Raw genomic sequence first — 456,276 nt, 5'->3', positions numbered from 1 at the left:
CGCCGTCTGGATGGTCATGTGCAGCGAGCCGGTGATGCGCGCGCCCTTGAGCGGCTTCTTGTCGCCGAATTCCTCGCGGCAGGCCATCAGGCCCGGCATTTCGGTTTCGGCGATCTCGATCTCCTTGCGGCCCCAGCCGGCAAGCGCGATGTCTGCGACCACATAGTCCTTGCTACCCGTCATGGCAGTGCTCCGATGCGAATTGATTGCGGGACGCGCCCCGCCCCGAAGGCGTGTCGGAGGGCGCGAGTTGCCGGCCTGACTAGCAGATCGAGAGTTGGACGACAATGGGATATAAAGAAATCTTTATCCGTGCATGTCTTCGGAAGCGATCAGCACGTCAGCATTCCTCGCCAAAACGGGAAGCAACCAGTTGCTCCAGCGCATCGATGACCTCTTCGGCCTCCGGGCCGGTGGCGGTGACGCGGATCGAATAACCGGGGCTTGCCGCCAGCATCATCAGGCCCATGATCGAGGTGCCGCCGACCTTGACGCCGTCCTTCTCGACCTGGACCGTGGCATTGAAGCCGCTGGCAATTTGAACGAACTTGGCCGAGGCGCGCGCATGCAGGCCGCGCTGGTTGACGATCGGAAAGTCGCGAACGATCTTGTCCTTTTCCGGCAACAGCGCGCTCATTTGCTGCTCAGGAGTTGACTGGCGACATTGATGTATTTGCGGCCGGCAGCCTGCGCTTCATCCAGCGCTGCCGTCATGTTGTCGCCCTTGCGAACGCTGGACAGCTTGATCAGCATCGGCAGGTTCATGCCGGCAATGACCTCGATGCGGCCGGATTCCATCACGGAAATGGCGAGGTTGGAGGGCGTGCCGCCGAACATGTCGGTCAAAACGATGACGCCTGATCCCGTATCGACGCGGCCGACTGCGTCGATAATGTCGCGGCGGCGCTGTTCCATATCATCGTCGGCACCGATCGCCACGGTCTCGAAATTGTCTTGTGGCCCAACGACGTGTTCCACGGCATTGCGGAACTCGGCGGCCAGTTGACCGTGCGTTACAAGCACGAGTCCGATCATTCTTTGGTGGCTCCCGTCATCGCCGCTTCACAGGCGCATTTTATGCTCGCCGACCGTTCCAGGCGGCGGGAGCGCTATCTTGTCGACGCAAGGCCCGTTGACAAGCCCAAAATTGCGCCGGCCCAAGCCAATTTGACGCATTGCAGCAAAAAATCGAAATCGGATCACAGGAAAGGCGCAATCGACAGACGCGACATCACTGCCGGCAAGGCGGCCGGGACATTGCGCCCGGCAAGATCGATGCGCGGCACTGTCACGCCGACAACGAGTTCGCTGCAGTCTTCCTGGAAGCGGACCATTTTGCCGGCTGGCACCAGCCGGATAATGAGGTCGATCACGCAGCTTGGCTCGAACTGTATCGGTTTGGGGCCGAATCCCGGCACCTCGACGAGGCCGGCTATGCTGGCTGGTGCGCGGCAGACCAGCCGCCCCTCGCAATCGGCGGCAAAGAGCTGGTCATCGCCGATCAGCCGGGAAAACAGCCCGCGCTGGCTGCAATGATCGATCAAGGCGAGCGCCAGCGTCGTCTTGCCCAAGCCGGACGGTCCGGTGATGAGAATGCCGCGATCACCTATCAGGATCGCGGTGCCGTGAATGTGTTCAGGCTGCACAATAGGACCAGGCGTGATTGGAATTCATCCCTCAGCCTTCCGCCGGCAGTGTCACCACGAAGCGCGCGCCCTTGATCTCGCCAGGCTTGGTGCCCGGGATGTTCTCGGCGCTCAGCGTGCCGCCATGGGCTTCAACGATCTGCCTGGATATCGACAGGCCAAGGCCCGAGTTCTGGCCGAACGCCTCGCCGGCCGGCCGATCGGTATAGAACCGTTCGAAAATGCGATCGATGTTATCGGCCCGGATGCCGGGGCCATTGTCGTCGACGGTGACGATGTTGAACTTGCCGGCGCGTGCCAGCGATATGGTGATGTGGCCACGATCTTCGGGAACGAACGAGCGGGCATTCTCGATCAGGTTGGTGATCACCTGGCCGATCCTCAGATCATGGCCGACGACGAAGTAGCCTTTCACGCCCTGCGGCAGTTTGGCGACCTTGAACTCGATCTCGACCGCCTTCTTGTTGCGCGTGGCCTCGCGCGAGACGGCGACCAGATCGGTGATGAACTTCTTCAGGTCGACGGTTCCCGCGTCTTCCCGCGCCAGCTCGGCATCAAGACGGGAGGCATCGGAAATATCGGTGATCAGGCGGTCCAGCCGCCTCACATCGTGCTGGATGATATCCATCAGCCGGCTCCGCGAATTGTCGTTCTTGGCCAGCGGCAATGTCTCCACAGCGCTGCGCAGCGAGGTAAGCGGGTTCTTCAGCTCGTGCGAGACATCCGCGGCAAAACTTTCGATCGCCTCGATACGGGCGTAGAGCGCATTGGTCATGTCGCGCACGGCGATCGAGAGATTGCCGATCTCGTCCTGGCGGTCGGAGAAGTCGGGGATTTCCTCGCGGTTCTTGACGCCGCGGCGAACCCTGACCGCCGCCGCGGAAAGCCGGCGAAGCGGGTTGGCGATGGTGGAGGCCAGCAGCATCGACAGGATGGCGGTAACCAGGGCGGCGATGCCGAACACGCGCAGGATCGCCTTGCGCTCGGCCGCGACGATCTTGTCGATGTCGCCGCCTTCGGTCGACAGCATCAGCACGCCGAGAACGGCACGGAAGCGCTGGATCGGCACCGCCACTGAAACGATCTGCTCGCCCTGCTCCGAGATCCGCACGATCGTCGACGGACTGCCGGTAAGCGCCTTGACCACTTCCGGAAACGCAGCGCCGTTGCCGCCCGGCTGCTCGCGATAGACGGGCAGCTGCTTGTTGCGGAAGAAATCGAAGACGAATTTCTGGATGCGCTCCAGAAGGTCCGGCTGCTCCTCTTCGACCGGCGGCAGGTCGTAGCGAAGGATCTGGCCGCGCGAATAGAGATGGCGGGAATCGAGCAGCAGGTTGGCGTCGCGGTCATAAATGCGGGCGCGCGTGCGCGTCGGCGAGATCAGCCGCCTGAGCACCGGCGCCACGCGCTCCGGATTGATCGGGAAATCGAGATTGTCGAGCTGGTCGGAGCCGGGGCCGAGGCTTTCGCCGGCCTGCAACTCAAGCAGCTTTTCCGGATCGATGCTGATCGAATCGGTTTCGACCGTCGCCGACGCGGCGATCGCGCCGGCGATGATCTCGCCTTGAGTCATCAGGCTCTCGACACGGGCGTCGATCAGCCCGTCGCGAAAGGTATTGAGATAGAGAATGCCGGTGACCAGGACGGCAAGGCCGGCAAGATTGAGAAAGAGGATACGCCGCGTCAGGCTGGAAAAGATGTGATGGCCGAGAAACCGGCGCATCGGCACCGTAATTTTCGACACGAAGGCGGGCAGAATCCGCGGCGGGCGCCTGGCGGCGCCCGACCGTCTCACTCGCTCTACTTCCACTGCCATCGAATAGCAGCTCCCGCTCGGTAATTAGTGAGTAGTGAGTAGGCAGCAGGAATAGAGAAATGGTTGCTGAGATCGCGGCGATGCATGAGTGGCCGCTCGCATCATTCAAAACTGACTACCGACTATTCCCTACTGCCTACTGCCTATTCATGCTTCGCGGAACCGATACCCGACTCCGTAAAGGGTTTCGATCATTTCGAAGTCATCATCGACGGCCTTGAACTTCTTGCGCAGCCGCTTGATGTGACTGTCAATGGTGCGGTCATCGACATAGACCTGCTCATCATAAGCGGAATCCATCAGCGCATCACGGCTTTTTACGACGCCCGGGCGCTGTGCCAGGGAATGCAGGATGAGGAACTCGGTGACGGTCAGCGTCACCGGCTCGCCCTTCCAGGTGCAGGTGTGGCGCTCCTGGTCCATGACAAGCTGGCCGCGCTCAAGCGACCGGGCCTGCTGGTTGGGCGCCTTGGCCGCCGCCTCGCGGGTGCTGGCGCGGCGCAGCACGGCGCGGACGCGTTCGACCAGAAGACGCTGCGAGAAGGGTTTGCGGATGAAGTCGTCGGCACCCATCTTGAGGCCGAACAGTTCATCGATCTCATCGTCCTTGGAGGTCAGGAAGATCACCGGCAGGTCGGATTTCTGACGCATCCGGCGCAGCAACTCCATGCCATCCATGCGCGGCATCTTGATGTCGAGGATGGCGAGGTTCGGCGGGCGCGCCGCCAGTCCCTCCAGCGCCGATGCCCCATCCGTGTAGGTTTCGACCCGATAACCCTCGGATTCGAGGGCGATCGAAACCGAAGTCAGAATGTTGCGATCGTCGTCGACAAGCGCGATTGTTGCCATTTCAAGCGGCTCCCTCATGAGCTGTCCCTTCTTTCGTCGAGAAGGGGCTTTTGCAGGACAAATTAGGTACAAAATGTGGCATAGGCTTTATCCGCTGTCACGCGCGGCACGCCGGCGGCCACAATTGTACCTCGATAGGGATTGGACGAATGAACATCGCCAATCCTTGGGCAACCATCAGTGTTTTTGCACATATAAACGATTTAAACAACTTTCAAAATATTTAAATCGATTAATGATTTGATATCATTCGCCTTTTCTGGTTTTGACGTTATTAGCTCCTGCAATGGGGTTTCCGGAATTCGCCGGTAAAGACGCGGTAAATCGAAGAAGGGACACCCATGTCGGAAGCCGGCAAACGCAATCCTGCATGTGCAATCGATCGGATCGGCCTGAGAACCACTGGCGTGGTGCGCTATAATTTCGGCGCGGCCGCGCTCTACGAGGAGGCCATCCGCCGTGGCGAGGCCCGACTCACCGCGCATGGCGCGCTTGCCGCCGAGACCGGGCAGCACACCGGCCGCTCGCCCAGGGACAAATTCGTGGTGCGCGACGAAAGCACCGCGCCGCATGTATGGTGGGACAACAACAAGGCGATTTCGCCGATCCAGTTCGATACGCTGCTTGCCGATTTTCGCGCCCATGCGGCTGGAAAGGACCTTTATGTGCAGGACCTGGTCGGCGGTGCCGACGAGGAACTGAAGCTGCCGACCAGGGTGATCACGGAGCTTGCCTGGCACTCCTTGTTCATCCGCAATCTGCTCATCCGGCCTGCCGCCGCCGAACTCGAGCATTTCGTGCCCGATTTGACGATAATCGACCTGCCGTCGTTCCGCGCCGATCCCGCCCGCCACGGCACGCGCGGCGAAACGGTGATCGCGGTCGATCTTTCGCGCATGATCGTGTTGATTGGCGGTACCTCCTATGCCGGCGAGATGAAGAAGTCGGTGTTCACCGTGCTCAACTATCTGCTGCCGGCAAAAGGCGTGATGCCGATGCATTGCTCGGCCAATGAAGGGCCCGCCGGCGACGCGGCCGTTTTCTTCGGCCTTTCCGGGACCGGCAAGACGACGCTGTCGGCCGACCCGTCGCGAACGCTGGTCGGCGACGACGAGCATGGCTGGGGACCGCACGGCATCTTCAATTTCGAAGGCGGCTGCTATGCCAAGACGATCAAGCTTTCGGCCGAAGCCGAGCCGGAGATCTTCGCCACCACCCAGCGCTTCGGCACGGTGCTGGAGAATGTGGCGCTCGACGCCGGTCGCGTGCCGGATTTCGACGACGGCGGGCTGACCGAAAACACGCGCTGCGCCTACCCGCTCCATTTCATCCCCAACGCCAGCAAGACGGGGCGCGCCAGCCACCCGAAGAACATCATTATGCTGACCGCCGACGCATTCGGCGTTATGCCGCCGATCGCGCGGCTGACCCCGGCGCAGGCGATGTATCATTTCCTCTCCGGCTATACCGCCAAGGTGGCGGGGACCGAGAAGGGCATTACCGAACCCGAAGCGACATTTTCGACATGCTTCGGCGCACCGTTCATGCCGCGGCATCCGTCGGAATACGGCAATCTGCTGCGCGAGCTCATCGCCCGCCACGGTGTCGATTGCTGGCTGGTCAACACCGGCTGGACCGGCGGCGCCTACGGCACCGGCAAGCGGATGCCGATTAAGGCAACGCGGGCGCTGCTTGCCGCGGCGCTCGACGGCTCGCTGAAAGCGGCCGACTTCCGCACCGACGCCAATTTCGGTTTTGACGTACCGGTGACGGTTGCCGGCGTCGACCGCGCCATTCTCGACCCGAGATCGACCTGGGTCGACAAGCCCGCCTACGACCGGCAGGCGGCAAGGCTGGTCGGCATGTTCGTCGACAATTTCGAAAAGTTCGAAGCCCATGTCGACGCCACCGTGCTCGGCGCCGCACCACGCATGCAGGTAGCGGCTGAATAGCCGTCGCCCCTGGTGATGCTTCAAGGCCCGGCTTCGATCGGGCCTTTTCTTTTTCCGCCTGCCGCGCCATCACTGCGGCATGAACGCCGACGACAAGATCATCATCACCGACGATGCGGTGATTAATCCGGGCGACCTGCACGAGGACTTCATCCGTTCGTCCGGCCCGGGCGGCCAGAACGTCAACAAGGTGGCGACGGCGGTGCAATTGCGCTTCAATGCCGCCAACGCGTCTGGCCTGTCGGAGCGGGTGCGCGAACGAACCATCAAGCTTGCCGGCCAGCGCGCCACCAAGGACGGCGTCATCGTCATCGAAGCCGGACGCTTCCGCACCCAGGAGCAGAACCGGGCGGACGCCCGGGCGCGGCTGACGGCACTGGTCGCCAAGGCCGCCGAACCACCGTCGCCGCCGCGCAAGAAGACTAGGCCATCCAAAGGCGCGGTGGAAAGACGGCTCAAGAGCAAGGCCGGGCGCGGTTCGATCAAGAAACTGCGCGGCCGGGTCGGGGATGACTGACAGCCGAAGCGGCTTCGGATCTCAGATCGCCGGTTAAAGCGCGCAGCCACCGTCGGAGGCGGCTTTCGGGTCGCCGTTTTCGTTTGACGGTGGCATTCTGATTTCCAGACCAACGGATCAAGCGACGCGATGCTCATACTGCCCAAAGGCGTCCGCCATATGCCCGGCTACCTGTCGCGCGCCATGCAGGAAGTACTGGTGGAAGATATCAGGAAAGTCGTGGAGGAAGCCCCGCTGTTCGTGCCGGCAATGCCGCGCACTGGCAAGGAGATGAGCGTGCGCATGACCAATTGCGGCCCGCTGGGCTGGGTCACCGACAAGGAGCACGGCTATCGCTACCAGCCGACCCACCCGGTGACCGGAATGCCCTGGCCGCCGATCCCGGAGATGCTGCTCGATCTGTGGCGGGACGTATCTGCCTATGCGCACCCGCCGGAGGCCTGCCTGGTCAATTTCTATTCGCAGGATGCCAAGATGGGTCTTCACCAGGACCGCGACGAGAGCGATTTCTCCGCGCCTGTCGTCTCGGTCTCGCTCGGCGATGATTGCCTGTTCCGGGTCGGCCAGACCACGCGCGACGGCGCCACCAAATCGTTCAGGCTGAAGAGCGGCGATGTCGTGGTGCTCGGCGGCGAAGGCCGGCTCTGCTTTCACGGCGTCGACCGCATCTACCCTTCGACCTCGGCACTGCTCAAGAATGGCGGCCGCATCAATCTGACGCTGCGGCGGGTGACTATGCCGAAATAGGCTGTTCGGGTGCCCCGGGGGTGCCAGTACCACGACCGCCATTGTAGCCTTTGGCCAGCAGCAGGGCACTGCCCGGCCAGGGTTGCAAGCCCGGAGCCTGGCGGTGCGTTGCATCGTTGCGCGCACGCCAGGCCTGGAGCGCCAACAGCCGATCTCGGGCGGTCCGGGAATCGCATCATCTCGAGCCGTTCCGCAAACCGAGCCCAGCACTGGCGAATACCCAGTGGCGAAGCATCACATAGTTGACGAGCGGGATTACGAGGCATGTCAGCACAATCGGAATCTGCGCCTGCAGGCCCAGAATCCCGGACAACACGGCGGGCAGAAGAAATGACACCGCCAGACCAAGCAATGTCAGCACGAAAAAGCGAGGCGCCTCGAAACGATGCGCCCCGCTGGACACGAAGGTAAAATACTTGTGTCCGGCATAGGAGAAGACGGCGGCGATGGCATAAGCGAGCACCGAGGCCGAAGCCGGCCGCATCGACACCGCGTCCCCCATCGAAAATACCGCGGCAAGCAGTGCGTAGAGCAGAGTGGCGCCAAGGCCGATAATCAGGAAACGCGCCGGCCGCTTTGCAAGTCTGAAGCCCGAACCGGCGCTAAACACGGCCGCTGCACACATATTGCGCACCGAGCGGCAGATTTGAGAGCCAGCCCTCGACCCTGCGCGCGACCGAATTTGCGAAAGGAAACATCAGAAAATGTCTGCCTTCGACCTGTGTGAGGCCGGCTGTCTCCATGAGATGCCCGGCTTGGCGGCGACTGATCAGGACAGCATCTTCATCGAAGGGGCAGCGGAAGACGGCCAGGCGTGTCAATGGATTGAACGGGTTGTGCTCGATCACCGAGACAACGCCGCCGGGTCGGACGACGCGTCGCATCTCGGAAACGAAGCTCGGCCAATGTTCGGGCGGCACATGATGGACGACGCAAACGGCGAATGCGAGGTCGAATGTGCCATCCGCGTAAGGCAGCACGGGAGCCGTGTAGTCGGCATAGGTGACCCAGGGGTTTTCCTCACGCGCCCGGGCGATGGATTCCTTCGAAATGTCGCAGCCGTGAAGGTCTGGAAAAAGCGGCTTCACGTAAGGATGCAGCGCGCCGATCCCGCAGCCGACATCAAGCGCCCGAACGCTGCCGTCGCGCCTCGCGATACCGCGTGTCGCGATCAGGTCGGCGAGAGGGGCCAACTTGGCGTGCAGGAAGAAGTCATGCTTCAGCCCGGAGAAGCTGATCGAGTCGTCGACAGTCCTGTTATAGGTGGTGCGATATTGATCGAAGAGTTCGGCCATCAACCAAACCTTCTGTCGCGTGACGCCGACAACGTCGCCTCGGTGTTTCGATTGTCGACTTCCGCCCGGAGCGCGTCCTCGAAGCCAGTAAGGCGATCAACGACATAGAGCGGCCGGCGCTTGATCTCGGAGTGGATCCCGCCGACATAGAGGCCGACGATACCGGTCATGAACAGGTTGATCCCGGACAAGAAGGAAACAATCACAACTGTCGACGTCCAGCCTTGGACAACACCGAAACTGAATGCCCAGGAAGCCACGGCAAAGAGCCCGAGCAACGCGGCTACCCCCGAGATAGCGAGCCCGGCCCAGAGCGCCATACGCAATGGTTTTTCCGAAAAGCCGATGACCCCGTGGACAGCCAGGCGGAGCATCTTCCAGAAAGGATACTTTGTTTCACCTGCGGCGCGCGCCGGTCGCTCGAATGAAACCGCCGTCTGCTTGAATCCCATCCAACCGAACATGCCGCGCACGAAACGGTTGCGCTCCGGCATCTGCTTGAACGTATCGAGAGCCTTGCGGCCGATTAGTCGGAAATCGCCAACGTCGCGGGGAATGTCGACCGAAGTCATCTTCTCCATCAGCCGGTAGAAGATGCTGGCTGTCAGCCGTTTGAACCAGGTTTCGCCTTCGCGCCGCATACGCCTCGCGTAGACGATTTCATAGCCCTCCTTCCACTTTTCCACCAGTTGGAGAACGACTTCAGGGGGATCCTGGAGGTCGGCATCCATGACCACCACGGCTTCCCCGGCAGCCGCATCCATGCCGGCCGTAATTGCAATCTGGTGCCCGAAATTGCGCGACAGTTCGATCAGCCGGAAGCGTGGCTCCTCGGCAACCATCCCACGCAGGTAGATCACACTCGTGTCGGTACTGCCGTCGTCGACGAAAATAGCCTCTGCCGGTGCGTCCAGCGCGTCGAGCAGGGCGACTATTCGCCGGATAAGGAGTGGAAGAACCGCCTCCTCGTTGAAGATCGGAATGACCAGGGAATAGCGGGGCTGCCTCGCACGAACTCCGGTACTGCTCGCGTTGATCACAGACTGCTCCCGACAGATCCGCTGGAATTGCCCATCGAACACTAGCCGGGATAGCCTAAGGCGCCGTTAACCGCGCCGTTACAGTTTCCTGAGCGCCACTTCCTCGACCAGATGGTTGGCGCCCTTGCGCAGGATGAGATCGGCTCGGGCGCGGGTGGGCAATATATTCTCGCGCAGATTCTTCAGGTTGATGTTGGTCCACAGGCCCTCGGCGATGGCGCGGGCCGCATCCTCGGAAAGTTGCGAATAGCGGTGAAAGAAGGAGGCCGGGTCGCGGAAGGCGGTTTCGCGCAACCGCATGAAGCGGGCGATATACCAGTGATGGATCAGCGCCTCCTCGGCATCGATGTAGATGGCAAAGTCGAAGAAATCCGACAGGAAAGGCACGATCTTGCCGTCCTTCGGCAGCTTGCCCGGCTGCAGGACGTTAATGCCTTCGAAGATCAGGATGTCGGGCCGGTCGATGGTCTGGAACGCGCCCGGAATGACGTCATAGGTCAGGTGCGAATAGACCGGCGCGCGGACGTTGCGCTGCGCCGATTTGATGCCGGACAGGAAACGCAGCAGCGCGCCGACGTCGTAGCTGTCGGGAAAGCCCTTGCGCTCCATCAGATTGTTGCGGCGCAGGACTTCGTTCGGCAGCAGGAAGCCGTCGGTGGTGACCAGGTCAACCTTGGGACTCGACGGCCAGCGCGCCAGCAGCTCCTTTAGCACGCGCGCCGTGGTCGATTTGCCGACCGCGACGGAACCGGCAATGCCGATGATGAACGGTGTCTTGGCCGCGTCCAGCGCGTTGAAGAAGGCCTGGCGCTGCCTGAACAGGAGTTGACTGGCTTCGACGTGAGCCGACAACAGCCGCGACATCGAAAGATAGATGCGCTCGACTTCGTGGAGATCGACCGGATCGTTCAGCGACCGCAGACGACGGATTTCGTCCTCGGTGAGCGTCATCGGCGTATCGGCGCGGAACCGCGACCATTGCTCGGCCGAGAAGAAACGATAGGGTGAATACTTCTCGGTAGGAGCGAGCTGGTCCATCGAGTTCCTCCGCAGCGATCAGCCCCGGTCCAGCCGAGACGCCTTTTCGGCGATGCCCGAACGACCGGTGCGGCGTTCAAGCTCGTTGAGCACATCGCTCAGCGGAATGTCCGCTATGCCGAGAACGACAAGCCAATGATAGATGAGATCGGCGCTTTCCGAAACAAGCGCGTCCCGGTCGGCGCTGACGGCTGCGATCACCGTTTCGACCGCCTCTTCGCCGAGTTTCTGCGCTGCCTTGCTCATGCCGCGCTGAAAGAGCTTGGCCGTCCACGAATCCGGATCGCCGGAACGCGCGCGTTCGCCAATAATCTTCTCCAGATCGGAGAGCGAGAACTCGGTCATGACGGCGTTTACAGCCTCTTCTTAGCCGGAAAAGGCTCTAGGACCGATTACCCGGCGAGTCCAGCCGCATCGGCAGTCCGGCCTGAGCCATGTGCAGCTTGGCCTCGGCGATGCTGTAGGTGCCGAAATGGAAGATCGACGCCGCCAGCACCGCGCCGGCATGGCCGTCGCGAATGCCTTCGACAAGGTGGTCGAGCGTGCCGACGCCGCCGGAAGCGATGACCGGCACGCGTACGGCGTCGGCGACCGCGCGGGTAAGGGCTATGTCGTAGCCGGCCTTGGTGCCGTCGCGGTCCATCGATGTCAGCAGGATCTCGCCGGCGCCGAGATCGACCACTCGCCGAACGAACTCGACAGCGTCGATGCCGGTCTTCTCGCGGCCGCCATGGGTAAATATTTCCCAGCGGTCGGCCTCGCTCGCAGCGGACACTTTCTTGGCATCGATGGCGACGACGATGCACTGGTTGCCGAATTTGTCCGCTGCTTCGGCGACAAAATTTGGGGTCTTCACCGCCGCCGTGTTGATCGACACCTTGTCGGCGCCGGCCAATAGCAGCTTCCTGATGTCGGCGACCTGACGGACGCCACCGCCAACGGTCAGCGGCATGAAACATTGTTCGGCGGTGCGGGCTACTACATCGAAAATGGTCTGGCGGTTTTCCGACGAGGCGGTGATGTCGAGAAAGCAGAGCTCGTCGGCGCCGGCCGCGTCATAGGCTTTTGCCGCTTCGACGGGATCGCCGGCATCGACCAGGTCGACGAAATTGACGCCCTTGACGACACGGCCGTTCTTGACATCCAGACAGGGGATGACGCGGGCTTTCAGCATCAGATCCTCTCGATCGCCGCAAGAAAGTCGACGAGCAGCTGGCCGACGACGGGCGGAACCTCGGACTGGGAATCAAAGGCCGGGTCGTATGCCGAGAGCGTAACGCCCGCGATCGGGATAGACCTGGCCAGTCCGCAGGCAAGCTGCCGTAACTGTTCCGGGCTCGGACCGCCCGGATGCGTGTAGCGGTTCACCTGCAGCACATTCGGATCGACGACGTCCAGGTCGAGATGCAGATGCGCCCGCACAGTCACTGTCGCCGTGAGCTTTCCGATCATATCGAGTGCACCGGCACATTCGGTGCGCACGATCGGCAAGGTTTCCAGCAGGCGCTTTTCGTCGGGATCGACGTCGCGGGCATCGACCAGCATGCAGCGCGCCGGGTTTATCGGCCGGAACCCCGGAATCGCTGCCGCCATCGGACGCCAGCAGAGCCCGAGAGTCGCCGCCAGCGCCATGCCGTCGAGAAAGCCGTAGGCCGACGTCTCCGGCGTGTTGAGATCGCCATGCTGGTCGATCCAGATGATCGAATCCGCAGCTTCACCGGCAACCGCACCGGCGGCGGTCAGGCAATTTCCAGCAAGGATAATGGGGAAGCGTCCTCCATCGCGGGCGAGGCCAACCTTGGTCGCGACAGCGTTGCAGACGGCGAAGCCGGTTGCGATTTCGCGCCCCTGCTCGTCTCCCACCTTGCCGATATCTTCGACGGCGACTTCATGGCCAGCCACGGTCAGGGCTTCGACGAGCCCACCGCCGACAATGGCGTCCGGACCCTGGCCGCACCCTTCGTGATAGTGCCCGCTGTCATAGGGAGCGAGGATAATCGAGACCTTCACGTTTCACACCCCTGCCATCGGTTTGCCACGCAGGATCGCCAGTGCCTCGGCCGGATCGATGCGGCCGTCGTAGAGCGCGCGACCGGAGATCGCGCCTTCGAGCTTCTGCGCATCGGGCATGGTCATGCGCATGATGTCGGCGATCGAGGCGAGCCCGCCCGAGGCGATGACCGGGATCGAAACCGCCTCCGCAAGATCGATGGTGGCGTCCCAGTTGATGCCGCTCAGCACCCCGTCGCGATCGATGTCGGTGTAGATGATGGCGGCGACGCCGGCGCCTTCGAATTTCCTCGCCAGTTCGATGACGCCGAGACTCGAGGCCTCGGCCCAGCCTTCGACCGCGACCTTACCGCCCTTGGCATCGATGCCGACGGCGATCTTGCCCGGGAATGCCTTGCAGGCCTGCCTGACCAGATCCGGATCGCGCACCGCCACGGTGCCAAGAATGACGCGGGCCAGCCCACGGTCGAGCCAGTCCTCGATCTGCGCCAGGGTGCGGATGCCGCCGCCGAGCTGCACCGGACTGCTCGTCGCCTTGAGGATGGCGCCGACCGCGGCGCTGTTGACGCTCTGGCCCTTGAAGGCGCCGTTGAGGTCGACGACGTGCAGCCATTCGAAGCCCTGCTCTTCGAAGGCGCGCGCCTGAGCGGCGGGATCGTCGTTATAGATCGTCGCAGTTGCCATGTCGCCATGCCTGAGGCGCACACATTTGCCATCCTTAAGGTCTATGGCCGGAAACAGGATCACCTTCAGGCGCCTTCGACGATGACAAAGTGGCCGGTCGAGCCGGCGAGCCTGTACTTCAAGGCCTCCTGGTATTCAGGCGAGCCGTAGCATTCCAGCGCCATTTCATAGGATTCGAATTCCACCAGCACGTGGCGATTGCCTGTCGGTCCTTCCGGGCTGATATACCGCCCGGCGCGCACCGGGAACTTCGCCCCGTATTTCGCGAAAGCCGCGGCATTGGCCTCGATGTACTGCTTGTAGATCTCGGGATCGTGGACATCGACCATTGCCATCCAATAGCCCTTCTTGCTCATGGTTCAGGGCCTCCAGCCTAGGAAATTGGTGATCAGCGCCAGGCCCAGCGCCTGGCTCTTCTCGGGGTGGAATTGCGTTCCGGCCAGGTTGTCGCGGGCGACAGCGGCCGTTACCGGGCCGCCGTAGTCGGCAACCGCCAGCACCTCATCCTCTTTCCGTGCATCGAGATGGTAGGAGTGGACGAAATAGGCGTGCAGTCCCTTGCCGCCCGTCGCAATGCCGGAAAACAGCGGATGCTTGCGCTTCAGGTCAATCGTGTTCCAGCCGATCTGCGGGATCTTCAGTGTCGGATCGGCCGGCGTGATCTCCTTGACGTCGCCGGCGATCCAGCCAAAGCCCTTTGTGACGGTCTTTTCCAGGCCCCGCTCCGACATCAGCTGCATGCCGACGCAGATGCCGAGGAACGGCCGAGCCTTGGCGATCGCCACCTCCTCCACCGCTTCCCACATGCCGGCGACCGCACGCAGTCCAGCGGCGCAATCGGCATAGGCACCGACGCCGGGCAGGACGATGCGGTCGGCGGTCCTGACCCGCTCGGCATCGGCGGTGAGTTCGATCGCGGCGGCAATGCCGGCTTCATGCGCAGCACGCTCGAAGGCCTTGGTGGCCGAGCGCAGATTGCCCGACCCGTAGTCGATGATCGCGACCCTCATCTCAGGGCTTTCCCGGAATATGGTTCAGCCCCAGTGCCAGGCCCATCTGCGCCGGCCGGGCATGTGCTGCGTCTGGGACGATACGCTGCGCATGAGTTTGTGAATCCGAATCCGCAGCGGCTTCCAACACATAGCGGATGTCGGCGTCGTCGAGCCTGTCGGCCTCGACGACACCCCATTCATGCCAGCCGCGGCGACGAAGGGCTGCAATTCGCAAGCCTTGTCCCTCCAGCCCGACAAAGAGCATGACAAGGAAGGATAAAAGCGAGCCGGCTGTTTCCAGGTCCAGCCTTTCGCCCAGCATCGAGAGCAGGCCCATGGCGACAAACGCCAATGCCGCCTCAACCCACAGCCGGTGCCAGGCCAGCCACAGCGGCGGCACCAGGAAGCCGAGCCAGGCAAAGCCGTCACGGATAAAGATGGTGTCCACGCTTTCACCGCGGCCTGGCGGCTCCATCACGACATAGATGGCCATGGCGTTACCCTTTCAGGGATCCCTTGGTGGAGGGAACCGCGTCCAGCTGGCGCAGGTCGCGCTCAAGTGCCGAACGCAACACACGCGCCACGGCCTTGAAGCAGGTCTCGGCGATGTGGTGGTTGTTGGCGCCGTAATGATTGGTGATGTGCAGCGTGATGCCGGCATTCTGCGCCAGAGCGTGGAAGAATTCGCGCACCAGCTCGGTGTCGAACGTACCGATCTTCGGCGACGAGAACGAAACGTTCCAGACCAGAAAAGGCCGGCCGGAGACATCGATTGCCGCCCGCGTCAGTGTCTCGTCCATGGCGAGGTCGATCGAGGCGTAGCGCATGATGCCGCGCCGCTCGCCCAATGCCTTGGCCAGCGCCTGGCCGAGGGCGATGCCCGTATCCTCGACGGTATGGTGGTCGTCTATATGCAGGTCGCCCTTGGCCTTCACGGTCATGTCGATCAGCGAATGGCGCGACAACTGGTCCAGCATATGGTCGAAGAAGCCGACGCCCGTCGAAATGTCGGATTTGCCCGAGCCGTCGACCTGAACCGACACGGAGATGTCGGTTTCCCTGGTCTTGCGGCTTATCTCGGCGGAACGGGGCGCCATGACCTCATCCTTGTCTCAGATTTGCACGTCAGGCGTTCACAGGCCTGAAAACGAAAGCCTTCTAGCAGCATGATCCGGCGATTGCCAGTTACCGCTGCGGAGCACTATCCGGCCCGGCGGATGGCCGGTTTGCAATCGTCCGGCCTATGCATACATATGGCCGATCAAGTCACTCGTAACGCACCGATCGCCTCGATGGGATCGGTGCTTGTCGGAGCAGGAAATGTCGAATGAACTGACCATGCATGCCACGACCATCCTGACCGTGCGCAAGGGCGGCAAGGTGGTGATCGCCGGTGACGGCCAGGTCAGCCTCGGCCAGACGATCATGAAAGGCAACGCCAAGAAGGTGCGCCGCATCGGCAAGGGCGGCAACGTCATCGCCGGTTTCGCCGGCGCCACCGCCGATGCCTTCACTCTGCTGGAGCGGCTGGAAGCCAAACTCGAACAATATCCCGACCAGCTGACACGCGCCTGCGTCGAGCTTGCCAAGGACTGGCGCACCGACCGCTATTTGCGGCGGCTGGAAGCGATGATGCTGGTGGCCGACAAGTCGGTGTCGCTGGCGCTGACCGGCACCGGCGACGTGCTGGAGCCCGAATTTGGCGTCATGGCCATCGGTTCCGGCGGCAATTACGCGCTGGCAGCGGCACGCGCGCTGATGGACAGCGACAAGGGCGCAGAGGAGATCGCCCGCAAGGCGATGCAGATCGCGTCAGACATTTGCGTCTACACAAACAACAACTTCGTCGTCGAAACCCTCGATGCCGCCTGAGCGGAGCCTCCGCTATGGTTTTCGGCCGGTGACCCAGAGGGACCTGCCGATGATCGCCGGCTGGCTTGCCGAGCCGCATGTCGCCGAGTGGTGGGACGACCCAGAGACCGAGATTGCGGAGATCCGCGAGCATATCGACAGCATTTCGGTCGAGCCGCTAATTATCGAGCTGGACGGAAAGCCCATCGGCTATTTGCAGAGCTACGATCCGCATCTGGAGGACGGCCATCCCTATAGCGACCAGCCGTTCGGCACGCTCGGCATCGATCTGTCGATCGGCGTGCCGGAGCTTGTCGGGGTCGGCCACGGCTCCGCGATCGTCCGGCAGTTCGTCGAGCAGCTTTTCGAGGAAGGTACGCCGCGCGTCATCATCGACCCGGACCCCGCCAATGCACGGGCTATCCGTGCCTATGAAAAGGCCGGTTTCACGGCTATCGATCGCAGGAAGTCGGAATATGGCGATGCCGTGCTGATGGCGATTGATGCCCCAGAGGGTGATGCCGGACAGGGTGACGCAGAAGAGGGGCAATAGCAGCATGAGCGTATCCAGCGACAAAACCGTCTCGGCCTACGAAGACAGTTGGCGAATGGGGCTCCTGCTGGTTCTCGGCCTGGTTATCTTCCAGGCCGGGGTCCTCTATGGCATGGGGCGGACGCCGATCTGTACCTGCGGCTATGTCAAGCTGTGGCACGGCATCGTGCAAAGCTCGGAGAATTCCCAGCATATTTCCGACTGGTACAGCTTCTCGCACGTCATTCACGGCTTCCTGTTCTATGCGCTGGCGTGGTTCCTTTTCCCGCGCTCGCCGATCGGGCTCAGGCTGGCGTTTGCGGTCGTCATAGAGGGCGGCTGGGAGCTGCTCGAGAACAGCCCTTTCATCATCGACCGCTACCGCGCCGGCACGATCTCGCTCGACTATTATGGCGACAGCATCATCAATTCGGTGTCCGACACGCTGGCCATGGTGCTGGGGTTTGTCATGGCGCGAAGGCTTCCTATATGGGTGATCGTCACCCTCGCCCTCATCTTCGAATTCGGTGTCGGCTATCTCATCCGGGACAATCTGACACTCAACGTGATCATGCTGCTGCATCCGTTCGAGTCCATTCGGCAGTGGCAAAGTGGAATTTAGTGATATGAGCACCTTCTCTCCCCGCGAAATCGTTTCGGAACTCGACCGCTTCATCATCGGCCAGAAAGACGCCAAGCGTGCGGTGGCGATTGCCTTGCGCAACCGTTGGCGCCGCCAGCAGCTCGAGGGCCAGATGCGCGAAGAGGTGATGCCGAAAAACATCCTGATGATCGGCCCGACCGGTGTCGGCAAGACCGAGATTTCACGCCGCCTGGCACGCCTTGCCGGTGCGCCTTTCGTCAAGGTCGAAGCCACCAAGTTCACCGAGGTCGGTTATGTCGGCCGCGACGTCGAGCAGATCATCCGCGATCTGGTCGAGATCGCCATCGGGCTGGTGCGCGAGAAGATGCGCGAGGACGTCAAGGCGCGTGCCCACATCAACGCCGAGGAACGGGTGCTCGAAGCGCTCGTCGGCAAGACGGCGAGCCCGGCCACCCGCGACAGTTTCCGCAAGAAGCTGCGCGACGGCGAGCTCGACGACAAGGAGATCGAGATCGAAGTGGCCGATACCGGCAATGGCGGCATGCCTGGCTTCGAGATCCCCGGCATGCCGGGCGCCAATATCGGCGTGCTCAACATCAACGACATGCTGTCGAAGGCGATGGGCGGCAAGAAGACCAAGTTGCGCAAGACGACCGTCAAGGAGTCCTACGGGCTGTTGATCAGCGACGAGTCCGACAAGCTGCTCGATCAGGACGAAGTGGTGCGCCGGGCCCTCGAATCGACCGAGAATGACGGCATCGTCTTCCTTGACGAGATCGACAAGATCGCCTCGCGCGAAGGCGGCATCGGTGCCGGTGTTTCGCGTGAAGGTGTACAGCGCGACCTGCTGCCGCTGGTCGAAGGCACCACGGTTGCGACCAAATATGGACCGGTGAAGACCGACCATATCCTGTTCATCGCCTCGGGCGCGTTCCACGTCGCCAAGCCCTCCGACCTGCTGCCGGAATTGCAGGGCCGCCTGCCGATCCGCGTCGAGCTGCGGGCGCTGGAGAAGGACGATTTCGTCCGCATCCTTACCGAGACCGAAGCCAGCCTGATCAAGCAATATATCGCGCTGATGAAGACCGAAGGCGTCGACCTGGTCTTCACCGATGACGCGATCGATTCGTTGGCCGGCATCGCCGTCGACCTTAACGCCAGCGTCGAGAATATCGGCGCCAGGCGGCTGCAGACGGTGATGGAACGGGTACTGGACGACATCTCCTATGACGCGCCGGACCGTAACGGCACCTCGGTGACAATCGATGCCGCCTATGTCGAGAAGCATGTCGGCGACCTCTCCAGAAACACGGACTTGTCGCGTTTCATCTTGTAGGAGACTCTTGATTCTCTAAGAGGCCGGGGAATTACCCCCGGCCTCCGTCAAATTCGGCCCGGCATTCCGGAGGTGTGGCCAAATGGAAGCATCCGGCAAGCTTTCGTCCCGTCCGGTGCAGGCGTCTCTCGACTCCCGGTGGAGCATTACCTAGTTTGCCGCCGATTATTTGGGCGGCGGCGCATGAAAAAACTGATCCTCGTCATTTTGGGGCTGACGCTGGCGACAGCCATGTTCGCCGCGCAAGCGGAAACGATGGTGCCGCCGGGCAACCGCAACACCGAGCAGCCTGACATACCGGGCGCATCGAGCCGGCGCACCCAGGCGACCAACACCACCTTCCAGGCGAAATACCGCAAAGTCTTTGCGCTGCTCCAGAACGATGCCGAGTTGCGCGGCAAGATCAAGCAGGCAGCCGCGGCCTATGGCATCGACCCAATGCATATCGTCGGCGCCATCGTCGGCGAGCACACCTACAATGTCGATGCCTACGACCGGCTGCAGACCTACTACGTCAAGGCGATCTCGTATTTGTCGAGCAAGCTCTCCTTCGCCTATGACGGCGAGGACATCACCGATTTCGTGCAGCGGCCGCAATTCGCCAAATGCGCCGGGAAGTCCGATAGCTACGACCTATGGGAGTGCCGCGAGCAGGTGTGGAACCGGTCGTTCCGCGGCAAGACCGTCAACGGCGAGAGCTTCCCCAACGACCGCTTCGGTGCCACTTTCTTCCAACCTTATTATGCCGGCCAGACTTTTGGCCTTGGCCAGCTCAATCCGTTGACGGCGCTGGAAATGAGCGACCTCGTGCACAAGGTTTCCGGCCTGCCGGAACTCGACGTCGGCGACCCCAACGCGGTCTACAAGACCATCATGGATCCTGACCTGACACTGCCTTATGTCGCAGCAACGATCCGGAAATCGATCGACGCCTATAGAAGCATCGCCGGCTACGACATCTCAGGCAATCCCGGCCTCACGTCGACGCTCTACAATGTCGGCAACCCCGAACAGCGCGCCTATGCGCTGAAGGCCGAAAACGACAAGCGCCGCGCTGCGGGCGAGCCGGAAAAATTGCCTGAGGAAAATTACTATGGCTGGCTGATCAACGACAAGCTGCCGGAGCTGAAAGCGCTGTTTTAGCCGAACGCGTTCGGCCAACTATCCACGCCCTCAGCTCACGCCGCCAGCAGTGACTTCAGCTTGACCGTTTGCGAGCCTAGCGCTTCCGGCGCCGGCTTTGCCTGCTTTGCAATCAGCATCTCGGCCAGCCTTATGTCGCGGGCGACCGCGTTGCCGGGGCCGATGCCGCTTGCCGCAACCAGCCTGCCGTCCTCGGCCAGATGAAACAGGATGAAGGCGCCGTCGCCAACGTCGCGGCGAACGATGCTGCGGCCTTCGTCCGACAGGCCGGCGATCTGCAGGGTCAATCCGTACTGATCCGACCAGAACCAAGGCACCGCCGAATGCGCCTCGCCGGCGCCAAGCATGTTCCTTGCGGCGAGTGCGCCCTGCTCCTGCGCATTGCGCCAGGCTTCCAGCCGCACGCGCCGGCCGCCATAGATAGCGAGCGGAAACGAACAGCAATCGCCGGCTGCAAAGATATCCCGGTCGCTGGTGCGAAGCTCGGCGTCGACGGCGACACCATTGTCGATGGTCAGCCCCGCCTGCCCGGCAAGTCCGGTCACCGGCACGGCGCCGATGCCGATCACGGCAAGATCGGCGACAATGTCGTGTCCACCGGCAAGCGCGATGCGCACTTCGGCGCCGTCATCGGCAATGGCCGCGATGCCCTGGCCGCACAGGATTTTTACGCCTTCGGCTTCATGCGCCTGATGGATGACCTGCGCGATCTCGGCCGGCACGCCGCGCATCAGAATGCGCGGCTGCGCCTCGATGACGGTGACCGCGGCACCCAGCCTGCGCGCCGCCGCGGCGAGCTCGAGCCCGATGAAGCCGCCGCCGACTATGGCGATGCGATTGCCGGCGTTGAGATGGGCACGAATGGCCAGCGCGTCGTTGAAGGTTCGCAGGTAGACGCAGCGCCCGCCAAGGCCCGGCATAGGCAATTTGCGCGGCACAGACCCGGTCGCCAGCAGGAGCTTGTCGTAGGCCAGGGCGGAACCGTCTGACAGGCGCACGACATGCGCCGTGCGGTCGATCGCCACAGCCAGAACCGAATGGATATGCCGGATAGAGCGCTCGGCCAGGATCGCGTCGCTGGCGATCGCCTTGATCAGGGGCGCGTCGGCGACCATCGCGTCTTTCGACAGTGGTGGGCGCTCATAGGGAAGATGCGGCTCGTCGCCGACCAAGGTTATGGGGCCATCATAGCCGAGCTCGCGCAGCGCAAGGGCGGCGCGCCCGCCGCATTCGCCGGCGCCGATGACGACCATTCCCTTCGTCATCATCAACCGATCCGGACAAGGACTTTGCCGGCGCCGACTTTGACCGGATAGGTCCTTAGGTCGACGCAGACCGGCGCGCCCCTGGCAGCCCCTGTCTTGTAGTTGAAGCGGCCATTGTGCTTCGGGCACTCGATGATGTCGTCCATGACCAGCCCGTCGGCCAGATGCACCTTCTCATGCGTGCAAAGCCCGTCGGTGGCGAAATACTCGTCGTCGGGGCTGCGATAGATAGCAAAGGTGCGGCCGCCATGGTCGAAGCGCATCACGTCCTCTCCGTCGATGTCCTCGGCGTCACAGGCCTCGACCCAGTCGCTCATTTACGGTCCCTCGATTTTGGGTGCCTCGGCATAGGCTTATCATTCGGCAGCCACCGCAGCGGTAGCGTTGTCGTTGTGGAAGTGCTCGCGATAGGGCCTCGCCGTCGGCGGCAGTTCGCGCTTGATGAAATAATCCTCATTGCGCAGCTGGCGCAGGAAGGCCGGTATCATCTCGCGGTAGCCGGCCAGGATGGACGCTGTCGGCGCCGGCAGATCGTACTTGATCAGCTCATGCAGCCTGGGCAGCGCATGATAGGGCACCATTGGAAACATGTGATGCTCGACGTGGTAGTTCATGTTCCAGTAAATGAAGCGGCTTATCGGGTTCATGTAGACGGTGCGGCTGTTGAGCCGGTGATCGGTGACGTTTTCAGCCAGGCTGCCATGCTGCAGCAGGCCGACCATGACATGGTGCCACGCGCCGTAAAGCCTGGGCAGCCCGACCAGCATCAGCGGCAGGAACGAGCCCGTGTAGAGCGCCAGCACAATGGTCGCGGCATAGACTGTCGTCCAGATGCGGGCAATGCCAATTGCCTTCGGCTGCTCCTGCTCGGGAATGAAGGTTCTTTCGGCCGGGCTGACGATACCGGCTGCATTGCGCAGCATGTCGCTCATCGCATGCCAGGCGTCGAGAATGCCGACGAAGTTGAGCACGACGCGCAGCAGATCGGGCGGACGCATCACCGATATCTCAGGATCGCGGCCGACGATGATGGTATCGGTATGGTGGCGCGTATGGCTCCAGCGCCAGGTCACCGGATTGCGCATGATCATGAAGCAGGCGATCTGATAGACCACGTCGTTCATCCACTGCGTCCTGAAGGCGGTGCCGTGGCCGCATTCGTGCCAGCGTGAATCGGTGGAGGAACCGTAGAGGACGCCATAGGCGAAGAAGAACGGCACGCACCACCAGCTGCCCCAGAACCAGGCGGCGCCGGCTCCGCTCAGGATTAAGGCGCCGAGCCAGATGACCGTATCGCGGATCGCCGGGCCGTCGGAGCGCTGCATCAGCTCCTTCATCTGCTTGCGTGGCACGTCCGTGTGATACCACTCGGCCGCCGCTAGCCCGCTCTCGATGGCGAGCTTCGCGTCGCGGCCGATCAGGCTGTAGTCACGCCGGGACGCTGCTGTGGCGATCGTGTTCCCGGTTCGGAGTCCAATATCCACCATGGCGGAGGCCTCGATCATAGTCGGTCCCATTCAAATAACGCCGAAGCCTGATAGGCTCAATATCACAAAGATAGTTTCTATCATTTTACATCATAATGGTGTAAAAGCCGAACAATAGAGCGAGGCAGCGATGGCGAAACGGCCGACGATTACCGACCTGGCACGCATTTCGGGGGTCAGCGTTGCCACCGTCGACCGGGTGCTGAACAACCGGTTGCCGGTGCGCGAGGAAACCGCGCGCCGCGTCTATGAAGCGGCGACCAGCATTGGCTATCACGCAGCCGGGCTGATCAAGCAGCGAATGCGCCATGAATTGCCGGAGTATCGGCTCGGGTTCCTGCTGTTGCGGCGGGAGGACGTCTTCTACAGCGAATTTGCCCGCGAGCTTGAACTGGCGGTATCGCAGTCGCCGCGCTTTCGCGGCGTGGCGACCATCGACTTCGCCGGCTCGCTGGCGCCGGACGAGATCGTCGAGCGAATGCGCAAGCTGGCCGCCAAATCCAGGGCCGTCGCCCTGGTCGGGCCTGATCACCCGACGCTGACGGTCGCCGTCGAGGCTCTCAAAGCCAATGGCGTACCGGTGTTCTCCCTGCTTTCCGACTTTGCGTCCGGTATTCGCGAGGGCTATGTCGGCCTGGACAATCGCAAGGTCGGCCGCACCGCTGCCTGGATGATCTCGAAAGCTGCGAAGAGGCCTGGCAAGGTTGCCCTCTTCGTCGGCAGCCATCGCTTCCATGGCCATGAGCTTCGCGAGATCGGTTTTCGCTCCTTCTTTCGCGAGCAGGCGCCGGAATTCACTCTGCTCGAGACGTTGGTCAATCTGGAAGCGAACCAGATCACGCATGATGCAATGATCGACCTTCTAGCCCGCCACCCTGATCTCGTCGGCTGCTATGTCGCCGGTGGCGGCATGGAAGGCGCGATCTCGGCGCTCAGGGAGGCAAAGCCGGCAGAGGCGCCGGCGGTCGTCTGCAACGAGATCACGCCCGACTCCCGCTCGGCGCTGGCGGATAATTTCCTGACGATGGTGATCTCGACGCCACTGGCGGCGCTTTGCCGCGAGCTTGTCCGGCTGATGGCGCATGCCATCGAGACCGGCGCTGCGAATGCGCCGGGCCAGACCTTTCTGCCCTTCGACATCTATCTGCCGGAAAACATCTGACGTCGCGGGTCATTGTGACAGACATGATGTAATCTATCAGAATGCTTTCAGGCTTGGCTTGCCTGAGCGTCCGTCCAAAAGCGCTTGAAATGCCGAAAATCCATCCTTCATGGCGAAATCTCGCTTGACGCTCACGCGAAATGGAATAAATATTTCACCAACTGAGCATTTTGGTTCTTTCGTTCCGGAAGATCTGTTTCAGGCAAATGCCTCCGGAACTACATGGCAATCGGGAGAGAATTCCCTGCGAGATCGGGGATTCCGGGTAGATCGGTGCAGCCGGACACCAATGTGGAGGAGAAATAAAATGAAAAAACTGCTTTTGGGCGTCGCGTTCGCGGCGCTGATGAGTTCGTCCGCCTTCGCTGCCAAGATCGGCGTGTCGATGGCGTTGTTCGACGACAATTTTCTCACCGTGCTGCGCAACGGCATGATCGAGCAGGCCAAGGGCATGGACGGCGTCGAACTGCAGGTGGAGGATGCGCAGAACGACGTCGCCAAGCAACTCGACCAGATCAAGAACTTCGCCGCCTCGGGCGTCGACGCCATCATCGTCAACCCGGTCGACACCTCGGCTACCCAGGCGATGTCGGACGCAGCCGCCGCTGCCAAGATTCCACTGGTCTATGTCAATCGCGAGCCGGTCAACGTCGACACGCTGCCCGAAAACCAGGCCTTCGTCGCCTCGAACGAAGCCGATTCCGGCACGCTCGAGACCAAGGAGGTCTGCCGCCTGTTCAAGGAGGCCGGCAAGACCGAAGCCAACGTCTATGTGATCATGGGCGAACTGTCGAACCAGGCAGCAGTGCAGCGCACCAAGGACATTGACGATGTGATCGCCACGCCGGAGTGCAGCTTCATCAAGATCATCGATAAGCAGACGTCGAACTGGAAGCGCGAAGAAGCGCAGAACCTGATGACCAACTGGCTGTCGACCGGCAAGCCGTTCGACGGCGTCATCGCCAACAATGACGAAAGCGCCATCGGCGCCATCCAGGCGATGAAGGCCGCCAACATCGACATGAAGTCGGTTGTCGTCGGCGGCGTCGACGCTACCCAGGACGCGCTTGCGGCGATGCAGGCGGGCGATCTCGATGTGACGGTGTTCCAGGATGCGGCCGGCCAGGGCGCCGGCGCGCTTGACGCGGCGCTCAAGCTGGCGAAGGGCGAAAAGGTCGAGCACAAGGTCTACATCCCGTTCCAATTGGTCACGCCGGCGAATATCGACAAGTTCCTGAAGAAGAACTGAGGCAGCGGACCGGAGCGGCGCACCAGCGCCGCTCCTCCTTCTCTCTCGGCCTGAAGAGCGGCCGAAAGAGACCGTGGCTGACGGAGGAAGCACGATTGGCACAGACATCTCACGGCGTCGGCGGGCTCAGCTATGATGCGAAGCGGCGCGCATGGCCGGCCGAATTCAACGTCTTCCTGGCACTCGTCATCCTGGTCGGCGCTTTCGAGCTGATCGGCCGGGTCTTCCTGGGCGACAGCTTCCTGTTCAATACCCGCGACAATATCGATGCGATCTTCAACGAAGCGCGCCTGCAGATCATCATCCTGCAGGTGTCGATCGTCGGCATCATTGCCATCGGCGTGACGCAGGTGATCATTACCGGCGGCATCGACCTGTCCTCAGGTTCGATCGTCGGCGCCACCGCAATGATCGCCATGAGCTTCGCCCAGGTGGCGACCGTCAACGGCAACCCGAACCCCAAGGCAATGTTCATCGCCCAGGGCTGGACCGACCTGCCGGTGATCGTGCCGGTGCTGGTCGCGATCGGCTGCGGACTGCTGGCCGGCCTGGTCAACGGTGCATTGATCGCCTACACCCGCATTCCGCCGTTCATCGCCACGCTCGGCATGATGGTGACCGCGCGCGGCATCGCCAAATGGTGGTCGAAGGGACAGCCGATCTCGTTTCCGACCGAGAGTTTCGCCGCCATCGGCAAGGGGCTGATGCCGGTCATCATCTTCATATCGCTCGCGGTGCTGTTTCAGCTGATCCTAAGCTACACCAAATATGGCAAGCACTGCTATGCAATCGGCTCCAATGAGGACGCCGCGCGCATGTCCGGCATCAACATCGCCAACCACAAGATCCTCGTCTATGTCATTGCCGGCGTCCTCGCCGCGCTCGCCGCCGTGGTGCTGAGCTCGAAGAATCTCACCGCCCAGGCCGGCATGGGTGTGATGTACGAGCTCGACGCGATCGCCATGGCGGTTATCGGCGGCGTCTCGCTGTCGGGCGGCCGCGGCTCGATTATTGGGACGGTGATCGGCTCGCTGATCTTCGGCGTCATCATCTCCGGCTTCACCTTTCTGCGCCTCGACGCCTATTATCAGGAGATGGTCAAAGGCGTGATCATCGTCGGCGCAGTCGTTCTCGACCAGTGGCGCCAGCGCCTGCGGGCAATGAGGGCTTGACCATGTCGGACATCGTCCTGAAGACGGAAAACCTGACCAAGTATTATGGCGGCGTCCATGCGCTGGAGGGTGCCAACTTCGAGCTGCGCAAGGGCGAGCATGTCGCTATCATGGGCGACAACGGCGCTGGCAAATCGACCTTCGTGCGCCAGATCACCGGCGTCGAGCAGCGCACCAGCGGCAGGATGTGGTTCGACGGCAAGGAAGTGAATTTTGCCGGCCCGATCGAAGCCCGCGAGGCGGGCATCGAGACGGTGTTCCAGAACCTGGCGCTCGCCGACGATCTCGACGTGCCCTCGAACCTGTTCCTCGGCCGCGAGCGGGTGCTGTTCAATCTAGGACCCTTCTCGATCCTCGATCGCAAGTTCATGCGCAAGGCGACCGAGGCAGCCTTGGTCCGCACGGCGGTCAAGATCCCCAATCTTTCCAACACCATCCGCCATATGTCGGGCGGCCAGCGCCAGTGCGTGGCAATTGCCAGAACCGCGACCTTTGCTTCCAAACTCATCATCATGGATGAGCCGACGGCGGCACTCGGCGTGCAAGAGACGATGCAGGTCGAAAACATCATCCGCACGCTGAAGGAAAATGGCGAACCGCTGATCCTGATCTCTCACAACATGCGCCAGGTGTTCGACCTGGTCGACCGCATCGTCGTTTTCCGGCGCGGCCGCATCGTCGCCAATTTGCGCAAGCAAGACACCGACGGCAACGATATCGTCTCCTACATCACCGGTGCCAAGACCGGGCAGGCGGAGCTTGCGGCGTAACGGCAACGAGGCCACCGGCGCTGACACGCCTTCCCTTCCCAACCATCCTCAAAGGAAAATTCTTCATGCCTCTTCGCTTTGCTCTTCTCGGTGCGGGCCGTATCGGCAAGGTCCATGCTCGCGCCGTTGGTTCCAATCCGCAGGCCAGGCTGGTTGCAGTTGCCGACGCCTTCGAGAAGGCGGCGACCGATCTGGCCTCTGCCTATGGCGCCGAAGTGCGCAGCATCGATGCCATCGAGAAGGCCGGCGATATCGATGCGGTCGTCATCTGCACGCCGACCGACACCCATGCCGATCTGATCGAACGCTTCGCCAAAGCGGGTAAAGCGATTTTCTGCGAAAAGCCGATCGACCTCGACGCCGCCAGGGTGGAACGTTGCCTGGCCGTCGTCGACAAGGCCGGCGCCACCCTGATGGTCGGCTTCAACCGCCGCTTCGATCCGCATTTTGCCGCCGTGCGCAAGGCGATCGACGACGGCGCCATCGGCACCGTCGAAATGGTGACGATCACCTCGCGCGATCCCGGCCCGCCGCCGCTCGACTATATCGGCCGCTCGGGCGGCATCTTCCGCGACATGACCATTCATGATTTCGACATGGCGCGCTTCCTGCTCGGCGAGGAGCCGGTGGCGGTCAGCGCGCACGCTTCGGTGCTGGTCGACAAAAAGATCGGCGAAGCCGGCGACTTCGACAGCGTCAGCGTCATTCTCGAAACCGCCTCCGGCAAGCAATGCGTCATCTCCAACTCGCGCCGCGCCACCTATGGCTACGACCAGCGCATCGAGGTGCATGGCTCGAAAGGCATGATCGCGGCCGAAAACCAGCGGCCGGTGTCGATCGAACTGGCCAACGAGAAAGGTTATACGCGGCCGCCGCTGCACGATTTCTTCATGACCCGTTATCTCGACGCCTATGCCAACGAGATCGCCGCCTTCATCGCGGCAGCGACGTCGGGCAAGAAGGCGGTGCCGAGCGGCAGGGATGGCCTGGTGGCGCTCAGGCTGGCAGATGCGGCGCTGAAATCGGCCAAGGAAGGCAAGACCGTCCGCCTCGACAAAACAATCTGACTATCAAGCACAGGAGCAAGGCGATGAACGGTTCAGCCGGTCGCAATTCCGAAACACGCGCCATCGTCACCGGCGGCGCGCAAGGCATCGGCTTCGCCGTGGCCGAAGCGCTGGCCGACGAGGGTTGCCGGGCGTTGGCGCTGATCGGCCGCTCGCAGGAGAAGGGCGACAAGGCTGTCGCCGTTCTCAAGCGGGCAGGCGTCGATGCCATCTTCATCAGCGCCGACGTCTCAAAAGTGGCCGACTGCAAGCGTGCCGTCGAGATGGCGATTGGCCATTTCGGTACCGTCAACGCACTGGTCAACGCCGCTGCCACCTCGGCTCGCGGCTCGCTGGTCGAGACCTCCGAGGATCTCTTCGACCAGATATTCCAGACCAATGTCCGCGGCCCGTTTTTCCTGATGCAGGGCGTGGTGGCGCATTTGCTGGCGCGCAAGGCACCGGGCTCGATCGTCAACGTGCTGTCGATGTCGGCGCATTGCGGCCAGTCGTTCCTGGCACCCTATTCGTCGAGCAAGGGTGCGCTGGCGACACTGACCAAGAATGTCGCCAATGCCTATCGCGGCAATCGCATCCGCTGCAATGCGGTGCTGCCCGGCTGGATGGACACCGAGGGCGAAGCGATCGTGCAGAAAAAAGGCACGACGCGCCGGACGACTGGCTGGAACGGGCCGAGGCCGCGCAGCCGATGGGTCAATTGGTGAAACCGGCACAGCTTGCCAGGTTGATCAGCTATATGATCAGCCCGCAGTCCGGCGTCATGACCGGATCGCTGGTCGACTACGACCAGAGCATCGCGGGGGCGTCGCCGGAGTAAGGCCAGCTGAGTGGCCCTGCGTCTGTTGCGTCGGCATCGCCATTCCCGCATAGTCAACGTAGTCGGACTAGTCACGGGATTAAGATGCCGCCTGCACCTAAGAATACCAATTGGACGGTCGCCGGGGCAAAAGCCCGGCTCTCAGAGGTCATCGAGCGCGCGCAGTCGGCGCCGCAGACGATCACCAGAAACGGCAAACCGATCGTGGTTGTCGTCTCGGCCGAGGAATGGCAGCGCAAGACCGCACGCAAGGGTACGCTTGCGGAGTTCCTGTTGGACTCCCCGCTGCGCGGCGCCGATCTCAACCTTGGGCGTCAGCGTGACGAACCGCTGGGGCGGCAAGAGCACGTCTGATGCATCCCTATTGGATCAAGGTAAGCGGCCACCTCGGGGTTGGCGTCACCGCGCAATCGAAAGCCGACGCGCTACAACTCTTTTCGCTTGCCTTTGGGTCTGCCGAGAATGTTGTCGGCATCGAGATCATCAAGGACATGAATGATCTTGACCAGAATCACGTCATACCCAATCTGGGCGTGGCCAACTGGTTTCGGCGTGGCATCTGGTTTCCCCAAGGCCAGGAGCACATTTCAAACTGAGACACTGCTTCGCCTCATCACCCACGTGACAAGCGCCCCGGCATCGATTATATGAACCGCATGATCAACCTGACCGCCACCTATTGGTACTTTAGCAGCTCGCTGGCGGCGGGAGGATTGCGCTCGATCTGAAGATTGCAGCATCAAAAATCCGAACAGCCGCCAGACCTGGCGGCTTTTTTGTTTGCCGGCAGGTCTCCTAAAGCATGATCCCGAAAAGTGGCATCCGGTTTTCGGAAAAGATCATGCTCCAACAGACAGGAGCAGAAAGCCGTGTTGACGACCACAGACGATCTTCGGGTCAAAGAGATAAGGGAATTGAGCGCGCCGGACGAGGTGATGCGGGAGATACCGCGCACGCTGACGGCGACGCGCACCGTTGCCGCATCACGCAACGCGATCCACGCCGTGCTGACCGGCGCCGACGACCGGCTGGTGGTTGTCGTCGGCCCCTGTTCGATCCACGACCCGGCCGCTGCCGTAGACTATGCCAGTCGTCTGGCGACGCTGCGCGAAAGCCTGTCGGACCGGCTGGAGATCGTCATGCGGGTGTATTTCGAGAAGCCGCGCACGACGGTCGGTTGGAAAGGCCTGATCAACGATCCCGATCTCGACGGCAGCTTCAACATCGACAAGGGGTTGCGGATGGCCCGCAACGTGCTCTCCGCGGTCAACAATCTCGGCCTTCCGGCGGCCACCGAATTCCTCGACATGGCCACCCCGCAATATATTGCCGACCTCGTCGCCTGGGGAGCGATCGGCGCGCGCACGACCGAGAGCCAGATCCATCGCGAACTGGCGTCAGGCCTGTCCTGCCCGGTCGGCTTCAAGAACGGCACCGACGGCAATTTGCGGATCGCCGCCGAAGCCGTGAAATCCGCCGCCCAGCCGCATCATTTCATGGCGGTGACGAAAGGTGGGCGCAGCGCCATCGCTACGACCACCGGCAACGAGGACTGCCACGTCATCCTGCGCGGCGGTATTGTGCCTAATTATGACGCGGCCAGCATTGCTGCTGCCTGCGCGGAACTCGGCCGGATCGGCGTGGCGCCGCGGCTGATGATCGATGTCAGCCACGCCAACAGCAGCAAGAAGCCGGAAAACCAGCCAGGGGTGGCAGCCGAGGTGGCGGGCCAGGTCGCGGCGGGCGACGAGCGCATCATCGGCGTTATGATCGAGAGCAACCTTGTCGCCGGCCGGCAGGATGTCGTGCCCGGCAGGCCGCTCGTCTATGGCCAGAGCATCACCGATGGCTGCATCGACTGGGCAACCACCGAGACGGTGCTTTACGGCCTTGCCGACGCGGTCGAGCGGCGCCGGTCGGTGCGCCGCGCCATGATATCAAGCCGTCCGGGAGCCGCCTGACCCGGCCGGCGCCGCTGCCATGGACGTTGCGCCCTTCGGGCGCGGAATTCACGCCGCCTTCAAGCCTTCCCAGACGGTGAGCGCCGAAACCGCAACGAGAAGCAGTCCGGCCGCCCGGCCGGCAAGAGCGGTTGCCCTTGGATTGGCGACCAGCAGATCGCGGCTGCGACCGGCGGTAATTGCGAGTCCGCCATAGACAGCGAACTGCGTGGCGATCGTCATGAGCCCCATGATGATCGCCTGCATCCAGATCGGGCCGTAATCCGGCCTCAGAAACTGCGGATAGACGGCAAGAACAAAGAGATAGGCCTTTGGATTGATCAGGCAGGTCATGATCCCCTGGCGAAAGGCCTTCCATGCGGAGCGGCTGGCGGCAGGGCCGTCATGGCTGACGGTGATGGAGCTGCGCATCAGCGTGATGCCGATAAAGGCCATGTAGGCGGCGCCGGCAATCAGCAGCGGATTGAAGAGGATCGGCAAGAAATGCATGAGCAGGCCGACGCCGAGCGCGCCGTTCAGCGTATGCACCACGCCGCCCAGCATGATGCCGCCGGTCGCCGCAAGCCCTCTGCTGCTGCCGCCGGTCAGCGCATTGGCAAGCACGAAAAGCATGTCCATGCCGGGCACGATGATGATGCCGACAAGGAGGAGAAAAAAGAGCCAGAGGTTTGCCGCGTAGTCCATGTCAGTTGCCTGTCGCCTCATGCAGGCGAGCTGCAGAGGAACTTGTTGATTTTCAATCCGATAGGCGATCCTATAGGTCAGTCCAACTGACGAGGTGTTGTCAGTTGCCTTCGGGCCGAGTGAGGGAATGCGCAAGGCGTCGCGTCTGTTCGAGATCATCCAGATCCTGCGGCTGGCGAGGAGACCGGTGACGGCGGCAATGATCGCCGAGCGGCTGGAGGTGACGGTGCGCTCGGTCTATCGTGACATTGCCGCGCTGCAGGCGATGCGCGTGCCGATCGAGGGCGGGCGCGGCATCGGCTACATACTGCGTCCTGGCTTCGACTTGCCCCCGTTGATGTTTTCGATCGAGGAGATGGAGGCGATCGTACTGTCTCTCGCGCTGCTCGAACGCACGGGCGACAGCGAGCTCAAGCAGGCGGCCAAGCGCGTCAGCGCCAAGATCGCCGGCGCGGTGCCGCCGCCTTTGCGCCAAACGCTCGACGCCAATCAGTTGCATGCATGGGGTTTTGCCGCGCCATCGGCCTCCGCGGTCGATCTGGCGTTGGTGCGCCGTGCCATCCGCGACGAGGCCAAGCTGGACCTTTCCTACCGCGACGAACTGGGCCGAGCCACCGACCGCATCATCTGTCCGATCGCCCTCATCTACTACTCCGAAACCGCCAACATCGTTGCCTGGTGCGAGCTGCGCCAGGCAATCCGCAATTTCCGCAGCGACCGGATCGAGGATTGCCAGGCGACGGGACTATGGTTCAAGGGTGAAGGCGACGGTTTGCGGCAGGTCTGGGTGAACGGGTGGGAAACGGACACCTCAGCCGCAGGCGGCTGAAGCGGCCACTGTGAATCGGATGCCGGGGGAGGGGCTACCTCACGTCCTCCCAGCGGCTCTCACTGAACGACCTGGCCATCGCGTGCACGGTGCGCTCGATCTCCAGGCCTTCGTCGAAGTCGATGATGCGCGCCGGCTTGCCGGCCAGCCGCGTCAAAAGTTCCCTGCATTCGATGATCTTGAGGTCGTTGAAGCCAAGCCCGTGGCCGGGTGCCGGCAGGAAGGCGTCGTAGGGCTTGTGGTGCGGCGCTACCAGGATGGTGCGATAGCCTTGCTCGGTCGGCCGGTCGGCTGTCAGATAGAGCTGGAACTCATTCATCCGCTCCTGATCGTACAGGATCGAGCCCTTCGAGCCAAAAATCTGAATGGCGATCCGGCCTTTGCGGCCCCAGGCCGAACGGTTGACCAGCAGCGTGCCGGCGATGCCGTTTTCGAGATGCATCAGGATGCTGGCGATGTCGTAGGTTTCGACCGCGCGGCGCCCGCCAGAGGCGACGCGGCGTTCGGCATAGGGTTTGGCCATGTCGCACATGACGCGGGCAACGCGGCCGAACAGCACGGCGATGAGCGAAAGCGGATGCACGGCGAAATCGTCGAGCGCGCCGTAACCGGACGCCGCCTCGTGCTTCCAGAAGAACAGCGCTTCCGGATCGGCCATGAAGTCCTCGTCCATCTCGATGCGCAGATGGTTGACCTCGCCGATGATCTTCTCGTCGAGCAGCGCGCCGATATGGCGGATTGCGGGGTTCTGGATGTAGTTATAGCCGAGCGCGGCGACTTTGCCGGACTTTTGGGCTGCCGCAGCCATTGCTTGCGCCTCCGCAAAACTCGGCGCCATCGGTTTTTCACACCACAGATGCTTCCCGGCTTCGAGGATGGCGATGGCCATTTCCGGGTGGAACTGGTTCGGCGTGGTCAGCGAGATGACATCGACGTCGGGATCGTCGACCACCGCGCGCCAGTCACCGGACGCCTTGGCGAAGCCGAATTCGCTGGCACGGCGTTTGGCAAGGTCCTCGTTGACCTCGCCCAGATGAACCAGCCTTGGCTTGGCCACATCGGGAAAGACGGTGCCGACCGCGTTCCAGGCAATGGCGTGGCACTTGCCCATGAAGCCCGTGCCGATAAGACCTACCCCGACCATCCGCTTGCCTCCCTGTGTGCAAAGTTTGTGTGGATGAATTAGTCCATTTTGTCTGCAGATGGAACGCTTGTCTCATTTTTTATGGTGTTCTTGCACAGGCCCGCTATGATGGGGCACAGAGGGAACCAGACGATGAGCCTGGGCGGAGCGACGATGGACGAACGGGTGCCGCGCGATTTCGAGACGCTGCGGGCGACGATCCTGGAGCGGCGCCAGAGCCTGCCGAAACGTATCGCCCAGATCGCCGCCTATGCGCTCGACAACCCAGACGATATCGCCTTCGGCACCGCCGCCAGCATCGCCGCTTCCGCCGGTGTCCAGCCTTCGACCCTGATCCGCTTTGCCCAGCAGCTTGGTTTTGATGGTTTCACCAGCCTGCAGTTGGTGTTTCGCGAGCGTCTGCGCGAGCGCAACTCGTCCTATGATGAAAGGCTGGCGGCATTGCGCGCCAAGGCCGAGGAAGGCGCCGGCCACCGCGCGATTTTCGATGGTTTTGTTGCCGCAGCCAGCACCTCGCTCAACGACATTTCGCGCACGCTGAATGAAGACCATTTCGAAGATGCTATCGCCGTGCTGGCCAAGGCCGAAACCATTTACGTGCTGGCCAAGCGGCGCTCCTACCCGGTCGCCTCCTACATCGCCTACGCATTGGGCAAGCTCAAGATCCGCAACCAGCTGATCGAATCGGCCGCCGGCCTCAATGCGGAGATGATCGGCTTTGCCTCTCCAAGGGACGCCGTCATCGCCATAAGCTTTTCACCCTATGCCCCGGCCACCATCGAGGAGGCGCGCGTCATTTCGGAACAAGGCGTGCCGATCGTGGCGATTACCGACTCCTCCTTTTCGCCGCTCGCCCAGTTCGCCAGGGTCTGGTTCGAGGTCGCCGAGGCCGATTTCGCCGGCTTCCGCTCGCTGTCGGCGACGATGGCCTTGGCCATGGCGCTGACTGTCGCCGTCGGCGAGAAGCGGCGCGACAGCGGCAGGAAGCGCAAGCCTTAGAGCACCTCTATTGCCGTTTCGCCTCCTGCCAAAAGCCGCGCTGCGTCGCGGGCAGGCGGCGATCCGAACTGGCGGGCATACTCCCGGCTGAACTGGGAAGCACTCTCATAGCCGACAGCGAAGGCGACACGCGCCACGTTGCCCGGCTGGGCAATCAGCAGATGGCGGGCTTCCAGCAAGCGGATTTGCTTTTGATACTGGATTGGGCTCATGGCCGTCGCCGCCTTGAAGTGACGATAGAACGCAGCACTACTCATATGGGCGATTTCGGCCAGATCCCCGACCCGGACCGGCTGATGGGGATGCGAGCGGATCCAGGCGATCGCCTGGCCAATCCGGGACAGATGGCCGTCGGCGCGCGCAAGTTCACGAAGCTTTCCGCCTTGCGGGCCTTGCAGGAGCCGAAACAGCATCTCCCGCTCGAGCATGGCCGCAAGCACGGGAATCTCCGCTGGCCGGTCAAGCAGCCGCAGCATTCGACGCAACGCGTCGAGCAGGTCGTCATCAACGGGAGAGGTGGAGAACCTGTCGCCGCCGAGGACCGGCCCGTGCTCAACGAGGAGCGCGGCGACAGCCTGCAGGTCAAGGGTCAAGCCAATGGCCAGATAAGGACGTGCGGCGCTCGCTTCGACTATCTGGCTGATGCTGGGCGTCTCGACAGTGTAGATGAAATAGCTGGCCGGGTCGTAACGAAGAGCCCGGTCGCCGATCAGAACCGTCTTCGCGCCCTGCAATACGAATAAGACCCCCGACCCCCACACACCCGGCAATGGCGCCGTCGCGACTTCGCTGCGGCCGATCGAAACGCGGGGAATTGCCGTTCTTATTCTTCGCCCGCGCGCATGGCGGCCGGCGATTTCGATCAACTCCTGCAGCGCCTCGCTCATTGCGCCAGCATCGCGCATTCGCACCGGCCGCGCAACAGCGTGAGGGGATTAGGCAAGAGCTGGAGAGTTTCCGGCGCGCGGCGCCCGCTGCCTCGCGCCATTTGTGGGTCTTCGACAGCAAACATGGAGACACGACATGACGACATCGAAAACTGCGCTGGTGACCGGCGCCAACAAGGGTATAGGCCGTGAAATCGCCCGGCGAATGGCGACCATGGGCTTCAAGGTCTGGCTCGGAGCCAGGAGCGCCGAACGCGGCATGGCGGCGGCGCAGGCATTGCGTGCCGAAGGCCACGACGTAGAGTGGCTTGAGCTGGACGTCACGAGGGATGACAGTGTGAAGGCGGCAGCCGAGGCGTTCGGGCAGGCCAGCCGCCGCCTTGACGTGCTGGTGAACAACGCCGGCGTCGCCATCAACTACGACCTGCCGCCGGGCCAGCAGCGGATCGCCGATATCCAGGCCACCTACGACGTCAATGTCTTCGGCCCGATCCGCGTGACCCAGGCATTCCTGCCGCTGCTGCTGGCAGCACCTGCTGCCCGGATCGTGATGGTGAGCAGCTCCACCGGCTCCATCGGCAGGGCGCTGGATCCCGCCACCGCGAACCACGCCATCAATATGATGAGCTACGGCAGCTCCAAGACAGCGTTAAACGCCATCACGGTGGCCTTCGCCAAGGAGCTCGCACCGCAAGGCATCAAGGTCAACGCCGCCGCGCCTGGTTACACTGCCACCGATCTCAACGGCTATAAAGGTCACCGCACGGTGCAGCAGGCGGCCGAGATCGTCATTCACCTGGCGACCTTGGACGCCGATGGCCCGACCGCGGGGTACTTCAACGATGATGGCCCACTTCCTTGGTAAATCAGCTGGTCTCAGGGGTAGACACTTGACGTTCGTCTGACTTCAAAATTTCTGAACGCGCGAGCCTTGCACACTTTTCAGCTTGGGAATGCTCGTTCCATATTGACTATGGATTGGAATTATTATTTCATATTGCTGGCGCCACGCTGCCGCTCGCGCGTGTTACCCAAGACAACAAAGCCGATGGGAGGTTCGAATGGGCGAAGCCGTGGAAGCGAAATATTCGCCGCTCGACATCATCACGATCGGCCGCGCTTCCGTCGATCTCTACGGCCAGCAGATCGGCTCGCGCCTCGAGGACATTACTTCCTTTGCCAAGTCGGTCGGCGGCTGTCCAGCCAATATCGCAGTCGGCACTGCCAGATTAGGCCTGCGCTCGGCGCTGCTCACCCGCGTCGGCAATGAGCAGATGGGCCGCTTCATCCGCGAGCAGCTGACCCGCGAGGGCGTTTCGGTCCAAGGCCTCAAGGCCGATCCGGAGCGGCTGACCGCCCTGGTGCTGCTGTCGGTCGAGGCTGAAGGCGTCTCGCCGATGATCTTCTATCGCAGCGATTGCGCCGACATGGCACTTTCGGAAGACGACATCGATGAGGCGTTCATCGCTTCGGCACGCGCGATCGTCGTCACCGGCACGCATTTTTCACGACCCAACAGCGACGCCGCCCAGCGCAAGGCGATCCGTGTCATGAAAGCCAAAGGCGGCAAGGTGGTGTTCGACATCGACTACCGCCCCAACCTCTGGGGTCTCGCCGGCCACGCCGAAGGCTTCGAGCGCTATGTGAAATCCGACCGCGTGTCGGCGCGGCTGAAGACGGTGCTGCCCGACTGCGATCTCATCGTCGGGACCGAAGAGGAAATCATGATCGCGTCGGGCGCAGACGATTGCCTGAGCGCGCTGAAAACCATCCGATCGCTGTCGGCGGCAATCATCGTGCTGAAGCGCGGCGCCATGGGCTGCATCGTCTATGACGGGCCGATCAGCGATGATCTCGAGGACGGTATCGTCGGCAAGGGGTTTCCTATCGAGGTCTACAATGTGCTTGGCGCCGGCGACGCCTTCATGTCGGGCTTCCTGCGCGGCTGGCTCGGCGATGAAAGCCTGGCGACGGCGGCGACCTGGGCCAATGCCTGCGGGGCATTTGCCGTGTCGCGGCTCCTCTGCGCACCTGAATACCCGACTTTCGAGGAATTGCAGTTCTTCCTGAAAAACGGCAGCAAGCACCTGGCGCTGCGCAAGGACGAGGCGATCAACCACATCCATTGGGCGACCACGCGCCGGCGCGACATCCCCTCGCTGATGGCGTTCGCCTGCGACCACCGCGTCCAGCTGGAGGACGTCGCGGCAAAAGCCGGCGCCGATCCGTCGCGGATCCCGGCTTTCAAGGTGCTGACCGTCAAGGCTGCGGCCAAAGTCGCGGCCGGCCGCGCCGGCTATGGCATGCTGCTCGACGAAAAATACGGACGCGAGGCGATGTTCGAATTCGCCCACCATTCCTTCACCTGGCTCGGCCGGCCGGTCGAGTTGCCGGGTTCGCGGCCGCTTCGCTTCGAGTTCTCGCAAGACATTGGTTCGCTACTGACCGAATGGCCGGTCGACCACTGCATCAAGTGCCTGTGCTTCTATCATCCCGATGATCCGGCGGAGCTGAAGACCGAACAGCAGCAGAAACTGCGCGCTTTGTTCGAGGCCGCGCGGAAAGTGGGCAGAGAACTTCTGGTGGAGATCATCGCCGGCAAGCACGGCAAGCTCGACGACATGACCATCCCGCGCGCGCTCGAGGAACTCTACGCACTCGGCATCAAGCCCGATTGGTGGAAGCTCGAACCGCGGGCATCGCACGGCGCATGGGCAAAGATCGAGGCGGTGATCCTTAAAAACGATCCGTGGTGCCGCGGGATTGTGCTGCTCGGTTTGGAAGCGCCGCAGGACGAGCTGGAAGCGGCCTTTGCCGCCACCGCCAAGGCGCCCATCGTCAAGGGCTTTGCCGTCGGTCGCACCATCTTCATCAACGCGGCCGAACAATGGCTTGCCGGCAAGATGTCGGACGATGAAGCGGTTGCCGACATGGCATCTCGCTTCGAGAGACTGACCGAGGCGTGGCTTGCCGCGCGCGGCCGCAAAGCAGCATAAGAAGGCGCGGCACAAGGACTGCGGAGGAACCGACATGACCAAGACAATCCGCCTGACGATGGCGCAGGCTCTGACCCGCTTTCTTGCTCGACAGATGACCGAGATGGACGGGAAGAAGGTGCCGATCTTCGGCGGCGTCTGGGCGATCTTCGGCCACGGCAATGTCGCCGGCGTCGGCGAGGCGCTGTACCAGGTTCGCGACGAGCTGCCGACCTTCCGTGCCCATAACGAGCAGGCAATGGCGCATGCGGCGATCGCCTATGCCAAAGCCAATTTCCGCCGCCGCTTCCTGGCTGCGACCAGTTCGATCGGCCCCGGCGCGCTCAACATGGTGACCGCTGCGGCGCTTGCGCATGTAAACAGGTTGCCTGTCCTGTTTCTGCCCGGCGACGTCTTCGCCAATCGCATTCCCGATCCGGTCCTGCAGCAGGCCGAGGATTTCTCCGACGGCACGGCGACCGTCAATGACTGCCTCCGGCCGGTGTCGCGCTATTTCGACCGCATCACCCGGCCGGAGCAGATCATGCCGGCGCTCAACCGCGCCATGCAGGTGCTGACCGATCCCGCCGAATGCGGCCCGGTGACGCTGGCGCTGTGCCAGGACGTGCAGGCAGAAGCGTATGACTACCCCGAGAGCTTCTTTGCCGAACGAATCTGGCATCAGCGGCGACCGCGTCCGGATCGCCAGGAGCTGGCCGCCGCGGTGGCGGCTCTTAAAGCGGCGAAGAAGCCATTGGTGATTGCCGGCGGCGGCGTACTCTATTCGCAGGCCTCGGGTGAACTGGCCAGACTGGTGCAGGACGCCGGCGTTCCGGTCTGCGAGACGCAAGGCGGCAAATCCTCGCTGCCCGACGATCATCCGCTGAACATGGCGGCGGTCGGCGTCACCGGCACTTCGGCTGCCAACAGGCTGGCCGAAGAGGCCGACGTCGTGCTTGCCGTCGGCACCCGGCTGCAGGACTTCACCACCGGCTCCTGGGCACTGTTCAAGAATTCCGGCAAGACCATTATCGGACTTAACGTCCAGCCCTTCGACGCCGGAAAGCACCAGGCGCTGACGCTGGTCGCCGATGCGGCGGAAGGGCTCGCCGAACTCGGCGAGGCGCTGAAGGGCTGGAAGGTGCCTGCCGCCTGGACCGACAATGCGATCAAGGGCAAAAAGGAGTGGCAGGCGGAGGCGGGCAAGGTGACTGCGTCGACCAATGCCGCCTATCCGTCCGACGCGCAGGTGATCGGCGCCGTACAGCGCGCCATGGGCTCCGGCGTGGTACTGCTCCATGCCGCCGGCGGCTTGCCCGGCGAGTTGCACAAGCTCTGGCAGGCGGGCGCGCCCGGCTCCTACCACGCAGAATACGGGTTCTCGACAATGGGCTATGAAATCGCCGGCGGACTCGGCGTCAAGATGGCCAAGCCGGACGAAGAGGTAGTCGTGATGATCGGCGACGGCTCCTACCTGATGCTCAATTCCGAGATCGCGACCTCGGTGATGCTCGGCCTCAAGCTGACCATCGTGCTGCTCGACAACCGCGGCTATGGCTGCATCAACCGGCTGCAGATGGCGACCGGCGGCGCCAACTTCAACAATCTGCTGAAGGACGCCCGTCACGAAACCTTGCCCGAGATCGACTTCGCCGCGCATGCTGCGAGCATGGGTGCGATTGCCGAAAAAGTGCCATCGATCGCCGGGCTGGAAACGGCGCTGGCGCAAGCGAAGAAGAACACGCGAACGACCGTGCTGGTCATCGACACCGACCCGCTGGTTTCGACCGAGGCCGGTGGAAGCTGGTGGGATGTCGCAGTGCCGGAAGTCTCGGCACGGCCGCAAGTGAATGCGGCGCGCAAGAAATACGAGGAAGCGCTGAGCGGGCGGGTTCTTTGAACCATCCGCGAACGCGCCTCGAAATGTCCGAAACTGGAGTGACGACTTGAAAGCCAAACTGGGCATGTCCCCCATTGCATGGTGGAACGACGATCTTGCCGAACTCAGCGATGATGTGTCGCTGGAGGAGTGCCTGCGCCAGTCGCGCTCGGCTGGCTTTACCGGCATGGAAATGGGCCGCCGCTTTCCCAACGATCCGCAAATCATGCTGCCGATCCTGAAAGAGGCCGACGTGACACTTTGCGGCGGCTGGTTCTCGGGGACGCTGGTCAATGAAGACATGGCGAAAAACAAGGATCGTATCCAGCCGATGATCGATCTGTTCAAGGCGGTGAATGCGCCCTGCATCGTCTATGGCGAAGTCGGCCGCTCCATCCAGGGCGACCGTTCGAAACCCCTCGCCAGCAAGCCCAGGCTTTCGGACGATGAGATGAAAGCCTACGCGAAGCAGCTCACGCAGTTCGGGGAATGGTGTGCCGAGCAAGGCATGCCGCTCTCCTATCACCATCACATGGCGGCGGTGGTCGAGACCGAGCCAGAGCTCGACGCCTTCATGCGCTATTCGGGAGAAGGCATTCCACTGCTGCTCGACGCGGGTCACCTGGCTTTTGCCGGGGGCGATGTGCTGCGCGCTATTGATAACCACCACCGGCGCATCAACCACGTGCATGTGAAAGACGTGCGCATGGAGGTGATCAACAAGCTGGATCGTAGCAGGCAATCCTTTCTCGATGCGGTGGCGCTTGGTGCCTTCACCGTGCCGGGAGATGGCTCGCTGGACTTTGGCGCCATCGTCCAGAGGCTCGCCGACCATGGCTATGAAGGCTGGTTCGTGGTCGAGGCCGAGCAGGATCCGAAGAAGAACCCGCCGCTCAAGATGGCGCAGGTCGGCTACAAGGAATTGATGCGGGTGATGACAGCGGCCGGCTATACGGTGGAGACACAAGGCTTTCCCAATGCTTGAGGCTCGCGAGGAAGGGCTGATCCGATGCCGGGGGTGATCCGATGAAAGACTCCGAGCACCCGTTTTTCCGGCCGCTGTGGCGGCGCGTTGCCGTTGTCGCGGTCTGCCTGGTCTGGTCGGTGATCGAATTCGCCACCGGCACGCCGTTCTGGGGCGTGATCGCGCTCGGCTTCGCCGGCTATGCCGTCTGGCAATTCTTCTATCTCTACAAGCCGGCTGACGAGGACAAGCCATCGGCGGACGCCAAACCGAAGGAATGACCATGTCTAAGCTGCTCATCAAAGCCAATAAGGGCCACGGCCGCGTCGCTCATGTGACGCCGCAAAACGCCGGCTGGACCTATGTCGGCTTCGATCTGCATCGGCTCAGACCCGGCGAGAGCGCTTCCGGGCAAACCGCGGATCGTGAGGTCTGCCTGGTGTTCGTCACCGGCAAGGGCAAGGCCAAAGCCGGCGGCAAGGATCTCGGCCTGCTGGGCGAACGCATGTCGCCGTTCGAAGGCAAGCCTTGGTCGGTCTATGTGCCGCAGGGGTCGGAGTGGTCGGTGAGCGCCGATACCGATCTCGAACTTGCCGTCTGCTCGGCGCCAGGACTGGGCGGCGGTCTGCTGGTCCGTGTCATCGGGCCCGACGATCTCGGCCAGGAGGTTCGCGGCAAAGGCACCAACACGCGCTACGTCACCAACATCCTGCCGGAGGACAAGCCGGCCGATTCCTTGCTGGTGGTCGAGGTCATCACACCCGGCGGCCACACATCGAGCTATCCGCCGCACAAGCACGACCAGGACAATTTGCCGGCTGAATCCTATCTGGAGGAAACCTACTACCACCGCCTCAACCCGCCGCAGGGCTTTGCTTTCCAGCGCGTCTACACCGACGCCGACCAGAGCGGTGCTCGTTCGCTCGACGAGGCGATGGCTATCGAGGACGGCGACGTCGTGCTGGTACCCAGGGGTTATCACCCCTGCGCAGCCTGCCACGGCTATGATCTCTATTATCTCAACGTCATGGCCGGACCGAAGCGGACGTGGAAATTCCACAACGCGCCCGAGCACGAATGGCTGATGAAGGCCTGACCACTTCCCCTTCGCCCCAACGGCTGGTCCAAGCGAAAAATCGTCGGCTAACTACCCGGCTGCGTGGTTTTGTTACCGAAAACGCCGCAAAGCTTCGTCAATTCGTCATGGAAATCACCTATGGCAGCGGGGCTGACAAGGACTTTCGATGCGCTACGCGATCTATTTCACCCCCCGACAGGACGAACCGCTGGCACGGATCGCCGCCAACTGGCTCGGCCGCGACCCATTCGGTGCCGCCACAAAGCCGGTCGAGGCAGTAGGCGAGTTGTCGGCGGCAGAAGTTGCCTTCCATACCGCTTCGGCGCGCCGCTATGGCTTTCATGCGACGCTGAAGGCGCCCTTTCGACTGGCCTCCAATGAGACGGAAACCTCGCTTCGCGCGGCACTCGACGATTTTGCCGAGGCGACGCCGGTGGTTACGATCCCGCGCCTCGTCGTCAGCCAGATCGACGGCTTCTTCGCGCTGGTGCCGGAAGCACCGCTGCCGTCGCTCAACCGCTTCGCCGATGATGTGGTGCGCGACTTCGACCGCTTTCGCGCGCCGTTGACGGAAGCCGAGATCGAACGGCGCAGCCCCGATTCGCTGAAGCCCGACGAGTTCCGCAATCTCTGCCAATGGGGTTATCCCTATGTGTTCGAGACGTTTCGCTTCCACATGACGCTGTCCGGCCGGGTCTCGTCACAGGAAAGCCCTCGTCTTCGCTTAGCAATCGACAGCCTGTTTGCGGGCGTGCTGCAAAGGCCGGTGCCGGTGGACGCGCTGACGCTGTTTGTGGAAACTGAACCTGGCGCGCCGTTCATGGTGCTGTCCCATCACGCGCTCGGGCGCCGCCCGGCCAGAAGAACTGCCTAATGACTATTTGCTCTAACCGCGTTTGTGCGACGCCAATTGGTTCCAGTTGGCTGCAAAATCCTGCAAGGACTGCTTGAAATGACCGCCGAGACTGTTCTTGACAACGCCCGCATCGTGCTCGCCGATCAGATCGTCCAAGGGTCGATCGTGCTGCGCGACGGCATGATCGCCGCCATTGATGCCGGACCCGGCCGCAGCGGCGAGGACATGGGCGGCGACTTCATCATCCCTGGCCTGGTCGAGCTCCACACCGATCATCTCGAAGGCCATTACGCGCCACGGCCGAAAGTGCGCTGGAACCCGATCGCCGCGGTGCTCGCCCATGACGCGCAGGTGGCGACCGCCGGCATCACCACCGTGCTCGACGCCTTGCGCGTCGGCATGGACGAGGATGCGGACCTGACGGCTGCCGACATACGCAAACTGGCCGACGCGATCGAGGACAGTGTCCAGCAGGACCGGCTCAGGGCCGACCATTTCATCCATCTGCGCTGCGAGGTTTCGGCGCCGGACTGCCTTCCAGCCTTCGCCAATTTCGACGGTGACGAGCGGGTCAGGCTGGCGTCGCTGATGGACCATGCGCCGGGACAGCGGCAATTCGTCGATCTCGAGACCTACGCCTACTACTATCAGCGCAAGCTGAAGCTTACGGACCGCGATTTCCAGAAATTCTGCGAAAAGCGGATGGCTGAATCGGCGAGGAACTCGAGCCCGAACCGCAGCTTCATCGCCGCGGCTTGTCATGAGCGCGGCATCGTGCTCGCCAGCCATGACGACGCGACCGTCGGCCATGTCGACGAAGCGATCGAGCAAGGTGTGCGCGTCGCCGAGTTCCCGACCACCGAGGAGGCAGCGAGGGCTTCGAAAAAGGCAGGGCTCGGCGTATTGATGGGCGCGCCGAACGTCATGCGCGGCGCTTCGCATTCGGGCAATGTCTCGGCCCGCACGCTGGCCGGCGACGGCCTGCTCGATATACTGTCATCGGACTACATTCCGTTCAGCCTGATCCAGTCGGCCTTCTTCCTCGGCGACGTGGTCGAAGGTATCTCGCTGCCGCAGGCTGTGGCCATGGTTTCGAAGAACCCGGCCGAGGCGGTCGGCCTCACCGATCGCGGTGTCATCGAGCCCGGCCGGCGCGCCGATCTGGTTCGCGTGCGCGTCGACGACCATGTCCCGGTCGTCCGCACGGTCTGGCGGCAGGGACGCCGGGTCGCATGATGGTGTCGGCATCGGTCGAGCGTGAATTGTCCGCCGCGGGATTTCCGATCCGCGACGGTGTCTTCGTCGCCGTCGTCGGGCCGAGCGGTGCCGGCAAGGACACGGTGATCGGCTATGCGCGCGCGGTGTTTGCCGGCGAGAGCCGGCTGGAGTTCGTGCGCCGGGTGATCACCCGGCCGAGCGATGCGGCCACCGAGGATCACGATACGCTCGCCGATGCTGCCTTTGTCGAGGCCGAAGCGGATGGCGCCTTCGCCATTTCCTGGGAGGCGCATGGCCTGCACTACGGCATCCCGGCCGAAGTCGACTGGTCGGTCTCCAACGGCCGTGTCGCGATCGCCAACGTCTCGCGCGCGATCATCCCTGCGCTGCGGGAGCGCTACGCCAATCTGGCTGTCGTCGAGATCACGGCTACACCGGATATCCTGGCCGAGCGGCTGGCATTGCGCGGTCGCGAGTCGCGCGGCGAAGTGCTGGCACGGCTGGCGCGCAGTGCCAATGTGGCGCTGTCCGGACCGGGTGTCACCTCGATCGACAATAGCGGCCCTCGTGAAGCCGCCGGCGAGCGCTTCGCCGAGGTGCTGCGCAAGGCCATGGCCTTCTCCGACATGTCGGGCCTTATCTAAAGTAGCGCCCATCCGATGCATTCGGTATGGGCGCTACTTGTCTAACCAATATCTTTGGAAGCCGGTACCCCCTTTTCGGGATTATGGCCTCATGCGGCGTGCCGGTCCCGACCAGCGTGACGAGTATCCGCGGCAGTGGTTATCGAAGGCTTCACTGGCGCATCCGCCGGTGTATCCAGAACTGCAACGTGATGGCGATACACCATTTCCCAGCCCTTCCAGCCGGTGAACAGCAGTATGCAGACCACTATGAACGACAAGAGCACACCCCATGGGCGGACCGCGGCTTCGGCGCCTTGGGCATAGCGAAGATAAAAATTGATCAGTGCCACAACGACCGCGGTCAGGTTGCCCAGCATGTGATACCAGGCGTCCGACAAGGCGCGAATGCGCGGCTCGTTGAGGAAGTCGATAAAACCGGCTGTCGCGGCGAGAAGGGCCATTACGATGGCTGCCCCGATCAGCCACATCGATGCCCGTGCCCAGAAAGCATCGGCAGTTCCCCAGAAAACCAGGTCGGTGACAAAGGCACCGACAAGAAACGCGACAGGAAAAGGTATCAGCATCGGGTGGAGAGGGTGAGTTCCGACCTTTGCGGTACTTACTGGATTCGTGGGCATGGGACGCCTCCGCATAGCAAAGCTTAAATAAACGCTTCGATACGGGTTTCGTTCCAAATGGAGAGATGCCTGCCAATGGCAGTCGGCGCATTTCATCCAGCTATTTTTGCGTCATTCCGCGGCAGCACCCGCCACGCCCTTACGGGTAGCTTCCAGCATCCGCCGCCGCGCCCTGAACACGCCCCATTGCTGGTCGACCAGCACGCCGATGAGGATCACCCCGCCCATGACGGCGAAGTTGAGCGAGGACGGGATGCCGAGCAGGTTGACGAGGTTCTGCAGCTCCTGCAGCAGCACCGTGCCGAGCAGGACGCCGATCAGCGAGCCTTCGCCGCCGCGCAGCGAGAAGCCGCCGAGCACCGCTGCCGCGATGGCGTAGAGTTCGTAGAACTGGCCGTGGCTCGCCGGCGAGATCGAGCGTGTGTACATGGCGAAATAGATAGCCGACAGCGCCGTCAGCACGCCGCAGATGACATAGGCGGCTATGACGATGCGGCCGGTGCGGATGCCGGAATATTTTGCCGCTTCCTCGTTCTTGCCGATGGCGTAGAGATAGCGCCCGAATACCGAACGGTGCAGCACCACCCACATGACGACGGCGATGACGATCAGCGCGATGAAACTGTTCGGCACGCCCCAGGACCGCCCCGCCGTCAGGAATTCGAGTTCCGGGAAGTTCTGCCCAAAGGCAAAGCCGGCGGTGCCGTCGGCAGTGTAGAAGCGCGCCACGCCGCGATAGATCAGCAGGCCGCAGAGAGTGACGACAAACGGCTGCAACTTCAGCCGGGTGATCAGCCAGCCATGCATCAGGCCGATGATGGCGCCGAGCGCGATGATCAGCACGAAGGCCAGCGGCCACTCCATCTCCCGCACGGCGATGAAATCGATGAAAAGCGTACCGAGTAGCGCAACCACCGAGCCGACCGACAATTCGATGCCGCCGGTGATGATGACGAAGGCTTGGCCAATCGACAGGATGCCGAACAGCCCGATCAGGTTCGAGGTGTTGGCGAGATTGATCGGCAGCAGGAAGCGCGGGTTGATGATCGCCACCACCGCGCCGACCACCAGGATCAGGATCAGCAGGCCGAGATCTTTCTTGCTCATCGTCTTCTCCCAACGCCTGCGAATTACTTCGGCTGCTTGCCGACCGCCAGCAGCAGCACGTTTTCCTGGCTGAACCGGTCCTTGTCGAGAATGCCGGAGATCTGGCCCTCATGCATGACGGCAATGCGGTCGGAAACGCCGATCACCTCCTCCATGTCGCTGGAGATCATCAGCACGGCGACCCCGGCATCGGCCAGCGCCCGCATCAGCCCGTAGATCTCGGCCTTGGCGCCGATATCGATACCGCGTGTCGGCTCATCGAGGATCATCACCTTCGGCTTCATCGCCAGCCATTTGGCCAGCACGACCTTTTGCTGGTTGCCGCCCGACAGCGTGCCGGTGCGCGTCTGCACGGAGGGCGCCCTGATGCCGAGATCGGTCTTCTGTTTTTCGGCGGTGGCGGCCTCGGCGCTGGCCGAGACCAGCGAGCGCCGCGAATGCGCCGGCAGATTGGGCAGCGAGATGTTCTGGGCAATCGACAGGTCGAGCAGGATGCCAGTCAGCTTGCGGTCTTCCGGGACGAGGAAAATACCGTTGGCCACTGCGTCGGCGGCCGAACCAAGAACCAGATCTTTTGCGTCAAGCTGGAACGAGCCGCCAAAGCTCCTGTCGATGCCGAACAGCACGCGCGCCAGTTCCGTCCGGCCGGAGCCGACGAGACCGGCCAGGCCGAGGATCTCGCCATGCCTGACGTCGAGGTCGACGGGGCGGTCAGGATAGGCGGCGGTGCGAATGGCCTTGACCGACAGCGCGACGGAGCCCGGCGGGCGCGCCGATTCTGCGGCCTTCTCGCGCTCCTTGAGCATGCGGCCGATCATCAGCTTGACCATCTGGTCGTGATTGATGGCGCTCTTCGGCAAGGTTCCGGCGAGCATTCCGTCCCTGAGCACGACGACGCGGTCGGCGACGCGCTCGACCTCGTGAAGGCGGTGCGAGATGAAAATGACACTGATGCCGTCTGCCTTCAGCGCCTTGATGACACCGAGCAGCTTGTCGGTTTCGGCGATCGGCAGGCTCGAGGTCGGTTCGTCGAGGATAACCAGCCGTGCCTTGATCGACAGCGCCTTGGCGATCTCGACCATTTGCTGCTGCGCCAGCGACAGCGCCGACACCGGCGTATCGGCCGAGAAATTGGCGCCCACGCGTTTGAGCAGCGGCGCCGCCTGCGCTCGCAGCCTGGCGCGGTCGACGAGCTTGAGCGGCCCGGCGCGCAGCGGTTCGCGGCCGAAGAAGATATTGGCGGCCACGTCGAGGTTTTCGAACAGGTTGAGTTCCTGGTGGACGAAAGCGATGCCCGAGCCGATGCTGGCCTCGACAGTCAGCCCGTCATGGGCGACGCCATCGACGGTGATGGTGCCTGTGTCCGGCCTGGTCACGCCACCGAGGATCTTCATCAGCGTCGATTTGCCGGCGCCGTTTTCGCCGACCAGGCCGATGACCTCGCCGGGCCTGACCTCCATCGAGAATCCGTCCAGCGCAACGACGCCGGGATAGGTCTTGCGCACACCGTCGAGGCTCAGGAACGGAGCGTCCGCAGATGCAACGATGGATGGGTCGGAATAATTCATCACGCCTGACAGCAGCCGGTGAGCCGTTTGGTCTCAGACTGACGAGCCTCGCGAGGCCCGTCAATAGAACGCCGGCTCAAGGCGAACCTTGAGCCGGCGCAACCTAATTCGCTCAGTTTCCAGACATCGCCTTGAGGCTGGCGGCGTAGGCGTCGATATCGTCCTTGCCGATGATCTTGGTCGGGATGATGATCAGGCCATCGGCGGGAATGCCCGACTTGTCGCCCTCGAGATAGGCAGCCATCAGCTTCATGCCCTGATAGGCCCATTCGAAGGGCTGCTGCACGACGGTGGCGGCGACGGTGCCTTCCTTGACGCCGCCCAGCGTGATCGGATCGTCGTCGAAGCCGACGACGGTGATCTGGCCGAGCTTGCCGGCATCGCGCAGCGCTTCATAGATGCGCGGCGTGTTGTAGGAATAGAAGCCGACCATGCAGGTGACGTCGGGGCTGGCGACCAGCGCGTCCTCGACGTTCTTCTTGGCGCGAGCCTGATCGATGTCGTCGCCACGCACGTCGACCAATTCGATCTTGGTGCCGGCGAGACCTTCCTTCATGCCCTGGATGCGCTCCTTGGCGTTGTCGGCGCCGAGCAGGCCGACGAAGCCGAGGCACTTGCCGCCGTCAGGCATTGCCTTCTTGGCGATCTCTGCCGCCTGCTTGCCGGCATCGACATTGGACGAGCCGATATACGCGACACGCTTGGTCTGCGGCGCGTCGCTGTCGGTGGTGAACAACGCCGTTTCCGAGGCGATCTTGTTCAGCCCGTCGGTCGACGTCTTGGGATCGACGGCCGAGACCATGATCGCCTTCACGCCGGCCGTCACCAGATCGTCCATCAGGCGCTGCTGGATGGCGACCGAGGACTGCTCCGGATATTTGAGTTCAAGATTGTAGTTGGGCAGTTCGGCTTGAGCCTTCTTGACGCCGGCTTCCGCCGCCTTCCAGAAATCGGAAGCGCCGTTGACGACGAAGGCCAGTGTCGGCTTGTCGTCGGCCCGCGCAATTGCGCTGGCGGACAGGCCGAGCAGCAGGGCCGCAGCGGCGACGGACGCATTTCGTATCACAGATTTCATATTCAACCTCCCATTTTGACTCAGTAATTTTCGCTGATGATGAACGTGCCGGCGCGGCTTGGACGCCCTCCTCCTCAAGGGTTTCCGGCAGCGAAGAACGACGCCATTCCAGCCGCGATCGTCGACTTTAGAGACTCATTCGCCGTTCGTAAATAGTCCGATTTGTCTGACATTTCCCGGAGCGGCAGGCAAGCTTCGGCTGACGGGAACCGTCCGATACCAGGCTGGCTTGCGTTCCGAACATGCGCGGTCCGAGGTCGTCCGGGCATGATGGATTGACGTTATAGTGATGCCGGATATTAGTAAAGAGTATTAGTTTGGTCGAGATTCTCGCACAAAGGAGAGAGGCCTCCCCAGTCGCAACCGTTTGAACCGGGGACTACATCGCCTAAGAGGTCGATTATATCTATTAGTAGCGCTTCGCCCTATAAATGCGAGATTCGAGGGACCAATGACATGAACGAACCACTGCGTGATCCCGTCCTTGAGGGTACCAGGCGGCGCAAGCCGTCCGGGAAAAACCCCAAGGGCCGCGTTACCATGACCGACATCGCCAGGGTCGCCGGCTGTTCGCAGGCGACGGTTTCGTTCGTGCTCAACAACACGCCGGGCATCAGGCTGTCGCAGCAAACCCGAGAGCGGGTGATCGAGACGGCGCGAGCACTGGGCTATTCGCCGCCGGTGTTTTCTGCCTTGCGAGCCCCGGTTGCCGCATTCGACGGGCTGGATGGCGTGATCGGCTTCGCCGTCGACCAGTTGGCGACCAGCCCGGAGGCGGTCGTCGCCATTGAAGGGGCGCGGCAAGCCTCGTGGAACGCCGGCAATGTAGTGTTGGTGGCGCAGACCATGGGCGACGAGGTGATGGAGGCCCGGGCCATCGCGGCACTGACCAAGCGGGGCATTTCGGCGCTGATCTACATGACCATCTTCACCCGCGAGATCGTCGCGCCGGACTATCTCTACGGCCTCGACATTCCGGTCATCCTGCTCAACTGCTACACCGCCGACTATGCCTTTCCCGCCGTGGTGCCGAGCGAGATCGCCGGCGGCCAGAGCTCGACCCGGCACCTGATCAGCTATGGCCATCGCCGTATCGCCACCATCACCGGCGAGCCCTGGATGCAGGCGGCTCAGGACCGGCTGAAAGGTTACCGCCGGGCGCTGGCGACGGCCGACATCCCGTTCGACCCGGAGCTGGTCGTCGAAGGCGATTGGTCAGCGAGCGCCGGCTATGCCGCGACCGTCAGGCTCTTGGCGCTGAAGGACCGGCCGACCGCCATCTTCTGCCAGAACGACCGTACCGCGATCGGCTGCTACGAGGCGCTGAAGGAGGCCGGCCTGCACATCCCCGGAGATATTTCGGTGGTCGGCTATGACGACGAGGAGATCGCGCGGCATCTGTTCCCGCCGCTGACGACGTCGATCCTGCCGCATATGGCGATGGGACAATGGGCGATCGAGCAGTTGGAAGTCCCCGCTGCTCCCGGTCGCGGCCGGAGCCGCTATCCCGTAACCAAGCTCGAATGCCCGCTGGTCGAGCGGGAGTCGGTTGGCGCCGTGGCGGGCTGAGGCGAGCGCGCCGGCGATCGACAGTTGCACAGGCTTGACATCAGGCCCGCCATATACCCGATTGATTTCATGAGATTGCAAAGCTGCTATAATTTTCAGGACTTCCGCCGGCTCGCAAAACAGCGCCTGCCAGGCCCAATCTTCAACTATATCGATGGCGGCGCGGACGACGAGACGACGCTGCGGCGCAACACGGCGGCTTTCGAGGACTGCGATCTCGTCCCTAACGTCCTTGCCGGCGTTGGACAGGTCGACATGTCGGTCACCGTCATGGGCCAGAAGCTGGCGATGCCGGTCTATTGTTCGCCGACGGCTCTCCAGCGGCTGTTTCACTACAGCGGCGAGCGCGCCGTCGCCGCGGCGGCGGAGAAGTTCGGCACGATGTTCGGCGTCTCGTCGCTCGGCACGGTCAGCCTGGAGGAAGTGCGCAAGCACAGGACGCCGCAGGTCTATCAGTTCTATTTCCACAGGGATCGCGGCCTGAACCGCGCCATGATGGAGCGCGCCAAGGCGTCCGGCGTCGAGGTGATGATGCTGACGGTCGACAGCGTCACCGGCGGAAACCGCGAGCGTGACCTGCGAACCGGCTTTTCCATCCCCTTTCGGCTTACGCTCGGCGGCGTGATGCAGTTCGCGATCAAGCCGAGATGGGCTATAGACTATTTGACCCACGAAAAGTTCAGCCTGCCGCAGTTGGACGGCCATATCTATCTCGGTGGCGGAGCGCTTTCCATCAGCCGCTATTTCACGGAGATCCTCGACCCGTCGCTGGATTGGAAGGATGTCGAAGACATGGTCCGCTTCTGGAACGGCCAGTTCTGCCTGAAGGGGATCATTAGCGTCGCCGATGCCAGAAAGGCCGTCGACATCGGCTGCACCGGCATCGTTCTGTCAAATCATGGCGGCAGGCAGCTGGACGGCTCGCGCAGCCCCTTCGACCAGCTGTCCGAGATCGTCGACGCGGTGGGCGACAAGATAGACGTGATCATCGACAGCGGCGTCCAGCGCGGCACACATGTGCTGAAAGCCCTGTCGTTGGGCGCCAAGGCCGTCGGCGTCGGGCGCTACTACCTCTTCCCGCTGGCCGCCGCAGGACAGGCAGGCGTCGAACGGGCGCTCGGCCTGATGCGAACCGAGATCGAACGCGACATGCGGCTGATGGGATGCAGGTCGGTGACAGAGCTTTCCAAGGGGAATGTGCGGTTTAGGTGAGGGAGCCGGGAAGTGGCGCACGGCATAAGCTTTTCGAAGTGCGATACTATACCGACCTGCCGCCGCTCCTGCCGTCCGTTTCGAAGACAGTCTCGCCGGAAACAGCATCCGTATATCCGCCTTCAAGCTGCTGCAACGTATGCCGGAACCGATCAAGATTGCCGAGCATTGTGGGCCTGGCATCGACCATGTGCTGGAAAGTGTCCCACTCTCCAATCGAGAAGAAGGCGCCATCTCCCGATTTGATGAGAGCCATTTTTCGCAATCCCTCGAAGTTGCGCGGAGCGCTGCTGAACAGTTCGACGAATTCGTCTTCACTACCCGGCTTGACCCGGAAGCGGACGCTGTTGAACGCCGTCATGTACGTTCCCCCGTGAAAGACCTGAAGAAGCTCGAATATGCGAAAGCCCTAAGGCACTCAAACCCTTCGCACACGTGTACAGGAAAATCGGAAGGTTGGCTTCAGTCACCTCCGGCCGAATGCCCCGTTTCTGGCGCTATTTTGCCAGGTAGAGGACGACGCTCGATCTCAATCGGTACGCCCTTCCGACCGGCAATGAAACGCGCTGTTAACGCCGTTCGCGGGTGACAGGATGTTGGCCGCAGTTCGAAGGTATAATCTGCGTCTCGCTGTCAGTTGCGGAGGCGAAAATGAACGTGCTTCGGATTGCGCTCTTGTGCACGGCCATGATCGACCTTGGAATGCCGGCCGTTCGTGCTGAGGATCGGCCTGTGCCGCCGAACAACGAAGCCGCCACAGTGCAGCCGCCCGTTCATTGTGAAGGCCAAAACTGTCTCCCGCCGGCGAACGATCCTGTGCAGGAATGCACCGGCCAAGATTGCACGCCAGTTCCGCCAACTGAACCAGGTCCGGAGGTCAAGCAGGCCGACTGAGCAGCTTCAGCCGACACCGCTCTTTTGGCAGGGATGGCGCTCACTCCTCGCAATCTTCCGGCCGCAGGCGATAGATTCTGTTACCTATGTTCCCGGGGTGGGCATGAGTTTAATGGCGCCGCATCGGGGCGATGATGAGAACTCTGCCTATTGCCTCTAGAACACTCCCAAATGGAGCGTGAGCCAATCGCGCGGGTTTAGATCCTGTCGCTTCATTCCCGATGCCGCAATGCGTCCACAATAATCTTGAACGCAGGAAGGTTTTGGCGGCGGCTAGGATAATAGAGGAAATAGCCATCGAAGAAGGGCGACCAGTCGTCGAGGACCTGCACCAGCAACCCTGAGGCGACGTGCCGCTCCACGATGTTCTCGGGAACATAGGCGATACCATAGCCACTCACCGCGGCGTCGATCATGGCGTAGGTGTTGTTGAAGGTAAGTTGACCGTCCACACGGACACGCAGCGCCTGTCCATCCTTCTCGAATTCCCAGGCATAAAGACCGCCGGCGGTCTCGTGGCGCATGTTGATGCAGACATGGCGGATCAGGTCCTGCGGATGGACAGGCACACCGTGCGCCGCGAAGTATCGCGGCGAAGCCACGGCGACCAGGCGCCAGTCCGGGCCGATGCGGACCGCGATCATGTCTTTCTCGACGCTCTCTCCAAGCCGGACACCGGCGTCAAAGCCTTCCTCGACGATGTTGCGGAAGGTGCTGTCCAGGATCAGTTCGACGCCGATGTCGGGATAGGCGCTGAGGACCGGCTTAAGCTTCGGCCAGACCACGCTTTCGAGCGCGTGGTCGGACAGGGTCAACCTGATCGAGCCTGACGGCTTTTCGCGGAACGCCATCAGCGCTGCGATCTCGTCTTCGATTTCACCAATGCGCGGGGCGATCGTCTGTAGCAGCCTTTCGCCCGCAACGGTCGTCGCGACATTACGCGTCGTGCGGGTCAGAAGGCGTATGCCCATGCGTGTTTCGAGCTGCTTGATCGTGTGACTGAGCGTCGATTGCGCGACGCCGAGCTTTGCCGCTGCCTTGGTGAAGCTGCGCTCTTCTGCGACGGCCTGAAACCACGTCAATTGGTTGAGATCGGTTCTGGCCATGAGCTTCCTTCGTTTGCCATCTCGCAACAGATTATTCGATGTAGTCGATTAGTTCATGCCAATTTCGACGGGTAATCGTTTTATGGCAAAACCACTAGGTTTGCACTGCAACAACGCATTACCGCGATGTCGGTGATTTGGATGACATGGATGTCGCAAAATGCGGACGATGCGCCCGAGGCCGCCGGCAGCCTGATGGTCGCGGCGATCCAGGCTTCGATCCTTCTGGGCGCGATAGTCGGAGGGGTGCTGCTGGATGGCCTGACGATCTCCGCGACCTTTATCGGCAGCGTGGTTCTGGCCGGCTTTGCAATCGCGCTGATCGGCACCGGCCGGCGTCTGCTCGAGCCCGAATGACCGAGAGGGACTGGCCAAGGCGGCGAGTGGCTCAATTCAACCCAAACCTACAGGAGATCGGAAATGCCTATGAATACCCCTGATACGAAAACATCAGAGCGTGCAATCCACCGGCGCGAGCTTTTGAAGCTGACCGGTGCCGGCGCAGCCGCCTTCAGTGCGGCGTCACTCTTCAACATTCACTTCGCAAAGGCTCAAGACATGTCGAACGGTGCAAACAATTTCTACACGAGCGATCAGGTGACGCTCGAAAAGGTCGCCTTCAAAAGCCAATACCAGATGAATGTCGCGGGGAATCTGCTCGTTCCCAAGGACCTTGACCGCAATGCACGTCATCCGGCCATCGTCGTCGGCCATCCAATGGGCGCGGTGAAAGAGCAAAGCGCGACCCTCTATGCCACCAAGATGGCCGAGCAGGGTTTCATCGCCATGGCAATCGACCTGCCCTTCTGGGGCGAGAGCGAAGGCGAAGCCCGTCAGATCGTTTCGCCGGATGTCTATGCAGAAGCGTTCAGCGCAGCGGTGGATTTCCTTGGAACACGCGCGTTCGTCGACCGCAATCGCATCGGCGCGATTGGTGTCTGCGGCAGCGGCAGCTTCGTCATCAGCGCCGCCAAGATCGACCCGCGCATGCGCGCCATCGCCACGGTCAGCATGTATGACATGGGCGCGGCGAACCGAAACGCACTCAATCACTCGCTAAGCGTCGAGCAACGCAAGCAGATCATCGCGGCGGCCGCCGAGCAGCGCTACTCCGAATTCGAAGGCGGCCAGATCCAGCATACGGGCGGAACTGATCTCGAACTGACCGCGTCGACGCACCCCATCCAGCGTGAGTTCTACGATTTCTATCGGACATCCCGCGGAGAGTTTACCCCGGCGGGTGTCTCCGACCAGATAACGACCAAGCCGACGCTGACCAGCAATGTCAAATTCATGAACTTCTACCCGTTCAACGACATCGAGACGATCTCGCCGCGCCCAATGCTGTTCATCAGCGGCGATCAGGCGCATTCGAAGGAGTTCAGCGAGGAAGCCTACAGACTGGCAGCCGAGCCGAAGGAACTGGTCTGGGTCCAGGGCGCCGGTCACGTCGATCTCTACGACCGTGTGGACCTGATTCCGTTCGACAGGCTTACCAGCTTCTTCGGTCAGCATCTGGCCGCTTAACAAGGCCGTATTCGTCGAAGGGTGCGGCCGTGTGCCGGAATAATGGATATGGCCGCACCGATTGGGAGACCTTAAATGACACGCGACGCCACATGGCTTTCACGCCGCACCTTGCTGGCAGGCGCTGTCAGCTTCGCGCTTCCCTCTTCGGTGCACTCTCAGACCTCCACAACCCCGGGTACGAAAGGAGCCCCGATGCGCCTGAGATTTGTTTTTGCAGATCAGGATTTCACGGCGACGCTGGAGAACAATCCTTCCGCGCACGACCTGGTCTCAATGCTGCCGCTGGACCTGACGATCGACGACTATTCGTCCAACGAGAAGATCGCCTATCTGCCGCGCAAGCTCACCGAGGAAGGCAGCGGTCGCTTCGGGAACGAGGCGGCTGGCGATCTTTGCTACTACGCCCCCTGGGGCAATCTCGCGATGTTTCATGGTCCCTATCGTTGGTCGCGCGGCCTGATCCGGCTCGGGCGACTAGACCAGGGACCGGCGCCGCTTCTGATACGCGGAGAACATCCGCTGCGCGTCGAAATGCTTTCCTGAACCTGGAAGGCCGCTGCGCATCAGGACAATGCCGCGGGTGTCGGAAAAACCCGCATCATTCACCGGGAACAGCAAGAAGCTGCAAACGCAGAAGGAGACGAACATGAAGAAGATTCTCGCTGCCGCTGCAATCAGCACCGCCGGCCTAATGCCGGCCGAGGCCGAGACCATCGAAATCCGCACGAACGGCAGCACGCCGGCCGTGATCGGAACGGCGGACAACTTCACCGGGCAGGCGGTCATCAGTCCGCTCTATCCGCCTACCGACATGACGCGGGCGAGCACCGGACTTGTGAACTTCGCGCCCGGCGCGCGGACGGTCTGGCACAGCCATCCGGCAGGCCAGATGCTTATCATCACGGGCGGTCAAGGCTGGGTGCAGGAAGAGGGCAAGGAGCGGCGCGGCATCAATCCTGGCGATGTGGTCTGGATTCCGGCCGGCGTGAAGCACTGGCATGGAGCGACCGCGATCAGCCCCATGACGCATATCGCCTTGAGCTACATGCAGGACGGCAAGAACGTCGACTGGCTCGAACCTGTTTCCGACGAGCAATACCGCTGACGGGATAACGGAACGAAAGGCTTCATCATGAAAACCTCGACCGTTCTGGCTCTCGCTCTTTCCATGGGAGCCGTCGATACCGCCGCGCAAACCGGATCGCAGACCGGCAGCCTGTCCCGCGAAGACGTGCGAACCGTTTCGCCCGCGCTTGAGCGCTACGCCGATGAGAAGCTTGCAAATGGCCTCTGGAAGAGGCCGGGCCTGTCGCTGCGGGATCGCAGCATCGTCACTGTCGCTGCCGTGATCACGCGCAACCAGGACATTCTCCTGCCGGAGCAGGTGCATCTCGCACTCGACAATGGGGTGAAGCCGGCCGAAATCTCAGAGATTATCACGCATCTCGCCTTCTATGCCGGCTGGGGCAATGCGGTTGCCGCGACGGGCATCACGAAGGAGGTGTTCGCGGCGCGCGGTGTCGGACCCGACCAGTTCCCCAAGGCCATGGTTGATTTCCTGCCGCTGGACGAAAAAGCCGAGGCCGATCGCGCCGCCCGCGTCGCGCAAGGCACAGGACCGGCATCGCCGGGATAGGTGAGGGATACGACCGACGTATTGTTTCGCGACCTGTGGCTGCGGCCCGATCTCGCCCCGCGCGATCGCAGTCTGGTGACGGTCAGCGCCCTGATCTCGGCCGGCCAGGTCGAGCAGATTCCCTACCACCTCAACCGGGCGATGGATAATGGACTGATGCGCATGGAAGCCTCCGAAGCCATCAGCCATCTCGCGTACTACGCCGGATGGCCGAACGCTTTCTCGGCAGCCGCTGTTGCGCGCTCCGTGTTCGAGAAGCGCTCCGCCAACTGAACGCTGCTGGTCGCGATGACTCCTTTGCCCTCATCGTCCAGACCGCCGCCCTCGGCCGCCGTGACGTTGCTGCCGATCATGGCGGCCGTGTTGGCCGGCTTCCTCGTCATCGGCGCGGCCCTGCCGGTGCTGCCGCTGCATGTGAATCAGGATCTCGGCTTCGGAACTTTCGTCGTCGGCCTGGTTGCGGGCTCGCAATTTGCCGCGTCTCTGGTCACGCGCATATGGTCCGGCACCTATTCGGATGCGAATGGTGGCAAACGCAGCGTCGTCCTCGGCCTGATCGCCGCCGCCGGTGCTGGATTGCTGTATCTCCTGTCCTTGACCTTCGTGAGTTCGCCAACCCTCTCTGTTGCGATTCTTCTGGTGGGACGTGCGGTGCTCGGTGGAGCCGAAAGCTTCATCATCACCGGGGGCGTGAGCTGGGGATTGGCAATGGTCGATTCCGGCCATGCGGGGAAGGTCATCGCCTGGGTCGGCACGGCCATGTTCGCGGCGCTCGCCTTCGGCGGTCCGCTCGGCACGATGCTCTTTGTACCGTACGGCCTTGCGGCGATCGGCCTTATCACGACCTTGGCGCCACTGCTCGTTCTGCTGTTCCTATTGCGAGCGCCGAGTCCGCCTGTCCTATCGGCACGGACGAGATCCACTTTTGGCGGCGTGATTGGAGCGGTCTGGCTACCCGGACTTGGCGCGGCGCTTAGCAGCATCGGCTATTGCGCCATTCTCGCATTCAGCTCGCTCCTTTATGCCAATCACGGCTGGCAGCCCGTCTGGCTTGCCTTCACTGCCTTTGGCGCGGCGTTGATCGTGGCGCGAATGATGTTTGGCCATCTACCGGATAAGTTCGGCGGCGCGAGAATCGCCTTGGTGTTCGTTCTGGTGCAAGCGGCCGGATTGATCCTCATGGGATTGGCCCGAAGCACGATGATGGCATCCGCCGGAGCCGCTCTCGCGGGACTCGGCTACTCGCTCGTCTATCCCGGTCTGGGTGTCGAGGCTGTCCGTGACACCTCGCCTGAAAGCCGCGGGCTGGCAATGGGCATCTACACGGTCTTTCTCGATGTCGCGATGGCGCTAGGAAGCCCGGCGTTGGGATGGGCTGCCGATCGAGCAGGTTTGAGCGTTGTGTTCTTTATCAGCGCCGGTGTCACCTTTTGTACGACGGCCATTGCCTTGTATTTAGCCTACAGCACGCACCGAGGCCGAGGGGCGCCTGCAAAGAGGTCTTATTGGTAAACTTCGCGGCAATCAGCGGCCTTCTACGTTCGCAACCGAAGTAGATTTAGAGTGAAATGGCTGATGCCACCCAAGTGATATATGGCACGTGCCTGCTGATCAGAAATCAGCCATTCAACCCGAGAGATTCGACCTTTTCCACCGCCTAACGCCGCCGTTTCTACGCCTTTCGCTCGCGGACTATCTCCCGCTCTTTGCGCGGGCGTAGTCTGATGGGAATCGGGCTATATCGTACGATTGCGCGCTATCGGCGGTATTTGGCGCGCCCGAAGAGATTCGAACTCCTGACCCCCAGATTCGTAGTCTGGTGCTCTATCCAGCTGAGCTACGGGCGCGCAACAGGCCATGCTTGGCATAGCCCCGCGATCCGATCCTGGCGACCGGCCGCGATGTGACGTGTTCCCTAGCGACTGAATTTGCGAAAAGCAAGCCGATCCTGGCCAAAAGTTTTGCAGTCATGCTTTGCCGTCATGCGCCGGCCGGCGAAGGCAAGACCGCGTCACGCGGCGGCCGAGCCGACAAGTCGTAGTCTTGGATCGGTCATTTGCCAGTCGGAACGGTCCGTAACGAAACGAGCCGTTGCACGGCGGCCGAGCCGATGGCTCGTAGTCTCGGACCAACCCTTTGCGAATTGAAACGATCCGTAACGAAACGGTTCGTTACGCGGGGCGGCGCAGCCCGTTGCGGGCCTGGTCGAGCCGGACCGGCTGGTCGGGAATGGTGACCGCGAATGTGGTGCGGCCGCCGATCGATTCGACCAGCTCCACCGTGCCGCCATGGGCGCGGATCAATTCATGGGCGATCGCCAGGCCAAGGCCGGTGCCGCCGCTACGGGCCGAGCCGCGAAATGCCGCGAACAGGTTTTCTCGCGCCTTTGGCGGCAGGCCGGGGCCGGTGTCGGTGACGACGATGCGGCTGACGCTGCCGATGCGCTCGGCCGATATGGTCAGGCGGCGCACCACGGCGCTCTCGGTATCCGCCGCCATCGCCTGCACGGCGTTGCGGCTAAGATTGGTGAGCACGCGGAACAGCTGGTCGGAATCGGCATCGACCTCGAGCACCGGGTCGACGGCGTTGACGAATTCGATGCCGCATTCGATATCGAGCAGGCCCTGGACGTCTTCGACCAGCTGACGCAGCCGCAGCCTGCGGCGCGACGGCGGCGGCTCCTGGGTGCGGCCATAGGCCAGCACGCCCTCCGAATAGGACACCGCACGGTCGAGCGCGCGCAGCAGTTTTGGCGCGAAGGCCTGCACGGTCGGGTCCTTGACCTGGCGCAGGCGGTCCGACATCAGCTGCGCCGAGGCGAGGATGTTGCGCATGTCGTGGTTGATCTTCGACACGGCCAGGCCGAGATCGGCCAGGTGCTTCTGCTCGGTCAGCATCTTCTGCAGCCGCTCCTGCATCTGCGACAGTTCGCGTTCGGCGACGCCGATCTCGTCGGCCCGGGCGGCGGGGTGAATGATGCGGCCGGGATCGTCGGGCGCCTCGGAAAAGGACAGCATCGAGCGTGTCATCGTCCTGATCGGGCCGATCATGATCAGGTCTATCGCGGCATAGACCAGCATGGCGGTGAACAGCGAGATCAGCAGCGAGACGAAGGCGACGTTGCGCGAATAGATCAGCATGGCATTGCGCAGGCGGTGGTCGGGCATGATCAGCTCGAATTCCTTGTCGCTGTCGCCAACCGGCCCGAAAACGCGCAGCATCCGCTTGCCGCCGAAAAACAGCGTGTCCAGCGCGCCGGTCATGCCCTTGATCATGCCGACATTGGCGATATCGATATGCTCGTCGACCTGCGGCGGCATTTCGGCCACGACCAGAAGCCGCGAGACGCCGCCGTCGCGCACGGCGATCGCCTTGGCGCCGATCGCCATCAGTACGTCGTTCTGGGCGGCACGCGACAGCGAGGCAGGTTCGCCCTGCACCAGGACGATGGAAACCGCGGCGGCGGTGCTCAGCCTTTCCTTCAGCCAGCTCAGCCTGTAGCTGGCGATCCAGGGCACGAAGATGAGGATTTCGGCCAAGAGCACGAAGACGATGGTGAGCAGCAGCAGCTTCGTCGACAGGCCGCGCGCCAGCGGCACCCTGCGGGTGGCGTCCTTCGCCTGGGCGATGCTTTCGTCGGTTGCTGGGACTTCACTCATGCTCGTCGTCACGGCTGCCTGTCATCACGGCTGCTTGTCTTAAGGACTGCTCGTCTTCACGATCGCTTGATCGGGCAAGATTAGGCGATTGCGGCTTTTTTGCCAAATTCATCCTTGGTCGAAGCCGGAAAGAGGCCGCAAGGACTACCCTGCCAGTCCGACAACGCCGGCCCGACAGGCTGGATTGACTTCCAAAACCCTTCTTTCTATAAGCCCGCTCACGCTCGGGCCATTCGTCCCGGCGCGGTTTCGATCGCGCCAAAACCGGCCCGGCAAAGCTCCTGTTACAAAGTGACAGAATCAAGAAGGGCCGCACCCCGCGGTATTTAAACAAATGAAGCGTACTTACCAGCCGTCCAAACTCGTTCGCAAACGCAGGCACGGTTTCCGTGCCCGCATGGCCACCAAGGGTGGCCGCGGCGTCGTCGCAGCCCGCCGCAACCGCGGCCGCAAGCGTCTCAGCGCCTGAGCACCGAGCGAGAGACAAAATCGTTGCCCGCAACCGGCAAGCCAACGGGTGCCCATCCCAAGCGGCTTCTGAAGCGCGCGGAATTCCTGGCCGTCCGCCGTGGTGAAAAGCGCCGCGGGCGGCTTTTCCTCGTCGAGGTCCTGGGCCGCGGCGACGGCGAGGCGCCGCGTGTCGGCTATACCGTCACCAGGAAGGTCGGCAACGCCGTCGTTCGCAACCGCATCCGGCGGCGGCTGAGAGAGGCCGTGCGCACGCATGCCGCGGATGACATGGCGCCGGGCAATGATTATGTCATCGTCGGGCGCGAAGACGTGCTTACGACTCCGTTCGGCCAGTTGAAGGCCGAACTCTCCCGCAGATTGCGTGGAACACGATAGGCCAAGGGCTTCGATGGAAAACAACCGCAACTTCTTCATCACCATCGCACTGTCGGTGCTGATCCTGGCGCTTTGGCAATATTTCTATGTGATGCCGCGCAGCGAGATGCAGCGCGAAGCCGCCCGCATCGAAGAACAGCGCGTGGCGGAGCAGAAGAAGGCAGCCCAAGGCACCAGTCCGGGCGCCAGCGAAACACCGGTGCAGCCGGGCGCCATTCCGAGCGCGCCCGGCGGCGACGCGGTGACGCCGGCCGGCCGCGAGCAGGCGATTGCTTCGACGAAGCGCGTCAAGATCGACACGCCGAGCCTCGAAGGTTCGATCAATCTCACCGGCGCGCGCCTCGACGATCTCCGGCTCAAGCATTACAGGGAGACGGTCGACAAGACCTCGCCCGAGATCGCGTTGCTCAACCCGGCGTCCCTGCCAAACGGCTATTTCGCCGAGATCGGCTTTTCCGGCACGCCGGATGTGGGCAGGCTGCCCGGCCCCGACACGGTCTGGCAGACCGACGGCAATGCGACGCTGACACCAGCGACGCCGGTCACGCTGACCTTCACCAACGACAAGGGCCTGGTTTTCAAGCGCACCTTCTCGGTCGACAGCCAATATATGTTCACCGTATCCGACACGGTCCAGAACGGCGGCTCGGCACCCGCGACGTTGTCGAACTATGGCCGAGTCACCCGCTTCGACAAGCCGGCTATCGCCAGCACCTATGTGCTGCACGAGGGCCTGATCGGCGTTACCGGAAGCGAGGGCCTGCAGGAATACAAATACTCCAGCGTCGAATCGGACAAGGAGTACAAACCAGGCAAGTCGAGCGACGGCTGGCTCGGCATCACCGATAAATACTGGGCGGTGACCCTGGTGCCGCCGAGCGGCCGCGAATTTCAGCCCAAATTCTCTTATTTCGAGTTCAAAAGCGGACCCCACCCGCATAGCTACCAATCCGATTTCCTGTCCGATCCGGTCACAATCGCTCCCGGGCAATCGACGACCGTGGAGTCGGAGATATTCGCCGGCGCCAAGGAAGTTTCGACGATCAACGCCTATGAAAAGGACCGTCATATTCGCCAGTTCGACCTGCTGATCGACTGGGGCTGGTTCTATTTCATCACCAAGCCGATGTTCTGGCTGATCGACACGCTCTACAAATTCTTCGGCAATTTCGGCCTGGCGATCCTCGCCACCACCGTCATCGTCAAGGCGCTGTTCTTCCCGCTCGCCAACAAGTCCTATGCGTCGATGGCGAACATGAAGAAGGTGCAGCCCAAGATGCTCGAGATCCGCGAGAAATACGCGGACGACAAGATGAAGCAGCAGCAGGCGATGATGGAGCTGTACAAGACCGAGAAGATCAATCCGCTCGCCGGCTGCTGGCCGGTGGCGTTGCAGATTCCGGTGTTCTTCTCGCTCTACAAGGTGCTCTACATCACCATCGAGATGCGGCACGCGCCGTTCTTCGGCTGGATCCAGGATCTGGCGGCGCCGGACCCGACATCGATTTTCAACCTGTTCGGGCTGATCCCGATCACCTTGCCGCACATGCTGATGATCGGCGTCTGGCCGCTGATCATGGGCGTGACGATGTTCCTGCAGATGCGCATGAACCCGACGCCGCCGGACCCGACGCAGGCGGCGATCTTCACCTGGATGCCCGTGATCTTCACCTTCATGATGGCGGGTTTTCCGGCCGGTCTCGTTATCTACTGGGCCTGGAACAACACGCTGTCGATCCTGCAGCAGGGCGTGATCATGAAGCGGCAGGGCGCCAAGATCGAACTGTGGGACAATCTGGTCGCGCTGTTCCGCAAGAAACCGTCGCCGGCGGAATAGCCGGCGCTCCGATGATGCGAAACCAGAAAGCCCCGGTTCGTCCGGGGCTTTTTGTACAGGCTGGCGGTCTGGATTAAGCGATTGGTACGGCCGGGCGGATCGCGCTATTTTGACCTGGCTGGCAGTTGCCCGACGGAGCTCGATATGACCGGACCCAATCCATCGATCAAGCATCCGATCCCGTTGCACACGCGCGTCGGCTTTCTGAAACCGCTGGTAACGGCGCCGAACATCGAGATCGGCGATTTCACCTACTATGACGACCCTGACGGGCCCGACAAATTCGCCGAAAAATGCGTGCTGCATCATTACCCGTTCATCGGCGACAGGCTGGTCATCGGCAAGTTCTGCGCCATTGCCGAAGGCGCGCGCTTCATCATGAACGGCGCCAATCACGCCATGTCCGGTTTTTCGACCTATCCGTTCAACATCTTCGGTCACGGCTGGGAGGAAGGCTTCGACCCGGCGACATGGTCGAAGGAGGTCCGCGGCGACACGATCGTCGGCAATGATGTCTGGATCGGCATGGAAGCGGTGATGCTGCCGGGCGTGAAGATCGGCGACGGCGCCATTGTCGCGGCAAAGTCGGTGGTGACGCACGATGTGCCGGCCTATGCGATCGTCGCCGGCAATCCGGCCAAGGTGGTAAAGATGCGCTTCGACGACAGGACCATCCGGCGGCTGCTGGCGCTGGCGTGGTGGCACTGGCCGGTGGAAAAGATCAGCCGCAATCTCGATGCCATTCGTGGCAGCAACATTTTTCTTCTGGAGGCAGCGGTTTGAACGCGTTGAACAAGACCACGATCGGCATCGAATTGTTCACGCGAGCCTGGATATTCATCCGCGGCGTGCCGGCGATGAAATTCCTGCCGCCGGAGGGTCCGCCCGAGATCGCCTTTGCCGGCCGCTCCAATGTCGGCAAATCGTCGCTGATCAACGCGCTGGTCAACCAGAAGGGGCTGGCGCGCACCTCCAACACACCGGGCCGCACGCAAGAACTCAACTATTTCGTGCCGGGCGGATTTTCGGGAGAGGGCGCCGACCTGCCGCCGATGGCCCTGGTCGACATGCCGGGCTATGGCTACGCCACGGCGCCGAAGGAAAAGGTCGACGAGTGGACGAAGCTCGTGTTCGACTATCTGAAGGGCCGGGTGACGCTGAAGCGCGTCTACGTGCTGATCGATGCCCGCCATGGCATCAAGGCCAAGGACGACGAGGTGCTGTCGCTGCTCGACAAGGCGGCGGTGTCGTATCAGATCGTGCTGACCAAGACCGACAAGATCAAGGCGGCGGGGGTACCGCGACTGGTCGAGGAAACGCTTCAGAAGATCAAGAAACGCCCGGCGGCCTTCCCCTTCGTGCTCGCCACGTCGTCGGAAAAGAGCGAGGGCCTCGAGGAACTGCGTGCGGCGATCGTGCTCGCCGCCAATGGCGGATAGGCAACGGCCTCCGACGGCTGGTCAGGCGGGACTGGAGGCCCGTTCCTGCTCTGCAAGCTGTTCTGTGCCGTAGGCCTTCAGGAACACGTCGACGCCCGACCTGACGATATGTTCAATCTCGGCCACACTTGGCGCCTTGGTGCGATAGGCGAATATGCACTGGCGGAAAAGACCGGCCAGGCACAGTTCGGTGAACTGATAGGCGGCAAGCTCGACGTCGTCGATCTTCAGCAGGCCACGTTCGATAGCCATGTTGAGGAAAACGACAACCCTGTCATGGCCGCGCTTCGGCCCGCGTTCGTAAAATCGCGCGCCAAGCTCCGGAATCCGTTCCGACGCACCGATCACCGTCCGCTGCGCCAGGATGACCCTGGCCGAAGTGATCTTCATGGATAGCACGATGCCGAACTTCACCAGCGTCTGGCGAAGGTCGCCGATCTGGTCGAGCACCTCATACATATTCTTGAAGATCGTGCCGCGTTCTTCCTCGATCAGCGCTTCGAACAGCTCTTCCTTGTTGGCGAAGTAGACATAGATCGTGCCCTTGGACACGCCGGCCTCGCGCGTAATGTCGTTCATCGACGCGGCTTCGAAGCCCTTGTCGATGAAGACACGGCGCGCACCCTCGATGATCTGGCTTCGCTTGACCGGGTCTTGCCCCGCGGCCGGGCGGCCGCGCGGCAGACTGTCCAGCAGATCGCACTGCTCCTTGCCAGCGCTGGACAATGGGCCTGAATCAGACAAAGGAGCGGCCTTGGGGGCTTCGGCCATAATGTCACACCTCGTAAAATAATTCGAACCATCCGGTTCGATTGCTCTTGATATGGGCCTGTTTAAGCGCTAAGTCAATGTCGAGATCGAACCGAACGGTTCAGTCTGACAACATTCAGCGCCAGTTAATTTAGAGAGATATCATGTCCTCGAACGCGCCTACCAGTGCCGAAGTCCGCCCTTTCCCCAGCGCCAAGGTCCAACCTGCGATCGAAGCGCCGGAAGCCCCTCTCAAGCCCGCCGACATCACCCCGCTGGCTCCCGCCAAAAAGAAGCGCTCGATGCGCTCGATGTTGTTGCCCATCATCGGCCTGGCCCTGCTGGGCGCCGGCGCATGGTATGGCTATGACTACTGGACCGACGGGCGCTTCATGATCTCGACCGACGACGCCTATGTCCAGGCCGACACGGCGTTCATCTCGCCAAAAATCTCGGGCTATGTCGATCAGGTCAAAGTGACCGAGAACCAGCAGGTGAAGGCCGGCGACCCGCTGCTGATCGTCGATGACGGTGACTACAAGATAGCCGTTGCCCAGGCCGAGGCGCAGATCGCCACGTTGAGCAAGACGCTCGACCGCATCGATGCCCAGACCGAAGCGGCCCGCGCCTCGCTCAAGCAGGCGCAGGCGCAGAAGACCGCCGACCAGGCCGCAGCAGACAATGCGAAGCGGGTTCAGGTCCGCGCCGCCCAGTTGCTCAAGACCCGGGTCGGTACCCAGGCCCAGTTGGACGACGCCCAGACGGCGGTCGAGCAAGCCAATGCCGCACTAGCCGGCGCCGACGCGCAGATCGCGGCGGCTCAGGCCAATATCGGCGTGCTCCAGGCGCAGCGGGCGGAATCGGCCAGTACGCTGGCCTCGCTGCAGCTTGCCCACGACAAGGCGGTGCGGGATCTGTCCTTCACCGTACTGCGCGCACCCTATGACGGCGTGGTCGGCAACCGCTCGGTCGAGCAGGGCGACCTGATCAGCCCCGGACAGAAGCTCGCCGTCATCGTGCCAATGGACAAGCTCTACATCGTCGCCAATTTCAAGGAGACGCAACTTGCCCGGCTGGTGCCTGGTGAAAAGGTCAGGGTGTCGGTCGACGCGATCGACGGCCAGGACTTCGAGGGTACCGTGTCGTCGCTGGCGCCGGCTTCGGGAGCAGTGTTCTCGCTGCTGCCGCCGGAGAACGCCACAGGCAATTTCACCAAGGTGGTGCAGCGCGTTCCGGTTCGCATCGACGTGCCCGCGGATGTGCTGAAGACGGGCAAACTGCGCGCCGGCCTGAGCGTCGTCGTCGCCGTCGACAGCCGCACGGCGCCTTCGGCATCGAAGTAAAGCGGAACCGGGAGCAAGGGTCATGGCGACCGCAACCATTACCGCCGGATCGGTGTCGGCCATCCCGGCCCAGACAGATCACATGCCGATCCGCCGCGTCATCGCCTTCCTGGCGATGGTGTTCGGCATGTTCATGGCGATCCTGGACATCCAGATCGTCTCAGCCTCGCTGGCCGAGATCCAGGCGGGCTTGAGCGCCAGCTCGGACGAGATCCCGTGGGTGCAGACGGCCTATCTGATTGCCGAGGTCGTGATGATCCCGCTGTCCGGCTTTCTCAGCCGGATGCTGTCGACGCGCGTGCTGTTCACAATCTCGGCGGCGGGCTTCACCGCGGCCAGCGCGCTGGCGGCAACCGCAACCAATATCGACCAGATGATTGTTTACCGCGCCGTGCAGGGCTTCATCGGCGGCGGCATGATCCCGAGCGTCTTTGCAGCCGCCTTCACCATCTTCCCGCCGTCCCGCCGCGCCGTCGTCTCGCCGATGATCGGCCTGGTGGCGACGCTGGCGCCGACCATCGGCCCGACCGTCGGCGGCTATATCAGCCATGCCATGTCCTGGCATTGGCTGTTCCTGGTCAACGTCGTGCCCGGCATTCTGGTGACCACGGCCGCCTGGTCGCTGATCGACTTCGACAAACCCAATCTCAAGCTGTTCAGCAAGTTCGACTGGTGGGGGCTTGCCGGCATGGCCGCTTTCCTGGGCTGCATGGAATATGTGCTGGAGGAAGGCCCCAACAACGACTGGCTGCAGGATCAGGCGGTGTTCGTCTGCGCCGTCATCATGACCTTCGGCGCGGTGCTGTTCTTCTGGCGCGTGTTCACCGCCGAGGAGCCGATTGTCGATCTGAAGGCTTTCAGCAATATCAATTTTGCGTTCGGCTCGCTGTTCTCCTTCGTGGTCGGCATCGGCCTCTACGGTCTGACCTATCTTTATCCCGTGTTCCTGGGGCGCATCCGCGGCTACGATTCGATGATGATCGGCGAGGCGCTGTTCGTCAGCGGCCTGGCCATGTTCTTCACCGCGCCGATCTCCGGCATCCTGTCGAACAAGATGGACCCGCGCATCATGATGATGATCGGCTTCTTCGGCTTCGCCACGGGAACCTGGTGGATGACGCATCTCACCGCCGACTGGGATTTCTACGAACTGCTGATCCCGCAGATCCTGCGCGGCTGCTCGATGATGCTGTGCATGGTGCCGATCAACAACATTGCGCTCGGAACCTTGCCGCCGGAGCGGCTGAAGAATGCGTCTGGCCTGTTCAACCTGACCCGCAATCTCGGCGGCGCCGTCGGCCTGGCCGTCATCAACACCGTGCTGATCGACCGCAATGCCTTCCACTACGCCAGGCTCTCCGAGCACGTGCAATGGGGAAGTGCCGCTGCGCAACAGAAGCTGCAGAACATGACGCTCAACTTCGAGCAGACCGCCGGGCTCGACGCCTCCAAGGCGGCCATCTCCAAACTGTCAGGCATGGTCCAGCAGCAGGCGTCGCTGCTGTCGTTCATGGACGTATTCTTCATGCTGACGGTTTTGTTCGCGACGCTTGGGCTCTTCACCCTGGTGATCCGCAAGCCAGCCGCTCAGGGCGGCGGTGGCGGAGGCCATTGAGGCGCGCTGGATCCCCCGCCTGGCGCCCTCGCGCATGACCCCGAAAAGCGATTTCGGGGTCATGCGCAAAATCAACCATTACGAAGTCTTGGAGCGGCGGACACTCCACCGCTCCAACTTTTTGTTTGGGCATCGGATTTTCCCAAAACCGCTTCGCACTTTTTTGGGTCCGATGCTCTAGCGCGCTCCGACAAAGTAAGGGGCGCGGCCGTCCTCACGCCGTCGCCGGCTTGAAGGTCAAGGCGACGCCATTGATGCAGTGTCGCAACCCGGTCGGCGGCGGACCGTCGTCGAAGACGTGGCCGAGATGGCCGCCGCAGCGGCGACAATGGACCTCGGTGCGGGTCATGCCCAACGATCTGTCCACGGTCTTGCCGATGGAATTCGGGATTTCCTGCCAGAAGCTCGGCCAGCCTGTGCCGGAATCGAACTTGGTCTCAGACGAATAGACCGGCAGGCCGCAGCCGGCGCAAGCGAAGATGCCTTTGCGGTGCTCGTTGAGCAGCGGACTGGTGCCCGGATATTCGGTGCCCTCCTTGCGCAGCACATTGAAGGCCGCGTCGGACAGGATGGCGCGCCACTCGGCCTCGGTCTTGGTAACCTCGAATGTCTCGGCCGCGCGTGCATCCTGGGCTCCGCCCATGCGCAGCGCGGTGGCGCCTGCGACAACGCCAATGGCTGCCGCACCACTCAAAAGAAGCTCGCGACGGTTCATGGCCATTCCTCCTGTTACTGCTTGTGCCAAATTCGACCGCCACACGGAAATCAAAAGCCGGTGACGATCGCTGTCCTCAAAGCGGGACTCCGCGCCTATCCATCTTGCGTGAACGGCGCGGAGTGTGCGCAGGGAGGCCCCTAGGGATATCTTCGCCGGCAGCGTGCGTTTGTTACATCTTCGGCAGGAGAACCTTATCGACGACGTGGATGACGCCGTTGGACTGTTCGACATCGGCGATGGTCACATTGGCGATGTTGCCATTTTCGTCGGTCACGGTGACCTTGCCGCCGTCGGTCTTGAGCGACAGTTCGCAACCACCGACCGTCTTAACCTTGTGCGTGCCGCCGTCGTGCTTGACCATCTTGGCGACGTCGGCGTCCATCGCTTTGGCGCCGATGACATGGCAGGTCAGGATCTTGACCAGCCTGTCCTTGTTTTCAGGCTTGAGCAGCGTCTCCACCGTGCCGGCTGGAAGTGCCGCAAAGGCCTCGTTGGTCGGCGCGAACACGGTGAAGGGGCCAGCGCTTTGCAGCGTATCGACCAGGCCGCCTGCCTTGACGGCAGCGACCAGCGTCGTGTGGTCCTTCGAGTTGACAGCATTTTCGACGATGTTTTTCTGGGCATACATGGCGGCGCCGCCTACCATCGGGTTTTGGGCATAGGCAATGGTGGCGAGCGCAGAAATGGCGACCGTGCCGGCAAGCAAAAGGGTGGCGAATTTACGCATGATTTCAATCTCCTCGGGTTATCGTTCCCCTTATTCGGGAACGCAAGGAGATACGCGATAGAAAATTCCGGAGTTTCGTTCTCTCCGCAAAAAAAATTGCGTCGCTGAAATTTTCCCGGCGCGGATCGACAACCACCAACAAGCTTTGCAGGCGTTTAAATCGCGGAAGATAGATTTTAAGGTCTGCTTCCGGAGATGAGAAGCGGTCAGATGCTCTTCAGATCGCCCGCTGCGACCACCGGTCCAGTCGGCTGGCCGGTCGGTGAACCCCCGGCAGGTTCAACGCTGACCGCAAGCACGGCGCCTTGCGCCAATTTCTCCTGGACGGCGGGCGGGATGGCCAAATGCGCGGTCGCACCGGCCGGGATGACGCCCATCGACACCGGCGCCTTCTTGCCTTCGATCATCCACAATTCGAAGTCCTTGCCGGCGGCCCGCTCGCCGGAAACGTGGGAAAGACCGACCTCGTGACGGGCGGCATCGTAGACAACGAGATATTTGACGTCGCTGCCTTCGGCCGCCAGCGAGGCGACAAGCCGCGTCTGCGGCGGTTCGGTGGGCGGGCGGAAGTACGGCACGGCGATGTAGATCGCCAGCGCCGCAATGGCGGCGGCGGCGAGACCGCGCCAGAAGCCAAGGCTCGACCAGAGGCCGGCGCGCGGCTCTGCAGCGAACAACCGGCGGTCCAATGCTTCCTTGACCCTGATCGGAGGCTCTGTCTCCGGATAGGCGGCGGTCATCGGCGAAAGATGCGCCTCCCAGCTATCGACAAGGCGCGCGAAGGCGGCGTCCGCATCGATGCGGCGCGACGCGATCTCGCGTTCATCGGCGGCTAGAACGCCAAGAACGTATTCGGCGGCGAACAGGTCGTCGCCCCCACGTTCCGGTCCATTGTCGTCAGCCAGCGTCATCTTTCCAGGCATTCTCTCAGTTTCAACAGGCTGCGGCGCAGCCAGGTCCGCATCGTGTTCAGCGGTACGCCATAGCGCTCCGCCAGCTCGGCATAGCTTTTGCCATCCAGATACGCGCCCCGGACGGCCGCCGCCCGGTTCCTCTCCAACTCCTCGAGACAATGGTAGATGCGTCCGGACTCACCGCCCGCCACGGCCATGGCCTCCGGCCCCGGCGCCGGATCGGCCACGTCGAGCGCGGCATCGATATAGGCGGCAGGTTCTCGCCGCGCTCTGATCCGATCGATCGCATGATTGCGCGCAATGGCCACCAGCCAGGAGATCGGGCTCAGATTCGAAACGGCGAAACGGTCCGCCTTCGTCCATATCTTGACGAAGATCTCTTGAAGCGCCTCTTCTGCATCTCCCCGATCCTTCAATACACGAAGGCAGACGCCGAAAAGTTTCGCGCTGGTCTGCCGGTAGAGCAGATCGAACGCAGCCCGGTCCTTCATCGAAGTCCGGACAATCAGGTTGCTGATGTCCTGCGGCGTCATCGGCCGCCAAATTAGGCGATTGCAATGTATTTGCAACGACTGAAATGGTCTTGCGCACCGGCAGCGCCAGCCTCGATTGCCAATGGAATCGCCTCCCGCTAGCTTGCCATGAGCGGGAGGGCGACCATGTCGATCGAGCGGGTTCTTTGGGGGCATGACGCAACCGGCCAGGCCGCGCTCGTGCACAAGGGAGAGATCACACCGCAAGATCTCGTCGATGCGGCGATCGCCCGGGCCGAGGCCACCCGGCCGGAGATCAACGCCATCGCCGAACCGCTTTATGAGGCGGCGCGGGCGCGGGCGCGGACCGTCGACCACAAGCTGCCACTTGCCGGAGTGCCCTTTGCGCTGAAGGATCTCGGCATCGCCATGAAGGGCGTGCCGACGCATGGCGGCAGCCGCATCCCTGCCTACACCCCCGATTTCAACTCGGTCATGACGGAACGCTATCTGGCTGCCGGCCTGATCCCGATCGCCACCAGCACCGCACCCGAACACGGACTGAGGCTGGTGACCGAGTCGGTGGCTTACGGCGTCACCCGCAATCCATGGGACACCGCGCACACGACCGGCGGTTCCTCGGGCGGTGCGGCGGCGCTGGTCGCGGCCGGCGTCGTGCCGGTGGCGCATGCCTCGGACGGCGGCGGCTCGATCAGGGTGCCTGCCGCTTGTACCGGGCTGGTCGGGCTGAAAACCTCGCGCGGCCGCGTGCCCTTGACACCGCTCGTCACCGAAAGCTGGTACGGCTTCGTCGTCGACCATGCGTTGGCCCGCTCAGTGCGCGATACGGCGCTGCTGCTCGACCTGACCCACGGGGCTGACCCGCTGTCGCCCTACGCGGCACCGTCGCCGACCGGCAGTTTTGCTGCGGCGGCCGGGCGCGATCCGGGCAAGCTCAACCTCGCCTTCTATCGAAAATCGCCGCTCGGCCTGCCGATATCGGAAGAGACGTTGAAAGCTCTGGATGCGGCGATCGCGCTGGCGCGCGAAGGCGGGCACAGCGTCGAGGAGATCGACCTGCCCTATATCGATCGCGATTTCATCGCCGATTTCGCCAGAACCGTCGCCGCGGCGGTGGCCGGCACGATGCGGGGCGAGGTCTTGCGCGTCGGCCGCTCCATCTCAGGCGATATCGAACGCGCTACGCGCGTGATGAGCCGGTTCGGTGAAATCCTCTCGGCCGGCGAAATCTACGCCGGCCTGCAGCGGCTGCACGCCGCCTCGCGCCGGCTTATCACCGAAACCGCGCACTATGATGCGGTGCTGATGCCTGTCATCGCGCACCCGCCGCTCGCCTGCGGCACCATGGACCCGAAAGGCGTCGACGAATTCATCGAGAATGTCCTGGACAGACTGCGCCTCGCCGGCCTGCTGAAGTTCAAGCCGCTATTCGGCCAGCTGATGGACAAGAGCCTCTGGTTCACCCACTGGCCGGCGATCCAGAACGTCAGCGGGCAACCGTCGATCACGCTTCCGGTCTACGTCACCGATACCGGCCTGCCGCTCGGCGTCCAGGCCGCCGGCCGCCCCGGCGACGAGGAAACGCTTCTGTCGTTCGCCGCGCAGATGGAAAAGATCTCGGGCTGGCTGGGACGGCGGGCGCCGCTGCAGGTGCCGGCATAGACCATGATCCCGAAAGGTGGGAACCGGTTTTCGGACAAGATCATGGTCAAACAAATAGTAGTACCGATTTGATCGATCGTGACAGCAAAGCCGTTTGCCCCCTCGTCCAATTCCCGCTAAGACGCCGCCGTTCATGCCAAGCTGGGAACCACGCCGATGACGGACGTCGCCGCCACCGCCGAAATGCAGGCCGCGCTGCTTTCAAGGGCGCTGCCCTATATGCAGCGCTACGAGAACAAGACGGTCGTGGTGAAATATGGCGGCCACGCGATGGGCGACATCGCGCTCGGCAAGGCCTTCGCCCGCGACATCGCACTGCTCAAGCAATCCGGCGTCAACCCGATCGTCGTGCATGGTGGTGGGCCGCAGATCGGCGCCATGCTCAGCAAGATGGGCATCGAATCCAAATTCGAGGGCGGCTTGCGCGTCACCGACCAGAAGACCGTCGAGATTGTCGAGATGGTGCTGGCCGGGTCGATCAACAAGGAGATCGTCGCGCTGATCAATGCCGAGGGCGAGTGGGCGATCGGCCTGTGCGGCAAGGACGGCAACATGGTGTTTGCCGAAAAAGCGCGCAAGACCATGATCGATCCGGATTCCAACATCGAGCGGGTGCTCGACCTGGGCTTCGTTGGTGAGCCTGTCGAGGTCGACCGCACATTGCTCGACCTCCTGGCGCGGTCCGAAATGATCCCGGTGCTGGCGCCGGTAGCGCCCGGCCGCGACGGCCATACCTACAACATCAACGCCGACACTTTTGCCGGCGCCATCGCCGGCGCCTGCCAGGCGACGCGCCTGCTGTTCCTTACCGACGTGCCCGGCGTGCTCGACAAGGACAAGAAGCTGATCGACGAGCTGACCGTGGCCGAGGCCAAGGCCCTGATCAAGGACGGCACGGTCTCGGGCGGCATGATCCCCAAAGTCGAGACCTGCATCGAGGCAATCGAGCGCGGCGTTGCAGGCGTCGTCATCCTTAACGGCAAGACGCCGCATGCGGTGCTGCTCGAGCTGTTCACCGAACACGGCGCCGGCACGCTGATCGTGCCGTGAGGCCGGGTGTCTGAGGGGCTCAAGCGTTTGGCGAAATAGCGGTCACGGACTGACGCGGCAGGCGTTCGACAACCATCGATTCCTCTTCCTCGTCTTGCGGCGAGCCCCAGAATTCGGCGAGCGTCGGGCCATGTTTCAGGCGGCGGTCGCGGACCAGAAAGCCCCAGACTTCGCGGAACCAGACGCGGCGCCCCATTTTGGTGTACCAGCGCATCGAATGCCGTTGCTCCGGATCCTTGTGGAACAGGATACGCGCCAACGCCTTGGGCCGTGACTGCACCGCCAGTTCGATCAGCTTGACGGCGAAGAACAACATCCACGGCTTGAGGCGGGTCATCTGCAGCACCTGGTGCTTGTAGTCCCACAGGCGGGCGTCCAGCTGGATCACCTTGCGGTCCCTGGCAATCCTGAAGAACGGCGTCCAGCGATGCGGCGTCACATAGAGCGCCTGGATCTGGTCAGGGTCATAAGCGATCAGTTGGCGGAAGCCGCGCCAGAGGTCGCGCAAGCTTTCGTCCTCGAAACCGGCCACCCAGGTCGCCATCGACAAGATGCCGTTGAGGCGCAGCAGCCGTATCGCCTGGCGGTCGGATGAGGTGCTGCCGCCCTTGCGGATCAATGCAAGCGTCTGCTCGTCGGTATTTTCCATGCCAAGCAGCCAGCGAATGACGCCGGCCTGGCGATAAAGATGCAGGCTGTCGGCGTCGCGGACGATGTCGTCGGCGCGGGTGGAGCCGACGATCAGCACCGGCACATTCTCGGCGATCATCGCGTCGAGAAAGGCGCGCCAGGCTTTTTTGGACGACGTCGGGTTCTCGTCGGCAAGGTTGATCAGCTCGACGCCATGCTCGCGGTAAAGCCAGGCAATCTCCCGCGCGAACTTTATGGGGTCGCGGTGCCGCCAGCGCGTCCAGAAGCCGCGCTGGCCGCAATAGTTGCACAGATGCGGACAGCCTCGCGAGAACTGCATGACCACCGCGCGCTTGCCTCCCCAATAGCTGTAGCGACTGAAGTCGATCAGTTCCCAGCCGATGCGGTAGTCTTCTAGGTTGGTGATCGTTCTTGCCGGCCGGGTTGCAAAGGGCTGGCGCAAATCGTCAGGAAAGGCGATGCCCGCCACATCCGGCAGCGGCTTGCGTTTCTCAAGCGCTTCGACCAGCGCGACGATGGTCGCCTCGCCCTCGCCGCGCACGATAAAGTCGAAAACATTCGTTTCAGCCAGTATGTCGCGCCAATGATAGGTCGGAAACACGCCGCCATAGATCAGGATTGTCGCCGGCTGGATGTCCTTGACCATGCCGGCGATCAGCAGGGCTGTCGGATGCGCAGAGGTCGAGCCGGAATGGCCGATCAGAATGCAGTCGGGATGGTCGCTCAAGGCGTCCCGGACCAGCGTGGCAAGCGCCATCGGCCCGAATTCGGCGTCCACAAGCCGCACTTGATGTCCCGCGTCGATCAGCGGACCGCCAAGTGCCAGCAAACCGAGCGGCGGCAGATGGTCGTCCGGCACACGGCTGCCGATGGCGGTATGCGGCGGGTTGATCAGGACGATTTTCATGGCGGGCCTTATGCGATGGCGGTCCGCATGTCGTAGTCGGCGATCTAGTTCCGGAGATTGGCTCGCTTCAGCAGTTTGTGTGCAGCTTTTCCGCAGAAATGCCTATCGTCTGAGATGTGCCAGCGGCACATGGCCGGGTCCCTTGATGTTCTGCAGCACAAGCTGCGTGTGGACGTCGCGCACGCCTTCGAGCCGCATCAGCCGGTGCATGACGAAGGCATTGAGTTCGTCGACCGACGGCACCATGACATGCAGCAGGAAATCGTAGTCTCCAGTCATCGTCCAGCACGACGACACCTCGTCCATGCGCTGCACGGCGGCGATAAAGGTTTCGGGCGAGCCGTCGCTGTGGGTCACGAGGCGCACCTGGATGAACACTTCGACCATCAGACCGACGGCGCGGCGGCTGAGTACCGCGGCGAAGCCTTTTATGATGCCCGCCTGCTGAAGAGCCTCGAAGCGCCGCGCGCAAGGTGTCGTCGACAGGCCGATCTGCTGCGCCAATTCCGATACCGGCTTGCGCCCGTCGCGCTGCAGGATGTCGAGCATCTTGATCTCGAATTCGTCAAATTGAGGCATTTTCACTCTCCCAAAGCTAGATCGTGGAGTCTTTTACCTCCAACCCTGCATTTGAGCCACCATCAAAGTTGATTTGCCTCGCGCGATCCGGCTAGAACTTCCGGCAATTCGCTGGTCATGATTTCCAGGGAGAGCAAGCCATGACAATGAACGTTGCCGACTATGCCCGCGAATGCGCGGCGCGAGGCCTTCGCGGCGATTATTCCGTCTGCCGTGCCGATTTCACCGTGGCGCAGGGCTACAATTATAGCGACGAAGAACAGGCGGTGTGGCGCACGCTGTGCGACCGCCAGACGAAGCTGACCAGGAAGCTGGCCCACCACTCCTACCTCGACGGCGTCGCGGCACTCGGCCTTCTCGACAAGATCCCGGATTTCGGTGCGGTCAGCGAGAAGCTGCGCAAGTTCACCGGCTGGGAGATCGTCGCCGTGCCGGGGCTCATCCCCGCCCAGCCGTTCTTCGACCATCTCGCCAACCGCCGCTTCCCGGTCACCAACTGGCTGCGAACCCAGAAGGAGCTCGACTACATTGTCGAGCCCGACATGTTCCACGATTTCTTCGGTCACGTGCCGATCCTGACGCAGCCGGTCTTTGCCGACTTCATGCAGATGTATGGCAAGAAGGCCGATAGCGTGATTGCGCTCGGCGGCGACGAGATGATCACCAGGCTTTACTGGTACACCGTCGAATACGGCCTGATACGCGAGCCGGGCCAGCCGCTGAAGGCTTTCGGCGCCGGGCTGATGTCATCCTTCACAGAGCTTCAGTTCGCGGTCGAAGGCGGCGAGGCGCACCATGTTCCCTTCGGCTTGGAAACCGTAATGCGCACCGGCTACGAGATCGACAAGTTCCAGCGTGCCTATTTCATGCTGCCGTCGTTCGACGCCCTGCGTGATGCTTTCGAGACCGCCGATCTTGCGGCGATCGTGGCGCGCCGCAAAGGCGAGCCAGCGCTCGACCCGGCGAGCCTATAGGCTGTCGGTTGTTTCCAACGCCTCGGCCTTCAGCCGGGCCAGCTGGTCGCGCTGAAGGTCGAGGGACGCCGTGATGAAGCGCAGGATCGTGGCAAGTTCAGTGTCGCTGAATGTGGCGATCACCTTTTCCCCCTCCTGCGCGATCGCGCCATAATAGCGCGTTGATAGTTCTCGCGTGAGTTCCGTCGCCTCTATGACCACCTTGCGCCTGTCCTCGAGGCTGCGCGTTCGTGTCAGCAGGCCGCGCGCTTCCAGCCGGTCGATCAGCGCGGTGACCGCGGCCGGCGTCAATCCTGTTGCGGCCGCGACCTCGCCAGCCGATCGCGGGCCGCCATAGAGCAGCGCCAGGCAATGGCGTTCCGCCATGCTCAGCCCAAGCCTATCGCCCACTGCCTCGTCATAAGCCTGCGTCGCGTCCTGCCAGCCCATAATGGCAAGGCTGATAGCGGTCTTCATGTCTGCCCGATTCATGCTTGACGAATTTATTTCGATCATTTAACTATCAATCTGCCTAACATTATGGCTATTATAGTAATGTGCTACATCGGGCACAAGGCAAGGCCTATCGCAGCTTGCAAGGAGTGAAAATGAATCAGACCCCGACGCGCGGCCCACTCACACCGGCTGAGGAGTTCAAATACGCCAAGCTGGCGATGGAGTGGTATGGCTGGGGCTCTCCCATTGGCCTTGGCATCGCTCTGGTCGCGCTGGCGGCCGCCGCCCTGCTGTTCCGCATCGCCATACGCGGATTTTGACAGTCTGGCCACAGCGCGGTTGAATGCAGACAGGGTGGAACTATCCCAGCGGAAGGCTCAGGGGCGAGCTCAGGCGGCTTCGGAAATATCGCGGTCGATGATCGACAGATTGCGGCCGCGATGCTTGGCTTCGTAAAGCCGCTGGTCGGCGGCGCGCATCAGCTCCGACACTGCGGCGTCCCTGCCGCAGGTGATGCCGCCAATACTGACTGTCAGCGGAACCGATCGTTCGTCGACCGGCCGGAAATGGATACGCTCGACCTCACGGCGGATGCGCTCAGCGACGCGCCTGGCCTCGTGTTCGGTGGCACCAATCAGAAGGGCGCAGAATTCCTCGCCGCCGATGCGCCCAAGCACGTCGCCGCTGCGCACGCCACGCTCTATCGCCTTTGCGATCAGGAGCAGCGCATCGTCGCCGATCAGATGGCCGTAGCTGTCGTTGATGGTCTTGAAATGGTCGGCATCGACGATCAGCAATGCCCCGCGATCGGATTTACGCCGAGAGCCGTCGAGGGCGGCAAAGAAACTTTCGCGGTTGAGCATGCCGGTCATGTCGTCGCGGCTCGCCTTTTCCGCCAGGCGCCGGTGCGCGGCTGCAAGCTGGGCATGATTGCGAGCAAGGTGGCGGTGCGCGTTCTTCACCCTTTCGCTTTGCCAGAATGCATAGGCGCCGGTGCCCCAGGCCAGAACGAGTGGGCACAGGGTAGATGTCAGCCAGATGGTGCGATTGATCGAAAATCCCATCGCCGGCACAACGATCAGCGTCGGCAGAAGTGAGGCGGCGACGGAGGCGAAAGCGATGGCGGCAGACTTTAGAATTATGCGATTCATCGCTTGCTCCCACTGGCCCGTCTTGGTCCCAGCAAGCGCTGAATGTCACCTTTCGGCGATGCTTAAGATTTTAATCATCGCGCCATTTTCACCGTCCAGAGCGCGTATAGGTTGTGGATAAACCTCCTGTTAGAAAGATCGTTTCGTGCCATAAGGACGGTATGACCACACTTCCCGACCCCGCCCGCTTTGCCCATGTCACCGACTGGGTGTTCGATCTCGACAACACGCTTTATCCGCACCATTCGAATCTGTTCTCGCAGATCGATGTGAAGATGACCGCCTACGTTGGAGAATTGCTGACGCTGCCGCGCGAGGAAGCACGCAAGCTGCAAAAGGAGCTCTACCGCGAATACGGCACGACACTGAACGGATTGATGACGCGCCACGGCATCGACCCCGACGATTTTCTCGAGAAAGTGCACGACATCGATTATTCCTGGCTGGTACCCGATCCCGTCCTCGGCACCGCCATTCGCCAGCTTCCCGGCCGTAAATTCATCTTCACCAATGGCGATCGCCGGCATGCCGAACGCACCGCGCGGCAACTGGGCATTCTCGAGCATTTCGACGACATTTTCGATATCGTCGCAGCCGGACTGAACCCCAAGCCGGCGCGGCAATCCTATGAGAGATTTGCCGAACTCCACGCTGTTACCGGGCAAAATGCGGTGATGTTCGAAGATCTCGCCCGCAACCTGTCGGTACCGAAATCGCTGGGCATGACCACGGTGCTGGTGGTGCCGCGCAATTTCGAGCCGACCTTCTCGGAAATTTGGGAACGCGACCCGGCCAACGAGGATGATGTGGACTTCGTCACCGACGATCTCGCCGGCTTTCTCACGGCGATCGTCGAAGTCCCTGCTTGAGGCAGCCGGCGCGCTTCAAGTCCTGCTTGCTTGTCAAAGTTTATAGAAACGGCTGACGATCCCCCAGGCCTCGTCGGCGGTCTCGACGAAATCGATGATATCCTGGTCGCCGGGAGTGATCGTGCCTTGCTCGGCGAGGAAATCGAGGTCGATTGCCCTTGCCCAGAAAGCCTTGCCGAACAGAATGACCGGCACGCGTTCCATGCGGCCGGTCTGGATCAGGGTCAGCGTTTCGAAGAACTCGTCCATCGTGCCGAAGCCGCCGGGAAATACCGCAACGGCCTTTGCGCGCATGACGAAATGCATCTTGCGGACCGCGAAATAGTGGAAGTTGAAGCAGAGCTCCGGCGTCACGTAGGCGTTTGGCGCCTGCTCGTGCGGCAGCACGATGTTGAGACCGATCGACGGCGCGCCAACATCGTCGGCGCCACGATTGCCGGCCTCCATGACGCCCGGCCCGCCGCCGGTCACCACGACGAATTCGCGGTAGTACGAGCTGGCCGACTGCTGTGAGCAGAGGCGGGCGAATTTGCGCGCCTCCTCGTAATATTTGCTGTTTTGCTCGAGGTTCTTCTTCTGCGTCTCGTTCTTGGCCGCCCAGGCTTCGCCGCCGGGCTCGGGGATGCGGGCGCCGCCGAACAGGATGACGGTCGATTGGATGCCGCGCTCGGCCAGGATCATCTCCGGTTTCAGCAGTTCGAGCTGCAGCCTGACCGCGCGCAACTCGCGCCGCGTCATGAAATCGGGGTCGTTCCAGGCCAGCCGATATGTCTCCGCGCGCGTTTGCGGCGTGTCCGGCACGCTTCTCGACCGCTCCAGATCCTCGTCCGAATGCGGCAGCGGCGTCCATCCCGCCTTTTCCATGGGAGTCATATTTGCTTTACCCGTCCAATTCATTCACTTGCGCCGTCCCGTGACGCTGCCGCGATTGACCCTCCCCAAGCCTTCACATAGGGTCCGCGCGACTTTCAAACAGGTTAAGGCGCCGGCCCTTAACAGCTTGGTAATGGAGCGAATTCATGTCGAAGCACGATCTCGCGAGCCTCGAGGAGATCATCGAGAACGCCTTCGAGGAACGCGACACGATTTCGACCGCAACCCGCGGCGAGACGCGCGAGGCCATCCAATCGGCGCTCGACCTGCTCGACCGGGGCGTCGCCCGCGTCGCCGAGCGGCAGGCCGACGGCAAATGGCACGTCAACCAGTGGCTGAAGAAAGCGGTGCTGCTGTCCTTCCGGCTCACCCCGATGGAGATCATAAAGGGCGGTCCCGGTCAGGCGGTATGGTGGGACAAGGTGCCCTCAAAATTCGACGGCTGGGGCGCCGTCGATTTTGAGAAGGCCGGCTTCCGCGCCGTGCCGTCGTCGATCGTGCGCCGCTCCGCCTATGTCGCGCCCGGCGCCGTGCTGATGCCGTCCTTCGTCAATGTCGGCGCCTATGTCGACAGCGGCACCATGGTCGACACCTGGGCTTCGGTCGGCTCCTGCGCCCAGATCGGCAAGAATGTGCATCTGTCGGGCGGTGTCGGCATCGGCGGTGTGCTGGAGCCGATGCAGGCGGGTCCCACCATCATCGAGGACAACTGTTTCATCGGCGCCCGTTCCGAAGTGGTCGAAGGCTGCATCGTGCGCGAAGGCTCGGTGCTCGGCATGGGCGTCTTCATCGGCCAGTCGACCAAGATCGTCGACCGCGCCACCGGCGAGATCTTCTACGGCGAGGTGCCGCCTAATTCCGTCGTCGTCGCCGGCTCGCTGCCCGGCAAGCCTTTTCCAAACAACGAGCCCGGCCCCAGCCTCTACTGCGCCGTCATCGTCAAGCGGGTCGACGCCAGGACCCGTTCCAAGACCTCGATCAACGAATTGCTGCGCGATTGATCTTCCCAAGAACGGATGCAACGGGTTGACTGACAAACCTCAATTCCTGTGGCTTTTCTTCAGCCTTTCCGGGCGAGTGAATCCAAGCGCCTATGTTTTGGCTGGCCTCTTGCCGGTCATCGTTCAACTCTTCTTGCTCTATCAGTTCGCGCGAACGCCGTTAGGCACTGCCGCGAGCCAGTACTGGGCGCTCGCCTTATGGATCGCAGTGTTCGTCTCGACATGGTCGACCTTTGCGCTAACGGCTAAGCGGTTCCATGATTTCGGCAAGCCTACCTATTACGCATTGGTCTCTCTCATTATCGGCTTCGTCCTGCTTTTTATCCTGGCTTTTTTCAAAAGTGACCCCGGCCCCAACCGCTACGGCAAGCGCACCAATGCCCCGGCTGAACCCTGAGCGCCGATCGGACATTTCGTCATGCGCTACCGCTCGCTTGATCCGAAACTGATCCTCGAAACCGCCGAACGGCTGGAAGGGCGCGTCGCCGAGCGCTTTCCCGATGCAGGCTTGCGCGGCGTCGCCGCCGAACTCGTGTCGCTGTCGCGCGATCTGGCAAAAGCCGCCAAGGCGCTGGAGGCGCCGATTTGGTGGCTGCGCGGCCTCATCATCGCCGCCTTCGTCGTCGGAGCGCTGATGTTCCTGTTCGTTGGCACAATCCTGCCGCTCGGCCGCATCTCGGGAAACCACGATGCCTTCCAGTCGGTGCAAGGCATCGAAGCCTCCCTCAACATGATCATCCTCGCGGTGCTGGGCTTCCTGGCCCTGATTCGCTCCGAGGAGCGGATCAAGCGCAAGCGGGTGTTTCGCCAGCTCCACGGGTTGCGTTCGCTGATCCATGTCATCGACATGCACCAGCTGACCAAGGATCCGGCCGCACTTTCACCCAGTTTCAGGCCGACTGCCCATTCGCCAGCCCGCATCACCAACGCTGCCGACCTTGCCCGCTATCTCGACTACTGCTCCGAAATGCTGTCGATCACCGGCAAGATCGCCGCGCTGTTCGCGCAATCGGTGAATGACGCCGTGGTGATCGACGGCGTCAACGACATCGAGAACCTGGCTTCGAACCTCTCGCGAAAGATCTGGCAGAAGATCACGCTGATCGAAACCCCTCATGGGCAGCCGGCACGTGCGGCGAAGACCGATCCCGAGCCGGGTCCACCGCGTCGGCCTGCAGTCCGCAGACGACCGGGGCCGGCAAGCTAAAACCGGCGACCCGGCGGTCAGATCCGCTAGAGCGGCAGAGCGGGGAGTTCCGAAAGCCCGGTTTTGTGCCGGATGCTCTAAGCGAATGTTAATCACCCTGGCCCAGCATGCCGGCGAAGACTGTGTCGACCGGCACGGAGCGCTCGACTGGCAAGCGACCTATCCCTGATCACCAAGGAGCCGCGCAAAACGTGGAGCGCCGCCGCTCGCCTGTTTGCCTGGTTCTCTTCGCCAATGAAATTGGAACCGGAAGCTGTCCGCGCCCGGCTTCTCGACACCACCTTCGATCGCAAATTCGCAGTCCTGTTCGGCACCATCAGCGTTCTGTTGGTTGCGGTCAGCGCCGCTCTCGCCACCGGGGATTGGTGGCCCTACGCCTGGATTGCCGCCGACCTGATGCTTTTCACCGTCCGCGTTCTGCTGATGCGGGAATGCGAACAGGCCCGCAGGCGCGGCTCGAAAGGGCCGCTGGCGGGCCTGATGACAGCCAGCGGCGTCTGGTCGGTCGTCTTCGGCCTCGGCTGCTATGGCTGTGTTGCCAGCGGGAATATGGCGCTTTCCGTACTTGCCGCCTTGAATGTCGCAGGCGTCGTCGGCGTGGTGTCGTCACGCAATGCGGCGACCCCGCGCTTCGCCATATTCGTCATGTTGGCCGTAAGCCTGCCTTACGTGGCCGGTGCATTGTTTTCTGCGGCGCCCGGAATGCCGATCGTCGGAATTCAAACGCCGTTCTATGTGGCCGGCGTCATCATCGTGCTGCTTCAGAACCACGCAATCAATGCCCGCATGATCCGCGCCGAACTGGACAATCGCGACCTGGCCATCAAGGACGCGCTGACCGGCCTGCCAAACCGCATCTTCCTGCAGGAGAAATTGCGCGACATGTGCCGCGAGCTTGCGGCGCCGGCCGCCAATGGCGGCAAGCCGTTTGCAGTGCTCAGCATGGATCTCGACGGTTTCAAACAGGTCAACGACCGTTTTGGCCACGCCGTCGGCGACGTGCTGCTGCGCAAGGTGGCCGAACGATTGAAGCGCGGCTTCCGTCCGGGGGACGTTGTCTTCCGCATTGGCGGCGATGAATTTGTCATCCTTTTGCCCGCAACCTCGGAGATCGAGGCCACCTACCTGGCAAAGCGGGCCATCGAAAAGGTCTCGGTGCCTTTCGACCTCGGGGTCGGTTCCGCTATCCATGTCGGCCTGAGCGTCGGCAGCGCCTTCGCACCCGCCGACGGCGGCGATCCGGAAATCCTGCTCACCTGTTCCGACCATGCGCTCTACGAAGCCAAGCGCACCGGCAAGGGCCGTTACTGGGCACCTGTGCGGGCTACCATCTGACGGCGACGGCTTCCGGCGACAGGCAGGGCGATCCGCTTCTCTCCTGCCCGGCCGGCCATGCCTTGCGTCGCGCCGCTCTTGACCGTTACTTGCCCGCCTTCTCGATGCGCGGCCGCGCCGGCAGAACCATTTGTCGCCCGGCAAGTATCGGGCAGCCGCCGGCGTAGCAGCCGATACTGCCGGCACCGGCGATTACGATTGTCTTGCCATGCGTGATCATGCGATGGCCCTGCCCTGGTCGAGAGGCCTTGCCGCAATTATACGACATGAAAACCATAATGTCGGCGGCATGTCTGGCCCTTATGTCTGGCCGTGACAGTCCCTGCGCTTTCGACTATCGCTTTGCCCATGACGCTGCCTACCGATCCGACCAGAAATCTGGCTGCTCTCATCCGCTGCGCTTCCGTGACGCCCGCCGAAGGCGGTGCGCTGAGCGCGCTGGAAGAAATGTTGAAGCCGCTCGGCTTTGCCGTCGAGCGCCCGGTGTTTTCCGAATCCGGCACACCTGACATAGAGAATCTTTACGCGCGGCGTTCCGGCAACGGCCCGCATCTGATGTTTGCCGGCCATACCGATGTCGTGCCGGTGGGCGATGAAACAGCCTGGACGCACCCGCCCTTTGCAGCCGACATCGCCAATGGCGAGATGTTCGGCCGCGGCGCCGTCGACATGAAGGGCGGCATTGCTTGTTTCGTCGCGGCGGTAGCGCGACACATCGCGCAGAAGGGCGGCCCGAAGGGGTCGGTCTCGCTGCTGATAACCGGCGATGAGGAAGGTCCGGCGATCAACGGCACGACGAAACTGCTCGAATGGGCGGCCGCCAAAGGCGAGAAATGGCATGCTGCGATCGTCGGCGAGCCGACCAATCCCGACGCGCTCGGCGATATGATCAAGATCGGCCGGCGCGGCTCGCTATCGGGCACGGTCGTCGTCAACGGCCGCCAGGGACACGCCGCCTATCCGCAGCTGGCCGACAACCCGGTGCGCGGCCTGGTCACGCTGGTCGACGCCTTGCTTCACCCCGCCTTCGATAACGGAACAAGGGATTTCCAGCCGACCAATCTTGAGGTGACCTCCATCGATGTCGGCAATCCTGCCACCAACGTCATCCCGGCGAAGGCGGCGGCTACCTTCAATATTCGCTTCAACGACACATGGACCGCCGAGACGATCCAGGCCGAGATCCACAACCGCCTCGACCGGGCGGCGAAACGCAAGAAATACCGCGCCGGCAAGGCGACGCCCGTCGACTACGAGATCGCTTGGCGCGACGGACCGAGCCACGTTTTTCTGACACGCGACGACAGGTTGATCGAGACGCTTGGCGGCTCGATCAAGGCGGTGACCGGCAGGAAGCCTGCGCTCTCCACCTCCGGCGGCACCTCCGATGCCCGCTTCATCAAGGATTATTGTCCGGTGGTCGAATTCGGCCTTGTCGGCAAGACCATGCACATGGTCGACGAACGCGTGGCGATTGCCGACCTCGAGACGCTGACGCAGATTTATCTGCGCTTCGTTGAAGACTGGTTTGCGCAGGACATATCCTAGTGATGCTTTCAGCGGATGAAACCTACGCTTCGCTTGCCGGTGCCTGGCGGCTGATGCTCGGCAAGGCCGACGGATTTCGCCTGCTCGACCTTTCGGCGGACGGATTCTGGAACTCCTTTTTTGCCATCGTCGTCGCGGCGCCGGCACTGATCGTCGGCTGGGTCGGTATTGCCAACGAGATCGGCGACCCCAACGCATTCGTCGGCCGTTTCAGCATGTTGATCCGCCTGGCCACCGTCGATATCGGCGCCTGGGTGCTGCCGCTCATAGGCCTCGCGCTGGTGGCGCCGCGGGTCGGCGTCGGCGGCCGTTTCGTCCATTATGTCGTGGCCAGCAACTGGGCCTCGGCGATCATCGCCTGGATGATGCTGCCATCGGCGTTGATCCGGCTTTTCCTGACGTCGGCCAACGAAGTCTCCGGACTCGTGTCGCTGCTGTTGTTCGCGCTGTCGATGGTCTTGACCTGGCGGATGACCAACGTTGCGATCGGCAGGGGTGCGGCCGTCGGCAGCGCCGTTTTTGCCGGCATGTTCGTGGCCTCGCTGATCGTCCTGTTCGGACTGCAGGCGCTGCTCGGGATCAGCGTTCCGGATCAGCCAGGCGTCGGATAGTCGACGCCGACGAGAAACAGCCCGTCGGGCGGCGCCACCTGACCGCAGGCCGCACGGTCGCGCGCCTCAAGCGCCGCCTTGAGGTCGGCAACAGTCCAGCCGCCTTCGCCGACGCGTTTGAGCGAGCCGACCATAGAGCGCACCTGGTTGTGCAGGAATGAGCGCGCCGAAGCGCGGACCTCAATGAAATCGCCCGCCCGGCTGACATCCAGCCGGTCGAGTGTGCGGACCGGGCTGGAGGCTTGGCACTGGGTCGAGCGGAAGGTGGTGAAATCATGCCGGCCAAGCAGCACCTTTGCCGCTTCGTGCATGGCCCCGGCATCGAGCTGCTTCGGTACCCACCAGATCTTGCCCTTGTCGAGCGCCGCCGGCGCGCGGCGATTGACGATGCGGTAGAGGTAATGGCGGCCGATCGCCGAGAAACGCGCATCGAAACCATCCGGCACGGAGGCGGCCTTCAGGATGGCGATGCGCACCTTGGCCGCCTGCAGATGCGCGTTGACGGCGTCGCGCACCTTGTCGCCGGGCCATGCCTTGATCAGATCGACATGCGCCACCTGAGCGGTCGCATGGACGCCGGCATCGGTGCGGCCGGCGGCGCGCAGCGAAACCTGCTCGCCACAGAACTTCTCGATCGCCTGCTCGATCGCCTGCTGCACCGAAGGCTGGTTGGCCTGGCGCTGCCAGCCGGCGAAGAGACTGCCGTCATATTCGATGTCGAGGCGAAAACGCGGCATTCCCGGATCGAAGCGAAATCAGGCGGCGAGGGCTGAGCCGAAGGCCGAGGCGTAGACCAGCCTGCCGGTCTCCGGCGCCTCGCCCCAGGCAAGCGCCTGCAAAGCCTCGCTTTGGTACTCGCTCTCGAACTTCGCTGCACGGGCGCGGCTGTAACCGAAACGTCCATAGTAAGCGGGATCGCCGAGCACCACGGCGAGCGTCTCGCCAGCAGCCTTCAGGCGGATATGCGCCTCGCGGACCAGCGCACCGCCGATGCCGGTGCCGTGGAACGACGGCTCGACCGCCAAAGGAGCCAAAGCCACCGCCGGGAAGCTCTTGCCGCCATTCTGCACGAAAAGCCGTGAAAACAGGATATGCCCGACCACTTGCCCGTCTTCGTCCGCCACCAGTTCGACGACGGCATCACCGCCGGTGACCAGCGCGTCGACCAGTCCGGCCTCCGTCTGCTGGCCGAATGCGTGTTCTTCGACTAGGCGGATCGCCTCGCGGTCCCGCGGCGTCGCCGCGCGTATGGACATCATGCTCATGACAATTTCATTCCTTTTTCGAGCTTGGCCCCGCGCAGAAACTCCTGCGCGGCTATGGGCCTTGCGCCCGCACGTTGAACTTCGACCAGCCTGATCGCGCCTGACCCGCAGGCGACCGTCAGCCGGTCATCGAGAATTCCTCCCGGTTCGCCGGCGCCTTGCGAGAGCGTCGAGCGAAGCAGTTTCAGCCGTTCTACACGGCCGCCGATTTCGGCCTCGCACCATGCACCGGGAAAGGGCGACAGGCCGCGAATCTGGTTGTGCACGTCGCCAGCAGGTCGCAGCCAGGCTATGCGAGTCTCCGATTTATCGATTTTCTTGGCGTAGGTCACCCCCACCTCCGCCTGTGTGGTAAATGTCAGCGTATTCCGCTCCAGCCGCTCGAGCGCTTGCACCATCAGCGCAGCACTGAGGACCATCAGCCGGTCGTGCAGATCGCCGGCCGTCATGTCGGGTCCAATGGGACATTTTTCAACCATTGCCACCGGCCCGGTGTCGAGGCCTTCGTCCATCCGCATCACCATCATGCCCGTTTCGGTATCGCCGGCCATGATGGCGCGCTGGATAGGGGCAGCGCCGCGCCAGCGCGGCAACAACGATGCGTGGCCATTGAGACAACCGAGCCGCGGCGCCTCGAGAATGGGTTTGGGCAGAAGCAGCCCGTAGGCGACGACCACGGCGACGTCGGCGCGCAAGGCGCGGAACGCCTCCTGCTCCGCCTCGCTCTTCAGCGACACCGGCGTCCGCACCTCGACGCCCAGCCGCTCCGCCTCGCGCTGCGCCGGCGACCGCGTCAGTTCGAGCCCGCGCCGGCCGCCGGCGCGCGGCGGCTGCGTATAGACGGCGGTCAACCCGTGCCCGGCCCCGGCAATCGCCCGCAGCGTCGGCACGGAGAATTCGGGCGTACCCATGAAGATGACACGCAGGGGCATTCGTCGACCCCTATCCCACCATCTTGCCCGGCGCCTTGTCCCTGGCGAGCTTTTTGAACTTCTTGACCACCATGTCGCGCTTCAGTTTTGAGATGTGGTCGATGAACAGCACGCCGTTGAGATGGTCGATCTCGTGCTGCAGGCAGGTCGCCATCAGCCCCTCGGCCTCGATCTCCTGCAGCTTGCCGTCGCGATCGAGATACTTCACCCGCACCGCGGCGGGGCGCTCGACTTCGGCATAGTAATCGGGGATCGACAGGCAGCCTTCCTCATAGACCGAACGCTGGTCGGAGCTTTCAAGGATTTCGGGATTGATGAAGACGTGCGGCGCCGGCGTCTCGTCCTCCTTGGCGAGGTCGATCACCAGCATGCGCAAGGGTTCGCCGACCTGGATCGCTGCGAGGCCGATGCCGGGCGCGTCATACATAGTGTCCAGCATGTCGCCGGCCAGTTTGCGCAAATCGCCATCGACACGCTCGACCGGTTTTGAAACCTGGCGCAGGACGGGATCGGGGAGGATGATAAGCGGCTTGATCGACATGGCGTCTCACCTAAGACCTCGCAGGAAAAGCGTCAACCGGGACGGCTTCGGGTCGTTCACGTTTTGATCTGTGCCGGCAGACCGAATCATCTATGCTGTCGGCATGAACGATCTGGCCACCATCCTGTCCGAACCTGTCGCCCGCCTCGGCGCCACCACGCTCACGCTCGGCCAAGCCCTGGGTTTCGGCGCAATGCTGTTCCTTGGACTGTTCGTGGCGCTCGTCGTTGCGCTCTGGCGATCGGCCAAGGCGCGTGCAGTGGCGGCCGCCGAAGCCGCCGACCACGCCCGTGACGCCGAGGTGCGGATGGCCGGCATCTTGGCAAGCCAGGCGGAAATGCAAGGCCGCATGGGCGCCATCGCCGAAGTGTTCGGGGCGCGCCAGGCGGAACTGACCCAGTCGATCGGCCAGCGCCTCGATGCCATGACCGGCCGCCTGGGCCAGACCATGACCGAGCAGACGAGATCGACGCATGAGAGCCTCGCCAAGCTGCAGGAACGGCTGGCGGTTATCGATATCGCGCAAGGCAATATCCAGTCGCTGGCCGGCCAGGTCGTGCAATTGCAGGCGATCCTTTCCAACAAGCAGACGCGCGGCGCCTTCGGCCAGTCGCGCATGGAGGCCATCGTCGCCGACGGATTGCCGCACGGCGCCTATGAATTCCAGGCGACCTTGTCGAATGGCAGCCGGCCCGACTGCCTGGTGAAGATGCCGAACGGCGCGCCGTCACTTGCCATCGACGCAAAGTTTCCGCTCGAGGCGTGGAATGCCATCCGTGCCGCCGAAGGCGCCGACCTGCAGAAGTCGGCAGCACAGGCTTTCCGCCGCGACATCGAGGTGCATGTCCGCGATATTTCCGAAAAATACCTGATCCAGGGCGAGACGCAGGACACCGCCTTCATGTTCGTGCCCTCGGAATCGGTGTTCGCCGAAATCCATGAGAATTTCGAGGCCGTTGTCCAAAAGGCGCATCGATCGCGGATCGTCATCGTCTCGCCATCGCTTTTGATGCTGTCGATTCAGGTCATCCAGGCAATCCTCAAGGATGCCCGCATGCGCGAGCAGGCGCACCTGATCCAGGGCGAGGTCATCCGGCTAATGGAAGACGTCTCCCGGCTCGACGAGCGGGTGCGCAAATTGCAGACGCATTTCGGTCAATCGGCCAAGGATATCGACGACATCCTGGTCTCGACATCGAAGGTGACCCGGCGCGGACAAAAGATCGAGGCGCTGGAGTTTGGCGTGCAGCCGGCGGAGGATACCGCTGGTTCGAATGGCAGCGGAGCAAAAGCGGAAAGCAGCCCGCGCGTCGCTGATTCGAAAACCGGGCAGTTGAGGCTAAGGGTCGTCGAAGGCGACGATTGAGAGCTACGCCGGAACCGGAGGCTTCACCCGGATCTGGCGCTACTGCTCCTCGATGATGGTCGTGCCTTCGAATTCCGGCAGCCAATGCAGCGCCGAGCGGTGCCAGATCTGCTTTTTCGGCACCAGTTGCTCGCGTTGCCGTGCCGTGCCGACCCTGATGCCGTAAACCTTCGGTCCCTCGCCCGCCGACGTGGCGTAGAGATGCGAGCCACACTCACCGCAAAACGCCTGGGCGCGCTTGGCGCCGCTCGAACCGGTCTTGATGTAGATTTTCGGCTTGCCCTTGGTGATCCTGTAATTGTCCTGGGACGCCGGCACGGTGACGCGAAAGGCCGTTCCGGTTAGCTTCTGACAATCGATGCAGTGACAAATGGTGGTCTTTTCCGGATCGACCTCGGCCTCGTAAGTGATGGCGCCGCAATGACACCCGCCGTCGATTTTCATCTTCGTTCCTCCCGAGCTTTTGCCTGCGATCATAACCGGGACTGTCCGATGGCGCATCGATTTCCTCAAGCCATTTTCCTTAGGCCGGTTCTTGTCCGGATGCCCCCGCCAAGGCCTTGCTCCGGCGTTCCCAGGTGCCGGTGGTCTGAGGCTTGACGAACAGCCGCGTCACCTCCGGCATCTCCGCTTTCAGCCGCGTCTCGAGGCGTTCGACGCAGGTCTCTATCTCGGGCGCCGACAAGTGGTCCTCGAACTCGATGCTCAGAGCGGCGACGATCTCCTGCGGACCCATATGCAGCGTCAGCGCGCCATTCGCCCGCTGCACCGCCGGGTCCTGCTGGACGATGTCCAATACTTTCATTTGCACCTCGGGCGAAGCCGGCTCGCCGAGCAGCAGGCTTTTGCTTTCGCGCGCCAGGAAGATCGCGGTTGCGCCCAGGATCAGCGCGATGCCGATCGACGCGGCGCCGTCGAGCTTCGGCATGTCCAGCAGTTCCGCCGCCGATATCCCGGCGAAGGCGACAACGAGGCCGAGAAGTGCCGCGCTGTCCTCGAAGAGTACGGTGTAGACACTAGGATCCTTGCTGAGCTGCACCGCCTCGAGCCAGCCGTGGCTGCCTTTTTGGTGGCGGAACTCCTTCAGCGCCACCAGCCAAGAGGTGCCTTCGAAGAGGAAGGAAAGGCCAAGGACAGCGTAGTTCACCTTGGCGTTGGCAATCGGCTCCGGCGTCATGATGTGCGTCACGCCTTCGTAGAACGATATGCCGGCGCCCAGTGCAAAGACGAGGAGCGCAACGATGAAGCTCCAGAAGTACAGCTCGCGGCCATGGCCGAGCGGATGCGTGCGGTCGGCCGGGCGCGCGGCACGGTGCATGCCGTAAAGCAGCAGGCTGCCATTGCCGGTATCGACGAGCGAGTGGACGCCTTCCGAGAGCATTGCCGAGCTGCCCGTGAACAAGGCAGCGGCGAATTTGGTCAGTGCGATCGCAAGATTTCCGGCGAGCGCCGCATAGATCACTTTTTTCGACCCGCCATGCGCCGCCATGGTGTGCTGCCTTGGTTGATGCACCGAGATTGGCGGAGCGTCCGCCCACGCTCCACAGCTCTCACAACGCCTGAAGCGCCGAGTTGTTCACAAAGTCAGTTATCCAAAAGGGCGGGGCGGGGCTATTCGACGACCTCGTCCGTCCAGACCTTGAAGCCAGCCAGCGCGCCCGGCCCGAAAATGTGGGTCAGCGGCACATCAGCGGCATCGCGTCCGGAGGCGATCAGGATACGGCCGATGCGCGGCGCGTTGTTGCGCGGGTCGAACGCGTGCCAGCGGCCGCCGAGATAGACCTCCATCCAGGCGGCGAAATCCATGTCCGACCACGGCTTTGGCAGGCCGATGTCACTGATATAGCCGGTGCAGTAGCGGGTTGGAATGTTCAGGGCGCGGCAGAAGGCAACAGCGAGGTGAGCAAAGTCGCGGCACACACCACTCTGCTCGCGATAGGCTTCGGCGGCGGTGCGTGTCGGCCGTGCATTGAAGTAGTTGAAGACGATGTGGTTATGGACGAAGTCGCAGACCGCCTGGACGCGCGGAATGCCGAGCGGGGTGCTGCCGAACAGCCGCCACGCTTCATTCGACAGCACGTCGCTCTCGCAATAACGGCTGGGCAGCAGGAACAGCAGCGTCTCCGACGGCAGATCGCGCACCTCGTGCTGCCACGCCGTCAGCTCGCGCGTCTCGAAGGAGCCGGGGTCGCGGATGACCGCGTCGGTGCCGAAGGCAAAGCGCCCGGCCGGCGCAACGAGACGGTTGCACCAATTGCCGAAACTGTCGCGGTAGCTCTCGATCGGCACCGGCGGGTTCGACGTCAGGAAGTCCGGCCGCTCAAGATCGGATGCGCGCGAATAATGGACATTTAGCATCGCGATCAGCGGTGTTTCCTGCGGGAAGTCGAAGCTCATCTGGCAACCGATGTGGATCCGCATTGTCGTCCTGACCGGCCTGCCTGATCATCAGCCGGCGAAACGCGAGGGCTGATGCTGCAGTGCGAAGAAGACCATGGCACGGACCGCTGCGGTTTACGAGGGAATTAGAAACCGGTTAACAGCCATCGGTCAGGGCGACTGCCCGGCAGCGGCCTCTTGCAGTCGAGCGTTTTCTCTTGTTTCACTTCGCCAGACGTCAACTGGAGGAACGAATCATGGCTAAGGGTGCGATGAAGGCAGGCAAGGAAGCCCGCAAGCCGAAGAAGGACGCGAAGAAACCAGCTCCGGCGCCGGCCCTGAAGGCACCGCCGGTGAAGGCGATGAAGCTGAAGGACAAGTAGGGCCGCAGCTACCGTTTCGGCTTATTTCGACCGGCCGCAAACGCGGCCGGTATGATTGTTCACTAAGCTCACGCGCATCCCCTATGGATGCGGCGAAGATAGATTTCGCGCATTTAAGAAATCGGCCGAAAGCCATCGAAACGGAGCGTTCCGATGGCTTGAATCAGTGCCGGAAGGCGTTATCGCGCGGAGAAGCCGGGCGGCGTCCTGCCGGTGCGCTGCTTGCGCGCGGCATAGCGGGCGTCACGCTTGGCCTTGCGTTCGGCCTCGTCGGCAAGAAAACGGGCGATGCGCTCGTTCTCTTCAGCTTCCCGGATCTTCGCTTCGGCCTGTGCGGCCTCTTCGGCGGCGATGCGTGCCGCTTCGGCGGCTGCCTCGCGCTCGGCCTTTTCGGCCGCTTCGCGCGCCAGCTTTTCCTGCTTCAGCCTGGCCTTTTCGGCCTCACGTATCGCGCGGGCCTCGAGGATCGCCTTGCGCTCGGCCTGTCGTGCCAGCACCGCTGGATCATCTGCCGCCGGCTTTGCCTTGAAGCGCTCCAGAAGCGCCTTCTTTGCCTCGTTCGCGGCATTGCGCCGCTCGAAAACGTCTTTTTCCCTATAGATAGCCAATTCCACTTCCCTGAAGTCAATTTGCGAGGCTTACATACGCGTGAAAACCGAGAGTTCAAGCGCCAAAACGGTATGCCAGCCATGAAATTCTGATCTGTTGCAGCCGGGAGACGCCATTTCGATTGAATTCGGCTGAGAGGCACCCGCACTGTTCACCATCCAGGCATCTGGCGGGGCGGCGGACTGATCGCTACCTGTAGCGCCAGGACAAACCCTGGGATGACACACTATGGAACTCGGTCTCTACACTTTCGCCGACGTCAGCCCGGAACCGGGTCCCGGTGCGATCGGTGCGCACGAGCGGCTGCGCAACTTGATCGAGGAGATCGAGCTCGCCGACCAGGTCGGGCTGGACGTCTTTGGTCTCGGCGAGCACCACCGTCCCGACTACGCTGCCTCCGCTCCGGTTGTGGCACTGGCGGCGGCCGCCGAACGAACCAGGCGCATAAGGCTGACCAGCGCTGTCACCGTGCTGTCGTCCGACGATCCGGTGCGCGTCTTCCAGCAGTTTGCCACCCTCGACCTTCTGTCCGGCGGCCGGGCGGAGATCATGGCCGGGCGCGGCTCGTTCATCGAGTCCTTTCCGCTGTTCGGCTACAATCTCGAAGATTATGACGAGCTCTTCGCCGAGAAGCTCGACCTGCTGCTCGCCATCCGCGATAATGTCAAGGTGACCTGGTCGGGCAGTCTGCGCGCTCCGATCAATGATCGCGGCGTCTATCCCCGGCCCTTGCAGGACAAATTGCCGATCTGGATCGCCGTCGGTGGAACGCCGCAATCCGTCGCCCGCGCGGGCGTGCTCGGGTTGCCGCTGGCACTGGCGATCATCGGTGGCGAGCCGGCGCGGTTCGCACCGCTGTTCGACATCTACAGGGATGCAGCCAGACGCGCCGGCAACGATCCGGCAAGCCTTGCCACCAGTCTCAACGTGCACGGCTTCATCGCCGACAGCACGGACCAGGCAGCCGACGATTTTTACGGGCCGCAGGCCGAGGTGATGAACCGTATCGGCCGCGAGCGCGGCTGGGGGCCGACATCGCGGGCGCATTTCGACCAATCGCGCGGCCCAAACGGCGCGCTGTTCGTCGGCAATCCAGAACAGGTGGCCGAGAAGATCATTGCCCAGCACAGGATATTCGGCAACGACCGCTTCCTGCTGCAAATGGCGATCGGCACCATGCCGCACGCCAAGGTGATGAAGGCCATCGAACTCTACGGCACCAAGGTGGCGCCGATCGTGCGCCGGGAAACTGCGAGGGCCGTTCCCGCCGTGGCGGCACCGGTTGCCTGATTCCCAGTCACCTGATTCATTGGCAAGGCCGCGCGGCGGCCTTGCCGGTGACGCCGGCTAACGGAACCTTGAAGCGACAGAGGCGTTTTCGCCAACGGTCTGCACCAATCGCGGTGTGCCGCCGAGGGTCAGAATGAAAGCCGAACCCGCCGCTTCGGGCGCAAGCGCTGCCGAAAGCCCGGATCCGCGCGTCGAGGCACGGGCGGATGCGCATCTGATGCGTTCGCTGCTCGTCGGCATCTTCATCCTTATGGCGATCTACGCGCTTTACTTCGCCCGCGCCTTCTTCATGCCGGTCATTCTGGCTTTCCTGCTGGCGCTGACGCTGACGCCGATCGTTCGCTTCCTGCGCAAGCATGGCATGCCCGATGTCATTTCGGCGACACTGCTGGTGCTGCTTTCGTTCTGCCTCGTCGCCGTCGCGGGATATCTGCTCAGCGGCCCGGTCATCGACCTCATCAACAACACCTCCACGATCGGCCAGCAGCTTACCGAACGTCTGGCACAATTGCGCCGTCCGTTCGAACGGATCGTGGAGATTTCGCGCCAGATCGAGGGCCTGACACAGACTTCCCAGGAGCCGGGCGTTCAGAGGGTGGCGATGGCGCCATCCGGTATTCTCTCGCAGGCGGCCGGCAATGTGCTGTCGGCTGGCGTCAGCGTTACCATCGTCTTCGTCCTGTCGCTGTTCCTGCTCGCCTCGGGCACGATGTTCTATGAAAAGATCGTCCAGTCCTTCCCCAGTCTCAGCGAAAAGAAGCGGGCGCTGCGCGTCGTCTACGACGTCGAACGTGAAATCTCGCATTATCTGCTTACCGTCACGGTGATCAATACATGTCTCGGCATTGTCATCGGGCTCGGCCTTTGGGCGCTCGGCGTGCCCAACGCGCAGGTCTGGGGCGCGGCAGCGGCTCTGCTCAATTTCCTGCCTTATATCGGGGCGCTGACCACCATCACGCTGGTCACGATCATCGCGCTGATCAGCTTCGACACGATTTCCTATGCGCTGCTGGCGCCGGCCTTCGTCCTTATGTGCGATGTCGTCGAAGGCCAGTTCGTGACGCCGACGGTCGTCGGCCGCCGTCTTGAGATCAACGCAGTGGCGATCCTCATCGCCATCGCCTTCTGGTCCTGGCTGTGGGGTTTCGTCGGCGCCTTGCTGGCGGTGCCGCTGCTGGTCGTGATCAAGGTGTTCTGCGATCATTTCGACGGCCTCAGTCATGTCGGCAATTTCCTCGCGGCGCAGCATACGGCGGTGATCGAGGACGAAGAAATTCACGAGGCGAAAAAGTAGCGGCTTAAGGGTCAAAAACGTCCCCCGATTGGATCACGACCTTGCATCGGTGGCACGTCCGTTGTGCCTGCAGTGCTCAATCAACATTTTGAATTTGCCGCCTCGGCAACGGCTTCCTACATCCGTTCGGCCCACAGGAAACCCGCGCCGATGACCGCTCTTTCCGTTCTCGACCTGTCGCCGATCGTCGAAGGCAGCAACGCTTCGCAGTCACTCGCCAATTCGCTCGATCTCGCCCGGCATGCCGAGCGGCTGGGTTACCGGCGCTATTGGCTGGCAGAGCACCACAACATGCCGGGCATCGCCAGCGCCGCCACCTCGGTGGTCATTGCCCATGTGGCCGGCGGCACCAAGACCATACGCGTCGGCGCCGGCGGCGTCATGCTGCCCAATCATTCGCCGCTGGTCATCGCCGAGCAATTCGGCACGCTCAACGCTCTGCATCCTGGTCGCATCGATCTCGGCCTCGGGCGGGCGCCCGGCACCGACGTGGCCACGGCACGGGCGCTGCGCCGCAACCTCGATGCTGGCGCCGACAATTTCCCGCAGGACGTCGTCGAGCTGATGGGTTACTTCCAACCGGCCGAAGACGGCCAACGCATCCGCGCGGTGCCCGGCGAAGGCGAAAAGGTGCCGATCTGGATTCTCGGCTCCAGCCTCTACGGCGCGCAGCTTGCCGCCATGCTCGGCCTGCCCTACGCCTTCGCTTCGCATTTTGCGCCGGCCGAGCTCGACCATGCGCTGGAGATCTACCGCTCGCGTTTCCAGCCTTCGGAGCAGCTCGACAAGCCTTACGTGATGCTCGGCCTCAACGTCTTCGCCGCTCCTTCCGATGCCGAGGCGCGGCTGCTGTTCACCTCGCTGCAGCAGGCCTTCGTCAATCTGCGCACCGGCCGGCCCGGCCGATTGCCGCCGCCGGTCGAAGGATATGAGCGCGACCTCGATCCAATGGCCAAGACCATGCTCGGCCAAGCGCTTTCCTGCGCCGTCGTCGGCTCTCCCGAAACGGTCAGGCAAGGCATCGAGGCCTTCGTGCGCCGCACCGGCGCCGACGAGCTGATGGTCACAGCGCAGATTTTCGACCATGCGGCGCGGGTGCGCTCGTTCGAGATCCTGGCCGACGCTCACAAATCGCTGTCGGAAGCTGCCTGAGAGTTGGTTCGCCACTTGCCACTGTTGCGGGCAAGGCCGGCCTTGGGCAGGGAACCTCGCGAACAGGTGTGCGAAGACACAGCGAACATTTCGCGCGCTTTACGCGGAGGTTTTCGATCCTCATGCTCGTCCGTTTGCGGGAAACGCGGCGTCCACTAAATGACGATCACCTTGGTGCCGATTGTGGCGCGGTCATAGAGATCGATGATGTCCTGGTTCATGAGGCGAATGCAGCCAGCCGACACAGCTTTGCCGATGGACCACCATTCAGGGCTACCGTGCAGGCGATATCCAGTGTCACCTTTCTCGTTGAAAAGATAGAGCGCCCGCGCCCCGAGCGGGTTCATGAGTCCGCCCTCCATATGGGCCGGTATGATGCGGCCTCGCTTCTGCTCGCGCACGATCATCGCAGACGGCGCGCTCCAATCCGGCCATTCGCGCTTCCTCGCAACGTGAGCAGTGCCATGCCACTCGAAGCCCGCCTTGCCAACGCCGATTCCGTAGCGCAGCGCCTGACCGTCTCCCAACACGTAGTAGAGGAACTTCGCTCCTGTATCGACAATGATGGTGCCCGGCGCCTCTTCAGTCGCATAAGGTACTGTCTGCCGATGGAACTTTGGGTCAACCTTGTAGATCGGAACCGGCGGAACGCGAAAACCGGCGTCGGTGAGGCCGCCATAGGCCGAGGGGAAAGTCTTTAATGCGCCGCTGGTAGTGCAGCCGAAGAATACGGCCATCCCAGCAAGAACCAGCCCGATTAGGATCGATTTCACGCGCATGACTCAAGCCGGCGCCCGTGTGAACGATCAGCCGCATCTCGTCATATTCCAGACATGCTTCGATTGCCAAGATTTTCCTGACTGTCGGCTGGCTGACCGTTGGCCACTTGGCTCGATCGGCGCCGCGTCCTTCCATTGCTCGGTTTTCGAACGACGAACGCCCGTAGTGGCTGCGAAGGCCCGGGTCGGCAGGACAGGGGGACCGCTGGTCCGTCCGGCATTGCAAAGTTTCTGAACGGAGCCCAAGCGCTACGCGCTGACGCTCTGCGCAGTCGCACCTAGCGGACGGCATGAATTGCGGATCATCAGGCGACCCTTGAGCGTCAGCTTGCGCGGCGGCGCATCCCTGTTTCCGGCGAGCCGGTCGAGCAGCAGATTGGCCGCCTGCTCGCCAATCGCCTGCACCGGCTGTGCGACCGTGGTCAATTGCGGCCGGAACACATCCGACCACGGAAAGTCGTCGAAGCAGGCGACCGAAATATCCTCCGGACAGGACAGGCCGATATCGCGAATGGCCTTCATCGTGCCGATCACCATCGGGTTGTTGGCCGAAAAGATGGCGCTCGGCCGGTCGTGCAGCGAAAGCAGCTGCATGGTGGCGTTGTAGCCGTCGACTTCATGGAAGTTGCCGAAGCGGACGAGCTCGGGCTCGGCCGGCAGGCCGGCGGCCTGGAGGGCCTCGCGGTATCCCGCCATGCGGTCATGCATCGGCGAGATATCGAACGAGCCGGAGATGTAGCCGATGCGCCGATGGCCGAGATCGATCAGGTAGGTGATGGCGTCGAACACCGCGCGCTGGTTGTCGAGAACGACGGCATCGGTGTCGACACCCTGGCAAACACGGTCGAGCAGCACGACCGGCACATTGGCGTCGTCGACAATCGGTTTGAGGATCGCGCCGTCGCCGACACGCGCGACGATCAGTCCGTCGACCATGCGGTCGAGCAGCAATCTGATCTGGTCGTCCTGCGTGTTCAGGTGCTCGTCGGTGCAGCACAGCATGACGGCGTAACCGGCCCTGTCGAAAGCCTGCTGGATGACCGAAACCACGTCGGTGAAGAACGGGTTTGTGATGTGGGGGACGGTGAGCCCGATGGTGCGTGTGGTGCCTATCTTCAGGCTGCGGGCAATGGCGTTGCGCTTGTAGCCGATGTCGCGGATCGCCTGTTCGATGCGCTGGCTGAGCTCGGGGCTGACGGTCGCGGTGCCGTTGATCAGCGCCGACACCGTGGCCACGGAAACACGCGCGGCCTCGGCCACGTGAAGCATGGTCGGAGCAGTGAATTTGCGCTGCTTTTTTCGTCCTGACGCTGTCATTTTCGAAACGTTTCACCACTCCACGGCAGCAATACGTACGGAATCTTACGATTTTGCGCAAGAATTGAAATGGAACAATCTCAGACTCCAGATATTGCCTTGACATGATCGAAACGTTTAGATTAGCGTTTGAGGTGTTCGGTGGCGACGGAGGGAGGCCGTCCTTGTCATGCAGCACGGCAATTCCATCCCTGCGCAAGGCGTTGTGGCGGACGGCTCGGCTATCGTGTTGAGCGCCGAGCACATCTCCAAGTCCTTCGGTGGCATCGCCGCGCTTGTCGATGTCGATTTCGAACTGCGGCGCGGCGAGGTCCATGCGCTGATGGGCGAGAACGGCGCCGGCAAGTCGACGCTGATGAAGATCCTGTCCGGCGTCTATACGGACTATAACGGAACGGTCAGTATCGATGGCGATGCGGTGCGCTTTGCCGGCGTCCGCGAAGCCGAGCGCGCCGGCATCGCCATCATCCACCAGGAGCTGAATCTCGTTCCCGAACTCAGCGTCGCCGACAATATCTTTCTCGGCCGCGAGAAGCTGATCGCCGGGCTGATCGTCGACCGCAAGGCGAGCAGCCGCGCTGCCGGCGCGCTGCTGCAAAGGCTCGGCATCGAGCTCGATCCGGATGCGCGCGTCGGTGCCTTGCGCGTCGGCGAACAACAACTGGTCGAGATCGCCAAGGCGCTGTCGATGTCGGCGCGCATTCTGATCATGGACGAGCCGACCTCGGCGCTTTCGCCAGCCGAATGCCAGCGGCTGTTCCGCATCATCCGCCAGCTCGCCGACAGCGGCGTGGCGATCGTCTACATTTCGCACCGCATCGACGAAGTCATGCATCTGGCCAGCCGGGTCACCGTGTTCCGCGATGGACGCCACGTCCTGACGCGGGCGATGGACAAGCTCGACGAAGACGCCATAATTTCGGCGATGGTCGGGCGAAACCTGCTGGCTTCCTCCCAGGAGCACCGCATCCCCGGTGTCAACACCGTCCTTTCCGTAAGCGAGCTGTCGCTGTCGAAGCCGAATCGCCATGGCTGGCGCACCGTGCTCGACGGCGTCAGTTTCGATCTTGCCGCAGGTGAAATCCTGGGTATCGGCGGGCTGCTGGGCTCGGGCCGGACCGAAATCCTGGAAACCATCTTCGGGTCCAGCGGCGGACGTGCCGGCGGTGAGATCAGGCTCGATGGCGAGGTGGTAGAAATCCGTTCGCCGCGCGATGCGCGCCGGCTCGGCATCGCCCTTGTCACGGAAGACCGCAAGACGCAAGGCCTGCATCTCGAGGCCTCGATCACCGACAATGTCGCGCTGCCGTTGGTCGGTGCGCTGGCGCGGTTCGGCCTGCGCTCGCTGGCCGGTGAGCAAGGGCTGGCACGGGACGCCGTCAAGGCGCTCGGCATTCGCTGCGAGACCGTCGAGCAGCCGGCCGGCACGCTGTCCGGCGGCAACCAGCAGAAGGTCGTCATCGGCAAATGGCTGGCGACGAGGCCGCGGGTGTTGCTGCTCGACGAGCCGACGCGCGGCATCGATGTCGGCGCCAAGCGGGAAATCTACGATCTCATCGTCAAGCTGGCGCGAGACGGGCTGGCGATCGCGGTCATCAGCTCGGAATTGCCGGAGCTGCTGCATCTTTCCGACCGTATCCTGGTCATGGCCGACGGCCGCCAGACGGGAATCCTGTCCCGCGCGCAAGCCAGCGAGGAGGCCATCATGCGGCTTGCGGCGCCGCGACGGACGATTACGAGGCCTGCCGCATGAGCATTTTGCATATCCTGTCCCGGACGAAGCTCTATTGGGGCCTGATCGCCATCTTCCTGATCGGCGTGCTCGGCTCGCCGATCAGCTCCAAGGGCAACAACATTTTCCTGTCCTACGGCAACCTGCTCGACGTGCTGCGCCAGGTGTCGACCACCGGCCTGATTGCCACCGGCATGACGGCCGTGATCATTACCGGCGGTATCGACCTTTCCGTCGGCTCGCTGATGGCGATCTGTACGGTGGTCTGTGCCATGCTGCTGACGGTCCCCGGCGTGACGCCGGCGGTGGTGCTTGGGGTGCCGACAGTTGCCGTGGCAGCCCTTTGCCTCGGCATTCTCGTCACTCGTTTCATCCTGCTGAACGTCGAAAAATCCCGTGCCGGCGCGCAGGCGACGCACGACATCAGGCTGGACAGCGTTCGCGGGCTGGTGACGCCCGGCATTGTCGGGGTGATCCTGTGCAGTCTGGTGCTGTGGTTCCTGCTGCCGCAGGTAGGCTCAAAATTCGGCGTGCTCGGTGTGCTGCTGGTGGCGCCTTGCGTCGGCCTGCTGTTCGGCGCGCTCAACGGCTTCATCATCGTCGCGGGGCGGCTGCAGCCCTTCATCGTGACGCTGGCGATGATGGTTACTGCGCTCGGCATCGCCCGGCTGACAGCCGGCCAGAACAATGCGGTGCTGCCGGTCTATACCGGCTCGAACGCCACGGCCGATTTCGAAATGCTGCGCTCGCTGGTATTCGGCGTGATCCCGATGCCGGGCCTGTTCTTCCTCGGCGCCATCCTGATCTACGGCGCCGTGCTGCGCTTCACCCCGTTCGGCCGCTATGTCTATGCAATCGGCGGCAATGAGGAGGCGGCGCGGCTGTCGGGCATCGCCGCAGGCCGCGTGAAGATCGCCACCTATGCCGTGTCAGGGCTGCTGGCCGGCATCGCGGCGGTGCTCTATGTCGCGCAGTACCGGCAAGGCAAGCCGGACGCCGGCGCCGGGCTGGAGCTCGACGCGATTGCCGCCGTGGTCATCGGCGGCACCAGCCTGATGGGCGGACGCGGTAGCCTCACCGGGACGTTCTGCGGCGTGCTGATCTTCGGGCTGCTCTCTAACATCCTGCAGCTGCACAACATCAATTCGAACCTTCAGCTGGTGCTGAAGGGGATGATCATCATCGGTACCGTGCTCGTACAGGAGCGCAATGCCGGTGATCTTCTCTTCTATCTGCGGCTGCCCGGTGGGCAAGCGCACAAGGAAACGGCCGCGGCAAAGCGGCCGTCGCAAGAGACCGCGTCTCTGAATATTGGAGGAAACAAGAAATGAAACGACGTGAATTGTTGAAGCTCGCCGGGCTGACAGCGGCACTCCTGACCACGACCGCCATGCTTGCCGGCGGCGCCCATGCGCAGGACAAGAAGTGGAAGATCGGCTTTTCGCAGGTGACGACCATCGAACCCTGGCGGGCTCAGTTCAACAAGGACATCCTGGCCGAAGCGGCCAAGCATCCGGAAGTCGAACTGATCATCACCGACGGCGAGGACAAGACCGAGAAGCAGGTGGCCGACGTCGAGAACCTGATCCGTCAGGAGGTCGATGCGCTCTTGGTATCGCCGAAAGAATCCGCCGGTCTGACCGGTGTCGTGCAGCAGGCGATCGATGCGAAGATCCCGGTCTTCGTGCTCGACCGCAACGTCGAAACCAATGACTACACGCAGTTCGTCGGCGGCGACAACAAGCTGATCGGCCGGGCTGCCGGTGAATATGCCGTCGAGCTGCTTGGCGGCAAGGGCAAGGCCGCCGGCAACGTCGTCGAGATCTGGGGCGGCATGGGCACCCAGCCGGCACACGATCGCCATGACGGCTTCCATGAATTCACCGACAAGGAGCCGGGCATAAAATACCTGCTCGACCAGCAGTCGGGCGACTGGAAGCAGGACCAGGCCTACAACATCATGGCGACCGCGTTGCGCAACAACGAGAAGATCGATCTTGTCTACGGCCATAATGATCCGATGGCCTATGGTGCCTATCTTGCCGCCAAGGACGTCGGACGTGAGAAGGACATCAAGTTCATCGGCATCGACGGCCTGCCCAATGAAGGCGTGCAGCTGGTCGCCAATGGCGAGCTGACGGCGACGTTCACTTATGTGACGCCGGGCGCCGAAGGGCTGCGGCAGGCGATCAAGTTCCTGAACGGGGAGAAGGTTGAAAAGACCATCACCCTGCCGACGCAGAAGATCACCAAGGAAAATGCCGCCCAGATCCTGAAGGACAACGGCCTCTGAGACGAGGCTTTCCTGCCGGGCGTTTCAGCGCCCGGCAGGAACAACAATCAAACGCCGGCAGGCAGCAGATTAAGCCAGCTTGCCCAGCAGCTTCATGAAAATGGCAGCCTCCTTGGCGGAAAGCGGCGCCAGCGTTTCCTGCGTGATCTCGCGGGCAAGCGGAATCAGCCGCTCGATCGCGTCGCGCCCCTCGGCCGTCAGATTGACCAGCAGGCGCCGTTTGTCGACTTCGTGTTTGCTAAGTTCGACAAAGCCACGCGCTTTCAGCCGGTCGATGACACCCTTCACGGTCGCCGCATCCATGGCGATCAGGCTGCCAAGCTGGTTCTGCGAGGTCTCGCCGACGTCGCGCAATTTGGCCAAAGCGGCAAATTGCGGCGGCGTCAGATCGGCGATGTGTGCGGCGAAGATCGAGACATGGCGCTGATGCGCCTTGCGCAGGATGAAGCCGACCTGCTCCTGCAAGCGATAGTCGTTTTCGTCAGGCTCCTCGGTCTCGACCAGCTTGAGCAGATTGTCTTCGGCGCTCACCGCAGCCCGTCCCATGCCTTGATGTCCTTGGCCGCCAGCCCTCCCATGCGGTCGTGCACGCGCGGGCCGCAGGTCATTGCGAGGCAGAACAGGATCTCGTCGGGACGCGGGCCATCGCTGATGCCGATTTCCATGGCATCGAAATGGCTGCGCACATAGGCGGCGTTGATGTGGCCGAGCGGCACATCGAGCCGCGCGCCGAAAGCGCCGACCTTCTTTGCCGACGGCACGATCGCCTTGGCGTCGCCGAGCCGCTCGCGCATCGCATAGCCGCCCGGCACATGCCACAGCGCGCCATGCTCCAGCTCGCCCGCCATGCCGACGATGGCGCCCTTGCCGTAACCGTCGATCTGTTTCACGTCGCCGCCCAATGCGGCAATAAGCCTGTCGGAGAGCAGCAGCCCGAGCGGCTTCAAATCCTCCATGGCGCTCTGTAGTTCCTCGACGTAACGGCCGGCGAACGGGTTCTTGACCACAGCCATGGCCGCGGCGCGGCGCCGCGGCACCTTCGCCACCGGCCCGCCCTCGTGAAAAATCTCTTCGGTCAGCACGGCGATCTTGCGGATCGGAAACTCAGGCATGAGCAATTTCCCTCTCTAAAGCTTTATCGGCGAGCCCCATCGGACCTGCGATGCGCGCCTGACCGCCGAGGAAAAGCGCCGCGGCGGCAATCAGACCGCGCCGCCGAAACTCCTCGGCAACGGCAAATCCGCCTTCCAGCGCAATAGCGATTTCAGCGGCGGAAAGCGGCCCCACGCCCTGCGTCACCAAACGGTCGCCGAGATCGCTGTCAGGTGCGAGATCGCGCGCCCGTACGCGCCTAACGGCCGGATGACCGGGCAGGTCGACGGCGTTGGCGATCAAGGTCGCGGCGGCATCGGCGTCAGCACCCGTTCGCGCCAGCACCGTGACCGCGTCGGCGATGCCGAGCGAAAAGGAGCGGCCGCGCCAGCCGCTGGTCGCGACGCCGCGGATCCCATCTTCGGCGCGGATCGTGAGACGATCTGCCAACCCATGACCTGTCCCGGCAATGGCAAGCGTCATCGACTGCCCGTTGCCGAGATGGATCGCGCTGTCGCCGCCATTGTTGACATAGGCGCGCTCGAGCCGGCGGTCGGCAAGCAGGGCCCCAAGCACTTCGTCGGCTACCGAGCCGGCGACGGCCGCCATCGGTGTGATAAATTGTTTCGCTAGCGGAACGACCGCCGCTTCCATGCGGCGCGCCGTCGGGCCAGCGAAAGGACGTGGCCGCGAGGCGGCCGGGCGCCGTAGTTCGGGCAACTCTTCGACCAGTTCAACCAGGATTGGCTGGAAGCGCGCCACTGCCTGGCTATAGGCAGTCCGGCATTCGCTTGCCTCGCCGAAGGCCTCGACGATCAGGTCGATCGGCCCATGATTGAGGTGAAGCCTCCGGCCGTCCTCGAGCCAATGCGCCTGCGGGCCGTTCATCGCCCGGCCCCGTTTGCGGCCGCGCGACGCAACTGAGCCAGCGGCGGCCAGGGATTGTCCCGGGGTGCGGCCGTGCCGCGGCGCGGATTGAGATATTCGCCGCCCTTGGCCAGGATATCGTCGACGCTGCGGATTTCGGCTTCGTAGCCGCCAAGCCTGACATAATCGTCGCGGCGCATGGTGAACTCGATCGGGGCCACCAGCGCCGGCGTCGGCACATAGCCGAAGGCGCCTTCCGGCACGCGGGTGACGTCGACCATCAGCGTGATGCCGCCGCCCGGCCAGACATAGACCGGCGCGCCGCCGACCGTCACATAGGTCTTGAGGCCCTGCACCGAGCGGGTCAGATTGACCGGGTTCTCGGTGACGCCGGCGCGCAGCGAGCCGCCGGCGCCGCCGACGAAAAGCACGGTGCAGAGCGCCGGCTCACAATTGTCCTCGATCAGTTCAACCGACTTCCGCAGCCGCTCCGGGAACGGTTTCTGCACAGGCTTCAATTCGTCGTCGAGCTCGTAATAGGCGAATTGCTCGCCGGTGGTCGAGACCATCAGCAGCGACATGCCGGGGCGCGCACCCTTTTTGGCGTTCCATTCACCAAGGATCGACAGCGGGTCGGAGATACTGGTGCCGCCCCAGCCGAGGCCGGGTTCCGACACCTTGAAATAACGGCCCGGCGTCGAACGGCGGCCGATGATCTTGATGCCGGTATCCTGCCAGCCAAGCACCTTGCCGGCCTGATGCTCGGAGACGACGCCGGTGATGTGGTCATCGACCACCACCGCCTCGTCAACAAGGCCGCGCCATTGGGTCGCGAACATGCCTATGGTGGCCGAACCGCAGCCGACGCGCATGCGCTGTTCGAGCTTGCCGTCGATGACCGGCGGCTTGCCGGCTTCGACGATGACGGTGGCGCCGCCGTCGATGACGAGTTCGACCGGTTTGCGGTTGCACAGGGCGAGCATGGCGTCACAGGTGGCGCGCCCTTCAGCCTTCGAGCCGCCGGTCAAATGATGTACGCCGCCCAGCGACAGCATCTGCGAGCCGTATTCGCCGGTGGTGACATGGCCGATCGCCTCGCCTTGGGCACGGACCGTCGCCGTTTCGGGGCCGATATGACGATCGGTGTCGATCTTCACCTTGACGCCGCAATAGGAGAAGATGCCCTCGGTGACGACGGTGACCAGATCGACGCCCTCGACCTCCTGGCTGACGATGAAAGGCGCCGGCTTGTAATCGGGATAGGTGGTGCCGGCGCCGATGGCGGTGACGAAGCGGCGGCCGGTGTTGACCAGTTCGCCGTCCCATGCCTCGCCTTCCTCGGCAAAGGGTACGATTGCGGCGCCGGTCTCGGCCGCGTGGTCGAGGATGGTCAGCGGATCCATCCGCACGATCCTGCCGCCAACATTGCCGTAGCGATCGCAGGCGCCGGTGCGGCCATCGGCGATGTAGCACATGACCGGACAGGCATCGCAGCGGATCTTCTCGGCCACCAGCTTCTCGCCGGGATCATGCGTCTCGAAGCGTTCGGCAAGCTCGCTCATCGGCGCGCCTCCTTGTCGCGGATGGCGGCGCGGATGCGGGTTGGCGTCGCCGGAATTTTGGTGACCAGCACACCTGTTGCATGGCGGATGGCGTTGAGGATCGCCGGCGCCGTCGGAATCAGCACATGCTCGCCCAAACCCTTGGCCCCGAAGGGTCCTTCCGGATCCGGAACTTCTATCAGGATGGTCTCGATCGGCGGCACGTCGCCGATCGTCGGGATCAGATAGTCGTGCAGGTTTTCGGTGCGGCCGGGGATATACTCTTCCATCAGCGCCATGCCGATGCCCTGGGCGATGCCACCCTCAATCTGGCCCTCGGCAAGCAAGGGATTGATGGCCTTGCCGACATCGTGGGCGGCAGTGATTTTTATCAGCTTCACAGTGCCGAGCTTGAGGTCGACCTCCAGTTCGGCGATCTGGGCGCCATAACCATAGACGGCGTAAGGCTTGCCCTGACCTTTTGCATCGAGCGGCTGGGTCGGCGGGTCGTAGCTTTCCTCGGCCCGGAAGACAAATCCTTCGGCGTCTGCCTTTAGCGAGGAAAGATCGATGCGGCGCGTTGCTTCGCCTTCCCTAATGCTCAGGCTTGTGCCGTCCAGCGCAATCGCCGCCTTTTGCGAGACATTGGCGAAACGCAAGATCTCCTCGCGCAAGGCGCGGCCGGCCTTTTCGGCGGCCTTGCCGGTGACGAAAGTCTGGCGCGAGGCCGAGGTCTTGCCGGCGTCGGGGGTGATCGCCGTATCGGCGCCTTTCAGCCGCAACTTCTCCAATGGCAGACCCAACGCGTCGGCGCAGATCTGCGCGATGACGGTGTTGGAGCCTTGCCCGATATCGACCGCCCCCTGATGCAGGACGACTTCGCCCGATATCGAGATGCCGACCTTGATGGTCGACGGATTGGGCAGCGAGGTGTTGCCGCAGCCGTACCAGCAAGAAGCGATGCCGACGCCGCGTTTTTTGATGCTGCTACCGGCATTGAACGCTTCGGCATCGCGAACGGCACGCTGCCAATGTGAACGGAGGGCCTCCAGGCAGTCGGCGATGCCGACGCCCGACTCGAGCCGCTGCCCGGTAACTGTTTCGGATCCGTTCCGAAGGCAGTTCTTCAGGCGAAAGTCGAGCCGATCCATGCCGAGCTTGTCGGCCAGCTCGTCATAGAGGGTCTCCTGCATGATCGTGGCCTGCGGCACGCCGAAACCGCGAAAGGCGCCGGCAATCGGGCCATTGGTGTGGATGGCGCGGCCTTCGGCGCGATAGTTCGGCGTAGCATAGGGGCCGGAGGCGTGCACCGGCACGCGGTTGGCGACCGTCGGCCCCCAGCTGGCATATGCGCCGGTGTTGAAATCGCCGGCGAAGACCATGCCGGTGACACGGCCGTCGGCATCGGCGCCGATGCTCGCTCTCATCAGGGCCGGATGGCGCTTGGTGGTCGAGATCATCGATTCGGTGCGGCTGTAGGCGAGCGCCGCCGGCCGGCCGGTTTTCATGGCGATGAGGCCGATGAGCGGTTGCAGCGAGACGTCGAGCTTCGAGCCGAAGCCGCCGCCGGTCGCGGTCGGCACGATGCGCACCTTTTCCGGGGTAAGGCCGAGCACTTTTGCCGTGTCGTCACGGTCCATATAGGGCGCCTGCGTGCAGGCGACGACGACCAGCGTGTCGCCGTCCATGAAGGCATAGCCGGCTTCCGGTTCGATATAGGCGTGCTCGACATAGGAGGTGTCGATGGCGCCAGAAACGACGAAAGCCGCACCGGCAAGCGCGGCTTCGGGGTCGCCACGCTCGACAAAGCCGGAGGTGAGCAGGTTCGAGGGCCGGTTTTCATGGACCAGTGGCGTGCCGCCGGCCTGCGCTTCGCCAGTTTCCAGAAAATGCCGCAACTCGGTCCAACTGACAGGGAAATCGGCTAGGTCGAGATCGAGGATAGCCTCGCGTTCGCCGGCAACCAGCGCCACCGCCTCGCCGCGAAAGCGCGAAACCCCTTCGGCCAGCGCCGGCTGGTCGGCGAAGGGCGCGATGACGCCGAAACAATTCTTTCCCGGAATGTCGGCGGCGGTGAAGACGCCGGCAATGCCGGGACGGGATTTCACCCAGCTGCCGAGATCGCCGAAGCTGAAGGCGGCATGATAGTGCGGTGAGCGGACCACCAGCACCCACAGCGCGTCGGCGGGGAAGGAATCGCCGCCGAATTTTTCGCCGCCAGTGACTTTCGGCACGCCATCGAGGCGGATCGGGCAGGAGCCGACGGCGTGGCCAGAGGATGGCATGCGCTGATCGAGACCGCCGGCGTGGCGCCAAGCATCCATCACCGCCGCGACGATCTTGCGATAGCCGGTGCAGCGGCAGAGTACACCGCCGAGCGCATCCTGCGTTTCAGCCTCGCTCGGGTAAGGCGTCCTGTCCAGGAGTGCCGTTGCGGCGACCAGCAGGCCGGGCGTGCAGGCGCCGCACTGTGCTGCGCCATGGCTGAGAAACGAGGCCTGCAGTGCCGACAGCCTGCCGTTGCCGAGACCTTCGACGGTCGTCACGACGGTGCCGGAGGCGGAAGCCGCGGGCATCAGGCAGGCGCAGACCGGCTCGCCGTCGACCAGCACCGTGCAGGCGCCGCAATCGCCGGCATCACAGCCGACCTTGGTGCCGGTCAGCCGCAGCTCGTCGCGCAACACCGCGGACAGCCGCCGCACCGGCGGCACGCAAACGCTGACGGCGGCGCCGTTGACCTCGAAGGCGATGTCGGCGCGCTCCATGCCCATCAGGCCGCCGCCCTTTCGCCGGGGATTGCGCCCACAGCACCAAGCACAGCACGGACGACTATCTCGCGCGCCGCATCCAGCCGATATTCGGCGCTGCCGCGCACGTCGCCGATCGGCGACAGCTCGTCCATTGGCGCGGATTGGATCGCAGCGGCCAGCGCGGGGCCGACGGGCAGGCCGTGCAGCGCCGCCTCGACACTCGCCAGGCGCCTGGCGACGACCGAGCAGGACCCGACGGCGACGGCCGCTTTCCTGACAATACCATCTTCGACGGCCAGGCGTGCGGCAGCCATGGCGATGGAGATGACGAGATAACGCCGCGCGCCGAGTTTCACGAAGGCGGAGCCGCCGGCGGTCGCAGGTTTGGCAATACGGATTGCCGTCACCATTTCGCCGGACTGCAGAGCGGTGCGACGGTTGCCAAGAATGAACTTTGCAAGGGGCAAATGCCGGGTCGCAACCGAGGAACGCAGTTCGACTTCGGCATCGAGCACCAGCAGCGCCGGCACACCGTCGGCGGCCGGCGAGGCATTGCAGAGATTGCCGGCTATCGAGGCAACGTTTTGGATCTGCACCGAGCCAACTTCCCGCGCCGCCTGCTTCAGCACGTCGAAGGCCGCCGGCAGCGGATGGCGGACGAGATCGGTCCAGGCGGTGCGGGCGCCAATGAGCCAATGGTTTTCGGCTTCAGCAATGCCGCGCAATGCCGCCAGGCCATTGATGTCGAGGATATTGTCGCGGAAAGGCTTGCTGCCCTGTGCCGGATAAAAATCCGTGCCACCGGCAAGGATGCGCCATTGCCCTTCGCCCAGCAACGCGAGGGCGTCGTCGACCGTGGTGGGTTTTGCGTAACGGATCACGCTTTGCCTTCCCAGAATGGGCTTCCCGAGAGGGATCCTGCCGAAAGACCTTCCCGAGCATTCAAGGCAGGAAATTCATTCGTATGCAAATGATATCAAGCCGGCAGGAATTGTCAAAGCCAGAGTTTGCACGGCTGTTGGCACCGTGCGCCCGGAACGCATTTGTTATGCCACGAGAGGTTGACGCAGCCGGCCATCTGGTCAAGTTTCTGCGTCCGGTCGCGTTTTTATTGGAGCCTAAGCTCAGGACAAAGAAAATAAGGAGGCTCCATGGCCGACGAAGCGCTTGTCATTATCGACCTGCAGAACGATTTCTGCCCGGGTGGCGCCCTGGAAGTGGCCGGTGGCGACGAAATCGTGCCGTTGGTCAATGATCTTATCCGGCGGACCGAGCACGTCCTGCTGACGCAGGACTGGCACCCTGCCGGCCATTCGAGCTTTGCCTCCAGCCACCCCGGCAAGAGACCGTTCGAAACGATCGACATGCCTTATGGCGAGCAGACGCTGTGGCCTGATCACTGCATCCAGGGCAGCTTGGGTTCGGACTTCCATTCCGGCTTGGCCTGGAGCAAGGCCGAGCTGGTCATCCGCAAGGGGTTCCGTCCTGCGATCGACAGCTATTCGGCATTCTTCGAGAACGACCGGACGACGCCGACCGGCCTTGCCGGCTATCTCCGGGAGCGGAATATCGATACGCTGACCCTGGTCGGCCTGGCGACGGATTTCTGCGTCGCCTTTTCGGCGCTCGACGCGGTCAAGCTCGGCTTTGCGACGTCGGTTCGGCTCGACGCCTGCCGCGGCATCGATCTCAACGGCTCCATGGAGACGATGCTGGGCCGGATGCGCGATGCCGGCGTGGCACTGATTTGAACGTCATCCAGCCGAACCTGACAGACTTTTGAGGGGCTTCATGCGGTTTGCGGCGTTGACGGCAAGTGCTGCATTTATTGCCGCGATCCTTTCTCCGGGAGCGGTTCTCGCGGCCGAAGCGCACGAATTGCCGGGCGCCGCCATGTCGCTGTGGTGGGTGTTGCCGTTTGCCGGGCTGTTGCTTTGCATTGCGACCGGCCCGCTGCTGTTCCATCATGCCTGGGAGCACCATTACGGCAAGATCGCTGCCTTCTGGGCAGCATTGGTGATCGGGCCGCTGGCAATCGCCTTCGGCATCCCGTCGGCCACGCAGGCGGTGCTGCATGCGCTGCTCACCGAATACATGTCGTTCATCATCCTGCTGTTTGCGCTGTTCACCATTTCGGGCGGCATCTTCGTTGCCGGCAACATACACGGCACGCCGCTGGTCAATGCCGGGCTGTTGCTGGGCGGGGCGGTGCTTGCCTCGATCATCGGCACAACCGGCGCCTCGATGATTCTGATCCGGCCGCTCATCCGCGCCAACGATAACCGGCGCTTCAACGCCCATGTCGTCATCTTCTTCATCTTCCTGGTGTCCAACATCGGCGGCTCGCTGACGCCGCTCGGCGATCCGCCGCTGTTCGTCGGCTTTCTGCGCGGCGTCGATTTCTTCTGGACGACAGTTCACCTGTTGCCCGAGACGCTGTTCGTCGCCGGCGTGGTGCTGGTGGTTTTCCTGGCGATCGACATCATCATGCATCATCGGGAGGAAGGCGCGCCGAAGATCAAGGATCCGACGCCCGACAGCAAGGTGCGCATTCGCGGCCTGGCCAACATCCCGCTGCTGGCCGGCGTAATCGCCGCGATCCTGATTTCCGCTGCCTGGAAGCCGGGAGTGAGTTTCTCGTTTCAGGGCGTCAGCCTCGAGCTGCAGAACCTGGTGCGCGACGCCGTCATCCTGATACTGGCCTTCACGTCGCTTGTCGTCTCGCCGAAGGAGTTTCGCGGCGCAAACGCCTTCAGCTGGGGGCCGATCGCCGAGGTGGCGAAGCTGTTCGCCAGCATCTTCATCTGCATCGTTCCGGTCGTCGCCATATTGCGGGCCGGCCTCGACGGCGCGCTGGCGCCGTTGGTGCTGCTGGTCAGTTCGCCGACCGGCGCGCCCGACAATCTCGCGTATTTCTGGCTGACCGGAGCGCTGTCGTCCTTCCTCGACAATGCGCCGACCTATCTGGTGTTCTTCGAACTGGCCGGCGGCGATGCGCAGCATCTGATGACCGAGCTCGCCTCGACGCTGGCGGCGATCTCGGCAGGCGCGGTGTTCATGGGCGCAAACACCTATGTCGGCAACGCGCCGAATTTCATGGTCTACGCCATTGCCAGGCATCGCGGCATCAAGATGCCGAGCTTCTTTGGCTATATGGCGTGGTCGGGCGCCGTGCTGATCCCGACTTTCCTGCTCGCCGGCTTGCTGTTTTTTGCCTGATCAGCCGACGCCGACATAGCGACGGACCGCCGAGGGATCGGCACGCAGTTCCTCGACATCGACCGTCTCGCGGTTGCGGCCGTTCTCGATGAAGCAAACGCGGTCTGCGACCGAGAGCACGGCGTCGACGCGCTGTTCGACAAGAATTGTCGACACGCCGAGCGCTCGCAGTTTCGACACGGTTTCACGGATCCTGGCGATCATCGACGGCATCAGCCCTTCGGTCGGTTCATCGAGCAGGAGCACCTGCGGTTCCAGACACAGGGCGCGGGCCATGGCCAGCATCTGCTGCTCGCCGCCGGACAGCGTGCCGGAACGCTGCCTGAGGCGCTGGCGCAGCAACGGGAAAAGATCGAGCACGTTCTCGCGCGTCGCCTTGCCCTTGTTGCGGGCCATCAGGCCGATCTCGATGTTTTCCGCCACGGTCATCTCGGCGAACAGCCGCCGGCCCTGCGGCACGTAGGCGACGCCAGCCTTGGGCACCTCATGTGCCGGCAGACCGGTCAATTCCCGGCCTTCGAGCCGGATCGAGCCGGCGCTTGCCGGCACCAGGCCCATGATCGCCTTCAGCGTCGTCGTCTTGCCGGCGCCGTTGCGGCCGAACAGGCAGAGCACCTCGCCCTCGTTCAACACAAGATCCAAGCCATAGAGCACCTGGACTTCGCTATAGAAGCAATCGAGCCCGGATATGGTCAACGCCTTGGACTGGGCCTCAGCCATGGGTGGTCCCCAGATAGGCGTCCTGCACCGCGGCATTGGCGCGGATCTGCTCGGGCGTGCCTTCAGCCAAGATCCTGCCGGCATTGAAGACGGTGATGCGGTCGGCGAGTTGCATGACCACCGGCATGTTGTGCTCGATCAAAAGCACGGTGGCACTGTCGGCGATCTCGCGCACCAGCTCGATGAAATTGTCGATCTCGCTATCGGCCAGCCCTTGCGTCGGTTCGTCGAGGATCAGCAGCCGCGGCTTCAGTGCCAGTCCCATTGCCACTTCCAGCAGCCGCTGGTGACCGTAGGACAATTGCCCGGCCGGCATTTGCGCCCGGTCGGCAAGGCCGGTGCGCTCGAGAGCCGCCATGACGCCGGTGTGAACCGCGCCCTTCGAGCGGCCGTCGGTCAGCGTGCGCTGCACCGGCAGGGCAACATTGTCGTAGGCGCTGAGATTGGCAAAGACGCTGGTGATCTGGAACGTGTAGGCGATGCCAAGGCGAACTCGGGCGTAGGCAGGCAGGCTGGTGATGTCGGCGCCGTCGAAGACGATCATGCCCGACGAGGGCTGGATGCGGCCGCTGACCAGGCTGACGAAGGTGGTCTTGCCGGCACCGTTGGGGCCGATGATGGCGCGGATCTCGCCCGGCATCAGCGCGAAGTCGACGCCGTCGACGGCGCGCAAGCCGCCGAAACTGCGCGACAGGCCTTTGGTGGTAAGCAGCGGCATCATGGCAACCACCCGAGCCAGCGCTGGCGGATGCTGCCGAGAATGCCTCTCGGGAAGAACAGCACCAGCAGGATGAGCGCTATGCCGACGATCAGCAGATAGGCCGAGGTGTAGCCGCTGGCGACGTCGATGACATAATACATGAACAGTGTGCCGATCAGCGGACCGAGCGTGGTGGCGGCACCGCCCAGCAGCACCCAGAGCAGCGGCAGGATGGAATACTGCACCGAGGCGAAGCTCGAGCCGACATAGCCGAACAGCAGCGCATAGGCAGCGCCGGAAGCCGCACAGATGCTGCCGGAGATGACGACGGCGGCAAGCTTGCTGGAGAACGTGTCGTAGCCAAGCATCTTGGTCCGCTCCTCGTTCTCGCGGATGGCGACCAGCACACGGCCATAGCCGGAGCGGACTATCGCCAGGCTTATGAGCAGCACGATCGAGAACAGTGCCAGCGCACTTATATAGCGCACGGTCGCGTTGGTGAGGTCGAATGACGTGCTGCCCAGGACAAGGACCCGCATCGGCTGCGGCACCACCAAGCCCTGGTCGCCGCCGGTCCAGGCGGCGAAATAAAGAATGAGGAGATAAAATACCTGAGCGAACATCATGGTGACGATCATGAAGGCGACGCCGGAGGTGCGCAGCGCCAGCAGCCCGATCACCAGCGCAAGCAGCGCGCCGCAGGCAAGCCCGGCTGCGAAGGCGGCCGGCACGCTCCAGCCGAGATGGATGACGGCAAGGCCGGCGCCATAGAGCCCGGCTGAAAAGAACATGGCATGGCCGAGGCTTAGCAGCCCGACATAGCCGAACAGCAGATTGTAGCCCATGGCGAAGACCGCCAGCACCATAATGCGGGCGAGCAGGCCGTGATGATATTCCGGCAGGACAAAACTAAGCCCGAAAAGCAGGGCGATGACGCCGAGATGCAGCGCATATGGCTTTGCCGGCGAAGCATCCTTCATCGCGATGCTGTCCCGAACAGGCCTTGCGGCCGGAACACCAGCACCATGGCGACAAGCACGGTGGCTATGATCTTGGCCAGCGTCGGCGAGAAGAACACCGAGATAATGCCGTCGGACAGTCCGATCAGCACCGCGGCGAGCACCGTGCCGCGCAACGAGCCGAGGCCGCCGATGATGACGACGATGAACGAGAGCAGCAGCGGGTCCTGCCCCATCAGATAATGCGCCTGGCTGATGGGCACGATCAGCACCGCGGCCACAGCCGCTAGCATGGCGCCGAGCGCGAAAACGCCGGCATAGACTCTGGTCACCGGGATGCCGAAGGCCTGCGCCGTCTCGCTGTCATATTGCGTGGCGCGCATGACGAGGCCCATTTTCGTGCGCGTCAGCACCAGCCAGGTCGCGACCAGCAGCAGCGCCGACGCGGCGATGATCGACAGCTTGTAGCCGGAATAGCCGAACCACGGCAGGAGGATGCGATAGCTGAACGGCGGCTCCACCGGCCGCGCCTCCGGGCCGTAGAAGGTCAGCGCCAATTGCTGGATGATGTAGAGCATGCCGATGGTGGCGACGATGGTGGCTTCCGGATTATAGTTGAGCCGGCGCAGCACCAGCCGTTCGGCGACCAGCGCGATCAGACCGACGATCAATGGCGCCAGCACCAGGGCGGCCAGGAAGCCGAGCGCAGGATGGCCGGATATCGCCGTAGAGATTGCCCAGGCAAGCACCGCGCCCAGCATGAAGAACTCGCCATGCGCGACATTGACAACGCGCATGACGCCGAACACCAGCGACAGGCCGAGCGCCGTCAGCGCCAGCACGGCGGAGGTGACGAGGCCTTCGAGGGCGGCGAGGAGCAGGTGAGGTCCGAAGTGCATCGGCTAAGCACCGGCGGATGCGCGAAGCACCCCCCTCTGGCCTGCCGGCCTGGCCGGCAGGCCAGAGGAGGGTGTCTTGGCGCTCACGCTTGCTGCGGCAGCCAAGCTCACAGCGCCTGCGTCGTGTAATCCCCTTCCGGCTCGTAGAGGCCGTCCTCGATCTTGGTCTTGTGGACGACATTCAGCCGGCCGCCTTCGACCTTGGAGATGTTCTGGATGCCAAAACACTGGTGGATCTTGCCGTTGAAGGTTTTCGGCCCCTGCGGATGCTCGGGCCCTTCGGCGAACTCGGTCAATGCCTCGGTCGCCTCGACCAGCTTGGCGCGGTCTTCCGGGCCCTTGTAGCCGGCGTCTTCCATCGCCTTCTTGACGACATAGAGCGTTTCCCAGCAGCCGAACATATGCGCGGCGGTGGAGACGTCCTTGGGGTCGCCGACGGCGGCACCATTGTCGTCGATGCCGACGGCGGCGCGATAGGCCTTCTGCGCGGGGGAATCATCAGGCTGCGCGTAGCGCGGCGAACCTTCCCAGAAATGGCTGCCGTCAAGGAATTCGAGGCCGGGGCTGTTGATGTCGGTAGCTTCGAGCGAATCGATGAAGCCGAACAATTGTGGCCGATTGGAGCCGTAGAACTCGCCGAGCTCCTTGACGAAGGTGAGCACCGCCGGGCCGACCATGACGTGGTAGATCACCTCGGTCTCCGCGGGGATCTGCGGGAAATATTTGGTGAAGGAGGATTCTGTCGGGGGGATGGCGATCTGGGCGATGACCTCGGCGCCTTGCGCCTTCAGGGCCGGCGGCAGGTAGTCGCGATGGTCGTAGCCGAACGCGAAATCGGGAAATATCTGCGTCACCTTCTTGCCGGCATTGGCGGCAATCCACGGCGCCATCGACTGGATCTGGCTCTTCACATCGGTGATGCCGGGCTGGAAGACGTAGCGGTTCAACTTGGTCGACGCGACGTGGTGGCCTTCGCTAACGACGAAATAGGGCATCTCGGCCTCGCCGGCGGCCGGCGCCGAGCCGATGACGACATGCGAAAACAGCGTGCCGTAGACGATGTCGGTCTTGTGCTGGGAGGCGAACTTGCCGACGACTTCGGCGCCCCGGCCGGGATCGGTGCCGTCATCCTCGATGATCACCTCGACCGGCCGGCCGTTGATGCCGCCAGCATCGTTGATAGCCTTGACGGCAGCGGCCGTGGTCTTCTCGTACCAGCGGCCGTAGGCGGCGCCGATGCCGGTGCGGTGCGACTGAAAGCCGATCTTGATCGGCGCCGAGCTCTGCGCCTGGCTGTAACGCACGAAACCCGGCGCGACGGCAAGACCGGCGCCGGCGGCAAGGCCCTTCAGCGCCGCGCGGCGGGTGAGAGCGGATCTGGAGAGATCGAAAAACCCATTCTTGTCAGTCACGGCAGTTCCCCTTGTTTTTGAGCTTTGACCAATGGCTGTAGCAGGCAGGCCACTCTTGTTAAGAGGGCCGAAAATTGCATGTGTACAAACTAAATCACCAAAGCTCTGACGTGGCAAGCGAGCTTTCCCCAAGGTCCGATTGACGGCCATCGCGCACCTCGTTCATCCGGCGCTCGGCGTCGCAAGCAGCCATAGGCCGAGCACGGTATAGGCGATCATCAGCACGGTGAGCGGGAACTGGCTGAGCGCGGCGCGAGCCGGACCGGGATGCAGCCGCCAGGCCAAGCCATGAGCGACAAGCACTGCAAGCATGTGGCCGGCAATGATGACGCCGGCCTGGAGGTTCCACAGCCACCACGCCGAGCCGGCGCCGGCGACAACGCCGGCTTCAATTGACATGTCGGCGGTACCGAACAGGTTCCAGCCCAGCGCAAGCGGGTCGGAAAGAGCGGCAATCGCATATTGGCCGTCGACCAGCAGCGCCGTCAGATAATGCGCGAAGTGGTAGGCGAGCGCGATCGGTACGATCGACCAGACCAAAAGCCCGGCGGCGTGACCGAGCGAATGCTTGCTGCCGGCAAGGTGCTGGCCAAGAAAGAGGGCGAGCGCGAACACCGCCGCAAGCACGGCAAAGCTCAGCGCAAGGCCGAAACTGCCGATGCCGATCAAAGCGGTGCGTCCAGGAAACTCCAGCGGATTGATCCCGAACCAGCCTAGCCAGAAGAAGGTTTTCGACAGGCCGTCGAAGGAGACAGACGACAGCGCAAGCAGCAGGAAAGCGACGCCGCTGAGCGGTAGCGGCGCGGCACCGAGCAGCTTGGCACCCGGCCAGCAGAGTTTGAGCCGGCCGTCCTCGTTGTGCTCGACGATGGCGAAGTGCGCTACCATGGCAAAGAACACCGTCAGGAACTCGCCGCGCTGGCTCCAGTCGCGGTATCCGAAGACCTGCATGGCGGCAAAGCTCAGCAGCCAATAGGCGCCGGCGGCCCAGGCCAGCCGCGCCGGATCGTCGGGCGCAGGGTCGATCAGCTCGAACCAGGCGAAGGCGAAGAACAGCACGAAAGCCGGCCAATAGCCGAGCCACTGGGGGAGCAACTGCGGCTGCGATCTGCCGAACAAGTGCGAGACGACGCGGCACGGCCCGTACCACGGATTGGCCCACGACCAGAGATCGCCGGCGAGCCCCTGCAACAGAGCCAGGCCAACCCAGAGCAATGTCCATACGGTCAGCGGCAGTGGATTGGAGAGCGGATCGCGGCTGCCGAACAGGCCGGCGGCGATCAGAATTGCAAAGCCGGCAAAGGATACCAGGCTGACGGCAGTTCGCGCGCCGTCGCCGAAGGCGAAAAGCGGCAGGCGTTTGCGCCAGAAGCGGTCGAGGGAGTCCGGCGGGAGTAGAGCGAGGATCAGGAAGCTGGCGGCAACGGCGAGCGCGCCACCCACGACGTAGTAACCGGTGGGAAGCAGCAGGACGTGGCCGCGGTCGGAGGCGTGGGCGAAGGCGGGAGTGGGCGAGAATGCAAAGCCAACAACGACGAGAGCTAGACTGTAACGACGGGGCTCTACGGCGTCCCCCTCTGTCCTACCGGACAGGACAGAGGGGGGCGCGAAGGAACTCATACTACGCAAGAGTCCCCCCACCTCACACTTTCACCAGTTGCTCCACGCGATCCTTCTGGCCGAATATCCGCAAATAGCGCTCGATCTCTTTCTCGTCGCCGGTCGACTTGGCCGGATTGTCGGAAAGCTTGACCGCCGGCCTGCCGTTGGCTTCGGTGACCTTGCAGACCAGCGAGATGGCGTCTAGCCGGTTGGTCTCGGTCGGCGCGCAGCCCTCGAAATCATTGGTCAGGTTGGTACCCCAACCGAAGGACATGCGCACCTTGCCGCGGAAGTGGCGGTAGGTCTCCTCGATGGTCTCGACCTCTAGCCCATCCGAGAAGATGAGCAGCTTCTGCTTGGGGTCCTTGCCCTTTTCGCGCCACCAGGAAATGATCTTCTCGCCGCCTTCGATCGGCGGCGCGCTGTCGGGGCGGAAGCCGGTCCAGTCGGCGACCCAGTCCGGTGCATCGCGCAGGAACGCCGCGGTGCCGAAGGTGTCCGGCAATACGATAAGCAAGTTACCGCCGTAGTAGCGCTGCCAGTCCTGCAGCACGTTGTAGGGCGACTGTTTCAATTCCTTTTCCGAATTGGTGAGCGCGGCGAACACCATCGGCAGTTCATGCGCGTTGGTGCCGAGCGCCTCGAGATCGTTGTCCATGGCGAGCAGCACATTGGAGGTACCGGTGAAGGCCTCGCCGATGCCCTCCTTCAACGCTTCGACGCACCAGCGCTGCCACAGGAAAGAATGGCGGCGGCGGGTGCCGAAATCCGAGATGCGGATGCCGGGCAGCGCCTTCAGCCGCTCAGTCTTGGCCCACATCTTGGCCTTGGCGCGGGCATAGAGCACGTCGAGCGCGAACGGCCCGAACGCTCGCATGGCCGCGCGAGATCGAAGTTCATTGATAATTGCCAGCGCCGGGATCTCCCACAGCGTCGTGTACATCCACGGGCCGCTGAAGGCGAGTTCGTATTGGCCGTCGCGCTTGGAAAGCTCGTATTCGGGCAGCCGGAAATTTTCCAGCCAGGCGAGGAATTCCGGTTCGAAGATCTGCTTGCGGCCATAGAAGGTGTTGCCGCCGAGCCAGATCATCTCTTTCTTCGAGAAGCGCAAGGTGCGGGCATGGTCGAGCTGCTCGCGCAGCTCCGTCTCATCGATCTCCTCGGCAAGGCGGACCGAGGTGGTTCGGTTGATCAGCGAGAAGGTGGCGTCGACCTTGGGATACATGCCCCAGATCATCTGCAGCATCAGAAGCTTGTAGAAATCGGTGTCGAGCAAGCTACGGACGATCGGGTCGAGCTTCCAGGTGTGGTTGTAGACGCGCCGCGCTATATCGGTCTTTGCCATCGCTCAATGCGCCTTCGCTGCTCGCTCTAGCTTTTGTCTATCGCAATTCCGGATGGAAAACCGCTGCGCACTTTTCCTGGAATTGCTGCAAATGCCTCTTAGCATCGAATTTTTGAACGCGCCTCCCGCTTTGCGGGCTGGCCCGACAAAAAGAAGCCCCTGCGGCAAGCGGCGCCTGCGGCAGTTTCGGCCTCAGGATGCGGTCTTGGAGCCGACCACCTTGAGCGCTGGACGCTTGCGGCGAATGCCGATGCGACCTGCCACCGGCGCGTCGGCGCGGCGGTCGGCCTGCTCTTTCTCGGCAAACAGCCAGTCGATGAACAATTGCACGATCGGCGCCGACCGCATCTCGTTGCGGCAGACGACGTAGAAATCGTCGACCGCCGGCACGGAAAGGCTGAACGGGGCGACAAGCAGACCCCTGGCGAGCAGTCCGCTTGCCGTCACCGTATCGCCGAGCGCCACGCCATGGCCGTGAACCGCGGCCTCGGTCGCCATGCGCGCATCGCCGAGATGATGGCGGCGGCCGCGCTCGAGGTCCAGTGCGTCGGCGGCGGCCAGCCAGGTGTGCCATTCGCGGCCGTCATCGCCATGCAGGAAGACGTGATCGGCGAGGTCGCGGACGGTGCGGATCGGGCGGTTGTTGATCAGCGTCGGACTGACCACCGGGAACAGTTCGAGACCCGACCATTTGCGCATCCAGCAGTCGGTCCAGCTGCCGTCGCCATAGTGCACGCAGACATCGATGTGCGGGGCGCGGACGTCCTTGGCGTCATTGGATGGGATCAGCGTCAGCCTGATATCCGGATATTGCGAGGTGAAGCTGCCCAGCCGCGGGATCATCCACAGCAACAGCAGAGCCGGCACGCACGATACCGACAGCGCGCCGGTGCTGGCCGGCCGTGTCATGCGCTGCGTGGCGGCGGCAATGCCGTCGAAGGCGGTCGACACCGCCGGCAGCAACTCGGCGCCGTGCGGCGTCAGCTTCACCCGCTGGCCGGCACGCTCGAACAGCTTGACGCCCAATGATTGCTCGAGCGCCTTGATCTGATGACTGATGGCGCCGTGGGTGACGTTCAGCTCGGCCGCCGCCTTGCTCAATGAGGCATGGCGCGCCGTCGCCTCGAAGGCGCGCAGCGGATTGAGCGGTGGCAAACGCTTGGCCATTTGGAACCTGAACTCTGTGAGATTTTCTCACAGCGAACACCCTAACAATATCAATTGATTTTTCAATGCAGCTACAGGACACTTTGCCCAGGCATTGCATCAAGACGTGAAATCTGCAGGCGGCCAACGCTGCGGCTATCGAGGCCGCCGTCCGCGCACCGCCCCAGCCATGGAGGACCGACATGGGTTACGACCGCGGCAAGCTCGAAGCGTTGCGCCGCAAATATGGCGAGAGCCATGGCGGCGAAATGTTCGACCCGAAATTCCAGCGTGTCGCCGACAAGATCTTCTCCAAGACCGGCACGCGGCTGGCGCCCTATTCCGGCATCCCGACCTTCCTCGCGGCGCCCTATCGTGAAATCGCCGCCGACAATCCGGATTTCGGCGATCTGCAGGTGGCAATGATCGGCGTGCCGATGGATCTTGGCGTCACCAACCGGCCGGGCGCCCGTTTCGGGCCACGGGCGTTGCGCGCCATCGAGCGCATCGGCCCCTACAATCATGTGCTGGAATGCGCGCCGACGCATGAGCTGAAGGTCGCCGACATCGGCGACGTGCCGTTCCAGAGCCGCTACCGGCTGGAGACCAGCCATGACGACATCGAACGCCGCACCAACCAGATCGTCGACGCCGGCGTCCTGCCCTTGTCCGTCGGCGGCGATCATTCGATCAGCCACCCGATCCTGAAGGCTGTCGGCAAGAAGGCGCCGGTGGGCATGATCCATATCGACGCCCACTGCGATACCAGCGGCCTGTTCGACATGACCAAGTTCCACCATGGCGGGCCGTTCCGCAACGCGGTGCTGGACGGCGTGCTCGACCCGAGCCGCACCATCCAGATCGGCATTCGCGGCTCGGCCGAATATCTGTGGGAGTTCACCTATGAGTCCGGCATGACCGTAGTGCATGCCGAAGAGGTGACCGGCCTCGGCATTCCCGCCATTATCGAGAAGGCGCGCAGGATAGTCGGCGACGGCCCGACCTATGTCTCCTTCGACATCGACAGCATCGATCCGGCCTTCGCACCGGGCACCGGCACGCCGGAGGTCGGCGGGCTGACGACGCGGGAAGTGCTCGAGCTGCTGCGCGGCCTGAAGAGCCTCAACATCGTCGGCGGCGACGTCGTCGAGGTGGCGCCACAATATGACGCGACCACCAACACGGCGCATGCCGGCGCGCAGGTGCTGTTCGAGATCCTCAGCCTGATGGTGTTCAGCCCGGCAATCACCGGCAGGGCGGGCTGACACGCTCGACCATGATCCCGAAAGCGAGAACCGGTTTCGGAAAAGATCATGGTTCACTAGAGAATCCAAAGGCGACCGCCGCGCTGGAGCCGGCGGTTGCATTCAACAAACAAGCTTCCAGCAGGGGAATGACAATGACACTTCACATGAAACTCAAATCATCCATCGCCGCCGTGCTGATGCTCGGCGCGACCGGTCTTGCTTTCACCACCCGGGCCGCCAATGCCGACGCCATCGACGACATCGCCAAGGCCGGCGCCATCAATGTCGGCATCTTTTCCGACTTCCCGCCCTTCTCCTCGGCCAGCGCCGACATGAGCATCAAGGGCTACGACATCGACGTGGCGCAATCCATCGCCGACCAGCTCAAGGTCAAGCTCAATCTGGTCAGCGTGACCGGCCAGAACCGCATTCCGTACCTGACCGACAAACGCGTCGACCTGCTGATGAGCGTCGGCTACTCCAAGGAGCGTGAGCAGGTGATCGATTTCGCCGCCGCCTACGCACCCTACTACATCGCCGTCATCGGCCCGGCAGCACTCTCGGTCAAAAGCAAGGAAGACCTTGCCGACAAGTCGATCGCCGTCAATCGCGGCACCCTGGAGGACACCTCGCTGACCGAGGCGGCACCCGCCTCGGCCGACATCCGCCGTTTCGACAACTATAATTCCGTCATCCAGGCGTTCATCTCGGGCCAGACCCAACTGATGGTGGTCGGCAACGATGTCGGCGCCCAGGTGCTGGCTCGCCAGGAGGAACTGAAGCCGGAGCAGAAATTCCAGCTTCTCACCTCGCCCTCGCATATCGGGCTCAACAAGAAGGAAGACCGCCTCAAACAAGCGGTCAACGATGCGGTCGCCAAGATGCTGGCCGACGGCAAACTGGACGAAAGCTCGAAGGCCTGGCTGAAGACACCGCTCGATCCCGCCAATCTCAAGGATTGACGGCCAGTGACCTATAGCCTCGACTTCGGCTGGCTTGCCGGGGCGACAGGGGCGATCGCGCGCGGCGCGGCCACGACGATCCTGCTGATCGCTGTGACCACGCTGGCGGGAACGTTGCTCAGCATCCTCGGCGCGGCAGGGCGGCGGAACGGTCCGCTGCTGCTCAAGCGGGCGATCGGCTGGTATGTCGAGGTGATCCGCAACACGCCGTTCCTGGTGCAGCTGTTCTTCATCTTCTTCGGGCTGCCCAGCATCGGCGTCAGGCTCGATCCGGTGCTGGCGGCCATGTTGGCGATGACGCTCAACATGGCCGCCTACACGATCGAGATCGTTGGCGCCGGGCTCGACGCGGTGCCGCCCGGGCAGACGGAAGCGGCACTGGCGCTTGGGCTCAGGCCACGCCAGGTCTTCATCAAGATCGTGCTGCCGCAGGCGCTCAAGGTGATCTATCCGGCGCTGACCAGCCAGATCGTCATCATGATGCTGGAATCCGCCGTGGTGTCGCAGATCGCGGTGCGCGAGCTGACCTATGAAGCCGACATGCTGCAGGCGCGCACGTTCCGGGCTTTCGAGACCTATTTCGTGGTGACGATGGTCTATCTCGCCCTGTCGATTGGGCTGCGCCGGCTGCTGGTCGGCGGCGGCCGCCGGCTTCTTGGAGCCGGCGTGTCATGATCGAATTCACCTTCTGGGACATTCTGCGCAACCTGCTGCTGGCCGCGCGCTGGACGGTGCTCTTGTCGTTGGCCGCCTTTGTCGGCGGCGCCGTGGTTGGTATGGTCGTGCTGTTCTTCCGGATCGCCAAGAATAAATGGGCGCGGCGGCTTGCCTCCGGCTACATCGCGCTTTTCCAGGGCACACCGCTGCTGATGCAGCTCTTCCTGATGTTCTTCGGCTTGCCGATGCTTGGCTTGCGCATCGAGCCGTGGACCGCGGCGGTGCTTGGCCTGACCTTCTTCGCCAGCGCCTATCTCGCCGAGATCTGGCGCGGCGGCGTCGATGCGCTGCCGCCCGGCCAGTGGGACGCCGGCGCCAGCCTCGGCCTGCACTACCTGCAGGAGCTCAGGCTGATCATCCTGCCGCAGGCGTTTTCGATCACCCGCGCGCCGACCGTCGGCTTCCTGGTGCAGCTGATCAAGTCGACCGCGCTGACCTCGATCATCGGTTTCGAGGAGCTGGTGAGGACATCCAACGCGATCAACAATGCGACCTTCGAACCGTTCAAAGTCTATGGGCTGGTAGCGCTGATCTTCTTCGTCATGTGTTTCCCGCTAACGCAATACGCACGTTCGCTCGAGCAGCGGGCGGCGGCCCGCTGAGCCGGGCGACCAGCAATTCAACGCCCGAACGCCAGCGGCGGCGCGATTCTGTCGCGCCTCAGCCAGCGCGCCAGCAGGAGTGCAGCAACCACCGCCAGTCCCGACGACAGGCCGATCCAGATGCCGACGCCGTGGAAGCCGAAACGGAAGGCGAGCAGCACGCCGAGCGGCAGGCCGATGCCCCAATAGCCGATCGCGGCGTAGATCATCGGCACCTTGGTGTCGTGCAGCCCGCGCAGCATGCCGCTGGCTACCGCCTGCGCGCCGTCAAAAACCTGGAACAGCGCGGCAAAAGCGAGGAACGACACGGCAAGCGCCACCACCTCGGCATTAGCCGGATTGCCCACATCGATGAAGGCGCCGATCAAGAGATGCGGCCACAAGATCATCACCAGCCCCATCAGCGCCATGAAGGAGACACCGACGACATAGGCGGTCCAGCCAGCCCGGCTGACACCTTCCGGATTGCCGGCGCCGTGGGCGAGCCCGACGCGCACCGTCACCGCCTGGTTGAGGCCGAGCGGCACCATGAAGGTGACCGAGGCGATCTGGATGGCGATCGCATGGGCGGCAAGCGAAGCCGCATCGATCAGGCCCATGAGAAAGGCCGCCGCGTTGAAGATCGTCACCTCGAACGCCAGCAGGCCGGCGATCGGCAGGCCGAGCCGCAGCAGGCCCTTGAAGCGCGGCCAATCGGCGCGCCAGAAGCGTCCGAACAGACGATAGCGCCGGAATTTCTTCTCAAACATCACCACCGTCGCCATGCCGGCGAACATCAGCGTACTGGACAAAGTGGTGGCAAGGCCGGAGCCGGCGATGCCCATCGATTGGATGCCGAGATTGCCGAACATGAACAGCCAGTTGAAGAAGGCATTGCAGGCGACGGCAACGAAAACGATGATCAGTGCCCAGCCCGGCCGCTCCAGCGCCGAAATGAACGAGCGCAGGACGATATAGCCGAAAAAGGGCAGCACCGCCCATTCGAGCCAGCGCAGATAGATACCCGCCTGATGCGCCAGCGCCGGCTCCTGCCCCATGGCCAGCAACACGCTCTCGCCGTGCCAGAGAAGGGCCCATATCGGAAGGCAGATGAGGATCGCCAGCCACAGACCCTGGCGCACGGTGCGGCGCAGGTCGCGCACCGAGTGGCGGTGACGGCCGAGCTCGGTCGCCATCATCGGCGAGGTCGCCAGCATCAGGCCAAGTCCAAAGATCAGCGGCATGAAATAGAGGTTGGCGCCAAGCGCGCCGCTGGCCAGCGTGTCCGGCCCCAGCCGCCCCATCATCATGACGTCGGTAGCGGTCATCGCGGTCTGGCCGAGATTGGTCAGCACCATCGGCCAGGCGAGCGCCAGCATCGCCCTGATTTCCCGACGCCAAAGGTTTTCCGGCGCGCGAGCGTCGGCTTCGATCGCAGACATTCCAGTTTTCCGCCTATCCGATTGCGGCACGTCGGCAAGAGCCGGAAGCCGCATCTCAGCGCAGAAACGGCCACGATCGGCCGGATTCCGCATTACGACGGGTTTGTCTATGAAATAGGCACCGGTGGCAAGGGGCTGACTTGCGGAAGGGTTAAGCCAGTCAGCTCAATGCAGGCTGTTGGAGAGGCTATGGAAGCCGCTATGGTCACGGTGGATTCATTTGAAAGGCACCCTGATGAGCGCGTTTCCCGAAATCTATCTGGTTCGGCATGGCGAGACGGAATGGAGTGCATCCGGAAAGCATACCGGCCGGACCGACATACCGCTGACGCCGGCCGGCGAGGACGCTGCGCGGCGGGTCACTGAGCGGCTAAAGGGCCTGTCCTTCTCGGCGGTGTGGTCGAGCCCGTCGCAGCGCGCCTTCAACACCTGTGCGCTGGCCGGCTTCGGCTCTTCGGGCGTAAAAAAGGACGATCTGGCAGAGTGGGATTATGGTGCCTATGAGGGATTGACCACCAAGCGAATCCTTGCCGAACGTCCAGGCTGGCGTCTCTTTCGCGACGGTTGCCCGAGGGGCGAATCAGCCGCGGACGTCGGCTCGAGGGCGGACCGCATCGTCAGCCAGCTGCGCCAGGCCAACGGCAACATCCTGGTGTTTTCAAGCTCGCATTTCCTGCGAGTGCTGGCTGCGCGCTGGCTCGGCCTGCCGCCGCAAGAGGGCGCGCTGTTCGTGCTGGATACCGCCAGCATAAGCGTGCTCGGTTATGAGCATGATCTCGACGAGCCGGTTGTTCGGCGCTGGAACCAGCGATAGCGCGTGAAAGCCGTTCGACCTATATGATCGCGTCCAGCGACCGCCTTTGCCTGTGCATTTCGAGGAACACGCGGTAGTCGCGGTCGAACCGGCCGGCGGCAGCCGGATTGGGCTCTCGCGTCCTGCCGCCTTGCTGCATGGCAACGCAGGCGGCATTCAAATCGGGAAAAAGCCTGGCCGCGGTGGCGGCAATCATGCCGGTGCCGAGCAGCACCGCCTCGTCCGCCAGCGGCTCGACCACCGTGCAGCCGGTGGCGTCGGCATAGAGTTCCATCAACAGCGGGTTCTTAGTGTGGCCGCCGGTGACGTGCAGCGTGTCGATCAGATAGCCGTTCTCGTTCAGTGCTTCCAGCACATGGCGGACGCCAAGCGCGATGCTGACGGCGGTGCGCCAGTAAAGCTTGCACAGGCTGTCGAAGGAGGAATCCAGTGTCAGTCCGCTAATGACGCCGACGGCATGCGGGTCGGCAAGCGGCGAGCGGTTGCCATGGAAATCCGGCAATACATGCAGCCTTGCGGCGAGGTTGCCACCCTCGGCGGCGCGCAGCTCGGCGACGCGGCGGGCGATCCTGGCATGCATTACGGCATCCGGCTCGCCGCCGGCGCCATGCCAGCGGATGATGTGATCGAGCAGCGCTCCTGTGGCCGACTGGCCGCCTTCCGACAGCCAAAGACCGGGAAGGGCTGCGCCATAATATGGCCCCCAGACACCGGCGAAAGGCTGCGGATCTGGCGACATCGCCATGACGCAACTCGACGTACCGGCAATCAGGGCCAGATGGCGGCCGATGTTCGTCGCGTCACCTGCGAAACCGCCGAGCACGCCGAGCGCGCCGGCATAGGCATCGATGACGCCGGCGCCGACCCGGCATTTTTCGGTGAGGCCAAGCTCCGCCGCGGCTTGCGCGCTGAGCGGACCGATATCTGCGCCGACCGGGCTCGCCTTGTCTGGCAAATTGCCGTGCTCGAAAAGGTCGCCGAGCCCGACCGCTTCGAAGAAGTCGCGCCGCCAGCCGGTCGCTTCATGGGCCAGATAGGTCCATTTGGCGGTCAGCGTGCATTGCGAACGGGCGAGCGAGCCGGTCGCCTTCCAGGTGAGGAAGTCGGTGAGGTCGAACAGGTAGCCGGCTTCGTTCCATGTTCCGGGCAGGTTGCGCTTCAGCCACATCAGCTTCGGCGTTTCCATTTCCGGCGACATGACGCCGCCGATATAGTCGAGCACGGCGTGGCCGCTTTCGGTGCATTCATCGGCCTCGGCAATTGCGCGATGGTCGAGCCAGACGATGGTGTCCCAGCGCCTTTCGCCAGTAACGGACACGCTGAGCTGGCCGCCATGCCGGTCCCGCACCACCAGCGAGCAGGTGGCGTCAAAAGAGATGCCGACGATATCCTCAGCCTTCACGCGCGCCTTTTCGCGGGCAGCGCGCACGGCACTGCACACCGCCGACCAGATATCCTGCGAATCGTGCTCGGCGTGATCGGCCTTCGGCTGTTGCATGACGATCGGGTGCTCGGCGCGGCCGAGCAAGGCGCCACCGGTGTCGAGAATGCCGGCACGGGCGCTTCCGGTGCCGACATCGACCGCGCAAACGAAACTATTGGTCAAGGTGTTCTTGCTCTCGCTCCCAGGCCTGCAATCAGATCGGGCAATTGCAGCATGTCAGCGAATATAAAGTCCGGCTCACTTGACGCAAGCCGCGCTTTCAAGGCCGGGTTGCCGGTGTGCGAGCCGCCGGTGAAGGCAAGGACGCGCATGCCGGCCGCCCGCGCCGCTTCGATGCCGGCCGGGCTGTCCTCGACGACGAGGCAGTTTCGCGGGGCCGCTCTCATTTTATCTGCTGCATGGAGAAAGAGATCGGGCGCCGGTTTGCCCCGCGCCACCATGGCAGCGCTGAACAGATGCGGCTCCAGCAGCCCAAGCAGCCCCGTAACCTCGAGCGCATAGCGGATGCGCTCCAGCGTGCCGGAGGAGGCGACGCAGCACGGCACGCCGAGCTTCGGCAGGACCTGTGCGATGCCTGGCATCGGTTTCAGCTCCTGGCGGAACTTGCGCATCAGTTCGGAGCGCATCTCGGTCAGATGCTGGTCGGTGAGATCGAGCCCGAAGTCGCTTGCGAGGATTTCGCGGACGCTCTTCATGCTCTTGCCGAGGAAGTGCTCGTAGGCAATGTCCTCGCTGACGTTGCCGCCGGCAAGCGCGATCATCTCCAGCAATGCCGAGACGGACAGCATCTCACTGTCCACCAGCACGCCGTCACAGTCGAAAATGACCAGTTCAGGCGTCATCGCGCTGGATCGGCTTCAGAGGTCGCCGGCGAGATAGCGCGTCAGTGTCGCGCGCGCGCCGTCCGCCCACAGCGATTTGAGCGCATGGGCGAACGCTTCGGCGAAAGGCGGCGAGCGGCCGACATCGCCATAGATGTCCTCCATGGCAAGCCAGGCGCCAGGCATGTCCCTGGCCGCCTTGGCCGTCGCCTGCAACCGGCCCCAGTTAGGGTCGTTGGGCTCGGTGACGGCACCGGAGTCCGTCGTGCCGAAGCAGTAGCGACACCAGAGCGCAGATTCCAGCGCCAGGCCGGTGACGCTTTTGCCAGCCTTCAGCCGGTCGGCGATCGTCGGAATGATGAATTTCGGCTGGCGGTTGGATCCGTCGAGGCAAAGCCGGCGTATGGTGTCGCCGATCTTCGGATTGGAGAAGCGGTGCTCGATGAGCTGGTAGTAATCTTCGAGGTCGGTGTCCGGAACCGGCGGCACGGTCGGGATGATCTCATTATGCTCGAGCTTGTCGAGGAAGCCGCGTACCAGTGGCTCCTGCATCGCCTCATGGACGAAATGGATGTCCATCAGCCCGGCCGGATAGGCGATGGTCGCATGGCCGCCATTGAGAATGCGGATCTTCATCAGCTCATAAGGCGCGACGTCGCTGACGAACTGCACGCCGACCTTTTCCAGCGGCGGGCGGCCGTCGGTGAAACGGTCCTCCAGCACCCATTGCTTGAACGGTTCGCAAAACACCGGCCAATTGTCGTCGAGGCCGAACTCGCTGGCGAGCATGCCGCGCTCGCGGTCGGTGGTGGCCGGCGTGATGCGATCGACCATGCCATTGGGAAAGGCAACCTTCTCGCTCACCCAGTTTGCCAAACCTTCGTCGATCAGCCGCGCAAGGCCGATGACGCCATCTGAGGTGACATGGCCGTTATGGGGGATGTTGTCGCAGGACATGACGGTGAAGGGCACGATACCGTCGGCACGGCGGCGTAGTAGCCCGGCGAGGATGAGGCCGAAGACGGTCTTCGGCGTCGCCCCCGGCTCAGCGTCGGCAACGATGTCGGGATGTGTCGGATTGAAGACGCCAGAAGCCGGATCGATGAAATAGCCGCCCTCGGTGATGGTCAGGGAAACGATCTTGATCGCCGGATCGGCAAGCCGCTCGACGATTGCGATCGCGTCGCCAGGCACCAGGAAGTCGATCATGACGCCGGTGACGCGCGCGCTCATATGGCCGCTGTCCTGCTCGACCACGGTGGTCAGCCAGTCCTGCTCCTGCAGCTTGCCGCGGCCGACCTTCTCGCCCTCGAAGACGCCGGCGCCGACAATAGCCCAGTCGTGGCCAACCCCCGAGTTGAACAGGTCGTCGAGGTAGACGGCCTGGTGCGAGCGATGGAAATTGCCGACGCCGAAATGCACGATGCCGGCCTTGAGCGCGGCGCGATCGTATTTCGGCCCGGCGACCTTGGGCGGCAGCTTGGCTAGGATGGAAGAAGAGAGCTTCACGGTCATCTGCTTTACCCTTTAGCGGGACGGCTCTTCCCCCCGTGGAGGAGACGGGAGAAGAGCGCCTTCGCCCCCTCAACTCATCCACTGGCCGCCATCGACATTGTAGGTCTGGGCGACGATGTATTCGGCCTCATCGCTGGCCAGGAACACCGCCATGCCGGTGAGGTCTTGCGCCGTGCCCATGCGGCCATAAGGCACGGCTTCGCCGACCAGTCTCTTCTTCTCGCCCCTCGGCCGGTTCTCGAACTTGGCGAACAAGGCATCGACATGATCCCAGTGCTCGCCGTCGACGACCCCCGGTGCTATCGCGTTGACATTGATGCCGTGTTTGATCAGGTCGAGCCCTGCCGACTGGGTGAGCGAGATGACCGCCGCCTTGGTAGCGCAGTAGACGGCGACCAGCGCCTCGCCGCGGCGCCCGGCCTGGCTTGCCATGTTGATGATCTTGCCGCCCTTGCCGCGGGCAATCATAGAACGGGCGGCGGCCTGCAACGTAAACAGCGTGCCGGCGACGTTGACCGAAAACAATTTGTCGTAGCTTGTCTTGGTGATCTCGACGATCGGCGCCAGGTCGAACAGGGCGGCGTTGTTGATCAAGATATCGAGGCCGCCGGTCCTGGTTTCGACCGCCTTGACGGCCGCATCGATCGACGCGACATCGGTGACGTCCAGCTTCACCGCGTAGGTATTGCCGCCGATTTCGGAAGCCGTCTTCTCGGCAGCCTCGAGGTTGATGTCGCCGATGGCGACGGTCGCCCCCTCTCGCATGTAGGCTTCGGCAAACGCCCTGCCGATGCCGCGCGCCGATCCGGTGATCAGCGCCGATTTACCCCGGAGCCTCATTGCAGCATCGCCTTCCCATCGGCGCCGAAACGATGCAGCTTGGCCTTGTCCGGCGTCAGATAGATCGTGTCGCCGTGATGGGCGGCCAATTCGCCGTCGGCACGCACCGTCAGCTGCCCGACGCCATCCGCCTGGACGTGCAAAAACGTGTCGGAGCCTAGATGCTCGGCAACGCCGACCGTCGCCTTCCAGTCGCCTGACGCCTTCGAAATGTTCATATGCTCCGGGCGGATGCCGACTGTCTTGGCGCCATATTTGGCGGCCGGCGCGCCTTCGATCAGGTTCATCTTCGGCGAACCTATGAAGCCGGCGACGAACAGGTTCTTCGGCGTCTTGTAGAGCTCCATCGGGGAGCCGACCTGCTCGATATTGCCGGCATTGAGCACGACGATCTTGTCGGCCATGGTCATCGCCTCGATCTGGTCGTGGGTGACGTAGACCATGGTGGTCTGGAGCTGGTGGTGCAGTTCACTGATCTCCAGCCGCATGGTGCCGCGCAGCGCCGCGTCGAGATTGGACAACGGTTCGTCGAACAGGAAGGCCGATGGCTGGCGGACGATAGCGCGGCCGATAGCGACACGCTGCCGCTGGCCGCCGGAGAGCTGCCCGGGACGGCGGTCGAGGTAGTTGGTGAGGTTCAGGATCCGCGCGGCGTCCTTCACCTTCTTGTCGATGGTCGCCTGGTCCTCGCCCGCCATCTTCAGCGGGAAGGCGATGTTCTTGGCCACCGTCATGTGCGGGTAGAGCGCATAGGACTGGAACACCATGGCCAGCTTGCGCTTGGCCGGCGCCTCGCCGGTGACGTCGCGGCCATCGATGATGATGGTGCCGCCGCTGGTATCCTCCAGACCGGCGATCAGACGCAACAGGGTGGATTTGCCGCAGCCCGACGGACCGACGAAGACGACGAACTCTCCGTCCTCGATGACCAGATCAAGGCCGGGGATAATGGACGTCGCCCCGAAGGATTTGGAGACGTTCTTGAGCGTGATGTTTCCCATGGTTTCCTCCCCCGAAGGGCTATCCTTTTCGTTTTGCGTCAGGCGATGCCCGCTACTTTACCGCACCGAATGTCAGGCCTCGGACCAGCTGCTTCTGGCTGAACCAGCCCATGATCAGGATCGGCGCGATCGCCAGCGTCGAGGCGGCCGAAAGCTTGGCCCAGAACAGCCCCTGCGGACTGGAGAAGGAGCTGATGAAAGCGGTAAGCGGCGCTGCCTCGGTGGTGGTCAGCCGGATCGTCCAGAACGCCTCGTTCCAGGCGAGAATGATGTTAAGCAGCATGGTCGAGGCGATGCCGGGCACCGCCATCGGTGTCAGCACGTAGATTATCTCGTTCCACAGCGATGCGCCGTCCATGCGCGCCGCTTCCAGGATCTCGCCAGGGATCTCGCGAAAATAGGTGTAGAGCATCCAGACCACGATCGGCAGGTTGATCAGCATCAGCATGACCATCAGGCCGATGCGGCTGTCGAGCAATCCGGTGTCGCGGAAGATCAGATAGATCGGAAACAGCACCGCGACGGCCGGCATCATCTTGGTGGAAAGCATCCACATCAGAATGTCCTTGGTGCGTTTGCCCGGCGAAAACGCCATCGACCATGCCGCCGGTATGGCGACGAGCAGAGCCAGGACGGTCGAGCCGACCGAGAGGAACACCGAGTTGAGGAAGAATTTGAAATAGCCGTTCTGCGCCTGGACCTCGGAATAGCTCTCCATGGTTCCCGACGGGAACAGGTTGAAGCCCTGGATGGCCTCCTGCTCCGACTTGAACGAGGTGATGATCGTATAGAGGATCGGGAAGAAGATCAGCAGGGCGACGATCCAGGCGGCCGCAGTCACAATCGTCTTGTGCCGGGTGGTGACTGCACGTGCCATCTTATCCTCCCTTATTTGTCCAGGTTCTTGCCGACGGCGCGCATGGCGAAGAAGGCGACGATGTTGGCGAGAATGACTGCGATGATGCCGCCGGCGGACGCCTGGCCGATTTTGAACTCCAGCAAGGCCTTCTGGTAGACGAGGAAGGGCAGGTTGGTGGAGGCATAACCCGGGCCGCCATTGGTGGTGACCAGGATCTCGGCATAGACCGACAGCAGGAAGATCGTCTGGATCAGGATGACGACGGTTATGGCGCGCGACATATGCGGCAGCGTCAAATAGATGAAGCGGCTGATGAAGCCGGCGCCGTCCATTTCGGCGGCTTCCTTCTGCTCGCCGTCGAGCGATTGGAGCGCGGTCAACAGGATCAGCGTCGCAAACGGCAGCCACTGCCAGGCGACGATGATGATGATCGCCAGGAGCGGGTGCTGCCCGAACCAGTCGATCGGCTGCCCGCCGAAGAAGCGCGCAATATCGGCGAAGACGCCGTATTGCGGATGCATGATCATGTTCTTCCAGACAAGTGCCGCCACCGGCGGCATGACGAAGAACGGCGAGATGACGAGGATGCGGACGATGCCTTGTCCCCACATCGGCTGGTCGAGCAGAAGGGCCAGCAGGATGCCGCCGATCACCGTGATCAAAAGCACGCTGACGACGATGGTGAGCGTGTTGAGGATCGACTGCAGGAATGCCGGGTTGGAATAGAACAGCGCGTAGTTCGAAAACCCGACGAAGCCGTCGCGCATCGGATTGAGTGGGTTGTACTGCTGGAAGGAGAACCACAGCGTGAATGCCAGCGGCACAATCATCCAAACCAGCAGCAGCACCACGGATGGCGCCATCATGAAGCGGGCAAGCGAACGGGTCTGCTGAGTAGCCATGACGGTCACCCTTCGAGGTCGGCCAAGTTTTTCAGCGGCGTAAAGTTGGCCGCCCGAACTGGGATTCGGGCGGCCCGTGCCGGCTGCCATGGGCAACCGGCACCGGGAGGCGCCTTATTTGATGTACCCGCCCTCGGTCATCGTCGCGGTGGCGGCGTCCTGTGCCTGCTTCAAGGCGTCGTCGACGCTCGTCTGGCCGGCAAGGGCCGCCGAGAAGAGCTGGCCGACAGTGGTGCCAAGGCCCTGGAACTCAGGAATGGCGACGAACTGGACGCCGACATAAGGCACCGGCTTGACGGTCGGGTGCGTCGGATCGGCGGCGTTGATGGAATCCAGCGTCATTTTCGCGAAAGGCGCCGCCTTCTGGTACTCCGGGTTGTTGTAGAGCGAGGTGCGCGTTCCGGGCGGAACGTTGGCCCAGCCTTCCTTTGAAGCGACCAGTTCGAGATAGTGCTTCGAAGTCGCCCAGGAAACGAACTTTTGAGCGGCGTCGGCCTTCTGGGTGCCGGCGGGGATGGCCAGCGACCAGGCCCACAGCCAATTGCCGCGCTTGCCGAGGCCATTGTCCGGCGCCAGCGCATAGCCGACCTTGTCGGCGACGGTCGAGTTCTTCGGGTCGGAGACGAAGGACGCAGCGACGGTAGCGTCGATCCACATGCCGCATTTGCCCTGCTGGAACAGCGCCAGGTTTTCGTTGAAGCCGTTGGACGACGCGCCCTCGGGGCCGTCGGCCTTCATCAGGTCGACATAGAACTGCAGCGTGTTCTTCCATTCGGGCTGGTCGAATTGCGGCTTCCAGTTCTCGTCGAACCAGCGCGCGCCGAAGGAGTTCGACATGGCGGTCAGGAAGGCCATGTTCTCGCCCCAGCCGGCCTTGCCGCGCAGGCAGACGCCGTTCACGCCGTTGGCGCGGTCGGTCATCTTGTCGGCGGCCTGCTTGATGAAGTCCCAGGTCGGTGCATCGGGCATCTTGAGCCCGGCCTTGTCCATCAGGTCCTTGCGGTACATGACGAAGGAGCTTTCGCCATAAAACGGCGCTGCGTAGAGCTTGCCGTCGACCGACAGGCCGCCGGCTATGGCCGGGATGATGTCCTTGACGTCATAATCGTCGCCGAGCTTGTCGAGCGGCAAAAGCCAGTTCTGCTTGGCCCAGATCGGCACCTCATAGGTGCCGATGGTCATCACGTCGTACTGGCCACCCTTGGTGGCGATGTCGGTGGTGACGCGCTCGCGCAGGACGTTTTCCTCGAGCGTGACCCACTGTAGCTGAATGTCGGGATTTTTGGCGGTGAAGTCGTCGGTCAGCTTCTGCATGCGGACCATGTCGCCATTGTTGACCGTGGCGATGGTGATGGATTCGGCATGCGCGGCGAAAGCGAGGGCGCTGGCCGAGAACAGGCCTAGGGTGAACGTGCGAAGTTTCATCAAAATTCCTCCCATAAACCAAGATGAGCATTTGCCTTGGCTGTGGGCAATTACTCACCTGCGATGAATTCTGTCAAGACGGATTCGTTGCTGCAGCGCAGCACGCCGGGTCTCGTGCGGCGACAAGCTGGGACGTTTGCGGCATGTCTGACGAAAGATTTCAGCCGGGCTGATTGGCCCGGAGCTTTGCTGTCGGGCTTGCTGGGATTCAGCCTATTGGCAAGCGATCTCGCTCAGGATCCAATCGCGGAAGGCGCGGATCTTCGGCACGTTGCGCCGCGCCGTCGGATAGACCAGCCAATAGGCGTGGCCGTCGTCACCGACCAGCTCAAAGGGCTGGATCAGGCGGCCGTCGGCAAGTTCGGCCTTGAACAGCGCCTTGGTGACGATCGCCACGCCGTGGCCGGCAATCGCGGCATTGGCCTCATAGGCCTGCGCGCCCATGCTGGTGCCGGGGCGCTTGGCCAGTTCCTCGACCGGCAGGCCGGCGGCGGCAAACCAGTCCCGCCACCAGATGTCGCCCGGGTCGAGGATCGGCAGCCGCAGCAGGTCGGCCGGCTCCTTGACGCCGCCGATGCTTGCCGCGAGCTTTGGACTAAGGACCGGCGTGAAATCGGCCCTGAAAAGCATATGGGTCTCGACGCCCGGCCAGTTGCCGCCGCCGGAGCGGATGGCGATGTCGATATCCTCTCTGGCAAAGTCGACAACCCTGTTCGAAGTATCGACGCGCACCGCCAGCGACGGATGCGCTACCTGGAACGAACCGAGATGCTGAGCCAGCCAATTGGAGGCAAAGGTCAGCAGCGTCGAAACGCAAAGCACGCCGTCGGCGCCGGTGCGCGCGGCGGCATAGGCGCCGCTCAACAGCGCGAATGCTTCGCTGACCGCGGGCGCTAGGCGTTGGCCGGGTTCGGTCAGCACGATCTGTTTTGGCTGGCGCAGGAACAACGGCGCACCGATGCGCTCCTCCAGAAGCTTGATCTGATAGCTTGCCGCCGCCTGCGTCATGCCAAGCTCCTGGGCGGCCTTGGTGAACGAGAGATGCCGCGCCACCGCTTCGAATACCCGGATCGCCTGAAGCGGAGGAAGCTGCGAAACCAGCTGTCGTGAACTGAGCTCCGGCATAAGCCCTCCTTATGGGCAGTGATCGACGTTTGATTGGCGGCACCGGCCGGGCCTACCGATATTCCGTATTGAAGATCAATTACGCCTAGAGATAGCGAAGGCTGACGATCATGACCACAATACAGGAAAAGCTGCTTCTTGCTCCAGCCCATGGCTGGTTTTCACGGTTGGCGCGAGGATTGGCAAGGCACGCGGCGCGGAAACGGGCCTATCTCGACGTCCGGGAGCTGCCGCCGCATCTGCAGCGCGACATGGGCTTTCTCGACGGCAACGATCCATGCGGCCGGCACCAGTAGTGACGCTCGTTTTATCGGGGATTCAGATGCGTTTCGATTTCACATGATCGTTTCCGACCGCCAGCGGCTCGGAGATCATGCGCCCGCTAGCAAGGCGGCGGCGGTCCGCTCATCGGTGATCAGGCCGTTGACCAGCCGCCGGTTGACGGCGGCGAAGATGCCCGGCAGCTTGCGGTCGCCCATGGCAAGCGCGATCACCAGCGACTTTTCGCGCGACGGCAGCGGTGCCGACGACACCCGATCATTGGTAATACCCTCGATCATACGGCCGTCACGATCGAACACCCAGCCGACGATCTCGGCGACGCCGCCGGCCTTCTGCAACGCCTTTAATTCACCCTCCGAAATGAAGCCGTCCTCGTAAAGCGGCGCCTTCGGGCCGAGATCGCCTATGCCGACAAAGGTGACGTCGGCCTCGGCCGCAAGCGCCAGCGTCGGCTGGATCATCGGCTGGCTCAGCAGCATCTCGCGCTCCTCCGGCGAGGAGGCGATGACCGGCAAAGGCATCGGAAACGAGCGCGCCTTGACCCTGTCGGCCATGGTGAAGATGACGTTGTAGAAGGCGGCCGAGCCGTCCGGCGAGATGTTGCCGGTCAGCGATACCACCTTGTGCTGCGGGCATTCCATCGGCGGCAGTTGCTCGATCGCGGCCTTCAGCGTGCGGCCGGTGCCGATCGCCATGACGATCGGCGTCGGCGACCGCAGCCGCCGTTCGATCTCGGCCGCCGCCGCCTCGGCGACGCCGATGACGGTAGAGGAAGAAGAAGGGTCGCTGGGCACCACCTCGACCAGATCAAGCGCAAAGCGCGATTTCAGCCGTGCCGCAAGGTCGAGGCAATTGGCGATCGGATGGTCGACGCGCACCTTGATCAATCCTTCGGAGACTGCGAGCGACACCAGCCGCTGCGCCGTCTGCCGGGAGATGCCAAGCGTGGCGGCGATCTGGTCCTGGGTGTTGCCGGCAACGTAATAGAGCCAGCCGGCGCGCGCCGCATCGTCCAGCCTGTTGCCGCCGCTATCCTGCCGCGAATTCAAGTTCCTGCCTCCCAACCCCGCCGGGCATAAGAGGCGGAGCGCCGTAGTTTCGCAGGGAATGAACTTGCGCGCAATTGCCTATTGCAAGAGCAATTGCTTAGGGCTGAGACTTGGGTATTTGGAGCGAAGTGGCGGGTCGACCCAGTCTCGTCGCAACAGCAAGGCTGTGGAGGTCGCACAATCTCGGTCCAAAGCGCGTCGCGTTCAATCGGGCTTATGCGATGCGCTTTAGACTCTTGCTTTCTATGCATGTCCGTATCGCAAAACCGCTGCACACTGTTGCGCGACATGCATTAGCGGGACGCCGCGGTTTATCTCCTGCGCCAAACGCTTTAAGGGATTTTTGAGAATGGAGCCTTGCATGACGCCGAAAGCGGTTTTCTGGGATATGGACGGCACGCTGGTCGACAGCGAGCCGCTGCACGAAGCGGCGCTGATCGCGGCGCTGCACAGTGTCGGCATCGTACCGCCGGCCGACCTGCATGAGCGCGTGCTCGGCATCGCCGCATGGCCAGTCTACGAAATGCTGCGCGACGAGTTCGGCCTCGACCTGCCTTTCGACGACTGGATCGTGCGCAAATACGATCACTATCTGCCGATGGCCCAAACGCTGACGCCGCGCAGAGGCGCGATCGAGATCTTCAACGAGCTGCGCGCGCTTGGCGTACCGCAAGCGGTGGTCTCCAACTCGGACAGGCTGATCGTCGATGCCAATCTGCGCGCCGTCGGCCTCGTCTATCCCGGCATGAAGACGGTCAGCCGGAACGACGTGCGTGAAGGCAAGCCGCATGCCGAACCTTTCCTGCGCGCCGCCTGGCTGGCCGACGTCGATCCCACCGAGGCCGTGGCGGTCGACGACAGCGTGACCGGCGCCACGGCGGGGCTGGCAGCGGGAATGAAGACGATCTTCTGGCCAGAGGCGCCCATGGAGGGGCCGCCGGGGGCGATAATCATCAACAGCGCCGACGAATTGCGAGCCGAACTCGGGCTTTAAGCCAGGCCCGGCGGGACCGCGCTCAACTCCGGTAGGCAGGCTCCTGCTCGTCGAGGATCGCCTTCAGTTCGGAAAGGTGGCGTTCGGCCTGGCCGGGATAGTCTTCCTGTTCCCTTGCCGCCTTTTCGGCGATCTCATCCGACAGTACCCGCAGCGGCCGCCCGGTCCACAGCGCCTTGATATAGGTTTCGGCGGCGCGCTCGAAATAGAACATGCGGTTGAAGGTGTCGGCGACGCTGTCGCCGATGACCAGCACGCCATGGTTGCCCATCACCATCACCTTGACCTTCGGGTCGACAAGAAGCTGCGAGCAGCGCTCGCCCTCTTCCTCGAAGGCCAGCCCGCCATAATGAGCGTCGACGACATGGCGGTTGAAGAAGATTGCCGAGTTCTGGTCGACCGGCGGAAGCGTCGAGTCGGCGAGCGAGGCAAGCACGGTGGCGTGGATCGAGTGGACATGCATGACGCAGCGCGCATGACGCACATTGCGATGAATGGCACCATGCAGGCCCCACGCCGTCGGATCGGGCGCATTCGGGCCGGAGAGCGTGCCGGGATCGTTGGCGTCGATCAGAAGCAGATCGCTCGCCTTGATGCGCGAGAAATGCACCTGGTTGGGATTCATCAGGAATTGCGAACCATCGTCGTTGACGGCCAGTGAGAAATGATTGGCCACCGCCTCGTGCATGTTGAGCCGCGCCGTCCAGCGGAAGGCGCAAGCGAGGTCGACGCGCTCCTCATAGAACGGCAGGTTGGTCAGCACTTCCTTCTGCAGGCGCGTGATGCTCATCGTAAACCTCCGTGAAAGAAGCAAGGATGCCGCGCGGCTGGAACACGCGCAACCGGTTTCGTTTGGTACAGGCGAGCGCCGTTATGCCGCCGTGCTGGTGGCCGCGCCGACCCGAAGCCCGCCATGCTCGACGATGAAATCGATCACCTCCTGCAGCCCCTTGCCGCGCGACAGGTCGGTGAAGCCGAACGGCCGCTTGCCGCGCATGCGGGCAGCGTCGCGTTCCATGATGTCGAGATTGACGTTCACATAGGGCGCAAGGTCGCTCTTGTTGATGACCAGGAAATCGGACCGGGTGATCGCCGGTCCGCCCTTCCTCGGGATCTCCTCGCCCTGGCAAACCGAGATGACATAGAGCGTCAGGTCGGCAAGGTCCGGCGAGAAGGTGGCGGCGAGATTGTCGCCGCCCGATTCGATGAAGACGATGTCGAGATCGGGGAATTTTCTGGTCATCTCGGCGATCGCCTGCAGATTGATCGAGGCGTCCTCGCGGATGGCGGTGTGCGGACAGCCGCCGGTCTCGACGCCGACGATGCGATCCTCGGGCAGGGCCTGCAACCTGGCCAGCATCATGGCGTCTTCCTTGGTGTAGATGTCGTTGGTGACGACGGCAATCGAAAACTCGTCACGCAGTGCCTTGCAGAGCTTTTCGGTAAGCGTCGTCTTGCCCGAGCCGACCGGGCCGCCAATGCCGATGCGAAGAGGACCATTGGGCGATATCATGCGGGGAACTCCGTGACGGCAAGAATGGCGAACCCAAGCCCGATCAGCAGGCACAGCGGCGAATAATAACGCAGATCGAGCCGCGCGAAAGGCTGTTCGGGCGTTAGCCGGCGCCACCACGGCGTGAAGCCGGCAATGCCGCGCGCCAGGAAAACCAGCGCGATGAGCAGCGACGTGGCGGCAAGCCCGGCCTTGGGAAAGGGCGTAGCAAAGATGCCCTCGAGCGCCATCGGCCACAGTGTCGCCAGGCCAAGGCAGGCGGCAACGGCGAAGCTGGCGAAGGGTGCCGGCATTTCGTCGACGCCATGAAAGCCAATGACGGCGCGGGCGCAGGAGGCGACATCCCTGCCCGGCCAGATGCCGCCAATGCCCCAATAGACATGCAACGCGGTGATCAGCAGCAGGACGAGCGAGAGGGCGAAAGCGAGGACGATCATGAGCGGAACAGTCGCGAATACTGGGTCTCGTGCTTCATCGCCGTGATGTCGGAGATAAAAGCGCAGCCGCCGAGATCATCGAGGGTCGAGCCGGCAGCGCGGGCTGCGGTCGCCAAGGCTAGTGGCTCGAAGCCGGCGAGCAGCGCGGTGGCGCCGGTCTGGCCGACGACGCCGAGCCGGATCGCGGCCTGAACGAGGTTTGAGAAGAAGGCCTGCAGGAAGGCGGCCAGGGCGTCCCGCAGCGAAATGCCGTGATCGCCGGCAACAGCGCCGACGGCAACGCAATAGGCACATTCGGTCGGCAGGCGATCCAGCACCTGGCACGGCCAGGCGGAGGCTGCTTTCAGGAAAGCGGCGCCCTGCAGCATCGTCTCGGCATGACGCTCGCGCGAGCCTGCCAGAGCTTCGGCAAGGGTGACGATTTGATCGAGATCGCCGGTTTCGCGCGCCCTGCGCCAGCTTTGGGCAAACAGCACCGCATCATTCCAGCCCGAACCCATCTCGACGAGCGTTTCCAGCCACGCGGCGAGATCTTTGCTGTCGGCAACCAGCCCGGCATGCACGGCCTGTTCCAGGCCATGGCTGTAGGAAAAGCCGCCGACCGGGAAGGAAGGCGACAGCCACGCCATCAGCCGCAACAAAGCAATGTTGGAAGGCTGGGCAACGCTGGAAGGCCGGTCAGTCATGGTCATGGTCGTGCGAATGGCTGTGGGAATGCGAATCGCTATGGCTATGGGAATGCGCTTCGGCGTGGCTGTGCGCATGTGCCTCGGCATGGGCATGGCCGTGCCCGCCATGCGCGGAATAGGCGCCGCGCACCGGCTTGAACGGTTCGGAGACGTCGCTCACAATGGCGCCCAATCCCTCCAGCATCGCCTTGATGACATGGTCGCGCAGGATGAGGATGCGGTTAGCCTCGATGGCGGCGGCGAGATGGCGGTTGCCGATGTGCCAGGCGAGCTCGGCGAGATGGATCGGGTCGCTGCCCCTGATATCGTAGAGCGGCTCTTCGGCCGCGATGATCTCGATGTGGCGGCCATCCTCCAGCACCAGCCGGTCACCATGGTTCAACGTCACCGGTTCGGGCAGGTCGACCAGCACCTTGTCGCTACCGGCCGTTTCGATGGCACGACGGCGCAGATGCCGCTCGTCATGGGCAAGCACCGCCCGGTCGTATGGCGTGGTGGTTCCGGCTTCGCCTGCGGCCAGGACGGCGACTGCGCGCGGGAATTTGGTGAAGTCGGTGCGAATATCGAGCTTCATGTAAAAACTGCCTCTCCCAAAAGCCTAGCCTATCGCGTCCGCCGCCCCAATGGCGCTCAAACAATCGTGTCGAAGAGCCGCAGGATAAACGATACCTGATAGACGAGCGCGCCGGCGACAAAGGCGATGTGAAAGCGGCGGTCGCGCAGCAGGACCGCAATGACGCAAAGCGCGACGAAAACCGGCGTGCGGATCAGATATTCGACGCCGAAATGGGCGAAATGCGCCGGCCCTTTCAGCAGCGTGTCGACCACGTCGAGCAGATAGGTCGCCGCCAGCAGGCCGAAGAACCAGGCCCGGCGCGAATAAAAGAAATCCTCATAGCTAGTGTAGTCCAGCATCGAGTCCGGAAACAGCAGCGCGCAGAGCAGGAACAGCGTGACGGCGTAGAAGATGATGAACAGGTATTTGCCGAAGGTCCAATTCTCGATCTGGAAGAGGCCGAACTCCCACCACCAGAAATGCACCAGCATCAAAAGCACCGACGCAACCCAGGCGAGGTGCACGGGATAGAGCCGGTACTGGCCGGGATGCTGGACGATGCGGGCGAGCCCCGACAGCAGGCGGGTGACGCCAAGGCCGATCACCATGCCCAGGACAATGCGGATATGCGGGAAGATGTCGTGGGCGTAGGGGAGTTGCTGGTCCATAGGCCTGGCGCGGCATGTTCTACATCGGTCGTTCTAACGCCTAGGGTTCAGAACAGGAAGTAGCGTTGCGCCATCGGCAGCACCGTTGCCGGCTCGCAGGTGAGCAATTCACCGTCGGCGCGGACCTCATAGGTCTCCGGGTCGACCTCGACATGCGGCGTGGCGTCGTTGAGCACCATCGAATGCTTGCCGATGCCGCCGCGGGTGTTCTCGACGGCCACCATCTGCTTGTCGACGCCGAGCCTGCCGCGCAGGCCGGCGTCGAGCCCGGCCTTCGAAACGAAGGTCACCGACGAATTGGTCATCGCCTTGCCGTAGGCGCCGAACATCGGCCGATAGTGCATCGGCTGCGGCGTCGGGATCGAGGCGTTGGGATCGCCCATCGGGGCGGCGGCGATCATGCCGCCGATCAGCACCATGTCCGGCTTGACGCCGAAGAAGGCCGGGTTCCACAGCACAAGGTCGGCGCGTTTTCCGACCGCCACCGAGCCGATGTCCTTCGACAGGCCATGCGCGATGGCCGGATTGATGGTGTATTTGGCGATGTAGCGGCGGACGCGGAAATTGTCGTTGTCGCCGGTCTCCTGCGGCAGCGAACCACGCTGGCGCTTCATCTTGTCGGCGGTCTGCCAGGTGCGGATCGCCACTTCGCCGACGCGGCCCATGGCCTGGCTGTCCGACGAGATGATCGAGAAGGCGCCGATGTCGTGAAGAATGTCTTCGGCGGCGATGGTTTCCTTGCGGATGCGGCTTTCGGCAAAGGCGATGTCTTCGGGGATCGACGGCGACAGATGGTGACAGACCATCAGCATGTCGAGGTGCTCGGCCAGCGTGTTGACCGTGTAGGGACGCGTCGGATTGGTCGAGGACGGAATGACGTTGGGCAGACCGCAGACCTTGATGATGTCAGGCGCGTGGCCGCCGCCGGCGCCTTCGGTGTGGAAGGCATGGATGGTGCGGCCCTTGATCGCCGCGACCGTGTTTTCGACGAAGCCGGACTCGTTCAGCGTGTCGGTGTGGATCATCACCTGCACGTCGTAATCGTCGGCGACCGACAGGCAGCAGTCGATTGCAGCCGGTGTCGTGCCCCAGTCCTCATGCAGCTTCAGCGAGCAGGCGCCGGCGAGCACCATCTCCTCGAGCGCGGCAGGTAGCGACGCGTTGCCCTTGCCCGACAGCCCGATATTCATCGGGAAGGCGTCGAAAGACTGGATCATGCGCGCCAGATGCCACGGCCCCGGCGTGCACGTGGTCGCCAGCGTGCCGTGCGCCGGGCCGGTGCCGCCGCCGAGCATGGTGGTGATGCCCGACATCAGCGCTTCCTCGATCTGCTGCGGGCAGATGAAGTGGATATGCGCGTCGAAGCCGCCGGCGGTCAGGATCTTGCCTTCGCCGGCGATGATCTCGGTGCCGGGACCGATGATGATGGTGACGCCGCCTTGGGTATCCGGATTGCCGGCCTTGCCGATCGCGACGATGCGGCCGTCCGTCAAGCCGATGTCGGCCTTGACGATACCGGCGGTGGCATCGACGACCAGCGCATTGGTGATGACGGTGTCGACCGCGCCTTGCGCGCGTGAAACCTGGCTCTGGCCCATGCCGTCGCGGATGACCTTGCCGCCGCCGAATTTCACCTCCTCGCCGTGAACGGTGAGATCCTTTTCGACCTCGATGAACAGCTCGGTGTCGGCGAGCCGGACTTTGTCGCCAACGGTCGGGCCGTACATCTGCGCATAGGCGGCGCGGGTGATTTTAGCCATCAGCAATTGCTCCCGAAATACAGCCCGAAAATACCGCTTGTCGAAGGCGGGCCCCACATTGCTGCCATCCTATGTTCACGCAATGACCCGCTGAGCGACACTTTCCGATCCCATTTGGCGTTTGAGGTGGCCGGGTCACCCCAAAACGACCATTTGCCAATCGATGGAAAGGAACATCCATGCGCAAAACGACCCTTCTGGCAGCCGCCGCCACGCTGGTGCTCGCAACCGCCGCCAGCGCCCAGCAACAGCCTGCGCAGCAGCCCAGTCCGGCGCCGGCCGCGCCTGCTCCTGCCGCGCCCGGAGCGCAGCCACAGGCGCCCACCATCCAGGCGATCAACGTCGTCGACATCAAGGATCTGCCGGCGGACACTCAAGCCAAGGTCAACGAGGTGATCGCCAAGCGCAGCGACGCCGATCTGCAGAAACTGCGCGGCTCGATCGACGCGACACCGCAGGTCAAGTCCGCACTCGAAGCCAAGGGGCTCACCTCGGCGCAGGTGATCGCCGCCAGCATGAGCACCAATGGCGCGCTGACGCTGATCACCAAGAAAGCGAGCTGACGAGACAAGGCGGCGGGCCGGCGCCCGGTCAGCCCGCCGCCTCGCAAAGGGAACCTTCACGGGGGACGTTTCGTTTCGGTCCTGTCGCCCTGACACAAGCCTCGAAAAGGACCCTGAGAACGAGCGATGGCGATCACCACCTTCTCCGACACCAGATGGCTGCATGGCATTGCCGCGACCGCGTTTCTGGCCGCCAGCATTCCGCACGCCGCGCTGAACGCGCAGAGCCTCGACAGCGCCGAGACCGTCAACCGGATCGTCGGCTCGGAGGTCGGCCAGGAGGAGACCAAGACAAATGCGGAAGCCGGCAAGGTCAGCTCGGCGATCGACCGCACGCGTGAGAACATCGCTGCCGTGCGAAAGACATCCAAGCTCGACAAAGTCGATATCGTGTTTCTTACCGACGCCGCGCGCACCGAAGGCGGCCCGCCGCCGGCGATCGAAAGCAAGGTCAGGCAACATCGGGACGACATTGCCGAGCTGCGCAAGGAGATCGAGGCGAACGCATTGCTGTTCAACGCTATCGACTCGCGGCGAGTGCAGACCGAGGACGTTCTGGCGGTTGAATTCGACGATTCGGGAAAGGTCGTCATCTATGCGGCGGCCAAGCCGCCCGGCTGAGCCGAAACTGCTCGACGCCTTCGATCTCACAGCTTGCCCATGATCTTCTGCTGAAATCCGTAGACCTCGCGCTTGCCGCCGAACGGCACTAGCGTAACATCGCGCTCCTGGCCGGGCTCGAAGCGCATCGCGGTGCCGGCGGCGATGTCGAGGCGCATGCCCCGCGCCTTGTCGCGATCGAATCTCAGCCCTTCATTGGTCTCGAAGAAATGATAGTGGCTGCCGACCTGGATCGGCCGGTCGCCGCTGTTGGCCACCTTCATGGTGACCGTCGGCAGTCCCTTGTTCAGTTCGATCTCGCCGCTTGCCGTGATGATTTCGCCGGGGATCATCACTGCCTCACAGGATGCCGAAGGCGAGGCCGGCGCCAATCGCGGCACAGGCGGCGCCAGCGGCGCGGGCAAGCCCACTGAAGCGCCAGCCGAGGCCGAGACCAGCCGTGATGCCGACGGCATGGAGCAACGCGGTGGCAACGGCAAAGCCTGCGGTATAGCCAAGCCCAGCGGCATTTTCAGGCACCTCGGTGCCGTGGGCGTAGCCATGGAACAGCGCAAACAGGCCGATGACGGCGACGCCGGCCGAGACGGGAAGATCGACGGCGAGCGCAACCAGCAGCCCGAGTGCCACGACGGACGCCAATATGGCCGGCTCGACGAAAGGCATCGGCACATGCAGCATGCCAAGCGCGCCGCCGGCCAGCATGACGCCGACGAAAGCCAGCGGCCATGCCCAGATCGCCTTGCCGCCCCTGAGCGCCGCCCATAGGCCGACGACAATCATCACCGTCATATGATCGAGGCCGGAGAGCGGGTGGGAGAAGCCGGCGGTGAAGGACGAAACCGTGCCGACGCCGACATGGGCATAGGCCGGCATAGCTGCCGCCAGCAGCAGGGCCGCCGACAGCGTCGTGCATTTCATCGTAGCGGGGATCATCGGCGTAGCTTCCATCTTCGAGATCATCATGCCTCTCACGCCGCCTTGCGGGCCGGACCGCAGCCTTCTGCCTTGAGGACGCGCTTGGTCGAGGCCGGATATTTCGTCAGCAGCGCTGCCGGACGGATCGGGCGGGCCGAGAAGTTGCCGCCGCAATTCGGGCAGGCGCCGCCGAGCACGTTTTGTGCGCAGTCGGCGCAGAAGGTGCATTCGAAGGTGCAGATCACCGCGTCCGTCGCATCGGGCGGCAGATCCTTGTCGCAGCATTCGCAGTTCGGACGCAGCTGAAGCATTTTCCTCTCCTTGGCGGTTTTATCTGATCGGCTCGTGCACGGTCACCAGCTTGGTGCCGTCTGGAAACGTCGCCTCGACCTGCACATCGTGGATCATTTCGGCAATGCCTTCCATCACCTGGGCCCGGGTGACGACGTGGGCGCCGGCCTCCATCAGCTCGGCGACGGCGCGGCCGTCGCGGGCACCCTCGACGACGAAATCGGTTATCAGCGCGATCGCTTCCGGATGGTTGAGCTTGACGCCGCGTTCGAGCCGCTTGCGGGCCACGATCGCCGCCATGGCGATCAGCAGCTTGTCTTTCTCCCTCGGCGTCAGATTCATGCGTTTTCCTGCAGTGGCACAATCGAAATCAGAGTGACCATAATTTGGGCAGGCCCGCCCGTCCGTTGAGCAATTCGACAAGCGGCACCAGCCGCTTGCGGAGCTGGTAGCCGTCCTCGGCGAACAGCCGAGCAAGAAGCTTGCCAGATTTCCGCACGCTCCAGAAACTGACGCCGCCCTGGCCGCCGACCATGGCCCGGGCCGGCTCGAGCAAAGCTTCTGCCCGCGGCGACACCATCAGCAGCGTCGCCACCGCGATGCCGCCGCCGGCAACCGCCGGACGATTCAAGGTGGCGGCAATGTCGGGGCCGATGCGAAACTCCTCGGCGTGAATCAGCGCCCCGTCCTGGCGGACGCGCCAGCGGTCATGGAATTGGCCTTGCGAAGCCCGTTCACCCATGGCCAGGCGGCCGAAGACGGTAGCTTCCAGGATCAGCGCATCGGCTCCGGCGGCAAGCTCCACGTCAAGCGTGCGGGCAAAGGCCGAGCGGTCGAAGACGATGGTTTCCTGCGGCAGCCAGGCAATGCGGCCGCCTTCGCCGGCGCTCAGCTGCACCCGCACTTCGGCGCGGTCGGATGCGGCGCGGTAGATTTTCTCGCAGGCCTGCGTCGTTATCGTTGCGGACGCGCCGGCACCGACATCGACCTCCCAGGCGAGACGGTCGCCACCGGTCAGCCCGCCGGCAGTGTTGATCAGGACGGCTTCGAGCGGACCGGCCGAGACTGCCGGCATGCGGATCTTGGCCGAGCCGTCCTGGTACAGGCGCCGAAGACGCGTGCGGCCTCCGTTCCAGTCGCAGCCAAGCCGTGCAACGCCGGCAACGCGCTGGGCCGGCGGCACTGAGGTCAAGCTATATGCGATCGTGTCCACGACACCAACGTTAAGCACTGCGGCGGCTTTGTCGATATATAGCTTGTTGCTTGACAGCGTTTCGGTTTCTATAGAGGGAGCCACCTTGGTACGGTCACCGGCGCCTGGCGGGGGTAAAAGGCGACGATGACGACGTAATCGAGCACAAAAGGGGCGCTGATCAGTTGGCGTCGGGAAACGACAGAGTTGGGGAAGAAACCGAATGGCTGACCAGCTGGCAAACGATATCATCGCCAAGATCAAGGCTCATGCCGAGCCGGGCGGCGAGGAAATCACCACCGGTACCGAACTGACCGCGCTTGGCATCCATTCGCTGGAACTGACGGAGATCATCTTCGATCTCGAGGAAGAGTATGGCATCGAAATCGAGATGAACACGGTCGATGCCTGGAGCAATCTGAAGAATGTCGGCGACATGGTCGAGGCGGTTCGCGCGCTGATCGCGAAAAAAGCCTGACTGAATGCACAAGCGGATCGTCATCACGGGCATCGGCGGGTTATGCGGCCTCGGCACCAATGCACCGGCAATCTGGAATGAGATGCGCGCCGGCCGTTCGGCAATCGGCGCGATCGACAATCCGCTGCTGCATGATCTGAAGGTCAAGGTCGGCTGCGAAATCAAGGCGCTTCCCGAGCACGGCATCGACCGCAAACAGGTCGTGTCGATGGACCGCTTCAGCCTTCTGGCGACGATCGCCGCGCGGGAGGCGGCACAGCAGGCGGGATTGAACCCGCACGCGGCCAACACCTACCGGATGGGCACCATCGTCGGCGTCGGCGTCTGCGGCTGGGAGGCAATCGAAGAGAACTATCGCGCCATCCTGCTCGAAGGCAAGAACCGCGCCGGCATCTTCACCGTACCGAAAGTAATGCCGGGCGCAGCCGCCGGCCATGTCAGCATGAATCTTGGTCTGCGTGGACCGGTGTTCGGCATCACCTCTGCCTGCTCGTCATCCAACCACGCCATTGCCTCCGCGGTCGATCAGATCAGGCTCGGCCGGGCCGACGTCATGGTCGCCGGCGGCACCGATGCGCCACTGGTCTGGGGCATCCTCAAGGGCTGGGAAGCCCTGCGGGTATTGTCGCCGGACACCTGCCGGCCGTTTTCGGCCGACCGCCAGGGGCTCGTGCTCGGCGAAGGCGCCGGCATGGTAGTGCTGGAAACGTATGAGCATGCCATGGCGCGCGGCGCCGCTATTCTTGCCGAAATCGCCGGCGTCGGCCTTTCCGCCGACGCCTCCGACATCGTCGCGCCAACTATCGAAGGGCCTGAGGCGGCGATGCGCTTCTGCCTCGTCGACGCCGGGCTCAATCCGGAGGACGTCGACTATCTCAACGCGCATGGCACCGGCACCAAGGCCAACGACCAGATCGAGACGGCGGCGATCAAACGCGTGTTCGGCGACCATGCCTACAAGCTTTCTGTCTCCTCGACCAAATCGATGCATGCCCACTGCCTCGGCGCATCCGGCGCGCTGGAAATGATCGCCTGCGTGATGGCGATCCGCGAAGGCATCGTGCCGCCGACCGCCAATTATCGGGAAGCCGACACCGACTGCGATCTCGACATCACGCCGAACGTGGCACGCGAGCGCGCGGTGCGCACCGCGATGAGCAACAGCTTCGCCTTCGGCGGCACCAATGCGGTGCTGGCGGTCAAGGCCGTGTGACCACACCCTTTGCGGGCCTTTCACCGGGGCCGGTGAAACTTTCCATGCGCATATTGATCGCGCCAGGCGTCGCGCCTAACTCACTGCGACCCGCCATGACCATGCCGCTCGGCGCGGTCCCCGACCAGGAGTTTCGATGACCGATCTGTCCGCGTTTCCGATCGCCAGGCGCTGGCCGGCGAGCCACCCCGACCGCATCCAGCTTTATTCGTTTCCGACGCCGAACGGGGTGAAAATATCGATCGCGCTGGAGGAACTTGGCCTGCCCTACGAGCCGCATGCCGTCGACATCGGCAAGAACGAGAGCTGGACGCCGGAATTCCTGTCTTTGAACCCGAACGGCAAGATCCCGGCGATGATCGATCCGGACGGCCCGGGCGGCAAGCCGATCGGCCTGTTCGAATCCGGCGCCATTCTGCTTTATTTCAGCGACAAGACCGGCAAGCTGGTCCCGGCAGACGCAACGCTGCGTTACGAGACGATCCAGTGGGTGTTCTTCCAGATGGCTTCCATCGGGCCCATGTTCGGCCAAGTCGGTTTCTTCCACAAATTCGCCGGGCGCCAAATCGCCGACAAGCGCCCGCTCGAGCGTTATCGCGACGAGTCGCGGCGGCTGATCGGCGTCCTCGAAACGAGGCTCAAGGGCCGCAACTGGATCATGGGCGACGATTACACCATCGCCGACATTTCGATGCTTGGATGGGTGCGCAATCTGATCGGCTTTTACGAGGCGCGGGACCTCGTCGGTTTCGACGATTTCCCGGGCGTGGGCGCATGGCTGGAGCGTGGCCTTGCCCGGCCGGCGGTGCAGAGGGGCCTCACCATTCCGGCCAGAGCCTGATCAGAACCCTGACTGCCCCGGCTATTTTGCCTTGGTCCGGGGTTTCGAGCCGCCCTTGCCGACTACGGAAGCGGCAAGCGACGCCGCACCTTTGGCGGTCGCAAGCACGGCACCGGCGGCGACATTGGCCGTTGCCTTAACGGTGCGCATTGCGCTGCCTGCGATCGATCCTCTGCTGCTTGCCGACCTTTTGGCCTTGGGTGCAGCGGCTTTGGCCGCGGCAGGCATCACCTTTTTCGGCGCCGCCTTGCCAAAGCTGGGCTTTGCCGCATCCTTGGAGTGGGCCGCTCCTGCCGGGCCGGCGCTGGTTTTCGCTCGAGTGATTTTTGATCGTGTTACCTTGCCCTTGGCGGGCGCAGGCTTTCTTGCCATGGTTTCCATCTAACCGTTCCCTCATGCAATTGCCGTGTCCGGGATAACGGCCTGAAAGTGTTAAGGTTCCGGCCGAACAGTCCTTACCAGATCAGGCCTGTCCACCGACCACCAGGTCGGCGGGCCGCCGACGGGCAAGCACGCGGTCGATGTTCGGCATGTCGTTGGAAGCAATCCAGGCGCGCGCGTCCTGGTCGGACCGGCCGTGCTCGTGCCATCGCTCGAGCAGTCGGCGCTCGAGCTCGGCGCGCGGCACGTCGACGAAGATAGAGTAGTCGAACAGCGGCGCCAGCCGCGTCCATGGCTCTTCGTCGAGCAGCAGGTAATTGCCTTCGACCAGGATGAATTTGGTCTCGGCGGCGATGATCGCAGCGGCAGCGCGCGACAGCTCCATGCTGCGGTCGAACACCGGGATGGCGATATCCGGCTCGCCAGCGCGGATGCGCTTCAGCAGCGCTTCGAAGCCGGCAAAATCAAAGGTTTCCGGGGCACCTTTTCGCTGGCGAAGGCCGCGCCGCTCGAGCACGACGTCATCGTAGTGGAACCCGTCCATCGGCACGACTTCCGCCGTGCCTTCCGGCAGCAGGTCATGCAAGCCTGCCGACAATGTCGACTTGCCGGCGCCGGGCGGACCCGCAATGGCAACAATGAAGCGCGGCGCCTTGCCGGCGCGCTTGAAAATGGTAGCGGCGAGATGGGCGATCTCAGACATTGGCATCCGTTAAGATGGTTCTGGCGCATTTTGGCGGCAGTTTTCGAAAATTTCAAACGCGGCTTGTGCCAGGCCTTCAATCGGGCCTGGACTGGCTGATCCGCAGGAAATCGTTGTCGAAGCCGATGTCGCGCTCGGCACCGTCAGCCGCCAGGATGCGCATGCGGCCCGGCGAGGTCGTGACGTCGCGCGGCGGCTCGCCGGATGGCCATGGCAGTGCGCCGATGACATGGCGGAACGAAAAGCGGCGCCCTTCAGCAAGGGCAAAGGCGGTCGCCACGCCTTCATGCTTCAGCCAGTTGTCGCCGAGCGACGCGGCATGGCCGACGGCCGTGCGGCCGTCCTCGATGCCGAGCACGCCGCGGTGGCGGCCGCTCCATGGCGCGTAATCGCGCCCGCCATTGCTGACCCACAGCATGGTGACCGGCAGTTCGGCCGGGTTCTTCAGCACCAGCACGAGGTCGGCTTCCGCCTGGCGCGCCAGCGCGGTCCAGCCCGGTCCGCCATGGTCGGCCTCGACCAGCGTGACGAAGTCCTCACGCAGCTGGTCCATGCGATAGGCGGTCAGGTCGATCGTGCCGCCGTCGGCGGCGGGAAAGCGCGTCAGGTCGGTGCTGCGCGCCGGGTAGGCGAGCAAAGAGCGGCCGCGGGCCGGATCGGGCTCCGGCGGCTCGTTCGGCGTCGCGGCAAGGCGCTTCGGCGAGAACGCCAGCCTGCCGCCGGCCTTCATCACCGTCATCGGATGGTGGGCGACCGGAATGGCGCCGGCCCCGCCGGAAAAGACGTGCTCCTGATAGAGAAAGGGATGATCGTCGCGCACGATCAGGATCTTGTCGACGCTCGCGCCCATGACCGGGCGCTGCAGCCGCAAGACGGCGCGCCAGCCATCGACCGTTGCCGCGCTGTCGACGACGTCCCAGCGACTATTGGCCGGCCAGCCATGCAAAGGTGCCTCTTCGACGTCGCTGATCGAGAACGGCGCGCAGAGGAAATCGCCGGACAGGTGGACCGTACCTTCAGGCAGATCTTTCGGCAGCGTCTCGCGCGGCTCGCCGACCCAGGGTGCGCGATGCAAAGGGTTCAGCCGAAGGCCATCGATATCGACCGCCATGTCGGCGAGATGGCCGACGGCAAGATCGACCGATACCGAAATGCCTTTTGCCGTGATCGTGACCGTATCCATGTGCACCTACCGATTCTGCCAGCCCGAATTCAGGCGGCCCGATTCTGCCGGCGCCAGCAAAGCCCACTCGCCGCCGGTTGCGCAAGCGTGGTGGCCGGCAATTCCCCTCAGCCGGCTCGGCACAGCGGCCACGTGGGCCTGTGGACAGGGCACCAATCCAGGCCCCGACCGATATTAACCAAATGGACTGCGCCTTTGCGGTAAGATAGCTTCGCCTCGTCTCGGAAACAGCCTGCCTTCGGAACCGACTTGTCCGCCTTGCGCTTCTTTTCGCTCATCCACAATTACGTCGCGGTGCTGGCGCTGCTGCTGTTTGCCGCCGGCTGCACGACGGTGACGCCGCCCGACAGCGTGCTGGCCGTGCCGGCGCCGCCGCAGAAATATGCCGCGATGGTCATCGACGCCGGCACCGGCAAGACGCTGTTCGAGGTCAATTCCACGGCGCCACGCTATCCGGCGTCACTGACCAAGATGATGACGCTCTACCTTCTTTTCGAGGCGCTGGAGTCGGGGCGGATCAGCAAGGAGACGCAAATTCCGGTGTCGGACTACGCCGCGCGGCAGCCGCCGACCAAGCTGCGGTTCAGGCGCGGCGAGACGATCGACGTCGATTCGGCGATCCGCGCCATCGTCGTCAAATCGGCCAATGACGTGGCGGTCGCCGTTGCCGAATATCTCGGCGGCAGCGAAGAGGCGTTCGCCGGCATGATGACCGCCAAGGCGCGCCAGATCGGCATGAGCAGCACCGTCTTCCGCAACGCCTCGGGCCTGCCGGATGGCGACCAGCACACGACGGCGCGTGACATGGCGGTGCTCGGCATGGCGCTGCACACCCGCTTCCCGCAGCATTTCCACTATTTCTCCGACAGCGACTTCATGTTCCGCGGCAGGCTGGTGCGCGGCCACAACGACATGCTCGGCCGGGTGCGCGGCGTCGACGGCATCAAGACCGGCTACATCAGAGCTTCGGGCTTCAACATCGTTACCTCCTATAATGCAGACGGGCACAGGCTGATCATCGTGGTGATGGGCGCCGACAGTGCGCGCCAGCGCAACGACCATGTCGAGGCGCTGATCCAGCGCAGCCTGTCGACGGCGACGGCGAACGCGACGACGCGGCTGCTGTATGCCGAGCAGCAGTGAGAGGTTGGTCTACGGATATGGCCGGACGTTATCCGGCCAATCAAGTTTGTCGAGTTCATCCTGAGGCACTTTGCCATGCTGGTCGAACGCGGCCTGCAATCGCTCACTAAGCCACGATGTGCCTTGGTTAGAAAGCTCAACCGCTGCTTGTTGTTGGTAAGCCTTTCTCGGATCAGTGTTCCCTTCGCCACGTGATGCATTGCGCTTCGTCGACGCGAACGAATTTGCGCCGAGAGCACCCATGAGTTCGTTGAGAGAGATGCCGTTGGCCATCGTGCCTGCAACAAATTCGGCATGGTGGACGCGAATATAGCGGGACCACGTTGCTTTCCAATCGCGGTGAGTAATGTCTTCGGGCGTGGCATCGTCTCGTGCCGGCACATGATGCATGCCTATCGCAAGCCCAAAAACCCGGATGTCATTCGGATCGTATGTCAGTCGTGCGATGAAGATCACCGCATCGTCCTTAACCATTCGCGGCCGCTTTGTGGCGGGGTATGCGACAGCCCAATGGCAACCAGATCGCTCTATTTCCTCGATCGTGGGGAATGCTAATGGAACCCGATTGTCGCCCTCACCAAGAAACTTCACAAATGCCTGGGGAGCATCGGCAACATTTATGGGCAAGGTTGCCGGAGAGTCGACTATCCCTGCGTCGGCGCCAAAGTCGCCGAGGCCGATGGGGAGATTTGGGCGCCCGCCTTTCGCTCGATGGTGCGTCACCGTTTCGTCCCATTTATCGAGCTGCTGGACCGTAAGGTCGGCACCGCTGCGCATCCAAAGATCATCGAAATAGCGGCGGCACGCCGCGATGATTTCTGCATCTTGGGAAACCAAGCCGAACTCGTGGTTTCGGGTGAGCGCGGCCTCCGTCAGATTGGCAGATGTCACGATCGCTCTGTTTGATCCGAACAGGTACATCTTAGCGTGCAGGTTCCTGACGCCGCGCACCGTCCCTCCGACCTCCAGCAGCCGCCGCAGGGCCACAACGTCGCTGACGCCTTCCGCGAAATCTGACAAATTGAACCGGGTGATAGCCTGAACGGTTTTCGGACCCGCTGAAAGCAAGCGTCGCAATGCGCCCGCTTTTATAAACGGGGAAATGATCCGCAACTCGCTTGCATCCTCGCGAATGGCCTCGGCGACTTCCCGCGACCAACCTGAGTCGACGAGCCTTGTCGTCATTCCGCTGCCTGCAGTTCTCGATTCTCGACCGGCGCTAGCGCTTCGGCCAGCAGCGCGTCGAGGAGGCGCCGGCGGGTGGCGGCGGTAGTATTGAGGCTCGCCTCTAGCCGGTCGCAGAGCGCCATCAGCGCATCAACCTTTGCGACGATGCGGTGCTGCTCGGCGAGGGGCGGGATCGGGATCGGAAGCGGCTTCAAGTTGGCCGCCTTGATGCCCTTGGCCGTCATGCCGGTTGCGTGCTTGTCGATCAGCGACTGCATCAGATCGCTCATCACCGCGAACATCAGGAACTTTGTATCAATCATCGCATATGGCTGAAAGCAGATGGCGCGTTGCGCGAGTGCAAATGGTTCCTGGATATCGTTCAGGCAGATGTTTGCGAGCGGCGCCTCCGTGGTGAAGAACAAGTCGCCGATCTCGGGGAAGCCGCGCTTCATCCACGTCTTGAAAGTCACCTTCGATATGTATTCGCGCGGCTCACGGTTCAGGTAGCCCATGCGAATGTTCTTCGCGGTGATGAGTGGGATTCCTTCATCCGTCTTGGGAGGCGTGTTCCCGCGATAGTCGATGAACAGAAAGAGGTTCTCGAATGATTGAACGGCCCATCCCGAGGGAAGCGCCATTTCGAGTTCGTCGGGCGTCGGATCGGGCTCCATCTTGATCCGTGCGTCGCCGGTCTTCTTCTTCCGTTCAGCCTTTGCCTTCGCGATCCGCTTCAGCAGTTCCGACGCTGGTTCGTCCTTCTCGTCCTGCGGCACCAGCTTGCCGCGCACGGCGAGGTTGAGGATGGTCTGGCGCAGGGCATTGATCTGGTCGGGGCGCGTGGTGAGGGCGGGCAGCGCGTCGAGGACGAAGCGGGCGTCGGCCAGGAAGGTTTCGGCATCAAGCGCGTTGAGGCGGGCGAGGCTCGACGCCGTCAACCTGTCGCGTAACCCCTCGCGGTTTCCCCGCCCTGCCGCCAGCCGATCGCAGAGACCCATCAGCTCATCGACCTTGGCGACTATGCGGTGCTGCTCAGCGAGGGGTGGGAGGGCGATTATCTGCTCGTATGCGTCGGAACGGCTTAAGCCGGGTTTCACGCCCTTTCCGAGCTTGTCCAAATCGAGAGCCGCAAGCGCGTTTAACAGAAATCGAAGATTAAGGAATAGCGGAGACTCGACGAAGTAGGCAACGTCGGTCGTCCACGACGGGCCATCGCAGAGAGTCAAGGCACCAGCTGATCCTTTACGGCCTACGATGATCGAAGGGCGCACCGTCAGTGGTTCATCGGTGAAGCCGACGATCCCATTTGAACCGAACACGGGCACTGGGCCTTCGTCTAATCGTTCGCTTGCCTTCAAGCCTTTGCCGTATTGGAAATCTAGGATCGAACCGACCTTGGCTCGACGCCATCCTTGCGGCAAATCGGATTGATCTAGTTTCTCCTTTGCGATCCGCTTCAGCAATTCCGATGCCGGTTCGTCGTTCGTATCTTGCGGGACGAGTTTGCCGCGCACCGCCAGATCGAGAATGAAGCGGCGCAGCCGTGCGATCGCGTCGGGCGCGTCGGCGATCTTCTCGTAATGCGCCAATAGCCGTTGCGCATTCATCGGGCCAGCGCCTCGGCGAGGATCGCCTTCAACTGATCCCGCAATCCCACCGTTTCGGCTTCGGCGCGGGCGAGGTCGGCCAGCAGCGTTTCCGGGTCGCCATGATCGTCCGCCACCGCGTGCGGGTTCTTGATGTCGAGATTGTAGCCGCGCGCCTTGACCTCCTCGGCCGTGACGCGCCACGCCTGCGGCGTCTCCTCGCGGCCCTCGCGATCCTTGCCGCCCCACCAGTCAATGCAGCCCTCGAAATGCTCCAGCCGGATCGGCTTTGTCATCGAATAGGCTTTCTGGCCTTCCGGCACGCGATGCTCGTAGAACCAAATGTCTTTCGTTGGCGCGCCCTTCTCGAAGAACAACAGGTTAGTGCCGATCGATGCATAGGGCTTGAACACGGAATTGGGCAGGCGGACGATGGTGTGGAGGTTGCACTCCTCCATCAGATGTTCCTTGAGCCGCGTCTTCACGCCCTCCCCGAACAGCGTGCCATCGGGCAGAACCACGGCGGCGCGACCATTCGGTTTCAAGAGGCGCACGATCAGCGCCAGGAACAGGTCCGCCGTTTCCTTGGTACGGAAGGTCGGAAAATTGTTCTCGATGCCGTCTTCCTCGCGCCCGCCGAAGGGCGGATTGGTGACGACGATATCGACGCGCTCGTCCTTGCTCCATGAAATCAGCGGGCGGGCCAACGTGTTGTCGTGGCGCACGAAGCTCGGGTCCTCGATGCCGTGCAGCAGCATGTTGGTGACGCAGAGCATGTGCGGAAGCTGCTTTTTTTCCACCGCGCGAAGTGCGCCCTGCATCGTCTCACGCTGCGCGGGCGTGCGGACGTAGCCTTTTTCCATGTGACGAATAGCGCAGGTGAGAAAGCCACCCGTGCCGCAGGCAGGATCGAACAGCGTTTCTCCTGGGCGCGGGTCAATGCGATCAACCATGAAGGCAGTCACGGCGCGCGGTGTATAATATTCGCCGGCATTGCCTGCCGATTGAAGATCATTCAGCAACTGCTCATAGAACTCGCCGAAGTGCCGCCGCTCGTCGAGATTATTGAAATCAACCTCGTTGATCTTGTTTAAGACCTGCCGGATGAGGTGTCCGGATTTCATGTAATTGTACGCGTCCTCGAACACGTCGCGCACTACGCGGCGCCGGTCGCCCGGTTTTCCAGTGAGCTGCAGGCCTTTCAATGCAGGGAAAAGTTCATCATTGATGAAATCGAGCATGGCTTGCCCGGTGATGCCTTCTGGGTCGGCCGCCCAGTTGCGCCACTGGAGTTTTTCCGGAATCGGCGAGTGGTAGCCGTCCTTAGTCAGTTCAAGTTCTTGATCCTGGTCGTCGATGATCTTGAGGAAGAACATCCAACACAACTGGCTGATGCGCTGTGCGTCGCCATCAACGCCAACATCCTGGCGCATGATGTCCTGGATGGATTTGACAGTGGTGCGGACAATCATTGGCTATGCGATCTCCTGGTAAAGGGCGTCCTGCATTTCGTGGACGGCCTTTTCAAAGCCCTCCTTGCCGCCGAACGCCTTGATTAGTTGGACGACGCTGCCCATCGCAGTGAAGGGCGTCACCTTCAGCACGTTGGCGTCGTCGAGATGGATTACGCCTTCGTCCCGATATTTTTCGAGCAGCGCATCGAGCACGGCCCGGGCTTGTGGCCCGTATTTGGTGAACACGTCGCGCTTCTTGACGTTTTCGGCACGCTCGCGGCGTGTCAAAAGTTTCTTGTCGAATGCCACGTGGCAGATCAGATCGAAGGGATCGAGGTTCTTGCCCAGTTCATCTGCGATGGCGTCAAGCGCCAGGCCCTCGGCTTCCAGTTCCTCAACGATCGCGTGTTTGCGTTCAGCAGATTTCCAGCGTCTGAGGAAATCGTCGAGACTGGCGAAACGCTTCTTCAACGCCGTCTTAGTGAAATCGCGCAGGCTTTCGGTGACGAGCTTGCCGTTCTCGTCAAGATATTCGACGCGCTCGGCGACGATGCGGGCGCCGACGCCGTCCACGTAAATCTTGCGCACGTGGTTGCCCGGCGGTAGCGGAACGCCCGGCTGATCGATTATGGTTTCGCTATCGCCCGGTTCGTATGGCGCTTGATCACCTTCACCAAGACCGACGACAGTATCGTCGGGCGGTGTGATCGGATCGTCTTCGCTGGGTTCGTAAATCTGCACCGGATCCCCATCGAATTCTGGGTCAGCGAAATGATTGGTCGCGCCACGAAAGTCGATCAACGTGAAGTAGAATTTCTTGGTATCCTCGTGAACGCGGGTGCCGCGCCCGACGATTTGCTTGAACTCGGTCATCGACCCTACCGTGCGATCGAGCACGATTAGCCGACAGGTCTGCGCGTCAACCCCGGTGGACAAAAGCCGCGAGGTCGTGACTAGAACGGGATACTTCGATTCCGGGTCAAGGAAATTGCCAAGCTGGTCCTGGCCATCGCTGTCACCGCCGGTGATCCGCATGACATATCGGTGGTTCTCGTCGCAAAGATCCTTGTTCTCGTTGATGAGTGCCTGTCGCATACGCGCTGCGTGCTCCCGGTCAACGCAGAACACGATGGTTTTCTGGAAGCGGTCGCCGGTTTCCTTTAGAAATTCGGTGACCTTCTTGGCGGTAAGCAAAGTGCGGTCGTCAAGAACCAGCGTCCGGTCGAAATCCTTAGCGTTATAGATTCGATCCTCGACTTCGTTACCATCTCGGTCGAGTTGCCCAAGTTCCGGGCGATAGCCCTCAATGTCGCGATCGATGTGGACCTTGATGACTTTGTAGGGTGCAAGGAAGCCGTCACTGATGCCCTGGCGCAATGAATAGGTGAAGATTGGCTCGCCGAAATAATCGGCGTTTGAAACGTATTCCGTTTCTTTCGGCGTGGCAGTCAGGCCGATCTGCGTTGCACCGGAAAAGTGGGTGAGGATTTCGCGCCACGCGGAATCCTCGGCCGCGCTGCCGCGATGGCATTCGTCGATGACAATTAGGTCGAAGAAGCCGGGGGAGAACTCTTTGTAGAGCTTCTGGCGCTCCTCCGGTCCGGTGATCGCTTGATAGAGACCGAGATAGACCTCGAAGGCGGTGTCGATGCGCCGCTTCCTGTCGAGCGCCAGTGTCAGATCGACCGTGGTGCCGTCCTGCCGCTCAATGGTCTTTGCGTTCGTCGAAAGCTTCGCCATCGCCGCGCCGAACGGGCGGAAGTCGTTCACCATCGTCTGGTCGATCAACACGTTGCGGTCGGCAAGGAAGAGTATGCGTTTCTTGCGACCCGCCTTCCACAGGCGCCAGATGATCTGAAATGCCGTGTAGGTCTTGCCCGTCCCCGTCGCCATGACGAGCAGCACGCGATCGCGCCCCTTGGCGATGGCCTCGATCGCGGCATTGACGGCGTTTACCTGATAATAGCGGGGTGCTTTGCCGCTGCCGTCGTCGAAATAATCCTGAAGCACGATCTGTTCTGCTTCCGGGTCGAGGCCCTTCCAGGCGCGATAGCGTGCCCAAAGATTGGCGGGCGACGGAAAGGCGTCCATGCCGAGGTTCGCCTCCTTGGTGTCGCTCTGGCCCGTGCGGTCGTGAAAGACGAAACCGTCGCCGTTTGAGGAAAAGACGAAAGGGATGTCCAGCGTCGCGGCATAGTCGAGGCCCTGCTGGATACCATCGCCAACGCCGTGGTTGTTGTCCTTCGCTTCGATCAAGGCGATGGGGATATTCGGCTTATAGTAGAGAACGAGGTCGGCTTTTTTTGCCTTGCCACGCGTCACCAGCTTGCCACGTACGATAATGCGGCCCTTGGTGAAATAGACCTCCTCCCGAACCTGCAACATCTCGTCCCATCCGGCGAGCTTAACGGCGGGCAGAATGAATTTCGTGCAGATGTCGCGTTCGGTGAGGCTTCGTTTGTCCATTAATTGATATCCCCCTCCTTGGCTCTATTGGGTAAGCTCAATCCGATCAAGAGCGCGGTTCAAAACGTTGACCGGATTTCGTGCAAACTCCACTTGCCCGTTGAAGCCCGGCCCGGCTTCCGCTAAGAAGCCGGGGCTGGCCGGTTTACCGGCTGGTTCGTTTTCCGGATCGCCGATCCTGAAGGCACCCGTAGCTCAGCTGGATAGAGCGCTGCCCTCCGAAGGCAGAGGTCACAGGTTCGAATCCTGTCGGGTGCGCCAATTTAAACATAAATATCAGATATTTAGGCGACGATGATTTTGGCAAGTGTCCTCGCTCTTTTTGCGCGGAAGCACTACGGAAGCACAAGAGATCGTACCAATTTCGCTGCAAACCCTCTTGTGGAAAAGATGCCATCGAAGTCTGCTCGATGATGACGCGTTGACCGAGGGCCGCCCATTTCGGGGCGAATAGGATGCATCGGCTCATGAGATTGGTGTCCGTGATGGACCCGGCTCGGTGCTGCAACGACCGGTTGGGAACGGGGCGGCTGACTCGAAGCCGACGTACGTTTTCCACGACGCGAACGACAGCTTTGCGCGCATCTCGATCATTCGCACGATCCGGTCCTCCACCAAAAGCAGACTCGTCGGTTCCCACGTTCGTGTCAGTCGATCGTGACGGTACGAACGGCGATTATACTATGGACCAGATTATCAATCTGGAAAGGCTGGCGTGCCGTTGGTGCCCAAGGCTAGAAAGCACACCGATAGGATTGTGGAAATCTATGCTTTTTGGCTCGCAGCGGTGAAATTTCTTCCCGGCGGGGGCTACGGTTGCTTATATGCCCGCGCGGAGGGATGCCAATAAATGCAAATTACGCCATGCGGGCGCGGTGTACACGCGCGAGAAGTCAAAGGACTGGAGCGCCTCAAGAAGGATCTCCCGCCCAATTGGTACGCATTCAGCAATCTCGATCTCGTCCTGGGTCTCGGAAAGTCGCGTGAAATCGATCTCATCATCGTCGCGGACCACCGCATCTTCTTTGTAGACATAAAGGATTGGCACGGCCGGATCGAAAATCGCGGCGGGCGCTGGTATCACAACGGTAAGGACAGCGGTCCGTCCCCGGTCCAGAAGATCGGCGATATTGTCCGCGAAATCCTGACGCCTTTAGGAAATGCGCTGAAAGCACGCACAGAGACCCGCAAGGAGCCGGTCCCATCGATTGTCGGCCTTGTCGTGGTGACGGGCTCCGCGAACATCTCAGCGCTCGATGGGCAGGAGCGGGCAAAAGTAGTTACGGTCGACGAGTTCATAAAGCTCGTGACCAACGCCAGGAAGCAGACGGAGATCTTCGGTGAGCCGCTGACCACTTTCATCAGACGGCCCCTCACGGATAATTTCTGGAAAGACAAGCTCAGCCGTTTCTTCAATGTCGGTCCCAATTCGCCCTTCAAGCCGGGAAGGCGCCGCTTTCAGCGGTATCTTGCTGAGGACAGCCCCAGCTACGCCCATCCGAGCGACGTTTACCGCGAATACGAGGCGGCGGAAGAAGGCAACAAGAACAACCTGGGCATTCTCCGCCTCTGGGATTTCACGAAATGCAGCGAGGCCCGCTTTCTGACCGAAGAAGGCCGGCTGGAGATCGCTGGGCGAGAACAGCAGGTCTATCACTGGCTGCGAGACAGGGATCAGGACCTGGAACGCACTCTCCTGACGCCGCGGCTCGATGATCCCGAGCGCGGGGTGAAATACTGGGAAATTTATGACCGCAGGCGACGCATGCGCCGCCTTAACGAATTTGCAGTTAGCGATGCCGCGACGCTGCTGCCCGGCGAGAAGATTGAACTTGCGCGCCAGGTCCTGAACGCCGTTGCCGCCATGCACCGGCAGAACGCATCGCACCTTGATCTTGGCGGTCACAGCATCTGGCTCGAGCTGCCCACCTCCGTGCGGTTATCGCATTTGCTCGCCGCGCGGTTTCCTGAAGGCAGATCGCTGGGATCAGCGCGCTATCAGTTCCTCTCCAGCGTGGCCGTTCCCGACGACGTTCTGGGTGTCGATCTGGGCCCCAAGCGTCGCGACGTATTCCTTCTCGGTGTTGCGCTTCATCACCTGCTGTTTAATTCTCTCCCCACTGGCGAGCCTGCTGAATGGCGGCCTGAGGTCGACGTGAAGAACGACTATGCGGCGCTACATCCCTGGTTCGTAGAAGCGCTCGAAGTCAGTCCACAACAGCGCTTCGCGGATGCCGTAATCGCGCTCGAAGCCTTTAACAAAGCCACTGCCGCCCGCCCAACCCCTGATGAAATCGTGGCGGGCCTTGAGTCGTTCCGCACCGCCATGCGCACGCAGCGTCAGCTGTTCATGGCGTTTCCCGTTGAAGGGGACATGGTGCTCGAAAGCGACCGTCTCGATGTGTGGCGCAGTAGACAGAATGAAACGCCGGTCTTGGTGAAACAGTGGAAGCAGCCCGCTTGGGGTGATCTGCGGAGAGAAGGGGGAACGGTTCTCGCCTTCCTGCGCAAATCCGCTGATGCGAAGGCAGACAAGCTGCCTGGCATCGCGCCGGTGCGGGACGTCCACTGGCTGGGTGATAGCCTTGTCCTCGTGCAGGATTGGGTCGAGGGGACGTCTTTGGCTGAGGAGCTGGCTATATCCGCGGGGCAGATGTCCTCCGTTGAAAAAGCGATCGATGTTACCAGCCGCTTGATCACGGCTGTCGAAACCCTCCACGATCACAGCTTTTCCCATGGCGATCTGAAGCCGGCGAATATCGTCATCAGGGAGGGAGAGCCTGTTCTGATCGATGCTCTCGACTTCTCACCGCGCGTCGATGGCGATCTCGTTACGTCGGCGTACGCACCGGAATCCGGGACGCGCCTCGAGCGCGACCGGTATGCCATTACAAAAATCACGGAAGAAATTTTCGCCTGCGTCGACGATCTCGAAGCACAAACTGCCGTCGAAATAGCGACGGCCGTCCGGGATTGCCGTGAAAAGCCTCCCGTTCTGACCACCTTGTTGCCGTTGCAGGAGGCCTTGGCGCGCGCCGAGGAGCGCCGCACCAAGACGGATGAACCAGCTTCTTCTGATGGTCTTTCCATCTCGTTAGCGGGACAGCAGACGGGGGTGATCGATCCGGACGAAGGGTACCTGTTTCTGCGCCTCCGGCGACACCCGTCTTATGGCAGCCTGACGCTGCATATACGCGGCGCGTTCGAAGAGATCGAAGTCCGTCTCGACCGGCAAGGACAACCGATTGGAGCATTCCGGCGCCGGCTCGAGCAATGGCTACTTTCAATCGCCTCAAAACAGGAATTCCACAAGATCGAGGGACCGCTCACAGTCACGAGGGACGATGTCACAGACCTGTCTGCGCTTGCACCATTACTCGCTGACACCACTGTAAAGGCGCGTATCGATCAGGAACTCTCCGGGCCCGCGGCGCCCGCCATAACGGAGGCGCAGGACGCCGGAGGTCTGGCACCTCAAGATGACGAAGCCGAAGACGCGCTGGCAGAAGAAATTGCCGTCATGGCGGCCGCCCAGCCGGCAGATATCGACGTGCCAAAACTCTGGCGCACCCTGATTGACGTTGAAAATGAACTGACCACCGAGGGCGTTGCCCAGCTAGACAGCGCCTTCGATCGCAATATCGCGCGCCACAAAGTCGTGCTTGAGCTGGAGAGCGGTGACTTCGACTTTTCGCGCAACGATACGGTCGGTGTGCAGAAGCAGGACAAGCGGGGCAATTGGCGCCGCGTCGGAGAACTCGACCTGAACAGATCGCGCCCTGACCTTGCGGTCATCGATCCCCAGAGCGGCGCAACCTTTGGATCGCGCCTGGTCGAAGCGGGTCAGCGACTCCGCTTTCTTAGCCATTTCGAGGGGACGAGCCTCAAGCGGCGCACGGATGCCGTTGACCGCATTCTACTGGGCAACGGTCGAGCGGGAAATCTTCTGTCCGCGTTCGACTCCCGTTCGCAGGCAACGCCCGAAATCACCGCACGTCAGGTAAGCGACGAGGCACTGGCGATCTACGATCTGAATGACGATCAAAAGGAAGCTTTTCGCCAAATTGTCTGCGCTCGGCCGCTCGGTCTTCTGCAAGGTCCGCCTGGCACGGGAAAAACCAGATTCATCGCCGCGCTCACGCACTTCACCATCGTCACCGGCATGGCCCGCAACGTGCTTCTATCCAGCCAGTCTCACGAGGCGGTGAACACCGCGGCCGAAGCCGTTCTCAAGCTGTTCCGCAAGACCGGCGAGCTTCCCAGTCTGCTTAGAGTCGGGATGGACGACGGGCAAGTCTCTGAACCGCTGCGGCCATACCATACCTCGCGCGTTGAGCAGTCCTACAAAGACAGATTCAGCGCGACTTTCGGCGACCGCATGGCCGTTGCCGGAAAGAGCTTGGGCATGCCGCCGGAGGTCATTGCGGCCGTGGTCACCCTCGAATCCACCGTCCGGCCGGTAGTTGAGCGCATCGCGGAATTGTGCCATTCCACAGAGCCGCAGCTACAACGGTTGCGAGGGCTCACCGATACCTTGCAAGAGCACCTGTCGCTACTCGATATCGATGTCGAGCTTCCTGATAGCATCTTCGAAGAAGACTGGATCAAGGTCCTGGACGACGTGGCCGGCGCGATCTCCCGCCGCGCCGCGCGGCAGAATGCCGTGGGCGCGGACAAAATCGAACGTCTTCGCGCCATCGCGGGGCTTGGGCGCGATTTTGTCGGCAGCGTTTCACGCGCCGAAAGAAGCTTCGACACTTTCCTTGCTGGAACGCGGCAGATCGTAGTTGGAACCTGCGTCGGGCTGGGCCGCTCATCTCTCGGTCTGACAGCGACGGCATTCGATCTCGTCATTATCGACGAGGCGGCACGCTGCACGTCCGGCGAATTGCTAGTGCCACTTCAAGCTGCGCGTTGGGCAGTCCTTGTCGGGGATCAGGCCCAGCTGCAGCCGCAGCACAAGCCGGAAGTCGTCAACCTTGTGGCGGAACGCACAGCCATCTCCAAAAGAGAGATCAAGCGCAGTGACTTCGAGCGGGTATTTGCGACCCCTTATGGGCGCAAAGCGGGCGCAAGGCTGAAGACCCAATACCGCATGCTGCCGCCGATCGGTCAGCTGGTTTCCGAAGTCTTCTATCCAGACCTCACATTGTCGGCTGGCCGCACTGCGCCCGAAATCGACGAACAGTGCCTGCCGAAGGAGCTGAACAAACCCCTCGCCTGGATCACCACGGACAGCCTGGGCGCTGCTGCATATGAACGCAAAGAAGCGAGCAGCAAGATCAATCCGGTCGAAGCCGACGCCATCGTTCGCCTGCTGGAGAAATGGCACGCGGAGGACAATTTCCGGCAGTGGCTTCTCACCCAGCAAATGCATCCCGTCGGCGTCGGCGTCATTTGCATGTACGCAGCGCAGCGCAATCTGATCGAACGCAAGATCAGGCAATCGGCGCTCGCCTCGCTCCTTGAGCGCCAGGTGAAAGTCGGAACGGTCGACAGTTATCAAGGGAAAGAGAACCCGATCGTCATCCTTTCGCTTGTTCGCAACAACGCCTTTGGTCCGCAGGCTGGAGGGGTAAAGGGCATCAAGGAAGGATTCCTTACAACCCCCAACCGCATCAATGTTGCGGCCAGCCGCGCGATGGATCGGCTGGTTATTGTCGGAGCGCGGCAACGCTGGATTGCCAACAACCCCATGGGCTGTCTCTCCGCTGGGTTCTCCCGGAGGGTAGCGGACGGTTCAGCGGTGGAAATTTCCGTCGACGAGATTGTCGGCACGGTCGCCAATCAGGCCGAACCGGCACAACCGCGTGTCAAAGCAAAGAAAGGAGGAGCCGTTGGGAACGCCTAGTCGTCCACTGCTCCGCTTGAAGGGCCATGAGATTGTGCCTGCGGACGAAGATCGCCGGGTCGCCATCGACGTGTTCGATCTGCTGTTGCCCTGCCGAAACTACGAGGTGAAATACAAGGTCGCCGCCCTGGGGCAGGTGAGCCCGACCCTGGAATTCCTGCTACGTCTTGTAAAGGCAACCCCGGGCATCAGCGATGCCGACGCGGGCGCGTTCTTTGGTTACAGCGTGTCGGAGATGGCCTACGTCCTCGAAGAGGCGACCGGCCCCGGCTATGTCGAACGACGAGCCGGCCGGCTTTGGTTGACCGTTTCTGGCGACAGTCTGTTTCGGGAGGGGGAGAAAGAACCGACCATCTACACTGTCGAATCCCGTCGCCGCACTTTCGGTTTTGACCTGATGTCGATAGCGCCTCAGGGCAAACGTGGGATAGATCCTGTGGAATCGGCATTGCCCGAATTGCCTTCTGAAGACCCGGCAGGCACCGGGCGCGTGGCAGAGCGCCTGCCCGGTAGATTCAAACATTTTTTTCGCGAACTGGCCGACCGGGCCGACCGCGGAAAATTGGAGCGCCGCGATATCTATTCCATCGACCCTGCGGTCTCTGCTGGTGAGCGGTTCCAGGTGCCGGTTCGGGTTTTGACATACGCGCAAGCATCAAATCCGAGCGCCGCGGAAATAGATCTTTCTTCGTGGCGGCCAGATCATGAAATTGCCGATCGGCGGGAAATCGAGCGCGCCGTCGCGCTTCTCGTCAAGGACCAGCAGACTTCCGTCAACCAGCTCGATGCCGCGTCCGCTTACCAGGTTCTCATCGATCTGGCCCCCGATTTTCTAAAGGAGTTTACGACACGCGCGGGTCTTTCCGAAGTCCGATACTGGCGCGAAGCGGTGAGCCGCGCCGGCGAGCCGCGAACAGACAGAAAGACCATCCCCATTGTTGGTTCGCTTCTGCTCCAGGAGAACATCGAGCGCATCAGTGCTGTGCTCGAATACGGCATGCGCGATGCTGCAGAGCCGCCGAGCAGGATATATGCGGTGGCGCCGCAGACAAGGCGTTGGGGTGCAACGACCCAGCAACGAGACATGCTCACGCTCCTGCAGGAAAAACTTGCGCGCGCGTTTCCCAGCGTGGATCGGGGGGACACGAAATCCACCTGCCTTTATGCCGGTAAGCCGGCCGCTTACACCACGAGGACCTTTGACGAGGTCCTGACAAGCCACGTCGAGCATTTCCCCAAGGCGCTAGAAATTCTGCTGATCCCGGGTGTCGCTGTGGCCGCGCTGGCTCATGCGCCCCTGGGAGCATCCAATGGCAATCCGGTGCCGCTTGGTTGGGCATCCTTCGATCCAGAGGTCGTCGAACGCGGCAACACTTATCTGATGGACCGCCTCGAGCGCTACGCGGCATAGACCAACGGACATCCCCCGACCTGCCGGACACGACGAGCTTCTGTTCGCGCTCAGCGTTGCGATCGCTGAAGGACAGACCGCCAATGAACGCGGTAGAAGTTTAGAGGAGTTTGGCCGACGCTTCTTCGGAAGTGTGTTCGAGATCATCGATGAGCACTATTGGACGGAAGCGGGAGAGATTGATCTCATTGCCGAGATCACCCCTGCAACGCCCTTCCGGCGAGAGTTCGGCGGAGACGTATTCATCGAGTGCAAGAACTGGGCGACGCGGCTTGCAATGGAGAAGGCTTCAGCCTTCACCATGAAGCTTGAGCAGCGCCGTGTCCGACTTGGGTTCATCCTTTCCGCCCAGGGCTTCAAAAAAGCGGCCGAAGAAGTAATCAGGGGACAAGCGCCGAGTCCCGAAAAGGCGCTCATTGTTTCTAGCGACCGAAGAAGTGCGGGCGACACTGCAGCGTCGCGAGCCGATAGAACTCTTCTTGAAGGACCGTATTCGCGCGACGAAATATCGCCAACGTCGATCAAATAGTGGTGTTGTTCCGCCTTGTCCCTCAGGGATTGTGAGGAATCGTCGGTTCAAACCCGCCAAGCCGAATTAATGGTCTTGTAGACTCGATGGTATAGCCCGATGCATTTGTCGATGGCTCAAGAAGGCATCCCAATCATGCAGCTGCCACAGGGACCGGTTTTCGCGCCCGTTCCAGCAATGTTATTCCATCGATGAGTGATCGGTCCAGCCGATGTGCCGTCTCATGGATGAGGAGGGGAAGCGCATCCGCCAAAATCGGGAGCGCCGGCAATCCCCAACCCGCCAGACGCTCCTCGAGCGATCTCTTCAGACTTGCTGAATGCCAAGGCGTTCGAGCATCGTCCCACAGATGCTTTTCCTCCTTGACCTTGATCCAGAGCCAGGGTTCGAGCCGCTCGACCGAGCCGTCCTTCCGCAAACGCCACAGGGGCTTGTAGTCGCGTGAGAAGAACACTTCCGAGCCATCCGGCTCCGTCCAGTAGCCATAGGGCAGATACAGGCGCATGGGCAAAAAGAGGGGTAGGGAAGTTCGCGGCGCCACATATTCAAAATCCGCGATGGTCGTGACCTCCTGATGTGAAATCACCTGTGTTGGCCGTCCGAAATCGAGGAGAATGACCGGTTCGCCTTTGCGACCCCGGGTCTTGAGTTTGCCCATCGCGCCACGCCGCCGGGCACCGACCACCGGTAGCACTGATTTGCGCCAGCAGCTCAGGCGGATGGCGATCTGGTCATTGAGGAGGAGCGGTCTATCGCCGGTCAATCGCGAAGCCGAGAGCGCGAACTGCGCGTCCCCATCCTGCACGCCGAGCTCGCGTCCTAGTGCAAGGCTGAGGTCGGACTGGCGCTCGACAAACGCATGATGCTCCAATTCTTGATCAAGCGTGCTAGGGGTATCGGCGCCGAAGCTTCGGTTGAACTCGTACCAGTCGCGATAGCCGCGTGCGCGGGCAAGGCCGTTCTGCGCAGCGGATAGTGCCAATCCAAGCTCGCCTCCAATATGCTTGGCGGCTTTCTTTGGTCGGGTGGAATTCGGAAAGCACAGCCTCATGATCGTCTCCCAAAGGCGCCTGGTGCGAGTCGGTCCACTCAACCCAACGGCGCGCTCGAAAGAGGGCCGAGGTCTTAGAAGTGTACTTGCCCCGAAGGCTTCACCAATGTGGACGGTGCGGGAGACTGCTCCGCTTCGGAGAACATCTCATGCCATCCAGATTTGTCAACTGCCGCAACGTCGAGATTCACCCCTGACGAAGGAAGGGCGCGCCTTCCTGTGCGTTCTGATAATGTCACGAGCCGCTCGCTGTTGCAGTTGCCTCGCCGGGCTGGCGCCGCACGCGCTTGGGCTAGCCGTAGCCGCAATGAGCCAACGGCGGGCCGGGGAACGGTGCGGCGACGATGGAAAACAATCCCGCAAATCCGGCGCCGTCGGCACAAGGCGGCGATATCAGCCGAATTGCCGGGCTGTCACCAATCTGCGTAGACTTTGTTTATGCTGAGAATCGGCTCCGAACTACAGCTTAGCGCCTCCGACTTGGTTGGCCACTTGAACTGCGGTCACTTGACGGCGCTTGACCTTCAGGTTGCGGACGGCGCGCTTGAAAAGCCGAAGATCTGGGACCCGCTGCTCGAGATCCTCCAGCAGCGCGGCGCGGCGCACGAGGCTGCCTATGTTGATCACCTACGGGCGTCCGGCTTTACGGTCGCGGTCATCGAGGGCAAGGGCATCGATGACGGCTCAATGTCCACCACGATCGAGGCGATGCGCGCCGGCGCGCAGATCGTCGTGCAGGCCGCGCTGCGCTCCCCGCCCTTCACTGGACGGGCCGACATCCTCCGGCGCGTCGAGACGCCGAGCGATCTCGGCGCTTGGTCCTATGAAGTCGTCGACACCAAGCTTGCCCGGGAAACCAAGGGCGGGACGGTGCTGCAGCTCTGCCTCTATTCGGACCTCGTCGGGCAGGTGCAGGGCCTCGTGCCAGAATATGCCTACGTTGTCGCGCCCCTCACCGGCTTCGAGCCGGAAGTCTTTCGGATCAACGATTATGCCGCCTACTACCGCAATGTCCGGGAACGTTTCGCCGCGTCCTTGAACGGAAACGGCGGCACCTATCCGGAGCCGGTCGCTCATTGCGACATCTGCCGCTGGCGCGGCCAATGCGACGACCGGCGCCACCAGGACGATCACCCCTCCCTTGTAGCCGGGATCACGGCCGCGCAGCGCGGTGAACTCGCCGACCACGACGTCGCCACCATGACCGCGCTGGCCGAGCTCCCCCTGCCGCTGCCATGGAAACCCGAGCGCGGCGCCGCCTCGTCCTACAATCGCATTCGGGAGCAGGCGCGGATCCAGGTCGCAGGGCGCGCGGCCGGGAAGGTGCTCCATGAAGCGCTGCCGATAGAACCGGGCTTTGGCCTGTGCCGCCTGCCGGTGCCGGATGACGGCGACATTTTCTTCGATCTCGAAGGCGACCCCTTCGTCGGCGAAGGCGGCCTCGAATATCTCTTTGGCTATGCCTTCAAGGACGCGGAGGGCGTGCTCACCTACGTCGCCGACTGGTGTCTCACGCAGGCCGATGAAAAGGCCGCCTTTGAACGCTTCGTCGATTTCGTGATCGAGCGGCGAGCGCACCATCCCGGCATGCACATTTATCACTACGCGGCCTATGAGGTGGGCGCGCTCAAACGCCTGATGGGGCGCTACGCCACGCGCGAGGAAGAGATCGACAAGCTGCTGCGCGGGCAGGTCCTGGTCGATCTCTACGCGGTGGTCCGCCACGCCATCCGCGCCAGCGTCGAGAGCTATTCCATCAAGAAGCTGGAGCCGCTCTACGAATTCGTACGCGCGGTGTCGCTGCCCGATGCCAACTATGCCTTGAGTAGGGTTCAGGCCCGCTTGGAGCTCGGGGACGCGGGCGGCATCAACGCAGACGACCGGGCGGTCGTAACTGGCTACAACCAAGATGACTGTATCTCGACGGAGCGGCTTCGGGACTGGCTGGAGGGTCTGCGCACGGACGCGGTCGCCTTAGGTGTGGAGGTTCCCCGGCCGGCTCCGCCCGAAGAGCAGGCTGCGCCGGATATTACAGCCTGGCAGGCGCGGATCGATGCAGTAGTGGCTAAGTTGACCGATGGCATTCCGGTGGACTCCGCGGAGCACAGCGCCGAGCAGCAAGCGCTCTATGTGCTGGCAAACGTGCTCGACTGGCATCGCCGGGAAGAGAAGGCGATCTGGTGGGAATATTTCCGGCTGGCGGCGCTGTCCGCGGACGAGCTTGAGGACGAGCGGGCAGGCATCGCCGGCCTCGAATTCGTGGATACCGTGGGCGGAACCGTCAAGGCTCCTATCCACCGCTATCGATTTCCCCCGCAGGACGCTGAGTTTCGCGGCGGGGAGGATTTGCGCAGCGTCGGCGGCGAGCGGTTCGGCAAGGTCGAGGCCGTCGAGCTGGAACATCGGTTCATCGACATCAAGAAGCGGGGCGACACTGCCGGTTTTCACCCCGAAGCTATCTTCGCCCATACCTACATCGACACGAGTGTTCTGGCCGAGTCCCTGGTGCAGATCGGCGAGTACGTGGCCGATCATGGCATTGCCGGCCCCGTCGCCTATAAGGCGGCGCGCGATCTGCTGTTGAAGCTTCCGCCAGATGCCGGCGGCGCGGCGCTGCGCCTGCCAGGAGAGCGCGCGGTCGACGCGGCCTGTCGCCTCGTCCCGGCCTTGCAGGGCGTGCTCGCCATCCAAGGACCACCGGGCGCGGGCAAGACCCATACCGGCGCCCACGCGATCCTTGCGCTGGTCAGGGCCGGCCTTCGCGTCGGGGTGACCGCCAACAGCCACAAGGTCATTCGCAACCTGCTCGCGAAGGCCGCCGAAGAAGCAGCGAAGGAAGACTTCGACCTGCAGTGCCTGCATAAGGTCACGGATGCGGAAGATAATGCCCCGCACCTCACTTTCACGACGAAGAACCCCGAAGCCCTCGGCGCCTTTGCAAGCGGCTACCACGTCCTCGGCGGCACGGGGTTCCTGTGGGCCCGGCCCGATGCGGCTGGCCTCGTCGACGTGCTGTTCGTGGATGAGGCCGCGCAGATGTCGCTCGCCAACGTGCTTGCTATGTCGCCGGCCGCAGCCAGCCTCGTCCTGCTTGGTGATCCGCAGCAGCTTGAGCAGCCGATGCAGGGCTCGCATCCCGAGGGTACGGAGGTCTCGGCCCTCGATCACATTCTCGGTGGACGGCAGACCATCGCCGTGGACGAAGGCCTATTCCTCGATCAGACTTGGCGCCTCCACCCCGACATCTGCCGTTTCACCTCCGAACTGTTCTACGAAAGCCGACTCCTTCCCCGTCCCGGTCTCGAGAACCAAGCCGTCCTGATGGACGGCCCGCTTGGCGGGAGCGGCCTGCGCTATGTTGCGGTGCAGCACAGTGGCAACCAGAATTCCAGCCCGGAGGAGGCCAACCGCATCCGTGATATTGTGAGCGGGATCCTCGCTTCGGGTGCACATTGGCGCGATCGCGAGGGCAACGGGGCGTCGCTCACCCTGAACGACATTCTGATTATCGCGCCCTACAACGCGCAGGTCTTTGAAATCCAGGCGCTCCTCCCCGGCGCGAGGGTAGGGACGGTTGACAAGTTCCAGGGGCAGGAGGCGCCCATCGTGATCTATTCCATCACGACCTCCAGTCATGCCGACGCCCCGCGTGGCATGGAGTTCCTTTACAGCGCGAACCGCCTCAATGTGGCCATCTCCCGCGCCAAGGCACTGTGCATTCTCGTGGCCAATCCGGACGTGTTCGAGCCGGAATGTCGGACGCCGCGCCAGATGTATCTCGCCAACGGCTTCTGCCGCTATCTGGAAATGGCCGATGTGGTCGATCTATAGCCGTTTCGCTCCGGCACATCCGTGGCCGTTGAAACGTGGCGACGAGGAAGGGTGTCCGTGCGCTCGACGCCGCACATTTCAAGGCCGCCAAGATGGCGATCATGGCCGAGACGCTGCAGCGCACCCCTGTTATCGTCTAGACGGATAGAATGAGGGCGGGGCCGGCGCGCTAGGCTGTCGTGGCTCCCATGCCCCAGCTCCGCACAGGCCAGGAACCCTCGCTTTCCTCCTCCACGACGAAATAGAAATTATTGAGCCGCTGGGCTTCGATGCGTGGCAGCATGTCCGAAAACTGCGCCCTGGTGACTTGGAGGGAGAGGCTCAGCGACGGCAGGCGATCGGCCTGGAAGAGCTTGCCCGCGTCAGGGAACTCCGTCTTCATGGGCGTGGGCGCCATGATCATGACGACGCCCGGCCACCTGAACACCGCGTCCGGCATGATGAGCGTGGCCGGGAGAATGATATAGGTGAACTCGACCGACTGGCGGGGCGGACCTGGCTGAACCACCTGGCCGAAGTTGACGCTGGCTGAGCCTACGATTTCGCCGCGCCACTCGCCCGCCACAATCGGCGGTAACTTGAGACGGCCGTCCTTTTTGCGGACGGTCATTCGGCAGGTGCGGTGCCAGGAAGCGTGGCAATATCGATATCTGCTGCCTCCAGCCTGCGCCTGGCCGCCGCGACGACCTCCGCGCCAAACTGCGGTGCGTGCCGCAAAACGATGGCTTCGCCGGTCAGCTCCGGCATGTTCCGCTCCAGCAGCATGACAAAGCCGTCGGTGCTTTTGGCGCTCATGGCCCAGTCTTGAAGGGTTTGGACCACGCCAGCCCTTGCGACTTTCTGCCTTGTGCGCGCGAGCCGGGTCGTCTTTCCCCGCTCTTCGGACAGGACGTGCTCGAAGGCATGTATCGTCTGCCAGAAATCATGCTCCACGGTCCCCGGCTTCTCTTTGGGCAGGATCGAAACCAGCTTGCGGAAAGCCGCGTCGGCGACTCCCGGCTCACCCTTGTCCCGGGCGTTCCTGATCCAAGATCTCAGCTTATCGGGATCGTTGCAGTTCTCGATCAGGCTCAGAATCTTTGCTACGTCGCTCATGCAGTCCTCCCTTTGGCCCCTGACCCCCAGGCCCTTCTTGCCCACCACAGTTAGACAGACACTCCGATTGAACGGGGCCCCTTGGGTTGACCGCCGCTTTCCATGGCACCTCCGTTTGCTCTAGTGTTAACAGAGGTTGCCCACGTTCGGAGCCTACCATGTGCAACGACTACGAGCAGCATGCCGCTTGGGCTGAATATTGCCGGATGATGGCGTCACTGGCGCTCAAAATCCCCAGCCACCAAACCGAACTCGATCTGCCCCAGGCGGACGACGTGCGCATCAATGACCCGGCGCCAATAATGCGTGCCGTTGATGACACGATCGAACTGGCATCGATGACGTTCGGATTCCCGCCGGCGGGACCAAAAGGCGGGCCGGTGTTCAACTTCCGCTCCGAAGGGCGGCAATTCGGGAACAGCAAACGCTGCCTCATTCCCGCATCCGCATTCTTCGAATTCACGGGCACGAAATATCCAAAGGCGAAACATCGCTTCACGCTCAACGGCTCTTCCTTCATGGCCGTCGCGGGGCTTTGGCGTGAGGCAGTCGGCAATAAACCGCCCACCTTCACGATGCTGACGACCGATCCCGGACCGGATGTCGCGCCGTATCACAATCGGCAGGTTGTGGTCCTTCAGCCCGAGAATTGGGCGGCCTGGATCAATTTGACAAAGCCTGAGGCGGAGCTTTTGCGGCCGCTTCCAGCCGGATCGCTCTCGGTGGAGACAGTTCGCCCCGAAAGCTCGTGACTTAACTGCGCAGTATCTCCGGCACGCTAAGCGGACCGAGATCGAGAACTGGCGTGTATTCGCCCGTGCGGCGCCAGACGCCCCGCACCTTTCCATTCTCCCGGTCCCGCCTCGGATCGAACCTCAGCCCCTCGAAGTGATCCAGAAAGGCCTCCGCAGATGCGGCATCGCTGAAGCAATGGAGCCGATAGGTTTCATATTTGCCGTTCGGCCATATCGCCTGCACATGCCGCGTCTGGGGCCTAAGCCCTCTTTCCTGGCAGAACTTTGCGATCATGGTGAAGTTCCGGTCGGTACAGAGGTCATCGGGTAGCGCAACCTGATGTGGCCAGTCGCGGTCGATGACCGATGGCGTTGGTGAGCCCCGACTGCGTCTGACCACTATTCGAAATGCATGGACTGGCCGCGCATCATGGCCAACGTCAGCGCGATTGCAGGATTTGCCGGCGGCTTCTCCATATGCAGGGAGCCGTCGAAATCGCGCCATGCCGCCATGCGCAATTCATCACCGTCATCGCTGGCCGCAGGGTCGAAAACATGGGCATCGCAGGGATCTCGGTCGATCTCGATCGTCCAGTCCTTGAGCGCCTTGCGAGCCATCTCTTCGACCTGGGCAAGGTCACTGGTGAAGAAGGGGATACGGTCTCCATCTTCCGAAAGCGGCTCAACCCGATCCAGCGTTGGCCGCTCGGGAACCCAGCCCAGAACGAAGGCGATATCGAAATCGATCTGGCGGTCCGGGCCGCTCGTGATCTCCAGCCGCTTGACGACGTCAGGATAGAGCTGCTTCCGCGCCGGCCACGTGTCCGGAATTGCCTCGGCTTGCAACTTTGTGCGAGGAACATTGATCAGTTCCATGACCTGATGGTGCGGGACTTTGTCCTCCGGCCAGCCCGCACAACATGCAGTCGTCGCCGCCTCGTCGGCTTCCATCCAGACTGAAGCAGCCCGGTCCTCGTCCTCAGTAGGCTTGTCGTCTTCCGGGAAGCCTTTGATATCCCACCCTTCCAACGCGAACAGCCCTTCCGCGCCTTGCAAAGCCGTAATGCCGGCCCGCGCGAAGACAGCTTCGGCCGCAGCGATACCGCGTGCCATTTCTTCGGGCGCCGCACCTTCAATGCTCAAGCGAAGTTCCATGGTTCGCCTCCTATGTCCTATCTCTGTCACTGTGAACAAAATAAGAACAAAGAGTCAAGCGCGCCCTTGACGGGAGAGGAATATGTTCCTTATTTTCAGCGTGATCTGGAGCAGCAAAGGACCATGGCTCGGCGTCAATCGCGCTGGCCGGCGAAGCTATGGCAAAAACGGCGGAAGATAATTTTCGGATCGAGGTTTGGGATCGCGAAGAGCAGGCCTTATCCGAAACCATTTCGCGTTCCCCCGATTCCACGGTGAGTCAGGCGGCTTGGCAGGCCGCCATCCGACGCCGTCCAGGCATGATGCTGATCCACTACAACAGTCGACATGTGATGGAGAAAATCCTGACACCAGGCGAGGTGAAGATCCCGCCGCAGACCATCATCGAAGGCAGCGTTCACGCCGGTCTCGATGTTGCCCTCGGAGACCTTCGCGAATGGCATGTGTTGCGGGCCTGGTGCAAATCCTGTTCGCACCACGCAACGGTAAAGCCTGCCGGTCTCATCAAACGCTATGGCAAAGGCGCTCTGTTCAGTTCAGTCGAGCGCGCGCTTTTTTGCACCAGTTGTGACAGGGGCGGGCCTGTCCGGCTGGAAATTCACAAGCTGCCACGCAATTGAGAGGAGCCGCAAGGCGCATGACCTGATCGATTTCTTCAGGGCAACTCGGCGCTGGCACTGGCCAATCCTATCGCATCGTCGCGCATCGGCGACCGGACTGTCGAGAACCGGAACTGCGCGCAATCGAGGCCCATCAGCTTCCATATTTTGATGGAGATCGTCGTTGTCTTCTTCAAGCTCATCATTGCAGCCCTGTAAGGCGACATTCGGCAAGCAGCAGACACTTCATGACCTCGACAAGCTTCGTACTGTCGAGAGATGAATTCTGGAGTGGCTTCGAATATTATGCGCTCATTATTCGCATGAACGGGCATTGGCGCAACGCGCCAACTCCACGTAACGCACTGGAAAGCTAATGAAAAAAGAGTTTCCGAACTTCGCCGCGTTGAAACGCGCAAAAGAAGAAAACAAAGATTATTGCGTCGTCGTCCGACCTGCATTGGATACCGGTACTGCGCTCGTGATGACGCCGCATGGCGGCGGGATTGAGCGTCACGTTTCGATGATCACGGCAGCTATCGCGGACGGCGACCTCGATATGTATTGCTTCGAAGGAATGCAGCCTAAAGGCAATGCAGAATTGCACATCACGTCAGAGAATTTTGACGAGGATCGCGCGCTCGAGCTGCTGAAAACAAAAAACACCGTCGTTGCAATCCATGGCCGTGCTGACGAGGGCGATGCGGATACGATCTATCTGGGCGGCAAGGATGCGGATCTGGTGGTGGCCATCAATGAGGGCCTGCGAGCTGCAGGATTGAAGACAAAAGGCAGCGGACATCGATTCCCTGGCACGAAAGATTCGAACATAGTCAATCGTGGACTGACGGGCAAAGGGGCACAGCTGGAGTTGCCCCTGTCCTTGCGCAAACGACTCGCCAAAGAGCCAGACCTCTTGGAGACGTTTCGCGGCGCAGTTCGGGATGCTATGCTCGCGCTCGATACCGACCGGCGAAAGCAGAGCGACGAACCTTCATTTCCGGCCGCAGGGAAATGAGGCGGATAGCTGCCGCTCGGGGAAGGGTCTCGCGTTCCGCGCTCGTTGACGTTGGGTGAGCTTTGACCCTTGGAGCCGTTTTGTTTGCATGGCGGTGTCTCCGCTGGCGCAGCAGCTCCTTCCGCTATGATCGCCGCAATCCTTGCTGATGTCCATTATCCCCTCTAGGAAGGAGTTTTCGCGACACGGTCCAATATGTCAGAAGAAACAGATCCTCTGAAACTGCTGAAGGCGCAGCTCGCATCAGCGCTTGATGCCGACGCCACTGATTTCGAAACAATCCTCCAGCTAGCTGCCCAGATATCGAAACTTGAGCCGGATGTCGTCCGCTTCACCACCGATGCTGGCATGGTTCGGCGTCTTGGGCGCGAGCTCGTCGCCAAGCAGGAAACCGCGTTGGGCGAACTGGTCAAGAATGCCTACGACGCGGACGCCACTGTCTGCTCAGTCGACTTGGTCGAGCGCGGCGAGAGGACCTACGCCTTCGAGATCGTCGACGACGGTAGCGGTATGACGCAGTCAGAGCTTGCAGACGGGTTTATGCGCCTCGCAAGCGACTCCAAAGTCCGGAACCCCCTATCACCCCGTTTTCATCGATCACGCGCAGGCAAGAAGGGTATCGGTCGCTTCGCCACGGAGCGACTCGGGCAGCGCCTCACGATTGTTACGCAAACGATAGAGGAGAAGGACGCTTGGACCGTGACGATCGACTGGGATGCCTTCGCCCAGGGCAGCGATATTGGTCTGATTGCGAACCGGATTGTCAGTGGGCCAAAGGAACGCGAGCATGGTACCCGACTGACCATCGAAGGTCTAAGGGACGAGTGGACCGATGCCGACCTGCGGCGAGTGTACCGCTATCTTGCCACACTCCTCCAGCCGATGTTCGAGGAGGCAGAAAGTGGACGTGGGCCTGATGATGCTGGCTTCTCGGTAAGGCTTACTCGCAGCGGAAACGACCTTGGGAATGAGGATGTCGCCACTATCGACACCGAAATCCTTGATCAAGCCCTGGCGATAATCGAGGCACATGTTGACGAAGCAGGAAACGCCACCTGGGCGCTGGACTGCACCCGGTTCGAGATCACGTTGAAAGACGTGCCTATTGGTCTCGACCGCAACATGGTATCGCCCCTTGCCAACGCACGGAATGTGCGGCTCAAAGCTTGGTACTTCATACAGAGCCGGGAGTTTTTGGGCCATTCGACCGGCTTCATAAAACGTCTTTTGGTCGAACAGGGCGGCATTCGTCTCTACAGAAACGGGTATCGGGTTCGTCCCTACGGTGAAAAGCATGACGATTGGCTTGGCTTGGATTTCAAGAATACGCGGATCTATGCACCCTTTAACAGCAAGACGTTCCTTGGCTTTGTGGCTGTCAGCGATCCAACGGGTGAGCGTTTCGAAGAGACATCGTCGCGCGAGGGATTAATTCAAACTGCGGCTTTCGAGGAAGTGCGGCAACTGGCCTACACCGTGCTTGTCTCCGCGGTGGGCCGCATTGAAGCGAAGCGCGGCCTAGGGCGAAAGAAGCCAGAAGCCAAAGACCCTCAGGGTGGAGAATCTGCTGCAAAAGAAGCCGAAGCCGCCGCCGCGGGCATCGAACAACTACTCCAAGATATCGAGCATGATGACGGCTCTGCTGGAATGGATCCAGAGCGCCGGGAACAGCTCTCCATTGCTGTTGACCGTCTAAGCGCCGCGGCCCGCGCGTCAGCTGATTTCGCAAGCGAACGCGATGCGCTTCTGGAAGAGCTTAGCATGATGCGCATCCTGGCCAGCATGGGATTAACGATCGCGGAGTTCACACATGACTTCTCTGCATTGGCAGAGACCATGGAGCTGAACCTAAATGCGCTGGCCGGCGCCGCCGGGCCAAGATCAGACCAATTCGACGTTGCGCTGGGCCGTTTTCGCAACCAGTTTCGCCAGGTCCGCGCGTACACCGCGCATTTCGGCAGCATGACGACCAGCAATGCGAGTCGCGAGCTGCAAAACGTCGACCTGTATGGCTTCTGTCGGCAGTTTGTGGATGATTTGTCTGTGATGTTCGATCGGCGCGGTCTGGAGTTGACGGTCGAAAGGCCATCTGAATATCAGTTGCTGACGGCGGCTATGCATCCATCGGAATGGTCATCCGTCTTGCTGAATCTGCTCACGAATGCCATCAAGGCGGTGAACCGAAGTGGTCGGCAAGGCCGCTTTCTCATTCAGCTAGGTCGGCTAGACGGCAACCAAATCTATCTCGATTTCAGCGACAACGGTGATGGCATTCTGCCTGAAAATCGCTCTCAGATTTTCGATGCTTTCTTCACGACCAGTGGCGCTGCCCCTGTTCGTGCGTCGGAATCGGTTCAAGCACTAGGTACCGGTCTCGGGCTAAAGATTGTTGCGGACATAGCCAGTGCAGCTGGCGGCTTTGTGGCGGTACTCGACAAGGCGCCAGAAGGATTCGTAACCACTATTCGGGTGGCTGTGTCGACCGCCCCAGAACCTCAGGTGATTGTCTGATGCCCACCTACCTCCTCATCGATGATGATATTGGAGCTGCTGAGGATGCGACACTCTATGCCGAAGCACTTCAAAAGGCTTCCGATGGCACGTTGACGGTTGACACCCTAAAACCCGACACACTGCCCAAAACCTTGGAGGCAATTGCACAGAGGAAGCCCGACGGACTCTTACTCGACGTAGCGCTGACGAATGCTTTGACCGATCAGAAAGAGCAGGTGGGTTTCGACGGAATCGCATTGGCCCAACAGGTTCGCACACTTCAGACGAGAGGCAGGGCGACAGGGGCTGCGGCACTTTCCGAGTTTCCAATTATTCGATTTTCCAAGAAGGATGTGATTCGAGAATATGTGAACGAAGATCCAACCAGCGACGACCTATTCGACGAGATGATCGATAAGGGCGAACTGCTCGACTCTGCCGCACATGCTGCCTCCCGTGCATTGAGCCTCGCTGAAGACTATCCACGGGTCGTGGCGCTCGCCAAGAGCGAGATGGACGAGTCTGCGTTGTCAGAAGTACTTGGATGCAACCCGGATTTCCTGCTCCGTCTAGACCCGCGCACTTTGCTGGGACTTCGGCGGCAAGGCGCACCAGCTCACGCGCTTGCGCGCTACTTCACCGCCAAGCTTCTTGCTCGTCCCGGCCCGCTAGTCGACCATGACCTTCTGGCGGTGCGGTTGGGCGTGGACAGCGAAAAGTCTGAAGCGTGGCCGAAGTTGATGGAGATGCTTGCGCCGGCACGCTATGGGGGCGCATTCGGTGGTGGTTATCCGCGGTGGTGGTGGCCTGCCGTCATTGATTGGTGGCAGGAGAAAATAGATTCCGAGCATTTGCCAAATAGACTGGCGGCGACGGAACGTATCGACGCGCTTTCCGCTGCCCTCGGGTTTGCCGGTGGCGTCGTGCCACTTGCCCAAGACGAGGACAGTCCGGGCGAACGCTTCTGGCATATATGTTACCGATCAGGACGGCCTGTTGACCCTGCACAAGGTTTCGCTCTCTTACCGATGTACGGGCAAGAGAGTTGGCAAGACGCTGACTATCTGTGTCTAGAGGAGGCGATGCGCGACCCGCGCAATCCCCGTCTTGGGCCGCCAGAACGCAGTCGCCTTGCAGCCCGACTGAGCGCCAAGACTGCAAGATGAGCCCAGAGCTTCGTGATCGTCTGGATGCTGAGCGCCAGGCACGTGCCGATGAGCTCTATGCAATCGCCTCTCTACTCGAAAAGTGGAGCTTCACAACGGACGCAGGCCCGGTGCGTGAGGCCGCCAGCCAGTGTCGAGGCGCTATTCGAACTGTTAGAGGCGACGATCTCCCTGATCGGGGTCGCGAATATTGGGGCTATGAGATCACCGATCTTCTAATCGCACTGCATCCGCAGCGACATTGCCGACCTCGTGATGCTATTATGGACAGTGTCAGTGGTTCACTGACGGTCACCGTTCAAGAGTATGTTCCAGCCACTCCCGACGAAGTCGGGTCTGGCTTTCCGTTACTAAGGAAACTGGATACCGATTTCTTCTTCGACGCACAGCTAGTGGTGGATGGCTCACCGCAAGCGATCCGTTCAGCTTGGCACCTGGATACGCATCTCTACGTCGAGACCGTCAGTGACTCTGTCCATCCGCGCTTCCATTTTCAGATGGGTGGAGAACGGTTGGACCATTTTGATCATCTCATCCGCGGCGTCTTTGTTCCAGAGGCGCCCCGCATGCCAGCAGCTCCGCTCGATGGTGTGCTGGCCATTGATTTCGTCCTCGCCCATTATTGTGGCTCGGATTGGTCAGAGCTGCGCGAGATCGATGCGACTTATCGAGACCTTCGAGTAGCGCCTATCAGGCGGTACTGGGGGCCGTACTTCAAAGCGATCAGTGACGGAATTGCCAATATGAATGAGCAACCTGATGGTGGAACTGCCAAGGTGCTTATCCCGAACATTTTTGCGCCGTAGCGAGGACCACAGCGTGCGGCTAACGGGGCCGGGCTGTCGAGAACCGGAACTGCGCGCGATCGAGGTGGTCGGCTTCCACATCCCGATGCAAACCATGCGGACCACCGCGGACGGGGACAGTCGGTCCCGCGTCCCGGCCTGTGGCCGTCGCTATGCTGACGCTCCTACGGCTGTCCTGTTCACCGCCCCCGGCGGGGGCGAATTTCCTCCGTCCAACGCGCGACAATTGTCCGCTGTTGCGGACGCGCGCAGGACTGCGGTTTATACGCCGTTCTTCCTTAAAGCGCCGACGGTCGCCGCCGCGAAGATCAACGAGGCTGTAGCGGCATATCGTATGGAAAAGCGAATGTAGGACGGCCTCAACGCACCTATGCAGTCCCGTCGGTTTCGCCCTCCTCGTCGATGGCACGCACCGGGAGATAGGTGTTCGTCTCCAGCCACTCGCGCAACACAATCTGTATGAGGTCGGATCGGCTCACTCTCATCTCAGCAGCGATGGCGTTGAGCGCATCCTCAGTCGCCGGCTCCAGGGACACGCCGGCAACATTTCTGAGCATCAATGCCGCGCGACGAAGAATGATTTGCAGATCCGGCCGCGACATGTCCGCTATGCGATCTGCCGCGCTCTCAATCTCTTCAGCAAAGGACATACGGGTCATGGCCGGGTACCGCGCCGCTCTCTACGCCTTTTTGCCTTTTCCAACTCAACGGCGATGTAGGCGGCGGCGTGTTCTGTCGCTCGCCTCGTGTTCTCGCGCTGCCGTGCCAACTCCTCTGGGGGATAGTAAAGTTCGGGAATGGTTGCGGAGATTGTGGCGACCGTCGAAATCGGTTTCCATTCCTCCGCACCCATGGAAGGCCTTTGGGCCAACCGTCCTTTTGCCAGCGCCAAGACAAATGCAAGAGGTGAACGTCGCATCTAGTCAGGATTGCGGAAACCGTACGCGAGCGCAAGTCTCGCATCAGCTGCCGGAATTGCCGAAATGATCTGAATAGCGGCGCCAGGACGACTCGAAAGTCATCTACAGACCGGGACAGCCGATCCCCCAATGCAATTCCATGCTCGTCATTGCCGCGCCGCCTTTTGGGTGATCCGTGTCATTTCTGATCGCCTATCCACTCTTGGATCAGATGCCAGGCGTCCTCGTAGCTCTCTGGGTTGTCGATCCGAGACAGCGAGACCTTTCCCCAGAGATCGGTCGCGCTTTGGGCGGCCCGGACAATCTCAACAGGGAAACAGAAGAACCGGGGCGGTCTCCTCCCGTCGTCAGGGGCTCGCGTGGCCGCGCGTCTGAACCTGTATCCACGATTCAACGCGGCGAGAACGACAAAGTCGCAATCAAAGTTCTTTATGGCGAACGAGCGATCGTAATCAGTTGCCCATCGGCTCTTCACCTGTATCCGCGCTGAACGACCCGTCGAAGGGTCTAGCGCAACCAAGTCATAGCCGGCGAAATTTGTGTATGCCTTAAAGCAGTGGAGACCCTCGACCAATAGCAGACCGAGAACCATGAACTCAGCCCCCTCTGCCTCGAGCTTGGTGTTCTGCCGCTCACCCATCTCATTTCTCACCTGCCGGCACGGTCATCGCGTTGCCATTCTCGCGCAGCGCACGATCAACCACCAGATGAACCCTGTGACTTCCCATGAATACCGGAATGGCCCTCACAAGCACCAGTGCCGGAAGATCCTGCGAAGCGCTGCCGTAGTTGTTTCAGGCCATGAACGTTATGTTGTTCGGCGCGAGATGCGATCGCGGAAATCCGGAACCACCGGCGCCGACAAGTAGCGGCGTCCATCGGAAGTGAGACTTCTGCCACCCGGTCCTACCCGGATAAGATCGAGTCGCGTGAGATACTCGGAAATTTCCACGAAATCTCCGCGATTTGAAATGCCGAGACCACGGCGCACCTCCTCTTCTGACGTTGGACCGCGCGTGCGTAGCAAAATGAGATATTCGCGATGGGTTGGGGTCAGACCGTTCCTGTCGATAGAATGAGTGTTTTCGAACCAGCTTGAAACTGCATCGGACGTCATCAAGCGGGAAACGTCCGCACGGCTCGGAACATCCCCCAAGGCGCTTGCGGCGACCCCATAAAAGCTCGCGACCAACGGCTCGAGAATGTTCACGGCTGGGCGAGGCGCGCACTGCATGCGCGCTGCTATTTCTATGCATGTCTCACGGCTCAACGCCGCGCCTTCAAGCTTCTCCTTAGAATGGAGCCAAACAATTCCGGCCAATTCTTCCAGCGTGTAGGATCGCAAAGTCGTGCGGTCCGGCCGGCTCAAAAACGCCTCGGTCAACTTGCCTGGGTCGGTCGTGGCGAGCAGGAATACGACTCTAGCGAAGCTATACACAGTGTTGCCCACGGTCGTGTTGCGACGCTCATCAAGGGCGCTCAACAACACAGTCGCGACGGATCCCGCGATCGCGTGCACCTCGTCGATGAAAATCAGGCATGGCTCGACCTCAACCGTTCCGGTCGCGCGGCGTGGCACTTTTTTGTGCTCTACGAGCCGATCGATGATCATGTCAGGACGGCGAAGATCCGCCCCGTTGAATATGATCGGCTCCAACTTAAGCACCTGCTCGGCAATCCGACGAGCAAGAGTGGTCTTGCCCACGCCCGCTGGTCCGACAAATAACTTGTCGAGGAAGCGCTCACCCCAGCCAAGCGCCTTTTGCGCCTGGTTCACCAGCTCGCGAGCAACTTCATATTGTCCGATCATGCCGAGCGCGTTCACGGCGGGCGGCCATTCCAGTGGATCGGCGGGGTCTATGATCAGGGGCGATTGAGCAGGAACTTCAGATTGCTCACTCTTCGGCTTGGCCATTTCCGGTGTTGCCGGCTGCACCGTCTCGCCACGGTCAATTGTTACATTCGCCAACTCAGCTTCGGCCCCGTCGCTGGCGGGCGCTTTGGGTCGTGTTGGTTTGGGAGGCTTGGGGCCTGAGGATGTGTCGTCCGGTGGCGCGCGCCCCGGCAGCGGTGGTGTCTGCTGTTCTTGAGCGATTAGCGACTCTGCCAGCGGCTCGGTAATCGTGCGCACCACTATGGGAATTGCCGTGCCGGGGAGCACGGTTGAACGCGGCGACTCAGCAGAGCGCAATTTGACCAGAACAACCTCGCCATCAATCCGGACAACAGGTCGTTCACTCGTGTTACCAAACAATTTTTGAAGCCAGGGACCCCAGGCCAGGCGGCGCGCACTGTCCTCGGCCTCGGTGCTCCACCTGCCCGAGGCAGCGCGTACCAAGACCTCTTTCAACATTTCAGACCGTGGCGCGCCGAAGGGGCCGTCGCCCGCAACGGCGTTAGCGAGAACCGCAGCCGTACTCTGTATCTGTGCCACAGCCCGTGCGATCAGTGCCGCCTCGTCAGATAGGACAGTTTCCTGTGTTGTCTTCACCTCTATGGCCGTCAGCCGGAACGCGCCATCAGGGTCACGGCGCACCGACAACAAGTCGCAGCGTTCAGGCCCCGCCCTTACACCCAATTTGAGCCACAGCCTCGCAATCTTGCCATCGACCGACGCAATCAGTGCGTCGGGGTGGGAGCGTCGCAGATCGCGCGCAGCGAGCAGCATGCCGACAAAGCCTAAGACCTTGCCATTGTCCGGCTGTCCCGATTGCTTCTTGATCATATCGAGCAGACCGGCCCCCACCAGGTTGACGCCTTGACGCAGGATATCGCCAAGGCCATCGGGCGTGACCGTCAGGTTGCAGGACTGGAATGCCGAATACATAAGGTTCGACAGCCGGCCATAATCGGCCGCACTGAGCAGGAGCTGTCTGTGGCCTTCCTTTCGCTCAAGCAATCGCACCGAACGCATGCCGGTTTCGGCCGGCAGAGCGCGATCGGCGAGAAGCACCCAGCGCGCGATGGGCGCATCGCCAAGTACAAGCTTGTCAATCGTCGCGCGGAGCATGTCAGCATCGGCGGACGCCACCATCGTGCTGTCTCGCTGCTCTTGTTCAAGCTCATGGATCATAAGGACGAAGTCAGAGAAGGGCGGCTCTCCTGGATGAGGGCTGAGACTGATGTCGCCAAGAAATTCGTCAACGACGATCTCGTAACGAATGCAAAATGGGCTCATCGGCAGGAATCGTTCCACCCTACGCCGCCGTACCGAAATTGCAGACTCGTCAAATATTGCTGCAATATGGAACGCCCTTTCGCTCAGGGCACCGTCGACCAGATGCTGCAGGCTGTCGGCAGCCACAGTCTGGACACGAAGATCAAATCGACCGGCCGCAACCTTCTCATAAATAAGATCTTGAGCCCGGCCCTCAAGCGTGGCGGCAGCGACGAGACGGTCCTGGTGCCCCGAACTTGCTAGAATCGTCACTTCGATCCCAGGCAGGCGATTCACATTGTTACGTCGCTCGTCCAGAAGCCTCGCAATGCGTTCGAGCAATTTCGAAGGCTCTGGCGGATTGATCAGAGCCAGGCGAAGCGGACGCGGATGGTTTGGGTACAGCAGCACGTAGTGATCGATCGCCAGGATGAGCGTATCCACACCATCAGCACTGCTGACAGCGTTGTGCAGATTTTCGAAAGTCGCCATACCCCAGATTGTGTTTGCGACAGGAAGGAGCTGGTTCAAACCACGCCCGTCAGGGGTCGCGCCAGTGCGGATAACCCCCAGAAACTGCTCCGGCCTTTTAAGTTCCGCGATGAGAACGGCTCGATCGGCCTCGTCAAGCGTGCTCGTCTGGGCAAGATCCTTCAGGACCTCACCAAGTCGCTGGTAGCGCCACAAATGCAGCGGATGGAGAGGCAACATGACGGACTTGGCGCTGACGCCGCCATCGGCCCGCCGAATACGAACTTGAACGATGTCGAGCGACAGTATCCCATCAAGGGTCGCTTGCGCCCATTCGCGAGACCGCTCCCAAACCAGCCTGTAGTGGCGCTGAACGTTTCTGAACAATTCAGAGGCTGCAGCCAAATAGGCCTTGCACATCTCGCGGCTTGTCGGATGGCTGTCGAGCCATTCACGAGGGTGTATCGTGAGCGGCTGTACCCAACTTGCCAAGTCCGCGCGCCGCGCGACAAAATCCTTCCATGTGTCTACGAGCGGTCGCGAACATGCTTCCCGCACGGCGTCGACGGTATCCCATTTTTCAAGCAAGTTTTCAATTGAGCGCACCTGCCCGTTGTGGCGCCAGATAGCCTCGACATCCAGGAACGTGGGGTCGAACTCGACATAGCGCGCCAGCGCCTGAGGCAGATCCGCAACGTCCGTTTCTATGAGGCCGCCGAACCGGTCAACGGCGCAGAAGGCGGTTACCCATTCCAGCAGTTTCTGATCGACAGGCTCATCCAGGGTTACGGTACCCCGGGATGTCTGCGCGCTCGCGGAGATCCTGTCCCCGTCGAATTCCTCCCATGCCTTGTCGAGAGCAACGCCTATCGCCTCGAGGTCTTCTTCTCGTCCTTCTAGCAAGGCATCGATCGACTCTACCGAAAGGTCCGGTTCGCGCTGAGGCGCACGCCCAATCTCGTCCGCATCATCGACGGGTCCCGCCTCGTCATCCATCGGCCTGTCGAGGGGCAAACGAATGAGCTGCGTTGCGTCTTCGAGAGTTAGCCCGGATAGGGGATCGCCACGCCTATGGGCGTCGAGCCGGTCCAATGCTGCGCTGACACTGTCGCGAGTAGCGTCATTGATGTATCGAGCGGCTCGAGCGCGCTTCTGACGAATTTCCCCGGGAGACAGGATCGTGACGAGCTCGCCCAACTGGAGATTGCGCTCCAGCTCTTTGCCAATGTCAGGCTTTTCGAACAGATGGGGGTCCGGGAGCAAACCGAGCGCCGGCAATGCCTCCCTCGGTGCGTCGATTGCACCAATTGGAGCTTTTGACCACGCTTCCAGAAACGCCGTGATGCCATCCAGCGAGCGCAACGGCTTGAGCGCTTGCTGATCGCTCAGCGCCTGCAAAAGCATGCGATGCTGAGGGGTCGCAGTAAATGCTGGATCCGACCTTGCCCAAGCGAGCAAGTAGGATGCGAGTTCCGACGATGTCGCGCGCGCAAAGAATCGAAGGCCGTGGACGCTCGGGTTATATCCAGTCGCAAGCGCAATGATCCGTGGATGCTGATCCCGCTCATTCCGCCATTCCGTCGCGACGTGCAAATCGGTGGTTATGCCGGCAAGGCCCTGCAGTCCGCCTGACCTCACGATCTCCTTCAATGCGTCATCGTCAACGCCAAATCCGACAAGAGCCAGAGAAAATCCTTCATCGACAAAGCGGGATGATTTGCTGAGCGCCTTTACGAGAATTTTCACGTCGCATCGCGGAAGACCTTCGCGTGCGAAATCATTGTCGCGGTCGAGTGCCTCGACGATCCAACAAGCAAGGGCTTGTGCGACAAAATGCGGTGCCAGACGGGTCATTCTAAATAAGGTCCTCGGCATCAATTGCGCACAACGTCAGACCGTCCGACGGCTCGACCGCAAGACCGAGGCGGACAAGCAGAGCCTGAAAGCTCGCTGCGTTGGGCTGCAGGTCCTCGTCGCTGTCGAGCGGACCGAAACGCTGTGCGCGCAACAGCTGGGCGTCCTCGGCATCGGCGCCCACGCAGATGCACCACGTCTGGCGCAGAGCACGGGCCAATTCTGATAGGGTCATGATCTGCCGCGGTCCTATCAAGCTTAAGACCAGCACACGCAGCGTGTCGGCTTGAATCTCAATGTGCTTACGCTTCGCGTTCGCAGCGCGAGGTTGAACAAAGCCAATTCGAACGCCGAGGTCGCGGAAATGATCATCAAGGGTTTGGCGGGCATCGGCGGACGCGGCGAAAACAGCCCAATCACTGGCGGACAATTCGGTCGCCTTTCCGTCCCGCTGGCGATCATAGCTTGCCGAAAAGATATCCAGCTGCCTCGCATAGCTTGCTCGGCTCTGCGCACGGATGCGCGGGTTCGTCCCTTGCAAAGCGTCCACTAGCAAAAGTGGGTCTGAACCACCTCGCTTCATCATGTAGACAAACAGCCAGCCGCAAAGGCCGATGATGAGGAAGCGGAGCGCGTAGGCAGATCGGCTCGTCTCCAAATTCTGCACCAGCCGGCCAATGGCCGCGGTTTGCGCCTGCATTTCGGATCCAAGAAGCCTCAGCCGATCGCTGTCCAACGGGCCGAATTGCTCGTCGTAACGGTCCGCAAATGGCTCATCGAACTCATCGAGCAGTGGCGCGCCCAGGTCCGCAAGTGGCGGCGGTGGTGCTTCCAGCAAGCGTCGGCAGCCTTCCAGGACAGCCTGACCCTCAGCCGTTGCCTCCAGAACTCTCAATACGAATGTTCCGGAATATCCATGATTTTTCGACTTGTTGGAGACGTAGCGGAGCGACGGTGCACTGTAATCCGTTCCGGGAGAGTTGTACGGGGCGAAGGCGGCGTTCAGCGCTGCGCCATCGTTGTTATAGGCGGCATTAAGATGGGCGCGAAGCGCGCGAAAATCTTCCGCATCGATGTCGCTGCTGAGGCGCTCTAACTCGACCAGCCGAGGGTAGAGCCGATCTGACGGATATTCGTCGAGCAAGTTTTTCTTGTCGCGCGGCGCGGCTTTGGGCACAGATGCCTTGTTCAGCAGTTCTAGTTCGTACTGCCGCTCAGTCAGCGCGAGCAGAAAGCTCGTGGCAAAATGGACTGGCTTCATGCGCTTTGGCTGATACCCCAGAAACGCCGCATGAACGCGCCGTTCAGCGGCGGCATCTGCCGAGATGCCTTCCTTGGTCCGGCGCGGTTTAAGCATAGCGCTTGACCCCATCATAGCGTTTGCCATCAGCGCTCAGGCTGATCTGGATCACGTCAAGATTTTCGAGGTGGACCGACCAAATCGTGCGGACACCACTGTCATCCGCTTTGCCGAGCCTTTCCAAGAAAGCATCGAGCTTGTGGATGTCGCGTTCCGGAATGAGCTTGCGCGGAAGTCCGCGCCCGAGGCGTTTGAGCGTTCGGTACAAGGGGAAATCAATCCGCAATTTCGGATTGTTGGCCAGGGAGGGGACGCTGAGGGCGATGTGATCGGGCTGATACTCAAAGCAGCCCGTCAGCCTCGAAGGCAGGCGAGGCACATCGACAGAGAATCGGTCGATTGCAATCCGACAGGCTGCGAGAAACGATCGCGAAGGCTGCTCGTGGAATCTGTGACCATTCCACAAATAAAGATGATCCTCACTGCCCGAGAATCTGACTGGGCAGTATGCCGCATTGATGGCGGTGATTAGTTGACTGGCAAGTTGACCGTTTGATCCTCCAGAGAGAAGTTTGCTGAAGTCCTGCGCATCTGGATCTGCAAGCGCGAAAGCGTGGTGTCCATCGCGGTGTTCGAAATAGAAGCGCCGCTTCAACGCTGCAAAGTTTTCTTCATCAAGAAGCGAATGCGGTGCCGGCGCGGGAGGTGTTGCTGCCCATCCCGATCGAATGGGCTCGCCGCGAGACTCAAGGACCACGTCCCATTGCGGATGACTGCATCGGGCAGGATCGACATCGCGCATTGCGACGGTAAGATCGAACCGTGCATCGGCGGCAAACAGCGTTTCGGAATACCAGTCGGAACGCTGATAGTCGCGTTGACCGCTCGTTCCGAAAATCAAGCGGGCGGCCAGGATCCACAATTCTCGCACCGTGGCGCGGTGTCCGACCGACAACAGTCGAGCCATCAAAAATGCCAACCGCTCCCGCACGCTCGGGATACTGAGCAGGGCATGGTTTCGCGCTGCGATGGTATCGCGGTCGACATTTATCATACGCCGCAGCGCACTGTCGTTCAGCAGCGTGTCGACCAGACGGCTGAAAAAGTTGGCGGCTAGCGGATTGCGAAGGCTGAGGTCGACGACAATGACATCGCTTCGGGCGTCCTCGTCCGCCGAATTGGTGCCGTAGGCCAGCCGGTGGCGGCATTGGCGTTCGACCTCCGCGAGCTGCTCGAATCCTTCCTTGACGGTACGCAGCTGAAACAACGGGTATTCGTTCGCAGCCATGCAGAACGGTCGACCAGCCCGTAAAGCCCCGCGCCAAGCGTCCAGCACAGGCGTCGGATCGTCGCCACGCATGAGCGCCGTCGCGTCGGACAGCACGTGCGCACCCGCCGCCTCAAGTGCCGGTCGGATACGACGCAGAATATGGGTCTTGCCGTCCCCGGCGTTGCCGGTAAGGATGACGCTTCTTCCCTCCGCGACCTGTTGGGCTACGAAAGTCTCGATTGAGGTGGGCACATGCAGGCGGTCGAACTCCTCCGCCGTTAGAGCTTCAGCGATGGCTTTCGGGCCTGCTGCCGCCAGCGTCGTCCACAATTTGCAGTCACCAGTATCGTCTACCCCCGTAGTCTCCGGGTTCCCGCTCTTAATCACTCAATACTGTCCCCTTGGTCGGTCAGATAGTCGCCCAGCGGTCGGAAACTGTCCACCAGCAAATGCTTTAGAGCTGGCTGGTGGTTGAGCCGGCTCGCAAGCCAACGCGACCGCCAATAGTCTGCAATACGCTCGGTTGCTCCCTCAAAATTGTCCGGGTCGGCGACATAGGACGGAAGGCGGCTGGTTCGTTCCATAAGCCAGTCCCGCGCAGCGTCGAACAATGGCGCGGCATATATCAGCCGACGCTGACGGTGCTGGAGGAGTTTGTCGGGATCAAAACCCAGCATTCGAAGGCCCATTTTGAGCTTTCGAAGCTTTGGGCTGGTTCCTTCGCCAAAGACGCTGTTGACCTCCTTATATTCATGCGTGCGAGAGAGCAGCGCGTCGATCGAGCGACTTGTTTCGGGAGAGAACTGGACGGTTCCGAATCCCGAAGTCGGTCCGATAGACCGATAGGCGATCTCCGCTTGGTCAGGCGCGATCGTCCCCGAAGGAATACGGAGCCGGTTGTATTGGCTCGACCCGTGAACATAGAGGCTGGTCGTTCCAAGATAGACCAATGCGGTGTCCCGCGTGACCGGTTGGTTGCGCATTTGTGACGATATGATCGACGGACTGTCGTATGCTCGGCGATAGTCCGCAGCCACCTGAGGGCTCAGCATCAGAAGTGCGACCAGCTTGCCGCCGAGCATCCCGGAGTAGGGGGGGATCGCACCGCATGTTGTGATTTCCAAAAGATTGGCACCAGCACGTCGTGCCTTCAAGGCTTCGAGGACGATGTTGATCGCGCTTCGTACCTCGTCCTGTTCCAGTGTGGCCATCGCTCTGACCGGATCAACCAGTGCCGACCGATGTTTCTTTAGAGCAAGACGAGCTTGCAGCAATCGTCCAATAGCATGCGCGCGTTTCTTCGCTATGAGCTGTTTTCTGGCCGTGTGCATACGAGCGTCGATGGAAGCCTTTGCCTCCATCTCGAGCACATTGTCATCGACGGGCGGCGCGTCGTCCATTTCCCAACGTGTCACCTCGAAGGCATCGAGCTCGCCACTTGCCAATTCGCGCAACAGCTCTTCGCGAAGACGTGCAAACTCCTGTCCGCGTCGCAGAAGTTTGCGTATGATTTGGTCATCCGGCTCAGCAACCTGCTCGGCTGTCACCAAGTTTGTCCATTCGACCTCCCCTAGAGACGTGTCGATCTGTTGCTCCAGCCAGCGAACCTCGGCGTCGAGCGCCATTACCCCTGACGCAGCTGCGGCTGCGAACCGTGGCCCCAAAGCCCGGCGATGCCAGCCGATGAATGATTCGCGCGTCTCACCCATTTCCAACGGGCAATTGTTCAGGGAGGCGATCCCAATGATCGGCTTTGAGGGGAGCGCGTGATCGCGAACAAGGTAAAGCAGCTGACGGCCAGGTGTTGGCACCTGTGGAATTGACCACGTATACCGAACATAGCGCCAGATTTCGCGCAGGCTGTGGCCTGTCAATTCGTCCTTGGTGTCGTCAGCGAGCTCAAGCACCGGCTTGACCGCCTTGCTCAGCGCCTCGGTTCGAGCCGTCCCCTCCATGTCCGCTGCTTTGGCCAGCCTTCCGGCGAGCTCGGAGCCATCTGTAAAAAGAAGTCGAATGCTCTTCTTGTCGCGGCTCCCAGCCTCCATTCTATGAATGAACGCGCGAACCGCGGGCTGGTCGAGTTGATCCTGCACCAACGGGCGAAGCTCGGAGCGCAGGATCTCCTTACTGGCAACAATCTCCGCTGTTGGACGACCGCTGACCACCTCTTTGGGATTTTCCAGCGCGAACCCATATCCCTGTTCGACCAGCTTCCAGCGGAGCCTCACGAGATCCATCAGAACGCGGATGCACGCCTCATAGACGAGCCGCTGCTCTCCAAGTTGTGTCGCGCGTTCGCACCACCGCAGTTCACTCGACAAGATTTCTTGCATACTGCCACGGTCGCCGGCCTGTTGAGCCGCTGAGAGCGAGCGGGCGAACTCGGGAAAACGCTCCGCCGGACTCCCGTCGAGTGGTGGGAACAGAGGTACGATCATGCAAATAGGCGGAAATTGCCGCTCGCCGGGCTATACACCGTGCTTTGCGCGTGGAGCGACTGGCGTCGCAAATTTTCGATCAGAATCATCGAAGTCAGATAGCATATTATGCTTGGCGCGGCCACCCGCATTGCGCATCCCGACTACAGCTCCTTCGACGTCAGCCCCTAGCCGACGCTGAGATGGAAAAGAACAGCTCGCGGCGGTGCGCTCGTGGGAAAAGCATGGTCGCCCCGCTCTCGCAGCTGGCGACACATGATGTGTTTTCTTCAAGCCACCGCTGCCTCGTAGTTGAACGAGAAAACCTCCGAGAATCTTGGCGGCTGAATCTTGGGTAGCGCTCCTGCACTGGATAGACGCCCCCTTTTCCCGTTATCGGTTCCCCTTTTTGAAGCGAAAAATTTCGTAGGGCTGGGAACGGTTCCTTCTGCAATGAGTCGAAAAGTCGGCATAATCCCCGGCTCATGGCGACGATGCGATTAACACGCTCATCGTCCGCGAAGAAGTTCAGTTGGTGGCAATCGGCGAATGTCGTCCAATCGCTTGGCATCATGTCCGATGAGAACAAACGCGGAACATAGCATACGCTTTTCACGTTTCAAGGGTCAGATGCGTTTGGGGCGCTTCCTGCTGCCAGTTCCGGGCACCAAGAACTCGTCTGGCGCCTTGCCATTCGGGGTTGTTGCAATTGGCACCAAACCCGTGTCGTCAGCGATGGGGTGAGATCGCAGTATGCCATTGGATTGTGCGGTGCGGACGGGCATGCAGCAGGCGGAAACCGTTCACCGTGCCGGTCGGGCGATCAATGGGTCGCCATAGACCGTCATAGCCAGATCGGCAGCGGGGTCCGCGCCACGCGCGGCACGTACGGCCCCATTGGCGTCAAAGCATGCGTCGATCACTGGCGCGTGCGCCATCCATCGATCTAGGAAGGTTGGCAGCCATACAGGAGGCACTGAATTTTCGAGCGGCCAGGGCGGGGCCACGACAGCCCGACATCCGCGTGCGAGCAATTGCTTGGTAAGTCCGATGGTCGTGCTTGCGCCGGGATGCTTGTCGATCCGACCGCCGGAGCACACGAACAGAACGACCACGCCGATATCCCGCAACGCTCCGGACACTGTCGACGACGCCAGCGCAAGATCGACATCATCGGTGACGACACGGAAATAGCGTTTGCCCTCGCCGACGCCGCCATGAGCGCCGATAATCACCATATCGGAATTTGACAGTTCCGTCGGCGTGTCTTCACCATTGAAGAGTTCCACGGCATGATTTTCAAAGCTTGCTCGTAGCCGATCTGCAAGGACGGCAAGAGCGGGCAGCCCCTCCGCAGGCTCAGCGTCGGGAATCCAGGCGCGAATGAAGCCATCCCCTTTGAATGCTGTCCGACGCGCGTCACGAAGCCATGTGATGGAGGGTGCCACTGCAAGACGATGCTCCTGACCCGCCAGCTGGCGGTCGATCTGAAGAATGTTGGGAGGCAGCGCCTGCAGCTCGGTCTCTGCGACGATGACTGCCCGCGCAGGGAGCTTGGACAGCCCCAAATGACGCGTGCTCAGGAAGAAATCGTGCGACGTATCGCGCTTCGGATCTTGGTAGGCATGAGGATAGCGCTCCCGCCACTCGCGCAGCGACGTGCCTGAAAAGGTCTCCTCGTCCTCCACCACGATCGATGCTTCCGTTTGCGAGAAGATCACTCGGGTCAGTCTGTTGTTGGCCAACCCGAGCATGACAACGTCAATGCCCTCCGCAGCGACCTCACGGGCGTAACGCGCGGGCACTCCAACCTCCTTTGGAAGTTCCGTCACGCGTCCGCCGCTCGGCGCTGGCAACCCAAGGTCGCTGATGATCTCGATGGCGAAGGCTGCCGTGTCGGGATCGTCAGTCCCGACTTCCAGCAGACGCTTTGCTCCGATCGCGAGATGGCGCAAGTCAAAGCCGACATCGTCGGCGTAGCGGGCGGCGTCGATCGCGGCGGCCAGCCGTGCGACTGTCTCCTTGTCTGGCGCCGCATCGGTGGTAATGGCGAGAAGGGTTTGCGCCAGATCGCCGAGACGAGCCCGCCCCTCGGCGATAGCCGCCTCGACGTCTGTCGGGACTGGGATTCCGGCGTTTCGTGCGATGCGGGCGATGGAAGCCAGCAACATGGTGGCAGGCCCGGCATCGTCGTTGTTTTCAATGACAGCCCGCAGATTGGCCGTCGTGTCCGCCATCAGGACCGCGACTTCATCCGCGTCAAGCGCCTTCCGGTTGACGCCGGCCAGACGGATCTGCAACTCAATCGTATCGAGCCAATGACCTCGGCGTTCCGTCAATCCTGCGATCGCGAGCGCCGCGCGGGCGCGCGTCATCAGGGGAGGAAGGAGCGGAATGAGGCCAATGTCGCGGAAAAGGCGAATACCAGGTGGCTCTCGTACCACAGTTGGTCTCCATCCACCGCGGTGTCGGCGGCCAAGGCGCAAGCATAGCCAATGAGAGCTTCGATCACATGGCCTGACCTGTGATAGAGATCGGCGAAGCTGTACCAAGCGACTCTGATCCGATGCGGGTCCGTACCGGCAATGTTGAGTGCATGCTCCGCGAGGTCACGAGCGCGCTGAGCTTGACCATGCAGCGCAAATTTTCCCCCCGCAGTTCGCAGTAGCATCAGGTCAGCGTCAGGCTGCGTGCCGAGAGTGGCCAGCGAAGTGGCGACGAGCAGGTAGTTCTCGATTGCGGTGGCGTCCCCTTCGCTATAGGTCTCTCCCGCATATTCCAGCAGCTCGACGAATCCAGCTACCGCCTCGTCGGCGGGTATGGACAACTTGTCGGCGGGGAAACGGGAGCGGCCCAGCACGGTCCCAGGCTCCCGCTCAAAGTGCTCCATACCCGTGCGCAGAATGGGCGATAAGAGCTTTGGATCACACGGCCTCGGTCGTTGCTCAAGGGGCGTAGAGGCACGGAGGCTTACGTCGCGTTCGCCATATTGCAGACAGACTTTCGCAATGACGGCCGTCGAGGCCGCGCCACCGATCATCTGCGGAGACAGAAGGTCAGCGACCTTCAATCGGACGTGGCCGTCAAGCGGATTGCGCGAAAGCCAGCGGATGGACTCGCCCACGACCGTCGCCGCCCTTGCGCTGTCGCATGCCGCATCAAGCGTGAGGATACCGCGTTCGAGCATCTCCATCGCGGCCCAGACATTGGCCCGGGATTGTTCGCTGGTGTCGCCGACGTCAGCAAGGAGAAGATCAAACGCCTCGGCGCGGCGCCCAGCCCGCTCGAGGGCCGTTGCGGTGGCTCGCCGGGCCCGGGCCAGACACGCCGGAAAGGCTACTCGGCATTTCGCCAGCACGCGTTCAGGTTCCAACGGTTCGGCGGTCAGTTCGGCATCGAGCCAGCGGAGATAGGCCGCCTCGAGGCTAGCGTCGGCATTGCCGGTTTCTTCGAGCCGCAGCGCTGCGTCGCCGCGTCGGTCCTCCGCAACGAGTCGTCGGACCGAGCGCTCGACCAAAAGTGGCGATCGGGGATATCTCTCACCAAGAGTCGCCTCAATCGCTTCGACCAGTGCTGCATCTCCCAAATCGTCGGCATGTCGTAGCGCCATCTGCATCGTTTCAGCGCGACTGAGCTCAGGATATGCCCGCGCGAGCAGGCTTTGGGCTGGCTCGGTCAGACCCGCTTCGATGGCGGGTCCGACAAAGAGCAAAGCACCGTCCCCTTTCTCGGCGTCGATGACGTCTTTCTCCCGCGTGAACTCCGCCACGGTCTCGATGATGAAACCTGCCTCGTTGAAGGCCGTCATTCGATTGAAGACACGTTGCGCAGGCGAGAGACTAGGCTGGCTTGCAATCTCACCAAGGGCCGTGGCGATTTCGCCGGCGCGCGCTAGACCGATCCAGCGCTGTCGGAGTGCGGTGGCCGCAAGGACCGACAGCCCAGGATTGCTCGCAGTCGCAACACCGCAATGGTCGACCGCCGACAACAAGTCCTGGTGCCGCTGGCGTTCAGGCCACCATTCGCCGGCATCCAAGACCACATAGCTACCCACGGGATACACAGTCTCGACAACGGATTTGCCAAGGGCGTGGAGTTCGGGGACCCAAACATCTTCGGGAGCTTCGGGAATAGCCGGCAAGTCGAGTGGTTTGCGATATCGCGCCGCCCACGGCACAACGAAAGCGGCCGGATGGGATGCCCGAATGAACTCTACGAGAGCGGGCGCGTCGAAGGTCGCCATCGTCACGAAACGTATTTTAGGAGACAGCGTGATCTGGTCCGACTTTTCCCGTTCGAGGGAATACAACTCAATGGCTTGCTGGCGATAGGCGGTCTCAATGCCCGTCCTGGCCGTCTCTTCGGTTTGCCCCGGCGGCAGAATTATCACCACCTCCTGGACGAGAGGGCCCTTGTCGTTCCCTAGCAGTGTCAAGAGCAAGCCGTGCGCGCCGCTCCGTTCCAGAGAACCGCTGCCGACTACAAAAAAGTCGGCGCCAGGCGAGACGCCATTCTTTCTATAGAAATCCACTATCGTAAATCCGGCCAATTCACTGTCGTCCGGTCCGCTGCTTGTCGTATCCATTGTCCTGATATTTTCCTGTGCAAGCTGGGCGGCACGAATGACGGTTCCAGAAACCGGGCGAGCGCTGTCCTACGCTCATCGGTCGCACACCCACAAGAGACAACCTTCGACTGGAATGCGGTCATTTGAGAGGTTGATGAACGGGATGTCTGCTGTTGTCGCTGGTTCAAGCGGCTACGGTGAAGTGACAGGACGACAAGCCCGGTCCCTTTGGCGACAGGCCAAACTCAGATTGCCGGCGATCGCGCGGGGAAGATGGTCTTGGCCATCTCTCCCCCGCGAACGCCGCCTGCGGCAGAGCGGGGCCGCCGGCTCGCAAGGCGGGCATAACCGACACCCGCTGAACTGACCCCATCCGCCCCGCTCGACGCGCAACCCAGCTCCGCTCGCCGGCATTCGCCCCCCTCTCTGCCGCGCGCTCACGCGCCCCCGGAAGGCATGCCGAGGGGCATGCCTTCGGCATCTAACGGGAAAGGACCAGAACCATGACGACCCATGAAACGAACGCGAAGACCGCAACCGCCCGCGAGAGCGGCATGGAGGTTTTCATTCCGCTGAACAAGCTGAAAAAGTCGCCGCGCAATGCGCGCAAGACCCCACACAGCGGGGCGATCATCGAAGCCTATGCCGCGAGCATCGCCGCCAAGGGCATCCTGCAAAACCTTGTGGTGGAGCCGGAGCTTGACGGCGAGGGAGCAGAAACAGGCTTCTATTTTGTCAGCATCGGAGAAGGCCGCAGGCTGGCGCAATTGCTGCGCGTGAAGCGCAAGCAGATCAAGAAGACCGAGCCGATCCGCTGCGTCGTTGACACCGTGAACGATGCGCACGAGATCAGCCTGGACGAGAACATCACCCGCGAGGATATGCACCCCGCAGATCAGTTCGAGGCGTTCCGAGAGCTTCACGAGGAACGCGGATGGGGCGCTGAGGAAATCGCCGCTCGCTTCGGCATTACCGCGCATGTCGTGCGGCAGCGCCTGCGTCTCGGCGCGGTCAGCCCCAAGCTGATGCAGGTCTATCGCGACGGCGAGCTGAGCCTCGACCAGTTGATGGCCTTCGCCATCACTGACGATCACGCCCGGCAGGAGCAGGTTTTCGAAAGCCTCACCTACAATCGAGAGCCCTACATCATCCGCCGCGAACTGACGCGGACGCATGTTGCAGCGAACGACCGGCGAGCCGTCTTCATCGGCGCGGAAGCCTACATGGAAGCTGGTGGCGCCATCCTGCGCGACCTGTTCACCGAGGATCGTGGCGGCTTCTACGAGGATGCCGCGTTGCTCGACCGCTTGGTGATCGAGAAGCTGCAAGACATTTCGGAAACCGTCAGGCAGGCTGAAGGCTGGAAATGGGCAGATGTCCACATCGACTACCCGCACGCAAACGGCTTGCGCCGCACCTATCCGCAACCGGTGGATTTGTCGGAAGAAGATAAAGCCGCCCATGCAACGGCATCCGACGAATTCAACCGGCTCACGGAAGAATGGGATAGCGCCGAAGAGCTGCCGAACGATGTCGATCAGCGTTTCGGTAAGCTTGAAGCCGAGATCGAGCGCATCGACGCTCTCCGTCACGCCTACGATCCCGATATTGTTTCGCGTGGTGGCGTGTTGGTCGTGCTTTCCCATGACGGAATGGCGCGCATCGAACGTGGCTTCATCCGCGCCGAGGATGAGCAGGCGGGACCGGGAGCGGAAACGCGGCCAGACGGCGAGGACTACGCCGTCAACGACGATGGCGATATCATCGAAGACGGTAGCGGTTCGGATTCCGATGGTGGCAGCGACGAAGAAGCGGAGGATGACGGCAAGCCGTTGTCGGACCTTCTCATTCGCGACTTGACCGCTCATCGTACGCTTGGGCTTCGCCTTGCGCTTGGCGAACAGCCGGACCTCGCCCTTGTCGCGGTTACCCATACGCTTGCCGCGCAGACCTTCTATCAGGGTGCGGAAGCCCACTGCCTCGAAATCCGCCCAACCAGCGTCCATCTCGCCGGTCACGCGGACGGCATCGAGGATTTGGCGGCAGGCAAGGCACTGGCAGATCGACATGCGGAGTGGGCTGCGGACATGCCTCGCGATGTGGCTGACCTGTGGGGCTTCATCGCCTCACTCGACCATGCCAGCGTCATGGCATTGTTCGCCCATTGCGCCTCGCTTACCGTCAATGCCGTAAAGCAGCCTTGGGAGCGCAAGCCTCGCGCCCACGAGACAGCGGACAGGCTGGCGACAGCCGTCAACCTCGATATGACGGCACATTGGACGCCGACCGTCCGGACGTACCTCGGGCGCATCACTAAGGCACATATCCTCGACGCCGTGCGAGAAGCTGCCAGCGAAGAGGCGGCAGACAGGTTGTCGGACCTGAAAAAGCAACTAATGGCGGAAGCCGCCGAGCAGTTGCTCGCCGGAACCGGATGGCTTCCAGCGGTCTTGCGCACCGACCAACTTGCGATGTCCGCTGAACCGCAGGAAGAGGCAGAAGCGGACGTTGCCGAATTGGAGCCGAAACCCACCCTGCCAGACATGGCCGCTGAGGCTGAGGCTGAGGCTGAGGCTGAGGCTGAGGCTGAGGCTGAGGCTGAGGCTGAGGCTGAGGCTGAGGCTGAGGCTTACAACGTCGCCGCCGAGTGACCCGCAGCGGCCGGAGCCGCCACGCGGCTCCGGCCTGCTTTCGAGTATTTGCCGGCCGCGCCATTGGCGCGGCCGGTCACCTCGACAGCACCACATTTAAGAAGCGCTGGGAACCCTGATGACCTGCGCTGAGACCAACATCGTCCCGGCGCGAAATCACCCAGTCAAGTGACGCCATAGCTTGGCCTCAGGTGCCTTGAGTGGAGACGTCCCATCCTGGCAAAGCCTCACCAATGCCGGAATGGGGCAGTGCAGCGGATCATTCGGCGATGCGACGGAGAGTCGAGGTGATGGAGTCTTCCTCGCTTTCGATCTCAACCGTGCTCGCGTGCATTCGACCGAGAGGCGAAATCGTCGCGAGGGTTGGCGGCTTGGAAGCCGGTGCCCTCAGCAATCAATCGGTCGCCGTCGGAGCCGCCCCGAAGGCGATGGCGGTTCAGCCCAAAGATCAGGTAAATCGGACGCCCCTTCGTCACCTGTTAGAGTAGTGACCGACACGGTCCTGGCGCTTCAGATGCGTTTTTTGACCGAAGCGTAGAAGCGTTCGGCGCGGACGATAATGGCCATACCGATTGTGGCCATTGTGGCGTTTCCTCTCGTCGGTTCGTTCTAAGCCACGCCCACGGCGTCCTCGAATGGATTGGGTCTGACCGAAGACCGCCTTCGCTGCACTCAGTCTCGATCGTCTTCCCGCAACGACGGCGCTGCGTTTTCTTCCCCTGGCCGCTGCGCGTCCATTCCTCGCGATCCAAGAAAGCCTCGCGCCATCGTCTTCCACTTCGTTTCAGCCCCTTCGGGGTGCGGACCGATCGTCTCCGGTCTCACGACCACCATCGAGGCCGCGATGGGCGCGGCCCGAAAAAAACAGAAGGAACCACCACAATGGCTACGATCGGCACATTCTCGCGCACCGCGAACGGCTTCTCCGGCTCGGTCAAGACCCTCAACCTCAACGTCAAGACGGTGACGTTCTCTCCGGCGGATGGCGAAAACGAAAAGGGACCCGACTTCCGCATCTTCGCCGGCGCCACCGAGTTCGGGGCGGCATGGAAGAAGACCTCGCGCGAGGGCCGCGACTACCACTCCGTCAAGCTCGACGATCCCAGCTTCCCCGCTCCGATCTATGCGAGCCTGGTCGAGACCGACACCGAGGGCGAGTTCTCGCTCATCTGGTCACGCCGCGCCGCAGAGTGATCCGACAAACGCGAAGCCCCGCCGCAAGGCGGGGCTTCGTCATGTTCAGGTCCGCCGATGCCTCACCTCTGTCAGACGCAGCGGACTACGCTTTGGTCGGCGCCTTGCGCGCCTTCTTCACCGGCGACTTGATTGCAGCCGCAGTCGTTCTCGCTGCCGCCGCACGCACGACCGGTTTGCGTTTTTCTGCCGCGGCAGATGTGGGCGCTTGCGCTTTGCGCCCGAGTCCAATTGATTTCGCCAGGGCCGACCGGGTCGCCGCATAGTTCGGCGCCACCATCGGATAGTCGGCCGGCAGGTTCCACTTCTGCCGATATTGGTCGGGGGTCAGGTTAAAGTGCTGAAGATGCCGCTTCAGCGATTTGAATTTCTTTCCATCTTCCAGACAGATGATGAAGTCCGGCGTCACCGATTTCTTGATCGATACTGCCGGCTCCTGCTTGACCACCGGTTCTACCGTTGGCGTTCCGATCCCGTTCAGAGCGGCATGGATATCGCCGATCAGCTTCGGCAACTCGCCAACCGGTACTGGATTGTTCGATACATAGGCGGCGACAATGTCAGCCGTTATCGACACGGTATCCAGTTGGTTGTCTTGTTCGAGAGCAGTGGTCATATAATTTCCCTTTTTTTGTATCGGATGAATTGAGCGACGTTTGATTTTCCCAGCCTGCCCACGAGGCAAATAGTACGTTTCTTCGTAAAATCCACGTCTCTTGCACAACATTATAAGAGTAAGCTTCGCTTTCATCGTTCTGATCGACTGCGGATACCCTTGTCGGTCGTTGGGAAGCGAGGAACTTCCCCTCGCTTCCCCGCCATTGCCGCCTGTGCAGAGCAGGACCGCAGGCTCGCAAAGCGGCCGACAGCAGCAACAGTGGCCATCAATTTCCATCCGCTCCGCTCGACCGTGCAGCCCGGCTCCGCGCGCCGGCATTGGCCCCCATCACTCCCGCGCGCTCACGCGCCCCCGGAAGGCATGCCGGGGGACATGCCTTCGGCATTGACGGAAAAGGAGTGATCGCAATGAACATGACCACCATTATCGACAGCGAGAACAACAGCCAGCAGCAGGCAGCGTCCGGCGGCTTTCGCGTCGACATCTCTCGCGGCAACCGGATCGGGCGGGTTTCTTCGGAATGGTTTTCGCGTCCCGGCGACGAGCGCTATCTGAGCCTCACTGAGCTTTTTGATGCCGTGAAGCAGAGAGCGGACCGCGCTACCGCCCGCACCGTCGAGAGCCGTGCGGTTCGCGTCGAAGCTACTCGCGACAATGCAGAGCGGCTTTCGCTTATCGTCCCCGGACAGGAGCACCCGATTGCGCCCACGCATTGGAGTTTCGGTCAGCTTTGCAGCCTTGTTGGCGCGCCGGCGACCTACATACGCCAGCTTCCCGCACCGCTGGCAGGCATCAACTTGCAGCACGGCCTTTTGAGCCATCGGGCGGAATTGATGAAGACCCTTGAGACGGAAGACGGACGCGTTGAGCTTCGCGCCGTCACTGGTCCGGACTATGGCCGCATCTGGGATCACGAGCTTGTCGCCGCCGTCATGAAGATAGCGGGCAATGGTACCGGCGATACCATGTGGAAGGTGCCGGGCGTTCTGGATTGGGCAACGATGACGCACAATCCTTTCGTGGATATCACCAAGGACACCACCACGCTTTACGCGAGCGACAGAGACGTGTTCCTGTTTCTTGTGGACGACACACACCCGATCGAAGCCGGACGGCTCCCGAATGGCGAACCGGATTTGTATTTTCGCGGCTTCTATTGCTGGAATTCGGAAGTCGGCAGCAAGACGCTGGGCATCGCGAGTTTCTATCTCCGCGCCGTTTGCATGAACCGCAATCTGTGGGGCGTGGAAGGGTTTGAAGAAATTAGCATCCGGCATTCGAAGTTCGCAGCACTTCGTTTTGCTCATGAGGCAGCACCCGCTTTGGCGAGCTTTGCGAACTCAAGCCCCGCGCCGTTCATCGCCGGCATCAAGGCTGCCCGCGAGAAGATCGTCGCCCGTAGCGACGAAGACCGTGAAACCTTCCTGCGCAAGCGCGGTTTCTCCAAGAGCGATACAGGCAAGATCATCGAGGCAGTTTTGCAGGAGGAAGGCCGCCCGCCCGAAAGCATCTTCGATTTCGTGCAAGGCATGACCGCGCATGCCCGCACCAAGGCGCATCAGGATAGCCGATTGGAGCTCGAAGGAAGGGCGAAGGCCTTGTTGGAACGGGCGGCATGAGCAAACGAAAGGCCGCGCAGCGAACGTCTCGCCGCGCGGCCTATCAGGTCCGCCGTATCAACGAGACCGCCATAGCATAAGAATATTTTGCGACCAGGTCATCGGGGTCGGCGCATGCCGCCGTCTTTGAACATGGCGGCCGCTCGCCGGGCACCGCCCGGCTCGCGATGCAACTACTGTTATGTTCGCGACTGGTGCACTTCGGGCCCGGTGCGCCATGCCCGCCAATCAGTTCACCGTGTTGTTTTTCTGATCAACTCGCATGGGTCCACATTTAGCGCCTTTGCGATCCTACCAAGAACGCTAACGCTTGCCGAAACCCGGGCGCGCTCGATCGACCCGACGTAGCGCATGCTCAGTCCAGAGCGGGCGGCCAGTTCCTCCTGCGTCACGTTCTGGTCATGGCGCAGACGACGCATGTTGACCGCCATGATCTCCTTGAGATCCATGGTGGATTAGGGACCAGAAAGGGAACTATCGTTCTAGGAATGATCGTTCCTATTCGTTATGATCAGAACTCGACCTGGATAATAGTTCCTTCGGGATCGCCGCCGAAACATTAGCGATTCGATACGATGCTTAAGCCGCTGCTCGATCCCGATGTCGCCGACGTCGCGCCGAATGCCCCGATCTTGACCGGCTATGATGAGGAGCGGCTGCTCACCTACATCCGCCTGCTCGACGCCGCGGCCGAAGATGCGGATTGGCGTGAGGTGGCCAGGATCGTCCTCCACATAGATCCTGACCAGGAACCGGAGCGGGCATTCCGGTCGTGGGAGACGCATCTTGCCCGCGCCCGCTGGATGACGACGAACGGCTACCGATATCTTCTGGCCGGCGGTGCGCCACACTGAGAGTCCCAGGCCATGGTTTGCTGAATCAGCACAGCGGTTTGCCGACTCTCCAACTACCCGATTTGCGTATTGGCAGGGATGCTCATTCCGAAGCCCGCAGCCTGATGCGGGTACCGGGAGAGGACTTGGCACATTGCGAGGCGATTGGACCGTTCCGGCAGCCTACGCGCACATGCAAGGCTACGAGCCTGCGGAGTTCGCTGCCGAATATCTGATCCGGAACGACGATTTCGTCGCCGAGTGCGGCCAGCTTTCGTCACATCTCCCAGGTTCCGTAGAACCTGTTGGGTCACCCGACTTCATCACTCGTTGGGGCGCGCGATTTCACAGTCACCGGTGACTGGCTTCCTTTAGCTGAGAACATCGTCTGGACGGAACAGGCCTCGCCGCGCGTGCTGAGGGCCACGCAAATCCGATCATCAGTCAGCCCTTCGCATCAGACTGTCCAACTTTCCAGACTCAGCGGCGCCGCCGTCTGGAGAGCAGACGAGCTTCATATTCTTTGGCCGGCATCGACCGGAACAAATAATCTCGTGGCTGACATCCGCAGCGGCGCGACCGAATTCAACGCCATCGTCCTGCCACTCGATGCGGCATTCGAGACACGGCTCGACGCAGCGCGCCAGTTCTGGCGAGCGCTCGACCGCCGACCATCTGGCCCGGCCTACGGCGCACTGCCGAAGCAAACGAAGACGAGGCACATCCTCAATCTGCGCGTTCATGACGCCCGTCGCGCAGGCGCCACCTACCGCGAGATTGCGGAGGTGCTGTTGTCACGAGAGGCGATCGCGCCTCGAGACTGGCGCGATCATCATCTCCGGCACAAGGTGCGGGCGATCCTACGGCGCGCGGACCATCTGGTCGCCGGCGGCTATAGCGATCTTCTCTTCTATCCCCACAGGCGCGGCCAAAAACCCGACCGCTGAAGCACCGCTTCGCAGGGTAGCAAAAACACATCCCCCGAAATTTGCCCTCCCTCGTCCGTTCTCAATTCGACCATCGTCCGTTTCGCGCGTCCCGGCAGGCCAGGACGACAGCAGAACCGAATGGAGATCAAGCGATGTCGAAGGGTCCCGCGGACGCGCCCCAAAAATACCTGCGAACGAAGGAGGCGGCACCAATCGTCGGCCTTTGCGCTCGCACGCTGGAAAAGCACCGGACGTACGGCACCGGACCAAAATACCGAAAGGTCGGTGGTCGCGTCCTCTATGACATCGACGATCTGCACGCCTGGATCGAGCTTGGTGCGCGCACGTCCACCAGCGATGCCAACGCGACCTTCATTCCGCCTGCCAAGCCGCATGCCGCCCGCGCGCCGGCCTATGCCGACCGGCGCCATCGCGTCTCCTGATACTGCGGGCCAAAGAAAATGCAGCTTCGCTCGACCGATCAGGGTCAGCTTGATTTGTTTCAAGCACGCGCCAGCGTCATCACGCCACGCGACGCGCAGGATCTCATGTCCTGGCCGTTCTTCTCGCTCGCCAAATCCCGCCGAGTGACACCGATCGATTTTCGCATGGGCGAGGTTTCGATCCGCGTCGAGGCGACGATCGAACATGGCATGGCAACGATCTGGGACGCCGACATCCTGATCTGGGCAGCCAGTCAGATTGTCGACGCACGTGACAAAGGCCTTCGCACGTCGCGTCTGATGGCGGCGACGCCGTACGAGATCCTTGCGTTCATCGAGCGTGGCGACTCCGCTCACTCTTACGACAGGCTGAAGGCCGCGCTTGACCGCCTGCAATCGACGACGGTTGCCACTTCTATCCGCCAGTCGTCCGAGCGGCGGCGACATCGATTCTCCTGGATCAACGAATGGAAGGAGCGAATGGACGTCAGCGGGCGCCCACTTGGCATTGAGCTCATCCTGCCGGACTGGTTCTATGCCGGCGTCATCGACGATGCACTTATTCTCACCATCGACCGCCAATATTTCGGGCTAACAGGCGGCCTGGAGCGCTGGCTCTATCGCCTCGTGCGCAAGCATGGTGGCCGCCAGACCTATGGCTGGAGCTTTGATCTCGGCCATCTCCACGTGAAGTCCGGCAGCCTGTCGCCCTTCAAGCGCTTCACTTTCGACCTGCGCGAGATCGTCCGTCGCCAGCCGCTGCCTGGTTACCAGTTAGCACTCTCCGTCGATCCCGACGGTCGGTCACGACTGAACTTCCAACTCAACCCGGTCGATCCATTTTCGCGAGCGCCAGCGCATCGCCGTGCGCGCCACGTGGCCGCACCACCAAGGCTGTGAAATGACTGTGGACAGGCCCGTGCTATCAGGAACCGCAACGCCCGTGCCATCGGGAACCGGATTCCCGTGCTATCAGGAACCGGAATCGGGCTTAAGTCATTGCAGCGATTGCCGAACCCGCTCCTCTAACGTTTCTAACTGTGAATCCTTCGGATTCTTTCTAACGGAAAGCGCTCATCCACGAGGCTGTGGACGACAGCGGAGCCACGATCTTTCGGCCAGGCCGAGAATAATTGCTGTCCGTTGTTCCTCGTGGAGCACGGCTATTTTCTCCGCCCCTCGGTTCGCCATGCTGACTGCTGGCCTCCTGTCACGGAGGCCAGAATGAGCAATCTCACCCACATCGAACTGGTGTGGCTGAAGAAGCGGATCGAGAACTACATCCGGTTCGGCAAGGTTGCTTCCAACAGGAACATCGACCGCAGCCGTCGTGTCGTCTCCTTTACGCCAGGCAGCATCTTCGCCTTCGTACGCTGGACCGCGAATGACTTCGGCACCGTCGCTTCACGCATCGATATCCTACGCGCTGTTGCCAGCGGCGAGCGCAGCTCGACTGTCGCCTATGTGCGACCTGGCGCTGACATCCTGCTTACAGCTATCGGATGGCCGAACGTCGAGAAGGTGCTGAAGATCATCGATGCCATCGAAGCGATCGGCATCGATCCCGTTGATGTTTCGCCGGACTACTGGCGGCACGCTCACAGCCGGCTCGCGGCGCGAGAGGCGCCCAGGCCCTACACGCGCCAGCGCCATGAGGCATGGCTCCTCCGCCGCCGAGTTGAGCCATGAGTATGCGCGCAACGATCATCGTCGCGATGTTCGGCGGCGCGGTCCTCGTCGCCGCGCCGGCATGGATCGACCATCGACCGAAGTTGATCTGGAACGCGTCAGCGAGCGTCCCGGTCGGGCTCTACCACGTCGAGCCGGTCGACCGGATCGGCATTTCCGATATCGCCGTCGTCATGCCGCCCACGCCACTGGCGGATTTGCTTGCCCAACGCGAATACCTGCCGAACGGCGTGCCGCTGCTGAAGCATGTGTTGGCACTCGGAGGCACGATGGTGTGCCGGCGAGGCGCCTCCATCATCGTCTATGGCGTGGCCTTTGGACGTGCGCTCGATCGTGACAGTCGTGGCCGGCCGCTGCCCGGCTGGCAAGGCTGCCGCATCATTGCCGATCGTGAAGTCTTCCTCATGAACTGGAACTCGGCTGACAGTTTCGACGGCAGGTATTTCGGCCCACTCCCGCTCAATTCGATCATCGGTCGGGCGGTCCCGGTCTGGACCAACGACCGCATTTCGCCGGTACCGGATGATTCCGGCGAAGCGGATCGCCGCGAGCCGTGACGGCTCGCACCAACCCTCACGAACGCTCATGAAAGGAGCAACGCAGTGGCCCAGATCGGCACCTTCACCCGCAACGATGACGGCTTCTTCGGCAACGTCTCTACGCTGACGCTCGACGCGAAACTTGCCATCCTGCCTGCCGAGAAATCGGACGCCGAAAACGCGCCAGACCATCGCGTCTTCTGCGAAGGCATGGAGATCGGCGCGGCATGGGATCGCACCGGCGAGAAGGCCGGCAACTATCTCTCCGTCTCCATTGACGACCCGTCCTTCACGCAGCCGATCCGCGCCAATCTGTTCCAGTCCGATGCCGAGAAAAGTATCTGGGCATTGCACTGGAGCCGGCAGTCGAAGCGCGACGAACGGGGCTGATCGGATGCTCCGATTTCGCCTCAGCGAACTTTCTGAGTCAAACCCTTTGATCGATTGGGCGCCGGTCAAACCCTCCGACCCGATCGCCTGTCAGGCGGCCACCGCGCGCAGCGAAGGTCAAGGGCGGCCGGACGCTTGCCCGTCGTTCAGGACGTCCATGGCGCCACAGTTTGCGGCAAGCAAGTCCGGCCGGCGAAGCCTTGCCCTTGACGGAAGCGGGCACGGTGGCAGGCTGCAGGCGCGTGGTGCAGGTGCTTTTATCTGCCGAGGCATTGCAGCGCTGTCTGCAAGCGTCATGCTCGCCCTTACGGCGTCTATTGTCTGTGCTGAGCCTTCCGCGCATCGTGAGCGGCCGGCGCACTCCAGCAGTACCAGCTCGTCCGCTGATCCCTGGTCGGCGCATATCCGGGAGGCGGCCAAACGCTTTGCCATTCCCGAGCGACTGCTTCGCGCCGTCATGCATGTCGAGAGCGTTGGTGATGTTCATGCGGTGTCGAGCCAGGGCGCGATGGGTCTGATGCAGATCATGCCGCCGACGTGGGAAGAGCTGCGCACCAGGTACCGCCTCGGTGACGATCCTTATCAGCCGCGCGACAACATTTTTGCAGGTGCAGCGTATCTGCGCGAGATGCTCGACCGCTTCGGCCGCAACGGCTTCCTTGCTGCTTACAATGCCGGTCCTGGGCGATATGAAGAGCATCTTGTTACCGGCCGGCCACTTCCGCGCGAGACGATCGACTACGTCAGGAAACTGGCGCCCCTGATCAATGGTTCGGTTCCCATTCCGATGCGCGCACGTCAAGGAGCGGGCAGGGCGAGCGCATTCGAAGCGGCGATTTTCGCGCACGTCGTGAACACTGGGAATAGCTCGGCTCCGCAGGGTGAGCGCAAAACTAATGTTCCCGTGGAGACCGTCTTCACGGCGATCCGTTCACCCAGCGTGCGAGCACCGGTGGACAAAGCGGTCACCGATCTTACAGCGCTCGTACCGCAACCGGACGGCTCGCGCAGTGAAGGCGTATCAGTTCCGAACCCCGCTATTCGTAGTCCGTTTGCTCAGACCTCCGCCGCGGCTCCACAATGACCTCACCATTCCTGGTCAATCGCCCTCCGACCTGTTCCGTCGCGGAAAATGCGGCGGGAGGGTTGGCCGTCAGAGAGGACGAAGGGGGATGGCAGGATAAAGGGCCGCGATGTGCGGCTCGGTCGGGGTGCTGGATTTCAGGGGTTTGCGCGCCGGTTTGGCGATGTACGTGAGAAATCCGCGATGTGCGCAACCGCCATCTTCTCAATCTTTTCAATAGAAGCCGCACCTCGCGGCAAAAACGGCCATGAGCAGGGATAACGACTTCCGCGTCCGGCCTGGTCGCATCCGCTCCCATGCCGGCCAGCGGGCGCGGCCCTTCATCTTTCAGGCGCTCGCAGCGATACAGCGCGCAGGAGGGCATATATCGCGAAAAGGCCGGATCATCTCCCCACGCGCCTCGACGTTCGGCCGCGGCAGGTCGGCGAGCATCCGCGCCAATCGCCTTGTCACCGGCCGCTCGCGAGGCGCCGTCGTCAAGGCGCGTGTCGTCCGTCAGTTCCGGGGACCGACACCGCTCGCCGCTCATCTCAAATACCTTCGCCGCGAGGGCGTGACGCGTGACGGCGAGAAAGCAAAGATGTTTGGGTCGGACACGGACGATGCCGACCACGATGTCTTTGCCGAACGGTGTAAGGACGATAGGCACCATTTCCGTTTCATCGTCTCACCCGATGACGCCCACGAGCTGGGCGACCTCAAGAGTTTTGCCCGTAACCTTATGGTCGATATGGAGCGCGATCTCGGCACGAAGCTCGATTGGATCGGCGTTGACCACTGGAACACCGAACATCCGCACGTTCATATTCTTGTGCGCGGCGTGGCCGACGATGGCGAGAACCTCGTCATCTCTCGCGATTACATCCGTCAGGGCATGCGCGACCGGGCGAGCGACATACTCACCCAAACGCTGGGACTGCGGACCGACCATGACATCCGCCGGACAATCGAGCAGCAGGTCGACACCGAGCGCTGGACACAGCTCGACCGCCAGCTTGCACGAGATGCCGATCGCCATGGTATCATCGATCTCGCGCCGCATCCCGATCGCCAGCCGGATGAGTTCCTGACGATCAAGGTCGGTCGGCTGCGTAAGCTGGAAAGCCTCGGTCTCGCCAACGAGGTCCGTCCTGGCCAATGGATCATTGCCGAGGAGGTTGAGGCGACCTTGCGCGCACTCGGCGACCGCGGCGACATCATCAAGCGAATGCATCGCAGCCTGACCGGCCATGGCATCGACAAAGGCGCGGCCGAGTATGTCCTTGCAGCTGAGCAGACCGACAAACTTGTCATCGGTCGGCTGTTGGAGCGGGGGCTCGATGATGAGCTCCGGGGCTCGGTCTATGCCATCGTGGACGGCATAGACGGGCGTGCCCATCACATCCGGTTTCAAGATATCGACGCCACCGGCGGTTCCGCCCCGGGCTCGATCGTCGAGCTTCGTCGCTACGAGGATGCGAAGGGTCGCAGCCGCGTTGCACTTGCCGTCCGTTCCGACTTCTCGATCGAAGCACAAATCCATGCCCATGGCGCGACCTGGCTCGACCGTCGGCTTGTCGCGCGTGAACCCCTCGAGGTTGGGGAGGGCGGCTTCGGCAGGGAGGTGAAGCAGGCGCTACAGGACCGCACCGATCATCTTGTCGAGCAGGGTCTCGCACGGCGCGACGGTCAACGCGTCATCTTCGCTCGCAACCTGATCGACACGCTAAGCGATCGCGAGGTGAACGCGCTTGGCGCTCGGCTCGCTGCCGAGACCGGACTGCCGTTCGCGAAAGCTTTTGAACGCGACCAAGTAGCTGGCATCTATCGACAGAGGTTTTCGCTCGCCTCCGGCCGCTTCGCGATGATTGATGACGGGCTCGGTTTCAAGCTCGTTCCCTGGTCGCCATCGATTGACAAGCAACTCGGTAATCACATTTCTGGTGTCGCCCGCGCCGATCGCGGGGTGGACTGGAGTTTCGGAAAGAGGCGAGGAATCGGGTTGTGAATGTCCACAACCACCGCGTAACTTTACGCTTTGCTCGCTTGCTCCCAAGCCGACCTTCCTTCTTATCTATGCCGCCTTCTTCTTGTTCGCAGGACGGTGCTTTTTCCAAACGTCGTCCATGTCGATGCCGCCATCTATCGCACCCTTCATTTTGTTCTTGGCGTTATCGGAGAAGCAGGGGATTTTCGTTTTTCCGAATTCGAACACGTGGCAGCATGCTTTGTCGTCGTCGATCTCCAGATGTCTGCGCAGAGCAAGCGATCGGGGTTCCTTGAGTTTTAGAGCTTTGGCTAAATCGCTCGGCCGCATATGAAACTTCTTACTGAGGTCAACCTCGCGCACCGCCGCAGCGCCTTCCGGATCGTCGCCGCCTACAAACTTGACCGCAGCCCCCTGCTTCTTTGAGAAATGCACGGTAAACGTAGGGCCCTCGCCGGCCGTTGCCGTGCCGATAGTATTGAGCCGCGGAAAAACGTCCTCGAACGCCTTCCCGTCTCTGACGGCCTTCTCTATGCGATTGATGTCTTTCTCGGAGATCTCGACCCCGTCGTGAACGATGGCCTCCATGGCGAGCAGCGAACGTATCCTGGCCCGAGCCTCGTCGCGGTGACGCTTGCCCGGCTTAAGAAGTTCGGCAATCAGCTTGTATTCCCGATCGACCAGGAAATCGAAGTCGCCCGGCGGCTTGGTTGAAACTGGCAGCACCCGCGGCGGAATGTGGGAGTGGAGATCCATATCCAGGGTTCTTTTCATATACGCATCGAACGCCGTCACCATTGCCCTGGTGTGCATGTAAAGCAGGTCCTCGGAAACGTAGACGAACCAATGCTGTGCTGCATCCCGCAGCTTGTCGACCGCCCGAAAGACGCCAGCCTCCGATTCGCTCATGCCGTGGTTCGACTGGCATAGCCTGAGACACTTCTCGAAGCCGATCGACTTCCCCGTGTCCTTATCGAATACCTTGGCCTTCATTTGACATAGGACCCCCTTCATAAGCATCTCTCCGGCATGCTGGAGGTGAAGGAGGACGGATGTCACGCGCCCGTCGTCGTCATAAGAATTGAAGGACGTCATTCCGATCCGTAGCGAACTGATCGCCTTAAAGCTTAACGTTTTTGCGTCACGAACGAGTGGCATAATCTAGTCCCTCCGAGGACCGCATTCTATTAGTTAGATTTCAGCTTTTCTCCACTGTCGGTGACTCTTCGAGCGCAGCAGGCAAGCATGTGTAGATGGCAGCGGAACTCCGCTTCGCATCCAGCAAGTCTCTCTACGTCCGGCTACACCATGCTACCCGGATCGGCTCTTTCTTCTTGCACATATGGGTTCCTGACATTTCCTATCCGCTCCCGACTGTTCAGCCGAGGAAAAAAGGAGAAGAGAAGTGCCGGCGACCAGGATATTGTGGGGTCAGGTCCTTGCGGTCCTTCTGATCGTACTCATCACCACCTGGGGCGCGACACAGTGGACGGCTTGGAGGCTCGGCTTCCAGCCGCAACTCGGCTTGCCCTGGTTCGAGCTTGCCGGCCAGTCCGTTTATCCGCCGCCTGGCTTTTTCTGGTGGTGGTTTTTCTACGATGCCTATGCACCAGAAGTGTTCATCGAGGGCGCGCTGATCGCTGCCAGCGGCAGCTTCATCGCAATTGCCGTCGCCATCGGCATGTCGGTGTGGCGTGCGCGTGAGGCGAAAGACGCGGCCACCTACGGCTCAGCGCGTTGGGCAACGCACAACGAAATCAGGGCCGAAGGCATGATCGGCCCGGATGGCGTCGTGCTTGGAAAACTCGACGGCGACTATCTCCGTCACGACGGTCCTGAACACGTTCTGTGCTTTGCGCCGACACGAAGCGGCAAGGGTGTCGGCCTCGTCGTGCCGTCCCTGCTGACCTGGCCGGGTTCGGCAATTGTTCACGACATCAAGGGTGAGAACTGGGAACTGACGGCCGGATGGCGCGCTCGCTTCGGTCGGGTGCTGCTCTTCGATCCGACCAATGCAGCATCAGCCTCCTATAATCCTCTGCTGGAAGTCCGGCGAGGCGAATGGGAAGTGCGAGATGTGCAGAACGTGGCCGACGTGCTCGTTGATCCCGAGGGTTCGTTGGAACGCAGGAACCATTGGGAGAAGACCAGCCACGCGCTGCTGGTCGGCGCCATTTTGCATGTCCTCTATGCCGAACAGGACAAGACGCTCGCCGGCGTAGCAAACTTCCTCTCCGATCCGCAGCGGCCGATCGAGACGACGCTGCGCACCATGATGCTGACACGGCATCTGGGCGAGGGAGGCCCGCATCCGGTCGTGGCATCGGCGGCGCGGGAACTGCTCAACAAGTCAGAGAATGAGCGGTCCGGGGTGCTTTCGACGGCCATGAGTTTTCTGGGCCTTTACCGGGATCCGGTTGTGGCCAAGGTGACGTCTCGCTGCGATTGGCGGATCGCTGACCTTGTCGAGGGCGTGCGGCCGACGACACTCTATCTGGTCGTGCCGCCGTCAGACATCAGTCGCACAAAACCGCTCATCCGCCTCGTGCTCAACCAGATCGGCCGCCGACTGACGGAGGACCTTCATGCCAAGGATCGGCGACAGCGTCTTTTGATGATGCTCGACGAGTTCCCGGCTCTCGGGCGACTTGATTTCTTCGAGTCGGCGCTGGCATTCATGGCGGGCTACGGGATCAAATCGTTCCTGATCGCGCAGTCACTCAACCAGATCGAAAAGGCCTATGGGCCGAACAATTCCATCCTCGATAATTGTCACGTGCGGGTTAGCTTTGCCACCAATGACGAACGGACGGCCAAGCGGGTGTCGGACTCCTTGGGAACAGGAACCGAGATGCGAGCCATGAAGAACTATGCCGGGCACAGGTTGTCGCCCTGGCTCGGGCATCTGATGGTGTCGCGGCAGGAAACGGCCCGTGCTTTGATGACGCCCGGCGAGATCATGCAACTTCCGCCGACCGATGCCATCGTCATGGTGTCGGGTCTGTTTCCGATCCGGGCGAAGAAAGCACGCTACTTCGCCGATCCACGCCTTGCCGAGCGTGTCCTGTCGCCACCGAAGTCCGAAACGGCCGCGAGAATATCGCGGCCTGACGACTGGACAGGGAAGACGGTCCATTCGGCGCCGGAAGGCAATCCTCTGCAGCCGAAACCCTCCGCAACTTCGCAGGACGAGGATCCGGCAAATGGCGGCATCCGCCGCCAGCCCGAACTCCCCGAACACGAGGATATCGCGCCGGAGCGAGCGGCACTGCGCGAGGACGAGTTCGACCTTGATCGGGACGAACCTGACGATGACGCTATGCGTCGGCGCGCAGTCGATCAGGCCATGCGGCGCGCTGCACGGCAGGCTGCCCTCGATCCCAATGACGGCATCGAGCTTTGAGCCCGTGAAGAACGCCAAGAAAAAACGGCTCTCGGCCTATCTCGATCCGGACGTCATGAACGCGCTTGCCGATTATTCTGCACGGCGTGACGTTTCGCTGTCGCTGATCGCCGAGGCTGCGATCGCCTCGTTTCTGTCACCGGACGCCGAGGAGCGGAAGGAGGCGGCAATCACACGCCGCCTCGACCAGATCGACCGGCGCGCGCAGCGCGTCGAACGTGATGTCGGCATCGCAATCGAGACGCTGGCGCTGTTCGTCCGCTTCTGGCTCAACTCGACCCCGGCCTTGCCGGAATCTGCTCAGGCCGAAGCCCGCGCGAAAGGCCTGCAGAGGTATGACGCGTTCGTTGACGCCCTTGGCCGCAGGCTAAGCAAAGGACCAAAACTCAGGCAGGAAATCGCCGAGGATGTCTCGCCGGCCGATACAGATGACTTGCCAGCGAGATAGGTGGCACGGCCAAGGCCGCGAGATCGCCGCACCGCATTCCATAGGTCATTTCACGTCGCATCACGATCACCGGTTTTGCTTGTTGCAAGTCCGATAGTCCTGCCTCTTCTAATCATCCCCGACCGCGGCACGAACCAACTCGCCGCAGTGAATGGGGATCATCGTGGCAATCAATCATCACCCTGGCAGGGAGGCGGTGTCGCGCGGCGCGCGCATGCTGCGCACGGCCCTTGGTCCCGCCATTGCCGGCTTCCTTGAAGATCCTGATATCGTCGAGGTGATGCTCAACCCGGACGGGCGGCTGTGGATCGACCGTTTGAAGGAAGGGCTTGTCGCTACCGACAAAGTTCTAATCCCAGCCGATGGCGAACGGATTGTCCGCCTGGTCGCGCACCATGTCGGAGCCGAAGTACATTCCGGCAGCCCTCGTGTCTCGGCCGAACTGCCCGAGACTGGTGAACGGTTCGAGGGCCTGCTGCCGCCTGTTGTGGCAGCACCCACCTTTGCCATCCGTAAGCCCGCCGTCGCCGTGTTCACTCTCGAAGATTATGTCGCGGCCGGCATCATGACAGAAGCCCAGGCCGATGTGTTGCGGCTTGCCGTCGAAAGGCGCAAAAACATGCTGGTCGCCGGCGGCACCTCGACTGGCAAAACGACGCTGGTCAATGCACTGCTGGCAGAGGTGGCTAAAACCGCCGATCGCGTCGTGCTGATCGAGGACACGCGCGAGCTGCAATGCGCCGCCCCGAATCTCGTGGCACTGCGCACCAAGGACTGCGTCGCCTCGCTGTCCGATCTGGTGAAGTCGTCGCTTCGCCTGCGTCCCGACCGCATCCCGATCGGCGAGGTGCGCGGAGCCGAGGCGCTTGACCTTCTCAAGGCCTGGGGCACCGGCCATCCAGGCGGCATCGGCACCATCCATGCCAGCACCGCCCTCGGTGCACTGCGCCGACTTGAGCAACTCGTGCAGGAGGCCGTCGTCACGGTCCCGCGTGCGCTCATTGCCGAGACGATCGACATTGTTGCCGTGCTGGCCGGCCGAGGCTCGTCCCGCCGGCTCGTGGAGATCGCTCTCGTCGATGGACTCGATCCCGCCACCGGCGATTACCGCACGCTCGAGGCAAAGCTCGAGACCACACCCACCGTGAATCCCCTGTCCCCCATGGAGCCTCATAATGAATCCGATCCGCTTCACTTCATCATCTATCCGTAAGCTCGGTGCGGTGCTCTCACTGGCTACGGCGACTGCTGCGGTTGCGGCCATGATGATCGCGCCCGCTCACGCAGCAGGTTCTTCCATGCCGTGGGAGCAGCCGCTTCAACAAATCCTCGAATCCGTCGAGGGACCAGTCGCCAAGATCGTGGCGGTAATCATCATCATCGTCACCGGGTTGTCGCTCGCCTTCGGCGACACGTCGGGCGGATTTCGCCGACTGATCCAGATCGTCTTCGGCCTGTCGATCGCCTTCGCGGCGAGTTCGTTCTTCCTGTCGTTTTTCTCGTTCGGCGGCGGAGCGCTCGTCTGATGACAGGGTCCCTGCTGGAAGACGAAGACATCCGCGGCTTTTTCGCACCGGTACACCGGGCGCTTACCGAGCCGATTCTGCTCGGCGGCGCGCCACGCGCGGTCGCCATCGCCAACGGCACGCTGGCTGGCGCGGTCGGATTGGGACTCCGCTTGTGGATCGCTGGCCTCGTTATCTGGGCGATCGGCCATTTCGCGGCTGTCTGGGCAGTCAAGCGCGACGCGCAGTTCGTCGATGTCGTTCGCCGGCACCTGCGCTATCCCGCGCATTTCGGCTGCTGAGAGGTTTTTCGCCCATGATGAACCTCGCCGAATACCGCAAACGCTCATCCAACCTCGCCGACTACCTGCCCTGGGCAGCACTGGTCGCGCCGGGCGTTGTATTGAACAAAGACGGCTCCTTCCAGAGGACCGCCCGTTTTCGCGGTCCCGATCTCGACAGTGCCACGCCGGCGGAACTTGTCGGCACTACGGCGCGGCTGAACAGCGCGTTGCGCCGTCTTGGCTCCGGCTGGGCGATCTTCGTCGAAGCCGTTCGGCTTGCCGCGCAGCACTATCCCGAAGGTCTTTTCCCCGACAGCGCCTCGGCGTTGGTCGATCTCGAACGTCGTGAACAGTTCGAGGGTGAGGCCGGTCAAGGATCGCCACAGTGGAGTGATCGCCGGCCGAACGGGAAGCTGTTCGAGAGCAGCTACTTTCTCACCTTCGTTTGGATGCCGCCGGCCGAGGAAGCTTCTCGCATCGAGAGCTGGCTGTACGAAGGTCGGGAGAAGAGCGGCGTCGATCCGTGGGAACTCCTGAAGGGTTTTGTGGACCGCACCGACCGGGTGCTGAACCTGGTCGAAGGTTTTGTGCCGGAGGCCGCATGGCTCGACGACGCCGAGACTTTGACCTACCTGCATTCCTGCATTTCCACGAAGCGGCATCGGGTCCGCGTACCTGATACGCCGATGCATCTCGACGCGCTGCTGGTCGATCAGCCGCTCGCCGGCGGGCTGGAGCCGAGGCTCGGCGATGCCCATCTGCGCACGCTCACCATAATCGGCTTCCCCACCGCGACTTTTCCGGGGATCCTCGACGATCTCAATCGGCTTGCCTTTGTCTATCGCTGGTCGACGCGGGCGATCATGCTCGACAAAGCCGACGCCACACGATTGCTGACCAGGATCCGGCGGCAATGGTTCGCCAAGCGCAAATCGGTCGCAGCCATCCTCAAGGAGGTGATGACCAACGAGGCATCCGTTCTTTTGGACACCGACGCCGCCAACAAGGCGGCCGATGCGGACGCCGCCCTTCAGGACCTCGGCTCCGACCAGATCGGCCAAGCTTATGTCACCGCAACCGTGACGGTGTGGGATGCCGATCCGTCGATTGCCGACGAGAAGCTGCGTCTGGTCGAAAAGATCATCCAGGGCCGGGACTTCAGTTGCATTGCGGAAGGCGTCAACGCCATCGAGGCATGGCTCGGCAGCATCCCTGGCCACGTCTATGCGAATGTCCGCCAGCCGCCGCTGTCGACACTGAACCTCGCCCACATGCTCCCGCTCTCGGCAGTCTGGGCGGGACCTGTCGAGGACGAGCATTTTGGCGCCCCGCCTCTGTTCTTCGCCAGGACGGAAGGCGCTACACCGTTCCGGTTCAGCCTGCATGTGGGCGATGTCGGCCACACCCTCGTGATTGGCCCCACCGGCGCAGGCAAGTCGGTCCTGTTGGCGATGATGGCGCTGCAGTTCCGGCGCTACGAAAATAATCAGATATTTGCCTTCGACTTCGGCGGCTCGATCCGCGCCGCCATGCTCGCCATGGACGGCGACTGGCACAATCTCGGTGGCAACGGATCGAGTTGGCAGGGGCCGGACGATCCCCTTGCCCTGCTCACCATGGCGGATCTGTCGGACGACGTCGGTGCCGTTTCGCTGCAGCCGCTTGGCCGCATCCATCACACGTCGGATCGGGCATGGGCGGCCGACTGGCTCGTCGACATTCTTCAGCGCGAGGGGGTTCCCGTCACGCCGGACGTCAAGGAATATCTCTGGTCGGCGCTGACTTCGCTGGCCAGCGCGCCGGTTCAGGAACGGACACTGACCGGCCTGTCGGTACTGCTGCAATCTTCGCCACTGAAGCAGGCACTCCGACCCTACTGTATCGGCGGTCCCTATGGCCGGCTGCTCGACGCCGAGCACGAGCGTCTTGGTGATGCCTCCGTCCAGGCATTCGAGACCGAGGGCCTGATCGGCACGGGCGCGGCTCCGGCCGTGCTCGCCTACCTCTTCCATCGGATCGAGCAGCGGATGGACGGGCGGCCGACACTGCTGATAATCGATGAGGGCTGGCTGGCGCTCGATGATGGCGGCTTCGCCGATCAGTTGCGTGAATGGCTGAAGACCCTTCGCAAGAAGAATGCTTCCGTCATTTTCGCCACGCAGTCGCTCTCTGACATCGACGGCAGCAGGATCGCGCCAGCCATCGTCGAAAGCTGTCCGACGCGGCTCTTTCTGCCGAACGAGCGCGCCATCGAGCCGCAGATCACGGCCATCTATCGCCGCTTTGGTCTCAACGATCGCCAGATCGAGATCGTCGCCCGGGCGACCCCGAAGCGCGACTACTACTGCCAGTCGCGGCGCGGTAACCGGCTGTTCGAACTGGGCCTCGGTCCGATCGGGCTGGCGCTGTGCGCCGCGTCGTCCAAGTCCGACCAGGCGGCAATCAACCGGATCATCATCGAGGGCGGTCGAGAACATTTCCTCGAGGCCTGGCTCACCGACCGCGGTCTCGGCTGGGCCGCCGACCTCGTTCCCGATCTCGCCAATGTCATCGACCAATCAGCAAAGGAGATTCCGTCATGAATTCCGTTCGCAACAATCTTCGTTTTCGACACATGACGGCAGCCAGTGTCATCACCGTCGCGATCGCGCTGTCATCGGCGCCGGCGTCGGCGTTTATCGTCTTTGATCCCACCAACTACAGCCAGAACCTTCTCCAGGCCGCTCGCGCCCTGGAGCAGATCCAGAACCAGATCACCTCGCTTCAGAATGAGGCGCAAATGCTGATCAACCAGGCAAAGAACCTCACGTCGCTGCCGACCTCGCTGCTTGGCCAGATCGAAGCCAATTTCTCTCAGATGAAGACACTGCTCGGCGAGGCCGACAAGCTCGCCTACAGCGTCCAGGACATCGAGAGCCAGTTCACCTCGACGTACGAGAGTTTTGGTTCGGACCTCTCCAGCCAGCAGCTTGTCGATGGCGCGCGTGAACGCTGGCAGACATCGGTTTCGGCCTTCGAGCACTCGCTGAAGACCGGCGCCGTCGCCGTGGACAACATCGAGGGGACACAGGAACAGACGAGCGCGCTGGTCGGCGCCAGCCAGTCTGCCGTCGGCGTGCTGCAGGCGACGCAAGCCGGCAACCAGCTTCTTGCCGTCCAGGCAAGGCAGGTGTCGGACCTGACGGCGATGATGGCAGCGCAGGGACGCGCCAACGCACTGGAGCAGGCGAGGCGGGCGGCTGCCCAGGAACAAGCACGTGAACAGTTTAGCCGCTTCATGACGGGCAGTGGCTACAGCCCGTCATCCGTGAAGATGTTCCACGATTGAGGCGAGAGTCGCATGGATCTCAAGATCGCCGCCCGGATGACAGCCGTTCTTGCCCTTGGCGCCGCCATGACCGCCGCCTTCATGGCGTTGCGTGGCGACGGCCCGCAGGACGCGTCCTCCCCGCGCTCCGCACATCCGGGCGGCGAGCCGGCAGGAGTCGAACTTGCGCGATGCCGGAACATCGGCATGGCCGCGATCGCCGACGAAGCCTGCAGGAAGGCCTGGGCGGAAAACCGCCGGCGTTTCCTTCAGCCGACACAGCCCACGGCACCGTACGCAGTTCCGTCAGTCGACAAAGACCAGAGCCGGCTCCTGCCCGTTCAGCCGTCGATGCCCCGGGGTGAGCAAGATCAACGCCGCCCGAACACGGTGACGCCATGAATGACACCGGCGTCATCGACCGCTTCCTGGAAACCTTCACTCGTTACATCGATTCAGGGTTTAGCCTGCTCGGCGGCGAGGTGGCCTTTCTCACGTCTACCCTGATCGTCATCGACATCACGCTCGCCGGCCTGTTCTGGGCCTGGGGCGCGGACGAGGACGTGCTGCACCGGCTGGTGAAGAAGACGCTCTACATCGGTTTCTTCGCCTTCATCATCGGCAACTTCAATCGTCTGGCCGGCATCGTCTTCGAGAGTTTTTCGGGACTCGGCCTGAAGGCCGGAGGATCAGCACTTTCCGGCTCCGCACTGCTGCAGCCGGGCCGCGTCGCCCAGGTCGGCATCGATGCTGGCAATCCGATTCTTGAGGCCGCCAGCCAGTTGATGGGCTACGTCTCTTTCTTCGAGAATTTTGTCCAGATCGCGGTGTTGATGATCGCCTGGGCGATCGTGCTGATCGCCTTCTTCATCCTCGCCGTGCAGATATTCGTCACGCTGATCGAATTCAAGCTGACGACGCTTGCCGGCTTCGTGCTGATTCCCTTCGCGCTCTTCAATCGGACCGCGTTCCTTGCCGAAAAAGTGCTCGGCAACATTGTTGCTTCGGGCGTGAAGATCCTCGTGCTTGCCGTCATCGTCGGCATTGGCTCGGGTCTCTTCGGTGAGTTCACCCAAGGTTTTGGCGCCGAACAACCGACGATCACGGATGCGCTGTCGCTCGTTCTCGGCGCCCTGTCACTGATGGGGCTTTCGATCTTCGGTCCGGGCATCGCGACAGGTCTTGTTTCCGCTGCACCGCAACTTGGCGCCGGCGCTGCTGTGGGCACCAGCCTCGCTGCCGCCGGCCTTGGTGCTGCTGGTGCCATGGGCGCTCGCGCCGGATTGAGCGGCGGCGCAACTGCGCTCAGTGCAGGTGGGCGCATGTCGGCGGCCGCCGTACGTGGCGGCGCGCATTTGGCCGGCAGCACCTCGACAGCTTACGGCCTCGCCGCCGCAACATCCGGACAGAGCGGTGCAGGGTCGATCGCCGGCGGCATGGCTGGTGTCGCCAAGGCTGGTGCCGGCGCTGCCGTTCAGCCGGTGAAGCAGGCAATGTCGCGCGCGGCCTCAGCCCTGTCTTCCAGCCAGCAGGCTGGCCGCTCGGCCGCGTGGACCGCAACGGGTGGAGAGCAGCCAGCAGCAGCTGCTGCTTCAGGACGTGCGTCGACGGCTGAATCCGGTGCCGGATCGCCGCCGGCATGGGCCGCTCGCATGAAGCGCGGCCAGACCATGAGCCATGGCGCGAGCATGGCCGCGCATTCTGTCCGCTCCGGCGATCATGGCGGCGGCTCGATGAATGTTTCCCTCAATCAGGACGACCGCCGATGAACCTCTTCAAACGATCTTCCGCTCGCTACGGAACGACGCCTCAGCCGGAGACGCCGTATCAACGTGCTGCCCAAGTCTGGGATGAGCGCATCGGCTCGGCTCGTGTGCAAGCGAAAAACTGGCGGCTGATGGCCTTCGGCGCGCTGATTCTGGCAAGCGGTTTCGCCGCCGCGCTGATCTGGCAGTCGACGCGTGGCACGATCGTGCCCTGGGTCGTGCAGGTCGACAAGCTCGGCGAGGCGCAAGTGGTCGCTTCAGCTGTCGCTGACTATCGCCCGACCGATCCGCAGATCGCATGGCACCTCGGCCGCTTCATCGAACAGGTCCGAAGCATCTCTGACGATCCCGTCATTGTCCGCCAGAACTGGCTGCGCGCATACGACTACACGACCGATCGCGGCGCCATTTCTCTGAACGACTACGCCCGCCTGAACGACCCTTTTGCCAAGGTCGGCAAGATCCAGATCTCGGTCGCAGTCTCCAGCGTCATCCGCGCTTCGCCAGACTCGTTCCGTGTCGCCTGGATCGAGCGCCACTACGACAACGGCAGCTTGGCCAGCACCGAGCGCTGGACCGCCATCCTTACCATCGTCACTCAACAACCCCGCGATGCCGACCGGCTGAAGGTCAATCCGCTCGGCGTCTATGTCAACGCCATCAACTGGTCGAAGGAGCTTTCATGAAGCGCGCGATACAAGCAGAAAGAGCAAGGGGACATGCAACCCGAAACATAACCAAGGCGCGGGTGCTCGTCCTGGCACTGCTGTCGGCGACGGCACTCGCCGGCTGCGCCTCGAAAAAATACATTCCGCCGGAGATCAATTACGACGATGTGGTGCCTGCCGTGCAGAAGCTCGATCCGCCTGGTGCGGTGAAGGTGGTGGAGCTGCCGAAACCGCTTCCGCTGCCCGGTCAGTTGAAGGCGATAGAGACCAGCAAGGCGAAGGCGGAACCAGCCGATCCGAAACAGCGGATAAGCCAGGCCAATGAGGCCGCACGAATGCAGCCCGTCCGCGACGGTTTTATCAACGCGATCCAGCTCTATCCCTGGAGTGAAGGCGCGCTCTACCAGATCTATGCCGCGCCCGGCCAGGTCACCGACATCGCGCTGCAGCCCGGCGAGCAGCTCGTCGGGTCCGGTCCCGTTGCCGCCGGCGACACAGTGCGCTGGATCATCGGCGATACGCAGAGCGGGGCAGGCGACCGGCTGCAGGTTCACATTCTCGTCAAGCCGACGAGGTCCGACCTCCAGACTAATCTTGTCATCAACAGCGATCGCCGCACCTATCATCTTGAGCTGCGATCGACCGAAAAGACCTACATGGCCTCGGTGTCGTGGCAGTATCCGCAGGATCAGTTGATAGCGCTGCGGCGCCAGAACGCACAGGCCTCCGCAGCCCAGCCGGTTGCTTCCGGCATCGACATCCAGAAACTCAATTTCCGCTACCGCGTCGAGGGCGACGCGGCACCGTGGAAGCCGCTGCGTGTGTTCGATGACGGCACAAAAGTCTATATCGAATTCCCGTCCGGCATCGCTCAGGGTGAGATGCCGCCGCTCTTCGTCATCGGCCCATCGGGCGGCTCGGAACTGGTCAACTACCGCGCTCGGCAAAACTACTATGTCGTTGACCGGCTGTTCGCCGCAGCTGAACTGAGGCTCGGCGACAAGACGAGCGAGAAGCGTGTCAGAATCGTGCGCACTGACGGGAAAAGACCGCCGCGCAGCGCGGGGCTGTTCCGATGAGCGACGTTACAAATCTCCCGAACGTGGACATCAGGGCCGAAGTACGTCTGAGGCCCGAGCCCGCCAGGGTCACGCGCCTTTCGCGCAAGGTGCTGATCGGTCTTGGTGGAGTGGCCAGCGCTGCGATCCTTGGCACACTGATCTGGGCGCTTGACACCAGGCGGCGCGGCAACGATGAGCCGTCCGAACTCTTCACCACTGAAAATCGATCGACCGCCGACGGGCTACAAACCCTGCCGAAGGATTATGCCGGCATTCCAAAACTCGGGCCGCCTTTGCCCGGCGATCTCGGCCGGCCAATCCTGCGTGCGCAGGAGCGCGGCCAGTCGATCGAGGTGCCCAAAATCAGTACGCCGCGCGCCGATCCGGACGAGCAGCGCCGCCAGGCCGAGATTGAAGCCGCACGTGTCGCAAAGCTCTTCACCGACACCAACGCGCGAGCGAATCCCGCGCGGCAGGATACTGGTGCAGGAAATGCCGTGGCGAACGCCATGTCCGGCTTGACGCCACCGACCGAACAGCCGCCGCTCAACCCTGGCGGTGCGCAAAACATGCAGGACCGCAAAGCCGCCTTCGTCAACGCCGAGCCGGATCGACGCACCATCAGTCCCGATCGTCTCGCCGGGAAGGTCTCACCCTATGTCGTGCAGGCCGGCACGGTCATTCCGGCGGCACTGATTACCGGTATCCGTTCCGATCTTCCCGGTCAGATCACCGCTCAGGTCACGGAGAACGTTTACGACAGCCCATCAGGAGCGTACCTCCTGATCCCGCAGGGCGCAAAACTGATCGGCCAGTACGACAGCCAGGTCGCCTTTGGCCAGTCACGCGTGCTGCTGGTCTGGAACCGACTGACCATGCCCGACGGCACCTCGATCGTGCTGGAGCGCCAGCAGGGCGCGGACGCAGAAGGATTTTCCGGACTGGAGGACGAGGTCGATCATCATTGGGGTCAACTCTTTCGGGCTGCAGCGCTCTCGACCCTGCTCGGCATCGGGACATCGCTTGGTTCCAGCGATGATGAAAGCGATATCGCCAAGGCCATCCGCGAGAGCGCGCAGGATTCGGTGAGCAATGTCGGCCAGCAGATTGTGCGCAACCAACTTAACGTCCAACCGACGCTCACCATCCGCCCCGGATTCCCGGTTCGCGTCATCGTTAATCGCGACCTCGTGTTGGCGCCGTATGGCGCGCTGAAGGATCCGTCATGACCAAGCTGAAACTCTCCACCGTTCCCGATGATCGGCCGGTCAAAATCACGGTCGAACTGCCCGCCGCTGTTCACCGCGATCTTGTTGCTTACGCCGAAGTGCTCGGCCGCGAGACCGGTCAGCCCGTCGCCGATCCGGCAAGGCTGATCGCGCCAATGCTGGCACGGTTCATGGCGACGGACCGGGCGTTCAGCCGAGCTAGGCGCGATCTGAAAGGCGACTGACAACCGCGTGGTTCCCTGCCAACGCAAGGGGATCAGGGGCTAGGATACCGTTCCCGCAGGAACGCGACGAAGGCTGCAATGTCGGGCTCGGCGCCCATGAATGCAACGACGGCGTTGAGAAACGTGCAATTGCAAAGGAGCGTATCCGATTCGATTGGTGGCTGGCCACTTCTCCCTGGCTCCGCTGCTTCAACCCTGGTGAGTGCATCGTCCAGATCCTTTAGGATGCGGCGTATCGTGGCCAGGAAACGATCGCCGGCAACCGTCGCCCTGACGCCACCCGGGTGACGCTCGAATAAAATCACACCCAACGCCAATTCGAGATCCCTGATGCGTCGGCTGAGCGCGGAATGATGAATTCCCAGCCGCCGCGAAGCTCTGAGAAGGCTGCGCTCCTCGCCGACCGCCACCGCAAATCGAAGCGTGGCCAGCTGGATGGAGCGTCGCATTGCGCCTCCTTTGTGCGGAGACGAAATCATCGCCATTACGATATGGATTTTATGGTGCTGCTTGCGCTTCGGGTCTCGCGAAGCCTTTGGAACGTCCGCTCGTCGAAGCTCGCTGTCACAGCCACCGTTTCCTCGCCGCCGATCATCCGCGGTAGTCCCAGCGGCGTCACCCTGAAATGCAGCTGAACCAGGCGCAGCAGCCAAAGCGGGTTCATTTCGATGATGATCGTGTCAATGCTTCTATCCAAGCCCCATTCGACGATACCGGACAAAAGCGCATTCGCCACTGGGCTCAGCATCCGTCCCCGTTCGCGATATTGCGGCTCGACGCAGTAGCGCGTCCATTCCCAGATGTTCTCGCCGACCGGCCGCTCGCCTTCGCATAGTTCCGGTAGAACGTCCGATAGCAGGTGGGGGTGTGTCGAAGGCAGCATGCGTTGGTAGCCGACAACGCGGTTCTCAGCGGTAAAGAGCATGTGGACTGCGTGCTCATCGTCGAAGCGGTCGATCTCACGGCCATCCTCGCGACGCAGATCTGTCCAGCCCTTTTCTTCGACAAACACCTTGTGGCGAAGGCGGAACGCCTGATCCAACTCCGCCTGATATTCTTCCGCGTTTTGCGCCGTAACGATAAGAAGCATCTTGGTCGTCCTCCAGTTTAGAGGTCAACCAATGGTCCTTGCTGAAACAAGGCGGTATCACGTAACTACGGGAGATCAGGCAATCAAACCCAGGCGGAGAGCCTCCGCGACAGCGTGTATGGTGCTTGTCACGCCGAGCCTCTCGCGCACCAACCGCAAGTGGGTATCGGCTGTATTGCGGCTGATGTTGAGGTGATCGGCGATTTCATCCAGTGTGAGGCCTTCGGAAGCCCAGCGCAGAACATCCTGCTGTCTCGGAGACAAACGCGCGGGCTTCGGGTTCCGTTTTCCATCTGCGAGAACAACCGCGCAGCCGAATGCGTAAGCGGCGACGAACTGAAAGGCGAGACGGTCGTGAGGATCCGGATCCAGCTTTTCACCTGCCACGGAAAACCCGACCGCCTGCCCGTCCAAGGTTGCGAACGGTATCGTCAACCCCTCGCGCAGCTTGAATTCGGTCGCCTCATCCATGACCCGACGGCCGAAGGGACAGACCCTGCACACCTTATCGATCTCGCTCCAGAGGAAGGGCGTGCTACCACGGCTCACAAGCCGAATGGCTGGATCGCGATAAAGGTAGCCCTTCGAAAAATAGCGCTCGGACCATTGTTCCGGCCAGACGTCGAGCAGCACATGCGAAACCTGTTCACGTCTCAAGGCACGAGGCGGGGGAATTGGTCCTGCAAGCAGGTTCGTAGCGCCAAATCGTTCAGCATAACGAAGCAGGTATCGACAGAGCTCTTGTTGGGTTGAACTCTTCCGGATGTCATCCAGAAATTCAAGCGTATCATCTAGACGCCTGCGCCAAATTGCAGTTTCTCTAATCACTCTCAGTGTCATCCCTACAGGACGGGAACCGCTGCCGTCAGCCTAAGCGTGTCGCCCTCCAGCCACTTCGTTTTCCGACAGGCCCCGGTGGTTCACTGTGGATCGTACGGGGTGGTGCAGTCGCTATGCACTGGCTTCTGGCCTCCGACTTTAGGGGCTGACGGGGTATCGACTTCCCGCACGGGCGTACCGTGATCCGGTGGCATCCGGCAGTCGACGGATACCGTAGTGGCGCCAAGCCCTTCGGCATTCATCGAGCACGGTGTGGAGATGATGTTCTCGGACGCGACCAGATCGATCTCATGCAGCTGCCGGCCCTGTTCGTTGATTGCCTCAGCGATCTCGGGGCCGGTCTCGGCCAGGGCCCCGGTGAAGAAGATCGGGAAACATGGCTTGAACGCTATCGCGCTCATGGATGCCTCCGTGCTCAGAATGCGAAGATGCAGTGCGACTCACAGCTGATCAGGACAACAGGTCGATCGCTGTGCGGGTAAGAGCAGCGACACCGAAACTGATGCAACGTTCATCCGGTTGATAGTCCGTATTGTGCACACGGTCATTTCGGCCGGGTTGTGAAGAGCCTACAAAAATATGCGCGGACGGCATCAGTTCAGTGAAGTAGGCAAAATCCTCGGTCCCGTAGTCCCCTGGACATTCGATTAACGAGCTTTCGCCAAACTGCTGCACTAGCGATCCTACGGTTGAATTCAGTATGGCATCATCATTGACCTCGGGCGGGCAACCGCGGATGAAATTGATCTCGCACGTCAAACCCATTGCTGCCGCGACACCGTTGCAGATCTCGTGGAATCGGTTTTTCATGATTTCGCGAGAGTCGGCCGAACGACATCTGATGGTTCCCTCGAAGAAGCAGGTCTCGGGAATGATGTTGAAGGCAGTGCCGCCATGGATCTGGCCGATCGTCAACACGGGCGCGGCGGCAGGATTCACGGAGCGTGACACGGCGGTTTGCAATTGCATTATGATTGCCGAAGCGGTGACGATTGGGTCGAGAGCAGTATAGGGGCGGGCTGCGTGGCCGGATCGGCCTTTCACAACGACACCGAATTCATCCCCTGACGCAAAGACCGCGCCCCGCACAAAGCCGAACTTTCCAACTGCTAGTTCAGGCATATTGTGGAAACCAAGTGCTATGGACGCGCCTTCCGCAGCGCCGTCCGCGACCATTCGCTTTGCGCCGCTGTCGATGGTTTCTTCGGCGGGCTGAAACACGAGGCGAACGCCTCCGCGCAGGCGAGGCGCCATACCGGCGAGAATGCGTCCGACGCCCAACAAGGTTGCGGTGTGAAGGTCATGGCCACAGGCATGCATTCGACCGGGAATGGTGCTCGCGAACGGAAGCCCTGTCGCTTCGTCCATCGGCAGCGCATCCATGTCCGCACGTATCAAGACCAGCGGACCGGAACCCGCGCCGCCAGGAATGTCTACTGTCACGCCAAGTCCGCCGACTCCCGTCCGTGGGCTAAGCCCGAAGGATTTCAATTCTTCCGTGACGAGCGCCGAGGTGCGCGGCGTATCGTGGCCGAGTTCGGGATGGGCGTGGATGTCTCGACGGATCGCGATCAAGGACGGTTCAAAAGCCGCTGCCTCGCGCTCGATCAGCGAAGAGATGTCGTTAATACGGTCGCTCATAGGAGTTCCTTTCCTGTTGGCCGAAACTAGCGGCCCCGCCGAAGGAAGTTAGCCAAAGTTCTCTGATGCCTTCGACAGTCTGATGAAATGTGCGGCCAAGCCCCTGTCAGCCGCAGGCCCCACTAGCGCATAGGCCCTCGCCGTTCACTGGTAACTGATTGACGCTTTTCCGAAAACGCCGCGAGCAGGCGCTTGGTGTACGGATGGCGCGGATGCTCAAAAACCTCGTCCACGTCGCCGCTCTCGACGATCCGGCCATTGAGTAGAACCAAAGTTCGATTGGCCAGTTGGCGAACCACAGCCAGGTCATGGGTCACTAAAATTGCAGCTGCGTTCGTCTGCCGAACTTGCTCTGCTATCAGGTTCAGGATGTCAGCCTGGACGGAAACATCGAGTGCGCTTGTCGGTTCATCAAAGACGATGACCTGAGGCTTGCCGGCAAGCGCACATGCGATGGCAACTCGCTGCAGAAGACCGCCCGACAGGCTTCGCGCGAAATTGCCCAGATTGTAGTGAGGCAGTCGGACTTTGTCCGCCTGGGCCTTCTGATCAGCCGTGGTGGAGCGGCGGCCGGCCGCAAGCGCCAGGCATCGTCCGATCTGATCCCCGACTCTGCGCCGCCTGTTCAATGCGCTCGCGGGGTTCTGAAACACAATCCGAATGTCGGAAAGGCACTCGCTTGTGCGTTCGCCAAAGTACAGCGGAAGGCGCTTGCCATTCATTGAAATCGAACCCGCATCGGGTGCGATCAGTCCGACAAGTCCCTTCAGCAAAGTCGACTTGCCGCTGCCCGATTCGCCCACGACGGCCAATATCTCGCCTGGCCGGAGTTCGAAACTGACGTCCTCGAGTATTTGTCGACGGCTGGCCCCACGACCATAGGACATGGCGAAACCTTCGACTTTAAGCCGAATTTCAGGCGCTTGAGTCTGTGTCGCGTGCTGGCCGCGGGCGGGGATGCGTGTCAGAGCTTCCGAGATTGGATGATGGCACCTATAGCGTGTGGTTTCCTCTCTGATGTCCGGGCGCTGCCTTTCGCAGATCTCCGTCGCCATGTCGCACCGCGGCGCGAATAGGCATCCCTTCAGACGGTCGAGTTGGCTCGGTGAAGGCGGCGCGCCTTTGATCCCCTGAAGCGTACGCCGCTCCGTAACAGATGGCAGACAGGCCAGCAGTGCCCTCGTGTATGGGTGTCGGGCAAGCGCGATGACTTCGTCAGCCGGCCCCTGCTCGACAAGTTCGCCGCCATACATCACCGCGATATCGTCGCAAAGGTTATGCACTTGGCCAATGTCGTGGGAGATGAAGACCAATCCAGCGCGCCGCTCCCTGCGAAGAGCTTTCAGAAGCTCTATGATCTCGCTTGCAACAGTGGCGTCGAGGCCAGTCGTGGGCTCGTCAAGCACCAGGACCGCCGGATCATTTGCAAGGGCGAGCGCGATGATGACGCGCTGTTGCATACCTCCCGACAGCTGGTGCGGGTAGGACGCCAGAACCTGAGTCACGTTACGGATCTTGACGCTTTCCAGCAGCGCGGCAGCGCGTTCTCCACGCTTGCGTGAAGCAAGGCCAAGCAGTCGCAAGCGTTCGTCGAAAACGGAACCAATGCGTCGGCTAGGGTCAAGTGCGCCGCCCGGGTTCTGGAAAACGACCGATAGGCGTCCGGCAAGTTCCCGCCGGTTTCCCAAAGCCAGCTGCGCTGTGAGGTCGTTCCCGTTGATTTGTATGTTGCCGCCGGTCAAGACGCCGTTGGACGACATGCAGTTTGCGAGTGCCAATGCCAGCGTCGACTTGCCCGAACCGGACTCGCCGACGATGCCCAGCGCTGCTCCGGGAGCGACGCTCAGCGAAACATTGCGGACCACGCTTAGAATTCCGGAGCCGACACGATAGCCGATCGAAACATCCTCGCAGGCGAGTGCGGCTATGCTGTCACGGGCGACCGTCATTCTAAGACCTCTGCGAAACGTTCGGTCAGCAGCGTCATCGATGTGACCAGCAGGGCGATTGCCAGTGCCGGGAAAAGTGTCGGCCACCAAATCCCAGCAACAAGCTGCTGGTACTCCTCGTTGATCATCAGCCCCCAATCGGGTGTGGGTGGCTGAACGCCAAATCCAAGGAAGGAGAGGCTTGCAGCTACGAAGATCGCAAAGCAGGTCCGGACAGAGAACTCGACCACGACGACGGGTAGCGTATTGGGTAGAATTTCCACGAGCATGACGTACCAGGCGTTCTCTCCACGCAGCTTCGCCTGAGCCACATACTCAAGTGTCGTCTCGGCCAGGACGGTACTGCGGAATGTTCGCGAAACCGGAGCCGCGAAGATCAGGCCGATGATCGCTCCCACTCCGATCGGAGTCGGCTTCACCGCCACCACCACGGCGAGCGCGATAAGAATGGTGGGTACCGCCAGGACCGCATCAATGATGCGGCTCAGAACATCATCGACGACGCCCTGAAAATATCCGGCGCAAAACCCAATCAGTCCCCCGAAGATAACGGCGACCGCGGCCGCGACGGGCGCTATGATGATCACCGTGCGCGATCCCGCCAGAACTCGAGCGAAGACATCCCGGCCGAATTTATCGGTTCCAAACCAGTGCTCCAGTGAAGGCGGGAGATAGCTGTCGAAAGGCCGCGTGATGAGAGGGTCTTGGATGGGCAGCCACTGATAGGTGAGGCCCACAACAACGAGCGCAGCGACTATCGAAGCGGCTAACAAAAAGCTTGGCGAGCGATGCATCGTGCTTCGGCCTACTTGAAACGGCGGCGGGGATCGAGAAAGTAGACGAGTGCGTCGCCGATCAGGATGGACGCCATGAAGACGATACCTGACACGAGGACGCCGGCCATGAGCATCGGCAGGTCGAGCTTCTGGCTGGCCTTCAGGATCAGAAGCCCGATCCCGTCGTAGTTGAAAAGAAGCTCGACGACCGTAAGGCTTCCGACAAGATAGCCTACCTGGGTGGCGATAACCGGGATGGTCGGCACGATGCTGTTTCTGAGGACGTTCCTCAGAACGATGCTTCTTTCGGAAAAGCCGAGGGTCCTGGCGTAACGGACATGGTCCGACAGAAAGATTTCGCTAGCCCGTGCCCTGATCATCCTGGTTAGGTAACCGGTCAGCACCGTCGAGACCGTTACTGCAGGCAGAACCAGAGCGCGGAGCCGTTCGAGCAGGCTGCTGCCGTCTGAGACCTGCGCGGAAGTCGGAAACACGCCCAGCATCACGCCGAAAACGATGAGCAGAACCACACCAACAACAAACTCCGGAATGGCCGTGGCGATGACGCTTGCGTTACCAATCATTCCACCGAGCCATTTTTTTTCATTACGGGCTGCCACAAGTGAAAGAACCACGCTTGATGGCAATGCAATCACGATGGCGAATAGCGCGAGAAGGGCGGAGTTACCGAGGGCGCGGCCGACAAAGGGCGCGACTGGTGCCCGATAGACATAGGACGTCCCGAAATTCCCGCGAACAAAATCACCGGCCCATTCGAGGTACCTGACGAGCAACGGCCGATTCACCCCAAGCAGTTCGTTCAGCTTGTCTACGGATCGCTGGTCCGCCAGGGGGCCCAGGATGCGGCGACCGACATCGCCCGGCAAGACTTGGACGACCACGAAAATTATTATGCTGAGCAGGAAAAGGGAGAGGAGGCTCAAGCCTCCTCTCCTCAGCAAGGTCGCCGCACCTCCATTCATGCGAGGAAGGCCGCTTCTCCAAGGAACAAATGTCCCATGGCGGTCGGCTGAACCCCGGTTACCCTGATCGAATGCACCACGTTAAAGTTGTAGAAATAGAGTCCGAGCTGCGGCGTTTCTTCCAGCAGCAGCCTTTGGATCTCGCCAGCCGTTTTCTGCTGGGTCTCGAGGTCAGTGGCGGCGAAGTACTTGGCCATCAGTGCGTCATAGGTTGCATTCTTGAAGTGCGCAGCATTCCATACGCCCTTCGATGACAACTGGGCAGACAGGAAGACATTGGGAACGCCCCGATGCCCATAGTCGTCGATTCCGAAGGGCGAATCCAGGAACGGCGAAGTTCCGAACTTGAGGTCGCCGTAATACTGGTCCGTACCCATCTGAACGATGTTGACCGTGATTCCGATTGCTCGCAACTGGTCCTGGAGCAGCACCGCCAACTCAGGGATGGCACCGGATTTCTGGGTAAGAAGATCGACGTTGAAGCCATCGGCAACCCCGGCTTCAGCAAGAAGCGCCTTGGCGGCCGGAATGTCCTGCACGCGCTGAGGGACCGACTTGTCGCTGGAGGCGAAGAAATGCGCGAACGGTGTGTCGTTACCTATTTCTGCCTTGTTGTCGAAGAGTACCTTGACCACTGCAGCTCGGTCGATGGCCAGCGCGACAGCCCTTCTGATGCGAGCATCGTTGAACGGCGGCATGTCGACACGCATGTGAATGACTTCATGACTTGAGCTCGGAATGCTGATCACAGCGACCTTTGGATTGTTGAACAAGGCAGCGCCAGCGCGTGCGGGAAAGCCGCTCAGAACATCGGCTGCGCCACTCTGGATCGCCAGGATCGCCGCGCCGATGTCGTCGTAAAAGGTCCAGTCGACCTCGTCGAAGCTTGGGATAGGCCCCCAGTAGTTTTCGTTTTTCACGTAGGTGACACCGCGCCCCGGGCGCAACTCTTTCAGCTTCCAGGGTCCGGTGCCGTTGTGATTATTCGCATAATCACTGTTGTCGCCATTCTTCAGGATGACGCAGTTGTAGTTGTCTGAAGAGGCCGTGTACGGAAAATTTCCATAGGGTGCGTCGAGCGTGAATTCGACGGTGGTGTCGTCCTTGGCGACTGCTCCGCCTTTGCTCAGGATGCCACTCAGTGCAGACAATGCATTGGAGCCTACGTCAGGATCGGCGTGACGGTTAAACGTTGCGGCGACGTCTTTCGCTGTCATCGGGGTGTCGTCATGGAACGAGACGCCGGATCTGATCTTGTAGACCCAAACTTTCCCGCCTTCGCGCGCCTCCCAACTCTCAGCAAGCGCCGGCTTCAAAGTTCCGTCTGCCTGTGAGATTGCGAGGTATTCTCCCGGTTGACTGATGATCAGCCGGCCGCCGACTTCCGAAACCGCAAATGGATCGAGGGCGGTCGCCGGTGTGGTGACCGCGCCCTTCAAAATACCGCCCTTCTGCGTGGCGGCGATGGAATTGCGCGAAAACGCAAGCGCGGCGACTGCGGCACCACTGGTGGCAAGGAACGCCCGGCGCGAAACACCTGCGAGAAGCGCCAATTTTCCGAGTTCTGATTGGTTTTGCACTGCATTAACCCTCCATCTGCAAGCGGCCGAAGACGGATTAGTTTCGCCGAAACGCGGTATCGGATAATTTCAAAATTGCCCTTCAATTGAAATTGAACGCGTATGATGGGGCAGATTTTGTACGGAAATCGTCACTTGACGCGTTGTCAACGCATTCACCAACGGGACGCTCAGGTACTATGAATTGGCATCAAGGGCTGCCGTGCGGCACGGTCGGCCATGCGATGAAGACCGGTGTCGTCAGCGAGCGCGGGCAACGCAACTTCTGAGATCCGCTGCGGCACAAGCAGCGCGCCCAACCGTCGGCTTGGGCTGAAGATTTCAAGAGCTCGACTGAATGTTATGCCCAATTTCATTGGGCGGTCAAAATTGATGCCAATCGAACACCATTCTCCTGCAATCAAGAATTGACCGCCTCCAAGGCTGCAAACCTAGCTTGAAGCTGGGACCAGCTCGCAAAGGGGTCCAAGCCGGGCGGTTGGAGCGCTCCAGTCACCTGGCGTCCGCCGTTCCCAAGATGAAGGAGAGAAAAAATGACGGATATGGGTCAGGCCTATGTGGATGTGGCGATGGTGCTGGGCCGGTATTTCGATGGCCTCTACAATTGTGACGCATCCCTGCTTGGTGAGGTGTTTCACCCGAAGGCTCAACTTGCAACGGTCAGTGAGGGAGATCTGGCCACGCTGGATATCCCAAGCTGGCTGGATGTCGTTGCGAAACGCGAGTCTCCGGCCAGCCGTGGGGAGGCCCGGCTTGATCAAATCGTTTCGATCGAATTTGGCAGCCTGAACACCGCGCTTGCAAGGGTGCAATGCGCCATCGGTCCCAAACTGTTCACCGATTTCATTTCTCTCGTACGGATTGCCGACGATTGGAGGATCATTGCAAAGGTCTATCAGTTCGAGCTGATTGACTAGGACAGCGTCATCGGCGGCTGATCGCGAGCGCAGCCGCCGATGCTACAGAAACGCTCCATAGGGGAACGTAGCGTTCGGAGGCTCGACATCGCACCGGCGATTTTCGAAACGATCCTTGACTCTCATCGCGGCCATCAGCGGGCGGAGGAACCAGGGATTGCCGCTGTAGAAAGGCGACGACTTGAAGGGCACTTTGGAATAATTGGTTTCGCCCTCCGGTTTTCCGAGCACCTGGAAAGCGACTTTTCTGCCGAAATAGGATCCTTGGGGCATTCCCATGAATGTGAAGCCGGTCGCATACCAGACGCCGTCCGAGCGCTGGCCGATCTTCGGCATTGTGTCGAGCGGCGCGGCGCAAAAGCCGCTCCAGGCATAACTCACCCGCACGTCTGCCAGATCGGGCAAAACCGAAAGCAGGTCTTTTCGCAGCAGGCTCGCCTTCGCACGAATGGGCATCGCTTTGCCTGTGCGGCCGGACGTGATAACGCGCTTCCCGTCGGGGGTCAGACGGATGGCCATGGTATCGAAATCGGCGTCGGTGTAGCTGCGGTTGGTGGGCAAAAGTCCAGCAAGCCTCTGACGGTCCACTTCTTCGGTGGCAATCGCGAACCCCTGGAACGGGACCAGGCGCCTGGCGAACCAGTTCATCTCTTTGCCGGTATACCCATTGGTGGCGACGATGACGTCTGTCGCCCGAAGCGTGCCCAACGGCGTTTCGACGTCGAACTTGTCGGCCGATTTTGTGATGCCTGAGACACGGGCGTTGCTGTACACCAGCACGCCGAGTTTGGTGGCCGCCGCCAGCAGACCCGCGTGGTACTTCCCAGGATGGATCGTGGCCATATCCGGAATAAGCACTCCACCGCAAAACACGTTGGAGCATCGGATCTCGCGCTGCAGCTCCGACCGGTCCAGGATATGCACGTCTTCGCCCAGATGCTTCTGGCGCAGTTTGAATTCGTCGACAACGCCGCGCAACTGGGAGGGCGATCGTGCCAGGACGACCCGTCCGGATAGATTGAAATCGCAATTGATCCCTTCGCGCTGGATCACCTCCACCATACTGACGTTAAGCGCCTGGAAGAGTTCAGCATAATATGCGGTCGCCTTTTCGACGCCGTAGGCCTTGGCCAGCTCCGCGAAGGACTTCTTGAGGAAACGTCCCAGGAAGCCGGTGTTTCTCGAGCTGGCTCCAAAACCGGCAACCCCCGCATCGAACACCGCAACGCTCCTGCCCGACCTGGCTAGTTCAATGGCGGCGTTGAGCCCGGTCACGCCGGCACCCACGATTGCGGCATCCGCGGATGCGCGGAAACCCGGCGAAGACTTGCCGTCCTCCTGACCCATGGCGTCCCACCAATAGGCCCCCTCCACAAAATCTGGAGCGATGTCCTCGCTGCCTCCGCTGCGAGCGTTCCGTAGGGTTTCCTGTGCACTCATGAGGTATCTCGCTTCAAGATCACATTACCGAGGCAAATACCGTTCGCAATGCCCGGTGCCTGTTCTTCCAGTCCGTCTCAAGGATCGTTGTCGGCTGGTTGAACACTTCACAGATTGGCGCCCCGGTCCGCCTATGGCCCGGGATGCGCGAGCGCTCCTAGCTCGGCGGATAAGGTCCGTCGGGAGGATTGTTCGGGTCCGATATCATTCGCTCATTGTTGCCAACGATCTGGCCTTTCTTGACGAGGATCGACCCGGCTCTCATCACGATGTCAACATTGTGCAAATGTTTGATATCGAGGCTGGGGTCACCGTCGACGACGAGGATGTCGGCCAGCATATCCGGAGCAATGGTGCCGACCTTGTTCTCGATCTCCAGAAGCTGAGCCCCGTTCAATGTCGCAGCCCTGATGGCTTCCAGGTTTGTGAGGCCGCAATGGATGAGCCACTGCATCTCCCAAACCACGGACGCCGCAGGATTGACGGGAAGCGCGCTATCGGTGCCCACGGCCAGCTGGATGCCCATCTTGTGCGCGAGCGAGACGACCTCGAGGTGAGTTCTCATTCGCGAGGCGATTTCCTTCATGAACCACGCCTCCATGCCGATGACGGAGCCCTGGGCGGCAAGCATCTGGAACGTCCAAATGGTCGGGACGAGGTGCACTTCCCGTTCGAGCATCAGCTTCAACGCGGCCTCGTCGGCCAGCACGCCGTGTTCGATAGAATCTATGCCGGCGTTCACCGAATTGATGATCGACTGGGGATTGACGGCATGCGCTGCGGTCGTTGCCCCTCGCGCATGCGCTTCCTGGACACCGGCCGCCATTTCCGCCTCGGTCAGGTGAACGTCGTAAGGGCTTTCCCAAGCTTCCGCGGCCGCCCCCGAGGCCATGAACTTGATGATCTCAGCCCCGGCCATCATCTGCTTGCGTGTCTGGTGCCGAACCTCGTCTGGGCCGTCGGCCGCCACGCACAGGCGGGGGCCGTGCCCACCGGTCATGTTGATCCCCCTGCCGCATGAATAGATGCGTGGGCCCACGGTGCGACCTTGGTCAATCAGTTGCTTGAGGGCGAAAATGCCATGGCCGTGCGCCCCAACGTCTCGCACGGTCGTCACCCCCCTGGCGATCAGGTCTCGCGCATTGTCGATCGAATAGAGCGCGCCCAGGGCGCTCGATTTGTTGCTCAGCTTCATGTCATATTTGTCGGCTTCATATGGGCTGGCCGGAATGTTCAAATGGATGTGCATGTCCATAAGCCCGGGGAGCAAGGTCTTTCCGCGGCCGTCAATCTCTACGTCAGCAGCCCCGCTCCAGCCGCCCTCCTCGACCGATCTGATGCGGCTGTCCTCGACGATGACTGTCCTGTTTCGAAGCGGCGCCGATCCAGTCCCATCAATGACGTCGATGTTTCTAACTACTGTGAGCATCGTTCATACCTTTGTCTTGAGCATTTGCGGCGCGAGGCGGAGAAGGTTCATGGGGAGCATCAGGGTCCACGCTTCTCCAGTCGTCGGAAGAACAGCGACATTCCAAAACACAGAAGGAAGTACATGGCTGCGGTGGATAGCCAGGCTTCGAAAATGGCGTGCGTGGATACGACCAACTCGACGGTGCTGTAGGTGAGATCGTGCACCGAAATCAGGGAGATGATGGTGCTGTCCTTGATCAGGGTGATGAACTGACTGGCCAGTGGAGGCAGCACTTTGTGGATCGCTTGAGGCAGGATGATGAACCGCAGCAGGTCAAGCGTCCCCATGCCAAGAGACTGTGCGGCTTCGGTCTGTCCCTTGGGTATCGACTGGATACCGGCCCTGATGATCTCGCCGATGAAGGCGCTTTCGAACAAGGCCAGAACCATGACCCCCGACACAAGCGAGGGAAACTGTCTCATGTCGCCAAAAAAGAACAACCAAATTCCGTTGTTCTCCTGGCGTGCGATACCCCGTGCCCACCCCTCGACGTTGAGCGCAGATATGATCTGCTCTGACAGGAAGAAGAAGAAAATGAAGATGACAACGACAGGGGGAACGTTGCGCAGCACCTCGACATAGGTTCTTGCCAGCATCCGCGTAACCAGGGTCTGGGAGCAGCGCGCCACGCCCAGAATCGTGCCCAGAATGACCGCAAATACGGTGGCGTAGATGCAGATACGAATGGTAGTAAGCAAGCCATTGAACAGGGTGCCCGCCATCCAGCGCCCCTGACTTTCGTCATACCGGAAGATGTAGTTCGGGATGACGTGCCAACGCCAGTTGTACCGGAGGCCGCCTTCGATCTTTGCCCACACCAGCACCACGAAGATGCTGATGATGACGAGAATCATATAGTCCCAAAAACGAAGATCTCGAAGGCGAAGCATCCTGACCCCATACAGGTAGCTGACCCCACGGACAGAAGCGCCCGTGGGGTCATGTGGCGATTAGTTCGGGCTATCGACCTGGTCGTACCAGCCGTCGGTCGTAAACCAGTAGTCGTGGCGTTTCTTCAGCCAGTCAGTCCGCCACTCCTGCGCGATCCAGTTGTTGAAGAAGTTGAGAGCATCGATGTCACCCTTGCGGACCGCGAAGCCTTCTCCGCGCTTGTCGAAATCGATATCGGGGAATGGCAGATAGATGGTGTCTGGATATTCGCGGGCATAACGCGCCGGGTTCGGCGGTGTATCGAGGATCGCAGCCGCCCTTCCGTCGATCAGTTCCTGGATGGCGGCGCGCTCGTCGTCGAACAGGACCAACTTGGCCTTCGGGAAATTATCCGTGACTGCAACCGACGTGGTCGCGCCCCGGCGCCCCGCGAACGTAACCGAGGGATCATTGAAGTCTTCCAGACTCTTCTTGCCTTCGGTGAGCTTCTTGTTGGCCACAAGCTGAACGCCGGTGGTCGAATAGTTGTCGGTGAAGTTGACGGTCATGTTGCGCTGGGCTGTGACCGACATGCCCGAAATGATCACATCGAAATTGCCGGCAATAAGCGCGGGAATGATCCCGTCCCATGCGGTGGGGTAGAACTCGACATCGACGCCCATGTCGGCCGCGAGCTTCTTTGCGACGTCTATTTCGAATCCGATGAGTTCACCATTTTTCGCCCGGATGGCCCAAGGCGTGAAAAGTGAGAGCCCCACTTTCATCACACCACGCTCTTTGATCGTTTCAATGACGCTTTCCTTGGAAAGCGCCTGCTGGGTTGGCTGCTTCGTTTGTGATAGCGCCGGCAGCGTCATGACAAGCGAGGCTGTAAGTGCCGCTATGAGTTTCAGTCCGGTTTTCATATCGTCCTCTCTGTGGTTCGTAGTTTCTGATTTTCGCCCGATTGTTAATTTTCGAGTCTTTTTTCTATTAAGTTCGCAAGTATAGATAACAACAATGTCAGGATCGCGTAGATTATGGCAATCGTAAACCAAATCTCAAAACTCATATACGTATCTGAAATCAGATTTCTTCCGACTGTAGTAAGTTCTGACACCGCGATAACACTTACAATAGCAGAGCTTTTAACAAGATTTATTGCCTCGCCCGTCAGTGGCGGCAGCACGATCTTGATGGTTTGGGGCAGGATGATTTTTCGAAAAGCCAGCGAATCCGACATCCCGATGGATCGCGCGGCCTCCCATTGGCCTTGGGGCACGGACTTTATGCCAGCCCTGAAGACCTCCGAGATTAGTGCCGCATGATAGGCCGCCAGGCACAACACCGCAGCCGTAAAGCGATCAAAATTGAATATCTGTCCAAGTATGTAATAGAACAGATATAGAAGGATCAGAATCGGAGTATTGCGCACTATCTCCAGGTAGACAGTTGCCACCGCGGAGCCGACAACCAATTTTGACAATCTTAGAAGAACTATTCCGAGTCCCAGGATCGTTGCCAAAGCGAAGGCCAGCACAGACAGCTTTATCGTTCCCCAGAGGCCCCAAACCAATTCCCCCAGCTGGAAGCCGTCCTCGGTGTGGCGATAGAGAAATTGTGGAACTCGGTACCACTGCCAATTGTATCCCATCGCCTCGGAACCGGTCAGCGCGGCCCTGCAGATGAGAAATACGATCAAGACATAGATGCACAGAGAGACAGGGAGAGAATTACCGATCCTCGATAGCGTGTACTTTCGTCGTTCATATTTCATTGAAATATGATCCCCAATTCCTTCAATGCCGAAGAATCTGATCCAGGAAGATCCTGCAGCGCTCGCTTGAGGGGGCGGAGAAGAATTGCTCCGGCGGTGCAACTTCGATCACCTTCCCGTTCTCCATGAAGACCATCTTGTCGGCCACACGGCGGGCAAAGCCCATCTCGTGCGTGACGCAAATCATCGTCATGCCGGACTCGGCCAGTTCGACCATGACTTCCAGAACTTCGTTGATCATCTCGGGATCGAGTGCCGATGTAGGCTCGTCGAAAAGCATGATTTTCGGCTCCATGCAGAGTGATCGCGCGATTGCCACGCGCTGCTGTTGACCACCCGAGAGTTGGCTGGGTTTCTTGTTGGCTTGTTCAGGAATGTGGACCCGTTCGAGGTACTTCCTCGCAGTCGCCTCTGCCTGGGCCCGGCTTGTCTTTTTGACCCGTATCGGCCCGATCGTCAGGTTTTCAAGCACCGTCAGGTGCGGGAACAGATTGAATTGCTGGAATACCATTCCAACCTCCTGGCGCACGGCCCGGATGTCTTTTGTATCCTCAGTCAGTTCCACGCCGTCGACGATGATCTTGCCGCCGTCATGCTTCTCCAGGTGGTTGATACACCGGATAAGCGTGGACTTTCCCGAGCCAGAAGGCCCACAGATCACGACACGCTCACCGCTGCGCACGTTGAGCGTCACATCTGACAGCGCTTTGAAGTCACCGTAGAACTTGTCGACGTCGACAATCTGGATGATTGGATCAACCGCGCTCAACGGAACCCCCTGTCGAAACAGGTTAGTGCACGGCCCAGACAACCTTCGGCTGGACGCGTCCTTGTCGAAACGAGCGCTTCGCCTTTTCGTCCAGAGACATGCCTGGCCGCAGTGAGATCGATCCCGATTGGCATTCACCAGACCTTTGCCATGTTGCGGTTCCAAGCGTCATGTCGATGTTTGCAAACTACCCGATCCAGTTTCTTTCAAAGGTGCGTTGGAAATGGAACAAATCAACAAATCTGCTTCCAAATTTGTCCGTGGATTTCATTTGGGCCGGGAAGCGGATGTTGGCCTACCGCGCATGGTCGACGGCACTTCGAAAGCGCGGCAGACGGCCGGCAGATGTTCTCGCTGAGAAGGGGGCGTCGTAAGCGCGGAAACTTCGCCGTCGCTCAATCGCGCGCAGGCCTGCAGCCATGCTTCAACTGCGTGCTGATGCGCTCTACGACCGACGGGCAAATATGTGTGGAAGGGCGGAGGTTCCGGATCCTACCCTACCGCGTTTCATCGAACTGAATGATCGGTTCGAACTTGACTGTCTTGATCGCGAAGTAGCTGTTGATGGATTGTATCTGGGGAACGGTTGACAGCGGCTCCGTGATCGTTCGCTCGAAGTCTGCCATGTCCGTGAAAACGGAAACAAGCAGCAAGTCCCGGCTGCCTGTGACATTGTAGCAGATGATCACTTCCGGGATGTTTTTGATCAGGCGGATTGCTTCGTCTCGAGAGCGCCGATCGATGCTGTTGAGCCGAACTTCCGTAATGGTCACAAGCCTGGGGCCGACCTTGTCAGGATTGACCAGCGCGATCTCCCGCTCGATGTAGCCGGTTTCACGCAGACGACGGACCCTGCGAAGACAGGACGCTGCCGACGTCCCGACGTCCGCGGCGAGCTTGGCATTGGTGACCGTGCTGTCGCGTTGCAGCCGGTTCAAGATCTTGCGATCAATCTGGTCGAGGTCCGCGCGTCTGGTCGACATTCCAAGCATCCTAACTTTGGGCGGTGAAATTTTCTGCCAATTCGATACGCAGAATTCGTACGCGATTTCATTCTAAGGTCAACTTATGCCGAATTTCCTCATTCCGGCTCGATATTGTCACACCACGAGCACATGCTGGAAGAGCGGAATGTCGAGACAATTGGATTTCAGAAGCGACACGCTGACCATGCCGAATAAGGCGATGCGGGCCTGCATGGCCGGCGCGGAAGTCGGCGACGATTACTATCGTGAAGATCCGACAATCCGCGCTTTGGAAGAATATGCGGCGGAACTGGTTGGCAAGGAAGCGGCGCTGTTTGTGCTCAGCGGCACGATGGGCAACCTGGTGTCGATCAGGGCGCAGGTGCCGCACGGATCGGCCGCGATCGTCAGCAATTCCTCGCATATCCATATCAATGAAACCGGTCATCTGGCGGCCGTGTGCGGACTAACCTCCCACCCGCTACCGACGCCAGATGGCCGGTACCCGCTGGAACTGTTGACTAGCTTCGCGCCTTTGCTGGCAAGCAACCAGAGGCCGTCGGTCCTCAATCCGGTCCTCAAGCTGATCTGCGTCGAGAACACCCACAATGGCGAGGGTGGCCGCTGCCTCGATGCGGATTATCTCACGCAGGTCAGGGATTTCGCTTCCGCCCGTGGCATGGTGTTCCACATCGACGGGGCCAGGCTCTTCAACGCAGCAGTCGCGCTGTCATGCAAACCATCCGATCTCGCGGACCCGGCTCACAGTGTTACCTTTTGCCTCTCGAAAGGCCTCGGCGCTCCAGGCGGAGCGATTGTCGCGGGCAGCCGGGAACTCATCGAGGAAGCGCGCCGGTGGCGTCAGATGGTCGGCGGGGGGATGCGCCAGGCCGGCATTTTTGCTGCGGCGGGCTTGATGGCGTTGCGGGAAAATATTGACGATCTCGGTATCGACCATCGCAATGCGAAGCGTCTGGCGGCAGGACTGAAGGAGGTCGGGCTAGAGGTTAGTCTGTCCGACGTCGAAACCAATATCGTCATGGCCTACGTGCCAGACGCGTTTGGCGACCCGCGGGCTTTCCACATCCTCATGGCGGAAGCCGGTGTGTTGGTCCTCCAGCCCAAAGGCAAAAGGCTGCGCTTTGTCACGCATCGCGATCTAACGGGCGCGGATATAGAGGCGGCCGTCGAGCAACTCCACAGAATTACCCGCTCCTACAAAACTGGGACATATCATGCAGACCGGACTTAAGTGCATAGCTGTCGTACACAACACCCTCGGCGAGTGCCCGGTCTGGGATGTTGATCAGCAGTGCCTCTACTGGGTGGATATCACCGAGAAAATTTTGCACCGCTATGATTCTGCGACAGCAGCGGTCAAGACTTGGAAAACGCCTTTCGAGTTCGGGTCCATCGCCCTTAGGAAAGATGGGCAGAGCATCATTACCGGCACACGCGACGGGTTTGCCATCTATGATCTCGACTCGGGCGCTTGCGAGCATTTTTCAACGCCCGAGGAGCCTTTCCCAGGGAACCGCATGAACGATGGTAAGTGCGATCCGGTGGGTCGCTTCTGGTGCGGGAGCATTCACGAGGTCTCCGATCCATCCCAAAGACGTCCCATCGCCTCCATGTACAGGGTGGACGCTGACCGTAGCGTCACGAAGGTGCGCGACGGCATCAAAACCAGCAACGGATTCGCCTGGAGCCCGGATGGCCGGACAATGTATTTCACTGACACGCCGACGCTGAACATTCTCGCTTTCGACTACGACGTTCAGTCGGGAAGAATGAGCAACGAGCGGGTGTTTGCCACGGTGCCTCACGGCCAAGGCCGTCCAGATGGCGCGACGATAGACGTCGAGGGATGTCTGTGGAGCGCGCATTTCGCGGGCGCGAAAGTGACACGCTACTCGCCGTCCGGCGACGTCTTGCTGACGGTTGAACTTCCCGCTCAGAATGTCACATCCTGCACGTTCGGTGGCCCGGACATGTCCACGTTGTTCATTACCACCGCGCGCGAGGATCTTACGGAGGAGGATCTCCTGCGGCAGCCGCTGGCCGGAAATGTCTTCGCCTACGACGCCGGCGTGGCGGGCGTGCCGATGAATCGTTACGCGGGTTAGCTTTCAAGCTCGCATTCAACGGAAATTGAAGGGGCTGTGCTTTGCAGAGAATTCTTATCACCGGCGCGGCAGGGCGCCTCGGGCGCGTACTGAGGAATGGCCTGGCCAATGCCGATCGCACCTTGCGTCTGCTCGACATCGCCAATCTCGGAACACCCGGTGATCGCGAGGAGATATGGAACGCTGACGCCACAAATCTGCCGGAAATGATCGAAGCCATGGACGGCGTCGATGTCGTCGTCCATCTGGCGGCCTTTCCCGAGGAAGCACCCTGGGAGACTATCTTTCCCCTCAACTACTCCCTCACTTATGCCGTTTTCGAAGCTGCCCGGCGCGCAGGCGTGAAGCGCGTGGTGTTCGCGAGCTCGGTGCAGGCCGTAGGCTTCCACCCACTCGAAAAGACGATCGATGAGACCGTGCGCATACGTCCCAGTGGCTATTACGGTGTGTCCAAGGCGTGTGGTGAGGCCCTCGCCAGCCTCTACGCGGACAAGTACGGCCTGTCGGTAGCTTGCGTGCGCGTGGCGTCGTTTGAACCCAAGCCAACCGACATGCGGATGCTATCGACATGGCTGAGTCATGAGGACGGGATCCATCTTTTCGAACAATGCATCAAAGCGCCCGAGCATCACTACTACGTTGTCTACGGCGTCTCCAGGAACACCCGCGCGCGGGTCGACAACTCCCATGTCGCTTGGCTCAAATTCAAGCCTCGCTCGAATGCGGAAGACTACCTTGCGGATATTCTCAAGAACGGCGAGCCCTTGGGTCCGCTGGCAGGGAAGACGCAAGGGGGCGGCGCCTGCGATGTCGGCTTTTCGGGTGATATCGAGAAGACCCTGAGCGCCCCGTGAGCTGCCTTGTCGAATAAAGTTTCCAACCGGAACCCACGATGAAATACACTGACCTGTATATCGACGGAACCTGGCGGGCCGGTTCCACGAAGGCCCGCTTCGATGTAATCAATCCGGCGAACGAATCCGTTTTGGCATCAGTCGCTTCGGCTGACATCCCTGATGCGGACGCGGCCCTGGACGCTGCGGAAGCGGCAATGGACTTTTGGTCGAGACAAACCCCGCGGCATCGGTCCGAGGTGTTGCGGAAAGCCTGGGAGTTGATGTCGGCGCGACTGAATGAGTTCGCCCACCTGATCACGCTGGAAAACGGCAAGGCCAAAGCCGACGCAACGGCCGAGGCAAAATACGCAGCGGAGTTCTTTCGGTGGTTTTCCGAGGAAGCGGTCCGAGTCGACGGCCTCGTGAAGCATGCTCCGGATTCCGGCGCGAGAATCCTCGTCCAGCAAAGGCCGGCCGGCATCGCCGTTCTCATCACGCCCTGGAACTATCCAGCTGCCATGGGCACCAGGAAGATTGCCCCGGCGCTGGCTGCCGGCTGCGCCGTCGTGATAAAGCCCGCGTCCGAGACGCCGCTTACAATGCTTGCGCTCATGCCGTTGCTGGAAGAAGCAGGCGTTCCCAAGGGGCTGGTAAACGTACTTCCAACCTCGCGGCCGGCCGAGCTGGTCGACCATCTTCTTCATGACAAGCGGGTTCGCGTCGTGAGCTTTACGGGCTCGACCAGTGTGGGGCGAAAGCTCCTGCATTCGGCGGCCGATCAGATCCTGAAGCCGGCCATGGAACTCGGCGGAAATGCGCCATTGATCGTTTTTGACGACGCAAATCTTGACATTGCCATCGAGGGCACCATGCGGGCCAAGATGCGCAATCTCGGCGAGGCCTGTACTGCCGCGAACCGCATCTACGTCCATGACGATATCGCTGCCGAGTTCACGCAGAGGCTGACGCGCGAGATGGCGCGGCTCAAGGTTGGCGACGGCATACTGGACGGGATCGATGTTGGCCCGCTGGTCAATGCCAGCACCCGGGACAAGGTGGCCCGATTCGTCGAGGACGCCGTGTCACGCGGCGCCAAGATCGAAACAGGTGGAGTGATACCGGAAGGTAAAGGCTTCTTCTATCCTCCTACCGTGTTGTCAAACGTCCCGGAGGACGCTGCCTGTGTCCACGACGAGATATTCGGGCCGGTAGCGGCGATCCAAACCTTCAAGGAAGACGAAGACGTTATCCGTAGAGCGAACAACACGGAGTACGGCTTAGTCGCCTATGTGTTCTCGGAAGATATGAGGCACGCTCTCCAGATTTGCGAGCGATTGGAATACGGAATGGTTGGGCTCAATCGAGGCCTGGTGTCTGATCCGGCTGCCCCTTTTGGAGGTGTTAAGCAGTCTGGGCTCGGTCGTGAAGGTGGCCATGAGGGAATGCTCGAATTCATGGAGACCCAGTACATTTCGGCGAGCTGGTAGAAGTCGCGCCGATCTCTTGCTCCCCAGTTTCTCAGATCGCGGGAACGTAGGCATCAAACCCATAACCCCCTCACGTGCGGTTTGGCGCGTCGAACTAGCCGTTTGGCATACACGTTCGCGCAGTATACGCGGCTCTCAGTTGCGGAGTTCAAGCATCATGTCGGCGTTGCCGCCTGCCACGGGAATGGCGTCGCCACGTCAACGTTCGATGCCCTGCTGCTGACTCGCGGCCGTGCTGGCGATCCGCGCAGTATATCCGAAGGCCAACAGCCTTCGGTGCCAGCTTCGCTGAACCAACGACCACCGGACCTTAACCACATGCGTCAACTAGTTGCGTTCCTGCAACAGCGACTATTGTACGAGCCGTTTGCGCTCAAGCTCGCAACTCCGCGGTTGAGTGGCGATGACATTGTCGATGCCGAGCGCATTCTGGTCCAATGTGAACTGTCAACAATAGCCCGGTCACGGGTGAAGCTGGCGTTGGATTTCCACATGCGTCTCATGCTGTGCTGCGACGATAAGAATTTGCTCACCAAAATCTCGGAGGTTCATGTAGCTGTTCTTCACGTCATTTCTGATCAAGCATCAGTCGTGTTGGCGGGGGAACGCGCTCAGCATCAGCTCTGGTGTTTGTTGGAATGTTGTCGTCGAAGGCAAAGCGATCGCGCGCTCAACGCACTGCGCCAAGTGATAGGGGACGCTTGCCTCAGCGTTTCCGGAATCGCCGGGGATGTTGACCTGTAGCCATCCAGCCATTTGCGTACCGGACGTGCGCTGAGGCCTTGCTGCCGCGATGTCTCTGCGAAGGGTTCCAACCAGTCAGGCTCGACGATGCCCTTCGAGTTTCGATGACAAGCTGCGCGGTGTGCTTTTCAATCCCACGTGTGGATATCGACGGTCTTAGAGGGATGGAAGAACGCTTCGGATGTGGTTGGCGAATGCCTCGACCGCAGGCGATCGTTCGGATTCGGAAAAAGCGATCAGGACTCCAAGGCTAGGTAGCTGAGGAAGGGGCGTGTTCAAAATAAAGAGATCGGATGGAACCGCCTCTAGCGTCATCACGCTTATAGCCAGACCGGACCGCGCGACCGCAATCAATCCGGCAAGACTATTGCTCGCATAGGATATTTTGTAGCGTATCCCGGCGCGCGCCATGGCCTCGCAGGCTGCCTTGTGGTCCATGGCGTTCGACGCCGGCAAGGCCATGGGAATGGTGTCGCCAAAATCGTGAAGCTCCAGGGTCGGCTTGCTGCCCACCCATACGAGCGGTTCTGTCCGCACGACATCTTGCGCGTCGCTTGGGTTCGGAGTCGAAACAAGCGCCAGGTCGATCTGGCGCGAGTGCAGAAGCGTTCGCAATTCAACTGTCGGCGCCGAAACGACCTTGATCTCGACATCGGGGTATCTGGTTCCGAAGCTCTTCAAGAGTGCGGGGAAGAACGCGCTCAGATAGTCTTCGGGGCTGCCGAAAGTTATCGAACCGTGCAAGCCCTTGTCCGAGAGCGCCGAAATCGCTTCGTCATGGATTTTGAGAATGCGCTCGGCATAGGCCAGGAAGCGCTCTCCGCTGCCGGTGAGGCGGACCCCGCTGCCGCTTCGGTGAAACAGACTTTGGCCGAGAGCTTCCTCAAGCCGTTGTATCTGCATGGTCACCGCCGACTGCGTACGTCCGACCTGTACCGCTGTCGCACTGAGGGTTCCCGAGTGGGCCGCACGAACGAATGTTGCCAGCAGCCTGAGATCAAGTGGAGCCTGCATATCAATTCCGCTGATATCTGAATCCGATTACTATCAATTTTACTGCACCCATGCCAGCCGCTAATTGTTCTGTTGAACGCTTAGCGGGGCTGTGAGATGTCAAAGAACTTGGATCGCGGGTTTTGGGCTTCGGCGCAGAAGCACCTCATACGGTATGGCGGCACCTTTGAACCTGCCATCATCGAGCGCGCTGCGGGCTCATTCGTCTACGACGCGGACGACAGGGCCATCCTCGACTTCACGTCTGGACAGATGAGCGCACTGCTCGGGCATGCTCACCCCAAGATCGTTTCGACGGTCAGCCGGCAAGTCGAAAGGGTCGCGCATCTTTTCAGCGGCATGCTGTCGCGCCCGGTCGTCGAGCTTGCGCAACGTCTTGCGGCGTTGGCGCCGGGCCTCGACCGGTCGTTGTTGCTGTCGACGGGCGCCGAGTCGAACGAAGCAGCCATCCGGATGGCGAAGCTGGTCACCGGCAAGCACGAGATCGTGGCCTTCTCGAAGAGCTGGCACGGCATGACGGGAGCTGCCGCGTCGGCGACGTACAGTGCTGGCCGCAAGGGGTATGGACCCGCGGCGGTCGGATCGCTCGCAATCCCCGCGCCCAACAGTTTCCGGCCGCGCTTCAAGAATGCCGACGGATCTCTCGACTGGCTCACTGAACTCAACGATGCGTTTGATCTCATCGACAGTCAGTCGACGGGAAGCCTGGCAGCCTTTGTCGCCGAGCCGATCCTGTCGAGCGGCGGCATGCTCGAACTGCCGCCAGGCTATATCGCAGCGTTGCAGCAGAAATGCCGCGAGCGTGGAATGCTGCTTATCCTGGACGAGGCACAGACCGGTATCGGCCGCACTGGCGATATGTTCGCCTTTCAACGGGACGGCGTCACTCCTGACATACTGACGCTGTCCAAGACCCTCGGCGCGGGCCTTCCCTTGGCAGCTGTCATGACGACAGCCGAAATTGAAGAGGCTGCGCACGACAAGGGTTTCCTGTTCTACACCACGCATGTTTCCGACCCCCTGCCGGCGGCCGTTGGGCTCGCAGTGCTCGATGTGGTCGAAGAGGAAAAGCTCGTCGATCGGGCACGGCATCTGGGCGCGAAATTGTTCGACGGACTGTCGGGGCTGAAGCAGCGATACGAATGCGTCGGCGACGTGCGTGGCCGTGGCCTCATGCTCGGGGTCGAGATCGTCAAGAACTGCGAGCGCAGAGATCCAGACCACCAGCTCGGCGCCGCGATTGCGGCCGAAGCGTTTCGGCGGGGCCTGAGCATGAACATCGTCAAGCTTCCCGGAATGGGCGGAGTGTTTCGCATCGCGCCTCCCTTGACGATCTCCGAGGAGGAATTGGACCTCGGCTTGAGGATCATTTCCGAGTCGATCGAATCTGGGCTTGCCACGACCGCAAGCCTTCCTGACATCGCTGCAGAGTAGGGCGCCCCGACCATGGCTGAAACGAGCATTGCGGGCCACGCCAACCCAATGGCGGATATCGAAGCGCATTCGCCCGGCACGATTCGGGTGCTTGTTGCCAAACTCGGGCTCGATGGCCATGACCGCGGGGCCAAGATCGTCGCTCGTATCTTGCGGGATGCCGGCATGGAGGTCGTCTACACAGGTCTCTACAAATCACCGGATGAGGTCGTCAACGCGGCGATACAGGAAGATGTTGATGTCATCGGGGTCAGTCTTTTGTCCGGCTCCCATGTTCCGCTGTTTCGAGAATTGGGACGTTGCCTGAGGGAGCAGAAAGCCGAGCACATTTTCGTTGTCGCGGGCGGCGTGATTCCCGAGCAGGACTATGCCGCTTTGTCGGACAGCGGGGTCGATGCCATCGTTCCGCAGGAGGCACGGGCCGATCTGATTGTGACGACAATCAGGAACCTGATCGCAGCCCGTGGTCGCATATGAACGCATACACCTCTTCGAGACAGCCGAAGCGCGCTGCCTACATACCCTCGATCGAGCTTTTGCCCGGCGTCCTGGCCGGCAGCGTTCCGGCCGTTGCCAGGATGATTTCACGCGCCGAAGGCGGATGTGCGGAAGCCTCGGATGCCCTGGCGGAGATCTACAGGCACACCGGGAAGGCGCATATCGTTGGCATTACCGGCGTGCCGGGCGCTGGCAAATCCACCCTGGTCTCTTCGCTAATCAAGGCCTTCGCATCGGACGGGTACAAGGTCGGGGTGATTGCAGTGGATCCGAGCAGCCCGTATTCGGGTGGCGCCATCCTGGGAGACCGGGTGCGGATGAACGATGCGGCGCAGTCTTGCCGGGCTTTCGTACGAAGCATGGCGACACGCGGCCAGCTCGGCGGCCTTGCCCGTTCGACCCTGCAGGCGGTCGATGTTCTGGATGCGGCGGGATATTCGCCAATCATCATCGAGACCGTCGGCGTCGGCCAGGACGAGGTGGAGGTGGTGACGGCGGCACACACGATCGTGGTTCTGTCTGCCCCGGGGCTCGGCGACGACATCCAGGCGATCAAGGCAGGCATCCTGGAAATCGCCGACATACACGCCGTCAGCAAGTGCGACAAGCCGGAGGCTTCGGCCACGGTTTCAGCTTTGAAGGGCATGATGGCCCTCGGAACGGTCAAGGCAAGCGCGGGCTGGAATACTCCGGTTCTTCCGGTCAGTTCGGTGTCGGGCGAACGCATCGGCGATCTGAAGGGCGCCATCGGCCGGCACTGGGTGCATTTGCGGGAAAGCGGCGAACTGGCGAAGCGCCAGCGTGCCATTTGCAAGAAGCGGATACTCGGCACCGCCAGGCATCTCTTTCAGCTCAAATTCGACGAGAAAGCCGACGAGCTCGAAACACACATTCAGGCGGTGGTGCGCAGGGACGTGGATCCGTCGGTTGCGGCTCACCGGCTGCTGGGTTGGGACAGTGAGGCGCGGGCGGGATGATATTGTTCTCGGAGCAGGCAATCGAAGACGTCAGGGAAAAACAGGCCGAGTGGGAGTGCAATGAACTCGCCGCCGCATTGCAGAGCAGGCCGGAGGAAAAGCCGGCGTACGAAACCGAATGCGGGATTGCGCTCAAGCGAATTTATACCGCGGCCGACGTAGCGGATATCCCCGCAAGCGACCTGGGTTTTCCGGGCGCCTATCCTTTCACGCGGGGCGCCTATCCGACGATGTATCGCGGGCGGCCGTGGACCATCAGGCAGGTTGCGGGCTTCGGTAATCCGGAGGCCACCAACCAGCGCTACAAATACATGATCCAGACGGGTCAGACCGGACTCTCGACCGATTTCGATCTGCCGACGCTGCTTGGCCTGGACTCGGACAACCCGATGGCGTTCGGCGAAGTGGGGCGCGTTGGCGTCGCAATCGACACGGTGGACGATGTCGACCGCCTCTTCGATGGTATCGACCTTGAAAAGATCTCGGTCTCCCTGACCATCAACCCCTCAGCCTGGGTGATCTACGCAATGTTCATCGCCGTCGCCGAACAGCGCGGTTATGACCTGCACAAGTTAACGGGGACGCTGCAGGCAGACCCGCTGAAGGAATATGTCGCCCAGAAGGAATGGATCTATCCGGTGCGGCCCGCCGTCAGGCTGCTGCGCGACCTGATCATGCACTCTGCCAAGACGACGCCGAAGATCAATCCGATCAGCCTGAGCGGCTATCACCTGTCCGACGTGGGCGGGAATGCGCTTCAGGAGATCGCGTTCATCATGGCCTTCACCATCGCCTATTGCGAAGAGGTCATCGATGCCGGCATGGATATCGACGAGTTCGCACCCAGGCTGTCGTTCTTCTTCATCAGCCACCAGGATTTCTTCGAGCAGATCTGCAAGTTCCGGGCGGCCCGGCGCGTCTACGCCAGGATCATGTCGGAGCGCTTCAACGCCCGGAAGCCGGAATCCATGCGGCTGCGGGTGCATGTGCAGACCGCGGCGATGAGCCTCACCAAAGTCGAGCACCACAACAATCTCATGCGAACCGCCATCCAGGCGCTCGGTGCCGTGCTCGGCGGCTGCCAGAGCATGCACACGAACGGTCTCGACGAGGCCTTTGCCATCCCGACCGAAGAGGCGATGAAGCTGGCCATCCGCACCCAGCAGATCATCCGCGAAGAAATCAATGTGACATCCGTGATCGATCCTCTCGGCGGCTCGTACTTCGTCGAGCGCCTGACGAGCGACATGGAAACCGAAATCTGGAAAGTGCTGGACGAAGTGAATGAGCGCGGCGGCGCCATCAAGCTGGTCGAGGAAGGGTGGTTCCAGCAGAAGCTGGCAGACTCGGCCTATGCCACATTCAAGAAGATCGACAACGGCGAGAAGATCTCGGTCGGCGTCAACCGCTATGTCGATGAGACCAGCGGGTCCGCGCAGGTTCACATCCATCCCTACGACGATGATTGCACGCAACTGCAGATCGATCGCTTGAATGCTGTGCGGAAAAATCGCGACAACGGTCGCGTGCAGCGATTTTTGCAAGAGCTCGCCCAGCAAGCCAGATCCGACGATATCAACCTGCTGCCAAAGACGATCGAACTGGTGAAAGCCAAGGCAACGCTCGGCGAGATTTGCGCTGCGCTACGGGACGTCTGGGGCTCTTACGCCGAACCAATGATCGTATGAGGAGGGATGTCATGACAGAAGCAGTCATTTCCACAAACGACGGGCCCATTGCCTGGGTCAAGCTGAACCGGCCGGAACGGCTCAACGCCATGAACAGGCAGCTTGTCGATGAGCTCGCCGAAGCGCTTGCGAGCGCCGAGGCTGACGAAGCCATCCGCGTCGTCATTCTCCACGGCGAAGGACGAGCCTTCTGTTCCGGGGACGACCTCAAGGACCTTGATGCACAGACCTCGTCCGAGGCAGCGACGCAAGCCTGGGTCGAGGCCATTCAGAACATTACGCTGCAGATCATGCAGTCCAGGAAGATCGTTATTGGCGCGGTGCATGGCTGGTGCGTGGGCGGCGCGCTCGAATGGGCCATCAACTGCGATTTCCGGCTGTTTGCCGACGACACCCGCTGGTTCTTCCCCGAGGTCAGCTATGGGCTTTTCGTGACCGGCGGCGTGACCGCACTGTTGACCAAGCAGGCCGGGCCGCAAGTCGCCAAGGAGCTGATGATCCTGGGCGAACGGCATGACGCCAAAAAGGCACTCGAGGTTGGGATCGCATGGAAACTGGTGGCCGAAGCCGAACTACTCAACGAAGCCAGAAAGCTGGCTCTGACCATTGCCGAGCGTCCTGCCGGCGCGGTGTCCGACATCAAGCATGCCATCAACGAAGGCTTTCATTCGTCGCTTGCCGACGCAATGGCACTCGAGACCAAAGCGACCGTCAGTGGCTTCCTGTCTCCAGAGGCGCAAGCGCGAGCAAAAGAGTTTTGAACGCGCCATGACAATTCGCGAAATCTCAACACCCTTTTACATCCCTGGCAAACACGAGGGTGACCTTGAGAACCGGGTGCTGCCCAGAATCCTGTTGAGGCAGGCCGAAAGGCTCGGCAGCAAGACATTCATCGAAGTTTGCGGACGTTCCGCCAGCTTCGAGGACATGCTGCACATCTCCAGCAGGCTGGCGCTTGGCTTGCGCAAGCTGGGGGTCGGTCGATCCGACCGCGTGGCGATGTTGCTGCCCAATTGCTTCGAACTCGTTGCGCTGTGGTTCGCGGCATCAAGTCTGGGCGCGATCGAGGTGCCCAACAATCCCGGCCTGAAGGGAGACTTGCTCTGTCATAACCTGAACAATTGCGGAGCGGAGGTGCTCGTTACCGATGCCAATGCGCTTGCCGAGCTTGCAAAGGTCCAGGACATGCTTCCCAATCTGCGCACCCTCATCCTCGTGGGAGCCGATGCGGCTGAGGCGCGGGCAGCGGGCATTAGGACCGGCCGCATAGTGAGTTTTGAGGAGTGCCTGGCGCCGCGGCCTGACTTTGATCTGGCTGATATTCACTACTCCGACCCGATGGCTATCCTGTACACGTCGGGTACGACCGGTCCCGCCAAGGGCGCATTGATGTCCCACCACCATTGCTATTCGTGGGCCGCTGCCATGGCATCCAATTTGGGTTACACGACCAACGACAGCTATTTCTCGGCCTTGCCGCTGTTTCATACCGACGCCCAGATGTTCGGCGTGTTCCTGCCCTTGATATACGGCACGCAATCGACGCTGGTTGATGGCTTCAGCGCGTCAAGATTCTGGGATCAGGTCCGTGCGAGCGGCGCCACGGCGACAAATTTGTTGGGCGCCATGGCCGTCATCCTCATGCGCGCCCCACAGTCCGGGAACGATAGCAACAACCCCATCAGGGTGTGCCAATGCATTCCCATGGTTCCCGATGTGCAGGCATTCGAGCGCCGTTTCGACATGAGACTGGTGACCGGCTACGGACAGACGGAAACCGGCTTCGTGACGTTGGACACGGTAGACGAAACGAAACCGGGTTCCTGCGGCCGGCCCCATCCGGATTGGGACGTGGCGATCGTCGATGAAGCGGACAGGCCCCTGCCGCCCGGCACCGTGGGCGAGATCGTGTCGCGTCCGAACAAGAGCTGGAGCATGTTCTCCGGCTACTACCGTGCCGAGGCAAAGACGGTGCAGACGCTCAGAAACCTTTGGTACCATTCCGGCGATGCCGGCGTCATGGACGAAGACGGCTGGCTCTATTTCAAGCATCGCCTCAACGAGGCAATCAGGCGCCGGGGCGAGAACATCTCCGCTTATGAGGTGGAGACGGTCGCTGAGAAACATCCTGACATCGTTGAAAGTGCGGCTTTCGGAATTCCGTCGGAATTCACCGAGGAAGACATCATGGTTGTGGCCATGCGGAGACCAGGGTCCGCGCTCGAACCTGCCGGTCTGCTCGACCACTTCCGGGAGCTCGCGCCTCGCCACATGGTGCCGCGCTATATCGAGATTACCGACACACCACTGCCGCGAACGCCGACAGAAAAGGTCGCCAGGAACGCCTTGCGGCAGCGCGGTGTGAGCAATGCCACATTTGATCGCGGACAGCGTTAGAGCGACGGAGCCTCAAGCGGTGGAACGTCGAATGATCGCCCCCTGTTTCATGGACGATACGCTCGAATGTCTTCGCCGCCATGAGGTAGAGATCGAACCGCTGCTGGCGCGGGTGGGCCTGCCACCGGTCATTTCCCAACCGATCTCCGCGGAGCAATACGGCGCTCTTTGGCATGCCGTTGCTGAAACCATGGACGACGAGTTCTTCGGCGAAGGGGCTCGGCCGATGCGGTCCGGCAGTTTCGCGCTGCTGTGTCACGCGCTTCTGTCGACCAAGACGCTGGAGCACGCACTGCGCCGAGGCCTGCGATTCCTGCGCGTGGTCCTCGATGATCCTCACGGTGAACTGATCGTCAGGGACGGACTTGCCGAGGTCATCTTGAAGGATACCAGTCCGCTGCGCTCGGCCTTTGCTTACCGCACCTTCTGGATCATCGTCCATGGCGTGAACTGCTGGCTGGTGGGCCGGCGCCTGCCGATCCGCTGGGTCGATTTCAAATGCAGCGAGCCACCCACCGGAACCGACTACCGCCTGTTTTTCGGCGCCCCAGTGCGCTTCGATCAGCCGGAAAGCCGGCTTGTCTTCGATGCCGATTTCCTGACGCTGCCTGTTATTCGTGACACGCGCGCCTTGCGGAAATTTTTGCGCCAGGCGCCAGCCAATATTCTGGTGCGTTATCGCCACGATGAGGGGCTTTCCGCCGCCATTCGCGGACGTCTGCACACGACGGTTCCATCCGCGTGGCCAAGCTTCGAAACACTCGCTGCGGGAATGCGTATTCAAGCGCCAACCTTGCGCCGCCGACTGCAATCGGAGGGGCAAACCTATCGTTCCATCAAGGATGAAATGCGCAGAGCCTTGGCGATGGAAGCGCTGCTTGGCGGCAGCCAAAGCGTAGCCGACCTATCCGCCGACATCGGCTTTTCCGAGCCAAGTGCCTTTCATCGGGCATTCCACAAGTGGACCGGCAAAAGCCCCGCATCGTTTCGCCGAGAGGCCGCATCGAAGCTCAATGCGCAGGACAGATCACCCGTGACTTCGGCGGGGCCGCACGCACAGAGCGCATTGAACTACAAACATTGCAAAATCGATCACCAAATCTGAGCGCTTCGGTCATCGTATGCCACTTTGCTCCGTTGCAACATGTTCGGGCGAGGAATTCTCGCGCGGGCATGAACAATGCGGATCAAGGATAAAGCTTTTTTGGTTACAGGCGCCGGCTCCGGGTTGGGGGCAGCGGTCGCACGAATGTTCGCGGCTGAAGGTGCAAACGTGCTTGCCATCGATGTGAACGCCGCGGCCGGCGAAAAAGTCGCCGCGGAACTGGGCGGCGCGGTGCGCTTTCACCGGGCCGACGTCACCAGCGAAACCGACGGCATTGCCGCGGTGGATCTTGCCACGAACACGTTTGGGCGCATCCACGGACTGGTGAATTGCGCGGGTATAGCGCCGGGTGAAAAGGTCCTGGGGCGGGACAAGCTTCACAGCCTCGAAAGCTTTGCGCGCACGATTACCATCAATCTTGTCGGCACCTTCAACATGCTGCGGCTTGTCGCCGACCGCATGGTGAAGGGAGAGCCCGACGCTGACGGCGAGCGCGGGGTGATCGTCAACACAGCCTCGATTGCGGCATTCGACGGGCAGGTCGGTCAGGCAGCCTATGCGGCGTCAAAGGGAGGTGTCGCCGCGCTGACGTTGCCGGTCGCGCGGGAGCTGGCTCGCTATGGCGTGCGCGTCGCCACCATCGCCCCGGGCATCTTTGAAACACCCATGATGGCGGCCATGCCGCAAGAGGTCCGGGATGCCCTCGGCGCGAGCGTACCGTTTCCGCCGCGCCTGGGCCGCCCGGATGAGTATGCCAGCCTGGTGAAACACATCTGCGAGAACACGATGCTGAACGGCGAGGTTATCCGTCTCGACGGCGCGCTGCGCATGGCGCCCCGATGACGGGCACGGCAGGAGGGTCGGCTGAGTGACCTCTCGTGATCCAATGGTCATCGTTGGGAGCGCCCGGACGCCCCTTGGAGGGTTCCAGGGGGCCTTCAAGGACGTTGCCGCCGCGCAACTTGGCGCGGCCGCCGTCCGCGCTGCCCTGGAGCGATCCGGAATCGAGATGGACCTCGTCGATGAGGTGCTGCTCGGCTGCGTGCTGTCCGCCGGTCAGGGCCAGGCGCCTGCGCGCCAAGCAGCCATCGCCGCTGGCCTGCCGCTCAGCGTTGGTGCCACGACCGTAAACAAGATGTGTGGGTCCGGCATGATGTCAGCAATGCTGGCCCACGACCGCATTGTCGCTGGTTCCGCGGCCATCGTCGTGGCGGGTGGGATGGAGAACATGACCAACGCGCCGTATCTGCTCGATCGTGCGCGTTCCGGTTATCGCCTCGGGCACGACAAGATCGTCGATCATATGTTCCTGGATGGCCTTGAAGACGCCTACGACAAAGGGCGGCTCATGGGGACCTTCGCCGAGGACTGTGCGGAAGCCTACCAGTTTAGCCGCAGCGCCCAGGATGCCTTTGCACTCGCTTCCCTGGAAAAGGCTCGGAAGGCCATCGCTGGTGGCAGCTTCCTCGAAGAGATCGTCCCTATAAAGGTAACGGCGGGCAAGACCGAGCGCATCGTCGATGAGGACGAACAACCTGCGAAGGCAAGGCCGGAAAGAATCCCCGCGCTAAAGCCAGCTTTCCGGGAGGGCGGTACGGTAACGGCGGCGAATTCCTCGTCGATCTCGGACGGCGCCGCGGCACTCGTCCTCATGCGCCGTTCGGAAGCAGACAAGAGGAGCGTTGGTCCTCTCGCCACAATCCGTGGCCATGTCACCCATACCCAGGCGCCCAATCTCTTCACGACCGCGCCGATCGGCGCCATCCGCAAGCTCTGCCAGAGGATTGGATGGAATCTCAGGGATGTGGATCTCCTTGAGATCAACGAGGCTTTCGCCGTGGTGCCAATGGCTGCGATGCGCGACCTCGGCCTGCCGGAAGACAAGGTGAATGTGCATGGCGGCGCATGCGCGCTTGGCCATCCGATCGGCGCGTCGGGCGCGCGCATCATCGTCACCCTGGTTGCCGCACTCCGGAAATATCAGCTGAGGCGCGGGATAGCGGCAGTCTGCATCGGTGGGGGCGAGGCCACGGCATTGGCTGTGGAATGCATCATGCCTTGAACAAGCCGCGCCGAATGGGGAAGGCAGCCGCGCAAATCTCGAAGTCAGCTTGATGCGCCAAGTGGGCATCGCATCGAAGCATCAATCAACGCCCACAATGCTAAATGGGAGCCATCGCATGAAAAAATCACTCTTGTTCGCGCTTGCCGCGACCGCGCTCGCCGCGTTCAGCGGCAGCGCCTGGGCTGACATTCTGATCGGCGTCGCCGGTCCGATCACCGGCCCGAACGCCGCCTTTGGCGCGCAATTCCAAAAAGGCGCCGAACAGGCAGCGGCCGATATCAATGCCGCCGGCGGCATCCTCGGCCAACAGATCAAGATCCAGGTTGGAGACGATGTCTCCGATCCGAAACAGGGCATCTCGGTCGCCAACAAGTTCGTCGGTGACGGGGTGAAGTACGTGGTTGGCCACTTCAACTCGGGTGTGTCGATCCCCGCCTCTGAAGTCTATGCCGAAAACGGCGTGCTTGAGATCTCACCTGCGTCCACCAATCCGCAGTACACCGAGCGCGGTCTCTGGAACACGTTCCGCACCTGCGGCCGTGACGATCAGCAGGGCAAGGTTGCAGGTGACTATATCGCCGCGCACTTCAAGGACGCCAAGCTTGCCATTGTCCATGACAAGAGCCCATACGGACAGGGACTCGTCGACGTGGCGAAGAAGGTAATGAATGCCGATGGCATCACAGAAGTGATGTATGAAGGCATCAACATCGGCGACAAGGATTTCTCCGCTCTTATTGCCAAGATGAAGGAAGCCGGTGTTACGCTGATCTACTTCGGCGGCCTGCACACCGAGGCCGGCCTGATCATGCGCCAGTCTGCCGATCAAGGCCTGAAGGCGACTTTCTTTTCAGGCGACGGAATGGTTTCCAATGAACTCGCCGCGATCGCCGGTGACGCCGTCGTCGGCACACTCAACACCTTCGGCCCGGATCCACGCAGGAATCCAGCCGCCAAGGATATCGTCGAGAGGTTCCACGCAGCCGGCTTCGAGCCGGAAGCCTACACGCTATACTCATACGCCGCGGTCCAGATTATCGCCGCCGCAATCGCTAAAACCGGCTCCGCCGATGATGCGATGAAGGTAGCCGAAACCATCAAGGGGTACGGGTCGTTCAAGACCGCCATCGGCGACTTCGGCTACGACGCCAAAGGCGATCCGACGCGTCCTGACTACGTCATCTATGAATGGAAGAAGGGCGAGGACGGAAAACCCACCTATTTCGAAAAATAAGAACTCGGGATGATCATTTTCAAAGGTGCCCGGTGTCATAGCCGGGCATCCCGTGGATGGGATCATTCCCGAAGAACCCTTGCCAGCGCATGCAAGTCGGTGACTTCGCGGCGAAACAACCGCACTTGCGCGCCAACAGAAGCGGTGGAAACGATGAAAGAAAGTCTAATTCGGCTTCGGGCATCCAGCTCCAAGGGACACCACTCCGGTTGCCTTGTTGATGGGCCGACGCTGATCCGGATTTTCGGTGACGCGGTGGCGGAAATCTTGATCAGGTACGATGGCAACGAAGGTCGTCTGGAAACACTGGATGCTGAGTTTCTTGGTGTTGTGAGGGCCGGCGAGTACATCGAAGTACGCGCCAAGCTGACGCAAAGCCAAGGTACGTCGCGAAGGTTCGAGTGTACTGCCCACAAGGTGATTGAACTAATCCTGCCGAATGGTCCATCAGCCCGGGCCCTCCCTGAACCGGAACTCGTGGCAAAAGCAACCGCTGTAGCGACTGTGCCTCGAAAAATGGCAATCAGCCCAAGCTTGAACGTCGTCAGAAATGCCGGCTGAGTTGATTGCCGCCATCCATGGAGAAAACATGATTTTACTGACCAGATCTGTTGTCCAGCCATGGCATTGCGACATGATGGGTCATTTGACAACGCGGCACTACGTGGCGTTCTTTGATGATGCTATTAATGTGCTGATAAGCCATGCGACGAATTGGTCTGTGACCGAGCCTGAATGGGCCGACAAGGGTTGGGCCGACGTCCGACATGAGATCGATTATGTAGCGGAGGTCTCCGCCGGCGTGATCGTCGAGATCTATGGTGCAATCCGAGACCTCGGCCGCACCTCGATTGAGACCGGTCTCGAGATGCGCAGACTGCACGGAGGCCAACTCTCAGCCAAAATGTCTGCGAAATCGGTCTTTTTCGACCTCGTCGAACGAAAGTCAATCCCGCTGACCAAAGCGATGATTACCCGAGTGAAAAGCAGCGAGACAGCTAGGATTCCAAGAGTAGTAAGTGGATCCGTTTCGACGTTAGCCGCGAGGGAGTAGAGCGGCAACGGCACGGCGGACGAGATGTCGGTTTCCATGACCAAGAACGGCGTCGTGATGCCGATGCTGGCTGACTTATCGTCGGCTGCCAGGAACAGGGCGTTTCGCAGGACAGACCTTCCGGGACCATCGGCCGCTTCATGATCGTCACAAGCCATGCCGACGACCTGCCTATGCCCATTCCACCCGACACAGATCAACCATCGATCGAGGATGCTATTTCGTGAATTCGCATACAGTCCGCACCTATAAGTCCGCCGAAAAGCTCGCCCGCGAGGACCAGCTTGCCTGGAAGGTCGCGTCCGTCGCTTCCGACAGCGTGCCGCTCAACGCCGACGTGGTGGAGATGATCGGCAACCGCATCATCGACAATGCGTCGGTCGCCGCCGCCTCGCTGGCGCGGCACCCCGTGGCCAGCGCCCGCGCGCAGGCTGTCGCCCATCCGTTACTGCCCGGCGCCACCGTGTTCGGCCTGCCGGCCGCCAGCCGCGTGTCGCCCGAATGGGCGGCGTGGGCGAACAGTGTCGCGGTGCGCGAACTCGACTTCCACGACACGTTTCTCGCCGCCGACTATTCGCATCCGGGCGACAACATCCCACCGATCCTGGCCGTCGCCCAGCATTGCGGTCTGTCAGGAGCGCAGCTCGCCATGGGCATCGCCACCGGCTACGAGATCCAGGTCGATTTGGTGAAGGGCATCTGCCTGCACGAACACAAGATTGACCATATCGCCCATCTCGGACCGTCGGCCGCCGCCGGCATCGGTACCGCGCTCGGTCTTTCGACAGAGGTGATCTATCAGGCCGTGCAGCAAGCGCTGCATGTAACGACAACCACCCGCCAGTCGCGCAAGGGCGAGATTTCGAGCTGGAAGGCCTATGCGCCGGCCTTTGCCGGCAAGATGGCGGTGGAGGCCGTCGACCGGGTGCTGCGCGGCGAGGGCGCCCCGTCGCCGGCCTGGGAAGGCGAGGATGGTTTCATCGCCTGGCTGCTCGGCGGCCTGAAGGCGGAATATGTCGTGCCGCTGCCGCAGAAAGGCGAAGCCAAGCGCGCCATCCTCGACACCTACACCAAGGAGCATTCGGCAGAATACCAGAGCCAGGCGTTAATTGACCTTGCGCGACGCATGAGACCGAAGATCGGCGACCTCTCGAAGGTGGCAAGCATCGTCATCCACACCAGCCATCACACCCACTATGTGATCGGCACGGGCGCCAACGATCCGCAGAAGATGGACCCAGGCGCCAGCCGCGAAACGCTCGACCACTCGATCATGTACATCTTCACCGTGGCGCTGGAGGATGGCGACTGGCATCACGAGCGCTCCTATGCGCCGGAACGCGCCAACCGGCCCCAGACGGTGGCGTTGTGGCGCAAGGTGAGCACCGTCGAGGATACTGAGTGGACGCGGCGCTATCACAGCCACGATCCGAGGGAGAAGGCGTTTGGCGGTCGCGTCGTCGTCACACTAGCGGACGGCCGCATCATCGGGGACGAATTGGCGATAGCCGATGCGCATCCGCTTGGCGCGCGCCCCTTTACCCGGCCTGACTACGTCAACAAGTTCCGCACGCTTGCCGAAGGCATCGTCGCGCCGGCCGAGCAGGATCGCTTCATCGCCACCGTCGAGCGGCTGCTGGAGTTGAAGCCGGAGGAACTGGGATGGCTGACGTTCACCGTCGACGCCGACAGGCTGGGCCCGGCGGCGGCGGCAGGCATCTTCGACTGGAATCGCCAAGGGAGGGTGACATGATCACACCCAAGAAGTCGGTTGCGCTGTCCGGCGTCATTGCCGGCAATACGGCGTTGTGCACGGTCGGACGCAGCGGCAACGATCTGCACTATCGCGGCTATGACATTCTCGACGTCGCCGAGACCTGCGAATTCGAGGAGATCGCGCATCTGCTGGTGCACGGCGCGCTGCCGACGGTTGCCGAGCTTGCGGCCTACAAGGTCAAGCTCAAGGCGCTCCGCGGCCTGCCGCAGATCGTCAAGCAGACGCTTGAACTGCTGCCGGCCGCCACCCATCCGATGGACGTGATGCGCTCGGGCGTTTCGGCGCTGGGTTGCGTGCTACCCGAGGTCTCGGATCACAACCATCCCGGCGCCCGAGACATAGCCGACAGGCTGCTCGCCTCGCTGGGCTCGATGCTGCTCTATTGGCACCATTTCGCGCATAATGGCCGGCGTATTGAAGTCCAGACCGACGACGAGTCAATCGGCGGCCACTTCCTGCATTTGCTGCACGGCTCGGCGCCGAAGTCTTCCCATGTCAAGGCGATGCATGTTTCTCTGATCCTCTATGCCGAGCACGAGTTCAACGCCTCCACCTTCACCGCGCGCTCGATTGCCGGAACCGGCTCCGACTTCTATTCGGCGATGTCAGGCGCGATCGGCGCGTTGCGCGGACCCAAGCACGGCGGCGCCAACGAGATGTCCTATGAGATCCAGAAGCGCTACGTCGATGCCGACGAGGCGGAGGCCGACATCAGGCGTCGCGTCGAGGCGAAGGAAGTCGTGATCGGCTTCGGCCATCCCGTCTACACGGTCGCCGATCCGCGCAACAAGGTGATCAAAACTGTAGCCAGGCAGCTTTCGGTGGAGGCAGGCACGACGAGGATGTTCGACATCGCCGAGCGTATCGAGGCCACCATGGCGGATACCAAGAAGATGTTCGCCAACCTCGACTGGTTCAGCGCCATCTCCTACCATATGATGGGTGTGCCGACGGCGATGTTCACGCCGCTCTTCGTCATCTCGCGCACGTCCGGCTGGGCGGCGCACATCGTCGAGCAACGGCAGGACAACAAGATCATCCGTCCTTCGGCCAATTATGTCGGGCCCGACAATCTGGATTTCGTGCCGATCGAGCGCCGTGGTCGCACAACTGCCGGCCAGAAGGCGGCTTGAGGAACAGACATGCCCTATCTCGTAGCCTGCGACCTTCCCGAAAAGCCGGCCGGCGAGCGCTTCCGAGCGTTGGTCGATCGTGGCGGCATCCTTCAACTGCCCGGCGCGCATAGTGGTATGGCGGCCCTGCAGGCAAAGGCCGCCGGCTTCGATGCGCTCTATCTTTCGGGTGCTGCCATGACCGCCTCGATGGGAGTGCCGGACCTTGGCATCATCACCGTCGATGAAGTCTCGTTCTTCATCCGCCAGATCGCGCGCGCCAGCGGGCTACCGCTGCTCGTCGACGGAGACACCGGTTACGGCGAAGCGCTCAACGTCATGCACATGGTGCGCAGCTTTGAGGAAGCCGGCGCCGGTGCGGTTCACATCGAGGACCAGCTGCTGCCCAAGAAGTGCGGGCATCTCAACGACAAGAAGCTCGCCGAGGCGCATGACATGGCGGCCAAGGTGGCGGCCGCGGCAAAAGCCCGGCGCCATCTCTATGTTATCGCGCGTACCGACGCTGCGGCGAGCGAAGGGCTCGACGGCGCGGTGGCGCGGGCGAAGCTCTACATGGAGGCCGGCGCCGATGCGATCTTCCCGGAAGCGCTCAACACGGCGGAGATGTTCCGTGCCTTTGCCGCGCGGATGCCCGGTGTCCCGCTGTTGGCCAACATGACCGAATTCGGCCGCACGCCCTACTTCACCGCCTCCGAGTTCCAGGACATGGGCTACCGGATGGTGATCTGGCCGGTGTCGTCGCTGCGCGTCGCCAACAAGGCACAGCAGAAGCTCTATACGGCAATCGCCCGCGACGGCGGCGCCCACAGCATGGTCGAGGCGATGCAGACCCGGGCCGAGCTCTATGCCATGATCGGCCTGCATGAGTACGAGGCGTTGGACCAGTCCATCATCCAGACTGTAATTCCGGAAGGCATGCCGCAGCGGTGAGTGGTGGGCGTGAGGGCTATGTGCACGCGAGCCCTTCCCGGCATTGTTTCGACTTCCTTTGCTCATTCGGAGTTGTCACCAGGTTCGCCACCGAAACGACAACATACCAAGGGTATGGCTCGGCGAATTACCGACTAACTGAGTGTTTTTGTTGAAATATGGCCCCCCCTCCGAGCCTACCTTCTTCACCGGATTGCAGGCGACACGATGTGACTCGGTTTTCTCAAATCTCCACCACCACCCAATGTCGGTATCGGTCGTTGCGGGTTCACGACAGGCCTTGCGTGGCCCCGAATTTGGGCCGACATCCGGTCGCAACTTTTGGCTGTGCAGCGCCACGCAGATCGACGCCGAGGATACTGTTGTGTGGTGAAGACTGCTGGGATGCTTCGCTACAACTTTATCAACAATATCGCGGGCGGAGAAAAAACGATCTGGAATGCTGGTAAACGCTGGCGAAACGACGACCTTTTTAATAAGATATTTCAAGCTGCTAAATTTGGCGCATAGTTGCATCCCGCGTTAGGGGTGGGGGCGTCTTTCCGATGATCGATTCAGATGTATTCGATTTTGCCGAACGCTGCCGGAAACACACCGCAACCGGCCCACTATTGAGTGACCTTCTCGATACCGTAAGAAACCTAGGTTTCGAGCACCTTATCCTGAGCGGAGTTCCTCTTGGCGGCCAGAAACTGGCGCCGATGGTTGAACTCAACGGGTGGCCTGAGGGTTGGTTCGAACGATATGTCGAAGCGGAGCATGCCGCGGTCGACGGCGTTTGCATCTACTCGGCAAAGACCCTGAAGCCATTCCTGTGGGCCGAAGTCCCTGCAAAATGGTCTGACACAGAAGCTTCCCGGCGCGTTGCAGGGGAGGCAACGGAGTTTGGCATCTGGAGTGGCTTCGCGGTGCCTATGCTCAGCGTCCATCATTGGCAGTCTGTCCTGTCCTTCGCGTCCTCGCAAAGGGCTTGCAGTCTGTCGCCGCGTGAACAGGTGCAACTGGTAACGATGGCGGTATACGCCGGCATGTCAATCCAGGCGTTGTCGGATGTCGAGGACGAAGGTGACAACGTCTTGACGGATCGGGAAAAAGAGGTGCTGCTGTGGGCGGCCGCCGGCAAGACTTCGTCTGAAACTTCCCAGATCCTCGGGCTGGCCGAACGCACGGTCAAATGGCATGCTACCCGCGCCCGCGAGGCGTTTGGCGTCGGGACGACCACGCAAGCTGTAGTCGAAGCGGTGCGCCGGCGATTGATCCACCCCTGATTGCGTCAACTGTCCGATCGGACAGGTGACGTACTTTAGCGTGGCTGCAACTATCATTCAGGGAATGTTAGGGGCGCGCGCGATGATTGCTGCCTATGTCGTCAATGCGCTGAACACGCACCTCTACGAAGACGAGTTCGAAGAGTTTTTGCGCCGCCGGTACAAGTTCTTCGTGCATCAGAATCGCTGGTGCCCTCCCAGCCCAGACGGTCGCGGGCCAGACCAGTTCCATAAGGACGCGGCGATCTACCCGCTGGGGTCTCGAAGGCGGTCGCGTGATGACCTACAAGGTCAGTGCCTGTGCCCATCCGGCTCAGAAGCGGCACCTAAGTTGCAGTGTCAGCGATCGAAGCTCGCCCCTATGCGAGGTCTGTCTTCGGTCTTGCTATTGGGAAGATACGACGGAAAACCTAGGAGGCTACAATGAGTGACTATTCGCGAAGGACCGTCCTGAGGGGCACTGCGGCGGCTGGCATACTTACCCTCCTTGATTCCTTGCCGGCGCACGCGTCTGACGTTCCAAAGACTCGATACTCTGCCTTCTCTAAAGAAGGCAAAAAGTCACTAGGACTGTACGCGAAGGCAGTCAAAGAAATGCAAGAATTGTCAAAGAAGGACCCTACCGACCCGCTGGGATGGCTGTATCAATACAAAATGCATTGGTTTCCGGATGATGGTAATTCTCAACTGGCCGCCGGGGGATTCCCTGCGCTCATGAAGGCGCAGCAGGCGGAGCTTGACCTATATTTCGGTGTGGCTAGCGATAAAAATACGAAACGAAAGGACGCAGAGGCGACCTGGGGGAAATGCCCTCACACACTGGGAGGTTTTCCAACCAACATGGATTTCTTGCCTTGGCACCGGCCATACCTCTTCTTTTTTGAACGCATAGTTCGAAAGCTTTCCGGCGACGATGGTTTCGCTCTTCCATATTGGGGATACATGGATGGCGCCGGTAGCCAGGTTTTGCCTGAAGAATTCAGACAAGATGCCAGCAGTCCACTGTTTCATGATCGATCTCCAGCTAGTAATGGTGGCGACCCTATGAATAAAAATAACTTTGTTGGGAATTTTTGGAAAACAGAGAAAGACAAATACGAGCTTTTAACCCGGGCAATTGAAGGAACGCCTCATGGCGGGGTTCATAATGAAACGGGACTTGGCGGGAAGGATATGTCGAGCCTGTTTACGTCACCGAGGGACCCCATCTTTTGGCTGCATCACTGCGAGATCGATCGCATCTGGGAAGGTGCAATGAAGGCAAACTTCAAAATGCCAACCGATGGATGGCTTGATCGCGAGTTTAGCTTTTTTGACGAAAACCGCGCGCTGGTCAAAGTTGCCACGAGGGACGTGTTGAAACCGGAGCAGATCGCCAAATGGCCCGGATACAGTTATCATGAGGTTCCACGACCTCCATCGGCGCCAGTAGTGGTCTTAGCCATGCAACCCACTAACAGACGTGTTATTGCGACTAGTACCAACGTGATAGTTAAAGCTGGCTTGCGATCTGAGACAATTGCTGAAACGAGTGAGATATCCAACATGTCTCCACTCGTCGAAGGGGGTGCCAAGAGCAGCAAAATAGAAATATCCGATATCTCTATCGATAGGCAGGTTGAAGCGAACGTTGACTTATATCTAAACGTTCCGAACGAAGGCGATTCTAACAAGATCGATGAGTTCCTCATAGGAACAATATCGACGTTTTCGCTCTTGCCAATAGCTTCAGGTGGGGGGCACGACGGGCATGGAATGGATGGTCCGCCAAACATACTGTCTTTCGATGTCACATCCCTCGTAGCAAAACTTCAAAAGGAAGGATTGTGGGATGGACGACTCAATCTGACCACTAAGGAATCGATAGGTTCTTTGGATGGCGCTTCGCTCACTTTGGGTAAGGTCGAGCTTGTCGAAATTAGCGCGGGGTTGCCGCAGCAGTAGGACCGCAAAAATTTGGCGCTCTTGGCGGTGAAATGACCGCCGATGTCCCGAACTGCCCCGTACGGGCGGCCCATAGTTGGTAGCCCGTGCCGCTCTTCGGCCTTCCTGAAGTCCTGCGCCCTGTACGAACCTCGGATTGACGCCAGGCGGCCAACACTCGGACAAGGCTTGAGACGAGGGAACCGTTTTTTGCACCGTCTTCCGGGACGGACAAGACGGCAGTTTGAACCGACCAACAGGCGCCTCGCCGCGCTCGGCCGCAACCGTCAACCTGTCGAATATTCGTCCATGGCACAAATCGCGCTGCACGATTGGATGACAATGAAATGGTGCGTGGCGATGCGCCGATGTGAGCTTTGCTGCGTCCTGGAACCAGCAGCCAATCCACTGCGCCGCGTTTGTGGGGAAGTCTGATCCCTAATCTGCTTCGTCGGTTGTAAAAACTCTCCAGTAAATCGCGATCTGGGTCATCCCAGGCAAATTCGTCTGTTGTCACAACGTTTTCTGTCGAAAGGTACACCGTCCCTAAGGGAATGCCTGACCGAGCGCACCTTTGGATGATTCCCATAAGAGCTCCGGAGGCATTTTTGTCAGCACAACAGCGGCAAGCTGTCGTTGATGCAGGGCGCAGGCGTTTGACTGCAAACGCGTCAACTGTCCGATCGGACAGGTGACGTACTTTAGCGCGACTGCAACTATCCTTTTCTTGGGAATGATGGGGATCGCGCGATGATAACTGCCCATGTCGTCAATGCGCACAACAAGCATCTCTACGAAAACGAATTCGACGAGTTTTTGCGTCGCCGGCACGATTTCTTCGTGCATCAGAAGCGCTGGCGCCCTCCAAGTCCAGATGGTCGTGAGCGAGACCAGTTCGATACGGACGCGGCGACCTATCTGCTGGGTCTCGAAGACGGTCGCGTGGTGACCTCGGCTCGATTGATCCCAACAAGCGAGCCGCACATGGTCTCGGAGGTCTTTTCTCACATGTGCGAAAGATCAGGTGTTCCGAGACGTCCCGACTGGGCCGAATGGACACGCACCTTCGTGGTGCCCGATAAACGCTCGATCGGCTTGCGGGGTACGCTGACGCAGCTGTGCTGCGCGGTGATGGAGTACGCGCTTGACGAGGGCTTCAGCGCGGTGGGCGGCGTCCAGGAAACCTACTTCATGCCCCACCATGGTGCACTGAAGTGGCGGGCCGAGCCCCTTGGCATGGCCCGCGAAGAAAACGGCGAATGGTACATCGTCGCCTACATCGAGGTGAACGAAGCAGCGCTCAAGAGTGTCCGCAAGATCCTTGGCATCGATCATTCACTGCTGGTACGGCGCGGGATACAGCCGCGCTTTCTTGAAGGAGCAAAAAGCACGGTCCAGGCGGCTGAATAAGTTTGGGGAGTATGTAAGTGCGAGTGTCCGGGCCTACTATCTGTCTAACGTACTTCGTTGTCGCGCTTGGCTTGAGCGTGGGTTCAACCGCCCACAGCTTCGCTCAGGCAACAGGGGAAACAGTGCAGGACAGCAGCGTGCTATCCGGCAAATGGACATATCGAAGCTTTCACAACAATCCTGCTCTGGTCACCGCCGACCCCAAAACCGCATTAACTTTATTTTTTGCAGAGGCGGTTTTTTCATTTGATGTCAAACCGGACAATTCGCTCACAGGAACGATTGACTGGAGCGGTGGCGGATTAGACCTACAAGGAACCGTCCAGCCTCCAACATCGGCGGCGCCATTGACGGTTCAAATCGTTGGCCATGGTCGGGCGGGCACACAGACCGAGCACTGGGAATACGACTATTCCGGCTATCTGGCTCCATCATGGTCAAACGGTGTTGGACAGGTTCCAGCACTCGTTGGGAGTGTTCTGAGAGCAAAACCGCACGACGGTGCGCCTGCAGGGTACGTCGCTTCCTTCGTAGCCGTCAAACAATGAATCCCCCCGCGAATCATACGCGTTGGCGAATCCCGAGCACGCGGGCTGGACGGGCGATTTCCTGTGCACAGACGAGTGCAGTGAGATTTTTTTCTGCCCTGGAAAACAAATGCTGCCCGGAGTGAAGACTAGGTTCTTCAAGGAGGATACTGCAATGAGATATTCGAAGCTGTCGATCGTCACTAGCCTCGTAGCATCGCTTGTATCAACAACCACATTGGCCGCAGACAGTATCGGACTGGTTCCGGGTTCGTTCGCCGCGACCTATGTTCCCACGAGTACGGGCTGCTCTTCACTTCTGGTGACCGGCCAATTCCTCGCGCCGACCCCCGGGTATCAGTTGAATGTTACCAAGGCCGGAGCTCAGGATAATCCGCTCGTCCTCCAGTTGGAGCTGGCAGCAGTACCGCCAGCGGGACAGGTGACGCAGGTCTTGACCCTTTCACCGGTCCAATACGCTGATCTAAATTACCACGATTGTCACTACGGCGTGGCCGTAAGCTATGGCAAGCAGCGAATAGTTGTAGGTCTAAGTCCGGCCGGCACTGAAGATCGGTAGGGCAGCGTCGGCAGCGAAGTCCAGCCTATACGTACAAAATGGGTCCAAGTCAGCAAGTCTTGCAGAACGGAATGATGCCTTGAAACGCCTTTTGACCCTTGCACTTGGTGTTGGCATGGTCCTGTGGCCGGCGATGGCCGCAGAACTTGTCCAACCTCCAATCTGCTCCGTGGCAACGGCAGGCGTATCCTCCCTTGGCGACAAGTGTACCGTCTCAACTCAGACCGACGGCCGTCATCGGGTGAAGGTCACTCTGACAGCGGAGACGCATGAAATCGAGGTCGGAGGCTACAAAGTCACCACTGAAAATTACAACGACAGCTATTTGACGCCAGTTATCGAAGTAGAGCCGGGTGATACCGTCGCTGCTCACCTCGAGAATCTCTTGGCACCTCGTGTGCACGACGGCATGTCCCACGGAGACGAAGACGAAAACCCGACCAATCTTCACTACTTTCATGGAGGGATTGTATCGCCCAACAATGCGAGACCTAAGCCCGCCGAGCTAGGAACCGGGGACAACGTCTACGTGCATTTGAAGGCTGGCCGCGACGCAAAGGGAAACCCGAACAGTTTCGACCTCGATGTCCCAATACCCGGCGAAGGAATGCTCGATGCTCGAGTCCTAGAAGGTAAAGGAGGCTACATTGCTCACCCATCTGGTCTCGACTGGTACCACTCTCATATGCACGGAATTTCATCCGACCAGGTTATGGGCGGCATGTCCGGCCTACTTTCGGTCGGCGATGCGACCGCTAACGTCAAGGCAGGCTGCCGGCAGGATCCGGTCGACCCTTCCAAATGCCTCAATGACGTTGCCAAGGACACGGCCGACTTGAGGCGTGAAACGAATGTCCGATACGCTCTCCTTCGGGACATTCCACTGCGGAAAATCAGCAAGCTTCCAGAAGAAGCCGATGGCCACGCGACGGCTGAATGGGACCCCACTGCCCGCGATTTTCCGCCGAAGAGGGCACCGGGTGCCAAGTGCGGGGTTTGGAAAGAGGGAAAACTGGACACGGACGACTTGTCAATTCGAGCCGGCTTCTGCCAACTCGACCAAAACTCGGCGTGGCTATTCACTCTGAACGGGCAACGTTTTCCGACGGTTAAGATAGAAGGCGGGAAAAACCTTCTGCTTCGATTGGGTAATCTCAGCGCGAATGTGGGCTACTGGTTGGAGTTACGGAACGAGGTCGACGGAACGGTTCTACCACTAACAATACTGGGTCTCGACGGGGTGGTCCCGGCAAGGCCGGTGCTGCCAGAGCAGAAAGACAAACCAATCCAGGCAAACAATCTAGATAACCTATTGTTGATGCCTGCTTCGCGCGCTGAGATCTACATCCGCAATGACCAGAAATTGCATGATAAGTCTCAAAAATATATTCTTAGCACTCGGGGACTCGATGCGGGAACAGACAAGTGGCCGGCGATTCGGCTTGCAAGGATTGAGTTAGAGCCGAACACCGCTGCAAGCCCTATTAGAGTTGCGTTGAACGCTTCCGTCGAGGCTTTCCCAAATCTCATTCAGGTTCAGCCGCCTGTTGCCGAACGAGCGGAGCTACCGGATGGCTGCGTCCGGGATTTGGATCCGGCCTTCCACGAATACCGCCGCGTGACTTTCATCGACGGGGGGCAAACATCTACCGGCATGAAAACGGATTGGAGCATGCTAACTCAAATCGTGCGCCCCCGGGACGGACCGGATTTGCAGGACGAGGCGGACTACAACCCCGACGATCCAAGCAAAACGACCGTAGGATATGATGCGAAACAGCAGGCTGAAATAGCTGTTCCGTTCGAAGACTATGTGCAAGAGGATGGAACCGTTGATTGGACAAAGAGGCACGTTTGCATCTTCATAGATCATGGGAGCCATGATGGGAGTCACAAACAATTGTGGGTTCTTTATAATGCAACAAACGTCTTACACAATTTCCACATCCATCAGATTAAGTTTCGCCTGGCAACGCGAAAAGAACTTGCCGAGACTTATCATATTAAGCCGCCTGAGCAATCGGATTCTTGCGGAAAAACGCCAGAAAAATGTGTGATACCTAATATCAAGTTCTACGAGGAGAAAGAGATTGATCCTGCCGATCCCGGTGCGACACCTCTCTGGCACGATACCATTCCGCTGCCGGCCCTCAGCACGGTTTTTATAGTAATGAGCTTCGATGCCACGCAGCAGATCGGAAGGTTTGTTTTTCACTGCCATATCCTCAAGCATGAGGACGGTGGGCTGATGGCTCCCATTGAAGTGTGGGAGCCAACGGTAGGAGCAATGGCGCAATAGCGAAGATTCCAACAAGGGAGGAAGTGAAATGAGAACATTTTTGGCAAGTTCTTCGGTATTTGGCCTGGCACTGAGCGCGATTGTCGTAGCTGGGGGTGCAAGCTTTGCAGCTGATACCCATGCTGTTGCGACTAAGAGAGTTGCGTGGAGCTATAACGGACAGGCTTCGACGCCGACCGCACCACTCATCGTCGATGATCTCAAGATAGGAGACATCGTTGAAATCCAGATTGACGGGCCAATCCCCCACGGATTTGTCACAATAAAAACTACGGATGGATCTTCCACAGAGGCCAAGGATCTTGTCTGGGCCTGCGGTCAAGACAAAGGGCCAAACGCGGTCCTCCGTGAAACAGATTGCGGGGCTGCGAGTCAATTCGGCGTTCAATTCAAGGGGAAAATGCGACTGGAGGTACTGGACACCTTTAAGGACCCAGTCGATTTTTGGTGCGTGATACACCTCGCTGGTATGCGGGGAACGCTCAAGCTCAAGCCGTGAACTAACAGCTGACGTCTCCGTTCATATGGTCAGCGGTTTGCCCATCATTGCCCCTCTTCATGAAGCATACCAAGCAAAGGTACGGCGGCTCGTTCGGCGGGCTGACAAGCACCATCGTTGCATGGGGCACAGATCGCCGTTTGAAGGAAATGTCCATGCCAAAATACATTCGCACCCTGATGCTTGCTACGCTGATCGGAGGCATGTTTGTTGATGAGGCATTCGCACATGCGCGCCTTACGTCCGCAATCCCTGCTGAAGGCAGCATAGTGGCAATTGCGCCGAACGAACTCGACCTGAGCTTTTCTGAGGACGTGGATCTAAAGTTTACTGGCGTATTGCTCATCGGGGCCGACAATAGGACGGTGGCGACGGGCCCCGCCTCTTTTGGTGCTGGCAACGCTGCAAGCCTAGTCGTTCCAATATCTCGGGCGCTTGACGCGGGTACGTATACCGTCGATTGGCACGCCCTGTCGGCGGATGGCCACAAAGCCAAAGGCAGCTACAGTTTTATCGTGAGGCCCTGATGGGCCCAGACTTTGCCCTGGCCGCATGCACGTTCCTACGGGATACGTTTGCGATGCTGCTTTGGGGAACCTTCGCATATCTATCAATTGTTGTTCCGAGTGAACTGGCGCGCGACATTCAACGGCGCCTGCAACATTTCCGGATCATAGCCACCGGGGTAGTTGCGACATCGACGATCGCCGCGCTCCCCTTGGAGGCCGGATCAATCGGTGACGGCTGGATAGATGTATTCAATCGATCAATGATCTTGGAAGTATTGTTTCAAAGCACCGTAGGCCACGCCTGGCTGGTGCAGGCCGTTACTGTTCTATCGTTGGTCGCGGCGCTCGTCATTCCGTCAACATGCCGTCAGACGTGGACAGCGCTAGCAGCCAGCCTCGTTCTTGCGGGTTTCACGTTGACGGGCCATGCCGCCATGCAGCAAGGCTGGATTGGTGTAGGGCATCGACTAAACGATGCCTTCCATGTTCTGTCGTGTGGCGCATGGCTGGGCTCTCTGGTGCCACTTCTGTTGATTCTTTTGGCTTTGAACGATCCGAAGAAGCGGATATCCGCTGGTTTGGCGCTGCGACGTTTTTCCAAGGTGGGACATGTGGTGGTTGCGTTGGTGCTTGCCACGGGCGTAATCAATACCTTTTTGACACTTGGAGAGTGGCCGACCAACTGGTCCTCGCCCTATCAGGCGATGCTGGCCACCAAGATGGTATTGGTCCTCTTGATGGTCAGTCTTGCAATCCTCAACCGATACAGATTCGTCCCACAGATTTCATTTCAAAGGTCTAAAAGCCTGCGCGCCATTCGAATTGGAACTATGACCGAAATTACTCTGTCGGTTGGCGTCATTGCTCTTGTCTCGATATTTGGAATGCTGGAGCCGACTTAGTGGATTGCGCTGGATTCACTGTTTTCCGTAGGAGGGGCCGATGTTATTGTCATTTATGCGAGCAAGCGCCCGAGTGGCATTGATGCTGACGATGTCAATGTCTGCTGCATTTGCACAATGTGATTTCGACCTATTCCGAGGGCCAGAAGCAGGGCTTGGTGCGGGGGCGCCATTGGCGGAGCCACCTGGTGGAGGGGATGGTAGTCTGGCGCAGGGTACAACCTTTCCCGACATATCGAAGCCTCCGTACAATGTATTCCGCCGCCTTGATACCGTGGTAAAAGGAACAACCAGATACTGCACCGCTCAATTTGTTGGGCGTGGAGACATACTGCTTACGGCCGCCCATTGCGTTCGAGACAATGGAGACGGCACTTGGGTCGGAGATTTTCAGCTCCGTCATCTCGGAAATGCCGAAAATGAAGCTCCGCTGACCAATCCAAAATGTATCGCAACTCCCAGGGGATGGGTTAAGCCCTTGCCCGAGGGTTTTGGGGGACGCTTTTTTTGGCCAGATGATTACGCCCTCGTTGTTTTACCCTCAGTGACATCAGACAACTTTCTTCAGTTGGGAAATGAAATCGATGCACCCGCGGACGTATTTGCTTATGGATTACCCGTTGGTCTGGGCCATCATCGAAAGCTCGTTGAAATTACCGGACAGGCAGCTCGCGACAAAGATTTCGCGACCTTGGGGGTGATGACCAATAAGCAATCCGACGCAAGGCTGGGTATGAGCGGTGGCGCTTGGGTGACTCGCATTGGTCCTGTTTTAGACAAAACCTCGAATTTTGTTATCGGTTTGTCTTCGACTGGGTCCGACGACAGCGGGACGTTCTTACTTGCGGGACCATACTTCGATCACTGTGCGGCAGAGATGATGAGGTTTATTGAACAAGAATGTCGCTAGGAGGATAGATCGAACTCATAGCGGGTTTGCCGCCTCCATGAATTGACACGCGGTGAGAAGGAAAGAAAGGATAGGCCAGTGGCTCGAGCCAGGCAGGCCCGGCGAAGTTTCTATTCAAACAGACGAACGCAATGTTGGTCATACCAGATGAAGCCTTTGTCAGATCACATGCTCAGGGCGTTTAGGGAATAAAGGGAAGGCAAGTCACTACGTCTGAACGACAACCAGGCCGACGCGCTGCAGACGCGCCGTGGCTACGCCGCGAGTGCCTCTGAGTAAGCCGTGACCTCGGAAAACAATCGTGAGAGCGCGGCTTGTCGTGCCGCACGATCGAGGGCGTACGATGTACGCGTAAAGCGCATTCCATCCAGAAGTCCATTGATGTATCCCGCAATCGTATCAGCCGCCATGATCAGCGCGGTATCAACGGTATGGATGTATCGGCTCGTCACTGTGCCACGCGAATGACCGAGCAGAGCCGCAACGGTAGCTTCTGTGAAACCAAGGTCGTTGGCGATGCTGGCGAAGCTGTGGCGAAGCACGTGGGGCGTTATGTCCTCGAGTGTGGTCCCCTTGAGAACCTTCTTCCAATATTTAGGGAAGCCAACCAGCGGCTTCCCCTCGACCGTGCCCGGAAAGACGAAGGTGTCTTGCTCATCCCTGCTTAGATCATCCGTCATGTCCAGGACCGGCAGTCCGACAGGCCTTACAGAGGCCCCTTCCTTGCTGTCCTCGAAGCGAAGGCAGCTGTTTTCAAGATCGACCTCGGTCCACTTCAGGCTGACTATCTCGCTCCGCCGGCAGCCCGTGAGGGCAAGGAACCGTATGACGGCGAGAGAGGTACCCAAAGCGCCATTCTCCGCTGCCTTCCGTAGAATCGCTCCCAGTTCTCGATACTCCTGCTCCGTGAGACGGCGATCCTTGACGCGATCAGCTTGCTTCCGGACGCCGTGGGCTGGGTTTTTCTCGATGATTCCCTGCTCTATCGCGTAGGTGAAAATGCCACCTAGCAAACCTAACGCACGAGCGGCTGTTCCGGCCCCACCACGAACAATCGCGCGACCTCGCGCCTTGGTCTTTACGTTGGCCTTGGTCCGTCCGGCCGTGACGTCCCGGACGAAGCGGTTGACGTCGGTTAAAGCGATGTCCTTAACGCGACGGGTGCCCAGAAGCGGGACGATGTGACGGCGGATCCGGCTCTTGTCGATCGTCAATGTCGATACCTTTTTAGGCCGACGTCCCTTGCCCAGGATCAAGCCCATGTCAGCATCTTCAAGATATCGCTCACAAAGTTCCTTGACGGTGATCGCCTGATGATCGAGGCGCCGTTCCTCGGACGGGTTTTCACCTTGGGCGATTCTTCCCAGGAGTATGCGCGCTTCACGACGGGCGGTTTCGGGTGTCCACACGCCGTGAAGCCCAATCGTATAGCGGCGGGTACGGCCGGCGGCGCGGTACTGGACGAGGTAGCTTCGTTTTCCAGACCGAAACATGCGTAGTCCGAACCCCGGCAACTCGTCATCCCACATGAAATAATCCGCATCGCGTACTTCGGCAGCATCGACAACGCGCTTTGTCAGCCTGGCCATGAGTTGCCCTTCCTGCACCTCTCGCCTGCTTCCGCGGAAGCACCACGGAAGCAGGCGAGAGAAAATCTCGACCTGTGATAGCCTACAAAATTCGGCGCCTGTGTCAAAATAAATGCGTAGAATCAAATGGATAGAGAGCTACGGCGTGCAAAGAGAAACGCGAAGGAAAGCCCGAAAAAATTCCTCCGAAGGCAGAGGTCACAGGTTCGAATCCTGTCGGGTGCGCCAATTTCGCTAAATATTTCAGTTAGTTACGTCTGGATACAAGTCGCTTGGTCAGATGCGGCGCAATCTACGCGTAAGCGTCAGCCCTGTGTTCGGTGCCCTGTGGCGGCCCGGAAAGGGGCGCGATTTCAACTTTAATGCAGCATATACGGCCAGGTTCGTGTCAAAGCCTGAACGTCATTTGGATGGGGGACGATTGACCGCTGCCCACATGGGCAGCACTCCACGAACGGCCGATGTTGGCCGAGAAGCGGACCGTCCGCTCTTCATATTCACTCTCGAGAAGCTGCCCTTCTGTACAGCTTGATCTCAGCCGGAACGTGCGCTCCAGCCGGCTGTCGTGCAATTCCCGGCAAGGTCGGCGGCGGGGCCACGGTGCCGCTTTGTCAGCGCTAGCGTTTTCAGCTTGAGCTCAAATCATGCCCTGCGGATGCACCGTGAGGGCCAACCCGCACCAGATCACCGGTACATACAGCGGCTACTTGGGTTTCTCCTCAAGCTTTTCATCCCCGAAAGAATTGCCTCCCAGGTGCGGCTCGATATCCGAAGCTTGACGATTCTATCCCAAATCCTTCTCACGTCCGTACCCTCAGCGCCCGCTCCAATCTGTCGGCAATCTGGGTGACGATATAGGCAATCACCATGTAGATCACGACGGCAATCACGAAGGCTTCGAGGTAGTAGTAGTTCAGCGCGGCGGTCAACTGGGACTGGGCGAAGATATCGACAACCTCGATGGCGAATCCGAGAGAAAGCGCCTTCATGATGACCATCATCGAGGTTGTGAGGTCGGGAATTGCCGTGAGAACCACCTGGGGAAATAGGATCCGTCGGAACAGTTGGCCGTTTGTATAGCCCAACGAATGGGCGGCATCCGACTGACCGGTGTCAAAGGCGTTCAGGGCTCCCTTGATAATCTCCGATTGGAACGCGGCGACACAGCCGGTAATCGCAACGACAAGGATGACCCAATTGGGGGTTTCGTGGGCGTTGAAGTTGATCCCCAGCAACGAGAACAGGAACTGGAATGCGGGCGGCAGACCGAAATAGGCGAGGAAAATCACGATGACCATCGGAACGCCCTTGAAGACGATCTTGTAGGTCATGATGAGCTCTCGCAGCACCGGCACCCGTCTGTATTCGACAAGCGCGAATATGCTGCCGACTATCGTCGACAGGACGAAAATCATGAGCGCCATTCCAATCGTAACGGGTACGGCACTCAGAATTTCCTGCGTGTCCTGGAGCAAAATATCGGTATCAAACATGGTTGAATACCCTTACGTCAGACGCTCGCGAGGAGCTCGTTCTTGATCGGAGTTGTTGTCGTCGCCTCAGGCGCTTGCATTGGCGAGCGAAGCTCGAAGAAGCGCACGATGAGCCATGCGACCAGGCACATCAGCGAATAGATGACCGCCAGGACGAGGTAGGTTTCGAACTGGAACTGGTTGTAGTCGCGCTCCATGATCAGGTGCGCAGTCGCCATGACGTCGGCCGCCCCGATGTACATGACCAGCGCAACGTTGTGGATCAGGTAGATGACGGAGTTCCCGTAGCCCGGCAATGCGAAGTGCACCGCTTGCGGGCCGACGACACGACGAATTTTCTGCCGGAACGTATATCCAAGGCTATCGGCCGCATCGTGCTGGCCGCGATCGACGGCAAGATATGCAGGTCGCATGACTTCTGACAGATAGCCGCCGTGGTAGAGGCTCAACCCCACCATGGCAGCCATCGTCGCTGAAATAAAATCTTTGGCGCCGAACAGGATCACCAACAGCGGAAGCCCATAAAACGCGACGAACAACTGCAGGACGACAGGAACACTCCGCGCATAGGACACGTAGAGGTCCACCAGGTGACTGATCACCGGCACCCTGCGAACCCGGAGTGTTGTCGCGATGAGAGCCAGGCAGAACCCGGAAATGAGGGCTGTAAACGTGATGGCGAGCGTCAGCGGCAGTGCCGAGAGCAACTCGGGAATCATAGCAGATACATCCACTTTGAAACGCTCCTTCTTGCAATTCAGCCTTGCCGCTGACTAGCGAGTATGACGGTCGACGGCTGTGCTATTTCATGTATTGGACGATGCCTTCGCCGAACCATTTCTGCGAGAGCTTTTCGATCGTGCCGTCGTCTTTCAATTCCTTGAGAACCTTGTTCACATCGTCGGCTAGAACCTTGTTCTCGTCCGAGTTGTGAATAAGCATGTAGGTGTTGTTGCTGAACACTGGTTCGGACGCCACGATATCGAGTTTCTTTTGCTCGATGACGGTCTGCTCACCGAGGTTGGACGGCAGGACGAGAGCGTCGAATTTGCCGTTCTGAACTTCGTCCAGCCGGTTCGGGTAGGGAATACCGGCACTCGATGCCGTGACGTCGAGCTTGTATTGCGGGTTTTCTTTCTGCCAATTCATGATGAACTTGTAGGTTCCACCGCCGGCCGTGGTCGGAACGATCCTCTTGCCGACCAGGTCTTTCATTTCCTTGATGCCGCTGTCTTTCTTGCTGTAGATCTTCATCAGGCTGGCGCCCATGGGATTTTCCGGAATGAGGAACTGCTTGGAGCGCTCGGGCGACTTGTAGTAGCCACCGACTGCGATGTCGTATTTGCCCGTGGCAAGGCCAGTTTCCTGGGCAATGTCGGAGACGCCTTCCATTTCGAACTTGTACTGCGGCAGCTTTGCGTTGATCGCCTTCAGAAGATCGGGCTCATAGCCTTGCGGCTCGACGCCGATCGCGCCCCACGCCAGCGGCTTGGATTCGGCAGACGTCGCGATCTTGATCGTCCTGACCGTTTCACCATGACTGATCCCCACGGTTGCAAGGGCGATTGCAATGCCGCCGGCAACAGCCAAGGCAGCGCGGCGGGACAAACTGGATGTGATTGCAGACATTTCTTAGGTTCCCTTCTTGTTGAGTTGTTGAGCTATTGAAAAGCGAGTTCCGACTGCAGGAATTGAGCAAGGCGTGGGCTGGAAGGTGCATCGAAGATCTCAGCCGGGCTGCCATCGGCGGCAACCACGCCACGATCCATGAAGACGATTCGGTTCGAGATGTTCCTTGCGAATTGCATCTCGTGGGTCACAAGCAGCGAAGTGATCCCTGACGAGGTGACATCCTTGATCACCTTCAAGACTTCACCGACGAGTTCGGGATCCAGCGATGACGTAGGCTCGTCGAAGAGTATCACGTCGGGACGAACCGCCAGGGCGCGTGCGATGCCGGTGCGCTGGAGCTGGCCGCCCGACAGCTGGGAGGGGTAGCTGTCTCGCTTCGGGGTGAGGCCGACCCGCTCGAGCTCCCGCAGGGCGATCTCCCGCGCCTCGTCCGTGGACTTGCGCTGCACGACGACCAGCGGATCCATCACGTTCTGCAGGACCGTCATGTTCTTGAAGACGTTGAACTGCTGAAAGACCATCGCTGTCCGGAGCCGGATCGCCTGGACAGCGGCCTTGTCGGCACGTTGGTAATCCATCCGAATCTGATCGAACGCGATTGTTCCTGACGACGGCTTGGCCAGGTAGTTGATGCATTTCAGCAACGTGGTCTTGCCGGTGCCGCTGGGGCCGATGATCGACACCACGTCCCCCCGCTTTACCGAGAGATTGACGCCGTTCAGAACCTGCGTGCTTCCGTAAGACAGCTTTACATCTTTAAGTTCAAGCATTGCTGGTGGCCCTTCGGAAAGTGTGGGACGGACTGCTTTGACTGTTTGCGATATCATCACCCGCTCTCCGCATGGCCGAGAACGTGCATCAGCCGGTTTGCCCAGCCGAAGATCGATATGGCGTGGATCAGGTCGATGATCTCGGCATCGTCCATGCCGACAGATCGAAGCGCGACGATATCGTCTGCCGTCGCTTCCGACGGCGCCGCCGACAGGCGCCGAGCAAAGCTGTAAATTGCCGCATCGCGTGGGCCGAGCGCTTCGGGTTTGTCGAGATACAGCGCCGTGACCACTTCGTCGCTTTTGGTCAGCTCCGCATGCCTGCGTGCGTGAACGACGGCACAGAATTTGCAGCCATTGACCATCGAGGCACCCAATGCACCAAGCTCGCGGTCAGGGCGGGCAAGCCCGCCTTCGACATACATGATTGCGTTGAACAAAATGGTGCGGGCAAGGTAGCTCTCTGGATCATGCGCAAGGGTGCGCACATATTCCGAAACTTTCTTGGCTGATGGCGTGACCTTCATCGCATCGAGCTGTTCCGGTGTGGCCTCGGAAAGCTCGACCGGCGCTATGTACGGATGCCAATTCAATGGCTTCAGGCGCACCGCGGAAATCATGCCGACCTCAACAATCGCAGGCCGGTCGCCACCCGGGTCTGGAAATTGACGAAGGCGATGAGCTCGGAAAGGGCGACGATCTGAGGATTGTTCAATCCGGCTTGGGCGAGCAGGGCGATGTGGCCCGCTTCCGCCTTCTTCGGTGTCAGCGTAATCATGTCCACATGACGTGCGATGGTCGCCAATGGCTCTTCCAGATCCGTTTCCCTCTGGGCTACGGCCAGAAGCTGCTCAGTCGGATCGAGCTGAGCCAGCTGCACATCATATTCGGCCATCAGCACCGGATCGGCATTCAGAGCGGCCATGCGACGGGCCAGAGCAACCCGCAAATTGGGCGCAAGCCCTTGGTCGTTTGCTGGCTGCAGGACGGAGAGGCGACATTCTTCGGCCCCCTCCACAAATTCAGGCCGAAACCGACGTGCGGCGAAAAGGGCATCGTCCGGTGATAGACCGGCGGCCTTGTCCATTGCGTCGATCACAGCGCGGCCTCCTTGTGCAACAAGGGTGTTGAATCGACCCATTCGTCGCCCAGAAGTTCGGGCGTGTCGTAGGCGATCAGATTGGCGAAGTGGGTTTCAACATCTTCGGCAAACAGCGAGGCGGCGATGCCGCGGACCAGACGGTCGGCACCGGCGCTGACGGCCGGTATATCGCCGGAAACCTTGCCGTGGGTCAGCATGGCGGCGTCGTTGAAGCAGTGGATATGCGACAGCATCGGGCAGGAACCGGGAACGCGTTCGCGAAATTCGAAGGCGGGACCAAGATCCGGCGCGTCCGACATGCCTGCACGCGGCGGCCCCATATCCGGCGTATATCGGCCGTCAGACCAAGTGCGGATGTATGGGGCGATTGCCGCAAATTCCGGGCGGTCGCTGAAGTCGTTTGAAAAGCCCGTTGCCGCGATCAGGAAGTCGTAGCGCATCGGCCCCTGCGTGGTTTCGATCAGCAGGCCTCCCGCATCTTCTCTTACCGCGACGATGCCGCAATCGAGAAAGAACCGAGCATTCGCGTGGCGAGACACGCGAAGCGTCGATGAACGTGGCGGCGGCGTCTGGGTTGAGGCGGTGTAGTCGAAGAACTTCCACTTCCAATCATCGGGCAATTCATGCATGCCGAGTACAACACCCGGGCTGCCGATGCCGGTCAGCTTGTTGATGCGCGGCATCTCCTTGCGTCGGATCAACATGTCGACAGAGCCGGCGCCCGCCTCGAGTGCGGTCGCGGCATTGTCCATGGAAGAGGCACCGGCGCCGATAACTGCCACACGCTTACCTTTCAGCGCGTCGAAATCGATGTCGTCGGCAGAATGGGCCCAATAGGCGCGATCGATCCCGTTGAGGAAATCGGGCACGGCAAAACCGCCCAGACCGGAGCGACCGGTGGCCAGAACGAGATGACGGGTGAGAACCCGGCCGGATTCCGCGCCTTCGATATCGATCGCAATCAAATCACCAACGGGTGCGACACCGGTCATGCGCACGCCGTTGCGCACTGGCAGACCAAGCACCTTTCGGTACCAGACCAGGTAATCCATCCACTGGCCCTTGGGAATTTTGTCCAGCGACTGCCAGGCGTCGACGCCCCACTGCCCCGTGAACCAGGCGCGGAACGTCAATTGCGGCAGGCCAAGCGACGGACCGTTGAGGGTCTTCGGCGACCGGAGCGTTTGCATGCGGGCAAACGTCACCCATGGCCCTTCGAGCCCGGCCGGAGCCGCATCATAGGCGACGACATTGGTTATCCCGGTCAGCACAAGCTTTGCCGTGGCAGCAAGTCCGCACATGCCGGCGCCGATCACCACGACGTCACGGACAGGCATGCCATCGTGCGACCGCGCGGGAACCCATGGTTTGGCGGGCAGTTCGAGAAAGTCGAGATCCTGCGCAAGCTGTGCTTCGAGCGCGGCAAGACCTGTCGAAATTGGCGCGGTGGGGGTATGCTTCATATTCCCGTTCCGTGATTTGTGCCGGATGCAGGATCGGTCACCAATTGGCCAGCGAGGGTCGGATCGAGCTTCTTGAAGCCGACGATCGAGCGTTCAGCCACCGCCTCGACCGCATCCATCAACGCCTGCGCGACTGGACGAAGGGGGCGTTTTTCGGCAGCCACAACGCCCCAATAAAAAAGAACGGTCGCGTCGATCGGGCGGATGGCGACCCCAGGCAAGGCCACGCCATAGGCGGTGAGGGGATCGATGACAGCGGCAACGCCGGTCCGGCGCACAAGCTGCAACGCGCCATAGGCAGTATTCGTCCGGATCACTGGCCCGGTGTCGATGCCCCTGGCCGCCAATGCCTTGGAGACATGCAACTGAAAACGCAGCGGATTGAGCAACGTGGCGACGCGTCGACCGGCAAAGGCCGAAAGCGGGATGACATCAAGTTCAGCTAGCGGATCGTCCTCTCGCACGGCCGCAACATCAGGTGCCGAATAGAGCCGCAGCACATCCAGACCAGGCGTATCGAGCGGCAGGCTTGAAAAGCCGATCTCGGCACGTCCGCTGCGCACCTCCAGGGCGACGATCGAAGGAAGAAACTGCCCGAGATGCGTCTCGTGCGGAAGCTCGGCACCCTGGAGCTCGGCCAGGGCCGTCGGGATCAAGCCGGTGCCGATCGCCGAGGTTGTGACAATCTGCAGGATCCGCCCCCGGCCGGCGGCGATCATCTTCGCCCGTGCCGCGAGTTCGGTGAAAGACATCAGCAAGCGCCGGGCTTCTTCTTCGAATGCCACACCTTCCTCGGACAACTGCACCCGTCGGCCGATCCGATGCAGCAATTCGAAGCCAAGTTCGGCCTCGAGCTCCTGAACGGTGCGTGTCACCGAAGGTTGGGAACGCCCGAGCATGTCAGCCGCCTTGGTAATGCTGCCGCTGGCAGCAACCGCAAGGAAGGTCTGAAGGTCCCGGGTTTCCATGTTCTCCCTACATGCGTAATTCGTATGATTGACATCGTCTCATTCATTTTTGATATATGTCAAGAGGAAACTAATATGGTGGCGGCGTTTGCCGGCTTCAAAGCCAGAGCCCTGATCGAAACCGCTGAGGGCAACCGACGTGACCCTAATTCGGAACCTCCTGATGAAAAAACTTGTAGGTGGCAACGACAAGGATTCTCGAACCAAAAAGCCTGCAGCAGGAGGAATGTTATGCGCGTGAGTATTCTGGGGGCCGGGGCAATCGCCTATGGCCTTGCCGCCTATTTGGCACAATCGGGGCATTCGCCAACGCTTTGGTCACCGTCGGGAGAGCGCACAAAGAGGCTGGCCACTGGCGAATTGTTAAAAGCGACGGGGGATATCGCGGCGACCGCACCGGTGCGCATTGCCAAGGATTGTAAGGATGCCGTCGCCAACGCGGACGTGGTGGTGATCGCGCTTCCCGCTTACGGCCACAAGATGGTGATGGATGCCGCCGTCCCTCATCTGGCAGATGGTATTCCGGTCATCGTCAGTTCGCACAGTTCATTCGGGGCGCTATATCTCTCCAAGCGGTTGGCCGAACGCAAGGTCAGGTTGCCGATCGTCGTTTGGGGCACAACGCTCTTGACCGGCCGCCAGCTCGGACCAACCGAAGTCCATGTTACTTCCATTCGCCAGAAGCTCGATGTCGCGACGCTGCCTTTCGATGCGCTCAACCTAGGGTACGAGCTTTGTACGGCCTTGTTCGGCGATCGTTTCGTCAAGCGCGATGGTCTGCTGGCAATTGCGCTCAGCAACCTCAATCCGCAGAACCATCTGGGAATTGCCCTTCTCAATCTCACACGCATGGAGAAGGCCGAGCAGTGGAGCCAGGGGGGGAATGTCACTCCTGCCGTTGGTCGCTTCATCGAGGCTCTGGATGCCGAACGATTGGCCATAGCTGCCCATTTCGGTATCGCGGTTCGTACCGTTCAGGAACATTTTTCATTGTCCTTCCACGTCCCCATGAGCACTGTTTCGGAAATGAACCAGGAGATGGATCGCCAAGGTCGTGGTGGCTTTGGCCCGCCGACGATCGAGAGCCGCTATATTCTCGAGGACGTTCCGTTCGGCCTGTTACCGACCGCAGTCCTTGGGAAGATCAGCGGAAATCCGGCGGTTCTCCATGAATCCGGAATTTCCATATTGTCGGCGGCTTATGGCCGGAATCTCAAGGGAGATAATGATATTCTTCCCGGGCTCGGCATCGAGGAAATGACAAAGGCGGATCTTGAAACCCTTTGCCACACGGGTTTTTGATCGCGCTCGCGGCCAATGCGGCGCTTGGGAAAGCTAGCGCGACGCTCCACGTTAAATCATTGCGACCTGCTTCTAACGCTAACGACGTGCGAAGGGGACCAACACAGGTTGGACATTATCAAACTGTGTTGGTCGGTCCGAGTTGGCTATTTCATCCGCTTGATCTCCGCATAGTCGCCGCTGGCGCGTAGGGTCACAGTAATGTCGCTGGCGCCGCGATTGCGCCAGAACCAGCCGTGATTGCCTTCGAAAGCAGCTTCCAGTGTGCCCTCGCTTGCCGGCACGCCGCGGCCCTTTTCGTAGCTGACCGACTGGCCGCCGCCGTCGCCATGCATGTCGAAATTCACCACGCCGCCGTCCACCGTCCACGAATAGTTCGCCCTGGCCGCCTGGCGCATCGCCAGCTTCACTTCCGCTCCCTCGCCGGGTGCCAGCGAAATCGCCATCTCGTCGTGATTTCCGGCCGGCTCGGCGGGTGCGGCCGGGACCGGCTGGGCCGGCGCTGCCACCGTCTCGGCGATCTCGGGCTCGGGCGTCATCGGCAAGTTTTCGGCCGGCACGACACCGCCGACATTCACATCGTCCTGCGTAACAGGGCTTTGCGCAGGCGCTTTTGCGCTGAGCGCCGCGAGCAACGTCTCGATGCGCTCAAGGCGTGCCGCCAGCTCCGGTGGAGAGTCGGCCTGCTGGAGCCTTGGCGCCGTCGCCTTCGCCACCATGGCGGCCTCGTCCGTGGCGGCCTCTGCCGCGAGCTGGGCCTTGATCTCGCCCATCTTGGTAAGTCCCAGCAGCCGCCCGGCGCCGGTCGGATCGACAGCGTATTCGGAAGGCATGACGATCGTTACCAGGATGGCGAGTGCGGCCGATGCGGCAATGATGGTGGAGCGCCTGAGCTGCGCCGAGGTGGGCAGGTCCGCGCGATTGGGAAGATCCGAATTGTACATTGTGTCCGTTCCTTAGGATGCGATGAAAAGGCCGGTGAGCTGGTACCCGACCAGCAGGAACCCGGCGGTCATCATGACGACGTTGGCGGTGTAGGCATGGCGCCAGAAGCTTTTCGTACGGCGCCAATAGCCCATGAGGATGAGAATGGCGCCGAGTGCCAGCATCTGGCCGATCTCTACACCGACATTGAAGGCGATGAGGTTGGGGACCAGCCCATCCGGCGATATTTCATAGTCGAGGATCTTGGTTGCCAGGCCGAAGCCGTGGAAGAAGCCGAAGATCAGCGTCGCCACCTTCGTGTTCGGCTGGAAGCCCAGCCAGCGCTGGAAGGCGCCGAGATTGTCGAGCGCCTTGTAGACGACGGAAAGGCCGATGATGGCGTCGATCAGGTAGGGATTGATCTTCCAGCCGAAATAGACGCCGAGCAGCATCGTCGTCGAATGCCCGATGGCGAACAGGCTGACGTAGATGCCGATATGCTTCATCCGGTAGAGGAAGAAGATGACCCCGAAGAGGAAGAGCAGGTGGTCATTGCCGGTCATCATGTGCTTGGCGCCGAGGTAGATAAAGGAGATCAGATGGACGCCGCTGATTTCCTGGATATAGCCCTTGTCGCCGGCGGCGACGCCGTGAGCGTAGGCAAGCCCGCACAGGGCAGGAAGGATGAGGATCGCCACAAGGGCGCTGAGGACGAACTTGCCGGGTGCGACAGCAGCCGGCGCGCCGCCCCCAAAAAAGGGTCGTTGCATGGTTTGGTTCCCGAGAATGAGAAGGGTGTGGCCAGGACGGCCGCGGTTGCTTAAGCGGCAAAACCGCGTGGCGGTCGGTCGATATCTGAAGGCCGCGCAGCTACTGCCGCAGGTCGTTCTGTTTGCCGCCAGCTTTCCTGTTGCGGGCCAGCCGGCGAGACCGCGACGATCGCGGCGTCGGGGATGTCGTGCGAATGATCGGCGCCATAGGCGCCAAGGTGGGCACTCGTTTGCTGCCCGTCGGCCGTTTCATCGTCCTGAACGTGATCCGCAGCGGCTGACTGCTCCAGCCCAGCCGGCAGGCATTGCGGCAAGGCATTGGCTACGGGCAACGGAAAAAGCAGAACGGCAAGCTGCAGGATCGCCAGCAGCGCCAGACGCAAAATCCGTGAAGTCGAGCCGTTCATGCCACCGATCAATAGATTTTCATGCTTAACGAAGATTGCCTTATCCGCTGATCGCGTCCGAATAATGGACGAGGCAGCGGTGTTCAACCGTCATTCGGTCGCATTTGCCGATGCCCCGGCCAGCAAGCCAATGACGTTGTCTGGGTGGCGCGGATCCGAGCATCTTACATTGACACTGTCCTCTCCAGGGGGATAGCATTCGACGATGAACGAGCGTCCTCACGTCCACGAAACCCATCCCGACATCATCAAGCGGTTGAAACGCGCCGATGGCCATTTGCGCGCCGTTGTCGAGATGATTGAAGCAGGACGACCTTGTCTCGACATCGCCCAGCAGTTGCATGCCGTCGAGAAGGCCATTTCCCAAGCCAAGAAGACGCTGATCCAAGATCACCTCAACCACTGCCTGGAGGACGTCGTCGGACCTCTGGCGCGCGAGCAGCGCCGTTCGATCGACGAGTTCAAGGACATAACCAAGTACCTGTGAGACACCCCCCATGATGGACGGTATTCGCGACTGGTTTGGCTTCGGCCCGGCAACCCAGGGCTTTGGCGGGCACGGCCATGATCATGGTGAGGGTGGCCACGGCCACACGCACGGCGTCATCGATCCGACGATCGCGACGACCGACCGGGGAATTTGGGCGATCAAATGGTCATTCGTCATTCTGGCCATTACCGCGGCGCTTCAGCTCGTGGTGGTGTTCCTGTCGGGCAGTGTGGCGCTGCTTGCTGACACCATCCACAATGTCGGCGATGCGGTGACCGCCATCCCGCTGTGGGTCGCCTTCATGTTGGCCCGGCGCAAGCCGAGCAAGACCTTCACCTACGGGCTGGGTCGTGTCGAGGATCTGGCCGGCATCATCATAGTGCTGATCATCCTGTTCAGTGCCATAGTCGCCGGGTACGAGGCGATCGACAGGCTGATCCATCCGCAGCCCATCACCTTCCTCGGCTGGGTGGCCGCCGCCGGCCTGATCGGCTTCATTGGCAATGAGGCGGTCGCAGTGTTCCGCATCCGCGTTGGCCGTGAGATCAACAGTGCGGCGCTGATCGCCGACGGCTATCATGCCCGCACCGACGGCTTCACTAGCCTGGCGGTCGTTCTCGGCGCAATCGGCGTGTGGCTGGGCTTTCCGCTCGCCGACCCGATCATTGGCCTTTTGATCACGATCGCGATCTTCGCCATCGTCTGGCAGTCTTCGAAGGCGGTTCTGACGCGCATGCTGGACGGCGTAGAGCCCGGCATTGTCGAGGAAATCAATCATGCGGCCGAGCATGTGCGCGGCATCGAGCAGGTTGCCCAGGTGCAGGCGCGCTGGATCGGCCATCGCCTGCATGCCGATATCGCCATCAAGGTGGCCGACACTGCGACGGCGAAGGACGTGGCCGGCATCACCGAAGCCCTGAGAGGGGAACTGTTCGATCACCTGCCGGCGCTTTCGGAAGCAAACATCCGCCTGGAGGGCGAAGGCGGGCCTGTGGCGGGTAGTTCTGGCCATGGCCATCACGCGCCGGAGCCGTTCAACGTCGCCAGCGACCTAGCCGCAGGGCTGCTCGAAATCGTGGACACGCCGGCAGGCGAGCGCATGCGTCTCACCATCGACAGCCATGCCGACGATCTTGAGGCGACCGTGATCATCGACCGGCCCCAGGGACCCGAGACGCTGCCTCTCGGGCCTGTCGCCGGCGATCACCAACGCCTCGAGAGCAGCGTTGCCCCGGCCGAGCCGCACGAGTTCGAGGCGAGGCTGATCCTGACCGCGAAGGGCAAGGAACAGATCCTGCCGTTCAAGATGGTCGAGCCGGAAGGCCACCATCACTGACCTTACGACTGGCGCGATACCGTACACCGCCCGCGCATTCCGAGAAGACAGACATCATGCTGGAAGTCCTTGCCGACCGCACCTATCGGCACCTGTTCCTGGCGCAGGTCATCGCGCTCATCGGCACCGGCCTTGCCACAGTGGCGCTAGGGTTGCTGGCTTACGATCTTGCCGGCGCCAATGCGGGTGCCGTGCTCGGCACCGCGCTCGCTATCAAGATGATCGCCTATGTCGGCGTGGCGCCCGTGGCGGCGGCCTTCGCCGAGCGCCTGCCGCGCCGCACCATGCTTGTGTCGCTCGACCTCGTGCGGGCGGCGGTCGCCGTCTTTTTGCCCTTCGTCACCGAGGTCTGGCAGATCTATGTGCTGATTTTCATCCTGCAGGCGGCCTCGGCGGGCTTCACGCCAACGTTCCAGGCCTCAATCCCTGACGTGCTGCCCAAGGAAAAGGACTACACGCGGGCGCTGTCGCTATCGCGGCTGGCCTACGATCTGGAGAGCGTGGTCAGTCCGATACTGGCGGCGGCACTGCTTTCCGTCATCAGCTTCCATAGCCTGTTCGCAGGCACGGTCATAGGCTTCATGGCGTCGGCCGCGCTGGTGGTGTCGGTGGTTCTGCCCAGCCCGAAACCGTCTGAGCCGCGCGGCATTTACGAGCGCACCACACGCGGCATCCGTATCTATCTGGCGACGCCGAGATTGCGCGGCCTGCTGGCGCTCAACCTCGCTGTCGCCGCCGCCAGTGCCATGGTGATCGTCAACACGGTTGTGCTGGTCCAGGCAAAATTCGGCCTTTCCCAGAGCGACACGGCATTTGCCCTTGCCGCCTTCGGTGGCGGCTCGATGATCGCGGCGCTGGTCCTGCCGCGGCTGCTGGACAGCATCCCGGATCGGGTTGCGATGTTGTCAGGCGCCGGCCTGCTGGTCGCCGGCGTGTTCGCCGGGCCTCTCGCCGGCAGTTACGCGCTGCTTCTGCCGCTGTGGTTCGTGCTCGGGATTGGCTACTCGCTGGCGCAGACCCCGTCTGGGCGGCTGATCAAGCGTTCCGCCGATCCCGTCGACAGGCCGGCATTGTTTGCCGCGCAATTTGCGCTTTCGCACGCCTGCTGGCTGATCACCTATCCAATCGCAGGTCTCGTCGGCGCGGCGATGGGCCTGTCCTTCACCTTCGTCCTGCTTGGCATCATCGGCGCTGCGGCGCTCTTGGCCGCGATGTGGCTGTGGCCGCGTCACGATCTCGACGTCCTCACCCACGCCCATGACGATCTGCCGGACGGGCATTCACATCTCGAGGACGCCGTCTGGACCGAAGCAGGTTTCGAGCACGCGCATGGCTACGTCGTTAACGATCGGCACCCAAAATGGCCGAAAGGGAACTGACCGGCCGCAATGCTGGGAGATGTCGCTACCTTCGGCGGGCTGTTCCTGACCGCGTTCGCCGCAGCGACAATCCTGCCGCTGCAGTCGGAGGCGGTGCTAGCCGGTGTGCTGGTTGCCGGAACCCAGTCACCGGAAGCGCTGATCCTCGTCGCGACGATCGGCAATGTGCTCGGCTCCGTGGTCAACTGGCTGCTCGGCCGTGGCATCGACCGTTTTCGCGACCGCAAATGGTTTCCGATGAAGCCAGCAGCTTTCGACCGCGCCGTGGCTCGCTATCGCCGTTACGGGCGATGGAGCCTGCTGCTGAGCTGGGTTCCCGTCATCGGCGATCCGCTGACAGTGGTCGCCGGCGTGCTACGCGAGCCGCTCTGGAGCTTCGTTGCGATTGTCACGATCGCGAAAGCCGGCCGTTATCTCGCACTGGCGGGCGCTGTCCTGCACTGGATATAGCGAGGAGCGGCCGGCACTATCGCCTGGCCGGCCCGATATCCGAGTGGTCGACCCCCATGGCGCCGAGGCCCTGGCCGGCCATCCGCTGGAACAACTCGTCGATCTGTGCCGGGGAGAGCTTGCTGTCCTCGGAGATCCACCAGGCAAGCACTGCAAGAAATGCTCCTGATATGAACTGGACGGCGATTTCGATCGGCATGCCGGTGTAGCCGATCCGCTTGCCGGCAAGTTCCGTCCGCACGGCGCGCCGTATCCGTTCACGCAATTGATCGTGGATGGTATCGCCACTGCTCGCAAGCAGCGCGTGGTGAAGCGACCTGAACGCGCGCGCGTGCTCGAACATCGGCAGGCTGAATTCGAACAGCCGGTTGCCTGTCTTTTCGTTTGCCGACACGCGCTTGCTCAGCGACTGCAGATGCGCCTCCAGGGCTGCGCTGCGCAGTTCGTCCTTGCCGGCGTAGTGGGTATAGAAGGTCGACCTGCCGACATCAGCTTTCTGGCAGATGTCTTCCACGGTGAGAGCCGCATAGCCGCGCTCCGGGATCAGGGCAATCAGCGCGTCCTGCAGCAGGGCGCGCGTGCGCGCGACGCGCCGGTCGATCGTACCCCTGTCGTCGGTCCGCTCGATTTTCATGGTCACTGCCCCTTGTCGCGTGCGGTTTCGGACATCCGGCGCTCCAGTGTCTGTCAATGGCATTCTCGGACACTGTGTCCAGTATGATACGCCAAGTCCAGAAGTTCAATAAACCTTGAGCACACTGGGAACGACGAGGAGGCAAAAGACATGCACCAATTTGGTCATCGGGCCGGCAACGGACAGCATTCGCGAAAGGGCGCTATTGTGCTTGTCGTGCTCGTCAAACTGTCGCTGGTCGCCGGTTTGCTGCTGATGTTTCATTTGGGGGGCGGCTATCTCAACGCCGGTGCCTGGACGGTTGCAGTCCACGGCCTCATCCTCGCCGCGGTCGCGGCATTCGCGCTCTGGGGCGGCTTCCGTCACATGCGGCCTGCCAGCGCGCATGGCGCGAGCGACAAGGGCATTGGCACCGTCCTGCACAGCGGGGCCGGCTATGACCTGCTGGTGCGCGTCCTGACCTTGGGTCGCGAGAGCCGGTTCCGTGAATTCATGCTGCGTTTGGCAAGGCTCCAGCGCGGCGAGGCGGTGCTCGATGTCGCTTGCGGCACGGGCACGCTGGCCATCTCCGCGAGACGGCTGGTCGGTCCCGGCGGCAGCGTCGCCGGCATCGATGCGTCGGCCGAGATGATCGAGAGGGCGCGCGCCAAGGCCATCCGCGCCGGCCTTGACCTGGACCTCGTCAATGCGACCGCTCAGGAAATCCCTTTCCCGGATGGGCACTTCGATGTCGTGATCGGCACGCTCATGCTGCACCATCTGTCCTACCCCGTCCGCTCAACCTTTTTCCAAGAGGCAAGGCGCGTGCTGAAGCCCGGTGGCCGGCTGCTGTTGATCGACTTCGGCAGGCCGCTGCGCGAATCCAGATTGCCGAGGCTCCATCGGCATGGACATATCGACATGAATACGGTCGCAACGTTGTTGGCCGAAACAGGTTTCAAGATCGAAGACATCGGCGCCGTCGGAGCCATGAATCTGGACTATGTTCGCGCGACGACGAACAAAGTCCTGCCTGCCTGATCGCGGCATGCGGCGGCCGCCGGACCGGGCGCCGACCGAAGACGCCCGTTACGCGGGCCGCGTTGCGCTATCAGCGATTCCGGCATTATCTTGCCGGATTGCCATGTCTGAATCGTCGGGTTGATGTCTAAGGCCTTCTTTTCCCTGACCCTTGCGGCCGCGTGCCTGGCCTCACCGCTTGCGCTCGCCGATGGCGTAGACCGGGCGCTGGACGCCTTCCACTGGACATGCCTTGCGCAAGGTCCCGACTTCGAGCGCACCATTGCATTGGCGAAGACGCGCGGATGGACGCCGCTCTCCGATGGCGCGGACCTTGCTCCCATCGAGGACATGAAGGTCTTCCGCGGCTGGCAGGCGACCGGCGCGGACCTGCCTGCCGGAACGATGATCGCGGTGACCAGGGCGACCATGGACGGCAGGACAGTCCAGACTTGCTCGGTCAAGCTCCTCGATGTCGATCGCGCCGAATTCGAAAAGCGGTTCTTCGTCCGCACCGACGCCGAAAAGATCGCCGAGAAGAGGAAGGGCAGCGTGATTTCCCGGCTGTTCATCCTAATTGTCGGCAATCGCCGGCAGCTTGTGCATTTGACGTCGGCGGGCGTTCAGGGCAGTGCAATCATTGCAAGTTCCATCGTCGATGAATGATCCCGCCCCGGTCCCATTTTGGCCTGCTTGCGCTGCCAGGTGTCCAGACTGACGTGAACGATAAGGAAATAGGCGCCCATGCGGCTGGCAGGTAGGATTTCAGGCGTGGCGCTCCTGTTCGCTTCGACCGTTGCGGCGGGCGCCCACCCTCATGTCTTCGCCGAAGCGCGGCTGGACCTGACGGTCGGCGCCGACAGGTCGGTCAAGTCGCTTAGGCATCTCTGGCGGTTCGACGAGCTCTTCTCCTCGACGGTGCTGATGGAATTCGACAAGAATTCCGACCTCACCCTCGATGCCAAGGAACTCGACGCCGCCGCTCTCACCATCCATGCCTCGCTCGCCGAATACAATTATTTCCAAATGGTCACGGTGGATGGCAAGGACGTGGCGATGACGCCGCCGGCCAGGCTCGTCACCAGCTACGAGAACAATCAACTCGTCATCCAGTTCGAGACGCAGCCGAAAGAGATGCTGCCGCTCGCCGGCAAGGTCAGCATCGGCGTCTATGATCCGACTTTCTACACGGCGATCGATTTTACAGATGACGACAAAATTGCCGTAGCCGGCCTGCCGCAAGGCTGTTCACGCACGGTAGTGCGCCCCGATCCCAACACGGCGATCGCGCAGAACCAGACGAAGCTTACGGACGCTTTCTTCAATGATCCGACCGGAACCGATCTCGGCAAGATCTTCGCCACGCGTCTCGAACTGACATGCGCTTGACGGGCAGGGCCGCCTGATGTTCCTGCACCTCGTCGAGTTCCAGCGCACGATCTACCTGGCGCTTGCCGAGCAGATCAAACTGCTGTCCACCGGCGGCGACTGGCTGGGTTTCACGGCGTTCCTGCCCATGGGCGTGCTCTTCGGTGCCGCGCACGCGCTGACGCCCGGCCACAGCAAGGCGGTGCTGGCAACCTATCTGGCCGGTTCGGATGCCAAGGTGGCGCGTGGCCTCCTGGTCTCGATCACGCTCTCCGTCACCCATGTGACCATCGCGGTGGTGATTGCCGCCCTGTCCTTGCCGCTCGTCTCAATCGCCTTGGGCAGCGTCGGCCGCGCTCCTCTGCTGGAAGACATCAGCCGCGGACTGCTTGGGCTGATCGGGCTATGGATGCTGTGGCGGGCACTCAGCCATGGGCATCATCACAAGCACGAAGGCGAAGCCGTCGGCTTCATGGCCGGCCTGATCCCGTGCCCGCTGACGCTGTTCGTGATGACCTTCGCGATTTCGCGAAGCGTTCCGGTGGCGGGCCTTCTCTTTGCCGGCACGATGATGATTGGCGTGGCGATCACGCTATCGGCCGTCGCAATTTTGTCGATCCTACTGCGCGAACGCCTGGTGTGGTTTGTCGAAGGTAGGTCGCGCCTGCTCGAAGCGATCACCCGCTCCATCGAGGGCTTGGCTGGCGCTGCCCTGATCGCGCTTGCCATCCACGAAATCTTGCTTCGCTGATTTGACCAAGACGCGACTGATTGTGCGCTGCTCGTAGATGTCGTCCCCATTCGTGAATTAGGCCTGCCACGGCCACTTTGCACATTCCTTCCGAACCTGCGCAGGGCTCAGACCCAAGTCTGCCATTTGATGGTTTTCGAGTTCGGCTAGTTGTTCTCGTTGGCGATGGAATTCGATCCAGCGCGCCACCGATGCTATCGAGCGCACTAAATTGTCCATGAGGCGATGGGCACTTGCCTTTGGCGGTGAACGCCTCGGCGTTTCAATCAGCAGGGGATCTAACATTTCTCATCCTTCCGCAGTGCGCTTGGTTGACGTGTGCTGCGGAAATGCTGCAATCTGGTCACGGGCGCAAAGCATGGTTTCTCGTGCTTGGCCCAATTTTTCTCATGACATGGTGCGAAATTGGCCCGCCGACTGCCCTCACTCAACGCCCTCAAAGCCTTCGAGGCGGCGGCACGTCACGAGAGCTTCACCAGGGCGGCGGAAGAGCTGTCCGTGACGCAGGGGGCGGTGAGCCATCAGGTGAAGGCGCTTGAACTTGAATTGGGGATCAGGCTGTTCGATCGCGAACGTCAAAAGCTGAGCATCACGCGGGCCGGCCTCTCGTATCTGGAGGTGGTGCGCGATGCCTTCGACCGTATCGCTCTCGGCACGCAACGCATCCAGCATCTATCCCTAGCCGGAGCGCTGACGGTCAGCACGTCGCCCGACTTTGCGGCCAAATGGCTGGTAAACCGCCTTGGCAGGTTTGCCGAGACGCATCCGGACATCGATCTCAGGATTTCCGCAACCATGCATCACGTCGACTTCGCAAGAGAGGACGTCGATCTTGCCGTGCGGCATGGCGATGGCAACTGGGCGGGGCGTGATGTTGTCCGCCTGTGCTCCGAGCAGCTGTTCGCGGTCTGCAGTCCAAAACTTCACGAGCGGATGCGCGAGCCGTCCGATGTGCTGAAATTTCCGTTGCTGCATCTCGATGACCGAAAGGACTGGTCGGAATGGCTCGAGGCCGCTGGAGTGGGAGATTCCAAACTCCTTCACGGACCGGTCTTGAACCGCGCAAGCATGGTCATAGACGCTGCTATCGACGGCCAGGGCGTCGCACTCGCCCGCACCACGCTTGCGGCTTGGGACCTCATCAACGGGCGCCTCGTAAGACCGTTCGCCACGGCTCTGCGATTGTCCAAGACCTACTGGATCGTCTGCCCCCAGGCGACGTCGATGCTCCCGAAAATCACGACATTCCGCGACTGGCTGTTGGCCGAGGCCGCTGATGACGTACGTCGCCTCAAGACGCTCGCTCCATAGCAGTACTTCCAAATCGCGAACGCCCGGCAGTCTCAGGCGTTACTCGCCAAAGGCTCAGTTCCTCGACTAAGCCGTGCCGCAGAGCATGGCGTGTGATGATGGCAAAGTCGCCTTTTTCAGGCGGCAGCGCGGTTGGCTTCTGGCGCCGCAGGACCTGTCTGTCCCAGGAAGTGGCAAGCGCTGACTTCCTAGAATCCCGATCGAGTGCATAGGATGTGTGGCTGAAGGCCACGCCATCGAGCAAGCCCTGAATGTACCCGGCGATGCTGTCAGCCGCCATGATGAGCGCGGTGTCCACGGTGTGAATGTAGCGGCTCGTCACCGTCCCTCGGGAATGCCCAACCAAGGCGGCGATAGTCGCCTCGGTGAACCCAAGGTCGTTGGCGATGCTAGCGAAGCTGTGCCGCAGAACATGGGGTGTGATGCCGGCCAGGTCGGTGTTCTCGAGCAGCTTCGTCCAGTGCCTGGGGAAGCTTCCGAATGGCGTGGCGTCCTCCCAGCCGGGAAAGACATAGTCGTCGGAGCCGTGTTCCTCGTCGCGGCGACCTTCAAGGTATTCCAGCACCGGCAGACCGATCGGACGCACCGACGCTCCCTCCTTGCTGTCGGTCAGGCGCAGGCAACTGCCTTCAACATCGACTTCGCCGTAACATAGGCCGATGACCTCGCTGCGTCGACAGCCCGTCAGCGCGATCACCCGGATCATTTCCGCGGTGGTCTCGTATTGCCCGTCATCGACTGCCTTCCGCAGAATATCACCAAGCGTACGATACTCCTGCTCGCTGAGGCGGCGAGCGTTTATCCTGTCCTTCGGTTTGCGAACGCCATGCACGGGGTTCTGCTCGATGATACCGAGTTCGACCGCATAGCTGAGAATGCCGCCGAAGAGCCCTATCGTTCGGGCTGCCGTGCCTGCTCCGCCGCGCACGATTGCGCGCCCGCGCGGCTTGTCCGTCTTGACGTTCGCGCGTGTCTTGCCCGCCATGATGTCCTTCATGGCCTGGGTGATGTCGGATTTGGCCAAATCCCTTACCCGTCGACTGCCGAGCAGCGGGACGATGTGACGCTCGACGCGCCCGACATCGGTGGAGATTGTCGTGGGTTTCTTGGGCCGCCCCCTTTTCCCGAGCACGAGCCCATTCTTGAGATCTTCGAGGTAACGGGTGCAGAGTTCCTTGACCGTGATCGCTTCCCGATCGAGCTTGCGCTCTTCGGCGGGGTTGCCACCCCTTGCGACCTGACCCAGCAGCACTTTCGCCTCGCGCCTGGCTTCTTCAGGGGTCCAAACTCCGTGCAGACCGATTGTGTAGCGACGCGAGCGGCCGGCAGTGCGATACTGCAGGACATAGCTGCGTTTTCCCGAAGCGAAGACACGCAAGCCAAAACCGGGCAGTTCTTCGTCCCACATGACATAGTCCGAGGACCTGATATCGGTGGCATCGACGGTTCGTTTGGTCAGCTTCGCCATGCTTTTGGGTCTCCTTGACTGATTCCCTGCGTAAGCAAAGCGTAAGCACGGCAGGGAGGGGTTTGAGCCGCTCCGTCGTACCGTCCGCGCTGATCGATTTCAAATTTGTTTTGCGATTTCAGTGGCATAACGTGCATTCGGATAGAATCGGATAGTTCCGGCGAAAGCCACTATCCATTCTCCGAAGGCAGAGGTCACAGGTTCGAATCCTGTCGGGTGCGCCAGATTCTATAGATATTACAAATGGTTAGGTCGGCTATGGGTTCGGCAGTTCGATGTTGGGCAATTTGCACGTAAGCGGCAGAGCCGGGTTTTCCACTCATTGTACTGGCGCCAATCGATGCGAGTTCGCTCGGAATACGGCAAAAGCAGCCCATTTTCTTTGGGAAAGTCGACATCGAACAAACGGCAGACTGGTGGCTGCTGCCCATAAAGGCAGCAGTCAAAGTCGTGCGTCCCGTAGTGGATTTGGACACGTGGTTGTTAGAGGTGCCCATCATCGGAGGTCGGCAGGAATGGGGCCGCAAGCGGCCTGACAACTCACAGGACGAGGTCATTGAAAGCGGCCATTCCGCTTTCAATCTTTTGGAGGCCATCCAACGGATTCGCGGACTGACTGATCGACCGAGCCAAAACTCGGGGGCGAAGGCCTGCAAGTTTGCGACGCCAATGAACCAGACCCCCAAGGCCGTCTTCTCACGACGGGGGCCGGCCATCCTGGGGAACGGGAACACCCCGCTGGCGCTCGACGAGGCCTGCGCTCGTCAAAACGGGTACCAGAGCCATCATTTCCCGCTAGCCGTGGTGGAGTTTGTCTCGGAGACGCCCACAAATACCAGTGATGGTGCCAACCACCGTGCTGCGGTTATTGTCGGCACGATAGTTGTCCGAACAGATGACCATGGCGATTTGGCTGAATGGCTCAGTAAAAAGACGGTGTCCCTGTCCAGCGCCCATAAATGTGTCGGCACTCAAACCCGACCAGTGGAAAAGCCGAGCCAGGTTCTCGACATCTGGCCTCTGTCCCTGCGCCATGAGGATCAGTGTTGAAGCGCTGACTCCCGAAAGGTCCGCGACTTGCTTCCAGTTCAGTTTTCTATCTGACTTCTTTCGATCCAGCTCCTTCAAAAACGCCTGTGTGTTGAACTCAGATCGCGTCATCCAGTCCACTCTTTCAAACAAGATATGAATCTATATCGACTTTCGAGCTCGACTTGCGAAGACGAGCCGTATTAAAGAAAAGCACGCCCATACCGACGGGTCTCCCGTTCGGCTATTTAACGTCGAGCAGTGGACCGCGCTACATCTTCACCCGATCCGACTTCGGATCGTACATCGACTTCAGCGATGCTTCGGCGGCAAAGCGCTCGCCTGCGATCTCGATCTCGTAAGAAGAAGCCAGCACATCCGCCTCGCTCTCGCCCTGGCATGGCACATAGCCCAGCCCGATGGCGCCGCCGAGGTGATGGCCGTAATTGCCTGAGGTGATCGGGCCGACGATCTTGCCATCGCGCAGGATCGCCTCATTATGGAAGAGCAAGGGCTCGGGGTCCTTCAGCCGGAACTGCACCAGCCGCCGGTTCAACCCGGTCTCCTTCTTCTTCAGCACGGCATCGCGACCGAGAAAATCGCCCTTGGCCGTCTTCACCGCAAAGCCGAGGCCGGCCTCCAGCACATTGTCCTCGTCGGTGATGTCGTGGCCGAAATGCCGAAAAGCCTTTTCGATGCGGCAGCTGTCCAGCGTGTGCAGGCCGCAGAGCTTCAGGCCGACATCGGCGCCCGCTTCGTCGATCGCCTCGAAGACATGAGCGGCCTGGTCGGTCGAGATATAAAGCTCCCAGCCGAGTTCGCCGACATAGGTGACGCGGTGGGCACGGGCGAGACCCATGCCGATTTCTATCTCCTGAAACGTCCCGAACGGATTATTCTCATTGGAGAAATCGTTGGGGCTGACCTTCTGGATCAGCTTTCGCGAGTCCGGCCCCATCAGGCAGAGCACGGCCTCAGCAGCCGTGACATCGGTGATGACGACGAATTCATCGCCGACATGCCGGCGCAGCCAGGCGAGGTCGCGCTGCAGCGTCGCACCGGGGACGACGAGGAAGTAGGCGGTGTCCGACAGGCGCGACACGGTGAGGTCGCTCTCGATGCCGCCGCGCCGGTTGAGCATCTGCGTGTAGACAATCTTGCCCGGCGCCACGTCCATGTCGTTGGCGCACAGCCTTTGCAGAAAGACGCAGGCGTCGCGGCCCTCGACGCGGATCTTGCCGAACGAGGTCATGTCGAACAGGCCGACCTTGTTGCGGACCGCCAAGTGTTCCTCGCGCTGGTTGTCGAACCAGTTCTGCCGTTTCCAGGAATAGCGGTATTCGCGTTCCTGGCCCTCGCGCGCGAACCAGTTGGCGCGCTCCCAGCCGGCGACCTCGCCGAACACGGCGCCGCGCGCTTTCAGATCTTCGTGCAGCGGCGAGCGCCTGACATTCCTAGACGTTGCCATCTGCCGGTAAGGAAAATGGTCGGCATAGAGCAGGCCGAGTGTTTCGGAGACGCGCTCCTTGAGGTAGCGGCGGTTCTTCTGGAACGGCTGGGCGCGGCGGATGTCGACTTCCCAGAGATCGAAGGGTGCCTCGCCGTCGTTGATCCACTGCGCCAGCGCCATGCCGGCGCCGCCGGAGGAGACGATGCCGATCGAGTTGTAGCCGGTCGCCATCCAGTAGCCGGACAGTTCCGGCGCCTCGCCGAGATAGTAGCGGTCGTCCGGGGTAAAACTCTCAGGGCCGTTAAAGAAGGTGTGGATGCCGGCAGTGGCCAGCATCGGCATGCGGTTGACGCCCATTTCGAGGATCGGCTCGAAATGCTCCATGTCCTCGGGCAACTGGTCGAAGCAGAAATCCTCGCGGATGCCATCCATGCCCCAGGGCTTTGCCACCGGCTCGAAAGCGCCGAGCATCATCTTGCCGGCGTCTTCCTTGTAGTAGGCACATTCGTCGGGGACGCGCAGCACCGGCAGGCGGGTGAGGCCGGGGATCGGCTCGGTGACGAGGTAAAAATGCTCGCAGGCGTGCAGCGGAATGGTGACGCCGTTTTGGGCCCCAAGCTCACGGGCCCACATGCCGGCGCAGTTGACGACGAGGTCGGCCTCGATCGTGCCTTGTTCGCCGCCTTGCGCCCACGACACGCCGGTGACGCGGCCGTCCCTGGTGTGGACCTTGGTGACCTTGACGTTCTCGACGATGGTGGCGCCGCGCTGGCGCGCGCCCTTGGCCAGCGCCATAGCGATGTTGGCGGGGTCGCACTGGCCGTCGAGCGGCAAATGGACGGCGCCGACCACATCCGAAATGTTGAGATGCGGGTACATCTCACTAACTTCGTTGGGCGAAATCTCGCGCACATCGACATCGAAAGCGCGGGCGAGCGACGCCTGTCTATAGATTTCGTGTTTGCGCTCTTCGGTCAGCGCCACGGTGATCGAGCCGACTTGGCGCATGCCGGTGCCGATTTCGGTCTCGGCTTCCAGCTTGACGTAGAGGTCGGCCGAATATTTTGCCAGTCGTGTCATGTTCTGCGAGCCGCGCAGCTGGCCGATCAGGCCGGCGGCGTGCCATGTCGTTCCCGACGTCAGCTGCTTGCGTTCGAGCAGCACAATGTCGGTCCAGCCGAGCTTGGCCAAGTGATAGGCGACCGAACAGCCCGAGACGCCGCCACCTATGATCACGGCGCGAGCTTTGGACGGAATAATCAAGCGGTCTTACTCCCGTTACTAGACCAATCCATGCCGGATAAGCTGATGCCAGTGCGGCCAACCAAGCGGCGACCGATGCAGTCAGGTCAGCGATCTCGTGACCATCCAATCCTGTAAACGCATCCAGTTTGCTTGCCCTCGACACTTTTAACGTAACCAAGCACCACGTCGTTCGTCGCGACAGCCTTCGAACCCCGGAAGTAAGGACTGTACAGCGGAGAGGACTCCTCGAGCATAGTCGGACTCACCAGATTGATCCGACGATCTTGGCGAAGCTCAATTGCAGCACTTCGGATAAATCCTTCGAGCGCGCCATTGACCATCGCGGACGATGTCCCGAGCGATATCGGATCGTCGTTCGTTGGACCGGAAGTCAACGTGAACGATCCTTCCTCACGAAGGAATCCAAGTCCAAGTCTGACAAGGTTCACCTGCCCCATGAGTTTGCTTTGCAAGCCGATCGCATATTGCTCGATGGTGAACTCCGCGAGCGGGGCGAAATGAACGGTGCCGGCTGTGCATATCAGGGCATCGAACTCGCCGATCTGACTGAACATTCGGCTTATGGACTAGGGATTGTCGATATCGACCTGGAAATCGCCGGCGCTTCGGCCAACAGCGATCAGATCATGGCGCCTGGCGAGTTCGGCCGACACGGCCTTGCCGATCACGCCGCTCGCACCAACATGAACGATTCTCACGAAGCCCCGCCTCTCTGCGCCTTACACGCCCAACGGTTCAAGCGAACGGCGAAGCTGCGTTTCCTGATCTGCGGAGAGCTTTCTCAATGGGCTGCGAACATTACCTGTTCCGTAGCCGCGCAGTTGCGCCGCTCGAAGTACTGACGGCGTATAGGGCGACCTCCAGATAAAGAGCAACGAGGGCAACATGCGTTGCCAGAGCGCTAGCGCCTGTTCATATTCCTTACGGTCCACCAATCTATATAGGTCGACCGCTTCAGAAGGCATGTAATTGGCACCGCCCCATATGACGCCGCGTGCCCCGGCCATCAACGCGTAGAGTGTGGTGGTGTCGCAGCCATTGAGGACCGTCCCGCTTGTCTGCAGGTATTCCTGATGGACAGTGAAGTCCCCTGCACTGTCCTTGATGTAGTTGAAGTTCTTCAACTGGGTCAGGCGCTCAAACAGCTGTGGTGAAACCGAAATGCCGGTGGCCTGTGGGATGTTGTAGCCGACCAGGTCGATACCTAGTTCAGCATCGATTGCTTTGTAGAAGTCGAAGATTCCCTGCTCATCACTCGGGCCCTCCAGGTAGGGTGGCAGCACCATCAATGCGTCGGCGCCGACGGACTCCGCGTGACGCGACCTTCTGATGACTTCGTCCATATTCAAAGCGGAGGTCTGGCAAATGACGTTGCAGCGACCAGCTATTCGCTTTGCGCCTACTTCGTAGAGGCGGTTGCACTCGGCCTCGGTAAGATAGGGATGTTGCCCGGTCCCTGCGCCAAGCACCAGCCCGTGAACACCTGCGGCGACGTACTTGTCGATCAGATCCTCGAAAATCGAATAGTTGATCGCACCATTCTCATCGAACGGTGTTTGCATTGCCAGATTTATGCCCTTCAGGTCCGCCATGATCTCTCTCGTTGTATCTAGACTTCAGCGCCGGCCTGTCGGAAACGGACCGCGGTTACGATTCGAACGCCCATCGCTGTGACGGGTCTGGGATAGGGCTTGCTGGGACTAGCGCGCGTCTTGAGGATGTCGACTACCGGCGACGATCGCCCTGACGCCAGGTCGGCTATGGCCTTGCCGAAGGCAGCTCCTCGCGCGACGCCTGTACCGTTGCAGAATGCGGCGCCATAGACCTTCTCCGCCAACTCGCCGAAGACCATTCCGCCATTTTGCGCGAGAGTAAGAAGGCCACCCCAACTGGCCTCGAAGCCGATCGAGGAGAGCTCCGGCCACCGCCGATCGAACGCGATCTGCTGCTGCACCCGAGCCTTCATCACGTCCTGCGTGGTGGTCTTGAAGTCCGTCGCATAGGAATAGACGTTGCGAAGGAACAGCCGGTTGTCGATCGTGCGACGAACCGTCGTGCCGAAGCTGTTGGCTGGGATTAGTCCGTAGGCTCTCTTGTTCCCCACCTGCGAAAGCTCGCTCTCGGTGAGCTGTCGTGTCATGCTCGCAAATGTGTACAGCGGTATGGCGCGGTTGTCGAAGAAACCGAACTTCGTCAGATAGCCTGACGCGCAGATGATGACCTTCGAAGCCCTGATTGTTCCGGCGGGCGTCTCGCAGATGTGCTTCGGCGCCCCGAACTGCACCGCCACGATGGGGGTGTTTTCGTGAACGGTGACGTTCGCGGGCAGGCGCCTTGTCGCATTCTGGAGATACTTCGCAGGCTGGACCAAGACGGTGCCGGGATGATGCAGGGCTTTGATGTAGTGCTTGCTTCCTGTGATCGCCTGGATTTCGGGGGTCTCGACCCAGCTGTAGTTCTGCCCAAGCTTATCCAGTGCCTGCGAAAAGCGGTGCAGATCCTCCACACCATGAGCGGTGGCCGCACTGTGGTATTTTCCCTGCGCGTCCCAGTCGCAATCGACCCCATGCTCTTCGACAGCGCTTCGGATATAGGCGATCCCGTCCAGGTTAACGAACAGCTCTTCCTTGTTCCCCTTGATGTCTTCGACGAAATCGCGCTTCCGAGGATTGTGCGCGAGATCGATGACGAAACCCATGCACCGTCCGGATGCATTGTTCCCAATACGGCCGGCGTCTACCAGGACAACCGAAGACTGCGGGTTGAGTTCGGCAAATCGGCGGGCCGCGTGCAGCCCCATCCAGCCGCCGCCAATCACGAGGCAATCACAAGCAACATCGCCTTCCTGTGGAAGCAGCGCCAACTTCGGTCCGGCAGCAGTGTACCAGCCGGACACAGTCGGTTCGGGATGGGGTGGCTGAACGACTTTGCGCTCTTTCGTCATGGTTTGGTTGAACGAATTCACTGCCAACTCGCTGAGTTAAGGCGACCGATGACGAAGGCTTGGCAACAATCCGCGGTCGCGTTGTTTCCTGTTCAAATAGATCAGTTGGCTGGCGTCTCGTAGACGGAAAAGATAGCGTCTGATATAGACCTGCTTCATGTCAAAGCTTCGTAGCATGGTGCCCTCGACGCATTCGCTTTTTGTCTTCGAAGCGGCTGCCCGCACCCTAAGTTTCAAAAGCGCAGCCAGCGAGCTCAACGTGACGCAACCGAGCGTCTCGCACTCGATCAAGTCGTTCGAAAAGCATTGCGGGACCGCGCTCTTTGCCCGTGATAATCGAGGGGTAGAGCTGACGGAGGCAGGCAGGCAACTCTACGATGAGGTGCGCACGAGTTTCCGCCGTCTGGAACAGCGACTTGAGACCATCTCAGATCGCGGAACGAAGTACATCACTTTTGCTGCGTCGACTTCTCTGGCAGCACATTGGCTTGCGCCTCAGCTCTATCATTTCCAGGAAGAGCATCCCGACGTTAAGATCAAGGTTGTCGCCACCGATCGGGATATCGAGCCCGATCACGAAGTGGACGTCACCGTATGGGTGCGGCCACGGGATTTTGACAGAACCAACAGTTGGTTCGTATGCGACGAGATCATTTTTCCCGTCTGCTCCCCCGCATATCTTCTGGCGCATCCCGCCCCCCAGAGCGTCGATGAGCTGGTTCGACATCAGCTTATTCATTCGTCCGATGCCTTTCGCCGGCGCATGAGCTGGCCCGAATGGGTCGCGCTTGCAGGCGGAGATCCCAGCGAGACGAAACCGAACATTGTATTCAATGACTATCAGCTGACGCTTCAAGCAGCTCTTGCCGGCGAAGGAATCTCGCTGGGATGGTCCCTGACCGCCCAACACCTGCTCAAAAACCGCCTGCTGGTTCGGCCCATCGCGACCGAGATCAAGACCGACCGCGCCTTCTTCCTGTTGTCTAATGGCGATGCAGGCAAAAACAAGAGGTGCAAGGTACTTGTAGACTGGTTCCTCGCGCAGTCGCAGGAATTGCGCCCTTAGACGGCTACCGGCACCGCTGCCCAGGTTCCCGTACCCACCCCAGCCGCCTCGCCTTTCGGGTGTCCTAACCAGGCAACGAGTGCCTGCGCAGTCGATCCAGGTATAAACTGAGTTTAACGCCAGCGAAACCTTTTACGAGTCCTCAGGGCGCTCACAGAACCCTATTGTCAACGTCAATGAGCAGGGCCGCGTTCCGTAAGCGGACCGAGGAAAGCTCTGTTGACGGGGACCTTAGCGCCCCTCTGGGAAAACGCGATGATGGACACTGATACTCCCGTAATCCGACGCCGCGGAGGACGCGCGTCGGTCGTAGCCGCCCGGGAAGCAGAGAAGAGGCCTCGCGTCTCGACGATCAAGTACGGCATTCGACCCGTGGAGGCCGTCACTGCTGAGCAGCTTGAGCGCCTTCACCAGGCTTCGTTGGCGATCTTGCGCGAGATCGGAATCGAATTCCGCGATGAGACAGCGATCCGGCAATGGAAGGAGGCGGGCGCCGACGTCCAAGGCCAACGTGTGCGCCTCGATGGCGAGATGCTGATGCATCTCATCTCCAAGGCGCCATCCCGTTTTGAGATGACATCTCGCGATCCGTCACAGCGTTTCGAGATCGCGCCAGACACAATGACCTTCGGCGCCATGCAAGGCGCGCCAAACGTCCGGGACCTTCAGGGTGTGCGACGCGCATCCACGATCGAGGATCTACGGGACATGAACCGGCTGACCCAGATGCTGCCGGGGTTCCATATCGCCGGCGGGTTCACCTGTGAGCCGACCGACATCGCTGTTCCATGGCGCCATCTGCACATCAACCATTCGAGCCTTGTGGAAACGAACATGCCCTTCTTCGGTCTGACGACCGGGAAACAGCGAGCCGAGGACTCGATCGCCATGGGGCAGATCGTCCACGGCAAGGCCTTTATGGATCAGAATGCGGTGATGCTCGGTCACGTATCGGGAAACTCGCCGCTGGTCTGGGATTCGACCATGCTGGAAGGGCTCCGCGCTTTCGTCGAGGCAAACCAAGTCGTCCTGCTGTCGCCTTTTGTGCTCGGCGCCGCAAACACCCCTGCTGACATCCCGGCCACAATCGCCCAGTTGAACGCCGAGGCACTCGCAGCCCTCGCCTACACCCAGTTGGTCAGGCCCGGCGCCAAAATGATCTATGGGCAATATTCAGTCTCGGTGTCGATGCGGAGCGGCGCCCCGATGTCCGGCATGCCCGAAGTCACGTTGATCAACGCCGTCATCGGCCAGATGGCAAGGCGGTATGGTTTGCCGTGGCGCACGACTGCATCCCAGTCGTCCGCCAAGACCTTTGATGCTCAGTCCGGATACGAGTCGGCGATCGCTTACATGTCGGGGGCGAGCGCAGGCGCGAACCTGATGATGCACGCGGGCGGCTGGGATGAGGCCGGCCTCGTATGCTGCATGGCGAAGTTTGTCGCCGATGCCGAACAGAACCTACTGATCGAAAAATACGCGCGGGGGATTTCGTTCGAGCATTTCGACGACGCTCTCGAGGCAGTGCGGCGCATCGGTCCCGGCGGCCACTATCTCGGAGATTCCTTCACGCTCAAGCGCTTCAAGGACGCATTCTTCGCGCCGGAGATCCTCGATTACCTCAGCTATGAGCAGTGGAAGGTCAAAGGCTCAAAGGACATGGCGCAGCGCTGCCGTGAGAAGGCGAAATCGATCGTCGCGAGCTACGAGCAGCCGCAGATGGATCCAGCCGTGCGCGAGGAACTCGATGCATTCGTGGCGCATCGCCAGGAGGAAATCTCGCCAAGCCTCGCCTAGGCATCCGCCCAATAACCCACGCGATCAATATCCGGGAACCACTAGCAAGGGAGAAGAAAATGGGACTGTTCAGAAGCAATGGGAATCACGTTCCGGCTGCCATCGAAAAAATGGCGAGCGACGTCAAAGCCGGACAAATGGACCGACGCGAGTTTCTCGCGCTTGCAAGCACGTTCGGCGCCTCGGCTGCGATGGCCTACGGCTTGATTGGCGTGGCATTGCCGCAGCCCGCACGCGCGGCCGAGCCGAAGAAGGGCGGGACTCTGCGCGTGTCCATGCCCGTCAAGGCGCAGAAAGACCCACGTACCTATGACTGGGTTGAGCTTGCCAACATTTCTCGGTGCTGGCTCGAACCGCTGGTTCGCTACACACATGAATTCACATTTGAACCTGTCCTGCTGGAAAGCTGGGAGGTCAATGAGGATGCCACCGAATATGTCTTCCATGTCCGGAAGGGCGTGACCTGGAACAATGGCGACGCTTTCGACGCCGATGACGTAGTCCTCAACATCACCCGCTGGTGCGAGAAGGGCGTCTCCGGCAATTCGATGGCCGCGCGCGTCGGGGGACTGATCGATACCAAGACCGGCAAGGCGAGAGATGGAGCGATCGTCAAGGTCGATGACCATACCGTCAAGCTCAAGCTGAGCGACCCGGACATCGCTATCATCGCGAATTTCACCGACTACCCTGGACTGATCGTCCATCGCAGTTTCGATGCCGGCGGCGCTGATCCGGTCGCAAAGCCGATCGGAACGGGCGCCTTCGAACTGGTATCCTACGCGGTCGGCAGCAAGGCTGAAGTCAAACGCCGGGAGAATGGCAAATGGTGGGGCGGCGAAGCTCTGCTGGATGGAGTGCAATTCATCGATTATGGCACCGACTTCCAGGCAACGGTGGCTGCCTTCGACTCCGGTGAGATCGATGTGAACATGGAGACACCGGCGGACTTCATCGACATCCTGGACAAGATGGACGTGGTCAAATCGGAGGTCGCCACGGCAACGACACTGGTGTGCCGCACCAACACGGCCAACAAACCCTATGACGACAAGAAGGTCCGCAATGCGCTGCAGATGGCGGTAGACAACAAAACCATCCTTCAACTCGGCTATGCAGGGCGCGGAACGGTCGGCGAAAACCATCACGTCGCCCCGATCCATCCGGAATATTTTGCATTGCCTAAGAAGAGCCGGGACGTCGATGGCGCGAAGAAACTCATTGCTGAATCCGGTCATGCCGAGTTCGAGCATGAACTGATTTCGATCGACGAAGACTGGCAGAAGAATACCGGTGACGCCATTGCGGCGCAGCTTCGAGAGGCCGGCATCAAGGTCAAGCGCACGGTGCTTCCGGGTTCGACTTTCTGGAACGACTGGGCGAAGTATCCCTATTCGCTGACCGTCTGGTACATGCGGCCGCTCGGGGTTCAGGTCCTGGCGCTGGCTTATCGCACTGGCGAGGCTTGGAATGAGACTGCTTACGCAAACGCCGACTTCGATGCCAAGCTCAAAAAGGCGTTCTCGGTCAGCGACGCCGCCAAGCGGAAGGAACTGATGAAGGACATCGAAGATGTGCTTCAGGATTCTGGGGTCATCATACAGCCGTTCTGGCAAAGCCTCTTTGGTCACATGAACAAAAAAGTTCAGAACTATGCAATCCACCAGACTTTCCAGATGGATTTGCAGAAAGTCTGGCTGGCAGCCTAGCAGACTCCCGAGGCTCCAACCGGAAGCCTGGTCGGTGCCCCATCGAGCATGGGGTACCGACCTCCTTTGAACTATGCGTGAGGCGACCCGACATGGCCGACGACGAGATCATCCTTTCCGAGCTTTCCGACGACGAGTTGGTGCAGCAGATGCACGACGACCTCTATGACGGGTTGAAGGAAGAGATCGAGGAAGGCACCAACATCCTGATCAAGCGTGGCTGGGTGCCGTACAATGTGCTGACCGAGGCGCTGGTCGAAGGCATGCGTATCGTCGGCGAGGATTTTCGCGACGGCATCTTGTTTGTTCCCGAGGTGCTGCTGTCGGCCAACGCCATGAAGGCCGGCATGTTCATCCTGCGTCCGCTGCTCGCCGCCACCGGCGCGCCCAAGCAGGGCAAGATGGTGATCGGCACCGTCAAGGGCGACATCCACGACATCGGCAAGAACCTGGTCGGCATGATGATGGAAGGCGCCGGCTTTGACGTCATCGACCTCGGCATCAACAATGCGGTCGAGAAATACATGGCAGCGATTGAAGAGCACCAGCCCGACATCATCGGCATGTCGGCACTGCTGACCACGACCATGCCCTACATGAAGGTCGTCATCGACACGATGAAGGAAAAGGGCATTCGCGACGACTATGTCGTGCTGGTTGGCGGCGCGCCGCTCAACGAGGAATTCGGCAAGGCCGTCGGCGCCGATGCCTATTGCCGCGATGCGGCCGTGGCAGTCGAAACCGCCAAGGACTTCATGAAGCGCAAGCACAACGTCCGCGGCTGATGGCGGCGGTATCCATCCTGCAAGACGCTGGTGCCAACGCCCGCTCGATGTTGATGACCGTCAACGAGGATGTATGACCTTATGAATGCGCCATTTTCAGCAGGAGACAGTTCGAGGATCGTGGGGTGGGATCCCAGCCGGCAGGTGATCGACACCCACGACGTGTACCGACTGGTCATTCTTGCACTTCCGGGATTTTCTCAGCTCGGCCTTTCTTCCTTCGTGGATCCGCTTCGCCTTGCCAATTCGATCTCCGGACGATCCGCCTTCGAGTGGACGATTGCGAGCCCGGATGGCCAGCCAGTCGAATGCGCCAGCGGGTTCATCCTTTCGGTCGGCGGTAATTTTGCCGGCACTGGAGAATGCATTCAGTCCGGCAGGGGACCAAGCATGGTCATCGTCTGCGCGGGCGAGCCGGTCCAAAAGCAGATGTCGACTTCCCTCACGAAGATTCTTCGGCTTTGCAAGCGGCAAGGGGTTCCAATCGCGGCGTTGGGTACCGCCACATGGCTGCTGGCGGAAAGCGGATTACTCGACGATACCGCTTGCACAATCCATTGGAACCAGAGGGCCGCCCTCTCGGAAAAGTTCGGCCGCCTCCAGGTTACCGACCAACTGTTCGTTCGCGATCCTCACCTCCTGACTTGCGCAGGAGAATTCGCGTCCTTCGACCTCGTTATGGAGGTGATCAGCGAGCGCCTTGGCAGAGACATCGCGTTGGCTGTCTGCCGACATACGACTGCCGGCCATTGGCGTCCCGCTTCAGATAGACAATCGACCGTCAATGCTGGTGAAACCGGCATCTGCAAGTCGCTTGCAGACGTCATTCAAATCATGGAGGAGCATATTGAGGATCCACTGCCGCTCCGCTACATCGCAAAATGCGTCGGCCGCTCCCAGCGTCAGATCGAACGGCTTTTCCAGCAGTCAACGACGTGGTCTCCCATGCGATTCTATCTGCATTTGAGACTTAGCCGCGCCAAGCGTCTCATTGAACAGACAGAGTTGCCCGTTGTCGAGATCGCAATCGCATGCGGTTTCGCGTCGGCCTCGCATTTTTCGAAATGCTTCCGCCAGGCCTTCGGCCTCAATCCAAGTGCTTGTCGAGGCTGATAGCGTACAAGTCCAGGATGAATGGACCGTATGCCGGGCAATATTTTCCGCCTTCAGCAGCGCGGAGTCCCGAGCGAAATCCGTCAACTCGGCAGTACACCGACACATCTTCAGCAGTAGGAATCATCAAGAATGTCCTCGTTTTCGGTCGCGAAGAACAAAATTGATCCGACGCGCCGGGCGACGGCGCTGAAGCCGGATGGAACCATAGACGAAAACGATCGGGTGGAGATCGGACCGACAGATGTCGCTTTCGCCGAGTGGGCAGCGCTAGGCCTCACTCCTCCAAACCTGGAACGGATGAGGAAAACCCGTCTAGACCGTATCGTGCAGCAACTGCGCCAACGGGATTACGCCGGCGTGCTGTGCTTCGATCCACTGAACATCCGATATGCAACTGACTCCTCGAACATGCATCTTTGGATCATGCACAATCCATCACGTGCTGTTTTTGTTTCAGCCGATGGATACGTTGTTCTTTGGGACTTCCATCGTTGCGGGCACCTTTCGGAGCATCTGCCATTGGTGAACGAGATTCGCGCGGGCGGTGCGGGCTTTTACTATTTCGTGTCTGGCGATCAAGAGGAAGCCGTTGCCAAGGATTTTGCAGGGCAAATTGATGAGCTGTTACGAACCCATGGAGGCAAGAACCGCCGACTTGCGGTCGACAAGATCGAGATCCCCGGCTTGCGCGCGCTGGACGCCGCCGGCATCGAAATCTGCAACGGTATGCAACTCATGGAGCATGCAAGGGCTGTAAAGGGTATCGACGAGATCAATGCCATGCGCTGCTCCCTGGCAACGTGCGAAATTGCGGTTGCGAAAATGCGCCAGCTTTTGCGACCAGGTATTGCAGAAACTGAATTGTGGTCAGTTCTCCATGCTGAAAACATTGCGCGCGGAGGTGAATGGATCGAGACACGAATACTCACTTCTGGCCCGAGGACAAATCCCTGGATGCAGGAAGCAGGACCGCGAAGGATAGCAGCAGGAGATCTGGTGGCCTTCGATACCGATATGGTGGGACCATACGGTATGTGCGCGGACTTTTCGCGAACCTGGTTTTGCGGTGATGGGCGCCCGAGCGATGAACAACGCAGACTCCACGCCATCGCTCTCGAGCACATTACGACCAACATGGAACTCTTGCAGCCGGGCATCTCATTCACTGAACTCACCCAGCGGGGCCATAAATTGCCGAAAGAATTCGTTGATCAGCGATACGGCATAATGATCCATGGCATCGGGCTGTGCGACGAATATCCTGCAATCTACTACCCTGAAGACTTTATTCCAGGAGCGTTTGACTATGCTCTTGAGCCTGGCATGACTTTGTGTGTCGAGGCTTACGTTGGTGCCGTTGGAGGCCGTGAAGGGGTAAAACTTGAAGAGCAGGTCCTGATAACAGAAGACGGCTATGAGAAGCTTACGAAGTGTCCTTTCGACGCTGCGTTGATGAGTTGAGCTGCGGCCATGAGCCGGGGAGGCCGGAGGCGGTTAATGCGGCTTTCTAGGCTCGGGATCGTGGCGAAATCGGGTCAAAACTTCCCATTCGCACATCGTGGCCGCCGACCACCTCATTTAGAATTCGTTCGAGCAGAGAAGGTCACAACGGGACAAAGGTGGTGACCTAACTTGAAATCGCTGACCTGAATTTGGTAGGCGGCTGGCCATAGGTCTCACGGAAGAGCCGCGAGAAATGCGATGCGTTCTCAAAACCGACCTCGACGGCGATCTCGATCATTGGAGCACGGGTCTGCATCAGGAGGTGCTTCGCCCGCTCCAGACGCACCCTTGTGTAAACAACAGCCGGAGAACTCTTTGTCTTCTCCATGAAGAGGCGCTCGAGTTGCCTTCGGGACAGTCCAACCAAGGCAGCCACCTTGGGAATGGAGATCGTATTCTCGATATGGTTCTCCATGATGATGAGCGCCGCCTTGAGCCGAGGATCCTGGCATTCAATGAAGGTCGGGCTGTGCGGCTGGATGTCGGACGGCGCGCGCGCCCTCTCGATCTGCAACACTTCGAGGGCGTTTCTCTCTGCCTCTCTACCGATATGACGTCTAACGATTGACGCCGCCATGTCCGCTGCGCTGCTGCCCCCGGCACATGATCCCCTGGCGCGATCAAGATTGAAAAGACGGTCCGACCTGACCTCGTGATCCGGGAAGCGTTCGCGGAAAGCGTGATAGTGGAGCCAGCTTACACAGGTTCGGTGGAACTTCATTAAGCCGGCCTCGGCCAGGATGAACGTCCCCGTACAGACCCCGATCAGTGGAACTTTGGCGGCGGCGGCTCTTTTGAGGTAGCTGACCGTCTCGCTATCGACTGGAAATTCACTGTTCAGCAGCCCGCCCACGACCACGATATAGTTGAACTCGGTCGGGTCCACGAAATCCGATGTCGGTGCGACCAGGACACCGCAACTGGAGGTGATCAGATTACGGGTGCTCGCTAGAAGCTGCCAATCCGCGAAAATCCTACCGGATTTGTCGGCCTCATCGCTGGCCAATCTGAGCGTGTCGACGAACAGCGCGAACGCAGAAAGAGTAAAGGAACGAGCCAGTACAAAGCCAATCTTCAATCGGCCGACCCCAAGCGCTTCTGGTGCTGATTTCATGACCGGCTGCCTATGTATCGTTGGCTAACAGCGCCATCGCGCCATTCGAAGCGAAGGCATCTTTCTTGCAGGCAAGGTCTGCCCGACACTGAACCGGGAGGCTCCGCAGTCTCTTCCGATCAACCATAGGATGCCATCGGAGAGCCAAAACATGATTCCTCCGGAACAACTCCCAGGCCTGGCCCGTTCGGAAGCCTGATATGTCCATCTTCGACGGACACACCGTTCTTCTCGTCATAATGGCCTTCGATGTATGGTGCCGCGATCCAGACGCCCTCGTTCAGGCGCGGACTGACGGTCGCACCGATTTGAACACAGGCGGCGGCGAGGATGTCACCGCCCCACGCATCGTCGCAGGTGTGCGGCATTGATCGTGCCTCGCAAATATCACGTACCGTCGCCATTGCATGCAGACCCCCAATGCGGGTCACCTTCATCCCGAAGCCGTCACATACCCCCTCTCCAATCGCACGGATCACAGTGGAAAGGTCCTCTGTGTTTTCGTCGAGATACACAGCGTGGTGTAGTTGATTGCGGATGGCCTTGATCTCTTCGAACGTATTGCAAGGCTGTTCCAGGACGAACGGAACATCGAGGCATTCGCGACTGAGCCGCAGCGTGTCGCGCGTCGTCAGGGACCGGTTGGCGTCGGCCGCAAGTAGGACGCTTCCCCCGACGCGCTCCCAGATCTTGCGCACCACGGCAATGTCGATCTCGACCGGTCGGCCACCGATCTTGATCTGGAGGCGCGGGTATCCTTCCGCAACACGCTCCGCCGCAATACGCGCAAGCTCATCGGGCTCGCCTATGCCCAACGCGTAATACGAAGGAACCCGTTCGGTCACGGCGCCGCCAAGAAGGTCGGCGACGCGCATGCCGAACTGCTTACCCAAAATGTCGTATGCCGCCATATCCACGGCGGCCTTCGCGTATCGGTGTCCGTTAAGGAGGCTGTCCATCCTGCGTCTTAGGACTACTGGCTGGAGAGGGTCTGCTCCAATCAGTCCTTGGGCCATCTCATCCAGTGCAGCGCGTGCACCTTTTGCATGATGCGGCTGATAGGTTGGGCCTACGGGGCAGGTTTCGCCCCAACCGATAAGGCCATTGTCGGTCACAATCCTGACGATCGTCGTATCAAGCGCGTATACCTTGCTGCCGCCCATTGTGTAGGGGCCGTTCTTGACTGGCAGATCATGCGCAAAGACGTGGACTTCCTTGATTTTCATGTTCGTTCCAACCCACAGGGCATGTTTTTCGCGAGGCCAAGCGTGCGAACGTCGAGTTAGGCGATCAGCCGAGCAAGGTCAGTGATTGCGGTATCACTATTCCTCACGAGCTCTCCACTCTTTCCAGCGGAAATAGAGGTTCGCGCCGATCTCGGCGAAAGGCGACGGCACGAGCTTCGGTGGTTCTGGTTCGGCCATGAAATGCGCGGCGATTTCCGAGGACCGGTTGAACAACAAGTCGGCGGCGGCGATCCCGGTTAGCGTACTGCGCACCGTTCCCAGGCCGTTGTCGCAGCAGGCCGAGAAGAGACCCGGCTCCAGTTCGCGCATCACAGAGACGCCGTTCCAAGTCAGGCACAGGTGCCCGGCCCAACTGTATTCCATCGGAACATCGGCGATGGCAGGAAAGCGGTCGGCGAATTTTCGCCGATGGACTTTTGCCGCTCGGGCGACCGCTGACTTTGTTGGCACCATCCCAGGCAGATAGCTGGCGCAGGTCCGGGTGACGATACGGTTTCCGCCCTGTGCGGCGTCGATGCGCCTCATCGTCGTACCCATCGGATCGGAAGGAGTAACGCCCCACCGAGGCTGCCCTCCCAACCTGGAAAGGACCTCAGCGTCGAGTTCGGCAGTCATTGAGGCGTAGAGAAAAACGTGCATGAGGCGCTTGCGGGCGAAGCCGAAGCTCTCAAGATGCCCATTATTGGCAAGAATGACCTTCGCCGCGGTGACATGGCCATTGGGCGTTGTAAGTATCCAATCTTGGTTCACTCTCGCGAGCTTCGAGACTGGCGATCTCTCGAACACGAACACGCCGTCGCGTCGAAGGCCTGTACCAAGCGACCGGATATAGCCCGCCGGCTGGATCATCACTGTTCCGGGCGTGTACAGGCCAGACGTGTAGTGGCGACTTCCCGTTACCTCTTGCATCGCCTTGGCGTCCAGCGTCTCGCTGACTTCGCCCAAGTTGGTGAGGTGTTGGGCGTAGCTTGCGTTGAGGTTGCGTGCGGTCTCGCTAGCTGCTCCGTTGATCTTGCCCGCTGGGTCGAAATAGGCGGGGTCGATTCCGTATTCTTCGACGCGCTCCTTGGCGAAAGAAATGGCCGCGCGATTCAGCGCGATCATTTTTTTGTCCTCCTCGACACCCTTTCCGGCATAATCATCGGACTGCAAGTCGTGAGGCAGGTCGATCATGAAGCCTGAGTTGCGGCCGGAAGCGCCTTCCGCGAGGCCGCTGGCCTCAAGAACTGCGATACGAAGGCTCGGGTCTTGCTGGCGCAGGCGTTTGGCGGCTGAAAGACCAGCAAAGCCGCCGCCCACTATGGCGACATCGACACGGAGAGCGCCTTCAAGGGGCGCGGAACAGGGTTGGGCCGGGAGGATGGCGTTCCAGGCTGCCGGCCCCTGTTGGACCGGCAGCCTTTCAGCCTTGTGGATAGTCACGCGACAGCCTCGTCTGCGTCATCGGTGAGATCAAGCCAGATGGTCTTGATTCTGGTGTACTGGTCGTGGGCGTGGATGCCGTTGTCGCGGCCGCCGAAGCCGGAAGACTTGAAGCCTCCGAAAGGCGTTGTGATGTCTCCCTCGCCGAAGCTGTTGACTGTCACGGTACCCGCCCGGATCGCTCTTGCTCCCCTTATGGCTCGTTTCGCGTTCGCTGTGTAGATCGACGCACACAGTCCGTACTCTGTGTCGTTCGCGAGCGTAATGGCTTCATCGAAGCTCTCGACAGTCAGCACCGTCAGGATCGGTCCGAAGATTTCTTCCCGCACGACCTTCGCGTCGCGGTCGCTGACGTCTAGGATCGTGGGTTCCACGAACCCACCCTTGGCCTTTCCGCCGAGAAGCACCTTCTGTCCCTTCTCGAGATAGGAGCAGACTTTTTCGAAGTGCGCCTTGGAAACCAGCGCACCCACCCGGTTCTCGGGATTGAGCGGATCGCCCATCGGCCACTCCCGGGCATGCGCGATCACCCGCTTGAGGAGTTCGTCCTTGATGCCGCGTTGAACGATGAGCCGCGACGAGGCAGAGCAGTTTTGCCCCATATTCCAGAACGCGCCGTTGACGATGTGGGCGGCAACGCGGTCGATATTCTCCGCGTCGTCCAGCACGACGGCCGGGTTCTTCCCGCCCATCTCCAGCGTCACTTCCTTGAGGTTCGAATCCGCTGAGTAGCGCGGAAAGCGCCTTCCAGTCTCCGTCGACCCCGTGAACGACACCATATCCACGTCCATGTGTCGCCCAAGCGGCTCCCCGACTTCGGAGCCACCGCCCGGCAGCACGTTGAAGACGCCGGAGGGGATGCCCGCCTCCATAGCCAGCTCGGCGACACGCAGCGCGGTCAAGGTCGTTTCCTTGGCCGGCTTGACGATGATCGAGTTGCCCGCGGCGAGTGCCGGTCCGATCTTCCAGGCCAGCATCAGCAGCGGGAAATTCCAGGGCAGGACCAAGCCCACGACACCGACCGGTTCGCGCACGATCATTGCAATGTGGTTGTCGGAGGCAGGCGCCACCTGATCGTAGACCTTGTCGATCAGTTCCGCATGCCAGGCGAGGCAGTGGATGGTTTCAGGAACGTCGACGTTCTCGCAGTCATAGATTGTCTTGCCGCTGTCGAGGCTTTCCAGAACCGCCAGTTCGTGAGCGTTGCGCTTCATGAGCCTGGTGAGACGAATAAGCACGTCCTTACGCGCCGACGGATGAAGGCGCGACCACCGACCGTCCTCGAATGCGTCACGCGCCTTTTGTACGGCAAAGTCGACGTCGCCTGGACCACAGGAGGCAACCTTTGCCAGCACCTTGCCCGTGGCCGGATTGGTCGTTTCGAACGTTTTGCCCGAGATTGCCGGTCTGAAGCTCCCGTCGATGAAGGCCTGTGTCGGAAACTCCAACTTGGCGGCAATCGCCACATATTCCTCGTGTGTCAGAAGATTGCCCATGCTCATGCCTCCGCTTCAATGTCCGCAATCGTGCGCTTCAGAACCCGCACAACCTGTTCCAGTTGGCGCATATCGTCCTTGTTCAATCCCTTAAGCGGTGGCCGTGGGGGGCCGGCATGGAACCCGCCCATTTCGCAGCCGTGCTTGATGCATTGAATGAATTTCCCCCCCTGCTCCAGCACGCGCATCAAAGGCATCAGGGCAGACATGATACGACGCCCCTTGGTGAAATTGCCCTCGACCGCGCATGCGCGGTAAAGCGCGAGATGTTCCTTCGGCAGGAAGTTTGAGCCTCCGCAAACCCAGCTGCGCGCTCCCCATGCAAAGAACTCCAGGGCCTGGTCGTCCATTCCGCAGGACATCTGGATGTGCGGGTAATCGCGGGCGAGCAGATGCACCCGGTTGATGTCGCCGGAACTCTCCTTGATGGCGCAGAAATTGCGGCTACGGGCGACGCGGTTGAGGAAATCCTCGCCCATGTTGATCCCCATGCGGCCCGGGTAGTTGTAGAGCATGATCGGGAGGTCCGCCGCCCGGTCGATCGCCAAGGCATTCAGGGCGTTTTCGCGCTCCGTGGGCACAGAATAGGGCGGCGATCCGACGAGAATGGCCGAAGCGCCGATCTTGGCCGCCGTCTCGGCCATCAGGATCGAGTCCGGCAGACGGATAGCGACTGTGCCTATGGTGAGAGACACGCGATCGCCAATGACTTCTTTGGCGAACTTCGTCATTTCGACGCGTTCGTCCATCGACTGCGCATAGTATTCGCCCGTCGACCCGCCGATGATGATGCCGTGCACACCTGACGCTATCAGGTGCTCGACAATTTTGACGAACGCCTCGCGATCGATTGAACCGTCGGCACGATGTGGCGTGATGACGGGAGTGTATATCCCTTCGAATTTCATCAAATTCTCCTTAACCTATACTGTCAGGCACCCGTCCCAGCGGAACGAAAAAACTTGCCGGCGAAACGAAGCTTTCGATCTGAGCGCGGGACAACTCCCAATGCGCTATCGATAGCTCGGCGCAGCCTTCTGCATCTCCCGCGTCGATAAGCTCAATGAACTGATCGTGCTGCTGAGCGGCGGTCGCCCGTTGGGCGGCCAGGTCGGCGTTTCGCGGGCTGTAGAAGGTCATCCCGATGCGCGTATGATCGATTAGCAATCGCTTCAGGCTGGGCATCAGAAACTCGTTGTCCGCCATCTCACCCATGATCGAGTGGAAGCGCTCATTGGTCAGCGCGCGTTGCTCGGTGTCACCATCCCGGATGGCGGCGCGAAACAGAAGCTGCGTGTCCTTCAGCCGCATGATCTGTGGCTGGGTCGCATTTTGGGCAGCCAGCCGGCCGATTGCCGCATAGACCATCGGCGCCGCGATGAAAAAGTTCCGTAGCGTCTTGTGAGTCATCGGGACGACCTGGGCGCCGCGATTCTCGTGGAGAACAACGTAGCCTTCTCCGGCAAGTTGCCGGAGCATTTCGCGCACCGGAGGACGAGACATGCCATACGACTCGGCGATCTCGGTCTCGTCGAGATAGCTCCCTGGCTCCAGATTCTCCGTCAGAATCCGGCGGCGCAAGTCCTCCAAGCAATTGCTTTTGTTTCGTTTAGCCTCACCGGACATGGATGATCCTCACAAGGGGTTTCGTCCTGCGATCTAGCATCACAATCTTTGTAGCGCGTCATAATACATATTGTCTATTCAGAAAATTTGTGTTGTAAGAAAAAAAACGACATAAGGGAACAGCGAATGGGTACCCAGGGTGAAGAGCCCGTCATTCGATGCGATGGCGTCTGGAAGGTATTCGGTTCCAAGGCCAAGGAGGCGATCCGCGCCGTGAAGGCTGGAGAGCTGAACAAAGCTCAAATCCGCGACAAGCTCGACTGCGTCGTTGGGGTCAGTGACGCCACCTTCAGCGTCGGCCGCGGTGAAATATTCTGCATCATGGGGCTGTCGGGGTCAGGGAAGTCGACTCTGATCCGACACATCAACCGACTGATTGAGCCTACCGACGGTGCGATTTATATCGAGGGCCGAAACGTCAGTGCCATGAGCGCGAAGGAACTGCGTCAGATCCGCGCCGAAACCATCGGCATGGTTTTCCAGAACATGGCCTTGATGCCCCACCGCAACGTCCGGGACAACGTAGCGTTCGCTTTGGAGGTGAGAGGCATCGCTGAAGACAAGCGCCGTCAGGTTGCCCGGCAGGCTATCGAGGCGGTGGAGCTCACCGGATGGGACCTCAAATACCCTGACGAGCTCTCTGGCGGCATGCAGCAGCGCGTGGGCTTGGCGCGCGCCATAGCGGCCAACCCGTCGATCCTGCTGATGGACGAACCGTTTTCCGCGCTCGATCCGCTTATCCGCCACCAGTTGCAGGGCACCTTCATGGAGCTCTCCGCCGACCTCCATAAGACCACCGTGTTTATCACGCATGATCTGGCCGAGGCGATCCGCATCGGCGACCGCATCGCCATCATGAAGGACGGCGTTCTGGTGCAGATCGGAACGCCGGAGGAAATCGTCACAAACCCGGTGGACGAATACGTCGCGCAATTCGTCGGCGGCATCTCCAAACTCGATCTTGTCACCGCCGCCAAGGTGATGCTGCCACTTGAGCAGTACCGACACACGAACGGCTCGGCCGATACCACGAACTGGCCAGTCGCCCGGCCCGACGACAAGCTCAATACGTTGGTAAATCTGTCTATCGGAACTGCCCATCCCATCCTGGTGAGAGACGGCGACGTCGTTGCCGGCGTCGTGACCAAGGACGCTTTGTTGCGGGGCATTCAAGGCCGGGACCACTCCGGCCCGGCTAAACGGGAGATCAATTGATGGCCGACGAAAAGACCTTCAACTGGCTAAATCCGTTCGAGAGCGTCGATCTGAAAATCGCTGATCACTCCGACGGCATAAAGCAGTGGGCGATCGACAACCGCGAAGCAATACAGCCCTTCAAAATCTTCCTCGATGGCGTGATTCAAAGCATCGAACGAGCTTTTCTGGCGGTCCCGCCGCTCGTCATGCTCGCTATCATCGTGTTGATCGCCTGGCAGGCCGCGGGCCGCCGGACCGCCATCTACGTCGCGGTCGCCCTGACTGTCCTGGGGTTTCTCTCGCCCGAAGCATGGTCACTGGCGATGACGACGCTGGCCATTGTGATGGGTGCGGTGATCCTCTGCGTGATCATCGGGCTTCCTCTGGGAATCCTTGCCGGCAAGAGCAATCGTTTCGAAGCTGTCCTTCGGCCTCTCCTGGACACGATGCAGACCATTCCAGCGTTCGTCTACCTGGTTCCCGTCGTCATGCTTATCGGAATTGGCAATGTCTCGGGCGTCCTGGTCACGGTCATATTCGCGCTCGCTCCGTTGATAAGGCTCACTTCGCTCGGCATCCGCACGGTCAATCCAAGCGTCGTCGAAGCCGCCCGCGCGTTCGGTGCCTCACCGTCACAGATCATGTTCAAGGTCGAGCTGCCGATGGCCACGCCGACCATTTTCGCGGGCCTCAATCAGACCATCATGCTGTCGCTGTCGATGGTGGTCATCGCGTCGATGATCTCGGTCCGCGGCCTTGGCAACGAAGTGCTGCGCGCCATGGGACGACTCGATGCCGGAAAAGCCATCGTCGGCGGGCTTGGGATCGTGATCCTGGCGATAGTCCTCGACCGCATAACCCAGGGTCTGAATCAGTCGAGGCGCGAGAGAGGCCATCGCCACTGGTGGCAGAGCGGGCCTGTCGGGCTGATCGCCAACCTGTTCCACAAGCATGCCTGACGAGAACCAATTTCACATGCAACAAGGGAGAAAGCGCATGAAACTCGTATCTGTGACTACAGCGATCGTCCTATCGCTTACCGCAAGTCCGCTCTTTGCCAAGGACAAGCCAGGCGAAGGCGTTACCGTACGACCTGTGATACAGCCCGCGATCGAGGAAATGTTCCAAGCTCGGATCGTCTTCCGTGCGCTCCAGGACCTCGGCTACACCGTTGCCGAACCGCAGGAGGTCATCGCCCAGACCGCGCATCTGGCGGTTGGCACGGGTGACGCCGATTTCTTCACCGATAGTTGGGATCAGCTGCATGAAGCGTTCTTCAAAGAAGCGGGTGGACCGGAGAAGATAAGCAAAGTGGGCACCTTGGTCGAAGGCGCCCTCCAAGGCTATCTGGTCGACAAGAAGAGCTACGACGCCGGGGTCAAGAACCTGGGCGACCTCAAAGACCCCAAGATCGCTGCGATGTTCGACGAGGATGGCGATGGCAAGGCCGATCTCGCCGGCTGCGTGCCCGGCTGGGGATGCGAACGCGTGATCGAGCATCAATTGACCGAGTACAAGCTGCGTGACACGGTCACGCACAACCAGGGCGAATACAACGCGATCATCGCTGATACGATCGCACGTGCCAAGAATGGCAAGCCCGTCCTCTACTACACCTGGACACCCTACTGGGTCTCGGGCGCGCTGGTTCCAGGCAAGGACGTGGAATGGCTTAGCGTGCCTTACACCTCCCTGCCGGATGGTGCCAAAGCGAACACCGAGTTCGATGGCAAGAATCTCGGCTTCGCGGTGGACAGCCTGCGGATTGTTGCTCGCAACGATTTCCTCAAGGCCAACCCGGCGGCGGCTAAGCTGTTTGAACTCGCCAAGATCGACATCAAAGACATCTCGGCCGAGAACAAATTGATCGCCGACGGCGAAAAGAATTCCGCCGACATCGACAAGCATGTCGACACCTGGATCGCGGCCCACCGCGATGCCTACGACGGCTGGCTCAAAGCGGCCCGCGAAACGGTGAAATGATTATCCACTGCGGGGCGCTCCAGGCAGCGCCCCGCAACCCATTTTCTGCCCCTTCGCCTGCGGCCATGGGCACGATCTCGCCGCAGCAACGCAACAGCCGCTCGACGCCGCCACGTCATGGAAGGGCACATCGAGCGCGGGGTTGCGATCCGGCGCACGTTCACCGGCCTGGAATGTCTTCCAGGCGGTTGGAGCGATTATCGGGCTTGCAGGACCAATAGGTCACTCCGGCATGCGGGACATCGCATTGTTCAAAGGCCCTTATCGAGAGCATTTCGGCAACACGCCCGGCGGCCAAGACTAACCCAATTGAAACTGAGCAGGAATGAACCGATGAGTTGTTTCAGGGGAAAGACCGCCCTGGTGACAGGTGCCGCCGGCGGCATCGGAGCGGCGATCGTCAAACAGCTGCGAGCTGAAGGCGCCAGGGTCGCCGTCGCAGATCGCGACGTGGCGGGCGTGGACGCTGAGGCACATCTGCCGGGCGACCTGCTTGATGCAAGCTATGCGGACAGTTTGGCCGCGGCCGCATTTGCGGCGCTGGGCGGCCTGGACATTTTGGTCAACAACGCGGGCGTGATCACGCGGGGCTCGGTAGCCAACACAACGGACGCCGACTGGGCCCTGTCGCTCGGCGTGAATGTAGAGGCCCCGTTTCGTGTGTGCCGGGGCGCCATTCCTATCATGGCGGATCGGGGTGGCGGCGCGATCGTCAACGTGTCGTCATGCTGGGGCGTTCGGCCGGGTCCGAACCACGCCGTATACTGCATGACGAAGGCTGCCATTGCCTCTTTGACCCAGTGCATGGGCATGGACCACGCGCATCAGAACATTCGGGTCAATGCCGTGTGCCCCAACGAGGTCAACACGCCTATGCTTCGAACTGGCTTTATCAAACGCGGCTTCGATCCGGACACGGCGGTTGCCGAATTGGGAAAGACCGTTCCGATTGGCCGGATTGCGGAGCCGGAGGATATCGCCGCGGTAGTCCTGTTTCTTGCCTCTGACTCCGCCCGCTACATGTGCGGCTCGCTGGTTGAGGTCAATGGTGGAAAGCCGGTGGGATGAACAGGTTCGCAGGCAAAGTCGCCCTCGTCACGGGCGGTCGCACCGGCATCGGTCTGGCCATTGCACGTAGGTTGCGAGACGAGGGCGCGCGCGTATTCACGGCACAACGTAGCGAGGACCGGGAGTTCGAAGGGATAGCCGTTGATTTCACAGACCCATTTGCCGCGTCCGGCGCTGTGCAGTCAGTTGCCGGCAATGCCGGACGGCTCGACATCCTGATAAACAACGCGGGCATGATGCAGGAAGCACTCGTGGAGGACATGAGCCTCGAGGACTGGCAGCGGTCGATAACTGTAAATCTGACAACACCATTTGCGATGATCAAGGCAGCACTTCCGCATCTGCGAGCGGTTGGCGGGACGATCGTCAACATCGGCTCGATCGAGGGGCTCGGCTCCAACCCGAGACACGCTGCCTATTGCGCTTCCAAGGCTGGAATTCACGGTCTGACCCGCGCGGTTGCGATCGACCACAGTGCCGAAGGTGTGCGATGCAATGCCGTTGCACCAGGGTGGATCGACACCGATCTGAACGTTGAGTTCATCGAAAGCATGCCCGATCCGGCAGGGTTCCGCCGCGATATCGGCAAAATTCATCCAGTGGGACGCACCGGTAAGCCCGAAGAGGTCGCCAGTCTGGTGGCTTGGTTGGCATCGGACGAATCGTCGTTCGTGACTGGTCAGGTCTGGACCATCGACGGCGGTCGAATGGCGAAGCTTAGTCTACCACAATAGACAGTCACCCGGCCCGAACTCGCGCCCGCCGCCCTCTGCAGGATTTTAACCGCTTAACGACAACAGGCATGAACAGAGAGGCCGCGAAATGTCCCCTTCAACCCGCATTCCAATAACCATGTCCGGCGTGGTGCTGACCGGACATGGCGGCTTCGACAAGCTGCAATTCAAAACCGACCTCCCGGTTCCACAACCGGGAACGGGCGAGGTTCTCATAAAGGTGGCTGCGGCTGCGATCAACAACACCGACATCAATACCCGGATCGGCTGGTATTCCAAGGGAGTGAGGAGCGGCACTTCCGAAGGCGGCTCCTCCGGATTTGAGTCGTCGGAGGATGACGACGCGAGTTGGACGGGGATGGCATTGTCCTTCCCGCGCATACAGGGCGCTGATTGCTGTGGCCACATCGTATCTGTTGGAGTGGGTGTCGATGAAGGGCGGATCGGCGAACGCGTCATCGTGCGGAATTTGCTTCGCACCTATGTGGACTACCGACCTTGGGAATGCTGGACATTTGGATCCGAATGCGACGGCGCATTCGCGCAATTCGCGAAAGCGCCATCGCGTGAGACGTTCAAGGTCGACTGCGGCTGGAGCGAGGTCGAATTGGCTACTGTGCCCTGTGCCTATTCGACCGCCGAAGGCATGTTGCATCGGGCAGACGTGAAGGCCGGCGAGACTGTGCTTATCACCGGTGCATCCGGCGGCGTCGGGTCCGCTGCCGTCCAATTGGCAAAACGGCGAGGGGCCATCGTCATCGCGGTTGCAGGCCAGAGAAAGGCCGCCACGGTACGCCAATTGGGTGCTGATCGCGTGGTGTCGCGTGAAGAGAGCCTCGTCGACGCCATAGGAAAGGACTCGATCGATGTTGTCATCGACGTCGCGGCAGGTCCGCAATTTCCGCAGCTGCTGGACGCATTGCGACGTGGCGGACGATATGCCGTTGCCGGTGCCATTGCCGGACCGATTGTCGAGCTTGATGTGCGCACGCTCTATCTCAAGGATCTGAGCTTCTTTGGCTGTACGTTCCAGGAGGACATCGTCTTCGAAAACCTCGTGTCTTACATCGAGGGCGGCGAAATAAAGCCGCACATCGGCAAGACCTATTCCTTGGAAGAGATCGTCCAGGCGCAGGAGGATTTCCTGTCCAAGACAATCAGCGGCAAGCTGGTCCTCGTCATACCCGAGTGAAAGCGGCGAAAATGCACGACCTCAAGATTCAGAAAATCGACGTCTTCCAAGTCGACCTCCCTTATTCTGGCGGCGTCTACCTCCTTTCGGGTGGTCGAGAGTACCGTACCTTCGATGCGACGATCGTCCGTGTGATCACGAACACCGGGATAGAGGGATGGGGCGAAAGCACCCCGTTCGGTGCAACCTATATTGCATCCCATGCTCTTGGCACCCGAGCAGGAATCGCCGAGATCGCGCCTTCATTGCTGGGCCGCGATCCTCGTCAGGTCGACCGTATCAATGACGCGATGGATTTCGCTTTGATAGGCCACAACCATGCCAAAACGGCACTCGACGTCGCGTGCTGGGATATTTTTGGCAAATCGGTCGGGCTGCCAGTTTGCGAACTCCTAGGAGGGGGAACAGGAAAGCCCCTACCGATGATTTCATCGATCTATGCCGGCGATCCCGAAGAGATGCGTCGCCGCACGGCGGACCACCGTGCGAGGGGATACCTTGGACACTCTGTCAAGATCGGAGCCTTGGACAGCGAGGGAGGACCGGCGCTTGATGCCGAACGTATCGCAGCATGCCTGGCCGACAAGAAACCAGGCGAGTTTTTCATTGTTGATGCCAATGGCGGTCTCCTTCCAGAAACTGCCCTGAGGATGCTGCAGCTGCTCCCGCAAGGTATGGACTTCGTCCTGGAGGCTCCGTGCGCGACCATCCGTGAAACCATGTCGCTGCGTAAGCGCTGCCCCTACCCCATCGTGCTCGACGAACTCGCTCAGCTCGATGAAGATATTGCCTTCATCATAGCCAACGATTTGGCCGATGGCATCGGACTAAAGATCTCGAAAGCCGGTGGCCTGACTCACGGCCGGCGCCATCGCGACATCTGTCGTGCCGCAGGCCTCACCATGAGTGTTCAGGAAACCGCTGGCTCTACCATCGCCTTTGCTGCAATCGTTCACCTTGGCGCAACCGTACCCACGCGACTCTTGCGCTGCGTGTTGAAAAGCGACGATATGGTCACGGCAAAAACAGCCAAGTTCAACGCTCACTTTGGCGACGGAGGGGTCATCCCGCCGGATCTCCCCGGGCTCGGAATCGAAGTGGATCACGCTGTTCTCGGCGAGCCTATTATGACTTGGGGCGATTAGGTTGATCAGCAGTCTCGCGCGCTGGCTTAAGTGTGGCTCTGCGTAGCCAGGGGCGCCGCCGTCTTCTTTGCTAGAGCTCCACGCCGATGAGTTCAACCATCAGGGTCTAGACTGAACTATCCCAAGCCTGGGCCGACCCATGCCGGCACCATTGTCCGGCACTGCTGTGGCGAAAGACCGTTGATGATACGAAAGCATTTGGCAAAATGCGATGCTGAGATAAACCCGCAGGCTACAGCAATATCTATGATGGGCATACGTGTGCCTTCGAGCAGGCGCTTGGCTTGGTCGACCCTGACCCTGAGGTAGTGACGGGCCGGCGGCTGACCTATGTGGATCGCGAACAGGCGTTCAAGCTGCCGGCGGGAGATCCCAACCCGGCCCGCAACGTCACCCATCGACAGCGCAGTCTCCACATTCTCTTCCATAATGCGCATGGCCATCGCCAGCTTGTCGCTGACACCCGCAAACGCCAGACCTGATGGACCCGTCTGGCGGTTCGAACCGGAGCGTTGGCCCTCTACCGTGGCATGACGACAGACTTCCTGAGCGACGTAGGCGCCCGCGTGACCCGCAACAAGATCCACCGCGAGATCGAACGCCGCCAATTCACCGGCGCAGGTTGAATATTGGCCATCCCTGACGAACAGGGAATCACGGATGCGCGGCTTGTGAAAAACCTCGGAGAAAGCCGCGAGCCGTGACCAATGGATAGTGCAACGGCTCTCCGCGAGAAGGCCCGTCTGGGCGAGAAGCCACGTCGCCGTGCCCACCGCCGATATCGGTATCCCGCGCCTCGCCAGTAGCCGCAGGAACGCGTTCAGGTGAGGCGTCATCTGCTTTTCAACAGGTTCGCCCGCTACGACGACGAACTGGTTCAGCCTGCAATCGTAGGACCCGTCCGCGGCCAATTCCTCGACTGTCACGTCCACTGGAATCGAAAGTCCATTGGCGCCCACGACCGCTTGGCCGTCGGTCCCCGCAATCCGCCAGCGGAACAGTGGAAGCCGGGAAACTGCGTTGGCTATACGCAAGGGCTCGATATAGGCGTGAAGCGCCAGATGCGAAAATCCTGGCAGCACGAGCACGGCAATGTCATGCGCCTTGCCCGGCACCTGAAACGCAGCTTCAAGGCGGACGGGGCTGCTGACTTCGGGGACGCGGGCCGGAGCATTCATCATCAACCATAGCTCGCTACCGGGGCGCCAAAGGCGCCGGCTTCGGGCTTCACTCCGAGGCCCGCTCCCTGCGGCACGGCAATATGACCATTTTCTATGACAACGGGGTTCGTATTGTCGTAGTGCCCATCGATATATTCTTGCGCGATCCAGGTGCCTTCAAAGCGACGTGGCTCAACCGTAGAAGCAAGATGTACGCACGCGGCTGCGATAATGTCGCCGCCCCATGCGTCGTCGCAGGTGTGCGGCAGCGACCGGATGGAACACATATCGCGGGCGACCGCCATTTTGGTCAAACCGCCCAGACGCGTAACTTTGAAACCAAATCCATCGGCAATGCCCGACGATATGGCCCGCAATACTGCATTAAGGTCTTCGGTGTTCTCGTCGAGATAAATGGGATGGGTAAACCTGCCCCGGAGAGTGGCGTTCTCTTCCATGCTGTTGCAGGGCTGCTCGAACACGCACGGGATGTTTTGGCAAAGGCGATCCAATTGAAGCGCAGATGCTACGGACATGCCACGATTGCCGTCCACAACGATGCTTGCCTTGAGGCCCACAGTCTCCCAGACCTTATGCACCGTTGCTGCGTCCTTCTCTAGGTCGCGACCACCAATCTTGACCTGGATACGCGGGTAGCCCGCTCTGACCTTGTCGGCCGCGATACGCGCGGATTCGTCCGGAGCGCCCACAATCAGCGAGTAGTAAGACGGCACGCGGTCTGTAAGTGCTCCGCCCAGCAGCATCGACACCGGCACGCCAAGACGCTGGCCGATGAGGTCGAGGAACGCTATGTCGAGCGCCGCCTTGGCGTAGTTGTGCCCGTTGAGCCTTTCATCCATCCGCTTGGAGAGATGACGTATCGACTGGGTCGACTCTCCAATCAGGCCTGGCGCGATTTCAGCTAACGCCGCCCGAGCTCCCAGCGCGTGATGGGGTTGATAGACTGGACCGACTGGGCAGGTTTCGCCCCATCCTGTAATGCCGTCATCCGTCACAACCTCGACAAGGGTGCTGTCCAACGAGTGGACTTCGGTGCTCGCCATCTTATAGGCGCCACCCTTGGTTGGAAGCTGGGTCGAATAGACGTTGATCCTGTTGATGCGCATGACAACGCTCAATAATCGTCGTTGAGCGCGTCAACCGCCGGGATCTCGCGCGAGCGTCGATCGATATAGGCGCGCAGTTCTTCATCTTTGGCCTGATCCAGCGTGGGCTCCTGGTACTCTCCCAAAAGGTGCTTCGCATGGTCGAGCGCCCTTTGCTTTATGTCCTTGGAGCCGTCGACCTTCCATTGCTCGATCGAATTGTTATCGAAGAGCTTTGGTATGAAAAATGCACGTTCGAAGTTGGCCTGGGTATGCGGATGGCCGAGATAGTGGCCACCGGGTCCGACGTCACGGATGGCGGCCAAGGCCTCGTCGAAATCTTCCCACTGGATACCTTGGGTCATGCGATAACCCATGGCACAAACCTCGGCATCGACCACGAACTTGGCGATGGAACAATGCATCCCGGCTTCGTTCCAGCCCGCCGAGTGCCAGATGTAGTTGGCGCCGGACATCAGCACCGCCATCATTGTCATGGCGCTTTCGTAGCCGGCCTGAGCATCGAAAATCTTGGCACCGCCGAGCAGGTTCGATGTGCGCCACGGCACGTTGTAGCGTCGCGCCATCTGACCGATCATGAAGTTCATCAGCGATATCTCGGGCGTTCCAGCCATTGGGGCGCCGGACTGCATGGAGACCGTCGACAGGTAATGCCCGTAGATGGCCGGACAGCCCTTGCGGATCACTTGGGTGTAGGCGAGTGCGGAGAGTGCCTCGGCATTTAGCTGCGCCACCGCAGCCGCCGTCGACGCAGGCGTGTTTGCGCCGCCCAGCACGAAGGGCGAGCACAGCACCGGCTGGTTGCGCCGGCAGAACGCCCGCATGGCGCCGAGCATGACCTGGTCCCACACGAGCGGAGAATTGCCGTTGCAATTTCCGGTAGTGACCGCATGCGTTTCCATGAAGCCTTTGCCAAAGAGAATCTCGCACATATCGAGCACGTCCTCGGCATTCTTGGGCGAGGTGGTCATGCCCATGAAGATCTTGTCGGAATGCTTCATCGACGAGTAGGTGATGTGCAGATGTCGGTGCGCAACGACGATATCCATCGGCTCGACGATATGGTGCGCCGATGAATGCAGCGCCGGCATCATGTGCGCCAGCTTATGGAAGGTCCCCAGGTCCGCAATGGTCGGGCCGCGACGCACGTCGTCAAGATCGCGCATGTATGGCGCGCCGGTCATCGGCACGAAGATCGAATTCGGGCCGCCCAGCTGTACGTTTTTTGCCGGGTTGCGTGCGAAATACTCAATGTCGGGGGGGATGGTTTTGATCAGATCCATCACCAACGCGCGATCCAGATAGACTCGCTCACCGCGAACGTCGGCGCCTGCTCTCTTCCAGTCCTCAAGAGCAATCGGATCGCGGAATACCACGCCGACCTCTTCCAGGATCGCCAGCGACGCTTCGTGAATGCGTTCTACCTGCTCTGCATCCATGGGCTCGATTACAGGTAGCCCGCGCTTGAGTGTCGGCAGCATCTCCACCTTGGGCGCGGTCCGAATAATTCGGCGGGCGTCGCGTCCTCCCCTTCGCGAGATTTGCGCTTCAATGGTCATGCGGGCCTCCAAAAAGAACACGCGAGCCGCAGCCGGACCGCGCGCGACTATCGCTGCAACCCGCCGATTTGACCTACTGCAAAAGTCTCACGCGCGTGTTGACTTATACGCGGGACGTCGGAGGCTTCGCCTCGTCGCTTACGATTGACCCAATCAGCATCGTCATGGGAAACGCGGCTCATTCACTGAACGCCGGCCCGTAAATCATTCCCTCCCGCGCCAAGCAGAAACCTTCATCTTTGCTGAGTTGCTACGGTCAGCATACTCCGCATGAAAGTGCCTGCAGTCCCGACAGCACCAGCTTTAGCAAGATGCGATCTGGTGTATGCATGGTAGAGATCACGACGCCGCGCGCACGTCTTGACGAAGTTTCTGCCCCGCTCGGTTTTGGAACGTTTGGAGCCCAGGATGGTTCGCCGATATTATGACCTACCCTCCCTGACAGCTCTCGCCGTCTTCGAAGCATCCGCCAGGCACTTGTCGTTCAAATTGGCGGCGGGAGAGCTGAATGTAACTCCCGGGGCGGTAAGCAGGCAGGTCAAGGCGGTCGAGGACGAACTTGGCGTTCAGCTGTTTGTAAGGCTGGGCTCGGGGGTGATGCTGACGAGTGCCGGCGAGGACCTCTATGGCGTCCTTGCGAGTGGCTTTTCGCGCGCAGCCGAAATTGTCCGTAACGTCAAGCGCGGCGATCGCTCCAAGAACGTCACGCTCGCCTGTTCTGACGCCTTTGCTACGATGTGGCTGATACCGCGTATGCCCGATTTCTGGACACGTTACGGCGAGATTGCAGTCGATCATCTGATCTCTGACAATCCGCGAGACTACCGGAGGGCCGAGGTAGAGTTGCGCATCCGATATGGGTTCGGCTCCTGGCCTGACGAGAACGCCGAGCTTCTTTTCGGCGAAACCATCTATCCGGTCTGCGGGGTGGAGTTTGCCAAAGCACATCGAGACGCGACGGCAGCATCCCTGCCGGATCTTCCCTTGCTGCATGTCGACTGGGTTGATCCGAACTGGGCGGGCTGGGACGAAGTCTTGCGACGTGCGGCCGTGCCCCACGGCCCGACCCGCGGCCGCCGATTCGGAAAATTCTTTGTAGCCATGCAGGCGGCTCAAGCCGACCAGGGCCTTGCCGTAGGCTGGCATCGCCTCGTGAAGTCACAGATAGACGAAGGCAAACTGGTCAGGCTGACCGAACTCGAACTCCCGGCTCCAGGAAGCTACTATCTCACCTGGAACGATAAGCGCACGCTTTCACCAGCTGCCGAAATCCTGCGAAGCTGGATCCGAGAAATCGCAATGCAGGAACGAGACAGCTAGAGTTCGTCCGTCCGGAGCGCTCCTCGTGTAGATTTTTACGGCGATCCTATTGCCAACTTCCATCGACAGGGTCCATCCGCGTTGAAGGCTGCGGGTCAGCGGTTACACTCCCTGTGATTGAGCCTCAAGGTGCCGACTTCCTACGAAGTCCGCGAGCAAGAGAGCAGCCCTCAAGAGCTTTTGGCGAGCCAACTGGCAAAGAGTCGGGCTTTCGAACCTGCCTTGGGATGGATTTTCAGATAAAATGCCCTGGGCGATGGAATATTGTCGGGCACAAGTGCGACCAGCCGTCCCTGATCCATCAGACTTTTGACCAATCCATCCCATCCCAAGACCGCCCCAATGTCATCCTGAGCGGCCTGGAGGGCAATCATGTAGTTGTTGACTGAAAACCTGCGGCCCTTTGGGATGGTGTGTCCAAGCGCTTGAAACCAGTCCGGCCAGTTCTCCCAGTCGGTATCCTCGTTATTCGTATGAATCAAAGGCGCCTTGAGCAGATCCTCAATCCGGCCAATGCCATGCTCAGCGGCGAATTTTGGCGTTCCCAGCGCGACGATGCGATCGTGAAAGAGTTTGTGGCACTCTTCGCGATTCTCCTGCGCATCACCGTATTGAATACTTAGATCGCAACGGATGGCGGCTCCGGGCACGTCGCTGACGATCTGCGAGACAGTGATGGTGGGATGGCTTTTCCAGAAGGTAGAAATCTTCGGTGTAAGCCAAAGCGAACTGACTGCCGTCGTTGTCCGGATGGTCACGTCAGCGGTTTCGGGGCGATCACGCATGTGAGTAACGGCGTCGGAAATCGTCTCTAGCCCGCGCTGCACCGCAACGAACAAGAACGCCCCTTTCTCAGTCAATTCGACACCACGGCTCCTGCGCAGGAACAGGCTGCATCCCAAGTCACCCTCAAGCGCCTTGATTTGGTGGCTGATGGCCGCGGGTGTCACGTTCAATTCCTGAGCGGCATTCTTGAAACTTGCATTTCGGGCAGCAGCCTCGAAGCAGATGAGAGCGGTCACCGAGGAGAGATCGTACGGTCTTGGCATCACAGCCCCTTCGGAACCGCTTGTTGGCCCATGGGAGCTCGCGGCGTGCAAGACATTAGCTGAACTAACTCGTGCTGAAAATTACTGCTGTTGCGCAAAAGGCGTTCAAGCCAGAAAATTTCATTTCAAATAAGCCTGCTATCCATGGAATTTCCGCATGAACGCCGCCTCGCCGACCATCCAAGAGCTGCTAGCACGTCGCGTCTCGGGCTATGCGCTCGAACAGCCGTTCTACACATCGCCGACGATTTACCAGCTCGACCTCGAGCACATCTTCTACCAGGAATGGCTCTACGCAGCCCCGGCGTGCCAGCTTGCCAAAGCTGGTAGCTATGTAACGATGCGCGTGGGTGCCTACGAGGTGATCGTCGTTCGAGGCCGCGATGGCGAAATCCGCGCCTTTCATAATTCCTGCCGGCATCGCGGGTCGCTGATCTGCAAGGCGCGCGAAGGCCAGGTGGCCAAGCTCGTTTGTCCCTATCACCAGTGGACCTATGAGCTCGATGGCAAGCTGATCTGGGCGAATGACATGGGCCCGGATTTCAATGCCTCAAAACATGGTTTGAAGCCCGTCAATCTTCGCAATCTCGATGGCCTGATCCACGTCTGCCTGTCCACCACTCCACCTGATTTCGATGCTTTCGCCCAGATGGCTCAGCCATATCTCGAAGTCCACGACCTTACGGATTCCAAAGTCGCGTACACGTCGACCATCATCGAAAAGGCAATTGGAAGCTGGTGTGGGAGAACAACCGCGAATGCTATCATTGCAGCAGTAATCATCCGGCGCTGTGCCGCTCATTCCCGCTCGATCCCGAAGTCGCTGGCGTCCAAGCTGATGGGAAGGTATCGGCGAAGCTACAGGCGCATTTCGACCGCTGCGCTGGCGCCGGTGCGCCGGCGCAGTTCCAACTCGCCGGAGAGGGACAATACCGCCTGGCGCGTATGCCGCTTCAGGAAAAGGCCGTGAGCTATACGATGGACGGCAAGGCGGCCGTCGCCAAGAACCTTGGCCGGGTTGCGCCGCCCGACGCCGGCTCGCTCCTCATGTTCCATTATCCCTCTACATGGAACCACTTCCTGCCGGACCACTCCCTCACCTTCCGGGTGTTGCCGATCAGCGCCACTGAAACCGAAGTCACCACCACCTGGCTTGTGCACAAGGACGCGGTCGAAGGTGTGGACTACGACCTCAAGCGCCTGACCGAGGTCTGGATCGCGACCAATGACGAAGACCGCGAAATCGTTGAAAACAATCAGCTTGGGATACTCTCGCCGGCCTATACTCCTGGCCCCTATTCGCCCGGGCAGGAAAGCGGCGTGACGCAATTTGTCGATTGGTATGCAGCCTGGCTTGAGCGCGCCCTTGCGCCGCTTCAAGTTGCAGCGGAATGACCCGATGAGCGCATTCAGAAAACTCTCGTTCTGGACCGATGCAGAAGAGTTGGAATGCGTAACCCGTACTCCGGAAGCGCCGAATGTCGTGACCTTCAGCTTTCAGAGTCCGTCCGGCGCGCTGTTCAATCATGAACCGGGACAGTTCGTTACACTGGAACTGCCCGTTCCAGGGGGGCCGGTCTATCGCACATATACGATCTCGTCTTCGCCGTCGCGTCCGACTGCCCTGACCGTCACGGTCAAGGCGCAGGAAGGGTCCATCGGCACCAGATGGATGCTCGACAATTTGCGCAAAGGCGCGCTCATCAAGGCTATAGGGCCGACTGGGAAATTCTCGATCGTCCATCATCCGGTCGAGAAATACCTTTTCATCTCGGCCGGTTCCGGCATCACACCGATGGTGGCGATGACCACTTGGCTCTACGATTCCGGGCGCGAGCCGGACATCGTTTTCATTAACTGCGCGCGCCGCCCGTCCGACATCATTCTGCGCGACAGGATGGAACTCATGGCGTCGCGCATCGTCGGCATCGATCTCAAATGGGTCGTCGAAGAGGCAGATCCCTTCCGGTCCTGGACCGGCTACCGCGGGATGTTCAACCAGATCATGCTGGGCCTGATGGCGCAGGACTATCTGGACCGCGAGGTGTTCTGCTGCGGACCCGAGCCCTTCATGCGGGCCGTGCGCGAGGCCCTTGCGGGTCTCGGCTACGACATGAGCCGCTATCATCAGGAAAGCTTCCAGGCAGAGCCTCCAGATGCGGAGAATGTCCCCGAGGATGTGGTTCCGAATGAACAAAGCGTGGCCGAAATCCAGTTTGCCCTGTCCGGCATAGTCGCGAAGTGTACAGAGACGCATACGATCCTGTCCGCTGCGAAGGCCGCGGGGCTGGTGATTCCATCGGGCTGCTCCATGGGGATTTGCGGAACCTGCAAGATCCGAAAGATTGAAGGTCAGGTTCATATGGTGCATAACGGCGGCATCACCGAAGAGGATATTGCCGAAGGGTATATTCTTGCGTGCTGCTCCAACCCGATCGGACGCGTGAAAGTCGACGCATAGCAGATAGCCGAGATCGGTCGATGGAATTGGGGATCGAGGCCAGAGTTTTCTACTTTGATTTCGATGCCCTCTTGTGATCTCGTCATATAGGCTCAGCAGGCCCAAAGCGGTCGAGTACAAGCGGAATATCTATCCTAGTAGTCGCGGAACTCCACCTCCGACTTCGCTTGAAGCCGGACCGTTGAGGCGATGAAGCTATTGATGATCTGCATGCCTCATCGGAACGGCAATCTTCTTGGCTGCCCCTCGGTCAATACCGGGTTTCGGCCAGCTCAGTGATGCGTTTGATCCACCAGCAGCGCCCAGAAAGCGAACAGCGGCGTATCCAGGGATCTCATTGCATGTTTGATGCCTGGCGGATTGTAGAATGATCCACCGATGCCCGGCGAAAACCACTCCTTGTCAGCCTGCCTGAACTCGGAATCCGAAAGCACGAGGTAGGTTTCTTCCGGCGGATGATTGTGGTCGGGATACCGGACGTGAGGAGCCATCAAAGTGACGCCGAGCCATAGATCGTTTCTGTCCTCGATGCCGCCCGGACCAAGGATCATCGCGTTGGCGTGACCGTCAGCGAAATTGCGGCTGGCAGACGGGGCGGGATTTGATTTCGGCCGCCATTCGAGCAGCGGCTCGATCGCCTTGAAGCGTTCGACCAAGTTGCGGAGCGTGGACGGGATCGTCTCTTCCGCCAACGCCGAGCCAAGATGAGAACAGACCGGCTTGCGGCTCCCGGCCTTGGTCCTTTCCAGTCCGGGAACTTCAGATTGGGCGAAGAGCTGGATGATCGATCTGCGCGATCGCAGGTCGTGTGAGAACTGGTCGAAGGCCACGAACGCGGTGTCTACAAAATATTGCAGGGCGTCACTTCTGTTCATCTCGCAGCCCTTGTTGTGCGCGTTCGTTGCCGGGTCAAATATCTTTCGCCAGTCGCAGTGCGTCGTAGATCGCGGCGTGGGTGTTGCGAGCTGAAACGGCATCGCCGATACGAAACAATTGGAATTGGCCTTGCGGGTTCCGCACCACCGACTGCGCTTGTCCGGCAATGAGCTCATCATGCGAAATCTCGCCGTGATTGGTCGATTTCGGTTTCAGCTCGAAATAGATGTCATCGAGCGGAATGGTGCCGTGGTTGACGACAACCTGGTCCACGACGCGCTGCCGGGATATGCCGCCGTAGTCGCTGCCGACATTTGCAATGAGCTGGTTGCCATTCTTTTCAACGGACTCGAGCCGATAGGTAACTGTGAAGGTCACATCGAGCTTTTGCAGGACCCGCATGTAGGGCACGAGGTTCATAGCCATCACCTCGGGGGAGAAGGACCGGTCCGGCGTCATGATCTCGACCTTCGCTCCCCCACCCGCGATGAATTCCGCGGCCTGGAGGGCGGCATGGTCGCCGGCGTCGTCGAAGATGAGGACATTGCTTCCCGGCTTTACGTCTCCGGAGATGATGTCCCATGAAGACACAACCAACTCGTTGCCCTTGGAAAGGACATCGGTGTGCGCCACCCCGCCCGTCGCGATGATGACGACATCAGGATTTTCCGCCTCGATGGTTTCGGCTTCTGCCCAGGCATTGAACTTGATGGTCACCCCGTATTTTTCGCACTGGGCCATGCGCCAGTCGATGATGCTCATCATCTCCTTGCGGCGTGGGCTCAGCGCTGTCAGGCGGATCTGTCCTCCCGGCCCGCTGGCGGCCTCGAAGACCACGACCTCGTGTCCCCGCTCGCCCGCCACGCGGGCCGCCTCTAGGCCGGCCGGACCTGCGCCGACCACGACAATTTTCTTGCGGGTTTCGGCCTTGGGGACGATGTGCGGCATGGTCAGTTCGCGGCCGGTTGCGGCGTTGTGAATGCAGTATGCCGCTCCGCCCTGATAGATACGGTCAAGGCAATAGTTGGCGCCCACGCAGGGCCTGATTTCGTCTTCACGCTTCTCGATGATCTTGCGCACGATGTGTGGGTCGGTCATGTGAGCGCGCGTCATGCCGATCATGTCGACCTTACCCGATGCAATCGCGTGGCGCGCCGTCGCTACATCCGGTATTTTCGCTGCATGGAAGGTTGGGAAGTTGGTAGCGGCACGAATCTCGCCGGCAAAATCAAGATGCGGCGCATTCGCCATTCCCTGGATCGGGATGACGTCCGTCAGGCCCGCATCGGTGTCGATATGGCCGCGGATCACGTTGAGGTAATCGACAAGTCCGCTTTCCTTGAGGCGCTTGGAGATTTCAATGCCCTCCGACTTGCCGGTGCCGCCGGGGAGACATTCATCCGCCGTATAGCGCACGCCCAGAATGAAGTCCTCGCCGACCCTTGAGCGGATCGCCTTCAAGACGTCCATGCAGAAGCGCATGCGGTTCTCAAGGGAACCGCCATAAGGGCCGTCAAGGTCGTTCATGAGAGGCGACGTGAACTGTTCGAGCAGGTGACCGTAGGCCTCGAGCTCGACGCCATCCATCCCGCCCGCCTTCATCCGCTCCGCGGCGTCCGCGAAGTCCTTGATGATGCGCTCGATATCCCAGTCTTCAATCTTCTTGGGAAATGCGCGGTGGGAGGCTTCACGATGATGGGACGGCGCCACGACGGGAAGCCAGTCGCCCTTGTCCCAGCGTGTACGCCGTCCAAGATGGGTTAGCTGGATCATGATGGCGGCGCCCTCTTCGTGCACCGCATCTGTCATTTGCCGGATCCACGGCACGATCTCGTCCTTGTAGGCGAGCAGGTTGTTGAAGACCGGGGGACTGTCCTTCGAGACGGCCGCGGACCCGGCTGTCATCGTCATCGCCACACCGCCCTTTGCCCGTTCCACCGTATAGGCAAGATAGCGTTCCTTCGGCATCCCATCCTCCGGATAGGCCGGCTCGTGGGAGGTCACGATGATGCGATTGCGCAGGGTCAAATGCTTGAGTTTGTAGGGTTGCAGAAGAGGATCGCTCGACATCTGACCGGCTCCGGGCTGGGAGGACAAGCGCGAACGCTAACCGGAAATGTACACACATGTCAAGTTTAGCTTCGGTAAGGTCGACAGAGTTGACATAGGTGTACATTTTGCTGGTTTTCAGTTTGACCTTTTGTTAGGCTGGTCGCTCATGGAGCAGATTTCGAACGATAGCGGATGGCGTGGATCGCCGGAGGGATGGCTTGAGGCCGCCTACGACCTGCTTCTGGAATCTGGCGTAGACACGGTGAGAATTTCGCCACTGGCCAAGAAGTTGGGCCTGTCACGCACCAGCTTCTATTGGTTCTTTAGGGATAGAGAAGAACTGTTGGCTGCCCTCGTAGCGCGTTGGCGCGACAAGAACACCGGCAGCCTCGTCAAGCAGGCCGAGGCGTATGCCGAGACGGTGGCCGAAGCGATGCTGAACGTTTTCGACTGCTGGCTCGACAAGTCCTTGTTCGATGCCCAGTTCGAATTCGCAGTCAGAAGCTGGGCGATTCAATCCCCTGACATTCTGGCGGAGGTCCAGAAAGCCGACCAGACGCGTCTCGACGCGATGAGCCAGATGTTCGTCCGCTTCGGTTACAAGGAAAGCTTGGCCGACGTTCGAGCGCGCACTGTCTACCTCGTGCAGATCGGCTACATCTCAATGCAGACCCGGGAAGATCTCACGGCCCGCATGAAGCGCATTCCCGGCTACGTGGAGATTTTTACAGGCGAGGCCCCGCAGCAGCGCGAGCTGGATCGGTTCTTCGCCAGACATGACTATTTGGCGGACTGAGGAAGAGTTGCGACAATGAGCAAACCCATGAGCATCGGGATAATTGGTGGAGGGGGCTGGCTTGGACGCGCCTTCGCCGAGGCCATTGTCGATGCGCAAATAGTTGCCGCAGAGCACCTCGCGCTCTCTTACAGAAGCGGGCAACCCGGCTTTCTGCCAAACGCTATCTGGACCAGGGACAATCAGGAACTGGTGGATCGATCTGATGTCATCATCGTCTCGGTCCGACCCCAGGATTGGCCTGCCATCGAGATTTCTGCGCCCGGCAAACTCGTGATGTCGGTCATGGCCGGGATTCCTCTCGACCAATTGGCTCGACGTCTCAAGACCGACCGCGTCGTCCGCACGCTTCCTAATGCAGCCGCAGAGATGCGCAATTCCTACGCGCCCTGGATAGGCTCCCAAGGCGTCACCGTAGATGATCGCAATGTTATTCGCCGGATCCTGGAAGCCTGTGGCGCTGCCGACGAAGTCAAAACCGAAGCAGATATCGACTACATGACCGGCCTTACCGGATCCGGCCCGGCGTTTCCGGCGCTTTTGGCGGCGGCGATGATGGACGATGCCGTCGGTCGAGGAATAAGCCCGGACATTGCCCGAAGGAGCGTCAGCGCGGTGCTGATTGGAGCGGGAAAACTCATCGAGGCTCGCGCAGACAACCCCAAAGACATCGTCCAGACCTTCCTCGACTACCGCGGCACCACCGCAGCGGCAATCGAGGCCATGCGCGCAGCCGGGTTTGAAGCGGCCGTGGCAGACGGGCTTGCCGCAGCGTTTCAGAAATCCGTGACGATGGGACAGGCCACCTGACATGTGGCGCGAAACGGCCGTTTAGCTGCTAGCCATTGGCGGGCGGCTTTTTACGCAATGGCGGACATTGACTTCGACTAGGCGGAGGGACTGGTTTCGGGAACTCGCGAAGGGCGAAAGAACGACCGAAATGAGGCGCAAAGCGCCATTGTCAGAGTGGCTGATCAGCCGGCAACGCGGCTGCTGCAGGCGGGAGAAAATCTCGACCTGCCGTAGCCTACAAAATTCGGCGCTGGTGTCAAAATAAATACGTGGAATCAAACGGATAGAGAGCTACGGCGTGCAAAGAGAAACGCCGAGGAAAGCCCAAAAAAACTCCTCCGAAGGCAGAGGTCACAGGTTCGAATCCTGTCGGGTGCGCCATTTCTCAAGGGTACGACCCGGAGACATGGGTAATGGTTTATACCGGAGACATGGTGGACTGCACCCCTTGGATGAGCCACCAATTACGAACAGTTCCCCAGATTTTTGGATTGCGTACAACCTCCTAGCGCAACGGTTAAGTAGGCGACCGCGGGAAGTCCGCGGAGGGTCAAGCTTGTGCAAAAACGCCGGGCATAGCTCCAATAAGATCCGTGGATCATGTACTGTGATGAGACGTCGGGACCGAGGATCAGCGGATATGGACGAGGAGGGCTTGGCCGAGATCTCAGCCCGATATATTCGCTTCGCCGATACGGAAGCTCGCGGTCGCTCGCCGCTCTACGAGGAGTTGGCTCGGGCAGTCGCTGGGGATCGGGAGGCGCTCGGTTTCCTGTCGACCCTTCCGGACCTAAAGCGGCAACCGAACCTTCTACTTGCCGCGGTGCGTCACCTGTTCGGTACGCCGACAGGGTGGACCGAGTTTCGCCAGGCGCTTCAGGCTAATCCAGACGCTATCCGCTCGCTTATGCTCGAGCGCTCAACGCAAACCAATGAGCCGGGAAGATGCGCCACCCTGCTCCCCGTCCTGGCGCGGTTGTCGCAGCCGCTGGCGCTCATCGAGGTCGGGACATCCGCAGGGCTCTGCCTCATGCCGGACCTCTACGGCTATGACTATGGACGCACGGTGATCCGCGGACCCGCGATGGCCTTGGAGCAGCCTGTCTTCCGATGCTTCGCCAGCGAAACAACGCCATTGCCGACGGCCTTGCCGCAAGTCGTCTGGCGGGCGGGATTGGACCTGAGCCCGATAGATGCTTCGGACGACTCGCAAGTCGCATGGCTTGAGACACTGGTCTGGCCGGAACAGACAGCACGGCTCGCCAATCTACGGGCGGCCCTGAAGATCGCTGCCACAGTCAAGCCTCGGGTGGTGAAGGGCGACCTGCGCGGGAGCGACCTCGTGCAACTCTGCAACGAAGCGCCGAACGACGCTACACTCGTCATCTTTCACACAGCCGTCCTCGACTATGTCTCCGACCCTGGTGACAGAGAAGCTTTCGCCGAGCAGGCGATGCGTCTCTCGCCTTATTGGGTATCGAACGAATTCCCTCGCGTCTTCCCGTCCATCGCCACACGCGCCGAAACAAGCTGGCCGCCCGGCCGCTTCTTCTTATCTGCGAATGGCTCCCCTGTAGCTTGGACTGACCCGCATGGCGCCTCGCTCGAATGGATCGCGAACGAGGCGTAGGATATTGGTGGCGGATTACCGTCCTTGGCTAGAGGCGCCATCAGTTCCCAGCTTCATCTATGCTCGTTTCGACTGCTGCGTCTCGAATTCATTGGAAGCGACCTCTCCGACTTGTCTTGTCACCGCCTCTACCGGTCGGCCGAGAACGAGAATGGCGAGCCGAGGCCCGCGCAGACCGTCTCCGCAATCGGGAACCACAGCTATCGGCCAGCCGTTTACACTGCAAACCCACCTGGCGATCCTCAGAGGCCGGGCCGAGTTCTCCGAGATCCGCAAATTGGAGATTGATCATGACAAGCGCTGCCGACCGCGATCCGCGCCACCACACGCAGAAGATGCAGAAGAAATTGGAGGAGGTGAAACAGCACCTTCGCGAGGACATTGAGAAGGTCGATGAGCCGCAGCTGAAGGCGATGTTCGAGACGTCCGCCGAGGTGATCGGCGGTCTCCAGAAAGCGTTCCAGGACTATGAACAAAAGAATGAACCCGCTTGGCGTTGAACGAGTTGTTCGTGGATAGACCCCGAAGGGAGCGCCCCCGTGCCCGCACCGCCCGAAATGGATGTCGTCCTCGAAAAGCTGCCGTTGAGGATCGGCGCCTACATACCCGACGATTTGCTGGAGGACTGGTTTGCGCCGGGAACCGGCATGAACCCGGTCAGCAAGGAGGCGCTTGCCGCCGCCAAGAATTACGGTTGGCGCTTCGAATGCGACTTCAAGCACTACCCCGACCGCAAGGAGGGCGTGTTCTGGAAGTGGGTGCCGGCGATCTGATCCACGCTAGACGATTCATCGTTTTACGGAAACGCAGAACCGGTCTATCTTTTTTGACGCAATTCCGGACGGAAAACCGTTTCACACTTTTCCTGGAATTGCTCTAGCCTCAGCCTATCGGCGTCGTCACCTTGCCGGTTCCGCCGCATTCGGGGCAGGTTCGGCCGTCGATCATGCCTGACCCTGCACAGCGGCGGCAAATGTTCTCGCCAGCGCCGGGGACGCCTGCCGGAACCTCGTCCATGTTGGATTGAGCGGCTTGCCGGGGCTTGCCCTGCAGCTTGTTTCTCAACCGGGCGACCAAGCCTTCGTCGACCTCGAGCGGCTTGCTGCTGTCGTCCGGCAGGCCTTCGCCGGATTGGCCGATGGTTTCATTGCGCGGCCGGTCATTCATGCCTGTCGTGATCTTCTGAGCCATTGCGTTGCCGTTACGCCTTGCAATTTTTCGAACGCCTCAGCTCCGCAGAGGTTCCGGTTGCGGCCAGCCGCCTTCAGCCGGGTTTTGCCCGTGCCGGCCGGCGGCCGCGGCTGGCGAGGATGGTGGGAAGCGTGACCGGACGAAAATCCCAGCTGTCGACACCAACGTCATACTGGCGCGTGACCGGGGTGAGCCGGCCGTGCGAATGGCCATGCAGGTCGATCGACCTCCTGCCGATCTGGTTCCAGGTGCGAAAAGGATAGTGGCAAAGGATCAGCAGGCTGCCATCGAGCGTCAGCTCCTTGTAGTGTTGCGTGCTCGCCCAACCCGTCGCGTCAATGGTGGCCGCAGCATCGTTGTTGCCGATGATCAAGTGCTTGCTGCCATGAAGAGACGACAGCAGTGACGACACGAAGGACGCCGAGCCCCTGGCAAAATCGCCGAGGTGCCAGACCTCGTCGTCCGGGCCGACAGTCTCGTTCCAGAACGCAATGAGTGCCCGATCATGCTCCGCCAGCGAGCCGAACGGGCGGCGGTCGATGCGCAAAATGCGCGGGTCGCTGAAATGCGTGTCGGCGGTGAAGTAGATCATGCGCGCTCGCTGGGGCCCGTTGTCGAACTGCCGCGCATGTAGGCGCGTGGCGCACCAAGTCCATGTTGCTCTCCCGATGCTTGCTCAACCCGCTCGATCGCCGGTTGTTCCTGTAAACAGGCCCAGGCGGCTTCCGCTTGTTGGAACTTTAAGAAGGGGGGAACTTTAAAAAGGGGAACTTTGAACATGGGAACTTTGAAATGAGACGCAGGTTAGAATGCTTGAGGCCGATGCTCTGAAAGGACCTCGACGATGACCGACGCAGCACCTGTTGGGCGAAGCCCGGCTCAAGCGCGGGGCGATATCGACGCCGGGCGCGAAGGCGATAAGACACCGGGAATCGATCCGGCCGCGGCTCCCATGGAAACGGACGCGGAATCGGCCGGCAGCGTTCCGGCAAAGGATCGGTCTGCGCCTCATGAAAAGCCGGAGTTCACCAACCAGGCGAGCTATGCCAATGCGATGCGTCCGCTGAAGGATGAGCCAGACGTCCGGCCGCGCCGATATGGGCCGGTGCTGGTGATTGCCGCCATCGTCGTGCTCGCCGCGGCGGTTTTCATCGGCGCAGCCATGCTGCGCTGAATATCGCAGATCCGAGAGCAGTGGCTGGACATTTTGCTTCCGGTCCGAGAACTTGCTGACGCGCCAGGTTGAGGCGCGATCAGTCCGGTGCACGTTGACCACGAACCAGGAATTCTTTGCCCGAGACGCCACCACCGTGGCGCGCGACATGATTGGGGCGACGCTGCTTTTGCACGGCGTTGGCGGCATCATCGTCGAGACCGAGGCCTATCGCCCCGATGACCCGGCTTCGCATGCTTTCGGTGGCAGGACGGTGCGCAATGGCGCAATGTTCGGCACCCCAGGCAGCGCCTATGTCTATCGCTCCTATGGCCTGCACTGGTGCCTCAATGCCGTGTGCCTGCCCGGCAGTGCCGTGCTCATCCGCGCAATCGAACCGCAATCCGGGCTGGAGGTTATGCGGGCCAATCGCGGCGTTGACGACCCCCGGCTGCTTTGCTCGGGACCCGGTCGTCTTTGCCAGGCGCTGGCAATCGACACATTCCATGACGGGCTGCCACTGGACGTGCCGCCATTCGAATTCAGGCAGCCGGGCGACGCCAGCGCCATTCTTACAGGCCGCCGGATCGGCATTTCCAAGGCTATCGATGCCGAGTGGCGGTTCGGCCTGCGCGGCTCGGATTATCTGAGCCGCAAATTCTGACGCCTGCGGCAGCGGCAGAGCAGCTGCCTGGCATCACTCGTCGGGTTTGCCGAGATGCATGGGTGTCGCCTGCTGGCGGGCTTCCCTGGTCACCTCGTCGGCTCCGGCAGGTGAAATCCCCCGCAACGCCTTCGCGGCTTCGACCAGGCGGCCGCGATCATTGCCGAAGCTCTTGATCAGCTGACGGACCTGGTCGGCGGTGATGCCGTTCTGCTGGGCAAAATACTCGACTTCACGGTCGTCTTCCGCCGAAACGCGATCGCGGTCGCGGAAATCTCGCTTGCTCTTATCGTCGGCCATTTTTTCCTCCTGGTGGAGCTTCGCATCAACGGCAACGTGGGCAAGCGGCTTTCGTTGCCGCGACCAGGCGGACTTTTGCGCCGCCGAGCCGACTGACCAGGAACCATGAGGCGAGCAGCCGGTTTGGCTTGGATGCAGCAGCCACCAATTCATACCGATGGAGATTACGATGACGCTCGCAAGCAAAACCACTGTAGTTGCCGCGGTGCTGGCCATGTTGGCCGCGCCGGCATTCGGCCAGACGAGCCCGCCCGCGCCCGCAGCTCCGGCGCCCGGAATGAGCGGGCAGAGCCAGGATGCCATGCGCGATATGATGCGCCAGATGATGACCGAGATGCTGGAGGAGAGAATGCAAGAGGATCGCGCGCCCCGGGCGGAACGGCGCGGTCGCGACCGCTGGCATCGCGACTACAGGATGGGCCCGCCTGACCGAGGCTGGGAGACGGGTGGCGGCGGTGGCATGGGACGGGGGATGCATGGCGCGAGGATGCGAATGATGTTCGCCATAGTCGATGCCGATGGCGACGGCGCGCTTTCTCAGGCAGAAGTCCAGGATTTCGTCGGGCGGATATTCAACGCCGTCGATGAGGACGGTGACGGCAGCGTCGACATGCAGGAAATCCGGTCCTTCTTTCACGGAGGCGGCACCGAGGATCAGGAGTAAGTCTCCCACCGGTCGGCAAGAGGCCTAGCCGAGCAGCGCCACCTACGTCGGCCGGGAAGATGAAAAGTCGCTGGCAACGGGATACCAGGCTGCCAGCCGGGGAGATCCGTTCCTTGGCTGGCATTCGAACGCCGGCGGACCAATCAGACCAGCAGGGATTCGTTGGCCATGACAGAGAAAATTACGGAGAAAACTCCGACCATCGCCCGTATCTGGCGCGGCAGAACCGTGCCTGAAAAGGCGGATGCCTACGAGAGTTACAATTACGAAGCCGGCATCAAGCCGCTGATCGAGAAGGCACTGGGCGTGCAGACCTTTCGCGAGGACACGCCGAGCCATTCGGAATTCGTGACGATCTCCTATTGGGAAAACGTCGAGGCGATGGCGGCGTTCACCGGCGGCGATCCGACGAGGATCCACCATCTGGAGCGTGACGATGAGTTCCTGATCGAGCTGCCGTCGAGGGTGCAGGTGCTGCGCATCCGCTCCAGTCACGGCCGCCTGGCATAGGGCGCCGCCGCTGCCCAGATCTATGGAATCGCCGTCAAGTCGATTTCGGTAATGTGCCAGCGGCCGAGATTTGCGGTGTAGAGCTTGTCGCCCTTGAAGGCGATGTTGGTGGGATGGGCGAGCGTGGTTGCCGCCGGATCCTCGATCAGCACCTCGAGCCCGCTATCCTGTCGCCAGCGATAGATGCGGCTCGGCTCGTAGCACGAGATGAACAGCGAACCGTCCGGGGCCAAGGCGACGCCATCAGGGACGTTGTTCACGCCGTCCACGACGAGCTGGCGAGGTCTTGCCGTGCCGTCGGCACGGATCGGCACATAGCTGACGCAGGCCGCATGGCTTTCCACGACGTAAAGCCCATTGCCATCCGGCGCCATCGCCATGCCGTTGGCGAAGGCCATGGTCTCGCGGCACCACAGGCCGCCTTCGCCGGTCTGCAGATCATAGCGGAAGATGCCGGAGCGGTTGTCTTCGCCGAGGCTGTCGGAAACGTAGAGCCAGCCGCGCGCCTCGTCGACGATCGGATAGTTCGGCACGCGGATGCCCGCCGAGGCGAAGCGCGTCATATCAGCCGTCGCGGCATCCCAGCGAAAGGTCGCCGAATGTCTCAAATCGCATGCAAAACAGTTTCCCGCGCTATCGAAGGCGATGCCGAGCAGAAAGCCTTCCGTGCCGCCCATGCGTTCGACCGAGCCGCCATCGGCGGCCAAGCGCAGCAGGTCGCCGGTTTCGGTGCCGCACCAGATCGAGCCGTCGCGATGGATCGCCACGCCTTCCGGATGCGCGACGCGCGGGCTGGTGAAGATGCCATCGAAGAAGACCCTCGCGGCCGACATTTCGAGCAACGGCTTTGCCATGCGCACCCCCTTCAATCCGGTGCAGTATGCGACCGCTGTGCGGCGATGCAGCGCTCGACCATCCGCCGGTCGGTGGCGAGGATCTCGGCGATCAGGGCGCTGCGCTCCCTCGCGCTGACGAATTCGAGGCGCCGCAGACCGAGCGGGTCGATGCGGTTTCGCAGGATGTCGAGCGTCTCGTTCGAGGGTAGCGCAAGTTCGCGGCAATCGGCATCGAATGTCAGGGCAAAGCCGGTGGCATCCTGGAGCTGCTGGCGCGTCACGCCCGGCCTGGTTTCGATGACGGCCAATTGCCGGCTCTCCCCGTCGAGCCGAAACACGCAAAGGTCGGTGAACACCAATGCCGCGCCGGTCCGATAGCCCATCGGCTCGCGTTCGGCCTCAGTCAACAGGCCGCGCGCCGAGCTGGCAATCTCGACCGTCTCGACCAGCGACTGCACGGAATGGCGGGGGACGTAGAGCAGATAATCGCGATGCATGTTGGCGACGTCGGCCATGCCGCCTTGCCCGGGCAGCCGGATAAGGCTGCCGTCACGCTTGCGCAGCGCAATGGTGTTGACGCGCCCACGGCGGTCGACCTGCGCGGCACCGACGATCTCATGCGTCACCGCGCCGGCCTGATAGTAGGTCGAATAGGTGTCGTCGCCGCCGGCATGCGCCACCGCCGTCTCGCAATCGAGGCTTTCGATCAGCGACAGGATCATCGGGCTCGGTGCTATGTCGAGATGACCGCAACTCATGGTAGCGATGATCATGTCCGGCGCGTGCGTCGCTTTGGCCAGCCGGTAGGCGACATTGGCGAGCGGCGACACCGCGCCGGCACTGGCAAAGCTCTCATTGTCGAGCTCAGCGGCGATGCGGGCGGCGATGATCTCGTCGATGGACGCCTCCTTGTTGCCGTGCACGAGCCTGGGCATTGCGAGGACTGTTTCAGCGCCGACTTTTGCAGCATCTTGAACCCGCTCCGGCACGCCTTCCGAAGGCATGCCCAGGCTGTCCGACAAAGGTATTTCCTTGGCCGCGAACGCCCCCGCCAACGCTTGATAATCCGTCACATAGAATGGCAGGCAGGAGGCGGGATAGGCGCCGCCTGCTGCCAGCGCGATCGCCGACACCCGGTTGCGGGTCAAAATGCTCTGCCGACCATCATGCCGCAGCGCTCCGACCGGGACGATCTCCTCGACCGTCACCAGCACCTGGCGCGCCGCGCCGGCCATGGCGAAATCCAGCGCCCGTGGTCCGATGATCTGGACATTGCCGCTCTCGTCGGCACGCTGGGCATGGACGACGAACGTATCGAGCCGCAAGGCCGGGATGATCCCGGTCGTAATTCCCGCGATCGGATCGGGCGCGGCGATCGCACCCGGCACGCGCGCCAGCATGTCCGAACCCTCCGGAAGCTGAAACGGCATCGACGGCAGGTTCTGCTGCCCCGCCCGCAGCGCCTGGATCATAGCCAGCGCCGTCCAGTCGCGGACCGGCACGGCATTGGTCTCGGCGGCCGCGCGGAAGCGCGGCGGCAAGCCAAAAATATCGAGGCTGGAAAAGCAGATATCGACCGCCGCCACGGCATTCGCTTCGAGAAGCAGTTCGAGCGGCAGGCCGCCGGCCCAGCAGACATAGCGAAGATCCTTGACGCCCAAGCGGGCGATGGCCCGCAGCAGGGCGATCGGCAGCCGGGCAAAATGATGGCCACCGACACCGAAGACGTCGCCGCCGCCGACCATCGCGGCCAGGCCCTCGACATCGGTGAAGCGCGGCCGGTTTTGCTTGACCAGGGACGTCATTGCCCAGCCTTCGCCCGCGCGGCGCTTTTTTCGGCGAACGCCTTCACCCGCTGCTGGCCGGTCTCGCTACGATAAAGCCCGCCCAGTACGTCGCGCTCCATGGCAAGGCCTTCCGCCAAGTCGCCCGACACGGCGTGCGCCGTCAGCGCCTTCAATGCCTCGATCGCGGCAGCCGGTTCGGCGGCTATCATGCCGGCGAGTTCCAGCGCCCGTGGCATCAGCTTTTCGGCGTCGACGACCTCGTTGACCAGCCCGGCGGCGACGAGCTCGGAAGCCGGCACGATGGCGCCGGTCATCAGCAAAAGGTTGGAGCGGTTGCGGCCGAGCTTCTGGACGCTGCGCTGCGTGCCGCCGCCGCCCGGGACCAGCCCGAGCTTGATCTCGGGCAGGCCGAGCTTCGCGAACTGGTTGGCGATGACGATGTCGCAGCACAGCACCAGCTCCATGCCGCCGCCGAGCGCAAAGCCGTTGACCGCGGCGATGACCGGCTTGCGGTTGTTCTCGACTGCCGCATACATGCGCGTGCCGGCGGCCTGGAAGGCGTCGAACTCGATAGCTGTCTGGGCAGCGTATTCCTTGATGTCGGCGCCGGCCATGAAGCCGCGCCCCTCGCCGGTCACTACGATCGCGCCGACGCCGTCATCCTGCGACAGCGCCTCGAAAACCTCGGTGATCTCGCTTTGCATCAGCCGGTTCATGGCGTTGAGCTGATCGGCGCGCCGGAAGGTGACGACTGCGACGCGCCCGGATATTTCCAAGCTGAGTGTCTGGTAAACGCTCATCGTCAGGCAGCATCCACGGTCATATCGCCGGACGCCTCAAGCGCTGCAATCTCGCCGCTGGAGAGGCCGAACTCGGCCAGTATCTCGCGGCCATGCTGGCCGACCAGCGGCGCCGGCCGCTCTATGGTAGCCGGCGTCTCGCTCATCTTGACAGCCGGCGCGACCACCCTGACCTTGCCGCCGCGCGGATGATCGTAGCTGGTGATCATGCCCAGGTGCTTAACCTGCGGGTCCTCGGCTGCGCGCCTTATGTCCTTCACCTCGGCGCACCAGATGTCGGCTGCGAGCAGCCGCGCCAGCAGGTCCTGCGTGGCAAACTTCCTGGTTTCGGCGTTGACCTTGTCGAACACCTCGTCGCGCCTGTCGAACAGGGTCTTCAGATCGTCGTAGACGGCAAGCTGCGGCGCCTCCAGCACTTCGTACAGCGTCTTGAACGGGCTCATGGCGATCGACACATAGCCGCCGTCCTTCGCTTCATAGACACCGAACGGCGCCTGCATGCCGGGGTGGCCGATGCCGGAATTCGGGCGCACGAAATCCTCACCGAGATTGAGCACGGCGACATATTCCTGATTGAGATGCGCCAGCATGCCGGCGAGCAGATTGACCTCGATCTTCTGGCCCTTGCCGGTCTTCTCGCGATAGTAGAGCGCCGACAGGATGCCGTAGACCATGTTCATGGCGCCGATCTGGTCGGCCAGGCCGGCACCGGCCGGAACAGGAGCCTGATCGCCGCGGCCGGTGTTGGAGATCAGCCCGGACAATCCCTGGATCAGCATGTCCTGGCCGGGGCGCTCAACGTAGGGGCCCTCCTCGCCATAGCCGGAACCCGAGCAATAGATGATGGCGGGATTGACCGCCCTGAAATCCTCGTAGCCATAGCCGAGCCTGGCGAGCACGCCGGGGCGGAAATTCTGCACCACCACATCGGCCTTCTCAGCCATGTCCATGATGATGGCATGCACCTTGCGGCTTTTCAGGTTGAGCGCGATGGAGCGCTTGTTGCGGTTCCAAGCGAGGAAATTCGGGCTTTCGGAGCCGCCGACCCATTTGGCGAAGAAGGTCATGCCGCGGAACATGTCGCCGGCGCCTGAACGCTCGATCTTGATGACGTCGGCGCCCATGTCGCCGAGCAGCTGCGTGGCGAACGGCCCCTGCAGCAGATGGCTGAAATCGAGGATGCGGACGCCTTCGAGGGCCTTGTTCATTTTTGTCTCATTGGTTGTCAAAGCAGGTCGGGTACGTAGCGGGGTGCCGCGGTGAGGCCGCCGTCGACGCGCAGGTCGGTACCGGTGGTGAAGCCGGCGGCGTCGGAGGCGAGATAGACGGCGGCTTCTGCCACTTCGGACGGTTTGCCGATGCGACCGAGCGGATGCATTTTCACCCAGGCCTTGGCGAGATTGCCGCCGATCTCCTTGATCAGTTTGTCGTTCATCGGCGTGTTGATGGTTCCGGGCGAGATCGAGTTGACGCGGATGTTGAGCGGGCCGAACTCGACCGCCATCTGACGCGTCATCGCCATCACCGCACCTTTGGCGCCGGCATAGGCGGTCCAGCCGTCGAGCCCGATATGACCTTGCGCCGAGGCCATGTTGATGATCGAGCCCGATTTCTGCGCGATCATATGCGGCAGCGCATATTTGCAGCCGCGGAACACGCTGGTCAGGTTGACTGCGATCAGCCGGTGCCACTGCTCGTCGGTCATCTCATGGACCGGCATGCCGCCGATGGCGATGGCGGCATTGTTGACCAGAATGTCGAGATGGCCGGTTTTGCCGACGGCGCCGTCTACCAGGGCGGCGATGTCGGCCTCCTCCGCCACGTCGCAATGGATGTAGTCAGCGCGGTGGCCGGCGGCGCGCAGCTCGGCTGCGAATTTTTCGCCCTTCTCATCATCGATGTCGCCGAGGAAGACGTGCGCGCCCTCACGCGCCATTGCCTCGCTGATCGCATGGCCGATGCCGTCGGCGGCGCCGGTGACGATTGCGGTTTTCCCTTTGAGACGATCCATGTCAGACTCCAATGGCGCGCCGGCGCTTCGCTTCGTCGAAAGCGACGGCGGCAATGATGATCATGCCGGTGATGACCAATTGCCATTCGGTCGGCAGGCCGAGCCCGCGCAGCCCGTTGGACAGGAACTGCAGGATCAACACGCCGAGCGCCATGCCGGTCAGGCTGCCGATGCCGCCGGCAAGGCTCACCCCGCCGAGCACGGTGGCGGCGACGACCTGGAACTCGAAATTCAGCCCAGCCGTATGCTGCGCCGAGCCGACGCGGGCGGCCAGGATAATGCCGGCTACCGTTGCCAGCAGCGCGCTGATGATGAAGCAGATGAACTTGACGCGGCGCACGTCGTAGCCTGCCAGCCGCGCTACTTCCGGATTGCCGCCGACGGCATAGATCTGCCGCCCGAACGGCCGGTGCTGCATCACGTAGGCGAAGACGGCGAGCAGAACGAGGGCAATGACAGCCGAATAGGGAACGACGTTGAACAGGCGACCGTCCGACAGCGCGATGAAGCTGTCGAGCGCTGCATCGTCGGGGATGGCGCGCTGGCCGGTGTAGAGGTAGACACCGCCGCGCATGATGAACATCGTGCCCAGGGTCACGATCAGCGAGTTGATGCCGGCATAGGCCGTCAGATAACCATTCACGACGCCGATGATCAGCCCGAACAGCAGCGCACCGCTGATGCCGAGCACAAGCGAGTTGGTGTCGTTCATGATGATGATCAGCGGCAGCGCGATGGTCGCCAGCAGCGACCCGATCGAGATGTCGACCTCGCCGGAGATGAAGACGATGGCGCAGCCTATGCCGGCTGTCAGTGCTAGCGAAGCCTGACCGAGCACATTGGTGATGTTGCGCACAGAGAAGAAATTCTCGGCGGTGAAGGAAAAGAACGCGATCACCAGGATGAGGCAGAGGAGCAATGCCACTTCCTGCCGTGCGACGAGCCGCGCCAGCATGGACGGCCCAGCTTTCATCGTGTCGGTGCCTGCCAGGCTCATCACTTGGTCCCGTTCCGAGGCGTCATCGTCTTAGCCGATCGCCGCATTGAGGATGTTCTCCTGCGTGGCCTCGTCGCGGGACATGATAGCGGTGAGGCGGCCTTCGCACATCACCGCGATGCGGTCGGCAAGCCCCAGCAGCTCGGGCATTTCGGACGTCATCATGACGACCGCCAGGCCTTCGCCGGCGAGCCGGTCGATGAGCGCAAAAATCTCCGACTTGGCGCCGACGTCGATGCCGCGGGTCGGTTCGTCGACGACGATCACCTTGAGACCGCGCATCAGCCAGCGCGAGATCAGCACTTTCTGCTGATTGCCGCCCGACAGGTTCTTGACCTGCTGGAACAAGCTGGGCGTCCTGATGCGGAAACGGTCGACATAGTCCTGCACCGCTTTGCGTTCGCTTGCCTTATCGACGAAGCCCATCCTGGCGAAGGCACCGAGCGAGGCGAGGCTGGCGTTCTGGTAGACCGGCAGCTCGCCCATCAGCCCTTCGCTCTTGCGGTCTTCGGTGAGCAGGCCGATGCCGAGCCGGACGCCGGTGTGCGTGTCGTGCGGCAGCAGCGGGCTGCCATCGACCGAAATAGTGCCGGAGGTGATCGGATCGAAGCCGACAATCGCCTTGGCGAGCTCGGTCCGACCCGCCCCCATCAAGCCGAAGAAGCCGAGGACTTCGCCGGCATGCGCTTCGAACGACACGTCCTTCAGCTTCTTCGCCGTGCTAAGTCCTTGCACGGAAAGGGCGACCTTGCTGCCTGGTGCACCGCGCTTGCGCGGGAACAGGTTTTCGATGCGCCGGCCGATCATGTCCTGGATCAGCGTATCGTTGGTGTGCTCGCCGATCGGCCTGGTCGAGACGTGGCGGCCGTCGCGCAATACGGTCACGGTGTCGGCGATCTCGAAGACCTCGTCGAGCTTGTGGCTGACATAGAGCACGGCGATGCCGAGCGCGGCGAGCCGGCGAATGACGGTGAACAGCAGCGAGACCTCGTTCGGCGTCAGCGAGGAGGTCGGCTCGTCCATCACCACGACGCGTGCTTCATGGGCGAGTGCGCGGGCGATCTCGACCATCTGCTGCTGGCTGACCGGCAGCGATCCCGTGCGCGCCGCCGGGTCGACGTTGAAGCCGATACGCTTGAACAGGGCGGCCGCATCGGCACGGATCTTCTTCCAGTCGATCGACCCGCCTTTGCCGGTCGGATAGCCTTCGAGGAAGATGTTCTCGGCGACGCTGAATTCGGCGATCAGCGCGATCTCCTGGAACACCACCTTGATGCCCTCTTTCAGGCTGTCGCGCGGCGACTTGATGTCGGCCTCGCGGCCGCGCAGGCGAATGGTGCCGGCATCCTTGCCGTAGACCCCGGCCATGATCTTGATCAGCGTCGACTTGCCGGCGCCGTTCTCGCCCATCAATGCATGGATCTTGCCGGGTTCCAGGGTCAGATCGACGTTATCCAGCGCCACCACGCCGGGAAAGCGCTTGCCGATGCCGCGCATCTCCAGCGCCGGCACGCTTTTATCGACAGCCACGGTTTCGGCGGGGTGAAGGAAATCAACCGACATTGGCTCTGTTCCGCACGATGTCGAGATAGGTCGCCAGGATGATGACGATTCCGGGCACCACCATCTGCAGATCCTGGTTCCAGCCGAGGATGATGATGCCGTTGTCGATGACCTTCAGCACCAGCACGCCCAGCAACGTGCCAAGCAGCGAGCCGCGGCCGCCAAGCAGGCTGGTGCCGCCGAGGATGACGGCGGCAATCACCGTCAGCTCGAAGCCGCGGCCGGCGGTCGGCTGGCCGGCATTCATCAGCGACGACAGGATCATGCCGGCAATGCCGACGCAGAGGCCGGTGACGACGAAGGCGAAGAGTTTTAAGCGTTGCGAGCGCACGCCGGAGAGACGAACCGCGCGCTCGTTGGCGCCGACAGCGTAGAGATAACGGCCGAGCGTGGTGAAGCGCAGCGTTGCCGCGGCCAGCGCGAAAATCACCGCGGCAACGACCACGGGCAGCGGGATCGCGCCGATATAGCCGGCGCCGAGATCGGTGAAGCCGGCAAGTCGGTGGTGGTTCTGCACCGCCTCGCGGGTGAACAGATAGACGCCGCCCTGCAGCATCATCATGGTGCCGATGGTGGCGATCAGCGAGTTCACCTTGAGCATGGTGACGACCAGCCCGTTGAACAGGCCGACCGCGCCTGAAAAGGCGAGTGCCGCCAGCAGGCCGAGCGTCAGGCTGTGTGTTGAATTGAGCACGGCCATGCCGATACAGCCGACAAAAGCCAGCGATGCACCGACCGACAGGTCGACTTCCGCGGTGATGATCAGCATCGTCATGCCGGAGGCAACGATCAGCACCAGCGCGCATTGGCGCAGGATGGCGATGATGTTGGCCTCGGAATAGAATTGCGGCGCCGCAATCGACATGGCGATGCAGAGCACGGCCAGGATCACGCCGAGCACCAGCTGGCTGCTGCCCAGCAGCTGGCCGCCGATGAAACGCCTTGGCGCAGAGGATTGCGTAAGCTCGCTCATGTCCATTTCATTTCCGGGCCCGTATCGGTGCCGTCGCCGTTTGGAAACCTGCGGGCCAAAACAGGACGGTTGCCCTGTTTTTCCGTCGGCATATCCGATCCGCTGCCCTTCCCGCCGTGCGGGAAGGGCTACCCGGAATCCTTACTTCTTCAGATCGGCGGAAGTTTTCATGCATTTTTCCGGTGGCTGAAGCGAATTGACGGCATCCCATTTGATTTTGCGTGTGGTGCCATCGTAGTCGTAGAACTTCTTCCAGGCGTCACCGTTCATCGGCGCGGTCGGGCTGACGATGTGTTCCGGCACCTCTTCGCCGTTGAAGAGCTTAACCGCTGCATCGATGGCGGTGTAGCCTTCCTTTTCCGGGAACATCGCGGCCTCGATCCGGTAGGACGGCTCGTTCTGCATCGCATTGATGAAGGCGAGGCCTTCGCCACCGGTGCCGACAGTCAACAGGCCGTCCTGCGGCTTGCCGGCCGCTTTCCAGGCCTGAAGGCCGCCGAGCGAGGAGGAATCGTTGATGCCGTAGATGATGTTGATGTCGGCATTCTTGGCAAGAGCCGCCGAAGAGACTTCGAGTGCGCGATCGGGATTGCCGCCGCCGTCGAGGTCGTGGACCATGACCGCGTCGGGGATGATGGTCTTCAGGCCGTCCATGAAACCCTGCGACCGCAGGACGGTGGCGGACAGCAGCGGCAGGCCGACATTCATCACCTTGGCTTTGCCTTCGAGCTTTTCCTTGGCGTATTTGCCGGCTTCGACGCCGGCGGTGTAGCCGGTGTCGTAGTCGCAGATCGCGACCATTGTGGTCATGCCCTTAACCGGATTGCCTTCGAGCACGACCGGAACGTTGTTGGATTTCGCCTGGCGCAGCAGCGGCACGACGCCTTCCTCGTTGACGGGCGTGATGATCAGGACGTCGACGCCCTTGGCCATGAAATCTTCGGCGGCGGAGACCTCCTTGGCGACGTCCAGATTGGCGTCCTGCACCTCGAGCTCGATACCGAGTTCCTTGGCGCGGGCCTGCATACCCTTGATGACGTTCTGATACCACTCATGCGTGGCGTAGTTGGTGACGTAGCCGATGCGCTTCGGCATGTTTTCGGCCTGTGCCGCGGCGCCGCTCAGAGCCAGCACGGCCGCCGAGGCAAACAGCATCGATTTGGACCAGTTCATGTTTCTTCTCCCTGTATTTCTTGTCAGTTGCTGAACGGATAGTCCCGCCGTTCCGGGTCGGCACGTGAAGAGGCGGCAGCTTCGCCCGCGCCCATCGCCGCCGATATCGTCTCGGCCGCCGCCTTAGTCCGCTCAAAGACGGTGCTGCGATCGAAGCGCGCGGCCTTTTGCGGCAGGAACGGGACGGTTAGCGCGGCAATGACTGCGCCGGGATGGTCGCGCACCGGCGTCGAGATGTTGATGCAGCCCTCGACAGCCAGCGAGGCGCGCATTTCATAGCCGAGCCTTGCGACTTCGTTCAGCCGCGCTTCGATTTCCGCCCGGCTGCCTTGGCCTTCGCCTGCAGCGACGATCCGCTCGACGATGCGGTCGCGCTCGGCGCGGCCAGAATGCGCCAGCAGCACCGCGCCGGAACTCGTTTCGAGGATCGGGAAATGCGAGCCAAGGGCAACCGAATAACGCATCGGCAAAGGCGAATCGATCTGCAGCACGACCAGTGCGCTCTCGCCTTCGCGGACGACCAGATGGCAGCTCTGGTCGGCATTGGCGGCCAGGCCGCGCATCACCGGCAGCGCGCATTCGACCAGGCGGTTCACCGGGGGATGCATATGCGCCAGTTCGAACAGCTTCAGCGACAGGCGGAAGCGGTCCGATTGCGTCCGGAAAATGTAGCCGCGCTTCTCCAGCAGCAGCAGGATGCGGTAGATCTCGTGAATGGAGCGCCCCATTCCGGTGGCGATCTCGGTCTGGGTCAGCGGCTCGCCGCTGGCAGCCATGAATTCCAGTATGTCGAGCGCCTTCTCCACAGCGGGCACGCGGTAGCCGTTGCGGCCGCTTTCGCCTTCGTCGACGATCTGGGCAATATCGGTGGCCATTACGCGACGCTCCGTTGCGGCTGGCCATGCCTGGTCTCGCGATAGAGCCGGTTCAGCCGGTCCGCGAGCTCCGCCGCCGGCAATTCGCCGGTGATGGCCGCCGCGGCGTGAGGGGCGCATTGGCGGAAGAAGCTGATGAAGCCCGGATGGGTCGGGCGCAGATAGGAAGCTTCGATCGTCGCCAGCGTCGAGGCGAAGAAGCCGCCTGAGAGAGCGTTGACCTCGGCATCCTGCCACGCCGCCAGCGATCCCGGCTGTCCGCCGGATTTCACGTAGTCGCCGCGCTGATAGCCGGGCGAGCACAGAAACAGCGCGTAATCGATGGCTGCCTGCTTGTGTTTCGATTGAGCGCTGACGCCGATGCCGGCACCGCCGAGCAAGGCGCCGGCGGATCGCGGTGTCGGCACGTCGGCGAAGCGCAGATACGGCCTGTCTGCCCTGGAGGCGTAGTTCACATAGCCGAAGGCGAACGGCACGTAGACCACGTCGTCATGCGCGATCATATGATCGTAGCAGCGGATCGGGTTCCATTTCGGCGAGTTCGGGTGCGACAGCGCCGCAAGCTGGCGCAACTGCCCGACGGCCTGCTCGATTTTTTCCCCAGCAATGAACTCGTCGCCGTCTTCGCGGGGCTCACCCAGCGTCAAAAGCAGGCACATGGCGTCAGTCGGCACCAACGGCAGCCCAAGCCATTTGCCGTCCTTCAAGGCGCGCCGGCCGAGCTCCAGCACGTCATCATGGCTGTGCGGCAACGAACCGTAGCGCTCCAGTAGATCAGGGCGATACGAGGCAACCTGGCAGGCAGCATCGATTGGCAACGCCCATTGGCGCCCGTCCCTCGCGTAGGATTGCCAGGATGCGCCGACCGAATCCCGTTCGAAGCCGCGGCGCTGCTCAGCCGACAAATCGAACGGCACCATCAGCCCGCCTTCGGCAATATCGCCGATGAACGGATGATCGAACACGACAAGATCATAGGCGCCGAGCACCGGACCAAGCGCGCCCTCGCCGAACTCATAGAGGCTGCGGCGGTCCCATTCGATCTCAAGACCGGGATTGGCGGCGCAATACGGCCCGATGCTGGCCTCGAGCGGACCCCAGCAGCGTCGGTGATCCCACGCGAGGCCGCGCAGTCTTGTCATGCCGAAATTCCTCCCAGAGCCGCCCATGCGCCGGCCCAGCTGATTAGTAGCAACTATTTTCACCTACACAAGTAGTTTTTACATACGCAAAGCCGAACTCCTTCCGGTTTGGCAGAAAGCCGCCCAGCCGCCCCTGGTTCGCATCGCGTTGCTGCTCTGCGCTGCAACCAAAGGCTGCGGTGGATCTAGGTTTTTGGGAACTTTCGCGACGAACATTCGTTCGGTTGGCGCAGCCCTCCAGAGCAGCATCACTGGATTCAGCAGCCACGTCGCAGGGAGCGGACTAAATGGACCAACCATGGGCGCGGCCATGAATCGGTTTGCCGCCTTGGCATTCGCCACGTTTCTGGCGATAACTTCGATCTGGATACTGTTTCTGGTTTCTTAGGGATTTGGTTCTGGTTTTCTTAGGATTTGGCTCTGGTTGCTTGGGATTTGCCGCTGGTTTTTAGGATTTGGAGGGGTTCTCGACAGGTCGACCGCTTAACGATGACATCCGCCGCATGTGGTTCTGCGAGCCGGGGCCCCGTGCGTGAAGAAACTGTCGCCAGGAGCACACCGGCGCGCACATTCGGGGTTGGCAGCCACGCTGCCTGCAACGTTCAATCGGTTTTCAGGACACGGCGAGATCTCATGTTGCTGAGGGCGATCGTTCGGAATTGTGCGGCCATCCGTGTTGGCCGCGTCGGCGCGACGATGCTGCTGGCCGCGCTGCTTGCCGGCTGCCAGGGCGGCGTACTCGACCCGCAAGGACCAGTCGGCGCCGCGCAGCGGACGATCCTGCTCAATTCGGTCGCCATCATGCTGGCCATCGTCATCCCGACGATCCTGGCGACACTCGGTTTTGCCTGGTGGTTCCGGGAAACCAACACAAGGGCGCAGTACCTGCCGGGATGGGCCTATTCCGGGCGCATCGAACTGGTGGTCTGGTCGATCCCCATCCTCGTCATCCTGTTTTTGAGCGGCATCATCTGGATCGGGTCGCATGACCTCGATCCAATAAAGCCGCTGGATTCCCAGCAAAAGCCGCTCGAGGTGCAGGTCGTCTCGCTCGACTGGAAATGGCTGTTCATCTACCCCGAGCAGAATGTCGCGAGCATCAACCAGCTTGTGGTGCCGGCGGGCAGGCCGGTGCATTTCTCGCTCACCTCGGCAAGCGTCATGAATGCGTTCTTCGTGCCTCAGCTCGGCGGCATGATCTATACGATGAACGGCATGACGACGCAGCTTCACCTGCAGGCGGATCAGCCCGGCGAATTCTATGGGCGGTCGGCCCATTTCAGCGGCGACGGTTTTCCAGGCATGCAATTCGTGCTGCATGCCGTCGCAGCGGATGCCTTCGACGCGTTCGTCAATTCGGCGCGAAGCCAGGGACAGGCACTCGACAAGGTCAGCTACCAGGAACTAGCCAGACAGAGCATCAACGTGCCGCCTTCGACCTATCGCTCGGTCGAGCCGGACCTTTTCCATGAAATCGCGACGCAGGGCGTTCCGCCCGCGCCCGGTCCCCAGGCCGGTCGCGCCGAGCCGAGCGTATCGTCCAAGACAGGAGGCTGACAATGCTCGGAAAATTGAGCTGGGACGTCATTCCGTTCGATCAGCCTCTGCCGATGATCGCCTCGGCGGTCGTCGCCCTGGCAATCCTCGGCGTGCTGGCCTGGGTCTTCCTGGCCGGCCATTTTCCCTATCTGTGGCGCGAATGGATCACCAGCGTCGATCACAAGCGGATTGGCGTGATGTACGTGCTGCTGGCGCTGCTGATGTTGCTGCGCGGCTTCAGCGACGCCGTCATGATGCGGTCCCAGCAGGCCCTCGCGTTCCAGGCGCCCGGCTATCTGCCGCCCGACCACTTCAATCAGGTCTTTTCGGCCCACGGTACCATCATGATCTTTTTCGGGGCGATGCCGTTCGTCATCGGCCTGATGAACCTGGTCGTGCCGCTGCAGCTCGGCGTCCGCGACGTTGCCTTTCCAACGCTCAACTCGGTGAGTTTGTGGCTCACCGCCACCGGCGCGCTGCTGGTCAACATCTCGCTGGTGATCGGCGAGTTTGCGCGCACCGGATGGCTGCCCTATCCGCCGCTCAGCGAGACCGCCTACTCGCCGGGCGTCGGTGTCGATTACTATCTGTGGGCGGTGCAGATAGCGGGTGTCGGAACGCTGCTCACCGGCATCAATTTCGTCACCACGATCCTGAAGATGCGGGCGCCCGGCATGAGTTATCTCAGGATGTCGATGTTCTGCTGGACTTCGCTCGCCGCCAGCCTGCTCATCGTCGCCGCGTTCCCGATCCTCACAGCCACGCTCGCGATGCTGACGCTCGACCGCTATTTCGGCTTTCATTTCTTCACCAACGAAGCCGGCGGCAACATGCTGATGTTCGTGAACCTGATCTGGGCCTGGGGCCATCCCGAGGTTTACATCCTCGTCCTGCCGGCGTTCGGCATCTTCTCGGAGGTCATCTCCACCTTCTCCAGCAAGCCGCTGTTCGGCTACCGCTCGATGGTGGCCGCGACACTCTTCATCTGCATCGTTTCCTTCATGGTGTGGCTGCACCACTTCTTCACGATGGGCGCCGGCGCCGACGTCAACGCTGCGTTCGGCATCGCCACCAGCATCATCGCTGTCGGTACCGGCGTGAAGATCTACAACTGGATGTTCACCATGTATGGTGGCCGCATCCGCTTCGCGACCCCAATGCTGTGGTCGCTGGGCTTCATGGTGACGTTCGTCATCGGCGGCATGACGGGCGTGTTGCTGGCGGTGCCGCCGGCCGATTTCCTGCTCCACAACAGCCTGTTCCTGGTGGCGCATTTCCACAACGTCATCATCGGCGGCGTGCTGTTCGGCGCCTTCGCGGGATATACCTACTGGTTTCCCAAGGCATTCGGTTTCCGGCTGCACGAGGGCTGGGGCAAGCTGGCCTTCTGGCTGACGCTGATCGGGTTCTACGCCACCTTCGTGCCGCTCTACGCCGTCGGCCTGCTCGGCATGACCCGCCGCATGCAGCATTTCGACGTGCCGGCCTGGTATCCCTGGGTGCTGGTTGCGGGCGCCGGCATGATCATCACCACCGCCGGCGTGGTCGCGCAGATCATACAGCTCGTCGTCAGCATCCGGCAGCGTGCGGCGCTTCGAGATTCCACAGGGGATCCCTGGGACGGGCGCTCGCTGGAATGGGCCACGCCCTCGCCGCCGCCGGTCTTCAACTTCGCCGCGCTTCCGCACGTCGAGGGCGAAGAGCCCTACTGGAGCATCAAGCAGCGGGCACGCGAGCAAAACCGCCTGCGCGACGAGCCTGAATACGAGCCGATCGAGATGCCGCGCAACAGTCCCACCGGGTTCATCTGCGCCTTCTTTGCGACCGTGATGGGTTTCGCTCTCATCTGGCACATCTGGTGGATGGTGGCACTCGGCGCGCTCGGTGCTTTCGCTACCTTCGTCGTATTCGCATGGCGCGACAAACCCGAATACGTCATTTCTGCCGCCGAAGTCGCCCGGATCGACCGCGCCAACCGAAGCGCGCGCCGCGAGGCACTGGCTACCTACACGGGGCCAAGGCCATGACCGCGATGGACGTTCGAGAGCGTGACCCTTACCGTATCCATGGCGGGCACGGCCATGCACTCGGCGGCCCGGCCCCGATCCGGATCGTCGTCGGCTATGGCTTCTGGATCTTCCTTCTGAGCGACATCGTGATGTTCTCCGCCTTCTTCGCGGCCTATGCCGTGCTGGCGGGCAAGACGGCGGGCGGACCAAGCGGGGCCGAGCTGTTCAACTTGCGCAACGTCGCGATCGAGACGGCCGCTTTGCTGTTGTCGAGCTTTACCTGCGGTCTCGCCGGCCTTGCCGTGACAGCGCGGCGAAGCTCCTGGTTCTATGTCGCGATGACTGTTACCTTCGTGCTCGGCGCCAGCTTCATCCTGCTCGAGTTGCGCGAGTTCGTGCATATGGTTGCCAGTGGTGCCGGACCGACGCGCAGCGCTTTCCTGTCGGCGTTCTTCACGCTGGTGGGATGCCATGGCCTTCACGTCACGGCGGGGCTGCTGTGGCTGCTCACGATGATGGCGCAGATCTTCGCCAAGGGATTCCGCGACGATATTCTTCGGCGTTTCATGTGCTTCAGCCTGTTCTGGCACGCCCTCGACATCATCTGGGTCGCGCTGTTCACCGTGGTCTATCTCCTGGGAGCAAGTCGATGAGCAATGCGGACGATCGCCACGCGCAACGGCGCGACACCCATGGCCTGGAGCGCTACGACATAGATACGGCGCCGGGTGACGAATACCTCGGCGACACCGACGTCGGATCCGGGCTACGCGGCTATGTGATCGGCCTCGGGCTGGCAACGCTGCTGACCATCGCCTCGTTCTGGTTGCCCGGAACCGACCTGGTATGGGCACCCGGCATTCCGGTGGCGCTGGTCGTGCTGGCGATCGCCCAGATGGGCGTGCATCTCGTCTTCTTCCTGCACATCACGACGGGACCGGACAACACCAACAACGCCCTGGCGCTTGCCTTCGGCGTGCTGATCGTAGTTCTGGTGATCGGCGGCTCGATCTGGATCATGGCCAATCTCGACCACAATTTGATGCCGATGAACGCGATCATGAACATGAACCGCTGATTTAGCGATTATTCCGGCCATCGGCCGCAGTTCATGCGACAGCGAACTCCGGTCTCAAGCCCGTTCGAATGTGCCGACGAGGTCGGCGTCTCCCAGGACGTGTGGGGCGGCCTCCTTCAGCACGTCGTCCACGGCGGCCTTCTCGCCGGGACGCAGCGTCTCGACGTCGACCGCAAGAAGCTCCGGGCAGCCACCTGGTCAAACCCGCAGCCGGCCGTTGGCCGGAACATTCGCCGCGTCAACGGGTTTTTTTGTTCGGACGCATTGCCGCGGAAACGGCAATGGGCTCGGCAATGGACGAAGGGCGCGACATGACCGGGCTAAGCGGTAGGCAACCAAGCGGGGCGAAAGGTGTTGTGGTCGCATTCTCCGCGCCGGGTGGCGAGACCATCTATGCCCACGAACGGGAAACCGTCGCTGCCGTCGCGCGCACGATCGCAGCGTTGAAGGGATTTTCCTTCCGCCAGGGCCTGCGTGAAGGTGGCGGTGACAGTGACGGGTTGTATTTCGTGCCGGACGACAGCCTGCTTGCTGCCGATGCGGTTCAACTGGGCATAAACGGGCCCGACGATCTCTTCGGCGGGGTGGTGCCCTGGCGCCTCGCAACCACCAAGGCCATAACCCACGAGCTGGTGGACGGATCGGCGGCACGGCCAAAAGAATGGCCCGTCGGCTTCGGCAGCGCCGTCGCCGCGGCCGTACTGCCCGGCTACACTGCATTTTCACGCCACGACGCGCTGCGCGCAGCGCAACGTCTGCTGGAGCTGGGGCTGGTCCGATTCAAGCCACCGCGCGCTTCGCGGGGCCGCGACCAGCACACCGCCGCGACAGTCGGCGATGTCGAAAGGCTGCTGGACCAATATCCATCGTCTGAGCTAAGCGAATACGGCCTTGTTCTCGAAACGCAGCTTCGCGACATCGTTACGCTGAGCGTTGGCAGAACCATGATCGACGAATTGTCGATCAGCTATTACGGCACCCAGCGGACGACGACCGACAACGACGGGCAGCCCGTCTACGGCGGATCCGATCTGGTTGTGGTGCGCGGCGGATGGGAGGCGCTGGATGGGCTGCGATTATCTCCGGCGGTGGGTTTGGCCGTGGCGCAGGCGAGAACCTATGACGCAGCGATGGATGGTTATCCCGGATTCTTCGCCTCGCGACGCAACTACGACATCGGCCAAGGTGTCGATTCCTCGGGCATCTGGCGATCGGGCGTGCTGGAAGCGAGCTGGCGGATCGGTGGCAGCAGCAGCGCCGAGCTGGCAGCGATGGACGCCATGAAGCGGGACCCCGACATGCAGATCGTGCATGTCTCCACCGTCAAGCAGTTCGGCAGCACTGCGCGGCTGCCGCCGAACGCAGCAATCCATTTCCACGGGGAGGATCCCGAGGAGGGTCAAGTCACGCGTTATACCGTCGTCACCCAGGCGATCCGAGGGCCGATCGGAGAAGCCGGCCGATTCTAGCCATGTCAGGTTGAAGTTAAGCACGCCTCCGGCAGGGAACATCCACCAATGGCCCGAGTTTGTTTCGAGCAAGGCAGCAAGTCAGAAAAGGCCCAGGCCCTGAAATGGGTGGCAGGCGTGCAATAGCGGCGTTGCCTGCAGGAGTGGTTACAGAAATGGCCATGCCAACCGTTTACGACAAACGACAGGATCCGGAAGGCCTCTGGGAGGTCTATGACAGCGAGAGCGACGAAGCCGTCGTGGTCGATGGCTTGCCGCTTTCCGGTCTCGACGAAAGCGAAGCCGATGAAGCGATTGAAAAGCTCAATCGCGGCGAGCTGACGTCGGACAACATCCCCGAGACAGCTCGGTCAGGGTGGCCTCCGACCAAGGGTGGATTGTGATGACGGCCTGACGGACGTCACCAGGCGATTGGTCGCGGATCTACGGCGAGGCCTTGACCCCGAGCTTGCGGGCCTTGTCCTCGAAGTCGTCACGAATGTCCTCAATCGTCGGCAGATGCAGTCGGCGCAGCTGGGCGTGCAACTTCTTGGCAGCGTCGGAATTCAGGTCGCGCCTGAAGTTGGTCGCGACCTCCTCGGCCGAGCCGTAACGGCGATAGCGCTCAATCTCGGTCTTCGTGGCCTGCTGGACGTGTTCGAGCGTCTTGCGCTCGGCATCGGATTTTCCGTCCGGTTTGGCCCGCATGACCGGGTTGAAGGCTTTGCTGATAACGAATTCGACCAGTTCCTGCTGGGCGTGAGCCATGATTGTTCTCCCTCGAAGGAGGCCTGTCCGGCCCAGAACGGTTCGTCGTTTCCCGGAAACGCTGACCCGCTCTATCTTTTCGTTCCGATGCAATTCCGAACGGAAAACCGTTCCACACTTTTACTGGAACTGCTCTAACCGCGGCGGCAATTGAAGGTTCCTTGGCGGATTTCGTTACCGCTGCAGGTCAAGCGCAGTTCCTCGAAGTCACAGCCGAGCCTTGGTGGTGCGTGGCGTTGCCAGGAGCAGGCTTGTTTCGCTGCCGGTAATTCCGGGGATCAGGCGGATACGTCTCAGCACGGCGTCGAACTCGCTCAGGGTCTGGGTTCCGAGTTCTATCACCAGATCCCAGCGGCCATTGGTGGTGTGGATGGTCGAGACCTCGGAGAAGCCGCCCAGCGCCCGGATGACGCGATCGGCGGCGTGGCCTTCGATCTCGATCATCATGATGCCACGCACGCGCTGATCGACCGCGTCGGCGCGCAGAATGACGGTGTAGCCGACGATGACGCCGTCCCTCTCAAGTCGCTCGATCCGGGACCTTACCGTTGCCCGGGAGACACCCAGGCCGACGGCAAGATCGGAAATGCTGCGCCGGGCGTCGTGCCGCAGAGAGGTGATGATCTGCTCGTCGAGCTGGTCCATGATTGCTCACAACGGAAGTAGATGATGTCACTATGGTAAGGCATTTCGACAAATTTGCCAATTTGACATGTTCATTCTGCCAGCGATGCGGGCTTCAATAAAGGCATCGTAATTGGCGGGGTATGAGAATGCATTGCACGATCGTGGGCGCACCGATCCAGGCCGGCTCAGGCCGCATGGGCTGCGAGATGGGGCCGAGTGCGCTGCGCACGGCCGGCCTGGCCACCGCACTGACCGAGCTCGGCCATACGCTGACCGACCTCGGAACGATCGTCCCGGCCGACATGCGTCCTGTCGTACACGGCAACGCGGCGGTGAAGGCGCTGCCGGAAATTGCCGCCTGGACGGCAGCAATCAGCGAAACGGCCTATGCCGCGAGCGCCGATGCGATGCCGATCTTTCTCGGCGGCGACCACAGCATTTCGGCCGGTACGCTCGCCGGCATTGCCCGCCGGGCCGCGAATGCCGGCCGGCCGCTCTTCGTGCTGTGGCTCGATGCGCACCCCGATTTTCATACGCTCGACACGACCACCAGCGGCAATTTGCATGGTGTGCCGCTGGCCTATGCCAGCGGGCAGCCCGGCTTCGAGGGCTATTTCCCCCGCCTTGCAGCGCAGGTGGACCCGGCTCGCATATGCGCGCTGGGGATCCGCAGCGTGGACCTGGCGGAAAGGGAAGCGTTGCGCAGAGCCGGCGTGACGGTCCATGACATGCGTTCGATCGACGAGCACGGCATTGCGCAACTGCTTCGCGCCTTTCTCGAGCGGGTGAGCGCCGCCAACGGCATGCTGCACGTCAGCCTCGACGTCGATTTTCTCGACCCGTCGATCGCCCCGGCGGTCGGCACCACCGTTCCAGGTGGCGCCACCTTCCGCGAGGCGCATCTGGCAATGGAAATGCTGCATGACAGCGGCCTCGTCACCAGTCTCGACCTAGTCGAGCTCAACCCTTTTCTCGACGAACGCAGCCGCACCGCCACGCTTCTGGTCGACCTGACCGCGAGCCTGATGGGCCGGCGGATCATGGACCGTCCGACGAGGGGGTTCTGAGCCATGACCGTCAATTTGAACATCGTCCCGTTCGTCAGCGTCGACCGCATGATGAAGCTGGTGCTTGCCATCGGCATCGAGCGCTTCCTGCTTGAGCTTGCCGCCTATATCGAAGAGGATTTCAGGCGCTGGGAGCTGTTCGACAAGACGCCGCGCATCGCCTCGCACAGCGTTGACGGCGTGATCGAGCTGATGCCGACCAGCGACGGGCAGCTCTATGGGTTCAAATACGTCAACGGCCATCCGAAGAATACGCGTGACGGCCGCCAGACCGTGACCGCTTTCGGCGTGCTTGCCGATGTCGGCAATGGCTATCCGATGCTGCTTTCGGAAATGACCATCCTGACGGCGCTCAGAACCGCCGCAAGCTCGGCGGTCGCGGCGAAATACCTCGCTCCAGAGGCCGCCAGGTGCATGGCGATCATCGGCAATGGCGCGCAATCGGAATTCCAGGCCATTGCCTTCAAGGCGCTGCTTGGCGTCGACAGGCTGCGTCTCTACGATATCGACCCGGCGGCCTCGGCGAAATGCAGGAAGAACCTTGCCGGCATGGGTTTCGACATCAAGCTCTGCGCGTCGGCACAGGAAGCCGTTGAAGGTGCAGAGATCATCACCACGGTCACCGCCGACAAGCGGTCGGCAACAATCCTGACCGACAACATGGTTGGATCCGGCGTGCACATCAACGCGGTTGGCGGCGACTGCCCGGGCAAGACCGAGCTGCATCGCGACATTCTGCTGCGCTCGGACATCTTCGTAGAATATCCGCCGCAGACGCGCATCGAAGGCGAGAGCCAGCAGCTCGATGCGGATCACCCGCTCACCGAATTGTGGCAGGTGATGACAGGAAAGGCAGCAGGCCGGACGGATGCCCGACAGATCACATTGTTTGACTCCGTCGGCTTTGCGATCGAGGATTTTTCCGCGCTGCGCTACGTCCGCGATCAGCTGCAGCGGACCGGCCTTTACGAGGAACTAGACCTTCTGGCCGATCCCGATGAGCCGCGCGACCTGTTTGGCATGCTGCTGCGCGCCGAAAAAGCGACCGGGCTGGCGGTTGCCGGCAGCTGAGCTGCGATCCCGTCGGTCAATCCTTCTTTTCCTGATACAGGCGCTCGGTCGCACGCTCGCTTCCCCTGCGCTCCGCCGGGCCGCGACGGCGCTGCGTGAGCAGGGCGTAGGCGATCAGGACTGCCAGCAGCAGTGGACCTCCTGCAACAACGAGCAACCACAAACTATTCCCAGACATCGACCGTCTCCTTTCCCTCACAACCGGAAAGGACCCGAACCGTTCCTCCGTCTTGTTGGATGTCGCCCGCAGGACGTGGTGCGATTCAGGATTTTGTGCCGCGAGCAGGACGTTCCACGCCTTGTCTGCACTCAGGATGCCCTTATCTAGACTCTTATCGTTCGGTCACATGCACTCTCTGCGAAGTGAAGGGAACCACAAGGGCTTTCCAACATTTGGTTGTTCAAGAGACAAACATGCAGCCACATCGGCTCCGGGGCTAGGAATACCATGCGTGAGAATCAATCCGACGTCTTCGATCTGTTTTCCGAGGTTTACAAGAATGCGGCGCAGGAGGAGATAAGCCTCCAGCAATATCTGCTTGCCTGCCGCGAGGACAAGTCGATGTACGCCTCAGCGCCCGAGCGGATGGTCGAGGCGATCGGCGAGCCGACTTTTGTCGATACCAGCAAGGACGAGCGGCTCGGCCGTATTTTTTCGAACCGGACGATCAAGATCTATCCGACCTTCGCCGACTTTTACGGCATGGAGGATACGATCGAGCGTATCGCCGGTTATTTCCGCTATGCCTCGCAAGGCCTCGAGGAACGCAAGCAGATCCTCTATCTCCTCGGCCCGGTCGGCGGCGGCAAGTCCTCGCTTGCGGAGCAGTTGAAAAGGCTGATGGAGCAGCGTCCGATCTATACGCTGAAGGTCGGCGGCCAGGTCAGCCCGGTCTTCGAATCGCCGCTCGGGCTGTTCGATCCCGACCGCATGGGCGACCTTTTGGAGGACAAATACGGCATCGCCCGGCGGCGGCTGACCGGCCTGATCTCGCCCTGGGCGGCCAAGCGTCTCGACGAATTGTCCGGCGACATCTCCAAATTCAGCGTCGTCAAGCTGATGCCGTCCAGGCTTCGCCAGATCGGCATCGCCAAGACCGAGCCGGGCGACGAGAACAATCAGGACGTTTCGGCCCTGGTCGGCAAGGTCGACATCAGGCAGCTGGAAAACTTCAGCCAGTCCGATCCGGACGCCTATTCCTATAGCGGCGGGCTGAACCGGACGACGCAAGGACTGCTCGAATTCGTCGAGATGTTCAAGGCGCCGATCAAGGTGCTGCATCCGCTGCTGACCGCCACCCAGGAAGGCAGCTACAACGGCACCGAGAATTTCGGCGCTTTCCCCTATCAGGGCATCATCGTTGCCCATTCCAACGAATCGGAATGGCTGCAGTTCAAGAACAACAAAAACAACGAGGCGTTCCTCGACCGCATCCTGGTGGTCAAGGTGCCGTATTGCCTGCGCGTCACCGAAGAGCGGCAGATCTACGAGAAGCTGTTGCGCGAAAGCGAACTGGCTAACAGCCCCTGCGCTCCGGAAGTGCTCGACATCCTCAGCCGGTTCACCGTCTCGACCCGCCTGGCCGAACACGACAATTCGCCGCTCTACACCAAGATGCGCGTCTATGACGGCGAGAACCTCAAGGAAACCGATCCCAAGGCGAAGTCGGTCCAGGAGTACCGAAACGCCGCCGGTGTCGATGAAGGCATGACCGGCGTCAGCACCCGCTTCGCCTTCAAAATCCTGTCGCAGACCTTCAACTACGACACCGAAGAGGTGGCCGCCGATCCGGTGCATCTGATGTACATCCTGGAAGAGGCGATCAAGCGCGAGCAGTTCCCGAAGGAAACAGAGGCGGACTATCTCGATTTCATAAAGTCGGAGCTGGCCACCCGTTATGCCGAGTTCATCGGCCACGAGATCCAGAAGGCCTATCTGGAATCCTACAGCGAATACGGCCAGAACCTGTTCGACCGCTACATCGCCTATGCCGATGCCTGGATCGAGGATCAGGACTACAAGGATACCGATACCGGCCAGATCCTCAATCGCGAGGTTTTGGACAACGAACTGTCGCAGGTCGAAAAGCCGGCCGGCATCGCCAATCCCAAGGACTTCCGCAATGAAGTGGTGAAGTTCACGCTGCGCGCGCGGGCCAGAAACCATGGCCGCAACCCGTCATGGACGAGCTACGAAAAGCTGCGCGAAGTCATCGAGAAGCGGATGTTCGGGCAGGTCGAGGACCTGCTGCCGGTGATCAGCTTCGGCTCCAAGCAGGACAGCGTGACGGAGAAGCGGCATACCGAATTCGTGCAGCGGATGATCCAGCGCGGTTACACCGAACGCCAGGTTCGCCGGCTGGTGGACTGGTACATGCGGGTGAACAAGGCGGGTTGAAGCCAGCCCGGGGTAACATATGCCGATCTTCATCGATCGCCGACTGAACCCGAAGGACAAAAGCCTCGGCAATCGGCAGCGTTTCCTGCGGCGGGCGCGCGAAGAGTTGAAGCGCACGATCCGCGATCAGATCCGCACCGGCAAGATCGCCGACGTGGACGCCGAGCATGCCGTTTCGATGCCGGCGCGGGGCACCGGCGAGCCGAGCTTCAACGATGCCAGGAACAGCGGCAGCCGCCAGCACGTCCTGCCCGGCAACAAGCATTTCTCCCCAGGCGACCGGCTGCCCAAGCCCGGCCAGGGCGGCGGCATGGGGTCCGCCCCGGGGAGAACCGAATCGGAGGACGATTTCCGTTTCGTGCTGTCGCGCGAAGAGGTGCTCGACCTCTTTTTCGAAGACCTCGAACTGCCTGACATGGTCAAGCTCAACCTCAAGGAGATCCTCGCCTTCAAGCCGCGCCGGGCCGGCTTCGCCGCGACCGGCTCGCCGACCAACATCAATGTCGGGCGCACGATGCGCAACAGCCATGGCCGCCGCATAGCGCTCAGGCGTCCCAAGCAGGAGGACCTCGATGCGATCGCGCAGGAGATTGCGTCGCTGGAGGCGAAGCCGCAAAACGTCGAGATGCGCCAGCGCATCGTGGCGCTGCAGGAAGAGTTCGATCGACTGGAGCGTCGCCGCAAGCGGATCGCCTATGTCGACCCGGTCGATATCCGCTTCAACCGCTTCGACGCGCAGCCGGTGCCGAACGCCAACGCGGTGATGTTCTGCCTCATGGACGTGTCCGGTTCGATGGGCGAACGCGAGAAGGATCTGGCCAAGCGCTTCTTCGTGCTGCTGCACCTGTTCCTGAAGCGGCGCTACGACCGGACCGAGGTGGTCTTCATCCGCCACACCCACGAGGCGCAGGAGGTCGACGAGGAAACCTTCTTCTACAACACCCAGAGCGGCGGTACGGTGGTTTCCACCGCGCTCGAGGAGATGCACCGCATCGTCGAGCAACGCTATCCCAGCCGCGAATGGAACATCTATGTCGCCCAGGCCTCGGACGGTGACAATTTCGTCACCGATTCCGAGCGCTGCATCGCCCTGCTCGACGAACAGATCATGCGGCTGTGCCAGTATTTCGCCTATGTCGAGATCCTCGACGAGCGCGAGAGCCACATCTTCGGCGCTACCGACAACGGCACGTCGCTATGGCGTGCCTACAGTGCGGTCAAGCTGAGATGGTCGAACTTCCAGATGAGCCGCATCGCCACCGCGGCCGACATCTACCCGGTTTTCCGCCAGCTCTTCGCCAGACAGCCGGGCTATCAAAAGAGCGGTGAAAGAGGGGGCTGATGGCGAGCAGATCCGGGCTGCTGTTTTCCGGTTCCGACTGGGATTTCAGGACGCTGTCGCGCGCCTACGAGACCATCGAGGCGATCGCCACCGAAGAGCTCCACCTCGACACCTATCCGGTACAGATGGAGATCATCTCGTCCGAACAGATGCTCGACGCCTATTCCTCGGTCGGCATGCCGCTGATGTACCGGCACTGGTCCTTCGGCAAGCACTACCTCTACCAGGAACTGCTCTATCGCAAAGGCGGGCGAGGGCTCGCCTATGAACTCGTCATCAATTCGAATCCCTGCATCGTCTATCTGATGGAGGAAAACACCATGGCCCTCCAGGCCCTGGTGACGGCGCACGCAGCACTCGGGCATAACCATTTCTTCAAGAACAATTATCTTTTCCGGCAGTGGACGGACGCCGGCGCCATCCTCAGCTATCTCGACTTCGCCAAGGGCTATATTGCCCGCTGCGAAGAGCGGCATGGCGTCGATGCGGTGGAAGAGATCCTCGATGCCGCACACGCGCTGATGGAACAGGGCGTGTTCAGATATCACCGGCCGCCGAAGCTGTCGTCGGAAAAGCAGCGCGAGGGCCTTCGCGAGCGCCTGGAATACGAGGAGCGCTCCTACAACGATCTGTGGCGCACGCTGCCGCCGTCCAAGGACGGCACCAAGGTTCGCGAGACGGACACCATGGCGGAGCGCAAGAAATCGCTCAACCTGCCCGAGGAGAACCTGCTTTATTTCCTGGAGAAGAACAGCCTGATCCTGGAACCGTGGCAGCGTGAGGTTATCCGGATTGTCCGCGTTATCGCGCAGTATTTCTATCCACAGCGCCAAACGCAGGTGATGAACGAGGGCTGCGCCACCTTCGTGCATTACACGCTGATGAACCTTTTGTTCGACCGCGGGCTGATCGGCGAAGGTGCCATGCTGGAGATCCTGCGCAACCATTCGAACGTGATCTTCCAGCCGGGCTTCGACGATCCGCGCTTTTCCGGTATCAACCCTTACGCGCTGGGGCTTGACATGATGCAGGACATCCAGCGCATCTCGACCGCGCCGACGGCCGAGGACCGCGACTGGTTCCCCGATATCGCCGGTAACGGCGACTGGCGCCAGACCTTGCTGGACGCCTGGGCCAACCATCGCGACGAGTCCTTCATCCGCCAATATCTGAGCCCTACCCTGATACGGAAATGGCGGTTCTTTGTGCTTGCCGACGCTGCCAACGACCCCCATTACGAAGTCGCCTCGATACACAATGAGCGCGGCTACGAGAGTATCCGCAGCGCACTCGCCCACAGCTACGACATCGGCGCCAGCCGGCCGGACATCCAGGTGGTGGATGTGGACCTGCTCGGCGACCGGCATCTGCGCCTGCAGCACAAGGTCAAGGACGGCATCGTGCTGGAAGGCGGCAGCCGCGACGCCACGCTGCGCCACATCCGCAAGCTCTGGGGCTACGAGGTCAGCATGGTCGCGGTCGACGCGCAGACCGGCGCCAGGCTCCACGAACGCTCGACCAGCCAGATCGGGGAATGACCGAACAGCCTGCCGGCGAAGTCGGGCGCCTTTTCAGGATCACCAACCACCCTATCTACGCGCGCACCACGAGGGCATGGTCGGGAGCAGGAAACATGCGCGCATTGACGATCGCCACGCTTCTGTTGGTCGCCGTCTCGATGGCGCTCTCGCTCGCGCACGCTTTGGAATTGCCCGGCAAGTTGCGCCTCAAGGAGGCCACCTACAGATCAGTGCAGGCGATCTACTATCCCGGCTTCACGATCGGCGGGTTCGCCGAGATCGGCGGCATCATTGCGCTCGCCGTCCTGCTTTACCTGACGCCCTATCCAAGCGCCCGATTCTGGTGGACCTTGGCGGCGCTTGTCTCGCTGCTGGCGGAGCACGCGACCTATTGGTCGGTCACGCACCCCGTCAATAATTTCTGGGTGCAAGACACTGCCCTGCCGAAATCCGCCGCGACGTTTTTTTCAATGTTCTCTCGAAAGCAGACCGGCGACTGGAGAGATTTGCGCAACGTCTGGGAGGCTTCGCATGTCGCCAGGGCAGGCCTGGCAGTGCTGAGCCTCGTCTCAATTGCTGTCGCCGCGACATTTTTTGCCGAATAGCCCCAGGGATTAAGGTCAGGGGACGGACCCGGCGCCGTATTGTCTTAACGTCAAGCGATCCGGCCGTTCAGCGGTCGGCGCGATGCTTGTTGTGGGCGCTTTCCTGGTGCTCGCCGCGGATGATGTTGCGATCGTCGGGATCGGCAATATCCTTCGGGTCCGATCTGAGCTCGGCACCGCGCCGGAACGCCTCGCGCTCTTGCCTGGTCTTGTTCAAATCCGCTTCCGCGTCGAAATCCTTGCCGGCGTTTTTCGTGTTCTCGCGCTCTTCGATGATGCGCAATTGCTGCTCATGAGTCTTCTTTCCGGCCATTGGTGACCTCCTTCCTTTCGATTTTCCGCTTTCCCAAGGTCCAGATTCGCTACAGCCCGAAAGGATAAGTCTCGGGAAGGCCTGTCCCCGCATGCTCCGGCCCAAGCGGCGTCACGGCATTGGTCTCATCGAACCAGACGAAAGCATCGAACTGGCGGGCGAGCGAGGCGTCCGCATAGTGGCTGTGCAGCTCGGTCTCGGGCCGATAGATGACACCGATAAAGCGTTCCAGCCGGCGCTCCAGAAGCCGTTGGCGCAGCGTGTCGTCGCGCTCGAAATCGAGCAGGAAAGGCGAGACGCCGCTGTCGTGGCAAAGCCGCTCATAGCTGTCGTTGTGGGAAGGCCGAACCGGTTTCACTTCCATGTCGCCGTCCCAGTCGGTGGCAGCGGCCACCGTCCCGGAATGCGTACTGAGACCAATCAAGGCAACCTCGTCGCCAAGACGCTGGCGGCAGAGCTGGCCGATGTTCAATTCGTCCCTGACGATCCCCATCTCGGTATAGCGGGCATCGCCAATATGGGAATTATGCGCCCACACCACCGCCTTGGCGTTCGGGCCGCGGGCCTGCAGCAGGTGCTCCAGCGTTTCGAACATGTGGGTGTCGCGCAGGTTCCAGGATTGCGCGCCGCCATAATACATGGTGCGGTAATAGCGCTCGGCGGAGGCGACCAGGCGGGCGTTCTGGGTGGCGTCGAGGAAATCGAACCCGTCCTGCTGCGCATAGTCGAGCTCTCTGGCGAGCAGTTCCCGGCATTGCTCGAGCACGGCCTTCTCGCATTTCTGGTAGCCGGAGGTGAGTGCGACACGGCCATAAGTGGCCGGGTCGTTCTGCCACGGAGTCAGGCAGCCGTAGCGTTCGCGTGCGATCCTCGCCGCCTGCGGATCGACCCGGTCGAGATATTGCAGGACCGCCGCGATCGACCCGCCCATATTGTAGATGTCGAGGCCATAGAACCCGGCCCGCCGGGAGGATATCCTGATCCGCTCGTTATGCTCTCGCATCCAGTCGACGAACGCAGCGACGTCGGTGTTGCGCCACATCCAGGTGGGAAAGCGCTGGAACGGCGGATCGGCGCCCGGCCGTGGTGGCCGGTGGCGGATGTAACGGTCGATCGCCGCCGCATCGGGCCAGTCGGCCTCGACCGCGACGATGGTGAAGCCATGCTTCTCGATCAGCCTGCGCGTGATCGCGGCGCGCGCACGATAGAACTCCGACGTGCCGTGGCTGGCTTCGCCGAGCAAGACGACGCGGCGGTCGGCAAACCGGTCGAACAGCGCACCGAAGGCCGGATCGTCGAAATCCGGAAGCGGTTCGGCGGCGGCCGCTATCATCTGCGGCAGGCTGCTCCTGCACTGATGCCGGTGCGGAAGATCGGCCGCTATCTGGCTGTCGCTGCCTGGCTCGCCCCAGCCTTGCTCGCCGATCAGCGGAACAAACCGCACGCCGCCGAAATCCTCCTCGGTGTAAGTTGCTGCGCCGGTCCGGGTGACCTTGAGCAGGCGCTGCGCGTCGAATTCGTCGCCGACCGGGATGATAAGCCGGCCGGCGACGTCGAGCTGTTCCTGCAGCGCGAGCGGTGCGCCGGGTCCAGCGGCGGCAACCAGGATCGCATCGAAGGGTGCAGCCTCTGGCCAGCCCCTGGTGCCGTCGCCAGTGCGGACTTCGATATTGTCGTAGCCAAGCTTTTTAAACCGCTGCCTTGCCGTTTCAGCCAACGCGGCGTGGCGCTCGATGGTGTAGACACGTTCGACGATCCGGCTCATTACGGCAGCCGCATAGCCCGAGCCGGTGCCGACCTCGAGAACATGGTCACCGGCTCCGACCTCGGCCATTTCGATCATCAACGCAACGATATAGGGCTGCGATATCGTCTGACCTTCGGCGATCGGCAGCGGCCCGTCCTCATAGGCAAATTCTTCAAAACCAGGCTCGACGAAAGCCTCGCGCGGGACCTCGCGCATCGCCTGAAGGACATTGCGGTCGCGAACGCCACGGCGGCTTAGGTGAATGTCGACCATTTGGTTGCGGGCATGGGAGAGATCGAGCATTTTTTGCTCCTCCTACGGGCCTCCGCCACAATCGCCCAAGCTGCTCAAACGGCACTTTGGCCAGTCGATGTCCCCGGGGCCTCGGCAGTCCCCTTGGATTCATGCAATGCGGTACATCTTCCTAACCGTTGGCAAGCCCCGAGGTTCCTCAAAAGACCGACCCGCTTTTGTCGGGCGAGGCGGATTGCAGGATCGGCAAGCGGAACTGGCCGCGCCCGCCCAAACTTATTTCGAGGCAAATCCTTTCTCCGAGGCGGCGCCACTCCAGATAACGACGGACGAGGGTATTCCGGAGGCATTTCCATGAACGACGAGGCCCGCACGACTGCGCAAACAACCGGCCTTGACCAGATGGATCTGATGGACCGCTACTGGCGCGCCGCGAACTACATTTCGGTTGGCCAGATCTATCTGCTCGACAATCCGCTCTTGCGCGAGCCCATGCGGCCCGAGCACATCAAGCCACGGCTGCTCGGCCATTGGGGCACAACGCCCGGCCTCAATTTCATCTATGTGCATCTGAACCGGATCATCCGTGAACGTGGTCTCGATGTTCTGTTCATCTGCGGGCCGGGTCACGGCGGCCCGGCAATGGTCGCGAACACCTGGCTCGAGGGCACCTACAGCGAGATTTATCCCGAGATCGGCAGGGACGAAGACGGCCTGCGAAAGCTGTTCCGGCAGTTCTCGTTCCCCGGCGGAGTGCCGAGCCACGCGGCCCCGGAGACACCCGGCTCGATCCACGAAGGCGGAGAGCTCGGCTATGCGCTGGTCCATGCCTTCGGCGCCGCCTTCGACAATCCGAACCTTGTGGTTGCCTGCGTCGTCGGCGACGGCGAAGCCGAGACCGGCCCGCTCGCCGCGGCCTGGCATTCCAACAAGTTCCTGAACCCGGCATCCGACGGTGCCGTCCTGCCGATCCTGCATCTCAACGGCTACAAGATCGCCAGCCCGACGATCCTCGGCCGTATGGAAGACGAGGCGTTGCGCAGCCTGTTCCTCGGCTATGGCTACGAAACCTTTTTCGTGGAAGGCCACGAGCCTGCCCCGATGCATCGGGAGATGGCCCGCACGCTCGATACCGTGCTCGACCGGATCCACTCCATCCAGGAGCCTGCACGAGCCGCGGGCTGGAAGGGAGAGCGGCCGCTGTGGCCGATGATCGTGCTGCGCAGCCCAAAGGGCTGGACCGGGCCGAAAGAGGTCGACGGCAGACGAGTCGAGGATTTCTGGCGTTCGCACCAGGTGCCGGTGTCTAACGCGCGCGGCGACGCGGCGCACCGCCAGATCCTCGAAGACTGGATGCGCAGCTACGAACCGAAGACGCTGTTCGATGAAGGCGGGCATCTCCTGGCGGAGCTCGCGGCGCTGGCGCCCACAGGGCCCAGACGCATGGGCGCAATCCCCTACGCCAATGGCGGCCTGCTGAAGCAAGACCTCGTGCTTCCCGACTGGAAAGGCCTGGCGCTCGAGGTACCGCGTCCGGGCGGCACTGTTGGGGAGGCAACGCGGACCGTGGGGAGCTATCTTCGCGACGTGATCCGCTTGAACGCCGAGGCCAGGAATTTCCGGCTGATGGGACCCGACGAGACGTCCTCCAACCGCCTCGACGACGTGTTCGAGGTTACGGACCGGGTCTGGATGGAGCGGATCGAGCCTTACGACGTTCATCTTTCCCGCGGCGGCCGCGTCATGGAAGTGCTCAGCGAGCACCTTTGCCAAGGCTGGCTGGAGGGCTATCTGCTGACCGGCCGCCACGGCCTGTTCTCGTGCTACGAGGCGTTCGTCCACATCGTCGATTCCATGGTCAACCAGCATGCCAAATGGCTGAAGACCTCCGGCGAACTTGCCTGGCGCAAGCCGATCGCCTCGCTAAACTACCTGCTGACCTCGCATGTCTGGCGGCAGGATCACAACGGCTTCAGCCATCAGGATCCGGGCTTTGCCGATTTCGTCGCCAACAAGAAGGTCGACACGGTAAGGCTCTATTTCCCGCCGGATGCAAACACGCTGCTGTGGATCACCGACCATTGCCTGAAAACCTACAACCGCATCAACGTCATCGTCGCCGGCAAGCAGCCGGCGCCGCAATGGCTGTCCGCCGAGGACGCGGAAGCGCACTGCAAGGCCGGCGCGGGCATCTGGGAATGGGCCGGGACGGTTGCCAAGGGCGAAGATCCGGATGTGGTCCTGGCTTGCGCCGGCGACGTGCCGACGCTGGAGACGCTTGCCGCAGCCGACATCCTGCGCTCGGGCATTCCGGACCTGAAGATCCGCGTCGTCAATGTCGTCGACCTGATGATTTTGCAGTCGAATTCCGAACATCCGCATGGCTTTGCCGACGACAGATTCGACGCGCTGTTCACCAAGGCCAAGCCGGTCATCTTCGCCTATCACGGCTACCCCTATCTCATTCACCGTCTGACCTACCGGCGCGCCAACCACGACAACATGCATGTGCATGGCTTTCGCGAGGAAGGCACGACGACGACGCCGTTCGATATGGTCGTGCTCAACCAGCTCGACCGCTATCATCTGGCGCTCGCCGCGATCGCGCGTGTGCCGGGGCTGGCCGAGCGGGCGAAGGAGCTTGCCGCGGCGCTGCATGGGAAATTGGCTGAGCACAAAGCCTATGTCCGCGAACATGGCGAGGACATGCCCGAGATCCAGAAATGGTCCTGGCCGCAGGACGGCGCGACAAGGGCCGGCGATTGATGCGACGATCGATCCTTGCGTTGAATGCCGGCTCGTCGAGCATCAAGTTCGGACTTTACGACCTTGCAGCATCCGCCGAGCTGGATCTTGCCTCGCGCGGTTCGCTGGATCTGGGCGATGCGCCAAGGCTGACCGCGAAAGCCGCCGATGGGGAGCTGCAGTGCGATCGGCCACTTGCCGCGGACGCATCGCCCGACATGGGCCTCGGCCAGATGCTGCAATGGATCGAGAACGAACTTGGCGGAAGGAAACTGATCGCCGCCGGCCATCGCATCGTTCATGGCGGACGCGAGTTCGTCGAACCTGTCCGCCTGACACCGACAATTATCGAGGCTCTCGACAGGCTGACGCCGCTTGCGCCACTGCACCAGCCGCGCAGCCTCGCGCCGATCCGGGCGCTTGCCGCGTTGCGGCCCGACCTGCCGCAGGTCGGATGTTTCGACACGGCCTTCCATAGGACCATCGAGCCTCTGGTCAGCCGTTTTGCGCTGCCGCGTCGCTATGAGGCAGACGGCATCCACCGCTACGGCTTTCACGGGCTTTCCTACGAATATGTCGCGGGCCGGCTCAAGCAGAGATCGCCCGATCTGGCGGCGAAAAGAACCATCGTCGCCCATCTCGGTAACGGGGCGAGCCTGTGCGCCATGCGCGACGGGAGAAGCGTCGATACGACGATGGGCTTTTCGGCGCTTGACGGCCTGGTCATGGGCACACGCTGCGGCGCCATCGATCCGGGCGTGCTTTTGTACCTCCTGCTGGAAAGAGGGGTTTCGGGAGAGGCGCTGCAAGACATGCTCTACGAGGAATCCGGCCTGCTCGGCGTGTCCGGCATTTCCGGCGACATGCGAACGCTGGAGGCCAGCGATGACCGCCGGGCGCGCGAAGCGGTGGAGCTTTTCGCCTTCCGCGCCGCCAGGGAAGTTGCCGCCCTCGCCAATACGCTGGGCGGGCTGGAATGCCTGGTGTTCACCGGCGGCATCGGCGAGCACTCTGCCGCGGCCCGCAAAGCGATTTGCGGCAGGCTTGGCTGGCTCGGCGTGGCGATCGACGAAGCCGACAACAACTCCCATGAAGCGCTCATAAGCCAGGCGGATGGCAAGGTCGAAGTCCGCGTCATCGCGACCGACGAAGAAGGTGTCATCGCCCGCCACACGCGCAAGGTGATCGACGGGCCTGGCTGATGCGGATGGCCTTGATGGCGCTTGCTCGACCGGCTACGTCGCGACGGCGGCCGATCTGTTGAACACGATGGTCACCCGCGTTCCTTTGCCGGGGGCAGAATCCACCTCGAACCGGGCTTTGGCATTTTCAATCAGCGATTGAGCGATCAACGCTCCGAGCTTGCCGGGTTTCGGCCAGGTCTCGCCTTCGGGCAGGCCGATGCCGTCATCGGCGACTACGATGCGAAAACCGTCTCCGTCGACGACGCTGCGCAGCGTGATCGTCCCGCCTTCGCGACCCAGAAAGGCGTGTTTCAGCGCGTTCGTCAAAAGCTCATTGACCACCAGTCCCGTCGGCATCGCCACGTTGATGGACACCGGATAAGTGTCGACCTTCATATCGAGCCGGATGCCCTGCATGGCGTGCGACGTCATCACGGCGGAAGCGATCTGGCTGAGATAGACGCCAAGGTCCACTTCGGCCTTCTGTTCGTCGGCCGACAGCGTCTGGTAGAGGATTGCGAGCGCATCGACGCGGCCGGCGAGGCGCTCGAAACCTTTCTGATCAGGCGATGCCGCACTGCGGGCCTCCAATCTGATGAGAGCCGTGATCATTTGGAGATTGTTCTTCATCCGATGCTGCAACTCGCGCAGCAGCATGTCCTTTTCCCGAATGCGTTGTTCGATGGCCTCGCTGTCGCTTGCCTTGTGCGCGGTAACGTCGACAAGGGCGACCAGTCGAAAGGACCGTCGCCCGCGCTCGTCCTCGATCAGGTTCGAATAGACATCGACGATGGCTGGCGCTGCGGCGGCACGTTGTATCCTGAATGTTCCCGCGCGATCGATATCCTCGACGATGGCCCGGGCCAGCGGCCGGTCCTTGTATTCGCTCAAGCCTTCTCCGCTCAGTGCGGCCCAGTTCCAGCGCTCGAGCTCGGCGACGGATACGCCTGACAATTTCTGGAACTCGGAATTGACATAGACGACACGTTCATCGCCGCTGAGATCGGAAATTGCGATCGCGATCGGCAGCTGGTCGAGAAATCTCTTGAATTGTTCGCTATCCAGCACGCCCGCCAGATGCGGGGTATCGAGCAATTGCTGGAGCTGCTCGGTTGTTTCGACTTCGGCGGGCATTCCAGGCTTTCGATGTTTCCGGTGAAACCATGATCAATATCAGGTCGCTCACCAACTGCGAAGTCCGCTCATTGCCGCGCGGCTACGAATGGCGGAGAGCCGAGATCATGGTTGAGAAGCGTCGGAAGACTCAGCTCGAATGGCTCTGCTCGACCAGATGGTATTTATACCGGTCGCGAATATGTTCGTTGAAGAACCGGCCCTTCGACGAAGCCTTGCGGAACGCGGCGTGGACCTGCGGCGGAACGTCCTCGTAATCATAGCGGTTTCCGCTCGGGACGAACCACACCGAGAGTACCCTCGTCGCCGGCTGGTAGTCGATGTTTCTGATCGCAGTTGAAGGCATCTCGACAGCTCCAATGCTCGGCAGTGCTCCAATCCACGCCATCGTGTGAATAACCCTGCACGGAGAGCGAGGTTCCTTGCTGCCGAAGCAGCCTTGCCGCTACGGGCCGGCTTCACCAAGTACAGTTGATGCCACCGCTCAAGACATCGGCTGCAGCCCGTCAGGGCGATCTCTTTGCCGCCACCGACGACCTGCCGGAAGGATTCCGCTACCGGCCCGAACTGATCACGCCGGACGAGGAAGCAGCGTTGGCAAGCCAGCTCGACGGCCTGCCTTTTCAGCCCTTCGACTTTCACGGCCATCTGGCAAACCGGCGGGTGGTCGGCTTCGGGCTGCGTTACGACTACGACCGGCGCGAAGTCGTCGAAGCACCGCCGATACCCGGCTTTCTGCTGCCGCTCAGGGACAAAGTTGCAGCCTTTGCCCGCCTGCCGGCCGAAACCTTCGTGCAGGTGCTGATCAACGAGTACCGGCCGGGCGCCGGTATCGGCTGGCACCGCGACAAGCCTCATTTCGAATTGGTCGCCGGCGTTTCGCTGCTGGCCGCCTGCAGCTTCCGCCTGCGCCGGAAAAACGGCACGCGATGGGATCGCAAGACGGTCACCGTCGAGCCAAGATCAGCCTATTTGATGACGGGTGCTGCGCGCAACGAATGGGAGCACAGCGTTCCGCCGGTCGCCGAGCACCGCTATTCGATCACATTACGCACGCTGCGCGCGCAAAATTCGCTTGGGATAGCGCCGTAAGGCAAGCCAGGCGCCGCCCTGAAGTACTGAGCCGATACGATTTCATGGGTCGCCATGCCGACCGGCCAAATCCGCCAGCATGGCGCGCTGGCCTTTCAGTATCTTGACGTTGGCTTCAGGCAGGGAGAACCAGCCCGCTCTGTCGACTTCGGCAAATTCCTTCATCGAGCCGGACCTTGGCGGCCATTCCATGACGAAGGTGTTGCTGCTTATGGCGTCGCTGTCGAAGTCCGCTTCGACGCACCACGCGACGACGAGCTTGCCGCCCGGCTGCCGGTAGCTGCCAAGGTGTTCGAAAACTCCATCGATGGCGACCCCGAGCTCCTCTTCGGCTTCGCGTTTTGCCGCCGTCAGTTCGTCTTCGTTCTCGTCGACCAGGCCCTTCGGGATCGACCATGCGCCGTCGTCCTTCTTCGCCCAGAATGGGCCGCCGGGATGCACCAGCAGCACCTGAAGTGAACCTCGGCTTTGGCGATAAATGAGCAACCCTGCGCTGCGTTTGGCCATTCCGCTATTCCCCTGACGAAAATGAACCGAATGTTCTCGTCCGGGCCGGCGTATGGACCAGCCTGCCACGGCGGAACGATTTCGGCTCGCAGCCGTTCCGTCCGTTCGGCAAATGAGTGATTGACATGGCGACGCCGCGAGCTGCCTGGAAGGGCTTTATGAAAGTCGGATCGGTTTCCTGTGGCGTCAAGATCATCGGCGCCGTCAGCGAGGCCGAGAAAGTGCATTTCAGGATCCTGAACCGCAAGGACGGTCTCCCGGTCAAGAGCGCTTATATCGACGAGGAGACCGGCGATACGGTGGAGGCTGCCGACCAGGTAAAGGGCTATGAAGTCGAGAAGGGCGAATTCATCCGCATAGAGCCGGACGAAATCAAGAAACTAAAGATGGTATCGCAGCACACGCTCGAGATCGGCGAGTTTGTGCCCACCGCCGAAATCGACGCACGCTACCTCGAAAAGCCCTATTATCTGGTTCCGGCCGACGCGCCCTCCACTGAGGCCTTCGCGGTGATCCGGGACGCCATGGCCAGGAAGAAAGTGGCAGCCCGCTCCTGCGTCGTGCTGTACCAGCGAGGCCGAGAGGTGCTGATCCAGCCGCTGGGCAAGGGCATGGTGATGACGGAATTACGCAACCACAATGAAGTGGTCGCAACGGACGCGGTGTTCGAAGGACTGAAGGCTCGCAAGGTCGATCCCGAGATGCTGGAAATCGCGCAATTGCTGATCGACAAGAAGCCCGCCAAATTCGACCCGTCAAAGTTCGAAGACACTTATGAACAGGCGCTGGTTGCGATGATCGAAGCCAAGCGCAAGGGCAAGAAACCGCCCAAGCCGGCACCTGCGCCGAGGACGAATGTCGTCAACCTCGCCGATATTCTGCGCAGAAGCCTGGCGCAGGAAGGCGGCAAGGCTCCTAACAAAGGTCGGGGAACGGCCGCGAAACGCAGATCAGCCTGAATGTCCGAAAGCGGATCGAACGGAACCGAAAACGCTCGCGCGCATTTAGATGACGTAGCAATCCGTCGGCAAGCCAAGCGGAGCGGGGGACTGGTGGATGTCGTTGAACTAAAGACTGGCGGAATCCCGCAAGTTTCCTCCGCCGATCTGATGCAGGCGTTGCCTGTGGCTGTCTACACCACCGACAGACAAGGCTACATCTCGTTCTTCAATGAAGCCGCTGCCGATCTCTGGGGATATCGTCCGGTTATCGGCCAGGACCGCTGGTGCGGATCATGGAAGCTTCGCCACCTCGACGGACGGCCGATGGCGCACGACGAATGTCCGATGGCCGTTGCCTTGCTGGAGGAGCGGGACGTTCCTGGGGGCCGGGCGATCGCCGAGCGGCCGGACGGCCAGTTCATCCCGTTCAGCGCGTATCCGGTCCTGCTTCGCGATGCGAACGGCGAGGTCGTCGGCGCCATCAACACCTTGCTCGACCTGCGCACCCAGGCGCTGGCTGACGACGCCAGCATAAGGCTCGCTGCCATCGTCGAATCTTCGATGGACGCGATCGTGTCGAAAGACCTGAACGGCATTATCACCAGCTGGAACGACGCGGCACAACGCCTGTTCGGCTACACGCCCGCGGAGGCGATCGGTCGCCCGGTGACGATGCTCATCCCGCCCGACCACCTGGATGAGGAAGCCATGATCATCAGCCGCATTCGCGCCGGCGAACGGATTCCTTCATATGAGACTATCCGGCAGCGCAAGGACGGCACCCTGGTTCCGGTTTCGCTCACCATCTCGCCGATACGCGACGGCATTGGGCGTATCGTCGGCGCTTCCAAGATCGCGCGCGACATCAGCCCGCATAAGGACAGCGAACGGCGTATCCGCACACTCATGCGCGAAGTCAACCATCGCGTTAAAAACCAGTATTCGGTGATCGTCTCGATGATCCGCGAGACCAGCAAGCTGGCGGGTACGCCAGAGGCTTTCCTTTCCCAAGTCCGGGAACGCATCATGGCACTTTCGGAATCACACGATCTGCTGGTCGATGCCGAATGGCGTGGCGCGACCATCGGCGAACTAATCCATGCCCAGACTAAGGCCTTCGCGACACAGGCCAGGCTATCGATGAGCGGGCCGATGATCATGCTGCAGCCGAATGCGGTGCAATATCTCGGCATTGCCTTTCACGAGCTGGCCACCAATTCGGTAAAGCACGGAGCGCTGTCGCGCCTTGACGGGCGGGTCGAGGTCGAATGGACCGTGACGCCAGCCGCCGATGGCAGCGACGGCTTCCGCCTTGTCTGGCGGGAACTGGACGGACCATTGGTCGATGAAAACACGCGACGCGGTTTCGGAACGGTCGTGCTCAAACGCGTCACCCCGCAGGCGCTCAGCGGCACCGGCCGCCTGGAATTTGAGAGGCACGGCATCACCTGGACGCTGGAAGCGCCGCTGCGCTTCGTTCAGATGTCGATGGCTGGCATTGCGGCTGATTGAAGGCCGCTACCTCGGCCGCGGCTTGGAGGCCGTGTGCCAACGCAATCCCTATGGCAGCAATCAGGAGGAGCAGCGATGAGTTGGCTGGGCACCTGGCGGAACCAGTACGGGTCGGTCGTCGAACTGACCAGCGAAGAGGGCGGACGGATCAGCGGAACCTTCAGGACGGCGCTGGAGGACAGCGCCTTCTTCGGCACGACGGTGCCGCTGTTCGGAGCCTGCCATGGAGATGTCATCGGATTCACCTGCGCGGCCGAAGGGCGGGTCGGAGCCGCGGCGGTGAGCTATACCGGCATCCTCAGGAACGGGAAGCTGGAGATGCTGTGGCACACCGTTGCGGATGCCGCTTTGTCGGCGGAAAAGGAAGGGGCGCCGGCCCGAGCCAGGAAACTCCCCGCCTGGCGTGCCTTTGGAACCAGCCTCGACAGTTTTGAACGCGTCTCCTGACTATTCCGCCCGCCACCGCGGCATTCAGCTCGCAAGCGAGGCAGCAGGGTCCCGCGGCGCGTAGGAACTCGCACTGACAATGGCGCGTTGGTGCGCCAGGACATGTGCTGTTCGTTACGGGATCGACCCAATGAGCGTGCTTTATCGCGCAGCGAAAATCGCCGAACAGGCCCATGCCGGGCAGACGGACAAGACAGGGCGGCCTTATATCGAACATTGCCGCCGGGTCGTCGATGCCGTCGAAACGCTCGATCAGAAAGCCATCGCCTATCTTCACGACGTCATCGAAAAAGGCGACGGTTGGAATCGCGACCGGCTTGAGGCGGCCGGGTTCGGGCCGTCCATCGTATCGGCCGTCGACGCACTGACGCGGCGGCCGAACGAGGACGATTCCGTGTTCGTTCGTAGGGCTGCGGCCAATCCGCTGGCGTTGCCGGTCAAGCGCGCCGATCTTGTCGACAATCTATGGCAGGCACGGCAGATCGGTGCCTCGACAGAGAAATACGAAGACAGCCTGCGCATCCTTGAAGAGTTCTGACGGAAAGCTGGCGCCGTTGCCAATGTGAGTCTATTCGGTGACGTGCGGCGTATGCCGCTTGTCCTCCGCGGGGATCGGCCTCAATCCGCGCCCGGCCGGGATCGAACGCGCCGTGGCGGGCGATCGCCAGTGCCGGGGTGTCGGGCGTCTCGTAGGCCCACATGAAGTCTTCTGCCGACGAGCCGACCGCATGAACACGCCAATAACTTGCCGTGCCCTTCAGCGGGCTGTGGCTCGTTGTGTTCGTCTTCTCCAGAAGGTCGAAATAGATGTCCTCGAAGGGTATGTAGAAGACAGGATCATGACCGTCTTCGTAGAGCAGCTTTGCCCGCGCGCTCGACGCAATAATGGCGTCGGAGAACCGAACGGTTACGGTTCCATCGAACGGGACGATCCTGAGCGGGCCTGAGCGGGGGGCGGAATTTGCGGCTAAGGGCTGCATTCGACTTCTCCGTTGACTGCGCTGCCCTCCCGAAACGTGTTGTTGCCCGTCAGGGTTCCAGACCGCGCGCCGAGGCCGGTGGTGGAACGGTTTTGCAAGGTCGTCGTTGTTTCAGACCTCCGCACGCGCCATAATCGCAATGGCCGCCACTCGCCGACTCAACAGCAAATGGATCACATGCTGGATCGATCGCCTACCCTTCCAAGGTCGCTTGGCGCTGCGCTGCGAAGGGAAGTGCCGCGGTTTACGGCGCCCGGCAATGAAATTTCGTGCACCACGGTTGCATCCTACAATGTGCATAAATGCGTCGGCACCGACGGCAGGTTCGATCCGGAGCGGGTCGCAGCCGTGGTCAAGGAACTCGACGCCGATATCATTGCCTTGCAGGAGGCCGACGAAAGGACCGGAAGCAGGCAGGGTTTGCTCGATCTCGCAGCGCTCGAGCGGGACAGCGACCTCGTCCCCACACATGTCCCGGAAAACCGCCGCAGCCATGGCTGGCACGGAAATCTGATCCTGGCGCGCCGCGGCGTGGTCGAAAGCGTGAACCAGATCCGGCTGCCCGGCCTTGAGCCGCGCGGTGCGGTCATCGCGGATCTGGAGCTGAAGGGCGTCTCGCTCAGGATCATAGCCGCACATTTTGGCCTGCTGCGGCGGTCGCGCTCGCAGCAGGCCAACGCGCTGGTCGAAGCCACGCACCCGGTTCTGCGGCCGACAATCCTGCTTGGCGACCTCAACGAATGGCGCGTCCGCAACAGGTCTTCGCTGCTGGCCCTGCTGCCGCATTTCGGTCCGATCGATGCGGTTCTGCCGAGCTTTCCGTCGCGCTTTCCGCTGTTTGCGCTCGACCGCATCCTGGCCAGGCCGCCGCACCTGATTTCCAGCATCGAGGTGCACAAGACGCCGCTGGCGCAGCGCGCTTCCGATCATCTGCCGATCAAGGCCCGGCTGAACCTGGACGCGATACGGCAGCCGCGACTGCAACCAGAATGAACCTGAAGGGTTGTTAGTCAGATTTCAGACGGTTTGCTTCGCTGATGTTTGTCGGTGCACTTCATGGATACAGCCATTTCGCGGTTTGCCCGGGACAAGATCGCGGCCGGCAATAGCGGGTTGCTGCTGATCGCCGACAATTATGACGCGTTTGCCGCGCGAATCCTTGCGGCGCGCAGTGCCACCAGCAGCCTCGACCTGATGTACTATCTCTGGCACGACGACCATAGCGGCCGGCTGCTGATGCAGGAGGTCGTCAAGGCGGCGGAGCGCGGTGTCCGCGTCCGCATGCTGCTGGACGACATCAATCCGCGCAACAGCGACGCCGCTTACCTGGCGCTCAACAGCTACAAGAACATCGAGCTGAGGCTGTTCAACCCCAGCGGCATGAGGAACGGCAGCATCTTTCGCTCGCTGGAGATGGTCGCCCGGCTGTTTGCGATGACCCGCCGCATGCACAACAAGGCCTGGATCGCCGACGGGAGCCTGGCCATCGTCGGCGGAAGGAACATCGGCGATGCCTATTTCGACGCTGCGGAGACGAATTTTCGCGATCTCGACCTGTTGCTTCTCGGTCCTGCCGTAGGGCAGACGATGCAGATCTTCGAGGCGTTCTGGAGTTGCGAGGCGGCAAAGCCTATCGAACTGCTCAACCCGGCTACAGCGGGCTCGCGCGCCGATTTCCTCGACAATCTCGATGCGACCGCGGACGGCCAGCTTTTGAACAGCCTCCGTGCCTGGCGCACGATCACGGAGTTCATTGTAGCGCACAGCGACGTCTGCTGGACGAAAGGCGTTCGCGTCATTTCCGATCCGCCGGAAAAGGTGCGCGGCAAGAGGCGCAGGAATTGGCTGACAAAGGAGCTGCTTCCCGCTATCGCGGCGACCAGGCAGCGCCTCGAAATTGTCTCGCCCTATTTCATCCCCAGCCGCACCGGGTTGGCCATCCTGTCGAAGTTGGTGGACCGTGGCGCCGAGGTTGCAATCCTGACCAACTCGCTCGCCGCGACGGACGTCGCCGCCGTGCACGGCGCCTATGCCAAATACCGCCGCAAGCTGCTTAAAAAAGGTATCCAGCTTTTCGAATTGCAGCCCTTCGACCGCCAGGCCAACATCTCCGTTTTCGGCTCAAAGGGAGCCAGCCTGCATACCAAGGCCTTTACGGTCGACGACACGCTGGGGTTTGTCGGTTCCTTCAATTTCGATCCGCGTTCGGTGTCGTTGAATGCGGAAATGGGCGTGCTTTTCCACGATATCAATCTGGTGATGGAGTTGCGCCGGCTGTTCGAGCACGAAAAGTCACCGCAGACGAGCTACCAGCTGGTCCTGGACAAAGGCGCCTTGCGGTGGCTCGGCTTGGCGGATGGCGAGATGCGGCAATATTCGCGTGAACCGGAGGCCAGTCTCTATCGGCGCATCGTTGCAGCGCTGGTTGGGTGCCTGCCGATCGAATCGCAATTGTAGAAGCGACGGATTTGTCGGAACGCGACTCTTTGTCGGAACGGAAATGCGGGATCACGAGTTGTAATCCGGTCCGGAGCATGCCGATGAAGACCACGCTATACAGTTTTCTTGCTGAGCTCTTGCCGTTCTGGATGGCGCATAAACGCAAAATGCGCGCCGACCGTGTCGCTGAGCGGCCGACACGATCTGCCGCAGGTGACGATGTTCGGCCGTCAGGCGACCCGAACCGCGCAACACCGGCGCGACGGCGCAACGCGTCTTAGGGCGGGATGCCTGCAAATTACACCCCGCCCCAAATGTCTGGTTAGCGACATTCTGCGACGCCAAATGATTTCGCTTGACTGCAAAGCTCTAGCTCTTTGGCGATCACGCTATCGTTAAGTATCGCTGTTTGAAATTCGGCGTTGCCAAGCATCCATTTTGCAGCACGTACGTTAATGACACTACAGTTTGCCGTTACAGGTGAGCACCATGAGTGCTAATGCGATAGAATTCTTGCAGGACTGGATTCACGAAAACGTTCATGTGCCGCCGCCTCCGATCAGGCTTGAAAAGGAGGCGGAAATCCTCGCCAAGGAATGCAAGCAAGAGGCGGCCAACGCCGGGGTACCCATCGAAGACATCGAGGAAGAGGTTGGCGACCTCAAGGATCTGCTCGTCGCCAAGCTCGAAGACGCAGCCGAGGACGAGGCCAGGCAACTCAATGGCAAGGGCAGCGACATGAATAGAACGGCTGAAGCCAGCGGTCGGGCGACACTGCAGAACAATCTGTGATTCAGGGCGGGCCGAACAAATGCGCCGCTGAGGACGCCGCAATCTCCTGGGCATTTTCAGCGGGTTCGTACTGCAGCGGGTTGCCGTGGCTCAGACTTCGCACGATCCGCTCCGGACTGAAGGAATGACGCCATGGCATAAACCTTTTCGCCGGACATGCGTTGTTGGGTTTCAAGCCAGGGAGATGACCATGCAGATGAAATCGGAAATCGCCGGCGAGGCCGCCAAGCAGCGGCATATCCAGCGCCGTATCGACGAGAAGGACAAGTCCAAATCCAATGGCAAGCAAAAAGGCGCTATGCAGGCCGGCGCCCGCAAATATCCCGAGCCGCCCTTCCCCGAGCAGCACCAGCCCAAGCCGGGGCATGAATGGGCGATCGAGCCGGCGCCGCTTTATGATGCGCCATTTTATATCGGATCGAAAAAGCTCGACGGCAAAGTGGCCGTCATTACCGGCGGCGATTCAGGCATCGGCCGTGCGGTGGCCGTGCTCTATGCGCGTGAAGGCGCCGATGTGGCGATCGTCTATCTCTCGGAGGACAAGGACGCCGAAGAGACCAAAAGGGCCGTCGAAGCCGAAGGCCGGCGCTGCATCCTGATCAAGGCCGATGTCAGCGAACGCGACCACTGCCACAACGCGGTGGCTGAGATCGTGCAGGAGTTTGGGCGCATCGACGTGCTGGTCAACAACGCCGCTTTCCAGATCCACTCCAGCGATTTCAGCGAGCTGACCGAGGAGCATTTCGACACGACGCTGAAGACCAACCTCTACGGCTATTTCCACATGGCGCAGGAAGCGGTACCGCACATGAAGCCCGGTTCGGCAATCATCAATACCGGTTCAGTGACCGGCATCGAGGGCTCGAAGCAACTGGTCGACTACTCCATGACCAAGGGCGGCATTCATGCCTTCACCCGCGCGCTCTCGGGCAACCTTGTCGACAAGGGCATAAGGGTCAACGCCGTGGCGCCGGGGCCGGTTTGGACGCCGCTCAACCCCTCGGACAAGGAAGCCGGCGATGTTTCGAAATTTGGCGCCGATACGCCGATGAAACGGCCCGCCCAGCCGGAGGAGATCGCGCCGGCCTACGTGTTCCTCGCCTCGCCGCACTGCTCGAGCTATATCACCGGCGAGATATTGCCGATCGTGGGCGGCTACTGACGGCATGTATTTCATTGCCCTGGCCACTGACTATGACGGCACGCTGGCGCATGAGGGGATCGTTGCCGAGAAGACGCTTGCGGCGCTTGAACGCTTCAAGAAGAGCGGCCGCAAACTCATTCTCGTCACCGGGCGCGAGCTGCCCGACCTCAAACGCGTCTTTCCCGAAGTCGCGATCTTCGACAAGGTCGTCGCCGAAAACGGCGCGTTGATCTACACGCCGGCCAGCGAGGAGGAGCGGACGATATCTCCGCCGCCCGCCCCCGAGCTCATCGCCAAACTCAGGAAACGCGGTGTCAAACCGCTTTCGGTCGGACGCTCGATCGTCGCAACCTGGGAACCGCATCAGGCTACCGCGCTCGAGGTCATCAAGAAATTGGGGCTGGAGCTGGAAATCATCTTCAACAAGGGCGCGGTGATGATCCTGCCCAGCGGCATCAACAAGGCGACCGGCCTGACAGCCGCGCTTCAGGACCTCAGATTGTCGCCGCACAACGTCGTCGGCGTCGGCGACGCCGAAAACGACCACGCCTTCCTGCGCGCCTGCGGCTTCAGCGTCGCCGTCGACAACGCACTGCCGGCAGTCAAGGAAACGGCGGATCTCGTGACACGCGGCGCGCGCGGAAAGGGCGTCGAGGAACTGATCGCCAAGGTGGTGGAGCGCGATCGCGAGCTTGTGCCGAGCCGCGACGGCATTGTGCTTGGCTCGGAGGACGGCAAGGAGGTGTATCTGTCGCCAACCGATACGGTGCTGATCGCCGGGAGCTCCGGCATCGGCAAATCGACCCTGGCGACCGCACTGACGGAGCGCTTCGTCGAGAGAAAGTTCCAGTTCTGCATCTTCGATCCGGAAGGCGACTACGATGGCCTCGAAGGCGCAGTCCGGCTGGGCGACGGCTCGAACGCGCCGACGAAAACGCAATTGCTCGATCTCCTGGAGAAGCCTGACAACAATCTTGTCGTGAATGGCCTGGCGCTGCGCGTCAACGAGCGGCCGGACTTCTTTGCCGACCTGCTGCCGGGCCTCGGCAGTCTTCGTTTCCGTACGGCACGACCGCACTGGCTGATCATCGACGAGGCGCATCACCTCCTGCCGAAGCGGCGCGACGATACTCCAATGGTGCTGGCGATGGAATTGCCGGGCACGATCCTGATCACGGTTCATCCGGACGCGATCTCAACCGAGGCATTGCGGCTGGTCACCGCCGTCATCGCACTCGGCCCCAAGGCGAAAAAGGTCATCAAGACGTTCTGCCGCGAGACCGGCACCGAACCGCCAAAGGACAAGGATCTGAGCTCTCCAAAAGACCAGCGCGTGCTGTTCTGGCGGCCGCAGGCGCACAAGAAACCCGCCATGGTCGAGCCAATCGAGCCGCGGCAGTCGCTCAAGCGCCACAGCCGCAAATATGCCGAGGGCCAGCTCGACGAGAAGGGCAGCTTCTATTTCCGCGGTCCCGACAATGCAATGAATCTCCGCGCCCATAATCTGATGATTTTCGCCCAGATCGCCGAGGGCATCGACGACAGGACCTGGGAACATCATCTGCGCGCCGGCGACTATTCCGAATGGTTTCGCCACCAGATCAGGGACAAGGAACTGGCGCGCGAGACCGCGGAGGCGGAGAAAGACGGCACACTTTCGGCGCAGGAGAGCCGCAACCACATCCTGGACGCAGTGCGCCGCCGCTATACCGCGCCCGCCACCGCGCCAAAGGAATAGATGCAAACGGCGCCCAGCCGTGGAACCTCATCCGCCAAACGAAATTGTGTTCTATCGGGCGCCAGATCCAATCAATGCCGAATAATTGCCCCGGAAAGAGACGATGGATGAGCAGCGACCCGGACAAGAATGGTCCTGTCTTTTCGGCGGAGCAGGCGCGGCAGGGCGAGATCATCCTGCGGACGCGGGCGCGCCGGATCATTTTCATCGCCGGCCTGGTGGGTCTCGTCTTTCTGGCATTGCTGGTGTGGTGGGTTTGAATTCCTGACGGCTGGAGCGAAATCATGAAATCACAACTTGTTGCCGAAAGCGCCGGGCAGAGAACGTTTGTGGTTGTGCTTGATCCCGGCGAAGAGGCGTTTGCGCAGCTGACGTCGTTTGCGGTCGAGCGTGGCGTCGGCGGCGCGTCGCTGACTGCGCTCGGCGCTTTCGAAAGGGCAACCGTCGGCTGGTTCGACCCTGGAGAAAGAACCTACCGGAAGATCCCCGTTCGAGAACAGTGTGAAGTGCTGAGCGCGATCGGCGATGTTGCCATCGGCGACGACGGCAGGCCCAGCCTGCACGTCCACGCAGTCCTTGGATTGAGTGACGGCACCACGAGGGGTGGTCATCTGCTGGACGGAATCGTGCGGCCGACGCTCGAGGTCACATTGGTGGAGACGCCTGGCCATCTGCGCCGCAGGCATCATCCCGAACTCGGCGTCGCCCTGATCGACCTGGAGCCTTGATCCGAGCCGATCACTTCGTTGATTTGACTGCGGCCGTTTCGGGTACACCCTCCCAACCGAAGGCGCTGCGGCCGCCGAGCAGATGCGATTGCTCGAACTCCCCGGCGACGATTTCCTTCAGGCTTGGGCCGGTGACATAGCGCTCGACCTGCCGCGACTGGTCGTCCAGCCGCCGCAAGGCGCCGATCTCTTCGTCACGGCCGAGCCTGGCCTTGTGGACAGCCGACTTCAGCACGCCGATCGTCTCGTCATAGACTTTCAGCGGCACAGGGAACGGGTGCCTGTCCTTGCCGCCATGCGCCAGCGAGAAGCGTCCTGGATCGGAAAAACGGCACGGCGCGCCATGCACGACTTCGGCGACCAACGCCAGCGCCCGCACCGTGCGCGCGCCGACATTGGGCACGAGGAGAAGCTCGGCGAAATCCGTCGGACCGCGCTCAGCCGCCGCGGCGATATTGCCGTGCAGGCGGCGCATGACGACATCACTTTCGCGCACATCGTGGTGCGCCGGCATGACCAGATGCGGCAGCAGCTTTTGTGCCGGGTCCGGCGCTGGCGCCGAACCCCGCTCCAAAGCGGCAAGTTCCCTCACGATGCGATCCGGTCCAAGGTCGTGCAGAAGGTCCAGTTGTCCCTGGCGCGACGCTTCGGCGCGGCGGTCGGTCAGGTTGACGATCTCGCCCTGATTGGCGCCCTCGATGGCAGCATGCGGCTGGTCGACAAAGCTCTTCAGGCCCTCGGACAGCCAGTGATAGCGGCGCGCCACCTTGCTGTCGCCGTTCATGCCTTGCTGCACCACCACCCACTTGCCGTCGTCGGTGACGATAAAGCCGTGCAGATAGAGATCGAAACCGTCCTGGACCGCGGCGCTGTCCACCTTGGCGACAAGCCGGCTGGCAGTCGCGAGGCCTTGCCCGTCGAGACCGACACGCTCGCCGATCAGGGCGAGCTCATGCGGGGTCTTGCGCGAATGCGCGCCGCGGCCGCCGCAAACGTGGATGCCGAGTTCGCCGGAAAGCGGCGACAGACCGCGCTTCAACGCTCCGACGACGCTGGTGGTGATGCCGGAGGAATGCCAGTCCATCCCCATCACGGCGCCAAAAGACTGGAACCAGAACGGATGCGCCAGCCGGCGCAGCAATTCATCGCGGCCGTAATGGTGGATGATCGCCTCGCACATGACCGCGCCAAGCCGCGTCATGCGGTCGCCAAGCCATTTCGGTACGCGCCCGCCGTGAAGTGGGAGATCAGCACTTCCCGATCGCTGTGCCACGGTCTTTTGCTTGCTCCTTGAGTCCTGCCTCGACAGATAGGTATCGAAAGGGGTGTGGAGAAGCTATGGCCTGATTCAGGCCGCGATCGTTGCAAGCCGCCAGCTACCGGGCAGGTTCGCTGAGGAGATCAAACTTCTGGATCTCGCAATGCTCGCCCACCGATTCCAGCAGATCTATTGGCGGTGCGCCAGTGTCCGGCCGCCTCCAACTGATCTCGAACGAGAAAACAGGGTCTTTGATATCCGGGCGCCTCTCTATCGCGACGAGGCGTGCCCGGTAACCAAGCGGCCCGATCATCGTATCGAGTTCCTGTCGGGCTGCGGCCTTCCAGGTCACTGCCAACTGGGCGTGGTGTTCGCGCGAAATTCGAAGATCCACCCATTTCAGGACGAGCAAGGTGGCCAGCGTCAGTGCCGTGCCGGCCGCGCCCAAGCCGTATTGGCCACCACCGAAAGCCAATCCGATCGCCGTCATCACCCACAATGTGGCCGCCGTGGTGACGCCGCTGACAAGACTGCCACGGCGAAGAATGGCGCCACCGCCGATAAAGCCGACCCCGGTCAGCACGCCCAGCGGAAAGCGCAAGACGTCCATCGATGCAAACGAATCCGGGTGCTTGCCAACGGTTCCCAGCAGAATGCTGGCCTGGACCATTGCGATGGCAGCCGCCAACCCTACCAGCACGGTGGTGCGTAGCCCCGCCGCGTGCCCGCGCGCCTCCCGGTTGAGGCCTATCAACAGGCCGGCGAGTGCGGTCAGAAGCAGTCGTGCCGCGATGTCCTGCCAAACCGGAACAACGAGGAGCATCGCGGTCACCCGTCGGGCCAGGCGCTGCTGGCCAGGAATAGCGCCATGGTCAAAGCGAACAAGGGCAAGAGCGTCTTCATCGCAAATTCTTTTTGTCGATAAGCAACAAACGATGCGCCTGGATTTTGGTTGCGCCGCCGACGATTCACCCGGCGATGGGCAGCGGCGGAACAAAACCTTCGGCCTGCGGGTTGGTGGGTTCACGCCAACGAAGGATTTGCAGTCATGGTCCGCTTGCTGCTTGCTGGAGCCGTCGCTTATCTGGCCTATCGCATCACCAAGGAGATCGGTGGGTCTGGCGAGGTCGATCCGCTGTCGCCTTCAGCCGACCAAGCCGGCCGCAAGGCGCCGAGGCAGCAAAGCGGGGCACAGAGGAATGGCCGACGGCGGTAGCGAATGCCGTAGCGGCGGCGCGGGCCAGCCATGACCGCATTTCCGTTGCCGCTCGACCTTCGTCCGATGGAAGCCAAAGCCGCCGATGCAATTCCTGGCGACGACGGGCTTTGGCAATACGAGCCGAAATGGGACGGGTTTCGCTGCCTCGTGTTCAAGGGCGACGATGCCGTCGATCTGCGTGCAAAATCGGGCAAGCCGCTCGGCCGCTATTTTCCCGAGCTCGTCGGGGTGCTGCGCGATGTGCGCTCGCGACGGTTTGTTGCCGACGGCGAGATCGTCATCGAGGTCGACGGATCGTCCTCGTTCGAGGCCCTGCAAATGCGCCTTCATCCCGCCGAAAGCAGGATCCGCAAGTTGAGCCTTGAGACGCCCGCCAGGCTGGTCCTGTTCGATATGCTGGCCGAACCCGGCGGCAGGATCATCATCGAAGAGCCTCTCACCACCAGGAGGCAGGCGATTGAGGCCTTTGTCGCGACGGCGGCACGGCCCGAACTGCACCTGTCCAAATATACGCACGACGCCGCCACCGCCGAGCGCTGGCTGCAGGGCGCCGGCCACGGCTCCACCGACGGTGTTGTTACAAAACTGATAGCCGGGCCATACCGGCCCGGCGAGCGCGCCATGGTCAAGGTCAAGCGACTGCGCACTGCGGATTGCGTGGTCGGCGGCTTTCGCTATCTCGCCGGCAGCAACGAAGTCGGATCCCTGCTGCTTGGCCTCTACAATAACGAAGGCAGGCTGGACCATGTCGGGTTCACCTCGACCATCGGCAAGGACGACAGGGCAGCATTGACCAGACGGCTGGAAAAACTGCGGGCCAAACCGGGTTTCACCGGCAAGGCGCCGGGCGGACCAAGCCGCTGGAGCACGGAGCGGAGCGGACAATGGGAACCGATAAAGCCTGAACTGGTGGTCGAGGTTCGGTTCGACCATGTGACAGGGGACCGGTTCCGGCACGGGACAAAGCTGTTGCGCTGGCGGCCGGACAAGGAGCCCCGGCAATGCACGTTCGAGCAGATCGAGTAAGTCCGCTCCGAGGCACCGCTTCAAGGCTCTAGCTGCCCGCTCTATCGTTCATGACGGACCAATGCAAAATTCACCGGTTCGCCGCGGCCAACCGAGCCTTGGCAACATTTCCGAGGCTCGGTTGCGGTTTTGAAATCAAGCGGCTTCTTGCATTGCGCGTTCGTTGACACCGCTTTCGCCGAGCTTGGAAAGCGCTTCGTCGGTCGCGACCTCTTCCTTGAGAGTTGCCCTGAGCAGCTCGACAACGTCGCTCTTGCCAAGTTCTTCCGCCCACGCGATCAAAGTGCCGTAGCGAGCGATCTCGTAATGTTCGACAGCTTGCGCCGCACCGACAAGCCCGGCGTCGAGCGCGGGAGCACCATTATACTCCTCGAGCATTTCCGAGCCCTCTTCGATGATGCCGTCAATCGCCGGACAGGTTTTGCCGCGGGCCGGCTTGCCGAATTTCTCGAACACCTCCTCGAGGCGGTCGACATGTCCTTCGGTTTCCATGCGGTGTTTCTCGAAAGCGGCGGTCACTTCTTCCGACTCCGCGCCCTTGGCCATTTTGGGCAGCGCTTTCAGTATCTTCTTCTCGGCGTAGTAGAGGTCTTTGAGCCCGTCGAGGAACAGATCCTCAAGGCCCTTGCTTGCCGCCTTCGCGGCCTTTTTCGTGGTCGCCATGATCCTCTCCCGAATGGTTGGTGCCGCCTCGCAAAGTGGAGGCGTCCGATAACCCTCCGACGGGAAACAAGTTCCCTGAAGCGACGGGAGCTTTGAAAATTTTTCCGACCCGCGTGTGGTGTCGCAAGGGCTCGACCTGCGGCAGCAATCGGCCAGGAAAGCGCCGTCAGCGCTCGCCGATATGCTCGAACAGGCGGGTGTATTCGGCCTCGGCCAAGCCGTAGCCGCCATCTGCCAGTGCGACGAGACCATCGCGGTCGCGGATGATAATTTCGCCGCGGCGGGACCGGATGAGCCCTCGCCCCTCAAGCAGCTGCAGCGCGACCGTGACACCCGGGCGTCTTACGCCAAGCATGATCGACAGGAATTCGTGAGTGATCGTCAGCCGGCCGCCGTCCACCCGATCGTCACACATGAGCAGCCAGCGCGCCAGCCGGTCTTCAAGTTTCGATCGCGCGTTGACCAGCGCGGTAAAGCCAGTCTGTACATGCAGATATTGCACGTAGCGCAGCAAGAACAGCCGCAGCGTCGGGCTTTGTGTCAGCGCCGCTTTGAACGGCTCGGCGTCGATCTTGGCGGCTTCTCCCGCCAGCTGCACATAGCAATCATGGACCGTACGGTCGTCGCCCATTATCAGGGCCGAGCCGGTCATACCTTCCAAGCCGACAAGGCCAACTTCCGCATCGCTGCCGTTCGGCATTTTCGCAACCACGGAACCGATACCCTCCTCGAGGAAATAGATGGCCTCGATCGGCGATCCGGACACTTCGAGCGATTGCCGTAACTCCAGCGAACAGCGCTCGATGTGCGGCTCGAGAGATGCGAAATCGCCGGCGCTCATTCGGCGCAACAGCTTGTTTTTGTATGGATTTCTATTGGAATATGGATTCTTATTGGAAGTTGCTGGATCAGACATAGCTGGGCCCAAAACAGGGCAAGAGCTTTTTTATCTCCCAGCCGTCCGCGCCCGGTATAACCTGCGAACGATAGCGCTTATATAAGCACTGAAAGGTATGGAGCCTACTAAATAAAAAAATGAATCGATGCACGGCAGTTCTCCTGCCGCTTGCCTACGAAAACATCCGACTGAAAGTTAGAGTCGGAAACGTACCAAAGACGGTTTGGTACGAAAACGACAATTGAGATCGCCGGGCGCAAAAGAGCCCGTCGCGAGGGATGCAACGGGCTCCATTCGGGCGTCGTGGGCTACGCCCAGTGATCCAAATGAGGGTGGGTTGGATCGCAGCAACAATGCAGGTGCGAGACAGTCGTTCCCAAACTGTCTGCTTGGTAATTTCTGTACATTGAGTTTGGACGAGAGCGGCGCTAATTGAATTGGAGTCGTCCACACAGGCATGGCGAGTGGACGCTAGAAAGACGCTTCGCGCTTTCGCCCTTTTCAAGGGAGGATGGCATGTCGATGCAAGGTGCAGCAACTCCAGCCGAACTGAGCGTGCTGAGAAAAGCGCTCGACGACTGCTGCCGCGAGTTGGGTGTTGCGGACGACAGTCCTGTCCGCGAGCGGTTGGCAGCCCGTATCATGTCGCTGTTCAACGAGGGTGTGCTCAGCGCCGATCTGAAAGAAGCGCTGGCCGCCGATCGCCAACACTAAGCTGCTGCTATGGTGGCGTCCTCGGCGCCGAAAGGTTCGGCACCGAGTCGCCCTTTCTGGCCAGGGCCCCGGTTTGCCAAGGATACTTGGAATCTTGTCTTTTCACGACAAAACGCCCGGCGCTTATTACCAGGCGGCAGGCGTTTTTGTCGCGAGCGTGACACTAACGCGTGTCGCGCTTGACCGGCCTCATGCGATGCACTTTAGGTTCCTGTTTTATGCATGTCGTTATCACAAAACCGCTGCACACCCTCGGGTCAAGCCCGGGGGCATGCTTTTGCGCGACATGCCTCAAATGCGCCCAAGCAGGACCAGGATAATGACGATAAGCAGCACCAGGCCGAGGCCGCCACCACCGTAATAGCCGGTGCCATAGAACGGTCCGCCGCCCAAGCCGCTGAAGCCGCCAAGCAAGGCAAGGACCAAGATGATGATGAGAATGGTTCCAAGGCCCATGATGTCTGCTCTCCTTGTTTGCGCTGCCGCCATTCGCATCAGCGCGTCGCATTGTACAAAGGTATGAACTCGCAAGGAGCATTCCTGTTCCGGCGGGACGGTAAGGCGTACACTCATGCGGCAAGCAAAATGCCGGGCCGTGCCGTCAGAAAAGTCCACAGATGCATGCCTGCAGAGAATGGCATGGCGGCCGCCTTGAACACCTGAGAACATGCTGAAATTCATGGGGAATTTGTCGGAACCTTCGCCCGCCCGAACGGTTGTTTTCTTAGTCGCAACGCGACGACCCTCGTAAAAAGGAGAAGCATCATGTTCACGAAAATTCTCGCAGCTTCCGCGCTTACGATCGGTCTGGCCACGTCAGCGATGGCCCAGAACGTCGGCGATCCCTCCGGAGACGCTACCGACGGCAGCGGGCGGACGATCGTGGTCCCGGATAATGGCGGCCCTGACAGCGGCACGGATTCGACCATCACCAACAGCATTCGCGATTTCTCAACGACGAATTCGAATGCCGACCGGAATTGCCCGCCAGGCCCGCAGGGGGCTCTGCCCGATGCGACCGGCAAGGCTCCTGGCACGATGGCCCCGACGCTGAACGACAACCACTGCGGCAAGTAAGCGCCCGGTGATCACAGCACCAGGCCGCGGAGCATAGGCTCCGCGGCCTGTTGGTTTTTGCCGCAAATTAGCGCCTAACGGCCGCGGTGGTCAAAACTGACCGCGATCTCCCGACCGTCCAACGCGCGAACGATGAAGCCAACCAGCTCCTCGTCGGTTTGCCGGAACCAGGGAAAGCGTCTGCGCAAATCGGCTATGACGACGGTGGTCGAGAGAATATCGCCGGAATGGTAGTCGGCCATGACGGTATGAATGGCTTTGTCGGTATCCATACCAAGCGGCGACTTGATCTGCCCCACGGAAGCCTCCACCCATCTCTCCCGGCCAACGATAGCAAGACCGCGGCAAAGCGAAAGAGCTTGTACGATTGCGTACGATCTCGCCGCGTGCGTTGCAATTTGCGGGACGCAGCCGGCGTCCTTTGTTTTGCGTTTCCAAACTATTGTCTGGCGTCGCGGCGGCTCTGGCGCCACGACCAGGCAACCTCGCTGCAGCTTCCGCGTTGAGCCATCGAGGGATGACATCAGCCTCGGAGAGCTCCCATGAAAACACTTCTATCCATCACTGCGGCAGCGATGATGGCCGGCGCGCCTTTGGTTGCTTTTGCCCAATCGGCGACGCTGACGCCTCTAACGACCGACACCATGAGCAAGGTTGACACTGCGACGTTCGTCAAGACGGTGCCCATCGCCAATACATTCGAAATCGAATCGAGCCGACTTGCGCAGACGCAGGCGAAGGCCGACGACGTAAAAGCCTTCGCGGCGCAAATGGTCACGGACCACACCAAGGCCGACGAGGAGTTCAAGGCGGCGCTCAGCAAGGGTCAGACGACTTCGGCCACCGCGCCAGCCGGCCCGCCGCTGGACACCAAGCACCAGGCGCTGCTCGACCAACTCAAGGAGGCCAGCGGGGACAGCTTCCAATCGAAATACATCGACATGCAGACCCAGGCGCATAAGGAAGCGGTGGCGCTGTTTTCCGCTTACGCAAATTCCGGCGACGATCCGGCGATGAAGGAATTTGCCAAAAAGACGCTGCCGGTGCTGCAAATGCACGAACGTCACGTGAAGGATCTCGCTGCCGCGCATCAATGAGGGCGACGACCGCCAGCGGTTTCGCCAACGGAGACGCCGGGCTTGAAGGGAGCGGCTGTCGTCGGCCCCGGGAACAAAGTACCGAGAGTGCCGTTATTCACTTGGCCTATTCCCGGGAGGATCCAATGGGAGGCGGCATTCGCGAGGCGCCGAGGGCAGTAGAGCTGGGTTTCGGCGCCGTTCCGATTGCCGCTGTCACAGGCTGAATCGATTTCCGGCCGGGACAGGTTACCATGCGCTACGGCGAGATATTTGCAAACGCAACGGCGCTCTTGTTGCTGGCGCTGATGGTTGGCGGCATCTTCATCTTGTTTGGAGAACCGCTGTGGCCGCGGCACTACGCGAGAATGGTGCTGGTCCCGAATATTGATGCCATGGCCACCGCGTCATTCCGAACAAGGTGCGCTCCAAGTCCATGCCTGCCCGACACCATCGATCAGACCATGCTGGCTCCTCGCCCCGAGGACGGACCGTGATCTGCGATTTGCAGACGCTGCAACGCTGTGGAGCGGGATGCGGTAAGGCCCGCCGCGCAAGTCGCGCCGCGGGCTTACCGGTGCAATCAAACGGTCTTGCAAACCGTCCGGCTACAACTAGGTCAGGATAAGCACGATCTTGTAGGTATTCGGATCGACGATGACGATCCGGCCATCGGCCAGCACGAAATATTCATAGGATTCGTAAGCCGGAACGATCTTGACGATGCGCGCCGGCAGACGATGCAGCCGGACCTTCTTTCGCGGAACCTCGACGCCGACAGAGATGTCGAAATCGACATTGGAAACCGGTTGGACATTCGTTTCCTTGATGACCTGGGTAATTTCTGTCTTCTGTTCAACGGTCACATTGCTGATGGAAGCGGTCGAACTCTGGTCCTGCGTCTGCGTAGAGGCGTTGCCCTGAGTCTGCTCGCTGGTCGTGGTCCCAGTCTTGCTCTGAGCCTGCTCCTCGGTCTTCATTTTCGTGTTGCCTTGGGCCTGCTCGGTAGTGGTGGTTCCGGTTTTGCCCTGGGCCTGCTCGTCGGTTTTCATTTTGGTGTTGCCCGTGGCCTGCTGGTCAGTCGTGGCGCCAGCGTTGCCCTGAGCTTGCTCGTCGGTCTTCATTTTCGGCTTGCCCTGAGCCTGCTGGTCAGTCGTAGCGCCAGCCTTGCCCTGGGCTTGCTCGTCGGTCTTCAGCTTTTTGTTGCCCTGCGCCTGTTGTTCAGTCGTAGCGCCGGCCTTGCCCTGGGCCTGCTCGCCCATCTTTGCGCCATTTGGACAGTTGGCAGTGCCGGCTGCGCAATTGGCGCCGGACTGGTCGTCGGTCGACTGCTGCGTCTGGGCAAGTGCCGCTCCGCAGCTGACGCTGATTGCTAGCATGCTGGTAATCAGAACGCCTTTCATGAGAGATCTCCTTGGAAAATGCGTCCCTTCACCGCGTAAAACTGCGGCTAAAAAACTTTGTTCCAAATTAACCGAGCGAAACGGCAAGCGATCCGAGCGGCGGAACAAGCTTTGCCCGGTGACGTTACCGACCTAGCGACCCCGCTGCGAACGGCATGACGCGGCGCAGCGCAGAGGTGGCTCACGACGAAAGGAGACGATCATGAGAATGCATCTTTCCGCGGCTGCGGCTGGGTTCTTGCTGCTTGCGGGTGTTGGCGCCGCTGCGGCCCAGGACGTGGTCATCGAACCGCAGCAGGAGACGATCGTACGCGAGTATGTGAAAAAGCAGCCTCTGGCGTCCGTCCAGCTTCCCGGCGTGGAGCTCAATGTCGGCTCGACACTGCCCGATACCGTCGAGCTTCATGAAGTTCCCAGCGTCAAATACCGCTACGTCGTCGTCGACAATCGGACCGTCCTGGTCGATCCTGGCACGCGCAGGATCGTGAAGGTCATCGAGTGAACAAGCGCGTCGCTTTGAAGGGACATGCGGCGCGTCCAGCATTGTCGACAGACTGCTGCACTTGTTGGGCATTCCGACGCAGAAAGGCCCGCCGTTCCGACGCACGGCGGGCCACATAGCGAGTCACCACGCCAGGCGGCAGGGTCCTGTGCTCGCCAGGCCAGAAACTTTGAGAGAATATTCCCGGCTCCTCATCTGGTGTGAAATACTGTTCTTTGATCTGGCGATCAGCATTTCCGATGATGCCCGCAAGGCTTCGCATTCCGCCTGGCCGCAACGATTGCAAAACCGATGAGATTGACCATGCCTGGGAACACCAACACTTCGCTTCAATTCTTCTCGGCAACTATAAGCCGGCGCGCCGGCTTCGCTGTACTTCTTGCATCAGCGGTTGCGATTGTCAGCCTTGCTGCGCCGTCGTTCGCCGAGGACAAGACGGCGGTCAAGGTCGGCATCATGAGCGGCGAGGACGAGGACGTCTGGCGCGTCGTCACCGCCCAGGCGGCGGAGAGGGGCCTGACGATCGAGACCGTGGTGTTCAACGACTATACCCAGCCGAATGAAGCGCTCGAGCGTGGCGAAATCGACGCCAACGCCTTCCAGCACAAGCCCTATCTCGACAACCAGATCAAGACGCAGGGCTATCACATCGTCCCGGTCGGCTATACCGGGGTCTGGCCGATCGGCCTTTATTCCAAGAAGTACGCGAATATTGCCGACCTGCCCGAAGACGCGGTCATTGGCGTGCCGAACGACCCGTCCAATGAGGGCCGCGCACTGCGCGTCCTGCAGAGCGAACATCTGATCAAGCTCAGGGAAGGCACCGGCATTCTGGCGACGACCACCGACATCGCCGAAAACCCGAAGCACTTGGTCATCAAGGAGCTGGACGCAGGCATCGTCGGGCGCTCGGTGGAAGACCTCGACGGGGCCGTAGTCAACACGGATTGGGCGCTTAAAAGCGGCCTCACACCGGAGAACCGCATCGCCCAGGAGGCGGTGGCCGACAATCCCTATCGCAATTTCATCGCGGTCAAGGCCGGCAATGAAAACCAGCCCTGGGTAAAGACATTGGTCGCTTCCTATCAGAACGAAAAGGTGAAGGCCGAATTCGACCGGGTCTACAAGGGAACCGGCATCAGCGCCTATTGATGCCAAGCTCAACTGGGCGCTGAAGCCCGGCATGATAAAGCGGTCCGCGCTTCAACGCGGACCGCGATCGCGTTTGCGGGACACCAATACAGGAACTTTTATGAACCAGCATTTCGCCTCGGTCACCGAAGTCACGCATCCCGTCGGCGGCCGCTCCGCGGGATCGAACGATGTCGTGCGCCTCATCGAGCTGAAGCGCCGTTTCGGCGCGACAGCGGCGCTGGACGGCGTGTCGCTCAGCGTGCGCCAGGGCGAGATCCTCGGCATCATTGGCCGTAGCGGCGCCGGTAAGTCGACGCTGATACGCTGCCTGAACGGCCTGGAGCGGCCGGATTCAGGACAGGTCTTCATCGAAGGCCGCGACATCAGCCGGCTCGGCGAGCGCGAATTGCAGCCGCTGCGCCGGCGCATCGGCATGATCTTCCAGCATTTCAACCTGCTGTCCGCCAAGACGGTCGAAGACAATGTAGCGCTGCCGCTCAAGATCGAAGGCCGGCCCAGGGCCGAACGCCTGGCGCGCGCCGCCGAGCTGCTCGAGCTTGTCGGCCTGTCAGAGAAGGCGAAAGCCTATCCGGCGTCGCTGTCGGGCGGGCAGAAGCAGCGCGTCGGCATTGCCCGGGCGCTTGCGGCGCGCCCGGCGCTGCTGCTGTCGGACGAAGCGACCTCGGCGTTGGACCCGGAGACGACGCGCTCCATCCTTGCCTTGCTCAGAGACATCAACCGGCAGCTCGGCCTGACCATCCTGCTCATCACGCACGAGATGGAGGTGATCCGTTCGATCGCCGATCGTGTCGCGGTGATCGACACTGGGCGGATCGTCGAGCAAGGCCCGGTCTGGTCGGTTTTTGCGGACCCCAAGTCGGCGATCACGCAGAGCCTGCTCGGCGGCATCCGGCCGCAATTGCCGGCAGAGATCGCAAGCCGGCTAACGCGGAACGCCGGCGTGGAGGCGATCCTCAGGATCGACGTGGCCGGTGAGGCCGCGCGAAGCCCGCTTTTGTCCGATCTTGCCTCGGCAGTTCCCGGCTCGTTCCGCCTCGTGCATGGCGGCATCGATCACGTCCAGCAGCAGCCGGTCGGGACACTGTTCGTTGCGGTCGCCGGCAGCAATGAAGCTCACCTGGCAGAGGTGATCGCGTTCTTGAAAGCCCGCCAAGCGCGGGTGGAGGTGCTTGGCCATGTCGCCGGTTCTGTTTGAGCTTCTCGTCCGTTCGATCTGGGAAACGATCCTGATGACGGCCGCCTCCGGCCTCATCTCGCTGGTTTTCGGGCTGCCGCTCGGCCTGGCGCTGGTCGCCACCGACCGCGGCGGCATCGCCGAAAACCTGTGGGTGAACCGCGCGCTTGGCGCTGTCATCAACGGCTTCCGCTCTGTGCCTTTCATCATCCTGCTGGTTGCGCTGATCCCGGTGACGCGGCTGATCGTCGGCACCTCGATCGGCACCTGGGCAGCGATCGTTCCGCTGTCGATCGCGGCGACGCCCTACTATGCCCGGATCGCCGAAGTGTCGCTGCGTGAGGTCGACCACGGGCTGATCGAAGCGGCGCGCGCCATGGGCGGCAACCGCTGGACGATCATTCGCGAGGTGCTGGTGCCGGAAGCGCTGCCCGGCATCGTCGCCGGCTTCACGGTGACGCTGGTGACGCTGATCGGCGCCTCGGCGATGGCCGGCGCCATCGGCGCCGGCGGGCTCGGCGACCTCGCCATCCGCTACGGTTACCAGCGCTTCGAAACGTCAGTCATGATCGCCGTGGTCATCGTCCTGGTCGTCCTGGTCTGCGGCATCCAGTGGGCCGGCGACCGGCTGGTCGCGAGGCTGGATCACCGCAACTGATCGTTGGCCGCAAATGAGGGAATCCGATGCCGCGCCGTCATCCGGCGCGCCTCTTTTCCGTGGCTGCCCGGTCGATCCCCAATCCATCCGCCGAGAGAGCGACCCCGAACCTTTCGGCGGCTTCTGCGGGCGTGTAATAGCCCAGCGCGACATCCCTCGCCACCAGATCGGCGTCCCGCTGCAACGGATCGCCATAGCCGCCGCCGCCCGGCGTGCCGACGCGCACGCGGTCGCCGGCTTTCAACGCGATGTCCTGCTCCTTGGACAGGTGCGGCGGCACATGTTCCTTGCCGTCGCGGAACACGGCGACCGTGTTGACCGCGCCGTCCTTGCCGCCGAGCGCGCCTTGCGGGCCGAAGCGGCCGTGGTCCATGACGAAAGAGGCACGTGCATCGCCGCGCAGGATTTCCACCTCATAGGCGAGCCCGAAACCGCCGCGATGCTTGCCGGCGCCACCGGAGCCTTCCCGCAGCGCATAGTGGCGGTAGAGCACCGGGAAGGCCTGCTCCATGATTTCGACCGGCGGCGACTTGGAGATGCCTATGGTCGAGCAGCCATTGGTCAGGCCGTCGTGATCGGCGTTGCCGCCATAGCCGCCGCCGGAAATCTGGTACATGACGTAGTCGCGGCCGCGCGCCGGATCGTTGCCGCCGAGCGCGAAATTGCCGCTGGAGCCGGCCGGAGCCGCCGTCACCCGGTCCGGCAGCGCCTGCACCATCGCTGCGAACACCGCCTCGGCGATGCGCTGCGAAACCTCGGCTGCGCAGCCCGACACAGGGCGTGGATATTTGGCGTCGAGGAAGGTGCCTTCCGGCCGCTTGACGATCAGCGGTTCGAAGGCGCCGGCGCTGATCGGCACATCTGGGAAAATATGGCGCATAGCGAGATAGACCGAGGACAACGTCGTCGCCAAAACGCTGTTCATCGGCCCGGCGCAGGGTTTTGATGAGCCCGAGAAGTCGAAGCTGAGCGTGTCGCCTTTTTTCTCGACTGCCAGCGCGATGATCAGCGGCTCGTTTACCACGCCGTCTGAATCGACGAAGGCCTGCGAACGATAGATCCCGTCGGGAATGGCCGATATGTTGACGCGCATCTGTTCAGCGGCGCGGCGCCGCAATTCGGCGATCGCTTCGACAACCGTTTCATCTCCGTAACGATCCAGCATTCCGTTGAGCCTGTCCTGACCGATCAGTAGTGCCGCCGCCTGTGCGCGGATATCGCCAATGCGCTGGTCGGCGACACGGATGTTCGAGCAGATGATGGCGTAGATCTCCGGGTCGAGCACGCCCTTCTTGAACAGTTTCACCGGCGGCAACCGCAAGCCTTCCTGCTCGACCGCTGTTGCCGAGGCGGAGAAGCCGCCCGGCACCGAACCGCCAATGTCGGGCCAATGGCCGGTGTTCGACAGCCAGCAGAAGATCTTCCCGTCCCGGTAGACCGGCATGGCGAAGCGCACATCCATCAGATGGGTGCCGCCGAGATAGGGATCGTTGACGATGTAGATATCGCCCGGCTCGGGCGGCAGGCAGCGTCCGTCGGCGATCATCTCGATCACCGTTTTGGTCGAATACTGCATGACGCCGACGAACACCGGCAGACCCTGGCTGCCTTGCGCGATCAGCGAACCATCGAGCGCCGAATAGATGCCATCCGAACGGTCATTGGCCTCGGCGATAACAGGCGAGAACGCGGCGCGCGAAAACGTCAGGTCCATTTCGTCGCAGACCTGCTGCAGGGCCGCCTGGAGGACCGAAAGCGTAATAGTGTCGAGCTGCGCCATCTCAGGCCTCACCGATATCGATGATGATGTTGCCGTCGGCATCCGACCGCGCCCGGTCGCCGGGCTCGAGCACGGTAGTAGCGTCCATCTGTTCGAGGATCGCCGGCCCCATGATGACTGCGTCGAGCGGCAGCTTTTCCCTGCTGTAGACCGGCGTATCGTACCAGCGCCCGCCATACCAGACCGGCCGGATCTCGCGCCGCGCCTCTTCGAGCGTTTTGGCGCGCCCAGCCGGGTCGATCAGCCGGGACAGATCGATCGTCGGCCGCACGCCGGTGACCGACGTGTTGAGGTTGACCAGATTGGCGCGGATTTCCGGTAGCTCGACCTTGAAGCGGGCGAAATAGGCACTCTCGAACAGTTGCTGCAGTACCTGGCGTGTCACCGCAGACGAGGGCAGCGGCACGTTGATGATATGCGTCTGGCCGATGAACTGCATGTCGGCGGAATGCGTGACACGGATTGCTTCCGGCTTCACCGCTTCCTTGCCGATCAGCTCCTCGCCTTCGTTTCGGTGCCGTTCCAATATCTCGTAGAGTTGGGTTTCATCGAGACCGGCCACCGGCTGGTTGACCGTGTTGACGAAATCATGGCGCAGATCGGCGACGACGCAGCCGAGAGCATTGGTGATGCCCGGCCGCGCCGGCACCAGCACTTTCGGCAGGCCTAGTTCGCGCGCCAATGCCGTCGCATGCAGCGGACCGGCGCCGCCGAAGGCGAACAGCGCGAAATCGCGCGGGTCGTGGCCGCGCGACACCGAGACCATGCGGATGGCGCCGGCCATCTTCACGTTGCCGAGCCGCAGCACCGCACCCGCCGCTTCGACGCCGGACAAGCCTGTGGCGCGGCCGATCCTGTCCTCGAATATGCCGGTGACCCGTTCGACGGTGACCGGGTTTTCCACCGCGAGCAGCTTCTTCGGCGCCAGCCTGCCGAGCACCAGATTGGCGTCGGTGATGGTCGGCTCCAAGCCGCCGCGTCCGTAGCAGATTGGCCCGGGATTGGCGCCGGCGCTTTCCGGGCCGATCTGGATCAGGCCGGCCGCATCGACGCGGGCGATCGAGCCGCCGCCGGCGCCGACCGCATGCACCGCCACCATCGGCACGTGGATGGGCATCGCATATTCGATCTCGATCTCGTTCGACACTGCCGGCTCGGCGTTGCGGATCAGCGCCACGTCGGTCGAGGTGCCGCCCATGTCGTAGGTGACCAGGTTTTCGAAGCCGGCGCGTTTGCCGGTATAGGCGGCAGCAATGACGCCGGAAGCGGGGCCGGACATGACGGTCTTGGCCGACTCACGTGTGACAAAGCGGGCCGAGATCATGCCGCCATTGCCGTTCATGATCAGGAAGTCGCGGGCGTAGCCTTTTGACGCCAGCTCCTTGCGCAGCCGCTCGACATAGCGTTCGAGGATCGGTTGCACCGAAGCGTTGACCGAAGCGGTCACGCCGCGTTCGAATTCGCGCGCTTCCGAAAGCAGGGCGTGGCCTGTCGTGATGTAGCCGTTCGGCCAAAGCTCGGCCGCTATCTCGGCGGCGCGCCGCTCATGCGCCGGGTTGGCATAGGAATGCAGGAAATGGATGACCAGGGATTCGCAGCCGGCTGCGATCAGTTGTGAAACCGCTGTCCGCATTTCGGCCTCGTCGAGCGGGATGCGCACCGCGCCCGAGGCCTCGACCCGCTCCGACACTTCGAGCCGCAGATTGCGCGGAATGATCGGGACGAAGGTGCCCGTCATGCCATAGGCCTGCGGCCGTGTCCGCCGGCCAAGCTCGATGACGTCGCGAAAGCCGCGCGTGGTGATCATGCCGGTCTTGGCCAGCCGGCGCTCCAGGACCGCGTTGGTGGTCGTCGTCGTGCCGTGCACGATGAGGGCGATGCCGTCGACCGGAAATCCGGTGGCGCCAAGTGCCGAAACGACGCCGAACGCCTGGTTGTCGACTGTCGTCGGGGTCTTGGCGATGTGCACCCGGCCACCGTCACGGCCATCGATCAGAAGGAGGTCGGTAAAAGTTCCGCCGACATCGATGCCGGCGACGACGCTGCCAGTCGAATCCAGCGCTTGCGTCGAAAAATTCTGTCCCATTGTCGAAACCCGAAATGCCCGAACTGCCTACATGCCTTAGTTTGGAAAGCTGTTTTACGGCGGCGTCTTGACGCAAATATCGTTTGTATACTAATAAATTCCGGACACAAGAGCTTACCGCTTCGGAGTGTGCAAACGGCACGCTGGAACCTGACCGGTTCGGGCGCGCAGGTGGAGATTTGGCGCCGGCGCTGAGCCGGCCCAGAAGGTTAGGTTTGATGAACACCACATCCGCGTTCAACACAGCCGGCGCCCGGCCGTTGCAGTTCCCGATACCGGCCAATGTCTATGCCGAAACCGTGGTCTCGGTGAAGCATTATACCGACCGGCTGTTTTCGTTCCGCATCACCCGGCCGCAGTCGCTGCGCTTTCGCTCCGGCGAATTCGTCATGATCGGCCTGCCCAATGCCGAGAAGCCAGTGTTCCGCGCCTATTCGATCGCCAGCCCGTCCTGGGACGACGAACTCGAGTTCTTCTCGATCAAGGTGCCGGACGGCCCGCTTACCTCGGAGCTGCAGAAAATCGAGATCGGCGATACCGTCATCATGCGGCAGAAGTCGACGGGCACGCTGGTGGTCGACGCGCTGACGCCGGCCAAGCGCCTGTTCATGATCTCGACCGGCACCGGCATTGCTCCCTTCGCCAGCCTGCTGCGCGATCCCGATACTTATGAGAAGTTCGAGCAGGTTATCCTGACCCATACCTGCCGCTACAATGCCGAGCTCACCTACGGCCAGGAACTGGTGGCCGCACTGGAGAACGATCCGCTGATCGGCGAGCTTACCGGCGGCCGCGTCACGCTGTATAATTCGACGACGCGCGAGACCTCCGAGCGCATGGGCCGCATCACCGCGCTGATCGGCTCGGGCAAATTCTACACCGATCTCGGCATCGACAGGCTCAATCCCGAGACCGACCGCATCATGATCTGCGGCTCGATGCATATGCTCAAGGACGTCAAGGAGCTGGCTGAAAGCCACGGCTTCCAGGAAGGCTCGCTGCATCATCCGGCAAGCTTCGTCGTCGAGCGCGCCTTCGTCGGCTGAGACGCGGCAGTTCAGAGTCTACTGGTTTGCGACCCTGATTTTGACCATACGGTCAAAAGTCGGCTGCCTCGACGGTCTTTTTCCGCTATGACCGCTTGAAGGACTCGTGAAGCGCTGCTTCACGGTCTATCTTCGGCATAACTCGCTGAACAAGGGGCAGGAGATGAGCAGCACAATCCGCGAAACCGATCTCGGCACGTCCAAGATCACGCCGCTGCCGGCGCGCGCCGCCGCCAATGCGCCGATGCCGCAAGCCCATGGCATTGCCCGCAATCCCGGCATGAGGCTCGATCTCGGCTTCATGGAATCGATGCGCAGCGTCAACCGCTCGGCGCTGGAACGCCGCGTCGCCAGCCTGACCAAAAGACGCTCGATCAAGGCCGATAACCAGGCGGCCTGGCTGCTGCGCGCCGTCGCCTGCATGGACCTGACGACGCTGAACTCGAATGACACGGAAGAGCGCGTGCGCCGGCTCTGTGCCAAGGCGGTCAACCCGTTCCGTCGCGACATCGTCGAAGGGCTCGGCATTACTGGTGAAAAGATCCGCCCCGCGGCGGTCTGCGTCTATCATCCCTTCGTCGCCACCGCCGTCGAAGCGCTGCGCGGCAGCGGCGTCCATGTCGCCGCCGTTTCGACCGCCTTCCCGCATGGACTTGCACCGCTTTCGACGCGCCTGCAAGAGATCGAAGCATCGGTCCGCGACGGCGCCGACGAGATCGACGTCGTCATCCCGCGCGGTTTGGTATTCGGGGCGAAATGGCAGGAGTTCTATAACGAGATCGTCTCGATGCGCGCCGCTTGCGGCGAGGCGCATCTGAAGGTGATCCTCGGTACCGGCGACCTCGCCACGCTGCGCAACGTCATGCTCGCCTCGATGGTGGCGATGATGGGGGGTGCAGATTTCATCAAGACCTCGACCGGCAAGGAAAGTGTCAACGCGACGCTGCCGGTCGGCCTTGCCATGGTGCGCGCGATCCGCGCCTATTTCGAGGAAACCGGCTATCTCATCGGCTTCAAGCCGGCCGGTGGCATTTCCACGGCAAAAGCCTCGCTCGATTGGCTGGTGCTGATGAAGGAAGAACTGGGCCGTCCGTGGCTGGAGCCGGAGCTGTTCCGCTTCGGAGCATCGAGCCTTTTGACCGATATCGAGCGCCAGCTCGAGCATCATCTGACCGGCCACTACTCGGCCAATCATCGCCACGCGATGGCGTGATTCGGAGCGCTTCATGAACATCCTCGAACGCTATCACGCCATGGATTACGGGCTGGCGCCGGAAGCCCGCAACGAGGCCGATGCCTGGCTGGCCGCGCGGGATTTCGGCAAGGCGCTGTTCATCGGCGGCGACTGGAAGGCAGCCAGCGAAGGCAAAACCTTCGACACCAGCGATCCGTCCTCGGGAAAGCTGCTGGCCAAGGTGTCGGACGCTGGTGCCGCCGACATCGACGCGGCGGTGTCGGCCGCCACAAAAGCGCTGCCGAAATGGAGCGCCAGCACCGGCTACAGCCGAGCCAAAGTGCTCTATGCCATCGGCCGCGCCATGCAGCGCCACCAACGGCTGTTCGCGGTGCTTGAGACAATCGACAATGGCAAGCCGATCCGCGAGAGCCGCGACATCGACGTGCCGCTGGCGATCCGCCATTTTATCCATCATGCCGGCTGGGCGCAGGCGCTGGACAGGGATTTTCCCGGCCACAAGGGTGTCGGCGTCGTCGGCCAGATTATCCCGTGGAACTTCCCACTCTTGATGCTCGCCTGGAAGATCGCGCCGGCGCTCGCCGCGGGCTGCACCGTGGTGCTCAAACCCGCGGAATTCACGCCACTCACCGCGATCCTGTTTGCCGAGATCTGCGCACGCGCCGGCGTGCCGAAGGGCGTCGTCAACATCGTCCAGGGCGGGCCGGAGGCGGGCGCGGCAATCGTCAACCATCCCGGCGTCCAGAAGATAGCCTTCACCGGTTCGTCCGAGGTCGGCAAGATCATCCGCAAGGCCACTGCCGGCTCGGGCAAGAAACTGTCGCTGGAGCTTGGCGGCAAGTCGGCATTCGTCGTTTTCGAGGATGCCGACCTCGACAGCGCCGTCGAGGGTCTAGTCGATGGTATCTGGTTCAACCAGGGCCAGGTGTGCTGTGCCGGCTCGCGCCTTCTGGTGCAGGAAGGGATCGCCGACGCCTTCATCGCCAAGGTCAAGACGCGGATGAGCCGGCTGCGCGTCGGCAGCCCGCTCGACAAGAACACCGATATCGGCCCGCTGGTCGATTTGACTCAGCTCGATCGCGTCAAGGGCCTGATTGCCGAAGGTGCCAAGCAGGGCGCGATCTGCTGGCAGCCGGACTCGGCACTGCCCGCCGCGGGCTATTACCATCTGCCAACGCTGGCGACCGGTGTTTCGCCGGCTAACATCTTGACACAGGAAGAGGTGTTCGGGCCGGTGCTCGCCACTATGACCTTCCGCAACACCGAGGAAGCGATCGAGCTCGCCAACAACACACGCTATGGCCTGGCCGCTTCGGTGTGGAGCGAGAACATCAATCTTGCCCTGCACATCGCGCCGCAATTGAAGGCCGGCGTCGTCTGGATCAACGGCACCAATATGTTCGACGCCTCCTGCGGTTTCGGCGGCTATCGCGAGAGCGGCTTTGGCCGCGAAGGCGGGCGCGAGGGCATGTTCGAATATCTCTCGGCAAAACTGCCGCTTGGCCCGATCATCAAACCGGCAACGTCTTCTGCCCAACCTGTCGAGCAGGCGGAAGGTGGCGCCATCGACCGCACGGCAAAACTGTTCATCGGCGGCAAGCAGGTCCGGCCGGACGGCAATTATTCCTTGGCCATCGCCAGCGCCAAGGGCAAGCTTGCCGGCGAGGTCGGTCTCGGCAACCGCAAGGATATCCGCGACGCCGTCGCGGCCGCGCGCGCCTGCAAGGCCTGGCCGGAGGCGACCGCCTACAACCGCAGCCAGGTACTCTACTACGTGGCCGAAAATCTTTCCGGCCGCGCCGACGAGTTTGCCGCCCGTTTGACCCAGCTCACCGGCGCGACCGCCAAGGCGGCGCGCGAAGAGGTCGAGCTGTCGATCGAGCGCCTGTTCCTCTACGCCGGCCTGGCCGACAAATTCGAGGCCCGCGTCCACCAGCCGCCGGCCCGCGCCGTCACGCTGGCGCTGCACGAGCCAGTCGGCGTCGTCGGCATCATCGCACCGGACAATGCGCCTCTGCTTGGCCTGATCTCGCTGATGGCACCGGCGCTCGCCATGGGAAACACCGTGGTCGCCGTGCCGTCCGAAAAATACCCGCTGCTTGCCACCGACCTCTACCAGGTCATCGAATATTCCGACGTTCCGGCGGGCGCCATCAACATCGTCACCGGCCGTAGCGCCGAGCTGGCCGGCGTGCTGGCCAAGCACGACGATGTCGACGGGCTCTGGATGTTCGCCGATGCCGAGACCTGTGCCAAGGCGGAGGCCGAGTCCATCGGCAATCTCAAGCGTGTCTGGACCGGCAACGGCCACAGCCTCGACTGGGCATCGAGCGAAGCAGCCGGCGATGCCTTGCTGCGCCGTGCGATCGAGGTCAAGAACGTCTGGGTGCCCTACGGCGACTGAGTGTCCCGGAGGGGACGTCCGGGCTTGACGGGCCAACAGATGTTCTTTACCGAGAAAAAACATTTGGGCGGCAGGCGAATACCGAAACAGGCGGGATGGTACTGTCCGCCTGGCACATTGCGCCCGGCCTTGTGCCGGTAAAAAGCCGAACGATTAAAGACGGGCGAGGAGAAAAGCATGGCAGATCTGACTGGCAAGATCGTTGTCGTCACGGCGGCGGCGCAAGGCATCGGCCGGGCAAGTGCGCTGGCGTTCGCCAAGGCCGGCGCCATCGTCCATGCCACCGACATCAACGAGGTGGTGCTCGCTGATCTCGGCAAGACGCCCGGTATCAAGACCCGCAAGCTCGACGTGCTGAACGACGAGGCGGTGAATGCCGCTTTTGCCGAGATCGGCACCGTCGACGTGCTGTTCAATTGCGCCGGCTTCGTCCATTCCGGCTCAATCCTCGAGATGAAGGACGGCGATCTCGACTTCGCCTATGATCTCAATGTCCGCTCGATGATCCGCACCATCCGCGCCGTGCTGCCCGGCATGCTGGAACGCGGCGACGGCTCGATCATCAACATGGCGTCGCTGGCCAGTTCGACCAAGGGCGTGCCGAACCGCTTCGTTTACGGGCTGACCAAGGCAGCCGTCATCGGTCTGACCAAATCGGTCGCCGCCGACTATGTCGGCAAGGGCATACGCTGCAATGCGATCTGTCCGGGCACGGTCGAAAGCCCGTCGCTGCAGGATCGCATGCATGCGCAGGGCGACTACGAAGCAGCTCGCGCCGCCTTCATCGCCCGCCAGCCGATGGGCCGCCTCGGCACGCCCGAGGAAATCGCCGATCTCGCCGTCTATCTGGCCGGCGCCACCTATACGTCGGGGCAGGCTTATAATATCGACGGTGGCTGGTCGATCTAAGCTCATCTCAAATCAAGGAGAGGAATTCTATGAAACTGCTGCGCTATGGCGAGGCGGGGAACGAACGCCCCGGCCTGCTCGATGCCGATGGAACGATCCGCGACCTCTCCGCCTATGTCACCGACATTGCCGGCAAGACGCTTGACCCGGCATCGCTCGAGACATTGTCGAAGCTCGATCCGAAATCGCTGCCGGCAGTTTCCGGCAAGCCGCGGATCGGCGCCTGCGTCGCCGGCACCGGCAAATTCATCTGCATCGGTCTCAACTATTCCGACCACGCCGCCGAAACCGGCGCTACCGTGCCGCCGGAACCGATCATCTTCATGAAGGCAAGCTCGGCTATTGTCGGGCCGAATGACGACGTGCTGATCCCGCGCGGCTCGGTCAAGACCGACTGGGAGGTCGAGCTCGGCGTGGTCATCGGCAGAAAAGCGAAGTATGTCACCGAGGCCGAGGCGCTGGATTATGTCGCCGGCTATTGCGTCGCGCATGACGTCTCCGAGCGCGCCTTCCAGGCTGAGCGCCAGGGCCAGTGGACCAAGGGCAAGAGCTGCGACACGTTCGGGCCGATCGGTCCGTGGCTGGTGACCAAGGACGAGGTCAATGACCCGCAGAACATTCCGATGTGGCTGACGGTCAACGGCAAGACGATGCAAAACGGCTCGACCAAGACCATGGTCTTCGGCGTCGCTTATCTCGTGTCCTATCTCAGCCAGTTCATGTCGCTGCACCCCGGCGACATCATCTCGACCGGCACGCCGCCCGGCGTCGGCCTCGGCATGAAGCCGCCGGTGTTCCTGAAGCCCGGCGACGTCGTCGAGCTCGGCATCGAAGGGCTGGGCATCCAGAAGCAGACGTTCAGGGCTGACGTGTAGCGCACCCTCCCTTCTCTCCTTGTGGGAGAAGGAAAAGAGGGCTACTTCAGCACCCTCCCATCGGCCCCAAACCGGTACGTCTTCGCCGGATCCGGCGTCGCGTACAGCGTGGCGCCAGGTTCGGCGTTATAGACGCCAAAAATGCGCACGGTGATCAAGCCAGCCTTCTCGCAGTCGAGATAGAGATTGGTGTCGGCGCCAAGATGTTCGGCATGGACAACCGTGCCTTTCCAGGCACCGGATTTCGCATCGACGGTCAGGTGCTCGGGACGGACACCGATGGTCTTGGCCGTCTCGCCAAGCCTGGCCCCGTCGACGAAGTTCATCTTCGGTGAGCCGATGAAGCCGGCGACGAATTCATTTGCCGGCGAATTGTAAAGCTCCATCGGTCCGCCGATCTGCTCGATCTTTCCCGCGTTCAGCACGACGATCTTGTCGGCCAGTGTCATCGCCTCGACCTGGTCGTGGGTGACATAGATCATCGTGGCCTTCAGCCGACGGTGCAGCTGGGCGATCTCCAGCCTGGTGTTGACGCGCAGCGCGGCATCGAGGTTGGACAGCGGCTCGTCGAACAGAAAAAGCTTGGGCTCGCGCACCACGGCGCGGCCGATGGCGACGCGCTGGCGCTGACCACCGGAAAGCTCGGCCGGCCGCCTCTCGAGGTAGGGCTCCAGCGACAGCATCGACGAGGCGATGCCGATGCGGCGGTCGATCTCGGCCGCCGGTGTGCCCGCCTGCTTGAGGCCGAGGCCCATGTTGTTCTTCACCGTCAGATGCGGATAGAGCGCATAGGTCTGGAACACCATGGCGATGCCGCGTTTGGCCGGCGGGGTGGCGGAGACGTCCGCCCCGTCGATCACCACGCGGCCCGAGGTCGAGTCCTCCAGCCCGGCAATGACCCTGAGCAGCGTCGACTTTCCGCAGCCGGATGGACCGACGAAGACGACGAACTCGCCATCCGTCACCTCGAGGTTGATGCCCTTCAGCACCTCTACCGGCCCGAAGGCCTTTTTGACATTCTCGATGTTCAGCGAGCCCACGGCTTCGTCCCTGTTCTAGAGTTTCACGGCGAGGCCGCTGCGTACGCTCTCGTCGGCGGCAAGGCAGACGGCGAGCGACTTCACCGCGTCGTCCATATGGCGGGTCAAGTCGAGATCCTCGCGGATCGCCTTGAGCACAAATGCCTGTTCGAGATCGCAGAGATCCTGATGGCCAGGCTCGCCCTCCATCGACAGCATCTCGTCCGGTTTGGCGAACTTGCCGTCCGCGCCGGTCGCCGCACTGTGCAGGCGGATGGTCGAGGTCTTGGTGTGGGTGTCGATGTCGTCGGACCTGACGCCCTCCTTCATGACGATCGACACGCAGCCATTGGGCGAGATCACGTCCTTCACGAAGAAGGCCGTCTCCGAGATCATCGGCCCCCAGCCGGCCTCGTACCAGCCGACCGAACCATCGTCGAACAGCACCTGCAGGTGGCCGTAATTATACATCGTGGGCGCAATCTCGTCGGTCAGCCGCAGCCCCATGCCGCGCACCTCGACCGGCCTGGCGTCGGTGATCTGCAGCATCACGTCGAGATAATGCACGCCGCAATCGACGATCGGCGACGTCGTCTGCATCAGCTGCTTGTGCGTCTCCCAGCTATGGCCGGAGGATTGCTGGTTGAGGTTCATTCGGAACACGTAAGGGCCGCCGAGCTTGCGCGCCTCGGCGATCAGCCGGATCCAGGACGGGTGATGGCGCAGGATGTAGCCGATCACCAGTTTTTTGCCGTTGGCCTTGGCTGCCGCGACCACGCGCTTTGCATCGGCGACGGTGGTTGCCAGCGGCTTTTCGACGAAGACATGGCAGCCGGCCTCGAACGCCCTCACCGCATAGTCGGCATGGCTGTCGGAATAGGTGGCGATGCAGGCGACGTCAGGACTCTCGTCGCGCAACGCCTGGTCAAAGGAGCGCCTGATGCCATAACTGGCGAGCCCGCCCGGCAACGGCACGTCGGAGCGATTGACCAGTGCTGCGATCTCGAAGCCCGGATTGGTATGGTAGGCCAGCGCATGGCTGCGGCCCATATTGCCGAGACCGGCGACGACGACGCGCAGAGGTTGTTGCGAACTCACTTGACCGCTCCCGAAGTGATGCCGCGGATCAGCTGCCGCGAGAAGATGACGTAGAGGATCAGCACCGGCATGATCGCCAGCGACAGTGCCGCCAGAATGGCGTTCCAGTTGGTGACGAACTGGCCGAGGAACAGCTGGGCGCCGAGCGTCACTGTCTTGGTCTCCTCCGACGGCGCCAGGATCAGCGGGAACCACAGATCGTTCCAGATCGGGATCATGGTGAAGACCGCGACCGTCGCCATCGATGGGCGCACCAGCGGCAGCACCAGCCGGAAAAAGATGGTGTATTCAGACAGGCCGTCGATCCTGCCCGCATTCTTCAGATCGTCCGAGACCTGCTTCATGAATTCCGACAGGATGAAGACGGCAAGCGGCAGGCCCTGCGCCGTGTAGACCAGGATCAGCGCCGTCAGCGTGTTAACCAGCCCGCTCGCCACCATCAGCTGCAGGATGGCGACGGTGCCGAGGCGGATCGGGATCATGATGCCGAGCGCCAGATAGAGCCCCATCAGCGAATTGCCGCGGAAGCGGTATTCCGACAGTGCGAACGCAGCCATGGCGCCGAACAGAAGCACGAAGAACAGCGAGGCGACGGTGACGACTAGGCTGTTCTGGAAATAGTGGATGAAGTCGCCCTGGCCGATCACCGTGGCGTAGCCGATCAGGTCGAAGGTCCCTGGCGTTGGCGGCGTCAGCGGCGCGCCGAAAATCCCTGCGCGCGATTTGAACGAATTCATGATGACGAGGATGACCGGAAACAGCGCGATGGCGGTGTAGGTCAACAGGATCGCGTGGGCGCCAATGATGCGGGGCAGCGAGCGGGTTGCGGTGCTCATGTCGCGCCTCAGAACTGGTAGCGACGCAAGCGCGTCTGCACGAGGAACAGGTAGACGCAGACGCCGCCGAGGATGATCAGGAACATCATCGTGGCGATCGCCGCGCCCATGTTGGGATCGCCGACCTGCAGCTGGAAACCGAAGAAGGCGCGGTAGAGGAAGGTGCCGAGAATATCCGTTGAATAGTTCGGCCCGGCCAGCGCGCCTTGCGCGGTGTAGATCAGGTCGAAAGCGTTGAAATTGCCGACGAAGGTCAGGATCGAGATGATGCCGATCGACGGCAGGATAAGCGGCAGCTTGATCTTCCAGAACTGCGCCATCCCGGTAATGCCGTCGCATTCGGCCGCTTCGATCACCTCTTCGGGAATGGACAGCAGTGCCGCATAGATCAGCATCATCGGGATGCCGACGAACTGCCACACCGAGATCAGGCTGAGCGCGGTCAGCGCATATTGTGCCTTGCCGAGCCAGGGCGTGAACAGGCTTTTCAGGCCGACAAGGTCCATCATATGCGGCGCCACGCCCCATAGCGGCGACAGGATCAGCTTCCAGGCGAAGCCGACAATGACGAAGGACAGGATCGTCGGCACGAAGATCGCCGTGCGGTAGAAGGCGGAAAACCGCAGCCTGGGGCTGGACAGAAGTGCGGCCAATAGGACGCCGATCGGGTTCTGCACCAGCATATGGATGACGAAGAACCAGACATTGTTCCTGAGGGCGTTCCAGAAATTGACCGACCAGTTGGGATCACCGAACAGCATGCGGAAATTTTCCAGTCCGACGAAGACCTGCGACTGATTGATGTTGCGGAACAAGGAAAGCTGCAGCGTGCCGGCCAGAGGCAGGATCATGATCGCCGTATAGACCAGCAACGCCGGCGCCAGGAAAACGCCGATATGCCAACGGAACGGTCTTTTCGGTGCTGCGGCCATGCATTCGGTCCCCGGATCAGGTCTTGCAATTGCCGTCAAAGGGCGCGGCGCCTCCTCTCCCTCGAGGGGAGGGTGCCTCGCACAGCGAGGCGGGTGGGGTCGGCCGATGCGGCCCGCCATCGTGGTTTCGACCGTGCTTTCCAGCAGCGATCAAGCCGCAGCCTGCCTCGACCGACCCTCTCTGTCGCCTTCGGCGACATCTCCCCATCGAGGGGGGAGACAACGCTTCGCCGCGCTCTTACTTCGCCGGCTTATACCAGCTGTCGAGGCCGTCCTGCAGCTTCTTGGCGGCAGCTTCCGGCGTGTCGGTGCCGTTGATGACGTTGGCCGATTCAACCCACGTCTCGTTTTCGAGGTTCGGCGTGCCGCGCGACAGGATCTGGTAGGTCGAGCGGATCGTCGACTTGCACTTGCCGCGCCAGGAGACGAATTCCTGGGCCAGCGGGTCTTCCATCTTCACCGGGGTGTTGTTCAGGCTGAAGAAGCCCGGCAGCGCGTTGGCGTAGATGGTGGCGAAATCCGGCGAGGCCACCCAGGACAGGAAGGTCTTGGCCGCATCCGCATTCTTCGAGGCCGCATTGAGGCCCATGCCGATGTCGGTGTGGTCGGAGATGTAGCAGGTGTCGCCGGCCTTCTGCACCGGCGGCGGGAAGGCGCCCATCTTGAACTGCGCCTGCGTGTTGAACAGGCCGATCTCCCACGAGCCGGCCGGGTAGATGGCGGCGCGGCCGAGCGTGAACAGGTTCTGGCTGTCCGGATAGGTCTGCGCCTCGAAGCCGTCGCCGAGATAGTCCTTCCACCTGGCCAGTTCCTTGAAGGGCTCGACCCACTGCGGATCAGTCAGCTTCTGCTCGCCCTTGATCAGCGCCAGGCGGCCTTCCTCGCCCTTCCAGTAGTTCGGGCCGATGTTCTGGTAGCCCATGGTCGCCGCTTCCCAGAGGTCCTTGGTGCCCATCGCCATCGGGATGTAGGTGCCGTCGGCCTTGATCTTGTCGAGCGCGGCGAAGAATTCGTCGCGCGTCTCCGGCACCTTGATGCCGAGCTTGTCGAAGGCGTCCTTGTTGTAGATGAAGCCATGGATGACGGAGGCCATCGGCACGCAGAAACTCGACTTGCCGTCGTCGGTCTGCCAGGCGGCCTTGGCGACGTCGGAAAAGTTATCCATGCCGGGCAGGGTCGAGATGTCGGCGAGGTTGCCCTTCTTGAAGAGCTCCAGCGACTTGTCGAACGGGCGGCAGGTGATCAGGTCGCCGGCCGAGCCGGCGGCGAGTTTGGCGCCGAGGGCGGCGTCATATTCGGTTGGCGCCGACGGCGCGAACACCACCTTGATGCCCGGGTTCTTGGCTTCGAAGGCCGGGATCAGCTTGTCCTTCCAGATGGCAAGGTCGTCGCCGCGCCAGCTCTCGATGTTGAGCGTTACGTCGTCGGCGTAAGCCACCCCGGCGGAGCCGAGAATGCTGGTGCCGAGAAGAAGTGCCGTCAGTAGCTTCGTTGTCATGCTCAGTCTCCCTGTTGACCTTTTTCAGGTTCGGTTTTGATGAGAACAGAGGCATTGCGCCCCTTGCTCCCCTCGATCGCGGAAAGGGCTGGCCGCAGCTTGTGGCCGGTCCCTTCCAGTATCTTCTCGGCCGCGTCGGCGCTGGTGGCGCCGGCGGCGAGCAGAATGGCGGTCTTGACGACGCCGCCGCTCTTTTCGAGCAGGCGCGCCGCCTCGTCCTTGTCGCGCCCGCTGACGGCGGCGACGATGCGTGCGGCGCGGTCGCGCAGCTTGATGTTGTCGGCCATGAGGTTGACCATGTAGCCGTCATGGACATGGCCGAGATGGATGGCGGCCAGCGTCGACAGCATGTTGAGCGCGATCTTCTGGGCGGTGCCGGCGCCCATGCGCGTCGAGCCGGCAATCAGCTCCGGCGGCGTTTCGAGCAGGATGGCGATGTCGGCCAGCCGCAGCAGCGGCGCATCCCTGTTGTTGGCGACGGCAATCGTCGCCGCACCGCGGCGCCTGGCTTCCTCGATCGCCCGGACAGCGTAAGGTGTCGAGCCGCTGGCCGAGACGGCGATCAGGCAATCGCTACTGCCGATGCCGGCGGCGGCGACCGCTGCCGAAGCTTCGTCAAGGTCATCCTCAGGCCCGCCGGCCAGTGTCCTGAAAGCTTCGTCGCCGCCGGCGATCAGGATGGCGATGCGGTCGCGCTGGATACCGAAAGTGCCCGGCAGTTCCAGCGCATCGGCCAATGCCATCAGGCCCGAGCTGCCGGCGGCCGCATAGGCGAGCTTGCCGCCGCTTTTCAGCCGGGTTGCGATAATTTCGGCGGCCGCGGCAATGGCAGGAATGGCGCCGCGTACGGCCTTGGCGGCCTCGATCTGTGCGTTGGCCAAAGAGGAAAGGATGGCGTCCGGGGCCTGGATGTCCAGTCCCTCGGCATTGCGGTGAAGCGCTTCGGTGCGCGTTTCGGCCATCCGCTGTCCTCCAATCCAGAAAACAATACCAAAAAAATACCACTTGTCCACACGCATTAATGAAATCCCTGCGTCGGGATAGGCCTGCAGACGAAATCCGCTGATTTCTCAACAAACTAGGCCTTAACTTTTTTGAAATGGAAATTAACCCTTGGCTATTGGTATTTTATTGGTATTATCCGCCCCGAGGAGAAATCGCGTGAAATTCGTGCTCGGCATCGATGGCGGCGGCACCAGCTGCAGGGCGGCCCTTGCAACGGCCGACGGCAGCGTCCTCGGCCGCGCCAAAAGCGGCGCCGCCAACATCCGCACCGATCTCACCGGCGCCAGGACGAACATCGTCGATGCGGCGCAGCAGGCCTTTGTCGCCGCGGGCAGGGATCCCGCACTGATCCCGCAAACGCCGGCCGTTCTCGGCCTGGCCGGCGCCAATGTCGGCACCTATAGGCAGCAGCTCGAAGCGATCCTGCCGTTCCGCATCAGCCGTGTCGAGACCGACGCCGAAATCGCGCTGGAAGGTGCGGTCGGCTCCGGCGACGGCGCCATGGCCATCCTCGGCACCGGCACCGCCTATATGGCGCGCAGACAAGGCAAGTCGCGCGCCATCGGCGGCTGGGGGTTCCAGGTCGGCGACCAGGGCAGCGGCGCCCGCATCGGCCGCGACCTGCTCGAGCAGACGCTGCTCGCCTATGACGGCATCCGCGAAGGCTCGCCGCTGACGCAGGCCATGCTCGCCATCTTCCGCAACAATCCCGAGGATGTGGTCGAATTCACCACCAACGCCAAGCCCGGCGATTTCGGCGGCTTCGCGCCCAAGGTGTTCGAACACGCCGAAAAAGGCGACGTCGTCGCTATCTGGATCCTCGACAAGGCGGTCGCCGATGTCGAGGCAGCGCTTGGCGTACTCGACCTGGGCGGCGACGATCCGCTCTGCCTGCTCGGCGGGCTGGCGCCGCTTTACGCGCCGCGCCTGTCGGCCCGCTACCGGGCGCTGCTGAAACCGCCGCTCGACGACGCGCTGGGCGGCGCGGTGCAGATGGCGGTTCGGATTTTCGCAAACACGGCGGAGACAGCGCGATGAGCGAGGCCGCCGACCAGATATTCACGGCGCTGAAACAATCGTCGCAAAGCGGCGCGCCGCTCTATCTGCAGCTGAGGAAGAGCATCGAGGATGCGGTCAAACGCGGGCTGATCGGACCGGGCGATGCGCTGCCTTCCGAGCGCGACATCGCCAGCAAGGCCGACATTTCGCGCGTCACCGTGCGCAAGGCGGTGCAGGACCTGGTCAAGGGCGGCATCCTCGTCCAGCGCCATGGTTCCGGCACCTTCGTTGCGCCGCGCATGGAGCGCGTCGAGCAGTCGCTGTCGATGCTGACCTCGTTTACCGAAGACATGGCGCGGCGCGGCATGGCGGTGCGTTCAGCCTGGCTCGACCGCGGCCTCTATCCGCCGTCGCCCGACGAGATGATGGTGCTCGGCCTGGCATCGAACGAATTGGTGGCGCGCGTGGCGCGCCTGCGCATTGCCAACGACACGCCGCTGGCGATCGAGCGCGCCTCGCTATCAACAAGCGTGCTGCCCGATCCGGCGGCGATCGGTTCGTCGCTCTACGCGGCGCTGGAACAGACCGGCAACAGACCGGTGCGGGCGGTGCAGCGCATTTCCGCCACCAATCTCGGCGATGGCGATGCGCATCTGCTCGAAGTGCCGCCAGGCATTGCCGGGCTGCATATCGAGCGTATCTCCTATCTGGCGAGCGGCAAGGTGATCGAGTTCACCCGCTCCATCTACAGAGGCGACGCCTATGATTTTGTCGCCGAACTCCGGCTAAGCGGGCCGGGCGAAGAGGGCCGGTCATGAGCGCAACAATTACCCATATGCGGCGCGAGATCGACGAGATCCCGGAGGCCACCGCGCGCCTGCTCGACGGCTCGGCCGCGGTGCTGACCGAGGCCGGGCGCGACATTCGCGAGCGCGACCCGAATTTCGTCGTCACCGTGGCGCGCGGTTCGTCCGACCATGCCGCGACCTTCATGAAATATGCCGTGGAGCTGACCGCCGGGCTGGCGGTTGCATCGGTCGGCCCGTCGATCGCCTCGATCTATGGCGCCAAGCTGAAGCTGGGCGGCTCGGCCTGCCTGGCGATCTCGCAGTCCGGCAAGAGCCCGGACATCGTCGCAATGGCGCAGGCGGCGCGGGCCGGCGGGTCGCTGACCGTCGCCATCACCAACACTGCCGATTCGCCGCTCGCGCGAGCCTCGGATTACGCGATCGACATCCTGGCCGGACCGGAGCGCAGCGTTGCGGCGACGAAGACCTTCGTCAATTCGGCCGTCGCAGGGCTCGCCTTGATGGCGCATTGCACCGGCGACGACAAACTTCTGGCAGCACTTGCCCGCCTGCCGGAGCATTTTCGCAAGGCGATCGCGTGCGACTGGATGGCGCTGGCTGCGGCACTCGAGACGCCGAAATCGCTGTTCATCCTTGGCCGTGGCCCGTCGGCGGCGATCGCCAACGAGGCGGCGCTGAAATTCAAGGAAACCTGCGCCATGCACGCGGAAGCCTATAGTGCCGCCGAGGTCATGCACGGCCCGCTGGCGCTGGTCGGTCCCGGCTTCCCGGTGCTGGCTCTGGCTGCTCGCGATGCGTCCGAACCGTCGGTGGCTGATGCCGCCGACAGCCTGGCCGGCAAGGGCGCCGCCGTCTTTGTGACGTCGAACAAGGCAAGGAGCGCACAGCCGCTGCCGCATGTCGCAACCGGTCATCCGCTGACCGATCCACTGACGCTGATCGTGTCGTTCTATGGTTTCGTCGAGGCTTTTGCCCGCCATCGCGGCCTCGACCCCGACACGCCGCCCAATCTGCGCAAGGTGACGGAAACGCTATGAGCGATCGCTTTGCCCTGACCGGCGCCCGGATTTTCGATGGCGACGACTGGCACGACAATGCGGCGCTTGTCGTGCGCGACGGCCTCGTCGAGGCCATCGTTGCCGCCGGGGCTATTCCACCCGGTGTTGCGCGTATCGAGACTGGTGGCGGCATGCTGGCGCCTGGCTTCGTCGATTTACAGGTCAATGGTGGCGGCGGCGTCATGCTCAACGACCATCCCGACGTCGCCACGATCGAGACCATCTGCCGGGCGCACGCACCCTTCGGCACGGCGGCGCTGTTGCCGACGCTGATCACCGACACGTCCGAGATCACCGCCGCCGCGGTTGCGGCCGGAGCCGAGGCGGCACGGAGGAAGATGCCAGGGTTCCTGGGCCTGCATCTTGAAGGGCCGCATCTTTCGATCGCCCGCAAGGGCGCGCATGACCCGGCCCTGATCCGGCCGATGCTAGGCCCCGACCAGGCGATGCTGATCGCCGCACGGAAAAACCTGCCCGTGCTGCTGACGACGGTGGCGCCCGAATCCGTCGAGCCCGGCCAGGTGTCGGCACTTAGCAAAGCCGGCATTGTCGTCAGCATCGGCCATTCCGATACCGGCTATGCCACGGCTCGCGCCTTTGCCGAGGCCGGCGCAACGGTGGTCACCCATCTGTTCAATGCGATGAGCCAGATCGGCAATCGCGAGCCAGGGCTGGCGGGCGCGGCAATCGATACCGGCACATTCTATGCCGGCATCATCGCCGACGGTATCCATGTCGATCCGGCCACCATGGCCATCGCCTTGCGTGCCAAGCAGGGGCCGGGCAAGATCCTGCTCGTCACCGACGCCATGGCGACGATCGGCACCGACATGACCTCGTTCACGCTGAACGGCCGCACCATCCACCGCAAGGATGGCAGGCTGACACTTGCCGACGGCACGCTGGCGGGCGCCGATCTCGACATGATTTCCGCGGTGCGCTTCATGCACCGCGTCGTCGGTCTCGACCTCGACGAGGCCTTGCGCATGGCCTCGCTCTATCCGGCGCAAGCGATCGGCCAGTCGCACTGGCTCGGGCGTTTCGCCAAAGGCACCGCCGCCAACATCGTTTCGCTGTCGGACGATGTGGACATTAAAAGCGTGTGGATCGATGGCGCCAGGGTTTTTGCAACCAGCCCTGCTCGTTAGGGTTAGCCGGCTTTGGACGTATAGAGGTCCTTGTAGGTTTCGCGCAGCAGGTTCTTCTGCACCTTGCCCATCGTGTTGCGTGGCAGCTCGTCGACGAAGATCACCCGTTTCGGATGCTTGTACCTGGCGAGGCGCCCGGCGATGGCCTCGATGAGCCCCGCGGCGCTGATGGTCGAGCCCGGCGCCCGCACCACGACCGCGGTGACGCCTTCGCCGAAATCCGGATGGGCGACGCCGATGACAGCGCTTTCGGCAACACCAGGCAGCGCGTCGATCTCGCTCTCGACTTCCTTTGGATAGATATTGTAGCCGCCCGAAATGATCAGGTCCTTGCCGCGACCGACGATGTGGACATAGCCGTCGGCATCGATCAGCCCCAGATCGCCGGTGATGAAGAAACCATCGTCACGGAATTCGGCCCTGGTCTTTTCCGGCATGCGCCAGTAGCCGCAAAAGACGTTCGGGCCCTTGACCTCGATCATGCCGACCTCGCCCCGGGCAAGTGTTTCGCCGCCGTCGGGATCGGCGATGCGCAGGGAGACGCCGGGCAACGGGAAGCCAACCGTGCCGGCACGCCGCTCGCCCTCGTAAGGGTTCGACGTGTTCATGTTGGTCTCGGTCATGCCGTAGCGCTCGAGGATGGCGTGGCCGGTGCGCTCTCGCCAGGCTCTGTGCGTCTCGGCCAAAAGCGGCGCCGATCCGGAAATGAACAAGCGGATGTTTTTCGCCGCTTGCCGGTTCAAACCGTCCTGCTGCAGCAGGCGGACGTAGAAGGTCGGCACGCCCATCAGGACGGTGGCGCGCGGCAGCAGCGAGACGATGCGGGCCGGGTCGAATTTGGTTTCGAACAGCATCGAGGCGCCGGCCATCAGGACGACATTGGTGGCGACGAAAAGGCCATGCGTGTGGAAAACCGGCAGCGCGTGAACCAGCACGTCTGCGGCGGTGAAGCGCCAGAGGTCGACCAGCACCCGCGCATTCGAGGCGAGGTTTTCGTGGCTGAGCATGGCGCCTTTCGAACGGCCGGTGGTGCCGGACGTGTAGAGGATCGCAGCAAGGTCGTCCGGCCCGCGCGCCACATCGTGAAAGTCCACGGCCGCCTCAGAGGCGCGATCGGTCAACGAACCCTCGCCCTGGCTGCCGAGTGTCGCGACCGCAGCGCCCGAGGCCTGCGCCAAAGCGCCGATCTCGGTCACTCGCGCCGGCTCGCAGACGACCAGTCGCGGCTCGGCATCCCTGAAAAAATAATCGAGCTCGGTCAGCGTATAGGCGGTGTTGAGCGGCAGGAAGATCGCGCCGGCACGCAGGCAGGCGAGGTAGAGGAAAATGGCCTGCGGGCTCTTCTCGACCTGAACGGCGACGCGGTCGCCGGCTTCGACGCCCAGCCGCGACAGCGCATGCGCCAGTTGAGCGGAGCGCGCCAGCATATCGCCATAGCTGATCGAGCGCCCGTCCTCTGCCTCCATCAAAAGGCGTCCGCGCGCGGGCATCCGGGCACGGAAAGCATCAAACAGATGGTTGCTCATGTTTAGCCCGAGCGGCGTCTCCGGCCGGACGGCGGCGGTCAGCCGGCCGCCTTGTCCGCCGCTATCCTGATTGCCTCGATGTTTGCCCGGTAGGCCTCGACGCTGCCGCCCTTGAAGATGGCCGCACCGGCGACCAGCACGCTGGCGCCGGCGGCAGTGACCAGGGGCGCAGTTTCGGGCGAGATGCCGCCGTCGATCTCGATCCTGATCGGCCTGCCGCCGATCAGCGCCTTCACCCGCTTCACCTTGTCGACGATCGCCGGAATGAAGGCCTGGCCGCCGAACCCCGGATTGACCGTCATGATCAGGATCAGATCAAGCCGGTCAAGCACGTATTCGATCATCGTCTCCGGTGTCGCGGGGTTGAGTGACACACCGGCCTTCTTGCCAAGGTTTTTGATCGTTTGCAGCGACCGGTCGAGATGTGGCCCGGCTTCGGCGTGCACCGTGATGCCGTCGCAGCCGGCGTCGGCGAAGGCGGCCAGATAAGGATCGGCCGGGGCGATCATCAGATGGCAGTCGAAGAAGGCCTTGGTGCGGTTGCGGATCGCCTTGATCACCGGTGGCCCGAAGGTGATGTTCGGGACGAAATGCCCGTCCATGACGTCGAGGTGGATCCAGTCGGCGCCGGCGGCCGTCACCGCCTCGACCTCGTCGCCGAGCTTCGAGAAATCGGACGCCAGCACCGATGGCGCGATCAGGGTTTTTTGAGCCATGTCCGCTTCCCGTTGTTGAGACCCCTTCGGCGTAATCATCTCGGCGCCGCTTGTCGACAGGAATCCGGCGTCCGCGCAGAAGGCGAGAAGCGGTGCGAGCCACTTCTCTTCTGGTGCAGACCTTTCCTCCAAGGCCTTTCCAGTGCACGGCCTTGGAGTTCAGTTCGAATGGCGCCGCGGCCTGGCCGTCCGTGGCAGGAAGAGCTTGCGGTTGCCTTGTTTCACCTTCTGCAGATCGGGCTTCTTCAGCCCAGCGGCGAGCGCCAAGATCGACAATCCGCTGGCAGCCTGGATGGCGCGGCGCAAACGGCCGCCACGAGAGCGCACGAACGCCCCGTGGCCGCAAGACATGGATCTCCCCCCACAGGTCATGGGAAGGCGAAGGTCGCGCTGAGCTCCTGCTGTTCCCTGAGACCATGGAGCCTCTGGATCTGTGGTCATGGGGCTTTACTTTCCGGGGCCGCACCGCGCGGCACCTGAGCGTCTGTCGCGGGGCGAGGCAGAAAGGTTCATGGGCCGGGGCCGGGCCGGCTGGATCACCGCCGGAAAATACGGGCCTGCCGGTCCCGGATCCGATCAACCGCGATGAATGGTGAAAGCCTTGCGCAGAATGCTTGCGCGCCACGCAGCCTGTTCTTATATACGCGCCAAGCCGTCCAGCGCCGAATGCCGGTTGCCGGAGCGGAATTTCTTGTGAACAGGGGCTTTCGTCGGAACGCCTGTACGGGTCCTGAGAGCCTGCTTAGCGGAGAGATTAGAACAATGGCAAAAGTAATCGGTATCGATCTGGGAACAACCAACTCCTGTGTCGCCATCATGGATGGCAAGGAATCCAAGGTCATCGAGAATGCGGAAGGCGCCCGTACGACCCCTTCCATCGTCGCCATCAACAGCGACGGCGAGCGCCTCGTCGGCCAGCCGGCCAAGCGCCAGGCGGTCACCAATCCTGAAAACACCATTTTCGCGGTCAAGCGCCTGATCGGCCGCCGCTACGACGATCCGGTGACGGAGAAGGACAAGAAGCTTGTCCCCTACAAGATCGTCAAGGGCGACAATGGCGATGCCTGGGTCGAGGCCGGCGGCAAGAAGCAGTCGCCCAGCCAGATCTCGGCGATGATCCTGCAGAAGATGAAGGAAACGGCGGAGGCCTATCTCGGCGAGAAGGTCGAGAAGGCGGTCATCACCGTTCCGGCCTATTTCAACGACGCCCAGCGCCAGGCGACCAAGGATGCCGGCAAGATCGCCGGCCTCGAAGTGCTGCGCATCATCAACGAGCCGACGGCGGCCGCACTTGCCTATGGACTGGACAAGAAGGAAGGCAAGACGATTGCCGTCTATGACCTTGGCGGCGGCACGTTCGACATTTCGGTGCTCGAAATCGGCGACGGCGTGTTCGAGGTGAAGTCGACCAATGGCGACACCTTCCTCGGCGGCGAGGATTTCGACATGCGCCTGGTCGAATATCTGGCGGCCGAGTTCAAGAAGGAACAGGGCATCGACCTGCGGAACGACAAGCTCGCCCTGCAGCGCCTCAAGGAAGCGGCTGAAAAGGCCAAGATCGAGCTGTCCTCCACCACGCAGACCGAAATCAACCTGCCCTTCATCACCGCCGATGCCACCGGCCCCAAGCACCTGACGCTGAAGCTGACGCGGGCGAAGTTCGAGAGCCTGGTCGAGGATCTCGTCCAGCGCACGATCGATCCCTGCAAGGCGGCGCTCAAGGATGCCGGCCTGAAGGCCGGCGAAATCGACGAAGTCGTCCTGGTCGGCGGCATGACCCGCATGCCCAAGATCCAGGAGATCGTGAAGCAGTTCTTCGGCAAGGAGCCGCACAAGGGCGTCAACCCGGATGAAGTTGTTGCATTGGGCGCCGCCATCCAGGCCGGCGTGCTGCAGGGCGACGTCAAGGACGTGCTGTTGCTCGACGTGACGCCGCTGTCGCTCGGCATCGAGACGCTGGGCGGCGTGTTTACGCGGCTGATCGAACGCAACACGACGATCCCGACGAAGAAGAGCCAGGTGTTTTCCACGGCCGAGGATTCGCAGTCGGCGGTGACCATCCGCGTCTTCCAGGGCGAGCGTGAAATGGCCGCCGACAACAAGGCGCTCGGCCAGTTCGATCTGGTCGGCATCCCGCCTGCGCCGCGCGGTGTGCCGCAGATCGAGGTCACCTTCGACATCGACGCCAACGGCATCGTCAACGTCTCGGCCAAGGACAAGGGCACCGGCAAGGAGCACCAGATCCGCATCCAGGCGTCTGGCGGCCTTTCGGACGCCGACATCGAGAAGATGGTCAAGGACGCCGAGGCTAATGCCGAAGCGGACAAGAAGCGGCGCGCGCTGGTCGAGGCCCGCAACCAGGCCGAGGCGCTGGTGCATTCCTCGGAGAAGTCGCTGAAGGAATATGGCGAGAAGGTTTCCGAGGCCGACCGCACGGCGATTGCCGATGCGATCGCGGCATTGAAGACCGCTGCCGAAGGCGACGATGTGACCGAGATCGAGGCCAAGACGCAGACGCTCGCCGAAGTCTCGATGAAACTCGGCCAGGCCATGTACGAGGCTTCGCAGAAGGAAGCCGCCGAGGCCGACGCCAAGGCTGACGCCGCCAAGGACAGCGACGTCGTCGATGCCGATTTCGAGGAAATCGACGAGGACGACGAGAAGAAGAAGTCGGCCTGAACCGCCTGACGGTAAAGGTAAGCAAAAAGCCCGGCGCGCAGCCGGGCTTTTTTGCAACCCTTTGCCAGAAAAACGCGGAGCTCCCCGAAAAAATGCGGACAAAGCCTCGTAGACACTGGCATCGCGGCTCCATCACACCTAAATCGGAACAGCGTGCCGGCAAACGACGCAACGATGCTTCAAGACGTTGACTATCCGGACTGCGGGAAAACATGAAAGCTGATTTTTACGAAACGCTGGGCGTGCAAAAGGGCGCCGACGAGAAGGAGCTCAAGAGCGCTTTCCGCAAGTTGGCCATGCAGTTCCATCCCGACCGCAACCCAGGCGACCATGCCTGCGAGCACAAGTTCAAGGAAATCAACGAAGCCTACGAAACGCTGAAGGACCCGCAAAAGCGTGCCGCCTATGATCGCTTCGGCCACGCGGCCTTCGAGCACGGCGGCATGAATGGCGGGGCGCAGGGCTTTGGCGCCGGCGGCTTCGCCGACATTTTCGAAGACATTTTCGGCGACATGATGGGCGGGCGCCAGCGCCGCTCGTCCGGCGGCCGCGAGCGCGGCGCCGACCTGCGCTACAATATGGAAATCACGCTGGAGGAGGCATTTTCCGGCAAGACCGCGCAGATTCGCGTGCCGGCCTCGATCTCGTGCTCGGAATGCTCCGGCAGCGGCGCCAAGCCCGGCACCCAGCCCGTCACCTGCTCGATGTGCAACGGCCACGGCAAGGTGCGCGCCACGCAAGGCTTCTTCTCGATCGAGCGCACCTGCCCGCAATGCCAGGGGCGCGGCCAGACCATCAAGGATCCGTGCCCGAAATGCGCCGGCCAGGGCCGTGTCACCGAGGAGCGCTCGCTGTCGGTAAACATCCCTGCCGGCATCGAGGACGGCACCCGCATCCGGCTGGCCAATGAGGGCGAGGCCGGCCTACGCGGCGGCCCGTCCGGCGATCTCTACATATTCCTCGCGGTCAAGCCGCACGAATTCTTCCAGCGCGACGGCGCCGATCTTTATTGCAAGGTGCCGATCTCGATGACAACGGCAGCGCTTGGCGGCTCGTTCGAGGTGACGACACTGGACGGTACCCAGACGAAGGTGAAGGTGCCGGAAGGCACCCAGAACGGTCGCCAGTTCCGCCTCAAGGGCAAGGGCATGCCGGTGCTGCGCCAGCCCAATATTGGCGACCTCTACATCCAGACCGTGGTTGAGACGCCGCAGAACCTTTCGCGCCGCCAGCGCGAATTGCTGGAAGAATTCGAGCAGCTTTCCTCAAAGGACAATTCGCCTCAGTCGAGCGGATTTTTCGCCCGCATGAAGGACTTTTTCGAAACGTTCGGCGAGCACCGAAGCTGATCCCTGGAAAACGCTTCCCGAGCGTCATCAACACCTTATCCGGGGATTCGCCTTGTCTTGCACCTCGTAGCTGTTAAGTAGCATGCGAGGGAGCGTTGAGGAGGACTTTCGATGACGCGTAGTCCCGGACTGCGAAAGACGCTGGCGGAAAAGTTCGACGACGAGTTGAAGTTCTTCAAGGGCTGGATCGACAAGCCGAAGGCGGTCGGTTCGATCGTCCCGACCAGTTCCGTCACCGCGCGCAAGATGGCCTCGATCGTCGATCCGAAATCCGGCCTGCCGGTGCTCGAGGTCGGGCCCGGCACAGGCGTCATCACACGCGCCATTCTCGCGCAGGGCATAAAGCCTGAGAATCTCTACGCAGTCGAATATGCCACTGATTTCGTGCGCCATCTGCGTCAGCTTTATCCAGGCGTCAACGTCATCGAGGGCGACGCCTTCAATCTCGACGCGACGCTTGGCGACAGGTGCGACCTGATCTTCGATTCTGTGATATCGGGCGTGCCTCTGCTCAATTTCCCGGTCGCCCAGCGCATCGCCTATGTCGAGAGCCTGCTCGACCGCATCCCGGCGGGCCGGCCGATCGTGCAACTGACTTACGGGCCGCTGTCGCCGATCCCGCCCGGCCGCGGCGACTATACGGTCGAGCATTTCCATTTCGTCATCCGCAACATTCCGCCGACGCAGCTTTGGATCTATCGGCGCGGCTGAACACATGTCGGAGTTCCGGATGCCGGTCATTGCGGCTGGTTGGCCAATCGGTCCAGGAATGCCGTCAGCCTTTCGAACGCCTGTTCTCCCGCCTTGCCGTCGAGATCGAACTGATATTCATGCGGCAGGGCCGGACTGTAGTCGTCCGGAAAGAACAGCGTGTCGACCGCGACGCCTTGCGCCGTGATCGCGCGCGCGATCTGACGCGACTGCGGCGCCAGCGGATCGGCATTGCCGACCGAGACGAATGCCGGCGGAAATTGCGGCGTCAGGTGTCTGTCGACTGAAAATTCGGCAATGCGCGGGTCATCGTCCAGCCGCTTCACGCCGAGATACGACCACATAACGGTCCTGTTGAAGCCGGCGAAAGGCCCTTCGGGCGAGATCATCGCGGGATCGTAAATGCCGCAGAACAGTGCAACGCCTTTCAGTTGCGCGCGCTCTATGCCCGGACCAACGTCCATCATGGCGGCATAGGTGGGATTGCTGATTGTGGCAGCCAGTTGAGCGACGATCTGCGAGCCGGCGGAGTCGCCGGCAAGAAAAAGCCTGTTGCGATCGATGTGGTAGCGGCCGGCATTACCGGAAAGAAAGGCAAGCGCCTTGTTGGCCTGGAGGACTGGCGTCGGATAGCGGGCGCCGGGGGCGACGGAATAGCCGACCGAGACAGTGACGTAGCCCCGACCGGCCAGTATTTTCATATATGCCGAGATGTCGGCCTTGTTTCCGGCAACGAAGCCGCCGCCATGCACCCAGACCACCGTAGGCAACGCCTTTGCCTGAGCGTCCACGGGAAAGAAGACGTCAAGGGTCTCGTCGGGGTCCTCGCCATAGCGCTCGTCGCGCAGTTCGCCGACATTGGCGGGCACGTGCTTTTCAAGCGCGCGGTTCTTTGCCACTGCATCCTTGTGAAAAGCGTAACGGATCAGAAGGACCGAAGGCCACGGGCTGAGGACGAAAGCGGCGTAGCCGGCGGCAGCAGCCACCGCGAGAGCGACAAGACCATAGCCTACCCATTTCAATCCCACGAGGTCCGCCCTATCCGCTGGCGCCGGTCGCCAAAACGGCCAGCTCTAAATGCGTGCCGCAATCTCGGCTATTGATTCGTCCCACGCATCGCCTATAGCTGCCGCCACAGCAAGGGATTGCGATGCCGATCATCCCGAAAATTCTCGTCGTCGCCGGTTCGGTGCGCAGCGGCGCCTATAGCGGCAGGACTGCCGACGTGGCGCAGAAGGAACTTGCCATGCAGGGCGCGGAGGTGACCCGCATCTCGCTCGCCGACTATCCGTTGCCAATCCTCGACCAGGATCTGGAAAAGGACGAAGGCATTCCCGAAAACGCCGTCAGGCTCGGCCGGATGATCGCCGCCCATGACGGCCTGCTGATCGCGACGCCCGAATATAACGGCTCCATTCCGCCGCTGCTCAAGAACACCATCGACTGGGTGAGCCAACTGCGCAAGGATGGGGGCCGGACGTTCAGGCCGCTTGCCGGCAAGGTCGCCGGCCTCTGCTCGTCTTCCAGCGGACCCTTTGCAGGGATACGTTGCATCAACCATCTGCGCGCCGTGCTGGTGCGCTGCCGGATGGAGGTGGTGACACCGGAGTGTTCGGTGCCGGAGGGCGGTAGCGCCTTCGACGACGAAGGCAACTTCCGGGACGAAAGACTACGCCAATCGATGGAGCACCTATGCCGAACGCTGATCGAAACCTCGCGCATGCTGTCGACGCGGATCGAGGCATGATCCCGGACGCCGCGCGTGCCGACACAATTCAGGAAAGGCTGATCGTCGGCCTCGACCTGCCGACGCTGAGGGAAGCCGAGAAGGCGGTGCGCGAGCTCGACGGGATCGTCTCCTTCTACAAGATCGGCTACCAGCTCGCCTTTGCCGGCGGGCTCGACTTCGCCCGCGAGCTGGCCAGCGGCGGCACCAGGATCTTTCTCGACATGAAGCTGCTCGACATCGATAACACCGTTGCCAAGGGGGTCGACAACATCGTCAGGATGGGCATGAGCATGCTGACCATCCACGCCTATCCGAAGACGATGAAGGCGGCGGTCGAGGCTGCCAGGGGCAGCGACCTTTGCCTGCTCGGGGTTACCGTGCTGACCTCGATGGACGAGCAAGACGTGATCGACGCCGGCTATGAATATGACCCGCATAGGCTGGTGCTGAGGCGCTCCGAGCAGGCGCTGCATGCCGGCATGGGCGGCATCGTCTGTTCGGCCGAGGAAGCGGAGGCGGTACGCCGCATCGTCGGCCCCGATCTGGCGGTAGTGACGCCGGGAATCCGACCGAAGGGCAGCGACCATGGCGACCAGAAACGCGTGGTGACGCCGGCGCAGGCGATCCGCAACGGCTCCAGCCATCTCGTCGTTGGCCGGCCGATCGTCGGCGCCACCGACAGGCGGGCGGCGGCGGAAGCCATTCTCGATGAAATGCGCTCGGCCTGATGCCAGGAATTAACCCGGAGAAATACCATGCCCAAGGGATACTGGATCGCTCGCGTCGATGTGCGCGATGCGGAAGGCTACAAGGACTATGTCGCAGCCGCCAAGCTGGCCTTCGACCGCTTCGGCGCCAAGTTCCTGGCGCGCGGCGGCGCGCATGAGAAGGCAGAGGGACCGGGCCGCGACCGCAACGTGATCATCGAGTTTCCGTCGCTTGCGGTGGCGCATGACTGCTACCACTCGCCTGAATACCAGCGCGCCGTCGCGATCCGCCAGAAGGTGGCCGATGGCGAGATCGTCCTGGTCGAGGGGATTTAGGCGCGAAGCCGGTTCGCCGCTGCCTCCGCCATCACATCGGCGAGGCTCAGGCCCCATTGCTTGCGACAGTAATCGCGAAAATCGAAGCAAGGCAGGCCGGGGCAGACCTCGAACTCGATGAGATGCACGCTATCGTCGGCTTCGACCCGGAAGTCGATGGAAAAGACGTCCCGCAGGCCAAGCCCGACCATCAGGCTTTCGGCGATGCGACGGATTCTTGCATCGGCTCGAGGCTGGCTGGCGTCAACGGGAAGCAGCAACGGCTCGGCGTAATTTCCGGTGGCTTTGGCCGCTTCGCCGGTATTGCCGTAAAGCGCCAGGCTGTCCTGCATGGTTTGGAAATCGCCGCCGGAATCGACAAAGGCGACGCCGAGCGCCTCAATGCCGGTATCCGGCTTCAGGCCGAGAAAGCTCGCCCGCACATTGCGTCCGGCGACATAGGGCTGGACGACGACATCGTCGCGATAGGCGGCGAATACGCGCCGGCTAAGCTTCAGCGCATGGCCGAGATCGTGGCAGCGCGAATCCGGCCAGATGCCGATCTTGGCGCCGAGCCGGTTCGGCTTGACGAACCAGCCGGCGGGCGAGGCCGGCGGCGCGACCAGCCACGCCCCGTCACGGGCAAGGCCCGCCTGCGGCACCGGCAGGCCAAGCGCGCCGAGCACGGCGCCGGACCGGAACTTGTCTTGGCAGAGCGCGAACAACGCATCGTCGGCGCCGATCGCGTCGAAGCCATTCAGCCGTGCCAGAGCCGGTGCCGCGCCGCCGCGGAAATAGGCAATGCCATCGGTCAACGTCCAGACAAGCGAGGTCTTCGGAACTTCGCCGGCGAGAACGCTTGCGGCGTCGTCGAGCGCCACCGGCGCAAACGACAAGCCGCGCGTTTGGCAAGCGGCGGCAAGTGCGTCGAATTCAGCAGCGATGTCGGTCGATTGCGCTAGGTAGGAGGCGATTTCGGCGGCACGCTCCGGCACGTGGTTATCGGCGACCAGCCGATCGAAGCAGGCCTGTTCCGGCTCGTAGACAAGGATCAGCTTCGGCTTGCGGCTTGACATGGGTGGAACGGCTCCTGGCAGCACGATTGCCTACCATCGCACGGCGAACGTATTCGGCTTGCGCGCAACCGACGTCAGCCGGACGCCTGCACGACAGCAACTGTCCTCAGGCGATCAGCACGCGCGGCTCGAAGCGACCATTGACCGGAATGTCGAGCATAAACGTCATGCCGGCTTGCGGGTCGAGCAGGCGCTGCTTCTCGCTCTTGCCCGACCAGGCGGAGGTGACCGCGATCCGGTCGGCATTCCTGCCGAGGAAAGCCGGACAGGACGGCTGCGTCGTCGGCATCGCCACCGAACGGACAAGCTTGCCGTCGGGTCCATAGGCTTCGACGACGCTGCCGCCCCAGCAAGCGTTCCACAATATCCCGTCGCGGTCGAGCACCGAACCATCGATATAGCCCTTGGCCGAACGGTGATCGACGAAGACCTTCGGTTCGCCAACCGGGAGGCCGGTCGCCGGATCGCAGCCGACGCGCATCAACAGGCCGGTGCTGGTATCGGTGTAGTAGGCGATCGACCCATCCTCGGAAAAGCAGATAGAATTGGGCACCGTGATATCCGCATAGAGCCGGCGCAGCTCGCCCTTGAAGAACCAGTAGATCGAACCGGCGGCCTTCTCCTCGCCCTTGCCCATTGTGCCGACCCAGAGGGCGCCGCAAGGATGAACGCGCGAATCGTTCGAGCGGGTGACCGTATTATCGGCCTCGATCGGGGTGTGCAGCGTCAGCTTGCCGGTCGCGACGTCGCGGACATGCAGGCCGGTCTCGGTGGCGATCAGCTGACGCTGGTCGTCGATGACGGCAATGGCACTGGCCATCTGGCGGAGCTCGTGGATCTTGACCGCACCGCCGGACAAACGCTTTTCCAGGAGCTGGCCGTTGACGATGTCGAACCAGTAGAGCGTGTCGGTCGCAGGGTCATAGCTTGGTCCCTCGCCCAATTGGCAGACATGGTCGGAAAAAACCGAAACGATTGTCTCGCTCATCATGCCACTCCAAACGCCGCGTCCCAGGCCTGAACTGCGGCTTTCGCCCGTGCTGCCACTTCGTCGACGCTCATGCCCGGCTTGAACAGGCTGGAGCCAAGACCGAAGACGCTGACGCCGGCTGCCTTATAGCCGGCAAAATCCTTGTCTGAAACGCCGCCGACGGCGCCGACCAGCACATTGGCCGGCAGCACCGCGCGCATCGCCGAAATGCCTGCCGCGCCAAGCACGCTCGCCGGGAAGAATTTCAGTGCCGAAGCACCGAGCCGGATGGCCTGGAATGCCTCGGTCGGCGTGAACACGCCGGGCATTGTCACCATACCGTACTGCATGGCACGGCCCATGACCTCGGCATCGATATTGGGGCTGACCAGCAGCCGCCCGCCGGCCTTGTGCAGACCGTCGACATCGGCGGCGGTGAGCACCGTGCCGGCGCCGACCAGAGCTGTTGGAGGAAGCGCTTCGACAATGCTGGCTAGGGAGGCAAAGGGCTCGGGCGAGTTGAGCGGCACCTCGATCGCTTCGATGCCGGCGCCGAAGATCGCCTGGCCGATCGCCACCGCCTCGCTTGGCTTCAGGCCGCGCAGGATCGCGACCAGACCCCGCTCGAGCTTTGGAAAAGGTGCGGTTTCGGTCATGCGGCAACTCCATTTTTGGCGATCATGCCATTCTCGCGCGCGGCTTCGGCAAGGCCGGCACGCACCGCCTCGTCGGCGTCGACGGCCCTGAAAGCGAGCCCGGCAAGGCCGAGCGCCTCGGCATAGAGCGTGCCGAGTGCGCCCGACGCGATCAGCACGACGGGCACAGCGCTTGCTTCATAACGGCGATTTGCCGAAGCGATCTCGCCGCCGATCAGCAGGCCGGACAGGCAGGCGGCGGCATCTTCGGGCTTCAGGTCCTGCAACAGGCTAGCAGCGCGGATCGAGAACAAACTTGAAACGACGTCACCGCCTTCGGCCAACGCCTTCAGGCACCAGTCCCGAAAAAACGGACTTTCGGCGGCAACCGGCTGCGGCGGCTCGCCCAGCGAATGGCGCAGGATCGAGTGCGCGGCCAGCACCGAAAACAGCTCGCCGGTCGGCCAGGTGCCGAACCCGGCAACAGAGCCGTCCTCGACCAGCACCCATTTCGAATGGGTGCCGGGCATGCAGACGAGGTGACGTCCCTTTGCCGGCAAACCGGCTCCGGCAAGCTGCGTTTCCTCACCGCGCATGACGTCAGGTGCATCGGCGAGGCGCTGGGCAAGGCCGGGCACAATGCGGATATCGCGGCGCTGGCCGGGAATGCGGGCAGCTTCGGCCAGGATAGCGCCGATTGGCGTGGGAACGCTGACATAGGGCGCCTCCAGCCAGCCCTGGCGCGAGCCGGCCATGCCGCAAATGATGACCGGCAGGTTTTCGGGTGCGCCCATGGCGGCCAGATGCCCTTCGAGAATGGACGAAAACCCTTTAGCCTGAGCGGTGATCAGTCCGTCATCGCCGCGCCGCTCGGCGAGAACGTCGCCGGTGCCGTCGAGCAGCCATACCCTCATGCGGGTGGTGCCCCAGTCGACGGCTGCGACGGAAGCTGCCTTGCTCGGTGAGATCACAGGAACCCCCCGTCGACGATCAGCATCTGCGCGGTCAGCATGCGTGAAGCATCCGACGCCAGGAACAGCACGGTGCCGACAATGTCTTCCGGCTGCATCACACGCTTGATGCACTGCTTGGCGACGTGAGCGGCGAGCGCCTGTTCGGTGACCCAGAGCTTTCTCTGCCGCTCGGTGATTACCCAGCCGGGCGCGATCGCGTTGACGCGAATGCCGTCGGCACCGAGCTTGCCGGCGAGACCCTTGGTAAGGCCGACGATGCCGGCCTTGGCGGCGGTATAGGCCGGCATATCGGGATGGTTGATGAGAAACGAGGTCGAGGTGAAATTGATTATCGAGCCGCCACCGGCCCGCTTCATGCCCGGCGCCACCGCCTGTGCGCTGAAGAAATGCGGGCGCAGGTTGATGGCATGGTTGTTGTCCCAGAACTCGACCGTGACGTCTTCGACGGCATGACGGTCATCCTGAGCGGCATTGTTGACCAGCACGGTCACGTCGCCATGCGCCTCGGCGGCTTTGGCGATTGATACCCGCAATGCCTCGATGTCGCGTATGTCGGTCTTGAGATAGAACGGCCGCCGGCCGAGTTCCTTGTCCAACCGATCGGCCAGCGCCAGGCTCGGACGGTCGGCGATATCGATAAAGGCGACCTTTGCCCCCTGGCGGACAAAACCTTCGGTCAAGGCAGCACCAATGCCGGAGCCGCCGCCGGTGATCAGCACCGAAGCGCCTTCGAGGTCGGCAAAGCGTGCCGATGGCATCATGAAATTCTCTCCCGGTCCAATGATCTCGGTCGGCCGGCGCGCATCCTATCCAGCCGTGTCGGGCGGGCAAGGGCGAAAGAGTGGATTGGCGCGACTTATGTCCGACAAAAGGCCGCACGCGCCGCCGATCGATCAGCCGCCCACCCGGACGCGGTACAATTCGACGGCGGCTCCGCTGGTCCCGGCAACCGGCGCAAGCCATTCCGGCACGCTGCCGCGCATCAGCCCGGCAAGAAAGCCTGCCGGCGCCTTGGCTGCGAGGAGCTTGCTTTCGGCGCTGCCGGGGCACAGCGCGACGAGGCCGACGTTATGATCCGCGACGACCGTCCTGGCATCGGCATCGGACCCAAGGAAGGCATCGAGCGCCAGCAGGTTGCCGGCGACATTGCGATGATAAGGCCCGGCGAAGACGCGATGTCCGGAATAGGCCAGGATAGGCGATCCGAGATTGGAAATTGCCAGCACGGTGGTGCCGGGCAGGCGGCCGAGTGCCGCAAAGGAGGCCTTGCGCTGGCAAGCGACGTCGGTGCCGTCGCCATTATCCGCCGTGGTGTTGCTGTGGTCGAAGGCTACCGAGGTCGCCGCGGCAGCCCCAGTCCAGACCGCATTCACCGAAACCAGCCAGACGGCAGCCATGCGCAGCGCCACACCGCGCGACGCGCTGGCCTCGGCCCGTTGACGCCATTTGGCAATCCAGGCGGCAAGCGGAATGACGGCGAAGGCGATCGAGAATGTCGAACCGCGTACCTGCCAGGCGCTGACGATGAAGGCCACGACAAGCAGCGCGCCGACAAGGCTGTCCTGCCGCCGCCAGCCACCGCGGCCAAGGCGAAGCGCCATCAGCACGAGCGCAATGAGCGGCGTGGCATAGCGCGCCACCACCCCGGCCGAATCTTCAGCGAGCAGCTTGAACAGCGACTGCGCCTCGTCGATGTGATCAAGCCATAGCTCCTTGAGGCGCGGATCGAGATTGGCATAGGGCGCTGCCAGGCATTGTGGGAACAACAAGACGACGACAGCGCCCAATAGCATGGCGAGCAGGCCAAGTGAGGCGATGCGCCGTTGGCGCGTGCGGCCGGCCGGCTCGATCGACGCTGTCGCCGCAAGGCCGGTTCCGGCAATCGCTGCGACGACGAACTGCACGGTTGAGAATGCGTCGCATTGCGCCTGGTCCCAGGCGGATGGCGCAATGGTGGCGACAAAGACGAGAGCGGAAACGCCGGCAAAGCCGAGGCCGAAATCCTTGGCGATCAGCCTCTCGCCATTGGCGTCGAGGGCAAACAGCATGGCGACATAGGCGCCGATGGTGGCAACGTAGGGCGCGGTTTCCATACCGATGGCCAGCATCAGCCCGGCGCATAGGCCGGAGAGCAATGCCGCCGCCTTGCGCAATGGCGCTTCAAGCAACAAGCTCAGGCTGGCCATGCTCAGCATCAGCTGGATATTGTGGTGATCGAGCGCGCCAGGCGAAAAAATGCCGAGGAAATGCAGTGCGGCAGCGCCGACGATGACAGCCGGCAGCACAGCGCCGCACCCGGCAAAGCTGCGCGCGGCGCGAGCCGTGAAAAATACGGTCAGGCAGAAGAGCAGCGCCGGCCACAGCACTTGCGCGACATTCTCGGCAAGCGCCGCGCTGCCGGTCAGGGCCGATACGGCGATGATGATGGCGGCGATCGGCGCATCGACCAGGCGCGACCAGTGCATGACGAAGCCGCCTTGCAGGCCCATCCTGTACTGGTGGAGATCGAACCAGCTTTGGCCGGCGAGCATGTCGCGAACTTCGACGAGGCGCAGCAGATTGTCGTTGTCGCCGCCGGCATTGGTCAGTGCCGGGAAGCCGGCAAAGGCATTGACGGCAGTTGCCAGCACCGTGGCAAGCAGCGCCAGCGCGATATCGGACCTCCAAATGAAGGCGCCATCGTCGGCTGTGCTCATATCAGGACCTTTGGAGGAATACGGGGCGGCTTAAACCTAGCCTTAACAGCTTCAATAAATAGTAAAGCCGCCCGAGCGAGGCCAGCGTTTGAGCGGTCAGGGCCTCACGGGGCATCCGGAGACGAAAATGCCACAAGACGTGCGCCATGAGCCGAGCATCGCCGTGCTGCTGCCCTGCTACAATGAGGAGCTGACGATCGGCGAAGTGGTGCGGCGCTTTCGCGAAACGCTGCCTTCCGCCGCGATCTATGTCTACGACAACAATTCGCGCGACCTGACGGCGCTCCGAGCCCGCGCCGCCGGCGCCATCGTGGTGCGCGAGCCGCGCCAGGGCAAAGGCAATGTCGTGCGCCGCATGTTCGCCGACATCGAGGCCGACATCTACCTGATGGCCGACGGCGACGGCACCTATGCGCCGGAGGACGCGCCGCAACTGATCAACACGCTGCTGACCGAGCGCTCCGACATGGTGGTGGGCACAAGGCGCGGCGTCACCGACGATGGCGGCAGGACCGGTCATGCCTTCGGCAACCGCATCTTCAACAGCCTCTACAAGCGGCTGTTCGGCTCCGACTTCACCGATATCTTCTCCGGCTACCGCGCCTTCACTCGGCGCTTCGTCAAGAGCTTTCCTGCGGTTTCCGGCGGCTTCGAGATCGAGACGGAAATGTCGGTGCACGCCTCACAACTCAAACTGCCGGTCAGCGAGATCGGGCTCGACTATGGCCGACGGCCGGAAGGCTCCTCGTCGAAGCTATCGACCTTTCGCGACGGCGCGAAGATCCTGTGGATGTTCGCCATGCTGATGAAGGAGACGCAGCCGCTGCGTTTCTTCGGCGCTTTTTCAGTGTTCTTCCTGGCATCAAGCCTGTTTCTGATGGCGCCGGTGCTGATCGAGTTCGCCGAAACCGGGCTTGTGCCGCGCATGCCGACGTGGGTGCTGTCGGTCGGGCTGCTGCTGCTGTCGATGCTGGCGGCGGTGACCGGGGTAATCCTCGATTCGGTGTCGCGCGGCCGGGCCGAGCAGAAGCGCATCTTCTATCTGTCGATGCCTTCCGGCCGCGTCGAACGTGAACGCGCAAGCGCGCTCGCGACTTTGAAGGCCGGACCGCGCAAGACCCCGCGGGCGGCTTAGATCTCTAAATGGGACGCCTCGCCCGCTTCATTGTCGCCGGCGGCATCGGCTTGGTCGCCGACACGGCGGCGCTTTGGCTGGTGTTGGCGATAGCGCCGCTTGGCCCCTTCGCGGCTCGCATCATCTCGATCGGTTTTGCCCTGTCCGTCACCTGGCTGATCAACCGCCATCTGACCTTCTCGCCTTCCAGCCGCGGCGTCGCGCAAGAGGGCGCACGCTATGGCGGCGTCGGCATTGCCACCAGCCTCGTCAATTATCTCGTCTATTGCGCCATGCTGTTCGCGCTGCCGATGGTGCCGCCGCTCGTCGCCCTTGCGGTCGCCTCACTGGTTGCCATGGCGCTGTCCTTCCTCGGCTATTCCAGGCTGGTCTTCGACCGCTGAACGCACATCGCATTGGGGCCTGCGCCAAGCGAAGCGCAGCCTTATCATGACCTTGGCCGATTGGCAGAGGCCGCCGATTTCCTTATATCGCTCTCGTCGATGCATCGGCCCGAAAAATCGGAATCTATTTTCGGAAAGCACGATGCATAGATTCAAGAATGTTGGAGCGTATGTGCGTCCAGGTGGACGCACGTCGCTCCAAGTGCGCCGGAGAGCACCCATGCCCCTGAAAGTCGCCGTCCAGATGGACCACATCTCCACCGTGTCGATTGCCGGCGACACGTCGTTTGCGCTGTCGCTGGAAGCGCAGCGGCGCGGGCACCAGCTGTTCCACTACACGCCCAACCGGCTGTCGCTGCGCGATGGCAAGGTGTTTGCCCGTATCGAGGCGATGCAGGTCCGCGACGAGAAGGGCAACCATTATTCGCTGGGCGAAGAAGTCCGCACCGATCTTTCGGAGATGGACGTCATCCTTTTGCGGCAGGATCCACCCTTCGACATGAACTACATCACCACCACGCATATCCTCGAGCGCATCCATCCGAAGACGCTGGTGGTCAACGACCCGGCCTGGGTGCGCAACAGCCCGGAAAAAATCTTCGTCACCGAATTTCCCGACCTGATGCCGGATACGCTGATCACCAAGGATCCGTTCGAGGTCGCCGCCTTCCGCAAGGAGTTCGGCGATATCATCGTCAAGCCGCTCTACGGCAATGGCGGCGCCGGCATTTTCCACCTGCATGAGGCCGACCGCAACCTCGCCTCGCTGCTCGAAATGTTCGGCCAGATGTTCCGCGAACCCTACATCGTGCAGCGCTACCTCAAGGAGGTGCGGGCTGGCGACAAGCGCATCATCCTGATCGACGGCGAGCCTGTCGGCGCCATCAACCGCGTGCCGGCCGAGCACGATTCGCGCTCCAACATGCATGTCGGCGGCCGCGCCGAAAAGACCGAGCTGACGGAACGCGAACGCGAGATCTGCGCCCGCATCGGCCCCTCGCTGAAGGAGCGCGGCTTCATCCTCGTCGGCATCGACGTCATCGGCGACTACATGACCGAGATCAACGTGACCTCACCGACCGGCATACGCGAAGTGCAGCGCTTCGGCGGCGCCGACATCGCCAGCCTGTTCTGGAATGCGGTGGAGGAGAAGCGGAGCTAGCCTCGCTTCGCGAGCGGCCGCGTTGCAAACCATCGCAGCCGTTGCGTTCAGCCGTTCCCCAAATGTTCTTGCCTTCGCCGGAAATCTGTGGTTGTCTCCGGTGACGCCGTTCGCGGCATGATCGCAAAGGCTTGGGGCAAAAGCCTGCATCCGGGGTGAAGACATGGTGGCGCGGGTTCGCACGGTTGCTTTCCAAGGCATCGAGGCCGTGCCGGTCGACGTGCAGGTGATGATCGCGCCGGGCAAGGTCAACATGCACATCGTCGGGCTGGCCGACAAGGCTGTAGCCGAAAGCCGCGAGCGGGTGCAGGCAGCACTTCATGCATCCGGCCTGTCGATGCCGTCGAAGAAGGTCACCGTCAATCTGGCACCCGCCGACCTGCCGAAGGAAGGCAGCCACTACGATTTGCCGATCGCGCTCGGGCTGATGGCGGCGCTCGGCGCCATTCCGGGCGACATGCTGGCCGGCTATGTCGTGCTTGGTGAATTATCGCTCGACGGCACCATTGCCGCGGTGGCCGGCGCGCTGCCGGCGGCGATAGGCGCCAATGCCGAAGGCAAGGGCCTGATCTGCCCGTTCGCCTGCGGGCCGGAAGCGGCCTGGGCCGGCAAGGATTTCGACATATTGGCGCCGCGCAGCCTGATTGCCATCGCCAATCATTTTCGCGGCACGCAAGTTCTGTCACGGCCGGAAGCCGGCATCCATGCCGCGGCGCGCGACCTGCCCGACCTTGCCGACATCAAGGGCCAGGAGACCGCCAAGCGGGCGCTGGAGGTGGCGGCCGCCGGCGGCCACAATCTTTTGATGGTCGGGCCGCCGGGGTCGGGAAAGTCGATGCTGGCGCAGCGGCTGCCGTCGATCCTGCCGCCGCTGGCGCCCAGGGAATTGCTCGAAGTCTCGATGATCGCCTCGGTGGCCGGCGAGCTCGGGGAAGGAAAGCTCACCGACCGGCGGCCGTTCCGCGCGCCACATCATTCGGCTTCGATGGCGGCGATGGTCGGTGGCGGGTTGCGCGTGCGGCCGGGCGAGGCCTCGCTCGCCCATCACGGCGTGCTGTTCCTCGACGAGTTTCCCGAATTCTCGCCGCAGGCGCTCGATGCGCTGCGCCAGCCGCTGGAGACCGGCGACTGCATGATCGCGCGCGCCAATCATCGCGTCACCTATCCGGCGCGCATCCAGCTGGTCGCGGCGATGAACCCGTGCCGCTGCGGCATGGCCGGCGAGCCGGGCTATCGCTGCCTGCGCGGCGACCGCTGCCGCACCGACTACCAGGCGCGCATTTCCGGCCCGCTGCTCGATCGCATCGATCTCAGGATCGAGGTGCCGGCGGTCTCGGCCAGCGATCTGATCCGGCCGGACCGGGCGGAGAAGAGCGCAGCTGTGGCACTACGCGTCGCCCGCGCCCGTACGATCCAGCGTGAGCGTTTCGAACGGCTCGGCGCGACCTCCGCCACCACCAACGCGCATTGCTCGCCGTCGGTCATCGAGGAGATCGCCATGCCGGATGCCGCCGGCCTGTCGCTGCTGAGGGATGCCAGCGAAAAGCTCGGCTTTTCCGCACGAGCCTACCACCGCGTCTTGAAGGTGGCGCGGACACTGGCCGATCTTGAGGCCAGCGAGACGGTCGGCCGCATCCATCTGGCCGAGGCGATTTCCTACCGCATGAGTTCGGAGCGGATGGCACAAGCGGCGTGAGGGACGCTCCCCTCCCCCTTGAGGGGAGGGTGGCCGCGAAGCGGCCGGGTGGGGTCAGTGGTGGGACCCTCGGCCTTGCTGTATTTCGAAACCGATCCGCGTGCGGAGCGTTGCCGTGCTCTTCCCGAGGCGCATCGTCAGAATGGGCGTCAGCGCACTGCACCCAGGACCCCTCCCGGCCCTTCGGGCCACCCTCCCCTTGAGGGGAGGGGGACGCTGGCGACTATCGCTCCTGCCCTTTCGCCTTCAATTCCAACCTCCGCGCGTGCAGCACTGGCTCGGTGTAGCCGTTGGGCTGGACGCGGCCTTTGAAGACGAGATCGCAGGCGGCGAGGAAGGCGATGGACTTGTCGAATTCCGGTGCCATCGGCCGGTAGAGCGGATCGCCTTCATTCTGGCGGTCGACGATAGCCGCCATGCGCTTCATCGTCTCCATGACCTGCTCGGGCGTGCAGACGCGGTGATGCAGCCAGTTGGCGATGTGCTGAGAGGAGATGCGCAGCGTGGCGCGGTCCTCCATCAGGCCGACGTCGTTTATATCTGGTACTTTCGAACAGCCGACGCCCTGGTCGATCCAGCGCACGACATAGCCCAGAATCCCCTGCGCGTTGTTGTCGAGCTCCTTCTGGATGTCTTCCTGAGACCAGTTCGGCAGCCTTGCCACCGGTACCGACAGGATGTCGTCGAGCCTGGCCTTGGGCCGGCTCTTCAGAGCCTGCTGCACGGCGTGGACGTCGACCTTGTGGTAGTGCGTGGCATGCAGGGTTGCTGCCGTCGGCGACGGCACCCAGGCGGTGTTGGCGCCGGCCTTGGGGTGCGCGATTTTCTCGGCCAGCATTGCCGCCATCAGGTCGGGCATCGCCCACATGCCCTTGCCGATCTGGGCGCGGCCGGCCAGCCCGCATTCGAGGCCGGTATCGACGTTCCAGGCTTCGTAGGCGGCAATCCAGGCGGCCTGTTTCATGTCGCCCTTGCGGATCATCGGGCCGGCTTCCATCGAGGTGTGGATCTCGTCGCCGGTGCGGTCGAGAAAGCCGGTGTTGATGAAGACGACGCGATCTTTCGCGGCGCGGATCGCCTCCTTGAGGTTGACGGTGGTGCGCCGCTCTTCGTCCATGATGCCCATCTTGATGGTGTTTTTCGCCATGCCGAGCAGCGCTTCGACGCGGTCGAAAATCTCGACCGCGAAGGCAACTTCGTCGGGCCCGTGCATCTTGGGCTTTACGATATACATTGAGCCGGCGCGAGAATTGGCGCGCCGCCCCTTCGGGCCGATGTCGTGCAGCGCGATCAGCACCGTCAGCGCCGCATCCATGATGCCTTCCGGCACCTCGTTGCCTTCGCGGTCTAATATCGCCGGATTGGTCATGAGGTGGCCGACATTCCTGACCAGCATCAGCGAGCGGCCGGACAAGGTCAGCGTGCCGCCATCCGGCGCGGTATAGGTGCGGTCGGGGTTGAGCCTGCGGACAAAGCTCTTGCCGGCCTTGGTGATCTCTTCCGCCAAGTCGCCCTTCATCAGGCCGAGCCAGTTGCGGTAGACCAGCACCTTGTCCTGCGCATCCACCGCGGCGACCGAATCCTCGCAGTCCTGGATGGTGGTCAGCGCCGATTCCAGCACGACATCGGCAATGCCGGCCGGATCGGTGCGGCCGATCTGGTTGTTGTGGTCGACAACGATTTCGATGTGCAGGCCGCTCTTGACCAGCAGGACGGCTTCGGGATTGGCGGCATCGCCGCGATAGCCGGCAAACTGCTTGAGGTCGGCAAGCGTGGTGGCGCCGGCACCCTCGCCGAGCCGCAACATGCCGTTGGCGACCGAAAGCCCGTTGACGCCGGCCCATTTGCCTGTGGTGAGCGGCGCCGCCTCGTCGAAGAAGCTTTTCACCCAGGCGACGACCTTGGCACCGCGCGCCGGATTGAATTTGTTGCCTCGCTCGGCGCCGTCCGTCTCCGGAATGGCATCGGTGCCGTAGAGCGCATCGTACAGCGAACCCCAGCGCGCATTGGCGGCGTTCAGCGCATAACGCGCGTTCATCACCGGCACCACCAGCTGCGGCCCGGCGACCGAAGCGATTTCAGGGTCGACATTTTCGGTGGTCACGCTGAACGCCGGCCCCTCGGGCAGGAGATAGCCGATCTCGCGGAGGAACGTCTTGTAGGCCTCCATGTCGACGGGCGCGCCATTGTCGCGGTACCAGCGGTCGAGCTTGTCCTGCATGGCGTCGCGCTTTTCGAGCAGCGCCCGATTTTTTGGCGAGAGATCATGGACGATGGCCGAAAAACCGTTCCAGAATGCCTCCGCCTCGATGCCGGTGCCCGGCAGCGCCTCGTTCACGACGAAATCATGAAGCTCGCGGGCAATCCGCAATCCGGCGATCTCGACGCGATCGGTCATCAGGGCTTCTCCAGACGAAGGCTAGGCCGGGCCTTTGACATGTCAGGGTGGCAGGGTCAATTCGGCTTAGGTGAAGGTAGGGCGTTTTCGCTGCCGATCTCCCCCCTCGAGGGGGAGATGGGCGCGAAGCGGCCAGAGGGGGTCGGTTCGACCGGGCTCGGCCTCCTGCGGCACAAGGAAGTCGCGCTTCATGCGAGGCGACCCCCTCTGTCGCCTTCGGCGACATCTCCCCCTCGAGGGGGGAGATTACGCGCTCACACCGCAATCCTTGGCCGTCCCGACGCGATCGCCACGACATGCGCCTCGATGAACATGCGCTGGCCCTCGACGGTCGAGACGCGGAACTCGCTTGCGATTTCGATCTCGGCGCTGTCGGTGCCGGCGTCCTTCGCGCGTCCAGCGGCAATCGCCCGCACATCTTTCTCCGCCGCCGCGATTGCCGCCGCCTCGTCGTTGAAGTCCCGCACGCTTTCGCCTGAGGCGACACGGAACAGCCCTTCCTTGGGCTGGCTGACCCGCGCCTCGGCCGAGACCCGGACCTGGCCGACGACGGCGCCGAGCGCATTCGCGACATCGGTATCCTCCGGCACCACGCATCGATTGCCGACCAGCTCAGCCAGCCCGGCATAGTGCAGCGGCGCCGAGGCGCCGAGGCCGATCACCGGACGGTCGAGCGCGACGCTGAGGCGGGCGATGCCTGGATGGGCGTCGACGGCACGCTGGACCAGCGCATGGGCGACGGTCGCCGCGCCATCCAGCCCATCCTCGGCGAAGGCGGTCTCGAGGATGACTTCGGCCGACAGGCGGGTCAGCGCGGTCAGCACCCGTTCCGAGATCGCCTCCGGCGAGGCGGCGATGAACTGGCCGCGGCCGTCGCGCCTGCGCGCGAACAGCTCGGCGCCGAGACGCGCCGCGGCCGCATCCCAATTGGCCTGCCTGCCCAGCACATGCGCGGCATCCGACGGCGTGAAGCCGGCGACATGCACCAGCCCGCGCGACACCAGCCGGTTCAAGGTGGCGTTCTGGGCATTCGAGGTCAGCAATCTGTCGAGAGCCTGCGGCACGGCACCGATCAGTTCGTAAAGCTTGGCTTCGGCACCGGTCAGTCCGGCCGCCAGCCGCTCCGGCACGCCGGTTCGAACCGCCAGGCGTCCGTCCATGCGACCAGGATTGGGAGCCCGCAGCTGGCGTTCCAGCTCTGATGCAACCGCCTCGCCATGTATCATGCCGGCCAGCGCCAGCGGCACCAGGCGGCGCGGCCCGAGCAGGATTTTCGGGTTGAGCACGCCGTCCTCCAGCGCCACTTCGGAATCGCCGCCCAGGCCAAAGGTGCGCATGGCGACCGCTTCGACCATGGTGCGGAAGCCGCCGACGGTGGCGCCTTCCGGATCGAGCCGCGGCCGACCCTTGTCGAGCACGGCGACGTCGGTGGTGGTGCCGCCGATGTCGGAGACCACGGCATCGTCGAGGCCGGTCATGTGGCGGGCGCCGACGAGGCTGGCGGCCGGGCCGGACAGGATCGTCTCGATCGGCCGCTGGCGGGCAAAGGCGGCCGAGACCAAAGCGCCGTCGCCGCGCACCACCATCAGCGGGGCGGCGATGTTGCGCGCGGCCAAAAAGCCTTCGGTTGCCGCGACCAGCCGGTCGATCATCGAGATCAGTCTGGCGTTGAGCAAGGTCGTCAGCGCCCGGCGCGGCCCGCCGAGCTTGGCCGACAGTTCGTGGCTGGCGGTGACCGGCAGGCCGGTTACGTCGCGGATCAGGTTCCGCGCGCTTAGCTCGTGCGCCGGATTGCGGGTGGCGAAATAGGCGCAGACTGCAAAGCCGGACACCGACTTTTCCCATTCCGGCAAAGCTGCCTCCAGCCCGGACAGATCGAGCTTTGCCGCATTGCCGTGGACATCGTGGCCGCCGGGGCAGAACACCACGGGATCGGTGCCAAGTGCGGCCTTCAGCCCGTCGCGGGCAAGGTCGCCCTCGGCAAAGCCGATCATCACCAGCGCGACCCGGCCGCCCTGGCCCTCGACCAGCGCGTTGGTGGCAAGCGTCGTCGACATCGACACCAGTTTTATCGCAGTCGGGTCGGTGCCGGCTTTTTGCAGCACCGCATCGACCGCGCCCGATATGCCGACGGCGAGATCGTGGCGCGTCGTCAGCGCCTTGGCCTTGGCCAGAACTTTGCCGCTTGGGCCACCGGCCTCCGACCACAGCACCGCGTCGGTGTAGGTGCCGCCGGTGTCGATGCCGAGGAACAGGGGTGAGGGTTTGGGCCTGGCGGTCATATTTGCGTCCGGAGAATTCGTCTCCGCCCCTTAGCGGATACCGGCCGATCGATAAAGCCGTGATGGCTGGGCCACGGGCGATGATCGTGGTGACGGCCAATCTCCCCCCTCGTGGGGGAGATGTCCGGCAGGACAGAGGGGCGCTGTCCCGCCGACCTTGCCACGATCTAAGGCACCTCGGCGAGCCCCGCCGCAATCACGATATGCTGGCAGACATTGTCGATGTCGCGGATGATGTCATCGTTCCAGAAACGCAGGACGGTCCAGCCGTCCTGTTCCAGGCGCACTGTCCTTGCTTCGTCTCTGGCAACAGCATCGGCTTCGGTATGCTAGGAGCCGTCGACTTCCACGATCAGCTTCTGCTCCGGGCAGGCGAAATCGACAATGTAACCGGCGACCGGAAGTTGTCGCCGAAAGCCAAGCCCCATCAGCCGGTGCGCGCGAAGCTCGTTCCAGAGCTTCAATTCAGCAGAGGTCATGACCTTACGCATCGATCGGGCATTTGCGCGGTGTTTTGGAGGCAATGGCGTATGAGGCATTGTACTGCTGAAATTGGCGCTCTATGGCGCCCCCCTCTGTCCTGCCGGACATCTCCCCCACTTGGGGGGAGATTGGCAGCTTGGCCGGACAGCCCTCCTACCCCACAAACCCCACGCGCTTGTGCGATCCATCGCAGAACGGCTTGTTGGCGGAATGGCCGCAACGGCAGAGGAAGGCGCGCTGGGTGCGGTCGACCGTGTGGCCGGTGCCGGTGACGATTTCGACATTGCCTTCGAGCTTGAGCGGGCCGTTGGTCGTCGGTGTGACGGTCAGCGGGCCATTGCGCGCCTCCAGCGCCGGCGTATCCTTCAGCGGCGGCTCGCCCGTGGCGGTGAAGCCTGCCTTGGCGTGGCTGCCGTCGCAGAACGGCTTGTTTTCCGAGGCGCCGCAGCGGCACAGCGTGGCGCGGAAGAACGTCTCGCCGCCAAGCACGATCTCGGCGTGCACCGCCAGCGGGCCGTTCTCCCTGATGCGCACGGTGTTGACCACCGGCGGCTGCTCCTGCGGCCCGCCATCCTTGCGGATATAGGTGATGGCGCCGGACGGGCAGGCTTCGGCGAGCGCCACGATCTTCTCGACGCTGGCCGCCTCGGGGTGGATCCACTGGCCGGGCGCATTGGGCACGAAGACATGGGGATCGCCCAGCACGCAATTGCGCGAATGGATGCAGCGGCGCCCGGAAAAGCCGATATCGATTTTTTCGCCTTCGACCGTGCCTGCCATGGGTGCATCTCCTTGCTGAAGGCGTCACGCTATGGCGGCGGCCGGGACGGCGTCAAGCTGCCTGAGAGGCTGGGCGCCTGATCTCCCCCCTGTTTGGACCGGGGACATCGGGAACAGGTGTGCGAGGACATCGCGAACAGTTTGGCGCGCTTTGCGCTGGGGGGTTCGGGATGCCATTCGAGGACACGAGCGCGAT

The 456,276-nt window shown here is 61.6% G+C and carries 446 protein-coding genes, 2 tRNA genes and 4 pseudogenes (1 of these 452 only partly in view); 236 read left to right on the top strand and 216 right to left on the bottom strand.

Translation table 11 applies throughout. The features are described 5' to 3' along the window. The 6 genes from ahcY to NKH42_RS02235 form a co-directional block, all read right to left on the bottom strand. Positions 1-183 carry the start of an adenosylhomocysteinase gene (ahcY, locus tag NKH42_RS02260; protein WP_352480192.1) on the bottom strand. 1,218 nt of this gene lie to the left of the window's left edge, so only the first 183 of its 1,401 coding nucleotides appear in the window; its start codon is at positions 181-183; its stop codon lies off the left edge, out of view. Positions 184-340: 157 nt separating this feature from the next. Next, positions 341-637: an HPr family phosphocarrier protein gene (locus NKH42_RS02255; protein ID WP_023677551.1), complete on the bottom strand. Its 297-nt coding sequence runs from the start codon at positions 635-637 to the stop codon at positions 341-343. After that, positions 634-1,035 carry a PTS sugar transporter subunit IIA gene (locus NKH42_RS02250; protein ID WP_254815942.1) on the bottom strand — a complete coding sequence of 134 codons (402 nt, stop codon included), beginning with the start codon at positions 1,033-1,035 and terminating at the stop codon, positions 634-636. The genes NKH42_RS02255 and NKH42_RS02250 overlap by 4 nt, the downstream gene beginning before the upstream one ends. Positions 1,036-1,199: 164 nt before the next feature. Then, a complete protein-coding gene (locus NKH42_RS02245) occupies positions 1,200-1,646 on the bottom strand; it encodes an HPr kinase/phosphorylase (protein ID WP_352505967.1) in 447 nt (148 codons plus the stop codon). 31 nt (positions 1,647-1,677) lie between these two features. Then, positions 1,678-3,462 carry a sensor histidine kinase gene (locus NKH42_RS02240; RefSeq protein WP_302893519.1) on the bottom strand — a complete coding sequence of 595 codons (1,785 nt, stop codon included), beginning with the start codon at positions 3,460-3,462 and terminating at the stop codon, positions 1,678-1,680. A 147-nt stretch (positions 3,463-3,609) separates the two neighbouring features. Continuing rightward, positions 3,610-4,311 carry a response regulator transcription factor gene (locus NKH42_RS02235; RefSeq protein ID WP_023677547.1) on the bottom strand — a complete coding sequence of 234 codons (702 nt, stop codon included), beginning with the start codon at positions 4,309-4,311 and terminating at the stop codon, positions 3,610-3,612. Between the two features lie 341 nt (positions 4,312-4,652). Here NKH42_RS02235 and NKH42_RS02230 point away from each other — a divergent pair, with 341 nt between their 5' ends. From NKH42_RS02230 to NKH42_RS02220, 3 genes are all read left to right on the top strand, one after another. Then, positions 4,653-6,263 (top strand): phosphoenolpyruvate carboxykinase, encoded by a 1,611-nt coding sequence (locus NKH42_RS02230; protein WP_352505969.1) that lies wholly within the window; start codon positions 4,653-4,655, stop codon positions 6,261-6,263. A gap of 79 nt (positions 6,264-6,342) precedes the next feature. Continuing rightward, positions 6,343-6,780: an alternative ribosome rescue aminoacyl-tRNA hydrolase ArfB gene (gene arfB, locus NKH42_RS02225; RefSeq protein ID WP_352505970.1), complete on the top strand. Its 438-nt coding sequence runs from the start codon at positions 6,343-6,345 to the stop codon at positions 6,778-6,780. A gap of 129 nt (positions 6,781-6,909) precedes the next feature. Beyond that, positions 6,910-7,527 (top strand): alpha-ketoglutarate-dependent dioxygenase AlkB family protein, encoded by a 618-nt coding sequence (locus NKH42_RS02220; RefSeq protein ID WP_352505971.1) that lies wholly within the window; start codon positions 6,910-6,912, stop codon positions 7,525-7,527. A gap of 175 nt (positions 7,528-7,702) precedes the next feature. Here the strand turns inward: NKH42_RS02220 and NKH42_RS02215 are convergent, their stop codons facing one another. From NKH42_RS02215 to hisB, 12 genes are all read right to left on the bottom strand, one after another. Next, positions 7,703-8,152 carry a GtrA family protein gene (locus NKH42_RS02215; RefSeq protein WP_352686519.1) on the bottom strand — a complete coding sequence of 150 codons (450 nt, stop codon included), beginning with the start codon at positions 8,150-8,152 and terminating at the stop codon, positions 7,703-7,705. Further along, positions 8,130-8,822 (bottom strand): class I SAM-dependent methyltransferase, encoded by a 693-nt coding sequence (locus tag NKH42_RS02210; RefSeq protein ID WP_352686516.1) that lies wholly within the window; start codon positions 8,820-8,822, stop codon positions 8,130-8,132. Before NKH42_RS02210 ends, NKH42_RS02215 begins: the two co-directional genes overlap by 23 nt. Beyond that, positions 8,822-9,862 carry a glycosyltransferase family 2 protein gene (locus tag NKH42_RS02205; protein WP_502896114.1) on the bottom strand — a complete coding sequence of 347 codons (1,041 nt, stop codon included), beginning with the start codon at positions 9,860-9,862 and terminating at the stop codon, positions 8,822-8,824. The genes NKH42_RS02210 and NKH42_RS02205 overlap by 1 nt, the downstream gene beginning before the upstream one ends. A 78-nt stretch (positions 9,863-9,940) precedes the next feature. Next, positions 9,941-10,900, bottom strand: coding sequence for a type I pantothenate kinase (coaA, locus tag NKH42_RS02200; protein WP_352480184.1), 960 nt, complete (start codon positions 10,898-10,900; stop codon positions 9,941-9,943). An 18-nt stretch (positions 10,901-10,918) separates the two neighbouring features. Then, positions 10,919-11,245: a phosphoribosyl-ATP diphosphatase gene (locus NKH42_RS02195; protein ID WP_254815934.1), complete on the bottom strand. Its 327-nt coding sequence runs from the start codon at positions 11,243-11,245 to the stop codon at positions 10,919-10,921. Positions 11,246-11,282: 37 nt separating this feature from the next. Then, positions 11,283-12,077 carry an imidazole glycerol phosphate synthase subunit HisF gene (gene hisF / locus NKH42_RS02190; protein WP_352506058.1) on the bottom strand — a complete coding sequence of 265 codons (795 nt, stop codon included), beginning with the start codon at positions 12,075-12,077 and terminating at the stop codon, positions 11,283-11,285. Continuing rightward, positions 12,074-12,910: an arginase family protein gene (locus NKH42_RS02185; RefSeq protein WP_352505974.1), complete on the bottom strand. Its 837-nt coding sequence runs from the start codon at positions 12,908-12,910 to the stop codon at positions 12,074-12,076. The genes hisF and NKH42_RS02185 overlap by 4 nt, the downstream gene beginning before the upstream one ends. 3 nt (positions 12,911-12,913) lie before the next feature. Continuing rightward, entirely contained in the window at positions 12,914-13,657 is a 744-nt protein-coding gene (gene hisA / locus NKH42_RS02180; protein WP_352686512.1) for a 1-(5-phosphoribosyl)-5-[(5-phosphoribosylamino)methylideneamino]imidazole-4-carboxamide isomerase, read from the bottom strand. 2 nt (positions 13,658-13,659) lie between these two features. After that, entirely contained in the window at positions 13,660-13,950 is a 291-nt protein-coding gene (locus tag NKH42_RS02175; RefSeq protein WP_254815931.1) for a DUF1330 domain-containing protein, read from the bottom strand. Positions 13,951-13,953: 3 nt separating this feature from the next. Further along, positions 13,954-14,604: an imidazole glycerol phosphate synthase subunit HisH gene (gene hisH / locus NKH42_RS02170; protein ID WP_352505976.1), complete on the bottom strand. Its 651-nt coding sequence runs from the start codon at positions 14,602-14,604 to the stop codon at positions 13,954-13,956. A 1-nt stretch (position 14,605) separates the two neighbouring features. Next, positions 14,606-15,079: a DUF2628 domain-containing protein gene (locus tag NKH42_RS02165; RefSeq protein WP_352505977.1), complete on the bottom strand. Its 474-nt coding sequence runs from the start codon at positions 15,077-15,079 to the stop codon at positions 14,606-14,608. Between the two features lie 4 nt (positions 15,080-15,083). Beyond that, positions 15,084-15,683, bottom strand: a complete 600-nt coding sequence (gene hisB / locus NKH42_RS02160; protein ID WP_352505978.1) for an imidazoleglycerol-phosphate dehydratase HisB — start codon at positions 15,681-15,683, stop codon at positions 15,084-15,086. A 223-nt stretch (positions 15,684-15,906) separates the two neighbouring features. On the opposite strand from hisB, the gene hslV reads away from it, so the two are divergent. The 5 genes from hslV (at position 15,907) to NKH42_RS02135 (ending at position 20,052) form a co-directional block, all read left to right on the top strand. Next, positions 15,907-16,458, top strand: a complete 552-nt coding sequence (gene hslV / locus NKH42_RS02155) for an ATP-dependent protease subunit HslV (RefSeq protein ID WP_254815927.1) — start codon at positions 15,907-15,909, stop codon at positions 16,456-16,458. After that, entirely contained in the window at positions 16,448-16,990 is a 543-nt protein-coding gene (locus NKH42_RS02150) for a GNAT family N-acetyltransferase (protein WP_352477085.1), read from the top strand. Before hslV ends, NKH42_RS02150 begins: the two co-directional genes overlap by 11 nt. Positions 16,991-16,994: 4 nt before the next feature. After that, positions 16,995-17,591: a DUF2585 domain-containing protein gene (locus NKH42_RS02145; RefSeq protein ID WP_352505979.1), complete on the top strand. Its 597-nt coding sequence runs from the start codon at positions 16,995-16,997 to the stop codon at positions 17,589-17,591. A gap of 4 nt (positions 17,592-17,595) precedes the next feature. Next, entirely contained in the window at positions 17,596-18,909 is a 1,314-nt protein-coding gene (gene hslU, locus NKH42_RS02140) for an ATP-dependent protease ATPase subunit HslU (protein ID WP_254815924.1), read from the top strand. Positions 18,910-19,092: 183 nt separating this feature from the next. Further along, positions 19,093-20,052: a DUF1402 family protein gene (locus tag NKH42_RS02135; protein WP_352505980.1), complete on the top strand. Its 960-nt coding sequence runs from the start codon at positions 19,093-19,095 to the stop codon at positions 20,050-20,052. 35 nt (positions 20,053-20,087) lie between these two features. Here NKH42_RS02135 and NKH42_RS02130 read toward each other — a convergent pair whose 3' ends face one another. Genes NKH42_RS02130 through NKH42_RS02120 form a run of 3 tightly spaced genes read right to left on the bottom strand, consistent with a single transcriptional unit; the run spans position 20,088 to position 22,804 of the window. Further along, positions 20,088-21,317 (bottom strand): NAD(P)/FAD-dependent oxidoreductase, encoded by a 1,230-nt coding sequence (locus NKH42_RS02130; RefSeq protein ID WP_352686669.1) that lies wholly within the window; start codon positions 21,315-21,317, stop codon positions 20,088-20,090. Between the two features lie 2 nt (positions 21,318-21,319). Then, the gene (locus NKH42_RS02125) at positions 21,320-21,634 is read right to left on the bottom strand and encodes a MocE family 2Fe-2S type ferredoxin (RefSeq protein ID WP_352505981.1); all 315 of its coding nucleotides are present in this window, start codon (positions 21,632-21,634) and stop codon (positions 21,320-21,322) included. A 39-nt stretch (positions 21,635-21,673) separates the two neighbouring features. Beyond that, on the bottom strand, positions 21,674-22,804 hold the full coding sequence (locus NKH42_RS02120) for a fatty acid desaturase family protein (RefSeq protein ID WP_502906404.1): 1,131 nt from the start codon (positions 22,802-22,804) through the stop codon (positions 21,674-21,676). Between the two features lie 130 nt (positions 22,805-22,934). Between NKH42_RS02120 and NKH42_RS02115 the strand changes: the two genes are divergently transcribed. From NKH42_RS02115 to NKH42_RS02075, 9 genes and pseudogenes are all read left to right on the top strand, one after another. Further along, positions 22,935-23,966, top strand: coding sequence for a LacI family DNA-binding transcriptional regulator (locus NKH42_RS02115; protein ID WP_352751816.1), 1,032 nt, complete (start codon positions 22,935-22,937; stop codon positions 23,964-23,966). Between the two features lie 307 nt (positions 23,967-24,273). Continuing rightward, positions 24,274-25,215, top strand: coding sequence for a sugar ABC transporter substrate-binding protein (locus tag NKH42_RS02110; protein WP_254815920.1), 942 nt, complete (start codon positions 24,274-24,276; stop codon positions 25,213-25,215). 95 nt (positions 25,216-25,310) lie between these two features. Beyond that, complete coding sequence (locus tag NKH42_RS02105) at positions 25,311-26,387, top strand: ABC transporter permease (RefSeq protein ID WP_292655972.1); 1,077 nt, start codon at positions 25,311-25,313, stop codon at positions 26,385-26,387. Positions 26,388-26,389: 2 nt separating this feature from the next. Continuing rightward, positions 26,390-27,157: an ATP-binding cassette domain-containing protein gene (locus tag NKH42_RS02100; RefSeq protein WP_254815918.1), complete on the top strand. Its 768-nt coding sequence runs from the start codon at positions 26,390-26,392 to the stop codon at positions 27,155-27,157. A gap of 65 nt (positions 27,158-27,222) precedes the next feature. Continuing rightward, entirely contained in the window at positions 27,223-28,224 is a 1,002-nt protein-coding gene (gene iolG, locus NKH42_RS02095) for an inositol 2-dehydrogenase (protein WP_352647757.1), read from the top strand. A 23-nt stretch (positions 28,225-28,247) separates the two neighbouring features. After that, a pseudogene (locus NKH42_RS02090) lies at positions 28,248-29,041 on the top strand (SDR family oxidoreductase). 84 nt (positions 29,042-29,125) lie between these two features. Then, complete coding sequence (locus NKH42_RS02085) at positions 29,126-29,395, top strand: type II toxin-antitoxin system Phd/YefM family antitoxin (RefSeq protein WP_352686499.1); 270 nt, start codon at positions 29,126-29,128, stop codon at positions 29,393-29,395. Continuing rightward, positions 29,395-29,637, top strand: coding sequence for a hypothetical protein (locus NKH42_RS02080; protein WP_352686496.1), 243 nt, complete (start codon positions 29,395-29,397; stop codon positions 29,635-29,637). Before NKH42_RS02085 ends, NKH42_RS02080 begins: the two co-directional genes overlap by 1 nt. Before the next feature lie 273 nt (positions 29,638-29,910). After that, the gene (locus NKH42_RS02075) at positions 29,911-31,002 is read left to right on the top strand and encodes a 3-deoxy-7-phosphoheptulonate synthase (protein ID WP_352686493.1); all 1,092 of its coding nucleotides are present in this window, start codon (positions 29,911-29,913) and stop codon (positions 31,000-31,002) included. A gap of 48 nt (positions 31,003-31,050) precedes the next feature. On the opposite strand, the gene NKH42_RS02070 is transcribed toward NKH42_RS02075, so the two are convergent. Beyond that, positions 31,051-31,686, bottom strand: coding sequence for a LysE family translocator (locus tag NKH42_RS02070; protein WP_352736745.1), 636 nt, complete (start codon positions 31,684-31,686; stop codon positions 31,051-31,053). 127 nt (positions 31,687-31,813) lie between these two features. Here NKH42_RS02070 and NKH42_RS02065 point away from each other — a divergent pair, with 127 nt between their 5' ends. Further along, entirely contained in the window at positions 31,814-32,515 is a 702-nt protein-coding gene (locus NKH42_RS02065) for a helix-turn-helix transcriptional regulator (protein WP_352686487.1), read from the top strand. A 34-nt stretch (positions 32,516-32,549) separates the two neighbouring features. On the opposite strand, the gene NKH42_RS02060 is transcribed toward NKH42_RS02065, so the two are convergent. Next, positions 32,550-33,659 (bottom strand): Gfo/Idh/MocA family protein, encoded by a 1,110-nt coding sequence (locus NKH42_RS02060; protein WP_352736741.1) that lies wholly within the window; start codon positions 33,657-33,659, stop codon positions 32,550-32,552. Between the two features lie 153 nt (positions 33,660-33,812). Between NKH42_RS02060 and NKH42_RS02055 the strand changes: the two genes are divergently transcribed. Beyond that, positions 33,813-34,658 (top strand): MurR/RpiR family transcriptional regulator, encoded by an 846-nt coding sequence (locus NKH42_RS02055; protein ID WP_352464792.1) that lies wholly within the window; start codon positions 33,813-33,815, stop codon positions 34,656-34,658. Here NKH42_RS02055 and NKH42_RS02050 read toward each other — a convergent pair. Next, entirely contained in the window at positions 34,655-35,545 is an 891-nt protein-coding gene (locus tag NKH42_RS02050) for an AraC family transcriptional regulator (RefSeq protein WP_352686663.1), read from the bottom strand. The genes NKH42_RS02055 and NKH42_RS02050 overlap by 4 nt on opposite strands. A 136-nt stretch (positions 35,546-35,681) precedes the next feature. Between NKH42_RS02050 and NKH42_RS02045 the strand changes: the two genes are divergently transcribed. The 9 genes from NKH42_RS02045 to phnN all read left to right on the top strand — a co-directional run bounded on the left by NKH42_RS02045 (position 35,682) and on the right by phnN (position 45,159). Beyond that, positions 35,682-36,410 carry an SDR family oxidoreductase gene (locus NKH42_RS02045; RefSeq protein ID WP_352686481.1) on the top strand — a complete coding sequence of 243 codons (729 nt, stop codon included), beginning with the start codon at positions 35,682-35,684 and terminating at the stop codon, positions 36,408-36,410. 196 nt (positions 36,411-36,606) lie between these two features. Continuing rightward, complete coding sequence (locus tag NKH42_RS02040; RefSeq protein ID WP_352686478.1) at positions 36,607-38,541, top strand: bifunctional 5-dehydro-2-deoxygluconokinase/5-dehydro-2-deoxyphosphogluconate aldolase; 1,935 nt, start codon at positions 36,607-36,609, stop codon at positions 38,539-38,541. A 34-nt stretch (positions 38,542-38,575) separates the two neighbouring features. Next, a complete protein-coding gene (iolD, locus tag NKH42_RS02035) occupies positions 38,576-40,420 on the top strand; it encodes a 3D-(3,5/4)-trihydroxycyclohexane-1,2-dione acylhydrolase (decyclizing) (RefSeq protein ID WP_352686475.1) in 1,845 nt (614 codons plus the stop codon). 46 nt (positions 40,421-40,466) lie between these two features. Further along, complete coding sequence (iolE, locus tag NKH42_RS02030) at positions 40,467-41,384, top strand: myo-inosose-2 dehydratase (protein ID WP_352686472.1); 918 nt, start codon at positions 40,467-40,469, stop codon at positions 41,382-41,384. A 41-nt stretch (positions 41,385-41,425) separates the two neighbouring features. Beyond that, entirely contained in the window at positions 41,426-41,644 is a 219-nt protein-coding gene (locus NKH42_RS02025) for a DUF3329 domain-containing protein (RefSeq protein WP_254815905.1), read from the top strand. A 2-nt stretch (positions 41,645-41,646) separates the two neighbouring features. After that, entirely contained in the window at positions 41,647-42,459 is an 813-nt protein-coding gene (gene iolB, locus NKH42_RS02020; protein WP_352686469.1) for a 5-deoxy-glucuronate isomerase, read from the top strand. Between the two features lie 148 nt (positions 42,460-42,607). Continuing rightward, positions 42,608-43,315, top strand: a complete 708-nt coding sequence (locus NKH42_RS02015; RefSeq protein ID WP_352477065.1) for a DUF1045 domain-containing protein — start codon at positions 42,608-42,610, stop codon at positions 43,313-43,315. A gap of 78 nt (positions 43,316-43,393) precedes the next feature. Further along, complete coding sequence (locus NKH42_RS02010; protein ID WP_352505998.1) at positions 43,394-44,533, top strand: alpha-D-ribose 1-methylphosphonate 5-triphosphate diphosphatase; 1,140 nt, start codon at positions 43,394-43,396, stop codon at positions 44,531-44,533. After that, entirely contained in the window at positions 44,530-45,159 is a 630-nt protein-coding gene (phnN, locus tag NKH42_RS02005; RefSeq protein WP_352477063.1) for a phosphonate metabolism protein/1,5-bisphosphokinase (PRPP-forming) PhnN, read from the top strand. Before NKH42_RS02010 ends, phnN begins: the two co-directional genes overlap by 4 nt. A gap of 89 nt (positions 45,160-45,248) precedes the next feature. On the opposite strand, the gene NKH42_RS02000 is transcribed toward phnN, so the two are convergent. From NKH42_RS02000 to NKH42_RS01985, 4 genes are all read right to left on the bottom strand, one after another. Continuing rightward, complete coding sequence (locus NKH42_RS02000; protein WP_352505999.1) at positions 45,249-45,779, bottom strand: DUF2231 domain-containing protein; 531 nt, start codon at positions 45,777-45,779, stop codon at positions 45,249-45,251. Positions 45,780-45,890: 111 nt separating this feature from the next. After that, positions 45,891-46,886: an ABC transporter permease gene (locus NKH42_RS01995; RefSeq protein WP_254815901.1), complete on the bottom strand. Its 996-nt coding sequence runs from the start codon at positions 46,884-46,886 to the stop codon at positions 45,891-45,893. 23 nt (positions 46,887-46,909) lie between these two features. Further along, positions 46,910-48,454, bottom strand: a complete 1,545-nt coding sequence (locus NKH42_RS01990; RefSeq protein WP_352506000.1) for a sugar ABC transporter ATP-binding protein — start codon at positions 48,452-48,454, stop codon at positions 46,910-46,912. 112 nt (positions 48,455-48,566) lie between these two features. Next, positions 48,567-49,529, bottom strand: a complete 963-nt coding sequence (locus NKH42_RS01985; RefSeq protein WP_352506001.1) for a sugar-binding protein — start codon at positions 49,527-49,529, stop codon at positions 48,567-48,569. A 540-nt stretch (positions 49,530-50,069) separates the two neighbouring features. Between NKH42_RS01985 and NKH42_RS01980 the strand changes: the two genes are divergently transcribed. Both NKH42_RS01980 and NKH42_RS01975 read left to right on the top strand, forming a co-directional pair. Then, the gene (locus NKH42_RS01980; protein WP_502896116.1) at positions 50,070-51,098 is read left to right on the top strand and encodes a LacI family DNA-binding transcriptional regulator; all 1,029 of its coding nucleotides are present in this window, start codon (positions 50,070-50,072) and stop codon (positions 51,096-51,098) included. 69 nt (positions 51,099-51,167) lie between these two features. Beyond that, complete coding sequence (locus tag NKH42_RS01975; RefSeq protein ID WP_352506003.1) at positions 51,168-52,310, top strand: alpha-hydroxy acid oxidase; 1,143 nt, start codon at positions 51,168-51,170, stop codon at positions 52,308-52,310. Positions 52,311-52,356: 46 nt separating this feature from the next. Here the strand turns inward: NKH42_RS01975 and NKH42_RS01970 are convergent, their stop codons facing one another. Both NKH42_RS01970 and NKH42_RS01965 read right to left on the bottom strand, forming a co-directional pair. Further along, entirely contained in the window at positions 52,357-52,671 is a 315-nt protein-coding gene (locus tag NKH42_RS01970; protein WP_352506004.1) for an antibiotic biosynthesis monooxygenase family protein, read from the bottom strand. A 745-nt stretch (positions 52,672-53,416) separates the two neighbouring features. After that, a complete protein-coding gene (locus tag NKH42_RS01965) occupies positions 53,417-54,310 on the bottom strand; it encodes a LysR family transcriptional regulator (protein ID WP_352506005.1) in 894 nt (297 codons plus the stop codon). A 150-nt stretch (positions 54,311-54,460) separates the two neighbouring features. On the opposite strand from NKH42_RS01965, the gene NKH42_RS01960 reads away from it, so the two are divergent. The 6 genes and pseudogenes from NKH42_RS01960 to NKH42_RS01935 all read left to right on the top strand — a co-directional run bounded on the left by NKH42_RS01960 (position 54,461) and on the right by NKH42_RS01935 (position 58,988). Then, a complete protein-coding gene (locus tag NKH42_RS01960; RefSeq protein ID WP_352506006.1) occupies positions 54,461-54,667 on the top strand; it encodes a hypothetical protein in 207 nt (68 codons plus the stop codon). A 63-nt stretch (positions 54,668-54,730) separates the two neighbouring features. Beyond that, on the top strand, positions 54,731-55,837 hold the full coding sequence (locus NKH42_RS01955) for an alpha/beta hydrolase (RefSeq protein ID WP_352686462.1): 1,107 nt from the start codon (positions 54,731-54,733) through the stop codon (positions 55,835-55,837). Between the two features lie 75 nt (positions 55,838-55,912). Then, complete coding sequence (locus NKH42_RS01950) at positions 55,913-56,383, top strand: cyclophilin-like fold protein (RefSeq protein WP_352506008.1); 471 nt, start codon at positions 55,913-55,915, stop codon at positions 56,381-56,383. A 103-nt stretch (positions 56,384-56,486) separates the two neighbouring features. Continuing rightward, positions 56,487-56,945, top strand: coding sequence for a (R)-mandelonitrile lyase (locus tag NKH42_RS01945; protein WP_352686459.1), 459 nt, complete (start codon positions 56,487-56,489; stop codon positions 56,943-56,945). Between the two features lie 27 nt (positions 56,946-56,972). Continuing rightward, a pseudogene (locus NKH42_RS01940) lies at positions 56,973-57,749 on the top strand (carboxymuconolactone decarboxylase family protein). Positions 57,750-57,764: 15 nt separating this feature from the next. Beyond that, positions 57,765-58,988 carry an arabinose transporter gene (locus NKH42_RS01935; RefSeq protein ID WP_352751813.1) on the top strand — a complete coding sequence of 408 codons (1,224 nt, stop codon included), beginning with the start codon at positions 57,765-57,767 and terminating at the stop codon, positions 58,986-58,988. A gap of 258 nt (positions 58,989-59,246) precedes the next feature. On the opposite strand, the gene NKH42_RS01930 is transcribed toward NKH42_RS01935, so the two are convergent. Next, positions 59,247-59,323, bottom strand: a tRNA-Arg gene (locus NKH42_RS01930). Between the two features lie 324 nt (positions 59,324-59,647). Beyond that, positions 59,648-61,135: an ATP-binding protein gene (locus NKH42_RS01925; RefSeq protein ID WP_352506011.1), complete on the bottom strand. Its 1,488-nt coding sequence runs from the start codon at positions 61,133-61,135 to the stop codon at positions 59,648-59,650. A 334-nt stretch (positions 61,136-61,469) separates the two neighbouring features. Between NKH42_RS01925 and rpmH the strand changes: the two genes are divergently transcribed. From rpmH to yihA, 5 genes are all read left to right on the top strand, one after another. Continuing rightward, positions 61,470-61,604, top strand: coding sequence for a 50S ribosomal protein L34 (gene rpmH, locus NKH42_RS01920; RefSeq protein WP_008833937.1), 135 nt, complete (start codon positions 61,470-61,472; stop codon positions 61,602-61,604). Between the two features lie 23 nt (positions 61,605-61,627). Beyond that, positions 61,628-61,981 (top strand): ribonuclease P protein component, encoded by a 354-nt coding sequence (gene rnpA, locus NKH42_RS01915; protein ID WP_352452998.1) that lies wholly within the window; start codon positions 61,628-61,630, stop codon positions 61,979-61,981. 13 nt (positions 61,982-61,994) lie between these two features. Further along, entirely contained in the window at positions 61,995-63,818 is a 1,824-nt protein-coding gene (gene yidC, locus NKH42_RS01910; protein WP_352751742.1) for a membrane protein insertase YidC, read from the top strand. Between the two features lie 144 nt (positions 63,819-63,962). Beyond that, on the top strand, positions 63,963-64,601 hold the full coding sequence (locus NKH42_RS01905; RefSeq protein WP_352452996.1) for a CatB-related O-acetyltransferase: 639 nt from the start codon (positions 63,963-63,965) through the stop codon (positions 64,599-64,601). Beyond that, entirely contained in the window at positions 64,598-65,257 is a 660-nt protein-coding gene (gene yihA, locus NKH42_RS01900; protein WP_352472343.1) for a ribosome biogenesis GTP-binding protein YihA/YsxC, read from the top strand. Before NKH42_RS01905 ends, yihA begins: the two co-directional genes overlap by 4 nt. 21 nt (positions 65,258-65,278) lie before the next feature. On the opposite strand, the gene NKH42_RS01895 is transcribed toward yihA, so the two are convergent. Next, a complete protein-coding gene (locus NKH42_RS01895) occupies positions 65,279-66,028 on the bottom strand; it encodes a TetR/AcrR family transcriptional regulator (RefSeq protein ID WP_352506014.1) in 750 nt (249 codons plus the stop codon). Between the two features lie 143 nt (positions 66,029-66,171). Between NKH42_RS01895 and NKH42_RS01890 the strand changes: the two genes are divergently transcribed. After that, positions 66,172-67,350, top strand: coding sequence for an HlyD family secretion protein (locus NKH42_RS01890; protein ID WP_352686454.1), 1,179 nt, complete (start codon positions 66,172-66,174; stop codon positions 67,348-67,350). A gap of 22 nt (positions 67,351-67,372) precedes the next feature. Then, positions 67,373-68,965 (top strand): DHA2 family efflux MFS transporter permease subunit, encoded by a 1,593-nt coding sequence (locus NKH42_RS01885; RefSeq protein WP_502896113.1) that lies wholly within the window; start codon positions 67,373-67,375, stop codon positions 68,963-68,965. A 214-nt stretch (positions 68,966-69,179) separates the two neighbouring features. Here NKH42_RS01885 and msrB read toward each other — a convergent pair whose 3' ends face one another. The 4 genes from msrB to NKH42_RS01865 form a co-directional block, all read right to left on the bottom strand. After that, entirely contained in the window at positions 69,180-69,680 is a 501-nt protein-coding gene (gene msrB / locus NKH42_RS01880) for a peptide-methionine (R)-S-oxide reductase MsrB (protein ID WP_352477048.1), read from the bottom strand. Between the two features lie 172 nt (positions 69,681-69,852). Continuing rightward, the gene (locus NKH42_RS01875; protein ID WP_352751745.1) at positions 69,853-70,410 is read right to left on the bottom strand and encodes a fasciclin domain-containing protein; all 558 of its coding nucleotides are present in this window, start codon (positions 70,408-70,410) and stop codon (positions 69,853-69,855) included. A gap of 206 nt (positions 70,411-70,616) precedes the next feature. After that, positions 70,617-71,321 carry an anti-sigma factor gene (locus NKH42_RS01870; protein WP_352648011.1) on the bottom strand — a complete coding sequence of 235 codons (705 nt, stop codon included), beginning with the start codon at positions 71,319-71,321 and terminating at the stop codon, positions 70,617-70,619. Beyond that, complete coding sequence (locus NKH42_RS01865; protein WP_352647800.1) at positions 71,318-71,857, bottom strand: sigma-70 family RNA polymerase sigma factor; 540 nt, start codon at positions 71,855-71,857, stop codon at positions 71,318-71,320. Before NKH42_RS01865 ends, NKH42_RS01870 begins: the two co-directional genes overlap by 4 nt. 126 nt (positions 71,858-71,983) lie before the next feature. Here NKH42_RS01865 and NKH42_RS01860 point away from each other — a divergent pair, with 126 nt between their 5' ends. Further along, positions 71,984-73,480 carry an amidase gene (locus NKH42_RS01860; RefSeq protein WP_352700993.1) on the top strand — a complete coding sequence of 499 codons (1,497 nt, stop codon included), beginning with the start codon at positions 71,984-71,986 and terminating at the stop codon, positions 73,478-73,480. 156 nt (positions 73,481-73,636) lie between these two features. After that, positions 73,637-74,530, top strand: a complete 894-nt coding sequence (gene argB, locus NKH42_RS01855) for an acetylglutamate kinase (protein WP_023677482.1) — start codon at positions 73,637-73,639, stop codon at positions 74,528-74,530. 19 nt (positions 74,531-74,549) lie between these two features. Here the strand turns inward: argB and bchE are convergent, their stop codons facing one another. Further along, complete coding sequence (gene bchE, locus NKH42_RS01850) at positions 74,550-76,088, bottom strand: magnesium-protoporphyrin IX monomethyl ester anaerobic oxidative cyclase (protein ID WP_352751747.1); 1,539 nt, start codon at positions 76,086-76,088, stop codon at positions 74,550-74,552. A 102-nt stretch (positions 76,089-76,190) separates the two neighbouring features. Beyond that, positions 76,191-76,667, bottom strand: a complete 477-nt coding sequence (locus NKH42_RS01845; protein ID WP_352506020.1) for an Lrp/AsnC family transcriptional regulator — start codon at positions 76,665-76,667, stop codon at positions 76,191-76,193. Positions 76,668-76,807: 140 nt separating this feature from the next. On the opposite strand from NKH42_RS01845, the gene phhA reads away from it, so the two are divergent. Further along, complete coding sequence (gene phhA / locus NKH42_RS01840; RefSeq protein WP_352751749.1) at positions 76,808-77,641, top strand: phenylalanine 4-monooxygenase; 834 nt, start codon at positions 76,808-76,810, stop codon at positions 77,639-77,641. Here the strand turns inward: phhA and NKH42_RS01835 are convergent. After that, positions 77,636-78,136: a MarR family winged helix-turn-helix transcriptional regulator gene (locus tag NKH42_RS01835; protein WP_352751751.1), complete on the bottom strand. Its 501-nt coding sequence runs from the start codon at positions 78,134-78,136 to the stop codon at positions 77,636-77,638. The two genes, phhA and NKH42_RS01835, sit on opposite strands and share 6 nt — an antisense overlap. Before the next feature lie 92 nt (positions 78,137-78,228). Between NKH42_RS01835 and NKH42_RS01830 the strand changes: the two genes are divergently transcribed. Beyond that, positions 78,229-78,396 (top strand): hypothetical protein, encoded by a 168-nt coding sequence (locus NKH42_RS01830; RefSeq protein WP_352700996.1) that lies wholly within the window; start codon positions 78,229-78,231, stop codon positions 78,394-78,396. 69 nt (positions 78,397-78,465) lie between these two features. Here NKH42_RS01830 and NKH42_RS01825 read toward each other — a convergent pair whose 3' ends face one another. Further along, the gene (locus tag NKH42_RS01825) at positions 78,466-79,227 is read right to left on the bottom strand and encodes a GGDEF domain-containing protein (protein WP_352751752.1); all 762 of its coding nucleotides are present in this window, start codon (positions 79,225-79,227) and stop codon (positions 78,466-78,468) included. Between the two features lie 161 nt (positions 79,228-79,388). Between NKH42_RS01825 and NKH42_RS01820 the strand changes: the two genes are divergently transcribed. After that, entirely contained in the window at positions 79,389-80,096 is a 708-nt protein-coding gene (locus tag NKH42_RS01820) for a pyrimidine 5'-nucleotidase (protein ID WP_352477037.1), read from the top strand. Positions 80,097-80,129: 33 nt separating this feature from the next. On the opposite strand, the gene NKH42_RS01815 is transcribed toward NKH42_RS01820, so the two are convergent. Next, positions 80,130-80,969 (bottom strand): LOG family protein, encoded by an 840-nt coding sequence (locus NKH42_RS01815; RefSeq protein ID WP_254815881.1) that lies wholly within the window; start codon positions 80,967-80,969, stop codon positions 80,130-80,132. Between the two features lie 146 nt (positions 80,970-81,115). On the opposite strand from NKH42_RS01815, the gene dapD reads away from it, so the two are divergent. The 4 genes from dapD (at position 81,116) to NKH42_RS01795 (ending at position 84,512) form a co-directional block, all read left to right on the top strand. Then, the gene (dapD, locus tag NKH42_RS01810; protein ID WP_352686433.1) at positions 81,116-81,970 is read left to right on the top strand and encodes a 2,3,4,5-tetrahydropyridine-2,6-dicarboxylate N-succinyltransferase; all 855 of its coding nucleotides are present in this window, start codon (positions 81,116-81,118) and stop codon (positions 81,968-81,970) included. Between the two features lie 25 nt (positions 81,971-81,995). Continuing rightward, positions 81,996-82,367: a DUF805 domain-containing protein gene (locus tag NKH42_RS01805; RefSeq protein ID WP_352686430.1), complete on the top strand. Its 372-nt coding sequence runs from the start codon at positions 81,996-81,998 to the stop codon at positions 82,365-82,367. A 21-nt stretch (positions 82,368-82,388) separates the two neighbouring features. Then, the gene (locus tag NKH42_RS01800; protein ID WP_352686428.1) at positions 82,389-83,177 is read left to right on the top strand and encodes a hypothetical protein; all 789 of its coding nucleotides are present in this window, start codon (positions 82,389-82,391) and stop codon (positions 83,175-83,177) included. A 234-nt stretch (positions 83,178-83,411) separates the two neighbouring features. Next, the gene (locus NKH42_RS01795; RefSeq protein WP_352751754.1) at positions 83,412-84,512 is read left to right on the top strand and encodes a GGDEF domain-containing protein; all 1,101 of its coding nucleotides are present in this window, start codon (positions 83,412-83,414) and stop codon (positions 84,510-84,512) included. An 85-nt stretch (positions 84,513-84,597) separates the two neighbouring features. Here the strand turns inward: NKH42_RS01795 and NKH42_RS01790 are convergent, their stop codons facing one another. Then, positions 84,598-84,732 (bottom strand): hypothetical protein, encoded by a 135-nt coding sequence (locus tag NKH42_RS01790; RefSeq protein WP_352506029.1) that lies wholly within the window; start codon positions 84,730-84,732, stop codon positions 84,598-84,600. A 128-nt stretch (positions 84,733-84,860) separates the two neighbouring features. Between NKH42_RS01790 and dapE the strand changes: the two genes are divergently transcribed. Beyond that, positions 84,861-86,060 (top strand): succinyl-diaminopimelate desuccinylase, encoded by a 1,200-nt coding sequence (dapE, locus tag NKH42_RS01785; protein WP_352686422.1) that lies wholly within the window; start codon positions 84,861-84,863, stop codon positions 86,058-86,060. Between the two features lie 2 nt (positions 86,061-86,062). Beyond that, a complete protein-coding gene (locus tag NKH42_RS01780) occupies positions 86,063-86,671 on the top strand; it encodes a transporter (RefSeq protein ID WP_254815875.1) in 609 nt (202 codons plus the stop codon). Here the strand turns inward: NKH42_RS01780 and truA are convergent. Genes truA through def form a run of 4 tightly spaced genes read right to left on the bottom strand, consistent with a single transcriptional unit; the run spans position 86,653 to position 89,409 of the window. Then, positions 86,653-87,408, bottom strand: a complete 756-nt coding sequence (truA, locus tag NKH42_RS01775; protein ID WP_352477029.1) for a tRNA pseudouridine(38-40) synthase TruA — start codon at positions 87,406-87,408, stop codon at positions 86,653-86,655. The genes NKH42_RS01780 and truA overlap by 19 nt on opposite strands. A gap of 18 nt (positions 87,409-87,426) precedes the next feature. Then, the gene (locus tag NKH42_RS01770) at positions 87,427-87,936 is read right to left on the bottom strand and encodes a GNAT family N-acetyltransferase (protein ID WP_254815873.1); all 510 of its coding nucleotides are present in this window, start codon (positions 87,934-87,936) and stop codon (positions 87,427-87,429) included. Further along, positions 87,933-88,862, bottom strand: coding sequence for a methionyl-tRNA formyltransferase (gene fmt, locus NKH42_RS01765; RefSeq protein WP_352506063.1), 930 nt, complete (start codon positions 88,860-88,862; stop codon positions 87,933-87,935). Before fmt ends, NKH42_RS01770 begins: the two co-directional genes overlap by 4 nt. Before the next feature lie 16 nt (positions 88,863-88,878). Next, positions 88,879-89,409: a peptide deformylase gene (gene def, locus NKH42_RS01760; RefSeq protein ID WP_352477028.1), complete on the bottom strand. Its 531-nt coding sequence runs from the start codon at positions 89,407-89,409 to the stop codon at positions 88,879-88,881. Between the two features lie 103 nt (positions 89,410-89,512). On the opposite strand from def, the gene NKH42_RS01755 reads away from it, so the two are divergent. Continuing rightward, positions 89,513-90,775 (top strand): DNA recombination protein RmuC, encoded by a 1,263-nt coding sequence (locus NKH42_RS01755; RefSeq protein ID WP_352506030.1) that lies wholly within the window; start codon positions 89,513-89,515, stop codon positions 90,773-90,775. 39 nt (positions 90,776-90,814) lie between these two features. Here NKH42_RS01755 and NKH42_RS01750 read toward each other — a convergent pair whose 3' ends face one another. The 3 genes from NKH42_RS01750 to NKH42_RS01740 all read right to left on the bottom strand — a co-directional run bounded on the left by NKH42_RS01750 (position 90,815) and on the right by NKH42_RS01740 (position 93,196). Continuing rightward, positions 90,815-91,219, bottom strand: a complete 405-nt coding sequence (locus NKH42_RS01750) for a GFA family protein (RefSeq protein WP_352506031.1) — start codon at positions 91,217-91,219, stop codon at positions 90,815-90,817. Between the two features lie 79 nt (positions 91,220-91,298). Then, entirely contained in the window at positions 91,299-92,264 is a 966-nt protein-coding gene (locus tag NKH42_RS01745) for a cation diffusion facilitator family transporter (protein WP_352477025.1), read from the bottom strand. A 122-nt stretch (positions 92,265-92,386) separates the two neighbouring features. After that, positions 92,387-93,196: a transglutaminase-like domain-containing protein gene (locus tag NKH42_RS01740; RefSeq protein ID WP_254815869.1), complete on the bottom strand. Its 810-nt coding sequence runs from the start codon at positions 93,194-93,196 to the stop codon at positions 92,387-92,389. A 215-nt stretch (positions 93,197-93,411) separates the two neighbouring features. On the opposite strand from NKH42_RS01740, the gene NKH42_RS01735 reads away from it, so the two are divergent. After that, positions 93,412-93,537: a hypothetical protein gene (locus NKH42_RS01735; protein ID WP_013528464.1), complete on the top strand. Its 126-nt coding sequence runs from the start codon at positions 93,412-93,414 to the stop codon at positions 93,535-93,537. A gap of 179 nt (positions 93,538-93,716) precedes the next feature. Here the strand turns inward: NKH42_RS01735 and NKH42_RS01730 are convergent, their stop codons facing one another. Beyond that, a complete protein-coding gene (locus NKH42_RS01730) occupies positions 93,717-94,145 on the bottom strand; it encodes a DUF6481 family protein (protein WP_023718183.1) in 429 nt (142 codons plus the stop codon). Positions 94,146-94,374: 229 nt separating this feature from the next. Here NKH42_RS01730 and NKH42_RS01725 point away from each other — a divergent pair, with 229 nt between their 5' ends. The 3 genes from NKH42_RS01725 to NKH42_RS01715 all read left to right on the top strand — a co-directional run bounded on the left by NKH42_RS01725 (position 94,375) and on the right by NKH42_RS01715 (position 97,882). After that, on the top strand, positions 94,375-95,436 hold the full coding sequence (locus NKH42_RS01725; RefSeq protein ID WP_352506033.1) for an LLM class flavin-dependent oxidoreductase: 1,062 nt from the start codon (positions 94,375-94,377) through the stop codon (positions 95,434-95,436). Positions 95,437-95,569: 133 nt separating this feature from the next. After that, positions 95,570-96,730, top strand: coding sequence for an AI-2E family transporter (locus NKH42_RS01720; RefSeq protein ID WP_352477022.1), 1,161 nt, complete (start codon positions 95,570-95,572; stop codon positions 96,728-96,730). 150 nt (positions 96,731-96,880) lie between these two features. Next, on the top strand, positions 96,881-97,882 hold the full coding sequence (locus tag NKH42_RS01715; protein WP_352506034.1) for an LLM class flavin-dependent oxidoreductase: 1,002 nt from the start codon (positions 96,881-96,883) through the stop codon (positions 97,880-97,882). 155 nt (positions 97,883-98,037) lie between these two features. Here NKH42_RS01715 and NKH42_RS01710 read toward each other — a convergent pair whose 3' ends face one another. Then, complete coding sequence (locus NKH42_RS01710; protein WP_352506035.1) at positions 98,038-98,661, bottom strand: L,D-transpeptidase; 624 nt, start codon at positions 98,659-98,661, stop codon at positions 98,038-98,040. Positions 98,662-98,910: 249 nt separating this feature from the next. Then, positions 98,911-99,930: a LacI family DNA-binding transcriptional regulator gene (locus NKH42_RS01705; RefSeq protein WP_352751758.1), complete on the bottom strand. Its 1,020-nt coding sequence runs from the start codon at positions 99,928-99,930 to the stop codon at positions 98,911-98,913. Between the two features lie 217 nt (positions 99,931-100,147). Between NKH42_RS01705 and NKH42_RS01700 the strand changes: the two genes are divergently transcribed. Genes NKH42_RS01700 through NKH42_RS01690 form a run of 3 tightly spaced genes read left to right on the top strand, consistent with a single transcriptional unit; the run spans position 100,148 to position 104,003 of the window. Continuing rightward, positions 100,148-101,731, top strand: coding sequence for a sugar ABC transporter ATP-binding protein (locus NKH42_RS01700; RefSeq protein WP_352751760.1), 1,584 nt, complete (start codon positions 100,148-100,150; stop codon positions 101,729-101,731). Then, the gene (locus NKH42_RS01695) at positions 101,728-103,041 is read left to right on the top strand and encodes an ABC transporter permease (RefSeq protein ID WP_352477019.1); all 1,314 of its coding nucleotides are present in this window, start codon (positions 101,728-101,730) and stop codon (positions 103,039-103,041) included. Before NKH42_RS01700 ends, NKH42_RS01695 begins: the two co-directional genes overlap by 4 nt. Further along, the gene (locus NKH42_RS01690) at positions 103,038-104,003 is read left to right on the top strand and encodes a substrate-binding domain-containing protein (protein WP_254815861.1); all 966 of its coding nucleotides are present in this window, start codon (positions 103,038-103,040) and stop codon (positions 104,001-104,003) included. Before NKH42_RS01695 ends, NKH42_RS01690 begins: the two co-directional genes overlap by 4 nt. A gap of 69 nt (positions 104,004-104,072) precedes the next feature. Here the strand turns inward: NKH42_RS01690 and NKH42_RS01685 are convergent, their stop codons facing one another. From NKH42_RS01685 to NKH42_RS01660, 6 genes are read right to left on the bottom strand one after another with little or no spacing between them, the layout of a single operon-like run. Further along, on the bottom strand, positions 104,073-104,534 hold the full coding sequence (locus tag NKH42_RS01685; protein WP_352686651.1) for a MarR family winged helix-turn-helix transcriptional regulator: 462 nt from the start codon (positions 104,532-104,534) through the stop codon (positions 104,073-104,075). Beyond that, on the bottom strand, positions 104,531-105,115 hold the full coding sequence (locus NKH42_RS01680) for an amino acid synthesis family protein (protein WP_352467809.1): 585 nt from the start codon (positions 105,113-105,115) through the stop codon (positions 104,531-104,533). Before NKH42_RS01680 ends, NKH42_RS01685 begins: the two co-directional genes overlap by 4 nt. Continuing rightward, positions 105,108-105,983 (bottom strand): UPF0280 family protein, encoded by an 876-nt coding sequence (locus NKH42_RS01675; RefSeq protein ID WP_352686410.1) that lies wholly within the window; start codon positions 105,981-105,983, stop codon positions 105,108-105,110. The genes NKH42_RS01680 and NKH42_RS01675 overlap by 8 nt, the downstream gene beginning before the upstream one ends. Continuing rightward, positions 105,980-107,524, bottom strand: coding sequence for a 6-hydroxynicotinate reductase (locus NKH42_RS01670; protein ID WP_352686407.1), 1,545 nt, complete (start codon positions 107,522-107,524; stop codon positions 105,980-105,982). Before NKH42_RS01670 ends, NKH42_RS01675 begins: the two co-directional genes overlap by 4 nt. After that, complete coding sequence (locus tag NKH42_RS01665; protein WP_352686403.1) at positions 107,521-110,274, bottom strand: molybdopterin-dependent oxidoreductase; 2,754 nt, start codon at positions 110,272-110,274, stop codon at positions 107,521-107,523. Before NKH42_RS01665 ends, NKH42_RS01670 begins: the two co-directional genes overlap by 4 nt. Next, a complete protein-coding gene (locus tag NKH42_RS01660; protein WP_352686400.1) occupies positions 110,274-111,134 on the bottom strand; it encodes an FAD binding domain-containing protein in 861 nt (286 codons plus the stop codon). The genes NKH42_RS01665 and NKH42_RS01660 overlap by 1 nt, the downstream gene beginning before the upstream one ends. Before the next feature lie 270 nt (positions 111,135-111,404). Between NKH42_RS01660 and pncA the strand changes: the two genes are divergently transcribed. Both pncA and NKH42_RS01650 read left to right on the top strand, forming a co-directional pair. Further along, on the top strand, positions 111,405-112,004 hold the full coding sequence (gene pncA, locus NKH42_RS01655; RefSeq protein WP_352506043.1) for a bifunctional nicotinamidase/pyrazinamidase: 600 nt from the start codon (positions 111,405-111,407) through the stop codon (positions 112,002-112,004). 40 nt (positions 112,005-112,044) lie between these two features. Beyond that, positions 112,045-113,472, top strand: coding sequence for a sodium:proton antiporter (locus NKH42_RS01650; RefSeq protein WP_352751764.1), 1,428 nt, complete (start codon positions 112,045-112,047; stop codon positions 113,470-113,472). Here NKH42_RS01650 and NKH42_RS01645 read toward each other — a convergent pair whose 3' ends face one another. From NKH42_RS01645 to gcvA (NKH42_RS01610), 8 genes are all read right to left on the bottom strand, one after another. Then, positions 113,473-114,192: an ABC transporter ATP-binding protein gene (locus NKH42_RS01645; RefSeq protein ID WP_352686394.1), complete on the bottom strand. Its 720-nt coding sequence runs from the start codon at positions 114,190-114,192 to the stop codon at positions 113,473-113,475. Beyond that, positions 114,185-114,913, bottom strand: coding sequence for an ABC transporter ATP-binding protein (locus NKH42_RS01640; RefSeq protein ID WP_352506045.1), 729 nt, complete (start codon positions 114,911-114,913; stop codon positions 114,185-114,187). Before NKH42_RS01640 ends, NKH42_RS01645 begins: the two co-directional genes overlap by 8 nt. Next, a complete protein-coding gene (locus NKH42_RS01635; protein ID WP_352751766.1) occupies positions 114,910-115,872 on the bottom strand; it encodes a branched-chain amino acid ABC transporter permease in 963 nt (320 codons plus the stop codon). Before NKH42_RS01635 ends, NKH42_RS01640 begins: the two co-directional genes overlap by 4 nt. Further along, the gene (locus NKH42_RS01630) at positions 115,869-116,750 is read right to left on the bottom strand and encodes a branched-chain amino acid ABC transporter permease (protein ID WP_352751768.1); all 882 of its coding nucleotides are present in this window, start codon (positions 116,748-116,750) and stop codon (positions 115,869-115,871) included. The genes NKH42_RS01635 and NKH42_RS01630 overlap by 4 nt, the downstream gene beginning before the upstream one ends. Positions 116,751-116,857: 107 nt before the next feature. Then, positions 116,858-118,162, bottom strand: coding sequence for an ABC transporter substrate-binding protein (locus NKH42_RS01625; protein ID WP_352751770.1), 1,305 nt, complete (start codon positions 118,160-118,162; stop codon positions 116,858-116,860). Positions 118,163-118,324: 162 nt separating this feature from the next. Then, positions 118,325-119,782 (bottom strand): hypothetical protein, encoded by a 1,458-nt coding sequence (locus NKH42_RS01620; protein WP_352751772.1) that lies wholly within the window; start codon positions 119,780-119,782, stop codon positions 118,325-118,327. 22 nt (positions 119,783-119,804) lie between these two features. Beyond that, positions 119,805-121,109, bottom strand: coding sequence for a nicotinate phosphoribosyltransferase (gene pncB, locus NKH42_RS01615; protein ID WP_254815847.1), 1,305 nt, complete (start codon positions 121,107-121,109; stop codon positions 119,805-119,807). Positions 121,110-121,301: 192 nt separating this feature from the next. Continuing rightward, positions 121,302-122,276, bottom strand: coding sequence for a transcriptional regulator GcvA (gcvA, locus tag NKH42_RS01610; RefSeq protein WP_352477004.1), 975 nt, complete (start codon positions 122,274-122,276; stop codon positions 121,302-121,304). 182 nt (positions 122,277-122,458) lie between these two features. On the opposite strand from gcvA (NKH42_RS01610), the gene speB reads away from it, so the two are divergent. The 4 genes from speB (at position 122,459) to NKH42_RS01590 (ending at position 125,783) form a co-directional block, all read left to right on the top strand. After that, positions 122,459-123,520 carry an agmatinase gene (speB, locus tag NKH42_RS01605; protein WP_352751773.1) on the top strand — a complete coding sequence of 354 codons (1,062 nt, stop codon included), beginning with the start codon at positions 122,459-122,461 and terminating at the stop codon, positions 123,518-123,520. 134 nt (positions 123,521-123,654) lie between these two features. Then, positions 123,655-124,464 carry a transporter substrate-binding domain-containing protein gene (locus NKH42_RS01600; protein ID WP_352751774.1) on the top strand — a complete coding sequence of 270 codons (810 nt, stop codon included), beginning with the start codon at positions 123,655-123,657 and terminating at the stop codon, positions 124,462-124,464. 6 nt (positions 124,465-124,470) lie between these two features. Continuing rightward, a complete protein-coding gene (locus tag NKH42_RS01595; protein WP_254815843.1) occupies positions 124,471-125,139 on the top strand; it encodes an amino acid ABC transporter permease in 669 nt (222 codons plus the stop codon). Continuing rightward, positions 125,136-125,783: an amino acid ABC transporter permease gene (locus NKH42_RS01590; RefSeq protein WP_352477000.1), complete on the top strand. Its 648-nt coding sequence runs from the start codon at positions 125,136-125,138 to the stop codon at positions 125,781-125,783. The genes NKH42_RS01595 and NKH42_RS01590 overlap by 4 nt, the downstream gene beginning before the upstream one ends. A 17-nt stretch (positions 125,784-125,800) precedes the next feature. On the opposite strand, the gene NKH42_RS01585 is transcribed toward NKH42_RS01590, so the two are convergent. After that, the gene (locus NKH42_RS01585) at positions 125,801-127,204 is read right to left on the bottom strand and encodes an MATE family efflux transporter (protein WP_352751777.1); all 1,404 of its coding nucleotides are present in this window, start codon (positions 127,202-127,204) and stop codon (positions 125,801-125,803) included. Between the two features lie 232 nt (positions 127,205-127,436). On the opposite strand from NKH42_RS01585, the gene NKH42_RS01580 reads away from it, so the two are divergent. Next, positions 127,437-128,018 (top strand): histidine phosphatase family protein, encoded by a 582-nt coding sequence (locus tag NKH42_RS01580; RefSeq protein WP_352756561.1) that lies wholly within the window; start codon positions 127,437-127,439, stop codon positions 128,016-128,018. Positions 128,019-128,037: 19 nt separating this feature from the next. Here NKH42_RS01580 and NKH42_RS01575 read toward each other — a convergent pair whose 3' ends face one another. The 9 genes from NKH42_RS01575 to gcvA (NKH42_RS01535) all read right to left on the bottom strand — a co-directional run bounded on the left by NKH42_RS01575 (position 128,038) and on the right by gcvA (NKH42_RS01535) (position 137,950). Then, positions 128,038-129,624, bottom strand: coding sequence for an FGGY-family carbohydrate kinase (locus NKH42_RS01575; protein ID WP_352756549.1), 1,587 nt, complete (start codon positions 129,622-129,624; stop codon positions 128,038-128,040). Then, positions 129,621-130,304 (bottom strand): HAD family hydrolase, encoded by a 684-nt coding sequence (locus NKH42_RS01570; RefSeq protein ID WP_254815839.1) that lies wholly within the window; start codon positions 130,302-130,304, stop codon positions 129,621-129,623. Before NKH42_RS01570 ends, NKH42_RS01575 begins: the two co-directional genes overlap by 4 nt. 15 nt (positions 130,305-130,319) lie before the next feature. Continuing rightward, entirely contained in the window at positions 130,320-131,798 is a 1,479-nt protein-coding gene (locus NKH42_RS01565; RefSeq protein WP_352751779.1) for a mannitol dehydrogenase family protein, read from the bottom strand. 69 nt (positions 131,799-131,867) lie between these two features. Continuing rightward, a complete protein-coding gene (locus NKH42_RS01560) occupies positions 131,868-132,638 on the bottom strand; it encodes an L-iditol 2-dehydrogenase (protein ID WP_352751780.1) in 771 nt (256 codons plus the stop codon). Continuing rightward, positions 132,635-133,639 carry an ABC transporter ATP-binding protein gene (locus NKH42_RS01555; RefSeq protein ID WP_352751782.1) on the bottom strand — a complete coding sequence of 335 codons (1,005 nt, stop codon included), beginning with the start codon at positions 133,637-133,639 and terminating at the stop codon, positions 132,635-132,637. Before NKH42_RS01555 ends, NKH42_RS01560 begins: the two co-directional genes overlap by 4 nt. A 52-nt stretch (positions 133,640-133,691) precedes the next feature. Then, a complete protein-coding gene (locus NKH42_RS01550) occupies positions 133,692-134,516 on the bottom strand; it encodes a carbohydrate ABC transporter permease (protein WP_352973913.1) in 825 nt (274 codons plus the stop codon). Positions 134,517-134,527: 11 nt separating this feature from the next. Next, entirely contained in the window at positions 134,528-135,400 is an 873-nt protein-coding gene (locus tag NKH42_RS01545; RefSeq protein WP_031195183.1) for a carbohydrate ABC transporter permease, read from the bottom strand. 114 nt (positions 135,401-135,514) lie between these two features. After that, the gene (locus tag NKH42_RS01540) at positions 135,515-136,825 is read right to left on the bottom strand and encodes an ABC transporter substrate-binding protein (protein ID WP_254815834.1); all 1,311 of its coding nucleotides are present in this window, start codon (positions 136,823-136,825) and stop codon (positions 135,515-135,517) included. A gap of 213 nt (positions 136,826-137,038) precedes the next feature. Beyond that, positions 137,039-137,950, bottom strand: a complete 912-nt coding sequence (gene gcvA / locus NKH42_RS01535) for a transcriptional regulator GcvA (RefSeq protein WP_352509359.1) — start codon at positions 137,948-137,950, stop codon at positions 137,039-137,041. Between the two features lie 110 nt (positions 137,951-138,060). Between gcvA (NKH42_RS01535) and NKH42_RS01530 the strand changes: the two genes are divergently transcribed. Next, positions 138,061-138,246: a hypothetical protein gene (locus tag NKH42_RS01530; RefSeq protein WP_254815832.1), complete on the top strand. Its 186-nt coding sequence runs from the start codon at positions 138,061-138,063 to the stop codon at positions 138,244-138,246. A gap of 75 nt (positions 138,247-138,321) precedes the next feature. Here NKH42_RS01530 and NKH42_RS01525 read toward each other — a convergent pair whose 3' ends face one another. Next, entirely contained in the window at positions 138,322-139,281 is a 960-nt protein-coding gene (locus NKH42_RS01525) for a sugar-binding transcriptional regulator (RefSeq protein ID WP_023722533.1), read from the bottom strand. A 361-nt stretch (positions 139,282-139,642) separates the two neighbouring features. Between NKH42_RS01525 and NKH42_RS01520 the strand changes: the two genes are divergently transcribed. After that, positions 139,643-140,275: an HAD family hydrolase gene (locus NKH42_RS01520; protein ID WP_352509360.1), complete on the top strand. Its 633-nt coding sequence runs from the start codon at positions 139,643-139,645 to the stop codon at positions 140,273-140,275. 22 nt (positions 140,276-140,297) lie between these two features. Here the strand turns inward: NKH42_RS01520 and NKH42_RS01515 are convergent, their stop codons facing one another. The 7 genes from NKH42_RS01515 to ureC all read right to left on the bottom strand — a co-directional run bounded on the left by NKH42_RS01515 (position 140,298) and on the right by ureC (position 145,898). Next, positions 140,298-141,065, bottom strand: coding sequence for a class II aldolase and adducin N-terminal domain-containing protein (locus tag NKH42_RS01515; protein ID WP_254815830.1), 768 nt, complete (start codon positions 141,063-141,065; stop codon positions 140,298-140,300). An 81-nt stretch (positions 141,066-141,146) separates the two neighbouring features. After that, positions 141,147-141,788: an urease accessory protein UreG gene (gene ureG, locus NKH42_RS01510; RefSeq protein WP_254815829.1), complete on the bottom strand. Its 642-nt coding sequence runs from the start codon at positions 141,786-141,788 to the stop codon at positions 141,147-141,149. Continuing rightward, entirely contained in the window at positions 141,785-142,225 is a 441-nt protein-coding gene (locus NKH42_RS01505; RefSeq protein WP_352509361.1) for a DUF3995 domain-containing protein, read from the bottom strand. Before NKH42_RS01505 ends, ureG begins: the two co-directional genes overlap by 4 nt. Next, positions 142,222-142,911 (bottom strand): urease accessory protein UreF, encoded by a 690-nt coding sequence (locus tag NKH42_RS01500; protein ID WP_352509363.1) that lies wholly within the window; start codon positions 142,909-142,911, stop codon positions 142,222-142,224. Before NKH42_RS01500 ends, NKH42_RS01505 begins: the two co-directional genes overlap by 4 nt. Next, positions 142,904-143,488, bottom strand: a complete 585-nt coding sequence (locus NKH42_RS01495; protein WP_352509364.1) for an urease accessory protein UreE — start codon at positions 143,486-143,488, stop codon at positions 142,904-142,906. Before NKH42_RS01495 ends, NKH42_RS01500 begins: the two co-directional genes overlap by 8 nt. Positions 143,489-143,544: 56 nt before the next feature. Beyond that, a complete protein-coding gene (locus NKH42_RS01490) occupies positions 143,545-144,138 on the bottom strand; it encodes a hypothetical protein (RefSeq protein ID WP_352509365.1) in 594 nt (197 codons plus the stop codon). A gap of 47 nt (positions 144,139-144,185) precedes the next feature. After that, the gene (gene ureC, locus NKH42_RS01485) at positions 144,186-145,898 is read right to left on the bottom strand and encodes an urease subunit alpha (RefSeq protein ID WP_502896243.1); all 1,713 of its coding nucleotides are present in this window, start codon (positions 145,896-145,898) and stop codon (positions 144,186-144,188) included. A gap of 179 nt (positions 145,899-146,077) precedes the next feature. Here ureC and NKH42_RS01480 point away from each other — a divergent pair, with 179 nt between their 5' ends. After that, entirely contained in the window at positions 146,078-146,461 is a 384-nt protein-coding gene (locus tag NKH42_RS01480) for a hypothetical protein (RefSeq protein ID WP_023677006.1), read from the top strand. A 126-nt stretch (positions 146,462-146,587) separates the two neighbouring features. Next, on the top strand, positions 146,588-147,082 hold the full coding sequence (locus NKH42_RS01475; RefSeq protein WP_352476984.1) for a hypothetical protein: 495 nt from the start codon (positions 146,588-146,590) through the stop codon (positions 147,080-147,082). A gap of 26 nt (positions 147,083-147,108) precedes the next feature. Here NKH42_RS01475 and NKH42_RS01470 read toward each other — a convergent pair whose 3' ends face one another. From NKH42_RS01470 to NKH42_RS01450, 5 genes are read right to left on the bottom strand one after another with little or no spacing between them, the layout of a single operon-like run. Beyond that, complete coding sequence (locus tag NKH42_RS01470) at positions 147,109-147,414, bottom strand: urease subunit beta (protein ID WP_352476983.1); 306 nt, start codon at positions 147,412-147,414, stop codon at positions 147,109-147,111. Between the two features lie 7 nt (positions 147,415-147,421). Continuing rightward, positions 147,422-148,015 carry a HupE/UreJ family protein gene (locus tag NKH42_RS01465; protein WP_352477099.1) on the bottom strand — a complete coding sequence of 198 codons (594 nt, stop codon included), beginning with the start codon at positions 148,013-148,015 and terminating at the stop codon, positions 147,422-147,424. Between the two features lie 35 nt (positions 148,016-148,050). Continuing rightward, complete coding sequence (locus tag NKH42_RS01460; RefSeq protein WP_254815822.1) at positions 148,051-148,308, bottom strand: DUF1272 domain-containing protein; 258 nt, start codon at positions 148,306-148,308, stop codon at positions 148,051-148,053. Positions 148,309-148,327: 19 nt separating this feature from the next. Beyond that, positions 148,328-148,630, bottom strand: a complete 303-nt coding sequence (locus NKH42_RS01455; protein ID WP_023677011.1) for an urease subunit gamma — start codon at positions 148,628-148,630, stop codon at positions 148,328-148,330. A gap of 28 nt (positions 148,631-148,658) precedes the next feature. Next, positions 148,659-149,501, bottom strand: a complete 843-nt coding sequence (locus tag NKH42_RS01450; protein WP_502896244.1) for an urease accessory protein UreD — start codon at positions 149,499-149,501, stop codon at positions 148,659-148,661. A gap of 202 nt (positions 149,502-149,703) precedes the next feature. Between NKH42_RS01450 and NKH42_RS01445 the strand changes: the two genes are divergently transcribed. The 3 genes from NKH42_RS01445 to NKH42_RS01435 all read left to right on the top strand — a co-directional run bounded on the left by NKH42_RS01445 (position 149,704) and on the right by NKH42_RS01435 (position 152,012). Beyond that, positions 149,704-149,958, top strand: a complete 255-nt coding sequence (locus NKH42_RS01445) for an acyl carrier protein (protein WP_352509366.1) — start codon at positions 149,704-149,706, stop codon at positions 149,956-149,958. A 4-nt stretch (positions 149,959-149,962) separates the two neighbouring features. Next, a complete protein-coding gene (locus NKH42_RS01440; RefSeq protein WP_254815821.1) occupies positions 149,963-151,171 on the top strand; it encodes a beta-ketoacyl-[acyl-carrier-protein] synthase family protein in 1,209 nt (402 codons plus the stop codon). A gap of 136 nt (positions 151,172-151,307) precedes the next feature. Then, complete coding sequence (locus NKH42_RS01435; protein WP_352686332.1) at positions 151,308-152,012, top strand: glutathione S-transferase family protein; 705 nt, start codon at positions 151,308-151,310, stop codon at positions 152,010-152,012. Positions 152,013-152,033: 21 nt separating this feature from the next. Here NKH42_RS01435 and NKH42_RS01430 read toward each other — a convergent pair whose 3' ends face one another. Then, entirely contained in the window at positions 152,034-152,162 is a 129-nt protein-coding gene (locus tag NKH42_RS01430; protein WP_302893450.1) for a hypothetical protein, read from the bottom strand. Between NKH42_RS01430 and NKH42_RS01425 the strand changes: the two genes are divergently transcribed. Next, positions 152,155-152,397 (top strand): hypothetical protein, encoded by a 243-nt coding sequence (locus NKH42_RS01425; protein WP_352686329.1) that lies wholly within the window; start codon positions 152,155-152,157, stop codon positions 152,395-152,397. The genes NKH42_RS01430 and NKH42_RS01425 overlap by 8 nt on opposite strands. A 78-nt stretch (positions 152,398-152,475) precedes the next feature. Here NKH42_RS01425 and NKH42_RS01420 read toward each other — a convergent pair whose 3' ends face one another. Then, entirely contained in the window at positions 152,476-153,096 is a 621-nt protein-coding gene (locus NKH42_RS01420) for a nucleoside triphosphate hydrolase (RefSeq protein WP_254815818.1), read from the bottom strand. Positions 153,097-153,172: 76 nt separating this feature from the next. Further along, the gene (locus NKH42_RS01415) at positions 153,173-154,279 is read right to left on the bottom strand and encodes a hypothetical protein (protein ID WP_352686326.1); all 1,107 of its coding nucleotides are present in this window, start codon (positions 154,277-154,279) and stop codon (positions 153,173-153,175) included. Between the two features lie 249 nt (positions 154,280-154,528). Between NKH42_RS01415 and NKH42_RS01410 the strand changes: the two genes are divergently transcribed. Further along, positions 154,529-155,422: a D-alanyl-D-alanine carboxypeptidase family protein gene (locus NKH42_RS01410; protein WP_352686324.1), complete on the top strand. Its 894-nt coding sequence runs from the start codon at positions 154,529-154,531 to the stop codon at positions 155,420-155,422. A gap of 9 nt (positions 155,423-155,431) precedes the next feature. Here the strand turns inward: NKH42_RS01410 and NKH42_RS01405 are convergent, their stop codons facing one another. From NKH42_RS01405 to hsdR, 4 genes are read right to left on the bottom strand one after another with little or no spacing between them, the layout of a single operon-like run. Further along, the gene (locus tag NKH42_RS01405) at positions 155,432-156,607 is read right to left on the bottom strand and encodes a phospholipase D family protein (protein ID WP_352701049.1); all 1,176 of its coding nucleotides are present in this window, start codon (positions 156,605-156,607) and stop codon (positions 155,432-155,434) included. Further along, complete coding sequence (locus NKH42_RS01400) at positions 156,604-158,196, bottom strand: restriction endonuclease subunit S (protein WP_352686321.1); 1,593 nt, start codon at positions 158,194-158,196, stop codon at positions 156,604-156,606. Before NKH42_RS01400 ends, NKH42_RS01405 begins: the two co-directional genes overlap by 4 nt. Further along, the gene (locus tag NKH42_RS01395; protein WP_352686319.1) at positions 158,193-159,647 is read right to left on the bottom strand and encodes a type I restriction-modification system subunit M; all 1,455 of its coding nucleotides are present in this window, start codon (positions 159,645-159,647) and stop codon (positions 158,193-158,195) included. Before NKH42_RS01395 ends, NKH42_RS01400 begins: the two co-directional genes overlap by 4 nt. Positions 159,648-159,650: 3 nt before the next feature. Further along, the gene (gene hsdR / locus NKH42_RS01390) at positions 159,651-162,095 is read right to left on the bottom strand and encodes an EcoAI/FtnUII family type I restriction enzme subunit R (protein WP_352686317.1); all 2,445 of its coding nucleotides are present in this window, start codon (positions 162,093-162,095) and stop codon (positions 159,651-159,653) included. Between the two features lie 184 nt (positions 162,096-162,279). Here hsdR and NKH42_RS01385 point away from each other — a divergent pair. The 4 genes from NKH42_RS01385 (at position 162,280) to NKH42_RS01370 (ending at position 169,886) form a co-directional block, all read left to right on the top strand. Then, positions 162,280-162,356 (top strand) — tRNA-Arg (locus tag NKH42_RS01385). A 589-nt stretch (positions 162,357-162,945) separates the two neighbouring features. Continuing rightward, complete coding sequence (locus tag NKH42_RS01380) at positions 162,946-167,946, top strand: AAA domain-containing protein (protein WP_352973911.1); 5,001 nt, start codon at positions 162,946-162,948, stop codon at positions 167,944-167,946. Next, positions 167,933-169,357: a hypothetical protein gene (locus tag NKH42_RS01375; RefSeq protein WP_352973909.1), complete on the top strand. Its 1,425-nt coding sequence runs from the start codon at positions 167,933-167,935 to the stop codon at positions 169,355-169,357. The genes NKH42_RS01380 and NKH42_RS01375 overlap by 14 nt, the downstream gene beginning before the upstream one ends. Before the next feature lie 133 nt (positions 169,358-169,490). Next, positions 169,491-169,886, top strand: a complete 396-nt coding sequence (locus NKH42_RS01370) for a restriction endonuclease (RefSeq protein WP_352973908.1) — start codon at positions 169,491-169,493, stop codon at positions 169,884-169,886. A 133-nt stretch (positions 169,887-170,019) separates the two neighbouring features. On the opposite strand, the gene NKH42_RS01365 is transcribed toward NKH42_RS01370, so the two are convergent. Next, a complete protein-coding gene (locus NKH42_RS01365; RefSeq protein WP_352973906.1) occupies positions 170,020-170,937 on the bottom strand; it encodes a hypothetical protein in 918 nt (305 codons plus the stop codon). A gap of 438 nt (positions 170,938-171,375) precedes the next feature. Here NKH42_RS01365 and NKH42_RS01360 point away from each other — a divergent pair, with 438 nt between their 5' ends. Next, positions 171,376-174,768, top strand: coding sequence for a TM0106 family RecB-like putative nuclease (locus NKH42_RS01360; protein WP_352973905.1), 3,393 nt, complete (start codon positions 171,376-171,378; stop codon positions 174,766-174,768). A gap of 169 nt (positions 174,769-174,937) precedes the next feature. On the opposite strand, the gene NKH42_RS01355 is transcribed toward NKH42_RS01360, so the two are convergent. Beyond that, positions 174,938-175,378: a hypothetical protein gene (locus NKH42_RS01355; protein WP_352973904.1), complete on the bottom strand. Its 441-nt coding sequence runs from the start codon at positions 175,376-175,378 to the stop codon at positions 174,938-174,940. Beyond that, complete coding sequence (locus tag NKH42_RS01350; protein WP_352973903.1) at positions 175,375-175,911, bottom strand: hypothetical protein; 537 nt, start codon at positions 175,909-175,911, stop codon at positions 175,375-175,377. Before NKH42_RS01350 ends, NKH42_RS01355 begins: the two co-directional genes overlap by 4 nt. 110 nt (positions 175,912-176,021) lie before the next feature. On the opposite strand from NKH42_RS01350, the gene NKH42_RS01345 reads away from it, so the two are divergent. Further along, complete coding sequence (locus NKH42_RS01345) at positions 176,022-176,615, top strand: SOS response-associated peptidase (protein ID WP_352973902.1); 594 nt, start codon at positions 176,022-176,024, stop codon at positions 176,613-176,615. A 1-nt stretch (position 176,616) separates the two neighbouring features. Here NKH42_RS01345 and NKH42_RS01340 read toward each other — a convergent pair whose 3' ends face one another. Together NKH42_RS01340 and NKH42_RS01335 are read right to left on the bottom strand one after the other, a co-directional pair. Continuing rightward, positions 176,617-176,892 carry a hypothetical protein gene (locus tag NKH42_RS01340; protein WP_352973900.1) on the bottom strand — a complete coding sequence of 92 codons (276 nt, stop codon included), beginning with the start codon at positions 176,890-176,892 and terminating at the stop codon, positions 176,617-176,619. A 104-nt stretch (positions 176,893-176,996) separates the two neighbouring features. Continuing rightward, the gene (locus NKH42_RS01335; RefSeq protein ID WP_352973899.1) at positions 176,997-177,752 is read right to left on the bottom strand and encodes a hypothetical protein; all 756 of its coding nucleotides are present in this window, start codon (positions 177,750-177,752) and stop codon (positions 176,997-176,999) included. A 158-nt stretch (positions 177,753-177,910) separates the two neighbouring features. On the opposite strand from NKH42_RS01335, the gene NKH42_RS01330 reads away from it, so the two are divergent. Continuing rightward, a complete protein-coding gene (locus NKH42_RS01330) occupies positions 177,911-178,372 on the top strand; it encodes a hypothetical protein (protein WP_352973898.1) in 462 nt (153 codons plus the stop codon). Positions 178,373-178,407: 35 nt separating this feature from the next. On the opposite strand, the gene NKH42_RS01325 is transcribed toward NKH42_RS01330, so the two are convergent. After that, positions 178,408-178,554 (bottom strand): hypothetical protein, encoded by a 147-nt coding sequence (locus tag NKH42_RS01325; protein WP_352973897.1) that lies wholly within the window; start codon positions 178,552-178,554, stop codon positions 178,408-178,410. Positions 178,555-178,727: 173 nt separating this feature from the next. Here NKH42_RS01325 and NKH42_RS01320 point away from each other — a divergent pair, with 173 nt between their 5' ends. The 4 genes from NKH42_RS01320 to NKH42_RS01305 all read left to right on the top strand — a co-directional run bounded on the left by NKH42_RS01320 (position 178,728) and on the right by NKH42_RS01305 (position 183,834). After that, positions 178,728-179,369 (top strand): poly-gamma-glutamate hydrolase family protein, encoded by a 642-nt coding sequence (locus NKH42_RS01320; RefSeq protein WP_352973896.1) that lies wholly within the window; start codon positions 178,728-178,730, stop codon positions 179,367-179,369. 195 nt (positions 179,370-179,564) lie between these two features. Beyond that, positions 179,565-181,880, top strand: coding sequence for an ATP-binding protein (locus tag NKH42_RS01315; RefSeq protein WP_352973894.1), 2,316 nt, complete (start codon positions 179,565-179,567; stop codon positions 181,878-181,880). Next, a complete protein-coding gene (locus NKH42_RS01310) occupies positions 181,880-183,028 on the top strand; it encodes a hypothetical protein (RefSeq protein ID WP_292657240.1) in 1,149 nt (382 codons plus the stop codon). The genes NKH42_RS01315 and NKH42_RS01310 overlap by 1 nt, the downstream gene beginning before the upstream one ends. After that, complete coding sequence (locus NKH42_RS01305; protein ID WP_292657243.1) at positions 183,025-183,834, top strand: hypothetical protein; 810 nt, start codon at positions 183,025-183,027, stop codon at positions 183,832-183,834. Before NKH42_RS01310 ends, NKH42_RS01305 begins: the two co-directional genes overlap by 4 nt. A 368-nt stretch (positions 183,835-184,202) precedes the next feature. Here NKH42_RS01305 and NKH42_RS01300 read toward each other — a convergent pair whose 3' ends face one another. From NKH42_RS01300 to NKH42_RS01265, 8 genes are all read right to left on the bottom strand, one after another. After that, entirely contained in the window at positions 184,203-184,493 is a 291-nt protein-coding gene (locus NKH42_RS01300) for a ribbon-helix-helix protein, CopG family (protein ID WP_352973893.1), read from the bottom strand. A gap of 439 nt (positions 184,494-184,932) precedes the next feature. Continuing rightward, the gene (locus tag NKH42_RS01295) at positions 184,933-185,394 is read right to left on the bottom strand and encodes a hypothetical protein (RefSeq protein WP_352973891.1); all 462 of its coding nucleotides are present in this window, start codon (positions 185,392-185,394) and stop codon (positions 184,933-184,935) included. A gap of 168 nt (positions 185,395-185,562) precedes the next feature. Continuing rightward, on the bottom strand, positions 185,563-190,236 hold the full coding sequence (locus tag NKH42_RS01290; protein ID WP_352973890.1) for an AAA family ATPase: 4,674 nt from the start codon (positions 190,234-190,236) through the stop codon (positions 185,563-185,565). Between the two features lies 1 nt (position 190,237). Then, positions 190,238-191,593 carry a hypothetical protein gene (locus NKH42_RS01285; RefSeq protein ID WP_352973888.1) on the bottom strand — a complete coding sequence of 452 codons (1,356 nt, stop codon included), beginning with the start codon at positions 191,591-191,593 and terminating at the stop codon, positions 190,238-190,240. After that, entirely contained in the window at positions 191,586-193,136 is a 1,551-nt protein-coding gene (locus NKH42_RS01280) for a DEAD/DEAH box-containing ATP-dependent helicase (protein WP_352973887.1), read from the bottom strand. The genes NKH42_RS01285 and NKH42_RS01280 overlap by 8 nt, the downstream gene beginning before the upstream one ends. A 53-nt stretch (positions 193,137-193,189) precedes the next feature. Then, complete coding sequence (locus NKH42_RS01275) at positions 193,190-195,244, bottom strand: Druantia anti-phage system protein DruA (RefSeq protein ID WP_352973885.1); 2,055 nt, start codon at positions 195,242-195,244, stop codon at positions 193,190-193,192. Between the two features lie 782 nt (positions 195,245-196,026). Next, positions 196,027-197,598: a CHAT domain-containing protein gene (locus NKH42_RS01270; RefSeq protein WP_352973884.1), complete on the bottom strand. Its 1,572-nt coding sequence runs from the start codon at positions 197,596-197,598 to the stop codon at positions 196,027-196,029. Next, on the bottom strand, positions 197,598-199,808 hold the full coding sequence (locus NKH42_RS01265; protein ID WP_352973882.1) for a hypothetical protein: 2,211 nt from the start codon (positions 199,806-199,808) through the stop codon (positions 197,598-197,600). Before NKH42_RS01265 ends, NKH42_RS01270 begins: the two co-directional genes overlap by 1 nt. 485 nt (positions 199,809-200,293) lie before the next feature. Between NKH42_RS01265 and NKH42_RS01260 the strand changes: the two genes are divergently transcribed. Next, positions 200,294-202,441 (top strand): ParB/RepB/Spo0J family partition protein, encoded by a 2,148-nt coding sequence (locus NKH42_RS01260; protein ID WP_352973880.1) that lies wholly within the window; start codon positions 200,294-200,296, stop codon positions 202,439-202,441. 882 nt (positions 202,442-203,323) lie between these two features. Continuing rightward, a complete protein-coding gene (locus tag NKH42_RS01255; RefSeq protein ID WP_352973877.1) occupies positions 203,324-203,635 on the top strand; it encodes a DUF736 domain-containing protein in 312 nt (103 codons plus the stop codon). A gap of 85 nt (positions 203,636-203,720) precedes the next feature. Here NKH42_RS01255 and NKH42_RS01250 read toward each other — a convergent pair whose 3' ends face one another. Further along, a complete protein-coding gene (locus NKH42_RS01250) occupies positions 203,721-204,251 on the bottom strand; it encodes a Ros/MucR family transcriptional regulator (RefSeq protein ID WP_352973942.1) in 531 nt (176 codons plus the stop codon). A 416-nt stretch (positions 204,252-204,667) separates the two neighbouring features. Between NKH42_RS01250 and NKH42_RS01245 the strand changes: the two genes are divergently transcribed. After that, complete coding sequence (locus tag NKH42_RS01245; RefSeq protein ID WP_352973940.1) at positions 204,668-205,873, top strand: DUF932 domain-containing protein; 1,206 nt, start codon at positions 204,668-204,670, stop codon at positions 205,871-205,873. 233 nt (positions 205,874-206,106) lie between these two features. On the opposite strand, the gene NKH42_RS01240 is transcribed toward NKH42_RS01245, so the two are convergent. Beyond that, complete coding sequence (locus NKH42_RS01240) at positions 206,107-206,322, bottom strand: helix-turn-helix domain-containing protein (RefSeq protein ID WP_136616935.1); 216 nt, start codon at positions 206,320-206,322, stop codon at positions 206,107-206,109. A 126-nt stretch (positions 206,323-206,448) separates the two neighbouring features. Between NKH42_RS01240 and NKH42_RS01235 the strand changes: the two genes are divergently transcribed. The 10 genes from NKH42_RS01235 to NKH42_RS01190 all read left to right on the top strand — a co-directional run bounded on the left by NKH42_RS01235 (position 206,449) and on the right by NKH42_RS01190 (position 213,767). Then, the gene (locus tag NKH42_RS01235; protein WP_287271468.1) at positions 206,449-206,727 is read left to right on the top strand and encodes a DNA -binding domain-containing protein; all 279 of its coding nucleotides are present in this window, start codon (positions 206,449-206,451) and stop codon (positions 206,725-206,727) included. Further along, a complete protein-coding gene (locus NKH42_RS01230) occupies positions 206,714-207,067 on the top strand; it encodes a transcriptional regulator domain-containing protein (protein WP_352973875.1) in 354 nt (117 codons plus the stop codon). Before NKH42_RS01235 ends, NKH42_RS01230 begins: the two co-directional genes overlap by 14 nt. A gap of 193 nt (positions 207,068-207,260) precedes the next feature. Further along, the gene (locus tag NKH42_RS01225) at positions 207,261-207,653 is read left to right on the top strand and encodes a DUF2285 domain-containing protein (protein WP_352973873.1); all 393 of its coding nucleotides are present in this window, start codon (positions 207,261-207,263) and stop codon (positions 207,651-207,653) included. A 134-nt stretch (positions 207,654-207,787) separates the two neighbouring features. Then, a complete protein-coding gene (locus NKH42_RS01220; protein ID WP_352973871.1) occupies positions 207,788-208,078 on the top strand; it encodes a helix-turn-helix transcriptional regulator in 291 nt (96 codons plus the stop codon). 18 nt (positions 208,079-208,096) lie between these two features. Next, entirely contained in the window at positions 208,097-208,978 is an 882-nt protein-coding gene (locus tag NKH42_RS01215; protein WP_352973869.1) for a replication initiator protein A, read from the top strand. Between the two features lie 324 nt (positions 208,979-209,302). Continuing rightward, complete coding sequence (locus tag NKH42_RS01210; RefSeq protein ID WP_352973867.1) at positions 209,303-209,767, top strand: DUF2840 domain-containing protein; 465 nt, start codon at positions 209,303-209,305, stop codon at positions 209,765-209,767. Further along, positions 209,764-210,324, top strand: a complete 561-nt coding sequence (locus NKH42_RS01205) for a S26 family signal peptidase (protein ID WP_352973865.1) — start codon at positions 209,764-209,766, stop codon at positions 210,322-210,324. Before NKH42_RS01210 ends, NKH42_RS01205 begins: the two co-directional genes overlap by 4 nt. A gap of 45 nt (positions 210,325-210,369) precedes the next feature. Then, the gene (locus NKH42_RS01200) at positions 210,370-210,696 is read left to right on the top strand and encodes a DUF736 domain-containing protein (protein WP_352973863.1); all 327 of its coding nucleotides are present in this window, start codon (positions 210,370-210,372) and stop codon (positions 210,694-210,696) included. Positions 210,697-210,853: 157 nt separating this feature from the next. Next, positions 210,854-211,780: a lytic transglycosylase domain-containing protein gene (locus tag NKH42_RS01195; RefSeq protein WP_352973861.1), complete on the top strand. Its 927-nt coding sequence runs from the start codon at positions 210,854-210,856 to the stop codon at positions 211,778-211,780. 247 nt (positions 211,781-212,027) lie between these two features. Continuing rightward, positions 212,028-213,767, top strand: coding sequence for a relaxase/mobilization nuclease domain-containing protein (locus tag NKH42_RS01190; protein ID WP_352973860.1), 1,740 nt, complete (start codon positions 212,028-212,030; stop codon positions 213,765-213,767). Between the two features lie 66 nt (positions 213,768-213,833). Here the strand turns inward: NKH42_RS01190 and NKH42_RS01185 are convergent, their stop codons facing one another. Next, positions 213,834-214,739, bottom strand: a complete 906-nt coding sequence (locus NKH42_RS01185; RefSeq protein WP_352973859.1) for a DUF8611 domain-containing protein — start codon at positions 214,737-214,739, stop codon at positions 213,834-213,836. A 412-nt stretch (positions 214,740-215,151) separates the two neighbouring features. On the opposite strand from NKH42_RS01185, the gene NKH42_RS01180 reads away from it, so the two are divergent. From NKH42_RS01180 to NKH42_RS01120, 13 genes are all read left to right on the top strand, one after another. Next, positions 215,152-217,149, top strand: a complete 1,998-nt coding sequence (locus NKH42_RS01180) for a conjugal transfer protein TraG (protein ID WP_352973856.1) — start codon at positions 215,152-215,154, stop codon at positions 217,147-217,149. Continuing rightward, positions 217,130-217,597, top strand: coding sequence for a CopG family transcriptional regulator (locus NKH42_RS01175; protein ID WP_352973854.1), 468 nt, complete (start codon positions 217,130-217,132; stop codon positions 217,595-217,597). Before NKH42_RS01180 ends, NKH42_RS01175 begins: the two co-directional genes overlap by 20 nt. A gap of 214 nt (positions 217,598-217,811) precedes the next feature. Then, positions 217,812-218,810, top strand: coding sequence for a P-type conjugative transfer ATPase TrbB (trbB, locus tag NKH42_RS01170; protein WP_352973937.1), 999 nt, complete (start codon positions 217,812-217,814; stop codon positions 218,808-218,810). A gap of 49 nt (positions 218,811-218,859) precedes the next feature. Continuing rightward, positions 218,860-219,123: a TrbC/VirB2 family type IV secretion system protein gene (locus NKH42_RS01165; RefSeq protein WP_246093916.1), complete on the top strand. Its 264-nt coding sequence runs from the start codon at positions 218,860-218,862 to the stop codon at positions 219,121-219,123. After that, entirely contained in the window at positions 219,123-219,404 is a 282-nt protein-coding gene (locus NKH42_RS01160) for a VirB3 family type IV secretion system protein (protein ID WP_352973851.1), read from the top strand. The genes NKH42_RS01165 and NKH42_RS01160 overlap by 1 nt, the downstream gene beginning before the upstream one ends. 14 nt (positions 219,405-219,418) lie before the next feature. Beyond that, positions 219,419-221,968: a conjugal transfer protein TrbE gene (gene trbE, locus NKH42_RS01155; protein ID WP_352973848.1), complete on the top strand. Its 2,550-nt coding sequence runs from the start codon at positions 219,419-219,421 to the stop codon at positions 221,966-221,968. A gap of 32 nt (positions 221,969-222,000) precedes the next feature. Next, positions 222,001-222,714: a P-type conjugative transfer protein TrbJ gene (gene trbJ, locus NKH42_RS01150; RefSeq protein WP_352973935.1), complete on the top strand. Its 714-nt coding sequence runs from the start codon at positions 222,001-222,003 to the stop codon at positions 222,712-222,714. Positions 222,715-222,726: 12 nt separating this feature from the next. Continuing rightward, positions 222,727-223,095, top strand: a complete 369-nt coding sequence (gene trbK-alt, locus NKH42_RS01145) for a putative entry exclusion protein TrbK-alt (protein ID WP_352973847.1) — start codon at positions 222,727-222,729, stop codon at positions 223,093-223,095. After that, on the top strand, positions 223,092-224,462 hold the full coding sequence (gene trbL, locus NKH42_RS01140; protein WP_352973845.1) for a P-type conjugative transfer protein TrbL: 1,371 nt from the start codon (positions 223,092-223,094) through the stop codon (positions 224,460-224,462). Before trbK-alt ends, trbL begins: the two co-directional genes overlap by 4 nt. Further along, positions 224,459-225,145 carry a conjugal transfer protein TrbF gene (trbF, locus tag NKH42_RS01135; RefSeq protein WP_352973844.1) on the top strand — a complete coding sequence of 229 codons (687 nt, stop codon included), beginning with the start codon at positions 224,459-224,461 and terminating at the stop codon, positions 225,143-225,145. Before trbL ends, trbF begins: the two co-directional genes overlap by 4 nt. Further along, positions 225,142-226,206 carry a P-type conjugative transfer protein TrbG gene (trbG, locus tag NKH42_RS01130; protein WP_352973843.1) on the top strand — a complete coding sequence of 355 codons (1,065 nt, stop codon included), beginning with the start codon at positions 225,142-225,144 and terminating at the stop codon, positions 226,204-226,206. The genes trbF and trbG overlap by 4 nt, the downstream gene beginning before the upstream one ends. Beyond that, positions 226,203-227,417: a TraB/TrbI/VirB10 family type IV secretion system protein gene (locus tag NKH42_RS01125; RefSeq protein ID WP_352973841.1), complete on the top strand. Its 1,215-nt coding sequence runs from the start codon at positions 226,203-226,205 to the stop codon at positions 227,415-227,417. Before trbG ends, NKH42_RS01125 begins: the two co-directional genes overlap by 4 nt. Continuing rightward, the gene (locus NKH42_RS01120; protein WP_352973839.1) at positions 227,414-227,641 is read left to right on the top strand and encodes a DUF2274 domain-containing protein; all 228 of its coding nucleotides are present in this window, start codon (positions 227,414-227,416) and stop codon (positions 227,639-227,641) included. Before NKH42_RS01125 ends, NKH42_RS01120 begins: the two co-directional genes overlap by 4 nt. 32 nt (positions 227,642-227,673) lie before the next feature. On the opposite strand, the gene NKH42_RS01115 is transcribed toward NKH42_RS01120, so the two are convergent. The 9 genes from NKH42_RS01115 to NKH42_RS01075 form a co-directional block, all read right to left on the bottom strand. Then, positions 227,674-228,126 (bottom strand): LysR family transcriptional regulator, encoded by a 453-nt coding sequence (locus NKH42_RS01115; RefSeq protein ID WP_352973838.1) that lies wholly within the window; start codon positions 228,124-228,126, stop codon positions 227,674-227,676. Beyond that, a complete protein-coding gene (locus NKH42_RS01110) occupies positions 228,126-228,731 on the bottom strand; it encodes an acyl-homoserine-lactone synthase (RefSeq protein WP_352973837.1) in 606 nt (201 codons plus the stop codon). The genes NKH42_RS01115 and NKH42_RS01110 overlap by 1 nt, the downstream gene beginning before the upstream one ends. Positions 228,732-228,806: 75 nt before the next feature. Then, positions 228,807-229,571 (bottom strand): autoinducer binding domain-containing protein, encoded by a 765-nt coding sequence (locus NKH42_RS01105; protein ID WP_352973835.1) that lies wholly within the window; start codon positions 229,569-229,571, stop codon positions 228,807-228,809. 80 nt (positions 229,572-229,651) lie between these two features. Continuing rightward, positions 229,652-229,972: a hypothetical protein gene (locus NKH42_RS31200; protein WP_502906400.1), complete on the bottom strand. Its 321-nt coding sequence runs from the start codon at positions 229,970-229,972 to the stop codon at positions 229,652-229,654. A 49-nt stretch (positions 229,973-230,021) separates the two neighbouring features. Beyond that, complete coding sequence (locus NKH42_RS01095; RefSeq protein WP_352973834.1) at positions 230,022-231,212, bottom strand: M20 metallopeptidase family protein; 1,191 nt, start codon at positions 231,210-231,212, stop codon at positions 230,022-230,024. Between the two features lie 122 nt (positions 231,213-231,334). Beyond that, positions 231,335-233,161, bottom strand: coding sequence for an ABC transporter ATP-binding protein (locus NKH42_RS01090; RefSeq protein WP_352973832.1), 1,827 nt, complete (start codon positions 233,159-233,161; stop codon positions 231,335-231,337). Then, entirely contained in the window at positions 233,158-233,955 is a 798-nt protein-coding gene (locus NKH42_RS01085) for an ABC transporter permease (protein WP_352973831.1), read from the bottom strand. Before NKH42_RS01085 ends, NKH42_RS01090 begins: the two co-directional genes overlap by 4 nt. Positions 233,956-233,966: 11 nt before the next feature. Beyond that, entirely contained in the window at positions 233,967-234,920 is a 954-nt protein-coding gene (locus NKH42_RS01080; RefSeq protein ID WP_352973829.1) for an ABC transporter permease, read from the bottom strand. Continuing rightward, positions 234,917-236,500 carry an ABC transporter substrate-binding protein gene (locus NKH42_RS01075; RefSeq protein WP_352973828.1) on the bottom strand — a complete coding sequence of 528 codons (1,584 nt, stop codon included), beginning with the start codon at positions 236,498-236,500 and terminating at the stop codon, positions 234,917-234,919. Before NKH42_RS01075 ends, NKH42_RS01080 begins: the two co-directional genes overlap by 4 nt. Positions 236,501-237,033: 533 nt before the next feature. Between NKH42_RS01075 and NKH42_RS01070 the strand changes: the two genes are divergently transcribed. Further along, positions 237,034-237,417: a nuclear transport factor 2 family protein gene (locus tag NKH42_RS01070; protein WP_352973826.1), complete on the top strand. Its 384-nt coding sequence runs from the start codon at positions 237,034-237,036 to the stop codon at positions 237,415-237,417. A 42-nt stretch (positions 237,418-237,459) separates the two neighbouring features. On the opposite strand, the gene NKH42_RS01065 is transcribed toward NKH42_RS01070, so the two are convergent. The 7 genes from NKH42_RS01065 to NKH42_RS01035 all read right to left on the bottom strand — a co-directional run bounded on the left by NKH42_RS01065 (position 237,460) and on the right by NKH42_RS01035 (position 244,727). Further along, a complete protein-coding gene (locus tag NKH42_RS01065; RefSeq protein ID WP_352973825.1) occupies positions 237,460-238,857 on the bottom strand; it encodes an NAD(P)/FAD-dependent oxidoreductase in 1,398 nt (465 codons plus the stop codon). 157 nt (positions 238,858-239,014) lie between these two features. Continuing rightward, positions 239,015-240,286, bottom strand: coding sequence for an amidohydrolase family protein (locus NKH42_RS01060; protein WP_352973823.1), 1,272 nt, complete (start codon positions 240,284-240,286; stop codon positions 239,015-239,017). A 59-nt stretch (positions 240,287-240,345) separates the two neighbouring features. Beyond that, positions 240,346-241,182 carry an amino acid ABC transporter permease gene (locus NKH42_RS01055; protein ID WP_352973822.1) on the bottom strand — a complete coding sequence of 279 codons (837 nt, stop codon included), beginning with the start codon at positions 241,180-241,182 and terminating at the stop codon, positions 240,346-240,348. 96 nt (positions 241,183-241,278) lie between these two features. Further along, positions 241,279-242,124, bottom strand: a complete 846-nt coding sequence (locus tag NKH42_RS01050; RefSeq protein WP_352973821.1) for a transporter substrate-binding domain-containing protein — start codon at positions 242,122-242,124, stop codon at positions 241,279-241,281. 44 nt (positions 242,125-242,168) lie between these two features. Beyond that, on the bottom strand, positions 242,169-242,975 hold the full coding sequence (locus NKH42_RS01045; protein ID WP_352973819.1) for an amino acid ABC transporter permease: 807 nt from the start codon (positions 242,973-242,975) through the stop codon (positions 242,169-242,171). 22 nt (positions 242,976-242,997) lie between these two features. After that, on the bottom strand, positions 242,998-243,744 hold the full coding sequence (locus NKH42_RS01040; protein WP_352973818.1) for an amino acid ABC transporter ATP-binding protein: 747 nt from the start codon (positions 243,742-243,744) through the stop codon (positions 242,998-243,000). 497 nt (positions 243,745-244,241) lie between these two features. Then, positions 244,242-244,727, bottom strand: a complete 486-nt coding sequence (locus NKH42_RS01035) for an Lrp/AsnC family transcriptional regulator (protein WP_352973817.1) — start codon at positions 244,725-244,727, stop codon at positions 244,242-244,244. 148 nt (positions 244,728-244,875) lie between these two features. Here NKH42_RS01035 and NKH42_RS01030 point away from each other — a divergent pair, with 148 nt between their 5' ends. From NKH42_RS01030 to NKH42_RS01010, 5 genes are all read left to right on the top strand, one after another. Next, entirely contained in the window at positions 244,876-245,961 is a 1,086-nt protein-coding gene (locus NKH42_RS01030; protein ID WP_352973815.1) for a GntG family PLP-dependent aldolase, read from the top strand. Continuing rightward, entirely contained in the window at positions 245,945-246,835 is an 891-nt protein-coding gene (locus tag NKH42_RS01025) for an SMP-30/gluconolactonase/LRE family protein (RefSeq protein ID WP_352973814.1), read from the top strand. Before NKH42_RS01030 ends, NKH42_RS01025 begins: the two co-directional genes overlap by 17 nt. A gap of 41 nt (positions 246,836-246,876) precedes the next feature. Then, the gene (locus NKH42_RS01020) at positions 246,877-247,689 is read left to right on the top strand and encodes an NAD-dependent epimerase/dehydratase family protein (RefSeq protein WP_352973812.1); all 813 of its coding nucleotides are present in this window, start codon (positions 246,877-246,879) and stop codon (positions 247,687-247,689) included. Positions 247,690-247,727: 38 nt separating this feature from the next. Further along, positions 247,728-249,158 (top strand): NAD-dependent succinate-semialdehyde dehydrogenase, encoded by a 1,431-nt coding sequence (locus NKH42_RS01015; protein WP_352973811.1) that lies wholly within the window; start codon positions 247,728-247,730, stop codon positions 249,156-249,158. Positions 249,159-249,260: 102 nt separating this feature from the next. After that, positions 249,261-249,902: an FCD domain-containing protein gene (locus NKH42_RS01010; protein WP_352973809.1), complete on the top strand. Its 642-nt coding sequence runs from the start codon at positions 249,261-249,263 to the stop codon at positions 249,900-249,902. 156 nt (positions 249,903-250,058) lie between these two features. Here the strand turns inward: NKH42_RS01010 and NKH42_RS01005 are convergent, their stop codons facing one another. Then, a complete protein-coding gene (locus tag NKH42_RS01005) occupies positions 250,059-250,916 on the bottom strand; it encodes a LysR family transcriptional regulator (protein WP_352973806.1) in 858 nt (285 codons plus the stop codon). A 96-nt stretch (positions 250,917-251,012) separates the two neighbouring features. On the opposite strand from NKH42_RS01005, the gene NKH42_RS01000 reads away from it, so the two are divergent. The 25 genes from NKH42_RS01000 to NKH42_RS00880 all read left to right on the top strand — a co-directional run bounded on the left by NKH42_RS01000 (position 251,013) and on the right by NKH42_RS00880 (position 278,035). Further along, a complete protein-coding gene (locus NKH42_RS01000) occupies positions 251,013-252,350 on the top strand; it encodes an aspartate aminotransferase family protein (RefSeq protein WP_352973804.1) in 1,338 nt (445 codons plus the stop codon). Between the two features lie 12 nt (positions 252,351-252,362). After that, positions 252,363-252,827, top strand: coding sequence for a cobalamin B12-binding domain-containing protein (locus tag NKH42_RS00995; RefSeq protein ID WP_352973801.1), 465 nt, complete (start codon positions 252,363-252,365; stop codon positions 252,825-252,827). Then, positions 252,824-253,825: a methylmalonyl Co-A mutase-associated GTPase MeaB gene (gene meaB, locus NKH42_RS00990; RefSeq protein ID WP_352973800.1), complete on the top strand. Its 1,002-nt coding sequence runs from the start codon at positions 252,824-252,826 to the stop codon at positions 253,823-253,825. The genes NKH42_RS00995 and meaB overlap by 4 nt, the downstream gene beginning before the upstream one ends. Further along, on the top strand, positions 253,822-255,513 hold the full coding sequence (locus tag NKH42_RS00985) for a methylmalonyl-CoA mutase family protein (protein WP_352973799.1): 1,692 nt from the start codon (positions 253,822-253,824) through the stop codon (positions 255,511-255,513). The genes meaB and NKH42_RS00985 overlap by 4 nt, the downstream gene beginning before the upstream one ends. Positions 255,514-255,524: 11 nt before the next feature. Continuing rightward, positions 255,525-256,274 carry an enoyl-CoA hydratase/isomerase family protein gene (locus NKH42_RS00980; protein ID WP_352973797.1) on the top strand — a complete coding sequence of 250 codons (750 nt, stop codon included), beginning with the start codon at positions 255,525-255,527 and terminating at the stop codon, positions 256,272-256,274. A gap of 7 nt (positions 256,275-256,281) precedes the next feature. Further along, positions 256,282-257,910 (top strand): AMP-binding protein, encoded by a 1,629-nt coding sequence (locus NKH42_RS00975; RefSeq protein WP_352973796.1) that lies wholly within the window; start codon positions 256,282-256,284, stop codon positions 257,908-257,910. 19 nt (positions 257,911-257,929) lie between these two features. Further along, a complete protein-coding gene (locus NKH42_RS00970) occupies positions 257,930-259,015 on the top strand; it encodes an AraC family transcriptional regulator (RefSeq protein WP_352973794.1) in 1,086 nt (361 codons plus the stop codon). Between the two features lie 75 nt (positions 259,016-259,090). Then, on the top strand, positions 259,091-259,858 hold the full coding sequence (locus NKH42_RS00965) for a 3-hydroxyacyl-CoA dehydrogenase (RefSeq protein ID WP_352973792.1): 768 nt from the start codon (positions 259,091-259,093) through the stop codon (positions 259,856-259,858). 43 nt (positions 259,859-259,901) lie between these two features. Continuing rightward, positions 259,902-261,077 (top strand): acetyl-CoA C-acyltransferase, encoded by a 1,176-nt coding sequence (locus tag NKH42_RS00960; protein ID WP_502906402.1) that lies wholly within the window; start codon positions 259,902-259,904, stop codon positions 261,075-261,077. Positions 261,078-261,195: 118 nt separating this feature from the next. Beyond that, complete coding sequence (locus tag NKH42_RS00955) at positions 261,196-262,314, top strand: branched-chain amino acid ABC transporter substrate-binding protein (RefSeq protein WP_352973788.1); 1,119 nt, start codon at positions 261,196-261,198, stop codon at positions 262,312-262,314. Positions 262,315-262,467: 153 nt separating this feature from the next. Continuing rightward, positions 262,468-262,875, top strand: a complete 408-nt coding sequence (locus tag NKH42_RS00950) for a 3-aminobutyryl-CoA ammonia lyase (protein WP_352973787.1) — start codon at positions 262,468-262,470, stop codon at positions 262,873-262,875. A 28-nt stretch (positions 262,876-262,903) separates the two neighbouring features. Then, positions 262,904-263,368, top strand: a complete 465-nt coding sequence (locus tag NKH42_RS00945) for an acyl-CoA thioesterase (protein WP_352973785.1) — start codon at positions 262,904-262,906, stop codon at positions 263,366-263,368. Positions 263,369-263,591: 223 nt separating this feature from the next. Next, a complete protein-coding gene (locus NKH42_RS00940) occupies positions 263,592-265,121 on the top strand; it encodes an MmgE/PrpD family protein (RefSeq protein ID WP_352973782.1) in 1,530 nt (509 codons plus the stop codon). Beyond that, complete coding sequence (gene prpC, locus NKH42_RS00935) at positions 265,118-266,278, top strand: bifunctional 2-methylcitrate synthase/citrate synthase (RefSeq protein ID WP_352973781.1); 1,161 nt, start codon at positions 265,118-265,120, stop codon at positions 266,276-266,278. Before NKH42_RS00940 ends, prpC begins: the two co-directional genes overlap by 4 nt. A 9-nt stretch (positions 266,279-266,287) precedes the next feature. Then, entirely contained in the window at positions 266,288-267,208 is a 921-nt protein-coding gene (gene prpB / locus NKH42_RS00930) for a methylisocitrate lyase (protein WP_352973779.1), read from the top strand. Positions 267,209-267,574: 366 nt separating this feature from the next. Then, positions 267,575-267,718, top strand: coding sequence for a hypothetical protein (locus tag NKH42_RS00925; RefSeq protein ID WP_352973777.1), 144 nt, complete (start codon positions 267,575-267,577; stop codon positions 267,716-267,718). 35 nt (positions 267,719-267,753) lie between these two features. After that, positions 267,754-268,476 (top strand): LuxR family transcriptional regulator, encoded by a 723-nt coding sequence (locus NKH42_RS00920; protein ID WP_352973775.1) that lies wholly within the window; start codon positions 267,754-267,756, stop codon positions 268,474-268,476. Between the two features lie 423 nt (positions 268,477-268,899). After that, positions 268,900-270,420, top strand: coding sequence for a tyrosinase family protein (locus tag NKH42_RS00915; protein WP_352973772.1), 1,521 nt, complete (start codon positions 268,900-268,902; stop codon positions 270,418-270,420). A gap of 729 nt (positions 270,421-271,149) precedes the next feature. After that, positions 271,150-271,809 carry an acyl-homoserine-lactone synthase gene (locus NKH42_RS00910; protein ID WP_352973770.1) on the top strand — a complete coding sequence of 220 codons (660 nt, stop codon included), beginning with the start codon at positions 271,150-271,152 and terminating at the stop codon, positions 271,807-271,809. A 122-nt stretch (positions 271,810-271,931) separates the two neighbouring features. After that, positions 271,932-272,357, top strand: a complete 426-nt coding sequence (locus NKH42_RS00905) for a hypothetical protein (RefSeq protein WP_352973768.1) — start codon at positions 271,932-271,934, stop codon at positions 272,355-272,357. Positions 272,358-272,995: 638 nt separating this feature from the next. After that, entirely contained in the window at positions 272,996-275,215 is a 2,220-nt protein-coding gene (locus NKH42_RS00900) for a multicopper oxidase domain-containing protein (protein WP_352973767.1), read from the top strand. Between the two features lie 28 nt (positions 275,216-275,243). Further along, the gene (locus tag NKH42_RS00895; RefSeq protein ID WP_352973765.1) at positions 275,244-275,714 is read left to right on the top strand and encodes a hypothetical protein; all 471 of its coding nucleotides are present in this window, start codon (positions 275,244-275,246) and stop codon (positions 275,712-275,714) included. Positions 275,715-275,773: 59 nt separating this feature from the next. Continuing rightward, positions 275,774-276,241 (top strand): copper homeostasis periplasmic binding protein CopC, encoded by a 468-nt coding sequence (gene copC, locus NKH42_RS00890; protein ID WP_352973764.1) that lies wholly within the window; start codon positions 275,774-275,776, stop codon positions 276,239-276,241. Next, positions 276,241-277,125: a copper homeostasis membrane protein CopD gene (gene copD / locus NKH42_RS00885; RefSeq protein WP_352973762.1), complete on the top strand. Its 885-nt coding sequence runs from the start codon at positions 276,241-276,243 to the stop codon at positions 277,123-277,125. The genes copC and copD overlap by 1 nt, the downstream gene beginning before the upstream one ends. 40 nt (positions 277,126-277,165) lie before the next feature. Continuing rightward, complete coding sequence (locus tag NKH42_RS00880) at positions 277,166-278,035, top strand: trypsin-like serine peptidase (protein WP_352973760.1); 870 nt, start codon at positions 277,166-277,168, stop codon at positions 278,033-278,035. 254 nt (positions 278,036-278,289) lie between these two features. Here the strand turns inward: NKH42_RS00880 and NKH42_RS00875 are convergent, their stop codons facing one another. The 9 genes from NKH42_RS00875 to NKH42_RS00835 form a co-directional block, all read right to left on the bottom strand. After that, positions 278,290-279,624 (bottom strand): tyrosine-type recombinase/integrase, encoded by a 1,335-nt coding sequence (locus NKH42_RS00875; protein WP_352973757.1) that lies wholly within the window; start codon positions 279,622-279,624, stop codon positions 278,290-278,292. An 800-nt stretch (positions 279,625-280,424) separates the two neighbouring features. Then, positions 280,425-281,117 (bottom strand): amino acid ABC transporter permease, encoded by a 693-nt coding sequence (locus tag NKH42_RS00870; protein WP_352973754.1) that lies wholly within the window; start codon positions 281,115-281,117, stop codon positions 280,425-280,427. Between the two features lie 17 nt (positions 281,118-281,134). Beyond that, on the bottom strand, positions 281,135-281,851 hold the full coding sequence (locus NKH42_RS00865; RefSeq protein WP_352973752.1) for an amino acid ABC transporter permease: 717 nt from the start codon (positions 281,849-281,851) through the stop codon (positions 281,135-281,137). Between the two features lie 67 nt (positions 281,852-281,918). Continuing rightward, the gene (locus tag NKH42_RS00860) at positions 281,919-282,746 is read right to left on the bottom strand and encodes a transporter substrate-binding domain-containing protein (protein ID WP_352973749.1); all 828 of its coding nucleotides are present in this window, start codon (positions 282,744-282,746) and stop codon (positions 281,919-281,921) included. Between the two features lie 32 nt (positions 282,747-282,778). Beyond that, positions 282,779-283,519: an amino acid ABC transporter ATP-binding protein gene (locus NKH42_RS00855; RefSeq protein WP_352973747.1), complete on the bottom strand. Its 741-nt coding sequence runs from the start codon at positions 283,517-283,519 to the stop codon at positions 282,779-282,781. 56 nt (positions 283,520-283,575) lie between these two features. Continuing rightward, positions 283,576-284,139: a peroxidase-related enzyme gene (locus NKH42_RS00850; RefSeq protein WP_352973744.1), complete on the bottom strand. Its 564-nt coding sequence runs from the start codon at positions 284,137-284,139 to the stop codon at positions 283,576-283,578. Then, the gene (locus NKH42_RS00845; protein WP_352973742.1) at positions 284,136-284,618 is read right to left on the bottom strand and encodes a CMD domain-containing protein; all 483 of its coding nucleotides are present in this window, start codon (positions 284,616-284,618) and stop codon (positions 284,136-284,138) included. Before NKH42_RS00845 ends, NKH42_RS00850 begins: the two co-directional genes overlap by 4 nt. Then, positions 284,615-286,084 carry an NAD(P)-binding domain-containing protein gene (locus NKH42_RS00840; protein WP_352973740.1) on the bottom strand — a complete coding sequence of 490 codons (1,470 nt, stop codon included), beginning with the start codon at positions 286,082-286,084 and terminating at the stop codon, positions 284,615-284,617. The genes NKH42_RS00845 and NKH42_RS00840 overlap by 4 nt, the downstream gene beginning before the upstream one ends. Beyond that, entirely contained in the window at positions 286,081-287,052 is a 972-nt protein-coding gene (locus tag NKH42_RS00835) for a LysR family transcriptional regulator (RefSeq protein WP_352973739.1), read from the bottom strand. Before NKH42_RS00835 ends, NKH42_RS00840 begins: the two co-directional genes overlap by 4 nt. 231 nt (positions 287,053-287,283) lie before the next feature. Between NKH42_RS00835 and NKH42_RS00830 the strand changes: the two genes are divergently transcribed. Then, positions 287,284-288,354, top strand: coding sequence for an NAD/NADP octopine/nopaline dehydrogenase family protein (locus NKH42_RS00830; RefSeq protein ID WP_352973934.1), 1,071 nt, complete (start codon positions 287,284-287,286; stop codon positions 288,352-288,354). Positions 288,355-288,500: 146 nt separating this feature from the next. Here the strand turns inward: NKH42_RS00830 and NKH42_RS00825 are convergent, their stop codons facing one another. The 3 genes from NKH42_RS00825 to NKH42_RS00815 are packed head-to-tail and all read right to left on the bottom strand — an operon-like array spanning position 288,501 to position 290,542. Beyond that, a complete protein-coding gene (locus tag NKH42_RS00825; protein WP_352973738.1) occupies positions 288,501-289,298 on the bottom strand; it encodes a hypothetical protein in 798 nt (265 codons plus the stop codon). A gap of 12 nt (positions 289,299-289,310) precedes the next feature. After that, positions 289,311-290,048 (bottom strand): HupE/UreJ family protein, encoded by a 738-nt coding sequence (locus tag NKH42_RS00820; protein WP_352973735.1) that lies wholly within the window; start codon positions 290,046-290,048, stop codon positions 289,311-289,313. 50 nt (positions 290,049-290,098) lie between these two features. After that, entirely contained in the window at positions 290,099-290,542 is a 444-nt protein-coding gene (locus NKH42_RS00815; RefSeq protein WP_352973733.1) for a hypothetical protein, read from the bottom strand. 118 nt (positions 290,543-290,660) lie between these two features. Here NKH42_RS00815 and NKH42_RS00810 point away from each other — a divergent pair, with 118 nt between their 5' ends. Genes NKH42_RS00810 through NKH42_RS00795 form a run of 4 tightly spaced genes read left to right on the top strand, consistent with a single transcriptional unit; the run spans position 290,661 to position 294,110 of the window. Continuing rightward, complete coding sequence (locus NKH42_RS00810; protein WP_352973732.1) at positions 290,661-290,942, top strand: metal-sensing transcriptional repressor; 282 nt, start codon at positions 290,661-290,663, stop codon at positions 290,940-290,942. A gap of 10 nt (positions 290,943-290,952) precedes the next feature. Beyond that, positions 290,953-292,281: a cation diffusion facilitator family transporter gene (locus tag NKH42_RS00805; protein WP_352973730.1), complete on the top strand. Its 1,329-nt coding sequence runs from the start codon at positions 290,953-290,955 to the stop codon at positions 292,279-292,281. Between the two features lie 56 nt (positions 292,282-292,337). Then, a complete protein-coding gene (locus NKH42_RS00800; RefSeq protein ID WP_352973728.1) occupies positions 292,338-293,660 on the top strand; it encodes an MFS transporter in 1,323 nt (440 codons plus the stop codon). Between the two features lie 12 nt (positions 293,661-293,672). Then, positions 293,673-294,110, top strand: coding sequence for a YqaA family protein (locus tag NKH42_RS00795; RefSeq protein ID WP_352973932.1), 438 nt, complete (start codon positions 293,673-293,675; stop codon positions 294,108-294,110). Between the two features lie 16 nt (positions 294,111-294,126). Here NKH42_RS00795 and NKH42_RS00790 read toward each other — a convergent pair whose 3' ends face one another. Then, positions 294,127-294,744 carry a TetR/AcrR family transcriptional regulator gene (locus NKH42_RS00790; RefSeq protein ID WP_352973727.1) on the bottom strand — a complete coding sequence of 206 codons (618 nt, stop codon included), beginning with the start codon at positions 294,742-294,744 and terminating at the stop codon, positions 294,127-294,129. A 150-nt stretch (positions 294,745-294,894) separates the two neighbouring features. Here NKH42_RS00790 and NKH42_RS00785 point away from each other — a divergent pair, with 150 nt between their 5' ends. From NKH42_RS00785 to NKH42_RS00770, 4 genes are all read left to right on the top strand, one after another. Then, positions 294,895-295,764: a class I SAM-dependent methyltransferase gene (locus tag NKH42_RS00785; protein WP_352973725.1), complete on the top strand. Its 870-nt coding sequence runs from the start codon at positions 294,895-294,897 to the stop codon at positions 295,762-295,764. A 123-nt stretch (positions 295,765-295,887) separates the two neighbouring features. Further along, entirely contained in the window at positions 295,888-296,409 is a 522-nt protein-coding gene (locus NKH42_RS00780; protein ID WP_352973723.1) for a hypothetical protein, read from the top strand. 78 nt (positions 296,410-296,487) lie between these two features. After that, positions 296,488-297,132: a DUF1007 family protein gene (locus NKH42_RS00775; RefSeq protein ID WP_352973722.1), complete on the top strand. Its 645-nt coding sequence runs from the start codon at positions 296,488-296,490 to the stop codon at positions 297,130-297,132. 16 nt (positions 297,133-297,148) lie between these two features. Continuing rightward, positions 297,149-297,862: a HoxN/HupN/NixA family nickel/cobalt transporter gene (locus tag NKH42_RS00770; protein ID WP_352973720.1), complete on the top strand. Its 714-nt coding sequence runs from the start codon at positions 297,149-297,151 to the stop codon at positions 297,860-297,862. Positions 297,863-297,919: 57 nt separating this feature from the next. Here NKH42_RS00770 and NKH42_RS00765 read toward each other — a convergent pair whose 3' ends face one another. Next, a complete protein-coding gene (locus NKH42_RS00765) occupies positions 297,920-298,081 on the bottom strand; it encodes a DUF1127 domain-containing protein (protein ID WP_352973930.1) in 162 nt (53 codons plus the stop codon). Positions 298,082-298,267: 186 nt separating this feature from the next. Between NKH42_RS00765 and NKH42_RS00760 the strand changes: the two genes are divergently transcribed. Next, the gene (locus NKH42_RS00760) at positions 298,268-299,173 is read left to right on the top strand and encodes a transcriptional regulator GcvA (RefSeq protein WP_352973718.1); all 906 of its coding nucleotides are present in this window, start codon (positions 298,268-298,270) and stop codon (positions 299,171-299,173) included. Here the strand turns inward: NKH42_RS00760 and NKH42_RS00755 are convergent. From NKH42_RS00755 to NKH42_RS00725, 7 genes are all read right to left on the bottom strand, one after another. Beyond that, on the bottom strand, positions 299,154-300,641 hold the full coding sequence (locus NKH42_RS00755; RefSeq protein ID WP_352973716.1) for a tyrosine-type recombinase/integrase: 1,488 nt from the start codon (positions 300,639-300,641) through the stop codon (positions 299,154-299,156). The genes NKH42_RS00760 and NKH42_RS00755 overlap by 20 nt on opposite strands. A 795-nt stretch (positions 300,642-301,436) precedes the next feature. Beyond that, complete coding sequence (locus tag NKH42_RS00750; RefSeq protein ID WP_352565149.1) at positions 301,437-301,802, bottom strand: helix-turn-helix domain-containing protein; 366 nt, start codon at positions 301,800-301,802, stop codon at positions 301,437-301,439. 139 nt (positions 301,803-301,941) lie between these two features. Further along, positions 301,942-304,383 (bottom strand): GcvT family protein, encoded by a 2,442-nt coding sequence (locus NKH42_RS00745; protein WP_352973715.1) that lies wholly within the window; start codon positions 304,381-304,383, stop codon positions 301,942-301,944. 86 nt (positions 304,384-304,469) lie between these two features. Beyond that, entirely contained in the window at positions 304,470-304,940 is a 471-nt protein-coding gene (locus tag NKH42_RS00740; RefSeq protein ID WP_352973714.1) for a short chain dehydrogenase, read from the bottom strand. A 12-nt stretch (positions 304,941-304,952) separates the two neighbouring features. Further along, positions 304,953-305,084 (bottom strand): Rossmann-fold NAD(P)-binding domain-containing protein, encoded by a 132-nt coding sequence (locus NKH42_RS00735; protein ID WP_352973713.1) that lies wholly within the window; start codon positions 305,082-305,084, stop codon positions 304,953-304,955. A 21-nt stretch (positions 305,085-305,105) separates the two neighbouring features. Further along, positions 305,106-305,978 (bottom strand): dihydrodipicolinate synthase family protein, encoded by an 873-nt coding sequence (locus tag NKH42_RS00730; RefSeq protein ID WP_352565144.1) that lies wholly within the window; start codon positions 305,976-305,978, stop codon positions 305,106-305,108. 17 nt (positions 305,979-305,995) lie between these two features. Continuing rightward, positions 305,996-307,351 (bottom strand): NAD(P)/FAD-dependent oxidoreductase, encoded by a 1,356-nt coding sequence (locus tag NKH42_RS00725; RefSeq protein WP_352973712.1) that lies wholly within the window; start codon positions 307,349-307,351, stop codon positions 305,996-305,998. A 136-nt stretch (positions 307,352-307,487) separates the two neighbouring features. Between NKH42_RS00725 and NKH42_RS00720 the strand changes: the two genes are divergently transcribed. The 6 genes from NKH42_RS00720 to dddP all read left to right on the top strand — a co-directional run bounded on the left by NKH42_RS00720 (position 307,488) and on the right by dddP (position 315,264). Continuing rightward, positions 307,488-308,396, top strand: a complete 909-nt coding sequence (locus NKH42_RS00720) for a LysR substrate-binding domain-containing protein (protein ID WP_352565141.1) — start codon at positions 307,488-307,490, stop codon at positions 308,394-308,396. A 255-nt stretch (positions 308,397-308,651) separates the two neighbouring features. After that, complete coding sequence (locus tag NKH42_RS00715; protein WP_352565139.1) at positions 308,652-310,193, top strand: trimethylamine methyltransferase family protein; 1,542 nt, start codon at positions 308,652-308,654, stop codon at positions 310,191-310,193. Between the two features lie 59 nt (positions 310,194-310,252). Next, on the top strand, positions 310,253-311,902 hold the full coding sequence (locus NKH42_RS00710; protein ID WP_352565138.1) for an ABC transporter substrate-binding protein: 1,650 nt from the start codon (positions 310,253-310,255) through the stop codon (positions 311,900-311,902). 92 nt (positions 311,903-311,994) lie between these two features. Next, the gene (locus tag NKH42_RS00705; RefSeq protein WP_352565136.1) at positions 311,995-312,687 is read left to right on the top strand and encodes a cobalamin B12-binding domain-containing protein; all 693 of its coding nucleotides are present in this window, start codon (positions 311,995-311,997) and stop codon (positions 312,685-312,687) included. 144 nt (positions 312,688-312,831) lie between these two features. Beyond that, positions 312,832-313,800: a GlxA family transcriptional regulator gene (locus tag NKH42_RS00700; protein WP_352753908.1), complete on the top strand. Its 969-nt coding sequence runs from the start codon at positions 312,832-312,834 to the stop codon at positions 313,798-313,800. Positions 313,801-313,932: 132 nt separating this feature from the next. Then, the gene (dddP, locus tag NKH42_RS00695; protein WP_352565132.1) at positions 313,933-315,264 is read left to right on the top strand and encodes a dimethylsulfonioproprionate lyase DddP; all 1,332 of its coding nucleotides are present in this window, start codon (positions 313,933-313,935) and stop codon (positions 315,262-315,264) included. A gap of 166 nt (positions 315,265-315,430) precedes the next feature. On the opposite strand, the gene NKH42_RS00690 is transcribed toward dddP, so the two are convergent. The 6 genes from NKH42_RS00690 to NKH42_RS00665 form a co-directional block, all read right to left on the bottom strand. Next, on the bottom strand, positions 315,431-316,420 hold the full coding sequence (locus NKH42_RS00690; RefSeq protein WP_352755675.1) for a GlxA family transcriptional regulator: 990 nt from the start codon (positions 316,418-316,420) through the stop codon (positions 315,431-315,433). A 119-nt stretch (positions 316,421-316,539) separates the two neighbouring features. Then, positions 316,540-317,646: a mandelate racemase/muconate lactonizing enzyme family protein gene (locus tag NKH42_RS00685; protein WP_352973710.1), complete on the bottom strand. Its 1,107-nt coding sequence runs from the start codon at positions 317,644-317,646 to the stop codon at positions 316,540-316,542. Positions 317,647-317,742: 96 nt separating this feature from the next. Then, positions 317,743-319,089 carry an NAD(P)/FAD-dependent oxidoreductase gene (locus tag NKH42_RS00680; protein WP_352565128.1) on the bottom strand — a complete coding sequence of 449 codons (1,347 nt, stop codon included), beginning with the start codon at positions 319,087-319,089 and terminating at the stop codon, positions 317,743-317,745. Next, on the bottom strand, positions 319,086-320,585 hold the full coding sequence (locus NKH42_RS00675) for an aldehyde dehydrogenase (RefSeq protein WP_352565127.1): 1,500 nt from the start codon (positions 320,583-320,585) through the stop codon (positions 319,086-319,088). Before NKH42_RS00675 ends, NKH42_RS00680 begins: the two co-directional genes overlap by 4 nt. 2 nt (positions 320,586-320,587) lie before the next feature. Then, positions 320,588-321,493 carry a dihydrodipicolinate synthase family protein gene (locus tag NKH42_RS00670; RefSeq protein WP_352571809.1) on the bottom strand — a complete coding sequence of 302 codons (906 nt, stop codon included), beginning with the start codon at positions 321,491-321,493 and terminating at the stop codon, positions 320,588-320,590. Between the two features lie 10 nt (positions 321,494-321,503). After that, entirely contained in the window at positions 321,504-322,211 is a 708-nt protein-coding gene (locus NKH42_RS00665) for a GntR family transcriptional regulator (RefSeq protein WP_352565123.1), read from the bottom strand. 126 nt (positions 322,212-322,337) lie between these two features. Between NKH42_RS00665 and NKH42_RS00660 the strand changes: the two genes are divergently transcribed. From NKH42_RS00660 to NKH42_RS00630, 7 genes are all read left to right on the top strand, one after another. Then, positions 322,338-323,426, top strand: coding sequence for a quaternary amine ABC transporter ATP-binding protein (locus NKH42_RS00660; RefSeq protein ID WP_352565121.1), 1,089 nt, complete (start codon positions 322,338-322,340; stop codon positions 323,424-323,426). Then, positions 323,426-324,367 carry an ABC transporter permease gene (locus NKH42_RS00655; RefSeq protein ID WP_352565120.1) on the top strand — a complete coding sequence of 314 codons (942 nt, stop codon included), beginning with the start codon at positions 323,426-323,428 and terminating at the stop codon, positions 324,365-324,367. Before NKH42_RS00660 ends, NKH42_RS00655 begins: the two co-directional genes overlap by 1 nt. Beyond that, entirely contained in the window at positions 324,360-325,391 is a 1,032-nt protein-coding gene (proX, locus tag NKH42_RS00650) for a glycine betaine/L-proline ABC transporter substrate-binding protein ProX (protein WP_352571811.1), read from the top strand. Before NKH42_RS00655 ends, proX begins: the two co-directional genes overlap by 8 nt. 333 nt (positions 325,392-325,724) lie before the next feature. Further along, the gene (locus NKH42_RS00645) at positions 325,725-326,459 is read left to right on the top strand and encodes an SDR family NAD(P)-dependent oxidoreductase (protein WP_352565116.1); all 735 of its coding nucleotides are present in this window, start codon (positions 325,725-325,727) and stop codon (positions 326,457-326,459) included. After that, on the top strand, positions 326,456-327,193 hold the full coding sequence (locus NKH42_RS00640; protein ID WP_352565114.1) for an SDR family NAD(P)-dependent oxidoreductase: 738 nt from the start codon (positions 326,456-326,458) through the stop codon (positions 327,191-327,193). The genes NKH42_RS00645 and NKH42_RS00640 overlap by 4 nt, the downstream gene beginning before the upstream one ends. A gap of 88 nt (positions 327,194-327,281) precedes the next feature. Continuing rightward, complete coding sequence (locus NKH42_RS00635; RefSeq protein ID WP_352973707.1) at positions 327,282-328,385, top strand: alcohol dehydrogenase family protein; 1,104 nt, start codon at positions 327,282-327,284, stop codon at positions 328,383-328,385. An 11-nt stretch (positions 328,386-328,396) separates the two neighbouring features. Next, entirely contained in the window at positions 328,397-329,530 is a 1,134-nt protein-coding gene (locus tag NKH42_RS00630) for a mandelate racemase/muconate lactonizing enzyme family protein (protein WP_352755679.1), read from the top strand. A 116-nt stretch (positions 329,531-329,646) separates the two neighbouring features. Here the strand turns inward: NKH42_RS00630 and NKH42_RS00625 are convergent, their stop codons facing one another. The 3 genes from NKH42_RS00625 to NKH42_RS00615 are packed head-to-tail and all read right to left on the bottom strand — an operon-like array spanning position 329,647 to position 333,376. After that, a complete protein-coding gene (locus NKH42_RS00625) occupies positions 329,647-330,711 on the bottom strand; it encodes a GlxA family transcriptional regulator (protein WP_352565109.1) in 1,065 nt (354 codons plus the stop codon). Further along, positions 330,711-331,817 (bottom strand): mandelate racemase/muconate lactonizing enzyme family protein, encoded by a 1,107-nt coding sequence (locus tag NKH42_RS00620; RefSeq protein WP_352565107.1) that lies wholly within the window; start codon positions 331,815-331,817, stop codon positions 330,711-330,713. The genes NKH42_RS00625 and NKH42_RS00620 overlap by 1 nt, the downstream gene beginning before the upstream one ends. A gap of 8 nt (positions 331,818-331,825) precedes the next feature. Next, positions 331,826-333,376, bottom strand: coding sequence for a trimethylamine methyltransferase family protein (locus tag NKH42_RS00615; RefSeq protein ID WP_352565105.1), 1,551 nt, complete (start codon positions 333,374-333,376; stop codon positions 331,826-331,828). A 408-nt stretch (positions 333,377-333,784) separates the two neighbouring features. On the opposite strand from NKH42_RS00615, the gene NKH42_RS00610 reads away from it, so the two are divergent. Next, positions 333,785-334,696: a LysR substrate-binding domain-containing protein gene (locus NKH42_RS00610; protein ID WP_352571877.1), complete on the top strand. Its 912-nt coding sequence runs from the start codon at positions 333,785-333,787 to the stop codon at positions 334,694-334,696. A 170-nt stretch (positions 334,697-334,866) separates the two neighbouring features. Here NKH42_RS00610 and NKH42_RS00605 read toward each other — a convergent pair whose 3' ends face one another. After that, on the bottom strand, positions 334,867-335,745 hold the full coding sequence (locus tag NKH42_RS00605) for a LysR family transcriptional regulator (protein ID WP_352565101.1): 879 nt from the start codon (positions 335,743-335,745) through the stop codon (positions 334,867-334,869). A gap of 157 nt (positions 335,746-335,902) precedes the next feature. Here NKH42_RS00605 and NKH42_RS00600 point away from each other — a divergent pair. Further along, positions 335,903-337,140: pseudogene (locus tag NKH42_RS00600) on the top strand (aromatic ring-hydroxylating oxygenase subunit alpha). A 4-nt stretch (positions 337,141-337,144) separates the two neighbouring features. Continuing rightward, complete coding sequence (locus tag NKH42_RS00595; protein WP_352571816.1) at positions 337,145-338,206, top strand: FAD-binding oxidoreductase; 1,062 nt, start codon at positions 337,145-337,147, stop codon at positions 338,204-338,206. Between the two features lie 272 nt (positions 338,207-338,478). On the opposite strand, the gene NKH42_RS00590 is transcribed toward NKH42_RS00595, so the two are convergent. Together NKH42_RS00590 and NKH42_RS00585 are read right to left on the bottom strand one after the other, a co-directional pair. After that, positions 338,479-339,081, bottom strand: a complete 603-nt coding sequence (locus NKH42_RS00590) for a dimethylsulfoniopropionate lyase (RefSeq protein ID WP_352565174.1) — start codon at positions 339,079-339,081, stop codon at positions 338,479-338,481. Positions 339,082-339,115: 34 nt separating this feature from the next. Continuing rightward, on the bottom strand, positions 339,116-341,152 hold the full coding sequence (locus NKH42_RS00585; RefSeq protein WP_352565095.1) for an oxidoreductase: 2,037 nt from the start codon (positions 341,150-341,152) through the stop codon (positions 339,116-339,118). A gap of 148 nt (positions 341,153-341,300) precedes the next feature. Between NKH42_RS00585 and NKH42_RS00580 the strand changes: the two genes are divergently transcribed. The 5 genes from NKH42_RS00580 (at position 341,301) to NKH42_RS00560 (ending at position 345,125) form a co-directional block, all read left to right on the top strand. Further along, positions 341,301-341,930 carry a TetR/AcrR family transcriptional regulator gene (locus NKH42_RS00580; RefSeq protein WP_352565094.1) on the top strand — a complete coding sequence of 210 codons (630 nt, stop codon included), beginning with the start codon at positions 341,301-341,303 and terminating at the stop codon, positions 341,928-341,930. Between the two features lie 15 nt (positions 341,931-341,945). Then, entirely contained in the window at positions 341,946-342,740 is a 795-nt protein-coding gene (locus tag NKH42_RS00575) for a pyrroline-5-carboxylate reductase family protein (protein ID WP_352973704.1), read from the top strand. 622 nt (positions 342,741-343,362) lie between these two features. Continuing rightward, positions 343,363-344,352, top strand: coding sequence for a DUF2332 domain-containing protein (locus NKH42_RS00570; RefSeq protein WP_352973703.1), 990 nt, complete (start codon positions 343,363-343,365; stop codon positions 344,350-344,352). Between the two features lie 290 nt (positions 344,353-344,642). After that, the gene (locus NKH42_RS00565) at positions 344,643-344,852 is read left to right on the top strand and encodes a hypothetical protein (protein WP_352474763.1); all 210 of its coding nucleotides are present in this window, start codon (positions 344,643-344,645) and stop codon (positions 344,850-344,852) included. 39 nt (positions 344,853-344,891) lie between these two features. Continuing rightward, positions 344,892-345,125 (top strand): hypothetical protein, encoded by a 234-nt coding sequence (locus NKH42_RS00560; RefSeq protein WP_254815811.1) that lies wholly within the window; start codon positions 344,892-344,894, stop codon positions 345,123-345,125. A 109-nt stretch (positions 345,126-345,234) separates the two neighbouring features. Here the strand turns inward: NKH42_RS00560 and NKH42_RS00555 are convergent, their stop codons facing one another. Both NKH42_RS00555 and NKH42_RS00550 read right to left on the bottom strand, forming a co-directional pair. Further along, positions 345,235-345,543, bottom strand: coding sequence for a hypothetical protein (locus tag NKH42_RS00555; protein WP_352686679.1), 309 nt, complete (start codon positions 345,541-345,543; stop codon positions 345,235-345,237). Between the two features lie 73 nt (positions 345,544-345,616). After that, a complete protein-coding gene (locus NKH42_RS00550; RefSeq protein WP_352686312.1) occupies positions 345,617-346,135 on the bottom strand; it encodes a metallophosphoesterase in 519 nt (172 codons plus the stop codon). A gap of 252 nt (positions 346,136-346,387) precedes the next feature. On the opposite strand from NKH42_RS00550, the gene NKH42_RS00545 reads away from it, so the two are divergent. Both NKH42_RS00545 and NKH42_RS00540 read left to right on the top strand, forming a co-directional pair. Continuing rightward, positions 346,388-346,717 carry a hypothetical protein gene (locus NKH42_RS00545; RefSeq protein WP_352686309.1) on the top strand — a complete coding sequence of 110 codons (330 nt, stop codon included), beginning with the start codon at positions 346,388-346,390 and terminating at the stop codon, positions 346,715-346,717. Between the two features lie 94 nt (positions 346,718-346,811). After that, positions 346,812-347,360, top strand: a complete 549-nt coding sequence (locus NKH42_RS00540) for a DNA-3-methyladenine glycosylase (RefSeq protein ID WP_352686306.1) — start codon at positions 346,812-346,814, stop codon at positions 347,358-347,360. Between the two features lie 33 nt (positions 347,361-347,393). On the opposite strand, the gene NKH42_RS00535 is transcribed toward NKH42_RS00540, so the two are convergent. After that, on the bottom strand, positions 347,394-347,660 hold the full coding sequence (locus tag NKH42_RS00535) for a DUF3606 domain-containing protein (RefSeq protein ID WP_352476970.1): 267 nt from the start codon (positions 347,658-347,660) through the stop codon (positions 347,394-347,396). A 169-nt stretch (positions 347,661-347,829) separates the two neighbouring features. On the opposite strand from NKH42_RS00535, the gene NKH42_RS00530 reads away from it, so the two are divergent. Further along, complete coding sequence (locus NKH42_RS00530; RefSeq protein WP_352686303.1) at positions 347,830-348,324, top strand: EF-hand domain-containing protein; 495 nt, start codon at positions 347,830-347,832, stop codon at positions 348,322-348,324. Between the two features lie 168 nt (positions 348,325-348,492). Further along, entirely contained in the window at positions 348,493-348,834 is a 342-nt protein-coding gene (locus tag NKH42_RS00525) for an antibiotic biosynthesis monooxygenase family protein (RefSeq protein ID WP_352686301.1), read from the top strand. A gap of 20 nt (positions 348,835-348,854) precedes the next feature. Here the strand turns inward: NKH42_RS00525 and NKH42_RS00520 are convergent, their stop codons facing one another. From NKH42_RS00520 to NKH42_RS00470, 11 genes are all read right to left on the bottom strand, one after another. Beyond that, positions 348,855-349,688, bottom strand: a complete 834-nt coding sequence (locus NKH42_RS00520) for an SMP-30/gluconolactonase/LRE family protein (protein ID WP_352686298.1) — start codon at positions 349,686-349,688, stop codon at positions 348,855-348,857. A gap of 11 nt (positions 349,689-349,699) precedes the next feature. Continuing rightward, positions 349,700-351,475: a CoA-transferase gene (locus NKH42_RS00515; protein ID WP_352686295.1), complete on the bottom strand. Its 1,776-nt coding sequence runs from the start codon at positions 351,473-351,475 to the stop codon at positions 349,700-349,702. Further along, positions 351,472-352,257 carry an enoyl-CoA hydratase/isomerase family protein gene (locus NKH42_RS00510; RefSeq protein ID WP_352686292.1) on the bottom strand — a complete coding sequence of 262 codons (786 nt, stop codon included), beginning with the start codon at positions 352,255-352,257 and terminating at the stop codon, positions 351,472-351,474. The genes NKH42_RS00515 and NKH42_RS00510 overlap by 4 nt, the downstream gene beginning before the upstream one ends. A gap of 2 nt (positions 352,258-352,259) precedes the next feature. Beyond that, positions 352,260-353,465, bottom strand: coding sequence for a CaiB/BaiF CoA transferase family protein (locus NKH42_RS00505; RefSeq protein ID WP_352507020.1), 1,206 nt, complete (start codon positions 353,463-353,465; stop codon positions 352,260-352,262). Positions 353,466-353,482: 17 nt separating this feature from the next. Then, positions 353,483-354,268, bottom strand: a complete 786-nt coding sequence (locus NKH42_RS00500; RefSeq protein WP_352507021.1) for an SDR family NAD(P)-dependent oxidoreductase — start codon at positions 354,266-354,268, stop codon at positions 353,483-353,485. Between the two features lies 1 nt (position 354,269). Continuing rightward, positions 354,270-355,265 (bottom strand): ABC transporter permease, encoded by a 996-nt coding sequence (locus NKH42_RS00495; RefSeq protein WP_352686289.1) that lies wholly within the window; start codon positions 355,263-355,265, stop codon positions 354,270-354,272. A 30-nt stretch (positions 355,266-355,295) separates the two neighbouring features. Further along, complete coding sequence (locus NKH42_RS00490; protein WP_352507023.1) at positions 355,296-356,828, bottom strand: sugar ABC transporter ATP-binding protein; 1,533 nt, start codon at positions 356,826-356,828, stop codon at positions 355,296-355,298. Beyond that, entirely contained in the window at positions 356,818-357,801 is a 984-nt protein-coding gene (locus NKH42_RS00485) for an ABC transporter permease (RefSeq protein WP_352507024.1), read from the bottom strand. Before NKH42_RS00485 ends, NKH42_RS00490 begins: the two co-directional genes overlap by 11 nt. A 141-nt stretch (positions 357,802-357,942) precedes the next feature. After that, positions 357,943-358,974, bottom strand: a complete 1,032-nt coding sequence (locus NKH42_RS00480; protein ID WP_352507025.1) for a sugar ABC transporter substrate-binding protein — start codon at positions 358,972-358,974, stop codon at positions 357,943-357,945. Between the two features lie 23 nt (positions 358,975-358,997). Next, on the bottom strand, positions 358,998-359,849 hold the full coding sequence (locus NKH42_RS00475) for an IclR family transcriptional regulator (protein ID WP_352973701.1): 852 nt from the start codon (positions 359,847-359,849) through the stop codon (positions 358,998-359,000). Next, a complete protein-coding gene (locus NKH42_RS00470; RefSeq protein ID WP_352686285.1) occupies positions 359,849-360,991 on the bottom strand; it encodes an extracellular solute-binding protein in 1,143 nt (380 codons plus the stop codon). Before NKH42_RS00470 ends, NKH42_RS00475 begins: the two co-directional genes overlap by 1 nt. Positions 360,992-361,624: 633 nt before the next feature. Between NKH42_RS00470 and cyoA the strand changes: the two genes are divergently transcribed. From cyoA to NKH42_RS00440, 6 genes are all read left to right on the top strand, one after another. Beyond that, positions 361,625-362,548 (top strand): ubiquinol oxidase subunit II, encoded by a 924-nt coding sequence (gene cyoA, locus NKH42_RS00465; RefSeq protein WP_352507028.1) that lies wholly within the window; start codon positions 361,625-361,627, stop codon positions 362,546-362,548. 2 nt (positions 362,549-362,550) lie between these two features. After that, positions 362,551-364,557 carry a cytochrome o ubiquinol oxidase subunit I gene (cyoB, locus tag NKH42_RS00460; RefSeq protein WP_352507029.1) on the top strand — a complete coding sequence of 669 codons (2,007 nt, stop codon included), beginning with the start codon at positions 362,551-362,553 and terminating at the stop codon, positions 364,555-364,557. A 5-nt stretch (positions 364,558-364,562) separates the two neighbouring features. Continuing rightward, a complete protein-coding gene (cyoC, locus tag NKH42_RS00455) occupies positions 364,563-365,192 on the top strand; it encodes a cytochrome o ubiquinol oxidase subunit III (RefSeq protein WP_254816355.1) in 630 nt (209 codons plus the stop codon). Next, the gene (gene cyoD, locus NKH42_RS00450; RefSeq protein ID WP_352507030.1) at positions 365,189-365,617 is read left to right on the top strand and encodes a cytochrome o ubiquinol oxidase subunit IV; all 429 of its coding nucleotides are present in this window, start codon (positions 365,189-365,191) and stop codon (positions 365,615-365,617) included. The genes cyoC and cyoD overlap by 4 nt, the downstream gene beginning before the upstream one ends. A gap of 281 nt (positions 365,618-365,898) precedes the next feature. After that, positions 365,899-367,086 (top strand): DUF3182 family protein, encoded by a 1,188-nt coding sequence (locus NKH42_RS00445; protein ID WP_352686280.1) that lies wholly within the window; start codon positions 365,899-365,901, stop codon positions 367,084-367,086. Between the two features lie 155 nt (positions 367,087-367,241). Further along, complete coding sequence (locus NKH42_RS00440; protein ID WP_352507032.1) at positions 367,242-367,469, top strand: hypothetical protein; 228 nt, start codon at positions 367,242-367,244, stop codon at positions 367,467-367,469. 40 nt (positions 367,470-367,509) lie between these two features. Here NKH42_RS00440 and NKH42_RS00435 read toward each other — a convergent pair whose 3' ends face one another. Further along, positions 367,510-367,833: a hypothetical protein gene (locus NKH42_RS00435; protein ID WP_352507033.1), complete on the bottom strand. Its 324-nt coding sequence runs from the start codon at positions 367,831-367,833 to the stop codon at positions 367,510-367,512. A 207-nt stretch (positions 367,834-368,040) separates the two neighbouring features. Then, on the bottom strand, positions 368,041-368,478 hold the full coding sequence (locus NKH42_RS00430; protein WP_352476949.1) for an Lrp/AsnC family transcriptional regulator: 438 nt from the start codon (positions 368,476-368,478) through the stop codon (positions 368,041-368,043). A gap of 128 nt (positions 368,479-368,606) precedes the next feature. Between NKH42_RS00430 and rocF the strand changes: the two genes are divergently transcribed. Continuing rightward, complete coding sequence (gene rocF / locus NKH42_RS00425) at positions 368,607-369,527, top strand: arginase (protein WP_352973700.1); 921 nt, start codon at positions 368,607-368,609, stop codon at positions 369,525-369,527. A 3-nt stretch (positions 369,528-369,530) separates the two neighbouring features. Continuing rightward, positions 369,531-370,598, top strand: a complete 1,068-nt coding sequence (gene ocd, locus NKH42_RS00420; RefSeq protein WP_352507034.1) for an ornithine cyclodeaminase — start codon at positions 369,531-369,533, stop codon at positions 370,596-370,598. A 16-nt stretch (positions 370,599-370,614) separates the two neighbouring features. On the opposite strand, the gene NKH42_RS00415 is transcribed toward ocd, so the two are convergent. After that, the gene (locus tag NKH42_RS00415; RefSeq protein WP_352973699.1) at positions 370,615-370,776 is read right to left on the bottom strand and encodes a hypothetical protein; all 162 of its coding nucleotides are present in this window, start codon (positions 370,774-370,776) and stop codon (positions 370,615-370,617) included. A 270-nt stretch (positions 370,777-371,046) separates the two neighbouring features. Between NKH42_RS00415 and NKH42_RS00410 the strand changes: the two genes are divergently transcribed. The 4 genes from NKH42_RS00410 to NKH42_RS00395 all read left to right on the top strand — a co-directional run bounded on the left by NKH42_RS00410 (position 371,047) and on the right by NKH42_RS00395 (position 376,463). Further along, on the top strand, positions 371,047-372,996 hold the full coding sequence (locus NKH42_RS00410) for a PrkA family serine protein kinase (protein ID WP_254815786.1): 1,950 nt from the start codon (positions 371,047-371,049) through the stop codon (positions 372,994-372,996). Between the two features lie 19 nt (positions 372,997-373,015). After that, a complete protein-coding gene (locus NKH42_RS00405; RefSeq protein WP_352476946.1) occupies positions 373,016-374,338 on the top strand; it encodes a YeaH/YhbH family protein in 1,323 nt (440 codons plus the stop codon). Beyond that, positions 374,338-375,876, top strand: a complete 1,539-nt coding sequence (locus NKH42_RS00400) for a SpoVR family protein (protein ID WP_352686276.1) — start codon at positions 374,338-374,340, stop codon at positions 375,874-375,876. Before NKH42_RS00405 ends, NKH42_RS00400 begins: the two co-directional genes overlap by 1 nt. A 95-nt stretch (positions 375,877-375,971) precedes the next feature. Next, positions 375,972-376,463 carry a DUF1772 domain-containing protein gene (locus NKH42_RS00395; protein ID WP_352507036.1) on the top strand — a complete coding sequence of 164 codons (492 nt, stop codon included), beginning with the start codon at positions 375,972-375,974 and terminating at the stop codon, positions 376,461-376,463. A gap of 67 nt (positions 376,464-376,530) precedes the next feature. On the opposite strand, the gene NKH42_RS00390 is transcribed toward NKH42_RS00395, so the two are convergent. Both NKH42_RS00390 and NKH42_RS00385 read right to left on the bottom strand, forming a co-directional pair. Then, a complete protein-coding gene (locus NKH42_RS00390) occupies positions 376,531-376,776 on the bottom strand; it encodes a hypothetical protein (protein ID WP_352507037.1) in 246 nt (81 codons plus the stop codon). A gap of 49 nt (positions 376,777-376,825) precedes the next feature. Then, entirely contained in the window at positions 376,826-378,826 is a 2,001-nt protein-coding gene (locus tag NKH42_RS00385; RefSeq protein WP_352973698.1) for a protein-L-isoaspartate(D-aspartate) O-methyltransferase, read from the bottom strand. 303 nt (positions 378,827-379,129) lie between these two features. Between NKH42_RS00385 and NKH42_RS00380 the strand changes: the two genes are divergently transcribed. Then, complete coding sequence (locus NKH42_RS00380; RefSeq protein ID WP_352755299.1) at positions 379,130-381,541, top strand: phosphoketolase family protein; 2,412 nt, start codon at positions 379,130-379,132, stop codon at positions 381,539-381,541. After that, entirely contained in the window at positions 381,541-382,722 is a 1,182-nt protein-coding gene (locus NKH42_RS00375; protein WP_352507040.1) for an acetate/propionate family kinase, read from the top strand. Before NKH42_RS00380 ends, NKH42_RS00375 begins: the two co-directional genes overlap by 1 nt. A gap of 33 nt (positions 382,723-382,755) precedes the next feature. On the opposite strand, the gene NKH42_RS00370 is transcribed toward NKH42_RS00375, so the two are convergent. Then, positions 382,756-383,838 (bottom strand): sensor histidine kinase, encoded by a 1,083-nt coding sequence (locus NKH42_RS00370; RefSeq protein WP_352507041.1) that lies wholly within the window; start codon positions 383,836-383,838, stop codon positions 382,756-382,758. Between the two features lie 130 nt (positions 383,839-383,968). Next, complete coding sequence (locus NKH42_RS00365; protein ID WP_352476940.1) at positions 383,969-384,184, bottom strand: KTSC domain-containing protein; 216 nt, start codon at positions 384,182-384,184, stop codon at positions 383,969-383,971. Between the two features lie 128 nt (positions 384,185-384,312). On the opposite strand from NKH42_RS00365, the gene NKH42_RS00360 reads away from it, so the two are divergent. Continuing rightward, positions 384,313-384,930, top strand: a complete 618-nt coding sequence (locus NKH42_RS00360) for an alpha-ketoglutarate-dependent dioxygenase AlkB (protein ID WP_352507042.1) — start codon at positions 384,313-384,315, stop codon at positions 384,928-384,930. 42 nt (positions 384,931-384,972) lie between these two features. On the opposite strand, the gene NKH42_RS00355 is transcribed toward NKH42_RS00360, so the two are convergent. Further along, the gene (locus tag NKH42_RS00355) at positions 384,973-385,437 is read right to left on the bottom strand and encodes an NUDIX hydrolase (RefSeq protein WP_352507043.1); all 465 of its coding nucleotides are present in this window, start codon (positions 385,435-385,437) and stop codon (positions 384,973-384,975) included. Positions 385,438-385,562: 125 nt separating this feature from the next. Between NKH42_RS00355 and ku the strand changes: the two genes are divergently transcribed. The 4 genes from ku to NKH42_RS00335 all read left to right on the top strand — a co-directional run bounded on the left by ku (position 385,563) and on the right by NKH42_RS00335 (position 388,875). Then, positions 385,563-386,396, top strand: coding sequence for a non-homologous end joining protein Ku (gene ku / locus NKH42_RS00350; RefSeq protein ID WP_352507044.1), 834 nt, complete (start codon positions 385,563-385,565; stop codon positions 386,394-386,396). Positions 386,397-386,489: 93 nt separating this feature from the next. Continuing rightward, entirely contained in the window at positions 386,490-387,890 is a 1,401-nt protein-coding gene (locus NKH42_RS00345) for a PAS domain-containing HWE histidine kinase family protein (protein WP_352507045.1), read from the top strand. Between the two features lie 75 nt (positions 387,891-387,965). Next, entirely contained in the window at positions 387,966-388,337 is a 372-nt protein-coding gene (locus NKH42_RS00340; RefSeq protein WP_254815773.1) for an avidin/streptavidin family protein, read from the top strand. Positions 388,338-388,467: 130 nt separating this feature from the next. Then, positions 388,468-388,875, top strand: a complete 408-nt coding sequence (locus NKH42_RS00335; RefSeq protein ID WP_352507046.1) for an HD domain-containing protein — start codon at positions 388,468-388,470, stop codon at positions 388,873-388,875. Here the strand turns inward: NKH42_RS00335 and NKH42_RS00330 are convergent. After that, entirely contained in the window at positions 388,775-389,317 is a 543-nt protein-coding gene (locus NKH42_RS00330; protein ID WP_352973697.1) for a DUF427 domain-containing protein, read from the bottom strand. The genes NKH42_RS00335 and NKH42_RS00330 overlap by 101 nt on opposite strands. 177 nt (positions 389,318-389,494) lie before the next feature. On the opposite strand from NKH42_RS00330, the gene NKH42_RS00325 reads away from it, so the two are divergent. From NKH42_RS00325 to NKH42_RS00295, 7 genes are all read left to right on the top strand, one after another. Further along, positions 389,495-390,310 carry an endonuclease/exonuclease/phosphatase family protein gene (locus NKH42_RS00325; protein ID WP_302893445.1) on the top strand — a complete coding sequence of 272 codons (816 nt, stop codon included), beginning with the start codon at positions 389,495-389,497 and terminating at the stop codon, positions 390,308-390,310. Between the two features lie 63 nt (positions 390,311-390,373). Then, the gene (locus tag NKH42_RS00320; protein ID WP_352507048.1) at positions 390,374-391,774 is read left to right on the top strand and encodes a phospholipase D family protein; all 1,401 of its coding nucleotides are present in this window, start codon (positions 390,374-390,376) and stop codon (positions 391,772-391,774) included. A gap of 471 nt (positions 391,775-392,245) precedes the next feature. Then, entirely contained in the window at positions 392,246-392,548 is a 303-nt protein-coding gene (locus NKH42_RS00315; protein ID WP_352507049.1) for a hypothetical protein, read from the top strand. Between the two features lie 190 nt (positions 392,549-392,738). Next, positions 392,739-393,710, top strand: coding sequence for an SDR family oxidoreductase (locus tag NKH42_RS00310; protein ID WP_254815767.1), 972 nt, complete (start codon positions 392,739-392,741; stop codon positions 393,708-393,710). A 4-nt stretch (positions 393,711-393,714) separates the two neighbouring features. Further along, positions 393,715-395,430 carry an HAD family hydrolase gene (locus tag NKH42_RS00305; protein ID WP_352686262.1) on the top strand — a complete coding sequence of 572 codons (1,716 nt, stop codon included), beginning with the start codon at positions 393,715-393,717 and terminating at the stop codon, positions 395,428-395,430. Between the two features lie 107 nt (positions 395,431-395,537). Next, a complete protein-coding gene (locus tag NKH42_RS00300; protein WP_254815765.1) occupies positions 395,538-395,690 on the top strand; it encodes a peptide ABC transporter permease in 153 nt (50 codons plus the stop codon). 24 nt (positions 395,691-395,714) lie between these two features. Further along, the gene (locus tag NKH42_RS00295; RefSeq protein WP_352507051.1) at positions 395,715-396,158 is read left to right on the top strand and encodes a PPC domain-containing DNA-binding protein; all 444 of its coding nucleotides are present in this window, start codon (positions 395,715-395,717) and stop codon (positions 396,156-396,158) included. Positions 396,159-396,168: 10 nt separating this feature from the next. Here the strand turns inward: NKH42_RS00295 and NKH42_RS00290 are convergent, their stop codons facing one another. Both NKH42_RS00290 and NKH42_RS00285 read right to left on the bottom strand, forming a co-directional pair. Next, positions 396,169-397,431, bottom strand: a complete 1,263-nt coding sequence (locus tag NKH42_RS00290; protein WP_352507052.1) for a DUF763 domain-containing protein — start codon at positions 397,429-397,431, stop codon at positions 396,169-396,171. Between the two features lie 103 nt (positions 397,432-397,534). Then, positions 397,535-398,239 (bottom strand): MgtC/SapB family protein, encoded by a 705-nt coding sequence (locus tag NKH42_RS00285; RefSeq protein ID WP_352476927.1) that lies wholly within the window; start codon positions 398,237-398,239, stop codon positions 397,535-397,537. Between the two features lie 225 nt (positions 398,240-398,464). Between NKH42_RS00285 and NKH42_RS00280 the strand changes: the two genes are divergently transcribed. Together NKH42_RS00280 and NKH42_RS00275 are read left to right on the top strand one after the other, a co-directional pair. Further along, a complete protein-coding gene (locus tag NKH42_RS00280) occupies positions 398,465-398,632 on the top strand; it encodes a hypothetical protein (RefSeq protein WP_352507053.1) in 168 nt (55 codons plus the stop codon). 30 nt (positions 398,633-398,662) lie between these two features. Continuing rightward, positions 398,663-399,661 (top strand): ATP-dependent DNA ligase, encoded by a 999-nt coding sequence (locus NKH42_RS00275; protein WP_352507054.1) that lies wholly within the window; start codon positions 398,663-398,665, stop codon positions 399,659-399,661. 135 nt (positions 399,662-399,796) lie between these two features. Here the strand turns inward: NKH42_RS00275 and NKH42_RS00270 are convergent, their stop codons facing one another. Together NKH42_RS00270 and NKH42_RS00265 are read right to left on the bottom strand one after the other, a co-directional pair. Next, on the bottom strand, positions 399,797-400,324 hold the full coding sequence (locus tag NKH42_RS00270; protein ID WP_254815759.1) for a YciE/YciF ferroxidase family protein: 528 nt from the start codon (positions 400,322-400,324) through the stop codon (positions 399,797-399,799). Between the two features lie 166 nt (positions 400,325-400,490). Beyond that, a complete protein-coding gene (locus NKH42_RS00265; protein WP_502896173.1) occupies positions 400,491-401,240 on the bottom strand; it encodes a Crp/Fnr family transcriptional regulator in 750 nt (249 codons plus the stop codon). Positions 401,241-401,738: 498 nt separating this feature from the next. Here NKH42_RS00265 and NKH42_RS00260 point away from each other — a divergent pair, with 498 nt between their 5' ends. Continuing rightward, a complete protein-coding gene (locus NKH42_RS00260; RefSeq protein WP_254815757.1) occupies positions 401,739-401,936 on the top strand; it encodes a hypothetical protein in 198 nt (65 codons plus the stop codon). 291 nt (positions 401,937-402,227) lie between these two features. Here the strand turns inward: NKH42_RS00260 and NKH42_RS00255 are convergent, their stop codons facing one another. Next, positions 402,228-402,392 carry a DUF3309 family protein gene (locus tag NKH42_RS00255; protein WP_023677107.1) on the bottom strand — a complete coding sequence of 55 codons (165 nt, stop codon included), beginning with the start codon at positions 402,390-402,392 and terminating at the stop codon, positions 402,228-402,230. Positions 402,393-402,701: 309 nt separating this feature from the next. Here NKH42_RS00255 and NKH42_RS00250 point away from each other — a divergent pair, with 309 nt between their 5' ends. Then, complete coding sequence (locus tag NKH42_RS00250; protein ID WP_352507056.1) at positions 402,702-403,013, top strand: hypothetical protein; 312 nt, start codon at positions 402,702-402,704, stop codon at positions 403,011-403,013. Positions 403,014-403,087: 74 nt separating this feature from the next. On the opposite strand, the gene NKH42_RS00245 is transcribed toward NKH42_RS00250, so the two are convergent. After that, positions 403,088-403,312: a hypothetical protein gene (locus NKH42_RS00245; RefSeq protein ID WP_352701085.1), complete on the bottom strand. Its 225-nt coding sequence runs from the start codon at positions 403,310-403,312 to the stop codon at positions 403,088-403,090. A gap of 243 nt (positions 403,313-403,555) precedes the next feature. On the opposite strand from NKH42_RS00245, the gene NKH42_RS00240 reads away from it, so the two are divergent. Both NKH42_RS00240 and NKH42_RS00235 read left to right on the top strand, forming a co-directional pair. Beyond that, positions 403,556-404,110: a DUF4142 domain-containing protein gene (locus tag NKH42_RS00240; RefSeq protein WP_352507057.1), complete on the top strand. Its 555-nt coding sequence runs from the start codon at positions 403,556-403,558 to the stop codon at positions 404,108-404,110. A gap of 233 nt (positions 404,111-404,343) precedes the next feature. Next, complete coding sequence (locus tag NKH42_RS00235; RefSeq protein WP_254815753.1) at positions 404,344-404,586, top strand: polymerase; 243 nt, start codon at positions 404,344-404,346, stop codon at positions 404,584-404,586. Between the two features lie 117 nt (positions 404,587-404,703). Here NKH42_RS00235 and NKH42_RS00230 read toward each other — a convergent pair whose 3' ends face one another. After that, positions 404,704-405,492, bottom strand: a complete 789-nt coding sequence (locus NKH42_RS00230) for a DUF1236 domain-containing protein (RefSeq protein WP_352686247.1) — start codon at positions 405,490-405,492, stop codon at positions 404,704-404,706. 202 nt (positions 405,493-405,694) lie between these two features. On the opposite strand from NKH42_RS00230, the gene NKH42_RS00225 reads away from it, so the two are divergent. The 4 genes from NKH42_RS00225 to NKH42_RS00210 all read left to right on the top strand — a co-directional run bounded on the left by NKH42_RS00225 (position 405,695) and on the right by NKH42_RS00210 (position 408,981). Then, positions 405,695-405,994, top strand: coding sequence for a DUF1236 domain-containing protein (locus NKH42_RS00225; RefSeq protein WP_254815751.1), 300 nt, complete (start codon positions 405,695-405,697; stop codon positions 405,992-405,994). A gap of 303 nt (positions 405,995-406,297) precedes the next feature. Further along, on the top strand, positions 406,298-407,146 hold the full coding sequence (locus NKH42_RS00220) for a MetQ/NlpA family lipoprotein (RefSeq protein WP_352686244.1): 849 nt from the start codon (positions 406,298-406,300) through the stop codon (positions 407,144-407,146). A 100-nt stretch (positions 407,147-407,246) separates the two neighbouring features. Further along, positions 407,247-408,344 carry a methionine ABC transporter ATP-binding protein gene (locus NKH42_RS00215; RefSeq protein WP_352507059.1) on the top strand — a complete coding sequence of 366 codons (1,098 nt, stop codon included), beginning with the start codon at positions 407,247-407,249 and terminating at the stop codon, positions 408,342-408,344. After that, positions 408,325-408,981, top strand: a complete 657-nt coding sequence (locus tag NKH42_RS00210; protein WP_352507060.1) for a methionine ABC transporter permease — start codon at positions 408,325-408,327, stop codon at positions 408,979-408,981. The genes NKH42_RS00215 and NKH42_RS00210 overlap by 20 nt, the downstream gene beginning before the upstream one ends. A 37-nt stretch (positions 408,982-409,018) precedes the next feature. Here NKH42_RS00210 and NKH42_RS00205 read toward each other — a convergent pair whose 3' ends face one another. Continuing rightward, positions 409,019-410,761 carry a hydantoinase B/oxoprolinase family protein gene (locus tag NKH42_RS00205; protein ID WP_352686240.1) on the bottom strand — a complete coding sequence of 581 codons (1,743 nt, stop codon included), beginning with the start codon at positions 410,759-410,761 and terminating at the stop codon, positions 409,019-409,021. A gap of 1 nt (position 410,762) precedes the next feature. Further along, positions 410,763-412,847 (bottom strand): hydantoinase/oxoprolinase family protein, encoded by a 2,085-nt coding sequence (locus NKH42_RS00200; RefSeq protein ID WP_352751793.1) that lies wholly within the window; start codon positions 412,845-412,847, stop codon positions 410,763-410,765. 218 nt (positions 412,848-413,065) lie between these two features. On the opposite strand from NKH42_RS00200, the gene NKH42_RS00195 reads away from it, so the two are divergent. From NKH42_RS00195 to NKH42_RS00175, 5 genes are all read left to right on the top strand, one after another. Further along, positions 413,066-413,893, top strand: a complete 828-nt coding sequence (locus NKH42_RS00195; RefSeq protein ID WP_352507063.1) for a ferredoxin--NADP reductase — start codon at positions 413,066-413,068, stop codon at positions 413,891-413,893. A gap of 163 nt (positions 413,894-414,056) precedes the next feature. Next, complete coding sequence (gene deoC, locus NKH42_RS00190) at positions 414,057-415,106, top strand: deoxyribose-phosphate aldolase (protein WP_352507064.1); 1,050 nt, start codon at positions 414,057-414,059, stop codon at positions 415,104-415,106. Between the two features lie 13 nt (positions 415,107-415,119). After that, on the top strand, positions 415,120-417,492 hold the full coding sequence (locus NKH42_RS00185; protein WP_352507065.1) for an aldehyde dehydrogenase family protein: 2,373 nt from the start codon (positions 415,120-415,122) through the stop codon (positions 417,490-417,492). Between the two features lie 177 nt (positions 417,493-417,669). Next, positions 417,670-418,401, top strand: a complete 732-nt coding sequence (locus NKH42_RS00180; RefSeq protein ID WP_352507066.1) for an SDR family oxidoreductase — start codon at positions 417,670-417,672, stop codon at positions 418,399-418,401. 29 nt (positions 418,402-418,430) lie between these two features. Next, a complete protein-coding gene (locus NKH42_RS00175) occupies positions 418,431-419,276 on the top strand; it encodes a fumarylacetoacetate hydrolase family protein (protein WP_352507067.1) in 846 nt (281 codons plus the stop codon). A gap of 41 nt (positions 419,277-419,317) precedes the next feature. On the opposite strand, the gene NKH42_RS00170 is transcribed toward NKH42_RS00175, so the two are convergent. From NKH42_RS00170 to NKH42_RS00145, 6 genes are all read right to left on the bottom strand, one after another. Next, positions 419,318-420,316 carry an ABC transporter ATP-binding protein gene (locus tag NKH42_RS00170; RefSeq protein ID WP_352476910.1) on the bottom strand — a complete coding sequence of 333 codons (999 nt, stop codon included), beginning with the start codon at positions 420,314-420,316 and terminating at the stop codon, positions 419,318-419,320. Between the two features lie 15 nt (positions 420,317-420,331). Further along, entirely contained in the window at positions 420,332-421,393 is a 1,062-nt protein-coding gene (locus tag NKH42_RS00165) for a Gfo/Idh/MocA family protein (protein WP_352507068.1), read from the bottom strand. Then, a complete protein-coding gene (locus NKH42_RS00160; protein ID WP_352507069.1) occupies positions 421,390-422,229 on the bottom strand; it encodes a carbohydrate ABC transporter permease in 840 nt (279 codons plus the stop codon). The genes NKH42_RS00165 and NKH42_RS00160 overlap by 4 nt, the downstream gene beginning before the upstream one ends. 8 nt (positions 422,230-422,237) lie before the next feature. Next, entirely contained in the window at positions 422,238-423,161 is a 924-nt protein-coding gene (locus NKH42_RS00155) for a carbohydrate ABC transporter permease (protein WP_352507070.1), read from the bottom strand. Between the two features lie 238 nt (positions 423,162-423,399). Next, positions 423,400-424,659 carry an ABC transporter substrate-binding protein gene (locus tag NKH42_RS00150; RefSeq protein ID WP_352686225.1) on the bottom strand — a complete coding sequence of 420 codons (1,260 nt, stop codon included), beginning with the start codon at positions 424,657-424,659 and terminating at the stop codon, positions 423,400-423,402. 2 nt (positions 424,660-424,661) lie between these two features. Beyond that, positions 424,662-425,621: an N-acetylmuramic acid 6-phosphate etherase gene (locus tag NKH42_RS00145; RefSeq protein WP_352686222.1), complete on the bottom strand. Its 960-nt coding sequence runs from the start codon at positions 425,619-425,621 to the stop codon at positions 424,662-424,664. Positions 425,622-425,820: 199 nt separating this feature from the next. Here NKH42_RS00145 and NKH42_RS00140 point away from each other — a divergent pair, with 199 nt between their 5' ends. The 4 genes from NKH42_RS00140 to nagA are packed head-to-tail and all read left to right on the top strand — an operon-like array spanning position 425,821 to position 429,678. After that, positions 425,821-426,702 carry a glucosamine kinase nucleotide-binding domain-containing protein gene (locus tag NKH42_RS00140; protein ID WP_352476905.1) on the top strand — a complete coding sequence of 294 codons (882 nt, stop codon included), beginning with the start codon at positions 425,821-425,823 and terminating at the stop codon, positions 426,700-426,702. Further along, positions 426,699-427,481, top strand: a complete 783-nt coding sequence (locus tag NKH42_RS00135; protein ID WP_352507073.1) for a GntR family transcriptional regulator — start codon at positions 426,699-426,701, stop codon at positions 427,479-427,481. Before NKH42_RS00140 ends, NKH42_RS00135 begins: the two co-directional genes overlap by 4 nt. Continuing rightward, a complete protein-coding gene (locus NKH42_RS00130; RefSeq protein ID WP_352686219.1) occupies positions 427,478-428,509 on the top strand; it encodes an SIS domain-containing protein in 1,032 nt (343 codons plus the stop codon). The genes NKH42_RS00135 and NKH42_RS00130 overlap by 4 nt, the downstream gene beginning before the upstream one ends. Next, positions 428,506-429,678, top strand: a complete 1,173-nt coding sequence (gene nagA, locus NKH42_RS00125; RefSeq protein WP_352686216.1) for an N-acetylglucosamine-6-phosphate deacetylase — start codon at positions 428,506-428,508, stop codon at positions 429,676-429,678. The genes NKH42_RS00130 and nagA overlap by 4 nt, the downstream gene beginning before the upstream one ends. 2 nt (positions 429,679-429,680) lie before the next feature. Here the strand turns inward: nagA and NKH42_RS00120 are convergent, their stop codons facing one another. The 3 genes from NKH42_RS00120 to NKH42_RS00110 form a co-directional block, all read right to left on the bottom strand. Continuing rightward, positions 429,681-431,204 (bottom strand): malonate--CoA ligase, encoded by a 1,524-nt coding sequence (locus NKH42_RS00120; protein ID WP_352507076.1) that lies wholly within the window; start codon positions 431,202-431,204, stop codon positions 429,681-429,683. A 38-nt stretch (positions 431,205-431,242) separates the two neighbouring features. Beyond that, positions 431,243-431,920 carry a ribulose-phosphate 3-epimerase gene (rpe, locus tag NKH42_RS00115; protein WP_352686213.1) on the bottom strand — a complete coding sequence of 226 codons (678 nt, stop codon included), beginning with the start codon at positions 431,918-431,920 and terminating at the stop codon, positions 431,243-431,245. Between the two features lie 159 nt (positions 431,921-432,079). Beyond that, entirely contained in the window at positions 432,080-432,271 is a 192-nt protein-coding gene (locus NKH42_RS00110) for a hypothetical protein (RefSeq protein ID WP_352507078.1), read from the bottom strand. Positions 432,272-432,682: 411 nt separating this feature from the next. Here NKH42_RS00110 and dnaK point away from each other — a divergent pair, with 411 nt between their 5' ends. From dnaK to pmtA, 3 genes are all read left to right on the top strand, one after another. Beyond that, a complete protein-coding gene (gene dnaK / locus NKH42_RS00105; protein ID WP_023679851.1) occupies positions 432,683-434,599 on the top strand; it encodes a molecular chaperone DnaK in 1,917 nt (638 codons plus the stop codon). 212 nt (positions 434,600-434,811) lie between these two features. Continuing rightward, positions 434,812-435,948: a molecular chaperone DnaJ gene (dnaJ, locus tag NKH42_RS00100; protein ID WP_254815727.1), complete on the top strand. Its 1,137-nt coding sequence runs from the start codon at positions 434,812-434,814 to the stop codon at positions 435,946-435,948. 111 nt (positions 435,949-436,059) lie between these two features. Then, positions 436,060-436,659 (top strand): phospholipid N-methyltransferase PmtA, encoded by a 600-nt coding sequence (gene pmtA, locus NKH42_RS00095; RefSeq protein ID WP_352686209.1) that lies wholly within the window; start codon positions 436,060-436,062, stop codon positions 436,657-436,659. Positions 436,660-436,685: 26 nt separating this feature from the next. On the opposite strand, the gene NKH42_RS00090 is transcribed toward pmtA, so the two are convergent. Continuing rightward, complete coding sequence (locus NKH42_RS00090; RefSeq protein ID WP_352905630.1) at positions 436,686-437,687, bottom strand: alpha/beta hydrolase; 1,002 nt, start codon at positions 437,685-437,687, stop codon at positions 436,686-436,688. A gap of 122 nt (positions 437,688-437,809) precedes the next feature. On the opposite strand from NKH42_RS00090, the gene NKH42_RS00085 reads away from it, so the two are divergent. From NKH42_RS00085 to NKH42_RS00075, 3 genes are read left to right on the top strand one after another with little or no spacing between them, the layout of a single operon-like run. Beyond that, on the top strand, positions 437,810-438,406 hold the full coding sequence (locus NKH42_RS00085; RefSeq protein WP_352507080.1) for an NADPH-dependent FMN reductase: 597 nt from the start codon (positions 437,810-437,812) through the stop codon (positions 438,404-438,406). Further along, positions 438,403-439,116, top strand: coding sequence for an orotidine-5'-phosphate decarboxylase (gene pyrF, locus NKH42_RS00080; RefSeq protein WP_352686202.1), 714 nt, complete (start codon positions 438,403-438,405; stop codon positions 439,114-439,116). Before NKH42_RS00085 ends, pyrF begins: the two co-directional genes overlap by 4 nt. Before the next feature lie 27 nt (positions 439,117-439,143). Continuing rightward, on the top strand, positions 439,144-439,431 hold the full coding sequence (locus NKH42_RS00075; protein ID WP_254815722.1) for a DUF1330 domain-containing protein: 288 nt from the start codon (positions 439,144-439,146) through the stop codon (positions 439,429-439,431). Here NKH42_RS00075 and NKH42_RS00070 read toward each other — a convergent pair. The 6 genes from NKH42_RS00070 to NKH42_RS00045 all read right to left on the bottom strand — a co-directional run bounded on the left by NKH42_RS00070 (position 439,428) and on the right by NKH42_RS00045 (position 445,761). Next, entirely contained in the window at positions 439,428-440,486 is a 1,059-nt protein-coding gene (locus NKH42_RS00070) for a D-alanine--D-alanine ligase family protein (RefSeq protein ID WP_352751797.1), read from the bottom strand. The two genes, NKH42_RS00075 and NKH42_RS00070, sit on opposite strands and share 4 nt — an antisense overlap. A gap of 106 nt (positions 440,487-440,592) precedes the next feature. Beyond that, on the bottom strand, positions 440,593-441,474 hold the full coding sequence (locus tag NKH42_RS00065; RefSeq protein WP_352686199.1) for an SMP-30/gluconolactonase/LRE family protein: 882 nt from the start codon (positions 441,472-441,474) through the stop codon (positions 440,593-440,595). Further along, entirely contained in the window at positions 441,474-442,112 is a 639-nt protein-coding gene (locus NKH42_RS00060) for a 2-dehydro-3-deoxy-6-phosphogalactonate aldolase (RefSeq protein WP_352507083.1), read from the bottom strand. Before NKH42_RS00060 ends, NKH42_RS00065 begins: the two co-directional genes overlap by 1 nt. After that, positions 442,109-443,059 (bottom strand): 2-dehydro-3-deoxygalactonokinase, encoded by a 951-nt coding sequence (locus NKH42_RS00055; protein ID WP_352507090.1) that lies wholly within the window; start codon positions 443,057-443,059, stop codon positions 442,109-442,111. Before NKH42_RS00055 ends, NKH42_RS00060 begins: the two co-directional genes overlap by 4 nt. Next, the gene (locus tag NKH42_RS00050; protein WP_254815718.1) at positions 443,059-443,826 is read right to left on the bottom strand and encodes an SDR family NAD(P)-dependent oxidoreductase; all 768 of its coding nucleotides are present in this window, start codon (positions 443,824-443,826) and stop codon (positions 443,059-443,061) included. The genes NKH42_RS00055 and NKH42_RS00050 overlap by 1 nt, the downstream gene beginning before the upstream one ends. Positions 443,827-443,958: 132 nt before the next feature. After that, positions 443,959-445,761, bottom strand: a complete 1,803-nt coding sequence (locus NKH42_RS00045) for a GtrA family protein (RefSeq protein WP_352751799.1) — start codon at positions 445,759-445,761, stop codon at positions 443,959-443,961. 127 nt (positions 445,762-445,888) lie between these two features. Between NKH42_RS00045 and NKH42_RS00040 the strand changes: the two genes are divergently transcribed. The 4 genes from NKH42_RS00040 (at position 445,889) to NKH42_RS00025 (ending at position 450,137) form a co-directional block, all read left to right on the top strand. Next, positions 445,889-446,896: a glycosyltransferase gene (locus tag NKH42_RS00040; RefSeq protein WP_352507085.1), complete on the top strand. Its 1,008-nt coding sequence runs from the start codon at positions 445,889-445,891 to the stop codon at positions 446,894-446,896. Positions 446,897-446,904: 8 nt separating this feature from the next. Continuing rightward, positions 446,905-447,279, top strand: a complete 375-nt coding sequence (locus NKH42_RS00035) for a GtrA family protein (protein ID WP_352751801.1) — start codon at positions 446,905-446,907, stop codon at positions 447,277-447,279. Positions 447,280-447,499: 220 nt separating this feature from the next. Next, complete coding sequence (gene gshB, locus NKH42_RS00030; RefSeq protein WP_352751803.1) at positions 447,500-448,441, top strand: glutathione synthase; 942 nt, start codon at positions 447,500-447,502, stop codon at positions 448,439-448,441. Between the two features lie 163 nt (positions 448,442-448,604). Beyond that, entirely contained in the window at positions 448,605-450,137 is a 1,533-nt protein-coding gene (locus NKH42_RS00025) for a YifB family Mg chelatase-like AAA ATPase (RefSeq protein ID WP_352686193.1), read from the top strand. A 223-nt stretch (positions 450,138-450,360) separates the two neighbouring features. Here NKH42_RS00025 and NKH42_RS00020 read toward each other — a convergent pair whose 3' ends face one another. The 4 genes and pseudogenes from NKH42_RS00020 to NKH42_RS00005 form a co-directional block, all read right to left on the bottom strand. Further along, positions 450,361-452,535 carry a malate synthase G gene (locus NKH42_RS00020; RefSeq protein ID WP_352691908.1) on the bottom strand — a complete coding sequence of 725 codons (2,175 nt, stop codon included), beginning with the start codon at positions 452,533-452,535 and terminating at the stop codon, positions 450,361-450,363. Positions 452,536-452,789: 254 nt separating this feature from the next. Continuing rightward, positions 452,790-454,817: a hydantoinase/oxoprolinase N-terminal domain-containing protein gene (locus NKH42_RS00015; protein WP_352691906.1), complete on the bottom strand. Its 2,028-nt coding sequence runs from the start codon at positions 454,815-454,817 to the stop codon at positions 452,790-452,792. A gap of 167 nt (positions 454,818-454,984) precedes the next feature. Then, positions 454,985-455,356 (bottom strand): annotated as a pseudogene (locus NKH42_RS00010) (endonuclease domain-containing protein). Between the two features lie 97 nt (positions 455,357-455,453). Next, positions 455,454-456,080 (bottom strand): CDGSH iron-sulfur domain-containing protein, encoded by a 627-nt coding sequence (locus NKH42_RS00005; RefSeq protein WP_352737831.1) that lies wholly within the window; start codon positions 456,078-456,080, stop codon positions 455,454-455,456. Positions 456,081-456,276 lie beyond the last annotated feature (196 nt).

Source organism: Mesorhizobium sp. M1142, assembly GCF_040318565.1.
Taxonomy (GTDB): domain Bacteria; phylum Pseudomonadota; class Alphaproteobacteria; order Rhizobiales; family Rhizobiaceae; genus Mesorhizobium.
Note: the sequence above shows the minus strand (reverse complement) of the source record. Positions and strands in the feature narration are given on the sequence as shown.

Coding starts and splice junctions, on each gene's coding strand:
- NKH42_RS02255 (WP_023677551.1), bottom strand. CDS start 637: ATGAGCGCGCTGTTGCCGGAAAAGGACAAGATCGTTCGCGACTTTCCG.
- NKH42_RS02250 (WP_254815942.1), bottom strand. CDS start 1,035: ATGATCGGACTCGTGCTTGTAACGCACGGTCAACTGGCCGCCGAGTTC.
- NKH42_RS02240 (WP_302893519.1), bottom strand. CDS start 3,462: ATGGCAGTGGAAGTAGAGCGAGTGAGACGGTCGGGCGCCGCCAGGCGC.
- NKH42_RS02235 (WP_023677547.1), bottom strand. CDS start 4,311: ATGGCAACAATCGCGCTTGTCGACGACGATCGCAACATTCTGACTTCG.
- NKH42_RS02230 (WP_352505969.1), top strand. CDS start 4,653: ATGTCGGAAGCCGGCAAACGCAATCCTGCATGTGCAATCGATCGGATC.
- arfB (WP_352505970.1), top strand. CDS start 6,343: ATGAACGCCGACGACAAGATCATCATCACCGACGATGCGGTGATTAAT.
- NKH42_RS02220 (WP_352505971.1), top strand. CDS start 6,910: ATGCTCATACTGCCCAAAGGCGTCCGCCATATGCCCGGCTACCTGTCG.
- NKH42_RS02215 (WP_352686519.1), bottom strand. CDS start 8,152: ATGTGTGCAGCGGCCGTGTTTAGCGCCGGTTCGGGCTTCAGACTTGCA.
- NKH42_RS02210 (WP_352686516.1), bottom strand. CDS start 8,822: ATGGCCGAACTCTTCGATCAATATCGCACCACCTATAACAGGACTGTC.
- coaA (WP_352480184.1), bottom strand. CDS start 10,900: ATGGACCAGCTCGCTCCTACCGAGAAGTATTCACCCTATCGTTTCTTC.
- NKH42_RS02195 (WP_254815934.1), bottom strand. CDS start 11,245: ATGACCGAGTTCTCGCTCTCCGATCTGGAGAAGATTATTGGCGAACGC.
- NKH42_RS02175 (WP_254815931.1), bottom strand. CDS start 13,950: ATGAGCAAGAAGGGCTATTGGATGGCAATGGTCGATGTCCACGATCCC.
- hisH (WP_352505976.1), bottom strand. CDS start 14,604: ATGAGGGTCGCGATCATCGACTACGGGTCGGGCAATCTGCGCTCGGCC.
- NKH42_RS02165 (WP_352505977.1), bottom strand. CDS start 15,079: ATGGCCATCTATGTCGTGATGGAGCCGCCAGGCCGCGGTGAAAGCGTG.
- hisB (WP_352505978.1), bottom strand. CDS start 15,683: ATGGCGCCCCGTTCCGCCGAGATAAGCCGCAAGACCAGGGAAACCGAC.
- hslV (WP_254815927.1), top strand. CDS start 15,907: ATGTCGAATGAACTGACCATGCATGCCACGACCATCCTGACCGTGCGC.
- NKH42_RS02150 (WP_352477085.1), top strand. CDS start 16,448: ATGCCGCCTGAGCGGAGCCTCCGCTATGGTTTTCGGCCGGTGACCCAG.
- NKH42_RS02145 (WP_352505979.1), top strand. CDS start 16,995: ATGAGCGTATCCAGCGACAAAACCGTCTCGGCCTACGAAGACAGTTGG.
- hslU (WP_254815924.1), top strand. CDS start 17,596: ATGAGCACCTTCTCTCCCCGCGAAATCGTTTCGGAACTCGACCGCTTC.
- NKH42_RS02135 (WP_352505980.1), top strand. CDS start 19,093: ATGAAAAAACTGATCCTCGTCATTTTGGGGCTGACGCTGGCGACAGCC.
- NKH42_RS02130 (WP_352686669.1), bottom strand. CDS start 21,317: ATGACGAAGGGAATGGTCGTCATCGGCGCCGGCGAATGCGGCGGGCGC.
- NKH42_RS02125 (WP_352505981.1), bottom strand. CDS start 21,634: ATGAGCGACTGGGTCGAGGCCTGTGACGCCGAGGACATCGACGGAGAG.
- NKH42_RS02120 (WP_502906404.1), bottom strand. CDS start 22,804: ATGGTGGATATTGGACTCCGAACCGGGAACACGATCGCCACAGCAGCG.
- NKH42_RS02115 (WP_352751816.1), top strand. CDS start 22,935: ATGGCGAAACGGCCGACGATTACCGACCTGGCACGCATTTCGGGGGTC.
- NKH42_RS02110 (WP_254815920.1), top strand. CDS start 24,274: ATGAAAAAACTGCTTTTGGGCGTCGCGTTCGCGGCGCTGATGAGTTCG.
- NKH42_RS02100 (WP_254815918.1), top strand. CDS start 26,390: ATGTCGGACATCGTCCTGAAGACGGAAAACCTGACCAAGTATTATGGC.
- iolG (WP_352647757.1), top strand. CDS start 27,223: ATGCCTCTTCGCTTTGCTCTTCTCGGTGCGGGCCGTATCGGCAAGGTC.
- NKH42_RS02085 (WP_352686499.1), top strand. CDS start 29,126: ATGCCGCCTGCACCTAAGAATACCAATTGGACGGTCGCCGGGGCAAAA.
- NKH42_RS02080 (WP_352686496.1), top strand. CDS start 29,395: ATGCATCCCTATTGGATCAAGGTAAGCGGCCACCTCGGGGTTGGCGTC.
- NKH42_RS02070 (WP_352736745.1), bottom strand. CDS start 31,686: ATGGACTACGCGGCAAACCTCTGGCTCTTTTTTCTCCTCCTTGTCGGC.
- NKH42_RS02065 (WP_352686487.1), top strand. CDS start 31,814: ATGCGCAAGGCGTCGCGTCTGTTCGAGATCATCCAGATCCTGCGGCTG.
- NKH42_RS02060 (WP_352736741.1), bottom strand. CDS start 33,659: ATGGTCGGGGTAGGTCTTATCGGCACGGGCTTCATGGGCAAGTGCCAC.
- NKH42_RS02055 (WP_352464792.1), top strand. CDS start 33,813: ATGGACGAACGGGTGCCGCGCGATTTCGAGACGCTGCGGGCGACGATC.
- NKH42_RS02050 (WP_352686663.1), bottom strand. CDS start 35,545: ATGAGCGAGGCGCTGCAGGAGTTGATCGAAATCGCCGGCCGCCATGCG.
- NKH42_RS02045 (WP_352686481.1), top strand. CDS start 35,682: ATGACGACATCGAAAACTGCGCTGGTGACCGGCGCCAACAAGGGTATA.
- NKH42_RS02040 (WP_352686478.1), top strand. CDS start 36,607: ATGGGCGAAGCCGTGGAAGCGAAATATTCGCCGCTCGACATCATCACG.
- iolD (WP_352686475.1), top strand. CDS start 38,576: ATGACCAAGACAATCCGCCTGACGATGGCGCAGGCTCTGACCCGCTTT.
- NKH42_RS02025 (WP_254815905.1), top strand. CDS start 41,426: ATGAAAGACTCCGAGCACCCGTTTTTCCGGCCGCTGTGGCGGCGCGTT.
- iolB (WP_352686469.1), top strand. CDS start 41,647: ATGTCTAAGCTGCTCATCAAAGCCAATAAGGGCCACGGCCGCGTCGCT.
- NKH42_RS02015 (WP_352477065.1), top strand. CDS start 42,608: ATGCGCTACGCGATCTATTTCACCCCCCGACAGGACGAACCGCTGGCA.
- NKH42_RS02010 (WP_352505998.1), top strand. CDS start 43,394: ATGACCGCCGAGACTGTTCTTGACAACGCCCGCATCGTGCTCGCCGAT.
- phnN (WP_352477063.1), top strand. CDS start 44,530: ATGATGGTGTCGGCATCGGTCGAGCGTGAATTGTCCGCCGCGGGATTT.
- NKH42_RS02000 (WP_352505999.1), bottom strand. CDS start 45,779: ATGCCCACGAATCCAGTAAGTACCGCAAAGGTCGGAACTCACCCTCTC.
- NKH42_RS01995 (WP_254815901.1), bottom strand. CDS start 46,886: ATGAGCAAGAAAGATCTCGGCCTGCTGATCCTGATCCTGGTGGTCGGC.
- NKH42_RS01990 (WP_352506000.1), bottom strand. CDS start 48,454: ATGAATTATTCCGACCCATCCATCGTTGCATCTGCGGACGCTCCGTTC.
- NKH42_RS01985 (WP_352506001.1), bottom strand. CDS start 49,529: ATGAAATCTGTGATACGAAATGCGTCCGTCGCCGCTGCGGCCCTGCTG.
- NKH42_RS01980 (WP_502896116.1), top strand. CDS start 50,070: ATGACCGACATCGCCAGGGTCGCCGGCTGTTCGCAGGCGACGGTTTCG.
- NKH42_RS01975 (WP_352506003.1), top strand. CDS start 51,168: ATGAGATTGCAAAGCTGCTATAATTTTCAGGACTTCCGCCGGCTCGCA.
- NKH42_RS01970 (WP_352506004.1), bottom strand. CDS start 52,671: ATGACGGCGTTCAACAGCGTCCGCTTCCGGGTCAAGCCGGGTAGTGAA.
- NKH42_RS01965 (WP_352506005.1), bottom strand. CDS start 54,310: ATGGCCAGAACCGATCTCAACCAATTGACGTGGTTTCAGGCCGTCGCA.
- NKH42_RS01960 (WP_352506006.1), top strand. CDS start 54,461: ATGTCGCAAAATGCGGACGATGCGCCCGAGGCCGCCGGCAGCCTGATG.
- NKH42_RS01955 (WP_352686462.1), top strand. CDS start 54,731: ATGCCTATGAATACCCCTGATACGAAAACATCAGAGCGTGCAATCCAC.
- NKH42_RS01950 (WP_352506008.1), top strand. CDS start 55,913: ATGACACGCGACGCCACATGGCTTTCACGCCGCACCTTGCTGGCAGGC.
- NKH42_RS01945 (WP_352686459.1), top strand. CDS start 56,487: ATGAAGAAGATTCTCGCTGCCGCTGCAATCAGCACCGCCGGCCTAATG.
- NKH42_RS01935 (WP_352751813.1), top strand. CDS start 57,765: ATGACTCCTTTGCCCTCATCGTCCAGACCGCCGCCCTCGGCCGCCGTG.
- NKH42_RS01925 (WP_352506011.1), bottom strand. CDS start 61,135: ATGAGTGAAGTCCCAGCAACCGACGAAAGCATCGCCCAGGCGAAGGAC.
- rpmH (WP_008833937.1), top strand. CDS start 61,470: ATGAAGCGTACTTACCAGCCGTCCAAACTCGTTCGCAAACGCAGGCAC.
- yidC (WP_352751742.1), top strand. CDS start 61,995: ATGGAAAACAACCGCAACTTCTTCATCACCATCGCACTGTCGGTGCTG.
- NKH42_RS01905 (WP_352452996.1), top strand. CDS start 63,963: ATGACCGGACCCAATCCATCGATCAAGCATCCGATCCCGTTGCACACG.
- NKH42_RS01895 (WP_352506014.1), bottom strand. CDS start 66,028: ATGGCCGAAGCCCCCAAGGCCGCTCCTTTGTCTGATTCAGGCCCATTG.
- NKH42_RS01890 (WP_352686454.1), top strand. CDS start 66,172: ATGTCCTCGAACGCGCCTACCAGTGCCGAAGTCCGCCCTTTCCCCAGC.
- NKH42_RS01885 (WP_502896113.1), top strand. CDS start 67,373: ATGGCGACCGCAACCATTACCGCCGGATCGGTGTCGGCCATCCCGGCC.
- msrB (WP_352477048.1), bottom strand. CDS start 69,680: ATGAACCGTCGCGAGCTTCTTTTGAGTGGTGCGGCAGCCATTGGCGTT.
- NKH42_RS01875 (WP_352751745.1), bottom strand. CDS start 70,410: ATGCGTAAATTCGCCACCCTTTTGCTTGCCGGCACGGTCGCCATTTCT.
- NKH42_RS01870 (WP_352648011.1), bottom strand. CDS start 71,321: ATGACGCTGGCTGACGACAATGGACCGGAACGTGGGGGCGACGACCTG.
- NKH42_RS01865 (WP_352647800.1), bottom strand. CDS start 71,857: ATGACGCCGCAGGACATCAGCAACCTGATTGTCCGGACTTCGATGAAG.
- NKH42_RS01860 (WP_352700993.1), top strand. CDS start 71,984: ATGTCGATCGAGCGGGTTCTTTGGGGGCATGACGCAACCGGCCAGGCC.
- argB (WP_023677482.1), top strand. CDS start 73,637: ATGACGGACGTCGCCGCCACCGCCGAAATGCAGGCCGCGCTGCTTTCA.
- bchE (WP_352751747.1), bottom strand. CDS start 76,088: ATGAAAATCGTCCTGATCAACCCGCCGCATACCGCCATCGGCAGCCGT.
- NKH42_RS01845 (WP_352506020.1), bottom strand. CDS start 76,667: ATGCCTCAATTTGACGAATTCGAGATCAAGATGCTCGACATCCTGCAG.
- phhA (WP_352751749.1), top strand. CDS start 76,808: ATGACAATGAACGTTGCCGACTATGCCCGCGAATGCGCGGCGCGAGGC.
- NKH42_RS01835 (WP_352751751.1), bottom strand. CDS start 78,136: ATGATCGAAATAAATTCGTCAAGCATGAATCGGGCAGACATGAAGACC.
- NKH42_RS01830 (WP_352700996.1), top strand. CDS start 78,229: ATGAATCAGACCCCGACGCGCGGCCCACTCACACCGGCTGAGGAGTTC.
- NKH42_RS01825 (WP_352751752.1), bottom strand. CDS start 79,227: ATGAATCGCATAATTCTAAAGTCTGCCGCCATCGCTTTCGCCTCCGTC.
- NKH42_RS01820 (WP_352477037.1), top strand. CDS start 79,389: ATGACCACACTTCCCGACCCCGCCCGCTTTGCCCATGTCACCGACTGG.
- NKH42_RS01815 (WP_254815881.1), bottom strand. CDS start 80,969: ATGACTCCCATGGAAAAGGCGGGATGGACGCCGCTGCCGCATTCGGAC.
- dapD (WP_352686433.1), top strand. CDS start 81,116: ATGTCGAAGCACGATCTCGCGAGCCTCGAGGAGATCATCGAGAACGCC.
- NKH42_RS01800 (WP_352686428.1), top strand. CDS start 82,389: ATGCGCTACCGCTCGCTTGATCCGAAACTGATCCTCGAAACCGCCGAA.
- NKH42_RS01795 (WP_352751754.1), top strand. CDS start 83,412: ATGAAATTGGAACCGGAAGCTGTCCGCGCCCGGCTTCTCGACACCACC.
- NKH42_RS01790 (WP_352506029.1), bottom strand. CDS start 84,732: ATGATCACGCATGGCAAGACAATCGTAATCGCCGGTGCCGGCAGTATC.
- dapE (WP_352686422.1), top strand. CDS start 84,861: ATGACGCTGCCTACCGATCCGACCAGAAATCTGGCTGCTCTCATCCGC.
- NKH42_RS01780 (WP_254815875.1), top strand. CDS start 86,063: ATGCTTTCAGCGGATGAAACCTACGCTTCGCTTGCCGGTGCCTGGCGG.
- truA (WP_352477029.1), bottom strand. CDS start 87,408: ATGCCGCGTTTTCGCCTCGACATCGAATATGACGGCAGTCTCTTCGCC.
- NKH42_RS01770 (WP_254815873.1), bottom strand. CDS start 87,936: ATGAGCATGATGTCCATACGCGCGGCGACGCCGCGGGACCGCGAGGCG.
- def (WP_352477028.1), bottom strand. CDS start 89,409: ATGTCGATCAAGCCGCTTATCATCCTCCCCGATCCCGTCCTGCGCCAG.
- NKH42_RS01755 (WP_352506030.1), top strand. CDS start 89,513: ATGAACGATCTGGCCACCATCCTGTCCGAACCTGTCGCCCGCCTCGGC.
- NKH42_RS01750 (WP_352506031.1), bottom strand. CDS start 91,219: ATGAAAATCGACGGCGGGTGTCATTGCGGCGCCATCACTTACGAGGCC.
- NKH42_RS01745 (WP_352477025.1), bottom strand. CDS start 92,264: ATGGCGGCGCATGGCGGGTCGAAAAAAGTGATCTATGCGGCGCTCGCC.
- NKH42_RS01740 (WP_254815869.1), bottom strand. CDS start 93,196: ATGCGGATCCACATCGGTTGCCAGATGAGCTTCGACTTCCCGCAGGAA.
- NKH42_RS01735 (WP_013528464.1), top strand. CDS start 93,412: ATGGCTAAGGGTGCGATGAAGGCAGGCAAGGAAGCCCGCAAGCCGAAG.
- NKH42_RS01725 (WP_352506033.1), top strand. CDS start 94,375: ATGGAACTCGGTCTCTACACTTTCGCCGACGTCAGCCCGGAACCGGGT.
- NKH42_RS01720 (WP_352477022.1), top strand. CDS start 95,570: ATGAAAGCCGAACCCGCCGCTTCGGGCGCAAGCGCTGCCGAAAGCCCG.
- NKH42_RS01715 (WP_352506034.1), top strand. CDS start 96,881: ATGACCGCTCTTTCCGTTCTCGACCTGTCGCCGATCGTCGAAGGCAGC.
- NKH42_RS01710 (WP_352506035.1), bottom strand. CDS start 98,661: ATGCGCGTGAAATCGATCCTAATCGGGCTGGTTCTTGCTGGGATGGCC.
- NKH42_RS01705 (WP_352751758.1), bottom strand. CDS start 99,930: ATGCTTCACGTGGCCGAGGCCGCGCGTGTTTCCGTGGCCACGGTGTCG.
- NKH42_RS01700 (WP_352751760.1), top strand. CDS start 100,148: ATGCAGCACGGCAATTCCATCCCTGCGCAAGGCGTTGTGGCGGACGGC.
- NKH42_RS01695 (WP_352477019.1), top strand. CDS start 101,728: ATGAGCATTTTGCATATCCTGTCCCGGACGAAGCTCTATTGGGGCCTG.
- NKH42_RS01690 (WP_254815861.1), top strand. CDS start 103,038: ATGAAACGACGTGAATTGTTGAAGCTCGCCGGGCTGACAGCGGCACTC.
- NKH42_RS01680 (WP_352467809.1), bottom strand. CDS start 105,115: ATGCCTGAGTTTCCGATCCGCAAGATCGCCGTGCTGACCGAAGAGATT.
- NKH42_RS01675 (WP_352686410.1), bottom strand. CDS start 105,983: ATGAACGGCCCGCAGGCGCATTGGCTCGAGGACGGCCGGAGGCTTCAC.
- NKH42_RS01670 (WP_352686407.1), bottom strand. CDS start 107,524: ATGAGCGAGCTTGCCGAACGCTTCGAGACGCATGATCCCGGCGAGAAG.
- NKH42_RS01665 (WP_352686403.1), bottom strand. CDS start 110,274: ATGGGCATGGAGCGCGCCGACATCGCCTTCGAGGTCAACGGCGCCGCC.
- pncA (WP_352506043.1), top strand. CDS start 111,405: ATGGCCGACGAAGCGCTTGTCATTATCGACCTGCAGAACGATTTCTGC.
- NKH42_RS01650 (WP_352751764.1), top strand. CDS start 112,045: ATGCGGTTTGCGGCGTTGACGGCAAGTGCTGCATTTATTGCCGCGATC.
- NKH42_RS01645 (WP_352686394.1), bottom strand. CDS start 114,192: ATGGCTGAGGCCCAGTCCAAGGCGTTGACCATATCCGGGCTCGATTGC.
- NKH42_RS01640 (WP_352506045.1), bottom strand. CDS start 114,913: ATGATGCCGCTGCTTACCACCAAAGGCCTGTCGCGCAGTTTCGGCGGC.
- NKH42_RS01635 (WP_352751766.1), bottom strand. CDS start 115,872: ATGAAGGATGCTTCGCCGGCAAAGCCATATGCGCTGCATCTCGGCGTC.
- NKH42_RS01630 (WP_352751768.1), bottom strand. CDS start 116,750: ATGCACTTCGGACCTCACCTGCTCCTCGCCGCCCTCGAAGGCCTCGTC.
- NKH42_RS01620 (WP_352751772.1), bottom strand. CDS start 119,782: ATGAGTTCCTTCGCGCCCCCCTCTGTCCTGTCCGGTAGGACAGAGGGG.
- pncB (WP_254815847.1), bottom strand. CDS start 121,109: ATGGCAAAGACCGATATAGCGCGGCGCGTCTACAACCACACCTGGAAG.
- gcvA (WP_352477004.1), bottom strand. CDS start 122,276: ATGGCCAAGCGTTTGCCACCGCTCAATCCGCTGCGCGCCTTCGAGGCG.
- speB (WP_352751773.1), top strand. CDS start 122,459: ATGGGTTACGACCGCGGCAAGCTCGAAGCGTTGCGCCGCAAATATGGC.
- NKH42_RS01600 (WP_352751774.1), top strand. CDS start 123,655: ATGACACTTCACATGAAACTCAAATCATCCATCGCCGCCGTGCTGATG.
- NKH42_RS01590 (WP_352477000.1), top strand. CDS start 125,136: ATGATCGAATTCACCTTCTGGGACATTCTGCGCAACCTGCTGCTGGCC.
- NKH42_RS01585 (WP_352751777.1), bottom strand. CDS start 127,204: ATGTCTGCGATCGAAGCCGACGCTCGCGCGCCGGAAAACCTTTGGCGT.
- NKH42_RS01570 (WP_254815839.1), bottom strand. CDS start 130,304: ATGACGCCTGAACTGGTCATTTTCGACTGTGACGGCGTGCTGGTGGAC.
- NKH42_RS01565 (WP_352751779.1), bottom strand. CDS start 131,798: ATGACCGTGAAGCTCTCTTCTTCCATCCTAGCCAAGCTGCCGCCCAAG.
- NKH42_RS01560 (WP_352751780.1), bottom strand. CDS start 132,638: ATGAGGCTCCGGGGTAAATCGGCGCTGATCACCGGATCGGCGCGCGGC.
- NKH42_RS01555 (WP_352751782.1), bottom strand. CDS start 133,639: ATGGGAAACATCACGCTCAAGAACGTCTCCAAATCCTTCGGGGCGACG.
- NKH42_RS01550 (WP_352973913.1), bottom strand. CDS start 134,516: ATGGCACGTGCAGTCACCACCCGGCACAAGACGATTGTGACTGCGGCC.
- NKH42_RS01545 (WP_031195183.1), bottom strand. CDS start 135,400: ATGGCTACTCAGCAGACCCGTTCGCTTGCCCGCTTCATGATGGCGCCA.
- NKH42_RS01540 (WP_254815834.1), bottom strand. CDS start 136,825: ATGAAACTTCGCACGTTCACCCTAGGCCTGTTCTCGGCCAGCGCCCTC.
- gcvA (WP_352509359.1), bottom strand. CDS start 137,950: ATGCCGGAGCTCAGTTCACGACAGCTGGTTTCGCAGCTTCCTCCGCTT.
- NKH42_RS01530 (WP_254815832.1), top strand. CDS start 138,061: ATGACCACAATACAGGAAAAGCTGCTTCTTGCTCCAGCCCATGGCTGG.
- NKH42_RS01520 (WP_352509360.1), top strand. CDS start 139,643: ATGACGCCGAAAGCGGTTTTCTGGGATATGGACGGCACGCTGGTCGAC.
- NKH42_RS01515 (WP_254815830.1), bottom strand. CDS start 141,065: ATGAGCATCACGCGCCTGCAGAAGGAAGTGCTGACCAACCTGCCGTTC.
- ureG (WP_254815829.1), bottom strand. CDS start 141,788: ATGATATCGCCCAATGGTCCTCTTCGCATCGGCATTGGCGGCCCGGTC.
- NKH42_RS01505 (WP_352509361.1), bottom strand. CDS start 142,225: ATGATCGTCCTCGCTTTCGCCCTCTCGCTCGTCCTGCTGCTGATCACC.
- NKH42_RS01500 (WP_352509363.1), bottom strand. CDS start 142,911: ATGACTGACCGGCCTTCCAGCGTTGCCCAGCCTTCCAACATTGCTTTG.
- NKH42_RS01495 (WP_352509364.1), bottom strand. CDS start 143,488: ATGAAGCTCGATATTCGCACCGACTTCACCAAATTCCCGCGCGCAGTC.
- NKH42_RS01490 (WP_352509365.1), bottom strand. CDS start 144,138: ATGGACCAGCAACTCCCCTACGCCCACGACATCTTCCCGCATATCCGC.
- ureC (WP_502896243.1), bottom strand. CDS start 145,898: ATGGCTAAAATCACCCGCGCCGCCTATGCGCAGATGTACGGCCCGACC.
- NKH42_RS01480 (WP_023677006.1), top strand. CDS start 146,078: ATGCGCAAAACGACCCTTCTGGCAGCCGCCGCCACGCTGGTGCTCGCA.
- NKH42_RS01475 (WP_352476984.1), top strand. CDS start 146,588: ATGGCGATCACCACCTTCTCCGACACCAGATGGCTGCATGGCATTGCC.
- NKH42_RS01470 (WP_352476983.1), bottom strand. CDS start 147,414: ATGATCCCCGGCGAAATCATCACGGCAAGCGGCGAGATCGAACTGAAC.
- NKH42_RS01465 (WP_352477099.1), bottom strand. CDS start 148,015: ATGATCCCCGCTACGATGAAATGCACGACGCTGTCGGCGGCCCTGCTG.
- NKH42_RS01460 (WP_254815822.1), bottom strand. CDS start 148,308: ATGCTTCAGCTGCGTCCGAACTGCGAATGCTGCGACAAGGATCTGCCG.
- NKH42_RS01455 (WP_023677011.1), bottom strand. CDS start 148,630: ATGAATCTGACGCCGAGGGAGAAAGACAAGCTGCTGATCGCCATGGCG.
- NKH42_RS01445 (WP_352509366.1), top strand. CDS start 149,704: ATGGCTGACCAGCTGGCAAACGATATCATCGCCAAGATCAAGGCTCAT.
- NKH42_RS01440 (WP_254815821.1), top strand. CDS start 149,963: ATGCACAAGCGGATCGTCATCACGGGCATCGGCGGGTTATGCGGCCTC.
- NKH42_RS01435 (WP_352686332.1), top strand. CDS start 151,308: ATGACCGATCTGTCCGCGTTTCCGATCGCCAGGCGCTGGCCGGCGAGC.
- NKH42_RS01430 (WP_302893450.1), bottom strand. CDS start 152,162: ATGCGCACCGTTAAGGCAACGGCCAATGTCGCCGCCGGTGCCGTGCTT.
- NKH42_RS01420 (WP_254815818.1), bottom strand. CDS start 153,096: ATGTCTGAGATCGCCCATCTCGCCGCTACCATTTTCAAGCGCGCCGGC.
- NKH42_RS01415 (WP_352686326.1), bottom strand. CDS start 154,279: ATGGATACGGTCACGATCACGGCAAAAGGCATTTCGGTATCGGTCGAT.
- NKH42_RS01405 (WP_352701049.1), bottom strand. CDS start 156,607: ATGACGACAAGGCTCGTCGACTCAGGTTGGTCGCGGGAAGTCGCCGAG.
- NKH42_RS01400 (WP_352686321.1), bottom strand. CDS start 158,196: ATGAATGCGCAACGGCTATTGGCGCATTACGAGAAGATCGCCGACGCG.
- NKH42_RS01395 (WP_352686319.1), bottom strand. CDS start 159,647: ATGATTGTCCGCACCACTGTCAAATCCATCCAGGACATCATGCGCCAG.
- hsdR (WP_352686317.1), bottom strand. CDS start 162,095: ATGGACAAACGAAGCCTCACCGAACGCGACATCTGCACGAAATTCATT.
- NKH42_RS01380 (WP_352973911.1), top strand. CDS start 162,946: ATGCAAATTACGCCATGCGGGCGCGGTGTACACGCGCGAGAAGTCAAA.
- NKH42_RS01365 (WP_352973906.1), bottom strand. CDS start 170,937: ATGAGGCTGTGCTTTCCGAATTCCACCCGACCAAAGAAAGCCGCCAAG.
- NKH42_RS01360 (WP_352973905.1), top strand. CDS start 171,376: ATGCTGAGAATCGGCTCCGAACTACAGCTTAGCGCCTCCGACTTGGTT.
- NKH42_RS01355 (WP_352973904.1), bottom strand. CDS start 175,378: ATGACCGTCCGCAAAAAGGACGGCCGTCTCAAGTTACCGCCGATTGTG.
- NKH42_RS01345 (WP_352973902.1), top strand. CDS start 176,022: ATGTGCAACGACTACGAGCAGCATGCCGCTTGGGCTGAATATTGCCGG.
- NKH42_RS01340 (WP_352973900.1), bottom strand. CDS start 176,892: ATGATCGCAAAGTTCTGCCAGGAAAGAGGGCTTAGGCCCCAGACGCGG.
- NKH42_RS01335 (WP_352973899.1), bottom strand. CDS start 177,752: ATGGAACTTCGCTTGAGCATTGAAGGTGCGGCGCCCGAAGAAATGGCA.
- NKH42_RS01330 (WP_352973898.1), top strand. CDS start 177,911: ATGGCAAAAACGGCGGAAGATAATTTTCGGATCGAGGTTTGGGATCGC.
- NKH42_RS01325 (WP_352973897.1), bottom strand. CDS start 178,554: ATGAGCTTGAAGAAGACAACGACGATCTCCATCAAAATATGGAAGCTG.
- NKH42_RS01320 (WP_352973896.1), top strand. CDS start 178,728: ATGAAAAAAGAGTTTCCGAACTTCGCCGCGTTGAAACGCGCAAAAGAA.
- NKH42_RS01315 (WP_352973894.1), top strand. CDS start 179,565: ATGTCAGAAGAAACAGATCCTCTGAAACTGCTGAAGGCGCAGCTCGCA.
- NKH42_RS01310 (WP_292657240.1), top strand. CDS start 181,880: ATGCCCACCTACCTCCTCATCGATGATGATATTGGAGCTGCTGAGGAT.
- NKH42_RS01305 (WP_292657243.1), top strand. CDS start 183,025: ATGAGCCCAGAGCTTCGTGATCGTCTGGATGCTGAGCGCCAGGCACGT.
- NKH42_RS01300 (WP_352973893.1), bottom strand. CDS start 184,493: ATGACCCGTATGTCCTTTGCTGAAGAGATTGAGAGCGCGGCAGATCGC.
- NKH42_RS01295 (WP_352973891.1), bottom strand. CDS start 185,394: ATGGGTGAGCGGCAGAACACCAAGCTCGAGGCAGAGGGGGCTGAGTTC.
- NKH42_RS01290 (WP_352973890.1), bottom strand. CDS start 190,236: ATGACCCGTCTGGCACCGCATTTTGTCGCACAAGCCCTTGCTTGTTGG.
- NKH42_RS01285 (WP_352973888.1), bottom strand. CDS start 191,593: ATGCTTAAACCGCGCCGGACCAAGGAAGGCATCTCGGCAGATGCCGCC.
- NKH42_RS01275 (WP_352973885.1), bottom strand. CDS start 195,244: ATGATCGTACCTCTGTTCCCACCACTCGACGGGAGTCCGGCGGAGCGT.
- NKH42_RS01270 (WP_352973884.1), bottom strand. CDS start 197,598: ATGACGCGCGCCCGCGCGGCGCTCGCGATCGCAGGATTGACGGAACGC.
- NKH42_RS01265 (WP_352973882.1), bottom strand. CDS start 199,808: ATGGATACGACAAGCAGCGGACCGGACGACAGTGAATTGGCCGGATTT.
- NKH42_RS01260 (WP_352973880.1), top strand. CDS start 200,294: ATGACGACCCATGAAACGAACGCGAAGACCGCAACCGCCCGCGAGAGC.
- NKH42_RS01255 (WP_352973877.1), top strand. CDS start 203,324: ATGGCTACGATCGGCACATTCTCGCGCACCGCGAACGGCTTCTCCGGC.
- NKH42_RS01250 (WP_352973942.1), bottom strand. CDS start 204,251: ATGACCACTGCTCTCGAACAAGACAACCAACTGGATACCGTGTCGATA.
- NKH42_RS01245 (WP_352973940.1), top strand. CDS start 204,668: ATGACCACCATTATCGACAGCGAGAACAACAGCCAGCAGCAGGCAGCG.
- NKH42_RS01240 (WP_136616935.1), bottom strand. CDS start 206,322: ATGGATCTCAAGGAGATCATGGCGGTCAACATGCGTCGTCTGCGCCAT.
- NKH42_RS01235 (WP_287271468.1), top strand. CDS start 206,449: ATGCTTAAGCCGCTGCTCGATCCCGATGTCGCCGACGTCGCGCCGAAT.
- NKH42_RS01220 (WP_352973871.1), top strand. CDS start 207,788: ATGTCGAAGGGTCCCGCGGACGCGCCCCAAAAATACCTGCGAACGAAG.
- NKH42_RS01215 (WP_352973869.1), top strand. CDS start 208,097: ATGCAGCTTCGCTCGACCGATCAGGGTCAGCTTGATTTGTTTCAAGCA.
- NKH42_RS01210 (WP_352973867.1), top strand. CDS start 209,303: ATGAGCAATCTCACCCACATCGAACTGGTGTGGCTGAAGAAGCGGATC.
- NKH42_RS01205 (WP_352973865.1), top strand. CDS start 209,764: ATGAGTATGCGCGCAACGATCATCGTCGCGATGTTCGGCGGCGCGGTC.
- NKH42_RS01195 (WP_352973861.1), top strand. CDS start 210,854: ATGGCGCCACAGTTTGCGGCAAGCAAGTCCGGCCGGCGAAGCCTTGCC.
- NKH42_RS01190 (WP_352973860.1), top strand. CDS start 212,028: ATGAGCAGGGATAACGACTTCCGCGTCCGGCCTGGTCGCATCCGCTCC.
- NKH42_RS01185 (WP_352973859.1), bottom strand. CDS start 214,739: ATGAAGGCCAAGGTATTCGATAAGGACACGGGGAAGTCGATCGGCTTC.
- NKH42_RS01175 (WP_352973854.1), top strand. CDS start 217,130: ATGACGGCATCGAGCTTTGAGCCCGTGAAGAACGCCAAGAAAAAACGG.
- trbB (WP_352973937.1), top strand. CDS start 217,812: ATGCTGCGCACGGCCCTTGGTCCCGCCATTGCCGGCTTCCTTGAAGAT.
- NKH42_RS01165 (WP_246093916.1), top strand. CDS start 218,860: ATGATGATCGCGCCCGCTCACGCAGCAGGTTCTTCCATGCCGTGGGAG.
- NKH42_RS01160 (WP_352973851.1), top strand. CDS start 219,123: ATGACAGGGTCCCTGCTGGAAGACGAAGACATCCGCGGCTTTTTCGCA.
- trbE (WP_352973848.1), top strand. CDS start 219,419: ATGATGAACCTCGCCGAATACCGCAAACGCTCATCCAACCTCGCCGAC.
- trbJ (WP_352973935.1), top strand. CDS start 222,001: ATGACGGCAGCCAGTGTCATCACCGTCGCGATCGCGCTGTCATCGGCG.
- trbK-alt (WP_352973847.1), top strand. CDS start 222,727: ATGGATCTCAAGATCGCCGCCCGGATGACAGCCGTTCTTGCCCTTGGC.
- trbL (WP_352973845.1), top strand. CDS start 223,092: ATGAATGACACCGGCGTCATCGACCGCTTCCTGGAAACCTTCACTCGT.
- trbF (WP_352973844.1), top strand. CDS start 224,459: ATGAACCTCTTCAAACGATCTTCCGCTCGCTACGGAACGACGCCTCAG.
- trbG (WP_352973843.1), top strand. CDS start 225,142: ATGAAGCGCGCGATACAAGCAGAAAGAGCAAGGGGACATGCAACCCGA.
- NKH42_RS01125 (WP_352973841.1), top strand. CDS start 226,203: ATGAGCGACGTTACAAATCTCCCGAACGTGGACATCAGGGCCGAAGTA.
- NKH42_RS01120 (WP_352973839.1), top strand. CDS start 227,414: ATGACCAAGCTGAAACTCTCCACCGTTCCCGATGATCGGCCGGTCAAA.
- NKH42_RS01115 (WP_352973838.1), bottom strand. CDS start 228,126: ATGGCGATGATTTCGTCTCCGCACAAAGGAGGCGCAATGCGACGCTCC.
- NKH42_RS01110 (WP_352973837.1), bottom strand. CDS start 228,731: ATGCTTCTTATCGTTACGGCGCAAAACGCGGAAGAATATCAGGCGGAG.
- NKH42_RS01105 (WP_352973835.1), bottom strand. CDS start 229,571: ATGACACTGAGAGTGATTAGAGAAACTGCAATTTGGCGCAGGCGTCTA.
- NKH42_RS31200 (WP_502906400.1), bottom strand. CDS start 229,972: ATGAGCGCGATAGCGTTCAAGCCATGTTTCCCGATCTTCTTCACCGGG.
- NKH42_RS01095 (WP_352973834.1), bottom strand. CDS start 231,212: ATGAGCGACCGTATTAACGACATCTCTTCGCTGATCGAGCGCGAGGCA.
- NKH42_RS01090 (WP_352973832.1), bottom strand. CDS start 233,161: ATGACGGTCGCCCGTGACAGCATAGCCGCACTCGCCTGCGAGGATGTT.
- NKH42_RS01085 (WP_352973831.1), bottom strand. CDS start 233,955: ATGCATCGCTCGCCAAGCTTTTTGTTAGCCGCTTCGATAGTCGCTGCG.
- NKH42_RS01080 (WP_352973829.1), bottom strand. CDS start 234,920: ATGAATGGAGGTGCGGCGACCTTGCTGAGGAGAGGAGGCTTGAGCCTC.
- NKH42_RS01070 (WP_352973826.1), top strand. CDS start 237,034: ATGACGGATATGGGTCAGGCCTATGTGGATGTGGCGATGGTGCTGGGC.
- NKH42_RS01065 (WP_352973825.1), bottom strand. CDS start 238,857: ATGAGTGCACAGGAAACCCTACGGAACGCTCGCAGCGGAGGCAGCGAG.
- NKH42_RS01060 (WP_352973823.1), bottom strand. CDS start 240,286: ATGCTCACAGTAGTTAGAAACATCGACGTCATTGATGGGACTGGATCG.
- NKH42_RS01055 (WP_352973822.1), bottom strand. CDS start 241,182: ATGATTCTCGTCATCATCAGCATCTTCGTGGTGCTGGTGTGGGCAAAG.
- NKH42_RS01050 (WP_352973821.1), bottom strand. CDS start 242,124: ATGAAAACCGGACTGAAACTCATAGCGGCACTTACAGCCTCGCTTGTC.
- NKH42_RS01045 (WP_352973819.1), bottom strand. CDS start 242,975: ATGAAATATGAACGACGAAAGTACACGCTATCGAGGATCGGTAATTCT.
- NKH42_RS01035 (WP_352973817.1), bottom strand. CDS start 244,727: ATGTCGACCAGACGCGCGGACCTCGACCAGATTGATCGCAAGATCTTG.
- NKH42_RS01030 (WP_352973815.1), top strand. CDS start 244,876: ATGTCGAGACAATTGGATTTCAGAAGCGACACGCTGACCATGCCGAAT.
- NKH42_RS01025 (WP_352973814.1), top strand. CDS start 245,945: ATGCAGACCGGACTTAAGTGCATAGCTGTCGTACACAACACCCTCGGC.
- NKH42_RS01015 (WP_352973811.1), top strand. CDS start 247,728: ATGAAATACACTGACCTGTATATCGACGGAACCTGGCGGGCCGGTTCC.
- NKH42_RS01005 (WP_352973806.1), bottom strand. CDS start 250,916: ATGCAGGCTCCACTTGATCTCAGGCTGCTGGCAACATTCGTTCGTGCG.
- NKH42_RS01000 (WP_352973804.1), top strand. CDS start 251,013: ATGTCAAAGAACTTGGATCGCGGGTTTTGGGCTTCGGCGCAGAAGCAC.
- NKH42_RS00995 (WP_352973801.1), top strand. CDS start 252,363: ATGGCTGAAACGAGCATTGCGGGCCACGCCAACCCAATGGCGGATATC.
- meaB (WP_352973800.1), top strand. CDS start 252,824: ATGAACGCATACACCTCTTCGAGACAGCCGAAGCGCGCTGCCTACATA.
- NKH42_RS00985 (WP_352973799.1), top strand. CDS start 253,822: ATGATATTGTTCTCGGAGCAGGCAATCGAAGACGTCAGGGAAAAACAG.
- NKH42_RS00980 (WP_352973797.1), top strand. CDS start 255,525: ATGACAGAAGCAGTCATTTCCACAAACGACGGGCCCATTGCCTGGGTC.
- NKH42_RS00975 (WP_352973796.1), top strand. CDS start 256,282: ATGACAATTCGCGAAATCTCAACACCCTTTTACATCCCTGGCAAACAC.
- NKH42_RS00965 (WP_352973792.1), top strand. CDS start 259,091: ATGCGGATCAAGGATAAAGCTTTTTTGGTTACAGGCGCCGGCTCCGGG.
- NKH42_RS00960 (WP_502906402.1), top strand. CDS start 259,902: ATGGTCATCGTTGGGAGCGCCCGGACGCCCCTTGGAGGGTTCCAGGGG.
- NKH42_RS00955 (WP_352973788.1), top strand. CDS start 261,196: ATGAAAAAATCACTCTTGTTCGCGCTTGCCGCGACCGCGCTCGCCGCG.
- NKH42_RS00950 (WP_352973787.1), top strand. CDS start 262,468: ATGAAAGAAAGTCTAATTCGGCTTCGGGCATCCAGCTCCAAGGGACAC.
- NKH42_RS00945 (WP_352973785.1), top strand. CDS start 262,904: ATGATTTTACTGACCAGATCTGTTGTCCAGCCATGGCATTGCGACATG.
- prpC (WP_352973781.1), top strand. CDS start 265,118: ATGATCACACCCAAGAAGTCGGTTGCGCTGTCCGGCGTCATTGCCGGC.
- prpB (WP_352973779.1), top strand. CDS start 266,288: ATGCCCTATCTCGTAGCCTGCGACCTTCCCGAAAAGCCGGCCGGCGAG.
- NKH42_RS00920 (WP_352973775.1), top strand. CDS start 267,754: ATGATCGATTCAGATGTATTCGATTTTGCCGAACGCTGCCGGAAACAC.
- NKH42_RS00915 (WP_352973772.1), top strand. CDS start 268,900: ATGAGTGACTATTCGCGAAGGACCGTCCTGAGGGGCACTGCGGCGGCT.
- NKH42_RS00910 (WP_352973770.1), top strand. CDS start 271,150: ATGATAACTGCCCATGTCGTCAATGCGCACAACAAGCATCTCTACGAA.
- NKH42_RS00895 (WP_352973765.1), top strand. CDS start 275,244: ATGAGAACATTTTTGGCAAGTTCTTCGGTATTTGGCCTGGCACTGAGC.
- copC (WP_352973764.1), top strand. CDS start 275,774: ATGAAGCATACCAAGCAAAGGTACGGCGGCTCGTTCGGCGGGCTGACA.
- copD (WP_352973762.1), top strand. CDS start 276,241: ATGGGCCCAGACTTTGCCCTGGCCGCATGCACGTTCCTACGGGATACG.
- NKH42_RS00880 (WP_352973760.1), top strand. CDS start 277,166: ATGTTATTGTCATTTATGCGAGCAAGCGCCCGAGTGGCATTGATGCTG.
- NKH42_RS00875 (WP_352973757.1), bottom strand. CDS start 279,624: ATGGCCAGGCTGACAAAGCGCGTTGTCGATGCTGCCGAAGTACGCGAT.
- NKH42_RS00870 (WP_352973754.1), bottom strand. CDS start 281,117: ATGTTTGATACCGATATTTTGCTCCAGGACACGCAGGAAATTCTGAGT.
- NKH42_RS00860 (WP_352973749.1), bottom strand. CDS start 282,746: ATGTCTGCAATCACATCCAGTTTGTCCCGCCGCGCTGCCTTGGCTGTT.
- NKH42_RS00855 (WP_352973747.1), bottom strand. CDS start 283,519: ATGCTTGAACTTAAAGATGTAAAGCTGTCTTACGGAAGCACGCAGGTT.
- NKH42_RS00850 (WP_352973744.1), bottom strand. CDS start 284,139: ATGATTTCCGCGGTGCGCCTGAAGCCATTGAATTGGCATCCGTACATA.
- NKH42_RS00840 (WP_352973740.1), bottom strand. CDS start 286,084: ATGAAGCATACCCCCACCGCGCCAATTTCGACAGGTCTTGCCGCGCTC.
- NKH42_RS00835 (WP_352973739.1), bottom strand. CDS start 287,052: ATGGAAACCCGGGACCTTCAGACCTTCCTTGCGGTTGCTGCCAGCGGC.
- NKH42_RS00830 (WP_352973934.1), top strand. CDS start 287,284: ATGCGCGTGAGTATTCTGGGGGCCGGGGCAATCGCCTATGGCCTTGCC.
- NKH42_RS00825 (WP_352973738.1), bottom strand. CDS start 289,298: ATGTACAATTCGGATCTTCCCAATCGCGCGGACCTGCCCACCTCGGCG.
- NKH42_RS00820 (WP_352973735.1), bottom strand. CDS start 290,048: ATGCAACGACCCTTTTTTGGGGGCGGCGCGCCGGCTGCTGTCGCACCC.
- NKH42_RS00810 (WP_352973732.1), top strand. CDS start 290,661: ATGAACGAGCGTCCTCACGTCCACGAAACCCATCCCGACATCATCAAG.
- NKH42_RS00805 (WP_352973730.1), top strand. CDS start 290,953: ATGATGGACGGTATTCGCGACTGGTTTGGCTTCGGCCCGGCAACCCAG.
- NKH42_RS00800 (WP_352973728.1), top strand. CDS start 292,338: ATGCTGGAAGTCCTTGCCGACCGCACCTATCGGCACCTGTTCCTGGCG.
- NKH42_RS00790 (WP_352973727.1), bottom strand. CDS start 294,744: ATGAAAATCGAGCGGACCGACGACAGGGGTACGATCGACCGGCGCGTC.
- NKH42_RS00785 (WP_352973725.1), top strand. CDS start 294,895: ATGCACCAATTTGGTCATCGGGCCGGCAACGGACAGCATTCGCGAAAG.
- NKH42_RS00780 (WP_352973723.1), top strand. CDS start 295,888: ATGTCTAAGGCCTTCTTTTCCCTGACCCTTGCGGCCGCGTGCCTGGCC.
- NKH42_RS00775 (WP_352973722.1), top strand. CDS start 296,488: ATGCGGCTGGCAGGTAGGATTTCAGGCGTGGCGCTCCTGTTCGCTTCG.
- NKH42_RS00770 (WP_352973720.1), top strand. CDS start 297,149: ATGTTCCTGCACCTCGTCGAGTTCCAGCGCACGATCTACCTGGCGCTT.
- NKH42_RS00765 (WP_352973930.1), bottom strand. CDS start 298,081: ATGGACAATTTAGTGCGCTCGATAGCATCGGTGGCGCGCTGGATCGAA.
- NKH42_RS00755 (WP_352973716.1), bottom strand. CDS start 300,641: ATGGCGAAGCTGACCAAACGAACCGTCGATGCCACCGATATCAGGTCC.
- NKH42_RS00750 (WP_352565149.1), bottom strand. CDS start 301,802: ATGACGCGATCTGAGTTCAACACACAGGCGTTTTTGAAGGAGCTGGAT.
- NKH42_RS00740 (WP_352973714.1), bottom strand. CDS start 304,940: ATGTTCAGTCAGATCGGCGAGTTCGATGCCCTGATATGCACAGCCGGC.
- NKH42_RS00730 (WP_352565144.1), bottom strand. CDS start 305,978: ATGGCGGACCTGAAGGGCATAAATCTGGCAATGCAAACACCGTTCGAT.
- NKH42_RS00720 (WP_352565141.1), top strand. CDS start 307,488: ATGTCAAAGCTTCGTAGCATGGTGCCCTCGACGCATTCGCTTTTTGTC.
- NKH42_RS00715 (WP_352565139.1), top strand. CDS start 308,652: ATGATGGACACTGATACTCCCGTAATCCGACGCCGCGGAGGACGCGCG.
- NKH42_RS00710 (WP_352565138.1), top strand. CDS start 310,253: ATGGGACTGTTCAGAAGCAATGGGAATCACGTTCCGGCTGCCATCGAA.
- NKH42_RS00705 (WP_352565136.1), top strand. CDS start 311,995: ATGGCCGACGACGAGATCATCCTTTCCGAGCTTTCCGACGACGAGTTG.
- dddP (WP_352565132.1), top strand. CDS start 313,933: ATGTCCTCGTTTTCGGTCGCGAAGAACAAAATTGATCCGACGCGCCGG.
- NKH42_RS00690 (WP_352755675.1), bottom strand. CDS start 316,420: ATGAAATCAGCACCAGAAGCGCTTGGGGTCGGCCGATTGAAGATTGGC.
- NKH42_RS00685 (WP_352973710.1), bottom strand. CDS start 317,646: ATGAAAATCAAGGAAGTCCACGTCTTTGCGCATGATCTGCCAGTCAAG.
- NKH42_RS00675 (WP_352565127.1), bottom strand. CDS start 320,585: ATGGGCAATCTTCTGACACACGAGGAATATGTGGCGATTGCCGCCAAG.
- NKH42_RS00670 (WP_352571809.1), bottom strand. CDS start 321,493: ATGAAATTCGAAGGGATATACACTCCCGTCATCACGCCACATCGTGCC.
- NKH42_RS00665 (WP_352565123.1), bottom strand. CDS start 322,211: ATGTCCGGTGAGGCTAAACGAAACAAAAGCAATTGCTTGGAGGACTTG.
- NKH42_RS00660 (WP_352565121.1), top strand. CDS start 322,338: ATGGGTACCCAGGGTGAAGAGCCCGTCATTCGATGCGATGGCGTCTGG.
- NKH42_RS00655 (WP_352565120.1), top strand. CDS start 323,426: ATGGCCGACGAAAAGACCTTCAACTGGCTAAATCCGTTCGAGAGCGTC.
- proX (WP_352571811.1), top strand. CDS start 324,360: ATGCCTGACGAGAACCAATTTCACATGCAACAAGGGAGAAAGCGCATG.
- NKH42_RS00645 (WP_352565116.1), top strand. CDS start 325,725: ATGAGTTGTTTCAGGGGAAAGACCGCCCTGGTGACAGGTGCCGCCGGC.
- NKH42_RS00640 (WP_352565114.1), top strand. CDS start 326,456: ATGAACAGGTTCGCAGGCAAAGTCGCCCTCGTCACGGGCGGTCGCACC.
- NKH42_RS00635 (WP_352973707.1), top strand. CDS start 327,282: ATGTCCCCTTCAACCCGCATTCCAATAACCATGTCCGGCGTGGTGCTG.
- NKH42_RS00630 (WP_352755679.1), top strand. CDS start 328,397: ATGCACGACCTCAAGATTCAGAAAATCGACGTCTTCCAAGTCGACCTC.
- NKH42_RS00625 (WP_352565109.1), bottom strand. CDS start 330,711: ATGATGAATGCTCCGGCCCGCGTCCCCGAAGTCAGCAGCCCCGTCCGC.
- NKH42_RS00620 (WP_352565107.1), bottom strand. CDS start 331,817: ATGCGCATCAACAGGATCAACGTCTATTCGACCCAGCTTCCAACCAAG.
- NKH42_RS00615 (WP_352565105.1), bottom strand. CDS start 333,376: ATGACCATTGAAGCGCAAATCTCGCGAAGGGGAGGACGCGACGCCCGC.
- NKH42_RS00610 (WP_352571877.1), top strand. CDS start 333,785: ATGGTTCGCCGATATTATGACCTACCCTCCCTGACAGCTCTCGCCGTC.
- NKH42_RS00605 (WP_352565101.1), bottom strand. CDS start 335,745: ATGCCAAGACCGTACGATCTCTCCTCGGTGACCGCTCTCATCTGCTTC.
- NKH42_RS00595 (WP_352571816.1), top strand. CDS start 337,145: ATGAGCGCATTCAGAAAACTCTCGTTCTGGACCGATGCAGAAGAGTTG.
- NKH42_RS00590 (WP_352565174.1), bottom strand. CDS start 339,081: ATGAACAGAAGTGACGCCCTGCAATATTTTGTAGACACCGCGTTCGTG.
- NKH42_RS00585 (WP_352565095.1), bottom strand. CDS start 341,152: ATGTCGAGCGATCCTCTTCTGCAACCCTACAAACTCAAGCATTTGACC.
- NKH42_RS00580 (WP_352565094.1), top strand. CDS start 341,301: ATGGAGCAGATTTCGAACGATAGCGGATGGCGTGGATCGCCGGAGGGA.
- NKH42_RS00575 (WP_352973704.1), top strand. CDS start 341,946: ATGAGCAAACCCATGAGCATCGGGATAATTGGTGGAGGGGGCTGGCTT.
- NKH42_RS00570 (WP_352973703.1), top strand. CDS start 343,363: ATGGACGAGGAGGGCTTGGCCGAGATCTCAGCCCGATATATTCGCTTC.
- NKH42_RS00565 (WP_352474763.1), top strand. CDS start 344,643: ATGACAAGCGCTGCCGACCGCGATCCGCGCCACCACACGCAGAAGATG.
- NKH42_RS00555 (WP_352686679.1), bottom strand. CDS start 345,543: ATGGCTCAGAAGATCACGACAGGCATGAATGACCGGCCGCGCAATGAA.
- NKH42_RS00550 (WP_352686312.1), bottom strand. CDS start 346,135: ATGATCTACTTCACCGCCGACACGCATTTCAGCGACCCGCGCATTTTG.
- NKH42_RS00545 (WP_352686309.1), top strand. CDS start 346,388: ATGACCGACGCAGCACCTGTTGGGCGAAGCCCGGCTCAAGCGCGGGGC.
- NKH42_RS00535 (WP_352476970.1), bottom strand. CDS start 347,660: ATGGCCGACGATAAGAGCAAGCGAGATTTCCGCGACCGCGATCGCGTT.
- NKH42_RS00530 (WP_352686303.1), top strand. CDS start 347,830: ATGACGCTCGCAAGCAAAACCACTGTAGTTGCCGCGGTGCTGGCCATG.
- NKH42_RS00525 (WP_352686301.1), top strand. CDS start 348,493: ATGACAGAGAAAATTACGGAGAAAACTCCGACCATCGCCCGTATCTGG.
- NKH42_RS00520 (WP_352686298.1), bottom strand. CDS start 349,688: ATGGCAAAGCCGTTGCTCGAAATGTCGGCCGCGAGGGTCTTCTTCGAT.
- NKH42_RS00515 (WP_352686295.1), bottom strand. CDS start 351,475: ATGACGTCCCTGGTCAAGCAAAACCGGCCGCGCTTCACCGATGTCGAG.
- NKH42_RS00510 (WP_352686292.1), bottom strand. CDS start 352,257: ATGAGCGTTTACCAGACACTCAGCTTGGAAATATCCGGGCGCGTCGCA.
- NKH42_RS00505 (WP_352507020.1), bottom strand. CDS start 353,465: ATGAACAAGGCCCTCGAAGGCGTCCGCATCCTCGATTTCAGCCATCTG.
- NKH42_RS00500 (WP_352507021.1), bottom strand. CDS start 354,268: ATGGATCGTCTCAAAGGGAAAACCGCAATCGTCACCGGCGCCGCCGAC.
- NKH42_RS00495 (WP_352686289.1), bottom strand. CDS start 355,265: ATGAGCCTGGCAGGCACCGACACGATGAAAGCTGGGCCGTCCATGCTG.
- NKH42_RS00490 (WP_352507023.1), bottom strand. CDS start 356,828: ATGTCGGTTGATTTCCTTCACCCCGCCGAAACCGTGGCTGTCGATAAA.
- NKH42_RS00485 (WP_352507024.1), bottom strand. CDS start 357,801: ATGAGCGAGCTTACGCAATCCTCTGCGCCAAGGCGTTTCATCGGCGGC.
- NKH42_RS00480 (WP_352507025.1), bottom strand. CDS start 358,974: ATGAACTGGTCCAAATCGATGCTGTTTGCCTCGGCGGCCGTGCTGGCT.
- NKH42_RS00475 (WP_352973701.1), bottom strand. CDS start 359,849: ATGGCCACCGATATTGCCCAGATCGTCGACGAAGGCGAAAGCGGCCGC.
- NKH42_RS00470 (WP_352686285.1), bottom strand. CDS start 360,991: ATGACAAGACTGCGCGGCCTCGCGTGGGATCACCGACGCTGCTGGGGT.
- cyoA (WP_352507028.1), top strand. CDS start 361,625: ATGTTGCTGAGGGCGATCGTTCGGAATTGTGCGGCCATCCGTGTTGGC.
- cyoB (WP_352507029.1), top strand. CDS start 362,551: ATGCTCGGAAAATTGAGCTGGGACGTCATTCCGTTCGATCAGCCTCTG.
- cyoC (WP_254816355.1), top strand. CDS start 364,563: ATGGACGTTCGAGAGCGTGACCCTTACCGTATCCATGGCGGGCACGGC.
- cyoD (WP_352507030.1), top strand. CDS start 365,189: ATGAGCAATGCGGACGATCGCCACGCGCAACGGCGCGACACCCATGGC.
- NKH42_RS00445 (WP_352686280.1), top strand. CDS start 365,899: ATGGGCTCGGCAATGGACGAAGGGCGCGACATGACCGGGCTAAGCGGT.
- NKH42_RS00440 (WP_352507032.1), top strand. CDS start 367,242: ATGGCCATGCCAACCGTTTACGACAAACGACAGGATCCGGAAGGCCTC.
- NKH42_RS00435 (WP_352507033.1), bottom strand. CDS start 367,833: ATGGCTCACGCCCAGCAGGAACTGGTCGAATTCGTTATCAGCAAAGCC.
- NKH42_RS00430 (WP_352476949.1), bottom strand. CDS start 368,478: ATGGACCAGCTCGACGAGCAGATCATCACCTCTCTGCGGCACGACGCC.
- rocF (WP_352973700.1), top strand. CDS start 368,607: ATGCATTGCACGATCGTGGGCGCACCGATCCAGGCCGGCTCAGGCCGC.
- ocd (WP_352507034.1), top strand. CDS start 369,531: ATGACCGTCAATTTGAACATCGTCCCGTTCGTCAGCGTCGACCGCATG.
- NKH42_RS00415 (WP_352973699.1), bottom strand. CDS start 370,776: ATGTCTGGGAATAGTTTGTGGTTGCTCGTTGTTGCAGGAGGTCCACTG.
- NKH42_RS00410 (WP_254815786.1), top strand. CDS start 371,047: ATGCGTGAGAATCAATCCGACGTCTTCGATCTGTTTTCCGAGGTTTAC.
- NKH42_RS00405 (WP_352476946.1), top strand. CDS start 373,016: ATGCCGATCTTCATCGATCGCCGACTGAACCCGAAGGACAAAAGCCTC.
- NKH42_RS00400 (WP_352686276.1), top strand. CDS start 374,338: ATGGCGAGCAGATCCGGGCTGCTGTTTTCCGGTTCCGACTGGGATTTC.
- NKH42_RS00395 (WP_352507036.1), top strand. CDS start 375,972: ATGCGCGCATTGACGATCGCCACGCTTCTGTTGGTCGCCGTCTCGATG.
- NKH42_RS00390 (WP_352507037.1), bottom strand. CDS start 376,776: ATGGCCGGAAAGAAGACTCATGAGCAGCAATTGCGCATCATCGAAGAG.
- NKH42_RS00385 (WP_352973698.1), bottom strand. CDS start 378,826: ATGCTCGATCTCTCCCATGCCCGCAACCAAATGGTCGACATTCACCTA.
- NKH42_RS00380 (WP_352755299.1), top strand. CDS start 379,130: ATGAACGACGAGGCCCGCACGACTGCGCAAACAACCGGCCTTGACCAG.
- NKH42_RS00375 (WP_352507040.1), top strand. CDS start 381,541: ATGCGACGATCGATCCTTGCGTTGAATGCCGGCTCGTCGAGCATCAAG.
- NKH42_RS00370 (WP_352507041.1), bottom strand. CDS start 383,838: ATGCCCGCCGAAGTCGAAACAACCGAGCAGCTCCAGCAATTGCTCGAT.
- NKH42_RS00365 (WP_352476940.1), bottom strand. CDS start 384,184: ATGCCTTCAACTGCGATCAGAAACATCGACTACCAGCCGGCGACGAGG.
- NKH42_RS00360 (WP_352507042.1), top strand. CDS start 384,313: ATGCCACCGCTCAAGACATCGGCTGCAGCCCGTCAGGGCGATCTCTTT.
- NKH42_RS00355 (WP_352507043.1), bottom strand. CDS start 385,437: ATGGCCAAACGCAGCGCAGGGTTGCTCATTTATCGCCAAAGCCGAGGT.
- ku (WP_352507044.1), top strand. CDS start 385,563: ATGGCGACGCCGCGAGCTGCCTGGAAGGGCTTTATGAAAGTCGGATCG.
- NKH42_RS00340 (WP_254815773.1), top strand. CDS start 387,966: ATGAGTTGGCTGGGCACCTGGCGGAACCAGTACGGGTCGGTCGTCGAA.
- NKH42_RS00335 (WP_352507046.1), top strand. CDS start 388,468: ATGAGCGTGCTTTATCGCGCAGCGAAAATCGCCGAACAGGCCCATGCC.
- NKH42_RS00330 (WP_352973697.1), bottom strand. CDS start 389,317: ATGCAGCCCTTAGCCGCAAATTCCGCCCCCCGCTCAGGCCCGCTCAGG.
- NKH42_RS00325 (WP_302893445.1), top strand. CDS start 389,495: ATGCTGGATCGATCGCCTACCCTTCCAAGGTCGCTTGGCGCTGCGCTG.
- NKH42_RS00320 (WP_352507048.1), top strand. CDS start 390,374: ATGGATACAGCCATTTCGCGGTTTGCCCGGGACAAGATCGCGGCCGGC.
- NKH42_RS00315 (WP_352507049.1), top strand. CDS start 392,246: ATGAGTGCTAATGCGATAGAATTCTTGCAGGACTGGATTCACGAAAAC.
- NKH42_RS00310 (WP_254815767.1), top strand. CDS start 392,739: ATGCAGATGAAATCGGAAATCGCCGGCGAGGCCGCCAAGCAGCGGCAT.
- NKH42_RS00305 (WP_352686262.1), top strand. CDS start 393,715: ATGTATTTCATTGCCCTGGCCACTGACTATGACGGCACGCTGGCGCAT.
- NKH42_RS00300 (WP_254815765.1), top strand. CDS start 395,538: ATGAGCAGCGACCCGGACAAGAATGGTCCTGTCTTTTCGGCGGAGCAG.
- NKH42_RS00295 (WP_352507051.1), top strand. CDS start 395,715: ATGAAATCACAACTTGTTGCCGAAAGCGCCGGGCAGAGAACGTTTGTG.
- NKH42_RS00285 (WP_352476927.1), bottom strand. CDS start 398,239: ATGCTCCTCGTTGTTCCGGTTTGGCAGGACATCGCGGCACGACTGCTT.
- NKH42_RS00280 (WP_352507053.1), top strand. CDS start 398,465: ATGGTCCGCTTGCTGCTTGCTGGAGCCGTCGCTTATCTGGCCTATCGC.
- NKH42_RS00275 (WP_352507054.1), top strand. CDS start 398,663: ATGACCGCATTTCCGTTGCCGCTCGACCTTCGTCCGATGGAAGCCAAA.
- NKH42_RS00270 (WP_254815759.1), bottom strand. CDS start 400,324: ATGGCGACCACGAAAAAGGCCGCGAAGGCGGCAAGCAAGGGCCTTGAG.
- NKH42_RS00265 (WP_502896173.1), bottom strand. CDS start 401,240: ATGTCTGATCCAGCAACTTCCAATAAGAATCCATATTCCAATAGAAAT.
- NKH42_RS00260 (WP_254815757.1), top strand. CDS start 401,739: ATGTCGATGCAAGGTGCAGCAACTCCAGCCGAACTGAGCGTGCTGAGA.
- NKH42_RS00255 (WP_023677107.1), bottom strand. CDS start 402,392: ATGGGCCTTGGAACCATTCTCATCATCATCTTGGTCCTTGCCTTGCTT.
- NKH42_RS00250 (WP_352507056.1), top strand. CDS start 402,702: ATGTTCACGAAAATTCTCGCAGCTTCCGCGCTTACGATCGGTCTGGCC.
- NKH42_RS00240 (WP_352507057.1), top strand. CDS start 403,556: ATGAAAACACTTCTATCCATCACTGCGGCAGCGATGATGGCCGGCGCG.
- NKH42_RS00235 (WP_254815753.1), top strand. CDS start 404,344: ATGCGCTACGGCGAGATATTTGCAAACGCAACGGCGCTCTTGTTGCTG.
- NKH42_RS00230 (WP_352686247.1), bottom strand. CDS start 405,492: ATGAAAGGCGTTCTGATTACCAGCATGCTAGCAATCAGCGTCAGCTGC.
- NKH42_RS00225 (WP_254815751.1), top strand. CDS start 405,695: ATGAGAATGCATCTTTCCGCGGCTGCGGCTGGGTTCTTGCTGCTTGCG.
- NKH42_RS00220 (WP_352686244.1), top strand. CDS start 406,298: ATGCCTGGGAACACCAACACTTCGCTTCAATTCTTCTCGGCAACTATA.
- NKH42_RS00215 (WP_352507059.1), top strand. CDS start 407,247: ATGAACCAGCATTTCGCCTCGGTCACCGAAGTCACGCATCCCGTCGGC.
- NKH42_RS00210 (WP_352507060.1), top strand. CDS start 408,325: ATGTCGCCGGTTCTGTTTGAGCTTCTCGTCCGTTCGATCTGGGAAACG.
- NKH42_RS00205 (WP_352686240.1), bottom strand. CDS start 410,761: ATGGCGCAGCTCGACACTATTACGCTTTCGGTCCTCCAGGCGGCCCTG.
- NKH42_RS00200 (WP_352751793.1), bottom strand. CDS start 412,847: ATGGGACAGAATTTTTCGACGCAAGCGCTGGATTCGACTGGCAGCGTC.
- NKH42_RS00195 (WP_352507063.1), top strand. CDS start 413,066: ATGAACACCACATCCGCGTTCAACACAGCCGGCGCCCGGCCGTTGCAG.
- deoC (WP_352507064.1), top strand. CDS start 414,057: ATGAGCAGCACAATCCGCGAAACCGATCTCGGCACGTCCAAGATCACG.
- NKH42_RS00185 (WP_352507065.1), top strand. CDS start 415,120: ATGAACATCCTCGAACGCTATCACGCCATGGATTACGGGCTGGCGCCG.
- NKH42_RS00180 (WP_352507066.1), top strand. CDS start 417,670: ATGGCAGATCTGACTGGCAAGATCGTTGTCGTCACGGCGGCGGCGCAA.
- NKH42_RS00175 (WP_352507067.1), top strand. CDS start 418,431: ATGAAACTGCTGCGCTATGGCGAGGCGGGGAACGAACGCCCCGGCCTG.
- NKH42_RS00160 (WP_352507069.1), bottom strand. CDS start 422,229: ATGAGCACCGCAACCCGCTCGCTGCCCCGCATCATTGGCGCCCACGCG.
- NKH42_RS00155 (WP_352507070.1), bottom strand. CDS start 423,161: ATGGCCGCAGCACCGAAAAGACCGTTCCGTTGGCATATCGGCGTTTTC.
- NKH42_RS00150 (WP_352686225.1), bottom strand. CDS start 424,659: ATGACAACGAAGCTACTGACGGCACTTCTTCTCGGCACCAGCATTCTC.
- NKH42_RS00145 (WP_352686222.1), bottom strand. CDS start 425,621: ATGGCCGAAACGCGCACCGAAGCGCTTCACCGCAATGCCGAGGGACTG.
- NKH42_RS00135 (WP_352507073.1), top strand. CDS start 426,699: ATGAGCGAGGCCGCCGACCAGATATTCACGGCGCTGAAACAATCGTCG.
- NKH42_RS00130 (WP_352686219.1), top strand. CDS start 427,478: ATGAGCGCAACAATTACCCATATGCGGCGCGAGATCGACGAGATCCCG.
- nagA (WP_352686216.1), top strand. CDS start 428,506: ATGAGCGATCGCTTTGCCCTGACCGGCGCCCGGATTTTCGATGGCGAC.
- NKH42_RS00120 (WP_352507076.1), bottom strand. CDS start 431,204: ATGAGCAACCATCTGTTTGATGCTTTCCGTGCCCGGATGCCCGCGCGC.
- rpe (WP_352686213.1), bottom strand. CDS start 431,920: ATGGCTCAAAAAACCCTGATCGCGCCATCGGTGCTGGCGTCCGATTTC.
- NKH42_RS00110 (WP_352507078.1), bottom strand. CDS start 432,271: ATGTCTTGCGGCCACGGGGCGTTCGTGCGCTCTCGTGGCGGCCGTTTG.
- dnaK (WP_023679851.1), top strand. CDS start 432,683: ATGGCAAAAGTAATCGGTATCGATCTGGGAACAACCAACTCCTGTGTC.
- dnaJ (WP_254815727.1), top strand. CDS start 434,812: ATGAAAGCTGATTTTTACGAAACGCTGGGCGTGCAAAAGGGCGCCGAC.
- pmtA (WP_352686209.1), top strand. CDS start 436,060: ATGACGCGTAGTCCCGGACTGCGAAAGACGCTGGCGGAAAAGTTCGAC.
- NKH42_RS00085 (WP_352507080.1), top strand. CDS start 437,810: ATGCCGATCATCCCGAAAATTCTCGTCGTCGCCGGTTCGGTGCGCAGC.
- pyrF (WP_352686202.1), top strand. CDS start 438,403: ATGATCCCGGACGCCGCGCGTGCCGACACAATTCAGGAAAGGCTGATC.
- NKH42_RS00075 (WP_254815722.1), top strand. CDS start 439,144: ATGCCCAAGGGATACTGGATCGCTCGCGTCGATGTGCGCGATGCGGAA.
- NKH42_RS00070 (WP_352751797.1), bottom strand. CDS start 440,486: ATGTCAAGCCGCAAGCCGAAGCTGATCCTTGTCTACGAGCCGGAACAG.
- NKH42_RS00065 (WP_352686199.1), bottom strand. CDS start 441,474: ATGAGCGAGACAATCGTTTCGGTTTTTTCCGACCATGTCTGCCAATTG.
- NKH42_RS00060 (WP_352507083.1), bottom strand. CDS start 442,112: ATGACCGAAACCGCACCTTTTCCAAAGCTCGAGCGGGGTCTGGTCGCG.
- NKH42_RS00050 (WP_254815718.1), bottom strand. CDS start 443,826: ATGATGCCATCGGCACGCTTTGCCGACCTCGAAGGCGCTTCGGTGCTG.
- NKH42_RS00045 (WP_352751799.1), bottom strand. CDS start 445,761: ATGAGCACAGCCGACGATGGCGCCTTCATTTGGAGGTCCGATATCGCG.
- NKH42_RS00040 (WP_352507085.1), top strand. CDS start 445,889: ATGCCACAAGACGTGCGCCATGAGCCGAGCATCGCCGTGCTGCTGCCC.
- NKH42_RS00035 (WP_352751801.1), top strand. CDS start 446,905: ATGGGACGCCTCGCCCGCTTCATTGTCGCCGGCGGCATCGGCTTGGTC.
- gshB (WP_352751803.1), top strand. CDS start 447,500: ATGCCCCTGAAAGTCGCCGTCCAGATGGACCACATCTCCACCGTGTCG.
- NKH42_RS00025 (WP_352686193.1), top strand. CDS start 448,605: ATGGTGGCGCGGGTTCGCACGGTTGCTTTCCAAGGCATCGAGGCCGTG.
- NKH42_RS00020 (WP_352691908.1), bottom strand. CDS start 452,535: ATGACCGATCGCGTCGAGATCGCCGGATTGCGGATTGCCCGCGAGCTT.
- NKH42_RS00015 (WP_352691906.1), bottom strand. CDS start 454,817: ATGACCGCCAGGCCCAAACCCTCACCCCTGTTCCTCGGCATCGACACC.
- NKH42_RS00005 (WP_352737831.1), bottom strand. CDS start 456,080: ATGGCAGGCACGGTCGAAGGCGAAAAAATCGATATCGGCTTTTCCGGG.